Origin of the sequence: Sediminibacillus terrae (assembly GCF_009602435.1) — a bacterium.
GTDB classification, from domain to species: domain Bacteria; phylum Bacillota; class Bacilli; order Bacillales; family Amphibacillaceae; genus Sediminibacillus; species Sediminibacillus terrae.
The window spans coordinates 1-461,373 of sequence record NZ_VZDQ01000021.1; the positions used below are offsets into that span (position 1 = coordinate 1).

454 protein-coding genes, 1 other RNA gene, 5 pseudogenes, 2 riboswitches and 2 other annotated features (1 of these 464 only partly in view) are annotated in these 461,373 nt (G+C 43.4%); of the genes and pseudogenes, 353 read left to right on the forward strand and 107 right to left on the reverse strand.

What is annotated here, in order from left to right; translation table 11 throughout:
* The first annotated feature begins 425 nt into the window (after positions 1–425).
* The 3 genes from F6X55_RS06035 to F6X55_RS06045 are packed head-to-tail and all read left to right on the forward strand — an operon-like array spanning position 426 to position 3,765.
* A complete protein-coding gene (locus tag F6X55_RS06035) occupies positions 426–1,382 on the forward strand; it encodes an AAA family ATPase (RefSeq protein WP_235162449.1) in 957 nt (318 codons plus the stop codon).
* Positions 1,379–2,578 carry a DUF58 domain-containing protein gene (locus F6X55_RS06040; RefSeq protein WP_026570557.1) on the forward strand — a complete coding sequence of 400 codons (1,200 nt, stop codon included), beginning with the start codon at positions 1,379–1,381 and terminating at the stop codon, positions 2,576–2,578. The genes F6X55_RS06035 and F6X55_RS06040 overlap by 4 nt, the downstream gene beginning before the upstream one ends.
* Positions 2,575–3,765 carry a DUF2339 domain-containing protein gene (locus F6X55_RS06045; RefSeq protein ID WP_153462425.1) on the forward strand — a complete coding sequence of 397 codons (1,191 nt, stop codon included), beginning with the start codon at positions 2,575–2,577 and terminating at the stop codon, positions 3,763–3,765. Before F6X55_RS06040 ends, F6X55_RS06045 begins: the two co-directional genes overlap by 4 nt.
* Before the next feature lie 371 nt (positions 3,766–4,136).
* On the opposite strand, the gene F6X55_RS06050 is transcribed toward F6X55_RS06045, so the two are convergent.
* Positions 4,137–4,631 (reverse strand): GNAT family N-acetyltransferase, encoded by a 495-nt coding sequence (locus tag F6X55_RS06050; protein ID WP_035426740.1) that lies wholly within the window; start codon positions 4,629–4,631, stop codon positions 4,137–4,139.
* Positions 4,632–4,806: 175 nt separating this feature from the next.
* Between F6X55_RS06050 and F6X55_RS06055 the strand changes: the two genes are divergently transcribed.
* The 7 genes from F6X55_RS06055 (at position 4,807) to F6X55_RS20060 (ending at position 11,322) form a co-directional block, all read left to right on the forward strand.
* Entirely contained in the window at positions 4,807–5,040 is a 234-nt protein-coding gene (locus tag F6X55_RS06055) for a phage holin (protein WP_153462427.1), read from the forward strand.
* Between the two features lie 16 nt (positions 5,041–5,056).
* Entirely contained in the window at positions 5,057–6,172 is a 1,116-nt protein-coding gene (locus F6X55_RS20300; protein ID WP_272914934.1) for an N-acetylmuramoyl-L-alanine amidase family protein, read from the forward strand.
* 253 nt (positions 6,173–6,425) lie between these two features.
* Complete coding sequence (locus F6X55_RS06065; protein ID WP_153462429.1) at positions 6,426–8,219, forward strand: M3 family oligoendopeptidase; 1,794 nt, start codon at positions 6,426–6,428, stop codon at positions 8,217–8,219.
* Positions 8,220–8,571: 352 nt separating this feature from the next.
* Positions 8,572–9,756 carry a cation:proton antiporter gene (locus F6X55_RS06070; protein ID WP_026570553.1) on the forward strand — a complete coding sequence of 395 codons (1,185 nt, stop codon included), beginning with the start codon at positions 8,572–8,574 and terminating at the stop codon, positions 9,754–9,756.
* Positions 9,757–9,835: 79 nt separating this feature from the next.
* Positions 9,836–10,249 carry a universal stress protein gene (locus tag F6X55_RS06075; protein WP_026570552.1) on the forward strand — a complete coding sequence of 138 codons (414 nt, stop codon included), beginning with the start codon at positions 9,836–9,838 and terminating at the stop codon, positions 10,247–10,249.
* A gap of 104 nt (positions 10,250–10,353) precedes the next feature.
* Positions 10,354–10,455, forward strand: a riboswitch (TPP riboswitch).
* A gap of 92 nt (positions 10,456–10,547) precedes the next feature.
* Positions 10,548–11,138 carry an energy-coupled thiamine transporter ThiT gene (gene thiT, locus F6X55_RS06080; protein ID WP_026771439.1) on the forward strand — a complete coding sequence of 197 codons (591 nt, stop codon included), beginning with the start codon at positions 10,548–10,550 and terminating at the stop codon, positions 11,136–11,138.
* A gap of 34 nt (positions 11,139–11,172) precedes the next feature.
* The gene (locus F6X55_RS20060; RefSeq protein ID WP_162832882.1) at positions 11,173–11,322 is read left to right on the forward strand and encodes a hypothetical protein; all 150 of its coding nucleotides are present in this window, start codon (positions 11,173–11,175) and stop codon (positions 11,320–11,322) included.
* Between the two features lie 374 nt (positions 11,323–11,696).
* On the opposite strand, the gene F6X55_RS06085 is transcribed toward F6X55_RS20060, so the two are convergent.
* Positions 11,697–12,056, reverse strand: coding sequence for a YflT domain-containing protein (locus F6X55_RS06085; RefSeq protein ID WP_026570550.1), 360 nt, complete (start codon positions 12,054–12,056; stop codon positions 11,697–11,699).
* 186 nt (positions 12,057–12,242) lie between these two features.
* Between F6X55_RS06085 and F6X55_RS06090 the strand changes: the two genes are divergently transcribed.
* The 3 genes from F6X55_RS06090 (at position 12,243) to F6X55_RS06100 (ending at position 15,864) form a co-directional block, all read left to right on the forward strand.
* Entirely contained in the window at positions 12,243–13,106 is an 864-nt protein-coding gene (locus F6X55_RS06090; RefSeq protein ID WP_237648610.1) for a DUF1028 domain-containing protein, read from the forward strand.
* Positions 13,107–13,302: 196 nt separating this feature from the next.
* Entirely contained in the window at positions 13,303–14,730 is a 1,428-nt protein-coding gene (locus tag F6X55_RS06095; protein ID WP_153462433.1) for a hypothetical protein, read from the forward strand.
* A 138-nt stretch (positions 14,731–14,868) separates the two neighbouring features.
* Positions 14,869–15,864, forward strand: coding sequence for a zinc-binding dehydrogenase (locus tag F6X55_RS06100; RefSeq protein WP_153462435.1), 996 nt, complete (start codon positions 14,869–14,871; stop codon positions 15,862–15,864).
* A 72-nt stretch (positions 15,865–15,936) separates the two neighbouring features.
* Here F6X55_RS06100 and spoVAE read toward each other — a convergent pair whose 3' ends face one another.
* From spoVAE to F6X55_RS06125, 5 genes are all read right to left on the reverse strand, one after another.
* Complete coding sequence (spoVAE, locus tag F6X55_RS06105; RefSeq protein ID WP_026570546.1) at positions 15,937–16,287, reverse strand: stage V sporulation protein AE; 351 nt, start codon at positions 16,285–16,287, stop codon at positions 15,937–15,939.
* Positions 16,284–17,303 carry a stage V sporulation protein AD gene (spoVAD, locus tag F6X55_RS06110; protein ID WP_026771434.1) on the reverse strand — a complete coding sequence of 340 codons (1,020 nt, stop codon included), beginning with the start codon at positions 17,301–17,303 and terminating at the stop codon, positions 16,284–16,286. The genes spoVAE and spoVAD overlap by 4 nt, the downstream gene beginning before the upstream one ends.
* A complete protein-coding gene (gene spoVAC, locus F6X55_RS06115; RefSeq protein ID WP_202616116.1) occupies positions 17,303–17,767 on the reverse strand; it encodes a stage V sporulation protein AC in 465 nt (154 codons plus the stop codon). The genes spoVAD and spoVAC overlap by 1 nt, the downstream gene beginning before the upstream one ends.
* Before the next feature lie 16 nt (positions 17,768–17,783).
* Complete coding sequence (locus tag F6X55_RS06120; protein ID WP_026570543.1) at positions 17,784–18,257, reverse strand: YhcN/YlaJ family sporulation lipoprotein; 474 nt, start codon at positions 18,255–18,257, stop codon at positions 17,784–17,786.
* A 304-nt stretch (positions 18,258–18,561) separates the two neighbouring features.
* Positions 18,562–19,566 carry an aldo/keto reductase gene (locus F6X55_RS06125; protein ID WP_153462437.1) on the reverse strand — a complete coding sequence of 335 codons (1,005 nt, stop codon included), beginning with the start codon at positions 19,564–19,566 and terminating at the stop codon, positions 18,562–18,564.
* Positions 19,567–19,739: 173 nt separating this feature from the next.
* On the opposite strand from F6X55_RS06125, the gene F6X55_RS06130 reads away from it, so the two are divergent.
* On the forward strand, positions 19,740–20,186 hold the full coding sequence (locus F6X55_RS06130; protein WP_026570541.1) for a hypothetical protein: 447 nt from the start codon (positions 19,740–19,742) through the stop codon (positions 20,184–20,186).
* Between the two features lie 38 nt (positions 20,187–20,224).
* Here the strand turns inward: F6X55_RS06130 and F6X55_RS06135 are convergent, their stop codons facing one another.
* Positions 20,225–20,980 (reverse strand): hypothetical protein, encoded by a 756-nt coding sequence (locus F6X55_RS06135; protein ID WP_026771431.1) that lies wholly within the window; start codon positions 20,978–20,980, stop codon positions 20,225–20,227.
* 231 nt (positions 20,981–21,211) lie between these two features.
* Between F6X55_RS06135 and F6X55_RS06140 the strand changes: the two genes are divergently transcribed.
* A complete protein-coding gene (locus tag F6X55_RS06140) occupies positions 21,212–21,610 on the forward strand; it encodes a hypothetical protein (protein WP_026771430.1) in 399 nt (132 codons plus the stop codon).
* Positions 21,611–21,858: 248 nt separating this feature from the next.
* Here the strand turns inward: F6X55_RS06140 and F6X55_RS06145 are convergent, their stop codons facing one another.
* Entirely contained in the window at positions 21,859–22,041 is a 183-nt protein-coding gene (locus F6X55_RS06145; RefSeq protein WP_026570538.1) for a hypothetical protein, read from the reverse strand.
* A 165-nt stretch (positions 22,042–22,206) separates the two neighbouring features.
* On the opposite strand from F6X55_RS06145, the gene F6X55_RS06150 reads away from it, so the two are divergent.
* From F6X55_RS06150 to F6X55_RS06165, 4 genes are all read left to right on the forward strand, one after another.
* Positions 22,207–22,785, forward strand: a complete 579-nt coding sequence (locus F6X55_RS06150) for a class I SAM-dependent methyltransferase (RefSeq protein ID WP_026570537.1) — start codon at positions 22,207–22,209, stop codon at positions 22,783–22,785.
* Positions 22,786–23,267: 482 nt separating this feature from the next.
* On the forward strand, positions 23,268–23,807 hold the full coding sequence (locus tag F6X55_RS06155) for a TRAP transporter small permease (protein WP_026570536.1): 540 nt from the start codon (positions 23,268–23,270) through the stop codon (positions 23,805–23,807).
* Entirely contained in the window at positions 23,804–25,084 is a 1,281-nt protein-coding gene (locus F6X55_RS06160) for a TRAP transporter large permease (protein ID WP_153462441.1), read from the forward strand. The genes F6X55_RS06155 and F6X55_RS06160 overlap by 4 nt, the downstream gene beginning before the upstream one ends.
* 15 nt (positions 25,085–25,099) lie before the next feature.
* A complete protein-coding gene (locus F6X55_RS06165) occupies positions 25,100–26,152 on the forward strand; it encodes a DctP family TRAP transporter solute-binding subunit (RefSeq protein WP_153462443.1) in 1,053 nt (350 codons plus the stop codon).
* 435 nt (positions 26,153–26,587) lie between these two features.
* Here the strand turns inward: F6X55_RS06165 and F6X55_RS06170 are convergent, their stop codons facing one another.
* The gene (locus tag F6X55_RS06170) at positions 26,588–26,917 is read right to left on the reverse strand and encodes a hypothetical protein (protein WP_153462445.1); all 330 of its coding nucleotides are present in this window, start codon (positions 26,915–26,917) and stop codon (positions 26,588–26,590) included.
* 304 nt (positions 26,918–27,221) lie between these two features.
* Between F6X55_RS06170 and F6X55_RS06175 the strand changes: the two genes are divergently transcribed.
* Positions 27,222–27,632, forward strand: a complete 411-nt coding sequence (locus F6X55_RS06175) for a YwpF-like family protein (RefSeq protein ID WP_026570533.1) — start codon at positions 27,222–27,224, stop codon at positions 27,630–27,632.
* A 235-nt stretch (positions 27,633–27,867) separates the two neighbouring features.
* The gene (locus F6X55_RS06180) at positions 27,868–29,136 is read left to right on the forward strand and encodes a putative bifunctional diguanylate cyclase/phosphodiesterase (RefSeq protein WP_161993062.1); all 1,269 of its coding nucleotides are present in this window, start codon (positions 27,868–27,870) and stop codon (positions 29,134–29,136) included.
* A 70-nt stretch (positions 29,137–29,206) separates the two neighbouring features.
* On the opposite strand, the pseudogene F6X55_RS20400 reads toward F6X55_RS06180, so the two are convergent.
* The 4 genes and pseudogenes from F6X55_RS20400 to F6X55_RS06200 form a co-directional block, all read right to left on the reverse strand.
* A pseudogene (locus tag F6X55_RS20400) lies at positions 29,207–29,287 on the reverse strand (YjcZ family sporulation protein); the annotation flags it as partial.
* 298 nt (positions 29,288–29,585) lie between these two features.
* The gene (locus tag F6X55_RS06190) at positions 29,586–30,755 is read right to left on the reverse strand and encodes a S1C family serine protease (RefSeq protein WP_153462449.1); all 1,170 of its coding nucleotides are present in this window, start codon (positions 30,753–30,755) and stop codon (positions 29,586–29,588) included.
* 27 nt (positions 30,756–30,782) lie between these two features.
* The gene (locus F6X55_RS06195) at positions 30,783–31,940 is read right to left on the reverse strand and encodes a zinc-ribbon domain-containing protein (protein WP_153462451.1); all 1,158 of its coding nucleotides are present in this window, start codon (positions 31,938–31,940) and stop codon (positions 30,783–30,785) included.
* 350 nt (positions 31,941–32,290) lie between these two features.
* A complete protein-coding gene (locus F6X55_RS06200; RefSeq protein WP_026771424.1) occupies positions 32,291–32,647 on the reverse strand; it encodes a PilZ domain-containing protein in 357 nt (118 codons plus the stop codon).
* Between the two features lie 205 nt (positions 32,648–32,852).
* On the opposite strand from F6X55_RS06200, the gene F6X55_RS20190 reads away from it, so the two are divergent.
* Both F6X55_RS20190 and F6X55_RS06210 read left to right on the forward strand, forming a co-directional pair.
* On the forward strand, positions 32,853–33,044 hold the full coding sequence (locus F6X55_RS20190) for an aspartyl-phosphate phosphatase Spo0E family protein (protein ID WP_035426735.1): 192 nt from the start codon (positions 32,853–32,855) through the stop codon (positions 33,042–33,044).
* A gap of 89 nt (positions 33,045–33,133) precedes the next feature.
* Positions 33,134–33,304, forward strand: a complete 171-nt coding sequence (locus tag F6X55_RS06210) for an aspartyl-phosphate phosphatase Spo0E family protein (protein WP_081704527.1) — start codon at positions 33,134–33,136, stop codon at positions 33,302–33,304.
* 233 nt (positions 33,305–33,537) lie between these two features.
* Here the strand turns inward: F6X55_RS06210 and F6X55_RS06215 are convergent, their stop codons facing one another.
* A complete protein-coding gene (locus tag F6X55_RS06215; RefSeq protein ID WP_026570530.1) occupies positions 33,538–34,695 on the reverse strand; it encodes an aminotransferase A in 1,158 nt (385 codons plus the stop codon).
* 108 nt (positions 34,696–34,803) lie between these two features.
* Here F6X55_RS06215 and F6X55_RS06220 point away from each other — a divergent pair, with 108 nt between their 5' ends.
* The 3 genes from F6X55_RS06220 (at position 34,804) to F6X55_RS06230 (ending at position 36,608) form a co-directional block, all read left to right on the forward strand.
* Positions 34,804–34,941: an FbpB family small basic protein gene (locus F6X55_RS06220; RefSeq protein ID WP_268744588.1), complete on the forward strand. Its 138-nt coding sequence runs from the start codon at positions 34,804–34,806 to the stop codon at positions 34,939–34,941.
* A 346-nt stretch (positions 34,942–35,287) separates the two neighbouring features.
* Positions 35,288–36,163 carry a patatin-like phospholipase family protein gene (locus F6X55_RS06225; protein WP_337189822.1) on the forward strand — a complete coding sequence of 292 codons (876 nt, stop codon included), beginning with the start codon at positions 35,288–35,290 and terminating at the stop codon, positions 36,161–36,163.
* A 61-nt stretch (positions 36,164–36,224) separates the two neighbouring features.
* Entirely contained in the window at positions 36,225–36,608 is a 384-nt protein-coding gene (locus F6X55_RS06230; protein ID WP_153462453.1) for a hypothetical protein, read from the forward strand.
* Positions 36,609–36,761: 153 nt separating this feature from the next.
* On the opposite strand, the gene F6X55_RS06235 is transcribed toward F6X55_RS06230, so the two are convergent.
* From F6X55_RS06235 to F6X55_RS06250, 4 genes are all read right to left on the reverse strand, one after another.
* Complete coding sequence (locus F6X55_RS06235; protein WP_153462455.1) at positions 36,762–37,082, reverse strand: hypothetical protein; 321 nt, start codon at positions 37,080–37,082, stop codon at positions 36,762–36,764.
* Positions 37,083–37,477: 395 nt separating this feature from the next.
* Positions 37,478–37,951 carry a YkyB family protein gene (locus tag F6X55_RS06240; RefSeq protein WP_153462457.1) on the reverse strand — a complete coding sequence of 158 codons (474 nt, stop codon included), beginning with the start codon at positions 37,949–37,951 and terminating at the stop codon, positions 37,478–37,480.
* Positions 37,952–38,038: 87 nt separating this feature from the next.
* Positions 38,039–38,617 (reverse strand): SCO family protein, encoded by a 579-nt coding sequence (locus F6X55_RS06245; RefSeq protein ID WP_153462459.1) that lies wholly within the window; start codon positions 38,615–38,617, stop codon positions 38,039–38,041.
* Between the two features lie 104 nt (positions 38,618–38,721).
* Complete coding sequence (locus F6X55_RS06250) at positions 38,722–39,573, reverse strand: metallophosphoesterase (protein WP_153462461.1); 852 nt, start codon at positions 39,571–39,573, stop codon at positions 38,722–38,724.
* Between the two features lie 144 nt (positions 39,574–39,717).
* Between F6X55_RS06250 and fadH the strand changes: the two genes are divergently transcribed.
* A complete protein-coding gene (gene fadH, locus F6X55_RS06255; RefSeq protein ID WP_026570524.1) occupies positions 39,718–40,485 on the forward strand; it encodes a 2,4-dienoyl-CoA reductase in 768 nt (255 codons plus the stop codon).
* A gap of 320 nt (positions 40,486–40,805) precedes the next feature.
* Here fadH and trhA read toward each other — a convergent pair whose 3' ends face one another.
* On the reverse strand, positions 40,806–41,444 hold the full coding sequence (gene trhA / locus F6X55_RS06260; protein WP_026570522.1) for a PAQR family membrane homeostasis protein TrhA: 639 nt from the start codon (positions 41,442–41,444) through the stop codon (positions 40,806–40,808).
* Between the two features lie 261 nt (positions 41,445–41,705).
* On the opposite strand from trhA, the gene cbpB reads away from it, so the two are divergent.
* From cbpB to F6X55_RS06280, 4 genes are all read left to right on the forward strand, one after another.
* The gene (gene cbpB / locus F6X55_RS06265) at positions 41,706–42,182 is read left to right on the forward strand and encodes a cyclic-di-AMP-binding protein CbpB (protein ID WP_051382039.1); all 477 of its coding nucleotides are present in this window, start codon (positions 41,706–41,708) and stop codon (positions 42,180–42,182) included.
* 187 nt (positions 42,183–42,369) lie between these two features.
* On the forward strand, positions 42,370–43,089 hold the full coding sequence (dapD, locus tag F6X55_RS06270; RefSeq protein ID WP_026570521.1) for a 2,3,4,5-tetrahydropyridine-2,6-dicarboxylate N-acetyltransferase: 720 nt from the start codon (positions 42,370–42,372) through the stop codon (positions 43,087–43,089).
* 158 nt (positions 43,090–43,247) lie between these two features.
* Positions 43,248–44,363, forward strand: coding sequence for an N-acetyldiaminopimelate deacetylase (locus tag F6X55_RS06275; RefSeq protein ID WP_026771419.1), 1,116 nt, complete (start codon positions 43,248–43,250; stop codon positions 44,361–44,363).
* A 198-nt stretch (positions 44,364–44,561) separates the two neighbouring features.
* Complete coding sequence (locus F6X55_RS06280; protein WP_153462463.1) at positions 44,562–44,804, forward strand: YkuS family protein; 243 nt, start codon at positions 44,562–44,564, stop codon at positions 44,802–44,804.
* 59 nt (positions 44,805–44,863) lie between these two features.
* Here the strand turns inward: F6X55_RS06280 and F6X55_RS06285 are convergent, their stop codons facing one another.
* Positions 44,864–45,709, reverse strand: coding sequence for a mechanosensitive ion channel family protein (locus F6X55_RS06285; protein WP_026570518.1), 846 nt, complete (start codon positions 45,707–45,709; stop codon positions 44,864–44,866).
* Positions 45,710–45,940: 231 nt separating this feature from the next.
* On the opposite strand from F6X55_RS06285, the gene F6X55_RS06290 reads away from it, so the two are divergent.
* The 7 genes from F6X55_RS06290 to F6X55_RS06320 all read left to right on the forward strand — a co-directional run bounded on the left by F6X55_RS06290 (position 45,941) and on the right by F6X55_RS06320 (position 54,583).
* Positions 45,941–46,483, forward strand: a complete 543-nt coding sequence (locus tag F6X55_RS06290; protein WP_026570517.1) for a peroxiredoxin — start codon at positions 45,941–45,943, stop codon at positions 46,481–46,483.
* Between the two features lie 75 nt (positions 46,484–46,558).
* Entirely contained in the window at positions 46,559–47,011 is a 453-nt protein-coding gene (locus tag F6X55_RS06295; protein WP_026570516.1) for a redoxin domain-containing protein, read from the forward strand.
* Positions 47,012–47,477: 466 nt separating this feature from the next.
* The gene (locus tag F6X55_RS06300; RefSeq protein WP_026771418.1) at positions 47,478–49,229 is read left to right on the forward strand and encodes an ABC transporter ATP-binding protein; all 1,752 of its coding nucleotides are present in this window, start codon (positions 47,478–47,480) and stop codon (positions 49,227–49,229) included.
* A 12-nt stretch (positions 49,230–49,241) separates the two neighbouring features.
* The gene (locus F6X55_RS06305; protein WP_153462465.1) at positions 49,242–51,086 is read left to right on the forward strand and encodes an ABC transporter ATP-binding protein; all 1,845 of its coding nucleotides are present in this window, start codon (positions 49,242–49,244) and stop codon (positions 51,084–51,086) included.
* A gap of 394 nt (positions 51,087–51,480) precedes the next feature.
* Complete coding sequence (locus tag F6X55_RS06310; RefSeq protein ID WP_153462467.1) at positions 51,481–52,833, forward strand: cytochrome ubiquinol oxidase subunit I; 1,353 nt, start codon at positions 51,481–51,483, stop codon at positions 52,831–52,833.
* Positions 52,830–53,843, forward strand: a complete 1,014-nt coding sequence (locus F6X55_RS06315; protein ID WP_153462469.1) for a cytochrome d ubiquinol oxidase subunit II — start codon at positions 52,830–52,832, stop codon at positions 53,841–53,843. Before F6X55_RS06310 ends, F6X55_RS06315 begins: the two co-directional genes overlap by 4 nt.
* Positions 53,844–53,914: 71 nt before the next feature.
* Positions 53,915–54,583 carry a potassium channel family protein gene (locus tag F6X55_RS06320; RefSeq protein WP_026570510.1) on the forward strand — a complete coding sequence of 223 codons (669 nt, stop codon included), beginning with the start codon at positions 53,915–53,917 and terminating at the stop codon, positions 54,581–54,583.
* 557 nt (positions 54,584–55,140) lie between these two features.
* On the opposite strand, the gene rnjA is transcribed toward F6X55_RS06320, so the two are convergent.
* Together rnjA and F6X55_RS06330 are read right to left on the reverse strand one after the other, a co-directional pair.
* Positions 55,141–56,808 carry a ribonuclease J1 gene (gene rnjA / locus F6X55_RS06325; protein ID WP_026570509.1) on the reverse strand — a complete coding sequence of 556 codons (1,668 nt, stop codon included), beginning with the start codon at positions 56,806–56,808 and terminating at the stop codon, positions 55,141–55,143.
* 3 nt (positions 56,809–56,811) lie between these two features.
* Entirely contained in the window at positions 56,812–57,021 is a 210-nt protein-coding gene (locus F6X55_RS06330; protein ID WP_026570508.1) for a DNA-dependent RNA polymerase subunit epsilon, read from the reverse strand.
* Between the two features lie 518 nt (positions 57,022–57,539).
* Here F6X55_RS06330 and F6X55_RS06335 point away from each other — a divergent pair.
* The gene (locus F6X55_RS06335) at positions 57,540–58,313 is read left to right on the forward strand and encodes a Cof-type HAD-IIB family hydrolase (RefSeq protein WP_153462471.1); all 774 of its coding nucleotides are present in this window, start codon (positions 57,540–57,542) and stop codon (positions 58,311–58,313) included.
* 341 nt (positions 58,314–58,654) lie between these two features.
* On the opposite strand, the gene def is transcribed toward F6X55_RS06335, so the two are convergent.
* Positions 58,655–59,206, reverse strand: coding sequence for a peptide deformylase (gene def / locus F6X55_RS06340; protein WP_153462473.1), 552 nt, complete (start codon positions 59,204–59,206; stop codon positions 58,655–58,657).
* A gap of 236 nt (positions 59,207–59,442) precedes the next feature.
* Between def and F6X55_RS06345 the strand changes: the two genes are divergently transcribed.
* Complete coding sequence (locus tag F6X55_RS06345) at positions 59,443–60,192, forward strand: YkyA family protein (RefSeq protein WP_153462475.1); 750 nt, start codon at positions 59,443–59,445, stop codon at positions 60,190–60,192.
* Positions 60,193–60,201: 9 nt separating this feature from the next.
* Here F6X55_RS06345 and F6X55_RS06350 read toward each other — a convergent pair whose 3' ends face one another.
* On the reverse strand, positions 60,202–60,417 hold the full coding sequence (locus F6X55_RS06350) for a hypothetical protein (protein ID WP_026771414.1): 216 nt from the start codon (positions 60,415–60,417) through the stop codon (positions 60,202–60,204).
* Between the two features lie 751 nt (positions 60,418–61,168).
* Here F6X55_RS06350 and pdhA point away from each other — a divergent pair.
* Genes pdhA through lpdA form a run of 4 tightly spaced genes read left to right on the forward strand, consistent with a single transcriptional unit; the run spans position 61,169 to position 65,969 of the window.
* Positions 61,169–62,251, forward strand: coding sequence for a pyruvate dehydrogenase (acetyl-transferring) E1 component subunit alpha (gene pdhA, locus F6X55_RS06355; protein WP_026570505.1), 1,083 nt, complete (start codon positions 61,169–61,171; stop codon positions 62,249–62,251).
* Between the two features lie 3 nt (positions 62,252–62,254).
* Positions 62,255–63,232: an alpha-ketoacid dehydrogenase subunit beta gene (locus tag F6X55_RS06360; protein ID WP_026570504.1), complete on the forward strand. Its 978-nt coding sequence runs from the start codon at positions 62,255–62,257 to the stop codon at positions 63,230–63,232.
* A gap of 28 nt (positions 63,233–63,260) precedes the next feature.
* Complete coding sequence (locus tag F6X55_RS06365) at positions 63,261–64,556, forward strand: dihydrolipoamide acetyltransferase family protein (RefSeq protein ID WP_153462477.1); 1,296 nt, start codon at positions 63,261–63,263, stop codon at positions 64,554–64,556.
* A gap of 3 nt (positions 64,557–64,559) precedes the next feature.
* Positions 64,560–65,969: a dihydrolipoyl dehydrogenase gene (gene lpdA / locus F6X55_RS06370; protein ID WP_153462479.1), complete on the forward strand. Its 1,410-nt coding sequence runs from the start codon at positions 64,560–64,562 to the stop codon at positions 65,967–65,969.
* Positions 65,970–66,159: 190 nt separating this feature from the next.
* On the opposite strand, the gene F6X55_RS20305 is transcribed toward lpdA, so the two are convergent.
* The 3 genes from F6X55_RS20305 to F6X55_RS06380 form a co-directional block, all read right to left on the reverse strand.
* Positions 66,160–66,291 carry a hypothetical protein gene (locus F6X55_RS20305; protein WP_272914935.1) on the reverse strand — a complete coding sequence of 44 codons (132 nt, stop codon included), beginning with the start codon at positions 66,289–66,291 and terminating at the stop codon, positions 66,160–66,162.
* A gap of 483 nt (positions 66,292–66,774) precedes the next feature.
* Positions 66,775–67,122: a hypothetical protein gene (locus F6X55_RS06375; protein WP_026570502.1), complete on the reverse strand. Its 348-nt coding sequence runs from the start codon at positions 67,120–67,122 to the stop codon at positions 66,775–66,777.
* A gap of 413 nt (positions 67,123–67,535) precedes the next feature.
* A complete protein-coding gene (locus tag F6X55_RS06380) occupies positions 67,536–69,077 on the reverse strand; it encodes a glycine betaine uptake BCCT transporter (protein WP_026570501.1) in 1,542 nt (513 codons plus the stop codon).
* Positions 69,078–69,450: 373 nt separating this feature from the next.
* Here F6X55_RS06380 and F6X55_RS06385 point away from each other — a divergent pair, with 373 nt between their 5' ends.
* On the forward strand, positions 69,451–70,335 hold the full coding sequence (locus F6X55_RS06385; RefSeq protein ID WP_237648611.1) for a polysaccharide deacetylase family protein: 885 nt from the start codon (positions 69,451–69,453) through the stop codon (positions 70,333–70,335).
* Between the two features lie 608 nt (positions 70,336–70,943).
* On the opposite strand, the gene F6X55_RS06390 is transcribed toward F6X55_RS06385, so the two are convergent.
* On the reverse strand, positions 70,944–72,416 hold the full coding sequence (locus F6X55_RS06390; RefSeq protein ID WP_153462481.1) for an aminotransferase class I/II-fold pyridoxal phosphate-dependent enzyme: 1,473 nt from the start codon (positions 72,414–72,416) through the stop codon (positions 70,944–70,946).
* Positions 72,417–72,594: 178 nt separating this feature from the next.
* On the opposite strand from F6X55_RS06390, the gene F6X55_RS06395 reads away from it, so the two are divergent.
* Together F6X55_RS06395 and F6X55_RS06400 are read left to right on the forward strand one after the other, a co-directional pair.
* A complete protein-coding gene (locus tag F6X55_RS06395) occupies positions 72,595–73,572 on the forward strand; it encodes an NAD(P)H-dependent flavin oxidoreductase (protein ID WP_026570498.1) in 978 nt (325 codons plus the stop codon).
* Positions 73,569–73,838, forward strand: a complete 270-nt coding sequence (locus tag F6X55_RS06400; RefSeq protein ID WP_026570497.1) for a UPF0223 family protein — start codon at positions 73,569–73,571, stop codon at positions 73,836–73,838. The genes F6X55_RS06395 and F6X55_RS06400 overlap by 4 nt, the downstream gene beginning before the upstream one ends.
* Before the next feature lie 601 nt (positions 73,839–74,439).
* Here the strand turns inward: F6X55_RS06400 and F6X55_RS06405 are convergent.
* Positions 74,440–75,066, reverse strand: a complete 627-nt coding sequence (locus tag F6X55_RS06405; RefSeq protein ID WP_153462482.1) for a YktB family protein — start codon at positions 75,064–75,066, stop codon at positions 74,440–74,442.
* Between the two features lie 176 nt (positions 75,067–75,242).
* Here F6X55_RS06405 and F6X55_RS06410 point away from each other — a divergent pair, with 176 nt between their 5' ends.
* Both F6X55_RS06410 and F6X55_RS06415 read left to right on the forward strand, forming a co-directional pair.
* Complete coding sequence (locus tag F6X55_RS06410) at positions 75,243–75,428, forward strand: hypothetical protein (protein ID WP_026570496.1); 186 nt, start codon at positions 75,243–75,245, stop codon at positions 75,426–75,428.
* A 360-nt stretch (positions 75,429–75,788) separates the two neighbouring features.
* Positions 75,789–76,592 (forward strand): inositol monophosphatase family protein, encoded by an 804-nt coding sequence (locus tag F6X55_RS06415; RefSeq protein WP_026570495.1) that lies wholly within the window; start codon positions 75,789–75,791, stop codon positions 76,590–76,592.
* Positions 76,593–76,895: 303 nt separating this feature from the next.
* Here F6X55_RS06415 and F6X55_RS06420 read toward each other — a convergent pair whose 3' ends face one another.
* The gene (locus tag F6X55_RS06420; protein WP_026570494.1) at positions 76,896–77,075 is read right to left on the reverse strand and encodes a DUF5325 family protein; all 180 of its coding nucleotides are present in this window, start codon (positions 77,073–77,075) and stop codon (positions 76,896–76,898) included.
* 139 nt (positions 77,076–77,214) lie between these two features.
* Between F6X55_RS06420 and F6X55_RS06425 the strand changes: the two genes are divergently transcribed.
* Complete coding sequence (locus F6X55_RS06425; protein ID WP_235162448.1) at positions 77,215–77,565, forward strand: YlaH-like family protein; 351 nt, start codon at positions 77,215–77,217, stop codon at positions 77,563–77,565.
* Positions 77,566–77,619: 54 nt separating this feature from the next.
* Here F6X55_RS06425 and F6X55_RS06430 read toward each other — a convergent pair whose 3' ends face one another.
* From F6X55_RS06430 to F6X55_RS06440, 3 genes are all read right to left on the reverse strand, one after another.
* The gene (locus tag F6X55_RS06430) at positions 77,620–77,823 is read right to left on the reverse strand and encodes a YlaI family protein (RefSeq protein WP_081704524.1); all 204 of its coding nucleotides are present in this window, start codon (positions 77,821–77,823) and stop codon (positions 77,620–77,622) included.
* A gap of 157 nt (positions 77,824–77,980) precedes the next feature.
* On the reverse strand, positions 77,981–78,586 hold the full coding sequence (locus F6X55_RS06435; protein ID WP_153462484.1) for a YhcN/YlaJ family sporulation lipoprotein: 606 nt from the start codon (positions 78,584–78,586) through the stop codon (positions 77,981–77,983).
* Between the two features lie 430 nt (positions 78,587–79,016).
* A complete protein-coding gene (locus tag F6X55_RS06440; RefSeq protein WP_026570492.1) occupies positions 79,017–79,511 on the reverse strand; it encodes a hypothetical protein in 495 nt (164 codons plus the stop codon).
* A gap of 202 nt (positions 79,512–79,713) precedes the next feature.
* Here F6X55_RS06440 and F6X55_RS06445 point away from each other — a divergent pair, with 202 nt between their 5' ends.
* Positions 79,714–79,995, forward strand: coding sequence for an Fpa/YlaN family protein (locus F6X55_RS06445; RefSeq protein ID WP_026570491.1), 282 nt, complete (start codon positions 79,714–79,716; stop codon positions 79,993–79,995).
* A gap of 191 nt (positions 79,996–80,186) precedes the next feature.
* The gene (gene ftsW / locus F6X55_RS06450) at positions 80,187–81,389 is read left to right on the forward strand and encodes a putative lipid II flippase FtsW (protein WP_026771405.1); all 1,203 of its coding nucleotides are present in this window, start codon (positions 80,187–80,189) and stop codon (positions 81,387–81,389) included.
* Positions 81,390–81,556: 167 nt separating this feature from the next.
* Here ftsW and F6X55_RS06455 read toward each other — a convergent pair whose 3' ends face one another.
* A complete protein-coding gene (locus F6X55_RS06455; RefSeq protein ID WP_153462486.1) occupies positions 81,557–82,453 on the reverse strand; it encodes a COX15/CtaA family protein in 897 nt (298 codons plus the stop codon).
* A gap of 515 nt (positions 82,454–82,968) precedes the next feature.
* Between F6X55_RS06455 and cyoE the strand changes: the two genes are divergently transcribed.
* The 8 genes from cyoE (at position 82,969) to F6X55_RS06495 (ending at position 91,175) form a co-directional block, all read left to right on the forward strand.
* A complete protein-coding gene (cyoE, locus tag F6X55_RS06460; RefSeq protein ID WP_026570488.1) occupies positions 82,969–83,904 on the forward strand; it encodes a heme o synthase in 936 nt (311 codons plus the stop codon).
* A gap of 182 nt (positions 83,905–84,086) precedes the next feature.
* The gene (gene coxB, locus F6X55_RS06465) at positions 84,087–85,145 is read left to right on the forward strand and encodes a cytochrome c oxidase subunit II (RefSeq protein ID WP_026570487.1); all 1,059 of its coding nucleotides are present in this window, start codon (positions 84,087–84,089) and stop codon (positions 85,143–85,145) included.
* Between the two features lie 36 nt (positions 85,146–85,181).
* The gene (gene ctaD / locus F6X55_RS06470) at positions 85,182–87,041 is read left to right on the forward strand and encodes a cytochrome c oxidase subunit I (protein ID WP_026771403.1); all 1,860 of its coding nucleotides are present in this window, start codon (positions 85,182–85,184) and stop codon (positions 87,039–87,041) included.
* Positions 87,041–87,658: a cytochrome (ubi)quinol oxidase subunit III gene (locus F6X55_RS06475; RefSeq protein WP_035426733.1), complete on the forward strand. Its 618-nt coding sequence runs from the start codon at positions 87,041–87,043 to the stop codon at positions 87,656–87,658. The genes ctaD and F6X55_RS06475 overlap by 1 nt, the downstream gene beginning before the upstream one ends.
* A gap of 3 nt (positions 87,659–87,661) precedes the next feature.
* Positions 87,662–87,976 (forward strand): cytochrome c oxidase subunit IVB, encoded by a 315-nt coding sequence (gene ctaF, locus F6X55_RS06480; RefSeq protein ID WP_026570484.1) that lies wholly within the window; start codon positions 87,662–87,664, stop codon positions 87,974–87,976.
* Between the two features lie 1,048 nt (positions 87,977–89,024).
* The gene (ctaG, locus tag F6X55_RS06485; RefSeq protein ID WP_026570483.1) at positions 89,025–89,927 is read left to right on the forward strand and encodes a cytochrome c oxidase assembly factor CtaG; all 903 of its coding nucleotides are present in this window, start codon (positions 89,025–89,027) and stop codon (positions 89,925–89,927) included.
* Between the two features lie 38 nt (positions 89,928–89,965).
* Complete coding sequence (locus F6X55_RS06490; protein ID WP_026570482.1) at positions 89,966–90,421, forward strand: DUF420 domain-containing protein; 456 nt, start codon at positions 89,966–89,968, stop codon at positions 90,419–90,421.
* Positions 90,422–90,638: 217 nt separating this feature from the next.
* Positions 90,639–91,175, forward strand: a complete 537-nt coding sequence (locus F6X55_RS06495; RefSeq protein WP_268744587.1) for a GNAT family N-acetyltransferase — start codon at positions 90,639–90,641, stop codon at positions 91,173–91,175.
* Between the two features lie 51 nt (positions 91,176–91,226).
* Here F6X55_RS06495 and ytvI read toward each other — a convergent pair whose 3' ends face one another.
* Both ytvI and F6X55_RS06505 read right to left on the reverse strand, forming a co-directional pair.
* Positions 91,227–92,285 carry a sporulation integral membrane protein YtvI gene (gene ytvI, locus F6X55_RS06500; RefSeq protein WP_026570481.1) on the reverse strand — a complete coding sequence of 353 codons (1,059 nt, stop codon included), beginning with the start codon at positions 92,283–92,285 and terminating at the stop codon, positions 91,227–91,229.
* A gap of 282 nt (positions 92,286–92,567) precedes the next feature.
* The gene (locus tag F6X55_RS06505; protein WP_026570480.1) at positions 92,568–92,933 is read right to left on the reverse strand and encodes a YugN family protein; all 366 of its coding nucleotides are present in this window, start codon (positions 92,931–92,933) and stop codon (positions 92,568–92,570) included.
* Positions 92,934–93,154: 221 nt separating this feature from the next.
* On the opposite strand from F6X55_RS06505, the gene F6X55_RS06510 reads away from it, so the two are divergent.
* The 6 genes from F6X55_RS06510 (at position 93,155) to F6X55_RS06535 (ending at position 97,545) form a co-directional block, all read left to right on the forward strand.
* Entirely contained in the window at positions 93,155–93,583 is a 429-nt protein-coding gene (locus F6X55_RS06510) for a CBS domain-containing protein (RefSeq protein ID WP_026570479.1), read from the forward strand.
* 202 nt (positions 93,584–93,785) lie between these two features.
* On the forward strand, positions 93,786–94,853 hold the full coding sequence (locus F6X55_RS06515) for a CAP domain-containing protein (RefSeq protein WP_026570478.1): 1,068 nt from the start codon (positions 93,786–93,788) through the stop codon (positions 94,851–94,853).
* Positions 94,854–95,119: 266 nt separating this feature from the next.
* Entirely contained in the window at positions 95,120–95,533 is a 414-nt protein-coding gene (ylbD, locus tag F6X55_RS06520; protein WP_051382037.1) for a spore coat protein YlbD, read from the forward strand.
* A gap of 11 nt (positions 95,534–95,544) precedes the next feature.
* On the forward strand, positions 95,545–95,778 hold the full coding sequence (locus F6X55_RS06525; RefSeq protein ID WP_026570477.1) for a YlbE-like family protein: 234 nt from the start codon (positions 95,545–95,547) through the stop codon (positions 95,776–95,778).
* Positions 95,779–96,703: 925 nt separating this feature from the next.
* A complete protein-coding gene (locus tag F6X55_RS06530; RefSeq protein WP_026570476.1) occupies positions 96,704–97,144 on the forward strand; it encodes a YlbF/YmcA family competence regulator in 441 nt (146 codons plus the stop codon).
* A 125-nt stretch (positions 97,145–97,269) separates the two neighbouring features.
* A complete protein-coding gene (locus tag F6X55_RS06535) occupies positions 97,270–97,545 on the forward strand; it encodes a YlbG family protein (RefSeq protein ID WP_026570475.1) in 276 nt (91 codons plus the stop codon).
* Positions 97,546–97,647: 102 nt separating this feature from the next.
* On the opposite strand, the gene F6X55_RS06540 is transcribed toward F6X55_RS06535, so the two are convergent.
* Positions 97,648–98,034, reverse strand: coding sequence for a DUF7147 family protein (locus F6X55_RS06540; RefSeq protein ID WP_026570474.1), 387 nt, complete (start codon positions 98,032–98,034; stop codon positions 97,648–97,650).
* 326 nt (positions 98,035–98,360) lie between these two features.
* On the opposite strand from F6X55_RS06540, the gene rsmD reads away from it, so the two are divergent.
* Positions 98,361–98,957 (forward strand): 16S rRNA (guanine(966)-N(2))-methyltransferase RsmD, encoded by a 597-nt coding sequence (rsmD, locus tag F6X55_RS06545; RefSeq protein ID WP_153462488.1) that lies wholly within the window; start codon positions 98,361–98,363, stop codon positions 98,955–98,957.
* Between the two features lie 2 nt (positions 98,958–98,959).
* Positions 98,960–99,439 carry a pantetheine-phosphate adenylyltransferase gene (coaD, locus tag F6X55_RS06550; RefSeq protein ID WP_153462490.1) on the forward strand — a complete coding sequence of 160 codons (480 nt, stop codon included), beginning with the start codon at positions 98,960–98,962 and terminating at the stop codon, positions 99,437–99,439.
* A 73-nt stretch (positions 99,440–99,512) separates the two neighbouring features.
* Here the strand turns inward: coaD and ylbJ are convergent, their stop codons facing one another.
* Positions 99,513–100,715 carry a sporulation integral membrane protein YlbJ gene (ylbJ, locus tag F6X55_RS06555; RefSeq protein WP_153462492.1) on the reverse strand — a complete coding sequence of 401 codons (1,203 nt, stop codon included), beginning with the start codon at positions 100,713–100,715 and terminating at the stop codon, positions 99,513–99,515.
* Between the two features lie 174 nt (positions 100,716–100,889).
* On the opposite strand from ylbJ, the gene F6X55_RS06560 reads away from it, so the two are divergent.
* On the forward strand, positions 100,890–101,675 hold the full coding sequence (locus tag F6X55_RS06560) for a patatin-like phospholipase family protein (RefSeq protein ID WP_026771400.1): 786 nt from the start codon (positions 100,890–100,892) through the stop codon (positions 101,673–101,675).
* Positions 101,672–102,688, forward strand: coding sequence for a SepM family pheromone-processing serine protease (locus tag F6X55_RS06565; RefSeq protein ID WP_026570469.1), 1,017 nt, complete (start codon positions 101,672–101,674; stop codon positions 102,686–102,688). The genes F6X55_RS06560 and F6X55_RS06565 overlap by 4 nt, the downstream gene beginning before the upstream one ends.
* Positions 102,689–103,080: 392 nt before the next feature.
* Here the strand turns inward: F6X55_RS06565 and F6X55_RS06570 are convergent, their stop codons facing one another.
* Complete coding sequence (locus tag F6X55_RS06570) at positions 103,081–104,301, reverse strand: nucleotidyltransferase (RefSeq protein WP_153462494.1); 1,221 nt, start codon at positions 104,299–104,301, stop codon at positions 103,081–103,083.
* A gap of 217 nt (positions 104,302–104,518) precedes the next feature.
* On the opposite strand from F6X55_RS06570, the gene F6X55_RS06575 reads away from it, so the two are divergent.
* The 3 genes from F6X55_RS06575 to F6X55_RS06585 all read left to right on the forward strand — a co-directional run bounded on the left by F6X55_RS06575 (position 104,519) and on the right by F6X55_RS06585 (position 106,126).
* On the forward strand, positions 104,519–105,049 hold the full coding sequence (locus F6X55_RS06575) for a YceD family protein (RefSeq protein WP_026570467.1): 531 nt from the start codon (positions 104,519–104,521) through the stop codon (positions 105,047–105,049).
* Between the two features lie 114 nt (positions 105,050–105,163).
* Positions 105,164–105,337: a 50S ribosomal protein L32 gene (gene rpmF / locus F6X55_RS06580; protein WP_026570466.1), complete on the forward strand. Its 174-nt coding sequence runs from the start codon at positions 105,164–105,166 to the stop codon at positions 105,335–105,337.
* A gap of 303 nt (positions 105,338–105,640) precedes the next feature.
* Positions 105,641–106,126: an RsfA family transcriptional regulator gene (locus F6X55_RS06585; RefSeq protein WP_026771398.1), complete on the forward strand. Its 486-nt coding sequence runs from the start codon at positions 105,641–105,643 to the stop codon at positions 106,124–106,126.
* An 81-nt stretch (positions 106,127–106,207) separates the two neighbouring features.
* On the opposite strand, the gene F6X55_RS06590 is transcribed toward F6X55_RS06585, so the two are convergent.
* Complete coding sequence (locus F6X55_RS06590) at positions 106,208–106,687, reverse strand: N-acetyltransferase (protein ID WP_026570464.1); 480 nt, start codon at positions 106,685–106,687, stop codon at positions 106,208–106,210.
* 233 nt (positions 106,688–106,920) lie between these two features.
* Here F6X55_RS06590 and F6X55_RS06595 point away from each other — a divergent pair, with 233 nt between their 5' ends.
* From F6X55_RS06595 to F6X55_RS06805, 43 genes are all read left to right on the forward strand, one after another.
* Positions 106,921–107,811: a 2-dehydropantoate 2-reductase gene (locus tag F6X55_RS06595; protein ID WP_026570463.1), complete on the forward strand. Its 891-nt coding sequence runs from the start codon at positions 106,921–106,923 to the stop codon at positions 107,809–107,811.
* Positions 107,804–108,187, forward strand: coding sequence for a DUF3397 family protein (locus F6X55_RS06600; protein ID WP_026570462.1), 384 nt, complete (start codon positions 107,804–107,806; stop codon positions 108,185–108,187). The genes F6X55_RS06595 and F6X55_RS06600 overlap by 8 nt, the downstream gene beginning before the upstream one ends.
* A 74-nt stretch (positions 108,188–108,261) precedes the next feature.
* Positions 108,262–109,887: a bacillithiol biosynthesis cysteine-adding enzyme BshC gene (bshC, locus tag F6X55_RS06605; RefSeq protein ID WP_153462496.1), complete on the forward strand. Its 1,626-nt coding sequence runs from the start codon at positions 108,262–108,264 to the stop codon at positions 109,885–109,887.
* Between the two features lie 294 nt (positions 109,888–110,181).
* Entirely contained in the window at positions 110,182–110,613 is a 432-nt protein-coding gene (gene mraZ, locus F6X55_RS06610; protein WP_026570460.1) for a division/cell wall cluster transcriptional repressor MraZ, read from the forward strand.
* Between the two features lie 34 nt (positions 110,614–110,647).
* Entirely contained in the window at positions 110,648–111,628 is a 981-nt protein-coding gene (gene rsmH, locus F6X55_RS06615) for a 16S rRNA (cytosine(1402)-N(4))-methyltransferase RsmH (protein WP_153462498.1), read from the forward strand.
* Entirely contained in the window at positions 111,625–112,011 is a 387-nt protein-coding gene (ftsL, locus tag F6X55_RS06620) for a cell division protein FtsL (protein WP_026570458.1), read from the forward strand. Before rsmH ends, ftsL begins: the two co-directional genes overlap by 4 nt.
* Positions 112,012–112,030: 19 nt before the next feature.
* Positions 112,031–114,244 carry a penicillin-binding protein gene (locus tag F6X55_RS06625; protein WP_237648613.1) on the forward strand — a complete coding sequence of 738 codons (2,214 nt, stop codon included), beginning with the start codon at positions 112,031–112,033 and terminating at the stop codon, positions 114,242–114,244.
* 73 nt (positions 114,245–114,317) lie between these two features.
* Entirely contained in the window at positions 114,318–116,258 is a 1,941-nt protein-coding gene (locus tag F6X55_RS06630; RefSeq protein ID WP_153462500.1) for a stage V sporulation protein D, read from the forward strand.
* A gap of 201 nt (positions 116,259–116,459) precedes the next feature.
* Positions 116,460–117,938 carry a UDP-N-acetylmuramoyl-L-alanyl-D-glutamate--2,6-diaminopimelate ligase gene (locus tag F6X55_RS06635; protein WP_153462502.1) on the forward strand — a complete coding sequence of 493 codons (1,479 nt, stop codon included), beginning with the start codon at positions 116,460–116,462 and terminating at the stop codon, positions 117,936–117,938.
* 3 nt (positions 117,939–117,941) lie between these two features.
* Positions 117,942–119,300 carry a UDP-N-acetylmuramoyl-tripeptide--D-alanyl-D-alanine ligase gene (locus tag F6X55_RS06640; protein WP_153462504.1) on the forward strand — a complete coding sequence of 453 codons (1,359 nt, stop codon included), beginning with the start codon at positions 117,942–117,944 and terminating at the stop codon, positions 119,298–119,300.
* Between the two features lie 73 nt (positions 119,301–119,373).
* Complete coding sequence (gene mraY / locus F6X55_RS06645) at positions 119,374–120,339, forward strand: phospho-N-acetylmuramoyl-pentapeptide-transferase (RefSeq protein WP_371068659.1); 966 nt, start codon at positions 119,374–119,376, stop codon at positions 120,337–120,339.
* On the forward strand, positions 120,336–121,685 hold the full coding sequence (gene murD / locus F6X55_RS06650) for a UDP-N-acetylmuramoyl-L-alanine--D-glutamate ligase (RefSeq protein WP_026570453.1): 1,350 nt from the start codon (positions 120,336–120,338) through the stop codon (positions 121,683–121,685). Before mraY ends, murD begins: the two co-directional genes overlap by 4 nt.
* A 72-nt stretch (positions 121,686–121,757) precedes the next feature.
* Complete coding sequence (spoVE, locus tag F6X55_RS06655; RefSeq protein WP_026570452.1) at positions 121,758–122,858, forward strand: stage V sporulation protein E; 1,101 nt, start codon at positions 121,758–121,760, stop codon at positions 122,856–122,858.
* Between the two features lie 619 nt (positions 122,859–123,477).
* Positions 123,478–124,284, forward strand: coding sequence for a cell division protein FtsQ/DivIB (locus F6X55_RS06660; protein WP_153462506.1), 807 nt, complete (start codon positions 123,478–123,480; stop codon positions 124,282–124,284).
* Complete coding sequence (locus F6X55_RS06665; protein ID WP_035426731.1) at positions 124,268–124,972, forward strand: DUF881 domain-containing protein; 705 nt, start codon at positions 124,268–124,270, stop codon at positions 124,970–124,972. The genes F6X55_RS06660 and F6X55_RS06665 overlap by 17 nt, the downstream gene beginning before the upstream one ends.
* A 2-nt stretch (positions 124,973–124,974) precedes the next feature.
* Entirely contained in the window at positions 124,975–125,688 is a 714-nt protein-coding gene (locus F6X55_RS06670; RefSeq protein ID WP_026570448.1) for a DUF881 domain-containing protein, read from the forward strand.
* Complete coding sequence (locus F6X55_RS06675; RefSeq protein ID WP_026570447.1) at positions 125,689–126,057, forward strand: small basic family protein; 369 nt, start codon at positions 125,689–125,691, stop codon at positions 126,055–126,057.
* A gap of 299 nt (positions 126,058–126,356) precedes the next feature.
* On the forward strand, positions 126,357–127,640 hold the full coding sequence (gene ftsA, locus F6X55_RS06680; protein ID WP_026570446.1) for a cell division protein FtsA: 1,284 nt from the start codon (positions 126,357–126,359) through the stop codon (positions 127,638–127,640).
* Positions 127,641–127,709: 69 nt separating this feature from the next.
* Complete coding sequence (ftsZ, locus tag F6X55_RS06685; protein WP_026570445.1) at positions 127,710–128,846, forward strand: cell division protein FtsZ; 1,137 nt, start codon at positions 127,710–127,712, stop codon at positions 128,844–128,846.
* A gap of 329 nt (positions 128,847–129,175) precedes the next feature.
* Entirely contained in the window at positions 129,176–130,096 is a 921-nt protein-coding gene (gene spoIIGA / locus F6X55_RS06690) for a sigma-E processing peptidase SpoIIGA (RefSeq protein ID WP_153462508.1), read from the forward strand.
* 25 nt (positions 130,097–130,121) lie between these two features.
* A complete protein-coding gene (sigE, locus tag F6X55_RS06695; RefSeq protein WP_026570443.1) occupies positions 130,122–130,841 on the forward strand; it encodes an RNA polymerase sporulation sigma factor SigE in 720 nt (239 codons plus the stop codon).
* A 125-nt stretch (positions 130,842–130,966) separates the two neighbouring features.
* Positions 130,967–131,746 carry an RNA polymerase sporulation sigma factor SigG gene (gene sigG / locus F6X55_RS06700; RefSeq protein WP_026570442.1) on the forward strand — a complete coding sequence of 260 codons (780 nt, stop codon included), beginning with the start codon at positions 130,967–130,969 and terminating at the stop codon, positions 131,744–131,746.
* Between the two features lie 466 nt (positions 131,747–132,212).
* On the forward strand, positions 132,213–132,479 hold the full coding sequence (locus tag F6X55_RS06705; RefSeq protein ID WP_026570441.1) for a YlmC/YmxH family sporulation protein: 267 nt from the start codon (positions 132,213–132,215) through the stop codon (positions 132,477–132,479).
* 65 nt (positions 132,480–132,544) lie between these two features.
* The gene (gene pgeF, locus F6X55_RS06710) at positions 132,545–133,351 is read left to right on the forward strand and encodes a peptidoglycan editing factor PgeF (protein WP_153462510.1); all 807 of its coding nucleotides are present in this window, start codon (positions 132,545–132,547) and stop codon (positions 133,349–133,351) included.
* An 18-nt stretch (positions 133,352–133,369) separates the two neighbouring features.
* A complete protein-coding gene (locus F6X55_RS06715) occupies positions 133,370–134,044 on the forward strand; it encodes a YggS family pyridoxal phosphate-dependent enzyme (RefSeq protein ID WP_153462512.1) in 675 nt (224 codons plus the stop codon).
* A 15-nt stretch (positions 134,045–134,059) separates the two neighbouring features.
* Complete coding sequence (locus F6X55_RS06720; protein WP_026570438.1) at positions 134,060–134,485, forward strand: cell division protein SepF; 426 nt, start codon at positions 134,060–134,062, stop codon at positions 134,483–134,485.
* 5 nt (positions 134,486–134,490) lie between these two features.
* Positions 134,491–134,757, forward strand: coding sequence for a YggT family protein (locus F6X55_RS06725; RefSeq protein ID WP_035426729.1), 267 nt, complete (start codon positions 134,491–134,493; stop codon positions 134,755–134,757).
* A gap of 39 nt (positions 134,758–134,796) precedes the next feature.
* The gene (locus tag F6X55_RS06730; RefSeq protein WP_026570436.1) at positions 134,797–135,570 is read left to right on the forward strand and encodes a YlmH family RNA-binding protein; all 774 of its coding nucleotides are present in this window, start codon (positions 134,797–134,799) and stop codon (positions 135,568–135,570) included.
* Positions 135,571–135,674: 104 nt separating this feature from the next.
* Positions 135,675–136,190: a DivIVA domain-containing protein gene (locus tag F6X55_RS06735; RefSeq protein WP_026570435.1), complete on the forward strand. Its 516-nt coding sequence runs from the start codon at positions 135,675–135,677 to the stop codon at positions 136,188–136,190.
* A gap of 75 nt (positions 136,191–136,265) precedes the next feature.
* Positions 136,266–136,484 (forward strand) — a binding site (T-box leader).
* A 94-nt stretch (positions 136,485–136,578) separates the two neighbouring features.
* Positions 136,579–139,338, forward strand: a complete 2,760-nt coding sequence (gene ileS, locus F6X55_RS06740; protein WP_026570434.1) for an isoleucine--tRNA ligase — start codon at positions 136,579–136,581, stop codon at positions 139,336–139,338.
* A gap of 535 nt (positions 139,339–139,873) precedes the next feature.
* Positions 139,874–140,341 (forward strand): signal peptidase II, encoded by a 468-nt coding sequence (gene lspA, locus F6X55_RS06745; RefSeq protein WP_026570433.1) that lies wholly within the window; start codon positions 139,874–139,876, stop codon positions 140,339–140,341.
* Positions 140,338–141,243 carry an RluA family pseudouridine synthase gene (locus F6X55_RS06750; RefSeq protein WP_153462514.1) on the forward strand — a complete coding sequence of 302 codons (906 nt, stop codon included), beginning with the start codon at positions 140,338–140,340 and terminating at the stop codon, positions 141,241–141,243. The genes lspA and F6X55_RS06750 overlap by 4 nt, the downstream gene beginning before the upstream one ends.
* 229 nt (positions 141,244–141,472) lie before the next feature.
* Entirely contained in the window at positions 141,473–142,015 is a 543-nt protein-coding gene (pyrR, locus tag F6X55_RS06755) for a bifunctional pyr operon transcriptional regulator/uracil phosphoribosyltransferase PyrR (protein ID WP_026570431.1), read from the forward strand.
* A 169-nt stretch (positions 142,016–142,184) separates the two neighbouring features.
* Positions 142,185–143,573, forward strand: a complete 1,389-nt coding sequence (locus F6X55_RS06760) for a solute carrier family 23 protein (RefSeq protein WP_026570430.1) — start codon at positions 142,185–142,187, stop codon at positions 143,571–143,573.
* 81 nt (positions 143,574–143,654) lie between these two features.
* Entirely contained in the window at positions 143,655–144,587 is a 933-nt protein-coding gene (locus tag F6X55_RS06765) for an aspartate carbamoyltransferase catalytic subunit (protein ID WP_153462516.1), read from the forward strand.
* Entirely contained in the window at positions 144,544–145,848 is a 1,305-nt protein-coding gene (locus tag F6X55_RS06770; protein WP_026570429.1) for a dihydroorotase, read from the forward strand. The genes F6X55_RS06765 and F6X55_RS06770 overlap by 44 nt, the downstream gene beginning before the upstream one ends.
* Positions 145,823–146,941, forward strand: coding sequence for a carbamoyl phosphate synthase small subunit (locus F6X55_RS06775; RefSeq protein WP_153462518.1), 1,119 nt, complete (start codon positions 145,823–145,825; stop codon positions 146,939–146,941). Before F6X55_RS06770 ends, F6X55_RS06775 begins: the two co-directional genes overlap by 26 nt.
* Positions 146,920–150,123, forward strand: coding sequence for a carbamoyl-phosphate synthase large subunit (gene carB / locus F6X55_RS06780; protein ID WP_153462520.1), 3,204 nt, complete (start codon positions 146,920–146,922; stop codon positions 150,121–150,123). The genes F6X55_RS06775 and carB overlap by 22 nt, the downstream gene beginning before the upstream one ends.
* A complete protein-coding gene (locus F6X55_RS06785) occupies positions 150,120–150,896 on the forward strand; it encodes a dihydroorotate dehydrogenase electron transfer subunit (RefSeq protein WP_153462522.1) in 777 nt (258 codons plus the stop codon). Before carB ends, F6X55_RS06785 begins: the two co-directional genes overlap by 4 nt.
* A complete protein-coding gene (locus F6X55_RS06790; protein WP_272914940.1) occupies positions 150,896–151,828 on the forward strand; it encodes a dihydroorotate dehydrogenase in 933 nt (310 codons plus the stop codon). Before F6X55_RS06785 ends, F6X55_RS06790 begins: the two co-directional genes overlap by 1 nt.
* Positions 151,803–152,513: an orotidine-5'-phosphate decarboxylase gene (pyrF, locus tag F6X55_RS06795; protein WP_026570424.1), complete on the forward strand. Its 711-nt coding sequence runs from the start codon at positions 151,803–151,805 to the stop codon at positions 152,511–152,513. The genes F6X55_RS06790 and pyrF overlap by 26 nt, the downstream gene beginning before the upstream one ends.
* On the forward strand, positions 152,497–153,132 hold the full coding sequence (gene pyrE, locus F6X55_RS06800) for an orotate phosphoribosyltransferase (RefSeq protein WP_026570423.1): 636 nt from the start codon (positions 152,497–152,499) through the stop codon (positions 153,130–153,132). Before pyrF ends, pyrE begins: the two co-directional genes overlap by 17 nt.
* A gap of 443 nt (positions 153,133–153,575) precedes the next feature.
* Positions 153,576–153,998 (forward strand): hypothetical protein, encoded by a 423-nt coding sequence (locus F6X55_RS06805; protein ID WP_051382035.1) that lies wholly within the window; start codon positions 153,576–153,578, stop codon positions 153,996–153,998.
* A gap of 114 nt (positions 153,999–154,112) precedes the next feature.
* Here the strand turns inward: F6X55_RS06805 and F6X55_RS06810 are convergent, their stop codons facing one another.
* Together F6X55_RS06810 and F6X55_RS06815 are read right to left on the reverse strand one after the other, a co-directional pair.
* Positions 154,113–155,825, reverse strand: coding sequence for a DNA-binding protein (locus F6X55_RS06810; RefSeq protein ID WP_153462524.1), 1,713 nt, complete (start codon positions 155,823–155,825; stop codon positions 154,113–154,115).
* 503 nt (positions 155,826–156,328) lie between these two features.
* Positions 156,329–158,044: an Rqc2 family fibronectin-binding protein gene (locus F6X55_RS06815; RefSeq protein WP_153462526.1), complete on the reverse strand. Its 1,716-nt coding sequence runs from the start codon at positions 158,042–158,044 to the stop codon at positions 156,329–156,331.
* 88 nt (positions 158,045–158,132) lie between these two features.
* On the opposite strand from F6X55_RS06815, the gene F6X55_RS06820 reads away from it, so the two are divergent.
* From F6X55_RS06820 to spoVM, 15 genes are all read left to right on the forward strand, one after another.
* Positions 158,133–160,778 carry a calcium-translocating P-type ATPase, SERCA-type gene (locus F6X55_RS06820; RefSeq protein ID WP_153462528.1) on the forward strand — a complete coding sequence of 882 codons (2,646 nt, stop codon included), beginning with the start codon at positions 158,133–158,135 and terminating at the stop codon, positions 160,776–160,778.
* 754 nt (positions 160,779–161,532) lie between these two features.
* The gene (locus F6X55_RS06825; protein ID WP_153462530.1) at positions 161,533–162,411 is read left to right on the forward strand and encodes a YicC/YloC family endoribonuclease; all 879 of its coding nucleotides are present in this window, start codon (positions 161,533–161,535) and stop codon (positions 162,409–162,411) included.
* Between the two features lie 84 nt (positions 162,412–162,495).
* Positions 162,496–162,756 carry an extracellular matrix/biofilm regulator RemA gene (gene remA, locus F6X55_RS06830; protein ID WP_026570417.1) on the forward strand — a complete coding sequence of 87 codons (261 nt, stop codon included), beginning with the start codon at positions 162,496–162,498 and terminating at the stop codon, positions 162,754–162,756.
* A 15-nt stretch (positions 162,757–162,771) separates the two neighbouring features.
* Positions 162,772–163,392 (forward strand): guanylate kinase, encoded by a 621-nt coding sequence (gene gmk, locus F6X55_RS06835; protein ID WP_026570416.1) that lies wholly within the window; start codon positions 162,772–162,774, stop codon positions 163,390–163,392.
* Positions 163,389–163,592, forward strand: a complete 204-nt coding sequence (rpoZ, locus tag F6X55_RS06840; protein ID WP_081704521.1) for a DNA-directed RNA polymerase subunit omega — start codon at positions 163,389–163,391, stop codon at positions 163,590–163,592. The genes gmk and rpoZ overlap by 4 nt, the downstream gene beginning before the upstream one ends.
* 262 nt (positions 163,593–163,854) lie before the next feature.
* Positions 163,855–165,069 carry a bifunctional phosphopantothenoylcysteine decarboxylase/phosphopantothenate--cysteine ligase CoaBC gene (gene coaBC, locus F6X55_RS06845; protein WP_026771380.1) on the forward strand — a complete coding sequence of 405 codons (1,215 nt, stop codon included), beginning with the start codon at positions 163,855–163,857 and terminating at the stop codon, positions 165,067–165,069.
* Positions 165,066–167,474, forward strand: a complete 2,409-nt coding sequence (gene priA / locus F6X55_RS06850; protein WP_153462532.1) for a primosomal protein N' — start codon at positions 165,066–165,068, stop codon at positions 167,472–167,474. Before coaBC ends, priA begins: the two co-directional genes overlap by 4 nt.
* Positions 167,475–167,487: 13 nt before the next feature.
* Entirely contained in the window at positions 167,488–168,435 is a 948-nt protein-coding gene (gene fmt / locus F6X55_RS06855; protein WP_026570412.1) for a methionyl-tRNA formyltransferase, read from the forward strand.
* Positions 168,428–169,774 carry a 16S rRNA (cytosine(967)-C(5))-methyltransferase RsmB gene (rsmB, locus tag F6X55_RS06860; RefSeq protein ID WP_026570411.1) on the forward strand — a complete coding sequence of 449 codons (1,347 nt, stop codon included), beginning with the start codon at positions 168,428–168,430 and terminating at the stop codon, positions 169,772–169,774. Before fmt ends, rsmB begins: the two co-directional genes overlap by 8 nt.
* Positions 169,775–169,844: 70 nt before the next feature.
* Positions 169,845–170,597, forward strand: a complete 753-nt coding sequence (locus F6X55_RS06865) for a Stp1/IreP family PP2C-type Ser/Thr phosphatase (RefSeq protein ID WP_026570410.1) — start codon at positions 169,845–169,847, stop codon at positions 170,595–170,597.
* Entirely contained in the window at positions 170,597–172,606 is a 2,010-nt protein-coding gene (gene pknB, locus F6X55_RS06870; RefSeq protein WP_026570409.1) for a Stk1 family PASTA domain-containing Ser/Thr kinase, read from the forward strand. The genes F6X55_RS06865 and pknB overlap by 1 nt, the downstream gene beginning before the upstream one ends.
* Positions 172,607–173,491, forward strand: coding sequence for a ribosome small subunit-dependent GTPase A (gene rsgA / locus F6X55_RS06875; RefSeq protein WP_153462534.1), 885 nt, complete (start codon positions 172,607–172,609; stop codon positions 173,489–173,491).
* A gap of 3 nt (positions 173,492–173,494) precedes the next feature.
* Positions 173,495–174,148 carry a ribulose-phosphate 3-epimerase gene (rpe, locus tag F6X55_RS06880; protein ID WP_026570407.1) on the forward strand — a complete coding sequence of 218 codons (654 nt, stop codon included), beginning with the start codon at positions 173,495–173,497 and terminating at the stop codon, positions 174,146–174,148.
* A gap of 500 nt (positions 174,149–174,648) precedes the next feature.
* Positions 174,649–175,302 (forward strand): thiamine diphosphokinase, encoded by a 654-nt coding sequence (locus tag F6X55_RS06885; protein WP_026570406.1) that lies wholly within the window; start codon positions 174,649–174,651, stop codon positions 175,300–175,302.
* Positions 175,303–175,359: 57 nt separating this feature from the next.
* On the forward strand, positions 175,360–175,440 hold the full coding sequence (gene spoVM / locus F6X55_RS06890; RefSeq protein WP_035426727.1) for a stage V sporulation protein SpoVM: 81 nt from the start codon (positions 175,360–175,362) through the stop codon (positions 175,438–175,440).
* A gap of 130 nt (positions 175,441–175,570) precedes the next feature.
* Here the strand turns inward: spoVM and rpmB are convergent, their stop codons facing one another.
* Positions 175,571–175,759 carry a 50S ribosomal protein L28 gene (gene rpmB, locus F6X55_RS06895; RefSeq protein WP_026570405.1) on the reverse strand — a complete coding sequence of 63 codons (189 nt, stop codon included), beginning with the start codon at positions 175,757–175,759 and terminating at the stop codon, positions 175,571–175,573.
* Between the two features lie 225 nt (positions 175,760–175,984).
* On the opposite strand from rpmB, the gene F6X55_RS06900 reads away from it, so the two are divergent.
* From F6X55_RS06900 to rnc, 11 genes are all read left to right on the forward strand, one after another.
* Positions 175,985–176,347: an Asp23/Gls24 family envelope stress response protein gene (locus F6X55_RS06900; protein ID WP_026570404.1), complete on the forward strand. Its 363-nt coding sequence runs from the start codon at positions 175,985–175,987 to the stop codon at positions 176,345–176,347.
* A 114-nt stretch (positions 176,348–176,461) separates the two neighbouring features.
* Positions 176,462–178,126, forward strand: coding sequence for a DAK2 domain-containing protein (locus F6X55_RS06905; RefSeq protein WP_202616117.1), 1,665 nt, complete (start codon positions 176,462–176,464; stop codon positions 178,124–178,126).
* 162 nt (positions 178,127–178,288) lie between these two features.
* Positions 178,289–178,951 (forward strand): L-serine ammonia-lyase, iron-sulfur-dependent subunit beta, encoded by a 663-nt coding sequence (gene sdaAB, locus F6X55_RS06910; protein WP_026570402.1) that lies wholly within the window; start codon positions 178,289–178,291, stop codon positions 178,949–178,951.
* Positions 178,952–179,013: 62 nt separating this feature from the next.
* Positions 179,014–179,898, forward strand: coding sequence for an L-serine ammonia-lyase, iron-sulfur-dependent, subunit alpha (gene sdaAA, locus F6X55_RS06915; RefSeq protein WP_026570401.1), 885 nt, complete (start codon positions 179,014–179,016; stop codon positions 179,896–179,898).
* Positions 179,899–179,903: 5 nt separating this feature from the next.
* Entirely contained in the window at positions 179,904–181,940 is a 2,037-nt protein-coding gene (gene recG / locus F6X55_RS06920; protein ID WP_026570400.1) for an ATP-dependent DNA helicase RecG, read from the forward strand.
* Between the two features lie 92 nt (positions 181,941–182,032).
* Entirely contained in the window at positions 182,033–182,605 is a 573-nt protein-coding gene (gene fapR / locus F6X55_RS06925) for a transcription factor FapR (protein ID WP_026570399.1), read from the forward strand.
* 4 nt (positions 182,606–182,609) lie between these two features.
* On the forward strand, positions 182,610–183,611 hold the full coding sequence (gene plsX, locus F6X55_RS06930) for a phosphate acyltransferase PlsX (RefSeq protein ID WP_153462536.1): 1,002 nt from the start codon (positions 182,610–182,612) through the stop codon (positions 183,609–183,611).
* A gap of 1 nt (position 183,612) precedes the next feature.
* Positions 183,613–184,560 carry an ACP S-malonyltransferase gene (gene fabD, locus F6X55_RS06935; protein ID WP_026771373.1) on the forward strand — a complete coding sequence of 316 codons (948 nt, stop codon included), beginning with the start codon at positions 183,613–183,615 and terminating at the stop codon, positions 184,558–184,560.
* 2 nt (positions 184,561–184,562) lie between these two features.
* Positions 184,563–185,303, forward strand: coding sequence for a 3-oxoacyl-[acyl-carrier-protein] reductase (gene fabG, locus F6X55_RS06940; protein ID WP_026570396.1), 741 nt, complete (start codon positions 184,563–184,565; stop codon positions 185,301–185,303).
* Between the two features lie 36 nt (positions 185,304–185,339).
* Positions 185,340–185,573: an acyl carrier protein gene (gene acpP / locus F6X55_RS06945; protein WP_026570395.1), complete on the forward strand. Its 234-nt coding sequence runs from the start codon at positions 185,340–185,342 to the stop codon at positions 185,571–185,573.
* 118 nt (positions 185,574–185,691) lie between these two features.
* Positions 185,692–186,378, forward strand: a complete 687-nt coding sequence (rnc, locus tag F6X55_RS06950; protein WP_026570394.1) for a ribonuclease III — start codon at positions 185,692–185,694, stop codon at positions 186,376–186,378.
* Between the two features lie 50 nt (positions 186,379–186,428).
* Here rnc and F6X55_RS06955 read toward each other — a convergent pair whose 3' ends face one another.
* A complete protein-coding gene (locus F6X55_RS06955; protein WP_026570393.1) occupies positions 186,429–186,656 on the reverse strand; it encodes a DUF1128 domain-containing protein in 228 nt (75 codons plus the stop codon).
* Positions 186,657–186,825: 169 nt separating this feature from the next.
* Here F6X55_RS06955 and smc point away from each other — a divergent pair, with 169 nt between their 5' ends.
* From smc to F6X55_RS07390, 87 genes and pseudogenes are all read left to right on the forward strand, one after another.
* On the forward strand, positions 186,826–190,392 hold the full coding sequence (gene smc, locus F6X55_RS06960) for a chromosome segregation protein SMC (protein WP_153462538.1): 3,567 nt from the start codon (positions 186,826–186,828) through the stop codon (positions 190,390–190,392).
* A 22-nt stretch (positions 190,393–190,414) separates the two neighbouring features.
* Positions 190,415–191,419 carry a signal recognition particle-docking protein FtsY gene (ftsY, locus tag F6X55_RS06965; protein ID WP_026570391.1) on the forward strand — a complete coding sequence of 335 codons (1,005 nt, stop codon included), beginning with the start codon at positions 190,415–190,417 and terminating at the stop codon, positions 191,417–191,419.
* A 66-nt stretch (positions 191,420–191,485) separates the two neighbouring features.
* Positions 191,486–191,812, forward strand: coding sequence for a putative DNA-binding protein (locus F6X55_RS06970; protein ID WP_026570390.1), 327 nt, complete (start codon positions 191,486–191,488; stop codon positions 191,810–191,812).
* Between the two features lie 13 nt (positions 191,813–191,825).
* Positions 191,826–193,169, forward strand: coding sequence for a signal recognition particle protein (gene ffh / locus F6X55_RS06975; protein WP_026570389.1), 1,344 nt, complete (start codon positions 191,826–191,828; stop codon positions 193,167–193,169).
* A gap of 83 nt (positions 193,170–193,252) precedes the next feature.
* Entirely contained in the window at positions 193,253–193,525 is a 273-nt protein-coding gene (gene rpsP / locus F6X55_RS06980; RefSeq protein WP_026570388.1) for a 30S ribosomal protein S16, read from the forward strand.
* Between the two features lie 14 nt (positions 193,526–193,539).
* Positions 193,540–193,767 (forward strand): KH domain-containing protein, encoded by a 228-nt coding sequence (locus F6X55_RS06985; protein WP_026570387.1) that lies wholly within the window; start codon positions 193,540–193,542, stop codon positions 193,765–193,767.
* 185 nt (positions 193,768–193,952) lie between these two features.
* Positions 193,953–194,339: a YlqD family protein gene (locus tag F6X55_RS06990; protein ID WP_026771370.1), complete on the forward strand. Its 387-nt coding sequence runs from the start codon at positions 193,953–193,955 to the stop codon at positions 194,337–194,339.
* 11 nt (positions 194,340–194,350) lie between these two features.
* A complete protein-coding gene (rimM, locus tag F6X55_RS06995) occupies positions 194,351–194,869 on the forward strand; it encodes a ribosome maturation factor RimM (protein ID WP_026570385.1) in 519 nt (172 codons plus the stop codon).
* Positions 194,866–195,597, forward strand: a complete 732-nt coding sequence (gene trmD, locus F6X55_RS07000; RefSeq protein ID WP_153462540.1) for a tRNA (guanosine(37)-N1)-methyltransferase TrmD — start codon at positions 194,866–194,868, stop codon at positions 195,595–195,597. The genes rimM and trmD overlap by 4 nt, the downstream gene beginning before the upstream one ends.
* Positions 195,598–195,779: 182 nt before the next feature.
* A complete protein-coding gene (gene rplS / locus F6X55_RS07005) occupies positions 195,780–196,124 on the forward strand; it encodes a 50S ribosomal protein L19 (protein ID WP_026570383.1) in 345 nt (114 codons plus the stop codon).
* Positions 196,125–196,321: 197 nt separating this feature from the next.
* A complete protein-coding gene (gene lepB, locus F6X55_RS07010; RefSeq protein ID WP_153462542.1) occupies positions 196,322–196,879 on the forward strand; it encodes a signal peptidase I in 558 nt (185 codons plus the stop codon).
* Positions 196,880–196,954: 75 nt separating this feature from the next.
* Entirely contained in the window at positions 196,955–197,797 is an 843-nt protein-coding gene (gene ylqF, locus F6X55_RS07015; RefSeq protein ID WP_153462544.1) for a ribosome biogenesis GTPase YlqF, read from the forward strand.
* 118 nt (positions 197,798–197,915) lie between these two features.
* Positions 197,916–198,695, forward strand: coding sequence for a ribonuclease HII (locus tag F6X55_RS07020; protein WP_272914936.1), 780 nt, complete (start codon positions 197,916–197,918; stop codon positions 198,693–198,695).
* A 13-nt stretch (positions 198,696–198,708) separates the two neighbouring features.
* On the forward strand, positions 198,709–200,550 hold the full coding sequence (locus F6X55_RS07025; protein WP_153462546.1) for a hypothetical protein: 1,842 nt from the start codon (positions 198,709–198,711) through the stop codon (positions 200,548–200,550).
* On the forward strand, positions 200,547–200,816 hold the full coding sequence (locus F6X55_RS07030) for an EscU/YscU/HrcU family type III secretion system export apparatus switch protein (protein ID WP_026570378.1): 270 nt from the start codon (positions 200,547–200,549) through the stop codon (positions 200,814–200,816). The genes F6X55_RS07025 and F6X55_RS07030 overlap by 4 nt, the downstream gene beginning before the upstream one ends.
* A 107-nt stretch (positions 200,817–200,923) precedes the next feature.
* The gene (gene sucC / locus F6X55_RS07035; RefSeq protein WP_026570377.1) at positions 200,924–202,084 is read left to right on the forward strand and encodes an ADP-forming succinate--CoA ligase subunit beta; all 1,161 of its coding nucleotides are present in this window, start codon (positions 200,924–200,926) and stop codon (positions 202,082–202,084) included.
* A gap of 92 nt (positions 202,085–202,176) precedes the next feature.
* Positions 202,177–203,079, forward strand: coding sequence for a succinate--CoA ligase subunit alpha (sucD, locus tag F6X55_RS07040; RefSeq protein WP_153462548.1), 903 nt, complete (start codon positions 202,177–202,179; stop codon positions 203,077–203,079).
* Positions 203,080–203,138: 59 nt separating this feature from the next.
* Positions 203,139–204,008, forward strand: coding sequence for a DNA-processing protein DprA (gene dprA, locus F6X55_RS07045; protein WP_153462550.1), 870 nt, complete (start codon positions 203,139–203,141; stop codon positions 204,006–204,008).
* A gap of 226 nt (positions 204,009–204,234) precedes the next feature.
* Entirely contained in the window at positions 204,235–206,310 is a 2,076-nt protein-coding gene (gene topA / locus F6X55_RS07050) for a type I DNA topoisomerase (RefSeq protein ID WP_026570374.1), read from the forward strand.
* A gap of 550 nt (positions 206,311–206,860) precedes the next feature.
* A complete protein-coding gene (locus F6X55_RS07055) occupies positions 206,861–207,229 on the forward strand; it encodes a hypothetical protein (protein WP_051382034.1) in 369 nt (122 codons plus the stop codon).
* Between the two features lie 243 nt (positions 207,230–207,472).
* Positions 207,473–208,393, forward strand: coding sequence for a tyrosine recombinase XerC (xerC, locus tag F6X55_RS07060; RefSeq protein WP_153462552.1), 921 nt, complete (start codon positions 207,473–207,475; stop codon positions 208,391–208,393).
* Between the two features lie 15 nt (positions 208,394–208,408).
* Complete coding sequence (hslV, locus tag F6X55_RS07065) at positions 208,409–208,957, forward strand: ATP-dependent protease subunit HslV (protein WP_026570372.1); 549 nt, start codon at positions 208,409–208,411, stop codon at positions 208,955–208,957.
* A 16-nt stretch (positions 208,958–208,973) separates the two neighbouring features.
* The gene (hslU, locus tag F6X55_RS07070) at positions 208,974–210,368 is read left to right on the forward strand and encodes an HslU--HslV peptidase ATPase subunit (protein ID WP_026570371.1); all 1,395 of its coding nucleotides are present in this window, start codon (positions 208,974–208,976) and stop codon (positions 210,366–210,368) included.
* Between the two features lie 21 nt (positions 210,369–210,389).
* Complete coding sequence (gene codY, locus F6X55_RS07075) at positions 210,390–211,169, forward strand: GTP-sensing pleiotropic transcriptional regulator CodY (protein WP_026570370.1); 780 nt, start codon at positions 210,390–210,392, stop codon at positions 211,167–211,169.
* A gap of 702 nt (positions 211,170–211,871) precedes the next feature.
* Positions 211,872–212,270 (forward strand): flagellar basal body rod protein FlgB, encoded by a 399-nt coding sequence (gene flgB, locus F6X55_RS07080; protein WP_153462554.1) that lies wholly within the window; start codon positions 211,872–211,874, stop codon positions 212,268–212,270.
* Between the two features lie 3 nt (positions 212,271–212,273).
* Positions 212,274–212,729, forward strand: a complete 456-nt coding sequence (gene flgC, locus F6X55_RS07085; RefSeq protein WP_026570368.1) for a flagellar basal body rod protein FlgC — start codon at positions 212,274–212,276, stop codon at positions 212,727–212,729.
* Between the two features lie 27 nt (positions 212,730–212,756).
* Positions 212,757–213,071 carry a flagellar hook-basal body complex protein FliE gene (fliE, locus tag F6X55_RS07090; protein ID WP_153462556.1) on the forward strand — a complete coding sequence of 105 codons (315 nt, stop codon included), beginning with the start codon at positions 212,757–212,759 and terminating at the stop codon, positions 213,069–213,071.
* Between the two features lie 84 nt (positions 213,072–213,155).
* The gene (gene fliF / locus F6X55_RS07095) at positions 213,156–214,763 is read left to right on the forward strand and encodes a flagellar basal-body MS-ring/collar protein FliF (RefSeq protein ID WP_026771363.1); all 1,608 of its coding nucleotides are present in this window, start codon (positions 213,156–213,158) and stop codon (positions 214,761–214,763) included.
* Between the two features lie 12 nt (positions 214,764–214,775).
* On the forward strand, positions 214,776–215,786 hold the full coding sequence (gene fliG, locus F6X55_RS07100) for a flagellar motor switch protein FliG (protein ID WP_153462558.1): 1,011 nt from the start codon (positions 214,776–214,778) through the stop codon (positions 215,784–215,786).
* Positions 215,779–216,534, forward strand: coding sequence for a flagellar assembly protein FliH (gene fliH, locus F6X55_RS07105; RefSeq protein ID WP_026771361.1), 756 nt, complete (start codon positions 215,779–215,781; stop codon positions 216,532–216,534). Before fliG ends, fliH begins: the two co-directional genes overlap by 8 nt.
* A complete protein-coding gene (gene fliI / locus F6X55_RS07110; RefSeq protein WP_153462560.1) occupies positions 216,524–217,843 on the forward strand; it encodes a flagellar protein export ATPase FliI in 1,320 nt (439 codons plus the stop codon). Before fliH ends, fliI begins: the two co-directional genes overlap by 11 nt.
* Positions 217,843–218,292, forward strand: a complete 450-nt coding sequence (gene fliJ, locus F6X55_RS07115; protein ID WP_026570363.1) for a flagellar export protein FliJ — start codon at positions 217,843–217,845, stop codon at positions 218,290–218,292. The genes fliI and fliJ overlap by 1 nt, the downstream gene beginning before the upstream one ends.
* 3 nt (positions 218,293–218,295) lie before the next feature.
* Positions 218,296–218,889: a MotE family protein gene (locus F6X55_RS07120; protein WP_153462562.1), complete on the forward strand. Its 594-nt coding sequence runs from the start codon at positions 218,296–218,298 to the stop codon at positions 218,887–218,889.
* Positions 218,890–218,909: 20 nt separating this feature from the next.
* The gene (locus F6X55_RS07125; protein ID WP_153462564.1) at positions 218,910–220,313 is read left to right on the forward strand and encodes a flagellar hook-length control protein FliK; all 1,404 of its coding nucleotides are present in this window, start codon (positions 218,910–218,912) and stop codon (positions 220,311–220,313) included.
* A complete protein-coding gene (gene flgD / locus F6X55_RS07130; RefSeq protein ID WP_371068398.1) occupies positions 220,314–220,763 on the forward strand; it encodes a flagellar hook assembly protein FlgD in 450 nt (149 codons plus the stop codon).
* 12 nt (positions 220,764–220,775) lie between these two features.
* Complete coding sequence (locus F6X55_RS07135; RefSeq protein WP_026570359.1) at positions 220,776–221,147, forward strand: TIGR02530 family flagellar biosynthesis protein; 372 nt, start codon at positions 220,776–220,778, stop codon at positions 221,145–221,147.
* An 83-nt stretch (positions 221,148–221,230) separates the two neighbouring features.
* Complete coding sequence (gene flgG, locus F6X55_RS07140; RefSeq protein WP_026771358.1) at positions 221,231–222,112, forward strand: flagellar basal body rod protein FlgG; 882 nt, start codon at positions 221,231–221,233, stop codon at positions 222,110–222,112.
* A gap of 42 nt (positions 222,113–222,154) precedes the next feature.
* Positions 222,155–222,376: a flagellar FlbD family protein gene (locus F6X55_RS07145; RefSeq protein ID WP_026570357.1), complete on the forward strand. Its 222-nt coding sequence runs from the start codon at positions 222,155–222,157 to the stop codon at positions 222,374–222,376.
* Complete coding sequence (gene fliL, locus F6X55_RS07150; RefSeq protein ID WP_237648614.1) at positions 222,366–222,788, forward strand: flagellar basal body-associated protein FliL; 423 nt, start codon at positions 222,366–222,368, stop codon at positions 222,786–222,788. Before F6X55_RS07145 ends, fliL begins: the two co-directional genes overlap by 11 nt.
* Before the next feature lie 32 nt (positions 222,789–222,820).
* Positions 222,821–223,819 carry a flagellar motor switch protein FliM gene (gene fliM, locus F6X55_RS07155; RefSeq protein WP_026570356.1) on the forward strand — a complete coding sequence of 333 codons (999 nt, stop codon included), beginning with the start codon at positions 222,821–222,823 and terminating at the stop codon, positions 223,817–223,819.
* Positions 223,809–225,002, forward strand: coding sequence for a flagellar motor switch phosphatase FliY (gene fliY, locus F6X55_RS07160; protein WP_026570355.1), 1,194 nt, complete (start codon positions 223,809–223,811; stop codon positions 225,000–225,002). The genes fliM and fliY overlap by 11 nt, the downstream gene beginning before the upstream one ends.
* A gap of 21 nt (positions 225,003–225,023) precedes the next feature.
* A complete protein-coding gene (locus F6X55_RS07165) occupies positions 225,024–225,386 on the forward strand; it encodes a response regulator (RefSeq protein ID WP_026570354.1) in 363 nt (120 codons plus the stop codon).
* Positions 225,387–225,402: 16 nt separating this feature from the next.
* Positions 225,403–226,080 carry a flagellar biosynthetic protein FliO gene (gene fliO / locus F6X55_RS07170; protein WP_035426726.1) on the forward strand — a complete coding sequence of 226 codons (678 nt, stop codon included), beginning with the start codon at positions 225,403–225,405 and terminating at the stop codon, positions 226,078–226,080.
* Entirely contained in the window at positions 226,073–226,738 is a 666-nt protein-coding gene (gene fliP / locus F6X55_RS07175) for a flagellar type III secretion system pore protein FliP (RefSeq protein ID WP_026570353.1), read from the forward strand. The genes fliO and fliP overlap by 8 nt, the downstream gene beginning before the upstream one ends.
* A 22-nt stretch (positions 226,739–226,760) precedes the next feature.
* A complete protein-coding gene (fliQ, locus tag F6X55_RS07180) occupies positions 226,761–227,030 on the forward strand; it encodes a flagellar biosynthesis protein FliQ (RefSeq protein ID WP_026570352.1) in 270 nt (89 codons plus the stop codon).
* A gap of 5 nt (positions 227,031–227,035) precedes the next feature.
* Positions 227,036–227,815 carry a flagellar biosynthetic protein FliR gene (fliR, locus tag F6X55_RS07185; RefSeq protein ID WP_026570351.1) on the forward strand — a complete coding sequence of 260 codons (780 nt, stop codon included), beginning with the start codon at positions 227,036–227,038 and terminating at the stop codon, positions 227,813–227,815.
* Position 227,816: 1 nt separating this feature from the next.
* Positions 227,817–228,905 carry a flagellar biosynthesis protein FlhB gene (gene flhB / locus F6X55_RS07190; protein ID WP_035426819.1) on the forward strand — a complete coding sequence of 363 codons (1,089 nt, stop codon included), beginning with the start codon at positions 227,817–227,819 and terminating at the stop codon, positions 228,903–228,905.
* 17 nt (positions 228,906–228,922) lie between these two features.
* Entirely contained in the window at positions 228,923–230,956 is a 2,034-nt protein-coding gene (gene flhA, locus F6X55_RS07195; protein WP_153462568.1) for a flagellar biosynthesis protein FlhA, read from the forward strand.
* Positions 230,953–232,080, forward strand: a complete 1,128-nt coding sequence (gene flhF, locus F6X55_RS07200) for a flagellar biosynthesis GTPase FlhF (protein WP_153462570.1) — start codon at positions 230,953–230,955, stop codon at positions 232,078–232,080. The genes flhA and flhF overlap by 4 nt, the downstream gene beginning before the upstream one ends.
* Entirely contained in the window at positions 232,073–232,936 is an 864-nt protein-coding gene (locus tag F6X55_RS07205; RefSeq protein ID WP_026570347.1) for a MinD/ParA family protein, read from the forward strand. The genes flhF and F6X55_RS07205 overlap by 8 nt, the downstream gene beginning before the upstream one ends.
* 5 nt (positions 232,937–232,941) lie before the next feature.
* The gene (locus F6X55_RS07210; RefSeq protein ID WP_026771353.1) at positions 232,942–233,994 is read left to right on the forward strand and encodes a protein-glutamate methylesterase/protein-glutamine glutaminase; all 1,053 of its coding nucleotides are present in this window, start codon (positions 232,942–232,944) and stop codon (positions 233,992–233,994) included.
* A 19-nt stretch (positions 233,995–234,013) separates the two neighbouring features.
* On the forward strand, positions 234,014–236,059 hold the full coding sequence (locus tag F6X55_RS07215; protein WP_153462573.1) for a chemotaxis protein CheA: 2,046 nt from the start codon (positions 234,014–234,016) through the stop codon (positions 236,057–236,059).
* Positions 236,060–236,114: 55 nt separating this feature from the next.
* Positions 236,115–236,585: a chemotaxis protein CheW gene (locus F6X55_RS07220; RefSeq protein WP_026570344.1), complete on the forward strand. Its 471-nt coding sequence runs from the start codon at positions 236,115–236,117 to the stop codon at positions 236,583–236,585.
* 6 nt (positions 236,586–236,591) lie between these two features.
* On the forward strand, positions 236,592–237,227 hold the full coding sequence (locus tag F6X55_RS07225) for a chemotaxis protein CheC (protein WP_026570343.1): 636 nt from the start codon (positions 236,592–236,594) through the stop codon (positions 237,225–237,227).
* On the forward strand, positions 237,224–237,721 hold the full coding sequence (locus F6X55_RS07230) for a chemotaxis protein CheD (protein WP_153462575.1): 498 nt from the start codon (positions 237,224–237,226) through the stop codon (positions 237,719–237,721). The genes F6X55_RS07225 and F6X55_RS07230 overlap by 4 nt, the downstream gene beginning before the upstream one ends.
* A gap of 55 nt (positions 237,722–237,776) precedes the next feature.
* Positions 237,777–238,550, forward strand: coding sequence for a FliA/WhiG family RNA polymerase sigma factor (locus F6X55_RS07235; protein WP_153462577.1), 774 nt, complete (start codon positions 237,777–237,779; stop codon positions 238,548–238,550).
* A 218-nt stretch (positions 238,551–238,768) separates the two neighbouring features.
* Positions 238,769–239,074, forward strand: a complete 306-nt coding sequence (locus F6X55_RS07240) for a hypothetical protein (RefSeq protein WP_153462579.1) — start codon at positions 238,769–238,771, stop codon at positions 239,072–239,074.
* 9 nt (positions 239,075–239,083) lie between these two features.
* Positions 239,084–239,590 (forward strand): DUF6115 domain-containing protein, encoded by a 507-nt coding sequence (locus F6X55_RS07245; RefSeq protein WP_026771351.1) that lies wholly within the window; start codon positions 239,084–239,086, stop codon positions 239,588–239,590.
* Between the two features lie 158 nt (positions 239,591–239,748).
* Complete coding sequence (rpsB, locus tag F6X55_RS07250) at positions 239,749–240,501, forward strand: 30S ribosomal protein S2 (protein WP_026570338.1); 753 nt, start codon at positions 239,749–239,751, stop codon at positions 240,499–240,501.
* Between the two features lie 257 nt (positions 240,502–240,758).
* Positions 240,759–241,643, forward strand: coding sequence for a translation elongation factor Ts (tsf, locus tag F6X55_RS07255; protein ID WP_026570337.1), 885 nt, complete (start codon positions 240,759–240,761; stop codon positions 241,641–241,643).
* A 145-nt stretch (positions 241,644–241,788) separates the two neighbouring features.
* Positions 241,789–242,511: a UMP kinase gene (gene pyrH / locus F6X55_RS07260; protein WP_026570336.1), complete on the forward strand. Its 723-nt coding sequence runs from the start codon at positions 241,789–241,791 to the stop codon at positions 242,509–242,511.
* Between the two features lies 1 nt (position 242,512).
* On the forward strand, positions 242,513–243,070 hold the full coding sequence (gene frr / locus F6X55_RS07265; protein ID WP_026570335.1) for a ribosome recycling factor: 558 nt from the start codon (positions 242,513–242,515) through the stop codon (positions 243,068–243,070).
* 147 nt (positions 243,071–243,217) lie between these two features.
* Entirely contained in the window at positions 243,218–243,988 is a 771-nt protein-coding gene (locus F6X55_RS07270; protein WP_026570334.1) for an isoprenyl transferase, read from the forward strand.
* Between the two features lie 15 nt (positions 243,989–244,003).
* Positions 244,004–244,795, forward strand: coding sequence for a phosphatidate cytidylyltransferase (locus tag F6X55_RS07275; protein WP_026570333.1), 792 nt, complete (start codon positions 244,004–244,006; stop codon positions 244,793–244,795).
* A gap of 27 nt (positions 244,796–244,822) precedes the next feature.
* Positions 244,823–245,968, forward strand: a complete 1,146-nt coding sequence (gene dxr, locus F6X55_RS07280; RefSeq protein ID WP_026570332.1) for a 1-deoxy-D-xylulose-5-phosphate reductoisomerase — start codon at positions 244,823–244,825, stop codon at positions 245,966–245,968.
* A 15-nt stretch (positions 245,969–245,983) separates the two neighbouring features.
* The gene (gene rseP / locus F6X55_RS07285; protein WP_153462581.1) at positions 245,984–247,240 is read left to right on the forward strand and encodes an RIP metalloprotease RseP; all 1,257 of its coding nucleotides are present in this window, start codon (positions 245,984–245,986) and stop codon (positions 247,238–247,240) included.
* Positions 247,241–247,410: 170 nt separating this feature from the next.
* Positions 247,411–249,108: a proline--tRNA ligase gene (locus tag F6X55_RS07290; protein WP_026570330.1), complete on the forward strand. Its 1,698-nt coding sequence runs from the start codon at positions 247,411–247,413 to the stop codon at positions 249,106–249,108.
* Between the two features lie 155 nt (positions 249,109–249,263).
* A complete protein-coding gene (locus F6X55_RS07295; protein WP_153462583.1) occupies positions 249,264–253,556 on the forward strand; it encodes a PolC-type DNA polymerase III in 4,293 nt (1,430 codons plus the stop codon).
* A gap of 429 nt (positions 253,557–253,985) precedes the next feature.
* Complete coding sequence (gene rimP / locus F6X55_RS07300; RefSeq protein ID WP_026570328.1) at positions 253,986–254,459, forward strand: ribosome maturation factor RimP; 474 nt, start codon at positions 253,986–253,988, stop codon at positions 254,457–254,459.
* Positions 254,460–254,473: 14 nt separating this feature from the next.
* A complete protein-coding gene (nusA, locus tag F6X55_RS07305) occupies positions 254,474–255,592 on the forward strand; it encodes a transcription termination factor NusA (RefSeq protein ID WP_026771346.1) in 1,119 nt (372 codons plus the stop codon).
* A 14-nt stretch (positions 255,593–255,606) separates the two neighbouring features.
* Positions 255,607–255,885, forward strand: a complete 279-nt coding sequence (gene rnpM / locus F6X55_RS07310) for an RNase P modulator RnpM (RefSeq protein ID WP_026570326.1) — start codon at positions 255,607–255,609, stop codon at positions 255,883–255,885.
* Positions 255,878–256,192, forward strand: a complete 315-nt coding sequence (locus F6X55_RS07315) for a YlxQ family RNA-binding protein (RefSeq protein WP_026570325.1) — start codon at positions 255,878–255,880, stop codon at positions 256,190–256,192. Before rnpM ends, F6X55_RS07315 begins: the two co-directional genes overlap by 8 nt.
* Before the next feature lie 4 nt (positions 256,193–256,196).
* Positions 256,197–258,329 (forward strand): translation initiation factor IF-2, encoded by a 2,133-nt coding sequence (gene infB / locus F6X55_RS07320; RefSeq protein ID WP_026771345.1) that lies wholly within the window; start codon positions 256,197–256,199, stop codon positions 258,327–258,329.
* Positions 258,326–258,604: a DUF503 domain-containing protein gene (locus F6X55_RS07325; RefSeq protein WP_026570324.1), complete on the forward strand. Its 279-nt coding sequence runs from the start codon at positions 258,326–258,328 to the stop codon at positions 258,602–258,604. The genes infB and F6X55_RS07325 overlap by 4 nt, the downstream gene beginning before the upstream one ends.
* A 36-nt stretch (positions 258,605–258,640) precedes the next feature.
* The gene (gene rbfA / locus F6X55_RS07330; protein WP_026570323.1) at positions 258,641–258,991 is read left to right on the forward strand and encodes a 30S ribosome-binding factor RbfA; all 351 of its coding nucleotides are present in this window, start codon (positions 258,641–258,643) and stop codon (positions 258,989–258,991) included.
* 217 nt (positions 258,992–259,208) lie between these two features.
* A complete protein-coding gene (gene truB / locus F6X55_RS07335; RefSeq protein ID WP_026570322.1) occupies positions 259,209–260,120 on the forward strand; it encodes a tRNA pseudouridine(55) synthase TruB in 912 nt (303 codons plus the stop codon).
* A 340-nt stretch (positions 260,121–260,460) separates the two neighbouring features.
* Positions 260,461–260,730, forward strand: a complete 270-nt coding sequence (gene rpsO / locus F6X55_RS07340) for a 30S ribosomal protein S15 (protein WP_026570321.1) — start codon at positions 260,461–260,463, stop codon at positions 260,728–260,730.
* 265 nt (positions 260,731–260,995) lie between these two features.
* Complete coding sequence (gene pnp, locus F6X55_RS07345; RefSeq protein ID WP_026570320.1) at positions 260,996–263,107, forward strand: polyribonucleotide nucleotidyltransferase; 2,112 nt, start codon at positions 260,996–260,998, stop codon at positions 263,105–263,107.
* Between the two features lie 405 nt (positions 263,108–263,512).
* Positions 263,513–264,463 carry a polysaccharide deacetylase family protein gene (locus F6X55_RS07350; RefSeq protein ID WP_026570319.1) on the forward strand — a complete coding sequence of 317 codons (951 nt, stop codon included), beginning with the start codon at positions 263,513–263,515 and terminating at the stop codon, positions 264,461–264,463.
* 33 nt (positions 264,464–264,496) lie between these two features.
* Positions 264,497–265,708, forward strand: coding sequence for a M16 family metallopeptidase (locus F6X55_RS07355; RefSeq protein ID WP_026570318.1), 1,212 nt, complete (start codon positions 264,497–264,499; stop codon positions 265,706–265,708).
* Positions 265,709–265,815: 107 nt separating this feature from the next.
* Positions 265,816–266,046: a YlmC/YmxH family sporulation protein gene (locus tag F6X55_RS07360; protein WP_026570317.1), complete on the forward strand. Its 231-nt coding sequence runs from the start codon at positions 265,816–265,818 to the stop codon at positions 266,044–266,046.
* A gap of 392 nt (positions 266,047–266,438) precedes the next feature.
* A complete protein-coding gene (dpaA, locus tag F6X55_RS07365) occupies positions 266,439–267,335 on the forward strand; it encodes a dipicolinic acid synthetase subunit A (protein WP_202616118.1) in 897 nt (298 codons plus the stop codon).
* Position 267,336: 1 nt separating this feature from the next.
* On the forward strand, positions 267,337–267,924 hold the full coding sequence (gene dpaB, locus F6X55_RS07370) for a dipicolinate synthase subunit B (protein ID WP_026570315.1): 588 nt from the start codon (positions 267,337–267,339) through the stop codon (positions 267,922–267,924).
* A 116-nt stretch (positions 267,925–268,040) separates the two neighbouring features.
* Positions 268,041–269,087 (forward strand): aspartate-semialdehyde dehydrogenase, encoded by a 1,047-nt coding sequence (asd, locus tag F6X55_RS07375; RefSeq protein ID WP_153462585.1) that lies wholly within the window; start codon positions 268,041–268,043, stop codon positions 269,085–269,087.
* 15 nt (positions 269,088–269,102) lie between these two features.
* Entirely contained in the window at positions 269,103–270,329 is a 1,227-nt protein-coding gene (gene dapG, locus F6X55_RS07380; protein ID WP_037329042.1) for an aspartate kinase, read from the forward strand.
* A 101-nt stretch (positions 270,330–270,430) separates the two neighbouring features.
* Positions 270,431–271,300, forward strand: coding sequence for a 4-hydroxy-tetrahydrodipicolinate synthase (gene dapA, locus F6X55_RS07385; RefSeq protein ID WP_035426817.1), 870 nt, complete (start codon positions 270,431–270,433; stop codon positions 271,298–271,300).
* A gap of 359 nt (positions 271,301–271,659) precedes the next feature.
* A pseudogene (locus F6X55_RS07390) lies at positions 271,660–272,259 on the forward strand (IS1595 family transposase); the annotation flags it as partial.
* Between the two features lie 39 nt (positions 272,260–272,298).
* On the opposite strand, the gene F6X55_RS07395 reads toward F6X55_RS07390, so the two are convergent.
* Complete coding sequence (locus F6X55_RS07395) at positions 272,299–272,676, reverse strand: hypothetical protein (protein ID WP_026570311.1); 378 nt, start codon at positions 272,674–272,676, stop codon at positions 272,299–272,301.
* Between the two features lie 699 nt (positions 272,677–273,375).
* On the opposite strand from F6X55_RS07395, the gene F6X55_RS07400 reads away from it, so the two are divergent.
* The 30 genes and pseudogenes from F6X55_RS07400 (at position 273,376) to F6X55_RS07545 (ending at position 307,973) form a co-directional block, all read left to right on the forward strand.
* Positions 273,376–274,098, forward strand: coding sequence for a ClpP family protease (locus tag F6X55_RS07400; protein ID WP_026570310.1), 723 nt, complete (start codon positions 273,376–273,378; stop codon positions 274,096–274,098).
* Positions 274,095–274,307, forward strand: coding sequence for a YlzJ-like family protein (locus F6X55_RS07405; RefSeq protein WP_153462587.1), 213 nt, complete (start codon positions 274,095–274,097; stop codon positions 274,305–274,307). Before F6X55_RS07400 ends, F6X55_RS07405 begins: the two co-directional genes overlap by 4 nt.
* A gap of 166 nt (positions 274,308–274,473) precedes the next feature.
* The gene (locus F6X55_RS07410; RefSeq protein ID WP_026570308.1) at positions 274,474–276,792 is read left to right on the forward strand and encodes an FtsK/SpoIIIE family DNA translocase; all 2,319 of its coding nucleotides are present in this window, start codon (positions 274,474–274,476) and stop codon (positions 276,790–276,792) included.
* A gap of 486 nt (positions 276,793–277,278) precedes the next feature.
* Positions 277,279–278,004 carry a GntR family transcriptional regulator gene (locus tag F6X55_RS07415; protein ID WP_026570307.1) on the forward strand — a complete coding sequence of 242 codons (726 nt, stop codon included), beginning with the start codon at positions 277,279–277,281 and terminating at the stop codon, positions 278,002–278,004.
* Positions 278,005–278,095: 91 nt separating this feature from the next.
* Positions 278,096–279,223 (forward strand): BMP family lipoprotein, encoded by a 1,128-nt coding sequence (locus F6X55_RS07420; protein ID WP_153462589.1) that lies wholly within the window; start codon positions 278,096–278,098, stop codon positions 279,221–279,223.
* Between the two features lie 135 nt (positions 279,224–279,358).
* Positions 279,359–280,867 (forward strand): ABC transporter ATP-binding protein, encoded by a 1,509-nt coding sequence (locus F6X55_RS07425; RefSeq protein WP_237648625.1) that lies wholly within the window; start codon positions 279,359–279,361, stop codon positions 280,865–280,867.
* A complete protein-coding gene (locus F6X55_RS07430; RefSeq protein ID WP_026570306.1) occupies positions 280,867–281,913 on the forward strand; it encodes an ABC transporter permease in 1,047 nt (348 codons plus the stop codon). Before F6X55_RS07425 ends, F6X55_RS07430 begins: the two co-directional genes overlap by 1 nt.
* A 42-nt stretch (positions 281,914–281,955) precedes the next feature.
* Complete coding sequence (locus tag F6X55_RS07435) at positions 281,956–282,873, forward strand: ABC transporter permease (RefSeq protein ID WP_371069200.1); 918 nt, start codon at positions 281,956–281,958, stop codon at positions 282,871–282,873.
* A 143-nt stretch (positions 282,874–283,016) separates the two neighbouring features.
* Positions 283,017–284,309: an EF-P 5-aminopentanol modification-associated protein YfmF gene (gene yfmF / locus F6X55_RS07440; RefSeq protein ID WP_153462593.1), complete on the forward strand. Its 1,293-nt coding sequence runs from the start codon at positions 283,017–283,019 to the stop codon at positions 284,307–284,309.
* Positions 284,302–285,594 (forward strand): EF-P 5-aminopentanol modification-associated protein YfmH, encoded by a 1,293-nt coding sequence (gene yfmH, locus F6X55_RS07445; protein ID WP_026570303.1) that lies wholly within the window; start codon positions 284,302–284,304, stop codon positions 285,592–285,594. The genes yfmF and yfmH overlap by 8 nt, the downstream gene beginning before the upstream one ends.
* Before the next feature lie 10 nt (positions 285,595–285,604).
* Entirely contained in the window at positions 285,605–286,327 is a 723-nt protein-coding gene (gene ymfI / locus F6X55_RS07450; RefSeq protein ID WP_026570302.1) for an elongation factor P 5-aminopentanone reductase, read from the forward strand.
* 89 nt (positions 286,328–286,416) lie between these two features.
* Positions 286,417–286,677 carry a DUF3243 domain-containing protein gene (locus F6X55_RS07455; protein WP_026570301.1) on the forward strand — a complete coding sequence of 87 codons (261 nt, stop codon included), beginning with the start codon at positions 286,417–286,419 and terminating at the stop codon, positions 286,675–286,677.
* Between the two features lie 416 nt (positions 286,678–287,093).
* Complete coding sequence (locus F6X55_RS07460) at positions 287,094–287,885, forward strand: YmfK family protein (RefSeq protein WP_026570300.1); 792 nt, start codon at positions 287,094–287,096, stop codon at positions 287,883–287,885.
* 21 nt (positions 287,886–287,906) lie between these two features.
* Entirely contained in the window at positions 287,907–288,845 is a 939-nt protein-coding gene (locus tag F6X55_RS07465; RefSeq protein ID WP_026570299.1) for a helix-turn-helix domain-containing protein, read from the forward strand.
* A 122-nt stretch (positions 288,846–288,967) separates the two neighbouring features.
* Positions 288,968–289,546: a CDP-diacylglycerol--glycerol-3-phosphate 3-phosphatidyltransferase gene (gene pgsA, locus F6X55_RS07470; RefSeq protein WP_026570298.1), complete on the forward strand. Its 579-nt coding sequence runs from the start codon at positions 288,968–288,970 to the stop codon at positions 289,544–289,546.
* The gene (locus F6X55_RS07475; protein ID WP_153462595.1) at positions 289,546–290,808 is read left to right on the forward strand and encodes a competence/damage-inducible protein A; all 1,263 of its coding nucleotides are present in this window, start codon (positions 289,546–289,548) and stop codon (positions 290,806–290,808) included. The genes pgsA and F6X55_RS07475 overlap by 1 nt, the downstream gene beginning before the upstream one ends.
* Positions 290,809–291,063: 255 nt before the next feature.
* Positions 291,064–291,669: pseudogene (gene recA / locus F6X55_RS07480) on the forward strand (recombinase RecA); the annotation flags it as partial.
* Positions 291,670–292,025: 356 nt separating this feature from the next.
* On the forward strand, positions 292,026–292,481 hold the full coding sequence (locus tag F6X55_RS07485; protein ID WP_371069103.1) for a recombinase RecA family protein: 456 nt from the start codon (positions 292,026–292,028) through the stop codon (positions 292,479–292,481).
* A gap of 264 nt (positions 292,482–292,745) precedes the next feature.
* Entirely contained in the window at positions 292,746–294,311 is a 1,566-nt protein-coding gene (rny, locus tag F6X55_RS07490) for a ribonuclease Y (protein WP_026570296.1), read from the forward strand.
* Positions 294,312–294,939: 628 nt separating this feature from the next.
* Positions 294,940–295,737: a TIGR00282 family metallophosphoesterase gene (locus tag F6X55_RS07495; protein ID WP_026570295.1), complete on the forward strand. Its 798-nt coding sequence runs from the start codon at positions 294,940–294,942 to the stop codon at positions 295,735–295,737.
* Between the two features lie 107 nt (positions 295,738–295,844).
* Entirely contained in the window at positions 295,845–296,105 is a 261-nt protein-coding gene (locus F6X55_RS07500) for a stage V sporulation protein S (protein ID WP_026570294.1), read from the forward strand.
* Positions 296,106–296,211: 106 nt separating this feature from the next.
* Positions 296,212–297,129, forward strand: coding sequence for a dipeptidase (locus tag F6X55_RS07505; RefSeq protein ID WP_153462597.1), 918 nt, complete (start codon positions 296,212–296,214; stop codon positions 297,127–297,129).
* A 180-nt stretch (positions 297,130–297,309) separates the two neighbouring features.
* Positions 297,310–298,350, forward strand: coding sequence for an L-threonine 3-dehydrogenase (tdh, locus tag F6X55_RS07510; RefSeq protein ID WP_202616119.1), 1,041 nt, complete (start codon positions 297,310–297,312; stop codon positions 298,348–298,350).
* A 20-nt stretch (positions 298,351–298,370) separates the two neighbouring features.
* Positions 298,371–299,549: a glycine C-acetyltransferase gene (locus F6X55_RS07515; protein ID WP_153462599.1), complete on the forward strand. Its 1,179-nt coding sequence runs from the start codon at positions 298,371–298,373 to the stop codon at positions 299,547–299,549.
* A gap of 195 nt (positions 299,550–299,744) precedes the next feature.
* The gene (gene miaB / locus F6X55_RS07520) at positions 299,745–301,325 is read left to right on the forward strand and encodes a tRNA (N6-isopentenyl adenosine(37)-C2)-methylthiotransferase MiaB (protein ID WP_026570290.1); all 1,581 of its coding nucleotides are present in this window, start codon (positions 299,745–299,747) and stop codon (positions 301,323–301,325) included.
* A gap of 1 nt (position 301,326) precedes the next feature.
* Positions 301,327–301,755, forward strand: coding sequence for a YlbF/YmcA family competence regulator (locus F6X55_RS07525; protein ID WP_026570289.1), 429 nt, complete (start codon positions 301,327–301,329; stop codon positions 301,753–301,755).
* A 278-nt stretch (positions 301,756–302,033) separates the two neighbouring features.
* On the forward strand, positions 302,034–302,597 hold the full coding sequence (gene cotE, locus F6X55_RS07530) for an outer spore coat protein CotE (protein WP_026570288.1): 564 nt from the start codon (positions 302,034–302,036) through the stop codon (positions 302,595–302,597).
* 112 nt (positions 302,598–302,709) lie between these two features.
* Complete coding sequence (gene mutS, locus F6X55_RS07535) at positions 302,710–305,322, forward strand: DNA mismatch repair protein MutS (protein ID WP_153462601.1); 2,613 nt, start codon at positions 302,710–302,712, stop codon at positions 305,320–305,322.
* Between the two features lie 18 nt (positions 305,323–305,340).
* A complete protein-coding gene (mutL, locus tag F6X55_RS07540) occupies positions 305,341–307,215 on the forward strand; it encodes a DNA mismatch repair endonuclease MutL (RefSeq protein WP_026570286.1) in 1,875 nt (624 codons plus the stop codon).
* A 266-nt stretch (positions 307,216–307,481) separates the two neighbouring features.
* Entirely contained in the window at positions 307,482–307,973 is a 492-nt protein-coding gene (locus F6X55_RS07545; protein ID WP_235162447.1) for a Dps family protein, read from the forward strand.
* Positions 307,974–308,412: 439 nt separating this feature from the next.
* Here F6X55_RS07545 and F6X55_RS07550 read toward each other — a convergent pair.
* Together F6X55_RS07550 and F6X55_RS07555 are read right to left on the reverse strand one after the other, a co-directional pair.
* Positions 308,413–308,641: pseudogene (locus F6X55_RS07550) on the reverse strand (transposase); the annotation flags it as partial.
* A 334-nt stretch (positions 308,642–308,975) separates the two neighbouring features.
* Positions 308,976–309,224 (reverse strand): GlsB/YeaQ/YmgE family stress response membrane protein, encoded by a 249-nt coding sequence (locus tag F6X55_RS07555; protein WP_026570283.1) that lies wholly within the window; start codon positions 309,222–309,224, stop codon positions 308,976–308,978.
* Between the two features lie 226 nt (positions 309,225–309,450).
* Between F6X55_RS07555 and miaA the strand changes: the two genes are divergently transcribed.
* The 8 genes from miaA (at position 309,451) to F6X55_RS07595 (ending at position 316,988) form a co-directional block, all read left to right on the forward strand.
* Positions 309,451–310,386, forward strand: coding sequence for a tRNA (adenosine(37)-N6)-dimethylallyltransferase MiaA (gene miaA, locus F6X55_RS07560; protein ID WP_153462605.1), 936 nt, complete (start codon positions 309,451–309,453; stop codon positions 310,384–310,386).
* Between the two features lie 36 nt (positions 310,387–310,422).
* Positions 310,423–310,647: an RNA chaperone Hfq gene (gene hfq / locus F6X55_RS07565; protein ID WP_026771327.1), complete on the forward strand. Its 225-nt coding sequence runs from the start codon at positions 310,423–310,425 to the stop codon at positions 310,645–310,647.
* A 168-nt stretch (positions 310,648–310,815) separates the two neighbouring features.
* Positions 310,816–311,730, forward strand: a complete 915-nt coding sequence (gene spoVK, locus F6X55_RS07570) for a stage V sporulation protein K (RefSeq protein ID WP_026570282.1) — start codon at positions 310,816–310,818, stop codon at positions 311,728–311,730.
* Positions 311,731–311,827: 97 nt separating this feature from the next.
* Positions 311,828–313,075: a GTPase HflX gene (hflX, locus tag F6X55_RS07575; protein WP_026570281.1), complete on the forward strand. Its 1,248-nt coding sequence runs from the start codon at positions 311,828–311,830 to the stop codon at positions 313,073–313,075.
* A complete protein-coding gene (locus F6X55_RS07580; protein WP_153462607.1) occupies positions 313,072–314,316 on the forward strand; it encodes a methionine gamma-lyase family protein in 1,245 nt (414 codons plus the stop codon). The genes hflX and F6X55_RS07580 overlap by 4 nt, the downstream gene beginning before the upstream one ends.
* A 478-nt stretch (positions 314,317–314,794) precedes the next feature.
* Entirely contained in the window at positions 314,795–315,190 is a 396-nt protein-coding gene (locus F6X55_RS07585) for a MerR family transcriptional regulator (protein WP_026570279.1), read from the forward strand.
* Between the two features lie 22 nt (positions 315,191–315,212).
* Positions 315,213–316,550 carry a type I glutamate--ammonia ligase gene (glnA, locus tag F6X55_RS07590; protein WP_026771324.1) on the forward strand — a complete coding sequence of 446 codons (1,338 nt, stop codon included), beginning with the start codon at positions 315,213–315,215 and terminating at the stop codon, positions 316,548–316,550.
* A gap of 168 nt (positions 316,551–316,718) precedes the next feature.
* Positions 316,719–316,988, forward strand: a complete 270-nt coding sequence (locus tag F6X55_RS07595; protein WP_026570278.1) for a holin — start codon at positions 316,719–316,721, stop codon at positions 316,986–316,988.
* 417 nt (positions 316,989–317,405) lie between these two features.
* Here the strand turns inward: F6X55_RS07595 and lexA are convergent, their stop codons facing one another.
* Complete coding sequence (gene lexA / locus F6X55_RS07600; protein ID WP_026570276.1) at positions 317,406–318,029, reverse strand: transcriptional repressor LexA; 624 nt, start codon at positions 318,027–318,029, stop codon at positions 317,406–317,408.
* A 294-nt stretch (positions 318,030–318,323) separates the two neighbouring features.
* Here lexA and F6X55_RS07605 point away from each other — a divergent pair, with 294 nt between their 5' ends.
* From F6X55_RS07605 to F6X55_RS07645, 9 genes are all read left to right on the forward strand, one after another.
* The gene (locus F6X55_RS07605) at positions 318,324–318,995 is read left to right on the forward strand and encodes a YneB family resolvase-like protein (RefSeq protein WP_153462609.1); all 672 of its coding nucleotides are present in this window, start codon (positions 318,324–318,326) and stop codon (positions 318,993–318,995) included.
* 110 nt (positions 318,996–319,105) lie between these two features.
* Positions 319,106–319,342 carry a DUF896 domain-containing protein gene (locus tag F6X55_RS07610; protein WP_026570274.1) on the forward strand — a complete coding sequence of 79 codons (237 nt, stop codon included), beginning with the start codon at positions 319,106–319,108 and terminating at the stop codon, positions 319,340–319,342.
* Positions 319,343–319,476: 134 nt separating this feature from the next.
* Positions 319,477–321,483 carry a transketolase gene (gene tkt / locus F6X55_RS07615; RefSeq protein WP_026570273.1) on the forward strand — a complete coding sequence of 669 codons (2,007 nt, stop codon included), beginning with the start codon at positions 319,477–319,479 and terminating at the stop codon, positions 321,481–321,483.
* Positions 321,483–322,100: a sporulation inhibitor of replication protein SirA gene (gene sirA / locus F6X55_RS20405; protein ID WP_081718100.1), complete on the forward strand. Its 618-nt coding sequence runs from the start codon at positions 321,483–321,485 to the stop codon at positions 322,098–322,100. The genes tkt and sirA overlap by 1 nt, the downstream gene beginning before the upstream one ends.
* A 45-nt stretch (positions 322,101–322,145) precedes the next feature.
* Positions 322,146–322,364, forward strand: a complete 219-nt coding sequence (locus tag F6X55_RS07625; protein ID WP_026570271.1) for a YneF family protein — start codon at positions 322,146–322,148, stop codon at positions 322,362–322,364.
* A gap of 412 nt (positions 322,365–322,776) precedes the next feature.
* On the forward strand, positions 322,777–323,484 hold the full coding sequence (locus tag F6X55_RS07630) for a cytochrome c biogenesis CcdA family protein (protein ID WP_026570269.1): 708 nt from the start codon (positions 322,777–322,779) through the stop codon (positions 323,482–323,484).
* A 59-nt stretch (positions 323,485–323,543) separates the two neighbouring features.
* Positions 323,544–323,978, forward strand: a complete 435-nt coding sequence (locus tag F6X55_RS07635; protein WP_026570268.1) for a Na(+)/H(+) antiporter subunit B — start codon at positions 323,544–323,546, stop codon at positions 323,976–323,978.
* A 14-nt stretch (positions 323,979–323,992) separates the two neighbouring features.
* A complete protein-coding gene (locus F6X55_RS07640) occupies positions 323,993–324,352 on the forward strand; it encodes a response regulator (protein ID WP_026771319.1) in 360 nt (119 codons plus the stop codon).
* 45 nt (positions 324,353–324,397) lie between these two features.
* On the forward strand, positions 324,398–324,874 hold the full coding sequence (locus F6X55_RS07645; RefSeq protein WP_026570266.1) for a CcdC family protein: 477 nt from the start codon (positions 324,398–324,400) through the stop codon (positions 324,872–324,874).
* Between the two features lie 31 nt (positions 324,875–324,905).
* On the opposite strand, the gene F6X55_RS07650 is transcribed toward F6X55_RS07645, so the two are convergent.
* A complete protein-coding gene (locus F6X55_RS07650) occupies positions 324,906–325,373 on the reverse strand; it encodes a DUF2621 domain-containing protein (protein WP_051382032.1) in 468 nt (155 codons plus the stop codon).
* A 329-nt stretch (positions 325,374–325,702) separates the two neighbouring features.
* Between F6X55_RS07650 and F6X55_RS07655 the strand changes: the two genes are divergently transcribed.
* From F6X55_RS07655 to F6X55_RS07695, 9 genes are all read left to right on the forward strand, one after another.
* Entirely contained in the window at positions 325,703–326,833 is a 1,131-nt protein-coding gene (locus tag F6X55_RS07655; RefSeq protein WP_035426721.1) for an ATP-binding protein, read from the forward strand.
* Between the two features lie 337 nt (positions 326,834–327,170).
* Complete coding sequence (gene acnA, locus F6X55_RS07660) at positions 327,171–329,879, forward strand: aconitate hydratase AcnA (RefSeq protein WP_026570265.1); 2,709 nt, start codon at positions 327,171–327,173, stop codon at positions 329,877–329,879.
* A 347-nt stretch (positions 329,880–330,226) separates the two neighbouring features.
* Complete coding sequence (locus F6X55_RS07665; protein ID WP_153462611.1) at positions 330,227–330,781, forward strand: TlpA family protein disulfide reductase; 555 nt, start codon at positions 330,227–330,229, stop codon at positions 330,779–330,781.
* Between the two features lie 37 nt (positions 330,782–330,818).
* Complete coding sequence (locus F6X55_RS07670; protein WP_152525537.1) at positions 330,819–330,986, forward strand: FbpB family small basic protein; 168 nt, start codon at positions 330,819–330,821, stop codon at positions 330,984–330,986.
* A gap of 79 nt (positions 330,987–331,065) precedes the next feature.
* Positions 331,066–331,209: an acid-soluble spore protein N gene (locus F6X55_RS07675; RefSeq protein WP_026570263.1), complete on the forward strand. Its 144-nt coding sequence runs from the start codon at positions 331,066–331,068 to the stop codon at positions 331,207–331,209.
* 12 nt (positions 331,210–331,221) lie between these two features.
* A complete protein-coding gene (gene tlp / locus F6X55_RS07680) occupies positions 331,222–331,455 on the forward strand; it encodes a small acid-soluble spore protein Tlp (protein ID WP_026570262.1) in 234 nt (77 codons plus the stop codon).
* Between the two features lie 184 nt (positions 331,456–331,639).
* The gene (locus F6X55_RS07685) at positions 331,640–333,937 is read left to right on the forward strand and encodes an AAA family ATPase (protein WP_237648615.1); all 2,298 of its coding nucleotides are present in this window, start codon (positions 331,640–331,642) and stop codon (positions 333,935–333,937) included.
* Positions 333,934–334,356, forward strand: coding sequence for an acyl-CoA thioesterase (locus tag F6X55_RS07690; RefSeq protein WP_026570260.1), 423 nt, complete (start codon positions 333,934–333,936; stop codon positions 334,354–334,356). The genes F6X55_RS07685 and F6X55_RS07690 overlap by 4 nt, the downstream gene beginning before the upstream one ends.
* Positions 334,357–334,360: 4 nt before the next feature.
* The gene (locus F6X55_RS07695; RefSeq protein WP_153462613.1) at positions 334,361–334,660 is read left to right on the forward strand and encodes a hypothetical protein; all 300 of its coding nucleotides are present in this window, start codon (positions 334,361–334,363) and stop codon (positions 334,658–334,660) included.
* A 183-nt stretch (positions 334,661–334,843) separates the two neighbouring features.
* On the opposite strand, the gene F6X55_RS07700 is transcribed toward F6X55_RS07695, so the two are convergent.
* Entirely contained in the window at positions 334,844–335,131 is a 288-nt protein-coding gene (locus F6X55_RS07700) for a HesB/YadR/YfhF family protein (RefSeq protein ID WP_026570258.1), read from the reverse strand.
* A 227-nt stretch (positions 335,132–335,358) separates the two neighbouring features.
* Between F6X55_RS07700 and F6X55_RS07705 the strand changes: the two genes are divergently transcribed.
* A complete protein-coding gene (locus F6X55_RS07705; protein ID WP_035426719.1) occupies positions 335,359–336,111 on the forward strand; it encodes a TSUP family transporter in 753 nt (250 codons plus the stop codon).
* A gap of 38 nt (positions 336,112–336,149) precedes the next feature.
* Positions 336,150–337,073: an alpha/beta hydrolase gene (locus tag F6X55_RS07710; protein ID WP_081704515.1), complete on the forward strand. Its 924-nt coding sequence runs from the start codon at positions 336,150–336,152 to the stop codon at positions 337,071–337,073.
* A 372-nt stretch (positions 337,074–337,445) separates the two neighbouring features.
* On the opposite strand, the gene F6X55_RS07715 is transcribed toward F6X55_RS07710, so the two are convergent.
* From F6X55_RS07715 to plsY, 4 genes are all read right to left on the reverse strand, one after another.
* Complete coding sequence (locus F6X55_RS07715; RefSeq protein ID WP_026570256.1) at positions 337,446–338,321, reverse strand: manganese catalase; 876 nt, start codon at positions 338,319–338,321, stop codon at positions 337,446–337,448.
* A gap of 180 nt (positions 338,322–338,501) precedes the next feature.
* A complete protein-coding gene (gene yidD / locus F6X55_RS07720; protein WP_153462615.1) occupies positions 338,502–338,726 on the reverse strand; it encodes a membrane protein insertion efficiency factor YidD in 225 nt (74 codons plus the stop codon).
* A 9-nt stretch (positions 338,727–338,735) separates the two neighbouring features.
* The gene (gene folE2, locus F6X55_RS07725; RefSeq protein WP_026771313.1) at positions 338,736–339,665 is read right to left on the reverse strand and encodes a GTP cyclohydrolase FolE2; all 930 of its coding nucleotides are present in this window, start codon (positions 339,663–339,665) and stop codon (positions 338,736–338,738) included.
* A 179-nt stretch (positions 339,666–339,844) separates the two neighbouring features.
* Positions 339,845–340,426 (reverse strand): glycerol-3-phosphate 1-O-acyltransferase PlsY, encoded by a 582-nt coding sequence (gene plsY, locus F6X55_RS07730; RefSeq protein WP_026570253.1) that lies wholly within the window; start codon positions 340,424–340,426, stop codon positions 339,845–339,847.
* A 279-nt stretch (positions 340,427–340,705) separates the two neighbouring features.
* On the opposite strand from plsY, the gene F6X55_RS07735 reads away from it, so the two are divergent.
* The 11 genes from F6X55_RS07735 (at position 340,706) to F6X55_RS07785 (ending at position 355,413) form a co-directional block, all read left to right on the forward strand.
* Complete coding sequence (locus tag F6X55_RS07735; protein WP_026771312.1) at positions 340,706–341,773, forward strand: ABC transporter ATP-binding protein; 1,068 nt, start codon at positions 340,706–340,708, stop codon at positions 341,771–341,773.
* A complete protein-coding gene (locus F6X55_RS07740; RefSeq protein WP_153462617.1) occupies positions 341,770–343,293 on the forward strand; it encodes an ABC transporter permease/substrate-binding protein in 1,524 nt (507 codons plus the stop codon). The genes F6X55_RS07735 and F6X55_RS07740 overlap by 4 nt, the downstream gene beginning before the upstream one ends.
* A gap of 16 nt (positions 343,294–343,309) precedes the next feature.
* Complete coding sequence (locus tag F6X55_RS07745; RefSeq protein ID WP_026771311.1) at positions 343,310–343,729, forward strand: CoA-binding protein; 420 nt, start codon at positions 343,310–343,312, stop codon at positions 343,727–343,729.
* Between the two features lie 825 nt (positions 343,730–344,554).
* Positions 344,555–346,492 (forward strand): DNA topoisomerase IV subunit B, encoded by a 1,938-nt coding sequence (gene parE / locus F6X55_RS07750; protein ID WP_035426810.1) that lies wholly within the window; start codon positions 344,555–344,557, stop codon positions 346,490–346,492.
* Between the two features lie 30 nt (positions 346,493–346,522).
* Positions 346,523–348,976, forward strand: coding sequence for a DNA topoisomerase IV subunit A (gene parC, locus F6X55_RS07755; protein WP_026771310.1), 2,454 nt, complete (start codon positions 346,523–346,525; stop codon positions 348,974–348,976).
* 410 nt (positions 348,977–349,386) lie between these two features.
* A complete protein-coding gene (locus F6X55_RS07760) occupies positions 349,387–350,529 on the forward strand; it encodes an acyl-CoA dehydrogenase family protein (RefSeq protein WP_026771309.1) in 1,143 nt (380 codons plus the stop codon).
* A gap of 26 nt (positions 350,530–350,555) precedes the next feature.
* Complete coding sequence (locus tag F6X55_RS07765; protein ID WP_026771308.1) at positions 350,556–351,923, forward strand: acetyl-CoA carboxylase biotin carboxylase subunit; 1,368 nt, start codon at positions 350,556–350,558, stop codon at positions 351,921–351,923.
* On the forward strand, positions 351,920–352,132 hold the full coding sequence (locus F6X55_RS07770) for an acetyl-CoA carboxylase biotin carboxyl carrier protein subunit (protein ID WP_026570245.1): 213 nt from the start codon (positions 351,920–351,922) through the stop codon (positions 352,130–352,132). The genes F6X55_RS07765 and F6X55_RS07770 overlap by 4 nt, the downstream gene beginning before the upstream one ends.
* A gap of 25 nt (positions 352,133–352,157) precedes the next feature.
* Complete coding sequence (locus tag F6X55_RS07775) at positions 352,158–353,084, forward strand: hydroxymethylglutaryl-CoA lyase (protein WP_153462619.1); 927 nt, start codon at positions 352,158–352,160, stop codon at positions 353,082–353,084.
* Positions 353,074–353,859, forward strand: a complete 786-nt coding sequence (locus tag F6X55_RS07780; protein ID WP_268744586.1) for an enoyl-CoA hydratase-related protein — start codon at positions 353,074–353,076, stop codon at positions 353,857–353,859. The genes F6X55_RS07775 and F6X55_RS07780 overlap by 11 nt, the downstream gene beginning before the upstream one ends.
* 18 nt (positions 353,860–353,877) lie before the next feature.
* On the forward strand, positions 353,878–355,413 hold the full coding sequence (locus F6X55_RS07785) for an acyl-CoA carboxylase subunit beta (protein ID WP_237648616.1): 1,536 nt from the start codon (positions 353,878–353,880) through the stop codon (positions 355,411–355,413).
* A 185-nt stretch (positions 355,414–355,598) separates the two neighbouring features.
* Here the strand turns inward: F6X55_RS07785 and F6X55_RS07790 are convergent, their stop codons facing one another.
* Positions 355,599–357,551 (reverse strand): AMP-binding protein, encoded by a 1,953-nt coding sequence (locus tag F6X55_RS07790; RefSeq protein WP_037329031.1) that lies wholly within the window; start codon positions 357,549–357,551, stop codon positions 355,599–355,601.
* Between the two features lie 249 nt (positions 357,552–357,800).
* Here F6X55_RS07790 and F6X55_RS07795 point away from each other — a divergent pair, with 249 nt between their 5' ends.
* From F6X55_RS07795 to F6X55_RS07810, 4 genes are all read left to right on the forward strand, one after another.
* Positions 357,801–358,268, forward strand: a complete 468-nt coding sequence (locus F6X55_RS07795; protein ID WP_026570240.1) for a CBS domain-containing protein — start codon at positions 357,801–357,803, stop codon at positions 358,266–358,268.
* An 86-nt stretch (positions 358,269–358,354) separates the two neighbouring features.
* Positions 358,355–359,398, forward strand: coding sequence for a C45 family autoproteolytic acyltransferase/hydrolase (locus F6X55_RS07800; protein ID WP_026570239.1), 1,044 nt, complete (start codon positions 358,355–358,357; stop codon positions 359,396–359,398).
* A 493-nt stretch (positions 359,399–359,891) separates the two neighbouring features.
* On the forward strand, positions 359,892–363,527 hold the full coding sequence (locus tag F6X55_RS07805) for a dynamin family protein (RefSeq protein WP_153462622.1): 3,636 nt from the start codon (positions 359,892–359,894) through the stop codon (positions 363,525–363,527).
* Between the two features lie 87 nt (positions 363,528–363,614).
* On the forward strand, positions 363,615–363,806 hold the full coding sequence (locus F6X55_RS07810; RefSeq protein WP_026570237.1) for a DUF4025 domain-containing protein: 192 nt from the start codon (positions 363,615–363,617) through the stop codon (positions 363,804–363,806).
* Positions 363,807–363,910: 104 nt separating this feature from the next.
* On the opposite strand, the gene hisJ is transcribed toward F6X55_RS07810, so the two are convergent.
* On the reverse strand, positions 363,911–364,744 hold the full coding sequence (hisJ, locus tag F6X55_RS07815; RefSeq protein ID WP_153462624.1) for a histidinol-phosphatase HisJ: 834 nt from the start codon (positions 364,742–364,744) through the stop codon (positions 363,911–363,913).
* 196 nt (positions 364,745–364,940) lie between these two features.
* Here hisJ and F6X55_RS07820 point away from each other — a divergent pair, with 196 nt between their 5' ends.
* The 10 genes from F6X55_RS07820 to F6X55_RS07865 all read left to right on the forward strand — a co-directional run bounded on the left by F6X55_RS07820 (position 364,941) and on the right by F6X55_RS07865 (position 372,849).
* Positions 364,941–366,071, forward strand: coding sequence for an ATP phosphoribosyltransferase regulatory subunit (locus F6X55_RS07820; RefSeq protein WP_026771301.1), 1,131 nt, complete (start codon positions 364,941–364,943; stop codon positions 366,069–366,071).
* Positions 366,068–366,688, forward strand: a complete 621-nt coding sequence (gene hisG / locus F6X55_RS07825; RefSeq protein WP_153462627.1) for an ATP phosphoribosyltransferase — start codon at positions 366,068–366,070, stop codon at positions 366,686–366,688. Before F6X55_RS07820 ends, hisG begins: the two co-directional genes overlap by 4 nt.
* A complete protein-coding gene (hisD, locus tag F6X55_RS07830) occupies positions 366,685–367,998 on the forward strand; it encodes a histidinol dehydrogenase (RefSeq protein WP_153462629.1) in 1,314 nt (437 codons plus the stop codon). Before hisG ends, hisD begins: the two co-directional genes overlap by 4 nt.
* Positions 367,982–368,569 carry an imidazoleglycerol-phosphate dehydratase HisB gene (gene hisB, locus F6X55_RS07835; RefSeq protein WP_153462631.1) on the forward strand — a complete coding sequence of 196 codons (588 nt, stop codon included), beginning with the start codon at positions 367,982–367,984 and terminating at the stop codon, positions 368,567–368,569. The genes hisD and hisB overlap by 17 nt, the downstream gene beginning before the upstream one ends.
* The gene (gene hisH / locus F6X55_RS07840) at positions 368,566–369,165 is read left to right on the forward strand and encodes an imidazole glycerol phosphate synthase subunit HisH (RefSeq protein ID WP_026570231.1); all 600 of its coding nucleotides are present in this window, start codon (positions 368,566–368,568) and stop codon (positions 369,163–369,165) included. The genes hisB and hisH overlap by 4 nt, the downstream gene beginning before the upstream one ends.
* Complete coding sequence (hisA, locus tag F6X55_RS07845; RefSeq protein WP_026570230.1) at positions 369,162–369,866, forward strand: 1-(5-phosphoribosyl)-5-[(5-phosphoribosylamino)methylideneamino]imidazole-4-carboxamide isomerase; 705 nt, start codon at positions 369,162–369,164, stop codon at positions 369,864–369,866. Before hisH ends, hisA begins: the two co-directional genes overlap by 4 nt.
* Complete coding sequence (hisF, locus tag F6X55_RS07850; protein ID WP_153462633.1) at positions 369,863–370,630, forward strand: imidazole glycerol phosphate synthase subunit HisF; 768 nt, start codon at positions 369,863–369,865, stop codon at positions 370,628–370,630. Before hisA ends, hisF begins: the two co-directional genes overlap by 4 nt.
* Entirely contained in the window at positions 370,611–371,276 is a 666-nt protein-coding gene (gene hisIE, locus F6X55_RS07855) for a bifunctional phosphoribosyl-AMP cyclohydrolase/phosphoribosyl-ATP diphosphatase HisIE (RefSeq protein WP_026570228.1), read from the forward strand. Before hisF ends, hisIE begins: the two co-directional genes overlap by 20 nt.
* Before the next feature lie 122 nt (positions 371,277–371,398).
* Positions 371,399–371,812, forward strand: coding sequence for a GNAT family N-acetyltransferase (locus F6X55_RS07860; protein ID WP_237648617.1), 414 nt, complete (start codon positions 371,399–371,401; stop codon positions 371,810–371,812).
* A 35-nt stretch (positions 371,813–371,847) separates the two neighbouring features.
* A complete protein-coding gene (locus F6X55_RS07865; RefSeq protein WP_153462635.1) occupies positions 371,848–372,849 on the forward strand; it encodes an LLM class flavin-dependent oxidoreductase in 1,002 nt (333 codons plus the stop codon).
* A 359-nt stretch (positions 372,850–373,208) separates the two neighbouring features.
* Here F6X55_RS07865 and msrA read toward each other — a convergent pair whose 3' ends face one another.
* Positions 373,209–373,736, reverse strand: coding sequence for a peptide-methionine (S)-S-oxide reductase MsrA (gene msrA / locus F6X55_RS07870; protein WP_026570225.1), 528 nt, complete (start codon positions 373,734–373,736; stop codon positions 373,209–373,211).
* 165 nt (positions 373,737–373,901) lie between these two features.
* Between msrA and F6X55_RS07875 the strand changes: the two genes are divergently transcribed.
* Genes F6X55_RS07875 through sspL form a run of 3 tightly spaced genes read left to right on the forward strand, consistent with a single transcriptional unit; the run spans position 373,902 to position 375,327 of the window.
* On the forward strand, positions 373,902–374,780 hold the full coding sequence (locus F6X55_RS07875) for a 5'-3' exonuclease (RefSeq protein ID WP_026771296.1): 879 nt from the start codon (positions 373,902–373,904) through the stop codon (positions 374,778–374,780).
* A 42-nt stretch (positions 374,781–374,822) separates the two neighbouring features.
* Positions 374,823–375,146 carry a CHY zinc finger protein gene (locus F6X55_RS07880; protein ID WP_026570224.1) on the forward strand — a complete coding sequence of 108 codons (324 nt, stop codon included), beginning with the start codon at positions 374,823–374,825 and terminating at the stop codon, positions 375,144–375,146.
* Between the two features lie 43 nt (positions 375,147–375,189).
* The gene (gene sspL, locus F6X55_RS07885; protein WP_081704512.1) at positions 375,190–375,327 is read left to right on the forward strand and encodes a small, acid-soluble spore protein L; all 138 of its coding nucleotides are present in this window, start codon (positions 375,190–375,192) and stop codon (positions 375,325–375,327) included.
* A 344-nt stretch (positions 375,328–375,671) separates the two neighbouring features.
* On the opposite strand, the gene F6X55_RS07890 is transcribed toward sspL, so the two are convergent.
* A complete protein-coding gene (locus F6X55_RS07890; protein ID WP_026570223.1) occupies positions 375,672–376,574 on the reverse strand; it encodes a glutamate biosynthesis transcriptional regulator GltC in 903 nt (300 codons plus the stop codon).
* Between the two features lie 132 nt (positions 376,575–376,706).
* Here F6X55_RS07890 and gltB point away from each other — a divergent pair, with 132 nt between their 5' ends.
* The 12 genes from gltB to F6X55_RS07950 all read left to right on the forward strand — a co-directional run bounded on the left by gltB (position 376,707) and on the right by F6X55_RS07950 (position 394,099).
* Entirely contained in the window at positions 376,707–381,269 is a 4,563-nt protein-coding gene (gltB, locus tag F6X55_RS07895) for a glutamate synthase large subunit (protein WP_153462637.1), read from the forward strand.
* Positions 381,270–381,285: 16 nt separating this feature from the next.
* Positions 381,286–382,782: a glutamate synthase subunit beta gene (locus F6X55_RS07900; RefSeq protein WP_153462639.1), complete on the forward strand. Its 1,497-nt coding sequence runs from the start codon at positions 381,286–381,288 to the stop codon at positions 382,780–382,782.
* 388 nt (positions 382,783–383,170) lie between these two features.
* The gene (locus F6X55_RS07905) at positions 383,171–384,238 is read left to right on the forward strand and encodes a branched-chain amino acid aminotransferase (RefSeq protein ID WP_026570220.1); all 1,068 of its coding nucleotides are present in this window, start codon (positions 383,171–383,173) and stop codon (positions 384,236–384,238) included.
* A gap of 57 nt (positions 384,239–384,295) precedes the next feature.
* Positions 384,296–385,276, forward strand: coding sequence for an LLM class flavin-dependent oxidoreductase (locus tag F6X55_RS07910; protein ID WP_153462641.1), 981 nt, complete (start codon positions 384,296–384,298; stop codon positions 385,274–385,276).
* A gap of 1,090 nt (positions 385,277–386,366) precedes the next feature.
* Positions 386,367–387,128, forward strand: coding sequence for a gluconate 2-dehydrogenase subunit 3 family protein (locus F6X55_RS07915; RefSeq protein ID WP_026570218.1), 762 nt, complete (start codon positions 386,367–386,369; stop codon positions 387,126–387,128).
* 20 nt (positions 387,129–387,148) lie between these two features.
* A complete protein-coding gene (locus tag F6X55_RS07920) occupies positions 387,149–388,885 on the forward strand; it encodes a GMC family oxidoreductase (protein ID WP_026570217.1) in 1,737 nt (578 codons plus the stop codon).
* 42 nt (positions 388,886–388,927) lie between these two features.
* Entirely contained in the window at positions 388,928–389,152 is a 225-nt protein-coding gene (gene tatA / locus F6X55_RS07925; protein ID WP_026570216.1) for a twin-arginine translocase TatA/TatE family subunit, read from the forward strand.
* A gap of 21 nt (positions 389,153–389,173) precedes the next feature.
* Positions 389,174–389,908: a twin-arginine translocase subunit TatC gene (tatC, locus tag F6X55_RS07930; RefSeq protein ID WP_026570215.1), complete on the forward strand. Its 735-nt coding sequence runs from the start codon at positions 389,174–389,176 to the stop codon at positions 389,906–389,908.
* Between the two features lie 56 nt (positions 389,909–389,964).
* Complete coding sequence (locus F6X55_RS07935; RefSeq protein WP_153462643.1) at positions 389,965–390,339, forward strand: c-type cytochrome; 375 nt, start codon at positions 389,965–389,967, stop codon at positions 390,337–390,339.
* A gap of 249 nt (positions 390,340–390,588) precedes the next feature.
* Positions 390,589–391,785, forward strand: a complete 1,197-nt coding sequence (locus F6X55_RS07940) for an MFS transporter (protein WP_152525535.1) — start codon at positions 390,589–390,591, stop codon at positions 391,783–391,785.
* A gap of 24 nt (positions 391,786–391,809) precedes the next feature.
* On the forward strand, positions 391,810–392,091 hold the full coding sequence (locus F6X55_RS07945) for a hypothetical protein (protein WP_026570212.1): 282 nt from the start codon (positions 391,810–391,812) through the stop codon (positions 392,089–392,091).
* A gap of 58 nt (positions 392,092–392,149) precedes the next feature.
* Positions 392,150–394,099, forward strand: coding sequence for a tripartite tricarboxylate transporter permease (locus tag F6X55_RS07950; protein ID WP_153462645.1), 1,950 nt, complete (start codon positions 392,150–392,152; stop codon positions 394,097–394,099).
* 5 nt (positions 394,100–394,104) lie between these two features.
* Here the strand turns inward: F6X55_RS07950 and F6X55_RS07955 are convergent, their stop codons facing one another.
* From F6X55_RS07955 to F6X55_RS07965, 3 genes are all read right to left on the reverse strand, one after another.
* On the reverse strand, positions 394,105–394,995 hold the full coding sequence (locus F6X55_RS07955; protein WP_161993063.1) for a tripartite tricarboxylate transporter substrate binding protein: 891 nt from the start codon (positions 394,993–394,995) through the stop codon (positions 394,105–394,107).
* A 280-nt stretch (positions 394,996–395,275) separates the two neighbouring features.
* Positions 395,276–395,893 (reverse strand): YitT family protein, encoded by a 618-nt coding sequence (locus F6X55_RS07960; RefSeq protein WP_026570210.1) that lies wholly within the window; start codon positions 395,891–395,893, stop codon positions 395,276–395,278.
* Positions 395,894–396,060: 167 nt separating this feature from the next.
* Positions 396,061–396,462, reverse strand: coding sequence for a hypothetical protein (locus tag F6X55_RS07965; protein ID WP_153462649.1), 402 nt, complete (start codon positions 396,460–396,462; stop codon positions 396,061–396,063).
* Between the two features lie 124 nt (positions 396,463–396,586).
* On the opposite strand from F6X55_RS07965, the gene uvsE reads away from it, so the two are divergent.
* The 10 genes from uvsE to F6X55_RS08010 all read left to right on the forward strand — a co-directional run bounded on the left by uvsE (position 396,587) and on the right by F6X55_RS08010 (position 407,150).
* On the forward strand, positions 396,587–397,552 hold the full coding sequence (gene uvsE, locus F6X55_RS07970) for a UV DNA damage repair endonuclease UvsE (protein WP_237648618.1): 966 nt from the start codon (positions 396,587–396,589) through the stop codon (positions 397,550–397,552).
* 91 nt (positions 397,553–397,643) lie between these two features.
* On the forward strand, positions 397,644–397,802 hold the full coding sequence (locus F6X55_RS20065; protein ID WP_202616120.1) for a hypothetical protein: 159 nt from the start codon (positions 397,644–397,646) through the stop codon (positions 397,800–397,802).
* A 46-nt stretch (positions 397,803–397,848) separates the two neighbouring features.
* Positions 397,849–398,060: a binding site (T-box leader), on the forward strand.
* Between the two features lie 109 nt (positions 398,061–398,169).
* A complete protein-coding gene (gene proB, locus F6X55_RS07975) occupies positions 398,170–399,291 on the forward strand; it encodes a glutamate 5-kinase (protein WP_153462653.1) in 1,122 nt (373 codons plus the stop codon).
* A complete protein-coding gene (locus tag F6X55_RS07980; RefSeq protein WP_153462655.1) occupies positions 399,284–400,534 on the forward strand; it encodes a glutamate-5-semialdehyde dehydrogenase in 1,251 nt (416 codons plus the stop codon). The genes proB and F6X55_RS07980 overlap by 8 nt, the downstream gene beginning before the upstream one ends.
* A gap of 131 nt (positions 400,535–400,665) precedes the next feature.
* The gene (locus F6X55_RS07985; protein ID WP_153462657.1) at positions 400,666–401,559 is read left to right on the forward strand and encodes a gamma-glutamylcyclotransferase family protein; all 894 of its coding nucleotides are present in this window, start codon (positions 400,666–400,668) and stop codon (positions 401,557–401,559) included.
* Between the two features lie 143 nt (positions 401,560–401,702).
* Positions 401,703–403,307, forward strand: coding sequence for a fatty acyl-CoA synthetase (locus tag F6X55_RS07990; RefSeq protein ID WP_153462659.1), 1,605 nt, complete (start codon positions 401,703–401,705; stop codon positions 403,305–403,307).
* A gap of 35 nt (positions 403,308–403,342) precedes the next feature.
* Positions 403,343–404,119 carry an enoyl-CoA hydratase/isomerase family protein gene (locus tag F6X55_RS07995; protein WP_153462661.1) on the forward strand — a complete coding sequence of 259 codons (777 nt, stop codon included), beginning with the start codon at positions 403,343–403,345 and terminating at the stop codon, positions 404,117–404,119.
* Positions 404,120–404,273: 154 nt separating this feature from the next.
* Entirely contained in the window at positions 404,274–405,194 is a 921-nt protein-coding gene (locus tag F6X55_RS08000; RefSeq protein ID WP_153462663.1) for a DMT family transporter, read from the forward strand.
* Between the two features lie 162 nt (positions 405,195–405,356).
* Positions 405,357–406,616, forward strand: coding sequence for a threonine ammonia-lyase IlvA (ilvA, locus tag F6X55_RS08005; RefSeq protein ID WP_026570202.1), 1,260 nt, complete (start codon positions 405,357–405,359; stop codon positions 406,614–406,616).
* Positions 406,617–406,781: 165 nt separating this feature from the next.
* Complete coding sequence (locus F6X55_RS08010) at positions 406,782–407,150, forward strand: replication termination protein (protein ID WP_153462665.1); 369 nt, start codon at positions 406,782–406,784, stop codon at positions 407,148–407,150.
* A gap of 323 nt (positions 407,151–407,473) precedes the next feature.
* Here the strand turns inward: F6X55_RS08010 and F6X55_RS08015 are convergent, their stop codons facing one another.
* Positions 407,474–407,971 carry a hypothetical protein gene (locus F6X55_RS08015; RefSeq protein ID WP_051382025.1) on the reverse strand — a complete coding sequence of 166 codons (498 nt, stop codon included), beginning with the start codon at positions 407,969–407,971 and terminating at the stop codon, positions 407,474–407,476.
* Positions 407,972–407,994: 23 nt separating this feature from the next.
* The gene (locus F6X55_RS20195) at positions 407,995–408,615 is read right to left on the reverse strand and encodes a DUF4879 domain-containing protein (protein WP_235162446.1); all 621 of its coding nucleotides are present in this window, start codon (positions 408,613–408,615) and stop codon (positions 407,995–407,997) included.
* A gap of 383 nt (positions 408,616–408,998) precedes the next feature.
* On the opposite strand from F6X55_RS20195, the gene F6X55_RS08025 reads away from it, so the two are divergent.
* Entirely contained in the window at positions 408,999–410,546 is a 1,548-nt protein-coding gene (locus tag F6X55_RS08025; protein ID WP_153462667.1) for a UDP-N-acetylmuramoyl-L-alanyl-D-glutamate--2,6-diaminopimelate ligase, read from the forward strand.
* Positions 410,547–410,570: 24 nt separating this feature from the next.
* Here F6X55_RS08025 and dapA (F6X55_RS08030) read toward each other — a convergent pair whose 3' ends face one another.
* The 4 genes from dapA (F6X55_RS08030) to F6X55_RS08045 form a co-directional block, all read right to left on the reverse strand.
* Positions 410,571–411,464, reverse strand: a complete 894-nt coding sequence (gene dapA, locus F6X55_RS08030) for a 4-hydroxy-tetrahydrodipicolinate synthase (protein ID WP_153462669.1) — start codon at positions 411,462–411,464, stop codon at positions 410,571–410,573.
* Between the two features lie 174 nt (positions 411,465–411,638).
* A riboswitch (Lysine riboswitch) is annotated at positions 411,639–411,821 on the reverse strand.
* A gap of 101 nt (positions 411,822–411,922) precedes the next feature.
* A complete protein-coding gene (locus tag F6X55_RS08035) occupies positions 411,923–412,219 on the reverse strand; it encodes a hypothetical protein (protein ID WP_235162445.1) in 297 nt (98 codons plus the stop codon).
* A 132-nt stretch (positions 412,220–412,351) separates the two neighbouring features.
* Positions 412,352–412,804 (reverse strand): YaiI/YqxD family protein, encoded by a 453-nt coding sequence (locus F6X55_RS08040; protein WP_153462671.1) that lies wholly within the window; start codon positions 412,802–412,804, stop codon positions 412,352–412,354.
* Between the two features lie 123 nt (positions 412,805–412,927).
* A complete protein-coding gene (locus F6X55_RS08045; protein ID WP_152525512.1) occupies positions 412,928–413,074 on the reverse strand; it encodes a BH0509 family protein in 147 nt (48 codons plus the stop codon).
* Between the two features lie 260 nt (positions 413,075–413,334).
* On the opposite strand from F6X55_RS08045, the gene F6X55_RS08050 reads away from it, so the two are divergent.
* The 7 genes and pseudogenes from F6X55_RS08050 to F6X55_RS08080 all read left to right on the forward strand — a co-directional run bounded on the left by F6X55_RS08050 (position 413,335) and on the right by F6X55_RS08080 (position 422,513).
* The gene (locus tag F6X55_RS08050; RefSeq protein WP_026570196.1) at positions 413,335–414,183 is read left to right on the forward strand and encodes a CvfB family protein; all 849 of its coding nucleotides are present in this window, start codon (positions 413,335–413,337) and stop codon (positions 414,181–414,183) included.
* 451 nt (positions 414,184–414,634) lie between these two features.
* A complete protein-coding gene (locus F6X55_RS08055) occupies positions 414,635–416,266 on the forward strand; it encodes an ATP-binding protein (RefSeq protein WP_153462673.1) in 1,632 nt (543 codons plus the stop codon).
* A complete protein-coding gene (locus tag F6X55_RS08060; RefSeq protein WP_153462675.1) occupies positions 416,259–417,917 on the forward strand; it encodes a thiamine pyrophosphate-binding protein in 1,659 nt (552 codons plus the stop codon). Before F6X55_RS08055 ends, F6X55_RS08060 begins: the two co-directional genes overlap by 8 nt.
* Positions 417,918–418,120: 203 nt before the next feature.
* A pseudogene (locus tag F6X55_RS08065) lies at positions 418,121–418,288 on the forward strand (transposase); the annotation flags it as partial.
* Between the two features lie 409 nt (positions 418,289–418,697).
* On the forward strand, positions 418,698–420,116 hold the full coding sequence (locus tag F6X55_RS08070) for a YfcC family protein (RefSeq protein WP_237648619.1): 1,419 nt from the start codon (positions 418,698–418,700) through the stop codon (positions 420,114–420,116).
* Positions 420,117–420,310: 194 nt separating this feature from the next.
* On the forward strand, positions 420,311–421,477 hold the full coding sequence (locus tag F6X55_RS08075; protein ID WP_153462677.1) for a TraB/GumN family protein: 1,167 nt from the start codon (positions 420,311–420,313) through the stop codon (positions 421,475–421,477).
* Positions 421,478–421,655: 178 nt separating this feature from the next.
* Entirely contained in the window at positions 421,656–422,513 is an 858-nt protein-coding gene (locus F6X55_RS08080) for an LAGLIDADG family homing endonuclease (protein ID WP_235162444.1), read from the forward strand.
* Between the two features lie 190 nt (positions 422,514–422,703).
* On the opposite strand, the gene F6X55_RS08085 is transcribed toward F6X55_RS08080, so the two are convergent.
* The 3 genes from F6X55_RS08085 to F6X55_RS08095 all read right to left on the reverse strand — a co-directional run bounded on the left by F6X55_RS08085 (position 422,704) and on the right by F6X55_RS08095 (position 426,785).
* On the reverse strand, positions 422,704–423,864 hold the full coding sequence (locus F6X55_RS08085) for a glycosyltransferase family 4 protein (protein WP_051390409.1): 1,161 nt from the start codon (positions 423,862–423,864) through the stop codon (positions 422,704–422,706).
* A 16-nt stretch (positions 423,865–423,880) separates the two neighbouring features.
* The gene (locus F6X55_RS08090; RefSeq protein WP_026570192.1) at positions 423,881–425,029 is read right to left on the reverse strand and encodes an NAD-dependent epimerase/dehydratase family protein; all 1,149 of its coding nucleotides are present in this window, start codon (positions 425,027–425,029) and stop codon (positions 423,881–423,883) included.
* Positions 425,030–425,246: 217 nt separating this feature from the next.
* Positions 425,247–426,785, reverse strand: coding sequence for an FAD-dependent oxidoreductase (locus F6X55_RS08095; protein WP_153462679.1), 1,539 nt, complete (start codon positions 426,783–426,785; stop codon positions 425,247–425,249).
* 195 nt (positions 426,786–426,980) lie between these two features.
* Between F6X55_RS08095 and F6X55_RS08100 the strand changes: the two genes are divergently transcribed.
* The gene (locus F6X55_RS08100; protein ID WP_337189825.1) at positions 426,981–427,265 is read left to right on the forward strand and encodes an acylphosphatase; all 285 of its coding nucleotides are present in this window, start codon (positions 426,981–426,983) and stop codon (positions 427,263–427,265) included.
* Between the two features lie 84 nt (positions 427,266–427,349).
* Here the strand turns inward: F6X55_RS08100 and F6X55_RS08105 are convergent, their stop codons facing one another.
* From F6X55_RS08105 to F6X55_RS08200, 20 genes are all read right to left on the reverse strand, one after another.
* Entirely contained in the window at positions 427,350–427,589 is a 240-nt protein-coding gene (locus F6X55_RS08105; protein WP_026570189.1) for an indolepyruvate ferredoxin oxidoreductase subunit alpha, read from the reverse strand.
* Between the two features lie 394 nt (positions 427,590–427,983).
* A complete protein-coding gene (locus tag F6X55_RS08110) occupies positions 427,984–428,553 on the reverse strand; it encodes a histidine phosphatase family protein (protein ID WP_026771281.1) in 570 nt (189 codons plus the stop codon).
* 238 nt (positions 428,554–428,791) lie between these two features.
* Entirely contained in the window at positions 428,792–428,995 is a 204-nt protein-coding gene (locus tag F6X55_RS08115; protein WP_026771280.1) for a DUF6501 family protein, read from the reverse strand.
* Between the two features lie 112 nt (positions 428,996–429,107).
* Positions 429,108–429,479, reverse strand: coding sequence for a VOC family protein (locus F6X55_RS08120; protein WP_026570187.1), 372 nt, complete (start codon positions 429,477–429,479; stop codon positions 429,108–429,110).
* 83 nt (positions 429,480–429,562) lie between these two features.
* Positions 429,563–430,168: an alpha/beta hydrolase gene (locus tag F6X55_RS08125; protein ID WP_153462828.1), complete on the reverse strand. Its 606-nt coding sequence runs from the start codon at positions 430,166–430,168 to the stop codon at positions 429,563–429,565.
* A gap of 134 nt (positions 430,169–430,302) precedes the next feature.
* Positions 430,303–431,352: an AbrB family transcriptional regulator gene (locus F6X55_RS08130; RefSeq protein ID WP_153462681.1), complete on the reverse strand. Its 1,050-nt coding sequence runs from the start codon at positions 431,350–431,352 to the stop codon at positions 430,303–430,305.
* A 21-nt stretch (positions 431,353–431,373) separates the two neighbouring features.
* Entirely contained in the window at positions 431,374–432,147 is a 774-nt protein-coding gene (locus F6X55_RS08135) for a TerC family protein (RefSeq protein WP_026570184.1), read from the reverse strand.
* A gap of 250 nt (positions 432,148–432,397) precedes the next feature.
* Positions 432,398–433,348 (reverse strand): peptide-methionine (R)-S-oxide reductase MsrB, encoded by a 951-nt coding sequence (gene msrB, locus F6X55_RS08140; RefSeq protein ID WP_026771278.1) that lies wholly within the window; start codon positions 433,346–433,348, stop codon positions 432,398–432,400.
* 158 nt (positions 433,349–433,506) lie between these two features.
* Positions 433,507–433,911 (reverse strand): YqfQ family protein, encoded by a 405-nt coding sequence (locus F6X55_RS08145; RefSeq protein ID WP_235162443.1) that lies wholly within the window; start codon positions 433,909–433,911, stop codon positions 433,507–433,509.
* 363 nt (positions 433,912–434,274) lie between these two features.
* Positions 434,275–434,523 carry a DUF2584 family protein gene (locus F6X55_RS08150; protein ID WP_026570182.1) on the reverse strand — a complete coding sequence of 83 codons (249 nt, stop codon included), beginning with the start codon at positions 434,521–434,523 and terminating at the stop codon, positions 434,275–434,277.
* 76 nt (positions 434,524–434,599) lie between these two features.
* Positions 434,600–434,947: a DUF5365 family protein gene (locus F6X55_RS08155; RefSeq protein WP_026570181.1), complete on the reverse strand. Its 348-nt coding sequence runs from the start codon at positions 434,945–434,947 to the stop codon at positions 434,600–434,602.
* A 160-nt stretch (positions 434,948–435,107) separates the two neighbouring features.
* Entirely contained in the window at positions 435,108–438,218 is a 3,111-nt protein-coding gene (locus F6X55_RS08160; RefSeq protein WP_153462682.1) for an AAA family ATPase, read from the reverse strand.
* Position 438,219: 1 nt separating this feature from the next.
* On the reverse strand, positions 438,220–439,374 hold the full coding sequence (locus F6X55_RS08165) for an exonuclease SbcCD subunit D (RefSeq protein WP_026570179.1): 1,155 nt from the start codon (positions 439,372–439,374) through the stop codon (positions 438,220–438,222).
* 111 nt (positions 439,375–439,485) lie between these two features.
* The gene (locus tag F6X55_RS08170) at positions 439,486–439,704 is read right to left on the reverse strand and encodes a YozE family protein (protein WP_026570178.1); all 219 of its coding nucleotides are present in this window, start codon (positions 439,702–439,704) and stop codon (positions 439,486–439,488) included.
* Between the two features lie 20 nt (positions 439,705–439,724).
* Entirely contained in the window at positions 439,725–440,456 is a 732-nt protein-coding gene (tatC, locus tag F6X55_RS08175; protein WP_051382111.1) for a twin-arginine translocase subunit TatC, read from the reverse strand.
* A 164-nt stretch (positions 440,457–440,620) separates the two neighbouring features.
* Positions 440,621–440,806 (reverse strand): twin-arginine translocase TatA/TatE family subunit, encoded by a 186-nt coding sequence (locus F6X55_RS08180; RefSeq protein WP_026570176.1) that lies wholly within the window; start codon positions 440,804–440,806, stop codon positions 440,621–440,623.
* An 18-nt stretch (positions 440,807–440,824) separates the two neighbouring features.
* Complete coding sequence (gene tatA, locus F6X55_RS08185) at positions 440,825–441,025, reverse strand: twin-arginine translocase TatA/TatE family subunit (RefSeq protein ID WP_026570175.1); 201 nt, start codon at positions 441,023–441,025, stop codon at positions 440,825–440,827.
* Between the two features lie 126 nt (positions 441,026–441,151).
* Complete coding sequence (locus F6X55_RS08190; RefSeq protein WP_153462684.1) at positions 441,152–441,688, reverse strand: dihydrofolate reductase; 537 nt, start codon at positions 441,686–441,688, stop codon at positions 441,152–441,154.
* Positions 441,689–441,706: 18 nt separating this feature from the next.
* On the reverse strand, positions 441,707–442,666 hold the full coding sequence (locus F6X55_RS08195; RefSeq protein ID WP_153462686.1) for a thymidylate synthase: 960 nt from the start codon (positions 442,664–442,666) through the stop codon (positions 441,707–441,709).
* A gap of 19 nt (positions 442,667–442,685) precedes the next feature.
* Positions 442,686–443,438, reverse strand: a complete 753-nt coding sequence (locus F6X55_RS08200; protein ID WP_051390407.1) for an anthrax toxin lethal factor-related metalloendopeptidase — start codon at positions 443,436–443,438, stop codon at positions 442,686–442,688.
* A 163-nt stretch (positions 443,439–443,601) separates the two neighbouring features.
* On the opposite strand from F6X55_RS08200, the gene F6X55_RS08205 reads away from it, so the two are divergent.
* A complete protein-coding gene (locus F6X55_RS08205; RefSeq protein WP_153462688.1) occupies positions 443,602–444,681 on the forward strand; it encodes a C40 family peptidase in 1,080 nt (359 codons plus the stop codon).
* 188 nt (positions 444,682–444,869) lie between these two features.
* Here the strand turns inward: F6X55_RS08205 and F6X55_RS08210 are convergent, their stop codons facing one another.
* Entirely contained in the window at positions 444,870–445,478 is a 609-nt protein-coding gene (locus tag F6X55_RS08210; protein WP_237648620.1) for an HD domain-containing protein, read from the reverse strand.
* 17 nt (positions 445,479–445,495) lie between these two features.
* The gene (locus F6X55_RS08215; RefSeq protein WP_153462689.1) at positions 445,496–446,350 is read right to left on the reverse strand and encodes a DUF72 domain-containing protein; all 855 of its coding nucleotides are present in this window, start codon (positions 446,348–446,350) and stop codon (positions 445,496–445,498) included.
* Positions 446,351–446,658: 308 nt separating this feature from the next.
* Here F6X55_RS08215 and F6X55_RS08220 point away from each other — a divergent pair, with 308 nt between their 5' ends.
* The 3 genes from F6X55_RS08220 (at position 446,659) to F6X55_RS08230 (ending at position 448,311) form a co-directional block, all read left to right on the forward strand.
* Positions 446,659–446,859, forward strand: a complete 201-nt coding sequence (locus F6X55_RS08220; protein WP_026570171.1) for a cold-shock protein — start codon at positions 446,659–446,661, stop codon at positions 446,857–446,859.
* 202 nt (positions 446,860–447,061) lie between these two features.
* The gene (locus F6X55_RS08225) at positions 447,062–447,757 is read left to right on the forward strand and encodes a queuosine precursor transporter (RefSeq protein ID WP_026570170.1); all 696 of its coding nucleotides are present in this window, start codon (positions 447,062–447,064) and stop codon (positions 447,755–447,757) included.
* Between the two features lie 164 nt (positions 447,758–447,921).
* Positions 447,922–448,311 carry a ribonuclease HI family protein gene (locus F6X55_RS08230; protein ID WP_153462691.1) on the forward strand — a complete coding sequence of 130 codons (390 nt, stop codon included), beginning with the start codon at positions 447,922–447,924 and terminating at the stop codon, positions 448,309–448,311.
* A 370-nt stretch (positions 448,312–448,681) separates the two neighbouring features.
* Here the strand turns inward: F6X55_RS08230 and F6X55_RS08235 are convergent, their stop codons facing one another.
* From F6X55_RS08235 to F6X55_RS08250, 4 genes are all read right to left on the reverse strand, one after another.
* Positions 448,682–448,999 carry a DUF6123 family protein gene (locus F6X55_RS08235; protein ID WP_037329022.1) on the reverse strand — a complete coding sequence of 106 codons (318 nt, stop codon included), beginning with the start codon at positions 448,997–448,999 and terminating at the stop codon, positions 448,682–448,684.
* A gap of 96 nt (positions 449,000–449,095) precedes the next feature.
* Complete coding sequence (locus F6X55_RS08240; RefSeq protein WP_153462694.1) at positions 449,096–449,617, reverse strand: isoprenylcysteine carboxyl methyltransferase family protein; 522 nt, start codon at positions 449,615–449,617, stop codon at positions 449,096–449,098.
* Positions 449,614–450,702 carry a type III polyketide synthase gene (locus tag F6X55_RS08245; RefSeq protein WP_153462696.1) on the reverse strand — a complete coding sequence of 363 codons (1,089 nt, stop codon included), beginning with the start codon at positions 450,700–450,702 and terminating at the stop codon, positions 449,614–449,616. Before F6X55_RS08245 ends, F6X55_RS08240 begins: the two co-directional genes overlap by 4 nt.
* A gap of 101 nt (positions 450,703–450,803) precedes the next feature.
* On the reverse strand, positions 450,804–451,010 hold the full coding sequence (locus tag F6X55_RS08250) for a hypothetical protein (protein WP_272914937.1): 207 nt from the start codon (positions 451,008–451,010) through the stop codon (positions 450,804–450,806).
* 563 nt (positions 451,011–451,573) lie between these two features.
* On the opposite strand from F6X55_RS08250, the gene F6X55_RS08255 reads away from it, so the two are divergent.
* Complete coding sequence (locus tag F6X55_RS08255; RefSeq protein WP_153462700.1) at positions 451,574–452,134, forward strand: hypothetical protein; 561 nt, start codon at positions 451,574–451,576, stop codon at positions 452,132–452,134.
* Positions 452,135–452,535: 401 nt separating this feature from the next.
* Here the strand turns inward: F6X55_RS08255 and F6X55_RS08260 are convergent, their stop codons facing one another.
* The 10 genes from F6X55_RS08260 to F6X55_RS08305 form a co-directional block, all read right to left on the reverse strand.
* The gene (locus F6X55_RS08260) at positions 452,536–454,035 is read right to left on the reverse strand and encodes a carboxypeptidase M32 (RefSeq protein ID WP_272914938.1); all 1,500 of its coding nucleotides are present in this window, start codon (positions 454,033–454,035) and stop codon (positions 452,536–452,538) included.
* Positions 454,036–454,047: 12 nt separating this feature from the next.
* The gene (locus F6X55_RS08265; protein ID WP_026570163.1) at positions 454,048–455,178 is read right to left on the reverse strand and encodes a THUMP domain-containing class I SAM-dependent RNA methyltransferase; all 1,131 of its coding nucleotides are present in this window, start codon (positions 455,176–455,178) and stop codon (positions 454,048–454,050) included.
* 119 nt (positions 455,179–455,297) lie between these two features.
* Positions 455,298–455,679, reverse strand: an RNA gene (rnpB, locus tag F6X55_RS08270) — RNase P RNA component class B.
* Positions 455,680–455,788: 109 nt separating this feature from the next.
* On the reverse strand, positions 455,789–456,100 hold the full coding sequence (gpsB, locus tag F6X55_RS08275; protein ID WP_026570162.1) for a cell division regulator GpsB: 312 nt from the start codon (positions 456,098–456,100) through the stop codon (positions 455,789–455,791).
* Positions 456,101–456,216: 116 nt separating this feature from the next.
* Positions 456,217–456,777, reverse strand: a complete 561-nt coding sequence (locus F6X55_RS08280; protein ID WP_026570161.1) for an SLOG family protein — start codon at positions 456,775–456,777, stop codon at positions 456,217–456,219.
* An 86-nt stretch (positions 456,778–456,863) separates the two neighbouring features.
* Complete coding sequence (locus F6X55_RS08285) at positions 456,864–457,241, reverse strand: spore coat protein (RefSeq protein WP_026570160.1); 378 nt, start codon at positions 457,239–457,241, stop codon at positions 456,864–456,866.
* Positions 457,242–458,110: 869 nt separating this feature from the next.
* The gene (locus tag F6X55_RS08290; protein WP_026570159.1) at positions 458,111–458,518 is read right to left on the reverse strand and encodes a cytidine deaminase; all 408 of its coding nucleotides are present in this window, start codon (positions 458,516–458,518) and stop codon (positions 458,111–458,113) included.
* Between the two features lie 87 nt (positions 458,519–458,605).
* Positions 458,606–458,977 (reverse strand): DUF1798 family protein, encoded by a 372-nt coding sequence (locus tag F6X55_RS08295; protein ID WP_026570158.1) that lies wholly within the window; start codon positions 458,975–458,977, stop codon positions 458,606–458,608.
* Positions 458,978–459,012: 35 nt separating this feature from the next.
* Positions 459,013–459,330, reverse strand: a complete 318-nt coding sequence (locus F6X55_RS08300; protein ID WP_026570157.1) for a hypothetical protein — start codon at positions 459,328–459,330, stop codon at positions 459,013–459,015.
* Positions 459,331–459,645: 315 nt separating this feature from the next.
* Complete coding sequence (locus F6X55_RS08305) at positions 459,646–460,602, reverse strand: DUF2515 family protein (RefSeq protein WP_153462704.1); 957 nt, start codon at positions 460,600–460,602, stop codon at positions 459,646–459,648.
* A 131-nt stretch (positions 460,603–460,733) separates the two neighbouring features.
* On the opposite strand from F6X55_RS08305, the gene recU reads away from it, so the two are divergent.
* Together recU and F6X55_RS08315 are read left to right on the forward strand one after the other, a co-directional pair.
* The gene (gene recU, locus F6X55_RS08310; protein WP_026570155.1) at positions 460,734–461,321 is read left to right on the forward strand and encodes a Holliday junction resolvase RecU; all 588 of its coding nucleotides are present in this window, start codon (positions 460,734–460,736) and stop codon (positions 461,319–461,321) included.
* 18 nt (positions 461,322–461,339) lie between these two features.
* Positions 461,340–461,373, forward strand: the start of a protein-coding gene (locus F6X55_RS08315; RefSeq protein WP_153462706.1) for a penicillin-binding protein 1A. It continues 2,684 nt past the right edge of the window; only the first 34 of its 2,718 coding nucleotides appear in the window; it begins with the start codon at positions 461,340–461,342; the stop codon falls past the right edge of the window.

A 461,373-nucleotide genomic window follows, 5' to 3' on the forward strand; every position in this document is an offset into this window, starting at 1 on the left:
TCTTTAGAATTAGTGAGTGAATGTGGTGCAGGCGGGAAACCCTTTCGGTGGGCCTTTCAGGCCGAGGCCGGTAACAGAGGCTTTCAGCCGCAGAGCAAACCACCAGTTCACACTGGTGGTTTTGATTGTGGCCGCTATGCTTTTATCTTGGCCCGTTTTATTTCTGGATAGCGTTGTGCAAAAATCTATCTGGTTGCAGGAAGGAGGAAATGATAGAATTTGCATCATTTCTTGAATCAGTCTTCCTGACATCCTGTCTTATTTTATCAGCGGGTTTATGGCTGCTCTATAAGTATGAATATGCGGGATGGCCAAGAAACGAGAAAAGGAGGGATGAATAATGTTATGAAAATTTCGTCGATTCATCCCAAATTATTGCTTGAAAATGATAAAATATGTAAAAGACAATCCAAGGGGGAAGTATGGTGTCATCATTACAAGAAAAAATCAATGCAGCAAAAAAGGAAATCGAAAAAGCAATTATCGGAAAGGAATTGGCAGTAGAACTGCTGTTCACAGCTATATTGGCGGAAGGGCATATTTTACTCGAGAGTGTACCGGGTTCTGGGAAAACAAAGCTTGCCAAAAGCTTTGCGACAATCATCTCCGGAGACTTTCAAAGGATTCAATTTACCCCGGATGTACTGCCCAGCGATGTAACAGGAATCCAATTTTATAATCCGAAGACGCAGGAATTTGAACTTCGGACAGGCCCAGTATATGCAAATATTCTACTTGCCGATGAAATAAACCGTGCTACACCGAAAACGCAATCAAGTCTGCTGGAGGCAATGGAAGAAAAGCAGGTGACAGTGGATGGCGAAACGGTGACACTTCCTGTTCCGTTTTTAGTGATTGCCACGCAAAACCCTGTGGAAAGCAATCATGGCACTTTCCAATTACCGGAAGCCCAGTTGGATCGTTTTTTATTTAAAATCGATATGGGCTACCCATCTTTAGAAGAAGAGCAGACAATCCTTGATACATATAAGGAAGCTGAACCCTTTGCTGAACTGCAGAAGGTAATAGGAATTGAAGAGTTGACCGCTTGGCGGAATCAAGTGAAACAAGTAACAGTTTCACAGCCTGTGCGTGACTACCTGCTTAAACTGGTAAGGGGGACCCGTGAACATCATGAAATCGAATTGGGCATCAGTACCAGGGGGGCACTGGCATTGATGAAAGCAGGGCAGGCTTATGCCTTGATCAAAGGGAAAGCGTATGTCAGTCCCGCAGATATAAAATTGCTCACCCCATATCTGTTTGAACACCGACTGATTTTGAACATGGAAGGTTCGATTCGCAAAACGCCTGCCCAAGTACTGGAGGAAATAATTAGTCAAATAGATGTACCCGTAGAAACAGGAGAACCTGTATCATGAAGGTGGAAAAAAGAATCGGCGACCAGTTGAACTATGGGTATGAATTAATGGTGTTCCTGGTCATCGTGATTTTCGTTTTCAGCATTATTTTCAACCGTCCCATATTATTCGGGCTAGTGGCACTGATTACGGCATACTTGCTTATCAATAGGCTATATGAAAAAAACATCGGAAATCATTTGGGTATCGAAAATCCGGCGAAAAGCATCCGGTTGTTTCCGGGAGAAGAGAGTGAAATCGCCTTTTCATTCAACAACCCTTCCCGTTTGCCGATAGTGAACGGCAGACTGTATTTCGCAATCAGTGAAGTGATAGAAGGGAACGGGATCAGTGAAGAAAAGGGAGCATCCCATAAATTCGGGATTCCCTTTTCTATGGCCAGAAAAGGAAAAACGACTGTCACCTTCCCTTTCAGGGCGAAACAACGAGGGACAGCGAGAATACATAACCTTCATTACCTATTTCCACACCTTACTGCTTTTGATTCGATTCGTTTGAATTTCAATGGTTTTTACCGCACGGAGTTGATTGTCTATCCTGAACCGTTGCCCATCCAGGGTGTGAAAAGTATTTTTGTACAAGCGCCAGGGAACCAGCGCGCGCTGATTTCCCCCTTTGAAGATACGATGGATGCCGCTGGAGCACGGGACTATGTCAGTTCCGACTCTTTTTCCCGCATTCATTGGAAAGCGACTGCACGATCGGCAAAACTGCAAACCAAAGTTTATGAACGTAGTCTGGATTTCACCTGGGTGATGGTCGTTAATATGGGGGAAACAAGCAGACTCGGCAACCGGTATTTTTCTGCCTCAATGGAGAAAATTCTTTCCCGAGTAACCTATTTATGCCATGTCGCCGTGCAAAAAGGATATCCTTTTGAAATTTATATCAATTTACAGCGTCCCGGCAGAAAACGTTTCTTTTCGATAGAAGCTGGAAGCGGGAAAACCCATTTAAAAGAAGCATTGGAGATGTTGGCGAGAGTGGATAAAAACTACAAGCTTGAAACCTCAGGTGCGTTGCTTCATTTTGTAGATAACCATATGTATAAACAAAAATCGGTTGTGTTTTTCGGAGAAATGGATGGGTCAAGCGAATACTATGCGGATAAGTGGAGTAAGCAAGGGATGCCGGTGTTTTATGTGGAAGAATCGGAAGAAGAAGGGAAAATGAAAAGTTGGGGGACTTACCGATGAATCGTACAGCCCTGACGATTACTCGTATTTATCAATTCACAAGTGAATCGGTGTTAATTTATTTGCTGGCGGTGCCATTTTTATGGGTATTTCGTATGGAATATTCGTTTTGGCATTATCTATTGCTCGTCTGCATCCAAGCGCTTATTGGTTTATTGATTTTGCAGGCCACAGCAGTAATGGCTCCCCTCATAACCCTTAGTATTGCGGTTGCGGCAATGGCTGTGATTGTCTTTCATATCCCTTGGCCTGCGGCTGTCTTAACAGGTGTTTTACTGTGCTGGAGATTTATAAAACATCAAGAGAACGCCGACCATCAGCATGAAAAAGCCATTCTTGGATTAAGTTTTTTCCTGTTGGCGGTTTACCTGCTCTTAAGCACTGATTTCACTTTTTTGGCGATTGGACTTGTTCAATTTTTATTGATCATGTGTGGATTTTTACTTCGCAATATTTTCAGCATGGACAAGGACCGGGGGTTCGGAGTTTATATCGTAAGTGGAACAATAGGTGTTTTCGCTGCAGCCGGAATAGTAATAGCTTTACTTTATAATGGCGCCCGATCCATATATTTATTTGTCGGTGGTTTGTTGTCTTCTTTGGCGGGCGGGGCAATGGCAGCCTTGCTTAGTCCTTTTGATTTGGAGCCTGACCTGAAAAAGACTGAACGGGACGGAAATTCGATGGAACAAAATCAAGGGGCAGAGGATCCTATGCCCGATCGTCCTGAAGAATTTAATGGAGAAACGGTGGATCGGATTTTTCATTTTTTGGAATGGTTGGTGATAATCGGGGCGGTGGTCCTCATTGTGTGGATAATCCTTAAATTATACCGAAAGCGGGTGCAAGTGGAGACCGCTGATAGTGATAACTCAATGGTCACTTATGAATCTTTATCTGATCAAGACCAGCAAAACGGATGGCGGCTTTTCAAAAGGCGGAAACCCCAGTTAGATGATACTGTCCGTCAATTGTTTCTGGAATTTGAATTGTTTGCCGCCAAACTAGGATTGGGAAGAGAACGGTTCGAGTCGATAGAGGACTGGTTTCGACGAATCGATTTACAGGTGGACGACACAGAATTGTATCAACGGGTCCGTTATGGAGACGAGCAACTGGAAGAGGAAAAAATAACGGAATTTCGTGAGGAAATAGCAAGATTAACCTCCCGTTTGCAGGAGAAATAGAAGGAAAGGTACAGGGATTTTGAGGCTGGGACAATTAGCATAGTGAAACAAAAACACCGAACAGTTACCAATTTGTTTGGTGTTTTTAATTGGGAAAAAACAAACCGTATTACGACCAGTAGAAAATACGGTTCTATATCTTCTTGAGAACATAGCGGAGGCAAGATACGGAGACTCCAATAGGAGCAGCACGAGCTGAAAATCCCGCAAGAAAACGGTTGGTGCTTGCTTAGGGAGTTGAAGCCGTGCTCATGGAATGCCTAGTATCTTGCCGTATCGATAGGAAGCATGCATTAAACACATTTAGAGTTCGTTCGGTTTTTCTTTGGTGGAGGTATTGTTATTCCACCGCTGTTTTCTCTTTGTTTTTTCTACCTTTTCACATGGCAGCTCATCACGATAAATTCAATGTTGTTGTTCATAAAAGCGCCTTGTATGATGAAGCCCGCACGTTGATATACAGTAACGGCCCGTTGATTGAAAGCCGCCACAGTCAAACGCAATTTTGAGGGTCGAAAGGTTTTAATGCCGAAATCCATGCCTCTGGTCAAGAAACTGGCTCCCAACCCTTTTCCGGTCAGATCCGGCCGGAGACCAAGCCCGATATCAAGAGCTTTTTCCTCATAGAACCCCTCTTTTTTCCCGGCAGGTACATGCGCGCTTTCTCCATAACAAAAATACCCTATCAATGATTCGTTTACCGTCGCTCCATAGTAAGCACCGTTTAACAGTTCATTGATCAAAGCTGGGCTTTCGTCATGACTATATAAGTCATAAGGCTTCTCATACTTCCAAGCTGAGATTTCCCGAGCGCTTTCCTCGTTTAATGTGTCGATTCGTACAGGCAATCCTCCGATCAAGCTCATGGCACCTTACTCCTGTCTCCAAGCAATTATAGTAGTGAAACTAATCATATTGTAACACAAGTATATGCGGATTCCTGCTCAACCTGCAACAGATGCCGTGTCCGAAGTTTCTTGGTTTGATTCTACTATTAGGAGAGGCTTTATGCTTCCCAATCCATTATGAGGAGGTGACGATATGGACAAAGGAACATGGATTAGAACCGTCGTGCTGGCTTTGGCTCTGGTAAATCAGGTGCTAGTCATGTTTTCCAAATCTCCGCTTCCAATCGACAATGAAATGGCAGAGCAAATAACAGCCAGTATTTTCACTGTCTTTACTTCTGTCTATGCTTGGTTCAAGAACAATTACGTGACGGAAAAAGGAAAACAGCAGCGGGATGTACTAAGGCAAAATGGATTATCAAAATAAAAGGAGGGATCGATAAGTGGCACCAATTTTAATCATTGATCCCGGCCACGGGGGAAACGATCCAGGTGGGGGTTCCAATCAGTATTGGAAGGAAAAAGACCTAAACCTGCAAATCTCATTATACCAATTTCAACGATATCAAGAGCTGGGTATTCCGGTTGCCATCACTAGAACAAAAGATCAAACGCTGACTCCGGAAGAAAGAACTCGTCTGGTACTGGAGAGTGGCGCCGATTATTGCCATTCGAACCACATCAATGCTGGGGGAGGGGATGGTGCAGAAATCATCCATTCCATCTATAACGATGGCAACATGGCGGAATTGATAGGAGAAGAATTACAGAAGTCCGGACAAAACCTCAGGGAAATCTATACGAGAACATTGCCTGGTGATACGAACCAAGATTACTATTTTATGATCAGGAATACAGGCAAGGTAGAAACGAATATTATAGAATATGGCTTTGCCGATTCGAAGAACGATGACATTCAACAGTTGAGAAAAAATTGGAGGGCATTAGCAGAGGCTGTTGTAAAGGCATTTTGCCGGTTTACAGGTTATCAGTATAGTTTCCCTTCCGAGTCACTTGAAGGTGAAAGTGAACCGGTTAATGTATTTCCGGCAAAGCAATCATCAAACGGTGCCCCACTCGGTCAGACACTGATCCTGCCCGCTGAAGCCGATTCCTGGCGTGTTTATCCATTAGGTGTTTCTCCTGTAAAAGGTAACGAAAAAGGGTTGTTAAAACCTGCGAAATTCGGTGGATTAGAATACAGAATTGAAGGCACAACCCAGCCGGAGGTTTACATCATCGAGACGGCAGACTATGGCAAGGTTCAAATCTATGCAGATCCAAGTACAGGAGCAAAAGTTGCCCAGGGAAACAAAAACAGTAAAAATCAACAGACTTTCGCCGGCCACAGGTTGGAAAGCAAAGTGGATAATTTACGATACTACAACCGCCCCTCTTGGAGTGACGCCCATATGGTGAATACTATTGACAAGGGAATCGGGTTTCCGGAAATCGTCGACAAAGTGAAAGTGGGAAAAAGTTATCAATACAAAGTCAAAAATTCCAAAGGATCAGTTTATTATCTTACAGCCAATCCCTCGTACGTCCGCGTCCTTTGACCTTATCTTCAGAACAGATATGAAAGAATAAGAAAAATCGCGGGCAAAGTCGGGGACTGACCCTCTTCCAACAAAGTCTGCAAACTTCTGCAGAAAACCGTTGGTGAGGGTCAGTCCCCATAGTGATTTCCTTCTCACGAAAAAAGCGGTATAATAGAATACCAAAATAGGGAAATAACAAGTAGAAATAAGAGGGAGTGTGCTGTCCTCCCTCTTTCTTGCTATTTTGCTAGAGAAAAAGGAGTGGTGTTGGATGAATAGTAGATATAATCCGCGCTGGGATTTGGAATCTATTTTTCCGGGAGGAAGTGAATCGGCCGAGCTTCAAAACTACATATCCGTTTTGGAAACGGATTTACAGCAGCTTTCCCAGCAAGTGAAAGGGTTTCCGTTGCCTGAAGAGCCTGAAGATGTGGCTTACATGGAAAGCATGATAAGCTTATTGGAAAAAGTATCCAAACAAGTAGGGGAGGTGTCGGCATTTGTCAGTTGCCTGACGGCTGAGGATGTACATGACTATAAGGCAAAACTGCTCGTAGGTAAAAGAAGCGAACTCAGTGCAGCATATGCTGCGAATTTAACGATACTGGATCGTAAATTTGTACAAATTGATTCAGATGTATGGAACGGCCTCCTTCAACAACCGACACTCTCACCGTTCTCCTTCATTCTTGATGAAAGGCGGCGAAAAGCGATGGACAAACTGCCGGTCGAACAGGAAATACTTTTGAACGATCTGGCGGTAGATGGTTATCATGCTTGGGGTGAAATGTATGATGCCATTGTGGCGAAAATGGGAATAGATTGGGAAGAAGACGGAAAAAAAGAACGGTTATCCATCGGACAGGCGGCTAACTTATTGAGCAGTTCCGATCGAAACGAACGTAAGTCCGCTTTTGACAAGCTGGAAAAGGCATGGCTGGAGAAAACGGATTTGTTCAGCGAAACGATCAATCATCTAGCTGGTTTTCGCCTTCAGACATACAAACATCGGCATTGGGAAAATGTTTTGCAAGAACCAGTCCAGTATAACCGAATGAGCGAGAAAACACTAAATGCGATGTGGGAGGCAATATCCAATAACAAAACCCCTTTTGTATCTTACCTCAAACGAAAAGCTGAATTGCTCGGACTTGAAAAATTGAGCTGGTTTGACCTCGATGCCCCAGTAGGTGAGAATAACAAGACGATCGATTACGATGATGCTGCGAGGATCATCATCGAGCAATTCAGCCGCTTCAGTACCGGAATGGCAGAATTTGCCCAAATGGCCTTCGATGAACGCTGGATCGAAGCAGAAAATCGTCCTGGTAAACGTCCGGGAGGTTTTTGTACAAGTTTTCCCGATAGTCAGGAAACGCGTATCTTTATGACTTATTCAGGTACTCCTTCCAATGTAGCAACATTGGCTCATGAGCTGGGACACGGATATCACCAGTTCGTGATGAACGATATAGAAATTTTGAATCAAGACTATGCAATGAATGTAGCCGAAACAGCTTCTACTTTCGCAGAAATGATTGTAGCCGATGCCGCTGTGAAAAACGCCGAAACAAAAGAAGAAAAAATCTCATTACTGGATGATAAAATTCAACGTAGTGTGGCGTTTTTCATGAATATCCATGCCCGTTTCCTGTTTGAAACCCAATTTTATGAGGAACGGAAAAAAGGTCTTGTTTCCGCTGAACGTCTGAATCAATTGATGAAAAAAGCACAAAAGGATGCGTATTGTAATGCGTTGTACGGATATGATCCGACTTTCTGGGCATCTAAACTACATTTTCATATTACCGATGTCCCTTTTTACAACTTTCCTTACACATTCGGCTATCTGTTCAGCCTAGGCATTTATGCCGATGCATTGGAAACTGAACAAGGATTCGAGGACAAATATGTGGCACTTTTAAGGGACACTGGACGTATGACCGTGGAGGAATTGGCTAAAAAACATTTGGATGTCCACTTGGACAGAATGGAGTTTTGGGAGAAGGCCATTCAATTGTGCAGAGACGATGTGGAAGAATTCTTAAAGCTGACCGAGCGATGAAGACTTGTCAATACAGTGGAAATGGGTCAAAAGCACGGCGGTCAAAACGAAAACCGAACGATTACAATTCGTTCGGTTTTTATATTTTAAAAAGCATGGCAATGCACTGAGTGACTAGCAAATGAAGCAAATCTCACTCCGGCAGGGTACTTCGCTTCGCACGATAATATCCCGGTCTCTTCTCTCTATGGAAAATTTCGCTTCATTCAACATTGCTTGATGGAGGATACGATACGGTTTTCGAGGATGCAGTTTAAAGGCGGCAGAAAAAGATATGTATATACTGCCAGTTTAAGCTGCTTGCTTTAAGGCTAAAGAATAGAAATGAATGTTGTAGAAGGGAGTCTCGGTCATGTTAGCGCATCAGATCGTTTTGCTATTATTTATAGGTTATATCGTTTTTTCCATCGACAAAAAACAGAAGTATTTTCCGGTGCCGATGGTGTTGGTACTTTTAGGAATCGTGCTATCGTTTATTTCTTACTTCGATTCTCTCAAAATAACGAAAGAGATTATTTTCAACGTTTTTTTACCAGCCTTGTTGTTCACTTCCGCATACCAGTTTTCGCTTGATTCGTTAAAGAAAAATAAATGGATCATTGCTTCGCTTACTACTGTAGGCCTAATGGCGACTGCTGGACTTCTGGGAGTCGCCATCTATTTTATCAGTGGACCTTTCCTTCAAATTTCCCTGTTAGGAGCGCTTTTAATTGCGGCAATCCTGACACCGACTGATCCTGTCTCGGTCGTTTCCATATTGAAGCAATCAACGGGAAATGAAAAAATTGCCGATATTGTAGAAGGTGAATCGATGGTTAACGATGGAACAAGCATCGTTGTCTACTCGGTACTTTTGACCATGTATAAAAGTGGAGAATCGTTCTCGATCGGTTCCTTCTTAGGTGAATTTTTACTCGTGTCTGCAGGCGGAATCATTCTGGGGATCATTTTTGGCTGGCTTCTCAGCAGGGCCGTCCATTATACACATCATAAACAATACCAGGTTATGCTCAGTATTATCGTCGCGTACGGCAGCTTCCATATTGCAGAAAAAATCGGGGTTTCTGGTGTCTTGGCAACTGTCACTGCTGGGATCATGCTCTCCTGGGAATTCGGTAAAACGGAAAAAGAAGACTATTTCCATGAATCACTTGACGGATTTTGGACCATTGTTGAGCCGTCTGTGTTAGCGCTCATTTTCTTGCTTATTGGCATTGATGCGGCAGATTATCTTGCATTTCCAGGCTGGATCCTTGCTTTTATCATTTTTGTTTTATCGCTTGTTGTCCGTTTCCTTGTACTGGCTGGTTTTACGAGCGTCGTTCCTGCCTGGAGAAAAAAATTCAGTGCAGGGGACGTTGGTTTAATTACTTGGTCCGGGATAAAAGGGACGATGTCGGTCGCCCTATTGCTGGGATTAGAAGCTGGGGTGGATAAAGATAATGTTCTAGTTTCATTGACTTTCGCCGCCATATTGTTGTCATTAGTCATTCAAAGTGTCGGCGTCTATCCACTGACAAAAGAAAAAGAAAAATAATCAGCTTGTGAACATTTTTTCTCGACAGATGGTGCCTTTCTTTTCTTAATTGAATAGACTGCAATAGAGGTGAACGCCCATGCAGAAAATTTATTTGGTGCCAGTCGATGACAGTGAGCAATGTCTATCCGCAGTCGACCATGCTGTAGAAGCGGCGCTTGCAAGTGGATATGGAATCCAATTGTTGAACGTCCAGCCGAAAATCCATACCCAGTATGCGCAATCAAAAGTCGGGATAAAGAAGTTGGAAAACTACAAAAAGGAAACATCCGGCAAAATCCTGGATCGGGCAGAAAAGAGGACAAAGGGGCTGGTGGAGGTTGTATGTAAAACGCGCTGGGGAATCCCTGCAGTGGAAATATGTGAAGAGGCCAAAGGGAAAGCGATAAAGGGAATTTTTCTAGCTCCTAGAAAACCAAAGAAAAAGCTAGGAAGCATCACTTATAAAGTCCTGCAAAAGTCGACTGTACCAGTGACTGTCATTCCAGTTTGACGATAAGCATTGATACTACCGCTTGGCACGACTTTCCATTCGCGCCGGATTTTTGCAGTACAGGGCAGTTTTCGTTATACTTTGTTTAACAAAAAAATGGTGCCGAAGCCTTCAGGGGGAGCCAACTGGCTGAGAGTGGACGTAGTTGTCCAGACCCTTTGAACCTGTTAGGTGATGCTAGCGTAGGGATGGCGGCTTCCTTGATGGCAATGAAGCAATGCAACGGGTATTTCCATCAGGAAGCTTCCCCCGCATTGCTTTTTTGTTGTCGTTAACCAAAATGAAGGGGGTGGGCACTATGGAATCAAGGCAAACACTATTTTTGGTCGAGGTAGCCATTATGTCTGCTATGGCGCTCGTACTTGATATTATTCCTTTCTTGTCGTTCAAAATCTGGCCGCAAGGCGGCTCTGTCTCATTTGCCATGATACCAGTATTCCTTGTTGCTTTCCGATGGGGAGTAAAAGGCGGATTGTTAAGCGGCCTATTGTTCGGGGCTTTTCAAGTCGTGACCGGTACAGCTTATATTCTTACACCTTTACAGGGATTGATTGAATACGGTTTTGCATTTACAGCTCTCGGAACGGCAGGAGTGGTATCTGCAAAAGTACAAGAATCATTGAAAGCTGGAAAAAATTCAGCATTTATTGTGTATATTGTACTTGGAGTGCTTTTGGGATGCACTGGACGCTTTTTGGGTCACTTGTTGGCGGGAGTTTTCTTCTTTTCGGAAAACGCACCCGAAGGACAACCGATTTGGCTTTATTCCGCTGTATATAATGGATCTTACATGCTTCCGGCATTTATTTTGAGTTCGATTGTCATTTCCTTTTTGTTCTACAAACAGCCAAGATTGGCAGAAGCAAGGTCTGGGTCGCAAGGAAAATGAGTATAGGGGAAGTAAAAGGAAGGCGGGATTCTTAATGAAGGAACTTATCGGGAATTGTAATCGTTGTGATGATGCTGTTTACTGTAAAGATGGTTTTTTTGATGGTGTTCTCCATGAGGGGAAACTGCTTTGCATTGTTTGTAGTGAACAAGCCGAATCGGAAGAAGCATCAACGAAAAGATGAATATGTTTTAAGTACATGGATTGGATGTAATGATTAAAGCTTCTCGGACTTGCCGTTTCTTTTTCCGTAAGGAAGCCAAGATAAAAAGGGGCTGCCGCAACAGGAGGGAACTGAAAAACGTCCTTTTTGTTTTCGGCGTTTGTCGGGGGATTTCACAAGTTGCCTGTCAGCGGATGCTTGCCGCAGGGGCGGCCATAGCTGACTATGTCAAGAAGGTCACATGACCAAGTGAATTTTCGCTCGAGTCCTTCCTGCAGCCCTCACTAAAACCCTTTGAAATTACGCGAAAAGCGGTCTGAATGGAGTGAACTCCCATACAGACCGCTTTTTTTAGGATTCTGCCTACCCTGGCATTCCAGTTTTGCTTCCACCTCTTACAGAGTTTCGGTTAATAATTGTTCGACATTGTCTGTATTGGTGACCACTAGCAAAACTTTTCCTTCATCTAACTCTTCTTCATAATTGTTGGCTTCCACATCCGACAAACCAACTTCTTTCAGCTTGGTACGAAGCTCGTCTCCTTTTTTATTGAACATATTACCTACGGCGCTCTTTAGATTCATTTCGTTCAATCCGATGGTGTTGGCGTCAGCATTATCTGCAACGCGTTTCGTACGGTCACTGTCATGTGCGAGAACATAAACGTTATCTTTATCAATGCCCTTTTGACTTAGCTTGTTTACATCCTGTTGCAACTGTTCGTCATTCGTATATTTGCGGATAAATGGTGACATTGAAAGTCCTCCTTTTTTATTTTCCATTTCATTAGTAAAATACCCGTCCTGCATAGAACGAAACACTTGGATGGGGGGCTTAATTCGATGCCCGGTATCAGAAAAGAGTCAATTTTCAAGTAAAAACATTGTTGTTAAGGGAGGGATGCTCTAAAATAATTACAAGTCATTAAGGGGAGGATGAGGATGGAAAATAAAAAAATAGTAGCAACTTTTTCGATTGTCGGAGTGGATCCGGATACAGGAGAACACGGGATTGCTGTTCAATCAAAGTTTATTGCGGTAGGAGCTGTCGTCCCCTGGGCGAAGGCAGGGGCGGGAGCAGTCGCTACCCAGGCATTTGCCAATCCTTCATACGGCCCGCGGGGGCTTGAGCTCCTTGAAAAAGGTTATGCACCAGAAGAAGTTATCGAACAGTTGATCAAAGATGACCCGCAGAGGGAAGAACGTCAGGTCGGAATAGTGGACGCAAAGGGAAACAGCGCTACTTTCACTGGGAAGCAATGTTATGATTGGGCAGGTGGAATCCATGGCCGAAACTTCGCAGCCCAGGGGAACATCCTTGTAAATGAGGCAACTGTTGCCCAAATGGCGAGAACCTTCGAACAAACGGAGGGGAATCTGGCTGAACGTTTGCTGGCATGTCTGCAAGCGGCACAAGAAGCTGGTGGAGACAGCAGAGGAAAACAGTCGGCAGCACTGTATGTTGTAAAAGAAAAAGCTGGGTATGGCGGTTTGAATGACAGGCTTGTCGATTTACGGGTTGACGACCATCCGGAGCCGATTGAGGAAATCGCGCGTCTTTATCAGCTCCAACAGCTTTATTTTGGAGAGACCAAACCGGACAATATCCTTCCGCTTGAGGGAACCGTAAAGCAGCAGGTGATTTCTGGCTTAATGGGCAAGGGTTATATAAGGAGCGAAGGAGTCTCCGATGAAGAACTTCAGAAGCGCTTGACGGAGTACCTCCATACCGAGAATTTCGAGGAAAGGGAATTAGAACCAGGGAAGATAGATAAAGAAGTATTGGAGTTTTTAAATAAGCAGTAGCTTTAATCTTTAGTCGTCTTAGCCAGGTCGGGCTAAGGCGTTTTTTATAGGGGCGGTTTTGTGTTTTTTCCTTGTTTCAAGAAGAAGTCCAAGGAATCCTCCAAGAATGCTTTTCGAGGAACGGAACTCTGTGTACTCCCGTTGCATAGGCTATAGCACTCACACAAGCAGTACCAATTGAAGGGGGTTCCTTGCTATGGAGTTGACTTTTTCCCATTGGTTGTACGGTTTTTTTACATTTTTAATCATCCTTACCATGATTTTTCGGAAGGGCGTGGTACTGCCGACACTGCTGGGTACCTTTCTAGTTGCCTGGGTTTATAAAGGGAGCCTTATCGGTGGGTTTACTGCTGTTTTCAATGCCAACCTTGTGGCGGCTAAAGAATTGTTCAATATCTTTTTGATTATCACTTTTATGGTCGCGCTGCTTCAATCATTAAAAGACTTGGATGCCGACAGACGGATGATTCAGCCGATTCAACGGGTGATGGTCAACGGACATTTAGCTTATTTTGTATTAGTCGGTGTGACTTACGTTATTTCATTATTCTTTTGGCCTACTCCGGCTGTTCCGCTTATTTGCGCACTCCTCGTTCCGGCAGCCATCCGTGCCGGACTTCCTGCAGCAGTGGCAGCAGTGGCTGTGGCTCTTGCCGGGCAAGGAATGGCGTTGTCTTCCGATTATGTGATTCAAGTCGCGCCAGGATTATCTGCCGCGTCTGCTGGTGTGGAAACAGCAGACGTATTGGAGAAAGGGCTTATTTTATCATTGATAACCGGGCTGATCGCTATATCTATTGCTTATTTTGTCAACCGCCGGCACATTCGTTCGCAGGATGATCCCAGAAATGAGAAGGAACTGAGCATGATGAGAGGGGTGGAAGAACAAGATCAATCGATAGAGGGGAAACAGAATGTCCCGTTGGTGGGGAAATTTTTTGCTGTAATTGTTCCATTGTCCATGTTGGCTGTCATGATATATATGGTATCGACAAAGCTTAATTCCGGAAGAATGGGAGGATTCGAGGGAGGAGACGGTGCTGCCTTTATCGGTGGTGTCGCTGTGGTATTGTTGCTCTTGTCGACCGTGGCATTTGGCAAGCACCGTGCCCTCGATTACATTAGTGAACATATTACCAATGGATTTGTTTTTGCATTCAAAGCAATGGGGCCGGTTATTCCGATTGCGGGTTTTTTCTTTCTCGGAAGTGCCGATTTTGCCAGTGCCATACTTTCCGTCGAGACAGATAAAGCGCCTGGGCTGCTGTTTGATTTAGTCCAGTCTTTTCAAGCATATCTGCCAGAAAGCTCGATATTGGCAGCGTTCAGCATTTTGCTCATCGGAATCATTACAGGACTGGATGGATCTGGATTTTCAGGATTGCCATTGACAGGGGCGTTGTCTGGTGCTTTGGCGGATGGAACAGTTGATCCATCTGTCCTTGCAGCGATCGGTCAAATGGGATCGATCTGGACTGGGGGAGGAACAATCATCGCCTGGTCTTCATTGGTGGCCATTGCCGGATTTTGCGGAGTGCCTGTCATGGAACTGGTACGTAAAAACTTTTTGTCTGTAATGGCAGGCTTATTTATATCCACATTGCTTGCGCTATTTATATTTTGACATTTTATCAGAGGGGCAGTCCGGATGGAGGGGGACAGTCCCTCTGTTCACTAGTGAACGAAATGTTTCCTGAAGTGGAGGGGGATGTGATACCATAAGAAAAAACTGTACATAATCTTTGAGGGAAAGGATGGTTGGATGAAAGCTTTTGTCCATCAAGGCGACACGATTGCTTTTAGAGAAATAAAGGAACCTGTAACCGGAAAAGGGATGGTTAAAATCAAGCTGAAAGTGGCTGGTTTGAATCATCGGGACCTGAATATTCCAAAGAGAAGAGGCAGCCAGTCTGAGCCTTTAGTGCTGGGTTCGGATGGTGCCGGGACAATTGTCGAAACCGGTGCAGGTGTCACCGCTTTCGAGGAAGGGGACGAGGTGATCCTCAATCCGGGGTTAGGGTGGTATCATAATAGCGATGCCCCTCCTGCAGGTTTTGAAATCTTAGGGATGCCTGATGATGGGACATTTGCTGAATATATTGTGATAGCAGCTGACCATGTTGAAAAAAAGCCCGCTTTCCTGACATGGGAGGAAGCGGGAGTACTCGCTTTGTCAGGTTTGACAGGTTACCGGGCCTTGGTGACCAAAGGAAACATCCAGCCAGGTCAAACCTTGTTCATTCCCGGTGCCGGTAGCGGAGTTGCAACCTTTTTAATCCAATTCGCGAAAGCCATGGGTGCTCGTGTCATTGTCTCTTCCAGAAGCGAAAAAAAGCGGGAAAAAGCTCGCGAACTAGGTGCTGACAAGGCTATCGACACTAACAGTGACTGGCAAGAAGTTTTAGCAGAAGAACAAATTGACCTGGTGATTGACAGTGTCGGAAGAGCTACTTTCAACCGGTCTTTGGATATTTTGAAAAAAGGTGGCAGGCTGGTCAGTTTTGGAGCTACGACCGAAGACGAAATCACGATCAACATACGCAAGTTTTTTTACGGTCAATACCAATTGTTCGGTTCCACAATGGGAAGCAGAGAAGAGTTGCGTGCTATGCTGCAATTCATGGAAGAACACAAGATTCGTCCGGTAGTAGGAAAAATCTTCGATTTGGAGGAAACAAGTGCAGCATTCAATTATTTGCTGGAAGCAAAGCAGTTCGGCAAAGTAGCGCTTAGCATTGAAGGAGGAAACATCTCCTGAACAAACGTGCCCCGTTCCTGAGAATTTCCAAGGAATGGGGCTTTTTTATGATAAATTCTCAATGACAGCCGCTCAACCTTTTGGTTTGAATAAAATGGCACCGATCATGCCGAAAATAATCGCGGAAGTGATACCGGAGCTGGTCATTTCGAACATCCCCGTGACCACTCCGATCAAACCATGCTGATCTGCCTCCTGCATGGCACCGTGGACCAGTGAATTGCCGAAACTGGTGATAGGTACTGTAGCGCCTGCGCCTGCAAAGTCGATTAGTGGCTCGTAAAGGCCAAAGCCGTCCAGCAGTGCTCCAATTACTACCAAAATACTAAGTGTATGGCCGGGAGTCAGTTTGAGAATGTCGAACATCAACTGTCCGATTACGCAAATAAGACCTCCAACGACGAATGCCCAAAAAAACATCATGGCGTTGTTTCACCTCCAGATTCAATTGCCACAGCGTGTGCAATACACGGGATGGACTCTTTCTGCTGGGTAGTTAAAGGCGACAACAAGGCCCCGGTGGCGACAACCAATATACGGTTCAATTCGCCTCTTTTCATCCGATTTAAGAAGTGGCCGTACGTAACGACCGCAGAACATCCGGCACCGCTGGCGCCAGCATTGACATGCTGTTCTTTTCTATAAATAGTCAGGCCGCAATCGACATAGTTTTCATCAGGGATGTTGGTCCCATTCTTTTCAAAGAGGTCCAATGAAATTTTACGTCCAATCTTTCCTAAATCACCGGTGATGATTAGATCATAATAAGACGGTTCAAGATTGAGATCGTTGAGATGTGCTTCAATTGTATCCACCGCTGCAGGTGCCATTGCCCCGCCCATATTGAATGGATCATTCAGACCCATATCGATTACTTTGCCGATAGTCGCAGAAGTGACAACCGGTCCCTGTCCAGAGTTGCTCAGTAAAGCAGTTCCCGCGCCTGTCACTGTCCATTGGGCTGTCGGCGGTTTTTGTCCCCCATATTCAGTGGGGTAGCGGAATTGTTTTTCAACGGCAGCATTGTGACTGGAAGCCCCGGTCAATACATAATTTGCTCCGCTGGCATTCACTAAGAATGCACTGAGGGCTAGTCCTGCCATAGAAGTAGAGCAAGCTCCAAAAAGTCCGAGATAAGGGGTGCCCAGTGTTTTCGCGGAAAAACTTGTCGGCGTGATTTGATTGATCAAATCACCAGCGAGAAAAAATTGAATTTGTTCTTTGGTCAATCCCGCTTTGTCGATTGCTTGCTGACTCGCTTTTTCGAGTAATACTTTGTGGGCTTTTTCGAAAGAATCTTGTTCCATATATAAGTCGGGATGAAGCAGGTCAAAGTCTTCTGCTATGTTGCCCTCTGCCTCGAATGGTCCGCCGACGGTCCCTGTCGATATTATTACCGGTTTGTTGGCGAACGTCCAAGTTTGTTGACCAGTCAGCATCATAATACCCCCCATTGAATGAGTAATGTTTTAATCAGCGCAATGACAAAAGCAGAAAACACACCAAAGAGAATGACAGACCCGGCAAGCTTGAACATATTGCCGCCGACCCCGAGGACAAATCCTTCCGCTCGATGTTCAATTGCTGCCGATATCACTGCATTGCCGAACCCAGTCACCGGAACAGCAGAACCAGCTCCTGCAAATTGGGCAAGCTTATCATATAGGCCGAACCCTGTCAGCAGCATAGTAAAAAAGATTAGCGTTGCCACTGTAGGGTTTCCCACATTCTGCTCAGTAAAATGGAAAAAATGAATATAAAAAGTGGATATCAGTTGACCGAATGTGCAAATCAGACCACCGACAAGAAATGCGCGGATGCAATTTTTAAGGATAGGCCGCTTCGTTTCCCGTTGTTTGGCGAACTGTTTGTATTCTTGATTTGTTTGTTTGTTAGATGTCATTGTCATCCCTCGTTCTTTATGCTTCATCTGAAATCAATTTCTTGATTCGGTTGGTTTCTTTGTCTAACTTTTGCTCGGATACATCTTTTGTTTGCAATCGGCTTTCCAGCTCATCGAGTTCTAAGTAAATTTTCTTATCGGTAGAAACGGTGACCTTTTTATCCTTGAATTTCTTTTCCAAGTCCGATGTGATGTTCTTTTCCAATTTTTTAAGCCGAAAGCGATCCATTTGCCGGATTTCTATGGCAACTAGCAGCTGATCAGATGTATTGACTGCCCTTGCTCCAATCACTTCTTGTTTCTTTAAAATGGTCCTTTTTGCTTGGTTGGCTATTTCCTGGCTTATCTCTGATTTATTGCTTACTTGCGTTAAATCGTAATCGGGATTATCGCTGGCACTGCGTCCATCCTCATTATTTGCACAGCCTGTCACTGAAAGGGAGATCAGCAACAAAGCTGGCAGAAAAGCTTTTTTCCGTATTTGTTTCATATGCATCACCTGTGATTTGTAAGTGTGAAAAGCAAAAGCTGGCAATGAATTTCCTGCTGTCTTAGCATGAACCTCTTGCAGGCAAATATACTTTCTATAAATTACCTGAGGGATATTTTTTTCAATAAAGTAATCAGAGGAAATGGCAGTGGATGTATAGTATAGGGTAGAGGAAGTATGGTGAAAGTCTGGTTAAAAGCACGGCCGCCAAGCAAAAACCGAACGATTCCATTTCGTTCGGTTCTGCTTAGGTCCCTATGTTTTTGGCCCAGCCACTTTTGGAGAGCCATGTTGGGCGTTGTTCTTATAATTCCTGTTTGTTTGGTGGAGCCATAAAATCAATCCCTATCGGTGTCTTCACTGTCCGCATCAGAATTTCATCTATATCCCTCATCGTTTCATCATCGATAAAGAAATCCCAAAGATTATCTAACGGAGCTAGTTGTTCTGGATGTCGGGCTCCCCATAATGAAATGGTGGACCCAGGCTGTTGAAGGTTCCAGCGAAGAGCCAATTCAAGCACATTTTTATTAAATCTGTCTTGGGCTAATTCATCTAATTCTTTGACTGCCTTCAAGTATTGTTCGAACCGTGGGGATTGAAATTTCGGATCCGTATCGCGACGGATATCTCCTTCGGAAAACTGGCTGTCCTTGGTGATATTCCCCGATAAAAGCCCCCTGGTCAGCGAGCTGTACAGAAATGCGGTCAGCTCTTTTTCTTCCGCATAGGGCAAGAGTTCATTTTCGCTATTTCTTTCAAACAAATTATGTGGTACTTGGATAGCGTGTATAGGTGCAGCTTCCCGGAAAATATCCATTTGCTCTGTACTAAAATTACTAAGCCCGATCGCACGGATTTTCCCTTCTTTATATAAATAATTCAAAGCTTCTGCTGTTTCATAAAACGGGGTCAGCGTATCCGGCCAGTGGACATGGTATACGTCGACATAGTCGGTTTGAAGATTGCGCAGGGTCCGTTCGATATCTTGATGAATAAAGGCCTTCGTGGAATCGCGGAACAATCCGTCTTTTTCGTTCCAATTGAGCCCCGTTTTAGAAGAAAGGGTAATCTCGGAACGATTGAGGGAGGAGGAGTGTAGCGCCTTTCCAATTATCTCTTCCGCTTTTCCAAAACCATAACCCGGCGCTGTATCAATCAGCTTTATTCCTTTGTCCAAGGCAGCATGAATGGTTTTTTGCGCTTCCTGTTCATCCGTGCCACCCCATTGAAAACCTCCAATAGCCCATGTTCCCAATCCAATTCTACTTGTTTCTATATTGGTTTGTTTCATTGTCATATTTTCCATGATTTCCACCTCCATTTATAATGGGCACTGATAATTCGATTCCCGTTATTTCTGTCATTCAATCTTAAAAAAATTGTCGGCAATATGAAACTTTTTCCACAGTGTCTTCGTCTATAATATAGGAGAAAGGTAATACATAAAGGTCGCTTAAAGAAATATGGAGGGGGAGAAAGATGGTAAAAAAATTGCTGATGATTTGTTCAGCATTAGCTGTTATTGGGGGAGCGGCAGCCTACTGGTTTGTGGAAACTTCCAGTGCAAAGCTGGCTGAACCTGTACAGGTTAGCGAGCAAATGGAGGATTTTATTATGCACGTCCAGGTTGAAAAAAATGAAGATGGCTTTCAAGTACTAAGATCGCTTGAATATATTGGGGATGAACCAATTGTTTTGTCCCACCGAACGCCTTTGATATCTCTCCGTGTCAATCACGACACGAAAAATTTCACAGGCAGTCCCGTTACCAAAGAATTGAACCCTGGAGATGTATATCATCCCCAGGAAGCAAAAACATTCAACCCTTTAAAAAAAGGAAGTCATACTTTGTATATGGATTGTGAATTTTACGTTGACGGTGAACGCAAAAACATCAAAGCTCATAAAGAAATGATTTTTCAGTGATGATGGAAAAGTCGGAATTTTCCATCATTCATTTTCCCTCATTCAATGGTCAATTCTATTGATTTTGTCGGTTGGTCGGATTGGTACCAGTTTTCAAGTGATTCTTCGGTATCCGATATAGCTGGTATCGTGACGGACAATACTTGGTTGTTTTTCCAGGTTGCCGACAGAACCGGCCAGTGATATTCATTTTTAAACGGTTCGCCACTATCCATCAGTGTCCTTTGCCTGCTCATTTGTTCCAAGTCGACGATCACCATTTTGTCTTTAGTGAGCTCTGTTTCCAAGCCAGGCTCTTTTCTGTTGAAAAGCAGGAGCAGAAGATCATTTTCAGGCGATATAGAAGCGGATTTAAACATCGCTAAATCCGCGGCAAGGTAAGAACCGCCTTCTTCCTGCTGATTCAGGAGGAGGTAAGAGCAAGCATCTGCTCTGCAGGAAAACTCCAAAAGATAAATTGTATCTTTATCCGGAATATCTACTCTCGTTAATGCCATATCCTCTATTTCTGCTTCTCTGTCTGCAACGGCCGATAAATAGTGCTTCAAAATCGTAACTTGGTTTAAATCAATCACGACTTGTTCGTTCGGCAAGGTGAATTCAAGGAGCATTTCCTCTTGCCCTGATATATCATCGTTTTCTTCCGTGTCTTTTTCTACTAAGACAGGCTTTTTTTCTGTTGCATCCGTTTGTTCTTCCGATTTGACCACCACCGGTTGAGAATCATTATTTGAACATGCACTAACCGCCATAACGAATAGTAACCCCATCAAAAACAGCAAACCTGCACGCATAAGTGTCAACTCCTGCCCATCATTTTAATGCTTTATTATCATTATACAGAAAGTTTCTTGGAAAGAGTTAGAAATATGGTCCTCTTTTCTTCAGGCTGAATGCAGAGAAATTATTTACTTCCACTCCGGTGTGGGGAGAAAGGGAACTGACCTTCATACACATCAATAAGGAAAGAGTTTCTAATTTTTAAAAAGTGGTAAGAGTATTTTATAAGGTGGTTGTTAATAGAAATGAGTAAAACATATTTATTGGCAGGGAAGGTGCTGACAATGGGTGACTTAATTGACTTTGACCAAAAAAGAACCAAGAAAAGAATGAAAGATACTGCCCAATCGAAGGGAATTGTATACGAAATTTATTTGATCGTCGTAAAGTATGTCTATAAATATGCGGATAAAGAAAGCGTCGATGCCAGTGACTTCTTGACTACAGAAGCTGACTTGTCCATCATGTTTGCAGGTGACAAAAACAAATTCAGACAGGCGTACGATGAATTGATGCGTTATTGGGACTTGTCGAATGTTTATGAGCGGGACGTCCAGGCCGGAAAGGAATTCCAGCAATTTCAAACGATTGGAGACTTGTGTTTTTATATCGAAGAAAAAGTAAACAAACAAAAAGGTCTGTAATGCCTAACACCTCAAGTTGGAACACCATAAAATCCAATTGTGAAAAACCAACTGGATAGGAATATAGAAAAGAATCCTCTTTCCAATCAAAGGTGACAAATATCTGCCCCAGGCAAGGTGCTTCGCTTTTCAGGGACACTCCTTGATAGTATTGCGTAACTAAGACCGAACGACTTCGAGTGCTTACCATCGAATGACGTTCGGTTTTATTAGCCATCATGCTTTTGTCCAAGCTACATCAATGCTTTTTACAATTTTTCGGCTTCATCCGTTTCGTGTTCGGCTCCATGTTTGATGTAATCCTCATTGAATGCTTCCAACTCTTCCGTCGTCAAATCTGTAGTACTGTTCTTCTTTTTACCGTTTGTTTTAAAATATACAATGACACCGATAACAAAGGCGAGTATGATAAGTAAAAAAATCCATGTCATTACAGTATTCTCCTCTCGTGAATGGTATTTCTATATTTTCCCTATTTTTTGTTTTCTAATCGGCCTATTTCACAATTTTCCGGCATTTTCTTGTAAGCCAAGCGTGTTTGAAAAACGAAATAAAAGGCTACATACCTGTATACTTATCAGCGAAAGGGGATAAACATGGCAGGAGAATTATTTTCCTATCAAAAAGCAGATCAATTACTGAATCCCGAAAGAGAGGAATTGGTTCCGATCAATCAAGTCATCGACCTGCTGGGTTTGCAGGGAAATGAAAAAGTGATTGATTTAGGGGCTGGTAATGGTTACTTGACTATACCTATAGCAAAACAAACCGATGACCGGGTCGTTGCGGTCGATGTCCAAGAGGAAATGCTCGTACAACTGGCTGATCGAGCTGTTGATCAAGGCCTCGAGAATATAGACAGAATGCCAAGCGGGATCGATTATTTGAACTTTCCTGATAATTCATTCCAGAGAGGCGTCGCTGCATTTGTCTTCTATGAAGTGGATGAACTGGAAAAAGCTTTGCAGGAAATCCATCGGGTCATCAGTGAAGAGGGAAGGCTGCTCATCATAGAATGGGAGAAGTCGGATCATGAAGAAGGTCCACCCATGGATGTACGTCTTCCTAAAGAAGCCCTTCAGGAAAAGTTGGAAAAGACTGGATTTAACGTCGAGAAGGGGAATTTAAACAGCAACATTTATTACTTGGTGGCGGAAAAAGAAAAACAGATCTGAAAAAAGGTCGGAATTTGTATTGACAGTCGGAGATAAACTAGGGCAGGAGTCTGAAACAAAATCCATCTGGATAGCGTTTTGAAAAAGCATCCCGCTTTTTATAATGAAAGTAACTTATAAGAAGCGGGGGAACGAATGTGAATATTTATGAAGTGGAAATCGAATTGGAACAGAGAAAGCATAAAATGCAAACAATAGAATAGTGGATATTCGACCAGTTGAATTCAGCTGGTCTTTTATTTTTATATCGGATTTTACAGCACAAAATTAATTCCTTCAGGAAGTTGAGGGAGATAGGAATCCGTCCCGGCGGCTTAGTGGAAGGGGCTCTTTTCCAGCTGGCCCGGGCTATTCCTTTTATAAGCAGTAGCAGGCAAGCGAGTATGACCATTTTCCTGCTTTCTTGGCAAATCGGAAGTTTACTTGTTTCCGCAAGCAGGTATTTATTAGTACCGGGCCTTAAGAATGAAAGGATGATCAGGATGAATCTGTTTAGAAGGATAGACAAAATTCAGGCTGGGATAGAAAAATGGATTATTACCTCGGCGATATTCGGGATGACCATTATACTGTTGGCCAATGTATTCGCCCGGATGTTGGGAAATAGCCTGACCTTTGCTGAAGAGGTTGGACAATTTTTTATCATCATCGTGACCTTTATCGGACTAAGCTATTGTGCGAGAAGAGGAAGGCATTTGAAAATGACGGCAATTGTAGAATTTTTGCCTTTTAAAATCCGCAAAATTCTCGTACTGATCATTACATTCACAACCTCCCTCTTGCTTTTTTACTTATGTTACATTTCTTTAGACTATACCATCACCTTATACCAGTTGGGGAGAGTAACCGCGGCACTCCGTTTTCCGGTGTATTTGATAACATTGTTTATCCCCATCGGATTTCTGTTCAGCGGTCTGCAGTATTTAAGGGAGTGCTGGCTGAATTACAAGTATAAAGACGAAATGATCGATGGTACGGAAGACCCCCAATGGGGGAGAAAGGAGGCAGATGAAACAACATGATTTGGATGCTATTGGGAATAATGTTTCTGCTTTTGTTCCTGGGTTACCCGATAATGGTACCGTTAATTGCGGCCCCGCTGGTAGTTGCCTTGATATTTTTTCCTGAATTAAATCCAATGGTTCTGATTCAGCAGTTCTCCATCGGAATCCAGACATTTGTGCTTTTGGCTGTTCCTATGTTCATATTTGCAGCTGATATTATGTCTTCAGGGAAAACGTCTACCAGGCTTTTGGATCTTGTAGGAAGTTTTATTGGACATATCCGCGGTGGTTATGCTATCACGACTGCTGCCGCCTGCGCTCTGTTCGGTTCCATCTCTGGTTCTACCCAGGCAACGGTCGTTGCTGTAGGAAAGCCGACAAGAGAAAGACTGAAAGAAATCGGTTATAAAGATAAACAAGCCATCCCGCTTATTATCAATGCGAGTGATCTTGCTCTCATGATCCCGCCAAGTATAGCGATGATCGTCTATGGGGTGGTTACCGGAACTTCTGTAGGTGAATTATTTATTGCCGGCATTGTACCTGGTTTGATCATTTTCTTGTTCTTTGCCCTTTATAGTTACTTTTTGGCAACGGCTAAAAAATTGGGTAATGAAAGGAAGGCGACGTGGAAACAGCGAGGCAGGGCTTTTAAAAAGGCAATATTGCCATTAGGTTTCCCGATTGTCATTATCGGCGGAATATATTTGGGGATATTCAGTCCGACGGAAGCTGCTGCTGTATCTGTTTTATATGCTTTCTTGTTGGAAGTGGTGATATACCGCGACGTAAAACTAAGTGAATTGCCCAAAATAGCAGAATCGACTGCCATTGTTACTGCTGCAGTATTTATATTGGTGGCGGCAGGAACTGCGCTTAGTTGGATTTTGTCCTATGCAAAACTGCCCCAGGAAATAACGGAGGCTGTATTGGGAAGTGATCCTTCTGCGACATATGTACTTTTCATTGTTGCTGTCTTTTTCTTTGTCGGTTGTATGTTCGTCGATCCTCTGGTCGTCATTTTGATTTTGACTCCGATTTTCTATCCAGTGGCGATGGATGCAGGTGTTGACCCGATAGCACTCGGAATCATCGTAACCTTGCAGGCTGCAATCGGTTCGGCGACCCCTCCGTTCGGAGTAGACATCTTTACGGCAATAGCTGTTTTTCAGCAGCCATATAAAGAAATAATCAAGGGGATCTGGCCGTATATACTTATTTTAGTGGCAGCTTCTGCTCTGTTTATTTTATTTCCGGAAATCATTACATCTTACCAATACTTTTATTCGGAATAGAGAGAAGGTGATAGGATGAGAAAATTAGCTTTATTGATGTCGATTTCCATTTTGCTCTTGTTGACTGCTTGTGGTTCCGGAGGGGCGGAAACGACAAGAGGAAAGGATGCTCCGGAGTATGTGTTCCGTTTTGCTCATGAAGAATCACCGGATTCCGTCCAAAATACCTACGTAGAAGAGTTCAAAAAAATCATCGAAGAAAAATCCGACGGAAACATCAAAATAGAGATCTATCCGGTAGGACAGCTGGGTAATGCTACTACACAGGCTGAACTGCTTCAAATAGGCGCCATTGACTTTGCAGTTATTTCACCGGGCAATATCGGTACGATCGTCCCTGAATCACAAGTGATGCTGCTGCATTTTCTTTTCTCTGACGACATGGAAATAAACAAACAAATCATGAATAACAGCGAGGCTCTATATGGTCCATTGGCAGATGCATTTGAGGAAAAGAAAATAAAAGTATTATCCTACTGGACAGAAGGATTCAATCAATGGACGACCCAATCTAAAATAGAACAGCCAGAAGATTTTTCAGGAGTGAAATTTCGGACCATGCCATCTCCGTTAATTGTTTCTTCTTATGAGCAGTATGGGGCAAATCCGACTCCTGTACCTTATGAACAGGTGTACAGCGGGTTGCAGTTGAACATGATCGAAGGTCAGACAAATCCTATGTTTGCGATAGAACAAATGAAATTTTATGAGGTGCAGCAGTACCTGACTATGTCTAAACATTCTCTATATACGACCACCACAGCGGTCAACCCGGATTTGTACGAAGGACTTCCTGAGAATGTAAGGAAGATGATTGACGAAACGGTTGCGGAGATGAAGGAGAAGGCCTTTGCGATTCAAGAAGAAACCAATAAACAGGCGTTAGAACAAGTTGAAAAGAATAGTGATATTGAAATCACCGAATTGACCGATGAGCAAAGGCAGGCTTTTCGTGAAGCGAGTAAGCCGGTCAGACAACAATATATCGATCAAGTCGGTGGAGATGCGGAAGAAATCATCACAAAATTGGAGAAGGAGATAGAGGAAGCAGAAAAAAACAGCAAATGACACAATAGCCAGACTGGTCCCGAAATGGGAATCACCGGTCTGGCTATTCTGCTATGCACAAGGGAGGCAACATCGAGTATCATCCAAAGCTACAATAAAGCCCCGCACTTTTGAAACTCTTGAAGAAGCAAGAAATGTGGAGCCGCCTCCCGACTATATCAAACGTGCTCATACTTTAACGGTGAAAGCAGGAAAAAGGACGTTTGCTTACAGTACGATCATTCGCTTTCTGCAGTCGAAGGTACGATCCCGTTTCGGAAAAAAGAGTGCCGTTTTTTACACAAAAAGCATAACTCGCATCACGTGTTTAGAGTCAGGCCAAATCGGCCAATAAAAAAGACAAAATCCGTTTGAGTCGGATTTTGTCGAGTAAAGATGGAGAAAAGGATGATTATATATGATAAACTTCTTGATAAGAAGTTATCAGCAAGTTACTTAAATGACAAAGGAAATGTCATTGTCTACTTCTGCTTTATGTCGATTTCTGATTTTTGCTTGTTTCATATTTTTGTTCAACAGTTGCTTGATATGTTGATATCCTTCGTCCGGTTTTTCACCATCAATGACGATTACCAACGGCTTTTTACTTGAAGCTACCAGGAAAAAAGAAAGCATTTTCGGAAAGTTTCCCGCATCGGCCACCTGCCCGTTTTGGTATAAATATACGTCATAAGCACTTTTTGAAACATAACGATACAGGTTCATTATTTCATGTGTTGTCAATTGATAAGTTAAATCTACTTGATAGGATGTAATTTCTTTCAAGGTCATCACCTCTCCGATTTTTGTTGTCTGATCTGTCTATCTAATCACGCAGAACTTATAAGTAACAAAGTAAACAAGCCAGCCGGTCACTAAGTTTTTCATGTTGGTATATAGATACCCCCGTGCTGCAAGGATAAAACCCGAAGAATCGATAAATATTAAGATAGGCAAACAACAATCACAGCAGTTAGTTTAATATAGAAACGCAGCAGTTTTTGGTACAATGGAGTAAGAAATTGGCTGGTTATAGAAACAAGCAGCCTTCACATATTGCAGGTCCGATCAAATTGGTTAGGAGGAAATCATGAAAACATTTAAACTAATTTCTCTTGACGTGCTGGAAGATCAACATGAGGAAATCCGTCCACGGAACATTCCTTTGCTTGACGGGTTGATCATCAACCGGGAAGATGACCAAAACCGTTGGCTGCTCGAAGCTTATTTGGACAAGTCTTATGAGTCGTATTTCCATGCATTAAAAGAAGAGAATGAACAAGTGATGTTACAGGGGAAGATTACCAAAGAAAGTAACCAGCCGGCTACTTTCATGGCTTCTATAACCGATATCAACACAATTGGTGAACATATCAATGTGCTGTTTTTGAGCACCCTTGTCGACCGTAAAAAGGGAGAGATAGAGCGTACATTAAAAACATTGATAGAAGAAGGTTATCAGGGAGACGAATTGCTTGATGAATTTAAAGACAGGGTGTGAAAACTGTCCCGGCAACGCCGGCTGTTGGTGAAAACGGCCGGTGCGCTTTGATCCGATCCTTACGTGAGCTGTCCCGGCTCATTTTTTGGAATTTTTCAAAAGTCGTCTGCTGGCTGTCTTCCTTGGAATGATCGGACTCAAGACCTTTCCGTTATTTGCAGCACACAGTCAACGTTCCTTCGAGGGGACAGATAGTAGCCTGGAATGAATCATGAACTTGAGGGGGCCTGTCACTATGGTAAACAAACCAGAAGAAGAAAAGGAGTATCTGCGATTTCCGACAAAACACCAATTTTCACACAAAGCTGGCAAGACCGTTGATCGATCTCTAACTGTTTTTTATATTGGTTTGGATTCTTTAAGACAGATTTTTTATACATATAATGTAAAGAATGAGACAGGTTTTCTCAGGAAATGTGCTGACAGGATTCATCATTTTTGTTCAGAAATAGTGGTGACAGAGGGAGGCGAAGGGTTGTTACTTCATGTTCATGGTCTCCCTAGTAAGAAGGCGGCTGAACAACTGGCCCGCAAGGTCATCGAAGGATTTTCGGAACCTTTCTTGATGAATGGAACAGAAATTTTTTTGACTGTGAGTTTGGGTATTTGCCAGGATTTCGATCAAGGAAAGTCCCGAACCGAGTTGATCAAAGGAGCGGAGATGGCATGGACGTTAATAAAAGAGAAACCGGGAAGTAATTTTCACTTTTTCAGTCCGGATATCCTCACTACATGGAAGGACACATTCAACCTGGAGTTTTCTTTGAGAAAAGCATTAAAAGCAAATCAATTCGAACTCCATTACCAGCCGCAGAAAGACATAAAAACGGGAGGGATCGTCGGATGTGAGGCTTTATTAAGATGGAAACATCCCGATGAAGGCTATATCCCGCCAGATCACTTCATACCATTGGCTGAAAGCAGCGGAATGATGATTGAATTGGGCGAATGGGTTTTACGGGAAGCATGCAGACGAAATAAACAATGGCATAGTAGTGGAACTTACCGCGGACTTATCGGCGTCAATTTATCAGCAAAGCAGTTACAACAACCCGGGATGGCAGAAAAGGTGAAAGGAATACTGGCTGAAACCGGTCTTTCTGCTGCGTATTTGGAGCTTGAAATCACAGAGAGTGCAGCAATTTTCCAAAACAATGAGGTGTTGGACAATCTCATGCAGTTGAAAGATCTAGGTGTTCACCTTTCCATCGACGACTTTGGTACGGGCTATTCCTCTTTGAGATACTTGAGTATATTTCCAATCAGTAAGTTGAAAATCGATAAAATGTTCATGAAACAAGAAGTACAACATAACCAGGCAATTGTAAAATCAATTATCAGCATGTCCCATTCCATGGAAATGAAAGTGATAGCGGAAGGTGTGGAAACAAAGGAACAGCTTGTTTTCCTGGAAAAGGAAAATTGTGATGAGGTGCAAGGTTATTATTTTTATAAACCACTTCCCCTCAAGGAAGCAAGCGAGTTGCTTTTGCAAGCACAGTGAAGGGATAAAATCAAACAAACCCCCCGACGACCGGGGGGCTGTTTTTGTTAGATGGTTGAATGAGGTTCAATTAGCAGTAGAAAGCTGCACCAACGATGATGAGTAAAATGAAGAGAACTACGATCAAAGCAAAGGAGTTACCATAGCCGCCGCCATAATAGCCGCCGACGTTGCCTCCGCCGCAGTAACCTCCACCATAAGGGTAACCAAAGGACATACATACTCACCTCCTGAATGTTTACAATTTACTATATGGAAAGTGCGGATGGTTTGTATGGACGTATGCCTATTAGAAAGAAAGTAAAGCAGGAATTGGGCGGGAGGGATAAGGGAAAAGCTTATTGCGGAAAAAGGACTGTTTCAACATACACTTCAACCTTTGGAAGCAGTCCTTTTCTGATTGTTGGTCATCCAGCCGACTCTTCCATTAGTGGAAAGTCGTCGGTATTTCATTCTTCACTGTTTTTTTCTTCTTCGCTGATCAGTTCACGCTTTCCTTTCAGCAGCCGGACTTGATCGTTTTCATAACCTGCTTCAAAACGGTAATGGTAAACTCTTGTAAAAACTTTATCAGGGCTGCTGCGCTCTTCATGCTTCACTTCCATGTTTACTTCTGCACGGTTGTTATCTTCGTTAAATTGGATATCCATTTCCGATGTCTTGGTATCCACGATATAGATGTAATCCTCACGGAATTGCTGGTAGCTCGTTTCCGTTTGCCAGTCACTGCCGAGCAGGGTATATGCATTGATGAAATCACGGATGGAGATACTTTCGAAAAAATAGTTGATCATATATTTAGCGTCTTCTTTTAACTTATCTGGATCCAATTCTTGAGCGTTGGCAATAGCACTTTCGTAATCCAGATTCTTTTTGTCTGCTTGTTCTGACCATTGTTTTGCTTGGTCGATCACTTGCTCCATCGGGATGCTGAATCCCATACTTCCATCATCCATTCCGGCAGAATTGACGGCAATCACTTTACCGGAAGCGCGATTTATGAGGGGACCGCCGCTGTTTCCGTGATTGATTTGTGCAGAGATTTGATAAGCATTCTCATAATCAAAACCATCAATTTCAAAGGAACGATTCAGCCCGGAAATTATTCCCAATGTAACAGAGTTTTGAAAGCCTAGTGGACTGCCGACAGCAAGAATTTCATCTCCCAGTTCAGCCTCGAAACTAGTGTCGAGAATCGCTGGAGACTGATTGGCGAGTTGAGGAACACGAATGACAGCGATATCGAGGTTATCCCCTTTTCCCACCAAGGCTGCAGTGTAAGTTTGAGCATTTGCGGTTTTGACATAGATCGTTTCGGCTTCTTCGACCACATGGGCGTTGGTTATGATATCGCCTTTGTCATTATATAAAAATCCGGAACCGATTTTTTCATTCCATTTATCCAACGCTTCTACCTGGACGACGTTTTTTTGTGATTGGTGAATAATCGATTTTAAATTCACTGTGTCCTGCTGTTCTTCAACTTGGTGAGCAAGCGTGTTTTTCAATTCCAGTGATCGTCCATCCCACTTTTGGTACATCAGAAACACTCCTGCCGCTCCGATAAATAGAAACAAAACGGTTAAAAGAACCGGAAGTATAAATTTTCTGTTTTTCATTATCTCACTCCGTCTTTCTGTAAGTCATTAGTCGAGGAACCATTTTACTTTCTCGATTTCTACATTGGAAGTATCCTTTGCTTTGGTATCAAAATGAGTGAACTCAAACTTGCCTTCCTCTCCTGGGTAGAGGGTATCCGGATATACATATACTTCATTGGTCAACAACTCATCGCCATCTGGATCGAGAATCTTATAATCAACCGATATGGAATAAACCGGGACCGTGGCGATACTTTTCAGTTTACCACTGACTACGGCATTTCCTTGTTCATCCTTGGAAATGGACACCTCGGTCATTTCGACGGCGTCATTTTTATTTTGATCCTGTTCTTTTTCTGCAGCGGTAACCGCTTGTTCGATTCGGTTTTGCTGTTCTGTTTCGAAGGCTGTTTTTTCTTTTTCTATAGTGGTTTGCAAGCTTTGCAGTTTGTCTGAATCGGGAACATAATTCAGCCCTTCTTCCACGACATCCCTTGCGTCGGTGAATTGTTTTTGGGACAACTGTTCATTCGCCGTCGAGAAAATGTAAGAAATGATTTGTTCTTCTATGCTTGCGGAGATGTTTTCCGCTTCTTCACTATTGATCGCCTTTGCTTGCCATAATAATGTTTTCAACTTTTCAATCGAGGGATCTTTTTCCATCGCTTCTTGTAATTGATTAAGCTGTATTTCACTTCGTTTTTCAACGACTTCGTCTATAATGACATCGACTGCTTCTCCGTCGTAGACCTTTAAATTATTTTCTGCTTCATCTATCTTTTCCAGAGATTTTTGGTAGTTTTCCTCTGATGCATAATCTGCTGCTTGTTTTAAGTCCAGCTTTGATTGGAGGGCAACCTCCATAAATGATTTATTTTCAAGGGCAGCAGGGAAATTCTCTTTTTCCCGAAGAGCTGTTTTAAAATGGACGAGCGCTTCGTCGTATGCACCATCCAAGGCTTTTTCTTCACCAGCCTTAAATGCTTCCTTGGCCTGATGAGACTGATGCTGTAAATAAAAATAGCCAAAACCGACAGCCACTATAGTGATAATGAAGGAGGCGACCGGTAAATACCAAATCCGTTTGCTGATCGTCGGTTCTGCAACACGATCATAGCGATCCTCCGGTAATTTTTTTCCGCATTGAATACAAAACAGTTCGTCATCGTTCGTTTTGCTTCCACAATATGGGCAATAAAGCATTAGCACACCCGCTTTCTTTTCTGGGAAACTAGTTTTATGTCGCGAGTCCCAAAGAATAGTTTACCACAATCCGGGCAACATCCGTACCCATTATTTGTTAATAAATTTTTGGGTTATGGGGGAAAAATAATCAAGAAAGACAGGCAATTCAGCAAAGTTTGATGGAGATGTTGCCGGATAGGAAACTATTGATTACAATAGAATCGGAGGTGTAGAGGATGATAAGTACTGCTTTGGCAATCGTTTCAGTCGGAATTCTTCTTTTGAATATCGGATACTGCATATTTGATAACAGTTAAAGGAAGCTTAAGCGATAAAACCTCCCGTTTTAAAATGGGAGGTTTTGCATGTCAATCACCTGTATGGGGAGTTTTGACCAGTTGTTTCAGCAGACGGGTGATATGCTTCTGGTAATCTTCATCATCGTTCAGTTTTATACCGAAAATATGATGATTGTAATGGCGTTTTTCCCAAACGACTGTTCCGACAGCCTGACAATCTGTTTTCATTAATTGGAAAGTAACTTGTACCATATCTCCTTTTTTTAGGGGACAAGCTTGCCCCTGTTTAACCCTGATGCCATTCATGCTGACGTCGAGAACGGAAGTGTGGTGGATCGTTTTTTCGTTTTCGGTGAGAATTTTTATCTTCCCGTTTATAGGAGAGGCAAACGTATACCGGTATGCCTCGTTGCGTTTATAGTACATCTGTAATCCTCCCAGGAAAATAGTACCTTGAATCTGGTCTATAATAATGTTTTACGTGGATAGGTGATATTGTCGAAATATCTGCCTATCTTTTTATTTTATCATAAATTGTTATAAAATTTTGTCTAATTTTGCGATTCCCTTTACTTATCCTAGTTCCTCTGACATAATCATGTAGGTTCAAAAAAAGAAAAAGTGAAAGGTCTTGGGAACGTTGAAGGGGAATATAGCGGGAAGAGAAATACATTATTTGCAAGAATCGATTGCTGAAAAACGAAGACAAATGATTCAGGCGGCAAACACAAATGGGCTATCCAGTCTCATTACCCTGAAAATCAGTCAAGAACTCGATGGTTTGCTTAATCAGTATACACGAGTCCGACAAGTGATCAAGTGAGATTCCAGAGAAAGACAAGCTAACTACATCCAGAAAAGCAAATGGAGGAATGAAATCAGCAAGCTGTTAGGAGGGTAACCAGGCCGAAGATGGATAATTCTCAGTCGCTTTTGGAAAAAATCGAATACTTACGCAACAAGATGACCAGCGTCGCCCTCCGCAAAGGCTTCACAAGCAATGAATCCATTTCATTAAGCCAGGAATTGGACCACTTATTAAACACCTATGAAAAGAGTAAAAAAAACAAGCATAGATCGTAGAAAAGCAAAGTACCTCAGCTAAATGTAAAACGGAACCTGCCGAGAGGGAAAGGGAGCGAATTGGCGTTGCGGATGCCGCCAAAGGAAAAGGAGGGGATGACAATCGGCAAGTAGGAAGTCTTCTGTTTTGACAGAAGATAGTAATCATGCTGATGCATTCCTTGTGTGACGAAGAACCTCATACAAGGAATGCATAGTGTTCAACTTTAGCAAGCACCAAGCACCCGGCTTTTTTACATGTTTCGCTCCAAAAACTTCTCCAGTCTGTTCAGTCCTTCTTCTAATGTGTGCAAATCATAGGCATAAGAAAGACGCAGAAACCCTTGTCCCCCTTCTGAAAAAGCATCGCCTGGAACAAGAGCCAGCCCTGCTTCCTCAACTAATCTTGACGCTAACTCATATGAGGAAATTCCATCTAGTTCTATACCGATGAAGAAATAAAAAGCCCCGTCAGGTTTGATGACGTTCAACCCCATATTCACCAGTCGTTCATATACATAATCACGTCTTTTTCTATACTGATGTCTCATTTCAATAGGGTCTTGTCGACCGTTTTTCAATGCTGCTATTGCAGCATGCTGACTGATGGAGGTGGCACAGGATACGTTATATTGATGAACTTTCAGTATATGTTGACATAGCCATGCGGGACACAGCAAGTAGCCGATGCGCCATCCAGTCATAGAGTGGGATTTTGACACGCCGTTGATTATGATGGTTTTCTCCCTGACTTGAGAAAATGTACCGAGTGAGATATGTTCATGCTCATATACGAGTTCACTGTAAATCTCATCTGCCAGAATAAAAATGTCTTTGTCAGCCAACAAATCGGCAATCTCCTGAAGTTCTTGCCTGTTAAGACTCATTCCCGTCGGATTGGAGGGATACGGGAGGATGATACATTTTGTTTTATTCGTGATGTGCGTTTCAATCAAATCTTTCGTCAGTTTAAAAAAGTTTGGGCGAGTATCGACGTGGACAGGCGTTCCGCCCGCCAGGCGGATTAAGGGTTCGTACCCTGGATAAACAGGGGAGGGGAGGATCACTTCATCCCCTGTTTCGATAATCGTCCTCAAGGTAATATCGATTGCTTGGGAAGCCCCGACTGTGACGATGACTTCATTGCTCGGATTGTAGGATAACTGGTAATTATCTTTTGCGAAGTCGGTGATTGCCTGACGCAAAGGGAGCAAACCGGCGTTATGTGTGTAAGTTGTCTGATTTTGATCGATCGCTTGTATGCCGGCGTTTTTCACATGATCAGGAGTAGGGAAATCAGGCTGCCCGATTGTCAGGGAGACGATGTCCTGCTTATCACTTACCATGTTGAAAAACTTTCTGATTCCTGATATTTGCAAGGATTTTACTTGGTCATTTAGAAGATGTTCCACATTTCCGACCTCCTGAAAAGTTCTCTAATTGTTCACACAATTATGATAAATGCAAGGTATTATTTTAGTATAATGAGATAGAGAGAGAATCAATCAAGTATATAAGGGGTGATCGTTTTGCGAAATCGTCCTTCCGCTTTCACCGAACTGGTGAAGAGAAATAAAGAGGAGTTGTTAAAAAACCCTCAAGAAATGGCAAAAATGGAAAAGAAACTCGATGCAAAACAAATAAAAAGAACCAAATAACCTGACTGGTAAACTGATGATACCATAATACAGAGTAATCTAAAACCAGAAAGGCCAAGGAACCGACATTGTCAAGGACAAAGGAATAAGCCAGGAAAACCGAACGTGCACCGATGCCAGCCCTCCGTGCCCGTTCGGTTTTTCCTTTGCTTTTTTTGTTGTTAGCTGGATAGGATCGTGATGGAACAACTATTTTCGCTTAAATTGGACGGTTTTTCCAGCGGATTTTCTTTTCCCCGCATTCCCCGTTTTTAATATTTGCTTGAAATGCATAAATTCGATATAATATTCCTATTTTGAACCTAGTAATTTCCAATTAAGCAAATTTGTCAAAGGATGTGTCTATATGATGCAGGAAGTCGGTTTGGTACTGGAAGGAGGCGGCATGAGAGGTGCCTATACAGCTGGGGTGTTAGATGCTTTTCATGACAGCGGGATTGTTTTCCCTTTTGTTGCAGGCGCTTCAGCTGGGGCTTGTAATGCTACTTCCTATGTAGCGGGGCAACGCGGGCGGAATTATAAAGTATTGGTCGAATATGGAAGCCATCCAGAGTATATCTCACTAAAAAGAGCTGTTACGAGGAAAGAGCTGTTCGGAATGGATTTTATTTTTGATGTTCTGCCGAATCAGCTTGTTCCTTTTGACTTCGCCTCTTTTTTTAACAGCAATATCCGTTTTGTGGTTAGCACCACTGATATCGACACGGGGGAACCAGTATACCATGATACTTTTCACTCGAATGAAGAATTACTTACTATCATCCGTGCTTCCAGTTCCCTTCCCTTTGTCGCACCTAGCATCTCCGTACAAGGCAGGAATTTAATGGATGGAGGAATCGTTGATCCCATTCCCTTGCAGCCATCAATCGATGCGGGAAACCGTAAGCATGTAGTGGTGCTCACCCGAAATCAGGGCTATGTGAAAAAACCAATGAAATTTTCCTGGTTGTTGAAACGGTCATTTAAAGAACATCCTGCGCTTGTCACAGCCATGCAAAATCGATATAAACGGTACAATGAGATGGTGAAGCGGCTGGAAGAGATGGAAAGAAATGACCAAGTATATATTATTCGGCCGAAACAGCCATTGGAAGTAGGCAGAATCGAACGAAACAAGTCCAAATTGGATGCACTTTATCAGCAAGGTTATCAGGAAGGGAAACAGCAAGAAGAGGCGGTTATTCGCTTTGCCAGTCCTGTGGAAGAGCCTCTCATGTCCTGAGAAGTATAAAGTCTGATGCAGGTGGATAGGCTGAAATCAAAGGGAATGAAGAGGTGAGCCTATGAACACTTGGATTGATAAATCTGAATTCGGTTTTACTTCCATCGTGAATAAAAATCAACTGCATACTTTAGGAATTTCAGATGATTATTTGTATGTTATATTGGGTTTCGTCACTATTTTGATTTGTTTTTGGCTGATCAGGCCGTTGGTAAGGTTTATGGTTTTGCTGAAATGGGATGATTTAATAGCCTATCTGATCGGCGGAATATTGTTGCTGTCTTCCTTGCTGCTCCTTATTCGGCCAACTGGGGAAGGGGTCCAAGGTCGAGGCGGCCAGCTATCCTATCTTTTGCTCGGTTTTGTGTTGTTCGGAGCTTGTTTATGCGTGCTGAAAGTCATCAAAACGATGGTTAAACATTTTAATAAACAAGCCGGATCGTAATGGGAAACGGTAAAAAATTCCTTTCTGCAACATGGCGAAGAAAGGAATTTTTTATGGATTTATACCCCTTTTCATACTATAGAGGATATATGGTAGCCGTGTTGTTTATTTTCCGTTTGCAGTCTGTTTGATATTATTGAGGTATTGTATGACTCAGCCTGCTATGATGTCGTCAAAAAGAGAAGGGCCGAGTTTTTCTAAGATTGCATGACATTGGATGTGCTCGGCTTTGTTTTTATAGGAGATGGAAGAATCACGGCGTCTGTTATTCTTCCCCTGTGACGCCCATCTCCTTCTGCATGGCGGTGTGCCATTTAATCGCATTTTCTGCCAATTCCACCGGTGAAGTATCGGAGATTGTGATAAAACTAACTGCTTCTCTGTTTCTGTCAGTCTGTTAAAAGCGTCTTTAAGAGTGGAAGATTGATCCATATATTTATTCAGCTCATAGAGAAAATCCTGTAACTCCAGCATACGAAAACCTCCTTTTACAAAACCATTTCCGAATGGAAACCGAACTAAACCAATAAATCGCTCTCAGGTAAAACAAATGGTTCTCTGTCCAATGTATGGTGTGATTTTTAAAGCCACTAACTCCTTCTCGAAAGGCTCCTTCCATCAAAAAGGCTATTATTCTCAAGCCGCAGAGGAAATAAACTCGCTTTCCGCGAACGAACGTCCGAGCCTTCTCGCAAAGCCGCCGCAGAGTCTCGGACGCCTGTTTTTTTAAAAGGTCTTGGCTTATTTCCTTTACTACGCACCATTTCACTCTAAAAAGGCAAAAACCGAAGGAACTCGAAGTCTAAAACATTCGAATTCCTTCGGTTTTTTATGCTATGTGCCCATCAATCAGTTGAAGTCTTGGTTGGTCAGTGCTTTTTTTGTTTTCTTCGCGGCCGTCTTTCCCACTGGCCGAGTGAAGAGGGAGTATAATAAGAAGAAGGTTGTTTACGATCGGTTTCCTTTTTATCAGGAAAAGACCATCCCAAATAAGAGGAGAGTATTTTTTTCGCCTGCGTCAGGCTCATTTGCGGCTTCGGATTGCGAAAATCTTTGTCAGTCGCGCCAAGATGTTTCACTTCTTGGAAATCTTGTTTGGCAGGCGGGACATGAAAGTAAAAGTCGCTTACTTTGACCAGCAGTGTGGAGTGTTGCCGACTTAACTTCGGTCGGTCAGAGAAATGCAAGCCGATTTTTTCGGCGTGTTTTTCCTCAAGCAATTTGTTGATTGCCTGCTTTTTCATATCGTACAACTGCCGGGGATTCGGGGCAGTCTTTGCATGGCGATTCACAATGAACAGCGCTTTGGCAATATCATTCAGACTGTTCGTTTTGTTATTCATATAACTGTCCTCCTTTTCAACGAGTTAGAGGTAAATGGGAAATAATATCCGGGCCAGGGAGAAAACCCCGGCCTGATGGAAAGTCCCTTAGTTGCTCATTTTTTTAATGTCTTCTACTATTTTGTCCATTTGCGCTGCTTTAGTGCCATCATAAGCTTTGATGGCATTTCCTTCCGGAGAAACCAAGTAAAAGCTTGTTGCGTGTAAATATTGATCGGAATCATCCAATTCTTCGACTAATGCTTTGAATGAATTAATCGAGAACTCTTTTATTTCGGAAAATTCATATCCCGTAAGCAAGTCCCAATTGTCGAATTCGCCTCCGCGTTCTTTGCTATACTGTTTCAACTTTTCAGGAGAATCGTGTTCTGGATCGATACTGAAAGAAACAAGACGTACATCCAGGTTTTCCTCTTTTAATTTATCCTGGAGACGAGCCATGTTAGCTGTCATTGGAGGACAAACTGTTTCACAGTTAGTGAATATCATATCAGCCACCCAAAACTGACCGTCCAAATCCTCTTTGGAAACTGTATTGCCATCTTGGTTTTTATAGGAAAAAGGTTCGACTTCATAGGAAAAGTCCCCTTCATATTTTGGTCCGCAGGCAGCCAAGAATAGCAGAGAAAAAATCCCTGCGGCCATTGTCATCCTTTTTATGCTCATCTCCAAAAACCTCCGTGAATCCTTGATCTGTTTGTCCATCATTTTAGCATGGCTGGTTAAAAAATACTATGTCCGTTCTGTGACGTATCTTTTTTAGCGTCGTGCTACTGTTTCGATTGTAGTTGAAAAAGAGTGATTTCAGGAGCACATAAAAAACGGTAGGGAAGCCTGGTGGTCCCTATCCCTCTGCTAACATACAACTGCAAGCGATCTCCAATCCGGTAATTCCCTTCAACATATTTCTCCGCGTAGGCGGGTGTGTAAATATGCCCGACCAATGGAATTTGCACTTGCCCCCCGTGACTGTGCCCGGAAAACTGTACATCTATCGGATATTGTTTTGCTTTGTCCGCATAGTCCGGTTCATGAATCATCACCATCGTAAAAGCATCTGGATCGGTCCCTTCCAAAGCCTTACTCAAGTCAGGACGACCGAGCATCACATCGTCCACCCCTGCCAGGGTGATGGAGTCATCGCCTTTCGTCAAGATCGCATGATTGTTTTGTAAAAGCTTGAAGCCGCCGGCATCCATGGCTTCTCTTACTATTTCTGTCCCATAACCCCCGTGATCATGGTTGCCGTAAATCCAAAACTTTCCCTCCGGCCCATGGATTTTTTTCAAGACATTTTTTATCCTCTGATCCCATTCAAACTGATCCGGTTCATCTACTAAGTCTCCTGTGAACAAGACAATATCCGGGTCATGACTGTTGATTTCCGCTGATAGCTGGTCTAATTGCTCTAGTGAATAATGAAAACCGACATGTGTATCAGAAAACTGCAGTATTTTTAACCCATCGAAAGATTTAGGGATTTTATCAGAAGTGAGTGTTTCTTTATGAAGTTTGAGCATGCCAGGTTCTATCTCTCTGGCATAATAGTAGGTTCCTCCTCCCACACCGAACAATGCAAGGACAGAAGCTGCCATTTTTTTAAGGAATGATCTGCGGTTCATCTATGTCCAAACCCTTCTTATGCTAGATTAATCTAGTAGCATTATAGCATGGAATGGAAATTTTGCATGGACATAAAAAAAATGAAGTGATGTGGAAGGGTTTTCATAGGTTCTATGGAAATGTTTAAGGGAGGGGGGATAGGAATGGAAAATGAGACAGTCATCATCACAGGAGGCTCCAGCGGGATGGGGAAGCATATGGCCAAACGAATGGTCGAAGGTGGAGCGAACGTAATGATTACAGGAAGAACGGAAAAAACTTTGCACGATACAGTGAAGGAATTGGAAAATGCCGGACAAGGCAAATCCGCCTATACAGTGATGGATGTCAGAGAACCCGACGAGGTGACATCTTTGTTGGATAATACGATTTCAACTTTTGGAGGGGTAGATCATTTAATCAATAATGCTGCCGGAAACTTTGTATGTGCAGCTGAAAAACTGTCCGTCAACGGCTGGAAAGCAGTAGTGGATATTGTTCTGAATGGAACTTTTTATTGCAGCCGGGAAATCGGTAAATACTGGATCGAAAAGAAGCAAAAAGGGAGTATTATCAACATGGTGGCGACCTACGCATGGAACGCAGGGGCTGGGGTCATCCATTCGGCGGCCGCAAAAGCCGGGGTGCTTTCGATGACCCGGACACTGGCGGTCGAATGGGGGAGCAAACACGGTATCAGGGTGAATGCGATTGCCCCCGGTCCAATTGAGCGGACAGGAGGAGCTGAGAAACTGTTCGAATCTGAGAGTGCAACGCAAAAAACACTGGAATCTGTTCCGCTTCACAGGCTGGGGAAACCGGAAGAAATTGCAGAGCTGGCATATTTCCTTTGTTCGAAACATGCTGCCTATATCAATGGAGAAGTAGTGACCATGGATGGAGGGCAGTGGTTGAATAAACATCCTTTTTAATTAATCCTTTCACAATTTAAGGATAAATCACTTTCCATTACAGAAACTCAATAAAGTGCAGGAATAGAACTCTTTTGTTACCCTGGTGTTTCAGCAAAAAGCAGACAGGGAATAATTCCGTTCATTCTTTGGCTGATGAGGGTTCGGGGCAGGTGTGGAGGAAGGATGAACGCTATTTGGAAAAGCTTGATTCATTTGCCCATACGATTCCAGCTCCGTATAATTTCAAAAAGAAAAACCGGACGGATTCGATTGCTCAGGAAATCGAATCGTCGTCCGGTTTTTCTTTTGTCAGAATATGCGTTTGTCTCGGTAGCTTGTCAAACTAAATAAAAAATGACTGAAAAAAAGTGAAGGGCGGTTCCTGCCAAAACAAATAAATGCCAGATTGCATGGTGGAATTTAAATCCTCTCCACATGTAAAAAACAGATCCGATTGTGTACAGGATACCGCCGACTACAAGCAGAAGCAGTCCGTTAAAATGAAGGTTCTCTACAAGCGTTTTCCAAGCGAAAACAATTTGCCAGCCGACGACAATATAACCGATAGTAGAAACGAACAAAAAACGTTTGACAAAAAAACATTTAAAAATCGTACCGGCGATCGCTATCCCCCAGACGATGCCGAACAAGGTCCAACCTAGCCAGCCTTTTACTGCCACAAATAAGAAAGGGGTATAGGATCCGGCGATAAAGAAATAAATGGAGGCATGGTCGAGAATTTCAAAAACATCTTTTCCCCGTCCTTTGGGTAAAGCATGGACAAAAGTCGAAGAAAAATATAGTAAAACCATCGTTGTGCCAAAGAGAGTGAAACTTACCACATGCCAGACTGTTCCGTACTGCGTTGCATAAACAATCAGAGTTACCAGAGCAGCGATGCTGAATACGGCGCCGACTGCGTGTGTTATTGCGTTGGCGATCTCCTCGTTTTTTGAAAAAGTATGGGTTTGAGCCAAATTGATCGTCCTTCCACAGGGGGAATTGTCCCCAGCTTCGTTAATGTCCCTTTATTATACACTTATTGCCGGATATTATAAAGAATAGCGTTTCAACCGGAGAAGTGAAGTGTAAATAGTAGGTGGCAGTTGTCGATTTTAGTCGGTAATTCCTCGTGGGCAATCAGGATGATGGAATGGTTTTCAAGACTCGATTGTGGTAAAATTATCTTGGATACGAAGCGTGAAACTCCTTCAACTGCTAAAAAGGAGTGTCAACAAATGAACAGTACACAAAGCAAAGAAATGACAGAAATGGTAGTGGAAGATTTAATGATCCCTGCCGAGAAAGTAGCACATGTTCAAATGGGTAACCCCTTAGAGCATGCTCTGCTGGTACTGGTGAAATCTGGTTATTCGGCAGTGCCTGTGCTTGATGCTTCTTTCAAATTGCAGGGAACAATCGGCAAAACAATCATTTTAAATGACATCCTCGGACTGGAACGGTTTGAAATGGAGAAATTATCAGTTACCACAGTCCGTGAAGTGATGAATACGGATATCCCGTGCCTAACCAAAGAAGATGATTTTTTAAAAGCATTAAAAGCGGTGATCAATCATCCTTTCATTTGTGTCGCTGATTCGCAGGGTTATTTCGACGGTATTGTGACAAGAAGATCGATTTTAAAGCAGTTGAACAAAAATCTTCACGCAAGCAAGCATCCCCCGGTCACAGAGATGGTTAACGGGAAAAATTGAAAATAATCGTCGGTTAGGGTTCTTGCTCCGTCAAGGGCCCTTTTGTATGCAAAGATTGCTGCATATTATCCTGCAAAAATGGAAAAAGTGTACAGGAAGCACGGCAAACAGAATAAAATTCTTGTACCCTTATTTGAAAATTTGATAAAGTGTAAAGCAGAGTATGATAAAAATGGAGGGACAGTAAATGAAAATGATGGATGCAAATGAAATAATTTCTTTCATTTCTAATAGCAAAAAATCGACACCAGTCAAAGTATATCTAAAAGGCAGTCAATTGAATACAATTGACTTTGGTGAGCTTATTCAGGACTTTGTCGATGAAAAGACAGGCGTTCTGTTTGGTGAATGGAAAGACATAGCAACTGTACTGGATACATACAAAGAACAAATAGAAGATTATGTGGTCGAAAATGATCGCAGAAACTCGGCTATCCCATTACTGGATTTAAAAGAAGTCAATGCTCGAATTGAGCCGGGTGCGGTTATACGAGACCAAGTCGAAATCGGGGACGGCTGTGTCATTATGATGGGAGCTATGATAAATATCGGATCGGTTGTCGGTGAAGGCACTATGATTGATATGAATGTAACACTTGGAGGAAGAGCCACTGTCGGTAAAAATTGTCATATAGGCGCCGGCGCAGTACTTGCCGGTGTAATCGAGCCGCCTTCGGCCAAACCTGTGGTGATTGAGGACGGCGTAGTTGTCGGAGCAAATGCCGTTATTCTTGAAGGAGTAACCGTGGGAGAAGGGGCAGTTGTTGCTGCTGGAGCAATTGTTACGAAAGATGTACCAGCCAACACTCTTGTTGCTGGCACTCCTGCAAAGGTTCTGAAGGAAATAGATGACCAAACGAAGTCTAAAACAGAAATAAAAGCAGAACTAAGAAAATTGGATCAGTGATGATCAAATCACTTTGACAGCAAAAAGCAGGAGATTATTCTCCTGCTTTTTGCAATTAGGGATGAATGGATCTCACGGTCTGAGAATTTTGCTGACCCGTTGATTATAAAAAGCATGTAAGAGCATATTGGAAGTATCTAGTAGGGGAGGATTGACCATTGAATCAGCAAGAATTAGTGAATATAAGAAGGGATTTGCATCAAATACCGGAATTAGGATTCCAGGAATATAAGACCCAGCGATACTTGCAGGAAGTAATTGCCTCTTTTCCGCAAAAGCACCTTACCATTAAACCATGGAGAACTGGCTTATTGGTGAAAGTATCGGGAAACAAAGCTGCACGGTTGATTGGCTATCGTGCAGATATTGATGGATTGCCAATAACAGAAGAAACAGACTATCCGTTTTCGTCAAAGCACCAAGGGAATATGCATGCTTGTGGACATGATTTTCATATGACCATCGCATTGGGAGCATTACAACGTTTGGCGGAAAAACCGATAGAGGACGATGTGTTGTTTATATTCCAGCCGGCGGAGGAGGGCCCCGGTGGTGCTTTGCCGATGCTGCAGACAGCTTTGTTGGATGATTGGAGACCGGATGTTCTATTTGCTCTTCATGTAGCCCCTGAGCTCCCTGCCGGCACGGTTTCTTCCAGAGGTGGTTTACTCTTTGCCAATACGAGCGAATTGTTTATCGACTTTAAGGGTAAAGGCGGCCATGCCGCCTATCCCCATTTGACTCATGATATGGTGGCTGCCGCCAGCAGCTTTGTCACCCAGTTGCAGCAAATTGTGGCCAGGCGGATTGATCCGTTGCAAAGTGCCGTGGTGACGATCGGAAAAATCACTGGAGGCTTTGTCCAAAATGTGATTGCAGAAAATGCCCGCCTTGAAGGGACGATCAGGACTCTTGATCCTGCAGCAATCGGCCTTGTGAAACAGCATATAGAACAGCTCGCTAAAGGTCATGAAATAAGTTTCGATTGCAAAATAAACATTGATTATGGGTCCAATTACCACCAAGTCTACAATACAACGGAATACATTGAGCGATTCAAACGAATTGTTTCACAAGAAAAACTATCGTGGAAAGAAGCAAAAGCTGCTATGACAGGCGAAGATTTTGGATATATGTTGAAGGAGATTCCTGGATTCATGTTTTGGTTGGGGGTCGATTCCCCTTATGGATTGCATCACAGCAAATTAAGCCCTGTGGAAGATGCTCTGTCGACTGGTGTACTTGTTGTGGAAAAGACGATAAGAAATTTGTGAAGGTGAAAGCTTTATTCGTTCTTCTTCTATAGTATGGTCCTGGAATTTTTCCTTTTCGCTAAGAACTGTTTTAGACGGAATTACGATTTTTTGGAACATTTTCAGCTGACGCTGCTGGCAGATCCCGGCTATTTCTTCGTATACTCTTTGTTTTTCAGGGTAGTCTATTAAGGATTATTCTAACTAGGAGGTATTTGGATGCCGCGAATAGGAATAGAAGGTACACTTTCGGATGTAAAGGGAGCATTACAGGAGCGGGGTTATGAATTGGTTGAATTGAGACAAGAATCAGATGTGCAAAATTGTGATTGCTGTGTCATTTCCGGCCAGGACAAAAATGTTATGGGAATGGCGACGGCAAGTACTCAATCTACTGTCATCAATGCCAACGGGATGACTGCTGATGAAGTTTGCCAGCAGGTTGATAGTCGTTTTCAGTAACGAGACCGATAGAGAAGAGGCCGGCTCCTGGTAAAATGAAGCCGGCTCTTCTCTGTTTCTTATTTAGATTGTTTATCAACATTGACTTGGTGGGGATATGGAATGTCGATGCCAGCTGCATCGAATTCTTCTTTGATCCGTTTCCTTAAATCCCGCTCTACTTCCCATTGCAGCATGTTTTCCGTTTGGCCGAGGACCCGCAGAACGATATCAGAGGAGCCGATACTTTGCACTCCCAACACGTCAGGGCCTTCTGCGAAACGTTCATCGTTTTCGCGGAAGTCGTCGCAAATGCGTTGGAGGACTGTCATTGCTTCATCAATGCTGTCTTCGTAGCTGATTCCGATATCCACCAGCGCCCGCATGGTACCGCGAGAATGGTTGCTGACACTGGTGATTTCCCTGTTCGGAACAAAATTCAACGTCCCATCGAAGCTGCGGATTTTGGTTGTCCTTAGCCCGATTTCTTCGATGATTCCATCGAATCCTCCCAGGGTTACATACTCATCCACTTCCACCTGTTTTTCCAGCAAAAGAAAAAAACCTGTTACGACATCGCTGACTAGACCTTGCGCTCCGAACCCGATGGCAAGACCCAGGACACCAGCTCCTGCAAGCAACGGGCCGATCGGGATTTCGAAAATACCGAACAGCATAACGATGAATAAAAAGATAAGCACATACGAGTAAACATTGATCAGCAGCTTTTCCAATGTTCTCATCCGGCCTTCAGAAATTTTTTCCCTTCTTCCTGCCCCGGAAAGTGTTTTAGCAATGATTTTTTTTCCGAGCGGTGCGGCAACTGTGAACCCGATGATCAATAGAATGATTTGTAATCCATAGCCGATTACCAGTTCGAGGAGTGCCCCGAAATCCAGTGACAAGCCTTCTTGAAATATGTCCATACTAAGTCTCCTTTCTATGTATTGTTAGGTTAAAAGAAAAAAAGACTGTTTGCAACTAAACAGGACAACCACCACCATTTTTCCTGATAATGCTCCAGATTTATCAAGGAATTTTGCATTACCTGAAGAAAAATGTTTATTTTTGACTAGGAATCGTTCGTCCTTTATAATGTTTTTTGTAAATCAACAGCGTTCGTTGAAATATAGAGAAGCAATGTGGAGGGATTACATATGGCAGAACGTATGGTAGGAAAACAGGCTCCTAGGTTTGAAATGGATGCCGTACTATCTAATAAGGAATTCGGTAAAGTATCATTGGAAGAAAACATGAAAAATGACAAATGGACAGTGCTTTTCTTCTACCCAATGGATTTCACTTTCGTGTGTCCGACAGAAATCACTGCGGTTTCAGATCGGTTCGACGAATTCGAAGATTTGGATGCAGAAGTTATCGGGGTATCTACCGATACCATTCATACCCATCTAGCATGGATCAACACTTCCAGAGAGGAGAACGGTCTAGGTGACCTGGAATACGCGTTGGCAGCCGATACCAATCATCAGGTTGCCCGTGACTATGGAGTCCTTATTGAAGAAGAAGGGGTTGCTCTTCGCGGACTCTTCATCATCAGTCCAGAAGGTGAGTTGCAATATCAAGTAGTAAACCACAACAACATCGGACGAGACGTCGATGAAACGTTGCGTGTATTGCAAGCACTTCAAACTGGCGGTCTTTGCCCGGCGAACTGGAAACCAGGCCAAGAAACTTTGTAATTCGGTTCCGTAAAGACTTAAACGGGTCTAACACATCGTGTTAGGCCTTTTTCACGAAAGAAGGAGGAAAAGGGAATGAAATTGAGAACACCTATGCCTGAGTTGGAAGGTGCTACCGAGTGGCTAAATGGAGAAGTGTCAAAGGAAGATTTAGTCGGAGGTAAGCCGACTTTGATCCATTTTTGGTCTGTAAGCTGTGGACTCTGTAAAGAAGCGATGCCGAATGTCAATGAGTTCCGTGATGAATATAAAGATGACTTAAATGTCGTAGCCGTTCATATGCCGCGTTCAGAAAAAGATTTAGATCTGGACCAGATAAAGGAAGTTGCTGAAGAACACGGGATTTCACAACCCATTTTTGTAGATAACAAACATGCATTGACAGATGCATTTGAAAATCAATACGTACCTGCTTACTATGTATTCGATGCAGAAGGAAATCTACGTCATTTCCAAGCAGGCGGCGGTGGTATGAAAATGCTGCGTAAACGTGTCAATCGGGTCTTGGGTCTAAATGAGAAAAAATAGAAAGACAGCAGGAGAAGGGATTATCCTCTATTCTCCTGCTTTTTTGTTTATATGGAAATTACTCTTCGTAATTATTGGCAATACGATAAAGCACGGGCGTTCGTCCGTGGAAAGCGAGTTTATTTCTTCTTCGGTCTGAGCAAAATGGCTTTTTTAGAATGGGCCTTTCGATAAAGAGAGGGTGGAAGAAAAATCACACCACCCTAATCGACAGAGAACTTTATTATCATTCCCCTTTGTATCTGCAATGACTAACACAGGTTTTCAAAAATCAATCTTCACCATACAAAATGCCTGCCATCAAAACATGTGATCAATGTCCCGGTTTCCTTCAAGAATGGTTGGATTCCTATAATTAGCAATCGATTAAAAATTTTAAAAAAATTGAGTCAAATGGGTGGAAAAATATTTCGTTACCCGATATATTTATATTTACGTGAAAAAATCATCAGGAGGAGGGATAGTCTTGGACACTTTTAAAAAATTGAAAAACTATTATTGGCCATTTAAAAAATTGTTTTTTGCATCCTTGTTTTTCGTCATGCTTGTAACAGCAATAACAGTCATTTACCCTGTGGTTCTGCAATTGACCATCGACAATGTCGTGTTGAAAGGCCAGTACTCGTGGGTGCCGTATTTATCAGTGGGATTTATTCTCATCATGGCCGTGAAAGGAGTCGCAAACTTTTCCCAGCAATACTTGGGGGAATTGTTCGGTGTCAAATCAGTCTATACATTAAGGGACAGTCTATACAAAAAATTGCAAAGGCTTTCGTTCACTTATTATGACAACGCTAGAACAGGGGATTTGATGTCCCGTCTGACAATGGACGTGGAAGGTTTCAAATTTTTCCTTGCTGCTGGCTGTAAAGAATTAATCAAAGTCGTTTTGTTGATGGTTCTAAGTCTGAGTGTCATGTTTTATTATTCCGTACCTTTGGCGCTTGTGACAATGGCCGCCATGCCTTTTTTGGCAGTCGTAGTCTATAAGTTCGACCGGCGTGTCCATCCCTCTTTCCGGAAGATAAGGAAATCGATGGGAAGGCTCAATACACGAATTCAGGAAAATGTCAGTGGAATGAATACGGTAAAGTCGCTTTCAAAAGAAGATTTTGAAATCTACCGTTTTACCGATAAGAATGATAATTACAAAGATAATTATATTGCCACCTCTCATATTTGGGCACGTTACTTTCCGCTCATGGAGTTCATCGGCAATATCTGCATGGTCGCTTTGCTCGCCTACGGCGGTTATTTGGTCATCAGCGGGAATCTAAGCATGGGTGCACTAGTGGCCTTTTTCAGCCTTGTCAATTATATACTGGGACCTTTGATGCAGCTTGGATTCATCGTTAACATGTTCTCCCAGGCGAAGGCATCCGGGGAACGGTTATTGGAAATTCTGGAAGCGGAAGAAGACATCCAGAACACCGAGGATCCTGTAGAAGTTCAACGGTTGCAAGGTCATGTGACTTTCAATAACGTTACGCTTACGTATTCGGAAGATGATGATTCTGCTCTGAAAAATATATCCTTCGACGCACCTCCTGGAACCGTGGTCGGATTAATCGGAGCGACAGGAGCAGGTAAAACGAGTATTACCCAATTGATCACGCGTTTCTATGAACCTGAGGCGGGTGAAGTGTTGGTAGATGGAAGAAAAGTGGAGGAATACGATATAAAGTCATTACGGCGAAACATCGGATTTGTGTTACAGGAGTCTTTTTTATTTTCCACCTCGATAAAAGAGAACATTGCATACGGTAATCCTAATGCCAGCATGGAAGAGATTGTGGATGCAGCCAAGCGGGCACAGGCGCATGATTTTATCATGGAAATGCCTGCCGGTTATGAAACCATGCTTGGTGAAAGAGGAATGGGACTCTCTGGTGGCCAGAAGCAGCGGATTGCGATTGCCAGAGCTATCTTGATTGATCCGAGCATTCTTGTTTTAGATGATGCCACCTCGGCAGTCGACATGGAAACAGAATTTAAAATCCAGAAGGCGTTGAAAGAAGTGATGAAAGATAGGACCACTTTTATCATCGCCCATCGGATTTCTTCTTTGAAACATGCAGACGAGGTATTGGTCTTGGAGGATGGCGAAATCGTCGAAAGAGGCAGACATGAAGAACTGTTGACGAACGGCGGACCGTATCAGCGGATTTACGATATTCAGTATCAGGATAAACAAGAAATCATGAGTGCTGCAAAATAAGGGGGGAGTATTATGGCAAAAACAATAGCTAATCAGCCCAAACGGAGCAGGCACCTTAACCGTTTTTATTACCCGTTGGACCAGGCGGTGGAAAAACCCTTTAATTGGAAACAAATGCTGCGTCTGCTGACATTTGTCAAACCATACACAGGGAAGCTGGTGCCGGGTGCCATCGTTGCCATGCTTATTTCCACACTGATCAGGATGGCTGTGCCTGTTTTGATTGGTAAAGTGGCAATTGACATAGCGATAAAAGATAAGGATGTCGGTTTTCTGACATACCTTGTCATCGGTATTTCGTTATTGTATTTAGTGAGTTATCTTGCGAATACTTTTCGGATAAAATGGGTGAACATACTTGGGCAGAATGTGATTTATGATCTTAGAAGGAACCTTTTTTCCCATGTTCAGCATTTATCCCATAACTTTTTCGATAAACGTTCTGCCGGTTCGATTCTTGTCCGGATTTTGAACGATGTAAATTCTTTACAGGAATTATTCACCAATGGAATCATCAACCTGTTGATGGATGTCGTCATGCTTATCGGTATTGTAGTCATCTTATTTGTGCTTAGTCCTCCGCTTGCATTAGCGGTGATGATTGTACTGCCGATCATGTTCTATATTTCAACAAAGCTGCGTCGAAACATTCGCCGGGCATGGCAGGATGTGCGGATTCAGAAATCAAGGCTGAATTCCCATCTGAATGAAAGCATGCAGGGAATCCGTATCACGCAGTCTTTCTCACAGGAAAAGGAAAACACCGAGTTTTTTGATGGCGTGAACACAGATAACTACGAAAATGAACGCCTGGCTACCAAAAAAAGTGCATATTTCGGGCCTTTCGTAGAGATGAGTAACGCCATCGGCACAGTTATCCTGATTGCTTATGGATCACATTTATTGTTGCTGGGAGAAGCGAATGGCGGGATTGAAATTGGTACGTTTGTTTCATTCGCTTTTTTCCTCGGTATGTTCTGGGAACCGATTTCGAGGCTGGGGCAGATTTATAATCAGTTGCTTGTTGCAATGGCTTCTTCGGAAAGGATTTTTGAATTCCTCGACGAACAACCGAATGTAGAAGAGAAACCTGATGCGAAGACGATTGAAAAAATGAAAGGGCATATCGAATTTGATAAAGTTCAGTTCTCTTACGACGAAGACAGGATCGCTTTACACGAAATTTCATTGGAAATGAAACCCGGCCAGACCGTGGCACTGGTAGGGCATACTGGATCCGGAAAATCGACGATTGCAAACCTGATCAGCCGATTTTATGATCCTACCAAGGGTGCTGTGAAAATCGACGGAATGGATTTGCGGGATTTAAAGCTTGATAGTCTGCGAAAAAATATCAGTGTCGTGCTCCAGGATACGTTTATTTTTTCAGGTACCATCATGGAGAACATCCGATTTGGAAGACCTGATGCCACAGACGAAGAGGTCTATGATGCAGCAAAAGTCGTCGGTGCGGATGAGTTCATCAGCCGACTGGCCGATGGCTACCAAACGGAGGTCGAAGAAAGAGGGAACATTTTATCAGCAGGTGAGCGACAATTATTGTCTTTTGCTCGGGCATTGTTGGCAGATCCGCGAATACTGATTTTGGATGAGGCAACAGCCAGCATTGATACAGAAACAGAAATGAAGATTCAGCAGGCTTTGCGCAAGCTGTTGAAGGGGCGTACGGCCATCATGATTGCGCACCGTCTCTCCACGATAAGGGAAGCGGACCAGATCATTGTACTGCAACACGGTAAAATCCTGGAAAAAGGCAACCATCAGGAACTGATGCAGCGACGTGGGGAATATTTCGATTTGGTCAAATCACAATTCCAGATGTTGAATGCACTATAAGATAATGTAGTTGAAAAAAGCTTGAACCACAACGCAGAAACCGAACGATATTCGAAATGCTAAGCATTCGAAAGCGTTCGGTTTTTTCTTTCTATAGGACTCTATAAAGTAAGCCATTGAGACATTTTTCTTTTATACAGATTGTTTGATGAATGATTGTCATAGTTTTTTTAGATATCCTCTACTCCGTTGGCTATCTCTTTTATTCACGCATGTAGGAAAGGAAGAAAAATCATGTTAAGGATTGCGCCGCATATATTGGGAGTGGCGATTCCCGAATTGTACAGAAACAGGTGCAATTTTTCCGTTTATCCTTGTTCTGTAAAGGAAAATAAAATGGAATAGGGTGATTTCTTCCAGAAGTTAAGGAGGAAACAGAAAGGGAGGATGCAATATGTTTGCTGACAGTGTAGCGATGAGCAGAGCGTTGACGTCGTTGACGCTAGGCTTTCATATTATATTTGCCACCATCGGGGTGGGCGTACCGCTGATGATTTCGATTGCGGAGTTTATCGGGATAAAAAAGGGAGACGCACATTACATTTTGTTGGCCAGGAGATGGACACGCGGTTTTGTTATTACCGTTGCTATAGGTGTAGTGACTGGTACCGCGATTGGGCTTCAGTTGTCTTTATTATGGCCGAGCTTTATGCAAATTGCCGGTAACGTCATCAGTCTGCCGTTATTCATGGAGACATTTGCTTTCTTCTTCGAAGCCATATTTCTCGGAGCATATTTATATACATGGGACAGGTTTAAAAATCCGATTTATCATTGGATAATATCCATCCCGGTGATCATTGGCTCTACCATGTCTGCGGTTTTCATCACGACGGTCAATGCATTTATGAATGCACCGCAGGGTTTTGAATTGAATGGCCGAACCATTACATCCATTGATCCCATAGCGGCTATATTGAATCCGGCGACACCCGCAAAAGTTTTTCACGTAGTAACATCCGCTTATTTGGCATCTGCCGCTATACTGGCTGCCATCACTGCATTTAACATTTTGAAGAAAAAAACCAACCCGTACTATAAAAAAGCGTTGAAGCTTACGATGACATCGACTTTGATTTTTGCACTCGCTACAGCCATTGCGGGAGATGTATCAGCCAAATACTTAGCAGAACACCAGCCGGAAAAATTAGCCTCATATGAATGGCATTTTGATACGGAAAGAGGTGCAGATTTAATACTGTTTGGCACGTTGAATGAAGATAATCAAGTAGAACATGCCATCCGGCTGCCGAACTTTTTAAGCTTTTTGTCTTTCGGAGATTTCAATAGTGAAGTCACAGGACTGGAAGAATTCGACGAAGAGTTAGTGCCCCCATTATGGATCCACTATTTGTTTGACGGGATGGTGACACTCGGCATGTTTGCTCTGGGAATTGCCATGCTCTATTTGATTTCGCTTAGGATCCGACGCTGGAATGAAGAACACCCGCTGCTTTTATGGCTGATAATTATCAATGGCCCGCTTGCCATGCTCGCGATCGAATTTGGCTGGATTCTTGCTGAGGTGGGACGTCAGCCATGGATTTTGAGAGGGTATATGAAGGTAGCGGAGGCGGCTACGACTTCACCGCATGTAGGTTGGATGTTTTTGCTGTTTTTAGGATTATATATTGTTCTGGGGGTCATGGGGTTCCGAGTATTGAGAAAGCTGTTTAAAAACAATCCGGCTGAATTAGAGCTTGAACAACGATTTCCACATATTGCGAAAAAGGATGATGGCCAATGAGTTATGAAGTGATAGGAATTATCGTCCTGTGGCTGTTTCTTTATGGTTATTTAATTGTCGCTTCGGTCGATTTTGGTGCTGGTTTTTTTGCATTTTATGCCAAGCTAACCAATAAAGATCATATCATCAATCAATTGATATCCAGGTACCTTTCCCCTGTCTGGGAAGTGACCAACGTTTTCTTTGTTTTTTTCTTCGTCGGCCTTGTCGGTTTTTTTCCCGATACGGCGTATTATTATGGCCAGACCTTGCTGATACCCGGCAGCATTGCCATCGTATTGCTGGCTGTACGAGGCTCATTTTATGCTTTTGAGAACTATGGATCGAAGAAAAGCAACTTCTATATGTTTTTGTATGGAGCCACCGGCCTTTTGATTCCTGCCTCTTTGTCGACGGCAATGACTATTTCGGAAGGCGGGTTCATTCAGGAAACGGAAGACGGAGTAATCTTGCTCACAGGGGAATTGATGACAAGTCCTTACTCTTGGAGTGTCGTGTTTTTAGCGATTGTTTCCGTTCTGTATATCAGTTCTGCATTTCTCAGTTTTTATGCAAATCGAGCCAATGACTGGAAGGCTTTGGAACTTGTCAGAAAATATACATTGTTTTGGAGCTTCCCGACCATCATTGCTTCTTTAACAACCTTCATTGCGCTCAGCCAGCATAATATTGAGCACTACCAAAATATGATTGATTTGTGGTGGATGTTTGGATTGTCGCTCGTTTGTTTTTCTGCGGCTATGTGGTTGATATATCGGGGGATATACTATGGATTGGCATTTATTTGTGTCATGCTTCAATTCTTTTTTGCTTTTTTTGGCTATGGAGCAGGGCACCTTCCATACTTGCTGTACCCATATGTGACCCTTGAGCAGGGTGCTACCCATGAGGCGATGGGGCTTGCCTTGGTCATTGCTTTTATTCTGGGCCTGCTGTTGCTGATTCCTTCGCTCTATATGCTGATGCGCATGTTTTTGTTTGACGCTGATTATGTAAAAGGGAAAAAATAACTTTCCCCTGCCTCTTATTCAGAAAATATGGTAGAATGATGGAAGCATCGATAAGATATGGAGGAAGAGGCATGGGTAGAGAATTTGCAGTCATCGGACTAGGACGTTTTGGAGGCAGTATTTGTCGCGAACTTAGTAAAGAAGGGATGCATGTATTAGCGATTGATTTGGCTGAGGATAAAGTCAATGAATTCAAAAATATTGCATCCCATGCCGTTATTGCTGATACGACAGATGAAAAGGTGTTAAAAGAACTGGGAATCAGGAATTTTGATCATGTTATTGTTGCAATCGGTGACAATATTCAATCCAGTATTTTGACGACCCTGATGCTGAAAGAGTTGGGCATCAATAAAATAACGGTAAAAGCACAAAATGATTATCATGAAAAAGTACTAAACAAGATTGGTGCCGACCATGTTGTCCACCCGGAGAGGGATATGGGGAAAAGAATTGCCCATAGTATGATATCCAACAATATCCTCGATCACTTGGAGCTTTCAGATGAATATAGTATTGCTGAAGTGAAAGCAGGCAGGAAGATGAGCGGGAAAACGTTGATCGATTTAGATATCCGTGCAAATTATGGCTGCAACGTAGTGGCGATCAAACAGGCGAAGAATATTAATGTTTCCCCAATGCCAGATGAAGTGATTGACCATGATGATGTATTGATTGTCATTGGAGCTGACAAAGATATAAGCAGATTCGAAAAACATTTGGTTGTAGATGAGGACTAGCCGGAAACACAACAGGACAGGACAATAGAATTCCAAGTAAAAAAGACGATGATTCGAAGTCAAGGCTATCGAATTCGTCCTTTTTTATTTAGATGCGGTTGTTTTTGTTCCTGTTTCATTCCGCACTTTTGGAAGGGTCCGTTCCATCCCTTTACTCGTTTGTTTTCTCTCCATACAAATTGGTTCTCAGTCAAATGTGGTGTGTTTATTCACTCCAGCATCTCTTTATCGAAAGGCTCACTCCAAGAAATGGCTATTCTCCTCAGGCCGCAGTGGAAATAAACTCGCATTCCGCGGACGAATGCCCGAACCGCCTCGCGAAGCCCGCCCAATCCCCGATAATTCTATGATAAGATGACGTTGCATTCATATCCCACTCTATTTCCTTTGGTGTCAGCTACTTAGGGTAACAAGGAGAGAGGAAATACGTGTATTTTTTGTCTCTGTACGGATCCGCATCACGACTGGAGTCAACACCACATCAGTATAGAGCCTGCAAAACACAAAACGGAGACGGATTGGCAGTCGTTATAACTGCAATCAGTCTCCGTTTTTTATTATACTTCCATAATGATTGGCAAGACCATAGGCTTCCGCTTCGTTTTCTCGTAAAGGAAAGGCGCGATTGTATCGGTAATCTCATTCTTGATCTCCGACCATTGTGTCGTCCGTCTCTCCATCACTTTGTTCAAATGTGCCGAAACGAGCTTCTGAGCCTCTTTTATAAGATCTTCAGATTCCCTCATGTACACGAAACCACGGGAAATGATGTCAGGACCTGAGGCAATTTTGAATTCTTTCATATTGATACTTACGACTACCATGACCAAGCCTTCTTCTGAAAGAATACGGCGGTCACGAAGGACAATGTTTCCGATATCCCCGATACCGCTGCCGTCCACATAGACAGATCCGGAAGGGATTTTGCCGGCTACTGCAGCATTATCTTTGCCCAGCGCTAGCACATCACCGTTATCCATCACAAAGCAATTACCTGGATCAATATCACATGCGTTGGCCAGCTTTGTATGTTCTTTCAGCATTCGGTATTCACCGTGTATCGCCATAAAATACTTAGGCCTGATAAGGCGAAGCATCAGCATTTGTTCCTGTTGGCTGCCGTGACCCGAAGTGTGAATGTCATTTAATGGTCCGTGGATGACATCCGCACCGGCCCGATATAGCATGTTGATGGTTCTGCTGACGCTTACGGTATTTCCAGGGATTGGAGAGGAAGAAAATACAACCGTATCGCCAGGGATGATTTGTATTTGCCGGTGCGTACCATTGGCAACTCGGGAAAGGGCGGCCATGGGTTCGCCTTGGGATCCTGTGCAAAGAATCGTCACTTCATTTGCCGGAAGTCTGTTAAGCTGATGAGCATCGATAAAGGTATCCTTTGGAGCTTTGATATATCCCAGCTCCTGACCAATATTGATGGATGCTTCCATGCTCCTGCCGAAAACTGCCACTTTGCGGTTGTGCCGCACAGCGGATTCGACTACCTGCTGGAGTCGGTGGATATTAGAAGCAAAGGTTGCGAAAATCAATCTGCCGTTAGTCCTTGCAAAAATGTCGCTGATACTTTCCCCTACTACGCGCTCGGACTTGGTAAAACCAGGTACCTCGCTGTTTGTACTGTCTGATAATAAACAAAGAACACCTTCTTTGCCGATTTCGGCCATTTTCGCCAGGTTGGCTGGTTCTCCTACCGGTGTGAAGTCAAATTTGAAATCCCCGGTATGAACGATGTTTCCTGGTGGTGTTTTGATGACGATTCCATAGGAATCAGGGATGCTATGAGTGGTTCTGAAAAAGGTAACTGATGTTTTCCGAAATTTGATGACATCGTCTTCTTGGAATGTATTTAATTTTGCATTCCGCAAAAGGCCATGCTCGTCCAGTTTGTTTTTGATTAATCCAATCGCAAGTTTTCCAGCATAAATTGGGACATTGATTTGCTTCAGCAGATAAGGAATCCCGCCGATATGATCCTCGTGTCCGTGGGTAATGAATACCCCTTTGATTTTATCTTGGTTTTGCACCAGGTAGGTATAGTCGGGAATGACATAATCGATGCCCAGCAATTCATCTTCGGGGAACTTTATACCCGAATCCACGATGATAATTTCATCCTGGAATTGAATTCCATACATGTTTTTGCCGATTTCCCCAAGCCCTCCGAGTGCAAATACGGCTGTCTGATCATTTTTTACAAATTTCATTGACTAAACAGACTCCACTTTAAAATCAGGGGATTGTTTTTCATATTCCAAATGCGTTTCATCAAGTTGCTGGATAAACTCGATATTGATTTTGCGACTGGCCAGTTCTTTTCTAACTTGTCGTTCTGATTCAGCTTCAAAGTATAAGCTTTTCGTGCGCTCCCGCACGGGTATTTCTTCCGGTAACTCCTGGTAAAGTACTTTATATACCATAAAAAAAATCTCTCCTTAACTTGTATTACCAGTTATATCCTTTTTCATAGCATGTTTATTTTCAGTAAAATACAGTAATCAAACGCAGCAGGGTTTTCACTTAACGGCAGTCATTTTCAAATGTACTAGGTACGCCTTTGCGACCGCGACCTAACAGACCTTTCCATTGTTTTTTCAACTTTTCCCTCAAACGTTTTAACATTATTACTTACAGCTCCTTTCCTTATACACAAAGAAAAGCAACAGAAAAACGTTTACCGATCCAATCCCTATTAATTTATAGTATAGTATGAAATGGCAAATATTGAAATAGAAACGCGCCTCTAAATTTATTTTTTTCTGTTTCAGCCGTATTTTCTTGAGTTTTTTGCTGCCTCGTGTGATGATATTTTTTACTGAAAGAGTCAACTTATACTAGCTTGAAGTAGAAATACCTGCTGTATTTTGTTGAAGTCAACGATAAGTGAAGCACCGACGCAATCGGAAACTGTGCAAAAATGGATATAGGGGGAAGGAAAATGGTGGATAAAATTGTGTTTCTCGATATAGATGGAACCATCGTAGACCATGAAAAAAAGATACCAGCCGAAACCAAGCAAGCGGTAAAGCGTTTGAAGGAAAACGGCGTTCATGTTGCAATTGCGACAGGGAGAGCTCCTTTCATGATTGAAGATATCCGTAGAGAATTGAATATAGATTCCTACGTTTGCTTTAACGGTCAATATGTCGTTCTCGAGGGAAAGACTGTATATGAGCATCCTCTGACGGTAGAGCAGTTGTCCGCTCTCACTAAAAAGGCAGAGCAATCCGGTCATCCGATGGTGTTTTTGAACCATGAAGAGATGCGGGCATCCGTTAAGGAGGACCCATTCATTACAGATAGTTTATCCAGTTTGAAGGTTGCTTACCCGGAAGTGGATCCTGACTACTTCTATAAAAAGCAAATTTACCAGGCGTTGTTGTTTTGTGAAGACCAAGAAGAGAAGGTTTATCAGGACCAAGATGATTCTTTTACACTCATCCGATGGCATGATTACTCCTGTGATGTGTTGCCAGGAGGAGGATCAAAGGCCGTCGGGGTGGAAAAGCTTATCGAGGCTAGCGGACTTAGCAGTGCAGATGCCTATGCATTTGGCGACGGTCTTAATGATATCGAAATGATCAAGCATGTAGGCACTGGCGTTGCCATGGGAAATGCTGTACCAGAACTGAAAGCGGTGGCTGACCATATCATCGGGAACGTGGATGAAGCGGGTCTCGCTAAGGGAATGGTCCAAATCGGTTTGTTGTAACGGATACTAGTGCTGTTTATCCTGGTAGAAGGCTGGTCGGAATCGAACTCAAAAGAGGGCAGGGTCACATCCGGTGTACTGGAAAGGAACTTCTGTTACCAGGATGGAAGTTATTCAATGCCGGTTGGGTGTTTCGGTTTCCGCGGAGTCGGATACCGCTAATTTGCTGAAGAAAAGATCTGTGTCTGGCAATAACAATGGGCCAGGCATTCACTTGACAAGCGTAAAAAGAAGCCTGCTTTAGGCTCATTGTACTGAAAATCAAAAAACCGAACGAATTCGATTACTTGGCAATATCGAATATCGTTCGGTTTTGCTTTGACCACATGTTTTTCAAACGCTTATTCTATTGGTTTGGAATTTTCCGGTGCTTCGAACGGATTCACGGGGTTAATGTAATCGTAAAACATGACGCCATTCAAATGGTCGATTTCGTGTTGGAAAACGATGGCGGCATAACCCTTCAGCCGCAGTTTAACCGGGTTTCCCTCCAAGTCAGTTGCCTTTACAGTAATCCTGGCATATCGGGGGACATAACCCGGGACTTCTCGGTCGACAGACAAACACCCTTCCCCTGTGGAAAGGTAAGCTTTTTCAACAGAATGACTGATGATCCGGGGATTGAATAGGCCGTGGCTGTATTGTTTACCATCGAAATCCTCAAAATGGACGGCGATCATTCGTTTTGAAATCCCTATTTGGGGAGCGGCAAGCCCTACACCAGGACGTAAATTATATTGTTCGGCGGTTTCTTCGTCCTGGCTATTTTTTAGGAACTGCAACATTTCCTCAAGTGTCTCTTTTTCCTCTTCTGTTGACGGCAGAGAAACTTCTTCGGCAGTTTCGGTTAAAATCGGGTTGCCTTCCCGTACAATATCATCCATTGTTATCATATCTTTCACTCCTAGCTGCAAACTATGCTGGTTTTTAGTTTAACACAATCGGAAGATAGCGGGAATCGAAATACTTTTTTATACAACAAGAATGTTTAGAGTTTGTCTTCATAAACTAAAACTAGGAAAATCACGGAAGAGAAAATCGCTTTATAAACCATTGGATTTATTATATGATTAAACACGTAATCGAAACTACATAAAAGTCATTCATCTAGAAGATAGGAGGGGAATCATTGCAAAGGATCCGTATTATCATCCTTTTAGGGATACTTTCGGTGGTGCTTGCTGCCTGCAATAATCAATCCACGGAAGAAAAAATGTACGAGCATCTGGAGGAGGCTGTTTCACTGGAAGAAGGCTTTGCGGAACAACAGCAACCCTTGGTTGAACTCGAACAGCAGGAAAAAGAGCTATATAATGAAATCATTTCCCTGGGCATGGAAGAGTTCGATAAAGTGAAAGATTTGTCTGAGGAGGCTTTAGGGCTGATAGACAAACGGGAAGAGCGACTGGATACTGAAAAAGAGAGTATAGAATCGGCAAAATCGGAATTCGATGAAATTGAATCATTGGTCGAAGAATTGGAAGATGAAAAAGTTCAATCCACTGCCAAAGAAATGATCAGTGTCATGGATGAAAGGGAGCAGGCATATCAAGGATTGAACGAGGCCTATCACGCAGCCTTGGAGCAGGATCGGAAGTTGTATAAAATGTTACAGCAGGAAGACTTGGAAGAGGATCAACTAAGAGAGCAAATCGATGTCATCAATGAACAGTATGACAAAGTGATTTCTGCCAATGAAACCTTCAATGACAAGACGGAAGCCTATAATCAATTGAAGCAAGATTTTTATGAACAGGCTGAGTTGAATGTCGAATATGAGAATCAATCGGAAAGTGAATCAAATAAACAAAAATCGGAAGGCAATGATTCACAAGACGAACAGGATGAACAGGATAAAGAAAGTACAAAGGATGAATAAGGCCTGGACTTAAAGCTTGTCCACTGAAGTCAAACCGAGCGAATTCTTAATCAAATTCGTTCGGTTTTTGTTTGTCTGTTCTCTGTACAACGTGTTGTTCGAATGCTTGGTTCGCATTGCTACGGCAAGATACTGCGGCATTGGCACGGCTTCCACTTCCTCGGAAAGCACCAACCGCTTTCTAGCGGGATTTTCAGCTCGTGCTGTTCCCGCCGGAGTCTTCATATTTTGTCTGCTAAGTTTTCAGGAACTGATTTCCACATGATCAAGACAAGGTGATCCGTATTCGTCTATTGGCTGATAGGTACCTACACAAGACGAAGATGAAAAATCAGCATGGGGGTTCCTTTATTCCTTGGAACTTGAACAACAGCATAAAAAGGATAAAGAAAAAGTGCTGGTTACCAAGAGGCTTTGCATTTTACACATAACGGAATTAGACTGCACGGAAATTACACCACAACAAAAACGGGTGCAGCGTCAAACAAAAATGCTCCCCTTATCCGGTTCCGCATGATAGGGAAATCCTAAAAGCCATTGATACAGTAATCTAAAAAACTTGAAACAGCTGTGAATAATAATGGAAGGCTGGAGTCTGGGCCATTATTCCGCCAGGAACAGAGTCTTAGAAAAAAATACAATCTACAAAGGTAAAGTGTTTGACCATCCCATATGAATGAGCTAAAATTAAACCAGAGTGAAAATTGTACCAGTCAATTTAAAGATAAACTATGTAACAGTTTGTTGGTTGCTTTATCAAACGATTAAGTGATTGAAATAAAGGGTATTGTATTTTTATCATAATTGGTACAGATTTTTTTAACTTTGGGGAAGGCTAGAATCATAAAGCAATATTGCCTTTGTGCGTGCTTTCCGATCAAGTTGCCGAAAAGTTGTTTCGGCCCACTCTGTATTACTTACCCCGTTTAATCGGGGACAAATCTAAAGGATAAGAGAAAGGAAGAGGTGAGTCGATTTGAAACGTACTCTTGAAAACATCGAAAACCAATTTGAAACGTTTCGAATTCTGAATGAAGACGGCGAAATCATCAATGAAGATGCCATGCCCGAGCTTTCGGATGATGAATTGAAAGAACTTATGCACAGAATGGTGTATACCCGTATTTTGGATCAACGCTCGATTGCGTTGAATAGACAAGGACGTTTAGGATTCTATGCTCCGACTGCAGGACAGGAAGCTTCTCAATTGGGAACTCATTATGCATTGGAGAAAGAAGACTTTATTCTTCCAGCTTACCGTGATGTGCCTCAGTTGATTTGGCACGGCCTGCCGTTGTATCAAGCATTCTTGTTCTCCCGTGGACATTTCCATGGCAACCAGATGCCTGAAGGTGTGAATGCACTTAGCCCGCAAATCATCATCGGTGCTCAATATACTCAAGCTGCCGGGGTAGCACTTGGTATGAAACGCCGCGGTAAAAAATCTGTTGCAATCACTTACACTGGTGACGGCGGTACTTCTCAAGGCGACTTCTATGAAGGAATCAACTTTGCGGGTGCATATCAAGCTCCGGCAATTTTTGTGGTGCAAAACAACCAGTTTGCAATCTCTGTCCCTGTGGAACAACAAACAGCTGCTACAACGCTGGCACAAAAAGCTGTGGCTGCAGGAATCGAAGGCATCCAGGTAGACGGCATGGACGTATTGGCTGTGTATGCAGCGACGAAAGAAGCGCGTGAACGTGCCATTAACGGAGAAGGCCCTACTTTGATTGAAACATTGACTTACCGTTATGGACCTCATACGATGGCTGGTGACGACCCGACTCGTTACCGTACTGAAAACATGGATAACGAGTGGGAAAAACGCGATCCGCTTGTACGATTCCGCAGCTTCCTTGAAAAGAAAGGCCTATGGTCTGAAGAGGAAGAAAACAAAGTGATCGAGCAAGCAAAAGAGGAAATCAAAGCGGCAATCAAAAAAGCTGACGAGCAGCCAAAACAAAAGGTGACAGACCTTATCAAAAATATGTACGAAGAACTTCCATCACACTTGGAAGAACAGTTGGAAGAATACACAGAAAAGGAGTCGAAGTAAATCATGGCTCAAATGACAATGATCCAAGCAATTACAGATGCCTTGCGCACTGAATTGAAAAATGATGAAAATGTGCTGGTTTACGGGGAAGACGTCGGTAAAAACGGCGGTGTTTTCCGTGCTACTGAAGGGCTGCAAGATGAATTCGGAGAAGATCGCGTATTTGACACACCGCTTGCTGAATCAGGCATCGGCGGTATTTCCATCGGTCTTGCTTTGCAAGGATTCCGTCCAGTACCTGAAATTCAATTCTTTGGCTTCGTTTATGAAGCAATGGATGCCATCAACGGACAAATGGCTCGCATGCGTTACCGTTCCGGTGGTACGAAGGCACAGCCTATAACAATCCGTTCACCATTCGGCGGTGGTGTTCATACACCAGAATTGCACGCCGATTCACTGGAAGGATTGATTGCGCAACAACCGGGCATGAAAGTTGTCATTCCTTCTTCTCCTTACGATGCAAAAGGATTGTTGATTTCATCCATCCGCGATAACGATCCGGTTGTGTTCCTTGAACACATGAAGCTTTATCGTTCTTTCCGGGAGGAAGTTCCGGAAGAAGAATATACAATCGATCTTGGAAAAGCCGAAGTGAAACGCGAAGGTGCGGATGTGACACTCGTTGCTTATGGTGCGATGGTCCATTCTTCATTGAAAGCAGCCGAAGAACTTGAAAAGAACGGCGTAAGTGCGGAAGTTATCGATTTAAGAACCGTAATGCCGATCGATATGGATACAATCTTGGAATCTGTGAAGAAAACAAATCGGGTAGTAGTGGTCCAGGAAGCACAGCGCCAGGCTGGTGTTGCTGCGCATATCATTGCCGAGATTCAAGAGCGGGCGATTCTTCACCTGGAAGCTCCTGTACTGCGGGTAACTGCTCCTGATACGGTATATGCGTTCTCTCAAGCAGAAGAAGTTTGGCTTCCAAACTATAACGATATAATTGAAAGAGTCAACCAAGTAGTTAATTTCTAAAGAGAACCTGAGATAGGAGGCAATATAAATGGCTTTTGAATTCAAGCTTCCGGATATCGGTGAAGGTATCCATGAAGGCGAAATAGTAAAATGGTTCGTAAAAGAAGGCGACCAGGTCAATGAAGATGACGTGCTTTGCGAAGTGCAAAACGACAAGGCCGTTGTTGAAATTCCGTCTCCAGTAGAGGGAACTGTCAAAGATGTGAAAGTAGAAGAAGGAACGGTTGCCGTTGTAGGCGACGTCATCATTACGCTTGACGCAGAAGGTTATGAATCAGAAGACGGTGGAGAAGAAGAAGCTCCTGCAGAGGAAGAAGCTCCTGCGTCCGAAGACAAGACTGCTGCAGATCAAGAACAGCCTGCCGCAAGTGCGGATGACAGTGATGAAGATTCTGATAAACGTGTCATTGCAATGCCTTCTGTACGTAAATATGCTCGTGACAACAACGTGAAAATCTCTAAGGTACAGGGTACAGGTAAGAATGGCCGAGTTACCAAAGAAGATGTAGACAGTTACTTGAACGGAGGACAGCAGCCTGCCGCTGAACAAACAGAACAACAACAGCCGGCTGACGACCAATCTGCTGCTCCTGCTGCTGCTCAAACTGTTCCGGAGGGTGAATTCCCTGAAACCCGCGAGAAAATGAGCGGCATCCGTAAATCTATCGCTAAAGCAATGGTTAATTCGAAAACAAAAGCTCCACACGTTACACTTCATGATGATGTGGATGTTACTGAGCTGGTAGCTCATAGAAAGAAATTCAAAGCTGTTGCTGCTGAACAGGAAATCAAGCTTACGTATCTTCCTTATGTCGTAAAAGCATTGGTTTCTGCTCTGCGAAAGTATCCGATCTTAAATGCATCCATTGATGAGAATACGGATGAAATTGTTCAAAAACATTACTACAATATCGGTATTGCTGCTGATACGGATAAAGGATTGCTCGTACCAGTTGTCAAAAATGCCGATGCTAAATCCATCTTTGCGATTTCTCAAGAAATCAATGAATTGGCAGTCAAAGCAAGAGATGGTAAACTTAGTCCGAATGAAATGAAAGGTGCTTCAAGCACTATTTCCAATATCGGTTCTGCAGGCGGACAATGGTTCACACCTGTGCTTAACTACCCAGAAGCAGCCATCTTAGGAATTGGACGTATCGCTGAGAAACCTGTCGTACGTGACGGTGAAATTGTAGTGGCTCCAGTACTGAGTCTGTCTCTAAGCTTTGATCACCGTATCGTAGACGGCGCTACAGCCCAAATGGCACTAAATCAAATCAAGCGTCTGTTGAACGATCCACAATTAATTATGATGGAGGCGTAAATTATGGTAGTAGGAGATTTCCCGATCGAATTAGACACACTAGTAGTCGGCGCCGGACCAGGCGGTTATGTAGCCGCCATCCGGGCTGCCCAAACCGGCCAGAAGGTCACTATTGTCGATAAAGGCAATTTGGGCGGTGTTTGCTTAAATGTCGGCTGTATTCCTTCCAAAGCTTTGATTCAAGCAGGGCATCGTGTCGAACAGGCACATGGCGAAGATGAGCTTGGAATTAAAACGGAAAACGTCAGTGTGGACTTTTCAAAAGTTCAAGAATGGAAAGGTTCCGTTGTCAATAAACTGACTAGCGGAGTGGAAGGACTTCTTAAAGCAAACAAAGTGGACATTGTAAAAGGGGAAGTTTACTTTGTCGATAAAAATACAGTAAAAGTAATGGACGAGAAAAATTCTCAAACTTATACGTTTAATAACTGTATAATCGCTACAGGTTCCAGCCCGATCGAACTTCCGACTTTCAAATTCTCCGACCGTGTGCTTGATTCTACCGGAGCACTCAACCTAAATGAAATTCCGGAAAAATTGGTAGTGATCGGCGGAGGTTATGTCGGTACAGAGTTGGGTACTGCTTATGCCAACTTCGGTACGCAAGTGACGATCCTGGAAGGTACGAAAGATATCCTGGGCGGCTTTGAAAAGCAGATGACGTCTCTGGTGAAGCGCCGTCTGAAATCCAAAGGTGTTGAAATTGTCACCAATGCAATGGCCAAAGGGGTAGAAGAAACCGACAAAGGTGTTAAAGTGACCTACGAAGTAAAAGATAATCAAGAGGTTATCGAAGCCGATTACGTACTTGTCACAGTCGGCCGTCGTCCGAACACTGCTGAAATCGGCCTCGAACAAGTCGGCATCGATTTGGACGACAGAGGATTGATTAAGATTGACAAGCAGTGTCGCACAAACGTAGATAACATCTTTGCGATTGGTGATATTGTTGCTGGTCCTCCACTAGCGCATAAGGCGTCTTATGAAGGTAAAGTGGCAGCCGAAGTAATCGGTGGAGAAAAATCAGAAATCGACTATAACGGTATCCCTGCTGTTGTATTTTCTGAGCCTGAACTGGCCACAGTTGGATACGATGAGCAAAGCGCCAAGGATGATGGATATGAAGTAAAAGCATCTAAATTCCCATTTGCTGCAAATGGCCGTGCTTTGTCTCTTAATGAAAGTGATGGATTTGTAAAACTTATCACTAGAAAAGAGGACGGTTTGGTTATTGGAGCTCAAGTTGCCGGACCAAATGCCAGTGACATGATTGCCGAACTTGGCTTGGCTATTGAAGCGGGAATGACAGCGGAAGACCTTGCGCTTACCATTCATGCGCATCCAACGCTTGGTGAAATCACCATGGAAGCAGCAGAAGTTGCTCTTGGTACACCGGTTCATATTGCTAAATAAATTTAAATGTAAAAACCTCCAGAAGTTCTAATCTACTTCTGGAGGTTTTTTAGTTTGGCTCAATACCGAATGTGGTGGTGTGATTTTACTTCCACCCTCTCTTTATTGAAAGGCTCATTCTAAAAAAACTATTTTACTCAGACCGCAGAGGAAATAAACTCGCTTTCCGCGGACGAACGCCCGAGCCTCCTCACAAAGCCCGCTGTGGGGTCTCGGCCGCCCGTTTTTCCGCAGGATCCTCGCTTATTTCCTCTGCTACGCTATTTCGCTCTATAGAGCCTTTTAAACCGATTGCTGCCATAAAATTTCTTTTAGAAATCAAAGAAAATCACTTCTTTTTCGTGTACCCTCTGTTGATTCCACGATGAGCGTTCGGTGGTGACGCCTGCGGGAACAGCGCGAGCCGAAGATCCACTTGGTCAAGTGTTTTTCTTGACCAAGTTAGCTGAGGCCGTGCCCGCGGCAAGCATCCATCCAAAAGCGATTGGTGAGTATCAACAACAATCTTTAAAATCTCTTCTAGATTAGAAAGGAATTTTTCAGTGGCCTCGAGGGAATGAGTGTGTTTTTTGCACAATGCAGGAATACCCATCACGACAGAAGGCACCACCACATTCAGTATAGAGCCTAAGATTCAGGGACACTCCTCTTTAAATTGAAAGAAAAGCGGCCTGGGGTGGAAATTGCATTCCCCTCAGGCCGCTTAAAATGCTGCTTATCCTAGTATTTCAGTTCTTCAGTGTCCCAACCCTCCTAATGGTGGGTTTAACCAGTCGGTGGTGCGGTAACATGCTCTGAAGCTTTCTCAATTGACTGTTTTCAGCAGCTGCTGTAACACTTCTGATTTTTTTGTATCACCGCTTAAAGTCGAAATTGTCTCTCCATCTTTCACAATAACAAGTGATGGATATTCACCAATTTCTTTCCTTTTCGCTGCTTCTTTTGTGGTTTTTTTACGCTCTATACTATCCAGTTGTTCAGGATAATCTTGTTTTAAGTCCCAAATGGCGGTTAAATATTCGTTTTCTATTTTGGGATTTGAATTGGTTGAATAATAAAAGACCTGATAATCACTCGGTGCGAAGCTTACTTCTTCGATTGGATGCTTCGCATTGCAACTAGTGGAAAACAAAACTAAGCCCACAAAAATCAAGGTAAGCCATCTTTGCTTAGTGATATGCCGCACCTTCCTTTTGTTTGATGTCGTATAGCTACATCATAACAAAAAAAACGCCAAAAACAGCTTTTATAACCTAATTGTTAACAAAATGAAACAGGAGCGCGAATCGTGTAACAAAATGAAATGAAAGCAACAACGGTGTGACGGAGTCAGTTTCAATTTGGACAAAAGGATGCCCGTACCTGCGTGAAGAAATATCCAATAGCATTCGATTTATCTAACAATGGGATGACGGTAAAACAGACTTTCATTCCGGATGCTTCTCGAACTTCCGTCCAAGGACGGAACCGCTTCCTTCAGGGTTGGATGAAATGCAAAAAAAACACCGAACGGGTCGAATCCCGTTCGGTGTTTGCTCTGGCGGAAACCTTTTATCCCAGCCATTGTTATCTGTTTTCTTTCTTAGGCCGGCGTAAGTCCACTGTGGCCGCTTCCTCCCGAAATGATTTGACCAGTGAGAATACGACCAAAATCATAATAATAGCAAATGGAAAAGCAGCAATGATGGAAGCTGTTTGCAACGTTTCCAGCCCCCCTTGCCACAGCAGGATAGCTGCAGCAGCCGACTGGATGATACCCCAAACAAACTTCACGCGGTTTTGTGGATTCAAACCGCCGCCTGTGGTCTGCATTCCTAGTACAAATGTTGCAGAGTCCGCAGATGTGATAAAGAAAGTACTAATCAGCAATACAGCTAAAATCGACATGATCAAGCCGAGAGGATAGGACTCCAATACTGCGAATAAAGCGATTTCTGTTCCCATGTCATTAACGTAATGAATGATGTCCTGTCCACCATAAAATTCAAGATTTATTGCAGACCCTCCGAATACAGAGAACCACAGTGCGCCGAATATAGTAGGCACTAGAAGGACGCCTAATACGAATTCCCTGATAGTCCTTCCTTTTGAAACTCTGGCAATGAAGGTACCGACAAATGGTGCCCATGCAATCCACCATGCCCAGTAGAATATCGTCCAGCCTTGAATCCAAGTGTTGTCCTGATCAAAAGGCGTTAGACGGAAACTCATGTTGACTATGTTGGCAGCATAATTACCAAGAGAAGTGGTGAATAAATCCATGATGAAATTAGTAGGTCCGGCAAATAATAGAAACAGCATTAACAGAATCGCCAATACAATATTCGTGTTACTCAGGTACTTTATTCCTTTGTTAAGCCCTGTCATGGCTGAGAGCAAATAAAGCACGGTCACGATGGCGATTATGACTAACTGTACAGTCATCGTCCGGTCTATACCCGGAAAGATGAAGGCAAGACCGCCACTGATCTGGATAGCCCCGAGACCTAGAGAAGTGGCGACACCGAAGATGGTCGCAAACACTACGATAAAATCGACAAGGGTGCCCCAGCCGCCTTTCACTTTTTCGCCGAATAATGGCTCTAGAATGGAACTTACCAGACCGGGAGCGCCTTTCCTGAATTTGAAATAGGCAAGAGCCAGGGCAATGACAGCATAGATTCCCCAAGGGTGCAGTCCCCAGTGGAAGAAGCTGTAACGCATTGCTGTGCGGGCAGCTTCGGCAGAACCCTCGCTAATATTTCCGTCTGGTGGAGTGTGAAAATGGGAAAGTGGCTCGGCAGCTCCCCAGAAGACTAATCCTATGCCCATTCCGGCACTGAAGAGCATGGCAAACCAGGTTAAGTAATTATACTCTGGGCGATCTTCGGGTTTACCAAGCCGTATGTTTCCGTACTTGGAAAAAATAAGGAAAATCGCAAACACCAGGAATCCAGTAGCTGATAATAAATAGAACCAGCCGAACTTTTCAACGATAAACCCTTGGATGGAACTAGTCACATTATCTAAATTGCCATTAGGCAAGACACTATCCGGAACCAAGCCCCAGACGATAAAAATGATAGCTACAGCAAGGGAAATATAAAAAACTCTGGTAATTTTATTCATTTTTTCTCGTTCCTTTCCTTTATTATTTTTTTAATGAACTCTTTGCTGTTTATAAAACCACAATTATTTATTAAAACATAATTTGTCCATCTTTCAAAATGGTTTGCTGTTTCTTGGTGTCAAGGAATGGTCTTAATATGTCCATCTTTTTGTAGGTGATTCTTTGGTATGGGGGGAAGAGAAGAGAGTCCGCTTCGTCAAAACTCGACAAAAAATTGTGCATAAAATAAGAGTACCCCTGTCAGCTTTGCTTTAAACACCTTTAAAAATCCTTCTTTTTCACTAGAAAATTCTTGTTTGGAGTGGTTCCCAACTTTTAGTCGATTATTTATAATAAAGAGACAGGATATGACAAACAGCAGGAGGTTTAACGGTGAAAAAACGCATATTCATTTGGATGGGAATAATCAGTCTGCTTATTGTTGCCGGCTGCAGTCAATTGTCTACTTCGGCAGGAGATGACAAAGACAAACAACATACGGAAAAAAAAGAAGATGTCGAGGAACAGTCAAAGGAGACAGATGTGCAAGAAAATCAGGCGAAAACCGATACGGATAAAAGCAAGAAATCAGAACAAGCAACGGCCCAACATGAAAAGGAATCGGATGACAGGACCGAAAAGCCTCAATATGAACTGACAGATAACTGGTCGATTCAACCTATCGATGATCAAGCAAAAGAAAACGTAGTGCTGTTGACCATTGACGATGCACCAGACAAGCATGCACTTGAAATGGCTAACACGTTGAAAGAATTAGATGCCAAAGCAATATTCTTCGTCAACGGGCACTTTTTGGAGAGAGAAGAACAAAAGAAAATATTAAAGAAAATACATGATATGGGATTTTTAATTGGCAACCATACATACCATCATCAGGCTTTGGTCGATGCGACGAAGGAGGAGCAAAAAAAAGAAATTGTCAGTTTGAATGATTTAATTGAAGAGATCATTGGAGAAAGACCGAAATTTTTCAGGGCGCCTAATGGCCAGAATACTGATTATTCAAAGCAGATCGCCAAAGAGGAAGGGATGCTTCTTATGAATTGGTCTTATGGCTATGACTGGAATGAGGAGTATATGGATGAAGATGCGCTTGCTGATATAATGGTGAATACCGAACTATTGGGTAACGGGTCAAATCTGCTGATGCATGACCGTGAATGGACCGCCAAGGCTCTGGAAGAGATCGTGTCAGGTTTGCGGGGAAAAGGATATGAAATTGTCGATCCAGGATTAATAAAAACCGCGGACGAATAGAGTTTCTGCTCTTTAAAAAACAAGAGCCTGGGAAAAAGCATCGTGACCAAAATGAAAACCGAACGATCATTCGTTCGGTTTTTTTGATGAGCTAAAAGCAAATGCTATGAAAAGTGCAACGTTCCACTCCGGCAAGGTACTTCGCTTTCCGCGGGCACGGCTTCAGCTAACTTGGCAAAGAATATCGCTTTGCCAAGTGGATCTTCAGCTCACGCTCATCCCGCTGGAGTCTGCGTACCTTGCCTCCGTTGAAGGAGAGACCTTCTCTTCAGATGTGTTTTCCGTGTTGCCCTATTTCTGTTACAGATAGAAAGCTGAGCTGCGTGGAAACCGCTTATTTATGCTATTATCAGATTGTAAAGAATAAAGGAACTCCCATGCTGATGTCACTGTTTAGATACCTATCAGCCAATAGAAGAATACGGTTTATCTTGTCTTGAACATGTGGAAAATCAGAGCACAAAAACGTAGCGATTCGAAGCACGTATCAAACAACAGGATAATAAGAAAATATACAAATAAAACCGAACGAATTTGATTGGCATTTGGAATTCGCTCGGTTTTTGCTTTGTTGGTCATATTTTGTCCCGGACACTTGTATTTAGCGATTACCTGAAGGCTTTATGTTCTTTTATCACACGGATGGAATGTAAGGTTTCGTCTTCAAGTCCTTGAACAGGCAGCCCTGTTTTCAAATTTTCCTGGATATATCGGATGTTTTCTGCGGTAATGATTTCTCCAGGTATGAAAATCGGAATGCCCGGTGGATATACCATGATGGATTCAGCACTGATGCGGCCGGACGCTTCCAGGAACGGAATGACTTCAGTATCAGCATAAAAAGCGTCGCGTGGCGACATGGATAAAAGCGGTATTTCAGGTATTTTAACAGGAACACTTTTCTGAATGGCGTAACCGCTGCGTTCCCATGCCAGTTTATCCAAGGCTTCGACAAGAGCTTCTGTTTCTTTTTTCTTGTCCCCAGGAGTAATGATACAGAGAATGTTATACATATCCGACAATTCCACTTCAATCCGATAATGCTTTCTAAGCCACCCTTCTACATCATATCCGGTAAGACCTAAGTTTTTAACAGAGATGATCAGTTTGGTCGGATCGTAATCAAATGTGGCCTCGCTGCCAAGTATTTCACTGCCCACACAGTAAAGGTTCGGGATCCGATTAATAGCGTCTCTTGTCAAGTTTGCCAAATGAATGGTCTCGTCGATGAGTGCTTGTCCATTTACTGCAAGATGCTTTCGGGCAGCGTCAATCGAAGCAAGAAGCAGATAAGAAGTAGACGTGGTGGTGAGCATCGAGAGGACACTCTGGACCCTTTCATGGGAGACCAAGCCTTCTCTAAGGTTAAGTACAGAACTTTGGGTGAGCGATCCTCCCAGTTTATGAACACTCGTGGCGGCCAAGTCTGCGCCTGCATCCATTGCAGACAAGGGAAGGTCGTTGTGAAAATGAATGTGGACGCCGTGTGCTTCATCGACCAAGACTGGTACCTCGAAGGAGTGGGCTATCCCGACAATTCTTTTTAAATCGGCAGCAATACCAAAATAGGTTGGATTGATCACCAACACTCCTTTGGCATCAGGATTGGCGCTTAACGCCTTTTCTACAGCTTCAGGTGTGATGCCGTGGGAAATTCCGAGTTCTTTATCCACTTCCGGATGGATGAAAACTGGAGTGGCACCAGAAAAGATAATGGCAGTCGTTACCGATTTGTGAATATTTCGCGGAACGATAATTTTGTCGCCAGGTCCACAAACGCTTAAAACCATTGTCATAATAGCGCCGCTGGTTCCTTGGACGGAGAAAAAAGTATAATCAGCAGAAAAAGCTTCGGCAGCAAGCTCTTGGGCTTTTTTGATCATTCCTTGTGGGTGATGGAGATCATCAAGTGGTTCTATATTGATCAAATCAATACCGAGAGCATTATCCCCAATGAATGCCCGGAAATCTGGATTCATTCCAACGCCTTTTTTGTGGCCGGGGATGTGGAATTGTATGGGATTCCGGTTCATATGATTCACTAGTCCAGTAAATAATGGAGTTTGTTCCTGTGATGTCATAATTCAAAACACACCTCTTTATAACGCTTTATAAATAGCTCTATTTTAATCAAATCCTTCCGCTCACTCCACAGAGTGCGCAGTGTATGAGAAATTATAGCAAAACAATGGAAGAATCGCTACTTTTAGAAAAACGGGGAACGACATGATAGGATAAAGGGAAAGGAGGAGGGATAGCATGAATTGGGATACCCGGGTGACGGAGTTATTGGGAATAGAATATCCAATCATTCAGGGAGGGCTTGCTTATTTAGCTTATGCGGACTTGGCCGCGGCTGTTTCTGAAGCAGGTGGACTAGGACAAATAACGGCCATGAGCCTTGCAGATAAGACTCGTTTGCAGCAGGAAATAAGAAAAGTGAGGAAAAAAACCGGGAGACCGTTTGGCGTCAATTTTTCCATAGGGCAGCAGCGCCGTCCGTTTGAGGGGATGGTACAAACGGCAGTTGATGAAAAGGTGCCCGTTATAACGGTGACAGGAGGAAATCCAGAACCAGTATTGAGAATGACGAAAGGGACAGGGATCAAAACAATGGTGCTCGTAGCAGCCAAACGACAGGCACAAAAAGCGGAGCAATTGGGAGCAGACGCGGTAATGGTGGTCGGCCAGGAAGGTGGCGGACATATCGGAAGGCAAGACACAGGAACATTCGTTTTGATTCCGGAAGTAGTGGAAGCAGTATCCATTCCTGTAATCGCCTCTGGAGGGATAGGAGACGGAAAAGGACTGATGGCGGCCTTGGCTTTAGGTGCAGAAGGGGTGGAAATGGGGACAAGATTTATCGCCACCCAAGAATGTATTCATGCACATCCGGCATATAAAAAAGCGTTATTAGAGGCAGGAGATCGTGATACTGTGGTCATCAAGCGATCGCTTGGCGCTCCTGCAAGAGCACTACGCAATAAATGGACGGAAAAGATATTGGAATTGGAGCAAGAGGCTCCTGGATATGAAGTTTTGCAGCCTTATATAAGTGGTGAAGCGAACAAGCGATTCATATACGAAGGAGAGGGCTCAAACGGATTTGGATGGGGTGGTCAAATTTCGGCAAGAATAGACGATATCCCCAGCGTGAAAAATTTAATCATGAGAATGATCGGCGAGGCGTCCGACATTCGAAGATCATGGAGTGTAGGGAAGGAGAATGATCTGTGAATTACAGTTATCCAATTGAAGAAACATGGACTAAAGAGGAAATCATCGATGTAGTGAATTTTTATTCCTTGGTGGAGCAGGCGTATGAGAGTGGTGTGAAACGGGAAGATTTGATGCTCGCATATACCCGATTTAAACAGATTGTTCCTTCAAAAAGTGAAGAAAAACAGCTTTGTGGAAAGTTCGAAAAAGATTCCGGTTACTCTTGTTACCGAACCATAAAAAGTGCAAAGGAAGCAGCGAATGGAGAAAATATAAAAATGTAAAGTACATAGGCTGGATCGTGGAAATAGGCCATACAGGCTTGCCCCTGATGCCTCTACATAAAATTTGTTGTGGTTTTCGGTCACCCGTCAGATGGGATTTGTCAATTCCTCATGAAAGGTTATTCCGGTCACGATCTAAACAGCTTTTTTTAAACCACTTAAAAAACTGTTCTCTGTCAAATGTGGTGGTGTGATTTTTCACTCCACCCTCTCTTTATCGAAAGGCTCACTCCAAAAAATAGCTATTTCCCCAATAAACTCGCTTGAGCCTCCTCGCAAAGCCCGCTGTGGGGTCCCGGTCGTCCGTATTTCCGCGGTAGTCTCGCTTAGTTCCTCTGCTGCGCTATCCCTTTCTTTTTTCCGTTGGTGTCGCAACTTTCAGGTAACAAAGAGAGAGGGAATGAGTGTGATTTTTTGCCTTGTTCGATTCCGCATACCGGTAGGGGACACCATCCCATTCAGTATAGAGCCAAAAAACCGGACGGTTTCGAAGTTTAGAATTTCGATACCGTCCGGTTCTTGCTTTCGGTCAAGATAGATTTGTACCGACCGTTTTTTCACTGTTTATTATACAGGACGAGCAGAATCTCAGATCAGGTCGTCAGTTGTCGCCCCGACTTTCCACAGCAAGCTTATAAAACGGCAACAAGGTGTCACAAGTCCGCTTTACTTCCTTGATGAATTTGTTTCCATCTTTTGCAATGGGACTGTCTGGAGCTATATGTTTACCTACTAGAAACTCTGCCTTTTTCACATCTCTGAATCTGATCAGATTTTCTTCGCTTAAATCGGAAATGGGCAGTGCCGCCTTTTTTGTATGATCAAGTGAGACGACAAAATCTTCCGTTAGCTGTTTCAAAGCATCATATTCATCCAGGAATGTTTTTGCAATGGTTTGTTTTTCCGGAAGTTCATAAATCAATGCCAGCCATATAAATACATGATCATCAAACAACCCGACCTGAAAATGAGGGTGTTTCTTGTACCCTCTTTTGTTGGCGGCTACCGCCAGCCAGGTATCTGCAGGTGGATTGACAGATCTTCGCGCGTGTTGTGCTATATGTAAGAACATTTCGTTCCCAAGTTGAGCCGATAGGTGTTCTGTCAATTCATCGCCTATCAGTTGAAACTTCGGCTGGATACGTTCTCTGATTGCTTCCATACGGGCATCCAATCCTTCGATATCAAATGTGGCGAAATCTTCTCTCGTAAAACCATTAAAGTCCATATTACGCTCTTCCTTCCATTCTTTTGCTGTTTTTATTTTACCATAGTAATCAGACAGAACAAACGGAACAGCCTGTGTTTAAAGGGGTGGACAGAGGGGTAATAAAAAATTAACAAAATGATAAAGCTAACTTAGCAGGAAAATAAACGACCATAAACCAAAGGGAAGGGGATAAAATGAAATACGTAATGGAAGCAATTAAAAAACGAGAAGCAGAAGAAAAACTTCCGGCAATCAAATTGGAAATCGATTATGAACTAATTACATTGTACGATGCCATGAAAAGTGAAGATGAGAAAGCAATGGATAATTCCAAACAACGATTGAATGAATTGCGCCGGGAAATGCTTGCATTGTCTTAAAAGGAATGAGCTTATGCTCGTTCTTTTTTATGCTTTTTTCAAGGAAGCTGTATTTGAAAGGGTCGGAAATTAATGGAAATAACAGGTGCTGATTGCTTTTCCTTTGTTTCGTTTCCGGTCGGGTAGGCAGCTGCCAAAAGACAGTATGGACGGTTTATTTCTTGGAAGGCAAAACTGCGTGGAAAAGAGAGAATTCTATTGAGTATCTCCGAACCTTTTCTTGTCCGAAGATGGAGAATGGCAGAATACCAGCCTGGAAATCTGACGTATTTTTCTTTAGAATAAAGAAAGATATAGGCCGGATGGGCATTCACCATCATGATGCTGTGTTAGGCAAATACGAAAAAAGGTGTGTTAGGTATGAAACGAGACGATAGACAAAAGCTGTTTGATACAGCGAAACAGTGGGTCATGGAAGCAGGAGAGAATATACGGGCAGCGATAGATGAGCCGTTGAGAATTGACACCAAATCCAACGCAAATGATTTGGTGACACATATGGACCAACAGACGGAGCAGTTTTTCACGGAGAAAATCAGAAGGGAATTCCCTGAACATTCTATACTTAGTGAAGAAGGATATGGAGATGACTTAAATAGTGATAAAGGGGTCATCTGGATTATCGATCCTATTGACGGAACAATGAATTTCGTCCATCAAAAACGCAACTTTGCCATTTCCGTTGGAATTTACCAAGACGGAGTCGGGGAAATTGGATTGATTTACAATGTGATGGATGATGTCCTTTATGCTGCCATGCGAGGCGAGGGGGCATACCGGAACGAAAAAAAACTTCCTCGATTAAAGCAAGAGCTTCCATTGGAGGAAGCGATTCTAATCCTTAACAATTTTTGGACATGTCCGAACCATAAAATAGAAGAAACCAAAATGCAGTCTCTAGTTAAAAAAGTCAGAGGCACAAGATCATATGGTTCTGCTGCATTGGAACTCGCTTATGTAGCCGAAGGAATAGCTGACTGTTACTTGACGATGAAGCTGGCACCATGGGATATTGCCGGTGGTATGGTTTTGGTCAACGAAGTTGGCGGTTTGACGACGAAAGCTGATGGAAGACCGATCAATATACTGGAACAAAACACTCTTTTATCCTGTAATGCTGAAATTCAACAGGAGTTAGTGGGAGAGTATATCAAGCTAAAATAAAATAGGCTCTCTGAAAATGCGGTGGTGGGATTTTCATTTCCACCGCTTGCTTTATCTTTAGATTCAATCCGGGGACATACGATTTCCCTCCAGTCGCAGAGAAAATAAATCCACCTCCTGCGGACGGATGTTCGAGTCTTCTGGTATAAGCCGTTGCGGGGTCTCGCCGCCCGTTTCTCTAAAGAAAAAGAGGCGAACTTTTTCCACGACAAGTAAAAATCATCAGCAATTTAGTCTTATGCTGATGATTCCCCTTCATCCTGTCCTATGGAATTGTTCCTCATTGAGTATGGTTGGCATGAGTCAGGAAAACGACTGCCTTCTCCGTTTTCTTGCCAGCCCGAACCCCATCAATAGAAAGCCTGCCAGAATAAACAAAACCATAAGCAAATAGTTCCGGAATCCAATGGCAATACCTGCCGCTACGAAACTTGCTATAACTAGGACTGCCAACAGCAGCATCGGCAACTGAATTTTTTTCATGACTCTCACCCCTAATCTTCTAAAATTAAGTATAACGGAATTTCCTGTAAATGAAAATGGTCTTTTCTAATGCTAGCACAGAGAATGATGTTCTAGTATGATAGATAAGGGAGTGATTCGGAAAGAAGGAGTGAAAAAGGTGGAGGAAACAAATGAAGCAATCGATATAGGCAACAATTTGCCTATTGTCGATTTTCTGTTTAATACGGCGGCAAACGGCGACCTCCTGATTGGTTTTCTTTTGTTGTATTTGACAATTGGCATCCTGCTGGCTATTAGTTATAAATTGGGTTTTGCAAGAAAATTGCCGCTGCTTAAATCTATAATTGTCTATGTGTTTTTATTTATCGGAGCTTTTATCATTGCGATGCTCGGTCTTAAACTTCCGATGGCAGAGTGTCTGGTCATTATAGCGCTGGTGCTTGGGATTTATCGTTTCCGGCTGGCTCAAGACCGAAAACGGCGGAAGAACCAGACTGAAAGCAATTAAAAAAAGAAGGAACGTACCTGCTGCCTGTAGAGCGGTCCGTTCCTTCTTTTTGTATTAAATCAGGCTGTTTTTTTTCTTCTTTTCTTTGTATAACTTGAAATTTCCCGTGGCGTGTCGCTTGTTTGTGTTTTTTTCTACTCTATCATAGCAACTTTGACAAATATACATATGAATTCGGCGGTTTCTTAACCTTTTCGCCTGCAAGCAGTTGCTGTCTATATTTTCAATGATGTCACATAAGACACATTTTACTTTCATAACATTATCACCTCACGGTAACTCTTTCTATCATTGTAACATAGGTGATGGACAGACTTCTAATCCTTTTTCAAATAAACTGGCTAAACAGAAAGGGGCGGTCCGGAAATACGGGGTTCCTCCTCTGTCCAAAAAGGAAAGACCCCGTATTGAACCTTCACTGATTTAATTGTTGATTGGACTGATCATTCTCGATATCGTCTAATTTCTGTTGATCCTTTTTAGGTATTACTTCTTTATTTTGATCGGGTTCTTCAGGCTGATCATCATTGATGGGTATTTCCGGCATATATCTGCCGACCACTGCTGAAAGCTCGTCGACAAACCCCTGGACAGGATGACCCTGTTGGATTTTGTCAGCCATGTGCCTGATTCGTTCCATCCCGTCGGCGTCTGCGATGACAACTGCTGTTTTTCCGTATGGATCATGATGGAGCGCTTCCGCAACAGAGTATTTAATGGTACTGACACGTGAACGATCCAAATCTTTATCCACATCTATTCCCACTACCGCATAGGGACCGGCAACCACTGAAGATGCATCATTTACGTTCGGGACATCTGCAGCCAGGCTTGCCAAATGATCCGCTATCTCTTGGTTGGTATAGTTTTTTTGCTGGCCATCTCCTGGGTCAGAGTTTTCCACTTGGATGGTCGGATCCTGGTTCTCCTGATCAGGCAAGCTTTCTTCCTGCTGACAGCCAATCAATACGAGACCTAGCGACAAAATACTTGCACATAGGAAAATAAACCGTGAAAACATAAGGGCACTCCTCCTTTTACTCCTATCTTCTCAATTCCTGCACAGTTTATGCATGGTAAGAGAAATGCGAGGTGTATGGGATATCCTGATTGACAACTGGATGGAAAGAGGAGGGGCGGGAAAAAACGAGCGATAACTGGACACCATGTTTTTGTTCCAGCTGCAACTTTGTTGATGGTTTTTCGGAAGGTTGTGAGAAGAGGTGGGAAAAACATGGCTGACTTGATAAATGAGGGGGGGAGAAACAAAAGAAGGATATAAGTGGAATCCTCAATGGGAAGAAGGAGGTGAGTCATTCAGAGCGATCTGCTGATGCCCACCTGTCTTCCGAGGATTTAGTGCCCGCATCCAGGTTGTTACAGTCAACGTTTATCGATCGAGCAATAAAAAGCAAGTATTCAATATATGCATTGCCTTTCGTTCCGTTTGTTTATTCAATGATTATTTTGGTTACACCTTTAATCGGTTCTTGCCGATTAGAACCATCTGCAAAATAAACATGGACAGGTCCATTGTCTTTAATCGGTTTTCCATTTTCGGCAAACAAGAACAATGAATCTTTTAAAAGGGATAAAGAGATGACTTTTTCCTGGTTGTTTAAAACAAGTCTTGCCTGGTTCGCATCTGATTCTATTTCTGCTGTTTCGAGAAAGTCTTTGATGGGCATGAGATAGGTTCCCTTCAGGATTTGTTCTTTCTCGAACCGATTGATGCTTCTATTTACCGGTGGTTTACTGCTTTGCTGGTTGATTTCACGCTCCCAGCGGGTCGAAGCCTGCTTCAATACTTCCTCTGAATCTTCTTCAGGGTTGTCATTCGAAGCGGTGAATGCACTTTCCATTTCTATTTTTCGGTCATCAAAAATCCACACAGTGGGATCCAATGTGATTTGATAATTTACTTTTCCCGTAAGCTGGACAATCATCTGTACCAGTCCCTTTCTGTCTCTTTTATAGTATTCGTTTACAAGAATAGCAGACTTGATGTTGAATTTCATCTTTTCAGTAAATTGTATCCGTTAGATAAATTAATTCGGCAAAGAGAAGATATTTCTGTTCTTACCTTGCATTTTTTTCGGACAACAGCTAATATAAATAGAAGAGAGTCTGGTAAATGGAGGGGATTTTGTGATACCTGAAGTGGCTGTTAGCAATCGTGATAAAGCCTATGCCCTTCTAGAGGCTGATGCAAATAAAATATTGAAATTGATTAAAGTACAAATGGATAATCTGACGATGCCTCAGTGTCCTTTATATGAAGAGGTTTTAGATACGCAAATGTTTGGCTTGTCGCGTGAAATTGATTTTGCTGTCCGCTTGAACCTGGTCAGCGAGGAAGATGGCAAAGCATTGCTGGAAAATCTCGAAAGACAATTGAACGTGTTGCATGAAGCAGCCCAAAAATCGTAGAGAAGGACGGCCGAATACTGTCCTCATAAGAGGAAAACCTTTGCCAAAACCGGCGGGGTTTTTTTGTTACTTGTACAAAACTATGCAGCTGTACCTATATATAATCATTCTTCCCTGTGATATATTTTATATAACTGTGAAGTTAGTATAAAAGGGTTTTGGTTATCAATACATAGTTAGGAGTCATCACATTGAAACAGAAATGGAAAGATTTAGATTTCACGCTCTTTATAACCCCGTTGCTATTGACTGCATTCGGTATTGTGATGATTTACAGTGCCAGTATGGTAATTGCAGTTGTTAAGAATGAAGTACCCAGCAATTATTTCATGATCCGGCAGCTAATGTGGTTCGGCCTTGGCCTGATTTTTTATTTGTTTTGCAGCATGTTTGCATACCGTCATTACCAAAAGCTCATCAAGCCAATGATTATTGTTATAGTTCTATTGTTGATTGCTGTTCTCCTTTTCGGAAGAGAGACGAACTATGCGAAATCCTGGCTGGATATTGGCCCCTTTGGATTCCAACCGTCTGAACTGGCTAAGTTGGGATTGATCATATACCTGGCGTCGGCTTATTCCAAAAAGCAGCAGTATATCGACGATTTTTTTAAAGCGGTACTGCCGCCCTTAGTCATGACGGGAATTATCCTGGCATTGATCATCAAACAACCGGATATTGGTACAGCCGGAGTGATTCTTTTGATAGCTGCCACAGTCATATTCAGTTCGGGGATAAAATTCCGTCATCTTTTCCTTTTGGGGGGGACAGTCATTGTCATTATTGGATTGGCAGCTACCCAAATGGTTACTCCTGAACGGATTTCACGATTTACTGGCGCCTATCAGCCGTTTGACGATCCTGACCTGAACGGCTTCCATCTCATTCAGTCCTATTTGGCCATTGGTACAGGTGGGATAACGGGACAAGGGCTTGGACAAGGTATCCAAAAGCTCGGCTATCTCCCAGAACCGCACACGGATTTCATCATGGCTGTAATTGCAGAGGAGTTAGGGTTCCTCGGCGTCATCGTTGTTCTTGGGATGCTTGCGGCGATTGTACTTCGTGGGTTATACATCGCGAATCAATGCAGAGACAGTTTTGGCTCTCTGTTGGCAATCGGTATTTCTTCGATGATCGGCATTCAGGCATTTATTAATCTCGGTGCTATTAGCGGGCTATTGCCGATAACCGGAGTGACTTTGCCATTTGTCAGTTATGGAGGTTCCTCTTTGCTGATTCTGTTGATTTCCACAGGAATACTCAACAATATTGCCAAATCTGTCCGGGCAAATGAGCAAAGGATGACCAAAGAAACCATACCAGATGAAAAAGAGTACGAAAAAAACAGAAGAACAGTGAGACAACGCAGGACCTGGTCGCAATCGCAGTAATAATAATGTACTGGGAGAGAATACAAAACTACTTGAAAAAGCACCCTTTCCAACTCGGGAAAGGGTGCTTTTCTTGGTGTCCGGAAAGGATATTGATAAGTGTCTATGGATATTAAATCGCAGGAACAGCCTCATCCAGCTCAAGCGCTATCCATTCTATACTCCGTTCAACCTTCGAACTTGACGCTCCGGGAAGAAAGTAAGACAAAATAGCTTAGAACACCAAAGTAAACAGAAATGATTAAAGCGTGAAATAAGGCAGCTGTCAAATTAACCATGCTGAAAATCACTATTGCGCCCAATGCAACTTGGATGATCATCAGGAGGGATGCCGCCGTCCATCCCCAGAGCATTACGCGATTATGTTTATAACGCCGGTAAATCTTGACCAATAAGTATAATGTCCAAATAAATGCCAAGCCTGCGGCCAATCTATGTCCCATTTGAATCCATTGTGTAAAATGAAACTCGAGGGCAAAAGGTGTTCGATTATCGCAAAACGGCCAACTTTTGCATGCCAGGCTGGCATGAGCGTGACGGACCAGTGCTCCTGTATAGACAACGAGCAATATATAAATAAACAACCCGTAAAAGTGGCGGCGGATTCCTTTTTCGATGATCAGGGAACGTGCATCGAACTTCTGATCAATTTCGAAAATAAGCAAGGTAAGTAAAAACACTGCCGCAAAAGAAATCAGCGAAATGCCGAAGTGCATGGCAAGAACGAAATCTGACTGGGACCACAATACAGCAGCAGCACCGATCAAGCCTTGTAGTACTAAAAAGAAAATGGAAACAAATGATAGAAACTTCACTTCTCTGATATGACCGACATATTTCCATGACAGAACCGACAACAGCAGCACAATGATCCCTGCCGCCCCTGAAACAAGTCGATGACTCAGTTCAATAATCAATTCTGCAGAAAGCTCGCCTTCGCAAACAGGCCAGTTTGCTCCACAACCCATTCCAGAACCGGTTTTGGTTACCAGTGCTCCTCCGAGCAGGACGAGTATCATGGTAATCGTGGCAATGATAGATAAACTTTTAAGGAACTTAACCAAGGTTCCACCTCACAATCTTAGTGGAAGAGTATTTTAGGCTGTCAATCAGCCATCCAGATAACACGTCCAAACATACAAGGGTTATACTACCACGTTTGACAGCGATTTTCACTATAAAAAAATCAAAAAAAGCCTTGCATTGTTGATATTTGTTTGCTAGAAATAAATATGAGGATTTGATCGTCTTATTTATCGACACTGTAAGGGTTGATTCGACCGCAGTTTTGGCTCTTTCCTAATTGATTAAAGGCTTTTGTGCCTTTAATTTTATTTTGCCCTTGCGTTCACAAAATTGTCATCTTTTATTCAAGCTAAAAGCCGGTTTTACAGTGTTTAGTTAAATAGATTGAATTTCAAATCCGTGATACAATATGGATATAACCTGCGTAGTTGTTAAAAATAGGTTATACTAACAACGTTGACGATCAACCAATTTTGAAGAGATGAAATCAACTGAACGTTTTCATCCAGGCGTTTGATTGTAAAGGGAGCTGGAAGGAGGGTTGTAGGCTAGAATGAATAAAGTAGAAGCAACTTCTTCTCATGTAATAGGGAAGACAGACAGCGAAGACAAGTCTGCTCTCTGGGCGGATATAATGGCTCTCATTAAAGTAGGTATCATAAATTCCAATTTGATCACTGCTTTTGCCGGATTCTGGCTGGCGCTGTATTTTACTGGAGGCACTCTGTCGGATTATTGGGGCAGGTTGATCCTGATGGTGGCTGGTACGGCTTTATTGATTGCCGGCGGCTGCATACTCAATAATTATTACGATCGAGACATCGATCCAATCATGAAGCGGACGAAAAATCGTCCCACTGTTACCGGAAGCATCCCGCTGAAAGTGATTCTGTGGATGGGGATTTTTGCTTCATTGACAGGGGTTGTGCTCTTGTCGTTCACGACTTGGGAAGCAGCTTTGATAGGTGCTTTTGGATGGTTTGCCTATGTCGTTCTTTATACGATGTGGACGAAAAGAAGGTATACAATCAACACCGCTATCGGCAGTTTGTCAGGTGCAGTACCACCGGTGATCGGGTGGGCGGCAGTTGACCCAAGCCCGCATGCTGCGGCTTTTATTTTGTTTTTGATTATGTTTCTATGGCAGACGCCGCATTTTCTGGCGCTGGCCATTAAAAAATGTAAAGAATATAAAGCGGCGGGCATACCGATGCTTCCGGCCGTGCACGGTTTTGCCATCACGAGAAGACAAATGGTCATCTACGTCGCATGCTTATTGCCGTTGCCTTTTTACTTATTTTCACTGGGAAAGGTATTCTTGATCATTGCCGGACTATTGAATGCAGGCTGGCTGATTATGGGCATAAGCGGATTTTTCATGAAGAATAATAGGAAATGGGCAAACATCATGTTTGTTTATTCTTTGAATTATTTGATGATACTATTTGTAACCATGGTATTAGTAACGCTCCCGGGTGTTGTTAATTAATTTAGAATACGTTTGAAAAGTTCCATGATAATCAGCAGGTTGATACGGCTTGTTCGTACCTTGGCTTCAAATGTGTTACGGTGGATTTAACAAGCCGTCCTGCTTACATACTGACGGACTTACACCTGTGTATTCTAATTATTTAAATAAAAGGACACAAGAGAAAGAGAGGTATCATTTGAATGAAAGGTTGGATGGGAAAGTTCCGGGCACTCGGTATATTCGGTTTCTTGATGCTTGTATTGTCAGGCTGTGGAAAAGAAAATCTAAGTGCCTTAACACCTAAAGGTTATGGATCCAAAGCTGCCTTGAACCTTATCAATATTTCTTTGGGCGTCATGATATTTGTGTTTATCGTCGTCATGGTGATTTATGCAATCGTCATTGTTCGTTTCAGAAAGAAAAAAGGTCGCGAGGATTACATTCCACCGCAAACAGAGGGGAACAAAGCGTTGGAAGTGATTTGGACCGTTATCCCTATTATTTTACTTGTCATCATTGCGATTCCTACTGTCGCTATTACGTTTGATCTTGCAGACGAAAGCGCTGCAGATGAATCATTGAACGTGAATGTAACTGGTAACCAGTTCTGGTGGCACTTTAATTATGAAGGGGAAGAAATTCAAACAAGCCAGGACTTATATATCCCTACTGGTGAAAAAGTATATTTGAACATGAAAACCAGTGATGTACTTCACTCTTTCTGGGTGCCTGCGCTCTCCGGTAAAATGGATTTGCATCCAGAAAACGAAAATACCATGTATATTCAAGCCGATGAAGAAGGGGTTTACGATGGGAAATGTGCTGAATTTTGTGGTACATCTCATTCGTTGATGGACTTTAAAGTAATTGCTGTAAGTCCTGAAGAGTTCGACCAATGGGTGGAAGATATGCAAAATGTGGATCCGGAAGCACAACCGGAAACAGCTGACGCCCAGGAAGGACAACAATTATTCCAGGACAACAGTTGTATCGGCTGTCATGCGATTGGCGCATCTCCGGCTGCCACCGGTCCTAACCTGACAAACTTCGGTGACCGGACAACTTTGGCTGGCGTGAAAGAACATACCAAAGATAACATTGTTGATTGGATCATGGACCCTGAAAGCATGAAACCAGGAAACAAAATGGCGGATGCCAATTATGATGTCAGCCGTGAGGAAGCAGAAAAAATCGCTGACTATTTACTACAATTACAACCATCGGATATTACTCCTGAAAGTGCAGAGACAAACGAGTAAAAAAGGGATGGAAGAGGTTAAGGGAGGTTTAAAAGCGTGAGTACAGCAGTTGCGCAAAAAAAAGGCTTCGGCGCATTTATCTGGGATTACTTAACCACTGTCGATCATAAAAAGATTGCCCATTTATATTTAGTGGCTGGTGGTTTGTTTTTCCTGGTAGGTGGACTAGAAGCATTATTGATCCGTATTCAGCTAATAAAACCAGATAATGATTTTGTTAGCGCCGGTTTTTATAATGAGTTATTGACTATGCACGGAACGACCATGATTTTTTTGGCTGCAATGCCATTAATATTCGCTATCATGAATGCTGTCGTTCCATTACAAATAGGGGCTAGGGACGTAGCGTTCCCGTTTTTGAATTCGCTGGGTTTTTGGCTGTTCCTGTTTGGCGGTCTTATTCTTAACTGTGGCTGGTTCCTTGGAGGGGCTCCCGATGCAGGATGGACTGCCTATGCACCGTTATCAACGGTATCGCCGGGCCATGGTGTGGATTTCTATGTACTGGGTCTGCAAATATCCGGTGCAGGTACATTGATTGGGGGCATCAACTTCCTCGTCACCATTATCAATATGCGGGCGCCTGGAATGACTTACATGCGTATGCCGCTATTCACTTGGACGGCGCTTGTGACAAGCACACTGATTCTGTTTGCGTTTCCAGCACTGACAGTCGGCTTGTTTCTGTTAATGTTCGATCGTTTGTTCGGATCCGGATTCTTCAATGCCTCGATGGGCGGTAACTCGGTCATTTGGGAGCATTTGTTCTGGATATTCGGACACCCTGAAGTTTATATTCTGATTCTCCCTGCATTCGGGGTATTCAGTGATGTACTATCGACGTTCTCGAAGAAAAGACTGTTCGGTTACACAGCAATGGTATTTGCGACAACATTGATCGGTTTCCTGGGATTCATGGTCTGGGCGCATCACATGTTTGCAACCGGACTTGGACCGGCAGCCAACTCTATTTTTGCAATTGCAACAATGGCTATTGCGGTTCCGACAGGTATCAAAATCTTTAACTGGCTGTTCACCTTGTGGGGTGGTACCATCACCATCAACTCTGCTATGTTATGGGCGTTAGGGTTTATTCCTTCGTTTACGATTGGTGGAACGACAGGTGTTATGTTGGCAGCCGCAGCAGCAGACTATCAGTACCATGATACGTACTTTGTTGTCGCTCACTTCCACTATGTCATTGTCGGAGGGGTAGTGTTCGGCCTGTTCGCCGCCATGCATTACTGGTGGCCGAAAATGTTCGGCAAAGTTCTTAATGAAACATTGGGGCAAATTACATTCTGGACATTCTTTACCGGATTCCATTTGACATTCTTTATTCAGCACTTCCTAGGCTTGATGGGAATGCCTCGTCGTTACTGGACGTTCTTGCCGGGGCAGCATCTAGAAACAGGAAACCTGGTGAGCAGTATCGGCGCGTTTTTGATGGCAATTGGCGCTATTGTATTTGTCATCAATGTCATTTATACGTCGGTAAAGGCACCGAAAGTGAGCGGGGACCCGTGGGACGGCCGGACACTGGAATGGTCGATACCTTCGCCGCCGCCACATTACAACTTTAAACAAACGCCATTGGTGCGTGGACTTGATCCTTTATGGATTGAAAAAATGGAAGGACGGAAGGGCATCACTCCTGCAGAACCGCTGGATGACATCCATATGCCGAATCCATCCATTCTGCCATTTATCATGTCGCTCGGCCTGTTTATCGCAGGATTCGGTTTTATTTATCAGGTCGACAATTTGTCATACCTGTGGTTAGTGATTCTTGGCATGGGTATTACACTTGGTTGTATGTTGACCAGATCGGTGAAAGATGATCTTGGACATCACATCCATAAAGAAGATTTAGAAAAAGAGGGGGCTGAACAATAATGAGCGATCAAACATTGAATCCGGAAACAATGCCGGAACAGCCCGAAAGAGCTACATTGGAAGGTAAAAACAAATTTTTAGGATTCTGGTTTTTCCTAGGCGGGGAAACGGTTTTATTCGCAAGTTTGTTTGGTACTTACCTTGCATTGAGAAATTCGACTAATGATGGACCAGGTGCAGAAGAGTTATTCGGTCTGGAATTGGTATTTGTTATGACCATGCTGCTATTGACCAGCTCACTTACCAGTGTATATGCGATGTACCATATGAAAAACAATAGTTTCGGCAAAATGCAATTATGGCTGGGGATCACTGTCCTTCTGGGTCTTGGTTTCCTTGGTTGTGAGCTATATGAGTTTTATCATTACATCCATGGGGAAGGCTTCACACTTCGTTCCTCTGCGTTTGGGTCGGCCTTTTATACACTTGTCGGCTTCCATGGGGGCCACGTGACATTTGGTTTACTATGGATTATAGCCTTGATGGTGCGAAATGCAAAAAGAGGATTGAACTTATACAATGCACCCAAGTTCTATATCGCCAGTTTGTATTGGCACTTTATCGATGTTGTATGGGTATTTATCTTTACGGTTGTATATCTGATGGGGGTGATCTAAGCCATGGCCGAGAACACCAATATTCATGAAAATTACAAACGAAAGAAAAACAAGGAAGAAATGAAACAACAGGTTATCACCTTTGCATTGATGATTGTATTTACACTCATTGCATTCGGCATGGTGATGGCTGATCTGAGCAAGTTGTTTGTCATACCGGTTTTATTGGTACTGGCTGCAGTTCAAGTAGGATTTCAACTTTACTATTTCATGCATATGAGCCATAAGGGACATGAAATGCCAGCCCTGATGATTTATTCCGGAGCATTTGTTGCATTTATGACTGTCTTGACTCTATCTGTATTGATTTGGTGGTAAAACCTATAGGGCCCGGGAGCAAATTCCCGGCCCTTTTTTTGTTGTATAGGAATTTATCCAATTAATTGTCTGTGGAATTATTGGCTGAAACAGCCAAGACCAGCTCCAGCGTCTACCCCTCGAGTCTTAAGCATGTCGGAGGCCCAAAGGAAGTGGGACATGCAGGCGTTGCCACAGGATGTGGCGGCTATAGCCTGCGCTCCTTTAAACAGACGGTTGCACTTTTGTCCGTTTGTTCGTAACGATATGACCAACGTAGTGGATAGAAACTGCGACATCGTTGAATTTGTCTTCCTGACTTCTTCCATTCGTCGAATGGGGTTCGGCGCTGCGGAAATACCCTGCGCTTTCCGCGGGTGGCTGGTGAGCTTCCTCGAGCTGACGCTCTGCGGGATCTCACCGAGGCCTTTCCTCCCGCTGGAGTCTCCGGGTATTCCTCCGCTAGGAACGGCTTCCTGTTTAAATACACGTGTAGAATACTTTTTTTATTCATGGGACTCCACGCACTGTTTTATCAAAAGCCCTAGCTAGGAAAACAAGCAGCGAGACCAAGGACAGGTGAAAAGATGGAACTCTAACTGGCTTTTTATGAAAAGAATACACATTTCCTTTTAAGATGGCTTGTTGCTTCTTAAAGAAAAAGTCTATAGGGGATAGTCAGCATGCCTCTTAGCGCAGGTAGCATACGCAGACTCCAGCAGGAACAGCGCGAGCTGAAGATCCACTTGGTAAAGGGCTTTTCTTTGCCAAGTTAGCTGAAGCCGTGCACGCGGAAAGCGAAGTATGCCACCGAAGCGGTGGGTAACACGCTTTTTGAATAGGCAGTCCAACTTCCCATTACAGTTACTGCGCGGTTTATATCCAATGGGAACTTATCGCTACATTAGACGATGGTTATAGATTTTAAAAAACAGTGTAAACGCGATATAATGTAGGAGTGTACAGGAAAGATGTCAATCTGTTTTTAAATTGTCACAATACACGCTCAATAAGTTTACAGGATGCGTTATAATGGAAGAAGTAATTTTTTAGATGGAGTGAGGTTGCTATGTGGCTGGAATTACAAATTTTTGGTTTTCGTGCATTATGGAGTCCCTATTATTTGCTGTTCGTCATCGCCCTGGGCTTGATATATTATTTGATCACATTCACTTTCAGAGAGAAGTTCACTGATAAGGGTCGGCCAAGTCGAAAACAGCTGATCTATTTTTACACGGGATTAGTAATACTTTACCTTATCAAAGGATCACCAATCGATTTACTGTCCCATATCATGTTTACTTCCCACATGATACAAATGTCGCTGTATTATTTAGTTTTTCCGATTTTGATTATCAAAGGAATTCCAGAATGGATATGGAGAAACGTTTTTTCGGTGCCAGGGTTAAAGCAAGTTTTGCACCTTCTGACAAAACCGTTGATCGCATTGCTGTTGTTCAATGGGTTATTTTCCATGTACCATATGCCGGTTATTTTCGATTTCGCCAAAGCGAATGTAGTAGCTCATGCCGTCATCACGACGGTAATATTGTTAGCGGCGTTTCTGGTATGGTGGCCGATATTTACTCCTATCAAAGAAATGGACAAACTTTCCCCTTTGATGAAAATCGGTTATATATTTGCCAACGGGGTGTTGATTACACCGGCTTGCGGTTTAATCATTTTTTCTGGGCATTCGCTATATGCCACTTATAGTGAAACAAGTGGTTGGATTCAAGCAATGTCGCTTTGCGTTCCTCAATCCGTTTTAAATGGACTGCCTTTGACAGGACCGCAAATGTTTTCTCCGATACCCGTTTTGGAGGATCAGCAGCTAGGCGGGATTTTGATGAAAATCATGCAGGAAATTGTTTATGGGTTCGTCTTAGCGCGGATTTTCTTTGGCTGGTTCAATAAGAGTGTGGACAAGGTTGATCCGTTGCCATCCACTAATACAACTACAGAAGCATAAATCGTTTTCTATTCAGAACAGGGAGAGGTTAAAGTCTTATGCCGATATTGCCAACGATCAGCACGTTTTTTATTGTATTGAGTGCGGTACTTATTGCCATTGGCTGGTATCTTATTGCAAAAAACAGGTTCGCCGCTCATAAACGTACGATGATAGCAGCTGCAATTAGCGCTTTGCTATTTTTTATCATCTATATGTCCCGGACCATTTTTATAGGAAATACCAGCTTCGGCGGTCCTGATGACATCAAGCTATACTACACGGTATTCTTGATTTTTCATATTATCCTTGCAACAGTGGGAGCTGTTTTTGGAATAGTGACACTGACTTTGGCTTTTAAAAGAAAAATCAGGAAACACCGCAAAATAGGACCGGTTACGAGTATTATCTGGTTTTTTACTGCCATAACCGGTGTAGCAGTATATCTGCTTTTGTATATCTTTTTTGATGGCGGAGAAACTACAAGTATGATAAAAGCCATCCTCGGTTTATAAAATTTGTGGTGAATATCTGGAAAGGGGCTGTCCCGATTGTCATAAACATGATGGGGCAGCCCCTCCTTTTATAAAAATATGGAGAAGGATGAATCTGCAGGGTTATTTTGGCGGACAAATTTCATTCATTTCGTTCTTAAAGGCTGCTCTCACGTTTATTTCTTGGAATCCGATGGTATATAGGCTATATAAACATGTACGAAAGGATCGGTTCATGATGGATATAGAAAGTGCGCGGTTGCTAATAGAACCTATAACATTAGAAGAAGGCCAAATGCTTATTAAAAACCCAATGGAGTACTATTATGACAAACATATTCCCTATGATGTCGAATGGCCTCATTATTCATTGAAGGCTTTGCTTCCTTATTACTTGGAAGACTTGGAAAATGGAAAAGTGTCACTTGGCATGGGCCCGTGGATTATTCGCGACAAACGAAAGGGGCGGATTATCGGCGAGGCTGGATTTAGAGCTTTTGACGAACAAAAAAAGACGGCTGAACTCGGTTATAGGATTTTGCGAAAGAAACAAAATCAAGGATATGCGACAGAAGCTGTAAGTTCCCTGTGTCAATGGGCTTTCTATCAGCAAATCAAAAAAATCAGAGCTTGCTGTGACAAAGAGAACCTAGCTTCTCAGCGAGTACTTAAAAAGAATGGCTTCAAAAAGGTTGCCAATGAAAAAGGCATTTTAATATATGAAAAAAGAAGAGCTGTTCAAAAGAAGAGCATTCAAGGAACCAATTCCTTGTAAAAAATCGGCCTATCCAGAGTAAAAGGATAGGCCTTTTCAAATGCTTTTCCGTTAAATTTTAAAGTTCCATTTAATAATTCCGGCTTCTTTCGCTGAATTAAAAGCTATAACCAGTAAAGGTCCCAGGATAAAGCCGATGATTCCTATCAACTGGAGACCGAGGTACATGGCAATCAGTGTGGCTAAAGGGGAAAGTCCAATATGACGTCCCATTACTTTCGGTTCTACGGTCCTTCTGATTGCCAGCAGGATAATCGCCAATACTGCAAGCTGAATGCCCATGACCGTATCACCAGCCAAAAGCATATACAAGGCCCACGGACCAAGTATCACAATCGATCCGATGATCGGGATGAAATCGACCAGCCAAATGATAATAGACATGATTATAGCGACTTCCGGTGTTATATACAGAAGGCCGATTAGCGATACGACAAAAATGATGATGCTTACGAGAAATTGTGCTTTTAAAAATCCGAGGACGACATACGATAAACGAGCATTCATAAACTTGACTTTTTCTGCCGTTTCCTCTGTAAGGTGATTGTAAGACATAGCTTTTAGGCGCGGCAATTCAAGCATGAACAAAAATAATGCGATTAAGTAGACAAGCAGGCTGACGAGGTATTCCGGTACTTTCGCCGCTGCCGAAGCGATTTTGTCAAGTTCGAAATATTGTTTGACTTTTGTGCTCAGTAACTCAATGTTTCGTTTAAAACCATCCTTCACCTCTACTACAAAATCGGAAGGGAGATTTTCGGTGAAACGATCCATATCTGTTTCCCATTCTGTAAACTTGGTATTTAACTGGTTGACATAAGAAGGTGCATTTTCGGCAAAATTGACTACATGAGTAACAGCCCGTGTCACAAAATAAGTACCGACCAGACTAATGACAAGCAGAAAGATAAGAAATATGATCGTTACAGAAAATTTACGGTTCATTTTAAAGCGGTATTGGAGCCATCTGATGGCAGGGTTCAAAAACATGGCGGTTAGAAGAGCCAGAATCAAGGGAACGGATACCGGTAAAATGAAATACCCGGCAATGAGAATAAGTATTGCTGCTATAATTAATATCCATTGGCGTTTTGACAAGTAACGGAACAATTGGTTATGTATCTCCTTTCCAGCACGTGAACTATATGAATGCAGTTGCGACAAGCAGTTTTGTGAAGTAATAATGTATACAAAGAAAACTGCCCCCGGGCAGCATTACTGATTAAGGTTGGTAAGCAAGTGAACAAGAATGCTCTCTAAAGTTAATCATAACATGTTTTTTTGTAAGTTTGTTGAAAAAACAATTAACTTCTTGTGAACAAGAATAAGACTATTCAGCTGGGCTGAAAGGGGAGAAAAAACTGCCGGCAGCCAGCCGGCAGTTTCATCACATTATTTTGCAAAACTGTCCAATTCGTTTTTGGCTTTCGCCAGTAAACTTTTTGTGCGGTCGATGACACTCTCCGGAAAATCTTCTCCTTCGCCATATTCGACTCCATGAGGATAATAATGTTTTCCCAACAGAGGCGTCGAAAGTTTGATGACAGCATCTCCGCGGTCAACTTCTCCCTCGACAGCGTAGCCTTGGATTCTTATGTAATAAGTGATATTTTTCTCGGCAGACCCAATTTTATAATCGTATGTAACCCTTTCATAATCCCACTGACCGGCACGGACAAAAGCGATTTCGTCCATAAGATGGTCCAACGGTTTTAAATCCATGATCATTCCTTCGATTCCTGTTCCTTCTATTCTCATTACTTCCACCTCGCAAAAATTGTATATCTAACTTAATAATAGTATTTATTGCAGGAAGTTGCAATTATTATCGTATCGAGAATTCCAGTTCGACCATCTTTTAATAAAACTTTAATGGAGGTGAAGTTTTGTAATGGAAGTGCGATTTATATAAAAGGTTTAGGGGAAGAATAGCTACAGAGTGGGGAGTACCATTCATAACACAACTAGGAGGTACTGCAATGAAAAAACTTAAAGAGGTTATGACAACCGATCTTTCTGTTTGTTCAGCAGATGATACGTTGACAGAGGCTGCCAAAATCATGACCGACCATAACGTCGGTGCTGTTCCCGTATGCGGGACCGATCGGGAATTACTTGGAATGATTACGGATAGAGACTTGGTTGTACGCGGATTGGCGAAGGAGAAAAGCCCTTCGTCCAAAGTAAGTGATGTAATGAGTGGGAAACTTTACTCTGTAGCTCCTGATGCTTCTGTTCAAGAAGCAAGCAGCTTAATGGCGGAAAAGCAAATTCGTCGTCTGCCGGTTGTTGAAAACGGTAAGCTGGCAGGAATGGTCTCGCTTGGAGATTTGGCCTTGGAGGAAAAATCCAATTTAGCGGCCGGCCATGCTTTGGAGGAAATTTCCGAGCGGCCGGAACTTCACTGACTTTTCACGTATGATGGAACAGACTGTCCCCAGAAAGGAAACGGGGACGGTCTGTTTTAGATTGTACGGTACGAAGTGATAAAAGATGGAGGGGATTCGTTCAACTATCCAAGGAGAAAATGGATTTCCTCAATTTCTTTTCATAAAGTAAGATTTCGATTATTATAATTACTTAACAGGCAAAAAAGGAGTTTAAAGGGCTATGAGAGGAATCGGAAGGTTGATTGTGCTGGTACTGATCGCGGCGGGGGTTTTTTATTTAGTCAAAATAGGGGACTTTAACCCTGATGAAGCGGTACAGAAAGTAGAACAAAAATTAAAGACGAAAGAAACGGAGATGGAAAGCAAAACCACTCCGGATCATTTCACATCGAACATTAACTTAGAGGGTGATTTGTACAGCAGAATCGGGGAGTCAACGGATGCATTGCAGAAAAAGCTGGGAAAACCTGTTCGTAAAGATAAAAGCTCCTATGGATACGACTGGTGGGTCTATACAAACAAAGAAAATCAATATATGCAATTTGGTGTGGAAGATGGACATGTTGTCACTATCTTCGCCACAGGGGATGACTTATCGATCGATCCGGTCAGCATCGGACAAACCTATGAGGAAGCAGCAGCACATTTCGAATTTGCCAAAGAAGTATCTATATCCGAAGGAGTCACTTCCTATAGATTCCAGTTGACAGAAGATGAATTAGCAGTTCGTCCACTCGTAAAACTGGACAAGCAAACTTATATGCAGTTATATTTTGATACATTCACGGAAAAACTATCCTCTGTCAGGGTAGTTACCAAAGATATCTTATTGAAACAGCGACCATATGAAATTTACTACCGCGGTAAGCTGCCAGAGAAACCGGAGTTGACTGATACAGAATGGGAAGAAGTACAAAAAGGAATGGAACAACAAATATTCGATATCACCAATGTCATCAGGAAACGCCACGATAAAGGAGCGCTCAATTGGGATGATCCTATTGCGGAGGTCGCCTTTTCGCACAGTAAGGACATGTCGGACAATAACTATTTCTCCCACTATTCCCAAAACGGAGAAGGGTTGAAGGAGCGGCTTAGCGAACATGACATCTATTATCTGTCAGCTGGTGAGAACATAGCTGCCCAATACACTGACGGACCTGCTGCTGTCGAAGGTTGGCTGAATAGTGAAGGTCATCGTGAGGCTCTGTTGAAGGAGGGTTATACCCACTTAGGTGTCGGTGTCTATCGGTATTATTATACGCAAAATTTCATGCAGAAGCCTTAATATAGAGATAAGGGGAAGCAGCAAAACGATTGTTTTCCAAAGTGAAAACCGGACGATAATTCGAATTCAAGCAATCGATGTCGTCCGGTATTTCTAGTTTTGTAACAACTGTGCACATATACGTACACAATGCAGGTTGCTTTCTTTCCACACAGAGGATGGATGTAATTCCAGCTGACAGACACTTGTCCTCCATGGGTATTTCACACGTTTTTTCAGCCTTTCATATAATGGAGGAAAAGGATATGGGGAGCAGGTGATTGTCAATGAGTGATTTGCATCCTTCTATACGAGAATTTAAGACGTTCGTTAAAAAGCATCCGGGGCTAATAAAGGAAGTCAATCAAAACGGAAAGTCATGGCAGGATTTTTATGAAATGTGGATTCTGCTCGGGGAAGAAGATGAAAAGTGGAAGGAATTCCAACCGGGAAATCTGAAAGGGGCTCAGAAAAAAGGGGAGTCTGAAACAGATGATTCTCAAGGTAAGCAGCAACAGCTTGCTAGTCAGTTTATGCAAATGATCGAGAAGGTAGATTTAAACAAAGTGCAGGGCCATATGCATCAATTAAATGGTGCGATAAACAATATCCAGACATTGATCGGCCAGTTTCAAGAGTTTAAAAAACAATCTCCTGCAAAAAACTCTATGCTGCATCAGACACCTTGGAGTAAAGATTAGGAGGGGTAGCATTGCAGCCAGCCATTTATCAGCAGCTTACGAACCGGCCAGACTTGAAGCATTTTATCAGAATGAATCCTGAATGGTACCGGAAATTGACTCGAAACCCGGAAGAAGTTACCGAACTGGAAAAAGCAGCAAAAGCTTTTTACGGGAAAACAATTCCGCAGCGGATCGAACGGTTGAGTGGACAAATGCAAATGATTTCGATGCTTATCCAGATGGCCGGATCCATGAAGGATTGAAAAAGGCTCTTTTCGCATACATTGTTGCTTATTAATCAGCACATTTGACAGAAACTGCGACATCGTTTGAATTTTTCTTCCTAACTTCTTGCATTCGTTGAGTGGGAGTTCGACGCTGCGGAAATACCCTGCGCTTTCCGCGGGCGGCTGGTGAGCTTCCTCGAGCTGAAGCTCTGCGGGATCTCACCGAGGCCTTTCCTCCCGCAGGACAGGTGTTTTCGGTGGGACGAGTAATCGCAGTCCCAAGGAAGGCTGCGGCAGCGATGCATCGCACGAAGAAAATTGTTTTGTATTTTCGAGGAGTCTCCGGGTATTCCTCCGCTAGGAACAGCTTTCTGTTTAAAAAAGCGTGTACTAGGCATTTCATTTTTCCAGGCGCTGTATCAACAAAGACATAGCTAGGAAAACAGACAAAAAGTCCAAGAACAGGAGAAAAGCGGGAATTACAACTGTCTTTTATGAAAAGAAGTACACATTTCCTGACAAACGTTTTTAAGATGGCTTGTTGGTTCTCAAGGAAAAAGTCTACGTTTCCGTTAATCAGCATGCTCCTTAGCGCAGGGAGCATACGCAGACTCCTGCGGGAACAGCACGAGCTGAAGATCCACTTGGTAAAGCGGTTTTCTTTACCAAGTTAGCTGAAGCCGTGCCCGCGGAAAGCGAAGTATGCTACCGAAGTGTTGGTTAGCACGCTTTTCCTCCCATTACGGCTACTGCGCAGGTACTTTTATGTGCAAGAGCAAAAATTTATAAGAATCCGCCTTGTAACACATTATACGTTTGAGACAAGCCATAATTTGTTGGTCCTTTATCCTTGCAAGTCATATGAATGGTCCATAATCCGGTTCTACATTACTAAAACGACTGATTCCGCTTTTCATTTCAGTCCATTGTTGATATTATATAGGATATGGAGGTGGATACAGTGTTTGCCACTTTAGAGTTAGTAGATATTATAGATAAGTCTGAAGCACTTGGCCAAATGATTCTTCAATCCGATGTCATGGAAAAGTACCATCAGCAAAAAAGACAGCTGGAAGAGGATGATGAAGCACAAAAACTGATTGCTTCCTTCAATCGTATGAAAGAACAGTACGAAGATGTTCAGCGATTCGGAAGGTATCATCCGGATTATAATCAAATTATGAAGGATGTCCGTGCTTCTAAAAGGGAAATGGACATGAACGAAAAAGTTGCTTCGTTTAAAATAGCTGAACGCAATTTACAGCAATTTCTCGATGAAATAAGTGATTTGGTTGCCCATAGCGCCAGCCAGCAGGTGAAAGTTCCCAAGGACGGCGCAGCACTACAGGACAGTGGATGCGGCTGTGGAAGTGGCGGAAGTTGTGGCTGTCAAGCTTCATAATTATAAATGAGTGGCTGGACCTCTTTGCCGAAGGATAGGTCCAGCCTTTCTATTTCAGGGGATATTGCTGGGTGCGAAATATTCTGATAAAATGGACATAAATCAGTAATAAGCGAGGATCCTATATGAGAACAAAAAGACAAGGATTGATTGTTTGGTTCCAACATATGAAAAACATCAAACAAATCAAACGATTCGGTCATTTAATATACGTATCAAAGCAGCGAAAATACGCTGTGGTTTATGTGGACCAACTGGAAGCAGAGGAAACGGTGGATAGACTGAATAAATTGCCGTTCATATCCAAAGTGGATTTTTCATATAAACCTTACGTCAATACCGAATTCGAAAATGCCAAAATGGACAAAGCGAAAGAATACGATTATAAAATGGGTATTTAAAAAACATCCTGGCCGGACTCTCGGCAGGATGTTTTTTTGCGATGATAACAGCTTTGACTTGCGAGCTTACTGTTCAATAAGCAGGATATGGACACCCTGTTGTTAGTGGATTTTCAGCAGACGGTTCATATGAAATATTCCGATCAGATACTGAAAATATAACGATTTTTCATGAAATTCGGCAGATGATTTGACCACTAAGGATTTAATTTCATGCCCCTGTTCGGAAGCTGCCTTTTTGAATAATTCATATCTTTTGCTCAGAGTCGTTTCCGGATCGGGGACGCCTTCCATGCAAATATAAATGGGCTGGAATTCGCCTTGTTTGGAAGGTTGCATGATGAGAGCCGGCGAAGTTACCTTCCTGCCACTTTTTTCTGTCCTGAGGGAAACGAAGTGTGTAATCCTGTCAGTCATGTTTTCCGCTAGTTCACAAAGTTCATATATATCGGCGTAACCCTCTCCAAGTTCAATTAATCGTTGAATCATTTGTTCACCTCTCTTCCCTAATACTTTAGCATGGGAGAAAGCCATTGCAAATACCATCCTATAAGGAGAGGTCATAAAAAAAGCCTGCAGATTAATCTGCAGGCCCTTTTTGTTCTCTGAATAGAAAACAAAAAGGCAAAGGGAGAGGAGAAACCGGAAGAAGAACTTATGGGGAAACGTAAGCCTTCTCCGTGTTCTGAAGCAGCCGTCAGGATAGCCAGCTGCTTCACTACGTTAGTATGGACGGATTGAAAAAATATATACACTCTCACCGAACAATATTTTAAAGTAAGGAATATTTCCGCAGAATCCTGTTTTATGGTAGGATGGAGGTCGAATATAAAGCGAAGAGGTGGACACGGATGAGAGTAATTTCCGGCAAATATAAAGGAAGGCAATTAGATCCAGTGCCAAACCGGCTGACCAGGCCAACCACGGATAAAGTGAAGGAAGCTTTGTTTCAAATTATCGGGCCGTTCTTCCAGGGAGGGAATTGTTTAGATTTGTTTGCTGGTTCGGGCGGACTCGGGATTGAAGCATTGAGCCGGGGAATGGAAAAAGCGGTATTTGTCGATAAGCAGCCAAAAGCTATCCGGACTATTCACGACAACCTTCGCACCCTGGTACTCGAGGACGCTGCGGAAGTATTTCGTACTGATGCTTTCATGGCCATGAAAGCGGCGGGCAGGCGCGGACTTCAATTTGATGTCATCTTTTTGGATCCACCCTACGGTAAGGTTTCCTATGAGAAATTATTGGAAGCTGTAGATACATATCACCTGGCGACGCAAAAAGGCTTGATTGTCTGCGAACATGAAAACAGAGAAAAACTGCCCGATCAATATGCAGGTTTTTCACGAAGGCAGACGGAAGTTTACGGAAGTACTACCAGCATTACTATCTATCAGCGGAAGGAGCAATAGGTATGGAACGACTTGCTATATGTCCGGGAAGCTTTGATCCCGTCACCTATGGACATCTGGATATAATTCAGCGGGGAGCAAAGGTATTTGATAAAATCATCGTGACCGTTTTTAACAATCAATCGAAATCTCCGCTATTCTCTGTAGAAGAAAGAATCGAATTATTAAAGGAAGTTACCCGTGACATAAAAAATGTAGAAGTGGATTCCAGCAGTCAGCTGTTAATGGAATATGCCAAACAGAAGAGAGCTTCGGCGATAATTAGAGGGCTGCGCGCAGTCAGCGACTTCGAGTATGAAATGCAAATAACATCCATGAATCGCAAGTTGAATGATGACATTGAAACGTTTTTTATGATGACGAACAATGAATATTCTTTTTTAAGTTCAAGCATGGTAAAGGAAGTTGCCAAATATCAGGCTAATGTATCTGATTTGGTTCCAAATGCCGTGGAACTTGCCCTCCGGCAAAAATTCAAATAAGTGAAAGTGGCTGTGCCATCGCCGAACAGGCAAAAAGATATGTGACACAGCCTTTCCGATACATTTCACTTTGTCAACGAATTAGCCGTCTAAGCAGGATCAGTGCTCCGCATGCCAGGGACAACAGGGTGATCAACGGTCCGTATTGTTGAAGCGGTTCAAAGGCAAGGAGCCAGTCCTGGCCGTTTGAGGCTGCGAAAACAGGAATGCCGGATCCTGAAGAGGAAGCCAATTGGTCTAGGTACAGAGGCTTGAATAAAAAGATGGCCAGCGTGCTGGCAAAAATACCATGCAGGATTCTGGCAAAGAAATATGGTGTGAAGCGAATGTCACTTTCGGCAAGTATGCTTGCGACTTGCGCCTGAACCGAAAATCCATTGAATGCCAGGATAAAACTCACTACAATGACCGCTGGCAGCATGTTTGGCAAATTCGTACCCGAAATCATTTGGGCACCGAGGGTGATTTCGAACAGTCCTGAAAAAAACGGAAGTGCCAGTTCTCCTGGAATGCCAACCATTGTGAAACCCAGGGAAATACTGGCTGCAAGGATTTTAGAGATGCCGATCAAGAATATCAGTTTATTGAACACGGAAAACATGATGATGAATCCACCTATCATCAATAATGTTTGAATGGATTGGATGACGGCATCACCGAATATTTTCCCGAATGGACGAGAGTCCTGCAGTCTTGTACGGTGAAGTGCCTGCAAAGCATAGAATATGGATACACGTTGTTTTTCTTCTCCCCGCTCTTGCTTGTCACGGCCGTAAAAACGCATGCAGAGCCCGACAAGTGTATTCCCCCCGTAATGGCATACTGCCAGTAAAATCCCCAATTGGGCATCATGAAAAAAACCGACAGAAACGGCTCCAAAGATGAATAAAGGGTTTGAAGCATTCGTAAAGGAGACGAGTCGCTCTGCTTCTGTCTTTGTCAATTGTTCTTCCTGCCGGAGTCGCGTGGTAAGTTTAGCTCCGGATGGATAACCGCTGGCCATCCCCATTGCCCAGACGAAACTTCCGGACCCTGGTACATTGAAAAGTGGACGCATGATGGGTTCACACAGAACACCGATGAAACGGACAACCCCAAACCCGATTAATAGCTCTGCAGTGATAAAGAAAGGAAGCAGAGAAGGAAACACAATTTCCCACCACATGTTCAGTCCCCGTATACTTGCTTCCAGTGTCTGATCTGGAAAAGTAATTAGTGCAGCTGCGAGGAACAAAGCTGTTCCGGCAAACAAAATCGATTTTATTTTAGATTTCAATACCCCGGCCTCCCAGTTGGTGAGCTTACCACATTTCTGTACTTCTATTAGGGGAAATAGTAGAATATGAATAGCTCCTATAGTACAAGCAATCCTTTAACAATATACGCTCATAGTTCTTGGTTTTATGCCATAATATAGGTAAAAACATTCAGGTTAAAGGGGCGTTGCAGGGTGGATCCGTCTATAGGATTGGCGTTGGGTTCTGGAGGGGCGAGAGGATTCGCCCACTTGGGTGTTTTAAAAGCATTGACTGACAAAGGGATTGCGATTGATTGTATAGCAGGAAGCAGTATGGGCGCACTGGTAGGTGCATTGTATGCATCTGGTCAGAGACTGGAAAGCTTGTATCAGCTTGCCCGGACTTTTAAAAGAAAGTACTTTTTGGATTTCACGCTTCCGAATATGGGTTTTTTGCAAGGGGACCGAATCAAGGAATATATCCGTTTGTTTACCTTTGATAAAAATCTGGAACAATTCGATATACCGATCGGTATAACCGCGACAAATTTATTCGATGGAAGTAAAAAAGTGTTTACAAAAGGAAATGCAGCAGATGCTGTCAGGGCGAGTATATCGATACCAGGCATATTCGTTCCGGTAAAAATAAACGGGCAGTTATTTGTTGACGGGGGAGTGGTTGATCGTGTGCCGGTCTCGGTTGCCAAACAGCTGGGAGCGGATGTCGTGATCGGCGTCGATTGTGCTCATTTTACGGTTAATACCGAGGTGGAATCCATTTATGATGTCATTATTCAAAGTATCGATATAATGCAGGATGAGCTGGTCAACGCAACGGGTGCTCAAGCAGATATTCTGTTGAAACCGGACGTATCTGCCTATAGCTCCCGTGCATTCAAAGATATTGAAGCGATAGTCGATGAAGGAGAGCGGGAGACACTGCGCAAAATGCCGGAGATTGTCCGCAGCATCGAAGATTGGAAGGAGAAAAAGGGATGAAATTCAATAAAAAAACTCTGATTCCCGCAATCATTGTAATAATCATTGCGGCTTTTTTGGTTAGCTACCGGTTACCGTATTATATATATAAACCGGGCGGAGCCGATGCATTGAACCCAATTGTAGAAGTAGCCGGCGGGTTCGAAAGTGAAGGCGATATGCATTTGGTGACTATCAGGGGAGGACAAGCAACCCCGTTACAATACTTATGGGCTTCCATACGTCCCCACCAGGATATTGAACCGATTGACGAAGTGTTTCCTGAAGGAATTTCACAGGATGAGTACTTTCAGGCCCAGCTGCAGATGATGGAAAGCTCACAGGAAGCTTCCACGGTTGTTGCTTATCAAGCGGCCGGCAAACAAATAGATATTGAATACGAAGGTGTCTATGTAGTGGCGGTGATTGAAGGGATGCCTGCAGAAGGTAAGCTTAAAGCAGGAGACAAAATTGTTGAAATGGACGGCCGCAGACTTGAATCATCGGAAGAATTGATCGATTATGTATCAAGTAAAAAAGCCGGTGACCAAATAGAAGTCACAGTGGAAAGAGAAGAAGAAACCGTCAAAAAAACGATTGAATTGGAAGAATTTCCAGGACAGGAAAAGATAGGAGTCGGTATTCAATTAGTTACCAACCGCAATGTAGAAGTAGAGCCGGAGCTTAAGTTTGCGAGCGGTAATATTGGCGGCCCGAGTGCTGGTTTGATGTTCAGTTTGGAAATTTACGACCAACTGACGGAAGACGATTTGACGAAAGGCCATCAAATCGCGGGTACAGGAGAAATTAATTATGAAGGGAAAGTAGGCCGTATTGGCGGTATAGACAAAAAAGTAATAGCTGCAGACAAGGAAGGCTGTGAAGTATTTTTCGCTCCAAATGAAGAGGGGGCGGAAGACTCCAATTATAAGGTTGCTGCAAAAACAGCAGAGGAGATTGGAACGGATATGGAGATTGTGCCTGTCGATACGTTTGAGGATGCATTGAACTATCTCGAGGAAATGGATGGCTAAACGGCTGTCACGATTAAAAGAGCCGGAAAAAACATGAAAGTAAAGCAAAAACCGAACGATGTTCGAAATGTAATCATTCGAACCCGTTCGGTTTTTTGATTTAGCCTCTCCAGTTCGTTGCTTATAAAGGAAAGAATGTATCAATGTCAGTAGATGTCCGGCTCCAGCGCCTACCACCTTGAGGTCTCAAGCAAAGCCTTTTTGTGGAAAAGAAATTTCGATGCGATGCTCGCCTTAAGTCTGCGGACGCCCGCACGATGTGTTTCATGCAGGCGTTTCCCCAGGAAGGACGTGGCGAATGCAGCCTGTACTCTTTTAAAGACGTTTGCGCTTTTCTAAAGCGAGTCTACGTTCTGCCATTAGAGTTTTCAAGATGGTACTAAATCGGACTTTTATTCATTGGCTGCTATGTAAGGAGAGACCAATTCCTGTCGGCGCAGCTTACTTCTTGTATCGTTACTGGAGACACTGTAATAGGCGTTTGAAGCTTTTTCATCTATCGCGGCAAGCTGGGTCTTCTGCTTCTTTAACTGAGAAACCAGCGGAACGCCGATTTCTTTTCGTTTATGGTTCAAGTAAGCCCGTCCCGTTTCATTCATTGCCAATATCCGAAGATGCGGGACGTGGTCCGTGTTTAACAAAGGCTGAATCGTTTGTTTTTGATTATTAAGCAACAAGTGAACGAAGATCCGTTGCAATCTTGTCCAAGTGTATCGTTTTGTTTTTAGTGCTCTCATCCACTCGACAAAGCTATCTGCTTTGGCAGCAGTTTCTTTCAACCGATATTCCAAGCCCTCCTCGACACCGTGGATTTGTCGTATTTCTTCAGCCTGCATGGTAAGGATGCGGTATTGAAGGAGATCGAAGTAATCTTGCCAATTATGCCACAAACCGGCTTCCTGCTTGTAGTCCAGCAGGATTTGCCGCACTGGCTCGGGCAGCGTTTTTTTGACTGTTTCCGTAATCGCCTGATGCTGATGCAGCTCGTTTCTTATGCTGGTTGCGCTTGCGATGGAATGGTTGATTTCCGGATCGTGATAATCGTTGTGCACACGTTTGATCGTTAATGCATCCATGGATAAATCATATTCTTTGATTGCTTTCACATAGCTGTAACCAAGGATATTGTTCGGCCGGGACAAGTCGATCGTTCCCGAATGCAATCCGATTGCCTGGTAAGCAGACCTGCTTGCCTCGGGAAAAGAGAGCCCCTCTGTTAACGACCGCTTTAGTTGCTGGTCATATTTCTTCCTGTTTTGGCTGAAACGGTCATACGCCTGGATAAAAGGGTCGATTTCACCATGTTCGCTTCCGAAACAAACAGATTCGACCTTCAATTCCTCCAAAGTAAGCAAAGCTCCTTTTGCAAATAAATCGCTGTTTTGCACAGCGAATACTGCTGGTAACTCGATGACAAGATCGACACCGCACTGAACTGCTGCTTTTGCACGGTGAAACTTGTCGATTATTGCCGGCTCGCCCCGCTGCAAAAAATTACCACTCATAACAGCCACTATGCAGTCGGCTGCGGTTTTTTTCCGCGACTTTTGCAAATGATAGAGATGTCCAAAGTGAAACGGATTGTATTCCACTATCAGTCCACAAGCGTTCATGCGATCCAACTCCCTGTTAATGGTTTGTTTTCATTTTACCAAATCAATTGTCCCTCTGCAGTTTAATTTGGTTGTCAAAGGAGAATATGTTAGTATACTAGAATATGATTTTCTTGCATGTGTTTGATTTGGAATAAAATAAGCTCTGTAAAGAAAAAATATTGACAAATGCCAGAATACCTTTTAAAATATTTTTTGTTGCCTTGAGGTGATATCAATGAAATTTTCTCTTCAAAAGTTGAAGATGGCCGGGACGGAAGGCTATTCATTTGAAGACCATGTAGATATTTCTGAAATAGAAGAAATGAACAATGATATTCGGAAAATTGATCCTGTATTGGTCAAGGGTCGAGCAACCACACAGGGGAACGAAATTACCTTTCATTTTTCGATTGACGGAGAAATGATTCTTCCTTGCGCCAGAACTTTAGTGGATGTTCCTTATCCATTTCACATTGATGCTTTGGAAGTTTTTTCTGCATCACCATATTACCAAGAAGAGGATGAATCAGAAATTCATCCTGTTGATGGAGAAATGCTTGACTTAAACCCTTATATAAAGGAAAATGTTTTATTGGAAGTACCATTCCGTGTATTTTCCGATGATCCGAAGGTGCAGGAAAATGCTCTGACGGAAGGGGAAGGCTGGGAATTGCAAACCGAGGGTAAATCGGAAGAAAAAGTCGACCCGCGTCTGGAAAAACTGCAATCATTGCTGAACAAAAATGATCAAGAAGAAAATCGCTGAAGATAGCTTTTCAGCTTCATCTTTGCCTTATTACGATGAGCGGAAAAATAGTGTTTCTATTTTTTCTTCCAGATAAGGAATGATTTTCGTTACTAGTTGAAGGAGGTGTAAGACATGGCAGTACCAAAAAGAAGAACTTCTAAAAAAGTCAAAAACCAACGCCGTACGCATAAAAAACTGCATGTACCGGGTATGATTGAGTGCTCTAACTGTGGTGAATACACAAAACCGCACCATGTTTGCAAAAATTGCGGACATTATGACGGAAAACAAGTGGTTGAGCAATAATATCATCAATAGGCGCCATTATAAGGGAATCACCTTTTGAACTAGCTATACGGCAGTTTGAAAGGTGATTTTTTTTTGGGTATTAATCGTGAACCATTGTGTGGCAAAAGACCGTCACTTCGAGGCTTTTCTTCAAAGGGGTTTCCGTAATCACGGGCAAAAGTGTTTCTATAGGGGATGCCTTTGAGCATACAGCGTAGGTAGTGGCCTTTTGTCATCAAAGAAAAATAGAACGGACAATTTTATTCTATCATTCCTATCTATTGCATACATTGATAGCAAACCGTATACAGGAGGGATGATATGAACAATACGAGACAGGACGCTTGGAGTCAGGATGAAGATGTCCTGCTTGCCGAGACTGTTCTTCGTTATATTAGGGAAGGGAAGACTCAACTCGAAGCTTTCAAGGAAGTTGCCAATCGTTTATCCAGAACCCCGGCTGCTTGCGGCTTCCGTTGGAATGCATCGGTAAGAAAACAGTATCAGCAGGCCATCCAGCTTGCAAAACAAGAGAGAAAGCAGGCGGATCATTTTCCTGTCTATCAACCGGAATTAAAAAACACTGGCAAGGATTCCGGCTTCGAAGCCGCCATTTCCATGCTGGAAAAGCTCCGGCACAATTATGAATCAGCCAACAAGCAATCAATTGATACAGAAATTCAGCAGCTTAAATCAGAAAATGATCAATTGAAAGAACGACTGAAAAAATATCAGGATGCTTGGAATGAAATTGGTGATATATGGAAAAGGGTGGAAAACCCGGAGGGGAAACGACAGGTTAATTAGAAGTTCAAAGAAGTTTAAAAGAGCCGTCTTCAAGAGTCTGCCACAGGCAGTACTCAATCAGGACGGCTTTATCATTGTGCTTCATGAAACACTTTGCTCGGATACACCTTCAGGAGTCCAAATTAATGGATTTTCTCCCAGGTCTCTTTCCATATTATATTTTGCTTTCTGAAAGCCCATCTTCTCCCAGAAACCATGAGAATTGATTCTGGGGTTCGTTTTAATCGGCAGTTGATATTCTTTTGCGAAATCGACCAGTCGTCTCCCGTATCCTCGTCCCTGGTAATCGGGCAATACTTCCAGCTTCCACAATTCAAGATAATCCTGCGGGGGAGTAAAGTACTGATCATATTTTGCATTTACTTTATACAGGCTCATCCTGGCAACTAAAGCGTTTCCATAATAAATGCCGAAAAAAGGAGATTCGCTGTCATTTTCAATAATGTTGCTTTCTAAATCCTCGAGCATGGAAAGTTCCTGGTTTCCATACTCTTTAAAACGCTTGAACTTTTCGAGCGTCTTGTAATTGACCAAGAGTCTTTCTACCTTGACTTGATGCATTCCCATTTCCCCTTTCCTGCTATTGAACTGGCTGCACCCAATTCCCTTTAAGAAGCTTACCGTTACAGTTGGAAAGCCTTCTTGATATCTTATCGCTTCCACCTTTATTATAGTATAAAAGTTTTCAGAATGAAACGAATTGTATTAATTTACTGGTAAGCGGAAAAGTATTGCAGATATTTTGCGCATTCTCTGCTACAATCCTATTAGTTGGATTTATTGGAGGTAACCAAATGAAAGTCGGATTAATTGGCGGAGGGGCTGTCGGTCTTGTTACTGCTGCCCGTTTGACAAGTGGGGGGCATCAAGTAACGGTATATGTGAGAAGGGAAGAGCAAAAACACGCTATCAATGAGTATGGAATCCTTCTGTTGCCGGATACCAAGAAATTCGAAGTCTCCGCATTGCTGTTAAAAGAGTTGAGAGAAGAAGATGTACTAATGATTGCGGTGAAACAATATCAGCTACCGGAAATCCTCCCCATTCTGCAATCCCATCCACACGTTCCGATGATTTTTTTGCAAAATGGAATGGGGCATCTGGAACTGCTCAAGCCGTTGGAGGATAGTCATTCTGTGTTCCTTGCCGTGGTTGAATATGGCGCTATGAAGCATGACGATCATACCGTCGAACACACCGGAGAAGGGTTATGTAGAATGGCTTCGATTAGTGAACCCTCTTCAACAAGCAGCCGGATTGCAGACAGGCTGGCGACACCCTCCTACCCGATAATTGTGGAAGAGGACTGGCACGATATGTTGGCGCAAAAACTGATAGTAAATGCAGTCATCAATCCGCTAACTGCATTGTTTCGGATTAAGAATGGAGACCTGCTTGAGAATGGGCATCTTTTGTGGCTAGCTGAAAAATTGTGCGGGGAAACGTGCGGAGTACTCGGGTTGAGCAAGGAAGATTCGTGGTTAAGAATTAAGAGGATAGCTTATCAAACAAAGGAGAATCATTCATCCATGTGCAAGGATATAGAAGCTGGTAGAAGGACGGAAATAGATGCGATTTCTGGTTACATACTAAAAAAGGATAAGTGCGGACTTGATTATACGTCTTTTATCTATCACAGCATAAAAGCTTTGGAGATGGACACAGGGGGATGGAAGGATGATTGATTTGATGGTCTGGTTGTTCGCCTTTAGTGTGACGCTTCCTGTGGTCATTTCCTGGCTGTTGTATACCATTGTAAGAAAACTAAGCAACAATCGCTTGAAAGCACTTCATGTTTCGGTTAATTACACAACGCTATTATATATTCTATCAGTAGGAGTCATTTTTTATCATTTATACGGCACAACTTTTTATGGATACATTTTTATCTTTCTCGTTGTGCTCCTCGGCTTTTTTATCGTCATGCAATACAAAGCCAAGGGAGAAGTGCTGTTTCTGATCGCTTGGAGACGGTTTTGGAGGCTTAGCTTCCTTCTCTTCACACTGCTTTACTTTCTGCTAGTCATATACGGTATAACTGCAGGGATTCTTTCCGTGTAAACATAATAAGTGAATTTGCCTATTCTTTTATGTAAAATACGAATAGGCAAATTCAAATAAAGGAGCAGGTAATAGTGCGGATTGATCCAATTGAAATAAATACACAAACAAAACTGATTTCTGGATACAGATCTGGAGACAAAGCGATTCAGGATAAATTCGATTATCGGCCTTTTCATCAGGAAACTTATGTGCAAAGGGCCAAGGATATCAGCGGAAAGCAATACGACCGTGAGGGACTGTCCGCTGTCTTATCTGAGTTAAATGCAAACTGGGGCGGAGTTCAGGCGACAATGCATAATATAGAACGATTGAAAGACGAAAACAGTATGGTTGTTGTCGGCGGACAGCAAGCTGGACTATTGACCGGTCCTCTCTTTACGATACATAAAATCATTTCCATCATTAATTTTTCCAAGGAACAGGAAAGTCGGTTGGGAAGGCCGGTGATACCTGTTTTTTGGATTGCCGGTGAGGATCATGACTTCGAAGAAATCAATCATGTCATGATGCCGCAGGCTGACCGCATGAAAAAAAACAAAGTCGGACAGCGTCCAGAGCAAAAAAGATCCGTCTCCGACCTGGAAATAGATCAAGATCAAGCGGGAAAGTGGCTGGAAAAAGTTTTTTCGCAGCTTCAGGAAACGGACAATACAAGAAGCTTATATTCTTGCTGTCAGGATATACTGAAAAGTTCTGGCACGTATGTGGATTTTTTTTCCAAAATAATTTTGCGTTTGTTTGGAGAAGATGGGCTGGTGTTGGTGGATTCAGGAAGTCCGTCAGTGAGAAAGCTGGAGAGTGACAACTTTCTGGCCATGATAAACAACCAGTCTGAGATCAGCCGGGGTGTATATCAGGCGATTCAAAAAAACAGAAATGAAGGATATCCGGTAGAACTAGATGCCGAGCCGGATAGCGGACACCTTTTTTATCATCTTGAAGGGGAAAGAATTTTACTGTTCAAGGAGGAAGGGGACAGGTGGGCCGGAAAGCAAAATGAATGCAGTTTTACAACAGCGGAGCTTCGTCAAATTGCAATGGAGCACCCTGAAAGGTTAAGCAATAACGTGGTCACTCGTCCATTGATGCAGGAATTGCTATTTCCTACTCTTGCTTTCTTTGGCGGGCCCGGTGAAGTTGGCTATTGGTCGGTGTTGAAACCTGCTTTCCATGCCCTGGATGTCAAGATGCCGCCAGTCCTTCCGCGACTGTCCTTTACATTGGTTGATAAGAACACAGAAAAAGTCGCCCGCAATCTTTCTTTAGCCATCGATAGGGTGGTGGGGAGGGGAGTGCATGCTGAAAAAACAAACTGGATTGCTTCCCAAACCAATCCACCGATAAAGGCGCTGACCGAACAGGTGAAGAAGTCTATAGAGGAAGCGCACCGGCCGTTGCGGAAAGCCGCCGAAGAAATACGGGCAGACTTGAAACATATTGCTGATAAAAACCTGGAGTATTTATACGGAGATATCGATTTTATCGAAGACAGGATCAACAAAACCTTGCAGGATATGCACCGTAAGACATTGGAAGATTATGATTCGGTGAATCTTTGCTTATATCCGGAAGGGGGATTGCAGGAGAGGTCCTGGAATGCCCTGCCTTGGATCAATCATCATGGTAAAGATTTTATCAAACATCTCACGGCATCGTCCTTTGATTATCGTATAGCGCACTATATTGTTTATTTGTAAGCGTGACAGAAACACCTCCACTTTCCACCACTTTATATTTGGATGAACCAGGATAATTTGGAATGACAGAAACGCGCCGCATTTGCGGGGCGTTTTTTTGTGTTGGGTAAAAAGAAGCCGGGTGCATGAGAAATGAAATTGACTTGGCGGTGAAAGGCTTGTAACCAAAGTTTTTTTCAGTGTGGAAAAGCGTTTATTACAGGTCTTTTACTTGTAAATAAGTTTTAATAAAAAATAAGTGGTGAATAGTGGGGGAATGTGGTACGATTAATTTAGAAAGTGGGGGCGGTCTCTATGTTCATGGGGGAGTTTCAACATAATATTGATACAAAAGGCCGGATAATCGTCCCTGCAAAATTCAGGGAAGGGCTTGGGGAAACCTTTGTCCTTACTCGCGGTTTGGATCAATGTTTATTTGCTTATCCTATGGACGAATGGGCGCTTTTGGAAGAAAAGCTGAAAAAGCTGCCGCTCACCAAAAAAGACGCCAGAGCGTTTACCAGGTTTTTCTTTTCTGGTGCCGTGGAATGTGAAGTGGACAAGCAGGGGAGAATAAATATACCAGCACCTTTGCGGAAATACGCCGGGCTGGAAAAAGGTTGCGTGGTTATCGGTGTCTCGAACAGGATTGAATTCTGGTCTGACAGCGAATGGGAAACCTATTTTGAAGCATCTGAAGACTCCTTTGCAGAAATCGCGGAAAACATGATGGATTTTGATATTTGATTTAACAATAGACAAAGCGTTAGCGGGTGATGGTATGTTTGAGCATTTTAGTGTGCTGAAGCAAGAAGCAGTAGAAGGTTTGAATGTAAAACCGAATAGTACGTACATAGATTGTACCCTCGGCGGGGGCGGGCATTCCGAAATGATAGCCAGCAAACTCGGGGCGGATGGGATGCTGATTGCTTTCGATCAGGACGATCGGGCGCTTCAAGCCGCCAAGGAACGACTTGCGCCATATCAAGGGAAAGTGCTATACATACATTCGAATTTTCGGAACTTGAAATTGGAATTAGAAAAAAACGGAGTAGATGAAGTTGACGGGGTGTTGTTTGATTTAGGCGTTTCTTCGCCACAGCTTGACGATGGGGAGAGAGGATTCAGCTATCAACATAATGCAAGTCTGGATATGCGGATGGACCGCTCGCAGGATTTCACCGCTTATCAGGTTATTAATGAATGGCCGTATGAGCAACTCGTCAGAATATTTTTCCGTTATGGAGAAGAGAAATTTTCAAAACAAATAGCGCGAAAAATTGAAGAACGTAGAAAAGAAAGGCCTATCGATACTACATTTGAATTAGTCGATATTATTAAGGAATCGATCCCTGCCCCGGCCAGAAGAAAGGGCGGGCATCCGGCAAAAAGAATCTTTCAGGCTGTCAGGATAGCGGTGAATGATGAACTCAATGCTTTTGATGAGGCACTCCATCAAGCTGCAGAAATCCTTTCTGTAAATGGGCGGCTATCTGTCATCACTTTTCACTCATTGGAGGACCGGCTCTGCAAGCAGGCTTTCAAGAAGTGGAGCACTACACCGCCACTGCCTAGGAATATTCCGGTGATTCCCGAAGAAAGCAAGCCGCCGTTCAAACAAGTCAATCGTAAACCGATTCTTCCGGAAGATGAAGAACTGGATGCCAACCGGCGATCCCGCTCCGCAAAACTGAGAATATTAGAGAAAGTAAAACCTTGGAACGATGAATTCAGTTATCAAGAAGGGTGGAATAAGAGATGAGCACATCACCATTGAAGAATTGGCAGGGGTCCTGGCAAGAAACAGGCCGGCAAACCTTGCCAGATCAAAAGAAACAGGTCAAAGTAAAAGTCCAGAAGAAAAAATGGATTACAACCGGAGAGAAATTCATTTATACTATATGCAGTGCTGTGCTAGTGGGGGCATTGTATTTTTCCGTCTCATTGAGCAACTCTACTGATGCACTTAATAGAGATGTGCAACAACTGGAGCAGCAAGTGAAAAGCCAGCAGGAACAAAATCAGAATTTGGAGTATAAAGCCAAAGAATTGAGCAACCCGGACCGGATCCTGGAAATCGCCAAGAAAAACGGCTTGAAAATCCAAAATTCGGAAGTGAAGCAGGCAACACAAATATCTGAATAAGTAAGGATGGAGATATGGCGTGCGAAAAAATAAAACGACCCATGTCATGTCATCGGTGTTTATGTTGTTGTTCGTCGTCGTATTCCTTGTTTTATCGGGACGCTTTTTATACATACAAGGAACTGGAGAAGTAGACGGGGTATCCTTGCAGGAGTGGGCCGATGAAAAACGGACAAACTCGTATGTGATTGAAGCGGAGAGAGGCCAAATATTGGATCGCAACGGGATGTCTCTTGCATACGACCGGGCAGTTTACCAGATTTCCGCCATAGTCGATGAAAGCTATTCGGAAGGATTGGAAGAAACGAAACACGTAGAGGATATCGATAAAGCGGCTGAACAGTTGGCACCGCTGCTGAATATGGATGCTGCAAAAATAGCCGATATCATGGAAAAGGGACAGGAACAGGGTAAATTCCAGGTGGAGTTCGGCGTTCACGGAAAAAATATCACCCAGGAAACAAAGGAAAAAATAGAAGAATTGGAGATTCCGGGACTCAACTTCGAAAAAGATTCCATCCGCTATTATCCGAATGGCACTTTTGCTTCCCAGGTGATAGGCATAGCTCAACAGCAAGAGGACAAGCTGATAGGAAGAAACGGGATAGAAGCCGAAATGGATGATGTGCTAAGTGGAAAGAATGGGTCTATTTCCTATAAACGGGACAATTTTAACACAAAACTGCTTGATCCTGACGAAGTGATCAAACAGGCCGATGACGGTGAAGATGTCTACCTGACTCTCGATCAAAAAATCCAGACATTGTTGGAGGATGCGATGAGCCAGGTCGACAAGGAGTACAGCCCTGAAAAAATGACGGCGGTGGTAATGGATCCGAAAACAGGGGAAATACTGGCAATGAGCAATCGGCCCAGTTATAACCCGAATAACCTGGGGAAAGTGAGCAACTGGTATAACGACGTTGTCTCCAATCCCTTCGAACCTGGTTCCACTATGAAAATTTTCACCCTTGCTGCAGCGATAGAAGAAGGGGTTTTCAATCCGGATGAAACCTTTGAATCCGGTTCTTATCAAAATGATCAAATGAACAGTCCGATACATGACTGGCGCAGGAACTGGGGAACCATCACTTATAAAGAGGGGATACAGCGATCCTCCAACGTTGCAGCTGCCAAACTTGTATGGGAAAAGCTGGGACCCGATAAGTTCCTCGATTATTTGAAGGCTTTCCATTTTGATCAGGCAACCGGTATCGATTTACCGAATGAACAACCGGGACATATTCTATATGACTGGCCAATTGAAAAAGTGACAACAGCGTATGGTCAGGGTACGACTGTCACGCCGATACAGTTGATGATGGCGGCTTCTGCCATAGCCAATGACGGGAAAATGATGAAGCCTTATGTTATTTCCAAAATTGTCAATTCAGAAACTGGCCAGGTGATGAAAGAGAATGAACCTGAGCAATCGGGGCAGCCGGTTTCGGGTCAGACAGCAAATGAAGTGAAGGACATTTTAGAGACGGTTATCACTTCTGAACATGGTACCGGTCATAATATCTATAACTTAAGTGATTATTCCGTCGCAGGTAAAACCGGTACGGCACAGATTCCGGACTCAGAGACTGGGCGATATATGACGGGAGAGGAGAACTATTTATTCTCATTTCTTGGAATGGCGCCAAAGGAAGATCCCGAATTGATGATGTACGTATCGGTAAAACAACCGGATCTGGCAGAAAATGAATCCGGCTCGGCTCCAGTATCCTATATATTTAAAAATGTAATGGAAAACAGTCTGCATTATTTAAATATTGAGCCGGACCAGGAGAGCGAGCAAAAAGTGGAAACGGTCAGCATGCCGGATATAGACGGCATGTCCGTTAATAAAGCAAAAGAAAAAGTCGAATCAAAAGGTCTGAAGGCCGCAGTTATCGGAAGCGGTGAAAAAGTCGAAGCTTTCAGCAGCCGGCCTGGCGAACAATTACTGACAAATGAAAAAATCTTTATTTTAACCGATAAACCAGAAATGCCGGACATAACCGGATGGTCGATGCGTGATGTGCTCAAATTCGGAGATGTATCGGATATCGAGATAGAAACCATGGGTAACGGTTTTGCGGTTAAGCAAAGCATAAAAAAAGGAACGTCACTGAAAAAAGATGATTACTTAGTGGCTGAATTCTCCCCGCCGCGCCATGAAGAGGATAATAAGGATAAAGAGGAAGAAAACCTACAGGCTTCCGAAGAGAGCGCCGGGGAACAATGAAAACAGCAGTGTTCTATTCGTTTTCACTCATTCATATATTGGATACAAGCATACCTTCGTAAGGAGATGTCCTATGAAACGAGTATCCAATGTTACAATGAGAAAACGTTTAGTCACTGTTTTTCTTTTGGGGATTATAGTTTTTGGAATCATCGATATCCGGCTTGGTTACGTGCAATTTGTCCTTGGTGACTGGCTCACAGGGGAAGCGAAAGAACTCTGGAGCCGGGACATCATTTTTGAACCGGAACGTGGCGATATTTTGGACAAGAATGGCGAGGTGTTGGCAGAAAATGTTTCTGCCCCTACTGTCATGCTGGTTCCTCGCCAAATCAAAGATCCGGAAAACACTGCAGCATCCCTGGCGAAAATCCTTAACATGGACAAGGAAAAGGCTTATCAAGAGGTAACAAAAAATGAAAATATTGTGAGGCTCCATCCGGAAGGGCGGAAAATTTCGGAAGAAAAGGCTGATGCCATCCGGGCATTGGGGCTGGAAGGGGTTTATATAGCGGAAGACTCCAAACGTCACTACCCAAAAGGGTCTTATTTAGCTCATGTGCTTGGTTTTAGTGGAATCGACAACCAGGGGCTCATGGGATTGGAACAGTATTATGATGAACAGTTGAGCGGCGAGAAGGGCAGTCTCTCCTATTTTTCAGATGCCAAAGGACAACGGATGGCAGATTTGGCAGATGTGTACAATCCGCCAGTGGACGGAGATTCCTTGAAACTGTCCATTGATTCAAGGGTGCAGACCATAATGGAGCGTGAGTTGGACCTTGCTGTCTCGAAATATAATCCTGATGGAGCGATTGCGATTGCTGTAGATCCGAAAACGGGCGGGGTCCTTGGAATGTCTTCCAGACCGGACTTCGATCCTGAGCATTACCAGGATTATGATGCAAGTGTATATAATAAAAACCTTCCGATTTGGAGTACGTATGAACCAGGCTCAACCTTCAAAATCATTACGCTTGCAGCGGCATTGGAGGAAGACGCAGTAGACTTATATGAAGAAGAATTCTATGATGATGGATCGATCGAGGTTGGCGGGTCCACTTTGCATTGTTGGAAAAGTGGCGGACATGGCCACCAGACTTTTCTGGAAGTCGTTCAGAATTCTTGCAACCCAGGTTTTGTCACGCTAGGCGAACGGTTGGGGAAAGAGAAGTTGTTCTCCTATATTGATGATTTCGGTTTTGGAAAAAAGACCGGCATCGATTTACAGGGAGAAGGAACGGGGATTTTATTCAAACCGGAGAATATCGGGCCGGTCGAATTGGCGACAACTGCTTTTGGCCAAGGTGTTTCGGTAACGCCGATTCAACAAGTAATGGCTGTGGCTGCTGCTGTAAACGGGGGATATTTATATGAACCATATATTGCAGAAGAATGGCTTGACCCAAAAACAAACAAAGTCGTTGAAAAAACAGAGCCGACCCTTCGAAAGCAAGTGATATCCAACGAAACTTCTAAAGAAATCAGGGAAGCGTTGGAAAGCGTCGTTGCCAAGGGTACTGGAAGAAGCGCTTATGTAGAAGGGTACCGTGTAGGCGGAAAAACGGGAACTGCCCAAAAAGTAGGGGAAGACGGCAAATATATGAGCAATAACCATATTGTTTCCTTCATCGGCTTCGCTCCAGCCGACGACCCGGAGATTGTCGTGTATGTCGCCATCGACAACCCGAAAGATACGGTCCAATTCGGAGGTGTCGTGGCAGCTCCGATAGTCGGGAGGGTTATCGGAGACAGCTTGAGAGCTCTTGGTGTTGAAAAGCGCACAGATGGATTGGAAAAGGAATATCAATGGCCTGATCAACCTTTGGTGGAGGTCCCGGATTTAATTGGATTAACAAAAAGCGAATTGATGGAATACATGGTGAATTTATCCATAGAAACAAACGGCAAGGGCGAGTATATCATTGACCAGGCGCCTGAACCCGGGACCAAATTAGAACAGGGGAAAGAAGTAAGAATATATCTTTCTGAAAAAAAACCGGATGAAAATTAGCAGCCCATCCGGTCAAGAGGAAAAACTTCTGTTATAATAAAGTGATGTTAATGAATGTTACTGAAATCGTTCAATCGTCCAGGGAAGTCTTTCTCTTATGGCGATTGGGCGATTAACAGTGAGCAAAAAAGGGAAATCAGGATGAATGTGCACGGAAATTGACGATGAAATTGGTTATAGAATGTTAGGATGTGTAATGATATGAAACTTACTGAGATTGTCGGTGCTTTGCAGTTTTATCGACAGACGAAAGATATCGAAAACATAACAATAAAAGGCTTGGAGATAGATTCGAGAAACGTCGCACAAGGCGATTTGTTCATTTGCATCGAGGGTTTCACTGTCGATGGCCACCAGTATGCCCACCAGGCTGAGAAGCAAGGCGCTGCAGCACTGATCGCTGAGAAACCGGTGGATGCTTCCATCCCCGTCATTTATGTGAATGATACAACGAAAGCAGTAGCCCTTCTGGCCAACAAATTTTATGATTATCCGACAGAGAAGCTCAACGTAATCGGGATTACCGGAACGAATGGCAAGACATCTGTTACATATTTGCTTGAAGCAATATACAAAGAGCAACAGAAAAAGACCGGTTTAATCGGAACGATACAAATGAAAATGGAAGATGACTGTTTCGATGTCAAGAACACAACCCCGGATTCGCTGTTTTTGCAAAGAAGTTTTCATCAAATGGTGAACAGGAAAATCGACACCGTTTTTATGGAGGTCTCATCCCATGCGCTGGACTTAGGCCGGGTTTATGGCTGTGATTTTGATATCGCCGTTTTTACCAACCTATCTCAAGACCATTTGGATTATCATGCAAGCATGGAAGATTATTTGCATGCCAAAAGCTTGTTGTTTTCCCAATTGGGGAACAGGTATGATCAGAAAAAACCGAAGTTCGCCGTAGTCAATAATGATGACCCCCATTCCGCGTTGCTGGCGAAGAGCACTTCGCAACCTGTTGTCACTTACGGAATCGAGCAGCAGGCAGATATTCAAGCTGTCGATGTCAAGCTTGACGCCAATGGGTCCAGTTTCTTGCTGAAATCATTCGATGAAGAAGTGCACATCACTAGTAAGTTGATGGGGAAATTCAGTATATATAATATGCTTGCGGCAGCTTCTGCCGCTCTTTGTGCCGGGGTTCCGTTACATACGATAAAACGCGCCCTGGAAACCACCACCGGCGTTAGTGGACGATTCGAGCCTGTCAATCTCGGTCAATCGTTCGGAGTGATTGTAGACTACGCACATACACCCGATTCCCTGGAAAATGTGTTGGAAACAATACGCTCATTCGTGAAAGGAAAAGTATATGTCGTGGTTGGTTGCGGAGGAGACAGGGATAAAACGAAACGGCCATTGATGGCTGGTGCAGCTGTGAAATATGCTGATTTGGCTATCTTCACTTCCGATAACCCTCGGACAGAAGAACCGCAGTCTATCTTGAACGATATGGTCGCTGGTATCAAAGGGAATAACTTTCAAGTCATTGAAAATCGCAAGCAGGCAATTGATGAAGCAATACGGATTGCAAAGGAAGATGACATTGTACTGATTGCCGGAAAAGGCCATGAAACCTATCAGCTTGTTAATGGAGAGGTTCATGATTTCGATGATAGACTGGTAGCAGCTAATGCAATCAAGTTTAACAGGAATAAGGAGAATTGAGTCATGTTGTTTACCACCGAATTTTTGGCGGAAGTGTTTGACGATCACAAAGGTGCTGTCCAGGATGGCATCGAAATAAATGAAGTGATCACAGACAGCCGCAGACAAAGCCATAAATCGTTATTCATTCCCCTTGTCGGAGAGTCCTTCGATGGGCATGATTTTTTAAAGGGAGCCTTCGATAACGGGGCAGTTGCAGTTTTATGGGAAAAAGACAGGGAACTTCCTGAATTCCTCCCAGCCGGTTTCCCGGTATTCTATGTGGATGATACATTGGAAGGATTGCAACTGTTGGCACGCGAGTATCGAAAACAAATCAATCCGACCGTTATCGGGATCACCGGCTCTAACGGAAAAACGACCACCAAGGATTTAATTGGAACAGTTACTGCTTCCTACTTTCGCACCCATCGGACAAAGGGCAACCTCAACAACCATATCGGGGTTCCATTGACGATCTTGTCAATGCCTCCACAAACTGAAGTGCTCGTTTTGGAAATGGGGATGAGCGGGTTTGGCGAAATTGAATTGCTCTCCAGAATAGCGCAACCGGATTATGCGGTGATTACGAATATCGGTGAATCGCATATTGAATATTTAGGATCCAGGGAAGGAATAGCACAGGCTAAATCAGAGATTTTAGCTGGATTGAAATCAGACGGTCTTCTATTTATCGACGGAGACGAAGAGCTGCTATCCGCTCTGAAGCAAAGGAAGGACACCGTCGGTTGTGGATTTCATCCTGACAATCAGATAACAGCCGATCATATACGAATGCACACAGATAAGACCACTTTTCGATTTAATGGGCATACCGTATATGAATTAAATATGCTTGGAGAACATAATGTTAAGAATGCATTATTTGCGATAGCTATTGCTGATCGATTAGCAATCCCGGAGCAATATACAAAATCTGCGTTATCGAATCTGGAATTAACCGGAATGCGGTTCGAGTTTGTGAGCGGAAGGAATCACTCCACAATCATAAACGATGCATACAATGCTTCGCCGACCTCGATGAAAGCCTCGATCAATGTCGTTCAGCAATTGTCTGGATATCAAAGGAAAGTTCTCGTTCTAGGGGATATATTTGAACTGGGCGAGCAGGCATCCACTCTCCATCGACAGGTCGCTGAAGCCATTAATCAGGATATCGATGTGCTTTTCACAGTCGGCAGCAATGCACAAGAAATATCAGATGCGAAAAAAAATGAACTTCCGCTTGTAAAGCACTTCGAGGCGCTGGGTGATTTAACAACGGCTCTTCTGCCATTATTGGAGGAAGGAACACTTGTCCTTTTAAAGGCATCCAGGGGCATGAAACTGGAACAGATGCTCGAAGACATCGCCGATCAATAAATGGCTAGAAAAACAAAATGGGCGGGTTTTTGCAATAAAGGAGGAAATAAATGTGAATGAATATGTTTTACTAATGACCATGGCAATATCTTTTCTGATTACCGTCCTGATATCTCCAGTATTTATCCCATTCTTACGTAGATTGAAGTTTGGACAAAGTATTAGAGAAGAAGGTCCCAAATCCCACATGAAAAAGACAGGAACCCCTACAATGGGCGGAATCATGATCCTCGTCAGTGTGGCTATCACGACCCTCGTGATGATCGGTAAATTCAATCCGCACCCATACGGCTTCCAAATTGTATTATTGCTTATCGTTTTACTTGGTTTCGGCTTGCTGGGTTTTCTGGATGATTTTATCAAGGTAGCAATGAAGCGGAATCTTGGGTTGACCTCCAAGCAGAAGATGGCTGGACAAATTGTCATTTCCCTGATATTTTACTTTATTTTGAAAGCGAACGATTTCCCTACCTATATCCAAATCCCTGGTACGAATATTCAATGGGAACTCGGTTGGGCTTATGCAATCCTGATCATTGTCATCCTGGTTGGCTCTTCCAACGCTGTGAATTTAACTGACGGTCTTGACGGTCTGCTGGCAGGAACGGCAGCTATAGCTTTTGGAGCTTTCGGTATTCTTGCATGGTACGGGTTTACACAATTCGAAGTAACCATTTTTTCTTTGGCAGTGGTCGGTGCTTTGTTGGGTTTTCTGGTATTCAATGCGCATCCTGCAAAAGTGTTCATGGGGGATACCGGTTCACTGGCCCTTGGAGGAGCAATTGGAGCGATAGCCATCCTTACAAAGATGGAAATATTGCTGATAGTCATCGGCGGTGTTTTTGTCATCGAAACACTTTCTGTCATTATTCAAGTTATATCATTTAAAACAACAGGCAAACGGGTGTTCAAAATGAGCCCTTTACACCATCATTATGAGTTGATGGGATGGTCTGAATGGCGGGTTGTAACGACATTTTGGCTAGTGGGACTTGTGTTTGCGGCACTCGGGATTTATATCGAGGTGTGGTCGTTTTGAAAACATTGATTAATTTCCCATATGAAAAAATTCTTGTACTCGGGCTTGCGAAAAGCGGGACGGCTGCAGCGAAATTGCTTCATGATAGTGGGAAGGAAGTACGCGTGAATGATTTAAAAGCTGATCAAGACAGTGATCAGGTCCAAGAATTGACCGGTTTAGGAATCGAAGTAGTAACAGGTGGACATCCGCTTTCTGTATTGGATGAAGTAGAGTTGTTAGTAAAAAACCCCGGAATACCATATGAAAATCCAATAGTCAGAGAAGCTGAAAACAGAAAGATTCCGATTATCACGGAAGTGGAGTTGGCAGGGAGACTTGTAAATGATTCTATCATTGGAATCACCGGCTCAAATGGAAAAACAACCACGACAACCCTGATTTATGAAATGCTCAATCAAAGTGGCTGCAAAACCCAACTCGCCGGGAATATCGGCAATGTCTCTTGCGAAGTCGCCCGGCACATGACCGAGGAAGAATGGATGGTTATTGAGTTATCATCATTCCAGTTGCTTGGTATCGATCAATTCAAACCGAAAATTTCGGTCTTACTCAATCTGTTTGAAGCTCATTTAGATTATCATAAGTCATTCGAGAATTATAAACAGGCGAAAGCTGGCATTATGAAAAACCAAACGGAAGATGATTTTATCGTGTTTAATGCGGATGATAGGGAGATTGCAGATATTGCAGCTCGATCTGCTGCAGTGAAAATCCCCTTTTCCAAAACAGAAAGAATGCCGGAGGGCGCCTGGTGTGATGATCAATATTTATATTTTAGACAGGAAAAGGTCATTTCATTGAAGGAGATCGTGCTTGTCGGCAGCCATAACCTGGAAAATATCCTGGCGGCTGTCAGTGCGGCAAAATTGAGCGGGGCTGACAATGATGGAATCAGACAAGTACTGAATACCTTCACTGGGGTAAAACACAGGCTTCAGTTTGTCAGTAATGTAAATGGCCGGTTGTTTTACAATGATTCAAAAGCCACCAATATACTGGCGACCAGCAAAGCGTTGTCGTCATTCAGTCAGCCGACGATTTTGCTGGCAGGCGGACTGGACCGTGGCGGCTCCTTTACGGATTTAATCCCTTCATTGGAAGGAGTCAAGGCGGTCATCGTTTTCGGAGAGACCGCAAAAAAATTGGCTGGAACAGCGAGAGATGCAGGAATCAAGACAATTGAATATGCTAATGACGTAGAAGAGGCTGCCCGAAAAGCTTATCAGCTTTCCGTGGAGGAAGATGTGATTTTGCTATCACCGGCATGTGCAAGCTGGGATCAATACCGCACTTTCGAGGAAAGAGGAGACATGTTTGTAAAAGCTGTGCATACATTAGAGTAGGGGGCTTGTACTACTCACCCCCATTACCGTTAAAGAAAGGGAATTGGGGGTGTTTTTTTGGCTGAAGATCGGGTGAATAATGCAAAAAATTCTCCGGACTATCTGCTTGCGGTAACGATTTTCACTCTCCTCACAATCGGCGTGATCATGGTTTACAGCGCTTCTGCTATCTGGGGAGAATATAAATTTGATGATGGGTATTTTTTTGTGAAACGGCAGCTGCTATTTGCGGGCGCCGGCATTGCGGCAATGCTTGTAGTCATGAACGTACCTTATTCTTCTTGGCAGAAATATGCCAAACCATTGCTTTTCATCTGTTTTATTTTGTTGCTGGCTGTATTGATTCCAGGCGTTGGTTTGGTGAGGGGAGGAGCCAGAAGCTGGATCGGTGTTGGGGCATTCAGCATTCAGCCTTCCGAATTCATGAAACTTGGGTTGATTATATTCTTGTCGACTTATTTGGCAAGCAACCAAAAATACATCACTTCTTTTAAAAAAGGGTTTCTCCCTGCACTATTGCTCATATTCACTGCTTTCGGGCTGATCATGTTACAGCCAGACCTGGGGACAGGCGTTGTCCTGGTCTTGACCTGCTTTGTCATGTTATTTGTGGCAGGAGCGAAAATTTCGCATTTTATAGGTCTTGGAGTCCTGGGAATTGCGGGATTTCTTGGGTTGATTTTGTCAGCTCCTTATCGAATCAACAGGATCACTGCTTTTTTGAATCCATGGGAGGACCCGTTGGGGAATGGCTTTCAAATCATACAATCTTTATACGCAATCGGTCCTGGAGGCTTGATGGGGTTAGGGCTGGGGCAAAGTCTGCAAAAATTCTTCTACCTGCCCGAGCCGCATAACGATTTTATTTTTGCCATTGTCGCAGAAGAGCTCGGTTTTATCGGAGGGACCTTTCTGATCGTGCTTTTTGGTGTGTTTTTATGGCGTGGAATCCGAATTTCCTTATCGGCGCCTGATACATTTGGAAGTTTGCTAGGTTTAGGGATTGTCGGGATGGTTACCTTACAAATCATGATCAATGTCAGTGTGGTAATCGGTTTGATTCCTGTCACAGGCATTACGCTTCCTTTTTTGAGTTATGGAGGTTCCTCGTTAACGTTGACCCTATGTTCCATGGGGATTTTGTTAAATATCAGCCGGTATGCAAAATATTGATTTTTTATCAGGGCAACTTGCAAAGCAAGAGGTCGAATCCTATGTGATTTGGCCTCTTGTTATTTTATGAAAACACCGCTCGGGTCAGTGTTCGCATTTATTCTAACCAGTATTTGGACTACCTGCTAAATCGCCCTGTTTTTTTGGGCAAGCTTTTCAACTTGAATGAAGACCCCGTCGGCATGGGGCTGTGTCTTCCGGTTACGCTTTGCATCGGGATTCCTCGACCCAAGGGAGCGAAGAAGCCGTTTCATGTAGCACCCTGGCTGAAGCGTTCCCTACGGAAAGCGCAGGGTATTTTCGCAGTGCCGAACTCCCACTCAACGAATGTAAAAGAAGTTAGGAAGACAAATTCAAACGATGTCGCAGGGTTTCTATCAACTTCTTTCTTACAACTACAAATCGAATGAGGTGAGATTAAGGGGGTATTGGGGGAAATAGCCTAATTGCGACGAAAGTATCACTTTAAAATATGACGAAGCATAAAGAAAATATGATATAATTTTAGCAGGAACAATCGCAACGGCATCCAGAATGTCGTTTGTTTATGTTTCAGTATTAAATACCTCGTTTTAAATGGTTCCATCAACACATCTTTATTTTAAAAAGGAAGATAAAAATGAGTCAAAAAAAAGTAGTGTCCATTGAAGACCGGATCCCGAAACTGAAACAGGCACGCAAGAAAAAAGCAAACCGCCGATTGATTTTTTATCTTTCTATTTTCTTTGTTTTGATTTCCATCGTAGTCTATTTGCAATCACCCCTAAGTCAAGTCCGCCATGTTGTCGTGGGTGGAAACCAGTACATAGACAGCCAAGAAGTTAAATCGTTGAGTGGGTTGTCGACTAATGACAACTTTTGGAATGTGGACAAACAAGCTGTAAGCAACAAAATACAACAGCATCCGATTATTCGGAAAGCGGAAGTGGAAAGGCGATTTCCGACTACCATCGAAATAAAAATAAAGGAATATAACAGAGTGGGATATGTCATGGAAGACGGGGCCTATTATCCAGTTCTGGAGAACGGGAAAAGTCTCAAACAGGAAAAAATGAAAACAGCGAATGGAGATGCTCCTCTACTGTCTGGTTTCAATAAAGAAACGTACTTGCAGGAAATGACGAAAGAACTCCAGCGTTTGCCATCGAGCATCGTTGGGTTAATTTCGGAAATCAACTGGGAACCTACAGATGAAAATCCTTATAAAATCTCCCTTTATATGAATGACGGCTATGAGGTTGAAGGAACGATTCGCAACTTTTCAGCGAAAATGAAGGCCTATCCTTCGATAGTGGCTCAGTTGGAGCCTGGAAGTGAGGGAGTCATTCACATCGGTGTGGGAGCTTACTTTGAATCCTATCAAAAAGAGGAAGAAGAGGGAGATCAGGCAACAGAAGAAGGTGATCAGGATGAAGCTGAGGGGTAGACATGTCGTTCTGTCATTGGTTTTGCTTGTTTCCGGTTTCTTAGTAGCCATCAGTTACGAACACACCAAACAAGAATCGAAAGTAGTACAAGTCAATGATCAGGAGTGGGAAAAAGATTATTACTACCGGCAGCAGCTGATCAATCTCGAAGAAAAGAACCGAGAATTGAAAAAAGATTTGGAAAGCAAACGAAAAGAAATACAAAATCTTGAGGAAGAATTAGGGGGACAGACCGAAACAATCGATAATTTTGTCGATCGTAAATTGGAATTACAAATGATTACCGGAGAGTTGCCTGTGACCGGAAAAGGTGTCCAGATAACTTTGAGCGACGCCGATTATGTACCTTCAGAAGAAAATGCGAATCAATATATTGTCCATGAACGTCACATTCATCGCGTAGTGAACGAATTACTTAGTGCAGGAGCGGAAGCAGTTTCTATAAATGGCCAACGCGTGTTTAGGGACAGTTATATAAATTGTGTTGGACCGGTTATCTCTGTTGATGGGGTTACCCATCCGGCTCCTTTTTCCATTTCGGCGATCGGAGACCAGGAAGTCATGTACTCGAGCATTAACTTAACCGATGGACTCGTAGATGAATTGGTCAGTGACAATATTGAAGTAGAAATGGAAAAGATGGAAGATATCCAGATGAGTGCCAGAGTCGACCAGGAAAGGGGATAGCAGTGAAAATCAAACAGAAAGTAATCATCTCCCTTGTTTTTGGCCTGATTGGGCTTATGGTAGCTATACAATTTCAAACAAACAGAGAACCCGACGAGCGGGACACTAGAGATCTATGGGAAATTAGGTCCCAGTTGCAGGAAGAACAGAAATTCCAGCAGAATCTGTATCAACAAATCAGAGATGCGGAACAGACGATCGATCAGTATGAAGAAACATCAGAATCCGAAAAGGTTCAGACGCTGAAGGATTCATTGGAAAAATTGAGGAGCAAGGCTGGATTGACGGATTTACAGCAGCCAGGAATCGTCATCGATATTTCTCCCCTTTTCGTTGAAAACGAGAATGGGCAACCATACCCTTCCATTGCTCCGGATCTGCTCAACCGTCTTATCAATGAGCTGAACACATACGGGGCGACAGACATTCAAATAGCGAATGAACGGATTGTCGATATAACACCGGTACGTTCGGTCAATGGAGAGACATATGTCAATAACCATCCATTGCCCTCGGTCCCGCTGAAGATAAAAGTGTTGGCGACCAATCCCGAAAGACTTAAGGACTATATGGAAGTCAGCCAATCAAAGGACGACTTTGCCATAGAAAATCTCGATATGGAATTCACCTATGAAGAAAAGGTCAACTTAACTGGATATCAAGGACCTGTTCAAATTAATTCTATGCAAGTTTTGGAAGAGGCGGGTGAAGAATAAATGTGGCTTCCTATTTTATTTTTAATCATCGGGGTAGGATTGGGGTTGCTTACGGATATCCGCATTCCTGACGTATATGCGGATTATTTATCGATTGCCGTACTTGCTGCTTTTGATACCTTGTTCGGCGGAATAAGAGCCTACTTGGAGGAAAAATTCGATGAAAAAGTTTTTTTGAGCGGTTTCTTTTTCAATGTATTGCTCGCTGCGCTTCTTGCATTCATAGGTGTACAGCTGGGCATTGATTTATACTTGGCTGCCGTTTTTGCATTCGGAGTCCGGTTGTTTCAAAATATCGCAGCAATCAGACGATATGTCATCGATAAAAAGTATATTTCAAAGAAATTGGCCAAGTGGCGGAGAAATTAACAGGAATTCGCTGCAGTTTGTAGAATAGGATAGTAGTTATATGGGTTTATATCCTCGATGGAATGGGAATATAGGCTAAGTTGGCTATCTGTTTGTTTGGCTGCCGCTTTGACAAGCTTATTTTTAAAATTATTGCTGATTTTTATTGCTTACAGTCGCCAGATAGCTTAAAATTTCCATATACTTTACTGTCAAGAAATGTTTTACTTAATAGGAGAGCTTATTTTCTTTGTAAAAAATAAAAATGTTCGATAAGATGTGAACTATTCAAAATGTTTTAGACTGGGAGGTGCCTTTCTTTGAACAACAGTGAAATACTAGTCAGCCTGGATATAGGTACATCGAAAATCAAAGTGATAATAGGGGAAGTGCTTAACGATTCTTTGAATATAATTGGTGTCGGTACAGCAGCTTCCAATGGAATGAAAAAAGGTGCCATCGTCGATATAGATCAAACGGTGCAATCGATTAAAACGGCTGTTGAACAGGCAGAACGAATGGTAGATATGCATATTGACCGGGTCGTCGTCGGCATAAATGGCAACCATATTCAATTGCAGCCATGTCATGGAGTGGTGGCAGTTTCGAGTGAAAACAGGGAAATAGGCAATGAGGATATCGGCAGGGTGATTGACGCGGCACAAGTGATTTCGATCCCTCCGGAGAGGGAGATCATAGATGTAGTACCGAAGCAGTTCATCGTAGATGGGCTGGATGAAATAAATGATCCGCGGGGAATGATAGGAGTCAGGCTGGAAATGGAAGGAACTATCATTACTTGCTCAAGGACTTTATTACATAATATTTTGAAATGTGTTGAAAGAGCCAACCTTGAAGTGCTCGATATTTGTCTGCAGCCATTGGCTGCCGGTTCCATCGCACTATCCAAAGATGAAAAGAATCTGGGAGTGGCATTGATTGATGTAGGAGGCGGAAGTACAACGGTTTCCGTATTTGAAAATGACCACTTAGCAGCCACCAGTGTCATTGCTTTGGGCGGAGACAATATAACCAAGGATTTGTCGATTGGGCTTCGTACTTCATCTGAGGAAGCCGAACAAATCAAACTGGATTATGGACATGCTTTTTTTGATGATGCACGGGAAGAGGAAACGTTCGATACAACCATAATCGGCAGCAATCAAAAACAAACATTTAATCAACTGCAGATTTCTGATATGATTGAAGCTAGATTAGAAGAAATTTATGCTTATGCTGAAAGAGAAATAAGAAAAATGGGTTACAGGGAGTTGGCAGGCGGCTATGTACTTACCGGTGGAACAATCAGCATTCCAGGTGCATTGGAACTTGCCCAGGATGTATACCAATCCAACGTCCGCATTGCTATACCGGATTACATAGGTGTCAGAGAATCACAATTCACCTGTGGCGTAGGTATCTTGAAGTTTGCATACAACAATGCGAAAATACAAGGAAAAGAGATTTCAGCTTCTGTACAGCCAGCTGAACAGGATTTACCTAAACAAACGAAACAGAAACGGGCAGCAAATCAAAAGGATACATCGTCTAACAAGAAAAAAGAATCCGGAATCGCTAATCTGTTTAAATACTTCTTTGATTAAACAAGCGTTCCCTTACAGAATCTATAACTTCGATGAATCTTGTAATCTTGCAAATTAGGAGGAACGAAAATGTTAGAGTTTGATACAAATATGGACCAGCTTGCAACGATTAAAGTAATCGGTGTAGGCGGCGGCGGAAGCAACGCGGTCAATCGTATGATCGAGCATGGAGTTGAAGGTGTAGAATTCATCGCTGTCAACACGGATGCCCAGGCGTTGAATTTGTCAAAAGCAGAAGTGAAGATGCAAATAGGATCAAAATTGACACGTGGACTGGGAGCAGGTGCCAATCCAGAAGTAGGCAGAAAGGCAGCAGAGGAAAGCAAGGAACAGTTAGAAGAAGTCCTTCAAGGCGCTGACATGGTGTTTGTCACTGCTGGTATGGGCGGCGGAACCGGAACGGGAGCAGCCCCTGTTATTGCACAGGTTGCTAAGGAAATCGGTGCCTTGACTGTCGGAGTTGTGACCCGGCCGTTCAGTTTTGAGGGCCGGAGACGTTCTACACAGGCAGTAAGCGGAATAGACGCACTGAAAAGCAACGTCGATACCTTGATTGTGATTCCAAACGACCGTTTATTGGAAATTGTCGACAAGAATACCCCGATGCTTGAAGCATTCCGCGAAGCAGACAATGTCCTTCGCCAAGGTGTTCAAGGGATTTCCGACTTAATTGCCAAGCCGGGCTTGATTAACGTTGACTTTGCCGATGTCAAAACTATCATGTATGACAAAGGTTCTGCATTGATGGGAATCGGTGTGGCAACAGGGGAAAATAGAGCGACTGAGGCAGCGAAAAAGGCCATTTCTTCTCCGCTGCTCGAGACTTCTATTGATGGTGCGCACGGTGTACTCATGAACATTACCGGTGGAGCTAATTTAAGCTTGTATGAAGTACAAGAAGCGGCAGACCTAGTGACTTCAGCTGCCGACCAGGAAGTTAATGTTATTTTCGGCTCGGTGATCAATGAGGATCTTAAAGATGAAATCGTGGTAACAGTTATTGCGACTGGTTTTGATGAATCGCAATTGAAATCCAACCAACCCAAACAACGTCCTGCGGTAAGCAACCAAACACAGACTGCCGGCGGAGAAAAACGTAAAGAAGAACCACGACGTGAAACTCCTGTACAAGGACAGCAGGTAAAACAAGAAGAGGATACTCTCGATATCCCTACATTTTTACGGAATAGAAACCGCAGAAGATAAAGTTCTGCAAAAACCCTTCAAGTTAAATGCTTGAAGGGTTTTTTGTTTATGGAACAAACGATTCTGTACTGAATGTCGCGATGCTCTCTGAGGTCTGGATAAAATGCGTTTTATGAAGAGGCGGCGGGATGAAAAGCATATCCTTGCATCCGTTTGGCAGAGAAAGGAAAACAAATTCTTACTGTTTTATCAAGAAAACATTTTGACAAAATCACTGATAAACTCTGAAAATAAGTTGTTTTAATGGTTCAAGAAATGACAGACTTCTATTTTCCAGTTCGTTATACTTGCTACAAGTCCTGATTGGTAGATTGAAAGGAAGAGTGAACGTGACAATCTATTTAGATGCTGTCTGGCTTTTGAACTTTCTGTTGGATTGGATGATTTTAATCCTAACCCATTATATAGCCAAAAATCCCCGGAACCGGTTACGGCTCGTTATAGGTGCTTTTGTCGCTTCCTTGCTTGTACCACTAACTATTTTTTATCCAGAGTCTTTTTTTACTGCTTGGTGGGGCAAAGGACTTTATTCCCTGTTGATCGTTTGGACAGCGTTTGGATGGCACAATGCCAGGTCTTTTCGAACCAGCCTGGTATGGTTCTACTTCGTTTCCTTTATCCTTGGTGGCAGTTTGATGGCTCTTCACTTTTTGATTGGGCAACAGGTACTGGCATCCTCAAGCGGAATGCTGACTTTCAAAACTGGTTTCGGAGATCAGGTCAGCTGGCTCTTTGTATTGATCGGTTTCCCTTGTGTCTGGTGGTTTACCAAGAACCGTATGGACAAGCACGCATTTGATAAACTGCAAATCGATCATCTCTTTCCTATCACTTTGACATTCCGTGGAAAAAGAGTATCGTCCACCGGTTACATGGATAGTGGAAATTCACTGGTAGACCCGGTGTCGAAGGAGCCGGTCATCATTTGCGAACAGTCCATATTACTTCAATGGTTTAGTGAAGAAGAACTTGCTGCGTTTCGGGATGTGCAGGAAAATCTGCAATTGGAGAAGCTTCCAGAGGTTTGGTCGGACAAATTACGCCTGGTTCCATATCAGGGAGTCGGCGGCAGGAGTACATTCATGCTTGTTTTCAGGCCGGACTTGATTGATACCTATTACCGGGATAAGCAAATTGTCACAAGCAGGATACTTATCGGCATGCAGTTTGGAAGCCTTGCGACAGATGGCAGTTATCACTGTCTCCTGCATCCGGGCATTCTTAAATATTCTACAGCGACATCTGCTTAAATATCGCAAAAAGGAGAGGATACAGATGGGGAAATGGAAGTTGAAACTGCAATTATGGTGGTATAAACTACTTATCAAACTGCGAGTGAAATCCAAAGAAATTTACTATATTGGAGGCAATGAAGCATTGCCTCCTCCACTTAGCAAGGAAGAAGAACACGAGCTATTAAAGCGTCTGCCGGTCGGGGATAAGGCTGCAAGGGCGATGCTGATCGAACGGAACTTACGGCTTGTCGTTTATATTGCAAGGAAGTTTGAAAACACCGGAATCAACATCGAAGATTTGATCAGCATCGGGACCATCGGTTTGATAAAGGCCGTCAACACTTTCAATCCTGAAAAAAAGATAAAACTTGCTACATATGCTTCCCGCTGCATAGAAAATGAAATACTTATGTACTTGCGCCGGAACAATAAATTAAAAACGGAAATTTCCTTTGATGAACCGCTAAATATTGACTGGGATGGCAATGAGCTTTTGTTATCCGATGTCCTTGGAACAGATGAGGATATCACCACCAAAGACTTGGATGCCAACGTAGACAAAAACTTACTTCGAAGCGCCCTGGAACAATTAAATGAACGTGAGAAACAAATCATGGAATTGAGGTTTGGCCTGATAGGCGAAGAAGAAAAAACACAAAAAGATGTGGCCGACATGCTTGGGATATCCCAATCGTATATTTCCCGTCTGGAAAAGAAGATTATCAGCAGGTTGAAGAAAGAATTTAATAAAATGGTCTGAAGCTTTGGGGGGCGTTGAATTAAAACGCTCCTAGCAACTTTTGGGCGTTGGACGGACTGCATAAAAATCCTCTCTGAGGAGATACTGTTCCATGAATAGCATCTCCAACAGGGAGGGTAAGGCACATGACAAGACATAAAGTAGAAATTTGCGGAGTAGACACATCAACATTACCTGTTCTTAAAAATGATGAAATGCGGATTCTTTTCAAGAAAATGCAGGCAGGAGACCTTGCTGCAAGAGAAGAATTGGTAAACGGCAATTTACGGTTGGTCTTAAGCGTCATCCAACGGTTCAATAATCGTGGTGAATATGGAGATGACTTGTTTCAAGTGGGCTGCATCGGCTTGATGAAGTCCATCGATAACTTCGACCTCGGCCAAAATGTGAAATTTTCAACTTACGCAGTACCGATGATAATCGGTGAAATTAGAAGATACTTAAGAGACAATAACCCGATCAGGGTTTCAAGGTCTTTGCGCGATATAGCTTATAAAGCGCTGCAAGTAAGAGAAAAACTGATCAGCAAAACCTCTAAAGAACCAACACCTATGGAGATTGCCGAAGAAATGGGGATTTCACACTCGGAAATTGTTTTTGCGATGGATGCCATCCAGGATCCAGTCTCCTTGTTCGAGCCGATTTATAATGATGGCGGCGATCCAATCTTTGTGATGGATCAATTAAGTGATAATAAAGATAGGGATAGCACCTGGCTGGACAATCTTTCGTTGAAAGAAGGTATGCAACGGCTGAATGAAAGAGAAAAAATGATTCTGAACAAGCGCTTTTTCCAAGGGAAAACACAAATGGAGGTAGCAGAGGAAATCGGCATTTCTCAAGCCCAGGTTTCCCGCCTCGAGAAAGCTGCAATTCAAGAAATGAATAAAGAAATGTTTGAATGAGCATTTCGGCCTTGTTAATTACTAGCTATAACTGACCCAGATATCGAGAAAATCATCAGCAAACAGACAAACTGCTGATGATTTTTTGTTTGAGTTTTTAGCTTGTTTTGTCAGCTAAGGTTTTTGTATCAAGTTGTTCATCTTCTAAATAATATGCTAATACACTGAACAGGAAGGTACCCCCTGGCAAAGGAAATACCTGAAAACCAGACAGGAGTAAAAATTTGGTGTGAACCGCGAGAGCGTTAGCCCGAGGAAGCTAATCACCTCCGGAATGTACAGGGTATTTCCGCTAGACTCAGTAGAAAAGAGGTAAAGATGGTCTGTTTGAATATAAAAGGATGGACAGCTGATAATTTGCGGTTTGGTTTTAACATCTTTGAAAAAGAAGGGGACCAACTTGTCATTTTTTCCGAAAAACATGCCCTTTGTTTGCATATAGTGAATAGAAAAGGCAGGTGTAACCATGATCACGCTTTCAGAACTGCAAATTAAAGATGTGATTGTTGTAGATGATGGCAAAAGGCTCGGAAATATCACCGATCTGGAAATCGATGTAGATCGTGGCAGGATTACGTTTCTTGTAATCGGTTTGAAAGGAAAAATGATGGGGCTTTTCGGAAGGGAAGAAGAAGTAGTAATCCCGTGGGAAAGTATTGTTACGATCGGTTCGGATGTTATCCTTGTCAAAAAGCAGAAAGAACCCACCTTGTACACCGAAAAGAGTGAATAATATCAAACATCAGCAAAAATTCTTGCAAATATGATAAAATGAATGAAAAAATAAGGAGGAGAATCATGAAAGACCCCTTTCAACTATCAGAAGAATCGGTTCTTTCTATCGAGGGCTGGAGTGAACGGGCACCTGGATTGAAAGCAGGATTCACCACAAGGCAAGGCGGGGTAAGCCTCCCTCCTTTCGACACTTTTAATTTAGGGTTACATGTAAACGACGATCAAGATGCCGTGATAGCTAATAGACAAAGATTAGCCGGACACACCGGGTTTCCTTTGGAAGATTGGGTGGTTGCCCAGCAGGTACACGGAACCGAAATAGCAGTCGTTTCTGAACCAGACAAGGGAAAAGGATCTCATTCACAAGCTGATGCCATCTTGAATGTCGATGGTTTAATTACAAATCAAACGGGTATTTTGTGTACAGCTTTCTTTGCTGATTGTGTTCCGCTTTATTTTTTTGATCCTGCATCCCGTTGGATTGGAATCGCACACGCAGGGTGGAGAGGAACAGTCAATGGAATGGCAGAAAAAATGGTTTCCCTATTGCAGAAAAACGGTGTAAAACCGGAAACACTTGTTGCGGCGATAGGTCCATCCATCGGGGTTGGAGCTTATCAAGTGGATGACAAGGTAATCGGGCAGGTGCCGGACGGAATGGAAGAGGCCGTCCTACAGGAAAAAGAAACGGGCACTTTTTTGGATTTACAGCGATTAAATGAATTGTTTTTACGGAAGGCAGGCTTGCCGGCTGAAAATATCAACAGGAGTCAACTTTGTACCTTTGAAGAAAGCCACTTATTTTTTTCTCATCGAAGAGACGAGGGGAAAACAGGTCGGATGCTGGGTTTTATCGGCTGGCAAAATTAGTGGAAAGGAGATATTCTTGTGGACGTAGCAAAGAACCTAGAGCAAATTCAGCAAAATATAAGAGAAGCTTGCCGGAAGGCCGGCCGGAAAGAAGAGGAGATTACACTCATCGGCGTGACGAAATATGTTACAATTGACCGGACAGAGGAAGCATTGGCAGCAGGAGTTCGCGATTTAGGAGAGAACAGGCTGGAAGGTTTTTCGCAAAAATATGAGGCAATCGGTGATAAGGCCGCCTGGCATTTCATTGGATCATTGCAATCCCGTAAAGTAAAGGATATGATTAATAAGATAGACATGCTCCATTCTCTTGACAGGTCCTCCCTGGCAAAAGAAATAAATAAACGGGCCGAGAAATCGATTCCTTGCTTTGTGCAAATCAATACAAGCGGAGAAGAGTCGAAACATGGAATCGGACCAGAGGAAGCGCTGGAATTTGTTGAAGGGCTTGCGAAATATGAAAAAGTCCAAGTTGTCGGTTTGATGACGATGGCGCCATTTGTCGAAGACGAAGCAACTATCAGGCAAACCTTCCGCAGGCTAAAAATGCTTCGCGACGAAATAGCGCAAAAGCATTATCAGCATGCCCCTTGTCAATACCTGTCCATGGGAATGAGCAACGATTATCAGTTGGCCATAGAAGAAGGTGCGACCCATATTAGAATTGGTTCTAAGCTTGTCGGCCAAAAATAGCTCGAGGTGAAAAGAATGAGTTTTAAAAACAAACTAAAAACTTTTTTTACATTGGATGATGAATACGAGTATATCGAGGAAGAAGAAGAATTGGAGGTTCCGGAAGCTGCTTCCCAGCAAAAAGGCCAGGGGCAGAACGTTGTGAGCCTGAAAAGTGTTCAGCCTGCATCAAAGGTAGTTCTTCTGGAACCACGTACATACAGTGAAGCACAAGAAATCGCTGATAACATTGTCAATCGCAGAGCGGTTGTGATCAATTTGCAGCGTGTAGACCATAACCAGGCAAAGAGGATTGTCGATTTTTTGAGCGGCACCGTCTATGCTGTTTCCGGAGATATTCAAAAACTCGGCAGTCACACATTTCTTTGTACGCCGGATAATGTTGATGTCTCTGGCACGATTTCCGACATGTTCGAAGAAGATTTAGACAAAAGGTGGTAGTCACAGTGTATCAACTATATACAATATTATTTTATGCGATTGAGATTTACAGTTTTGCGCTGATTGCCTACATTTTGATGTCCTGGTTCCCCGGGGCAAGGGAATCCTCGTTTGGAAATTTTCTGGCCAAAATATGCGAACCATATTTGGAGCCGTTCCGAAAAATCATACCGCCGCTTGGCATGATAGACATTTCTCCTATTGTTGCAATCCTGGTGCTTAATTTCGCGACAAGAGGATTGGCGGTATTGTTCGGCTTTGGCGGCTTTTAACCCGCATCATCCAACTAAAGTATACGGCTAGGTGAACAAATGGATATTTATCAACATTTTCGTAAAGAAGAAAAGCCCTTTATCGATCAGGTGCTTTCCTGGCAAGAAGAAGTAGGACGGAGTTATCAGCGGAAATTGACGGATTTTCTAGATCCGCGCGAACAAAAAGTTTTCAGTTCGTTGATTGGCAATAATGACGACTTCCGCTGGCGCTTAAATGGCGGGAGTCCGTCATCAGAAAGAAAAAGAGCAATACTGGCCCCTTATTATGAAGAAATAACGGGGAGTGATTTCGAATTAGCATTGCTTGAGGCTTCTTATCCTGTGAAATTTGTCAGTCTTGGACATCGCGATGTTTTGGGCGCATTTCTTTCCATGGGAATCAAACGTAAAAAACTCGGCGACTTGATAGTACGGGATGGATTTATCCAAATTATAACAGCTGCCGAAATCGCATCGTATGTCCGGATGAATTTGACAAACATTAAAAAAGCAAGCGTCAACTTTGAAGAAGTGTCGTTTGGGCAATTAATGGAAAAAGGCGAGCATTGGCAGGAAAAAAACATGACAGTGGCTTCACTGCGGCTGGATGTGCTGGTCAAAGAGATTTATAATATTTCCCGGCAAACAGCTGTACAATTCATCGAAAAAGGATTGGTGAAAGTCAATTTCCGAGTCGTCGACACTCCGGCTTTTATGCTTGAGCAGGGAGATTTGTTGTCTTTAAGGGGAAAAGGCAGAAGCCATGTAAAGGAAATCCATGGTCTCAGTAAAAAAGAAAAATGGAAAATTACTGCGGAAGTTTTGAAATAGCCAAAAATCATGGAGGATTTCCCCCGGTTTTGTCGAATTAATCTGTTACAGTTTAGTGCACTTTTTTATATTTATTTCATACTAACAGACAGGAGGTGGCCGATGTGCCATTGACACCGCTAGATATTCATAACAAAGAGTTCACCCGGAAGTTCAAAGGATACGATGAAGATGAAGTGAATGAATTCCTGGACCAGGTGATCAAAGATTACGAGACGGTCATTCGGGAGAAAAAGGATTTGAAAGAAAGGTTAGACCAGTTAGATGAGCGGTTGGGCCATTTTACCAATATTGAAGAAACTCTGAATAAATCGATCCTGGTGGCCCAGGAAACTGCCGAAGAAGTGAAAGGAAATGCCACGAAAGAATCCAAACTGATCATCAAAGAAGCGGAAAAAAATGCTGACCGGATTATCAATGAGGCATTGCATAAATCCCGTCGGATCGCAATGGAAGTAGAAGAATTGAAAAAACAGGCAAAAGTTTTCAGAACACGTTTGAAAATGCTGGTAGAAGCCCAGCTTGACATGATTGAAAATGATGATTGGGACGGATTGCTGACCACAGAAGTAGATCCGGAAACAGAATATGAAAAAGAGGCAGTCGAAAATAATTATTAAACCTTGACGTTTTCATGAATTTTACATATAATTCATAAACATAAACGCTACTATTTCTGTAAAATAAATTGATTGATAAATACGAAGACAGGGACAGTACAGGAAGAGAAGTCTGTATTAGCGATCCGGGGACGGTGTAAGCCCGGAGCAGAGCCTTTCTGGAAGATCACCCTTTAGTATCCGCGTTGAAATAGAGTAGGGGCGGACGTCTTGTTCACGTTACGAATTTCAAGTGGGAGGATTTTGAGAAGTCCTTCTAAAAGGGTGGTACCGCGAGTCCTTCTCGTCCCTTCGGGATGAGAAGGGCTTTTTTTATTTTCCTGCCATTCGTGGATTGTCTAGACTATTTGCAGATGGATTTGCACAGCTAACAAGGAGGAAAGAAAATATGGATTATAAGCAAACGCTACTGATGCCACAGACAGCTTTTCCGATGCGGGGAAACCTGCCGAACAAAGAGCCGAAGATGCAAGAAGAATGGGATCAGAAAAAGATGTATGAAAAAGTCCAACAGCGTACGGAAGGAAGACCGCTTTTCGTCTTGCACGATGGGCCGCCTTACGCTAATGGGGATCTGCATATGGGTCACGCTTTGAACAAGATACTGAAAGATTTTATTGTCCGGTACAAATCTATGGCCGGCTTCCATGCGCCTTATGTTCCAGGTTGGGATACCCACGGATTGCCGATAGAACAAGCTCTGGCAAAAAAGAAGGTCAACCGTAAAAAAATGACGGTCGCTGAATTTCGGCAAAAGTGTGCGGAATATGCCTTGAAGCAAGTCGATAACCAGCGGACCCAATTTAAACAGCTGGGAGTACGCGGCGACTGGGAGAATCCTTATATTACGTTAAATAAGGATTATGAGGCTGCTCAAATCAAAGTTTTCGGTGAGATGGCAAGAAAGGGATATATTTATAAAGGCCTTAAGCCGGTGTATTGGTCTCCATCTTCCGAGTCAGCGCTTGCCGAGGCGGAAATTGAATACCAGGATAAACGATCGGCTTCCATTTATGTTGCCTTTGATGTTAAAGATGGAAAAGGTGTACTGGATGGCGATGAAAAATTCATCATTTGGACCACGACTCCGTGGACCATCCCTGCAAACCTGGCGATCAGCCTGCACCCTGATCTGGAGTATGCTGTGGTGAAAGTGGATGATAACAAGTATGTAATCGCCCATGACATGCTGGAGACCGTTACACAGGTGCTTGAATGGAGTGAACCTGAAGTAACCAAGACATTTAAAGGTAGGGATGCAGAACGGATCGTCACGAAGCATCCATTTTATGATCGTGATTCTCTTGTAGTTCTCGGTGAGCACGTTACGACGGAAAGTGGTACAGGATGTGTCCACACAGCACCCGGACATGGGGAAGACGACTTTCATGTAGGCAACAGATATGGCCTGGAAGTGCTTTGTCCCGTTGACGAAAGAGGGAACTTCACCGATGAAGCACCAGGTTTCGAAGGCCAGTTTTATGATTCTGCCAATAAAGAGATCACGCAAAAGCTGGAAGAAGTGGGTGCCTTGCTGAAACTTGAGTTCATTACGCATTCCTATCCTCATGACTGGAGAACCAAAAAACCGACTATTTTTCGAGCGACCAATCAATGGTTTGCATCTATCAAAGATTTTCGTGAAGATATCCTGAATGAAATCCAACGAATCGATTGGTATCCAGGCTGGGGTGAAACTAGGTTGTATAATATGGTCCGTGACAGGGAAGATTGGTGTATTTCACGTCAAAGGGCGTGGGGAGTACCGATCCCGGTGTTTTACGGAGAGGATCGTACACCGATCATCACCGAGGAAACGATTGATCATGTTTCCGAATTGTTCAGTGAGCATGGATCGAACATCTGGTTTGAATGGGAAGCAAAAGACCTGTTGCCGGAAGGATATACGTCCGAGCACAGTCCTAATGGGAAGTTTACAAAGGAAACAGACATCATGGATGTTTGGTTCGATTCCGGTTCTTCCCATGAAGCAGTATTGAAAGGGCGCCCGGAGCTTCAGCGTCCGGCAGACGTTTATCTGGAAGGCTCCGATCAATACCGCGGTTGGTTCAATTCCTCCATTTCCACCGCGGTGGCAGTTACAGGCAAAGCTCCATATGAAGCAATTATCAGCCATGGATTTGCCCTGGACGGCCAAGGCAGAAAAATGAGTAAGTCAGTAGGAAACGTTGTCGTTCCTTCTAAAATCATGAAACAGTATGGTGCGGACATTTTAAGGTTATGGGTTGCTTCTGTCGATTATCAGGCAGATGTAAGAATTTCGGACGAAATCATCAAGCAGACCTCTGAAGGGTATCGCAAGATCCGTAATACGTTCCGGTTTATGCTCGGAAACCTGCAGGACTTTGATCCTTCGAGTGATAAAGTTTCCTATGCAGAGTTGGAGGAAGTCGACCGCTACATGCTGATCCAATTGCAGGAACTGATCGAGAAAGTTCGACACGCTTATGATCATTATGAATTCTCGACTATTTACAACAATATCCATAACTTCTGTTCGATTTCTCTGAGTTCTTTCTATTTGGATTTTGCCAAAGATGTGCTATATATCGAGTCGGCAAACAACCATAGGAGAAGAAGCATCCAGACGGTATACCATCAAATCTTGACAGCATTGGTGAAATTGTTGTCACCGATTATTTCCCATACCGCAGACGAGGTTTGGCAGTATATCCCTGGTACAGAAGCGGAAAGTGTTCAATTGACCGATATGCCGGAGCCAAAACAATTTGATGGCCAGGATGAATTAAAGCGAAAATGGGATCGGTTTATGGATATTCGGGATGATATTCTGAAGGCGTTGGAAGAAGCGCGAGTAGAGAAAGTCATCGGAAAGTCGTTAGAGGCAACGATTCACGTTGTGCCAAATGATTCTCAAACAAAGGATTTGCTCAACAGTATCGAACATCTCCAACAATTACTGATTGTTTCCGGTTTGGAAATCCAGGAAAGCAATAAGGAAGCCAAACAATATGAACATGTTTCTGTTCAGGTTGAAAAGCATCCAGGAGAAAAATGTGAACGATGCTGGGTATCCTCGAATACAGTCGGAGATGATGAACAGCATCCAGAGCTTTGTTCCCGCTGTGCGGAGGTTGTGAAAGAGCATTACGCTGATATCGTTTGATTTGAAACGGCTAGCATCAAGCAGAAAAAGGCAGCTGATACCCGGCTGCCTTTTTTATATCGTTTTTTTCTTGAGGATTGTTGCTTGATGACACGCGGTTTAGCACGGCTCTAAACTGAATGTGGTGGTGACCCCGTAAAAGTTTTAAAACGAGATTCCTTTGGAAGCAAAGACTTGAACGATTAAAACAAAATTTTATGGCAGCAAGCGGTTAAAAGTCTCTATAGAGCGAAATAGCGTAGCAGAGGAACGAAGCGATACTCCTGCGGAAAAACGGACGACCGACCCCACAGCGGGCTTGGCGAGGAGGCTTGGGCGTTCGTCCGCGGAAAGCGAGTTTCGTTCCGCTGCGGCCGCAGGAAAATAGCTGTTTTTTGGAATGAGCCTTTCGATAAAGAAAGGGTGGAGTGAATACCACACCACCACATTTGACAGAGTACCTTTAGCACTAAAACAGGAGCTCCATTTTTACAGGACGTTGATTTGTGGTAAACTTTAGTTTGTAAAAGAAAGCGATAAGAACGGGGGAAGCAGTGTGCAATATTACATACTGGCAGTAATCATTGTCCTGATAGATCAACTTTCAAAATGGTGGATTATCAAGAACATGGAAATAGGCGAGCAGTTTCCTGTTATAGAGAATTTTTTCTATATTACCTCTCATCGAAATACAGGTGCAGCATGGGGCATGTTGGAAGGACAAATGTGGTTCTTCTATATTGTTACGGCTATTGTAGTACTGATCGTAATTTACTATATCAGGAAGTTTGCAAGAACCAGCAAGTGGATGGGATTGGCACTGGGATTAATTCTGGGTGGAGCGGTCGGCAATTTCATTGACCGTTTGTTCCGGAAAGAGGTCGTAGACTTTTTTGATGTTTATTTAGGCAGCTATGACTATCCTATATTCAATGTTGCTGATTCCGCACTTGTTTGCGGAGTGATCATTATTTTAATCATGACCTTTGTTGATGAGAAGAAGAAAGGAAGAACTGCAAAATGACGAATTCCAGTCATATGGTACAAGCCAACCAGACCGGCATGAGAATCGACAAACTCTTGGCTGAGGTCAATGAAGGTGCTTCTAGGTCGCAAGTACAGGAATGGATAAAAGATGGACTTGTCTATGTCGATGGAAGTCTGGTTAAAAGCAATCATAAATGTTTGGAAGGAGAAAAAATCTCCTGGGAAGTTCCGGAACCGGAAGAAATGGAAATAAAAGCAGAGGATATTCCTTTGCCCATCGTCTATGAAGATTCGAGTCTTTTAGTGGTAAATAAGCCGAAGGGAATGGTCGTTCATCCTTCTCCAGGTCACTATAATGGAACCATGGTAAATGCACTTCTTTACCATTGCCATGATTTATCCGGAATCAACGGGGTGATCCGGCCGGGGATCGTTCATCGGATCGACAAAGACACGACAGGTCTGTTGGTTGTAGCTAAGAACGACCAGGCTCATTTGTCATTAGCTGAACAATTGAAAGATAAAACCATGTCCAGAAAATATCAGGCTATCGTTCACGGGGATATCCAACATGAATATGGAACGATCGATGCCCCATTGGGAAGAGATCCGAAAGACCGGCAAAAACAAGCAGTAGTACGTGATGGAAGGTCTGCTGTCACACATTTTCAGGTTATCGATCGATTCGGGTCTTACACCCACGTAGAATGTGTTCTCGAAACCGGGCGCACCCATCAGATCAGGGTACACATGAAATACATCGGACATCCCTTGGCGGGCGATCCGAAATACGGACCGAAAAAAACACTGGATGTCGAAGGCCAGGCACTGCATGCCGGATTGTTGGGGTTCACTCATCCGCAAACGGGAGAACGGATGGAATTCGAAGCTCCGTTGCCGGATGAACTACAAACAATTTTAGCGAAACTTAGAAAATGAGGTTGACAGCAGTCGGTTCTTTTGAAATAATCGTAGATAGAAATTGTAGCAATTAGGAGTTTACGTTGTACGATAATTGAATAGAATCCTTTAAAACAGTCCCGTGAGGCTGGAAAGGAACGGATAGTTGACAAACTGCAATGGTTGAAGTATGTCCAAATCCCTTCTTTCCGCTCGCGAAAGAAGGGATTTTTTATGAATTAAAAGTTTGACTGGGGGTTGCAGCACGATGGAAAAAAAAGCTACAGTCTTGGATGATGCGGCAATAGGCAGGTCGCTGACAAGAATAGCCCATGAAATCTTAGAAAAAAACAAAGGGGTACAGGGCTTGATTCTTGTCGGTATAAAAACGCGTGGTATCCCGCTGGCAAAGCGTCTCCAAAAAAAAATCGCCCAAATTGAGGGTGTCGAAGTACCGATAGGTGAATTGGATATCACGCTTTACCGGGACGATCTTTCCAATGTGGAAGAAAATCAGGAACCGCGTTTGAATGAAACAAAGATTGACGGAGACATTTCCGGGAAAACACTGGTGCTGGTGGATGACGTTCTATATACAGGGAGAACAGTCCGGGCCGCGATGGATGCTATTGTCGATCAAGGAAGACCACAACAAATACAACTAGCAGTGTTGATTGATAGAGGTCATCGGGAGCTACCTATCCGGGCTGATTTCATAGGAAAAAACATTCCGACATCCAAGGAAGAAATCATAGTGGTGGAACTGGATGAAACAGACAGCCATGATGATGTAAGTATCTACGAAAAATAATAAAAGATAATATACGGACCTTTAAATCGAGTCCCGTGAGGCTTGCAAGGTCGCGATTGGATACGTGTGCGTAATTTCGACACGTTTACCTCCTTGCGATCTAGCAAGGAGGTTTTTTTGTTGGAAACAAAGATTAAATCAACAAGGTTACATCAGAGGAGGAAACAAAATGAGCAGCAAACAAATCGTCATGGATGTACAAGACATTCCTAAAATTCATAAATGGCTTACTTTGAGTTTACAGCATTTATTCGCCATGTTCGGTTCAACGATTCTCGTGCCTTTTCTCACGGGATTGTCTCCGGCAATAGCGCTTGTATCCAGTGGAGTGGGAACATTGGCATACCTTGTGATTACCAAAGGAAAAGTACCGGCTTATTTAGGCTCGAGTTTTGCGTTTATTTACCCGCTAACGGTCGTCAGTGAGTCAAGCGGCATCCCCGGTGCCATGGTAGGAAGTTTTTTAGCAGGTCTGGTATATGGTCTGGTTTCACTCCTTATCCGCACTTCTGGATTGAATTGGCTCATGCGGATTTTACCTCCAATCGTTGTAGGACCAGTGATCATCGTCATCGGTTTAAGTCTTGCATCGACAGCGATCGATATGGCGATGTATGTACCGGGACTTGATGAGCAGGTGTACAGCGGGACGCACTTATCTGTGGCATTAGTCACGCTGGCTATCACCATCATCGCCACCATGTTCTTTAAAGGCTTCTTCGGTCTTATTCCGATTTTGACCGGCATCATCGGCGGCTATATCTTTGCTTTGTTTCAAGGAATTGTCGACACAAGCGAAATTGCTGCTGAGTGGGCTTCGTTGACCTCAGCCGGCTCTATCGGAGAGTTTTTCGCTGCTTTATTTCAAAATCCCGGTTTTGTTCTGCCTTTTGTGGATTATTCTCCATTGGAAGTAATCAGCTGGCAAATCGCTTTTGCGATGGTGCCGGTTGCCCTTGTGACGATTACGGAACATACAGGGGATCAAATGGTGCTGTCGAAGGTCGTTGGCAGGAATTTCATCAAGCAGCCAGGCCTGCACCGTTCCATCCTTGGCGATGGGACAGCTACGATCATTGCATCTCTGCTCGGTGGGCCGCCTAACACTACGTATGGTGAAAATATCGGGGTACTGGCAATAACCAGGGTATTTAGTGTGTTCGTCATCGGAGGAGCTGCGTGTCTTGCTGTCTTGTTCGGATTTGTCGGAATCATAACAGCTGTGATAGGTGCAATTCCTTCCGCAGTGATGGGAGGCGTATCGATTTTATTATTCGGTATTATCGCTTCAAGTGGTTTACGTATGCTGGTTGACAATCAAGTGGATTTAGGAGATAAGCGAAATTTGATCATCTCTTCTGTTATTTTAGTAATCGGGATTGGCGGGGCGTTTATTCAAGTAACGGATGACCTGCAAATAGCCGGGATGGCGTTGTCAGCCCTCATCGGTGTTTTGCTGAATCTGGCTCTGCCTGGAAAAGAGAAGGGATATGGAAATGGAAATATGTTCAGTGATACCGAGCCGGAACCTGTTACAGAAGGAGAAGGCAAAGATTGACCTGACAAACAATGGAGGGACTGTATTCTTCTCGCAAGCCGAGAGGGACAGTCCCTCGTTATAAAGGAGGAGGAGATGAAGATGGACCACTTTTTATCGATGAAAGATCTTTCTGAACATGAAATCTTAAGGTTGTTAAAGGAAGCGGAGGCAATTAAAGCAGATGGGCTGAAACCTTTTGAAAAGCAATTGTTTGCCGGGAATTTGTTTTTTGAACCGAGTACCCGGACGAAAATGAGCTTTGCAGTTGCCGAACGAAGGCTTGGTTTGGAAAGTCTGGATTTCACCGGTGAATCTTCGAGTCTTTTAAAAGGGGAAACCATCTATGATACGGCCCGAACTTTTGAAGCCATAGGGGCGTCTTTACTGGTGATCAGGCATCCCGAAGAAAACATGGCTGCGAGGCTGGCCGCTGATTTATCCATCCCGGTCATCAACGCAGGAGATGGAACAGGAGAACATCCAACCCAGTCACTCCTTGACCTTATGACCATCTATCAGGAATTCAATCGGTTTTCAGGTCTACGGATAGCCATAGTCGGCGATATCAAACATAGCAGGGTGGCTAGATCAAATGCTTTGGCTTTAAAAACACTTGGAGCGGAAATCTACTTGTCATGCAAGCCGGAATGGGAAGATCATTCGCTTCCTTATTCTTATGTATCAATCGATGAAGCTGCGGAAATTTGTGATGTGGTCATGTTATTGAGAATTCAGCATGAAAGGCATGGACTGAACAATGGGAGAAACCCGATAAACTATCTTCAGCATTACGGCTTGACGGTAGAAAGGGAACGTACAATGCTGCAGCACGCAATCATTCTTCATCCGGCACCGGTGAACCGGGGTGTCGAAATAGCTGACGAATTAGTTGAGAGTCCGAAATCACGGATTTTCAAACAAATGGAAAATGGTGTATTTGCAAGAATGGCAGTGATTAAGCACCTATTAACAGACAGGGGGATTATCGATGACATTGACATTGATCAACGGGATGCAATTATCAGCAGATAACCAATTGGAACAGTGTGAAGTAATCATGGAGGATGGACATATCCTGGAAATCGCAGGTAAGATCGAGGAGCCGCGGGGTAAGGTGATAGATTGTCAAGGGAGATTGATAACACCCGGATTCATCGACGTGCACGTCCATCTTAGAGAGCCTGGCGGCGAAGCGAAAGAAACCATAGAAACCGGAACCTTGGCAGCAGCCCGTGGCGGTTACACAACGGTATGCGCCATGCCGAACACCAGGCCAGTCCCCGACAACAAGGTAACGTTGAAGCAAATTCAGGAAATGATTGCTGACAGAGCCCATATCAGGGTGTTGCCGTATGCTTCTATTACGGAGCGGCTGCTTGGGGATAAGCTGACCGATATGGAAGCTTTGCAGAGGGCCGGAGCATTTGCTTTCACTGATGACGGTGTCGGTGTGCAGTCGGCAGATCAAATGCTTCATGCAATGCATCAGTCGGCAGCCATTGGAAAAGCAATCGTTGCACATTGCGAGGATAACAGTTTAATACATAAAGGTGTAGTACATGAAGGAATGGTCAGCCAAAACCTGGGTGTCCCAGGAATTCCATCCGTATGTGAATCGGTCCAAATTGCCAGGGATGTCCTTTTAGCAGAGGCTGCGGACTGTCATTACCATGTCTGTCACGTTAGTACCAAAGAGTCCGTCCGGGTTATCCGGGACGCTAAACGGGCGGGGATACAGGTGACAGCAGAAGTGACTCCGCACCATCTGTTACTCAATGAAGGAGATATCCGGACGGATGATGCTAACTACAAGATGAATCCGCCCTTGCGATCCCTTGAAGATCAGCAGGCCCTGCTTGAAGGGTTGCTGGATGGGACGATCGATTTTATTGCAACAGATCATGCACCCCATACGGAAGAAGAAAAAAGCATGGGATTGATGGCCGCGCCTTTTGGCATAGTGGGTTTGGAAACGGCTTTTGCTCTGCTGAACAAGAAACTGGTCGAGCCAGGGGTTTGTAGCTTGAAACAGCTGGTAGACTGGCTGACGATAAAACCGGCAGAAGTATTTGACCTGCCTTATGGAAAAATGGAAATCGGAGGAAAAGCTGATCTTGCTGTGTTAGACATAAGAGAAGAATGGACAATCGATCGTAACGATTTTTCTTCTAAAGGAAAAAACACCCCCTTTGCAGGCTGGGATGTGACCGGCAAGCCGAAGTTGACTATATTTGCTGGGAGAATTGTTTATGAGGAGGATGAAAAGGATGCAAAAACGGCAGCTCGTTCTTGAAGATGGCACTCGCTTTTTGGGAACTGGATTTGGAAGTGATCGGGAAATTAGTGGTGAGGTTGTCTTCAATACAGGTATGACAGGTTACCAAGAAATTTTGTCGGATCCTTCTTATTGTGGGCAAATCGTAACAATGACTTACCCGTTAATCGGTAACTATGGAATCAATCGGGATGATTTTGAAACGATAACCCCTTCCATTCATGGATTGATTGTGAAAGAGGTATGCGACTTACCATCCAATTATCGATCAGAAGAGACGCTGGACCGCTTTTTAAAGGCCAATGACATACCGGGACTGGCCGGGATTGATACAAGAAAACTGACCAGATTGATTCGGAATCATGGAACCATGAAAGGCTTGTTCACATCAGCAGACTGCTCTGTGGAGAGGGCCATGCAACTTCTTCATCAGGAAATCGGTATCACCAACCATGTAGAACGTGTTTCCACGGTGAAACCATATGTGGTGCCCGGTCGAGGCAGACGCATCGTACTTGTCGATTTCGGAATGAAACACGGAATATTAAGAGAGTTGACCAAACGAAACTGTCACATAACGGTAGTTCCCCATCATTACTCAGCGGAGAAAATCAGAAGGCTTAAACCGGAAGGGGTCATGCTCTCTAATGGACCTGGCGACCCAAAATATGTCCCGGACGCTGTTCGGATGATAGAAGAAATCATCCCTGACATTCCAGTGTTCGGCATTTGTCTCGGTCATCAATTGATTGCCTTAGCGTGCGGCGCGGATACGGAAAAACTCCGTTTCGGACACCGGGGGGCCAATCATCCCGTAAAAGACTTGACAACAGGGAAAACCGTCATGACTTCACAGAATCACGGTTATACCGTGACGAAAGAATCTCTTGCCGGGACAGAGTTAGAATTGACCCAATTAGCATTGAACGACGGAACAGTAGAAGGATTGGCGCATAAACGCTATCCGGCTTTTTCGGTGCAGTATCATCCGGAAAGTTCGCCGGGACCGGAAGATACGTATCAATTATTTGATCGATTTCTTGCCAACATCATCACCCATCAATCGGAAGAAAAAAGGGAGGAAGTATCATGCCGAAGCGTACAGATATAAACAAGATTTTAGTGATCGGTTCAGGACCGATTGTCATCGGGCAGGCAGCAGAGTTCGATTATTCCGGAACACAGGCTTGTCAATCGTTGAAAGAAGAAGGTTACCAAGTGATTTTGGCTAATTCAAATCCGGCGACCATCATGACCGATGATACAGTGGCCGACACAGTATATATGGAGCCATTGACTACCGACTTTTTGATAAAAATCATTCGTAAAGAACAGCCGGATGCTATTTTGCCTACGCTGGGAGGGCAAACCGGCCTCAATATGGCCATGGCATTGGAGCAGACAGGCATTCTTGAGGAGTATGATGTCGAGTTGCTCGGAACGTCCCTTTCGGCGATACGAAAGGCAGAAGACAGGGAAGTGTTCCGCAGCCTGATGCACGAACTCGGTGAGCCTGTACCGGAGAGCCAAATCGTTCATTCTGTCGAAGAGGCTCTGGAGTTCGCAGGAGAAATCGGGTTTCCACTGATTGTTCGACCAGCATACACATTGGGCGGAACAGGAGGAGGCATGTGTTACGACAAAGATGAATTGATGGATATTACCAGAAACGGGTTGGCTTTATCACCTGTAACACAGTGCTTGGTTGAAAAAAACATTTCCGGTTTTAAAGAAATAGAATATGAAGTGATGCGTGATAAACAAGACCAGGCGATTGTCGTATGTAATATGGAGAATGTTGATCCGGTAGGTGTCCATACCGGCGATTCGATTGTGACCGCCCCTTCGCAAACACTCAGTGACCGCGAGTATCAAATGTTGCGCAATGCATCTTTGAAAATAATCCGGGCTTTAGAAATCGAAGGGGGATGTAATGTCCAACTGGCACTGGATCCCTCCAGTTTTCAATACTACATTATTGAAGTGAACCCGCGTGTCAGTCGTTCATCGGCTTTGGCTTCAAAAGCGACAGGGTATCCAATAGCAAAGCTGGCAGCAAAAATTGCACTTGGGCTAACACTTGATGAAATAATCAACCCAATAACCGGAACAACGTATGCATGTTATGAACCAGCGCTTGATTATGTGGTCACTAAATTGCCACGCTTCCCTTTCGATAAATTTGTCAGCGGGAATCGCAGTCTTGGAACCCAAATGAAAGCGACTGGAGAAGTAATGGCAGTCGGCAGGAGTTTCGAAGAATCCTTATTAAAAGGCATTCGTTCCCTTGATATCGGAACCGAAGAACTATGGATGGAGAAATGGACATATAAGACGATGGATGAGTTAATCGAGTGCTTGAAAAAGCCGGATGATGAACGGATTTTTGTGATAGCGGAAGCATTCCGGCGCGGCTGTACGGTAACGGAATTGTTTGAGACGACGAAAATCGATCCGTTCTTTTTGACGAAAATACAGAGATTGATCAAATTGGAAAAAGACGTTTCAGCACACAAAAATGACATGGAACGATTGATGGAAGCGAAAAAAGCAGGATTCTCCGACACTCAAGTTTCCAGACTTTGGGAAACAGATGTTGATTCCATTTATGAAATGCGCAAGCAATCCGGTTTGTTACCGGTATATAAAATGGTCGATACATGTGCTGCGGAATTTGAATCAGAAACCCCTTATTTCTATAGTACCTTCGAAGAAGAAAATGAATCGATTGTGTCTGAACGCCAAAAAGTGCTTGTAATCGGATCAGGACCGATTCGAATCGGTCAAGGAATCGAGTTCGATTATGCGACTGTTCATTCTGTACTTGCTTTAAAACAGGCTGGTTATGAGGCGATCATCATGAACAGCAATCCGGAAACAGTTTCTACCGATTTCAGTGTTTCTGACAAGCTATATTTCGAGCCGCTGACATTGGAGGATGTCATGCATGTGATTGAATTGGAAAAACCAGAAGGGGTTATCGTCCAGTTCGGTGGTCAGACTGCAATCAATCTGGCGGAAGGATTGCAAAGAAGAGGCGTGGCAATCCTGGGAACCAACCTGGAAGCGATTGACACAGCGGAGGACAGGGATAAATTCGAACATCTAATGAATGAACTTGATATTTTGCAGCCACAGGGAAAAAGTGTCCGTCAACTTGATCAGGCGGTCGCAGTCGCTGAACAAATCGGCTATCCAGTTCTTGTCCGTCCTTCTTATGTTATCGGAGGCAGCCAAATGGAGATTGTTTATAACAATGATGAATTAGCTGCTTATCTAAAAAAAAGCAATCATATCAAGCATACCCATCCCATTTTGATCGACAAATATTTGACGGGTATCGAGCTGGAGGTCGATGCTGTCTGTGATGGAGAAAATATTGTTATACCGGGTATGATGGAACACATTGAACGGGCGGGAGTACACTCCGGTGATTCTATCGCCGTCTATCCTCCACAACGAATCTCGGACAGTGCCAAGCGGGAATGTGTGGAAATTACCATGAAAATCGCGAGAAGACTTAGTGTCAAGGGCCTGATCAATATCCAATTTGTCATACATGAAGACAAGGTCTATGTATTAGAGGTGAATCCCCGGGCAAGCAGGACCATTCCATTTTTAAGCAAAATAACAGGAGTGCCGATGGCAGCTTTGGCTACAAGGTGTATTTTAGGAGAAAGCCTTGCCGATGCGGGATTTCCGAATGGATTGCTTCCAGAACTGCCACAGGTTTCGGTTAAAGTCCCGGTATTTTCCTTTGCAAAGCTTCGCAGTGTCGATACGATGCTGGGGCCGGAGATGAAATCGACTGGAGAAGCAATCGGAAGGGACAAAACACTGGAAAAAGCTCTTTATAAAGGATTGATTGCTTCCGGACTGTCGATTCCGCAAGAGGGAGCGGTGCTTTTGACCGTTGCCGATAAAGATAAACAGGAAATGATCGAAATCGCCAGGCGGTTTCATATGCTCGGTTTTAGACTTTATGCAACCGAAGGGACCAGTGAATTCACTGCGGAGAAAGGCATTCCTGTCCAAAAAGTCGGCAAAGTAGGAGCTGCCGGTGAAACCGTATTGTCCATTATAGAAGAAGGCAAGGTACAGGTTGTCATCAACACGTTGACTTCTGGCAAACAGCCCCGTTCAGACGGTTTCAGGATCAGAAGGGAAGCGGTAGAACATGGAATTGCTTGTCTGACGAGTCTGGATACTGCTATGGCCATATTGAATGTCATTGATTCCACTACCTTCACGGCAAGTCCAGTGTCTGAAAAAAGGGCGGTATTCACGACATGATACAGACAGAGCTGACCGTATTGGCAAATAACAAGATAGCAGAACAAACAATCGAGATGCAGCTTGGTTTGGCCAGCGATAAGCTGGTGACAGAGGCAGAAAAGTTTATGCCAGGGCAGTTTCTTCACGTAAAAGTGGGAGAAGCAGACACGCCAATGCTAAGAAGGCCGATTTCCATTGCGGATATGGATAGTGACGGCAATATAACCATCATATTCAAAATATCAGGCCGCGGTACAGATATGTTGGGTAAACAATCTGTCGGGAGTCAGATCGACGCTTTGCTGCCATGCGGTACAGGTTATCCAGTTGAAGAATTGAATCTGGATACAGCCTTGCTAATCGGTGGTGGAATAGGCGTCCCGCCCCTGTACTATCTGGGAAAAACGTTGGCATCCCGGGGTACCCGGGTCATTTCCATCCTTGGATTCCAGAAGGAGGACCAGGTATTTTATAAGGAGAAATTTATGAATCTCGGAGAAACCATTATTGTGACAGATGACGGAAGTCTTGGGGAAAAAGGATTTGTCACGGATTATATGTCAAAGCACATCGCAGAGTTTGATTGTTTTTTTTCATGTGGTCCGACACCAATGCTTCGTGCGGTAACGGAAAAGCTTTCCGGCAGACGGGGCTATATTTCAGTCGAACAGCGTATGGGGTGCGGAATCGGTGCTTGTTATGCTTGTGTAGTTCCGTCTAAAAGTGAGACAGGTTTCAAAAAAATCTGTAAAGACGGACCAGTATTTGCGGCAAATGAGGTGAATTTATGATCTCTCTGGAAACAAAACTTCCAGGTTTGCATCTAAAGAACCCGGTCATGCCCGCTTCCGGTTGTTTTGGCTTCGGCCGTGAATTCAGTGAACTATTTGATTTGAACCAGCTTGGAGCTGTTGTCATCAAAGCAGCTACTTATGAATCAAGATACGGTAACCAGACACCGCGTGTAGCCGAAACAGCTGCAGGTATGCTTAATGCCATAGGCTTACAAAATCCCGGTGTAGAAGCAATTTGTAAAGAAGAGTTACCGTACCTTTCCCGGTTCGATATACCGGTGATTGCCAATGTAGCCGGAAGTACGATAGAGGAATATGTGGCAGTGGCGAAAATGCTGGACGAAACCGGCCTGATTCAAGCCTTGGAACTTAATATATCCTGCCCCAATGTAAAAGAAGGGGGAATCCAGTTCGGCATGGATCCGGGCCTTGCCGCAGAAGTGACAGCACAGGTGAAAAAGACAGTTGATACGCCGGTTTATGTCAAATTATCCCCAAACACAGCTGATATAGTGCAAATGGCAAAAGCAGTGGAAACCGCCGGAGCGGATGGGTTATCGATGATCAACACCTTGACAGGCATGCAAATCGATTTACCTTCCAGAAAGCCATTGCTGGCCAATCAAACAGGGGGGTTGTCCGGTCCCGCTATCAAACCGATCGCTATCCGGATGGTTTACGAAGTGAGGCAGCATAGCGGACTTCCAATCATCGGCATGGGCGGCATATCCACCGCTGAAGATGTGTTGGAGTTTCTCCTTGCAGGGGCCAGCGCTGTAGCCGTGGGCACTGCGAACATCCATGATCCGTTTGCTTGCATGAAGATAATTGAAAGACTTCCACAAGTTTTGCAAAAGTATGGTTTTCAAAACATGGAGGAAGCAATAGAGGGAGGAAATAGACATGAAGCCGATTTATCTCGCTCTTGATTTTCCAGATTGGCAGGAAACGGAACTTTTCCTACGGAGCAATCGACTGCAAGGGGTACCGGTGAAAGTGGGAATGGAACTTTTTTATCGAGAAGGGCCACAGGTGATTGAAAAACTGAAGGATGACGGTCACTCCATATTTCTGGATTTAAAGTTACATGACATTCCGAATACGGTTTATAAAGCGATGAAGAATTTGGCGAAATTGGGGGTGGATTTGGTGAACATCCACGCCTCGGGAGGAAGCGAAATGATTCGGGCTGCCAAACAGGGATTTCTAGAAGGTAATCCGGGACTAAACAGTAAATTAATCGCGGTGACCGTGTTAACTTCCATGAACGATCGCATGTTGTCAGAAGAGCTGCGGATTCCGGTTGGTGCAGGAGAGGCGACTCTAAACCTGGCGAACTTGGCTAAAGAAAGTGGAGCAGACGGAGTCGTTTGTTCACCGTTGGAGGTTCCTATGATTAAAAGAAGTTGTGGATCTTCCTTTTATACCGTGACTCCAGGCATCCGTTTGAAAAGTGATCATCATCAAGACCAGCAGAGGATCACCAGCCCAGCTGAAGCTAGGCACAACGGGGCAGATGCAATCGTGATAGGACGCAGTATAACAGCATCTTCCGACCCGAAAAGCAAGTACCAGCAAGTTATGAAGGAGTGGAATGATGGAAAGAAAAGATGAAATAGCGAAAGATTTATTAAAAATCGGAGCTGTGAAAATCAGTCCTGATGATCCGTTTACATGGACCTCTGGAATGAAATCGCCAATTTATTGTGACAACCGATTAACGATGTCCTTTCCAGAAGTAAGAAAAAAGCTGACATTGGCCTTTGCCGACATGACAGACCAGATGGATAAAAAATTCGAAGTCATTGCAGGATGTGCTACTGCAGGGATTCCGCATGCCGCCTGGTTATCGGATCATCTAGGTTTGCCGATGGCCTATGTACGTTCAAAGCCAAAAGGTCATGGAAAGGGCAATCAAATCGAAGGCGACATTAAAAAAGGACAACGAGTGATTGTAATAGAAGATTTGATTTCTACAGGAGGATCTGCTTTGAATGCTGTCCAGGCTTTACAAGAGAAAGGTGCAGAAGTGATGGCGGTATTTGCTATCTTTACATATGGACTTGCCGGCACGGCTGAAGCATTTGCTGAACAAGGAATATCGTTATCAACCATTACAGATTTCGAAACGTTGGTAACCATCCTGGAAACAGAAGGAGGGGTATCAGAGAAGGAAAGCAAGCAATTATTTGAATGGCGTGAAGCATTACAGGGATCGGCACATCGTTCTTAAAAGCTGCTTACATAAACTGAGACCCACTGAAAAACTGAAGTTTACAAACGGTCTGTGTGGAATTTGATTTCCATACAGACCGTTTTTCGTCTAACTTTGAGTGGAATGCGCCCTCTATGCTTCAGAAGGTTTACGATATGTTTCCCATTTGCGGTGAAAATCGCCAAGGTACCTTGAATGCTCATGCTTTGGAGACCCGAATATCTATTCGGTCATGCACCCTTCTTGACCAAGTTAGCTGCGGCAAGTGTGCACGGACAAGTAATTCGTAGATTCTATAACAAATGTTGACAGCTATTTTAAATTAATAAGAAATTTTTTCAGTGGTATCCCAGAAGGAGCTTCATCATGGGGAAAGATTGTTTAGTCAGGGCAGACAAGTGGTAAATGAACAAATGAAAAGGAATATTAGTCCAACAAAGTCTACTAAAGGAGTGACAAACATGGAATCCCAACAACAAAATGGTAGTAAACTGGTCGTAGGTATGGCTGCCGGAGCCTTGGCAGGAGCGGCCCTTGCAATGCTTAATTCCAACACTCGTTCAAATGTGAAGCAGAATGTGAGTGGTATGAAAGAATCAGTGTCTAGCATGGCTGCCGATGTTAAACAAAATCCTCGGGAAACAAAAGATCAGCTTATGGATAGAGTAAAAGCAGCTACAGATGCACTAAAGGATGCTGCCAACAATGTTCAAGAACTTTATAATAAAGTCAACGGTGAATTTAAAAATGAATTGAAGGACGTGCAGCACGATACTCAAGAAGCCGTATCAACTGCAAAAGACGTAGGCAGCAAAGTGAAGGATGCAAAAGAACAACTGGTAAATGGTTCTTCAGATACAAGCCAATACAATCAGCCTCATTAATTGCTCGACAAGAAAAAGCGCCCGTGGTTCAGACAAGGAACCATGGGCGTTTTGAATGTTGGGGCGAAATGATTCGGCAATTTCCTGACACAAACCAAACAGAAAATGCTCTATTTAATTTTCATCCAGTGAAGCTATGGAAATTTGTTCCACGGTTCCGACTCCGTTTTCGCGAATTTTCACATCCATTTCGACTCTGTCTCCCTGCTGCAGAAAAATGGCAAGCGGTGCTTTACTCGCATTTACGGTGTAAATCGTCGTATCATCTTTCAATAAAAATTGAACGGACTGACCTGATGTAGTGGAAGTAACCAATGATCGGTTCACTTCGCCACTGATTGTTTTTGCTTCAACATCTTCGCTAGCTTCCGGGTTACCGGCCTCTTGTGCCAACTGCATGCGGTACGCTGCAAGGGTTTCCTCGGCTGTTTCCCCGAACACGACGAAGTCAGAATCATTGGCTTTGATATACGCATATTGCTTAAACAGGCCATTTGGATCCAGTACGTTCACGACCCATGTCGGACTGCCATCAATATTGTACAAGATGGGCATGGACCCTTCCCAATTCTTTTCGGGAAATTCCTTGTTTACAATCTGTTTAGCCCCTTTACTATCCATTATTCCGTTATTTTTTTTGCCGTTATAATAGGTCAACTCTGCTGTTTTGGCATTGATTAGTGTATAACCTAATGCTGAGTCGATGTTCTCTTTAGGGGAGGCCATATCTGTAAAATAGTACATTTCCCCTTTATTGTCGAAGATCGGCGTGACGGTATTTTCCGTACCTGATTCATTCGGTATTTTCACATCTTTTTTCCCGAACAAGGAATTCAACCAGCCATGCACATATTTTCCGAAGTAATTGTTCTGTTTACCAGCCATTTCCGAACTGATAGGGCTGTCGATGAATGCAGGTGCTTCGCTTGGATCATAAAGTTGCACATCTCCGGATTCAGGGTCTACCACTGCCACTTTTAACTGATCCATGTCTGGCTTGTTCGTAAGCTTGATCGGTTTATATACAGTTTGGACATACCATGGTTTCCCTTCGTCATCCACTTCGATTTGTGCTTCGCCGCTTTGCACATAGTCTGGATATTCATTATAGATGATCCGTTGCACGTTATGATTAAAAAAGCTTGAATTTGTAAATAGCATTTTACTTTCAACGAATTCAGGCTGGGCGTCGATATTGTCCGCTGGAATGGTGAAAAATCCTTCTGTCTCTTTTCCGCGCAGATACTTCCAAAAGCCGGTGAATTCTACTGGTGCCACATACATGATTTCATTATCGATTTTTTGAACCTGCAGCTTTCCTAAATCATAGAACTGGGTGTTCGGCACAACGCTCATTGCTTTTTGTACTTTGTTGCGGGCGAATTCAGGCGAAACAGTTATAGGCGTGTCATCTTCATTGAAAGGTTCCGCCTCTCCTGCCTCTTGTTTTGCAATCGATTCATATGAGTTGTCAAGCGCTGCCAAGCCAATAAAAAAGCTGACCGGCAGTGCCAGTATAATTAGGATGATTAAAATTCCCGATGCAGATCGGTGAGGCTTCTTGTATGAAAAAGGCATTCCGTTTTTATAATAAAGCAGCGGGATAAGCACCAGACAAACGATGAAATTTTCGACCAAAAGATTAGGTGCTGTCAGTGTCGGCAATGCAAGGTAATTGAAAAGGCCGCATAGAACAAAGCCTGTAATGAATATAATGATCCAGTTGCGGATCATCGCTGGTGTTGGCTTTCTTCTGATCATAGCCAACACACTGAATAAGAAAAATAAAGGAAAGGATAAAATAGTTGCCAGTAGTATTCCCATCATGTAAATTCTCCTAACTATTGTCTGTTTATGATTGCTGCAGCTTATCTATCTTACGGATGAGAATAAGATTAGGTTTCATTTTTCAAGAAAATAGAATAACAGGCGGCCAGATCATGAAAGTATTTGGGACCCAGCAAAAAGTGGCCGGAACCCGAAAAATCACTCGCATAACAGAACGAAACGGGATAGGAGGTATGAGAAGACCTTCTTTTTGGATGCTTTTTCCTCAATGAAAAAAATGAAACAGGATGGATTTTCCTTTGATGAATTCCTTTCATTCATGAACTGCTTCGCCTAGGTCTCCGACAAACTTGAACAAAGCCTCGGCGTGGCGTTCTTTTGCCACACAGAGGCTTTGCATAAGAGTGGGGAGGATAAAGGAAACGCTGAGATTTATACTTTCTTATCTTTTAAACAAAAAACGGACGAGTTCGCATGTGTGCCACTGCGAATCATCGTCCGTTTTTGTTTTGGTCTCGAAGTTTTATTCGGACCACCCTCGCTCACTCGGGTTTTTTCTTTAATCTTTCAATCAAGTCAGCTTCAGGAGTCACAAACAAGGTTTTCTGATTGTCATAGGTGACAAACCCGGGCTTTGCTCCGTTTGGTTTTTTGACATGGCGAATCAACGTGTAATCGACTGGGACCGACGACGAATGCTTCGACTTACTGAAGTTTGCTGCCAGTTGGGCCGCTTCATATAATGTTTCCTGACTTGGATGACGATCCCGGATGACCACATGGGAACCAGGTATGTCTTTCGTGTGAAGCCAAATATCATCTCGAGCAGCCACACGGTTGGTCAAGTATTCGTTTTGTTTGTTGTTTTTTCCGACAAGAAGCAGTGTGCCATCGCTTGCGTAGAACTGCTCCGGTTCCGGTTTTGCAGGTTTGTTGGTTTTTTTCTTTCGGGCAGGCTTGGATTTTAAGTAACCTTCTTCCCTTAGCTCCTGCCGTATTTCTTCGATATCTTGTTCTCTTGCCTCTGCGATTTGTTGCAGCAGATCATCAAGGTAGTCTATTTCCTGCTTCGCCTTGGAAATTTCTCCGAGGACTACTTGTCTGGATTTTTTAAGTTTTTGATAAGTCTTAAAAAGACTTTGCGCATTCTCGCTCGGCGTTTTATTTACATTCAATTCGATGGTGATTTTCTTTTGTTCCGGATCATAATAATCGATTACTTCTACTTGTTTATCACCTGGTTTAATCTGATGCATATTGGCAGTCAGCAATTCACCAAGCCGCTGATACTTATCGGCTTGTTCAGCCTTTTTCAGCGTTTGTTCATGTTTTTTGATTTTGCGGATGTTTTTATCCCGTTCATTTTTTAAAAAACGTGAAAGGTCTCCGGATTGTTGCTTTACACGATCTCTTTCTGCTTTTCCGGAATAAAAAATATCCAGCATTTTACTGACTGAGTCACAATGGACAGGTTCACCATCTTTAGACTCCAGCAGTAACACATAGAAATCCTCTTTGTTTTCACGATAAATCACAGGTCGATAATGGTGGTGTATCAGTTTATCCTGTATAGCTGAAAAAACCTGCCTGAAAGCATCGCTTCCACCCAGTCCGGACCGATAGACGATTTCTTTAGCAATCACCGGGGAAAAGCCTGTGAATTGATTCACTATTTGCTGATCCAGCCTGCCGGAGTTAAAGTCCAACTTTCGGACAAACGATTCCGGATCCAGTTCAACTGGGTTGATTTTCCCCTGGTCTGGAGGGAGTTTGTAAAGACTTCCTGGCATGATCGTCCTGTACCGGTTTTGTGCGGGAGGTACGTGCTTGATACTGTCTTGGATGACTTGTTTTTCTTTGTCGATCAGCAATATATTACTGTGTTTTCCCATTACTTCGATGATCAATGTTTTCTCTGTCTCGTCACCGATTTCATTTTTTCCTCTAAAATGAAACATGACAATTCTTTCATTTTCATATTGAACGATATCTTGTAAAAATCCTCCGGATAAATGCTTTCTTAACAGCATGCAAAACATGGGAGGGGTTTTCGGATTCTCGTACACATCGTCCGTCAAATGAAATCTTGCATAACTAGGATGGGCGGACAGCAGCAATGATTTATTGCTTCCGTTGCTTCTGATCGTGAGAATCAGTTCTGTTTCGGTTGGTTGATAAATTTTAAGTAGCCGCCCTGCTGCCAGTTGATTGTTTAATTCGCGTACAGCAGCCCGAGTGACTATTCCATCAAAAGCCATGGAATCACCTCGTCCGTAATTATAGCATTTTTTTGGACGAGTCTGAATACATATACAACAGACAGACTAGGACATGGAGGAATGTGATGTGAAATGGTACCAATTAAAGGCGGAAGAAACAGCCCGCAAACTAGGAGTCGACCTTGAAAAGGGGCTTTCAAACCAAGAAGTTGAAAGTAGAAGAAGAAAAATGGGAGCAAACGTACTTGAAGATGAAAAACAGACTTCATTATTGCTGGTTTTTCTGAAACAATTTCAGGATTTCATGGTGTTGGTATTACTAGCCGCAACCCTCATATCCGGTTTGCTAGGAGAATATATTGATGCAATAGCTATCATGATCATCGTGTTGATCAATGGGTTGATCGGATTTTTCCAGGAACAGCGTGCTGAAAAATCACTTGCCAAGCTAAAAGAGCTCTCAGCACCGTTGGCTCATGTGAAAAGAGATGGGGAGTGGGTGAAAGTCCCGTCAAAGGACGTAGTCGTAGGTGATCTGATCAAAATTTCGAGTGGAGATCGTGTGCCGGCGGATGTGCGTCTGACTAAAGCGAGCAGTCTGGAGTTGGAGGAATCGGCATTGACAGGCGAGTCACTCCCTGTAGCTAAAATGGTCGACCCGCTCGGACAGCATCAGTTAGAGCCCCAGGATCAACGTAACATGTTGTTCATGGGAACACTTTCCAGTAGGGGCAGCGGTGAAGGAATAGTGGTCGGAACAGGTATGAATACCGCCATGGGTCAGATTGCCTCTTTATTAGTGAAAACGGAACAAATGGCGACCCCGTTGGAGAAAAAGCTCGCTGAATTGGGGAAATTGCTGATAATCATTGCCTTATTACTGACGCTGTTCGTTGTATTGATTGGAGTCTATCAGGGCCATCCGCTATATCAAATGTTCCTGGCAGGTGTATCTTTGGCAGTTGCAGCGATTCCGGAAGGGCTTCCGGCGATTGTTACGGTGGCATTGTCATTGGGAGTGCAGCGGATGATCAAACGGAAAGCGATCGTCCGGAAGCTTTCGGCTGTAGAAACATTAGGAAGTGCATCGGTCATCTGTTCAGATAAAACGGGTACTATGACGGAAAACCAGATGACGGTAAAAGAAATTTTCACCCCGGGCCACTGGTATCATATTACAGGAGAAGGATATGACACCAATGGGTCTTTCTACGAAAACGACAGGGAAACCCTTCCTGACCAACTCCGTTCAATGTTGCTATATGGTACATTGTGTAATCATGCATCCCTGGTACAGAGGAAAGGTAAATGGGGAGTTGATGGGGATCCGACAGAGGGCGCTATCCTGGTGGCCGGCCGCAAAGCAGGCATTACGGACGAAACGCTTGCTTCCTTCAAAATCATTAAAGAAATTCCGTTCGATTCGGACAGGAAGCGGATGACTGTTCTAGTCGAAGATGAAAAAGGAAACAGGTTTTCCATTACGAAAGGCGCTCCCGATGTTTTAATGGCCCGGACGGCATTTATAGTTGATGGTCAACGCAGGGCAATGAAAGCGGCTGATCAGACGAAAATCGAGCAGGCGGTTGCCGCGATGGCAGGAAAAGCGCTCAGGACAATCGCAATTGGTGTGAAATCAGTTCCTTCCGGTCAGACACCGGATGATTTCAGTCTGGAAAAGGATTTAACTTTACTTGGTGTAACCGGGATGATTGATCCCCCGCGAAGAGAAGTGAGAGGGGCAATAGCGGAGTGTAAACAGGCAGGAATAAAAACGGTGATGATCACTGGCGACCATGCCCTGACAGCCAGAGCGATAGCCCGGGATTTAAAACTCCTTCCTGCCGGTGGACAAGTGCTGGAAGGCAGTCAACTTAGCAACATGACAGAAGAGCAACTGAGCGATGTGATTGACGATGTATATGTGTTTGCCCGGGTGACCCCTGAGCATAAGTTGAAAATTGTGAAAGCATTCCAGAAAAAAGGACATGTCGTGGCGATGACTGGAGACGGAGTAAATGATGCTCCAGCGATAAAAGCGAGCGACATCGGTATCAGTATGGGAAACAGCGGAACAGATGTAGCAAAAGAAGCATCCGCACTCGTTTTGCTGGATGACAATTTCGCCACTATTAAATCTGCCATCAAGGAAGGGCGCAATATTTACGAGAACATCCGGAAATTTATCCGATACTTGCTCGCTTCCAATGTCGGGGAGATACTTGTAATGTTATTTGCGATGTTGTTGGCTTTGCCGTTACCACTCATACCTGTTCAAATTCTTTGGGTAAACCTGGTTACCGATGGCTTGCCTGCAATGGCCCTTGGTCTTGATCAGCCTGAGCAGGATGTCATGCGCAGAAAACCTCGAAGTCCCAGGGAAGGAATTTTTTCAAGAGGACTGGGGTTTAAAATCATCAGCAGGGGGTTGTTGATCGGCTTGGTGACACTGGTTGCCTTCATGACCGCCTATCAAGACAATCCTGATAACCTGCGGTATGCACAGACAATGGCTTTTACTACGCTGGTTATGGCTCAATTGATACATGTGTTTGATTGTCGTTCGGAGCGATCTGTCTTTTCACGGAATCCATTCCAGAACATTTATTTAGTCGGTGCGGTGATTTCTTCGATGTTGTTATTGCTAGTCGTATTATATTTTGAACCACTGCAGGAAGTGTTCCATACAATGGATCTGTCCTTGAAAGATTGGATCCTGATCCTCGCCTTATCAGCAATACCGACAGTAGTGTTCGGTTTCTCCAAAAAGTAAAAAAAACAAGACCCTGATGTTAAACGAGGTCACTGAAAAATTGAAGGTCTTTGAAAAGTAGAATTTAAAAAAAAGCGGTCTGTATGGAATTTAATTTCCATACAGACCGCTTTTTATCTAATTTCAAGTGATTTGTGCCCTCTATTCCTTCATTCGTTTAACGATTCGTTTCACATTAGCTGTGAAAATCGCCATCGCGCCTTGCATGCGCATGCCTTCGAGACCCGCAGATGAGGCCGTGCCCGCGGCAAGCATCCATCGATAAGCGATTCGGGAAAATCAACAACAAACTTTAAAATCTCTTCTAGGTTAGGTTAGAAAGGACTTTTTCAGTGGCCTCGGTTAAACAAGGGTCTTGTTTTCGTTTGTTGTATGGGATTGTCTCTCCTCTCTGTAACATTTTTCGTTTACCTGAACCGCGAAGCAGCTATAGAGGGGGATATATTCAATCGATACACCGGTATGAAATGATTGCTTGTTACGTGCTGCAGGTTGTTTTAAGAGAATTTCAATTGAATGCGAAGGTGTGTGTTTCTCTGTAAAATGATGGTTTGAAGCGCCGGGCTTTGCAAACGAAAAGGGAAACCTTCCTGCAAAAATGTCCTTTGTAAAAATAATTTTTAAGAGGGAAGAACCTGGTTGTATAGGTCAAAAGGGCTTAGTTGATAGGCAGAATCACCAAAGTTTGTTATGATGAACGAGGATTGTACAGATTGTTGGAATATTTCATCCATAGTATAAAGGCGGGATATCGATGGTCCGTAGTATGACAGGGTACGGTAGAGAGGTATGCACCATTGATCGAACGGGAATTACTGTAGAAATAAGAAGTGTCAATCATCGCTTTTTAGATATTTCGCTCAAAATTCCCCAGTCGCTTTTGTTTTTGGAAGGCACCATAAAAAAAGCGGTGAAGGGGTACTTCAGTCGGGGACGCGTCGAAGTGCACATTCATCTGGACGAGGAGGGTTTGATGAAGAGGAACCTATCCGTCGATTGGGAATTGATGGGTCAATACATAAATCATCTGAGAGAGATAAAAGAGAGGTATCATTTGTCTGGTGATATCCCTTTGGAATTGGCAGCCGGCCATGTTGAATTGTTCCGGATCGAAGAAGAAAGAAAGGAGCAAGGCGGTCTGTCAGAAGCTATCATTGAAACGATAGAAAGAGCCTGCGGCCTGGTTTGCGAGATGAGAAGCAAGGAAGGCGGTCAATTGGCAGAAGACATGCTCTTACGCATGGAAAACATTAAAAAACTGTCAAAATGGTTGGGAGAACGCAGAGATATTGTTATAATGGAGTATCGAGACAGGATAATCAACCGGATTCAGGGTTATTTAGACAAGGATGCCAAGGATGATACGAGAATTATTCAAGAAGCTGCCTTGCTTGCGGAGAAGGGGGATATCACAGAAGAGGTGACCAGGCTCTTAAGCCATGTCGACCAATTCCGGCTGACGATTCTACAACGGGAACCAGTCGGCAGGAAACTTGATTTTATCCTACAGGAAATGCTCCGGGAAACGAATACAATCGGCTCTAAATCAAACGATGTACAAATTAGCGAAAGGATAGTCGATTTGAAAAGTGAAATAGAAAAGGTGAAGGAACAAACACAAAACATTGAATAATCCTTCGGTAGTTTGAATATCGGTCTGAAAATCGAAAATTATGTCAGTCTGGGCGGAGAGCCTGGAATTTAGGGGGAACACATGGTGAGCTTGCGATTGATAAATATTGGGTTTGGCAATGTGGTGTCGGCGAATCGGATTATTTCGATTGTATCGCCTGAATCAGCACCAATCAAAAGAATCATCACGGTAGCGCGAGACAATAATAAGTTAGTGGATGCCACGTACGGACGTCGTACTCGGGCAGTTATCATTACAGACAGTGACCATGTTGTGTTGTCTGCTGTGCAGCCTGAAACTGTCGGGCAGCGGGTGATCAGTAACGATGAGATTTCGGATGAATAGGTAGGAGGAAGCGTTTTGATCAAAGAGAAAGGGATATTATTTATTTTGTCAGGTCCTTCTGGTGTAGGAAAAGGAACAGTCAGGAAGGCATTGTTTGACCGGGATACGGAATTGAAGTACTCCATTTCCATGACCACACGTGGAAAGCGTGAAGGTGAAGTGGAAGGAGTCGACTATTTTTACAAGTCCAGAGATGAATTCGAGGAATTGATCAATGGGAACAGACTGTTGGAATATGCGGAATACGTCGGCAACTATTATGGGACACCTCGAGATTATGTAGAGGAGACCCTGGAATCGGGGAAAGATGTCTTTTTGGAAATAGAAGTCCAAGGAGCACTTCAAGTAAAAGAAAACTTCCCGCAAGGGGTTTTTATCTTTTTGTTTCCTCCGAGCCTGGAAGAATTGGCAAATAGAATCATCAATAGAGGAACAGAAACAAAAGATATTGTGAATAACAGATTGACAGAAGCAAAAAAAGAAATCGAAATGATGGATGCGTACGATTATGTTGTGGTAAACGACCAAATCGAGAATGCAGTAGATAAAATTCAAGCTATTGTAAAGAGTGAGCATTGCAAACGCGATCGCGTAGCGAAACAATATAAAAAAGTACTGGAGGCTGAACTAGGATGATGTTAGAACCGTCAATCGACGCACTGCAGGAGAAAATCAATTCAAAATACACGTTGGTGACATTATCTGCACGGCGGGCAAGGCAAATGCAGGAAACGAAAAGTTACATGGTAGATAAGCCTAAATCAAATAAGTACGTAGGTATTGCCTTGGAAGAGATTCAGAATGAAAAGCTCACTTTCAGCCGGGAAGAGGAATAGGCAGTAATCCATCCCGGTATGTTATCAGTTTTTCTTCCTGTCAGGAGGAAACCACAACCCGCCCTTGCTGCGTTCCGGCTGCAAGGGCTTCCTTTTTTTCAAGACAGAGCACTGCTGTGATTAGCGAGGAAGACCACTTATGGAAAACTTGCTGTATCAACACCTTGCTTTCATTGATGAAAAAGAAAAGGACAAGAATGTCGAGTAATCGATCTGTTAAAATGGATCAGCACAATGTGTTGCATGAAAGGGGATAACCATAATGGTTAAGGGGAAGAAAATCGTATTGGGTGTCACAGGCGGTATTGCTGCATACAAGGCATGCACACTTACAAGCCGGCTGACCCAGGCAGGTGCCGATGTGAAGGTGATTATGACAGATAGTGCTGTCAAATTTGTCTCACCATTGACTTTTCAGGCGCTTTCACGAAATCCTGTCTTTACGGATACTTTCGATGAAAAAGATCCGGCGAAAATCGCACACATAGATCTGGCCGACTGGGCAGATCTAGTATTGATAGCACCTGCTACCGCCAACATAATCGGGAAAATGGCAAATGGACTGGCGGATGATATGCTGTCCACGATAATGCTGGCTACACAAGCTCCTGTTTACATTGCTCCTGCCATGAATGTCCACATGTATGCCCATCCGGCGGTTGTTGACAATATGAAAAAGCTGGAAGGTTGGGGATATAGGTTCATAGAACCAGGGGATGGTCTGCTTGCATGCGGTTATGTAGGAAAAGGGCGTCTTGAGGAACCGGACGCGATTGTCGAAGTACTAAAAAATGATCTGGAGCGACAAACCGTTGCACCGATTTTGAAAGGCAAACGGGTCTTGGTTTCGGCTGGACCGACAAAAGAAAAAATCGATCCGGTACGTTACTTCACCAATCATTCATCAGGGAAAATGGGCTTTGCCATCGCCGGCGAAGCGGCAAAAATGGGGGCGGAGGTGACATTGGTATCTGGACCAGTGAGCCTGGACACCCCTTCTGGCGTTCACAGAATTGATGTAGAAACAGCTGAGCAAATGTATCGGGCAATGATGGATCAGTTTGATGGAAAAGATATCGTCATTAAAGCTGCAGCTGTCGCTGACTATCGTCCGGCGACTTCCTATGATGACAAAATGAAAAAGAAACCAGGCAACTGGACTATCGAAATGGAAAGAACCGCAGATATCCTGAAAGAGTTAGGAAAAAGGAAACAGGATCAGTACCTGGTGGGATTTGCCGCAGAAACAGCAAATCCATTGCAATACGGGAGAAAAAAACTAGAAGCGAAAAATCTGGATGCTATTGTCGTCAACAATATCAAAACAAAAGGTGCAGGATTCGGAACAGATACCAATGAAGTTACCTATATTAACAACCTGGGTTTAGAAAAAACGATAGAACTTGCCGGAAAAACCGAAGTGGCCGGTCAAATACTCGATTTGATTTCTACAGCATTGAAGGATGAGAGCCGGTGAACATTGCCAAAGTAGTAGTAGATGTACCAGCTAGTCAAACCAATCGTTTATTCGACTATCTAGTTCCGAACCACCTCATCGGCACTGTCCGCCCCGGTATGCGCGTTGTCGTGCCGTTTGGTCCCAGGAAAATCATGGGGTTTGTCTTGGAATTGACAGACCGGTCTGATTTTGACAAGCTGAAAAAAATAAGCGATGTAATGGATGTCATCCCCGTGTTGACGCCGGAACTGTTGGAGCTTGGAAAATGGATATCGGAAAAGACGCTCAGTTTTTATATTTCTGCTTACCAGGCTATGCTGCCGCAGGTTTTGAAAGCAAAATACAAGAAAGAATTGCTGCGGTTGACAAACGAAGAACTGCCCGATCTTTTAGAGGAAATCTTTGCCCATCGCGACACCCTGGCTTATGAAGAGTTTATGGAAAGGCAGGGAAATCTGGCGGCATTACAAAAAGCGATACAGGAAGGGCTGATTGAAGTCCGGTATCTGGTGAAATCCAGAGAAACAAAAAAAACAGAAACGATGATCAAAGCTACAAGGGACTCCATGGAATTGGAAGCTGCGATAGCGGAGCTTCCTCCGCAGGCTTCCAAGCAAAAAGAAATCCTTTCCTATATGGCCGAAGTTTCAGAACCCGTAAGTCAGAAAAAACTGTGTTCCTCACTGCATACAACTAGAGCACCCATCAAACAGCTAATCGAGAGGGGATTGCTCACTGACTACCAGGAGGAAATTTATCGAAACCCTTACGAGGATGAAAATTACCAACGGACGTTTCCTTTACAACTGACAGAAGAACAAGCTGATGCCATTGCTCCGATTCAACAAGACATCGCCGAAGATGAGCATGATGTATTTTTGTTGCATGGGGTTACCGGAAGCGGAAAAACAGAAGTTTATCTTCAATCAATTCAAAAAGTGATAGAAAAAGGGAAAGAGGCAATCGTATTGGTACCAGAAATAGCCCTTACACCGCAGACAGTACAGCGGTTTAAGGGACGGTTCGGCTCTAACGTGGCTGTGCTTCACAGTGCGCTTTCAGCAGGTGAGAAGTTTGACGAATGGCGAAAGATCCAACGTAAAGAAGTGCAAGTTGTCGTCGGCGCTCGCTCGGCTGTGTTCGCTCCTTTCGAAAATCTCGGGATCATTATCATCGATGAGGAACATGAAACAAGTTACAAACAGGAAGATCATCCCAGGTATCATGCCAGAGATGTCGCCATTTTCCGGGGCGCCCACCACAACTGTCCTGTAGTCCTTGGAAGTGCGACACCGCTGCTGGAAACCTATGCCCGTGCTCAGAAAGGCGTTTATCAGTTGCTGACCTTGAGCAAGCGGATGAACAATGCAAGCATGCCAACCGTGGATTTAGTGGATATGCGCCAAGAACTCCACGCGGGAAATCGGTCGATGTTTTCCATGAGGTTGAAAGAAGCGATAGAAGATAGACTGGAGAAAAAAGAGCAAGTTGTCCTGTTTTTAAACAGGCGTGGTTACTCGACCTTTGTGATGTGTCGTGATTGCGGGCATGTTGTCGAGTGCCCTCACTGTGATATAGCACTGACCTATCACCGCAAAAATGAAAGGTTGAAATGTCATTACTGCTCTCATGAAGAACCGATGCCCGTTCAGTGTCCGTCCTGTCAAAGCGAAACCATCCGTTATTTTGGAACCGGGACTCAAAAGGTAGAGGAATCTTTGACCAAACTAATTCCTCAAGCACGGATCATCAGAATGGATGTAGATACTACCAGAAAGAAAGGGGCACACGAAAAGCTGTTGAATCAGTTTGGCAACGGTGAAGCAGATATTTTGCTCGGAACGCAAATGATTGCAAAAGGACTGGATTTTGCCAATGTCACGCTAGTAGGTGTACTGGCTGCTGATTCGTTGCTCCATCTCCCGGATTTCCGTGCCGCCGAGAAAACATTTCAACTTTTGACTCAGGTCAGCGGCAGGGCTGGTCGACATACTTTACCTGGAGAAGTGGTCGTCCAGACCTATACACCGGAACATTACAGTGTCGAGCTGGCCAGCCAGTATGACTATCCAAGCTTCTACCGAAAAGAAATGGAGATGCGCAGAGCTTTTCATTATCCGCCATATTTTTTCTTGACCTTGATAACAGTCTCACATCCAAACCAGGTGAAAGCAATTGAAGTCACTAAGAAAATCACACTGCTGTTGAATAATGCGTTATCTCCTCAAACTTCGATTTTGGGGCCTACACCTTCACCACTGACAAGGATCAAAGATAGATATCGTTATCAATGCATGATAAAATACAGAAATGAACCAGGCCTAGGTAAGTCTATCCGGAAAATTCTAGCAATGTTCGAAGAAGAAATCAGACAAAATGATTTATTGATCAACGTAGATATGCAACCCTATCAATTAATGTAGAGAGGAGACTTACATGAAACGGATAATTTTTATGGGTACTCCGGATTTCGCTGTTCCAGTCTTGAGGCAGCTTGTCGAGGACGGTTATCAAGTTGTCTTGGCTGTGACACAGCCGGATCGCCCAAAAGGAAGAAAAAAAGTGATGACACCCCCACCGGTAAAAGTGGAGGCGGAAAGCCTCGGGATTCCCGTCTATCAACCGGAGAAAATAAAAAACGAGTACCAATATGTGCTGGACCAGGACCCAGACTTGATTGTGACGGCTGCTTTTGGGCAAATTTTGCCGAAACCCCTTTTGGATTATCCAGCCTATGGTTGCATCAATGTCCATGCCTCGTTACTGCCTGAACTGCGTGGTGGAGCGCCGATCCAGTATGCTATACTTCAAGGCAAAACAGAGACGGGAATAACCATCATGTACATGGCAGAGAAGCTGGATGCCGGTGCAATATTGACACAAAGCAAAGTGTCCATCGACAGGGAAGATCACGTCGGAACGCTTCATGACAAGCTCTCGGAAACCGGCGCCCGATTGTTGAGCGACACTATGCCAAAGCTCTTGGCAGGCGAGTTGCAAGCAGTTGAACAAGATGAAACGAAAGCGACCTTCGCTCCGAATATTAAACGGGGCGATGAAAAGATCGACTGGACAAAATCAATGATCGAGATTTACAACCAGATACGTGGTTTACACCCATGGCCAGTTGCTTTCACCACCTATGACAATCACATCATGAAAATATGGTGGGCGGAACCGGTCGACAGGTCTTTCGATGGCGAACCAGGCGAAATTGTCGATTTAACCGACGACGGCATGTTTGTGCTATGTGGCGACAAGCAGGCTGTAAAAGTGACCAGCTTGCAGCCCGCCGGAAAAAAACGTATGGATACAGGAGACTTTCTCAGGGGGACTGGCAGCAATATCAAGTGCGGGGACAAGTTAGGAGAAGAAAATGGCTAAATATCAATTGCGAATAACTGCCCTCGAAATTTTGGTAAGGGTGGGAGAGAAGGGTGGATTCAGCCATTTACTGATCGACCAGGCCATACGAAAGCAAAAATTCGATCAGAGGGATGAAGCCTTGCTTACAGAAATCGTTTATGGGACTATACAACGCAAACTCACACTGGCTTATTTTTTGGATCATTTTCTGGACAGCAGAAAAAAAGTCGATGGCTGGGTAAGATGGTTGTTATATATGTCGATGTACCAGATGAACTACTTAAACAAAGTCCCGGATCATGCCATCATCCATGAGTCAGTCGAAATTGCCAAACAAAAAGGGCATAAAGGTATTTCTTCCTTTGTCAATGGTATCCTGCGAAGTGTGCAACGAAATGGTTTTCCCGATTTGACAGAAATCGAAGACCAGTCAAAAAAGCTTTCCGTCGAGACGAGCCATCCATTATGGCTTGTAGAGCGTTGGATCCACATGTACGGGTTCGATACTACAGAAAAAATGTGCCACTCCAACCTGCAGCATAAACCGATCAGTGTTCGTGTTCAACCATTAAAAATATCCAGGGAAGAAGCACTGAACCGATTGGAGGAAGAAGGATATCAGGCAGAGTCATCGATTTTTTCTCCACAAGGAATCAATGTATTGTCGGGAAACGTACTGAAAAGCAGCTTATTCCAAACAGGGATGCTTACTGTTCAAGACCAGACCTCGATGTTGGCAGCGGAAGTTCTGTCTGCCGGTCCGGAAATGATTGTCCTCGATGCATGCAGTGCACCAGGAGGAAAAACGACCCACATTGCAGAAAAAATGAACAACCGTGGAGAAGTCCATGCCTACGATCTTCATAGCAAGAAGGCAAAGCTCGTATCGAAACGGGCAATGGAATTGGATTTGACGATTGTCGAAGCAAAACAAGCGGATTCGAGGCAATTGGCGGAAGTGTATGAACCGGAACATTTTGACCGGATACTGCTGGATGCTCCCTGCTCCGGTTTAGGAGTATTGCGCGGCAAGCCGGACATCAAATACCATAAAAATCTGAATGATATCGAAACTTTGTCGGTCATTCAGCGTGAATTGTTGGAAAAGGTGTCCGCTTTGTTAAAAAAAGGTGGTAAACTGGTATATAGTACGTGTACTGTTGATAAAGCTGAAAATGAAGCTGTGATAAAAGAGTTTTTAGCTGGTCATGAAGAATTTCAAATCGACAGGGAATTTGTTGAAGAACTGCCTCGAGATTTAAAAAATGGGGACGGTCTCAGTGAATGGGGGCTTCAAATTTTCCCTTACGAGTATGGTACAGACGGATTCTTTTTAACAAGACTTACAAAGAAGTAATCGATAAAAACTGGTTGCACGTTAGCTAATCGAGCAAACGAAGTTATGCTTGAGGAGAGAAGGTGAGCGAATGAACGGTTATTATTCGACCGATCAAGGGAAAGTCAGGGCGCACAACGAAGATGCCGGCGGCTATTTCAGCAACGCGGGCGGTCAAGGGTTGGCTGTGATAGCAGATGGCATGGGGGGCCATAAAGCCGGCGATGTGGCAAGTCAAATGGCGACCTCCTTGCTAAGCGATATATGGAAAGAAACAGCTGAACTTGCTTCTCCGGAAGATGCCGAGTCATGGCTGGACGACACGCTGTTGCGAGTCAATCAATCTATTTTGGATTATTCCCGTGGCCATGAAGAATGTGAGGGGATGGGAACGACCATAGTGGCTGTTATCTGTGCCCAAGATTTCATTACGATAGCCCATGTAGGAGATAGTAGATGTTACCTGATAAACGAACAGGGGTTTAAACAGGTTACCGAAGACCATTCATTGGTCAACGAATTAGTCCGTTCCGGCCAAATCTCGAAGGATGATGCTGAACATCATCCAAGGAAAAATGTTTTATTGAAAGCTCTTGGAACAGAAGAGAGCGTTCAGGCTGACATTCAGTCGATTGGATGGGACAAGGGGGATAAGTTGCTCCTTTGCTCTGATGGTTTGACAAATAAATTGAGTGATGAGGAATTAGAAGGAGTGTTGAGCAGCTCCGAAGTTCTTCAAGATTCTGCCCGGCAATTGATCGATATGGCCAATGAACGAGGCGGGGAGGACAATATTTCCGTGGTACTGGTGGATTATGATTCATCGGGAGAAGGTGAATCATAGTGCTGAACGGGAGAATTTTGAATGAAAGATATAAAATAAAGCAAACGATCGGTGGCGGAGGAATGGCAAATGTCTACCTTGCCAGGGACATCATCCTTGAGCGGGATGTTGCCATCAAGGTGTTGCGGCTGGAATATGCCAATGATGACGAATTTATTGCAAGGTTCCATCGGGAGGCACATTCGGCAACAAGCCTTTCCCACCCGAACATCGTCAATATTTATGACGTCGGGGAAGAAGAAGGCATTTATTATATGGTAATGGAATATGTAGATGGGATGACGCTGAAAAAATACATACAAACGTATGGCCCTATCGCTGTCGATGAAGCTATAACCATTATGAAACAAGTCACGTCTGCGATTACCCACGCCCATGCCAATGATATTGTGCATCGTGATATCAAGCCGCAGAATATCCTGATCGACAGTTATGGAAATGTGAAAGTTACGGATTTCGGCATTGCCGTTGCGTTGAGTGCCACTTCATTGACGCAGACCAATTCCGTGCTTGGTTCGGTCCATTATTTGTCACCGGAACAGGCGCGAGGGGGAATGGCAAATAAAAAATCAGATATATACTCGCTGGGAATCGTCCTGTTTGAACTTTTGACCGGTCGATTGCCTTTTTCTGGTCAATCGGCAGTTTCCATCGCTTTGAAGCACTTACAGAGTGAAACGCCGTCTGTGAAAAGATGGGAGCCTGACATACCACAAAGTGTCGAGAACATCGTTTTGAAATCAACTACAAAGGACCCCTTCTATCGTTATGAAACGGTGCATGAAATGGAAGAAGATTTGGAAACAGCTCTGGACCCGGAAAGAATGGATGAGGAAATATTCAAGACGCCAGACGAAAACGGGGAAGAAACAAAAGCGATTCCAATCATTACAGAGGACACATTCCAAACAAAATCCACGGAAGAAACCATCGTGCACGACAATACGAAAAACAACGGTGCAAAAGATAAAAAGAATAAGAAGCAGAAAAAGAATAAAAAGCGAAAACGCAAAAAGACTCTCATATGGGTTGCCATTTGCATGTTTGTCCTTTTGGGCGGCATAATTGCGGCTTTGTTTTTCATACCAGGCCTTCTGCAGCCCAAAGATGTTGAATTAATCGATGTAAGCGGAATGGAATACGAAGAAGCTTTAAGCAAGCTGGATGATCTTAATTTGGAAGTGGAACGTGAAGCCATGTTTTCGGATGAAGTTCCTGAAGGAAGTGTCATCAGCACCGATCCGGAAGCGGGAACGACCGTAAAAGAAGGGTCCACAGTGACCGTCTTTACAAGTGACGGGAAGGAAAAAGTTACTTTTGATGATTATATCGGCAGGGATTTCAGTCAAGTGGAAAGTCTGCTGGAACAGTCCGGTTATAAAAATATCAATGCATATGAAAAGTTTTCCGATAGACCAGTTGGTGAGATTATCACACAGATACAACCTCAGCCGGATGCAGAAGTAGTGCCGGATGAAACGAATGTCATTTTTGAAATAAGCAAAGGTCCAGAAACTGTTACATTGCCATCCTATGAAGGGATGACTGAATCAGAGGCACGAGAAGCCATTGAAGACGAGGGGCTGCGGGTGGCTGTTTCGGAAGAGCATTCTGAAGATGTGAAAGAAGGAAATGTCATTCGCCAGAAACCGGAACCATATAGTGATGTCACGCTGGAATCTGAAGTGGAAATTTTCGTCTCCACTGGTCCGGAAGAAAAGCCGCCGATTAACCATTCCGTTACTTTTACTGTGCCTTATACAGGAGATGAATCGATTCCGGACGACGAACAACAGGAAGAAAAGCCTGAACAGGAAGTGAGGATCTATGTCGGTGATCTGGATCGTGATATCACAGAACTCTTTAAAGAGGAAACGATAACGGAAGATACAGAGTTCACAATCAAACTGACGATTCCTCCAGGAGAGGATGCGGAATACCGCGTCATGCGAGATGATGAAATGATAATCGAGAAAACAGTTCCATATGAGGACGGGGAAGGTGACTAAATGACAGCGGGCAAGATCATAAAGGCATTGAGCGGCTTTTATTATGTGAAAGCAGAAAACGGCGATGTATTCCAATGCCGCGGCAGAGGGGTTTTTCGGAAAAACAAAATCAATCCTCTGGTTGGGGATATGGTGGAATTCGAGGAAAGCAATCCTGGAGAAGGGTATGTCGTGGATATCCAACCGAGAAAGAATGAACTGGTAAGGCCGCCAGTAGCTAATATTGATCAAGCTATCATTGTGGTTTCCGCGGTAAAACCCGATTTTAGCACACTTTTGCTCGATCGTTTTCTTGTGTTGATAGAGTCTAAACATATCCAGCCGATCATTCTTATATCCAAAATGGATATGCTTGATCAGCAAAAAACGGCAGTTATTGAACGCTATCGAGAGGATTACCAAAAAATAGGATACTTTGTCCAGCCGGTTTCCTCGAAACAGGAGGAAGGCTTGGCCAGTGTGGAAAAGATGATCACAGGAAAAATATCCGTGATTGCCGGACAGTCCGGTGTAGGGAAGTCTTCTTTCCTAAATGCGGTAAATCCATGTCTTAATTTGGAAACAAATGAAATCTCGGAAAGTCTCGGTCGGGGCAAACACACCACTAGACATGTTGAATTGGTAGAAATAAACAATGGGTTGGTGGCAGATACGCCTGGGTTCAGTTCGCTGGATTTCACAGAAATCGAGCTGGAGGATCTCCCCGACAGCTTCCCGGAAATGAGAAAAAGACAGGGGGACTGTAAATTCCGGGGATGCATGCATTTCAAAGAGCCTAAATGTGCAGTGAAAGCTGCTGTGGAGGCAAATGAAATTCCGGAGTACAGGTATCAACATTACTTGCAATTTATAGAAGAAATTCAGAATAGAAAGCCGAGGTACTAACTAATGAGCGTGAAAATAGCACCATCGATTTTATCAGCGGATTTCGCAAAATTGAAGGAAGAGATAGAAGAGGTTGAAGCTGCAGGTGCCGACTATATCCACGTGGATGTGATGGATGGTCATTATGTTCCGAATATCACAATAGGTCCACTGGTCGTAGATGCAATCCGGCCCGTTACAAGCCTGCCGCTTGACGTCCATTTAATGATCGAGCAGCCTGAACAGTATATCCAGGCCTTTGCAGATGCCGGGGCGGATATTCTCACTGTGCATCAGGAGACGTGCACCCATTTGCACCGTACACTGCAACTGATAAAGAAAGCCGATGTGAAAGCAGGAGTCGTTATCAATCCAGCTACACCCGCGGATTTTATCAAGCCAGTCTTGCAACATGTAGACCTCGTATTATTGATGACCGTTAATCCAGGTTTTGGAGGCCAAAGCTTTATATCCGAAGTTTTGGAAAAAGTGAAGACGATTTCGGAATGGCGAAAAGAAATGAATTTGGATTTTGAAATCGAAGTGGATGGAGGAGTAAATGCTGAAACAGCAGCCGATTGTGTAAATGCAGGAGCGGATGTGCTCGTGGCAGGAAGTGCGGTTTTCTCAAAAGAAGATAGACGACAAGCGATCCAAGAAATAAGAAATTCCTGCTAAGAAAGCTCGTTATACCGTGTTGCAGCCCGAAAAAAGCTTATTGTTTTCTTCAATAAGACAAGGGCTTGAACTCTGGACGGGAGGGTGCAGAAGCTGTACTGCGGCAGGCATGACCTGTTTATAAACTACTGGAAGATCCAGAGGAAATCCGAACGAGTACTCGAAAAAATCGAACTCGTTCGATTTTCTTATGCGTCTCCATATAACTTGAAACATTTACCGTTGACGGAAGAAGCCTTGCGATAAAGAGTTGGTGGAGTGGAAATCACATCATCAGATGTTACAGATGATCTTTAAATAGCAGACAGGAGCGCTGAAAAGCAATCATCAAACAACAGGGTGAAAGAAAATATCGGAATATAGTTCCTTTAGTTTTCCCTTACATAACCACCAGAATGCATGTAGTCGTTCTTTTTCTATCCTGCCATGAGGCAGTGTCGGGATGTTCGGAAGGTTGGGCGGCAATCAGCAATTTTCACTGCAAAGGAGAAAAGTATTGTATGGCAATTGGAATCGTAGGAGGGGGTCCTGAAAGCTATGTCCCCGACTTGAAAGCATATCCGGATGTGACATGTTGGATCGGAGCCGATAAAGGGGCTGTTACACTCATTCAACAAGGTATGAGTCCTGATTTGGCTTTAGGTGATTTTGATTCCGTCACAAAGGAAGAATTGAAGATGATACGGGCTTATGCCAGGGAAGTGAAAGTTTTCCCGCCTGAAAAGGATGAGACCGATTTGGAGCTGGCGGTACTGGAAGCGCTCCAACGGAAAGGTTCATCCATTTACTTCTTTGGCGTGACCGGCGGACGACTGGACCACAGCTTGGCCAATGTACAGCAACTATACAGGTTGGAAAAACAAAACATCCAGGGAACAATCATCGATAAAGGAAACAAAATTTCCCTTGCTTTTCCGGGAACCATTCAAGTCAGGAAAGACAATATGTACCCTTATATTTCTTTTCTGCCCTTTACACACAGCGTCAGCGAATTAACTTTGCAACATTTCTACTATCCATTGGAAAGTGGATACTTGGAGTGGGGATCCACCTTATGCATGTCCAACCAGCTTCTTTCAGAAAAAGGTACTTTTTCTTTCAGTGAAGGCATATTAATGATTATAAAGAGCCGTGATGTACTTATAGATGAATAAAGTCATATACTGTACAAAGTGACTGCGCAGCCATCCGGAAAAGAGGAGGGGGATTTCATGAAGTTCTATACCTTTAAACTCCCGAGGTTCATAGGAGGATTTGTCCGAGCACTCATCGGTACCATTAAAAAAGATTGAGCAGTTGAACAGTAACGTCTGTAGCTCATTATGGAAAAAGCAAAAAGCACCCGGACAGGGTGCTTTTTGCTTTCAACCATTTTAATAATGCATGCGTTCTGCAGAACGCATGCATTACTGAATGTCTACATTATACGCGTTCAACTTTACCAGATTTCAATGCACGAGCAGAAACATATACACGTTTCGGCTTGCCATCTACCATAATGCGCACTTTTTGAACATTCGCTTTCCAATTACGTTTATTCGCGTTCATGGCATGAGAACGGGTATTACCTGAACGAGTTGTACGACCTGTAACAACACATTTACGTCCCATGTTTATCCCTCCTAAAACCGTAAATATCTTCACATACTTATACAATTTATCATATGCCATCGAATAATGCAATTATTGTTTTCTCGCAATATCAAGAAAATCAGCTTGACAGATGGTTTGTTTTCGTCCATTGTATAAAGGGGTTTGTATAATGTGAAACTGCTTTCATCTGGCTTATGTTATAATAAAATTACTTTAGACTTTTAGAAACAAGGAGGAGTCATGATGTCCATTGAACTCACGACAAAGGATGGTCACGTAACGATAACCAATGATGTTGTCTCCACCGTAGCTGGAGGAGCGGCAATTGAATGCTATGGCATTGTTGGCATGGCCTCTAAAAACCAACTTAGAGATGGATTGGCGGAAATTCTTCGAAAAGAAAACTTTTCCCGGGGTGTTGTAGTAAGGCAGGATGGGGAAAATCTTCATATAGATATGTACATTATTGTCAGCTACGGAACAAAAATTTCCGAAGTAGCCCATAATGTCCAATCACAGGTGAAATACACACTCGACAAGACATTGGGATTGTCAGTCAATTCGGTAAACATTTACATCCAGGGCGTGCGGGTGACGATTGATTGAAAAGAGTATATTGCTGTGGATAATCCACGTACTTAAAAAGAAAGGCAGGTAACCAGCCGGACAATTGGAAGGTTGGACAGCTGTCCAGTTAGTTGATAGAAGGAGGAAGTTTTAGTGACGGTACGGACAATAGACGGTGCTGCTTTTGCCCAAATGGTATTGGCGGGATCTCAGCACCTGACGAATAATGCGAAAATGATTGATTCTCTCAATGTATTTCCTGTACCAGACGGAGATACAGGGACAAATATGAATTTATCGATGACCTCTGGGGCGAATGAGGTTAAAAACACCGATTCGGATCAAGCTGGGGAAATCGCCCAGGCATTGTCCAAGGGATTATTGATGGGGGCGAGGGGCAACTCAGGGGTTATCCTTTCTCAACTGTTCCGGGGATTCGCCAAAGGCATAGAAGGAAAAGCTTTGTTGGATGCCGCTGCATTTGCGGAAGGTTTAGAAATGGGTGTCAAAACAGCCTATAAAGCAGTAATGAAGCCGGTTGAAGGAACAATATTGACAGTTGCCAAAGATGCAGCAGCTAAGGCGACGGAGGCAGCGCCGGCCGCTGAAGACATGACGGAATTTCTGGAAGAAGTGTTGGACGAAGCGAAAGCATCTCTGAAGCGGACGCCTGAACTGCTTCCTGTCCTGAAAGAAGTCGGAGTAGTGGACAGCGGCGGTCAGGGATTGGTAACTATCTATGAAGGGATGCTTGCCTCCTTGAAAGGAGAAGAACTTCCAGAATCCACTGGGTCCACCGTCGATTTAGATGACTTGGTGAATGCCGAGCATCACAAAATGGCGCAGGATTTCATGGATACAGAGGATATCACCTTTGGATATTGTACCGAATTCATGGTAAAACTCGAAGAAGAAAAAATGAAGGACCACCCGTTCGATGAAGAAACCTTCCGTAATGAATTAGGGGAACACGGCGATTCCCTTTTGGTCGTGTCTGATGAGGAAATCGTCAAGGTTCACATTCACGCTGAATACCCGGGAGAAGTTTTGACACTTGGTCAACGGTTTGGCAGCTTGATTAATTTGAAAATTGAAAACATGAGGGAACAACATACTTCGATTGTCGGCGAGAAAAAGAAACGGAAGCATACCGATGGGCCGGCTGAATATGGAATTGTGTCGGTGGCCATGGGAAATGGACTCAAAGCATTGCTGGAAAGTCTGGGGGCAACGGTTGTCATTCAAGGCGGACAGACGATGAACCCAAGTACACAAGATATTGCCGATGCCATTAAACAAGCAAATGCACGGAATGTGATTGTTCTGCCAAATAACAAAAACATTGTCATGGCAGCAGAACAGGCCGCCGATCTTGCGGAAGAAAATGTAGCTGTCGTAGCCACGAAAACCATCCCGCAAGGCATGAGTTCGTTGTTGGCCTTTCATCCGGATGCTACACTCGAACAAAATCAGACAAACATGTTGGAAGCAAGCAAACATGTAAAAACCGGCCAGGTAACCTATGCTGTAAGGGATACGCAAATCGATGGCCTTTCTATCGAGAACGGTAGTTTTATGGGCCTTGCGGATGGAAAAATCAAATCCACGAATAAGGACAAGCTTAAAACGGTACAGGATTTGCTGCATGAAATGATAGACGAAGACGATGAAATTGTCACCATTTTGCAGGGAGAAGACGCTGACCAGGAAGAAGTGGAAGCTCTTGAAACCTTTTTAGCAGAGAACTTTGAAGATTTAGAAGTCGAGATTCATGAAGGTGATCAACCTATATATGCATTTATCATAGCGGTCGAATAAAAAAGCAAAGCCCTCCCCTCGTTTGGGAGAGGGCTTTTTTTGCCCGTTGCCAAGCTGTGCTACAACTTGGCCGGAAACCGTCTGTCAACGGTTTTATTACGGATAATTGGCTGGTATTCGTAAGCGGAAGCCTTTACAATAAAAGGGGAAGGAGATGGAAGTATGAAATACAAATCTGTGTTTGATATCATCGGCCCGGTAATGGTTGGTCCATCCAGTTCGCACACTGCAGGTGCCGCCCGGATCGGAAGAGCTGCAAGAAATTTGTTCGGAAGGGAACCTGCGTGGGCGGAAATACATCTCTATGGATCGTTCGCCAAGACATATAAAGGCCATGGGACAGATGTAGCTATTGTTGGTGGTTTATTGGACTATGATACGGACGATCAGCGTATAGGCAAATCGATCGAAACGGCGGAAAAAAAGGGAATGAAAATTTCCTTTCACGAGGATGAAGCTGCCACAGAACACCCTAATACCGCCCGGATCAAAATCGGTGACGGCGAGGGAGACCTAGAACTTGTAGGCATTTCCATAGGCGGGGGAAAGGCCGAGATAACAGAATTGAATGGCTTCGAGTTGAATTTGTCCGGGAACCATCCCGCTATTCTTGTGATGCACAACGACCGTCATGGTGCGATTGCTTCCGTAACACAGATACTTGCCAAACATGAGATCAACATCGGTCGGATGGAAGTTTCGCGTAAGGATGTTGGGAAAGAGGCACTCATGGTCATTGAAGTGGACCAAAACGTAGAAGAAACGGTAATGCGTGAATTGGAAAATGCTTCGCATATTCTTCAATTGTCTAAAATCATAGATTGATAGAGCAGGTCTGTATTTGCGAAGCAGTCAAACGCAGTTATCAACAGAGAGGAGTTTTACATGTGTTCCGAAATGCTGCTGAACTAGTCGAAATTGCAGAAAACGAAAACATTAAAATTTCAGAAGTGATGATACGTCAGGAAATGGACGTAAAAGATAAAACTAGGGAAGAAGTTTTCGCCCAAATGGAAACAAACCTGTCGGTCATGGAAAAAGCTGTGGAAGAAGGACTCCAAGGAGTAAAGTCTCATTCTGGTCTGACTGGCGGAGATGCTGTCCTCTTGCAAAAGTACCTTCAGGAAAAGCAACCGTTATCTGGAGAGCTTCTTTTGGATGCAGTGAGCAAGGCGGTTGCTACTAACGAGGTTAACGCAGCAATGGGCACCATATGCGCCACACCGACTGCCGGAAGTGCAGGCTGTGTACCGGGTACCCTGTTCGCTGTTAAAAACCGTCTTCATCCAACAAGGGAAGAAATGATACGTTATCTCTTTACGGCTGGCGCATTCGGCTTTGTCGTAGCCAACAACGCTTCTATATCGGGAGCCGCAGGCGGATGTCAAGCCGAAGTGGGTTCTGCGGCTGCCATGGCGGCCGCGGCAATCGTGGAAATGGCAGGAGGCACCCCGCAACAAAGTGCCGATGCGTTTGCTATTACGTTGAAAAACATGCTTGGGCTGGTTTGCGATCCAGTTGCCGGCCTTGTAGAAGTTCCCTGCGTAAAACGAAATGCAGCGGGTGCGTCCAATGCAATCGTATCTGCGGATATGGCATTGGCGGGAGTTACGAGCCGGATACCGTGTGATGAAGTGATCGGTGCGATGTATCGGATAGGCAGAGCTATGCCTTCGGCTCATAGAGAAACGGCTGAAGGCGGATTGGCTGCCACTCCTACCGGCCGTGCGCTGGAAGCCAAGATATACGGAATTCCTATGAAGAAAGAGTGAATACCTTGTTGAATGACCCGGTAACAAATGTGAAAGGAATCGGAGAAAAGTTGGGGCAAGGGTTGAACAGCTTAGGGATTCACACTATAGAAGATCTGCTGTTTTACTTTCCTTCCCGGTACGACGTATATGAAATAAAACCGCTAAGTGAACTGTTGCACAATGACAAGGTAACCATCGAGGGAGAGGTGATCAGTGAACCTTCCCTTGCTTTTTATGGAAAAAGAAAGTCGCGTCTTTCATTTAATTTACAAGTAGAACATGTGACAGTCAAAGCTGTCATGTTCAATCGATCGTTTGCCAAGAAGCAATTGCAGGTCGGAGATCTAGTGACGGTGACAGGAAAGTGGGATCAACATCGCCTGCAAATAACTGTCAGTAATTACAAGAAGGGCAGTGCAAAAAGCGACGCAAAAATACAACCAGTCTATGCCCTGAAAAGTGATGTTTCCAACCTTCAGATCAAAAAGGCTGTCACTACAGCACTATCTCAATTTCAGGATAGTCTCCAGGAGATTTTGCCTCAGGACTATTTGTCTGCATATAAACTTCCAGGCCGCTTGGAAGCCGTGAAGCAAATGCACTTTCCTGATAACCACCAGGTCTTGAAACATGCTAGAAGGCGGTTCACGTATGAGGAGTTTTTGCTTTTTCAATTGAAAATGCAGCTGCTCAGGAAGCGTAAGCGGGAATCCACGCATGGAAACAGCCTCGAGTATGAAAAAGGAGCCGTGGATGAATTTGTCGAACGACTCCCTTTCCGGCTAACCGCCGCCCAAATTCGTTCACTTGAAGAAATCTTGAAGGACTTGCAATCCCCATACCGGATGAACCGTTTGTTGCAGGGGGATGTCGGTTCCGGGAAAACCGCTGTTGCGGCCATTGCCTTGTATGCTGCAATTACTGCAGGGAAACAGGGGGCGTTAATGGTCCCGACGGAAATTCTGGCCGAACAACATTTTCAATCCTTGACAGAATTGTTTGCCGATCAGGCAACTGTTGTATTGCTGACTGGCTCTGTCAAAGGAAAGAGAAGAAAGCAAATTCTGCAAGAAATCGCCGCGAAAAAAGCGGATATCATAGTCGGTACGCATGCTTTGATCCAGGACGAGGTTCACTTCAGGGACCTTGGCCTTGTCATAGTCGATGAACAGCATCGGTTCGGTGTGGAACAAAGACGCATTTTGAGGGATAAAGGACTTCATCCCGACGTTTTGTTCATGACTGCGACCCCTATTCCGCGCACTTTGGCTATCACGGCTTTTGGTGACATGGATGTGTCCATTATCGATGAGATGCCGTCAGGAAGAAAGCAGGTTGAAACTTACTGGGTAAAAGAAAACATGCTCGACAGAGTCTTGCAATTCATCCAAAAAGAAGTCGACAACGGTCACCAGGCATATGTTATTTGTCCTCTGATCGAAGAGTCTGACAAATTGGACATTCAAAATGCCGTCGAACTTTATGAGCAATTAAAAGAGATTTATGCTCCAAAAACCAATGTCGGCTTGATGCATGGCAGGCTTCCTTCCGACGAAAAAGAGGAGGTCATGCGGGAGTTTGCTGTCAATGACATTCAAGTGTTAGTCTCCACCACTGTAGTGGAAGTAGGGGTAAATGTGCCCAACGCAAGTGTCATGGTCATTTATGATGCTGAAAGGTTTGGGTTATCCCAACTTCACCAGCTGAGAGGGCGTGTGGGCAGAGGAGAAGCCCAGAGTTACTGTATTTTAGTGGCCGATCCAAAAGGAGAGGTCGGAAAAGAGCGGATGAAAATCATGACCGAAACGGCAAACGGCTTTGAGTTGTCGGAAGAAGACCTGAAACTCCGTGGCCCCGGTGACTTTTTCGGCAAAAAACAAAGCGGAATACCTGAATTCAGAGTCGCTGACATGGTCCATGATTACCGGGCGTTGGAAACAGCAAGAATGGACGCACAAAAAATCCTGGAATCAGGTTCACTTGATGAAGACCCGCAATTCAAACAGCTTGCCATGCAAGTATATAACGATAAAATCGTCAAGGGAGAAACCCTCGACTGAGGACCAGTTGATCAGGTGATTTATGCTTGCATATTCGCATTTGGTATTATATATTACTATTAGTACCTAGTCATAATTTGGACGGTGGAGAGATGAAGCGAACGAAAAAGGAAAGGCAGCAGCTGTTGAAACAAACAATAGAAGATACGCCTTTCATAACGGATGAAGAGCTGGCCAAAAAATTCGCAGTCAGCATACAAACAATCCGGCTTGACCGGATGGAAATGTCGATACCAGAACTACGCGAGCGGATTAAATCGGTCGCTGCCAGTCAATGGAATGAAACCGTGAAAGCTCTGCCAATTGACGAAGTAATCGGGGAAGTGATCGATTTGGAGCTGGATGTGCGGGCGATTTCAATATTGGACATCGGCAGCGAGCATGTTTTTTCCAGAAACCGCATTGCGAGGGGGCATCATTTATTTGCGCAAGCAAACTCTCTGGCAGTCGCTGTGATCAATGATGAACTGGCTTTGACAGCGAAAGCGGAAATCAAATTCACCAGACAGGTGAAGCAAGGTGAAAGAGTGATTTCCAAGGCGGCGGTGAGTGGTAATGATGCGAAAGGGAGAACAATCGTGGAGGTCAACAGTTTTGTTGAAAATGAAAAAGTGTTTTCTGGTGACTTCCTGATGTTCCGTTCCCATCATCAAAAAGGAGAGTAAGTCAATGAAGATAGCAATTGATGCAATGGGGGGCGACAATGCCCCAGATGAAATTGTTTCCGGAGCGATCGAGGCCGTGAAAGAATGGCGGGATTTGGAAGTGACCCTGATAGGGGACGAGGAAAAAATATCCCCACTGTTAAAAGGTGCGGAAAGAATACATGTGATACATACTACGGAAATGATCACCGGAGAAGATGAACCCGTCCGGGCAGTAAGGCGCAAAAAAAACTCCTCTATGGTATTAATGGCGGAGGAAGTAAAACAACGTAAAGCAGATGCTTGCATATCAGCTGGAAATACCGGAGCATTGATGAGTGCCGGTTTATTTGTGGTAGGGCGAATGCAAGGGATCGATCGTCCAGCTTTAAGTCCGACATTGCCCACCAAGGATGGCGGCGGCTTTTTATTGCTTGATGTGGGAGCAAACGTCGATGCAAAGCCAATCCATTTGGTGCAATATGCAATAATGGGATCCGTTTATTCCGAAAAGGTCCGAAAGATAGACAATCCCCGTGTCGGTCTTTTGAATGTCGGGACCGAGGACGGAAAAGGAAATGATTTGACGAAGCGTGCTTTTACTGAACTTACAAACGCGCCGATTCACTTTGTGGGAAATGTGGAAGCGAGGGACTTGCTCGAAGGTGCTGCTGATGTAGTAGTAACCGATGGGTTTAACGGGAACATTGCCTTAAAAACGATTGAAGGAACGGCGATGACGATGTTTTCCATGCTGAAACAAACGTTCATGTCAAACTGGAAATCCAAATTGGCAGCCGGCTTGGTAAAAGCGGAGCTGAAGGAATTGAAGGACAAGCTGGATTATTCTGAGTATGGTGGGGCAGGCTTGTTCGGATTGGCGGCGCCGGTCATCAAAGCCCATGGTTCATCCAATGGCAGGGCTATCTATAATGCTGTCAAACAAGCACGCAATATGGTCGAGTTAAATGTTACAGAAACGATTGAAAAAACGATAAAAGAAATGCAGTTGGAAGAGGAGGAATAACATGAAACGTGTTGCTTTTGTTTTTCCGGGACAAGGTTCGCAGGAAGCCGGAATGGGAAGAGATTTATTCGAGAACTTTGAATCGGTTAGGCAATTGTTCCGCAATGCGGATCAACAACTGGACGACGACTTGACGACCCTCATGTTCGAAGGACCGCAGGAAACGTTGACTCAAACAGAAAACGCACAGCCCGCCTTGCTGTTGACCAGTGCTGCTATAGCTTCCGTATTAAAGGAACAGGGTGTGGAACCCGTCATGACAGCAGGTCACAGTTTGGGAGAGTACAGCGCGCTCGTATCGGCAGGAGCGATCAGCTTGGAAGAAGCGCTGCCGCTTGTCCGGTTGCGCGGGAGGCTGATGGAGAGGGCTTTTCCCGCAGGTAAAGGAGCAATGGCGGCCGTATTAGGCGGTGAAATGGAGACGATCACCTCTGTGCTTGATTCCGTAAATGAAGAAACAGGAGAGATTGTCGATGCTGCAAATTACAACTGCCCTGGTCAACTAGTGATTTCCGGTACAAAGCAGGGCATCGAAACCGCTGGAGAAAAGCTGAAAGAAAATGGGGTTAAAAGGGTGCTACCTCTTAACGTCAGCGGGCCATTTCACTCTCGCTTGATGAAGCCTGCAGCTGAAAAGTTCGCCGAAGAGTTACAACAGGCAAATTTAACCGATGCAAGAATCCCTGTTTATGCGAATGTTACGGCAGCTCCTGTGACAGAACGGGAACAGATTGCAGAATTGTTAGTCCAACAGTTGTATTCACCAGTAAGATTCCAGGAAATCATCGAAGCGATGCTGGATAAAGAGCTGGATGCGATTGTCGAGGTTGGCAACGGAAAGGTATTGACAGGACTCGTAAAGAAAATCCACAGACGCATGAAAACTTTTTCCGTGCAAGATACGGAATCACTTCAGGCATTTGTTGAATGGTATAAGGAGGAATCTTGAGCATGCTAAATGGGAAAGCTGCATTAGTGACAGGTGCTTCCAGAGGGATAGGAAAGGCAATTGCGCTGGAACTTGCCAGACAAGGGGCTAAAGTTGCGGTCAATTTTGCAGGAAACGAAGCGAAGGCTGAAGAAGTAGTAAAGGAAATAGAAACGCTAGGCGGAGAAGCCATCAAGGTAAAGGCCAATGTTGCAGATGAAACGGAAGTCAAACAAATGATCAAACATGTGATCGATTCCTTCGGCAGCTTGGATATCCTTGTGAATAATGCAGGAATCACGAGAGATAATCTATTGATGAGAATGAAAGAAGAGGAATTCGATCAGGTCATCGACACAAACCTGAAAGGTGTCTTCCTTTGTACGAAAGGTGTCACCCGCCAGATGATGAAACAAAAAAGCGGTCGGATCATCAATATCGCTTCTGTCGTTGGTGTAAGTGGCAATCCGGGACAAGCGAATTACGTGGCAGCGAAGGCAGGAGTCATCGGGATGACAAAATCCACGGCTAAGGAGCTTGCTTCCAGAAACATCTTGGTAAACGCGGTTGCTCCCGGTTTTATCGAAACGGATATGACTGATCAATTGACAGATGAACAGAGACAAGGCATGCAGGATCTTATTCCGCTGGCGAAATTGGGGAAAGGTGAAGACGTAGCAAAAGTTGTACGTTTTCTTGCTTCCGAGGATGCCGATTACATTACCGGTCAAACCATCCATGTGGATGGCGGTATGGTGATGTAAAAACTCTATCGATTGCTTTGAAAGGGGGTGAATGAAATGGCAGATACATTTGAGCGTGTCAAGAAAATCGTAGTGGATCGTCTGGATGTGGAAGAATCAAAAATCACGATGGAGGCTTCCTTTAAAGATGATTTGGAAGCTGATTCGTTAGACGTTGTTGAATTGGTTATGGAGTTAGAAGACGAATTCGACATGGAGATTTCTGATGAAGAAGCTGAAAAAATTGAAACAGTAGGTGATGCTGTTAATTACATAAACAGCATTCAATAATAAATAGTACTTATTTATTTAGCTAGGCAGCGATATGTTGTTTATGGAAATGGCAGTACAAAAAGTCCCGCGCAATTGCGGGGCTTTCTCCATATTCACCGCAAGGGGGTGTGAGGCATTGGATTTTTCTATGCTGCAAAAACAGCTTGGCATCACTTTCAATGATGAAAGGCTTTTACAACAAGCATTTACCCATTCATCTTATGTGAATGAGCATCGGAAAAAAGATTACCAGGATAATGAGCGATTAGAGTTTTTGGGCGATGCAGTATTAGAACTCGGTGTATCTCAATATTTGTACCGTGAGTACCCGGAAATGGAAGAAGGAGAGCTGACAAAATTCAGGGCTTCTATCGTTTGTGAGCCATCCTTGGTAAGCTTTGCGAATGACTTGGATTTTTCTCCTTACGTGTTGCTTGGAAAAGGGGAAGAAATGACTGGCGGTCGAAACCGTCCAGCGTTGCTGGCAGATGTTTTCGAAGCATTTATCGGTGCATTGTATCTTGACCAGGGATTTGACGTTTCCATCAACTTTCTGGAAAAGTATGTCTACCCGAAAATTACCAAAGGTGCTTTTTCGCATGCGATGGATTATAAAAGTCAGCTGCAGGAATTGGTTCAGCGAAGCAAAGATGGCAGTATTGACTATGCAATCACGGAGGAGCGCGGGCCGGCTCATAATCGTGAATTCGTTGCCGAGGTACACATACAGGGAACGGTGGCTGGAACGGGCATCGGCAGGACGAAAAAAGAAGCTGAACAACGAGCAGCTAAAAAAGCGCTCGACAGTTATGAGGCAGGTTGAAGAAAAGGAGGCGTGGGCTTGATCGAGTGACAAGCACAGCCTCCTTTCGTTTATGATTGCTTGCGATGACCGGCCAGTTCCTGAATGAAAGCCTGGGTTTCTGCAACGCTTAACTGACCTTTGTGCTCCAGCATATCATGCAGCGATTTCAATTCTTGATATTTTTCTAAATCGTAATCTTCCGGTTTCATGATCGAGCGGTTCACGACCTGTAACTTTTTCGCCATGTTATCAATGATAATTGCCAAATTTTCCCTTGATGGTTCCTGCAAACTCACATTAACACTCCTCAATATTTTATGATTCCTTCTATGACCCTACTCTTTATGATAAAATAAATAAGTTGAAATGCAAATTAATCTTAATTTTTTACATACTTATTGCAGATTGTCTCGTCTGCAAAATTCCGATAGAGAAACAGTTAATCAGTGAAATAGGAGAATGGATATGTTTCTGAAACGATTAGATACAGTTGGATTTAAATCTTTTGCCGAACGGGTTTCCGTTGATTTTGTGCCAGGTGTAACAGCGGTTGTCGGCCCTAACGGCAGCGGGAAGAGTAATATTACGGATGCGATCCGCTGGGTGCTTGGGGAGCAATCCGCCAAGTCTCTGCGGGGCTCGAAGATGGAAGACATCATCTTCCAGGGAAGCGATTCGCGGAAGGCTTTGAATATTGCGGAAGTAACACTGACACTGGATAACAGTGACCAGGCGTTGCCGCTTGACTATCAGGAAGTGAGTGTAACAAGAAGGGTTTACCGATCAGGGGAAAGTGAATTTTTAATCAACAAACAGACATGCCGGTTAAAGGATATCATTGACCTTTTTATGGACTCAGGGCTTGGAAGAGAAGCTTTTTCGATTATAAGTCAAGGGAAAGTCGAGGAGATACTGAGCTCGAAACCAGAAGAAAGAAGGTCGATCTTTGAAGAGGCGGCAGGTGTGCTCAAGTATAAGCAAAGAAAGAAAAAGGCTGAGTACAAACTGGCGGAAACACAGGAAAACCTTAACCGTATTGAAGATATCATCTTTGAAATTGATGGCCAGTTGGAACCATTGAAGGAGCAGGCGGCAGTAGCGAAGGATTATTTGCAAAAAAAAGACGAATTAAAAAAAGTGGAAATCGCTCTTTTGATTGCCGAGATTGAAGAGATGCATGGGAAATGGAAATCGGTGCTCGCGGAAATAGAAGCCCAAAAAGAAAAGGAAGTCGCTCTTCAAACGAGCATTCAACAAAAACAGGCCGGTTTGGAAGAAGGACGCAGTCAAATTCAAGCGCTGGATGAGTCTATCGAGGATTTGCAAGAATCCCTATTGGATTTGACTAAACAGCTTGAAAATTTACAAGGTAAAAAAGAATTGAGTAATGAGCGCTTCAAGCATTTCGAAGATAATAAATCAAAATTGGAAGAAGAAAACGGCCAATTAAAAACGCGGATGGACAAGTTGGAAACGGGTTTGACAGAAGAGCAGGAAAAGTTGTCCCGTCTGGAAGCCGAAAGGCGTGAAACAAATAAAAGTCTGAAGCAGACTGCAGAATTGCTGTCCACTTCGAAGCAAAACATAGAGGAGCAAATCGAAGAGTTAAAAAGTGACTACATTGAAAAATTGAATGAACAAGCCGCAAAAAGGAACGAACGTCAGTCTATCTCCAGGCAGTTGGAACAGATCAACCTGAAAAAAGACAATCAGCAAGATAAATTCAAGGGCCTGATTTCTGAAAGGGAACAGCTTGAGAGGAAACTAGCCGATTTGAAAACGAAATTGGCAGAGCAAGCCGAGACCCGGCTGGCGGCTGAACATACCTATGAGAAACAAAGAAAAAACTTGGAAGCGGATAATGCAGCCTATCAGGAGTTGCAGACAAAGCTTTATCAAGGCTATCAGTACATTGAAAAGTTAAAATCCAAGAAAGAAATGCTCGAAGATATGAAGGAAGGATATCAAGGTTTTTTCCACGGAGTCAAAGAAGTATTGAAAGCAAGAGAGGATAAAGAGTTGTCTGGAATCGACGGAGCGGTGATTGAATTGATCGACGTTCCGGCCAAGTTGATCCCGGCGGTCGAAACAGCGCTAGGAGGCCAAGCTCAGCATATTGTTATGGAAGATGAATCCAAAGCGAGAGCGGCGATTAATTGGCTGAAAAAACATAACAAAGGCCGTGCGACCTTTTTGCCTGTCACAGCCATTAAACCTAAATACATTCCCGCCGATTTATTGGCAGGGGTGAAAAATCATCAAGGCTTTGTCGGCGTGGGTGCAGAGCTGGTTTCTTTTCAGCAGAAATACAAGGGGATAGCAGAAAACCTGTTGGGTAATGTAGTCATTGCCGACAACCTTAAGGCGGCGAATGAAATTGCTGTACATCTGCACCGGAAATTCCGGGTGGTGACGATGGATGGAGATATCATCAATCCAGGCGGTTCGATGACCGGAGGAGCGAAGAAAAAGTCGGGACAATCCTTGTTTTCACGTGAAAAAGACTTGCAGGAAGTGACAGACAAACTAAACGAATTTCAGCAAAAAGCGCTGGAATTCGAACAGAAGGTCAAAGCACGGAAACAAGCGAATGAAGAGTTGGAACAAGCGATGGAAAAGCAGCGAGAGGCGATAAGAGCCGCACAGCAACAGGAACAGGAAACACGAACTGCCGTGAAAGAAATGGAAGTGAATGTTGCTCATTATAACGAAAACTTGAAATTATACGATCAGGATACCAATCAATACGAAACAGATCTTACTGATTTGAAACAACGGAATGCGAAATTGGAAGATGAATTGAATGATCTAGAAAGAACACTAGAGGCTATCCAAGGGGAAATCGATGAATGTGACCGCAGGCAAGCCGATTATCAGGAAAACCAGGAGAAGCTGCAAGAAAAACATCATCGATTGCAGATAACCCTGGCAGAACAAGATGCCAACGTGAACAGTCAAAAAGAAAAATGCAAGGCATTGAATCATCAGCTTGAAGAAGTGAATCAGGCCCTTCGGGAAAACACGGAACAATTGGAGCAAATGTTCGATTTTCAGAATAACCGAGAAACAGAAGAGGAAATCGACGCAAAGCTTGAAGAGAAACAAAAACAAAAGGATAAAGTGGCCGAATTGATTCAAGCGCGCCGTCAGGAACGGCTGAAAAGAACGGAAACGGCCGGCGATCAAGAACGCGAGATCAAAGAGAAAAACAGGATCTACCAGTCGCTGGTCCAGGATTTGCAAGACAAAGAACTGAAAGCGGCCAGGTTCGATGTCGAATTGGAAAACCGGCTGAACCATCTGCAAAACGAGTACGCGCTCAGTTATGAAAAAGCGGCTCAAAATTATGAAAAGGCGGAGGATATCGATCAGGCCAAACAGTCGGTGAAATTAGTCAAACGTTCTATCGATGAACTTGGTACGGTCAATCTTGGAGCGATTGATGAATACGAACGGATAAGTGAAAGATATGAATTTCTTACAGAGCAGCAGACAGATTTGGTGCAGGCGAAGGATACACTGTTCGGAGTCATTTCCGAGATGGATGAGGAAATGGTCAGGAGATTCGAAACCACCTTCACTCAAATCAAAGAAGAGTTTTCCATCGTCTTTTCTGCCTTGTTCGGAGGTGGAAGTGCAGAATTGAAATTGACGAATCCTGAAAACATGCTGGAAACTGGCGTCGATATTATCGCACGGCCACCGGGAAAAAAACTGCAGCACCTAGGATTGCTATCTGGTGGGGAACGGGCTTTGACAGCTATCGCGCTGTTGTTTGCCATATTGCGTGTCCGTCCGGTTCCCTTCTGTGTACTGGATGAAGTGGAGGCTGCTCTGGACGATGCGAATGTCAGCAGGTTTGCAAAGTACTTGAAGGAGTTTAGCGAAAAAACACAATTTATTGTGATTACCCACAGAAAGGGTACAATGGAGGAAGCCGACGTATTATACGGCGTAACCATGCAAGAGTCGGGGGTTTCCCGCCTTGTATCGGTACGGCTGGAAGATGCGCCTGCTTTAGTAAAAGCATAAACGCACCAGAAAGGAAGGTATTATGAGCTTTTTTCAAAAACTAAAAGAAAAATTCAGTGGCGATACAGGGAATCAACAAGAGGCACAGCCTGAAAAGTATAAAGAAGGGCTTTCCAAGACAAGAGGCTCTTTTTCCAGCAAAATAAATGACCTGGTTGCGCGCTATCGCAAAGTAGATGAAGATTTTTTCGAGGATTTGGAAGAAATATTAATTTCGGCAGACGTTGGCGTGACAGCTGTCATGGATCTTATCGATGATTTGAAAATGGAAGTGAAACGGAGAAACATCAAAGACAGTGGGGAAATGAAAGAAGTCATTTCCGAAAAATTGGTGGATATTTATTACGGGGACAAAGATGAAGAACCGGAAAAACTGCAGCTTCATGAAGATGGTTTATCCGTCATTTTGTTTGTCGGTGTAAATGGTGTTGGAAAAACAACGACCATTGGAAAAATGGCCCACCAGTTGAAGCAGGAAGGAAAAAAAGTAATCCTGGCTGCTGGAGACACGTTCCGGGCAGGAGCAATCGAACAGCTGGAAGTTTGGGGAGAAAGGGCTGGCGTGGATGTGATCAAGCATAATGCCGGCAGTGATCCTGCTGCGGTAGTGTTCGATGGAATTCAGGCGGCAAGATCAAGAGGAGCCGATGTATTGTTGTGTGATACGGCAGGACGCTTGCAGAATAAAGTCAATTTAATGAATGAACTTGCCAAGGTGAAAAAAGTCATCTCGAGAGAAGTGCCGAACGGCCCGCAAGAGGTGTTGCTCGTCCTTGACGCAACCACCGGCCAGAATGCAATGAGCCAGGCCAAAACTTTTTCCGAAGCGACGGATGTGTCAGGAATAGTTCTGACCAAGTTGGATGGAACGGCGAAAGGCGGCATTGTGCTTGCTATTCGAAACGAATTGCAGATTCCTGTAAAGTACGTCGGTTTAGGAGAGAAAGTAACTGATTTACAGGCTTTCGATGCACACGCCTTTGTTTACGGCTTGTTTGCAGATATGCTGGAAGAGGAAACATCTTGACAGCGCATAAGATCATTAGGTAGTATTTCATTGTAAAGGCATTTCACTTAACAAGGAGTGCTCGCTTTGCTGGAAAAAACGACCAGAATCAATTTTTTATTGGATTTTTATCAAGAACTACTGACCCCAAAGCAACGAAACTATATGGAGCTGTACTATTTAGAGGATTATTCACTCGGTGAAATTTCAGAAACATTTGATGTATCACGACAAGCCGTGTACGATAATATCCGACGGACGGAATCGATGCTCGAAGCTTATGAGGATAAGCTCCATTTGTATAAGAAATTCACAGCGCGAAACCAGCTGCTAGGACAGTTGGAAGAAGCACTGCAAGAAAGTCAGGACACTACTTTAAGAGGATTGGTCAATTCACTTAAAGAATTAGATTAGGGGGGCTCCTTCTATGGCATTTGAAGGCTTGGCCGAACGCCTGCAAGGGACAATCCAGCGCATTAAAGGAAAAGGGAAAGTCACCGAGCAGGACGTAAAGGAAATGACAAGAGAAGTACGGCTTGCTTTATTGGAAGCAGACGTCAATTTCAAAGTCGTGAAAGATTTTGTCAAACGCATAAAAGAACGCGCAGTCGGGCAGGAAGTAATGGAAAGTCTGACGCCCGGCCAGCAGGTTATCAAGGTAGTAAAGGACGAACTGACAGAGTTGATGGGCGGCGAACAGAGCAAAATAGCAGTAGCCGACCGACCTCCTACCGTCATAATGATGGTGGGGCTTCAGGGAGCAGGTAAAACGACAACCACCGGCAAGCTTGCCAACTTGCTCCGTAAAAAATATAATCGAAATCCGCTTTTGGTTGCAGCGGATGTTTATCGACCGGCAGCAATCAACCAGTTGGAAACACTGGGTAAGCAATTGAACATGCCGGTGTTCTCCTTGGGAACGGAAGCAAATCCGGTCGACATCGCCAATCAGGCTATAGAACAGGCAAAGGCCGAACATCAGGATTATGTTATCATCGACACGGCTGGCCGCCTTCATGTCGACAACGATTTAATGGATGAATTGGAGCAAATCAAGTCCAATGTAAATCCGGATGAAATCTTTTTGGTTGTCGATGCAATGACAGGACAAGATGCTGTCAATGTAGCGGAAAGCTTCAATGAACAACTGGACGTCACAGGAGTGGTATTGACGAAGTTGGATGGCGATACCCGTGGCGGTGCTGCCCTGTCGATAAAAGCAGTTACAGATAAACCGATAAAATTTGCCGGAATGGGTGAAAAACTGGATGAGCTTGAGGCATTCCATCCAGAACGGATGGCTTCAAGAATCCTGGGAATGGGAGACGTTCTGTCGCTCATCGAGAAAGCACAGGATACAGTGGACCAGAATAAGGCGAAGGAATTGGAAGAAAAGATGCGATCCGCTTCCTTCACCTTTGACGACTTCCTGGAACAGATGGGCCAGGTCCGTAACATGGGACCACTGGAAGACTTAATCGGGATGCTCCCCGGCGCAAACAAAATGAAGGGATTGAAAAATGTTCAATTCGACGAGAAACAGCTTTCCCATGTCGAAGCAATCATTCAATCCATGACAAAACAAGAACGTCAGGATCCTGGCGTCATGAATGCCAGCCGGAAGAAGCGGATTGCCAAAGGTGCCGGAAGATCGGTGTCAGAGGTCAATCGTCTTCTCAAACAATTTGAAGAAATGAAGAAAATGATGAAGCAGATGACCAACATGCAAAAGGGCAAAAAAGGCAAAGGAATGAAATTTCCATTCATGTAATGGAAAAACACTTTACAGACAAATGAACATCTGATAGAATCTAAACTTGTGATAAGCAATATTTAATAATGGAGGTGCAAGACATGGCTGTTAAAATTCGTTTAAAGCGTATGGGTTCAAAAAGAAATCCATTTTACCGCGTAGTAGTAGCTGATTCACGTTCTCCTCGTGACGGACGTTTTATTGAACAAATTGGCACTTACAATCCGGTAGCCAACCCGGTTGAAGTAAAACTAGATGAAGAAAAGGCGCTTGATTGGATGACTAAAGGCGCTAAGCCTAGTGATACAGTTCGCAACCTTTTCTCAAAGCAAGGCATCATGACGAAATTCCACGATACGAAAAACCAAAAGTAAAGTAGAGTGATATCATGAAAGCCTTAATCGAAACGATGGTGGCTCCGTTGGTTGATCATCCGGAAGATGTCCAGGTGACAGTCAAGGAAGAAGATGATAGATTGACTTACCATTTGACTGTCAACCAGGATGATGTCGGAAAAGTGATCGGAAAAAACGGACGAATCGCAAAAGCTGTCCGGACGGTGGTCTATGCTGCCGGTTCAGCCGAAACAAAGCGAATCTATTTGGATATCATGTGAAAAGGGGAAGGGGAAAACCTTTCCCTTTTTTCCAAATTCAAAAAAGTTGTCATCCTTTCACTGCCTCTCTAGAACAAGCCTGCTCCAGGGGACAGCTTTTACAGGTCTTTTGTACAGTACGACCGGTAATCCTTTCAAGTCACGGATATGGTTTGGACAATATGGCGGAAAGGCAGGGGCTGTTATTGAAAATTATTCGGAAGATTCCTGTCAAGCAGGTAATCACGGAGAGAAGCAAGGAAAGCCTGGCGGAACAGTTCAACCAAAATAAACAGCAGCTTGAACAAGAGTGTCAACAATTGCAGTTTGAACAACGGAAACTACAAAATAAAAAAGGGGTTTCCAAGCATGAAGTGGCAAAACGGTTCCAACAGGAAATTAAACGACGCAAAGACAAGATCAAGTGGATTGAATTTCAATTGGAACAATTGGTAATCCTGCCTATTGGCAGTGAAATAACAGAAGAAGAAGTTGAAACTCTTGTTGAGGTTGAAGAAGGATTAAACTGGGGTGACATCTCCGATAACAAAGCAATTATCGTCAAAGATGGCATCGTGATTCAAATTACATAGCAGGTGAAGATATGAGCGAACAAATGTTCAATGTTGGAAAAATTGTAAATACCCACGGTATTAAGGGAGAGGTAAAAGTAGTCCGGATTACCGATTTTGATGAGCGGTTTGAAATCGGTAGCAGGTTATACTGGTCTGATGGAAAAGGGAGCCCGGTAGCCCTCACTGTCGATGGTCACCGCAGACATAAAAACTTCGATTTATTGCACTTTAACGGATATGATTCTCTTAATGATGCAGAAAACTTGAAAGATGGCCTGTTGCGAATAAAGGAGGAGCAACTGGCGCCTTTGGAAGAAGGCGAATTTTATTACCACGAAATCATCGGCTGTGAAGTTCATACCACGGATGGTGATCAGGTGGGAAAAATCAAAGAGATTCTTTCCCCAGGTGCCAACGATGTATGGGTGGCCAGTAGAAAAGGAAAAAAGGATTTATTGATTCCTTATATAGAGGATATTGTGAAAACCATTGATGTCGCTCATAAGCGGGTCATCATAGAGCCGATGGAGGGACTGCTTGACGAATGAAAATAGATATACTGACACTGTTTCCTGAAATGTTTGATGGAGTAATGAACCATTCGATATTAAAAAAAGCACAGGAATCGGATGTGTTTCAATATCGCCTGGTCAATTTCCGTGAGTATTCGAAAAACAAGCATAAAAAGGTGGATGATTATCCATATGGAGGCGGAGCGGGTATGGTTCTCACCCCTCAACCCTTGTTTGATGCTGTGGAACATCTGTCAGCGGAAGCATCCGTGAAACCGCGTGTCGTGCTCATGAGTCCTCAAGGTGAGACTTTTAATCAGGCAAAGGCGATGGAACTTGCAAACGAGGAGCATTTAATTTTTATATGTGGTCATTATGAAGGTTATGACGAAAGGATTCGGGAACATATCGCGACCGATGAAATATCGATCGGTGATTATGTGCTGACTGGCGGAGAATTGGGGGCGATGGTTGTTGTTGACAGTGTGGTCCGATTGCTTCCAGACGTTCTGGGTAATGAATCATCCGCTCAGGAAGATTCGTTTTCCACTGGTCTGCTGGAGCATCCACATTATACCAGACCGCTCGACTTTCGTGGGATGCGGGTACCGGACGTGCTGGTATCGGGAAACCACGGCAAAATTGAGGAATGGAGACGCCAGCAATCCTTGAAAAGAACTTATCAGCGGCGTAAGGATTTGCTTGACGATTATCCGTTAACCGAGAAGGATAGACAATGGCTGGAAAGCTTGGATGACAAGTGAAGGGTGAAGCTGCTGGTCGTTGATTGATTCTATTTCCGGTAATCATGAATAAATAGTTGAAGTAGACCATTGGATATGATATATTATTTGTTGTGCTTAAACAAAAGTTTAAGCAGGATAAACAATGTTCCGCTTTCTTTATTCTTAAGTTAAGAACATTGGTTTGGAAGGAGTGTAACAGGATGCAACATATTCTTGAAGAAGTGACAAAAGAACAGCTTCGCACTGATCATCCTGATTTTCGCCCTGGTGACACGGTAAAAGTCCACGTTAAAGTCGTGGAAGGAAACCGTGAGCGTATCCAGGTTTTCGAAGGCGTTGTTATCAAGCGTCAAAACGGCGGAATCAGCGAAACTTTCACTGTTCGTAAGATTTCTTACGGCGTAGGCGTTGAACGTACTTTTCCAGTACATTCACCGCGCATTGACAAGATTGAAGTGAGCCGCCGCGGTAAAGTACGTCGTGCGAAACTTTACTATCTACGCAACCTGCGTGGTAAAGCTGCACGTATTAAAGAAATTCGCTAATTTGAATGCAGGAAAGGAGCTTGAAAAGTCAAGCTCCTTTTTTCTACTTAAAATAGGTATTTAGACCGGTTTGGTGAAAACTATCATACATTGGTAAATCAGCAATCGGATGGTGTACAAGGTCATCTGGCGAACGATTATTTCTCTAAGCCGGACAAAAAGAAGTTCAGGAATAGCTGTTTTATGGAGGGAAGATAATGGCCAAAAAAAAGAATGAATGGCTGGATTGGGTGAAGGCACTTTTGATTGCCGGGTTGCTGGCTGTCATCGTCAGGATGTTTTTGTTCGCTCCAATTGTAGTAGATGGACCGTCCATGCTGCCTACGTTGCATAATGGAGACCATATGATTGTGAACAAGTTCAATTATCTAGTTGGTGAGCCGGATAGATTCGATATCGTCGTGTTTCATGCCACGGCTCAAAAAGACTATATAAAGCGGGTCATAGGAGTACCGGGCGACCATGTAGAGGTGAAAGATGACACCCTTTATATAAATGGAGAAGCAGTGGAAGAGCCCTTTTTAGAGTCAGCGAAGCAAATGATGGAGGGCAACCAGCACTATACCGTCGACTTCAGCCTGGAAGAATTGCCGGGCGGATATGATGAGGTGCCGGAAAATCATTTATTGGTGCTTGGTGACAACCGGGGCAACTCAACGGACAGTCGTTTGCTGGGAATGATTTCTTATGATCAACTGGTAGGTGAAGTCCAGTTATTATATTGGCCGTTCGACCGATTCCGTTTATTTACGTAACAGCGTGAAGGTAATAATGAACGCAACCGTCTTCGCTTTTTCTTGATAGAGATGGAAAGGAATAGGTGGGATACTATGACAATTCAATGGTTTCCAGGACATATGGCAAAAGCCAAACGAGAAGTTCAGGAAAAACTTAAATTAGTGGATTTTGTTATCGAATTGGTTGATGCCCGGGTGCCGGATTCCTCACAAAATCCCATGCTGCAAGAGGTATTGCAAAACAAGCCTCGCATGCGTGTATTGATGAAAAAGGATTTAGCTGATCCCGCAATCACTCGTCTGTGGATGGATCGCTTCGAGACAGAAGGAATCAAATCAGTTGCAGTGGATGTGCAGAACAAGCAAGATGTACAGCTGGTAATCGCTGCAGCCAAAGAGATGGGCAAAGAAAAACAGGAAAAGCTAATAAAAAAGGGAGTCAGGCCGAGGGCGTCCAGAGCAATGATCCTGGGAATTCCGAACGTGGGTAAATCAACACTGATTAACCGGCTGGTGAACAGGAAAATAGCTAAAACCGGAGACAGGCCTGGAGTGACCACCAGCCAGCAGTGGATAAAGGTGAAGAAGGACTTTGAACTACTGGATACACCGGGTATTTTATGGCCGAAATTCGAAGATGAACTGGTCGGCTATCGTCTGGCTGCTATCGGAACGATTAAAGATCAATTGCTGCCGAAAGAAGATATTGCAGCTTTTATTGTCAACTATCTAAAAGAAGCTTACCCTTCTCTGCTTCATGAGCGATATGGATTAGAAGAGGAAAATGACATGGGAGTCATCTTTGAAAAAATAGGCGGCTCCAGAGGTTGTCTGGAAAGTGGAGGAAGGGTCAATTTCGAGAAAACGGCAGAAGTGATCATACGGGATCTGCGGTCTGGCCGGCTGGGCAGATTGACTTTAGAGGGTCCTGAATAAGAGAATTGGACCAAAAAGCGTTCGCCAGATCAAATGTTTTGTAAAAGGCATCCGTAATGTGGATGTCTTTTGTGCTTCACTACCAGAAAATATAGTCGATATAAAGGATATGGGGGAATTGAATTTGGTATCCGATATGAAAATATCTGAAATCAGGGAGCTCTTGGAAGCGGATCAAGTTTCTGACTCGTTTCTTGACGAGTTGAAGCAAGATGACCGTAAGGGAGTACATAAATTAATAGCAGGCTATCAAAAACGAAAACAAAAACAATTCATGCTGCAGGAGCTCTTTGTGAAAATGAGTGTGTTTGAAAAAAAACATCATCAGCTCGGTAATATGGTAGCAGGTATCGATGAAGCAGGCAGGGGCCCATTGGCAGGTCCTGTTGTCGCTGCAGCGGTCATTCTGGGGGAATCTTTCTACCTGCCTGGTTTGAATGACTCCAAACAATTGAATGAACAGACCCGGGAGGACTATTACCATTATATCATTCAACATGCAGAGGCTTACGGAATAGGAGTCGTTGAAAGTGGGGAAATCGACAAGCTCAATATTTATCAGGCTTCCAAGCACGCTATGCGGAAGGCAGTGGAGGGACTCGCTTTTCAACCAGATCATATTCTCGTAGATGCTGTTCCACTCGATGGAGTACCATGTACAGTCGAAGCAATCATAAAAGGGGACCAAAAAAGTATTTCGATTGCTGCAGCAAGTATCCTTGCCAAGGTGACCAGAGATCGGATGATGGACTCGTTGGACGATCGTTATCCGATGTACCAATTCAAATCAAACAAAGGTTATGGCACGAAAGCGCACTTGGAAGCATTGAAAACATACGGTGCAGCGCCTTGCCATAGGAAGAGTTTCTCGCCGGTCCGTGAGCAAATCGTAGAGTGAGAGGAGGAAGAAGATGCCTTCGATGAATCAAGTCGCTGCTAAACTATTCAACAACTTACATAGCCAGAATAATTTTCAGGCAGCTTCCAAGGTTAAACCAGGCCAAATTTTGGCAGGGAAAGTAGTGAAACTTTATCCGGATCAAAAGGCATCTATTCAATTTGGCGGAAAGCAAATGATAGCACAGCTTGAAGCCCCGTTGACCGCTAATGGGAAGTACTGGTTCCAGGTTGCCACTGTCGGAGAGGTGATCCGCCTGAAAGTCATTTCCAATAGAACAGCCGCCGATCAATCGAGTCAGGGTATTGCTGCTTTATTGGAAGAATTGGGGATAAAAAACACAAAAGAAAGGACAGCGCTGTTAAGTCAACTCTTAAGTAAGAAGTTGCCTTTTCAAAAAGAGACCATTCTTCAGGCATTTCAACTAATGGAAGGTCAGGGGAACAAATCTGCAGCCCGTTCTCTCATTGTCGAAATGATTTCCCGTAAACTCCCCCTTACTGAATCTGTTCTCCAAGCAGTACAGGCGAAAAAGGAGCAGCAGTTTGGCGTTTTGCTGGCAGACAACCAATTTCTGCTGAGTGGGGATAAGGTCTCCCAGACATTACGAGAAGCGCTGACAAATCGGTTGAATGGTTTCACCTACCAAAAAAGCGATCCACTGATGGAACTATTGCAAACGGAAATACAGGAAGAAAGAAAAAGAGGGGAAACAACTTTGCTGCAGGTTTTGAGGAAGTCTGGTGTTGTAAATGAATCCACCACCAATTCAGAAGTGCTGAACTCCTGGAAAACGTCACAGTCGTCAACTGGTCAGATGAATGCTACGCCTGCCTTATACATGGAACCTCGTGAAGTGGCCAAGGGGCTTCATCAATTGCAACAAATGCAATTATCCCATTCCAAAAGTTTTCAAGAGCTATTGGTATCACTGACAGACCTGGCAGAAAGTCAAGTCAAGGCAGAGCTCACATCAGTTGAAAAGCAAAAAATGGCATCCTTGCAGAATCAGCTTTCTAAAAGTGACTTTTTGTCTAGCATTTCGACACATTTGCCGCAAAAGTTTACGGAAGCTATCCGTCAACTCATCGTCAATGACTTGCCCGCCCGTGAAAATATAGAGCTTGTCAGACAGGTGATCGATCGGCAGCTTCCCAAGACTTCAGCGAACTTGCTGCTACAACTACTGTCCGACTCTACAGAGGGACAGACTCTGCTGCTTTCAGATCCAAAGCAATACTTTCTGAGAAAGCTGGAACAGGTCTTTCTTTTTTCAGGGGTGAACCATGAGAATAATCTATTGAACAATCAGCTTGCTGAAATGCCGATGAAAGAGCAAACGTTGAAATCGATTCTCCTTCAAGCAATCTACGATGGGGGAAATAAGACCCCCGAGAAGTTTGAAGGATTGCTTCATTACTTGAATGGTCTGCAGTTGACCCATCACCAGGAGACGGTTAATACAGTCCAAGTCCATTTAATGCTTCCCGGGGACCATATCGGGGTGCAAAATGACATCCAAATCGACTTTGAAGGGAACAAAGATGAAACAGGAAAAATAAACCCTGATTTTTGTCACATTGTTTTTTATCTGGACCTGGAGAAAATGAAGGAAACGGTTATCGATATGCAAATTCAAAAACGAATGGTCCGCATCACTGTGTTTAACGAGAATCAGCAGTTGGAAAAGCTTTTTCCTCTACTGAAAAATAAACTGCATGAAGGATTGGAGAAACTGGATTACCACTTAACCTCTGTCCAGTGGAAGCCTTTTGAGGAATCAGATACCGGCAGCCTGGTTCAAGCTGCACAAACTGAATGGAATCGAAAACAAGGAGTGGATTTCCGCATATGAATTCTCAGTCACCAAAAAGAAAAGCAGCAGCATTAAGGTATGAGGGCGACAAAGCTGCTGCACCCAAAGTGACAGCTGCGGGAAAAGGGTATGTTGCCGACAATATCATCGCAAAAGCTGAAGCGGCGGATGTTCCTATTCAGGAGGATTCGACTTTGGTAGAGTTGCTGGCAGAGCTGAATATCAATGAAACGATACCAGAAGAACTGTACCAGGCGGTAGCGGAAGTGTTTGCTTTTGTATACCGGGCGGACCGGAAACTATGAAACTGGTATCTAAGCAATCTATCGATAAGTGATGGTAATGTGTAGACAATTTATGACGTTTTTTTATACAATGGATTTGCAGTGAAATTTTGATGGGAGGATGGAAGATGAACATTCACGAGTATCAAGGCAAAGAACTATTGCGAAAATACGGCGTGGCAGTGCCCAATGGCCGTGTTGCTTATACGGTAGATGAAGCAGTTGAAGCCGCAAAGGCACTTGGCAGCAACGTATCCGTTGTAAAAGCTCAGATCCATGCAGGCGGCCGAGGGAAAGCTGGCGGGGTCAAGGTTGCAAAGAACCTGGACGAAGTCCGTACATATGCCGAGGAGATTCTCGGTAAGACTTTGGTTACACACCAGACAGGCCCTGAAGGCAAAGAAGTTAAGCGTTTACTAATCGAAGAAGGCTGCGATATTAAGAAAGAATATTATGTCGGGTTGGTTCTGGATCGTGCAACTTCGCGCGTAACTATGATGGCTTCTGAAGAAGGCGGTACCGAAATCGAGGAAGTGGCAGCTGAGACACCAGAAAAAATCTTTAAAGAAGTCATCGATCCCGTAGTCGGTTTGACTCCTTTCCAGGCAAGACGACTGGCGTTCAACATCAACATTCCAAAAGAATATTTATCAAAAGCGGTTAAATTTATGCTTGGACTTTATACCGTTTTTGAAGAAAAAGATTGTTCGATTGCAGAAATCAATCCACTTGTAACAACGGGCGATGGAGATGTTCTCGCTTTGGATGCTAAACTGAACTTTGATGATAACGCTGTATTTCGCCAGAAAGACGTTGCTGAATACCGCGATTTGGATGAAGAAGATGAAAAAGAGATCGAAGCTTCCAAACACGACCTTAGCTATATTGCACTTGATGGAAACATAGGATGTATGGTCAATGGAGCTGGCTTGGCCATGGCTACGATGGATATTATCAAGCATTATGGCGGCGATCCGGCGAACTTCCTTGATGTAGGGGGCGGCGCAACTGCTGAAAAAGTTACAGAAGCTTTTAAAATCATTCTGTCTGATTCGAATGTCAAAGGTATTCTGGTCAACATCTTCGGTGGAATTATGAAATGTGATGTCATCGCAGAAGGTGTTGTCGAAGCAACTAAACAAGTAGGACTGGAGATTCCGCTTGTTGTCCGCTTGGAAGGAACCAACGTGGATCTGGGCAAGAAAATTCTCGCTGATTCCGGACTGAACATCACTGCAGCAGAATCGATGGCTGACGGCGCAGAAAAAATCGTTTCGTCAGTTAAGTAATGTGCAAGAAGACAATTCCGGAACCATCAACTATTTATTGTCCTAGTTAAGGCTTGGAACCGGCTAGTAAATATCAGAAAGGACGGACGAAGATGAGCGTATTTGTTAACAAAGATACCAAAGTAATCGTGCAAGGTATTACAGGCTCTACAGCACTTTTCCATACAAAGCAAATGCTGGATTACGGAACTAAAATCGTCGGCGGGGTGACTCCTAAAAAAGGCGGCACGGAAGTCGAGGGAGTACCGGTGTTCGACACGGTACAGGAAGCCGTTGAACAAACAGGTGCCAATGCTTCTGTCATTTATGTACCTGCGCCGTTTGCTGCTGACGCTATTATGGAAGCGGTTGACGCCGAGTTGGATCTTGCTATTTGCATTACTGAACACATTCCTGTAATGGATATGGTAAAGGTAAAACGTTATATGGAAGGAAAGAAAACGAGACTGGTAGGGCCGAACTGTCCGGGAGTCATCACACCGGAGGAATGCAAAATCGGTATCATGCCTGGTTATATCCATAAGAAAGGGCATATCGGAGTTGTCTCTCGTTCCGGCACATTGACCTATGAAGCAGTTCATCAGTTGTCGGAGCAAGGATTCGGACAATCCACTGCTGTCGGAATAGGCGGGGATCCTGTAAACGGAACCGATTTTATCGATGTACTCAAAGCTTTCAATGAAGACCCGGATACGGAAGCAGTCATGATGATCGGAGAAATCGGAGGGACTGCGGAAGAAGAAGCAGCCGAGTGGGTAAAGGCTAACATGTCGAAACCTGTAGTAGGCTTTATCGGTGGCGCTACAGCACCTCCGGGAAAAAGAATGGGTCATGCCGGAGCAATCATTTCCGGTGGTAAAGGAACGGCTGATGAAAAAATCAAAATAATGAACGATTGTGGAATCCAGGTTGCCGAAACGCCTGCAGTCATGGGAGAAACCCTGATTGGCGTTCTTAAGGATAAAGGATTGCATGATAAATGTAAAACCCATTAAGAAAATTGCTGGCTCGAGCTTTGCGCTTGGGCCGGCTTTTTAAAAAGAGGTGGTTCTTTGTGAAAGAAACCCGTCTGAAGTTACTCCATTTGCATCGGTGTAGTGGAGTCACCAGATCGTTGATCAAAAAGATGCTTGAACATGATCCTGCACTGGAAGGATTGTATAAATATTCAATGGATGATTTCCACAAGCTGTTTTTCCTTCCTTACCATCGTTCATCCACTATTTATCAAGATCTCCATTCTTCCCGGGTATACTTGCAACTACGAAAAGACTTGGAAACATATCAAACTGTCACTATCCTCGACAACGCTTTTCCCGCCATGTTACGAAACATTCCTGATCGTCCCCTAGTATTGTATTTATGCGGTGATATCGATTTACTTTCCCATACTCCCTCCTTAAGTGTGGTCGGCACACGTAAGCCTACAAATGAAGCCTACTCTAAAATGAATAGTATCCTCACCCCTTTGATCAAAGACAATTGGCTGATTGTCAGTGGAATGGCAATCGGAATAGATGCAATGGCCCATCGCCTGGCACTAAGCTCCAAAGGGAAGACGATAGCCGTCCTCGGTGGAGGGTTTCAGCATGTTTATCCAAAATCAAATACAAGCTTGTTCCGCACATTATCTAAAACACAGCTTGTCATTTCCGAGTATCCACCGGGCAGCCCGCCCCGCCGTCACCATTTTCCGGAACGAAACCGGATCATAAGTGGTTTGACATTTGGCACATTGGTGGTAGAAGCTAAGGAAAGAAGCGGAAGTTTGATAACAGTGGATCAGGCACTGGACCAGGGAAGGGAAGTCTTTGCCATTCCCGGTTCACCGACACAATCTGAAACAGATGGTTGCAATAAAATGATTCAAGACGGCGCCAAATTAGTACGAAAGACCTATGATATACTAGAAGAATGGCAGTGAAAAAGTAGCAAAACAAGTCGAATTGTGTCAAAATAAAAAGAAATCGCTTTCGATTTTTCTAAACAAAACTACTTGTATGTTTGACAAATCATAAAAAAGTATTTAATAATAGGGAAGATTTATCAAAGAAAACATTTGCAGTTTTTGACAATGCAGCAAAATAACACATGAAACATGAAAATCATTACTGAACATAGAGACAGAATACCTCTTGGGAGGAACAAACATGGCAGATTATCTTGTAATTGTAGAATCTCCTGCAAAAGCCAAAACAATTGAACGTTACTTGGGGAAGAAGTATCAAGTGAAAGCGTCAATGGGGCATGTGCGGGATTTACCAAAAAGTCAAACGGGAATCAATGTAGAAAATTCATTTGAACCAAAATATATAACCATACGCGGCAAAGGACCGGTTTTGAAAGAACTGAAGAGTGCTGCAAAAAAAGCAAAAAAAGTATACCTTGCTGCCGACCCGGACAGGGAAGGGGAAGCCATCGCCTGGCATCTTGCCCATAGTTTGGATATTGATGAAAATTCGGACTGCCGTGTCGTTTTCAATGAGATTACCAAGGATGCAATCAAGGAATCTTTCAAACATCCGCGCTCGATCGATATGGACTTGGTAGACGCACAGCAGGCCCGAAGAATTCTGGATAGATTGGTCGGTTACAACATTAGTCCACTTTTATGGAAGAAAGTAAAAAAAGGACTGAGTGCTGGACGGGTTCAATCGGTGGCCGTCAAAATGATCATCGAGCGTGAAAGAGAGATCAACAACTTTCAACCTGAAGAATACTGGTCGATAGAGGCCGATTTCTTGAAGGACAAAGATACCTTTGAAGGTGCCTTTTATGGAATCGATGGAAAAAAACAGGAACTGGGCACCAAAGAGGAAGTGGATCGAGTTCTTGCAACCTTAAAAGGAAAAGAGTTCAACGTCGACAAAGTAAATAAGCGGGAACGTAAACGGAATCCGGCACAGCCGTTCACGACATCTTCGCTTCAACAGGAAGCAGCAAGAAAATTGAATTTCCGTGCCCGAAAAACGATGATGGTCGCTCAACAGTTGTATGAAGGGATAGACCTCGGTAAGAAACAAGGCATCACAGGTTTGATCACTTACATGAGAACCGATTCCACACGGATATCGGAAACCGCGAAGAAAGAGGCAGCTTCCTACATCGAAGAGAACTTTGGAAAAGAGTATCTGGGTTCCAATAAAAAGAACAAGAATGCGGAAGGAGCTCAAGACGCACACGAGGCAATCCGCCCAACTTCGATTAACCGGGATCCTAAGTCGCTGAAAAGCATATTATCCAGGGATCAGTATCGTCTTTACAAGTTGATATGGGATCGTTTCGCTGCCAGTCAAATGGCTCCGGCGGTGATGGATACCATGACCGTTCACCTTGTCAATCAAGGGGTCGAATTTCGAGCCACAGGTTCTAAAGTGAAATTCAAAGGGTTCATGAAAGTTTATATCGAGGGCCGGGATGATAATAAAAAAGAAGAAGATAAGCTACTCCCGGATTTGGAGGAAGGGATGGCAATAAAAGCCGAAGAAATCCGTCCCAATCAACACTTTACTCAGCCTCCGCCTAGGTATACAGAAGCACGATTAGTCAAAACAATGGAAGAACAAGGGCTGGGGAGGCCATCGACATATGCGCCTACGTTGGATACGATTCAGCGAAGAGGCTATGTCACCCTCGATAATAAGCGATTTGTACCTACCGAACTCGGCGAAATTGTCACCGATTTGTTGAGTGAATTTTTTCCGGAAATAATCGACGTGGATTTCACTGTTAAAATGGAAAGTGACCTGGATTCCATTGAAGATGGGAAAACGGAGTGGATCAAGATTCTTGATGCATTTTATGAAGGGTTTGATAAACGGCTGAAAAAAGCGGAAGAGGAAATGGAAAAGGTAGAGATCAAAGATGAACCGGCTGGTATCGATTGTGAAAACTGTGGTCATGAAATGGTCTACAAAATGGGGAGATACGGCAAGTTCTTAGCTTGTTCGAATTTTCCAGAGTGCCGGAATACAAAGCCTATCCTCAAGGAAATCGGGGTAAAGTGCCCAAAATGTAAAGAAGGAAATGTTGTCGAAAGAAAATCGAAAAAACGCCGTACCTTCTACGGATGCGATCGTTATCCAGAGTGTGATTTTATTTCTTGGGATAAGCCGATTGCTCGTCCATGTCCAAAATGCGATTCCTTGCTGGTAGAGAAAAAATCGAAAAAAGGTACACAGATACAATGCACGAATTGTGACTATAAGGAAGAGACACAAAATTGATGAAAGAAAAAGCTTGAGACAAAAGCATAGCGACCAACATAGAAACCGAACGATTAACTCGTTCGGTTTTTGTTAAAAAAAGCAAACCATTCTTATCTTTCTCTGATGAATCGTGTTCCACTCCGATACGAAGCGCGCATCAAGTAACAGGAAAAAAAGAAGTTTAATTGAATTCTTAAGAAAAAACGAACGAATAGGATTGACATTTCCAATTCTATGTTTAATTAACTATCGGCAGGAACTGCCCCGTTTAATTGCACCGCCTATCCCCGGGCAAAGAATGTCACTCCCGCGTAATGATGGTATGGCAGGGGTTGTCACAGGAGGTGCGCATTCTGCCTGTAGATTATGTTAAACAGATGCCTGCACCATTTGTTGCATCAAATATATCTTCTTGGTGGCGGGTACACTTTCTGTTTTCACCACTTTTCCTCCCGGCGTCTAACGGATAGTCTGCAAAAAAGCACACTGTTATATGGACCTCCTAAAAAACTTCTTAGTTACATTTCTCTGCGAACAGGGTATGAAAATAATGAATAGGAGGGATAATATGTCTGAAAACAAAAAATATTATGTGAAGGTGGATACCGGAGAAGTTCTACCGACCCCTGCTTATGATAACAGTGTCGAATACGAAATCGAAGCTGATTATGAAGACAAGCTCACCCTGGAGAATTTGTTCCATGAACAACATTTAGCAGGAAGCCGTTCAGCGGAATTACATTATGAGGCTCCATTCCAGGAAGTGAAGGCAGACCAGGAAAGAAAAAAATATGATGACGAGATGTTAAATATTTATCAGCGTATTTATGACTTGGGGACTCCCGAAACAAAACAAAAGATTGAAGAAATCGGTATTTTGGAAGAAAAAAGACAATCAATGCCTTCTCTCGAAAACAGACCAGAGGATTTGAGTTGACACGTGTAAATTTACCAGCTATAATTACCGTTCTGTAAGAAGCTTTACTTGACAGGGAAAGTTTCAGGCTGTTGTTGCGAAGGTTGTCGAAAATTCCTTTCAACCACAGCCGCCCTACTGTTATGATAAAGACAATGGGATAACAGAAGGCACAATTCAGAATTTTGTTACAATTTAGTAAAATTTATTGCATGGACTGGGATACTTGTGTTACTATTTATACGCCTTGAGCGAGGTGGGGAAATGCTGAACTGGTTTGAAGCAAAGAAAGCCTTTACAGAATATTTACAAATTGAAAAGAACGCTTCCCAATACACAATTGATTATTATCAAAGTGATATAGATAATTTTTATGAATTTCTGAAACAGGAATCCATCGGTCAATTGGAACAAATTGATTATCATGTAGTTAGGACCTATTTGACTGCTTTATATGAAAAGAAGTTATCCAGGAGAAGCGTCTCCAGAAAAATTTCGAGTCTGCGCAGTTTTTACAAGTTCCTGGACCGGGAAAATCATGTCACAGCTAATCCTTTCTCACAGGTGGTACTCCCGAGGACTGACCAGCCCGTACCAGGTTTTTTATATGCAGAAGAGTTGGAACGGTTATTTGATGTCAGTGACTTGACCAGCCCACTTGGCCAAAGAAACCAGGCAATTCTGGAATTGATTTATGCTACTGGAATACGCGTAAGTGAATGTACAGGGTTGAGTCTCGAGGACATTGATTTCGACATTGGTACTATGCTGGTAACGGGAAAAGGCAAGAAAGAAAGGTACCTGCCATTTGGTCGTTTTGCAGAAACCGCCATGCAAAACTATATAAACGATGGTAGGAATCAACTGTTACAGAAAACGGCGAAGCCATCTTCTGCCGTTTTTTTAAACGCCAGGGGAAATCCGTTGACTCCGCGGGGGGTAAGACTGGTACTGGAAAAGATGGTGAAAGAAGCTGCTTTGACCATCCATCTTCATCCTCACAAATTGAGACATACGTTTGCTACACATATGTTGAATGAAGGAGCGGATTTAAGAGTGGTTCAGGAACTTCTGGGCCATGAACATTTATCTTCGACCCAGATTTATACTCATGTCACTAAAGACAGGCTTCGCAATATCTATATGAATACTCATCCCAGGGCGAAGCAGAAGAATGATTCGTAGAGGAGGTAAGGCTGGATGGAGTCACAACAATTCCACGCCACGACTATATTCGCTGTCCGCCACAATGGACAATGTGCAATGAGCGGAGATGGTCAGGTTACTTTAGGGAATGCGGTCGTCATGAAGCATAAAGCCAAAAAAGTCCGCAGGTTGTACAGAGGGAAAGTATTGGCGGGTTTTGCCGGATCGGTAGCGGATGCTTTCACTTTGTTTGAAAAGTTTGAAGGGAAGTTGGAAGCGTATAATGGAAATCTGTCCAGAGCAGCGGTAGAGTTAGCCAAAGAGTGGCGAAGCGACAAGGTACTGCGTAAACTCGAGGCTATGTTGATTGTCATGGATAAAGAAGAAATGCTTCTGGTATCCGGAACGGGGGAAGTGATTGAACCGGACGATGGATTGCTGGCAATCGGCTCAGGTGGAAACTATGCTTTAAGTGCAGGCCGTGCATTGACTCGTCATGCCAAAGACCTGTCTGCCAAAGCTATTGCCCATGCTGCCATGGAAGTGGCCGGAGAAATATGTGTGTATACGAATGATCAAATAACCCTAGAAGTACTGGATTAAAGGAGGGCTTACTTTAATGGCGCTGAATAAGACTCCAAAGCAAATTGTCGAACAACTCGATCAGTACATAATTGGTCAAACCAACGCAAAAAAATCTGTAGCAATAGCACTGCGTAATCGCTATAGAAGGATGCAGCTTGATGACAAATTGCGTGATGAAATCGTACCGAAAAACATTTTGATGATTGGACCGACCGGTGTAGGGAAAACAGAAGTTGCCAGAAGGCTGGCAAAGCTTGTTGGAGCACCATTTGTAAAAGTGGAGGCCACGAAATTCACCGAGGTCGGATATGTAGGTCGCGATGTTGAATCGATGGTACGTGACTTGGTTGAAATGGCAGTTCGCATGGTGAAGCAAGAGAAAATGGAAACGGTGATGGATAAAGCAGAGAAACAGGCGAATAAACGACTTGTCAAAATACTGGTTCCAGAAGAGAAAAAGCAGAACAATTTTAAAAACCCGCTAGAAATGTTTTTCCCGCAGCAAGGCACAGAAAATCAAGAGGCAGACCAGGAGAGCGACCATCAGGAAATCGAAAGCAGACGAAAACGCATCCGGCACCAGCTCGACCTCGGTGAATTGGAAGACAGGATGGTCACAATCGAAGTGGATGAACAGACGCCATCCATGTTCGATATGTTACAAGGATCGGGCATGGAACAAATGGGGATGAATATGCAGGATGCACTTGGACAGTTCATGCCGAAAAAGAAAAAGAAACGGCGACTGTCCGTTTCGGAAGCAAGAAAGGTATTGACCCAGCAGGAGGCCCAAAAACTAATCGATATGGACGAAGTAGCGCAAGATGCAGTCGGAAAAGTGGAGCAGTCAGGTATGATTTTTATCGATGAAATTGATAAAGTAGCTGGCAAGAGTGACCAGTCGGCAAATGTGTCCCGTGAAGGAGTACAGCGTGATATCCTGCCGATTGTGGAAGGCTCGACGGTGGTCACAAAGCATGGACCTGTCCAGACTGATCATATTTTGTTCATCGCTGCCGGGGCTTTTCATATGGCAAAGCCGTCAGACTTGATACCAGAATTGCAGGGACGATTCCCGATAAGGGTAGAGTTTGATAAATTGTCGATTGAGGATTTCCGCAACATTTTGACGGAACCATCCAACGCATTACTGAAACAGTATCAAGCCCTACTGGCAACCGAAGGTATAAAAGTCGAATTTACGGACGATGCTGTGACTAGAATCGCCGAAGTAGCATTCAATGTTAACCAGGAAACAGACAACATTGGTGCACGAAGGCTTCACACTATTTTGGAGAAATTGCTGGAAGACTTGTCTTTTGAAGCTCCGGATATCAATATGGAGAAGATTGAAATAACTCCGCAATATGTTGATGAAAAACTGAGCACTATCGCCAAAAATAAGGATTTAAGCCAGTATATATTGTAAATACTAGATTGGAGGATAACAATGGATTTATTAAATCGTGCCAGAAAAATCAATTCAATGTTACAAAAAACTACAGGAAAGTCAGTCAATTTCAATGAGATGTCTGCCACGCTAAGAGATATCATTACGGCAAACATTTTTGTCGTCAGCCGCAGAGGGAAACTATTAGGGTTCGCTATCAATCAGCAAATTGAGAATGAAAGAATGAAATCAATGTTGGAAGAAAGACAATTTCCGAAAGAATATACCGACAGCCTGTTCAATATTCAGGAAACCACTTCAAATATTGATATAGACAGCCCTTATACTGCTTTTCCGGTAGAAAACAAAGAATTGTTCCAGAAGGGTCTTACGACAATTGTACCGATTATCGGAGGCGGCGAGCGGTTAGGTACATTGATTCTAAGCAGGCTGACCCAAAGTTTTAGTGAGGATGACCTTTTGTTGGCTGAGTATGGAGCAACTGTCGTCGGGATGGAAATCCTCCATGAAAAAACAGAAGAAATCGAAATGGAAGCCAGAAGCAAAGCGGTTGTTCAAATGGCGATTAGTTCGCTGTCTTACAGCGAACTTGAAGCGATCGAGCATATTTTTGAGGAGCTTGATGGAAATGAAGGCTTGCTGGTGGCTAGTAAAATAGCCGACAGAGTGGGCATCACCCGTTCTGTCATCGTCAATGCATTAAGGAAACTGGAAAGTGCTGGAGTGATCGAATCTCGTTCCCTTGGTATGAAAGGTACCTATATTAAAGTTTTGAACAATAAATTCCTTGTAGAGTTAGAAAAAATTAGATCCAATTGATTGGGTTCATTTGAAAAAACTTCTTGTCATTTCGACAAGAAGTTTTTTTGTGATGACTTTTTTGTTCACGGGCGCGGCCGTTTCAGTAAGTATAGCATTTCATGCTCCTGGTAAAGACTATAAACCTGATTGAAAACAGTGTTAAAACGATGATAGCCCCCCCGATATCCGATAACCTTGGCTGTATCCCCCTAGTATTCATAGCACGAAGACAGCGATCACTTCAAAAAACCATTTGAAAATGAATAAACCGAAATGAACTGTATCATCAATCCCGATCTTAAATGGGAAGTTTTTTGCCGGGTGCAAATATGTGCTCTAATGAATTCCTGTGTCTAATTACCCAGGTCCATAGGAGGGCAGGTACAGGGAGAATGTGTCCGATTTTGGAATTCTTTTTCTTTTTTGCCAACCATATTTTCATTTGTGCAAGAATGTGCAATAATAAAAGCAAAGGAAAAAAGACATGGTTCGACACATACGTATAGGAGGGGGTTTGGGTATTATAGGATGGGAAATGAGACTAAAGTATTAGAAGTAGGCGATTTTTTACAGACCTAAAGTCAGATTATCAGTAAATTGCATAGACACAGAATTAGAATTAAATTACAATATTCGATATTGAAAGCCAAATTATGACGGTTTCTGAGAAAAATAAAAACAGTACGAGTAAAGTCAAATTGAATATAGGGGGAAGAGAAAGTGTCTTTCTTTGGGAATACCATTAGCAATTTAGAGAAATCATTGGATTATGCCTCTTTAAAGAACCAAACCATTTCAAACAATATTGCTAACGCAGACACACCGGGTTATAAAGCGCAACAAGTCGCATTCAAAGATGTTTTGAACAATGAAATGAGCAGCGGCTTCCAAACTAAACGCACTGATACGAGACATATCGACTTCGGTTCTGATACTGCACAGCAATCCTTCCGTATCGTTTCCAATACCAACACTACATACAACCATAACGGAAACAATGTTGACATTGACAAGGAAATGACAGAGCTGGCTAAAAACCAAATCTATTATCAAGGATTGGTAGATCGATTGAATGGAAAATTTTCAAGCCTGCAAACAGTCATAAAAGGAGGAAGATAATAAATGAGCATTTTCAATGCACTCAATACTAGTGCAAGTGCGCTCACAGCTCAGAGACTGAGAATGGACACTGTTTCCTCCAATATTGCCAATGCTGATACTACACGGGCGACAGTGAACGAAAATGGGGAATATGAACCTTATCGAAGGAAACTGGTTTCACTGGAAGCAAAATCACCCAGCTTTCAATCTTTTCTTCAAAAAGCTTCTGGGAATTCATCCAATCCTGGCCAAGGCGTGCGGGTAAGTGAAATATCGGAAGATGAAGAGCCGTTCAAACTTGTTTATAACCCTAATCATCCAGATGCGGACCAAAATGGTTATGTACAACTACCGAACGTTGATCCGCTTGAAGAAATGGTCGATTTGATGAGTGCCACAAGATCTTATGAAGCAAACGTCACTTCTGTAAATGCGACAAAGAGCATGCTCCTTAAAGCATTGGAAATAGGAAAATAATGATAAACCGGAAATGGGGGATACCTTTTGGTTACAATCAATAACGTAGGGAATTTACAATCGCCGTCTGCCGTTTCTTTACAACAGGAGAATGGAAAGCTGTCCACTCCGGGAGAAGCGCAAGGGCAATTTGCAAGCAGCTTGAAAAATGCTATCGATACATTGAACAATTATCAGGTTGAATCGGATAAGAAAACACAGGCACTAGCCAATGGAGAAATCGATGACCTACATGATGTCATGATTACAGCGCAAAAGGCAAGCATCACACTGAATACTGCTGTCGAGATGCAGCGAAAAGCAATTGATGCTTACAATGAAGTGATGAGGATGCAGGTGTAAATAAATAGGCAAATAGAGTATACCGTCCTTTTCCTTATTGGCGGCTCCAGGTAAGGAAAAGTGCGTTTTTTTTGGGGGAAGAGAATGAAACAGAAAATTGACATCTATAAAGAAAAATTGACGAAATTCTGGAGTTCCAAATCTTCCAGACAAAAAGGAGTCATGATCGGTTCTTTCCTGTTGGTTCTTTTTTTGATTATCGGGGGGACATTGCTTGCAAGCAAAAGCAACATGGTTCCTCTTTATAACAATTTGTCTTTGGAGGAAGTGGGACAAATAAAAACAGAACTGGACGCAAAAGGGATCCAGTACGAACTTCAGGATGCAGGTAAAACGATTTTGGTTCCTGAACAGGACGCTGATACACTATTGGTCGATCTTGCTGCCCAAGGATTGCCGAACAGCGGAAATGTTGATTATTCGTTCTTCAGTGACAACACTTCATGGGGGATGACGGATAATGAGTTTGATGTGATTCAGTTGGATGCGATGCAGACGGAAATCGCCAATCTCATAAAAGGTATCGATGGTATTCAGGATGCCAATGTGATGATCAACAAACCGGAAGAAGCGGTTTTTGTCAGTGACCAGACGCTGGAAGCTTCAGCATCGATCGTTCTGAACACACAGCCGGGATATCAGTTGGAACCAAGCCAAATCAAGTCTTTATATCATTTGGTTTCCAAGACGGTTCCGAACCTTCCTACAGATAATATCGTCATCATGAATCAAAATTTTGAGTATTTTGACTTGAATGACACAGCTACTGCAGGAAATACGGACACCTATACGTATCAACAAAATGTGAAACAGGATATCGAACGGGATATTCAACGTCGGGTGCAGCAAATGATCGGCATGATAGTCGGAAACAACAAGGTAATTGCTTCCGTTACTGCTGACATTGATTTCACTCAGGAAAACAGGGTAGAAGAATTGGTGACACCTGTTGATGAAGAGAATATGGAAGGCTTGCCGGTAAGCGTGGAGACCATCAAAGAAACTTACACAGGAGGCACACCGGAAGGCGGTGTCGCAGGAACCGGTGAAGAGGAAGTCGTCAATTATCCAGCCGGTGAGGAAGGGCAGGACGGCGATTACGAAATGGTCAAGGAATCGATTAACAATGAGTTCAATCGAATAAAGAAAGAAATAGTCGAAAGTCCTTATAAAGTTAGAGACCTTGGAATACAAGTGGCAGTGGATAACACGAAATCGGTCGACGAAGAATCAGGAGAAGTAGAATATCTATCGGCTGCTGAAGAAGCGACGGTGGAAGATGGGATTTCATCTATCCTTGATTCAATCATCACTACTTCGATTGACGAAGAATATGGCGAGGTGAATCCGGAAGAAAAAGTATCGATTGTAATGCAGGAATTCAATGGAAGTCAGGGTTCGTCCGCCCAGCCGCAAGCAGCCATACCTGCTTGGATGTACATCGTCGGCGGAGTTTTGGTTGTTATCATTCTCGCATTGATTTGGATGCTTTGGAGAAGAAGAAATACGGAAGAAGAGGAAGAGTACGAATATACAGAAGAATCCTATGTTCCTCAACCCGTCGCCATTCCGGATATTGAAGAAAGCCCGGAAACGGAAGCAGGGGTCCGTACCAAACAACTGGAGAAACTTGCGAAAGACAAACCGGAAGAATTTGCGAAACTGCTTCGCAGTTGGATTGCGGAAGATTAGGGGGCAACCTTTATGGCAAGATACAAAGAATTGACAGGGAAACAGAAGGCCGCGATATTATTGATTTCACTCGGACCCGATGTTTCTGCGCAAGTATATAAACACTTGACCGAAGAGGAAATCGAAAAATTGACGTTGGAAATTTCTTCAGTGAAAAAGGTTGAATCGGAACAGAAAGAGCAAATTCTTGATCAGTTTCATCAAATAGCATTGGCGCAAGACTATATTTCCCAAGGGGGAATCGGTTACGCTAAAACGGTTTTGGAAAAGGCGTTGGGCCAGTCGGAAGCAGATAGTATCATCAATCGGCTCACGTCTTCCCTGCAGGTGAAGCCGTTTGACTTTGCCCGTAAAGCTGAACCGTCACAGGTGTTGAATTTCATCCAAAATGAACATCCCCAGACAATCGCGCTGGTATTGTCTTATTTGGATCCAGAGCAGGCGAGCCAGATCCTGTCTGAGCTTCCGCAGGAAATGCAGGCTGACATAGCAAAGCGGATTGCGGTCATGGATTCTACTTCGCCCGAGATCATTACGGAAGTGGAACAAATTTTAGAGCGGAAACTGTCGGCGACTGTGACGCAGGATTATACACAGACAGGTGGAATCCAGGCAGTGGTAGAAGTGCTGAACGGTGTAGACCGGAGCACCGAGCGGACCATTCTGGATGCTTTGGAAATTCAAGACCCTGAACTCGCAGAGGAAATCAAAAAGCGGATGTTCGTCTTCGAAGATATTGTTACATTGGACAACCGTGCGATTCAGCGGGTGATCAGAGAAGTAGAGAATGATGACTTGCGCTTGTCCTTGAAAGTGGCAAGTGAAGAAGTCAAAAACATTGTATTCAACAACATGTCGACCCGAATGGCAGATACCTTCAGAGAAGAAATGGAATTTATGGGACCAGTTAGATTGCGGGATGTGGAAGAATCTCAATCTCGTATTGTTTCGGTCATCCGCCGATTGGAAGAACTAGGTGAAATTGTGATAGCCCGTGGCGGAGGGGATGATGTGATTGTCTAACAACCATCCGATACATCCCGACAGCAGGAGGAAGATAATCGGGATTAAACCCGTTGTTGCACAAGAAAAAGTCGAGCTTCAAAATTCAAAGACAGGGCTTGAACAAACGGAATCAGAATTGAAGCAGGCCCAAGAAGCCTTGAAAAAAGCAAGGGAAGAAGCAGAATTCTTAACAAAAGAAACAGAGCGACAGATTGCGAATGAAAGAAGCAAGTGGGAATCCGAAAAAAAGCAGTTATATGAAGAAGTGAAACAGGCAGCGTATGAAGCTGGGTTTGAATCTGGGCGTTCGGATGCTCGAAAAGAATATGAGGAATTTGTTGACAAAGCACGCGAGCTGGTCGATCTCGCTCAGCAAGATTACCAGACGATCCTCAATCAAAGTGAAGATGCAGTCTTGACCTTGAGCATGAAGGCCGCTTCTAAAATTGTCCATCAAGAATTGGAAACCACGGATGCATTTTTGGGAATTGTCAAACAGGTGCTGAAGGAAGCCAAGCAACAGGAAAATATTGCGATGTATATTCATCCCGAAGACTACCAACTTGTGATCAGTCAGCAGGACGAATTGCGAAATATAGTGGTCGGAGAAGCGCAACTCCAGTTTTATCCTGACATAGAGCTGACAAGAGGAAGCTGTATCATCGAAACGACATTTGGAAGAATTGATGCAAGTGTTGATACGCGGTTGATTGAACTGAGGGAAAAATTATTTGAAGCGTTAAGGGAGAACTCAGATGAAGATTGACAAATACCTTGATGTGATCGAACGGTTCGATAGTTATAAGCGCTATGGAAAAATCCACCGTGTGATTGGTCTGATGATTGAATCCCAAGGACCAGAAGCAAGCATTGGCGATGTTTGCTACATTCATGCCAGCACACACCAGGATGAAACAATTCTGGCAGAAGTTGTCGGTTTCCATAACGAGAAAGTTTTACTCATGCCTTATTCACAGCTGAAAAACATAGGACCTGGTTGCATGGTCGAAGCAACTGGTCAGCCTTTATCCATAAAAGTAGGAAGAGGATTGATCGGCAAGGTGGTCGATTCTTTGGGAAATCCTCTGGATAAATCACAAATGCCGAGAGGGTTGGCTTCTTATCCTTCTGAACAGTCACCGCCCAATCCTATGTTGCGTCCGCCGATTGACGAACCTATCCAAGTAGGGGTGAAAGCGATCGATACCATGCTTTCAGTAGGAAAGGGACAAAGGGTAGGAATATTTGCTGGAAGCGGTGTTGGAAAAAGTACGCTCTTGGGAATGATTGCGAGAAACAGCGGAGCAGATATCAATGTGATTGCGTTGATCGGCGAGCGTGGAAGAGAAGTCCGGGAGTTTATCGAAAATGATCTTGGCGAAGAGGGTCTGCGTAAGTCAATCGTCGTGGTGGCGACTTCTGACCAGCCGGCATTGATGAGGATAAAGGGAGCATATACAGCAACGGCCATCAGTGAGTATTTTCGTGATCAAGGATACAATGTCAACCTGATGATGGATTCCGTGACCAGGGTGGCGTTGGCTCAGCGTGAAGTTGGGCTTGCGACAGGAGAGCCGCCGACGACAAAAGGATATACGCCTTCCGTGTTTGCAATATTGCCAAAATTGCTGGAAAGGGCAGGCACTAGTGAGCTAGGTACCATCACTGCTTTTTACACGGTGCTGGTGGATGGCGATGACATGAATGAGCCTATTGCCGATACGGTCCGGGGGATACTGGACGGCCACTTCATACTTGATCGCAAACTTGCCGAACAAGGCCGGTTTCCGGCAATAAATGTTTTAAAGTCAGTAAGCCGGGTTATGCCGCAAGTAATATCACCTGAACAATACCAAGTTGCCGCTAAGATCAGGTCTTTGCTCGCTACCTATGAAGAGAATCACGAATTGATTCAGATAGGGGCCTATAAACGTGGTACGAACAAGGAGATAGATGAGGCGATTCAGTTTCAGCCGAAACTGGTTCAATATTTGAAGCAGGGAACGGACGAAAAATTCTCCAGTAAAGAAGCATTTTTGCAAGCTTCTAATCTAGTAGCAGGTGGTAAGGTGTAATGGCAGATGCAAAAACATTTGAAAAATTATTGGATTTAAGAGATAGGGAAAAGCAAACGGCTCAAAAAGACTACAAGTTATCAGTTGAACACTTTGAAGACGTCGCCTCGGAAATGTATTTGCTTTTGAAGAAGAAAGAAGATGCGGAAGTGGCATATCAGCGTGAAATCGGTGAAACTCCCGCATCTGTGGGGAATTTGACTTTCCATTCTGAATATATAGCAAAATTGAAGACGAAAATCTCCAGTATGCAGACGGCAGTCGGCAATGCCCGAAGGGATATGGAAGCAAAGCAGGATAAACTTACTGCTGCATATGTCGAAACAAAGAAATTTGAGCGGATGATTGAACGGAAGAAAGAAAAACAGCAGGCAATCATCAAAGCTGAAGAATCAAAGCAGATGGACGAAATATCCACTGTACAGTTTAACAAGAACAGGGATTGGTGAGTTATGGCTAGTACATCCGAGTATGAAAAAAAGAAACCAGGAATCCTTCAATGGTTGTTATTTATATTAATTCCTTTGATCTTGGCAGCGACAATCGCAACGATCATTATGATTGCTGCCGGGATTGATGTCGCTGGATTTGCCAAAAAGTATGCAAATCAAGTGCCAGGTGTTTCTTCGTTGGTTTCTGAAGAGGAAAAAGAAAGCGGAGAAAGCGGAGATGTAGAGCAAAAACGATTGACTGCTGCTATCGAAAGCAAGGATGAACAAATCGAGCAATTGGAATCGGAATTGGAAGCAAGAGAAGCGGATGTGGAAGATTTGAACGAACAAATCAACACGCTCAACCAACAGCTGGAAACAAAGGAAGAAGGAACCGAGGAAACTGCTTCCGACCCCATAAATGATATTTCGACCTCTTTTCAAAACATGGAGGCAGAAAGAGCCGCGGGAATACTGGCTAATTTAGAGGATGATACAGCGTTGGCGGTCATGGAACAAATGTCCAAAAAGACCTTGGGTGAAATCCTTGGCGAAATGGATGCAGATGAAGCTGCCAGACTGACAAATGCATACGCAGCTGGGGAAGCGCAATAACACTGAAAGGAGGTGAAACAGTGAATAGTATCGGAATGTTAACCGTCCAGTCGAACGTACCACTGACCCAACCATCTACTTCGGAAGATAATACCAGCATGTTAGGGCTGAGTACCGCTTTCAAAGACTTGATGCTGCAAAATTCGGAAGGTCAGAAAGATGAAAGTGAAAGTCAGGACAGTATGCTCGCCGGAATTCTTTCTGCATTGAGCTCCCTGGGTATCGAGCTAACGGAGGAAGACATAAAAGAATTGGATGCTTTGTCTCCACAAGTACAAGAAGTGATTTCTGAAATGCTCCATAACGAAACCACGATGCAACAGCTTAGTGAAGACTACCCGGAACTCGGAAATACCGAGTTGATCGCCGTTCTTGCGCAAAGCGTCAAGAGTGCAATCGAGAAGGCGAATCCGGCTGAAGGAACACCGGCATCAAGTAAAACCATCGTAGCTTCACCAACGACTTCTGAACAAGCGGTCGCCATGCTTCAAAATCAACAGGCTGTTTTGGTTAACCCAGTAGCAACGAAAGTGGATCAAGATAGCAGGCAAGGTTTTCAGTTGATTTGGGAGCAAGCAAAGGTGATTCTCGGCAAAATAGAAGCGGGCAACCCTACTAAAGAGCAGGAAACGGCCCTAAAGCAATTACTTCAGCAGTGGGTGAATCAGGAAAAAACGGCTGGAAAAACAACCATGCCACTTACTTTTAACCAGGATAGCAATCTTAAAGGGGAAGCGAAATTGCAAAACGTTTGGCAACAGCTTGTAACAACTTTTCGCAGCCGGGAAAACCTTTCTGCGCAAAACCGTTATCCAGGCAATTCTTCTGTAACTGCAGCAGATATTGGCAAATGGGTTAAACAGGCCTTGGCTAGACAGTCGGAAGATGGGTCGACAAATCAGGCAACTTTTTCACAGCAACATGCCAACAGCATGCCGGTTTCTAAACTCGAACAGTATGTAGTCCACCTAAACCAAACAGGGAGTCAGGAAGCTAATCAAAAACAAATGACAGAAACATTGCAAAAAGCAATACAAGAAAGCAATTTCTTGAAAAGCAATGGCACCAAAGAGCTTTCCATCAAGTTGCGTCCTGCTCAGTTGGGGGATGTAATGGTGAAGATGACCCAGCTCAATGGGGAAATGACCGTCAAAATAACAGTGACGAGCCAAGCAGCCAAGGACATGCTTGAAGGAAATCTTCATCAGCTCAAGCATATGTTCTCCCCGCAGCAAGTAGTTGTCGAGAAACAGGATGCTCAATTGTTGCAACAAGATAATCGGAACAATGGGCAGCAGAGCAACAGCAACATGGATCAGTCAGAACAAGAAAACGGCTACCCGCAGGATGAATCCAGGGAGTCTTCAGAAGAAGACTCGGAAGGTAAAAGCTTCTCTGATTTTCTGATGAATGAGAAAGTGTAGGTGACAAAAGTGACGAAAATAGATAATTCCTTTTATTTGAGCCAGCAGCCGCGTGGCACGACTAGTTCAAATTTAGGAAAAGACGAATTTTTAAAAATTTTGATGGCCCAGCTGCAAAACCAGGACCCGCTGAATCCAATGGAAGACAAGGAATTCGTATCTCAAATGGCCAGTTTTTCCTCCCTGGAACAAATGACGAACATGTCTAGTTCCATGGATCGATTAGTTGATTCACAAACCATTTCTCCGGTTCTTCAATATAGCCATTTAATCGGCAAAGAAGTTTCTTATAACCGGTATGATGAAGAGACAGGCCAAGTAATCGAAACACCGACAAGCGAGGTGACCGCAGTCAGCCAGTCAGACGGAAAAGCCATATTGGAATTGAGCAACGGTGAAAAGATATATGCGGATTCGGTATTAAAGGTGAGCAGCCCATCATCTGACTAAAGGATGATAAACATGGAGCACCGAATACAATCTTTACAACACCCAATAACCTTATTACCCAACTCAACGAAAACCAAAACATCTAAACAACAAACAAATTTTAAAGATGCATTGTTAAATGTACAAGGTTTAAAGGTTAGCAAACATGCAAAGCAACGTATGAACGAACGAAATATTGCAATCGACAGTGAGCTATGGCAAAAAATCACGGCAAAAGTAGGAGAAGCGAAACAAAAGGGAATAACAGATTCCTTGGTATTGACTGATCACGCAGCCTTGTTGGTAAGCACGAAAAACAATACCGTCGTGACAGCCATGGATCGCTCGGAAGCCGGCAGCAGAATATTCACCAATATTAATGGAACCATTGTTATGGATGATTAGGCTGGACCCGAAAGGGAGGCCGAAATTTGCTGAGTGAATGAGGCAAATGGAATAAAAAATACTGAAAAAGGATGTTGTGCTAAATGTTACGTTCAATGTATGCAGGAATTTCAGGAATGAACGGTTTTCAAACCAAATTAGATGTTATCGGAAACAATATCGCCAACGTAAACACTTCCGGTTATAAAAAAGGCCGGGTTACTTTTCAAGATATGATGAGCCAGTCTCTATCAGGAGCAGAAGGCCCCGTGATGCAAGGAGGGAATGCTATCCGTGGAGGTGTGAATCCTTCTCAGGTAGGCTTGGGTTCTCAGGTAGGTTCGATTGACAACATACATACCGTAGGGAACCGTCAGACAACCAACCGTGCATTAGACCTTGCTTTGGAAGGAGACGGCATGTTCGTTTTAGGAGAAGATGCCAATGCGGATGGAAACTTCACCTTTGGCGGAAACGAAATGACCTTTACCAGAGCAGGAAATTTCTATTTAGATGACGATGGTTATATCGTCAACCCGGATGGTAAATATCTGCTGGGAGAAGTAGAAGGCGGCGGATTAGGGAAAATCCAGATTCCGGAGGATGCTGAAAGCTTCAGCATACAGGGAACTGGAGAAGTGACTTATGTGGATCCGGACGACGGAGCCACAACAGCCGGCACGATCCGACTTGCTAAATTTTCGAATCCAGGGGGCTTGCAAAAGCTGGGAGCTAATACTTATCAGCTGACTGCAAACGCAGGTGTCTACACGGATGATGGCAACTTTGACAGCATCGATGATTTGGTCATTCCTGGACAAGATGGCGGGGCGTCCGTTGTTTCTGGTGCCTTGGAAATGTCCAATGTCGACTTGGCAGAAGAGTTTACGGAGATGATTACAGCACAAAGAGGATTCCAGGCAAATACCAGGATTATCACCACTTCGGATGAAATCCTGCAGGAACTGGTCAACCTGAAACGTTAATTAAAAGGGGGAACGGGGGCGTGAACAGCCCCCTTCAAATAAATGATCAAGCTCACTCGATTAAATGGTGATAAATTCAGTTTAAATGCAGTTTATATTGAGCAGATACAATCTTTTCCTGATACGACCATCAGTCTTGTAACAGGAAAAAAACTAGTTGTAAGAGAAACGGAGAATGAAGTTAATATGTTGATTCAAAAGTATTATCAAACTATTGGTTTGCAGGGCTGTGTCAAAGAAGCCGGTGATGTTGATGAGCGGTAAAATGATTAAAACGCTGATCATCGTCCTGCTGGTGCTGGTTATCGGCGGAGCGGCCGGCATGGTATTTGTATTGAATGCAGACGGAGAGGAAAAAGAACCGGATGAACAGTCGTTGGATGAAATGGTTGAAAACTCTGTTCAGACAGAAGAAATGAGCACCGATTTGGAAGACGGCAGCTTTGTCCGCATTCAATTCCAAATTGTCACAGACAGTGAAAAGGCCAAAGAAGAAGTAGAAAAACGCCAATTTCAAGCACAGAATATCCTGATAAAAGAGTTGGCGAAAATGGACCGGGAAGCATTTAAAACCGGTTTATCCGATCTCGAAGCAATGATGAAGGATAAGTTAAATGAAGTAATGCAAGAGGGAAATATCGTCGATGTTTACACCATCAAAAAAGTTTTACAATAAGGTAGAAAGTCTCCTGATAGGAGGTGGCGGATATGGCGCAGGAAGTACTTTCCCAAAACGAAATAGATGACCTTCTATCTGCTCTGTCTTCAGGAGAGATGGATGCGAGCACCTTACAGCAAGAAGAACAAGAAAGAAAAGTTAGAGTATATGATTTCAAAAGAGCACTGCGTTTTTCAAAGGATCAAATAAGAAGCCTTTCAAGAATTCATGAAAATTTCGCCAGACTGTTGACTACTTATTTTTCTGCTCAGCTGCGGACATACGTGCAAATCTCGGTGGCTTCTGTCGACCAGATACCTTACGAAGAGTTTATTCGTTCGATTCCGAAAATGACCATTTTGAATATATACAGTATGGCTCCATTGCAAGGAAGAATCATTTTTGAATTCAATCCGAATATCGCTTATGCCATGCTTGATCGATTATTGGGCGGAAAAGGCAACAGCGTGAATAAAGTGGAAAACTTGACTGAGATTGAAACCACGTTAATGTCACAGTTATTCGAGAAGGCCTTGGAAAATTTACAGGAGGCGTGGAGTTCAGTCATTGATATAGATCCCATGTTTGAAGAATTTGAAGTGAATCCCCAATTTCTTCAGCTTGTGTCCCCCAATGAAACCGTGGTGGTTGTTTCCTTGAACACCACCATTGGAGAAAGCAGTGGGATGATCAACATCTGTATTCCTCATGTCGTTTTGGAACCGATCATTTCCAAGTTGTCTGTCCATTATTGGATGCAGACGAATACAAAGGAAAGCGATCCAAAAGAGTATGAGGATTTGGCTCATACAATCAGCAGGGCAGAAGTGGACGTCAAAGCAATACTGGGAGATTCGACAATCAGTGTGAGTGATTTACTCAACTTGAAAAAAGACGATGTCATTCAGCTCGATCAGGCGATCGACCAGCCGATGACGCTTAAAGTGGATGAACAACCGAAGTTTTATATACAGCCTGGTAAACAAAAAAATAAGATGGCTGTCCAAGTCTTAGAAGAAATACAAGGGGGGAACGACAATGATGAATGATGATATGCTGTCCCAAGAAGAGATCGACGCTCTTTTGCAGAGCACGGATGACGAGGAACCGGAACAAGGAACAAAAGGAAATACAGTTCAAAATCCCCCGGTGGACGATTATTTAAATTCAATCGAGCAAGATGCTTTAGGAGAAATTGGGAATATTTCTTTTGGCAGTTCTGCAACGACCCTTTCCACTTTGTTGAACCAGAAGGTGGACATCACAACGCCGACGATTTCTGTCATTCACAAGGAAAATCTGCAGGATGAATTTCCGCAGCCTTATGTGGGAGTGGAAGTGGAGTACACAGAAGGCTTTTCGGGAGTGAACTTATTTGTCATACAATCAAGAGATGCTGCGATCATAGCTGATCTTATGCTGGGTGGCGACGGACAAGCTCCTTCTGAGGAATTGAACGACATCCATCTAAGCGCTGTACAGGAAGCGATGAATCAAATGATGGGTACTGCAGCGACCAGTATGTCGACCGTGTTCACCAAAAGAGTCGATATCTCACCACCGGCGATCAGCATGCTGGATGTGGAATCGGACCAAGGAACGAAACCGATTGACTCAGAAGATATTCTTGTAAAGGTTTCTTTTCAATTACAAATCGGCGATTTAATAGATTCAAATATTATGCAGCTCCTGCCTGTCAATTTTGCAAAAGATCTAGTTGATCAATTGTTGAATCCTGCCGAGGAAAACAATCAGGAAACAAAACAGGAACAAGCTGCATCCAAGCCGGAAAATGCACAGCAGCCATCGGCAGCGAAAGCGGAAAGTGAACCAAGGGCCGAGTACAATGCAGCACCTGGCGTTCAGAACCAGCAGCCGAAACATATCGGAGGCAAAGTATCCAGCAAAGCAGCCGATGTCCAGCAGGCCGAATTCTCCAATTTTGAGCAAGCGGAATTACCTGCCAAGGAGCAGCGCAACCTGGATATACTCATGGATATCCCGCTAAAAGTAACAGTGGAGTTAGGACGGACAAAACGTTCTGTACAGGAAATTTTGGAACTTTCGTCTGGATCGATTATCGAGCTGGACAAGCTTGCTGGCGAACCAGTCGACATCAATGTGAACGAAAAGTTGATTGCTAAAGGTGAGGTAGTAGTCATTGATGAAAACTTTGGCGTAAGGGTTACGGATATCGTGAGCCCGAGGGATCGTATAAAAAAATTGAACTAGAATTCGAGAGGGGTAGTTTAAATGGGTAAGAGAGTATTAATAGTAGATGATGCAGCTTTCATGCGGATGATGATCAAGGACATTTTGAGTAAAAACGGCTTTGAAGTAGTAGGGGAAGCGCCCGACGGTGCCCAAGCAGTCGAAAAATACAAGGAACTGACACCAGACCTTGTTACAATGGACATCACCATGCCTGAGATGGATGGTATTGCCGCGTTGAAGGAAATCAAACAAATCAATTCAGATGCTAAAGTCATCATGTGTTCCGCCATGGGACAGCAGGCGATGGTTATCGATGCGATCCAGGCAGGCGCGAAAGACTTTATTGTCAAACCATTTCAGGCGGACCGTGTAATAGAGGCAATTCAAAAAGTATTAGACTGAAAACAAGTGGTGAAAAATGTTGAAAAATTTTTTTGTGCTGGCATTTGTCTTTCTTTCCCTCTGGTTTGTTCCGGCTTCGTTTTCGGCGGCTCCCAGTGTAAAGGACTGCGTGGGAACGCAGAGTGATGAGTGCGAGTCAGACACAGGAACGACAAACGAAGAAGGCAATGAAAATGAAGGGAACCAAGATGGTCAAATAGAGCCGGCAGAGGAGTCTTCTTCCGGATTATTCTATTACTTCATTCGGTTAGTACTGGCGCTTGGGCTGGTCTTGGCGTTGATTTACTTTCTGCTGAAATTTTTAAACCGTAAAAATAAAATGTTCCAAAAAGTCAGGGCATTGGAGAATATTGGCGGTATCGCTCTGGGACCGCAGAAATCGCTGCAAATTGTCCGAATAGGGGAGAAACTTTTCGTGATTGGCGTCGGAGACAACGTGGAAATGTTGTCTGAAATAACCGATGAAGCCACGAAGGAAGATCTGATGAGGACGGATGGCGGGGGTAGTGATTTCAACCCAGTCACTTTCCTGACTTCCGTGGTGGGAAGTAAAAAAAAATCAGCAGTCGATAACGAAAGAGAAGAGCAGCAACAATTCTCTTCTTTATTCCAGACGGAGCTGGATAAACTCAAACAAGGCAGAAAAAGGTTGATTGACCGCCGACAGAATAAGGGTGAAGATAGCGATGAATGAATTTATAGATGTATTTTCCGGTTCAGACCCTGGCAATATATCGACCTCTGTCCGATTGATTTTGCTGCTGACCGTCTTTTCATTGGCACCGAGTATATTGATTTTGATGACATGTTTCACGAGAATCATCATCGTTCTGTCGTTTGTCAGAACTTCTCTGGCTACACAGCAGATGCCACCCAATCAAGTGCTAATCGGGCTGGCCCTGTTTTTGACATTTTTTATCATGGCGCCGACATTTCAAGAGATTAACGAGGAAGCTTTGTCTCCATTGATGAATGAAGAGATTACATTGGATGAAGCGTATGAAAATGCCAGTATGCCAATCAAAGAATTCATGGCCGGTCATACGCGACAGAAGGATTTGGCTTTGTTTATGAATTATGCTCAAATGGATCAGCCGGAAACCGTTGAGGAGATCCCGCTTACAACATTGGTGCCTGCATTTGCCATCAGTGAATTGAAAACCGCATTCCAGATGGGATTTATGATATTCGTTCCTTTTCTTGTAATCGATATGGCTGTAGCAAGTGTTTTAATGTCCATGGGTATGATGATGCTTCCACCGGTAATGATTTCTTTGCCATTTAAAATTCTGCTATTCGTCTTGGTGGATGGCTGGTACTTGATCACCCATTCTTTATTGAGCGGATTTTAACTAGGGAAAGGAGAATGATTTTATGAGCGGTGATTTTGTCATCTCCCTGGCACAGCAAGGGATATACACGATATTGATGGTAACCGGTCCATTGCTGCTTTTGGCACTGGTAGTCGGGCTTTTGGTCAGTATCTTTCAAGCAACTACTCAAATTCAAGAGCAAACACTGGCTTTTATCCCGAAAATTGTGGCGGTCCTTGTAGGACTGGTGTTTTTCGGACCCTGGATGCTGACAAGGATGGTAGAATTTGCAGCAAATATTTTCCAGAACCTGAACCAGTTCGTAGGTTGAAATAGATGTTGGATCTAATTAACTTATCCAGTGTTCCGGCTTTTTTATTGATACTAGTCAGGGTAACCTCTTTTTTTGTGACTGTTCCTATTTTTTCCTATAAAAATATTCCGGCCCATTTCAAAATAGGGAGCAGTTTCTTTTTGGCTTGGATTATGTATTATACGATATCCATACCCGATATAGCATTGGATGAAACTTTTATCTTATTAGTTTTTAAGGAAGCACTTGTCGGTTTGCTGCTTGGGTTGATGGCTTATCTTATTCTTGCGGCACTTCAAATTGCCGGTGGCTTTATCGATTTTCAGATGGGTTTCGCCATCGCGAATGTGATCGATCCGCAGACAGGGGCACAGAGTCCGTTGATCGGACAGTACTTTTATACGATTGCTTTATTGTTTCTGCTGGCTGTTAACGGTCACCATTTGTTGATAGACGGCATCTTTTACAGTTATCAAACGGTTCCGTTAGATGCTTTCATCCCTTGGGGAAACGAAGCTATTGCAGAGCTGGTTACCCAAACATTCAGCAAGATGTTCCTGATCGCTTTTCAAATGGCGATCCCAGTGGTCGGTTGTTTATTCCTGGTCGATGTTGCTCTTGGAATAATCGCCCGTACGGTTCCCCAACTCAATGTTTTTGTAGTGGGGCTTCCCTTGAAAATTCTTGTCAGTTTTATTGTCCTTTTACCTTTTCTTGGTCTGTATGTAGGATTGGTGAAAAACTTATTTGAAACGATGCTTCAGACCATGCAAAGTCTGTTACAGCTATTCGGAGGTGCTTGAACTGGAATTAAAGCTGGATTTGCAATTTTTTGCTGGAGAAAAGACAGAAAAAGCAACCCCGAAAAAGCGTCAGGATTCAAGAAAAAAAGGACAGGTTGCTAAGAGTCAGGATGTAAACACAGCAATTTTATTGTTTTTCGTCTTTCTTCTTTTTATAGTCCTGGGCGGCTTTTTGAAAAATATTATGATGGAAATATATGAACATTCGTTTACGGAATATATCAACTGGGAGGTAACCGAAACAACCACCCACAAAGTTTTCTTGGAAACGACCATAGAAATGAGCAAAGCAATGGCCCCTGTTATGGGAATTGCTATTGTTGCTGGCCTTGCCTCCAATTTTATGCAAATAGGATTTTTATTCACTGGCGAGCCGCTTAAGCCGAAACTGAGTAAGATCAACCCGATCCAAGGTGCAAAAAAAATTTTTTCGGCACGTGCTTTGGTGGAATTAGTCAAATCTTTATTGAAAATCGTTTTTATCGGAGCGATCACTTTCGCTGTAATATGGATGCGGAAAGATGAGATGATGCAGCTTGCTGGAAAGGATGTGGACAGCTCGCTGGCGTTTTTCGGGAATACCACCGTAACTATGGGAATAGCAGCTTCGATTGCACTTTTGCTTATTGCAGTACTGGACTATGCTTATCAAAAATACGATTTTGAAAAAAGTATCCGCATGTCCAAGAATGACATAAAAGATGAACACAAGAATATTGAAGGAAATCCTTTAATCAAATCAAAAATAAAAGAAAAACAGCGGCAAATGGCCATGAGGAGAATGATGAGCGAGATACCTCAGGCGGATGTGGTCATCACCAATCCGACTCACTATGCTGTCGCGATAAAATATGATGAAACAAAAGCAGACGCTCCCTATGTCGTGGCAAAAGGGGTAGACTATGTCGCTTTTCGTATAAGGGAAATAGCTAAGGCAAACGATGTTATGTTGGTGGAAAACCGGCCATTGGCCCGTGGATTATATAAAGAAATCGAAATTGGCGACATCATCAGTGAAGAATTTTTCCAGTCTGTAGCTGAAGTGCTGGCTTATGTATATAAAATGGGACACAATGCCTCAAGTAAGTGATTTAAGGAGAGAGTTACATGGCAATCAGAGATTTATCGGTTTTATTAGGTGTCATTTTAATTATTATTATGTTGGTCATCCCTTTGCCAGGATGGCTATTAAGTATTTTCATATTATGCAATATATCCTTAGCGCTTATTGTCATATTGGTGTCCATGAATACGACAGAGGCATTGCAATTTTCAATCTTCCCGTCACTCTTGCTGCTGATGACTCTGTTCCGGCTAGGACTGAATGTATCGACAACCCGTTCCATCCTTTCTAAAGCGGATGCCGGGGGAGTCGTAGAAACGTTCGGCACGTTTGTAATTGGGGATAATCCATTAGTAGGTTTTGTAGTTTTCGCCATATTGGTGATTATCCAGTTTCTTGTCATCACGAAAGGAGCAGAGCGGGTTTCCGAAGTTGCTGCAAGGTTTACCCTCGATGCGATGCCTGGTAAACAGATGAGCATCGATGCCGACTTGAATGCGGGCATGATATCGGAGCAGCAGGCCAAGGAGCGTCGAGAAAAAATTGAGAACGAAGCGGATTTTTACGGCGCGATGGATGGTGCAAGTAAGTTCGTCAAAGGGGACGCGATTGCGGGAATCATCATTGTCTTGATCAATATTATATTCGGTCTGATCATAGGTATGGTCCAGATGGATATGAGCTTTCAAGAAGCAATCAGCACCTATATGCAGTTGACAGTAGGGGATGGCCTGGTGAGTCAAATACCGGCACTGCTTATTGCCACTGCTACCGGAATCGTGGTAACCCGAGTCGCTTCGGACGGGAACCTGGGAACAGATGTCACCACACAGCTTTTTCGGTATCCAAAATTGTTGTACATAGCAGCCGGCACCATTTTCTTCCTTGGTTTGACTCCGATCAATTTTTTGCTGACGACAATGATTGCCGGCATCCTCGTTTTTGGAGCGTACTGGCTTTCCAAGGAGTTGGAGCAGCCGGATTTGCCGACGGTCGAAGAAGAAGAGGAAGCGGACACCGATCATATGAAGTCTCCCGAAAATGTTGTCCAGCTGTTAAGTATGGACCCAATCGAGTTTGAGTTTGGTTATGCGTTGATTCCTCTAGCAGATACCAGTCAGGGAGGAGACTTACTTGACCGGGTGGTGATGATCCGGCGTCAGTTGGCAATTGAACTGGGTGTGGTCATTCCGGTAGTCAGAATCAGGGATAACATCCAACTTAACCCTAATGAGTACCGTTTGAAGGTGAAAGGGAATGAAGTGGCTACAGGCGAATTATTGCTGGATCATTATTTGGCAATGAGTCCAGGTATCGATGATGATACAATAGAAGGAATAGATACACAGGAACCTGCTTTTGGACTGCCGGCAAAATGGATAAGCGAAGAATTGAAAGACGAAGCAGAACTCTCAGGTTACACGGTTGTCGATCCGCCTTCGGTTGTTTCTACCCATATCACCGAGGTGATCAAGCAGCACGCGCATCTATTGCTTGGCAGGCAAGAAACAAAACAGCTTATCGACCACTTGAAGGAAAGTTATCCGATTTTGGTCGAGGAAGTGACACCAGAACCATTGTCTACTGGAGATATCCAAAAAGTTTTGGCTAAGCTGTTGCGTGAGAATGTTTCAATTAGAAATCTGCCGATTATTTTTGAAACACTTGCTGATTTTGGCAAGATGACTACTGATACCGAGTTGTTGGCTGAATATGCAAGACAGTCTCTTGCCTCTCAAATAACCAGTCAGTATGTCGATGAGAGTGGTATGCTTCGGGTGATTACCATTTCAAACGATGTAGAACAGGTATTGGCGGAGAATGTGCAGCAAACGGAACATGGCAGCTATTTATCATTAGATCCGGATACACAGCAGGTGATAATCCGATCTGTGACCGAACAGGTGGAACAGGCATCGCTTCGGGAAGAAACACCGATAATTTTATGTGCTCCTTCCATCAGGATGTATCTAAAGCAATTGCTCGATCGTTACTTTCCGCAGGTTATTGTGCTTTCTTATAATGAATTGGAACCAAACCTTGAAGTACAAAGCATAGGGGTGGTGAATGTCGCATGAAGGTGAAAAAGTTTACAGCACCGACAATGCCGGAAGTTATGCAGAAAGTCCGTAAAGAGCTGGGGGCCGATGCGGTCATCCTGCATTCGAAGGCGATCCATACTGGCGGGTTTTTGGGTTTGTTTAAAAAAAGGAACATAGAAGTGGTTGCCGCATTGGACAAGGAGCCGGAAAGACACAAACAAACGGATCAGCAAGCAATAAAACCGGCGGCCTCTATAAAAGAGGTGAAAGGGAAGGAATCTGATCGCGTCAAAGCAGATCAGGGCTTATTACAGGAATTGAGAGACTTGAAGAGCTTGATTGAATTGAACAGCAATACGGGAAGCTTGCCTCAATACCCTGCCGCTTACCGGTTGTTTTATGAACACTTGCTCAAACAGGATATGGAAGAAAAAACAGCTGAAAATTTGGTTTCGAGTATGTATGAGCGGAATCCAGAAGCTGGCAGGGATTCTTTTGTGGAGCTTTTGGCAGAAGAATTGGAAAGCAAATTTCAGCAAGATGCATTTGAGGGGATTTCCTACGACAAAAAATTTGTTCATTTTGTAGGACCTACCGGTGTAGGGAAAACCACCACCATTGCCAAAGTCGCAGCAAATAGTGTATTGAAAGATAACAAAAAGGTTGCCTTCATTACGACAGATACCTATCGAATTGCAGCGATCGATCAGCTGAAAACGTACTCGAGGATTTTGGATGTACCGATTGAAATAGCTTACAACCTTGATGATTATCGCTCGGCAAGAGAAAAATTCAAAGATTTTGACTTGGTGCTGGTAGATACGGCGGGCAGGAATTTCAGAGATGAAAAGTACGTAAATGAATTAGCGGAAATCATCGACTTGAACCATGATATCGATACATATCTGGTTTTATCCCTCGCTGCCAAAAGCGATGATTTGATGGAGATTTACCGGCAATTTGAAAAAGTGCCGATCAAACAATTGATTTTTACAAAGAAAGACGAAACAGCGAGTTATGGAGCGATGGCCGGCTTGACTTTGACTTCCGGCAAAGGGATCGCCTATCTCACCACCGGTCAGGATGTTCCGGATGATATCGAGTCGGTCGATGTCAAAAAACTTGCGAAGTTGATAGTTGGCGGGTTTGCCGATGTATGATCAGGCTGCTAATTTACGAAGAAAAGTAGAGGCATCGAGGAATCCAAAACAGGCAAAAACAATCGCTATCGTCAGCGGAAAAGGTGGAGTGGGTAAGTCCAACTTTGCTTTGAATTTCTGTTTGTCCCTATCCAAGAAACAAAAAAGTGTATTGTTGTTTGATCTGGACATCGGCATGGGGAATATCGATGTTCTGTTAGGAAAAACCAGCAAGCTTTCCATTGTCGATATGTTTGAAGGAAGATTGCCGATTGACGACGTCATTGAACGTATATCCGACTCTTTTGCCTATATTTCTGCTGGTTCGGGACTGATGAACATTTTTTCCATGAACGATGACCAGTTTGATTATTTTATCAGTCAATATGAAATGCTGACAGGTTTGTTCGATTTTATTGTATTCGACATGGGGGCGGGCATAACGGAAGGAAGCGCCAATTTTTTGATGGCGGCAGATGAAGCGATTGTCGTAACCACTCCTGAACCGACTTCCCTTACAGATGCTTACGCGATGATCAAACATATCACAAGGGAAGACCCGGTATTGCCGTTGTTTTTACTGATCAACCGAATTCCGAATCAGCGTGTCGGCAAACAAACTGCAGCCCGGCTTCAGCGTGTTGCTGGTCAGTTTTTAGGAAAAGAATTAGCCGTCCTCGGGATGCTGCCTGAAGATAAAGCGGTGGTCCAGGCAGTCATCAGTCAGACTCCCTTTGTAGAAAAAAGCCCAAAAACCGCTGCAGCCAAGGCTGTACGGGAGATGGCGGATTTATTTCTTGATGGTGATTTGCCGGGTGGCAGGCGAACGTCTTCTTCCTTTATCAAAAAGCTTACACATTTCATCAAAGAGAGGTAGTTAACATGAAACCGATACGGGTACTGGTGGTAGATGATTCAGCATTCATGAGAAAAATGATATCGGATATATTGAATTCCGACCCGCGATTGCAGGTGACCGGAACCGCACGTAACGGGCAGGATGCATTGGACAAGCTGGAGAATTTGGCTGTCGATGTCATTACCTTGGATATCGAAATGCCGGTTTTAGATGGAATCAGCACGTTGAAGCGGATCATGGAGAAACAGACTTTGCCTGTGGTGATGCTCTCCAGTCTTACAAGCCGGGGCGCTGACAGCACTTTGGAGGCCATGTCAATTGGCGCGGTGGACTTTATCGCCAAGCCTTCCGGTTCTATCTCCTTGGATATCAACAATGTCAGAGACGAAATCATCGACAAGGTCTACCACGCGGCTGGAGTAAGAGTAAACGACAGGAAGAGAAATGAGTTTGCAGGACGTCCTGTCACACCGCAGCCGATAAAGGTGCCAAAACAGCAGCCGCTAAAAAAGATAGTTGCAATCGGAACTTCTACAGGGGGGCCGAAAGCGTTGCATGAGGTGTTGACCCGCCTCCCGGGAAACTTTCCTGCTCCGATAGTGATTGTCCAGCATATGCCGCCTAACTTCACTAAGTCGTTGGCTAACAGGCTTGATTCCTTGTCCCAACTACATATCAAAGAAGCGGAAAACGGAGAAGTCCTGCAAAATGGCACCGCGTATATCGCACCCGGCGGGTATCAATTACGGGTGAGGCAAGTCGGAAGAACGTTGGCAGCCCATGTAACGGAGGAAGCGCCACACAAAGGACATCGGCCTTCTGTTGATATCCTGTTTGAGTCTTTGTCAAAACAAACGCTCTATAAAATGATTACAGTGGTGATGACAGGAATGGGGGCAGATGGCTCCTCTGGAATAGTCCAAATGAAAAAAGCTGCTGCCGATACGGTGGTGATCGCTGAATCCCAAACCAGCTCAGTCGTGTATGGAATGCCGCAGGCTGCTGTGAAAACAGGCTGTGTCGACAGAGTGGAAGATCTTGAGAATATTAGCAATGCTTTGGTAGACCAATTTTAGGCAAATGGGGGAATGAACCATGGAAACGAATGAATATTTAGAGGTATTTATTGATGAAAGCAAGGAGCATATCCAGTCTTTGAATGACCACTTACTGGAACTGGAAAAAAATCCTTCCGATTTGACGATGGTCAATGAGATTTTCCGATCCGCCCATACGTTGAAAGGAATGTCGGCAACTATGGGATACCAGGATTTAGCAGATCTGACCCACAAAATGGAGAATGTACTTGATGCCGTGCGCAATCACCAGTTGACAGTCACTACGGAAATCCTGGATATCGTTTTCGAAGCGGTGGACCAACTGGAGGAAATGGTCCTCGACATTGCTTCCGGAGGTGAGGGAAGCAAAGATGTCGCACGATTGGTTGAGCAATTGAATGCCATAGAACGAGGCGAGTCCATCCCGGAAGACAGCAGCAAGGCCGCTGTACCAGCTTCGGAACCCGTCCAAAATTCCTCTGCGTCCGATTTGGCTTCCACCCTTGATGAATTTGAGTTGACTGTCTTGAGGGAATCAAATGACCAAGGCTATAAAAACCTGGAGTTACATATAACATTACGAGAGGATTGCCTGCTTAAAGCTGCAAGAGTTTTCATGGTTTTCGAAATCCTCGAGCAATCAGGTGAAGTCATCAAATCGGATCCAACTGTCCAGGACCTAGAGGAAGAATTGTTTGAACAATCCTTTACCGTTTTGTTGGTGACTAAAGAAAAAGCGGAAGAAATAGAGAAGAAAGTGATGAAGGTATCCGAAATAGAATCGGTGAAAGTGCAAAAATTTTCCATCGATCAACGATCCGGTAAATCCGACAGCCCCGTGGATACACAAGAAGCAGCGGAGGGAAGCGGAGCGACAGCAGTAGCAGAGGCACCTGCCAAGCAGGAAAAAGATACTGCGAAAAAAGCGCCGGTGAGCAACAAGACAATCAGAGTAAATATCGATCGGTTGGACGCTCTTATGAATTTGTTCGAAGAGTTGGTCATCGACCGCGGACGACTGGAACAGATTGCGGACAGTTTAAAGCATGTAGAACTGCAAGAAACAGTCGAACGGATGACCAGGATATCCGGAGACTTGCAAAATATCATTTTGAACATGCGGATGGTTCCAATCGATCAAGTATTCAATCGATTTCCGCGTATGGTGCGGCAGCTTGCGAAAGACTTAGGGAAACAAATCAATCTGGAAATCGAGGGTGCTGAAACAGAACTGGATCGAACGGTGATAGATGAAATCGGTGATCCACTTGTCCATTTGATTCGGAATGCTCTTGATCATGGTGTTGAGTTACCGGACATAAGAGAGCAAAAAGGCAAACCGCGGGAAGGTTCTTTGAAGCTGAACGCGTATCATAGCGGCAACCATGTGTTTATCGAAATCAGTGACGACGGAGCCGGCATCAATCGTGAAAAAGTGATAAACAAAGCAGTGTCCAATGGTGTCATCACCAACGACCAGGCCGAAAATTTAACAGAAAAACAAGTATATCAGTTAATCATGGAAAGCGGATTTTCCACCGCAGACAAAATTTCAGATGTATCGGGCCGGGGAGTAGGATTGGATGTTGTCAAGAATACGATTGAATCTTTAGGCGGCAATATTACAATCGATTCAGGACTTGACAAAGGATCTGTTTTCTCTATCCAGCTTCCGCTCACATTATCGATAATTTCCGTCATGCTGGTAGAAATCAAAGAAGAAAAATATGCAGTACCTTTGTCTTCGATCATCGAAACTGCTGTAATTAAGAAATCGAATATCATGTCGGCCCATAATAAAAAAGTGATTGATTTCCGGGGCAATGTTGTTCCACTTATCGATTTGCAGGACGTCTTTGAAGTGCCTGGAGAAAAGCTCGATGATGAATACAGCTCCGTAGTAATCATCAGAAAAGGCGAAAAGATGGCCGGTCTTATTGTCGATACCTTCATCGGCCAACAAGAGGTCGTTTTGAAATCGCTCGGAAATTATTTGACCGATGTATTTGCCATCTCGGGAGCAACCATTCTGGGGGATGGTCAAGTTGCGTTAATTATCGATAGTAACTCGTTGATTGTTTAATTAAGTAAATGCCGTTTCATCAAAAATAAAGAATCAATATGAGGAGGACGTAGGAATGCCACAAGATAATAAACAGGATATTAAGGCGATAATTTTCCAGCTGAACGAAGAGGAATTTGCGATTTCCGTACAGCAAGTCAGCGGAATTGAAAGGATGCAGCATATCACCAGAGTTCCACAAACTGCATCTTTTGTAAAAGGTGTTATCAATTTGCGCGGGGTGGTCACCCCGATCATCGATTTACGGAAACGCTTCGGGCTTGACGCAGCAGAATTTACTGACAGTACCCGTATGATCATTGTATATATGGAGGATATGGAAGTTGGATTAATCGTTGATGCAGCGTACGATGTCATCGATATACCACAGGATGCGGTTGAACCGGCACCGGAGGTAGTGGGCGCCGTCGATGTGGATTATATCGAAGGAGTTGCTAAACTGGAAGACAGATTGTTGATTTTATTGAATCTGAATAATGTTTTAACCGATGATGAAGTCCAGGCGTTGAAAACTGTTGAAGGATAAACAGCCATGTCATTTATTGAAAAATTATCAACCTATCAACTTGATACTTTAAAAGAAATCGGAAATATAGGAGCCGGAAATGCTGCCACGGCTCTGTCAAAGCTGCTTAATCGCAAAATTGATATGCAGACGCCAGCTGTCCGGATTGCCAGTTTCGATGAAACAATGGAATTGGTAGGGGGGGCAGAGAAAGTCATTGTTTCTGTTTTCCTTCGGATCGAGGGAGAAGCGCCCGGCAGCATGTTCTATCTGTTTTCGCCTGAACAAGCAGAACAATTTGTACATCACATAACCGGCAATGATGAATTTTCGTTTGCCAATCCGCCATATCCGGATATGGGGTTATCGATTTTGCACGAAATAGGAAATATCTTGTCCGGCTCCTATTTGACTGCTCTTTCCGATTTTACCAAAATTAACATGCAACCTTCAGTGCCCTCATTGTCGATGGATATGGCTGGGGCGATTATTTCGGAAGGATTGATGGAGCTTTCCAGAGAAAGCGATCATGCCATCATTATCGATACAATGATACAGGAACCGGAAAGTGACAAAGAAGACATTGAAGGACATTTCTTTTTGCTTCCCGATCCGGAATCTTTCGAGCGAATATTCAAGGCCCTGGGAGTCAATGATCAATGAATGCCACCAATCAAATAATCAAAGTAGGTATAGCGGATTTGAAAATCGCCAATGCTCCGGATTCTCTCCGGACGACGGGATTGGGTTCTTGTGTAGGAGTAGTCGTTTACGACCTCTCAATCAAGCTTGCGGGCATGGCGCACGTCATGTTGCCTGATTCCACCATGTCCAGGAACGGTGAATTGAATGAAATGAAATTCGCTGATACGGCAATCGATTTGCTGATCAAGCAACTTTTGGACAAAGGGGCCCGCCGGTATGCTTTGAAGTCGAAAATAGCTGGCGGTGCGCAAATGTTTACGTTCAGTACTTCCAGTGACATGATGCGGGTCGGCAATCGGAATGTGGAGGCTGTTACTGAACGGTTGAAACATCATCGAGTTTCGATAACTGCACAGGATGTCGGTGGAAATAACGGGAGAACGATAGAATTTTTCCCGGAAAGCGGTATTTTGAAAATCCGGACTGTCAATATGGGAGAATCAGAGATATAAGACACATTACTGTATTTCTTTTCAGGAACAGAATGATAATGTGAGGAGGATAACCATGTCCAAACAAACATCTCCTCTAGAAGAGCAATTGTGGGACAATTGGATGAGAACAAAAAGTAGTGAAACGGCCGACGAACTAATAAAAAAATATATCTATTTAGTGAACTTCCATGTCAGCCGGATATCCACCCATCTACCTGGCAGTGTCAGTAAAGATGATTTGAAAAGCCTTGGTATGATGGGGTTGTTCGATGCTCTAAAAAAATTCGAACCTGAACGCGATTTGAAGTTCGATACCTATGCTTCGTTCAGGATCCGTGGAATGATACTGGATGGTTTGCGCAAAGAGGATTGGCTGCCGCGCTCCGTAAGGGATAAAGCAAAACAAGTCGAACAAGCTGCACAGATGCTGGAGCAATCCTTTCAACGGCCGCCAAGTTCAAAAGAGATCGCCGATTATTTGGGGTTGTCAGTGTTGGAAGTGGAAGAGGCTGTCAAGGACTCTTTGTTTGCCAATGTCCTATCTATGGAAGATAAACCAAAAGATGGCGCTAGCGATCATAAAGAAGGAATTGGCTATACATTGCCGGATAATCATTCATCCACACCGGAACAGCGCCTTATTAAGCAAGAAGATTACGCGGAATTGGAAGCCGGCATCAGAGAGTTGAACGAAAATGAACAGATGGTGGTCAGTTTGTTTTATAAGGAAGAATTGACCCTTACAGAGATCGGCCAGGTCCTCGGTCTTACGACTTCGAGAATTTCACAGATCCACCGCAAGGCGATTTTCAAATTGAAAAACTCTCTGAATAAACTTAGCCAGTGATCGCTGGCGTTTTTTACACAAAATAAATGATTGACCTTCGGCTGGACATGCAGCAGGAGATTTGCACCTGGAAGGAGAACTATTTACAGAGGGCTGGGCAATGTTGGTTGTCACCATTCCTGATATGGAAAGGATGCCTTTACTAAAAAGTGTCCTCGGAGAAAACATGATACAAATGCACATGTACTGTCTCGGGGGAATTCGAAGGGTGCGGGGAGATGAGCTGGAAATCGGTGGAAATGCAAGTGGCACTTCCGAGAGTCCAGGATGCAGCGAAGATGCAGGAACAATTACAGCAGCGGGGCCAGCAAACGCAAGAATTACTTGCTGCGGCACAAAAGAACCTGGAAGAAGTCAAGCGGAAGCAGGTCAATCATTCCGTGAACAAAGCGGATGTAAGCAACAAAGCGAAAAAGGAAAAACAATTTAACTCAAGGAATGATCAAGAAAAGAAAAAAACCGACGAGGATAAAACAGGCAACGATCATCCATTCCTCGGGCGGAAAATCGATTTCAGTGGTTAGGGGATTTACATGCTGACTTTTTTACTGTTTATCAGTTTACTATTGCACATATTCACATTCATTGCGATTCGGTTACTGTTCCAAAAGTTGCAGCAAAATGGCTATGCAGGACAGGAGAAGACTGATACCCTTCAACAAACGGAGGAAATCTTAAGCGCTTTTTTGCACGAAATAAGAGAAGAGAACGACCGTCTGTTGAAAGGATTGGATCAAAATCCATCCACTTATAAGCAATCTGTTCCGAAAGATGAGGAGGTTGTTCCTGTATCTAATAAGACAGAACGGGCCCAACCATATAAACCAAGCCACAGAAAGCCTCATACCTCCACAACGGCAGATCATCCGGAATATGTTCCGCCAATTCCCGAGGTACAGCAGGATACGATAGAAGAATCAGTAACGGCGAAAGTATATTCATTATACGACCAAGGATATACAGTCGATGAAATCGCCAAAAAGCTTGACAAAGGAAAAACAGAAGTCGAACTAATGGTAAAATTTCATCGAAAAAACTGATATTATGCTTGATTGCAGAAAACCCATGTGGTATATTTACTTTTGGTGTTAATACACACGCTTGTAGATTTGAACAGGAGGTGCTGGCCAATCGGTTAGTTCCTGCTCAAAGAGGACGCAGGCGGAGGATCAAAAAACCATTTTAGGAGGAATTTTTCATGGCAGTTATTTCAATGAAACAACTACTTGAAGCTGGTGTTCATTTTGGACATCAGACGCGCCGTTGGAATCCGAAGATGAAGAAATATATCTTCACAGAGCGTAACGGCATCTACATCATCGACCTGCAAAAAACCGTTAAGAAGGTTGATGAAGCTTATCAATACGTTAAAGATATTGCTGCAGACGGCGGCTCTGTCCTTTTCGTAGGTACTAAAAAACAAGCACAGGAATCAGTTCGTGACGAAGCTACTCGTTCTGGCATGTACTATGTCAACCAACGCTGGTTGGGCGGCACGCTTACTAACTTCCAGACAATCCGCAAACGGATCAATCGTCTGAAGGACATCGAGCGCATGGAAGAAGACGGCACTTTCGATGTACTTCCTAAAAAAGAAGTAGTAGGATTGCTTAAAGAAAAAGAACGACTAGTCAAGTTCCTTGGCGGAATCAAAGAGATGAACAAACTTCCGGATGCATTGTTCATTATCGATCCTCGCAAAGAGCGTATTGCTGTGGCCGAGGCTCATAAATTGAACATTCCTATTATCGGAATTGTAGATACAAACTGTGATCCTGATGAAATTGACTATGTTATTCCGGCTAACGATGATGCTATCCGTGCTGTGAAACTTCTTACTTCTAAAATGGCGGATGCCATTCTGGAAGCAAAGCAGGGAGAAGAGGAAGTAGAAGCGGAAGCCGAAGCTGAAACCGAAGAAACTGCAACAGAGGAAGCAGCACAAGAGTAAGAAAAGGTTTGTGGGTGATAAGGGGGGGACCTTTTATCACCTTTTTTTAAGAGTTAAGTAAATATGGATTTCAGAGACGTCTAGCTTCAGCGCCTACCTCTCGATCTCTTAATTCAACCCTCTCTGTGGCAAAGAAAGCCACGCCGGGGCTTGTCTTAAACTTGTCGGAGGTGAGCAAGGCGGCTGCGCTTTTCTTAAGAGTCTGGATAAATACCAGGAAGTGGATGTTCCTGGTCTATCATAAGGAGGAATTTTTTATGGCTGTAACTGCAAAAATGGTAAAAGAACTTCGTGAAAAAACTGGTGCAGGAATGATGGACTGTAAGAAAGCTTTGCAAGAAACGGACGGCGATCTTGAAAAAGCGGTCGATTATCTTCGTGAAAAAGGTATTTCAAAGGCTGCCAAAAAAGCCGACCGAATTGCAGCAGAAGGTTCTGCCCACATTGAAGTGCAAGGCAACCAGGCTGTGATCCTTGAAGTGAACTGCGAAACCGACTTCGTCACCAAGAACGACCAGTTCAAGAATTTGCTCTCCGAGTTGGCGAAGCATCTGTTGGAGCAACAACCAGAATCCGTCGAAGCTGCTTTGGAACAAAAACTTCACGGTGAAGGGGAAACTGTTCAGGAATATATCAATTCCAACATTGCCAAAATCGGAGAAAAGCTATCTCTTCGTCGTTTTACCCTAGCTGAAAAAACAGATAACGATGCCTTCGGTGCTTACACGCATATGGGAGGAAGCATTGGTGTTTTAGTCGTTGCTGAAGGAACTACCGACGAAGCGGTTGCTAAAGATGTCGCGATGCATATTGCCGCAGTGAACCCTCGTTATGTTTCAAGAGACGAAGTTTCTGCTGAAGAAGTGGAAAAAGAACGCGAGGTATTGAAGACGCAAGCATTGAACGAAGGAAAGCCAGAGCATATTGTCGAAAAAATGGTAGAAGGCCGTCTCGGAAAGTTTTTCGAAGAAATCTGCCTGCTTGAGCAAAGCTTTGTAAAAGATCCAGATCAAAAAGTGAAAAAATACGTTGAAGATAAAGGTGCTTCTGTCAAAGGATTCATCCGTTATCAAGTTGGCGAAGGCATGGAGAAGCGTGAAGACAACTTTGCCGAAGAGGTAATGAGCCAAGTGAAAAAATAATGATGTAAGGGACGGGGGGACACTTAGTGTTCCCTCTTTCCGCATCGGATTGACAGAAACCAGTCTGCAACTTGCCCTGGGCGCTTGTTGCTTGTTTTCAGCGAACTTTCATTTTAAAATAAATACATATTACTGGAGGTAACCTATGACTACAGCTCGCTACCGTAGAATTGTTTTGAAACTAAGCGGAGAAGCTCTCAGCGGTGAACAGGGATACGGAATCGAACCAAAAATCATCCAATCAATAGCAGATCAAGTGAAGGAAGTTGCAGAACTTGGCGTAGAAGTAGCTGTTGTTGTCGGAGGAGGCAACATCTGGAGAGGCAAAGTCGGCAGCGAGATGGGAATGGACCGCGCTAATGCCGATTACATGGGTATGTTGGCGACGGTGATGAATTCTCTTGCATTACAGGACAGCCTGGAGAATTTCGGAATCCCGACGCGTGTTCAAACCTCAATTGAGATGAGGCAGGTGGCGGAACCGTATATTCGGAGAAAGGCTATTCGTCATCTTGAAAAAAAACGGGTAGTCATTTTTGCTGCTGGTACAGGCAATCCTTATTTCTCCACTGATACCACAGCTGCACTCAGAGCTGCCGAAGTGGAGGCAGATGTCATTTTGATGGCTAAAAACAACGTGGACGGAGTCTATACTGCCGATCCAAAGGTTGACCAAACGGCACGCAAATATGAAGAGCTCACTTATCTGGAAATTCTGAATGAGGGACTGGGAGTGATGGATTCGACAGCTTCCACTTTATGTATGGACAACGATATTCCGCTGCTGGTTTTTTCGATCATGGAAGAAGGGAATATCAAAAAAGCCGTGTTAGGTGAAAAAATCGGAACTATAATAAGGGGGAAATAACATGACTCAAGCTATTATCAAAGACACAAATGACAAAATGACACAAGCAGTACAAGCTTTTTCCAAAAACCTTGCAACTGTTCGGGCCGGGAGGGCGAATCCTTCTTTGTTGGACAGTGTCTATGTCGACTATTATGGAGCCAATACACCGCTCAACCAGCTTGCGACTGTTTCGGCTCCTGAAGCGCGCCTGCTGGTCATAACGCCTTTTGACAAATCTGCCACTGCAAATATCGAAAAAGGGATTCAAAAAGCAGATTTAGGTCTTTCACCTTCAAGTGATGGAAATGTGATCCGCATTAATATTCCTGCTTTGACAGAAGAACGCCGCAAAGATTTAGTCAAGGTCGTAGGAAAGTATAGTGAAGAAGCAAAGGTTCAAGTCCGTAATATCCGCCGTGACTCCAATGATCAACTGAAGAAGGCAGAAAAGAACGGGGATTTGACAGAAGACGATTTAAGGGACTTTCAAGATGATGTCCAGAAAGCTACTGACAAACATATCGCCGATATTGATTCCCTTGCCAAGGAAAAAGAAAAAGAAATTATGGAAGTTTGACCGCATAACATGTAAAATAATAAGTAGAAAAGACCCTCTTTACTTAAGGGGGTTTTTGCACGTTAAGGAAAATACAGCTAAACCCTTAGCGTGATGCCCTGCCCGGTCAGAGCAAAAAGGAATGTAAGGCCATGATGGAGGATTACAATGCCAATCAAACTTCCCTTTCTAAGCAAGAAAAAGAAATATAAACAAAATGAGCAACCCTCATTGAATAAAGACACGATGCCGAAACACGTAGCGATCATTATGGATGGCAATGGACGTTGGGCGAAAAAAAGAGGCATGCCCAGAGTTGCCGGTCATAAGGAAGGCATGAGTAATGTGAAGAAAATCGTGTCGGCTGCATCCGGCTATCATTTGGATGTATTGACCCTGTACGCTTTTTCCACAGAAAATTGGCGTCGCCCCAAAACAGAAGTCGATTACCTGATGAAACTGCCGATGGAATTTTTGAATACATATTTACCGGAACTCGTCGAGAAAAATGTCAAAGTACAAACAATCGGCAGGTTTGACGGTCTGCCAAAGCATACACGGGACGCAGTCCAAAAGGCAAAGGAGCAAACAAAGGACAATACTGGATTAATCTTGAATATAGCATTAAACTATGGTAGTAGAAATGAAATCATGGAAGCGATGAAATGCTTCCTGGAAGAAGTCCAGGCAGGGAAAAAGTCAGTGGAAGACATCAGTGAAGATACTTTTTCCGAATACTTGCACACAAACAATCTGCCGGATCCTGACCTGCTGATTCGCACCAGCGGCGAACAAAGGCTCAGTAATTTTCTATTGTGGCAGTCTGCGTATACAGAGTTATGGTTTACAGATGTCCTGTGGCCGGATTTTGACGAGCAGCTGTTTGACAAAGCTTTGAGTGACTATCAAAAGAGAAAACGCCGCTATGGTGGGATATAAGGTGATGAGAGATAAATGAAATTAAGAATAATTACCGCTTTGGTTGCAATCGTATTGTTTTTTCCCATTGTTTTTTATGGAGGATGGGGATTCAAGGCACTTGTGTATTTGATTGCAACCATCGGCCTTCTGGAACTGATTAAAATGAGAATGACCATAAACTATGTAGTGCCCTTTGCGATTACCATTTTGCTTTTATGGGGACTGCTAATCCCTGTAACCGGACAGGAACTCATGGATGTATTGTCCACTACCAAAGCTGAAATAACGCTGATAGGCGTCCTGCTTCTATTGTCATATACCGTATTGGTCAAAAATAAATTCACATTCGAAGATGCAGGGTTCTTAGTGTTATCGGCCATTTATATTGGTACAGGCTTTTATTATTTCATGAATGCAAGAGATGCAGGTGCAGTTTTTATCTTTTATGGCATCATCGTTGTGTTGGCTACCGATACAGGGGCGTATTTTTTTGGACGAGCCTTTGGAAAGAAAAAACTTTGGCCGCAAATCAGCCCGAATAAAACAGTGGAAGGTGCAATCGGGGGAGTTTTGCTCGCTTGTGTCATCGCCGTTCTTTTCGACTGGTTGTTCCCGCTCCCACATTCTTTACCCATCATCATTTTGGTGACCATCATAGCGTCGGCAGCAGGTCAGATCGGAGACTTGGTCGAATCAGCTTTTAAAAGGCATTACGATGTGAAGGATTCTGGAAAAATCCTTCCGGGACACGGTGGGATACTCGACCGGTTCGATAGCTGGCTGTTTATTTTCCCTGTATTGCATTTCATTCATTTTATTTCCTGACCAGGAATAGATATAGGAGCGTGTCACATGAAAAATATAACACTTTTAGGGGCAACTGGCTCCATTGGAATCCAGACCCTTGATGTTATCAGGGACCACCCTGATGCCTTTTCCTTGTTTGCGATGGGATTTGGTGAAAACATTGATAAGGCTATACCGATTATTAAAGAGTTCAATCCGCGAATCGTAGTGGTCGGGACCGACAACACAAAACGGAGATTGCAAGATATCTTCCCCGAGCTCGAGGTGGTAGCCGGGAAAGAGGGATTAGTAACGATAAGCACGGCAGATGAAACGGATATCGTCGTCAACGCCGTTATGGGAAGTGTTGGATTGCAGGCTACATTGCAAGCGATTGAGCATCGTAAACAAATAGCTTTGGCCAATAAAGAAACATTGGTCACGGCAGGACATCTTGTCATGGAGAAAGCCGAACAATATGGTGTGCGGCTTCTTCCGGTGGACAGTGAACATTCGGCGATTTTTCAATGTTTGAACGGAGAGAACGAAAAGCAGTTGAATCGGCTTATCTTAACTGCATCAGGCGGAAGTTTCCGCGACAAAACGCGGGAAGACTTAGTCGGGGTTACGAGGGAAGACGCACTAAAACATCCCAATTGGAATATGGGAGCAAAAATCACCATTGACTCGGCAACCATGATGAATAAAGGGCTGGAGGTCATTGAAGCCCACTGGTTGTTCGATGTACCCTACGATAAAATAGATGTTATCATGCATAAAGAAAGTGTCATCCATTCGATGGTTGAATTTGCTGATAATAGTGTGATTGCTCAATTAGGCACTCCGGACATGCGCGTCCCGATTCAATATGCACTGAATTATCCTGACAGGCTTGAATTATCAGGGACAAAAAGGTTAGACTTAATTGAAGTAGGAAAGCTGCATTTTTCAGAAATGGATCAGAATAGGTTCCCCTGCTTGAAAATGGCTTATGAAGCCGGTAAAGAAGGAGGAACGATGACCACCGTCCTAAATGCAGCAAATGAAGCTGCAGTACAGTTGTTTTTGCAAGATCAAATATCTTTTTTGCAAATAGAAGAGTTGATCAAAAGAGCACTGGATGCACATCAATCCATTAAACAGCCTGATTTGCAGACTATTTTGGAAGTGGATAGCCAGACAAGATCACAGGTGTTATCCTATTTAGATTAAAGGAAGGTGCATCAGTTGAATACTATTATTGCATTCATTCTAATGTTTGGCCTGCTTGTGTTCGTTCATGAGTTTGGACATTTTATTTTCGCCAAACGGGCAGGAATGCTTGTTAGGGAATTCGCCATAGGGTTCGGTCCTAAAATTTTTTCAAATAAAAAGAACGAAACCCTCTATACCATCCGGCTGCTGCCGATCGGTGGTTATGTCCGTGTAGCAGGCGAAGACCCGGAAATCATAGAATTGAAGCCGGGTCAGCATATAGGATTAGAGTTCAATCCTGGGGGAACGGTAAGCAAAATCATTGTAAACAACAAGTCCAAGCACCCGGATGCCAGAGTGATTGAAGTAGAGCATGCGGACTTGGATCATCGGCTTATCATCGAAGGTTATGAAGTCGACGAAGAGGAAAAACTGTCTTTTTCGATTGATCCAAAAGCTGGTTTCGTGATGGACGAGGTGGAAACACAAATCGCGCCATATGACAGACAATTTGCTTCAAAGACGAAATTGCAGCGGGCGATGCAGCTATTTGCCGGTCCGATGATGAATTTTCTGCTTGCTGCCGTCATTTTTTTCTTGCTGGGAATGTTGAACGGTGTGCCTGCCGATCGGGCTATTATCGGCAATGTTGTATCCGACAGTCCGGCTGAGGAAGCAGGCTTTCAAAATGGAGACGAGGTCATCCGTATCGGGGATACGTCTATATCTACCTGGGAAGAGTTCACAGAAATCGTTCGGGCTCACCCGGAAGAAGAACTGGACATGACGGTGGAAAGAGACAATGAGCAAGTAGATGTCCAGGTAGTACCGAAGAGCAATGTGGCTCAGGACCAAGAAATTGGCCAGATCGGGGTCCAGGCTGCTACGGAAAAATCAGTATTAAAGGCAATTCCATACAGTATCAATCAGACGTACGAGTGGATAAAACTGATTCTTGTAAATCTAAGTATGCTTGTTACCGGACAGTTTTCTCTCGACATGCTGTCTGGTCCGGTAGGCATCTATGATGCCACCGATCAAGTAGTCCAAACAGGGATGCTCAATTTGCTGATGTGGACATCGGCTTTAAGCATCAACCTTGGGATCATTAATCTTTTGCCCTTGCCTGCTCTTGACGGAGGTAGGCTGCTGTTTGTCGGAATCGAGGCGGTCAGAGGTAAACCGATAGATCCGCAAAAAGAAGGCGTTGTCCACTTTATCGGTTTTGCATTGTTAATGCTGCTCATGATAGTGGTAACTTGGAATGATATTCAGCGGTTGTTCTTGTGATAGCACGATTTGACTATCTTTCGAAAAGCGTGCTTTTCCGTAGTCTTCTACGGCGATTTGTTTATTGAACGAATCCACCATTTTTTGAAAGCCAGCCTTTCCGTAAAGGCTGGTCTTTCGGAGTTGGTTAGGTTTTTATTATGACGGAAGAAAATTGAGGTGACATACATATGAGACAAAGTAACATGCTGATTCCGACACTTAAAGAAGTCCCCGCTGATGCGGAAATCAAAAGCCATCAATTGTTGGTCCGCGGAGGGTTCATACGTCAAATAGCTTCAGGGGTGTACAGCTTTTTGCCAATGGGCCAACGAGTGCTTCGCAAGGTAGAAACAATCATAAGACAAGAAATGGATAACATCGGTGCCAATGAAATGATCATGCCTTCGATGCAGCCCGCTGAACTTTGGAAAGAAACAGGAAGATGGAATAATTTTGGCCCGGAGTTAATGCGGTTGAATGATCGTCACGACCGGGAATTCGCTTTGGGCGCGACACATGAAGAAGTCATAACAAGTCTCATCAGGGATGAGGTGAAGAGTTATAAACGGCTCCCGTTAACCGTTTATCAAATTCAAACGAAATTCAGAGATGAAAAACGTCCTCGATTCGGATTGATGAGAGGCAGAGAATTTGTCATGAAGGATGCCTATTCGTTTCATGATTCCTTCGATAGCCTTGACCAGGTATATGACAAGATGTACCGAGCGTACGAGAATATATTCCGTCGGTGCGGGTTGAATTTCCGGGCTGTAATCGCTGATTCGGGAGCAATGGGTGGCAAAGACACACATGAATTCATGGTATTGTCAGAAGTGGGCGAGGATACAATCGCCTATTCAGACACCTCCGAATATGCTGCCAACATCGAAATGGCTCCTGTCATCACGCCACACCAAACGGAACAGGATGAATTAAAAGATTTGCAGGAAGTAGCAACTCCAGGTAAAAAAACGATGCAGGAAGTAGCCGACTTTCTAGAACATCCGCTTGATAAAGGACTTAAGGCATTGATGTTCAAAGTCGACGGAAATTTGGTATTGGTTGTTACCAGGGGTGATCATGAAGTAAATGACATTAAGTTAAAGAACCTATACAAAGCTGAGACAGTCGAACTTGCGACAGAAGAAGAAACAAAAGCTGCTCTTGGTGCCGGGTTTGGATCATTGGGACCGGTCGGGGTGCCGGACGATGTGGATGTTGTCGCCGACCAGGCGGTAAAAAGTGCCGTCAATGTTACCTGTGGGGCAAATAAAGATGGATATCACTATCTCAATGTCAATCCGGACCGCGACTTTAAAGTTGACACCTATGCCGACCTTCGTTTTATTCAACAAGGCGATCCTTCCCCTGATGGCAAGGGAACCATCCAATTCGCTCGCGGAATCGAGGTGGGACACGTTTTTAAACTGGGAAGTATCTATGCCGAACGAATGGGCGCTACGGTGTTGGATGAACAGGGGAAAGCCAAAACGATGAATATGGGCTGCTATGGTATTGGCGTGTCTCGCACAGTTGCTGCCATAGTAGAACAGTATCATGATGATAGAGGCATTACCTGGCCGGCCCATTTAGCTCCATTCCAAGTGCATCTGCTGGCTTTGAATATGAAAAAAACGGAGCAAAAGCTATTGGCCGAAAAAATATACGATTCCTTGAAGACGGCCGGAGTTGAAGTGCTCTTTGATGATCGTGCGGAAAGGGCGGGCGTCAAATTTGCCGATAGTGATTTAATTGGTGTTCCCCTCAGGATAACTGTAGGTAAGCGTGCTGGAGAAGGATATGTAGAACTTAAACAACGGGCTACAGGAGAACAAACAGAAATTCATGAGTCGGAATTGTCGGGACAATTGAATAACTTGGTCTGATTGGCAATCAAAACCCTTGTCTGTTTTCTAATGACAAGGGTTTTCTAAAGTAGTAAAATTGTAAAATAAGAGCTTTTTCAGCCTGCATGCAGGTCGGAGAAGACGGGCCATGCTGCTGAATCAAATTAGATGGTCGCAAATGGGGAGGAAGAAAAATGGACATATCAGGTAAAGAAAAGCTTGGTTTACTGTTGAAGCAAATCGATATGCCCGACGAGTTAATCCAACAGCATTTTCAGGATGGTTATCTAGCTAAATTGGAAGTCCATACAAAGCAAAAGCAATGGCATTTTCATATAAATGTACCACGAATTTTACCACCTTCTGTCTATCAGTTGTTCACCGCAAAATTGCAGGAAGCTTTTTCTCAAATTGCAGCGATCAAATGGACGATTTATGCAGAAAACAAAGCTTTGTCAGATACTGATGTTTGTACTTACTGGAAACATTTTGTTCATTCACTTACAGATTTATCCCCGGCTTACCGGGACCTGGTTCATGAACAAGTGCCAAAAGTGAACGGTAATAAGATTATGTTAACTTCGCGGAATGAAGCAGAAGCCAACGCCCTTCGAAAAAGATTGGAGCCCGGCTTCCAAGGATACTGTCAAACAATCGGAGCAATGAATTATTTTTTGACGGTCGAAGTCGGAGACGAACAGGAGAACATACAAAAATTCAGAGAACAAAAAGCAAAGGAAGATCAGCAGCTTGTTCAGAAGGCTGTGAAGGACAAGCAGGAAAGAGAGAAGCAAAAAGCCGAAGGTGCCTTTGAAGGACCGCTGACCATCGGTTACAGAATCCAGGATGAAATCGTTCCGATGGAAAATATCGTGGAAGAAGAGCGGAAAATGGCAGTGCAGGGGTATGTGTTCAGTTCTGAAGTCAGAGAACTTCGGTCAGGCAGACATTTGTTGATCGCAAAGGTAACGGATTACACGGACTCCTTCCAGTTAAAGATGTTTTCCAAAGGGGATCAGGACGCTGAGAAATTTGCCAAATTAAAACAGGGTATGTGGATAAAAGCACGAGGAAGCATTCAAACAGATAATTTCACCAATGAATTGACGATGATGGTCCAAGATATCAACGAAGTGAAAGCAGAAAAGAGAAACGACAATGCCCCTGAAGGGGAAAAACGAGTAGAATTACATGCTCATACTGCGATGAGTCAAATGGATGCTGTTGTTTCGGCTGGCAGGCTGGTACAGCAAGCCGCAGAGTGGAAGCATCCCGCGGTTGCGATTACAGACCATGCTGTCGTCCAGTCCTATCCGGAAGCCTATGCGGCGGGGCAAAAACATGGAGTGAAGGTCATATATGGATTGGAAGCAAATATTGTCGATGACGGTGTGCCGATTGCATATAATGAAGCGGACTTAAATTTGGAGGACGCTGTTTATGTCGTATTTGACGTAGAGACAACCGGTTTATCAGCAGTTTATGATACGATCATCGAACTGGCGGCCGTTAAGGTGCAAGGCGGGGAAATCATTGATCGTTTTGAAGCCTTTGCCAATCCGCACCACCCTTTGTCACAGACGACAATTGATTTGACTGGCATTACCGATGATATGGTAAAAGACGCACCGGATGTCGGAGAGGTGTTGAAGAATTTTCATGAATGGATGGGTGATGGAGTGTTGGTTGCCCACAATGCGAGCTTCGATATGGGATTTTTGAATGAAGGACTTAAGAAAATCGGTTTTGAAAAAGCAGAAAACCCGGTGATCGATACGTTAGAGCTTGCGCGTTTTCTGTATCCGTCCTTGAAAAACCATCGATTGAATACGTTATGTAAAATGCTTGATATCGAGCTGACTCAACACCATCGCGCGATATATGACGCCGAGGCAACAGGGTATTTGCTTTGGAAACTGATAAAACAAGCATTCCAAAAAAATATCGTCAACCACAATCAATTCAATCAGCATATGGGAGAAGGAAACGCCTATCAGAGATCAAGACCATTTCATGCCACATTGCTGGCAATGAACCCGGAGGGCTTGAAAAACATTTATAAACTGGTATCCGTGTCTCATGTCGATTATTTTTACAGAGTACCGCGTATTCCCCGCTCTCAATTACAAAAGCTGAGAGAAGGTATACTGGTTGGCTCCGGGTGTGATAAAGGGGAAGTATTTGAAACGATGATGCAAAAATCCAAGGAAGAAGCAGAAAAAGCTGCTGATTTCTATGATTTCATTGAAATACAGCCGCCTTCAAATTACTACCATTTGATTGAAAAAGAGTTGGTCGGAAATGAAGCGCAATTATATGACATCTTGAAAAATTTAGTCGAGTTGGCAGACGGTATGGGGAAGAAGACCGTTGCTACAGGCAATACGCATTACATTGACCCGCATGAAAAACTGTACAGACAAATCCTGATTTCAAGCCAGAACGGTAACCCATTGAGCCGTCAGACATTGCCGGATGTCCATTTCCGGACAACGGAGGAAATGATCGATTGTTTTTCCTTCCTGGGCGAAGGGAAAGCAAAGGAAGTCGTTGTCGACAACAGCCAGTATATAAATGATCTAATTGAAGAAGTCTCTCCCGTCAAAGAAGACTTGTACACACCGAACATCGATGGTGCAGAAGAAGAAATCAGGGAAATGAGCTATAGCATGGCGAAAAGCATCTATGGCGAAGAGCTTCCGGAAATAGTGGTCAACCGGATTGAAAAAGAATTAGAAAGTATTATCGGACATGGTTTTGCGGTTATTTATTTGATCTCGCACAAACTGGTGAAAAAATCACTGGACGATGGTTATCTCGTCGGCTCCAGGGGATCTGTGGGATCTTCGTTGATTGCAACACTGACTGAAATTACGGAGGTCAATCCGCTGCCACCGCATTATGTCTGTCCTTCATGTAAACATAATGAATTTTTCAATGATGGATCGGTCGGCAGCGGCTTCGACCTGCCGGATAAAGATTGCCCAAAATGCGGGCAACCTTTCAAGAAGGATGGTCAGGATATACCGTTTGAAACGTTCCTGGGCTTTAAGGGCGACAAAGTCCCCGATATCGATTTGAACTTTTCTGGCGAATATCAGCCACAGGCACATAACTATACGAAAGTTTTGTTCGGAGAGGACAATGTCTATCGTGCAGGTACGATCGGCACGGTCGCCGAAAAGACTGCCTATGGTTATGTAAAAGGGTATGCAGGCGACCATCAGTTACAATACAAAAATGCCGAAATCGATCGTCTCGTCCAGGGGTGTACAGGCGTGAAGCGTACTACTGGGCAGCACCCTGGGGGTATCATCGTCGTTCCTGATGATAAAGAAATTTATGATTTCACCCCTATTCAATACCCGGCTGACGATCGGAACTCGGAATGGAAAACCACGCATTTTGATTTTCATTCCATCCATGATAATTTGCTGAAATTGGATATACTCGGACACGATGATCCGACTGTCATCCGTATGCTTCAGGATTTGAGCGGTATCGATCCGAAAACAATACCGACAGACGATCCGGAAGTGATGAAAATTTTCTCAGGACCGGAATCACTCGGCGTAACTGCAGAAGAAATAAATTGCAAAACTGGAACACTCGGTGTGCCGGAATTCGGTACAAAGTTTGTGCGTCAAATGTTGGAGGATACGAACCCCAAAACTTTTGCAGAATTAGTGATTATTTCCGGATTGTCTCATGGTACCGATGTTTGGCTTGGAAACGCACAGCAATTGATCAACGACGGCATATGTCAACTGCCTGACGTAATCGGATGCCGCGATGACATCATGGTATATTTGATGCATAAGGGCTTGGATGCATCGCTTGCATTTAAAATCATGGAGTTCGTCAGGAAAGGAAAAGGACTGCAGGATGAATGGATAGAGGAAATGAAAAAACACAATGTGCCTGATTGGTATATTGAATCTTGTAAAAAAATCAAGTATATGTTCCCGAAAGCCCATGCTGCAGCATATGTGCTTATGGCCGTGCGCATTGCTTATTTCAAGGTCCATTACCCGATCTTCTTTTATTCAGCTTACTTCACCGTCAGAGCCGGCGACTTTGAACTGGAAACGATGATCAAAGGGGCGGACGCCATCAGAAAAAGGATCCAGGAAATCGCGGCGAAAGGAAACGATGCTTCTCCGAAAGAAAAGAGTTTGCTGACAGTATTGGAAATTGCTTTGGAAATGAATGCCAGAGGTTTCACTTTCCAAAAAGTCGATTTGTATAAATCAAGTGCCACAGATTTTCTTGTCGATGGAAACTCTTTGATCCCGCCGTTCAATGCTGTGGATGGCCTTGGCACCAACGCAGCGTTGAATATAGTCAAAGCCCGGGAAGAGGGAGAGTTTTTGTCGAAGGAAGATTTGCGTGAGCGAAGCAGGATTTCAAAAACCGTTTTAGAGTATCTGGATAATCACGGTTGTCTGGAAGGTATGGCAGACGCCAATCAACTATCTCTGTTTTAACCACACGGCTCTAAAAAGCCACTATCTTGCATTAAATTGTTAGATATGGTATATTTTCTATGGTAAGCATTGATACGTAAGCAGAAAGAGTGGGTGAAGCCCACTCTTTCTTCATACCATTTTCTTTTTCTGCAATGGAACTTTTGTTGATTGAACAGAAAGCGGGCACAAACGGATGGATTTCTGTTTCGTGTTGAAGCTGCCGGTGTTGCTTATCACATTGCTTGAGGCCTCTGTTTCTCACTTTTTGTTAACACAGTAATAGGTTGGAAGCTGATGAGTTCCCTTGTCAATTATCTAAATGGCAAGGGTTTTGTAATGAAGAAGCAGGAAGCGGGAAAGGTTCTCCGTTCAAAATGAAACAGCAGCTAATTGAGTATACTATTTTTACATGACAGGATAGTATAGGTGGTAAAAGGAGGGTGCCAATTGAGTGCAAAAGTAACCGAAACAACAGAAAAACTTGTCCAACCCATCTTGCAAGAAATGAATTTAGAATTAGTGGACATTGAATTTGAAAAAGAAGGTAAAAATTGGTTCCTGCGTGTCTTCGTGGATAAAGAAGGCGGGGTAGATATCGAAGAATGCGGCCAGGTTTCCGAGCAGCTCAGTGAAAAATTGGATGCCGAAGACCCGGTGAGCACGCCTTATTTTTTGGAGGTTTCGTCTCCCGGAGCCGAAAGGCCACTGAAGAAGCCAGAAGATTTCCGGGCGAATATCGACAACACTATTTACGTGAAACTGTATGAACCGATAAATGGTGAAAAAGAGTATGAAGGTGTTCTGAAAGCTTTCCAAGATGAAACCATTACATTAGAAGTAAAAGTAAAGACCCGTAAACAAGAGATACAATTACCGTACGATAAAGTTGCAAAGGCGCGCTTGGCGGTATCATTTAACTAAAGGGGGAAAAAACGGTGAGCAGCGAGCTTTTTGATGCAATTGATTATTTGGAGAAAGAGAAAGGGATTGATAAAGATATCCTCATGGAAGCCCTCGAGGCCGCTCTTATCTCCGCTTATAAGAAAAACTTTAAATCAGCCACAAATGTCCGGGTTGATTTAAATGAAGAAACGGGAAGCATGCATGTTTATGCCCGTAAGGATATTGTCGAAGAAGTGGAAGATCCATTGCAGCAGGTATCCATTGAAGAAGCAAAACAGAAAGACCCTAACTATGAAATCGGGGATGTAATCGAGCAAGAGGTGACTCCGAAGGATTTTGGAAGAATCGCCGCTCAAGCAGCGAAGCAGGTAGTCACCCAAAGAGTCCGGGAAGCAGAAAGAGGCGTTATTTTTAGTGAGTATGCAGACCGGGAAGAAGATGTTATGACGGGCATCATCCAACGAAAAGATCCTCGTTTTATTTATGTCAATCTCGGCAAAATCGAGGCGAGACTCCCCGAGAGTGAGCAAATGCCTACGGAACGGTATGAGGTTCACGACCGTCTTAAAGTGTTGGTTACAAAAGTCGAAAATACGAACAAAGGACCGCAGATATACGTGTCCCGTACCCATCCGGGATTATTGAAGCGGTTGTTTGAAATGGAAGTTCCGGAAATTTATGATGGAACCGTGGAAATCCGATCTGTAGCCAGGGAAGCCGGGGACCGTTCCAAAATCTCCGTCCACGCCGAAGACCCGGAAGTGGATCCGGTCGGCTCATGCGTAGGCCAGCGCGGCCAACGGGTACAGACAATTGTCAATGAATTGAAGGGCGAAAAAATTGACATTGTAGAGTGGTCCGAGGACCCGATTGTATATGTTTCCAATGCACTCAGCCCTTCAAAGGTGATCGAAGTGCTTGTCAATGAAGAAGAGAAGGCCACTACTGTCATTGTTCCTGATTATCAGTTATCGCTCGCTATTGGCAAAAGGGGACAGAATGCAAGGCTTGCTGCAAAACTGACCGGATGGAAGATAGACATAAAGAGCGAGAGTGAAGCTCGGGAAGAAGGCTTGTTGGAAGAATCGGAAGAAGGTTCTTCCGATGTTGATGAAGCTTATTCAGATATCGATGATAACTTGTTTGAATAAGGAGGGGGAAAAGGATGGCAGCAACCAGAAAAGTTCCTCTTAGAAAGTGTGTAGTAACACAGGAAATGAAACCAAAGAAAGAATTAATCCGCATCGTCCGCAATAAAGAAGGCGAAGTATTTGTGGACGAAACCGGAAAAAAGAACGGGCGTGGAGCCTATTTGACCAGAAGTATCGATGTCGTGGAGACAGCGAAAAAAAGCGGTATATTGAACCGTCATTTGAATGCGGAAGTCGATTCGTCGGTTTATGAACAACTAAAAACAGTTATAGAAGGTAAGAAAATTGAGTAAAGATTATCTGAATTTGTTGGGCCTTGCTTTTCGAGCGGGGAAACTCACATTGGGAGAAGAGGCCATTATACGTGACATTCAGAAGCGGAAGGCGAAACTTGTTCTTTTAGCAAGTGATACGGGAGCGCAGACAAGAAAAAAGATTACCGATAAATGTACGTATTATCAAATCCCTTTTTTTTTAGTAGACGACCGCGATACCATCTCACAAGCTATTGGGAAGTCAGGAAGAGTTGCTGTTGCAATTCTCGACTCGGGATTCGCCGCTAAAATGACATCGTTGCTCGATGAATCTATTCGGGGGTGAACGTATGAGTAAAACAAGAGTTTACGAATATGCGAAAAAACACAATCTATCCAGTAAAGTGGTCATAGATAAATTAAAAGAGTTGAATGTGGAAGTGTCGAATCATATGTCGACCATTTCAGAAGACACAATCAAATCGCTGGATAAAGCAATCAGCGGCAATAAACAGGCTGACAAAAAGCAAGAACAAGCAAAACCAGTCAGTGGAGATAGTTCCTCCAATAAAACAAATGCCAATCAAAATAATAAAAACAGAAACAACCGTACGCAACAAAATGGAAAGAATCCAAACAACAAAAACAATAAGAACAACAAAAACAAAAAAAGAAACAACCAACATTCCGGCCAAAACAAACAGCAATCGAAAGGCAAAAAACAGGAAACACCTGATAAAATCACGTACACCGATTCGCTGACCGTTAGTGAACTGGCTGATAAGTTAAATAAAGACGCTTCTGAACTCATCAAAAAATTGATGTTTTTGGGAACCATGGCAACAAAAAATCAAGATTTGGACCAGGACTCAATCGAATTGATTTGTGATGAATACGGAGTGACAGCCGAACAAGTTGTCGAAGTCGATGAAACGGATCTGGAAAACTTCAAACCAGAAGAAAAAGAAGAAGACCTCGTGGAACGTCCAGCTGTTGTGACGATTATGGGCCACGTGGACCATGGTAAAACAACGTTACTCGACTCGATACGCGACACGAAAGTGACCGAAGGCGAAGCAGGAGGCATCACGCAGCATATCGGTGCATATCAAGTAGAAGAAAATGGCAAGAAAGTAACATTTTTGGATACACCAGGCCATGCCGCTTTTACCAGCATGCGTTCACGCGGCGCACAGGTAACGGATATCGCCATACTCGTTGTCGCAGCAGATGACGGAGTCATGCCGCAGACAGTGGAAGCGATCAACCATGCCAAAGCAGCTGAAGTACCAATCATTGTTGCTGTCAATAAAATGGATAAAGAGGGAGCCAATCCTGATCGTGTCATGCAGGAACTGACGGAACATGAATTGATTCCGGAAGACTGGGGCGGCGACACTATATTCGTTCAACTTTCTGCTATTAAAAGAGAAGGAATCGACGATCTGCTTGAAATGATTTTGCTTGTTTCCGAAGTGGAAGAACTGAAAGCAAATCCTAACAGCTATGCCAGTGGAACAGTAATCGAAGCACAGCTGGATAAAGGACGAGGTTCTGTAGCGACCTTGCTGGTGCAAAATGGAACCTTGCGTGTCGGAGACCCGATTGTTGTCGGTAACACATATGGAAGAGTTCGGGCAATGGTCAATGATCTTGGACGCAGGGTGAAAACAGCTGAGCCATCAGCTCCTGTGGAAATCACCGGTTTGAACGAAGTGCCGCAGGCAGGTGACCAGTTTGTTGTCTTTGCTGACGAAAAGAAAGCCCGTCAAGTCGGTGAAGCACGTCAGCAAAAACAAATCGAAGAAAAGCGCAGTGATAAAGCGAAAGTTAGCCTTGATGATTTGTTTGAACAAATCAAACAAGGGGAAGTCAAGGATATAAACCTTGTACTGAAGGCAGATGTACAAGGTTCTGTTGAGGCATTGGCATCTTCACTGAAAAAAATAGATGTGGAAGGCGTAAAAGTAAATATCATCCATACAGGTGTAGGTGCGATTGCAGAGTCGGATATTATCCTTGCTTCTGCATCCAATGCAATTGTGATCGGATTCAACGTTCGTCCGGATAACAATGCCAAAAAAGCTGCTGAGACAGAAAATGTGGACGTTCGCCTGCACCGCATCATCTACAAGGTGATTGAAGAAATAGAATCTGCCATGAAAGGAATGCTTGATCCGGAATTTGAGGAAAAAGTTATCGGGCAAGCGGAAGTGCGGGAGATTTTCAAGGTTTCCAGAATCGGTACGATTGCCGGAAGCTATGTCACCGATGGGAAATTGACCAGAGATGCAGGGGTCCGTGTGATCCGTGACGGAATCGTCATTTATGAAGGGGAAATCGATACACTCAAGCGATTTAAGGATGATGTGAAAGAAGTCGCCCAAAACTATGAGTGCGGTATTACGGTGAAAAACTTCAATGACATAAAAGAAGGCGATATATTCGAAGCATATGTCATGGAGGAAATCGAGCGTGTATGATCTTATACGCGGAAGTAAATTGTTTTATCTATGAACCCCATTCGCTAAAACAAAAGCGTTCTGTGGTTAAAAGCCTAATAACAAGGTTGAAAAATGATTATAATATTGCTGTAAGCGAGATTGATCACCAGGATTTATGGCAAAGAACAGCCCTTGGCCTGGTGACCGTCTCTGCTGACAAAATCCAGGCGGAAAAGGTGATCAATCAGGCGTTGAAACTCATTGATTCTTTTCCCGAATTGGAGCGAACCACTACCAACTTTGAGTGGCTTTGAAATTACTTTCCCTCCACATAATAGAGGTGATAGAAAATGAATGAAATACGCGCAAACCGTGTAGGGGAACAAATGAAGAAAGAACTTGGAGATATAATCGGAAGAAAAATCAAAGATCCTCGGGTCGGTTTTGTCACAGTGACTGATGTGGAAGTTTCCGGTGATTTGCAACAGGCTAAAGTGTTTATTTCCGTGCTTGGCGACGAAAAGCAACGGCATGATACGCTTGTCGGACTGGCCAAAGCAAAAGGGTTTATCCGTTCGGAAATCGGCAAGAGGATTCGTTTACGTAAAACACCCGAATTATACTTTGAATTTGATGAAGCAATTGAAAAAGGAAACAGAATTGAGCATATACTTCGCCGATTAAATGATTCAGAAGAATAAATCGCTTTTTTCTGATGGTAAAACCCTTGTCATCCAACAAGGGTTTTATCTTTGTGCAAGCCACTGCGAGAAAGTGGCGGGAAAGAAAGGCACGGCGTATCAGAAGTTGTCGCTTTCTCCATCTTGAGATACTCGGAGATGAAGATGGAGCGAATTCGACTGCAGGCAGGTATAGAATCGATTCTGATGAAATTATCTAGAGGCGGAGGAAAGGGCTATGGATGGAATTCTTCCTTTATGGAAACCGAAGGGATGGACTTCACATGATTGTGTAGCAAAACTAAGGCGGCTATATGGTACAAAGAAGGTGGGCCACACCGGCACGCTTGACCCTGAAGTGGAAGGGGTTCTCCCCATTTGCATCGGTCAGGCGACCAAGCTGGTCCCGTATTTGACTGATACCAAAAAAACTTATATCGCCGAAGTAACATTGGGTGCCTCTACAGAAACAGAGGACAGTTTTGGAGCACCTGTTGAACAGGTTGCAGTACAGGAAGATTTTTCCGCTGCACGCGTCCAACAGGTTTTGGAAGGTTTTATCGGAGATATTGTTCAAATACCCCCAATGTATTCAGCTGTGAAAGTCAAGGGGAAAAGGCTTTACGAGTATGCAAGAGAAGGTCTTACGGTGAACCGGCCAGAGCGAACTGTGCATGTTGAGCGGATCCAGCTCCTATCAGATATTCTGAAGGAAGGGGATTGTATCCGTTTTTGTTTCCTTGTGGAGTGCGGGAAAGGCACATATGTGCGGACACTATGCGTGAATATCGGTGAAAAACTCGGATATCCGGCGCATATGTCTGGATTGGTAAGGACAAAAACAGGGGCCTTTGATAAAAACAGGAGTTATACAATAGAGGAAGTTGAACGGGCAAAAGAAAGAAATGAGCACTTGGATTTGCTTCTTCCTTTATCAGAAGGAGTAGCTCATTTAGAAAAGATTGAAGCTGATGCAGACATGGCGGCCAGAGTGTTTCACGGTCAAAAACTGAAAATGCCGGAAAAATTGCATGGGACGAAACAGTTCCGGATACAGCAAGGCGAAAAACTGCTGGCTATTTATCAACCACATCCTTCGGAAGCTGGCATGACGAAACCAGCCAAGGTTTTTCACTATGAGCAGGACTGAATTTGATAAAAAACAGCAAAACCGTTTGAATAAATCTTCGTTGAGTGGGTTTTAAGTTCTGCAGATTCGCTTTGTGTTTCTGCAAGATTGAATTAGCACTCATCCTAAAGGATAGCAGGAAGAGGCGTGAAAGGCATTGAATGTTTATTATCTACACCCCTTTGTCTTTGAAAAGGCTAGCTTTTAAAAAAATGCGCATATCCTGAAGAGATTTTGTATAATTACTTGCAATTTATCAATAAAAGCGTTAATCTAAAATACGGAAACCATCCCTTGGCAACGCGTAACTCCGACGCTTGCTGGGAGATTGGGGTTTTACAATTCATAGGAGGTGAAAAGGATGGCAATCACACAAGAACGCAAAAACGAAATCATCAATGATTTCAAAACACACGATAACGACACTGGTTCTCCAGAAGTTCAAATCGCTGTCCTAACGGAAGAAATCACAAATTTAAATGAGCATTTGCGTGTTCATAAAAAGGACCACCATTCACGTCGTGGTTTATTAAAAATGGTAGGTAAACGCCGTAACTTGTTGAACTACCTTCGCGCTAAAGATGTTACACGTTATCGCGAATTAATACAAAGACTTGGCCTCCGTCGCTAAGTTTTTCAGGGGAAAGCGGGAGTATTCCCGCTTTTTCTGTACTTATAAACCATTACATAAAGCAGCTTTCAAGCAGATTTTTGCGGAGTGAATCGGCACGGCCGATTTCTTTCGGGCGCAATGGTACACGCACTCTGTCTAAGGACATGAGGCAGCTGCAGGGTATGCAAACTGTTTAATCGGCAAAGACTGACAGTATGGCTATAACAAAGTGAAAAAGTATTTGCCGAAACTGAAAGCTTGATTTTTATTGAGAGGAGTATAGATGATGGCAGATAAGAAAGTATTTTCTACAGAAATCTCCGGACAGCCGTTCACGGTCGAAGTCGGAGAGTTAGCGAAGCAAGCCAACGGTGCTTGTATGGTTCAGTATGGCGACACTTCTGTTTTGACGGCAGCGACCGCATCAAATGAACCGAAAGACCTGCCGTTCTTTCCATTGACAGTCAATTATGAAGAACGTTTATATGCAGTAGGCAAAATTCCAGGAGGTTTTATCAAGAGGGAAGGACGTCCAAGTGAAAAAGCTGTACTGACTTCCCGCTTGATCGACCGTCCGATACGTCCGTTGTTTGCTGACGGTTTTCGAAATGAAGTGCAAGTAATCAGTACGGTGATGAGCGTCGATCAAAATTGTTCTTCCGTGATTGCGGCAATGATTGGGTCATCCCTGGCACTCGGCGTTTCGGATATTCCGTTCGGCGGACCTATTGCGGGGGCGATTGTCGGCCGTGTAGACGGAGAATTCGTTATTAATCCGTCGATCGAACAGTTGGAAAAAAGTGATATCAATTTGACAGTGGCCGGAACAAAAGATGCCGTGAATATGGTGGAAGCCGGAGCACAAGAAGTGCCGGAAGAAGTCATGCTGGAAGCAATCATGTTCGGACACGAAGAAATAAAACGGCTGGTTGCATTCCAGGAGGAAGTGATAGCCGAAGTCGGGAAAGAAAAAATGGAAGTGACCTTGTTTGAGTTGGATAAAAGTTTGTCGGCTGAAGTAGAAGCCAAAGCAAAAGAATCCCTTGTACAAGCCATCCAAGTTCAAGAAAAGCATGCCCGTGAAGAAGCAATCGATGCAGCTAAAAAAGCCGTCGTGGAAAGTTATGAAGAAGCCGAGGCGGAAGAAGAAAAAATCAAACAGGTTAAAGGTGTATTGGACAAGCTCGTGAAAGAGGAAGTACGCCGTTTAATAACTAAAGAAAAGGTACGGCCGGATGGGAGAAAAGTAGACGAAATCCGTCCTCTATCTTCCCGAATCGGTGTCCTGCCGCGTACGCATGGATCCGGGTTGTTCACCCGTGGGCAGACACAGGCTTTAAGTGTGTGTACACTTGGTGCGTTGGGTGATGTGCAAATTCTTGATGGTTTGGATTTGGAAGAGTCAAAACGATTCATGCACCATTATAACTTCCCGCAATACAGTGTAGGGGAAACCGGCCCGATCAGAGGTCCAGGACGTCGGGAAATCGGTCATGGAGCTTTAGGGGAACGGGCATTGGAAGTAGTGGTTCCTTCTGAAAAGGAATTTCCTTATACAATTAGACTCGTCTCCGAAGTATTGGAGTCTAATGGATCGACTTCGCAGGCCAGTATCTGCGCGAGCACCATGGCAATGATGGATGCCGGCGTTCCAATTAAGGCTCCGGTAGCAGGAATAGCCATGGGCTTGGTAAAGCAGGATGAAGATTATACCATCCTCACCGACATACAAGGCATGGAAGACTTTCTTGGTGACATGGATTTCAAAGTAGCAGGAACTTCCAAAGGTGTGACTGCCTTGCAAATGGATATCAAGATTGAAGGTCTTTCCAGAGAAATACTTGACGAAGCACTGAGCCAGGCTAAAAAAGGACGGATGCACATTCTTGATCACATGATGGAAACCATCGGTGAACCGAAAGAGGAGCTTTCCGAGTATGCACCGAAGATTCTTACCATGGAGATCAATCCCGATAAAATACGTGATGTAATCGGACCGAGCGGTAAACAAATCAACAAAATCATCGAGGATACTGGAGTTAAAATCGATATCGAACAAGACGGAAGAGTATTTATTTCTTCAACCGATTCGTCCATGAACCAAAAAGCCAAAAAAATCATCGAAGATCTTGTACGCGAAGTGGAAGTGGGCGAAATATACCTTGGCACCGTACGACGTATCGAGAAGTTCGGAGCCTTTGTTGAGTTGTTCAAAGGAAAAGACGGTCTTGTGCATATTTCCGAACTGGCTGAAGAAAGGGTCGGAAAGGTTGAAGATGTCGTTTCGATTGGTGACCAGGTAATGGTCAAGGTAAAAGAAATCGACAATCAGGGCCGCGTTAATTTATCGAGAAAAGCAGTGCTCAAAGAACAAAAGCAGGAAGACGAACAATAAACGCAAAAACAAGAAGCTGGTCTCCCAGTTTCTTTTTTTCTTTTGGCTAATTTTTCTCTGTTTTTTTGCGATAATAAAAGTGGTAAGTACAAGATTTCTTTTTTGAACGATAGAAAGTTTCAATTATAAAAATGTCCTGCTCCAGTGCTTACCCCCCTCGAGTTCTGAAGCAAAGCTCTGTGGACAATGAATGCCACTTCAAGGCTTTACTCAAGCTTGTCGGATACTCATATGATGTGGACATGCAGACGTTGCCGCTGGATGCAGCGTATTTACCCTGTTCTCCCTTCAACCGTTGCTTTCGCTTTTCTTTAAAATTGGCTGTGCAGGCAGGCGATCTACTGGGATTCCCTTTTGTTCTACCTTGTCCCCGTCCCTCATATTTATAAAAGAGGAGGGATCAAAGTGAAACGGTTCATTATCCAGATAGGTGTTTTTCTACTATTGGCAGGCGCTTTTTTCCCGACGGCTGCCAATCCATTTAAATACAACAACCTGGAAGTTCTACCAGAAGCGCTTCCTGTCACAAGTCCTGAAGAGGAATCGCTCCGCAGCGAAATAGAAACGCAAGCGAAGCATTTGAACGAGAAAGCTGACAATGCAAAAATAGACAGGGTGTGGAAGAAAATGCCCGGGAGAAACGGTTTACAGGTAAATATCGAAGAATCCGTCAATAAAATGAAAAAAGCAGGAAAGTTCGATAAGTCGCTTCTTGTTTTGGAACAAGTCCCGCCCCGGATTGCTTTTGAAGATCTTCCGGCAGCCCCGATCTATCGGGGACACCCGGAAAAAGAAATGGTCACATTGCTCATCAACGTTTCCTGGGGAACTGAAAATATCCCAAGTATGCTAAAAACTCTAAGAGAAAAAAATGTGAAGGCAAATTTTTTTATTGAGGGTAAATGGGCGAGCCAGAATTCTGACTTGGTTAAGATGATCCAAGAAGAAGGGCATACTATTGGAAACCACGCTTACAATCATCCAGACATGAAGCGGTTAGCAACTGCAGAAAACAGGGAACAGATAGAAAAGACGAATGAAATAATCAAAGCCATAACAGGTGAGACTCCGAAATGGTTTGCTCCTCCAAGCGGGAGTTACAATGAACAAGTTGTTCAAATAGCGGCTGATCTTGAAATGGAAACAGTCCTTTGGTCGGTTGACACAATTGATTGGAAAAACCCCACTGTCCCTGTCATGCTGAAGCGAGTGGAGGAAAAAGTGCATCCTGGCGCAATGATTTTGATGCATCCAACAGATGTGGTGAACAGCGGATTGGCTGAATTGATCGATATGATAAAACGGAAAGGCTACAAGATTGCTGCAATAGAACGTTTGTTGAGTGAACAACGATAAAAACGGAGGCAGGAAGAAATAGGAGGATTTGATTTGCTTAAAAAATATACGTGCGACAATGGGTTAAGAGTAGTATTAGAAGATATACCGGCGGTGCGATCCGTCACGGTGGGTATCTGGATCAAAACAGGGTCACGTAATGAAACGTTGGAAAATAACGGGATATCCCATTTCCTGGAGCATATGTTCTTCAAAGGAACAACATCGCGGTCGGCCCGGGATATCGCAGAAGCCTTTGACGCCATAGGCGGACAGGTCAATGCTTTTACCTCGAAAGAGTACACGTGCTTTTATGCGAAAGTGCTCGATACTTATAAAGATTTTGCTTTAGAAATATTGGCGGATATGTTCTTCAACTCGACTTTTGAAGAAGAAGAGCTGGAAAGAGAAAAGAAGGTCGTGTTTGAAGAAATAAAGATGTCCGAGGATACCCCGGACGATATTATCCATGACATGCTGTCAGATGTTTCTTTCGGTGACCATCCTTTAGCGTATCCAATTCTCGGTTCTGAGAAAACTCTTTCCTCTTTCAACCGGGAAGATTTGCAACGATACAAGGACAGCCATTATACACCGGGCAATGTAGTTATTTCTGTAGCCGGCAATGTTGACGACCGCTATTTTAAGCAAGTCGAAAAGTTATTCGGCAACTATCATGCAAAAAGCAATGGATTCGAATATCAACAGCCAATGTTCCTGGCCGAGCATGTAGAACGCAAGAAAGATACCGAGCAAGCTCATTTATGTCTGGGTTATCAAGGTCTCCCAGTCGATGACCCATCCATCTACAGTTTAATCATCATGAATAACGTCCTGGGCGGCAGTATGAGTTCCAGATTGTTTCAGGATGTAAGAGAGCAGAGAGGGCTCGCTTATTCCGTCTTTTCCTATCATAGTTCATTTATCGATAACGGATTGCTCACTATTTATGCTGGGACGGGAAAAGAACAGTTGACTTTACTGCAGGAAACAATGGAAGCGACTATCGAAAGTTTCAAATTGAATGGACTTACTGACAAAGAGCTTCATAACAGCAAAGAACAGCTGAAAGCCAATTTGATGCTGAGTTTGGAAAGTACAAATAGCCGAATGAGCCGGAATGGCAAAAATGAACTGATCTTAAACAGGCATCGGACGCTGGATGAAATCATTGATGAAATTGATCAAGTAACACATGAGTCGACCAGTCACATCATCCATTCTTTGTTTGAACAAGAGCATTCGAGTGCGTTGATTGCACCTTGATATTCTAAGGTCCGTGTAAATGTTTATCATCATGTTTTTCATTCTTCCACATAAAATAAGAGCAAAGACTTCTAAAACCTGAGCGATCTGGAAGGATAGGTGAACAAATGAGATACAAGGACTTGAGTGGCAAGGAAATCGTCGATGTCAGCAGCGGTACAAGACTCGGCGTTTTGGGTCATACCGATTTAGAATTTAACGAGGAAACCGGTCAGATTGAATCCTTCATTCTGCCGAATTATAAATGGTTCGGAATGAAAAAAGAAGGGGAAAATGTAAGGATTAATTGGCGTGATATCAAAAAAATCGGTGAAGATATGATAATTATAGATTCCTGAGTGATAATAGGTACCTTAAAAAGCTTGCAGAGACTCCGGCTTCTCTGCAAGCTTTTTTGTTGTGTCCAGGAAAATCAAAGAATATGGACTTTTGGACAGTTGTTGGGAGGACCAGCTCTTTTCCAGTTCCTGTGCCCATTCCCGGCAGTTCTAAGGCAATCCTTCTGCCACGCCTGGGCTCGTCTCAAGCTTGCCTGAGGCCCGAACGAAGCTGCCTGTGCAGGCGTTGCCACAGGAGATGGCGAATTCACCTGTATCCTTTAAACAGAGGCTTTCGCTTTTTTGCCAATTTCACTTTACCTTGAATACTACCGGGATGAGTGTACAGTCACTAACTATGGCGGATTTCATAGTATAAACAGAGACGCATTATCCCTACGCGAGGTGAAGTAATGGATACCAAAATGAATATCGCCATTATTGGTGGTGACGCAAGATATTTAGAATTAATCAGGCACTTAACGAAAAATCCCCAAATGGAACTGACAATAATCGGTTATGATCAACTGGATCAGGGTTTCACAGGAGCCAAACAAGCGGAAATGGAAGATTTGGAACCAAGTAAACTAGATGCAGTGATTCTTCCTGTCCCAGGAACAGACCATCAAGGATATGTGGAAACTGTTTTTTCCGACAAACAGATCCAGCTGAAAAAAGATTGGTTTCACGCGTTGAAAAAAGGCTGTATCGTATTTTCTGGCATTACTACTCCATTTTTAGATGAAGCAGCTGGAGAGGCTGCTATACAGTTGGTTCCGTTATTCGATCGGGATGATGTGGCGATTTACAACTCAATCCCAACAGTAGAAGGGACCATCATGATGGCCATCCAGCATACTGATTTTACCATCCATTCAAGCAATGTAATCATCTTGGGATTGGGGAGGGTCGGTATGACGCTTGCCAGCAAGTTTTCCGGATTAGGTGCGCGTGTCTCTGTCGGATCCAAGCATCAACCAGACCTTGCCAGGATTACAGAAATGGGGTTGACCCCTGTTTTATTGGAAGACCTTGCCACGCATTCTCCTAACTGCGATTTGCTGATCAATACCATACCGGCACGAGTCGTCACCAGGGAAGTAATCCAGCCGATGAAATCACATGCCTTGATCATTGATTTGGCTTCCAAACCAGGAGGAACTGACTTTGATTTTGCTGAAAAGAGGGGAATCAAAGCCATGCCCGCACCCGGGCTGCCGGGAATTGTCGCTCCAAAGACAGCGGGCGCCATCCTTGGCAGAGTAGTTTCTCAAATTTTGACGGCCCACTTTTCGGAAAGGAGAAGGTAATATGTCATTAGAAGGAAAAAGAATCGGCTTTGGTCTTACAGGTTCTCATTGTACGTATGATGCAGTTTTCCCTCAAATGGAAAAACTGGTAAAGGCAAAAGCGGAAGTAGTACCGATAGTTTCCTATACTGTTCAACATACCGACACCCATTTTGGAGAGGCAAAAGCACATTTACAAAGGATCAAAGAGATTACTGGTAAAGAACTGATTACAACCATTCCAGAAGCAGAGCCTTTAGGGCCGAAATATCCTTTGGATTGTATGGTAATAGCCCCGTTGACCGGTAATTCGATGAGTAAGCTTGCTAACGCCTTGACAGATTCCCCAGTCCTGATGGCTGCAAAAGCGACCATCCGTAATGGCAATCCTGTAGTTTTAGGTATCTCGACAAACGATGCTTTGGGATTGAATGGGGTCAATTTAATGCGGTTGATGGCCACGAAATTGATTTACTTCATTCCTTATGGACAGGACGATCCTTTCAAGAAGCCGAACTCCTTGGTAGCAGAAATGGATTTATTGCAAAATACGGTAGAAAGCGCCCTGGAATACCAACAATTGCAACCGGTTATCATTGAAAGAAAATAAGCATCCGCACCCTTTCTATACCTTCCTTCCTTCTATTATGTTAGAATAAAGACTATGAGAAAAATCTGTAAACATATTAGCAGACACCGAATCAATCAGGGAGGAGATTTTTTAGCATGCAAAACCAAAAAGGATACCATGTTGCCGTCGTAGGCGCGACGGGAGCAGTAGGACAAAAAATGTTGGAAACACTTGAAAAGAAAGAGTTTCCTTTAGAAAGTTTAAAGTTATTATCTTCCAGTCGTTCGGCTGGTAAAAAAATAGTTTTTAAAGGCGAAGAATTAACGGTAGAAGAAGCCACTCCTGAAAGTTTTGAAGGAGTACAAATCGCTTTGTTTTCAGCAGGGGGTTCTGTGTCCAAAAGCCTGGCACACGAAGCAGTAAACAGAGGAGCCGTGGTCATCGACAATACAAGTGCTTTTCGCATGGATAAAGAAGTTCCGCTTGTCGTGCCGGAAGTAAACGAAGAAGATCTTTCCAAACACAAAGGAATTATCGCCAATCCGAATTGTTCAACCATACAGATGGTTGCTGCACTCCAGCCGATCAAGAAAAATCATGGTATTTCCCGAGTAATCGTCTCTACTTATCAAGCAGTTTCGGGCGCTGGTACTTCAGCTGCGGAAGAATTACGAGAACAATCGAAAGCATTTTTGAATGGTGAAGATATGCAAGCGGAAATTCTGCCAGTTAAAGGAGATAAAAAACATTTTCCGATTGCTTTTAATGCCCTTCCGCAGATTGATACGTTCGAGGAAAACGGCTATACATTCGAAGAAATGAAAATGATCAATGAAACGAAAAAAATCATGCATGCACCGGATCTTCCTGTAGTAGCAACGTGCGTCCGGCTTCCATTTTTCACTTCTCATGCTGAAAGTGTATATATTGAGGTAGAGAAAGAGGGACTGCAGGCAGCCGATATCCAAGAAGTATTGCGGAATGCGGATGGCATCATACTGGAGGATGATCCATCTAAGCAAGAATATCCTACCCCGTTGAGCGCAGCAGGGAAAAGTGACGTTTTTGTCGGTCGAGTGAGAAAAGACCCAGACCATCCGAAAGGCTTTCACCTTTGGGTCGTATCTGATAATCTACTAAAAGGGGCAGCATGGAATTCTGTGCAAATCGCAGAAAGTCTTACAAAAAATAATTTGCTGTAACTTTGAGGTGTGTGTATGAATAAAATATTAGTTCAAAAGTTCGGTGGTACGTCAGTGCGGGACAAAGACACTCGTGCAAGTGCCGCCGGACATATTAAAGATGCGATAGACGAAGGCTATAAAGTAGTAGTGGTGGTATCAGCCATGGGGAGGTATCCGGATCCTTATTCGACAGATGCTCTGCTTCAGCTTGTCGGGTTTCCGCGGACACAAATTACGAAGCGGGAACAGGATTTGCTGTTATCTTGCGGGGAAACTATATCCTCGGTGGTTTTTTCCAATGAATTGAAAGAAGCAGGAATCCATTCCATTTCCCTTACCGGCGCGCAGGCTGGTTTTATTACAAGCGGGGATTTTACCGAGGCGAAGATCAAAGAAATGAATCCGGAACGAGTGAAGAAAGAATTGGAAATGTATGATGTCGTTGTGGTGGCAGGCTTCCAGGGAAAAACGGAAGATGGAGAAATAACCACGATTGGCAGAGGGGGTAGTGATACCTCTGCCGCCGCATTGGGAGCAGGACTTGGAGCCGAGTATGTCGATATTTTCACGGATGTAGAAGGAATCATGACCGCGGATCCTCGAGTTGTAGAGACAGCAAGAATATTGGATGTGGTTACTTATTCAGAAATTTGCAATCTTGCTTATCAGGGTGCAAAAGTCATCCATCCACGCGCGGTCGAAATTGCGATGCAGGCAAAAGTGCCAATCAGAGTACGTTCCACTCATTCTAAGGATACCGGAACACTGGTTACCTCCTCACGTGAATCGGCAAAAGGAAAAGATATACCTGACAGGCTTGTCACGGGGATTGCCCATATTTCCGATATTACACAAGTGAGGGTAAATACGAACAAGGAACCTTACCGCTTGCATTCAGAGGTATTTAAAGCAATGGCTGCCGCCGGAATTTCCGTCGATTTTATAAATATTTCTCCGACAGGTGTGGTATACACTATACCAGAGCGGTTTACAGACCAGGCGGTCGAATTGCTGGAAGGCTTGGATTACGAACCGATCATTACCAGAGATTGTGCAAAAGTATCCTTAGTGGGTGCCGGAATGACAGGCGTACCTGGAGTGACTGCGAAAATTGTCCAGACATTGACAGATGCAGGGGTTCACATCCTTCAATCAGCAGACAGTCATACGACCATTTGGGTGCTAATCCATCAGGAAGACCTTGTATCAGCGGTAAATGCACTTCATAATACTTTTGAGCTGGATATTCAGCACGATTGATTTACTAGCAGATGCAGCAGAGTAGCAGGTGGTTTGCCACCTGCTACTCTTGACTAAAGAAACGAAAAGATGAAGTGAAAATGAAAGGAGTCCGTATTGCCATGAATTTCGGCAGAGTGCTAACAGCAATGGTCACCCCGTTTGACAACAAGGGGAACGTTGACCTGGAAAAAACAACAGAATTGGTGAATTATTTATTAAAAAACGGTTCCGATGGACTCGTGATTGCAGGAACTACCGGTGAATCGCCGACCCTTACCTCGGAGGAAAAAATAGCTGTATTCAATCAGGTCGTGAAAGACGCGGATAAACGTGTGCCTGTCATCGCCGGTACTGGGAGCAACAATACCTATGCCACTATAGAATTGACAAAAAAAGCAGAAGCAGTCGGGGTGGATGCTGCATTACTGGTCGTCCCTTATTACAATAAACCGAGTCAGCGAGGGATCTATGAACACTTTGCTGCAGTCGCCAAGGAAACGAACTTGCCAATCATGCTATATAACATTCCCGGACGTTCGGTTGTACGAATGGATCCGGAAACAGTAATAGAGCTGGCAAAAATACCGAACATAGTATCTATAAAAGATTCTACCGGCGATTTGGATGCTATTTCGACAATTATCGAAAATACAGGCGATGCATTTTCGGTTTACAGTGGGGATGACAGTTTGACACTTCCGATAGCGGCTGTTGGCGGAAACGGTGTTGTGTCGGTTTCATCACATATCATTGGGAAAGAAATGCAGGAAATGCTGACAGCATTTGAAACAGGAGAAACAGGGAAAGCTTCCCAGCTGCATCGTCAACTGCTACCGATCATGAGAGGCATGTTCATGGCTCCTTCTCCAACGCCTGTCAAGACAGCTCTTCAAATTAAAGGGATGGACGTCGGAGGTGTTCGTCTGCCGCTTGTTCCATTGACGGGAGAGGAAAGAAAACAACTAACACAATTATTATCTGGTAAATGATTCAAAGTAAACTCCCTAAATGGATATATTCCCTTTTTAAAACGTGCTTATCCAAGCGCGTTTTTTTAAATTGGTTATTCACCAAGGGTCTTTAATATCATAGTTGATAGAAACTACGACATAGTTTGAATTTGTCTTCCTAACTACTTGCATCCTTTGAGTGGGAGTTCCGCTGCGGAAATACCTTGCGCTTTCCGCGGGTGGCTGGTGAGCTTCCTCGAGCTGACGCTCTGCGGGATCTCACCGTGGCCTCTCCTCCCGCAGGAGTCTCCGGGTATTTCCTTCGCTGGGACCAGTTTCCTGTTTAGAAACTCGCGTACTAGACGTTTTTTTATTCATGTTCCTCTATGAACCGTTAAATCTTGAACGCATTAGGAGGTCTTGGGTTCAATCAGTTGCAAGGTATCGTAGAAAGTGACGAAACCTTCTTTCATGAGTCATTAAAAGGTCGAAGAGAAATCAGCTAAGAAACGTGGGAAAAAGACAAAATAAGAGGTGTTTCTAACCTTTAAATTGCTGTTGTAGTTGCACAAGATAGAAATGGTAATATGATTGCTCGAAAAGCAGGAACAGGTCGTGCTAGAGCAGAAGAAATCGCACTGTGATAGGTGAGTATATTCCCCCGTCTGCTTTGCTATGCACAGATACAGCCACTAACTATAAGAAGTTCGCCAAACTAAAAGGGCTGTTGCACGAAACAGTTAATGGCCGACAAAAACAACGGGTGAAGAAAGGGATATTCCATATCCAACACGTTAATAACTTCCACAACGGTTTGAAAGGCTGATTGGAGTGCTTTCAAGGTGTGGATACTCATTATTTGGACACAACTAACTCTATTGGTTCCGATGGCCTGAAATAGGCAAGGATTGGCTTTTTATAAACGAGTAGAGCAAATGCTTATTTCAGCGTGTCAAAAATCTAATCATACAACAGTTGAAATGTTAAAAGGTGCATAAGAAAAGACCTCCGATAAAGAGGTCAGTCGATAGAAACACTTAATTTTTGTCTGTAAATGAACGAACCAATATTGTTCCTGCTAAAACCGATAAAATCATATGTGTTTCAGGTAGTAAAAAGACGTTGGGGTAAATGTCCTGTGATACTCCATACCACTTCACCCAATAGATGTTTGGTATGAACACAAGAACAGACAAGATTACAGTTGGAATAAAAAGTTTCCAGTTAAAGTTAAACTGTCTTTTTAAAAGGCTCCTTAAACCTTTCCATTCCATCAATACACCAAATAGGAATGCCCATAAAGACATTACTATAAGGAGGATTTTTGTGTTTTCTGATGCCATTTGTGAAGCTATTTGGAGGTCATAGTAATTACCAACCATTAAGTAAAGTAAAATTATCATTCCCACAATCACTGTTGAAACACCTAATATTTTTTTTAGAATAGTAAAACCTCCCTTAATATATTCCTACGAATTAAAAAGCCTAAAGTTTTCAAAATCACCTTAATTTTATTTGAAAATTCAAATTCTAAAATATTGTCTAAAAACAACAATCTTTTAGAAAACAGCCTTATGAAAAGAAGTACATGTTTTCAGACAACCGTTTTAAGATGGCTTGTTGGGTCTAAAAGAAAAATTCTCTACGCTTGCGTAATCAGCATGCTTCTTAGCGCAGGTAGCATACGAAGACTCCAGCGGGAACAGCGCGAGCTGAAGATCCACTTGGTAAAGGGCTTTTCTTTACCAAGTTAGCTGAAGCCGTGCCCGCGGAAAGCGAAGTATGCTACCGAAGCGTTGGGTAACACGCTTCTTGAATAGGCAATGACACTCCATTAAAGTTACGGCGCAGTTTCTATTAACAAGACATTAATATGCTCGCGGATTTCCAATTAATATAAAGTTTCTAAATCCTTATAACAAGAAACTTTAAGATAGGAGGTGGTAGGTCAGCTGTATTTCTATTACTAACGGTGAAAAATCAACCACAGAATTCGCCCCTTAAAGCTACTTCTACCACATAAAACAACGTAAAACTTCCCTTCAACCATGTGTATGTAAGCAGTCATACTGTTACATACTAGGTACATGCTTGAAAAGGAGCGTGGATGAATAATGGGAAAAGATACATCAAAACAAGATAATCAAGACCAAAATAATCAATCGTCATTAGTACAAAAAATACAGCAGCTTGGTCAGTCTACTGTACCGCAAGCCCCGGATTCCAATATCCATGTACTGCCGATTATCGGGCAGATTGAAGGACACGTACAGCTGCCGCCGCAAAATAAGACAACGAAGTATGAGCACTTAATTCCGCAAATTGTAGCAATAGAGCAAAACCCTAAAATTGAAGGATTAATCGTTTTGCTGAATACGGTAGGCGGAGACGTAGAAGCGGGTCTTGCCTTGTCAGAAATGATTGCATCCTTGTCAAAACCTACCGTTTCCATCGTACTTGGAGGGGGGCATTCAATCGGGGTGCCCATAGCTGTTTCGACTGATTATTCCTTTATTGTTCCGACGGCAACCATGACGATCCATCCCATCCGATTGACGGGACTGGTAATCGGTGTACCCCAAACCTTTGAATATTTGGATAAAATGCAGGAAAGGGTTATCAATTTCGTCAAGCAACATTCCGATATCGAAGAAGAAAAATTTAAAGACTTGATGTTTGCGAAAGGGAATCTGACAAGAGATATAGGTACGAACGTAGTCGGAGCAGACGCTGTGAAGTATGGCTTGATTGATGACGTCGGCGGAGTCATGGAAGCCATGAGCAAGTTGAACGAATTGATAGAAAAGGAAAAACAATCAGGGGAGATGCTGCAATGATTTTATATACCCCCATGACAGAGGAAGAGATATTCGGTGTCGATCAAGAGGCATTTGCCAATCGGCAATTTATAAACATAAACGGAAGGACTGTGCATGCTGAGAGGAACAAAGACGGATCGTTCAGAATTTTACAGCTGATTTCGACTGATCCACAGGATTACCTTGATGATTCTTATACACCGGGAACCATTATTTCTGGTCAATAAAAAGAATTCTATTTCTCTCAATCCGCGTACTCTGTGCTATAATAACAATAGAGACCAGTGGGGAATCTTGCCAATATTTCAGGTTATCAACCCTTGTCATCGTGATGGCAAGGGTTGTACTACATAAGAAGACTGGCTGTTATTTATGTGTGCAGAGGTGAATCATATGGCGAAAAAGAAAAAAAACAGAAGAAAGAAATCTCAATTAAAAAAGCAAGTGAAATATGAACTTACTGGTATCTTATTTGTGTTCTTGGCTGTCTTGGGTAGTGGAGCGAGTGCGATAAGTGACGGAGCTGTTCCAGCAGGTCTGGAAAACATCTTTCGCTTTTTCTTTGGGATATGGTATTTTGTAGCTTCACTGTTCTTGTTGACGACCGGGATATTATTGATCATCAAAAGAAGGGTGCCATATCTACTGCATAAACGCATGATTGGATTTTATATCATTTTTTCAGGGATTTTGCTGATCACTCATATCCAAACCTTTGAATCCATATTGCAGGAATCGATAAACACTTCCATCATCGTCACAACGTGGGACAACATCCTCTCTTATATAGGCGGAGACGTACCTTCAGCCAATCTCGGAGGCGGCATGGCCGGTGCATTATTATTTGCTTTTTGTTACTTTTTATTTTCAGCGGCCGGAGCGAAAATTGTAGCTGTGTTCGGGATAGTAATTGGAGCACTGTTCGTTACGGAGCTGTCGATAGGCGAAATACTGGACAAAGGTTGGCAGCGGACAAACAGTTTTTTTCGCAATCAATTACAACAAATGAAAAAGCTGCAGCAGAATAATCGATCTGGTCGAAAGAAAAAGAAGCAGTCCAATCGTACGGAGGAAGGCTTAGCTGAGACCACGGTGGATGGAAGTGAATCGACAGCTGAAGAACCAGTAATCCAGGATTTTACGGATATCGCTTATTCTGCAGATGTCCAAACAGCAGAAACAGTTAACCGACCGGAGGAGAAAGAAGAACAAACCACCTCCGAACAAAAGAAAGATACAGAGGATGGAGAAATAGCTGAATCATTGCCGATGACGGAAGCGGAAAACCTTGATTATAAGCTGCCGACCATGTCGTTACTGGCTGAGCCTGAATATAATACCCAGCAGCAGGAAAGATCTCAAATTCAGGCTGTGGTAAGAAAATTGGAAAAGACTTTTCAAAGCTTCGGAGTAAAAGCGAAAGTAACGAAAGTGCATGTCGGACCTGCAGTGACAAAATATGAAGTATATCCGGATGTCGGTGTGAAAGTTAGTAAAATTGTCAACCTTCATGATGATCTGGCGTTGGCTCTGGCAGCTAAGGACATTCGGATTGAAGCTCCAATTCCAGGAAAATCCGCTGTCGGAATTGAAGTGCCGAATGGGGAAGTGGCGACTGTATCTTTAAGGGAAGTTTTAGAAACCAAGCAGGCACAGCAAGGGTCCAAGCTTTCTTTTGTGTTAGGCAGGGATATATCGGGTGATGCAGTCATGGCTGAATTGAATAAGATGCCGCACTTACTGGTCGCAGGGGCAACCGGAAGCGGTAAGAGTGTTTGTATCAACGGGATCATCACGAGTATTTTGATGCGGGCAAAACCGCATGAAGTAAAAATGATGATGATCGATCCAAAAAAAGTGGAGTTGAATGTCTATAATGGCATTCCGCACCTGTTATCCCCGGTCGTTACAGACCCCAAAAAGGCTTCGCGCGCTTTGAAGAAAGTCGTGTCAGAAATGGAAAGACGGTATGAATTATTTTCTGATACAGGGACAAGGAATATTGAAGGGTATAATGAGTTCATAAAAAAACATAATCAAACAGATCAAGACAACCAGCCGCTGTTACCATATATTGTTGTACTGGTGGATGAGCTGGCAGATTTGATGATGGTCGCTTCCAACGACGTCGAAGATGCGATCACGCGTCTGGCACAAATGGCCCGCGCTGCAGGCATCCATTTGATCATAGCGACACAGCGTCCATCCGTAGATGTCATAACCGGTGTCATCAAAGCCAATATACCATCCAGGATTGCATTTAGTGTTTCTTCTGCCACTGATTCGCGGACCATTCTGGACTCCGGTGGAGCAGAGAAACTTCTTGGAAGGGGAGATATGCTTTTCATTCCTGTCGGTTCATCCAAGTCGACGAGAATACAAGGGGCATTTCTTTCCGACGAGGAAGTAGAACGGGTGGTGGACCACTGTATTGATCAGCAAAAAGCGCAGTACCAAGAGGAAATGATACCGGATGAAGAAGCGGAAGTGAACGAAGAGGTAGATGATGAATTATTTGACGACGCGGTACAAATGATTTTAGAGATGCAAAGCGCGAGCGTTTCGATGTTACAGCGAAGATTCCGGATTGGTTACACCCGAGCAGCCCGGTTGATCGATGCCATGGAAGCAAGAGGAATTGTCGGCCCTTATGAAGGAAGTAAACCAAGGGCAGTGTTAATTTCACAACAAGAAGAAGAGAAAACTTCCTAGTGTTTTCAATTGCGACACAAAGACAAGCCCGGAAAGAGCGGTTTTTATCACACAGAAGAGGGACGCAGGATTTATTCGAAGGCCCGGAATGCAGCTCTTTTGTTGCTGCCAAAAAAGCGCCTCATTGACGATTAGTTCAATGAGGCGCTTTTTTAAAAGGAAAAACCATCCAGGAATACTTACTTCCCCTTCCAAAATTGAAAAGGTTTACCACTGGAGAAATGCCATGAATTGTAAGAAAATTAGCAGGTTTATTAAAATTGTCATAAAACTAAAAGATTCTGTCGTTTTTTGTCCATATCCTGTTTATTTGCTAGATCAAAAGTGTTATATTTATTTCGGACAAAGAATGACTTGTCAGAGGTCAGTTCTCTTTACATTCTGATTTGATGGGACTTTCATATTCTATTTAACTGTTTTAATACTTTTTACCTAGTAAGTAGATACATATGTTACGAAGTTTTAACTTCATCGGAGGGTAATGTTATGTCAATTAAAGCCGATGCTCGTCATTTATACCTTCAAGTTATCGATCAATTGAAGCAGGATATCGAAGAGGGAAGGTATAAAGAGAAAGAAAAATTGCCTTCTGAGTTCGCGCTATCCAAGAGACTCGGCGTATCGAGGGCTACACTGAGGGAAGCATTAAGGCTCCTGGAAGAAGAAAATATTGTGACAAGACGCCATGGTGTCGGTACCTTCGTCAATCCCAAACCCGTTTTTTCCGCAGGCATCGAACAATTGAAAAGTGTGACTGAAATGATTGCTTCCGCAGGAAAAATACCGGGGACCCAATATTTATCCACAGAATTGATCGAAGCTTCTGAAGAAGATAAAGACAGATTTGCCCCTGCTGAGATCGATACATTGGCTAAGATAGAACGGGTCAGAACCGCCGACGGGGACCCAGTCGTTTATTGTGTCGATAAAATATTACAACACTTGATCCCGATAGAAAAAATTCATAATCAAGCCTCCATCTTTCAAGTGTTGGAGGACTATGGAAGTAAATATGTCAGTTATACAGTTACCCACATCGAACCAGTAGGTTATCATGAGCTTATCTCACCTGTTTTGGGCTGTCAGCCTGATCAGCCGATGCTGCTCTTGAAACAGATGCATTATACAGATAGCGATGAACCGGTTTTATATTCTTGCAATTATTTCAGATCTGACGTATTTAGCTTTTACGTCATCAGGAAGCGTATGTAAAGGGGAACCATTTAAGGGGGTGATGTCCGGCGCCGTTACGCAGGTGGGTTTAGGCAATACAAGATAAAATCTAACATTTACGGGGGTAGGAATGTTGAAAACAAATCGTTTGCTATTATTGATAGCTTTGCTATTTGCAGCGGGAATTATTTTAAGTGCTTGTGGATCTTCGAACGAAGATGGAAGCGGGGAAGAAAGCGGAGGCGAAACTTCCGATTCCGGTGAAAACCAGGATGGCGGAGGAGACTCTGATTTTAAAGTAGGTATGGTAACCGATGTCGGCGGTGTAGATGACAAATCGTTCAACCAATCCGCATGGGAAGGTCTAAAGGCTTTCGGTGAAGAGAACGGGCTGGAAGAAGGAAAAGGTTACGACTATGCCCAATCGGAAAGCGATGCAGATTTCATGCCGAACTTGAACAGCTTGGTGAAAGCAGATTATGATTTGGTATTTGGTATTGGTTTTAAACTGACTGATGCGTTAAATAAGGTAGCTGGACAAAACCCGGATACACACTTTGCATTGGTTGATGCAGTGGCAGAAGAAGATAACATTGCAAACATCACCTTTAAGGAACACCAAGGTTCTTTCCTTGTCGGGGTGGCGGCAGCAATGAAGACGGAATCCGATAAAGTTGGTTTCGTCGGTGGCGAGAACAGCGAATTGATCAAAAAATTCGAGTCAGGCTTTCGGGCCGGGGTTGCTTCTGTGAATCCGGACATCGAGGTCGACGTACAATATGCCGAATCTTTCGGTGCTCCTGATAAGGGAAAGGTAATTGCTTCCAACATGTATAACAGTGGAGTAGACGTCATTTATCATTCTTCCGGCGCGACAGGCAATGGCGTATTTGCCCAAGCTAAGGATATCAAGAAGAACGATCCTTCCAAAAACGTATGGGTAATCGGCGTAGACCGGGACCAATACGAAGAGGGAGCGATCGGCGATGACAATGTCACACTGACTTCCATGGTCAAACGTGTAGATATTGCGGTCCAAGAAGTTGCTGCACAATCAATGAACGGTGAGTTTCCAGGTGGAGAAATCCTCGAATTCGGTTTAGAAGATGAGGGTGTGTCGGTAGCTAAGACGAATGAAGAGGCAATGACTGATGAAATGGTAGAAGAAATTGACAACTGGAAACAAAAAATCATCGATGGCGAAGTGGAAGTGCCAAGCACAGAAGAAGATTTAGAAGCTTACCTGGACTCTTTATAAAAAAAGCGGGAAAGTGGATAGAAAAAGGCTAGAAATGTCTAGCCTTTTTCTTCTGAAAACGGAATGTTATAAGGAAGGTTGAATCTCGACCGTATGTTAGGGAGTGACATAAACTTGGAGAATTATGTTGTAGAAATGCTGAATATCCGCAAAGAGTTTCCGGGTATCGTTGCGAATGATAATATAACCCTTCAGGTGCAGGAAGGTGAAATACATGCCCTGCTCGGGGAAAATGGTGCGGGAAAATCGACATTGATGAACGTGTTGTTCGGTTTGTATCAACCTGAAAAGGGAGAAATCCGTGTCAACGGCAAGGCCGTCAAAATCACGGACCCTAATGTTGCCAATAATCTAGGAATCGGAATGGTCCACCAACATTTTATGCTTGTCGATACGTTTACCGTTACCCAAAACATCATATTGGGCAGCGAACCGAAAAAGGGCGGAAAAATCGACCTGAAAAAGGCAGAACAGGAAGTGGCGGAACTTTCCGACCGATATGGTTTGAAAGTAGACCCAAGAGCAAAAATAAAAGACATTTCCGTCGGAATGCAGCAACGTGTGGAAATCTTGAAAACTCTTTACAGGGGAGCAGAAGTCTTGATCCTCGATGAACCGACGGCTGTGCTGACTCCTCAAGAGATAAAAGAATTGATTGAAATTATGAGATCTCTGATCAAGGAAGGTAAATCTATTATTTTAATCACCCACAAATTAAAAGAAATTATGGAAGTTTGCGACAGATGTACAGTGGTGCGGAAGGGACAGGGCATCGGAACAGTCGATGTGAAGGATACAAGCCCGGACGAGCTTGCGTCGTTGATGGTCGGAAGGGAAATCAGTTTTACGACGGAGAAGACGGCGGCCGTACCAAAGGACCAAATACTGTCAGTGAAGAGCCTTCAGGTCCAGGACAGTCGTAAAGTAGGCATGGTGAAAGGGCTCGATTTGGAAGTGAGAGCGGGGGAAATAGTCGGGATTGCTGGTGTTGATGGCAATGGACAGTCAGAGTTGATCGAAGCAATCACCGGGCTGAGAAAAGTCGAATCAGGATCCATTCATCTTAACGGGAAAGCAATTACCAATCTGCCGCCCAGAAAAGTGACTGACTCTGGTGTGTCGCATATTCCCCAGGATCGTCATAAATTTGGTTTGGTTTTGGATTTTCCCGTCGGCGAAAATATGGTCTTGCAAACTTATTATAAAAAGCCTTTTGCTAAAAAAAGCGTGCTTTCCTATAAAAATATCTATTCTCATGCTAAAAGATTGATCGAAGAATATGACGTCAGAACACCAAGCGAATACACAAAAGCGCGTGCTTTGTCTGGGGGAAACCAGCAAAAAGCAATCATCGGCCGTGAAGTGGACCGATCTCCCGATTTGTTGATTGCTGCACAGCCAACACGCGGATTGGACGTCGGTGCGATTGAATTCATCCATAAAAAATTGATTGAGGAACGTGATAAAGGGCGTGCAGTATTGCTGCTATCCTTCGAGTTGGATGAAATCCTCAATGTAAGTGACCGGATTGCTGTAATGTTTGATGGCAAAATAGTGGCAAATGTCAATCCTTCCGAAACGAATGAACAGGAATTGGGATTGCTCATGGCTGGAAGTACCGTAGAGAAGGATGGTGAGCGTTGATGTTTACCAACCGTATGTTCAATATTCTGGTGCCTGTCATTTCTGTTTTATTGGGTTTGATTGCTGGAGCCATTATCATGGCTTCATTCGGTTACAACCCGTTGAATGGTTATCAAGCCTTATGGGCCGGTTCGTTTGGAGATATTTATTACTTCGGGGAGACAATCCGCCAGGTGACCCCATACATATTCACCGGGTTGGCTGTGGCATTTGCTTTTCGAAGTGGTCTGTTCAATATTGGAGCTGAAGGTCAAGTCATTGTAGGTTGGCTCGCCTCTGTGTGGGTCGGAGCTGCTTTCGATGCACCGATGATAATCCATCTCCCTTTGGCGCTTTTGGCAGCTGCCCTGGCTGGAGCGATTTGGGGCTTCATTCCGGGATTGTTGAAAGCCAAACTGGGTGTTCACGAAGTTATCATCACGATTATGATGAACTATATTGCCTTGCATGTATCGAATGCCCTGATTCGGTCTGTTTTGAGCGAAAATCAGGATTCATCAGATCCTATCAAGGAATCTGCTTCGCTTGCCTCGAATTGGTTGATGGAAATGACAAGCTATTCCCGTTTGCATTTCGGGATCCTGATTGCCTTGTTTGCAGCAATGATCATGTGGTTTTTACTTGAAAAAACTACTGCAGGTTTTGAATTGAGATCCGTCGGGTTCAACCAGCATGCTTCCCGATATGCCGGTATGAATGTCGGTAAAAACATCATCCTTGCCATGGTTATTTCAGGAGCCTTTGCCGGGCTGGGCGGAGCAATGGAGGGTCTCGGAACCTTCGGTTATATGCCGACACATTCCGCTTTTACCAATCTCGGTTTTGACGGGATTGCGGTCGCCCTTCTTGGCGGCAATAATGCATTCGGTGTCGTACTCGCTGCATTATTGTTCGGTACCCTGAAAATCGGGGCTCTTAATATGCCGACAGCGGCAGATGTACCTTCTGAGCTAGTAGAAATCGTGATAGCCCTGATTATCTTTTTTGTGGCCTCAAGCTATATCATTCGCTGGGTGCTGCTTCGTTTTAAAAAGGAGGGAAAATAAGTGGGTATCCTGGATATTTTGCAATCAATCATTCCTCCAGCAATGTTCTTTTCCGCTCCACTGATTTTTACCGCCCTTGGAGGTGTATTCAGTGAGCGTTCAGGTGTCGTCAATATCGGCCTGGAAGGATTAATGGTGATGGGGGCTTTTGTCGGAATAGTATTCAACCTCACTTTCGCAGATGTATTCGGTGCAGCCACCCCATGGATTTCCATTTTGGCTGCAATGATCGTTTCCGCGGTTTTTTCGCTGATTCATGCAGTTGCATCGGTCACTTTCAGAGCTGATCAGGTTGTGAGTGGTGTGGCGATCAACTTCCTGGCACTGGGATTAGGTGTTTTCCTCACCAAACAATGGTATGACAAGGGACAAACCGATATGGTTTCCCAACCCTTCTATACCTTGGATATCCCGGTACTCGGTGACATTCCGGTTCTTGGTCCGTTGTTCTTCCAAAACATGTACTTGACCTCTTATCTGGCGATTATATTAGCGGTTGTCGCATGGTACATTTTGTATAAAACACCATTCGGTTTGCGATTGCGTTCTGTCGGCGAACATCCGGCGGCCGCCGATACAAACGGAATCAATGTTTATGCGATGCGCTACGTGGCTGTCATGATATCTGGAGCCATGGGAGGACTGGGGGGCTCTGTATTTGCTTTGACCATTGCTTTGAACTTTTCCCAATCAACGATTGTCGGGCAAGGGTTTATGTCGCTGGCTGCTGTAATTTTTGGTAAGTGGCATCCTCTGGGAGCAATGGGTGCAGCATTGTTTTTCGGTTTTGCTCAAAGCTTAAGTGTTATAAGCTCCAGCATTCCATTCTTGGAAGATGTACCGCAAATATATTTGCTGATCGCTCCGTATGTATTAACCATACTTGCACTCGCTGGATTTATCGGCCGGGCGGAAGCTCCAAAAGCAAATGGAGAACCATATATAAAAGGAAGCAGATAAAATTCACTTTTTACAAACCTGGTATTTGTTACCGGGTTTGTTTTTCGTTAAACTAACTATTACAGGGGGCTGCCATACCTGCGAGGATAGTTTTAAGAAAAAATCGAATGCTATATTTAAACATCGCCAAGGGAGGAAAACGAATGGACGCTATAGAAGAAAAACGCGTGGATAAGCAGGGGTATCGTTTACATGTGTTACCCAGCAAAAAATATAAAACGACCAATGTGGTTGTCAAGCTGAAGGCAAAACTGGAGAGAGATACGATAACCAACAGAGCTCTGCTCCCTTATATTCTTCAACAAGGAACCAACAAGTATCCGAGTGCCCGGGAGCTTCGTACAGCACTTGATGATTTATATGGTGCCGTACTCGGGGTCGATGGAGCCAAAAAGGGAGAAAACCATATTATCACATTGCGGTTGGAAACGGCCAATGAGGCATATTTGTCCACAGATGAGCAAATATTGGAAAAGGCTGTAGAAATGCTCAGCGGCATTTTATTCGATCCGAAATCAAATGGGAACAGCTTCGATGCTTCTATCGTAAAAAGGGAGAAGCAGACGCTCAAGCAAAAAATCGACTCGATCATCGATGATAAAATGAGCTATGCAAATATGCGTCTCATCGATGAGATGTGCAAAGATGAGGCATATCGACTACATGTTCACGGATATGCGGAAGATTTAGAAGGAATCAATGAAGAAACATTGTATCATTATTATCAGAAAATGCTCGCGGAAGATCAAATGGATGTGTATGTTCTGGGAGATGTGTCGGTGGAAAAAGCTGAGCGCTTGATTGAATCAGCTTTCGCCGCTAAACAAAATGCGACCTCAGCAGAGTCCGACAAGACAACAGTAGGAAAAAAGGTTGAAGAAGTGAATACGGTTATCGAAGAACAAAATGTGCAGCAGGCAAAACTTCATCTCGGATATCGTACTAATATCACATTCGGCGATCCTTTGTATTATGCCTTACAGGTTTTTAACGGATTGTTCGGTGGTTTTCCGAGTTCCAAACTGTTCATGAACGTACGTGAAAAGCACAGTCTCGCCTATTATGCTGCTTCCCGTTTTGAAAGCCATAAAGGTTTGCTGCTCGTTTTCAGCGGGATTGCGCCGAAGGATTATCAGCAGGCCAGAGATATCATAAATGAACAAATGGCACGGATGAAAGACGGTGAATTTTCGGAGGAAGAGTTAAAAGATACAAAGGATCTAGTTGTCAATCAATTGCTGGAAACGATGGACCATCCCCAAGGATTGATTGAAATTCTTTACCACCAAGTATTGGCCGAAACGGACGTTTCTCCTGAACAAATGCTTGAAAGTGTGAAACAAGTGACCCGACAGGATGTCTTGCAAGTCGGCGATAAAATTGAACAGGATACCGTTTATTTCTTGACTAGCAAAGGGGGAAGCGGCAATGAATAAAACAAACTATGAACAACTAAGAGAAACCATTTACTCCGAAAAGCTTGCCAACGGTCTGCAGGTGTTTCTTCTGCCAAAGCCTGAAATGGCTAAAACATTCGGTATTTTTTCTACTGATTACGGCTCCATTGATCAGACATTTGTTCCGTTGGGAGGAAAAGATTTTATCACGGTACCGGATGGAATCGCCCACTTTCTCGAACATAAATTGTTTGAAAAAGAAGACCGGGATGTATTTCAGGATTTCACGAAACAGGGAGCTTCCGCCAATGCTTTTACTTCCTTTACAAAGACAGCTTACTTGTTTTCAGCTACCAGCAATATTAGAGAAAACGTCACGACGCTGCTTGATTTTGTTCAGGACCCGTTTTTTTCTGAACAGTCGGTTGAAAAAGAAAAGGGGATTATCGGTCAGGAAATTGAAATGTATAATGACCAGCCGGATTGGCGTTCATTCTTTGGCACGATTCAGAGTCTCTATGAAAACCATCCGGTCCAAGTGGATATTGCCGGAACAGTAAAATCAATCAGTGAAATCACGAAGGATGATTTATACACTTGTTATAATACCTTTTATCATCCTTCCAATATGACCTTCTTCCTTGCTGGGAACTTCGAGCCGGAGGAAATGATGAAGTTGATCAAACAAAATCAGGACAGTAAACAGTTTGAGTCTGTTTCGGAAGTAAAGCGGCAGTTTCCTGAGGAACCTGAGCATGTAGCGATGAAAAAAAATGTCATCGAGATGCCTGTCTCTGTCGCCAAATGTATGATCGGGATAAAAGAGCAACCAGACCGCAGTTCAGACGAGGCCTTCCTGAAAGAAGAATTACTGACGGAAATGCTTCTTGATTATTACTTTTCCAAGAGCGGGGAGTACTATCAGGAGTTATATGAGGCCGACTTGATCGATAACAGTTTCCAATTTGAAACCAATATCGAGCGTTCTTTCGGGTTTTCGGTTATCGGAGGGAACACGAACAAACCAGACGAACTAGCAGAAAATGTAAAACGTATGCTTATCGAGTTAAAAGAAAAAAAGTTGACGGAACGAGAATTTGACACAATGAAAAGAAAAAAAATCGGCCAATTTTTGCGTGCGATGAATTCGCTGGAATTTATTTCGAACCAGTTCACCCATTATCATTTGCTTGGAATTGATTTATTCAAAGTACTGCCAGTAATTGAATCGCTAAATGTACGGGAAGCAAATGACTTTATGGAAAACTGGGTTGATGAAGACCGTATTTCTGTATGTCAAATCCTTCCGCAACAAGGTCAATAAGGAAGTATCCATGAAGAAAAAAGGTAATTGTCTCATCATCGGAGCGAGCGGAGATATCGGCAGGGAAATTGCCCGGCGGGTGGTGGAAGAGGGCTATCAATTGCTTTTGCATTATAACAGTAACCGAAAAGCGGTGGATGAACTTGCATCCTCTCTGCCGGAGGAAGCAGTGTTAGCCATCCTGCATGGTGATTTGCGCACAAATGAAGGTATCTCTATGTTTTTGAAAAGCCTGGATTTGCCTGTCGACACGCTTGTATTTGCGAGTGGTACAAGTCACATTGGTTTATTCCAAGATACAGAAGAGGTCACGATGGACTTAATGCTGACCGTGCAAGTAAAAGCACTGTGGATGATCGCAAGACATGTCATCCCGCATATGATTGAAAAACAAAGCGGGAATATTGTGGTCGTGTCTTCGATTTGGGGAAATACCGGTGCAAGCTGTGAAGTGGTCTACTCTTCTGTTAAAGGTGCGCAAAACAGTTTCGTGAAATCGCTGGGAAAAGAACTTGCTCCATGCGGAATCAAAGTGAACGGAATCAGCCCTGGGTATATCGACACCAAGATGAATGAACGTTTTTCATTCGAGGAAAGGCAATCCATTTTATCTGAAATACCAGCTAACAAGGCTGGAAAACCACAGGATGTCGCTAATGCAGCAGCATTTTTGCTTGATCCGCGTTCCGGTTACATTCAGGGGGAAATCATCAATGTGACTGGCGCTTGGTAAAGTGTTTAAAATTCTTCTTCAACCAATGTATAAAGTTCTGCATAAATCAAATGCTAAGCTTGAAAGTTGAGATTGAAGGAGGAAAAAAGATGTCAGTTCTCGATAATTTTGAATCTTGGAAGGACTTTCTGGGAGATCGTCTTCACCAGGCTCAAGGCCAGGGAATGGATCAAAATACAATTTCCGATCTTGCCTTTGAGATAGGTGGATACTTATCAAAACAGGTAGATGCCGAAAATGACCAGGAAGCAATTTTGCGTGATTTATGGAACAGTGCCTCCAAGGATGAACAGCGTGCCATCGCTAATATCATGGTGAAAATGGTCCAAAACGAAGGTACTGGCCAATAACAGGTGAGTAATCAAATGCCCCCCGCTACTCTCCGGGAGGTACAAAGCTTGTAGAAAAACGGCGCGTTTTCTACAAGCTTTTTATATTTTCCGCCCCATCAGACCGTGGAGGATCCCGCACGTTCTTTGCGTGGCCCCCTGCGGAAAGCGAATTTTTTCCTCTGTTTGTTTATAATGGCTATTATGATGAAGGAGCCTTTTGATAAAGAACTTGCAGGGTGAAAAATCACATCACCATAATGGACACAGAACCTTTTTTTTACCTTTTTCCCGTTTATACTAAAAAAATTGTGGAATTTATAAACAATAAACCGAATAATGTCCTTTTCTAAATGTGAAAAATCATTTATGATAAGAGTAAATCCATTTATAAACAGAATGATCAGTGCCCTGTTATAGATGAAGGAGCTTTTTCTATGGAAAAAACCGAATGGTATCTTGAGTATGAAATCCAGCACAATCGTCCTGGCTTATTAGGAGATATATCATCTTTACTGGGGATGTTATCGATTAATATCATATCGATAAACGGCGTGGAAGACTCTCGAAGAGGGATGCTGCTTTTATCAAGAAAAGACGAACAAATCACAAGATTGAAATCGATTTTGGACACCATGGAAACCATCAATGTGACAAAAATAAGAAAACCCAAGCTCAGAGACAGGCTGGCTGTCAGACACGGCAGGTACATACATAGTGATATTGACGACAAAAAGACTTTTCGCTTTGTACGGAATGAATTGGGTCTTCTTGTCGACTTTCTGGCGGAATTATTTAAAAAAGAGGGGCATAAGCTAATAGGCATCAGGGGGATGCCTAGGGTCGGCAAAACGGAGTCGATTGTCGCCTCGAGTGTCTGTGCGAACAAACGCTGGTTGTTTGTCTCAAGCACGTTATTGAAGCAAACAATTCGCAGCAAACTGATCAAGGATGAATACAGCCTGGACAATATCTATATCATCGATGGGATTGTCTCTACTCAGAGGGCAAGTGAAAAACACTGGGAATTAGTGCGTGAAATCATGCGCCTTCCGGCTGTGAAGGTAGTCGAGCATCCGGATATATTTGTCCAGCAGACAGAATACAGCTTGAATGATTTCGACTACATAATCGAGTTAAGGAATGACGAAAACGAGGAAATTAAATACGAACCAATCGAAAAGTCCAAGTTTGATGACAGCGGGGGCTTTTCCATGTTTGATTTTTAGAATTGAAGGGTGATTTCGACTATGGAAATTGGAGAAAGGCTAAAGGAAGCAAGGGAGGCTAAAAATCTCTCGTTAGAAGAAATACAACAGATGACAAAGATTCAGACTCGTTATCTGCAAGCAATCGAAAAAGGGAACTTCAGCGTCATGCCTGGAAACTTCTATGTACGGGCGTTTATTAAGGAATATGCCACAGCTGTGGACTTAGATCCGGATGTTTTGATGGAGGAGCACAAAAGCGAGTTGCCCGCCACAAGTGATGAAAGTGCTGTTCAATACACAAGGGTCCAGCGTAGTCGTAAAGAAAGTCCATCGACCTCTAAAAGTCCTGCTGTATTTTCTTTTTTGCCGACCCTGATTGTCGCTTTATTGGTGATTGGCATCCTTTTCACTGTCTGGTATTTGTACCAACAATCCCAAGGGGATGATCAAGGTCAGTCGAACCAGCAGACGGAAGATCAGGACGAAGTCTATGTCGGCGATCCGGATTCCTCTGACACAGAAGAAAACAGCGATGGCGAGGGTGGAGAAAGTAGTGCTGAGGATGATAGCCAGACAGAAGAGGAAAGCCAAAAGGATGACTCAGCCAATGAAGAGGAACAACCTGAACCGGAACTGAATGTTGTCGATCAAGGCACGCAGGGGAATGATCAGGTGACGAACATTGAGCTGGTCAATCCAGGAGAAGAAATCGTCGTGGAAGTGGCTTCAGAAAGTGATCATTGGCTCGAAATCACGGAAGGGGAAGATAACGAATTATATAGTGGCATGTTCGGTGAAGCAGACTCTCCTTTGAAAGAAGATTTGTCCGGAGCAGATCAATTCATGATTCGATTTGGAAACCCAGAGCCTATTGACATAACAATAGCAGGTGTTTCACTGGAAATTCCGGAAATGTCCGGTAATACCGTGCAACGAGTCTTTGTTGAAGTTGTAGACGAAAAAGAACAGCAAGAGTAAATGGTTGGACCGTCAGGGCTGTTCCCAGTCGATAACTGTCAGTGGACAGTTGTGGTAGGGGATAGTCCTTATTTTTGACTAACAGAACAGATTATGTACACGTTGAATTGGAGGATACTATTATGAATATACCCAACAGAATTACGATGTCACGCATTTTTCTCATCCCTATTTTTATCCTGCTCTTATCCATCCCGTTTGATTGGGGTAGCTGGAGCATCGGTAATCAGGACTTGCCAATTTCTCATTTTGCGGCAGGCTTGTTATTCATTTTAGCCTCTGCTACAGATTGGATCGACGGTTTTTATGCGAGAAAATACAACCTTGTGACCAATTTAGGGAAGTTTTTGGATCCGTTGGCTGATAAGTTGCTTGTAGCATCTGCATTGATTCTTTTAGTGGAGATGGGGAGCGCACCTGCCTGGGTTGTCATTGTGATTATAAGCCGTGAATTTGCTGTTACAGGACTTCGGCTCGTAGCGGCAGGGGAAGGACTTGTTCTCGCTGCAAGCCAGATGGGAAAGCTGAAGACAGTGCTGCAAATTGTGGCTATTTCCGCTTTGTTGCTGCACAATTTTCCGTTTTCTTATTTGCAGTTCCCTTTCGGAATCATTTGTCTTTATGCTGCAATGATCATAACCATTGTCTCTGGTTACGATTACTTCCGTAAAAATTGGCATGTGATGAGGGATTCTAAATAATGAAACAGATAAGTGCAGAAATAGTCGCCGTCGGTACTGAACTATTACTCGGCCAAATATCCAATACGAACGGTCAGTGGTTATCCAAACGGCTCGCAGATTATGGGGTTAACGTGTACCACCATAGTGTGGTCGGTGATAATCTGGACCGGGTCAAACAAGTTTTTACCACTGCTGCAAAACGGTCTGATATCGTGTTGGTTACCGGTGGCCTTGGCCCGACCGAGGACGATATGACACGAGACGCCTTTCAGGAAATCTATGGAGTGGATGTAGAAGTGGACGAAGCATCCCTTCGTAAGATCACTTCCTATTTTAAAAACAACAACAGGAATATGACCCCGAACAATCGTAAACAGGCTTTGGTATTCAAGGGCTCGCAAGTATTGCCCAATGAAGTCGGAATGGCTCCGGGAATGGCGATGGAGACAGAAGATGCCACATGGTTTTTTATGCCGGGAGTCCCCAGGGAAATGAAGCAAATTGCCGATGAATATGCATTCCCATATATTAAAAACAAATATAAGCTTGATAGAATAATACAGTCACGGATGTTAAGATTTGTCGGTATTGGCGAATCACAACTTGAACACCAGCTACAGTCTGTAATTGCCGAACAGACCAATCCTACCATCGCTCCGTTGGCTTCGGAAGGAGAAGTTGCTGTTCGCCTGACAGCTAGTGCTCCGACCAGTGAGTCGGCAGAACGGATGATCAGTGAAGCTGAAGAACGGATTCTAGAACAGGTTGGCGAATACTTTTACGGTTATGATGAGGAATCATTGGAAGCTAAAGCTGTGGAAAAGTTGAAAAGTGGCGGATGGACAATAGCTGCAGCCGAGAGTTTGACGGGCGGAATGTTCACCAGCAGACTAGTTTCTGTTCCGGGAACTTCTCAAGTCGTGGCGGGGAGTGTTGTATGCTATTCGCCTGAAGTAAAGCGATCGGTAGTTAAAGTACTTCCTGAAACGATTGACAGGTTTGGAACGGTAAGCGAGCAATGTGCCCAAGAGATGGCGGAAAACATCCGTTCGGAATTTGGTACTGATATAGGAATCAGTTTCACTGGTGTTGCCGGGCCGGGAGATTCGGAAGGAAATCCCCCTGGTACCGTGTTCATCGGGGTTTCCCAAGATCAGAAAGCGACGAAAGTCTATCAGTTCAAGTTTAACGGAAACCGCGAGGCGGTTCGCGCCCGCACAGTGAAAAAAGGACTGGAGTTAGTTTATCGGCTGGAAAAGCGGCATGATCATAAGGCTTGACTGATTCGAGCTTGCAGGAAATCATTCTTTTTCTGCAAGCTATTTTATGTTTTATTTTCAAAAAAAGGAGAGAAAGTCAAAATTTTAAAACTGGATTTCCGGATAAGTGGAAAATTTATGTTCGTTCGCTTGAAAATCCAATTTTAGCAGCAAACCCCTAATAGAAAAAAAGGGAACATTTATTCGCTTTTTTACTTGTTAAATCTCATAAAACAAGTTATGATAGTAATAGCTTAATTTTAAGGAGGAAATAATTTGAGTGATCGAAAACAAGCCTTAGATATGGCGTTGAAACAGATAGAAAAGCAATTTGGCAAGGGCTCTATTATGAAACTGGGGGAACGGGCGGAGCAAAAAGTTGCCACTGTGCCGAGTGGTTCGCTGGCCCTGGATGTTGCCCTCGGTGTGGGCGGCTATCCACGAGGACGTGTTGTGGAAATTTACGGTCCGGAATCATCTGGTAAGACAACCGTTTCCTTGCATGCTATTGCTGAAGCACAGCGGCAGGGCGGACAAGCTGCATTTATTGATGCTGAACATGCTTTGGATCCGGTATATGCAAGAAAGCTCGGCGTCAACGTCGATGAATTGCTCCTATCTCAGCCGGATACTGGGGAACAGGCGCTGGAAATAGCTGAGGCCCTTGTCCGAAGCGGAGCTGTCGACATGGTAGTAGTTGACTCGGTTGCAGCTCTTGTACCAAAAGCAGAGATTGAAGGGGAAATGGGAGATGCGCACGTTGGTTTGCAGGCCCGGCTCATGTCTCAGGCACTGCGGAAGCTTTCAGGTGCCATTAACAAATCGAAGACGACAGCGATTTTTATCAACCAAATAAGGGAAAAAGTAGGAGTCATGTTTGGTGAGAATGCTGCTTGAATTACTGTTCGGGAAACAGGCGGTTTGAGTGCCGTCCCCTTTCGGACAGAAAGCAGTTTGCCGTCTGGAAAAGAAATTTTCCAGATTATCAATGCGGAATGAAACGGGGATACTGAGAAGTAAATCCGAACCGAAGGCTGTAAGTAACGAGACAGTCAGGGGCAACGCATAGAAGGTGAACCTGCCATAGGCAGAATATAATCCTTCCACGAGTCCGCATCATCTTAACGAGTGAGTCGAAGATGAAAAGATATGCTGAGCTGGGTCAGAAAAGACTGGCCGTATTCCTGTAAAGGATATGAGGGAAAGGAACCTCCAGAAACAAGAGATAAAAAACTCTTGTGATAACAAGACTGAATCCGGAAACGACTCCTGGCGGGCGTGCTTTGAAATTCTATTCTTCTGTAAGACTAGAAGTGCGCAGAGCTGAGACATTGAAACAAGGAAATGACATGGTTGGTAACAAAACAAAAATCAAGGTTGTAAAAAACAAGGTGGCACCCCCATTCAAGCAAGCAGAGGTAGACATCATGTATGGAGAAGGAATATCCCGGGAAGGTGAGCTACTGGACATCGGTTCCGATTTGGACATTGTGCAAAAAAGTGGTGCGTGGTATTCCTATAATGAGGAACGTCTTGGGCAGGGACGGGAAAATGCCAAGCAGTTCCTGAAAGAGAACGAAGCTATCCGTATGGAAATCTACAATACTATTCGCAGCCATTATGATATGGATACTGCCGCACCGGATTCTTCCGAAGAATCGGAAAACCAAGAAACAATGGATATGGATATTTAAGTCGTGAATCCCCAACCGATATTGGCTGGGGATTCATTTGCATGAAAAGTCAGCCTCATCTTTATAGTTTGCACAATTTGCCAAAAGATTATGACATAAATTTGACGGTTCCTTGACAATATAAAATTCCAAGCTTAAAATTGATATGTATAATTCTTCTTATTATTATACACATTTTTGCAAACAAGCGATTTTTTATTGAAAGACACTGTACATGCCGACTAAAAGTGATTGTACAAATTTATAGCAAGAGGAGGTGAACTCATGGAAATAGTTACCTTAATAATCATCTCCATTTTGCTTACCCTTATCGTCGGTATTGTTGTTGGTTATCTGATTCGTAAATCTATTGCGGAGGCAAAGATTTCAAGTGCGGAAGAATTGGCAAAGCAAATAGTAGAAGAAGGTCATCGGAATGCCGATGCAGCCAAAAAAGAGGCGCTTCTTGAAGCGAAAGATGAGAATCATAAGCTTCGTCAGCAGGCGGATCAGGAGCTTCGGGAGCGTCGGGCGGAGCTGCAAAGACAGGAAACACGCCTGATGCAAAAAGAAGAAAATCTGGACCGAAAAAGCGAGACGCTGGACAAGCGTGAGCTGATGTTAGAATCAAGGGAACAAACTCTGACAGAAAAACAACAACAAATTGAAGAAATGGAAAGCAAAGTGGAAGCTATGTTAGGTGAACAGCAAGCTGAACTTGAGCGCATTTCCGGATACACTACTGACCAGGCAAAACAAGTGATCTTAGAGCGAGTCGAGCAAGAAGTCACACATGAATCGGCTATCATGATCAAAGAAGCTGAGAACCGCGCGAAGGAAGAAGCGGATAAAAAGGCAAAAAGCATTTTATCGCTGGCTTTACAACGCTGTGCGGCAGATCATGTGGCAGAAACAACTGTATCGGTAGTCAACCTTCCTAATGACGAAATGAAGGGACGGATTATCGGACGTGAAGGCCGTAACATCAGAACACTTGAAACCTTAACAGGGATTGACCTGATAATTGACGATACACCTGAAGCCGTTATCCTTTCCGGTTTTGATCCAATCCGAAGGGAAACTGCCCGGATTGCTTTGGAAAAACTTGTTCAGGATGGACGGATTCACCCGGCGAGAATCGAGGAAATGGTGGATAAATCAAGAAGAGAAGTGGATGAATATATCCGGGAAGTCGGAGAACAGACCACTTTTGAAATCGGGGTACACGGTTTGCATCCAGACCTCATCAAAATTCTCGGTCGTTTGAAGTATCGGACAAGCTATGGACAGAACGTGTTGAAGCATTCTACGGAAGTAGCGCATCTGGCTGGCTTACTAGCAGCTGAGCTTGGCGAGGATGAAACCCTTGCAAAAAGAGCCGGCTTACTCCACGATATCGGAAAGGCTATCGACCATGAGGTAGAAGGCAGTCACGTAGAGATTGGTAAAGAATTGGCTATGAAATACAAGGAAAATGATGTCGTCATTAACTCTATCGCCTCTCACCATGGAGATGAAGAACCGACCTCCATTATTGCTGTTCTGGTTGCCGCGGCAGATGCTTTATCGGCTGCAAGGCCCGGAGCTAGAAGCGAGACGCTTGAGAATTACATCAAGCGGCTGGAGAAGCTGGAGGAAATCTCGGAGTCTTATGATGGCGTAGAAAAATCATTCGCCATCCAGGCAGGACGAGAGGTCAGAATTATGGTGAAGCCGGATGAAATTGACGATCTGGAAGCACTGAAAATAGCAAGAGAAATAAGGAAAAAAATTGAAGATGAACTGGACTACCCGGGCCATATAAAAGTGACGGTCATCCGGGAAACACGTGCAGTGGAATATGCAAAATAAAGCGGCTACCGGCCGCTTTATTTTTGTGCTTTTGAGCGAACAAGATAAGGCTCTATACTGAATGAAGGTTTAGTGTCGACCTTTAAGGAAGCAAGGACAGGTAGATGAATGTGGTGGTGTCCCAGTCGGATGTGTTTTCCTGCATTCGTTTTAAAACGAGATTTTTTTGGCAACAAAGAATTTGAACGATTAAAGCATAAAATTTTATGGCAGCAATCGGTTAAAAAGGCTCTATAGAGCGAAACAGCGTAGCAGAGGAAATAAGCGAGACTCCTGCGGAAAAACGGGCGGACGAGACCCCGCAGCGGGCTTTGCGAGGAGGCTCGGGCGTTCGTCCGCGGAAAGCGAGTTTATTTCCTCTGCGGCCTGAGTAAAATAGCTGTTTTTTGAATGAGGTTTTCGATAAAGAGAGGGTGGATGAAAAATCATACCACCACATTTGACAGAGAACCTTTTATATGAAAGGAACCTTCCGATAAAGCGATGGTTGAGCGAAACATTCATATACACATAGGATCAAAATCTACCCATAAGGCGAGTAATGCCAGGATTTGAATGATCTGTTTTGACATGGATACACATCTATGTGAAACTTGAATTAACTAACTAGATAGGATGGATGAAGCTGATGAGGATTTTATTTATAGGCGATGTGGTCGGTTCTCCGGGACGAGAAATGGTAAGCGACTATCTGCCTCGATTAAAACAAAAATACCAGCCGCATGTCAGCATCGTTAACGGCGAAAATGCAGCTGCAGGAAAAGGTATTACAGAAAAAATCTATAAACAATTTCTTGAATCGGGTGCACAGGCTGTCACATTGGGGAACCACGCTTGGGACAAGAAAGAAATATTCGAATTCATCGAAGAAGCCGAGTATATGGTCAGGCCTGCCAATTTTCCAGAAGGCACACCTGGCAGAGAAATTGTCTATGTGCGCAGCAATAAAGCTGAAGTGGCTGTCATCAATCTTCAGGGGAGAACGTTTTTGCCGCCGCTTGATGATCCTTTTCGAAAAGCAGATCAATTGATCGCAGAAGCGAAAAAAAGAACCAATCTTATATTCGTCGATTTCCACGCGGAAGCCACCAGCGAAAAACAGGCAATGGGCTGGTATCTTGACGGGAAAGTCAGCGCTGTAGTCGGAACCCACACCCATACCCAAACGGCAGATGAACGGATATTGCCAAAAGGCACCGGATATATCACAGATGTGGGAATGACCGGACCGTATGACGGGATTTTGGGTACAGACAAAGAAGCGGTACTCAACCGTTTTCTCACTAATCTTCCGGTACGTTTTGAAGTGACTAAATCGGGAAGAACACAATTAAACGGTTTTATTGTCGATATAGATGAAAACACCGGTTTCGCTAAGAAAGTGGATCGGATATTGATTAATGATGATCACCCGTTTTTTGGATGATTATTTGAATTTTTAGAATAATTACCTCATAATAAAAGGGAATATCTATCAACTCCAAGAATATAGTAAAAGTGGAACGACTTTAGTAAACGAAGGAGGTACTAGTAATGGACATATTAAAAGTTTCAGCTAAATCAAATCCCAATTCAGTAGCAGGTGCACTCGCGAATGTGCTAAGGGAACGCGGCTCAGCAGAAATACAGGCAATCGGTGCTGGTGCATTGAACCAGGCCGTTAAAGCGGTTGCAATTGCCCGAGGATTTGTTGCCCCAAGTGGAGTTGATCTGATATGTATTCCGGCTTTTACTGATATAATGATTGATAATGAGGAACGTACTGCTATTAAACTGATAATAGAGCCTAGATAAATCCCTTTACCTGTTTGCGATGGCAAGCAGGTTTTTCTTTTATAGATTTATGACGAGGAGCTATCCGTACATGGAAGGTATGAAACAGTCTGTCTGGAGGGAGAAAATGATAATAGATGCACATTGTGATGCTTTATATAAGATGTGGAAGTATGAACTGCCTTTTGAGTCGAGTGAACACCTGCAGGTGAATTATCAAAAATGGATGGACAGCCCTGTTAAAATTCAGTGCTTTGCTATTTTTGTACCTCCTGAAGTTCCAGAGGAAGCACAATTCTCGGCAGCGTTAAAGATGGCGAATTTATTTTACGAACAAATCATCGATCCATACGACCATATCAAGCTTATTAGAACGAGCAGTGATATAGAAACATTAAAGAAGGGTGAAAAGGGTGCAATGCTCACATTGGAAGGCTGCCATGTGATCGGCTCTGATTTGTATAAGCTGAAAACCCTGCTGCGTTTAGGAGTCAAAGCGGTCGGACTTACGTGGAATCAGGCAAATGCAGTCTGCGACGGTATTGAAGAACAGAGAGGAGCCGGTTTAAGTTCCTTCGGGTACGAAGTGGTCAAACTTCTCAACGAGGAAAAAGTATGGACTGACGTTTCCCATTTATCCTACCAAGGCTTTTGGGATGTCATCGATGTAGCTGCATTTCCGATGGCGAGCCATTCTAATTCTATTGCTTTGGCTTCTCATAAAAGAAATTTGGACGAACACCAAATCCAACAGCTGATTAAAAACGAAGCATGGATCGGAGTCACTTTTGTACCGGATTTTCTCAACGATGAAAAAGAAGCAACTTATTTGGATGTCCTGGGTCATATTGCCTATTATATTAGTGTGGGTGCGGAAGACTGCCTGGGAATCGGATCGGATTTTGACGGTACCAGCGAGTTTGTAAGAGGTCTTTTCGACCCAACGGATTACCCCGCCTTTTATCAAGAGCTTTTACATAGATGGCCCGGCGACGTGGTCGAGAAGATAACCAGCCAGAATTTTATAAAAAAGTTTCCGTGCTAGGGGTAGGTGTAGCTTCTTGCCAGTCTGAAGGCAATCCCGACTCTGATGGTAAGCGTTTTCTCCTGGCGTGTTCAAATGTCCATTCCAAATAGACACAGGTTATTGATTAATATTTTTATCATGTTAAAATATGATTATATCAATCTTTAATGTATCTTCATGTGAGGAGTTGTGTTCACAGTGAATGGAACTATGAAAGCGTTAGTGAAAAACCAAAAGGATAAAGGTGCGGAAATTCAACAGGTGAAAATCCCTTCAATCGGGGATAGGGAGGTGCTGATAAAGGTAAAAGCAACCTCTATCTGTGGGACCGATGTCCATATTTATAACTGGGATGAATGGTCACAAAGCAGGGTTCATCCTCCATACGTGTTTGGCCATGAATTTGCGGGCGAAGTGGTGGAAACAGGCAGCAAAGTGAGTAAGGTTGCAGTGGGTGATTATGTCAGCGCAGAGACCCATATTGTTTGCGGACATTGCCCCCAGTGCTTGACTGGAAAATATCATATTTGCGAAAATACACAAATCATCGGGGTTGACCGGGATGGATGCTTTGCTGAGTACGTAGCTTTGCCGGAAGACAACATGTGGAAAAACCCGGCGGATATGCCTGTAGAAATCGCTTCTGTCCAAGAACCGATGGGGAATGCTGTTCACACCGTGTTAAGTGGTGATGTGGTCGGTAAGTCGGTGGCTATCATAGGCTGTGGTCCTATCGGAATGATGGCTGTAGGTGTGGCGAAAGCGGCTGGGGCCTCTCAAGTGATTGCATTTGATCTGAATGATTACCGCCTCGATTTGGCAAATCAAATGGGAGCAACTACAATTATCAATTCATCAAAAGAGGATCCGGTTGAACGGGTCAAAGAGCTTACCGAAGGCCATGGAGTCGATGTCGTTTGTGAAATGAGCGGTCATCCGACAGCGATAAACCAGGGTTTTAAAATGGTTACCAATGGCGGAAGAGTGTCGATCCTCAGTCTTCCGACAAAACCGGTGGAAGTCGATATTACGGACGACATCGTATTTAAGGGGATAACAGTGCAAGGAATCACTGGCAGAAAAATGTTTGAAACATGGCAGCAGGTTTCACGTTTGCTTGATTCCAAACAAGTAGATGTAAGTCCTATGATTACCCATCACTTCTCTTTGGAGGATTTTGAAAAAGGATTTGACCTTATGAATGAAGGCAAGTGTGGTAAAGTGGTTTTACACCCATAAAAAACAGGGAGGCGTTTTGATTGAAAGGTTTTGAATATCTCCAGGAGCAATTGGAAGATATGAAGAAGGAGGGAACTTTCCGTAACTTGATTCCGCTCGAATCTGCACAAGGGGCAAGGGTTACGATTAAAGGGAAAGAGGTTATTCAATTATCCTCAAATAATTATTTGGGACTGACCTCACATCCACGGATGGAAAAAGCAGCAGAAGATGCTATTGAAAAGTACGGAGTTGGCACCGGATCGGTCCGCACGATTGCTGGAACGTTGAAAATGCATGAAGATTATGAAAAAAAATTGGCGGAATTTAAACATACCGAAGCAGCTCTTGTTTTTCAATCAGGTTTCACCACGAACCAGGGAGTACTTTCCTCGATTTTGACAAATGAAGATGTGGTGATTTCGGATGAGCTGAATCACGCTTCCATTATCGATGGTATTCGCTTGACGAAAGCCGGGCGGAAGATTTATAAGCATGTTGATATGGATTCCCTCGAACACGCATTGAAAGAAACGCAAGATTACCGGACGAGACTGGTTGTTACTGATGGCGTATTTTCCATGGATGGCAATATCGCCCCACTGCCTCAAATCGTGGAGTTGGCTGAAAAGTATGATGCACTTGTCATGGTCGATGACGCTCATGCCAGCGGAGTCTTAGGGGAGAACGGACGCGGTACCGTCAACCATTTTGGGCTGGATGGCCGTGTTCACATTCAAGTCGGGACATTGAGCAAAGCAATCGGTGTTTTAGGAGGATATGTCGCGAGTACCCAGACATTGAAGGATTATCTGATCCATAAAGGCAGACCGTTCCTGTTTAGCACCTCCCACCCACCGGCAGTGACAGCGGCTTGCGATGCATCGATCGATGTTTTGCTGGAAGAACCGGAATTGATTGAAAAGCTATGGGATAACACGAAATTCTTCAAGAATGGTTTGAAGGAGTTAGGTTTCGATATCGGAATCAGCGAGACGCCGATAACTCCGGTGATGGTAGGGGACGATGCATTAGCCCACCGTTTTTCCGATCAGTTGTTCGAGGAAGGAGTTTTTGCCCAAGGCATCGCTTTTCCTACGGTGCAAAAAGGAAAAGCACGGGTTCGGACCATTGTCACGGCAGAACATTCCAAGGAAGCCCTGCAGGAAGCGTTACATGCATTTGAACGAGCAGGCAAAAAACTGAAAATTATCGATTAACAGGACTAGTTTGGCGAAAAAGACCATCGGGGTACTTTTTCGCCATTCCTTTATTTCCTTTTTTCATGCAAAAGCACTTTATTTTTAGTATTAGTAGTTGATATAATAAGTAAATTGGAGATACCTTTATGGTTAGAGGTTCCGGACAGATACATAAATCGGGACGACAGTTTTTCAAGGAAGGAGCTTCTGTAAATGAATGAACAGCAGCGGAAAGAAATGAATCAAATAAAACAGGAAAATCCAGCGGACATAAAATCCGACCAGGAGAAGAACCTGTCACGTTTAAAAAATATGGACAGCGATGAACTCATCGGGAAATATTTTCAAACAACTTATGAACCGCCAAATTTGAAAAAGGCCAAGAAACGACGCAGAGAAGATGTACAGATCCATTATGATTATCAGGTTCCGGAGGACATGCAGAATATCGGTAAAGATAAAAAGTTCTTGATCCGTACCTATGGCTGCCAAATGAATGAGCATGATACGGAAGTAATGGCGGGTCTGCTGACCGATATGGGGTATGAGTCGACAGACGAAGCGGCTGAAGCCGATATTATTTTGTTGAATACCTGTGCTATCAGGGAAAATGCCGAAAACAAAGTATTTGGTGAAATTGGCCATTTGAAAACACTGAAAACGGAGAATCCAGATGTGATTTTAGGTGTGTGCGGCTGTATGTCTCAAGAAGAATCGGTCGTAAACCGCATACTGAAAAAACACCCGTTCATCGATATGATTTTCGGTACCCATAACATTCACCGGCTGCCGCAACTATTGAAAGAAGCTATGTTCGGCAAGGAAATGGTCGTCGAGGTATGGTCAAAAGAGGGAGATATCATTGAAAACCTGCCAAAAGTAAGAAAGGGGAAAATAAAAGGCTGGGTCAATATCATGTATGGATGTGACAAATTCTGTACTTACTGTATTGTCCCTTACACACGCGGTAAGGAAAGAAGCCGAAGACCTGAGGATATCATTCAGGAGGTAAGGCAGCTTGCAGCACAAGGGTATAAGGAGATTACCCTTTTGGGGCAAAATGTCAATGCATATGGAAAAGATCTTACAGATATGGATTACGGTCTCGGGGATTTAATGGATGAAATTCGTAAAATCGATATCCCGCGTGTTCGTTTCACTACTTCACATCCCAGAGATTTCGACGACCGCTTGATCGAAGTTTTGGCCAAAGGGGGCAATCTGCTGGACCATATTCATCTTCCCGTTCAATCCGGCAGTTCCGAAGTATTACGAGTTATGGCACGCCGCTATACAAGGGAAAGGTATCTTGAGCTTGTCGATAAAATCAGGACGGCGATGCCCAATGCAACCCTTACTACCGATATCATTGTAGGTTTTCCAAACGAAACCGATGAACAATTTGAAGAGACGCTGAGCCTTGTGGAAGAAGTAGGTTTCGAGAGTGCCTACACCTTTATCTATTCACCAAGGGAAGGCACTCCTGCAGCGCGCTGGGAAGATAATGTTCCAATGGAAGTGAAAAAAGAACGTTTGCAGCGTTTGAACAAGTTGATCAATAAGCAATCAGCGGAAGCGATGAAAAAGTATCAAGGGCAAGTAGTCGATGTACTTGTTGAAGGGGAAAGCAAAAAGAATCCGGATGTGTTGGCTGGTTATACTGAACGGAATAAATTAGTCAACTTCAAAGCACCAAAATCAGCAATCGGTAAAATTGTAAAAGTTAAAATAATAAATGCGAAAACCTGGTCTCTTGACGGAGAAATGGTTGAAGAAACAGCAGAGGTGAAATGATTTGGCTCCATATACAAAAAAGCAAGTGCTGGAAGAAGCGAACAAGTTAGCTCAAATGATGGCTAATACAGAAGAAATCGATCGTTTCAAGCAGTTGGAAGCGAAGTTGAACGAGAATCAGAAAGTACAGATTTTAATCAAGAAGTTGAAAGCAATGCAGAAGCAAGTCGTAAATTTACAAGCTTACGGAAAAGAAGAGGCACAGAAAAAAGCAGAGGCAGAACTGGAAAGAATCGAAAAGGAAATTGATGATATTCCGTTAGTGCAAGAATTCAAGGATTCCCAATTAGTGATCAATGACATTTTGCAGCTTGTTTCCAACACCATTGCCCGGGAGGTAACCAATGAAGTGATCCGTTCCACGGGCGGTGATTTGCTGGCCGGTGAAACTGGATCCAAACTGGGTAATGGCTCTTCCTGCAGCCATTAAAATTCGGAAAGGACTATTCCGTTATACGGAGTGGTCCTTTTTCCGTTAGGCATGAGTTTCCGGAATTCCGGTGAAAAAAGTCAGATGAATGGGTTTAATGATTCCGTTATCCTGTTTGATTCTTCTTCTTTTGGTTTATGTACATTTTGCTGGGCACCTGCATAGGATGTTGTAGAGCTCATCATGTCAATTACCGTGATCATTTGAAAAAAAGGTTGCACTATAGGTGATTGCCATGCATACACTGACTATGAAAAAAAGAGGAGGTTTTAGTTCTTATGTCATTTCTGGATCAGGAATATCGGGAAATCATAACAAAAGCCGTTATCGGAAAAGGCCGGAAATTCATCCAGGATACCAACACGATCACCCCTTCACATAGACCCTCCAGTATCCTTGGCTGCTGGGTGATAAATCATTTATATAACGCCCGGAAAAAAGGTGAAGACACCGTAGAAATCAATGGGAGTTATGATGTGAATATCTGGTATTCTTATAATGACAACACCAAAACGGAGGTTGTCACCGAACGGATCACTTATTGCGATTTGATAAAGTTATCTGTTAAAGACGACCAAACGCTAAATGATGATTATGAAGTGTTTGCCAAGGTGATTCAACAACCTAACTGCCTGGAGTGCAAGATTGCCAGCCACGATCATAAGATACTAGTAGAAGTAGAACGGGAATTTTTAGTGGAAGTTATCGGGGAAACAAAAGTATGCGTGAAAGTGGATCCAAATGGATATGTTGCGGATGAGGACGACTGGGACTTTGAATTGTCAGACGAAGAGTTCAAGGATATTAATCCTGACTTTTTAGCGACTGAAGAGGAAGAATAAATGGAAAACGAGGGAGAAATCTCTCGTTTTTTGTTTGGTTCCCTGCACTTAAGCCCACATCCTGTATTATGATATAATGAAAGATAGATTTCGTAGTAGTGGGGGAAAAAATATGTCTACATATACACCGATGATCCAGCAGTATTTGAAAATAAAAGCTGAACATAAAGATTGTTTTTTGTTTTTCCGGTTGGGAGATTTCTATGAGATGTTTTTTGAGGATGCTCTAGCGGCTTCCAGGGAGCTGGAAATCACCTTGACGAGCAGGGACGGCGGGGCCGATGAAAGAATTCCTATGTGTGGCGTCCCTTACCATTCAGCTGAGAATTACATAAAAAACCTTGTAGAAAAAGGATTCAAGGTTGCCATATGTGAACAAGTAGAAGATCCGAAAACGGCCAAAGGAGTCGTGAAAAGGGATGTCGTTCAACTGATTACTCCAGGGACGGTGATGGAGGGGACAATGCTGGAAGAAAAAGAGAACAATTTTCTTGCCAGTATCAGTGAGTTTCCAGGCGATGTTTTTGTTATTACCTATAATGACCTGTCTACGGGAGAAACAAATGTGGCTCGTGTTTCTTCTGGGTGGGATGCAGTGCTTAGTGAGCTCTTCAACCAGCCTGTTAAAGAAATCGTTGTGTCCCCGGATTTGCCGGAAAACTATCAAAAGGATTTACAGGAAAGGCTGCAAGTAACAGTATCGCATCAACAGGTATGCGACATCGAGGAAAGTTTTCATCATTTGGTCGAACAATTGGAAAAGGATAGGCAATTGTTAGAGGGATTCGGCAGGATGCTGAATTACCTGCAGAATACGCAGAAACGGTCACTCGACCACCTGCAGCCTGCCAGAATCATTCAGTTGCAGGAATTTATGTCATTGGATATGTTTTCGAAACGCAACCTGGAACTGACCCAGACAATATTGCGGAAAGGAAAGCAGGGGAGTCTGCTTTGGGTACTGGATAAGACAGTTACAGCCATGGGAGCACGTTTGCTGAAAAAATGGCTTGAACGGCCTTTGCTGAATACACAAGCAATCGATAAGCGGTTCGCGATAGTTCAGGCATTCCTAGAGCATTTTTTTGAACGGGAATCAATACGGGAGGCATTAAAAACGGTGTATGACCTAGAACGCCTGTCTGGCAGGGTTTCCTATGGAAATGTCAATGCCAGAGATTTAATCCAGGTCAAACAATCTCTTCAAAAAATTCCGGAAATCAAAAAGCTATTATCCCAATTCGCACACGAAGAGGTCCAATCGTTGGCAGAGGGAATAGATGAGATGCAAGGACTGGCTGGATTGTTGGAGGAGAGTATAAAAGAAGACGCGCCACTGACCATCAAAGAGGGCGGAATCATCAAGGACGGATTCAACGCAACGTTAGATGAGTATAGAGATGCTTCTAAAAATGGAAAAAAGTGGATTACCGAATTGGAGCAGCGTGAAAAGCAGGCGACAAATATCAAATCATTGAAAATAGGCTATAATCGGGTGTTTGGCTATTATATCGAAGTCACCCGTGCCAATTTACACCTGCTACCAGAAGGAAAGTATGAGCGGAAACAGACGCTGACGAATGCGGAACGGTTCATCACTCCTGAATTAAAGGAAAAAGAGTCCCTTATCCTTGAAGCAGAAGAGAAAAGCGTTGACTTGGAGTATCAGTTGTTTGTCGAATTGCGGGAAAAAGTGAAAGAATACATTCCTGCTCTTCAGGCTTTAGCTGAAAAGATAAGTACAGTCGATGTTCTGCAAAGCTTTGCGACTGTCAGTGAAGAAAATGACTATACGAGACCAACTTTTAATGAAAACCGAAAAATCTCCATAAAGCAAGGGAGACATCCGGTGGTCGAAAAAGTAATGAAAGGCGAATCTTTTGTTCCGAATGATGTGTCTATGGATGAATCTTCGGAAATATTGCTGATCACCGGGCCGAATATGTCAGGAAAAAGTACGTATATGCGACAACTCGCCCTAACGGCAATCATGGCGCAAATTGGTTGTTTTGTTCCATGTGAAGAAGCGTCCTTACCTGTTTTTGACCAGATTTTCACAAGGATAGGTGCGGCGGACGATCTCGTTTCTGGTCAGAGCACTTTCATGGTGGAAATGCTGGAAGCAAAACACGCCATTACCCAGGCTTCTGAAAACAGTTTGATTTTAATGGATGAGATAGGAAGAGGGACAAGCACCTATGACGGGATGGCTTTGGCTCAGGCGATTATTGAGTATGTCCATGAGCATGTGAAAGCAAAGACACTATTTTCCACCCATTATCATGAATTAACCAGCCTGGAAAACACACTGGCTGCGGTCAAAAACATCCATGTACGGGCAGAGGAATATCAAGGAAATGTCGTTTTTCTGCATCAAATCCAACCAGGAGCAGCCGACGAGAGTTATGGTATCCATGTGGCAAAGTTAGCTGAATTGCCCGATGAATTGATTCACAGGGCCTCGGAAATTTTAAAGCAGTTTGAAACCGGGCAAAACCAAACAACCATAGCTCCTAATACTGATTCTTCCAGACAGACGACAAAAGAACCAGAAGAACAGATGTCATTTTTTGGACAAGAGGTAGCCCGTCCTATAAGTGAACAGTCAAGCTTCAAACAAGAAGATCCCTTGGTGAAGGAGCTAATGGAGCTTGATATCATGGAAATGAATCCGTTGGAAGCAATGAATACCCTTTATCAGCTACAAAAGAAAGCGAAAAAGTAACCAGTAAGGAGGGATAGCATGGTTATTCAGCAAATGCCGGACGCTCTTGCAAATAAAATAGCGGCTGGAGAGGTTGTCGAACGGCCGGCTTCCGTTGTAAAAGAACTGGTGGAAAACAGCATCGATGCGAATAGCAGTTATATCAAAATAGAGGTGTCCGAAGCTGGATTACAAAAGATAAAAATAACGGATAATGGATCAGGAATGGATGAAACAGATTGTGAGCGGTCGGTGCTCCGTCATGCGACCAGCAAAATAAGCAATGAAAACGATCTTTTTCATGTTCGCACACTAGGGTTCAGAGGAGAAGCACTTGCCAGTATTGCGGCTGTAAGCAAGCTGACAATAAAGTCCTCGACTGGAGATGAAGCAGGAACACTGCTGGAACTAGAAGGTGGGAAACTTGTAAAAAAAGAAAAGAGTGATGCCAGGCAGGGTACGGAGATCATGGTGGAAAACTTGTTTTTCAATACACCTGCACGCCTGAAATACATGAAGACGATTCATACTGAACTAGGTCACATTACCGACGTGATGAACAGGATGGCTTTATCTCACCCGACGGTTCGTTTTGAAGTTTATCATAACGAAAGACAGCTGTTCCGATCACCCGGCAGGGGAGATTTGCTGCAAATCATCGCGCAGGTTTACGGAATGAATGTGGCGAAAAAAATGGTGCCAGTAGAACATTCCACCCTTGATTTTTCCATTCAAGGCTATGTTGCTAAGCCTGAAGTGACAAGGGCATCGAGAAATTACATTTCGACTATAGTCAATGGGCGCTTTATAAGGAGCATTCCCTTGAGCAAGGCAATCGCCAAAGGATACCATACCCTGTTGCCAATCGGAAGACACCCGCTAGTCGTGTTAAATATCCAAATGGACCCGATTCTGGTGGATGTGAATGTACATCCGGCAAAACTGGAGGTGCGTTTCAGCAAAGAAAAAGAACTGTTTGAAGCAATTGAATCCACCATAAGGGAAGCTTTCCGGAAAGAGACGCTCATTCCAGAAGCAAGTCAACCAAAACCCAATCGTCTGGAAAGTGTGCAGGACAGTTTTTCGTTCCATGAACCTTCTTCCTATACTGTAAAGGAAAATGCTTACCCTCATGATGAGCGTGGTGACTATTCGCCAACGGTTCACGGTCAACTTGTCGAGTCGGCGGAAGAGGCATCAGACCTATCTATGAAAGAGCGGTTGAAAGAGTCCGCCACTTACGATGAAGTGTTGAAAGGCCAGGTGGAAAACGAAAGCCGGTCCGGAGAGCAAAAAATTGTCATTGAAGAAGAACAAGAAATAAAATCGGACCGTTTACCCGCCATGTACCCAATCGGTCAGCACCATGGAACATATATTCTGGCCCAAAATGAAAATGGTTTGTATATTATCGATCAGCATGCTGCCCAGGAACGAATAAAATATGAGTTTTTCAAAGAGAAAATCGGGGAGGTCCCGAATGAAGTACAAGAGCTTTTAATGCCGTTGACTTTTGATTTTTCCAAACAGGAAGCCTTGCTGATCGAACAGCACCAGGATGAATTCAGGAAAATCGGTCTGTTCTTTGAACCATTTGGTGAACAAAGCTATGCAATCCGCTCGCATCCTCAATGGTTCCCAAAAGGTTTCGAAGAGGAAGTCATCCAGGAAATTGTCGAGCAAGTAATCGCCGATGAGAAAGTGAACATCAAAAAAATCAGGGAAGAAGCAGCCATTTTAATGTCTTGTAAAAGATCCATAAAAGCAAATCATTATTTGAATCATGATGATATGTTCCGGCTGCTGGAGGACTTGAGGAAATCGACCGATCCTTTCACATGTCCGCACGGCCGTCCTATTATTGCTCATTTTTCCGCTTATGATATGGAAAAAATGTTCAAGCGTGTTATGTAAAATGTATCCAGATTGTAGAAAAGGGATTTTCTACAAGCTTTTTGCTTTGATTATTTTAAGAGCAGATCGAAAACTTGTTGTGGAGTGGGGTTCTATAATCACCGACTCAACAAGTGCAAGTATGGAGAAAGTCCATTTTGTTTTTTCTTTTGTCAATTGCCATGTTTGCTTTAAGTTTTGGCAGGGTATTTAGATAAGAACCAGAAACTATCACGTATAATTTGCGAACATAACAAAAAAATATTCTTAGAAAGGTGTGATGGAAAATGGCTGAAAACTTAAATGTGCATGTAAATGAAAACATGCCGGAAAATCAACGATTGATAAATTTTTTGAATCAAGAGTTATCTAACTTTGCTGTACTGTATATCAAACTTCATCGATACCATTGGTTTGTCACCGGTAAACATTTTTTTAAACTGCATGAAGTTTTTGAGGATCTTTATAATGAAGCGGCACAGGACATGGATGACATAGCCGAGCGGATTCTTGCTATAGGGGGCAGGCCTTTGGCCACCATGCATAAATACATCAAAGAAGCGACCATTCATGAAGCACAGGCGGATGATACAGAGGATGAAATTGTAACGCAGCTTTCCCGTGACTATCAAACGATTATTGATGAAATCAAAGGAAAAGGCGGAAAGTTGGCGGAAGAGGTGAACGATCAGCCTTCTCTCGACCTGTTAAATGAGCTGCAGGGACGACTGGAGAAACATGTCTGGATGTTGACAGCTTTCGAAGGCCATCTTAAATAAGAAAGCTCTTTTCGACGCCATCAGCTTGCAGAGAAACCTTTTGTTTCTCTGCAAGCTTTTTTTAATGAATTAGGAAACCCCTGGCTAATGCCGGGGGTTCCGGAGAGCTTACAGTGTGGTAATAAAAAAACCTCACTTCATGGTAGGATAAAGTTGGTTTCCCGACCACTGCAGAGAAAACCACCAGTTCACACTGGTGGTTTTGATTATGCGTCTTTTTCTATTGTGGGAGTTTATCGGGCTCTATACTAAATGTGGTGACCCCTGTCGTGATGCGGATTCGAACTGAGCGAAAAATTACACCCATTCAAGGTTTTAGAACGAGATTCCTTTGGCGGAAAAACGGACGACTAAGACCCCATATCAGGAGATTTAAAAGGTTTGTGTCTTTCAGACGTTTACGACGGAAGTGAGCTAATAAGTTGGGCTGAGCTCGTTACACGAGATCTACGTCAGACAACGTATAGATGATTTTTAGAAGGAGGTATTTGATGGGATGAACTGCGTTTTCGACCATTATCATGACAGTATTTGTCCTTCAGTTCGTCATAAACGAAGGAAAAATCGATAAGCTCATTTATTTCCAGAAGAAGATGCTCCTTAGGGGCCACCATATCGTAGAGCCCTTCGTACTGGCTTAAATCCATGGATAATGGACGGTCTAACATCGAATCCCTCCCTATTATGTATTCCTTTTATTGAAAAGAAAAAAGAGTGACTTTCTTTTAGAAATCAAAGAAAATCACTTCTTTTCGTTTACCCTCTGTCGATTCCACGATGAGCGTTCGGTGGTGACGCCTGCGGGAACAGCGCGAGCCGAAGATCCACTTGGTTAAGTGATCTTTTTGACCAAGTTAGCTGAGGCCGTGCCCGCGGCAAGCATCCACCGATAAGCGATTCGTGAGAATCAACAACAAACTTTAAAATCTCTTCTAGATTAGAAAGGACTTTTTCAGTGGCCTCAAAAAAGGGGTGCTGTGTTTTAACAGCACCTTCTGTTCGTTACCTTCTCACTGCACGGATAATGAGACTTAGTATCAGAACGAAAATAATCGCACCGATCAATGCGGGAATGAGATAAATACCGCCTAATTCAGGACCCCATTGACCGAACAATTCTCCTCCGATCCATGCCCCGATGATACCCGCGATGATATTACCGAAAATACCAGCCGGTAAATCTTTTCCGACAATTAAACCGGCAAGCCAGCCGATTAGTCCACCGACTATTAAATAGATGATAAAACCCATATTGGATTACCTCCTTGTAGTATGTCGCTATTTTTATATTAATAAAACTTCAGCATATGACTGCTGTGTTTGTAAGACATGTACCCTTCCCAAGAAAAAACCAAACGCTTGCTTGGGGGTGCACGGACGAGAAGATTGCGAAAAATAAAAGTTAATGTATAATGGTTTATCAAAAGGATAGTATAACCAAAGCGCAATATTTAATTATAAATCTAGGAGTATAAGCATGAAACCACTTGTAGTTGCAGTTGTTGGGCCGACAGCTGTCGGGAAGACGAGCTTGAGCGTGGAAATAGCCAGGAACTTTGCTGGAGAAGTTATCAGCGGTGACTCGATGCAAATTTACCGCGGAATGGATATCGGTACGGCAAAAATAACAAAAGAAGAAATGAAGGGCGTACCACATCATTTAATCGATATAAAGCAGCCTGACGATACGTTCTCCGTTGCTGAATTCCAACAGAAAGTGGCGAATTGTGTGAAGGAGATAACGGAAAGAAATCATCTGCCGATTATCGCCGGCGGAACTGGTTTATACATACAAGCCGCCTTAAATGGCTATATTTTTGCCGATGAAAAGAGGGATGATACCTACCATAAAAAGCTGGAAGATGAAATCGACTGTTATGGGATCGATACATTATACGCCAAGCTGCGATCGGTAGATCCGGAACAAGCCAAAAAGATCCATCCCAATAATAAGCGCAGAGTCATCCGTGCATTGGAAGTATTTGAGAAAACGGGCAAAACGATGAGTGAATATCAAGCTGCACAACAAGCAGACTCTCCTTATCGTCCTGTTATCTTAGGATTGGATATGGAAAGGGATGTTCTTTATCAACGGATTAACACGCGAGTTGATGAAATGGTTGAATCAGGGCTTGTGGAGGAAGTGAAGCATTTATACAATCAGGGCTTTTCAAACAGCCAGTCGATGAAAGCAATTGGATATAAAGAAATAATCCCATATCTAAATGGGGAAATGACCTTGGATGAAGCTGTCGGTTTGCTAAAACGGAATTCTCGAAGGTTTGCCAAGCGACAGTTGACATGGTTTAAGAACAAGATGGATATTCATTGGTACACGATTGATCCAGGGAAAAAGGAGGAACAATTTGAAATAATTTTATCTGAGTTAGCAGGAATGCTGCAGAAAAAATAGAATTACATAGTACAGATAAAAAGAGGAGGAAATTTTATGTCTCAATCGGTAAATATTCAAGATCAATATTTAAACCAACTCCGTAAAGAACGGATTCAAGTCACCGTTTTTTTATTAAATGGTTTTCAGTTGAGAGGGACCGTGAAGGCTTTTGATAACTTTACCGTTTTATTTGATACGGACGGTAAACAACAATTGATTTTCAAGCATGCCATTTCGACTTTCGCACCGGTGAAAAACGTAGCTTTGGATAAAGAGTGATGCCATCTGGGCACTCAATCCGGTGACGGAGTGATATTGTTTCAAACAGGGCAGGGTGTTCATACTGAACACCCTTTTTTATGAAATCAGAAAATGCCCGGGGTCCATAGGCGAATGTCACACTCCTTGTTCTTTTCACGTATAATATCGTGAATAAGGGGTGGTAATGTGGAATCTCAAGTATCATTAAAACGAAATGGCCAAATAAATATTATTTTAAATGAAAGAGAAAAACTCTCTACCTCCAAAGCACTGAGTGAACAAAAAGGATATGACCCTTTTGCCGACATCGACAATCGTTTCTCCTCTTTTGTAGGTTTAGAAAAATTGAAGGATACCATGAAAGAAATTTATGCATCGATCACCATTAATCAAAAAAGAGAAAAAGCTGGATTGAAAGCGGAAAAACAGGTTCTGCACATGCTTTTCAAGGGGAATCCTGGAACAGGAAAGACCACTGTGGCAAGGCAACTAGCCAGAACATTGTTTGAAATGAACATTTTGTCAAAAGGTCACTTTATCGAGGCAGAGAGAGCCGATCTGGTCGGAGAGTATATCGGCCATACTGCCCAAAAAACCAGAGATTTGATCGAAAAGGCTAAAGGCGGTATTTTGTTTATTGATGAAGCCTATTCACTCGGGCGCGGTGGTGACAAAGATTTTGGCAAAGAAGCGATCGATACATTGGTTAAGCACATGGAAGACAGCCATAACGAATTTATTTTGATATTGGCTGGTTACCCAAATGAGATGGAATATTTCCTGTCGCTAAACCCCGGTCTGGTATCCCGGTTTCCCATCGTCCTGGAGTTCGAGGATTATTCAGTTGTACAATTGCTTGAAATTGCAAAGCAGATGGCTGCTGAAAGGGAATATCAATTCACAAAGGAAGCAGAATGGAAGCTTCAGGATTATTTAATCAAGCAAAAGCAAAACAACAATCATGATTTCTCAAATGCCCGCTTTGTCCGGAATCTATTGGAAAAATCGATACGAAAACATGCTGTCCGGTTGATGAGAAAACAAAACTTTTCGACAAAAGATCTGACTACCATCACCAAAAGCGATCTCTGTTTGGATTAGATAAAAAAACTAGAACCTTGCTATGCGAGGTTCTAGTTTTTATTTGCTGTATATATTTGTTATGATGAAAGCAGTATCAGAGAAAGAGGTTGAGCAGATGCAGGAAAAAGTGCTAATCATAGCTGTACGACAACCAAGACAAGAAGAGGAACGTTTTCAATCTTCACTGAGTGAATTACAGTCTCTCACCGAAACAGCGCAGGGGAACGTCTTGAAAATCGTTACGCAAAATCGTGAAAAAATACATCCTGCCCTTTATATGGGGGAAGGAAAGGTAGAGGAACTCACTGAATTTGTGGAAGAATTGGAAATAGATTTGGTGATATCCAACGACGAGCTTTCTCCAAGCCAGGCAAAAAATTTAGGTGAGCGGCTTGGTGTTCGAATTATAGATAGAAGTCAATTGATACTTGATATCTTTGCGCAACGGGCAAATACAAAAGAAGGTAAACTGCAGGTTGAATTAGCGCAGTTGGAATACATGCTGCCGCGGCTCTACGGACAGGGGAAGTCATTATCCAGACTGGCAGGCGGCATCGGGACTCGCGGGCCGGGTGAAACCAAGTTAGAATCTGACCGGAGGCATATCAGACGAAGAATAGACGAAATCAAAGCCAGACTGCAAGCGGTTGTTAATCAACGTGCGCAATACAGGAGCCGGAGAAAAGAAAACAAAGCTTTCCAGATAGCGATTGTCGGTTATACGAATGCAGGAAAGTCGACTTTTTTTAACCGGATAACCAAAAGTGAATCGTTGGAAGAAAATCAATTATTTGCAACCCTGGATCCGATGACACGGCAAATTCAGCTCCCATCCGGATTTGCTGCTTTGATTACGGATACGGTAGGATTCATTCAAGATTTGCCGACAACACTTATTGCTGCTTTCCGCTCTACACTCGAAGAAGTCACGGAAGCCGATTTCATTCTCCACATGGTAGATGCTTCCCATCCGGATTTGGAAAATCATCAGAAAACAGTAAATACATTATTGGAGGATTTAGGTGCGGAAAATCTACCTATGCTAACTGTCTACAATAAAAAAGACATTCTGCAAGAGGACTTTATTCCTTCCGTTCATCCCTCCATGACGATAAGCGCCCACGATCCTATCGATTTAAAGCGGGTGTTGCATGAAGTAGAACAGATATTAATCGGTGAATGGGAAGCATATCAGACATTTCTCACGCCAGATGAAGGAACGTTACTTGAAACGTTGAGAAGAAGGACTATTGTCACTGATCGTTATTTTGATGAAGCGAAAGAAGGTTATCGGGTAAGCGGTTATATTAGTCCGGACCATCCTTTAAAATACAAGGTGAAGGAGCAGCACGAGACAGAATGATTGAATCAACCATCAAAGAAGCAGAACAGGATATCCAGAAACAAATTCAAACAGCGAACAACATTTCGGAAACCAATCAACGTAATGTTTTGAAGGCATTTCAAAAACACCGAGTAAGTGACAGTCATTTCAATCCTACAACCGGGTATGGTTACGATGACAACGGACGGGAAGTCCTTGAGGCTGTTTATGCAGAGGTGTTTGGGGGAGAGGACGCTTTGGTGCGTCCTCAACTCGTGTCGGGAACTCACGCGATTACCACCTCCCTATTCGGACTGCTGCGCCCGGGGGATGAGTTGCTTTACATGACCGGAAAGCCCTATGACACTTTGGAAGAGGTAATTGGCAGCCGCGGTGAAAACAATGGCAGTCTTAAGAACTTCGGTATCGACTATTGTGCGGTGGATTTAAAGGAAAATGGAACCATTGACTGGGATAACGTAAAAAAGTCAATTAAAAGAAATACAAAAGTGATAGCCATTCAGCGATCGAAGGGGTATCATGAGCGCCCGTCATTTTCAATCGACGAGATAAAAGAAATGATTCAATATATTAAACACTTGGACAAGGACCTGCAAATATTCGTAGATAACTGTTACGGAGAATTTGTTGAAACGAAAGAACCGCTGCACGTGGGAGCGGATTTGATCGCCGGTTCACTGATCAAGAATCCCGGAGGCGGAATCGTCCGCGCCGGGGGATACATTGCCGGAAAAAAACATTTGGTAGAACAATGTGCCAACAGGTTGACCGCACCTGGTCTGGGAAAAGAAACCGGGGCGAGTCTTGGCATGTTGCAGGAAATGTTTCAGGGATTGTTTCTGGCGCCTCATGTAGTTGGGGAAGCGGTGAAGGGCGCGATTTTCACTTCTCGCTTCTTAGAAAAAAGTGGTTTTCATACGACACCGGACTATCGAGCCTCCAGAACCGACTTGATCCAATCAGTGAATTTTGATACTCCGGAACAAATGATTGCTTTTTGCCAGGCAATCCAACAAGCCTCTCCCGTCAATTCTTTTGTGACACCGTACCCTTCTGCAATGCCCGGGTATGATAGTGAAGTGATCATGGCTGCCGGGACATTTATCCAGGGGGCAAGTCTTGAACTCACTGCAGACGGGCCGATCCGCCCGCCTTATACTGCTTATGTCCAAGGCGGATTGACATACGCCCATGTGAAAATAGCAGTGACAGAAGCGGTAAAAACGTTACAACAAAAAGGGTTCTTAAAGCGATATTGATAATAGAATCAGCTGTTGATGTTCAATGGCTGATTTTTTTATGGCCACATTTAAGAAGCACACGCAACCTGGCAAATCAAGATGTCTCTGCGTGATTTATGGTCTGTCGGTGTTGCTGAAAACTTCATATTGAAAGTAGAAAGAGTCCCTGTCACGAGGTGCTATTCCCTCACTCTTTATTACCCTAAAGCTGCGGCATCAAAAGTAATAAGAGATAGATAGGAATTATTTAGAGGCATTGGGGATTTTAAAAGAGTGGATGTTTGGAATGGAGGGGAAAGAGGCAGCAGGCGGTTAAAAGGCAGATTCAAAAAACATCGCCTTCCCGAACAGCCCGTCTTATTGGTTTGTTTATAAAAGAAAGAAAATTCAAGGAATTTTTTATTTTTTGATGTAAAGAAAGCTTACACGCCTTGACAATTATTATTCCAATTGTATAATAGAACTATGGAAAAATAACAGGGAAAGGGGTTATACCATGAGCGATCTGGATAGACGTTCCATGCCGTTATTTTCCATAGGTATCGTTAAGTCACTGACCGATTTGACAGCAAGACAAATCCGTTATTATGAAGAACATAATCTGGTTCATCCGGCCAGGACAAACGGAAACCAACGTTTGTTTTCATTCAATGATGTCGATCGACTGCTCGAAATCAAAGAATTGATTGAAAAGGGGATAAACCTGGCAGGAATCAAACAAGTACTTAACATAAAAGACCTCCCAACGACAAAACAGTTGAAGGAAAATGAAAAAGCCCCGGAACTGTCTGAGAAAGAATTGCGGAAAATGCTGCAAAAAGAGCTTCACAGTACCGGCCGCATGGGAAAAACATCGTTGCGCCAGGGAGAATTATCACGATTCTTCCATTAAATATATAGGAGGAGAGGAATAAATGGCTGCTAAATTTACGAAAGAAGAGATAATGCAAAAAATCAAGGAGGAAAACGTACGGTTCATTCGTTTGCAGTTTACCGACATGCTTGGAACGATTAAGAACGTTGAAATCCCTTTGAGCCAGTTAGAAAAAGCATTTGACAATGAAATGATGTTCGATGGCTCTTCTATCGAAGGGTTTGTTCGCATAGAGGAATCCGACATGAAACTTTATCCGGACTTGGATACATTTGTTGTTTTCCCGTGGACTTCTGAAAAAGGAAAAGTCGCCCGTTTCATTTGTGATATTTACAATCCTGACGGAACGCCTTTTGAAGGCGACCCTCGTTACAACTTGAAGCGCAACTTGAAAAAGATGGAAGAGCTGGGCTTCTCCGCTTTCAATATTGGTACAGAACCAGAATTTTTCCTTTTCAAATTGGATGAAAAAGGTGAACCATCGCTAGAATTGAATGATAAAGGCGGTTACTTCGACTTAGCACCTACTGATTTGGGAGAGAACTGCCGTCGCGATATCGTGCTTGAATTGGAAGAGATGGGTTTTGAAATCGAAGCTTCCCACCATGAGGTGGCACCGGGACAGCACGAAATTGACTTTAAATATTCCGATGCTTTAAAACACTGTGATGATATCCAAACGTTTAAATTGGTTGTCAAAACGATTGCCCGTAAACATGGTTTACACGCTACTTTCATGCCAAAACCGCTGTTCGGTGTGAACGGCTCCGGGATGCACTCCAATATGTCGTTGTTCAAAGATGGCAAAAATTCTTTCTACGATCCACAAGGAGAACTGGAACTTAGCGAAACGGCATATCAATTTATCGCAGGCATCATCAAGCATGCGACCAGCTTCACAGCTGTAACAAACCCGACAATCAACTCTTACAAACGTCTTGTTCCAGGATATGAGGCACCTTGCTATGTAGCTTGGTCTGGATTGAACAGAAGTCCGCTTATCCGAGTTCCTTCTTCAAGAGGACTGAGCACACGAGTTGAAGTTCGAAGTGTCGATCCGGCGGCAAACCCTTATTTGGCTATGTCCGTCATGCTTGCCGCAGGACTTGACGGTGTGGAGAACAAAATGGAAGCACCAACAGCGGTCGACCGCAATATTTACGTCATGGATAAAGAAGAAAGGGAAGAAAACGGTGTGCAAGATTTACCGGCCACCCTTTACAATGCAGTTGAGCTAATGAAGAAAGACAAAATCATCGTAGAAGCGCTCGGAGAACATCTTTTCGAACACTTCGTCGAAGCAAAAGAAATCGAATGGGATATGTTCCGTACACAAGTACACCCTTGGGAACGCGAACAGTATCTGCAAACTTATTAATCTTACAGCCTTCCGGCACTTTTACGCCGGGAGGCTTTTCCTTTAAAATTCCTACGCAAAAGGGCGGCCGGCAGCATTCTCCACATTGATTACCACGGTTTAATAGTTATTTCTTCGCACTTCTAAAAGGCCTGAAACGTCATATAAATAATGATGGGGTGCTTCTAATTGGAGAATGTATTAATGTTTGCTACTGTTTTATTTCCGATTGTATCTGCCTTGGTTGAATTGGTGAAAAAGACATTTGCGCTGCCTAAAAATATCATTCCAGCCATTAGCTTGGTGATCGGCATGATAATTGGAGGAATCGCATATCCTTTTACGGAAATGGATATCGTTCTGCGCCTTTGGGCGGGAGGGATAGCAGGACTGGCAGGAACAGGTCTGTTCGAGTTAGTCAAAACAAGAGACGGGAACACCAAACAAGACGCTCCCTGAGCGTCTTGTTTGGTGTCAAATATTTCGTTTTCAAAGATGACACAATCCAGCCATTGGGGGTTGAGGTCAGGTATTAAAGGGAAAAAACTTTGGACATTTTCTTGGAAATTTAATAAAATCATAAAAGGGAGGTGTTATTTATCAAGTATGTAGGTTTTGTACTGATAGCCGCTTTGGTTTTGGCCGTCACAAAGAATTTTCAAGAAATATATGATTTTTCATCCATATGGTTATTTGTTTTCAATGTTTTACTGTTGGGGTATTTCGCATTCTTGGTAGTATTTCCGCTTCCTGAAAACAAAAAGCGAAACACTGCTAACTAAATTTATGGATATCGGTAAAAACATATAGATGGTAGTTCAAGTAGACAGAAAAAACCAAATCCTAGGATTTGGTTTTTTCTGTCTACTTGATATTTTATTGGATATGTCGATATAAACCTACCACTTTCCCTAAAATTGATACATTATTGAGGATAATCGGTTCCATTGTTGCATTTTCGGGCTGGAGTCTGATATGGTCTTTTTCTTTGAAGAAACGTTTGACGGTAGCTTCTCCTTCTTCTGTCATGGCTACGACAATTTCCCCGTTTTGAGCAGTTTGTTGTTGTTTGACTATGACCATATCTCCATCCAATATACCAGCTTCCACCATGCTTTCACCTTCGATGATCAACACGAAAATATTTTCATCTGGATTGGCTATCGTGCCAGGGAGCGGCACATATTCTTCTATGTTTTCCACAGCTGTAATAGGTATACCTGCGGTGACCTTTCCGATAACCGGGGCGAAAGTCGCTTCACCGGCAGGAATTTCAGGAGTCTCTTCTAAATTAAGCACTTCAATGGCACGGGGTTTCGTAGGATCTCTTCTGATAAATCCTTTCTTTTCCAGTCTCGATAAATGGCCGTGGACGGTTGAACTCGATGCTAGTCCTACAGCCTCTCCTATTTCCCTCACAGAAGGTGGATAACCTTTATCCAAAACCTGCTCTTTAATATATTCTAAAATTGCCTGCTGCCTTTTTGATAGTTTTGTCATTTGTGTAACACCTCGGACATAGTATTTATTGTGAATATTATATCATGGTTGACATGCAGATACAAACACTCGTTCGAAAAAAACATTGACAAGAACCTATGTTCGTATATAATAGTAATATAAAAGCGAACATAAGTTCTAATTATTTAGGAGGCGGACAATATGTTTCAAAAACTTTCGAAACTAGACCTTTTCTATTTAACTCTATTTATTTTCACTTTAGGATTAATGTATTATGCGATGGTCACCATCTGAATAAATGGCGATGAAAAGGAACATAAGAGGTGTCAGCTTGTGAAGACAACAAAACAGCAAAAAGTAGTAATATATTGTAGAGTTAGCACGGTTAAAGAAGAGCAGGAAACCTCTTTGCAGCGACAGAAGCAGGAGTTAACAGATATGGCTGCCAATCATGAATTAGACGTTGTATCGATTATAGAAGAACAAAAAAGCGGCTACGAGATAGACCGGGAAGGCGTGTTCCAGATGCTCGATTTATTTTCCTCAAAAAAAGCCGACTGTCTTCTCGTTCAGGATGAAACACGGCTTGGGAGAGGCAATACAAAGATCGCTTTGTTTCATCAGCTCAACAAATTGCAAATCCCTGTATATTCACTGACGCATCGAGGACAGTTGGAATTATCCGAGTCCGATTCCATGGTTCTGCAAATCGTCGGCATTGTAGAGGAATATCAAAGAAAAATCCATAATTTGAAAATTAAACGCGGAATGCGTAAAGCAATGGAACGTGGGTATGATCCAGGGAAAAACCTGGCGAATCAGCATCAAGCCTCAGGAAGAGATAGAATAGAGTTCCCGATTGACGAGGTGGTCAGGCTAAGGGCGAATAAGCTGACTTTCGAAGAAATAGCGGCTACTTTGAAGGGGCTTGGATATCCTGTTTCGAAAGCGACCGTCCATCGTAGGTTTCAAGAGTATGTTTCACTTGATTCCGATCCGGAGTAGCGATAAGATATGTACAAGACAAGTTCGGTTCTGTCAGGACTTGTTTTTTTGTTTCAAAAAACTGTTTTATGGCAAAACAAGAACTATAAATTATTTTAAAGGAGTTTCTTATGCTTTCAAAAGATAAGTTGAATAGAATCAACGTCCTTGCTAAAAAAGCAAAAGAAGAAGGCTTGACGACTAATGAAAAGCAGGAGCAACAGTCATTGAGGGAGGAGTACTTGAAAAATGTACGAAAATCCTTTAAAAACCAATTTAAAAGCATGACAGTGGTTGATCCGGAAGGAAAGGACGTCACTCCCCAAAAAGTCAAAGATTTAAAACATCGGGAGAAAAACAATCATTGAGAATGAAGCCTTTTTGACAAGCATTCCAGCATGGAATTATAATGGACATGCTGAAATGCTTGTTTGATTTGTCTTTTCATTATAGGATATGAGGTGTACATAAACCGTAAATCAGAAAGGGGTTACAACAATACATGGTAAACCAAACAGAAAAACTATCCATTAATACAATTCGTACCTTGTCAATCGATGCCATTGAAAATGCGAACTCCGGTCATCCGGGATTGCCGATGGGGGCTGCTCCAATGGCATATACCCTTTGGACCGACTTCATGACTCACAATCCCAAGAACTCACACTGGTTCAACCGAGATAGATTTGTTCTATCGGCCGGACATGGGTCAATGCTGTTATACAGCCTTCTCCATCTGTCCGGTTATGGATTGACGATCGATGATTTGAAAGGCTTCCGCCAATGGGGATCCAAAACTCCCGGTCATCCAGAAGTCCACCATACAGAAGGTGTAGAAGCCACTACAGGACCGCTCGGCCAAGGCTTGGCGATGACAGTCGGCATGGCGATGGCAGAACAACATCTAGCTGCCAAGTACAACAAAGAAGGATTTCCGGTGATTGACCATCACTCTTTTGCTCTTGTCAGTGACGGAGACTTAATGGAAGGAATCTCGCACGAAGCAGCATCCCTGGCTGGCCATTTAAAACTTGGCAAGTTAGTCGCTTTGTATGATTCGAATGATATATCCCTGGATGGGGAGCTGTCCCAGTCCTTTTCTGAAAATGTAGAGGATCGGTTCAAAGCATATGGATGGCAGGTCATCCGGGTGGAAGACGGCAATGATTTATCTGCAATTCGGGATGCGATCAAAGAAGCGAAAGCAAACACGGATCAGCCTACCTTGATCGAAGTGAAAACCGTTATTGGTTATGGTTCACCGAACAAGTCTGCTTCTTCTGCTTCCCATGGCGCTCCTCTAGGGGCGGATGAAATCAAACTTACCAAACAGGCTTATGAATGGGAGCATGATGAATTTCACGTACCGGAAGAAGTCTATCAGGATTTCGATCAAAAAATCGTGCAGCAAGGCAAGCAGGCTGAAGATGAATGGAACGCTCTGTTTGAAAAGTATAAGTCTCAATATCCAGAGCTTGCCGAAGAATTAGCGAATGCAATCAAGGGAGAACTGCCGGCCGACTGGGCAGATGAGCTGCCGAGTTACGAGGCGGGAAAAGATAAGCTGGCCACTCGTGCTTCTTCTGGCGAAGTAATTAATGCTATTGCCAATAAAGTACCTTACTTTTTTGGGGGCAGCGCGGATTTAGCTGGTTCGAATAAAACGAATGTAAAAGGAGCAGGGGATTTTTCGAGAAATAACTATTCTGGCAGAAATATCTGGTTTGGTGTTCGTGAGTTTGCCATGGCTGCAGCCTTGAATGGAATGGGGCTGCATGGAGGATTGAAGGTCTATGCGGGTACTTTCTTTGTGTTTAGTGACTACTTGCGCCCGGCTGTTAGATTGTCTGCCATCATGAATCTTCCGGTAACATATGTGTTCACTCACGATTCCATCGCAGTGGGAGAAGATGGACCAACTCATGAGCCGATCGAACAGTTGGCATCTCTTCGGGCAATGCCGAATTTGTCTGTAATTCGTCCGGCTGATGGAAATGAAACCAGTGCAGCGTGGAGGCTATCGTTAGAATCCACAAAAACTCCAACAGCACTGGTTCTTACCAGACAAGGCCTTCCTACTTTGGAGGGAACCAAAGAACAGGCGTATGAAGGAGTCAAAAAAGGCGCTTATGTCATCAGCCCGGCTGACGGCGACCAAGCGGACGGTTTGCTTCTTGCTTCTGGATCGGAAGTACAACTGGCAGTAAGCGCCCAGAAAGAACTGAAAAACAAAGGCATCGATGTCAGTGTAATCAGCATGCCTTCCTGGGATCGCTTTAAACAACAGGATAAAGCATACCAGGAAGAAGTTCTCCCAACTACCGTGAAAAAACGCCTGGCAATTGAAATGGCTTCTCCTTTCGGATGGGAACGTTATGTAGGGGATGAAGGCAAAGTGTTGGGCATAGAGACTTTCGGTGCTTCTGCCAATGGAGAAAAGATTTTGGAAGAATACGGATTTACCGTTGAGAATGTGGTCAATCAGGCTGAAAACCTTATCAAAGGTTAATGTCCTTCCCCCCCAGGCTGCCGCTATCGCTGGGGGGTCTATTATGGATTCATCTTTTTCTTGTTCGACAATATTCGAAGAATTCCACTCCATCGTTTGACAACAGTTTCGCATTGGATTGTGTATACTTGTCCCTAGCAGGGAGGGACAAGCCATTGCCTAATTACTCCATATTTATAGTGAACAGTGAATTCGCGAATCATTATTTTTATCGATCAGAAATTTTATATCGATTTTTACGAAAGTTTGATGTTTATCCACGAGATAGTATCACATATAAACAATCAAGATATGTAACGTCTGAGATTCCTGTACGAGAATTGATGGACTATCTGGCATTTTCGCATTCTGGCAAATCAGAGTTCGAGAAGGACGGGAACAGATTGCGTATAAAAGATCATCGGTCGGACGTTGCTGAGTTACTGATTGACGTAAGGTGCATACATGGGTTTTCCACCAGCTTTTCTGCTATGGAAAATCTGTTGTTTCAATATCTCAGGCGATTTGACAGCCGCTTTTTTATTATCGAATGTGATTCAGACAATTATGGTTGGATCTCACCGATAGGTAAACGGCATAAGGACTTGAATACAAGGCTATTGTATTCTCTATTATGATTTACTATACTGTATTAGAGACAACTTGAAGGAGGAAGACGTGACATGGGCACGATTTGGGTAGTATTGATTGCCATTATTGCTTTGATTGCCGGTGTTGCTCTGGGGTTTTTCATTGCGAGAAAATATATGATGAATTACCTTAAGAAGAACCCGCCGATTAATGAACAAATGCTTCGCACATTGATGATGCAAATGGGACAAAAGCCATCGCAGAAAAAAATCAATCAAATGATGCGGGCGATGAACAACCAATCGAAATAATGAATGAACCCACTTATTAGCGGTCAATGGTATCTAAAATAGATTCTATTTGATAACTATACATATAAATCCCTTGTCACTTAGCGGCAAGGGATTTATATGTAAGAAAGTGAAAATTTCACTTAGTTGTCACAATGGCGGATTTATCTTCTGCTACACTAAAAAAGACGGAACTATCTGCTTTACTAATAAAATCCGCTAGAGTTAGAATAATTAGGTTGAGCAGTCGCTTTTCAAGATGTTGTGGGCTGCAGTGTTCTGGTTTCTTTTCTATTGCCGGTCCGGATTTCTTGGTCATCCGGATTTTGTACACAAGTTGAAACATAGGTATTAAGCGGTTTTCCAGTCATTATAGAAGTGAATATTTTGTATTAAGCTACAATAGAGATGACTAAATGAAGGAGGGGGAAAAATGGCGGCAGAATTAAATATATTTATTGCCTTTGGAGCAGGTTTCCTATCGTTTATCTCTCCATGCGTCCTGCCATTATATCCGGCTTTTTTATCATACATAACCGGAATGAGTGTAAACGAGATAAAGGTTGAAAACGGAATGTTGAATAGCAAAAGCATTATCCATACTGTGTTGTTTTTGCTTGGATTTTCAAGCGTTTTCGTTTTACTCGGTTTTTTCACCACATTCATAGGGGAATTTTTGTTAACCTGGCAGGATGCCATCCGCCAGCTTGGTGCGATTTTGATTGTATTTTTTGGATTGGTTATCATAGGAGTATTCAACTTTCAATTTCTGATGAAGGATCATAAAATCGTTTTTCGCAACAGGCCGGGTGGTTTCATCGGTTCCTTTCTAATCGGAATGGCTTTCTCGATGGGATGGACGCCTTGCACAGGCCCTATCCTCGGTGCCGTTATCTCGTTATCCGCAGATAATCCGGAGCTTGGAATGGTGATGATGACTGCTTATTCATTGGGCTTTTCTGCTCCATTTCTGATTTTATCCTTCTTTGTCGGAAAGATGAAATGGATAAAAAGGAATGGTCCGCGGTTGGTGAAAATCGGCGGTTATGTCATGATATTTATGGGAATCGCTTTATTCTTCGACTGGATGACGGACCTCACATCTTACCTTGCAGGCTGGTTTAACTTTTACGGGTTTTAACCAATGGAAATCGCTGCATATTTATATTATGATAGAATTACGGACATGAAAAAGGAGTTATGAAGATGCACGGAACAAATGACTTGATTTTAAGAACGGCGACAGTGTTAATATCATTCATTTTATTCGCCTTCTCTATCTATTTATTTCTTGCGGGGCATAACGCTCCTGGAGGTGGATTTGTCGGCGGTTTGATGACTGCTTCAGCGATTGTACTCATGTATATGGCTTATGGTGAGAGGGCTGTCAGCAAAATCATCCCCGTGAATTATCGTTTTTTAATACCGACTGGACTTTTAATTGCATTGTTGACAGGCGCCGGTTCTTTCGCATTTGGCGAACCGTTTTTAAATCAAACTTTTGGCCACTTCCATATTCCGTTACTTGGCGATAAAGAACTGGCCACAGCGCTTTTATTCGATTTAGGGGTATATCTTACGGTTGTAGGAATAACTATGACGATCATTCTTTCGATTGCCGGCGATCGTGAATAGTAAGGGGGAATTTGATGGCAAACATATTAGTGGTTGATGATGCAAAGTTTATCCGTGTAACTTTAGCGGGAATTCTGGAAAACGGAAACCATATCGTTGTAGGAGAAGCGGAAGATGGTGATCAAGCGGTTGAGATGTACAAACGGTTGTCACCGGATTTAGTTACCATGGATATCACCATGCCAGGTAAAAACGGCATGGAGGCAATGCAAGAAATAAAAGCTTTTGACAGTCAGGCGAAAGTAATCATGTGTTCAGCGATGGGGCAACAAAAACTGGTGGTGGAAGCCATTGAAAAAGGAGCAAAAGATTTTATTGTAAAGCCTTTCGATGAAAACAGAGTACTTGAGGCCGTAAATCGGGTACTGAGCTGACCATATTCGGTACATACATATAGACAAGATGGAAGAGTTGATATTATGCTGATAACAGCAACCACAATCGTAGGAATTCTGATGGCAGTCACCATGATATTTGTCAGGATGAAAGCTTCGAGGAGGCCGGCAAGCAAAGCAAGAATCATTTTGCCGCCTTTGTTTATGAGTACGGGTGCTTTTATGTTTTTAGTACCTGCTTTTCAAGTATCGTGGGCCCAAGTATTGGAGGCTTTTTCTGTCGGGGTGGTATTTTCTCTATTTTTGATCAAAAGCTCGAATTTCGAAGTGAAAAATGGATATATTTACTTGATTCCTTCCAAAGCGTTTGTATTTATCTTATTCGGATTATTAATCGTCCGCATCACCTTAAAGGTGATCATCGGGAAAACCGTGTCTGTTGGAGAAACGAGCGGCATGTTCTTTTTACTGGCATTCGGAATGATATTATCTTGGAGAATTGCCATGTTATGGAAATTTACCAGGATTGAAAAACGCCTGAATGGTTCTGTCACTTCATAAAAGGAAAGGATAAACCCCGCAGTTGGTTAGGTTATTGACTGCGGGGTGTTGACTTAGTGGCAGGAACTCTCTCCGACTCAAATAATTCTGCATAAGGTTCCATATCGATTTGTTTCTCATTCAGTTTTTTTTGTAAAAATTTATGATCCCGCTTAGGTGTGGCGATGATATATCCTTCGATTAATATGTCCTGCGTGATCTTTTTCCGTTTCTTTTCCAAAGCAATTTCCCCAATTTTCCCCGCTATTTTTTGTCTCGCGATATCCCGGAATAATTCGGGTACGGGAGAAACGAGTTCTTCAAGCAATGTCAATTCTTTTTTGCCCCACATATGCCGTGTTTTATTTACATAATATTCTTCCCAATCAAGTATGGATTTGCCATCCTCTTTAGGGAGCCGTTTAAGGAATTTGCGGAACATAAAGAAACCGCCAATCGCCATCAAACCTACCAGCAAGAACACCCAGGCAACGATGAAATAAGCAAAACCGCCTGTCATGTCGATCACCAATCTTTCTGTTTTTAGTCATATTGTTAAAGTAAAGAAATATAGTGGAAATGGAGAAAAAATAGTGCAAAAGTTTAATTTTTTTGATATTTATAGTAATATTACTAATAATTGTTTAATCATATTTCGGGATTGAAGGATCGCTCTGATCAAGTTTCACTAGCAAACCTTTTATCATCGGAATCAACTATGGTAATTATAAAAGGATATTTTTATAAATACAAGTTTTCATACTGGATAAATGAAAAAGATAGAAGAAAGGCGGACTTTTTGAGATAATCATCCTAGTAGTCGGTACATGAGATAGGGGGACAAAAGGAATGGATTCAGAAGAAAGAAACAATGAGACGAATATCCATCTTACGCATACTATGGAATTAAACGATCATCATCCTGCTACTGATTATTTGCTGACCAGATTGCCGGATAGCATGCTCGAATGGATTGAGAACAACGGATACGATTTAATCACTGTATGCAATCTGGATGGCCGGGTCTTATACATTTCTAAGTCAGTGTATCATATGCTCGGCTATAAAGCAGAAGAATTGATCGGAATCTCTGTGTTGGAACTCTTATCGCCGTATGACCAAAGCCTTCTGAAGTCTAAATTCAGCCAATATTCCGCTGATTCTCAAAAGGTTCATTTGAGTATCCGCAATAAAGAAGGAAAATATATTTGGGCAGAAAGTGTAATTGGCAGATTACGAGATGAAGAGCATGCAGCCGACTTAGTGGTCTCTGTAACCAAAGATATACAGGACAAAAAGGAAGCAGAAGAAATGATGATACGCTCAGAAAAAATGTCCGTGGCTGGGCAGCTGGCAGCAGGTGTCGCTCATGAGATACGTAACCCGCTGACATCCATCAAAGGGTTTCTCCAATTGCTCCAGGCTGGTATCGACCGGAAAGAGGAGTACTACAAAATTATGGTGGATGAGATAGAAAAAATAGAGACCATCACTTCCGAGTTGCTTTTCATTTCAAAACCGATGACTGATGATAAAAAAATGGAGATGATATCAGAATTGTTGAATGATGTCATTGTTTTGCTTCGTTCTCAGGCCAAGTTGAAAAATGTCGATATATACATGGACCTTGATAAAGAACAATGTGTATTTTGTGATCGTTCCCAAATTAAACAGGTTTTTATCAATTTAATCAAAAATGCAGTGGAGGCAATGAAAGACGGAGGAAGCGTCTTCGTGCATGGGAGAACGAACAAAGGATCGATTGAAATAGATATTGTCGACGAGGGCCCCGGCATACCGGAAAACATTCTCCATAAATTGAAAGAGCCTTTTTTCACGACCAAAAAAGATGGCACAGGTCTTGGTTTGATGATATCCAACCAAATCGTCGAAAAGCACCATGGCAGACTGGAAATCTATCGTAACCCCGAAAAAGGGAGCACCTTCAGGGTGATCCTGCCGACCAAACAGGAATACTGAATAAAAACCCCCTGCAAAACGTCCTGTAGAAAGTGCATATGACTAAAGAAACGACAAGACTTTCTACAGGAGATACCCGGTAGCAGCTTTCCCCGTAAGTTATGAAGCTATATTGTACATAAGGCTTGCATGTCGTTTCCTGCCTAAAATCCTTACATACTCGCAATCTTCAAAACTAAAACTTTCTAAAAATATGATCAAATGTTTTACTTATAAATCGATTTCATTTAAAATATATTGTGGATTCAATCTATAGATTTTGTCGAAGGCTGTTAAATAGGGGATTGGAGTATCCTTCGACGATTTATAATCTTTAAAGGGGGTAACATAAAGTCTTATGGTAGCAAATAATACTTATAATGCAAAAAAGCAATTCGAACTGAATGGTAAAACGTATAACTTTTATCAATTAAAAGCCCTGGAAGACGCAGGACTAGGCGATATTACCCGCCTTCCTTTTTCTATCCGCGTGTTGCTTGAATCCCTGGTTAGACAACACGATGGCTTTGTTATCAAGGATGAACATGTCGAAAGCCTTGCGAAATGGGGGAAAGCGGAAGGGAAGGATGTTCCGTTCAAACCATCTCGTGTCATCTTGCAGGACTTCACAGGTGTACCTGCAGTGGTGGATCTCGCTTCCTTGCGAAAAGCAATGGTCGACATGGGAGGAGCTCCTGATAAAATCAATCCGGAAGTCCCTGTTGACCTGGTTATCGACCATTCTGTCCAGGTAGACAAATATGGGACACCAAATGCTTTGCAAGCGAATATGGATTTGGAATTCGAACGGAACATGGAGCGATATGAATTTTTAAATTGGGCTCAAAAAGCATTCGATAACTATCGTGCTGTTCCACCTGCAACAGGTATCGTCCATCAGGTCAATCTTGAGTATATCGCGAATGTTGTCCATGCGCTTGAAAATGAAAGCGGTGAATATGACGCTTTCCCTGATACCCTTGTAGGGACGGACTCCCATACTACCATGATCAATGGATTAGGGGTTCTTGGCTGGGGTGTCGGCGGTATCGAAGCAGAAGCAGGAATGCTCGGCCAGCCTTCCTATTTCCCGGCGCCAGAGGTTATCGGTGTCAAATTCACCGGCAGCTTCCCGAATGGCACAACCGCCACCGACTTGGCTTTGAAAGTGACGCAAGTGCTAAGGGAACGCAATGTTGTCGGTAAGTTTGTAGAATACTTCGGACCTGGATTGAAGGATATGCCTTTGGCCGATCGTGCCACCATTTCCAATATGGCTCCAGAATATGGGGCTACCTGCGGGTTCTTCCCTGTCGATCAGGAATCTTTGAATTACTTGCGACTGACCGGAAGAAGTGAGGACCATATCGCCCTAGTGGAGAAGTATTGTAAAGAAAACAACCTTTGGTATTCCTCTGATCAACCGGATCCGGAATTTACTGAATTGGTTGAAATAAACCTGTCAGAGCTTGAGCCGAATTTATCTGGACCAAAACGTCCTCAAGATTTAATTCCGCTCTCCAAAATGAAAGAGTCGTTTAACGAGGCAGTAACAGCACCAGCAGGCAATCAAGGTTTTGGTTTGGATGCAAAAGAATTCGAAAAAGAAGCATCGATTGATCATCCGGATGGAAAATCATCCGTGATGAAAACAGGTGCAGTGGCTATCGCGGCAATTACTTCCTGTACCAATACTTCCAATCCTTACGTCATGCTCGGGGCAGGACTACTAGCCAAAAAGGCTGTAGAAAAAGGGCTTGAAGTGCCGGCGTATGTTAAAACATCGCTTGCACCTGGTTCCAAAGTAGTTACGCGTTATCTGGAGGATTCCGGGTTAATGCCTTATCTTGAAAAATTAGGTTTCAGCCTTGTCGGCTATGGCTGTACGACTTGTATCGGTAACTCCGGTCCATTGTCCCCGGAAATTGAAGATGCGATTGTGGAAAGCGATCTCACCGTTTCTTCCGTGCTATCCGGAAACCGTAACTTTGAAGGGCGTATCCATCCACTGGTAAAAGCAAATTACTTGGCTTCTCCTCCTCTGGTGGTAGCTTATGCACTTGCCGGCAGTGTCGATGTAGACTTGTACAAAGATCCAATCGGTACGGACAATGATGGAAATGCTGTTTATTTCAATGATATATGGCCATCCATTGACGAAATTAAACAGGAAGTAGCCAATGCGGTAACACCAGAAATCTTCCGGAAAGAATATGAAAGCGTATTTGATTCCAATGAGAAGTGGAATGCAATCGAAACGACTGATGAACCACTGTATAAATGGAATGATGAATCAACCTATATCCAAAATCCGCCATTCTTTGAGGGATTATCTAAAGAAGCCGGAGAAGTCCATCAGCTAAATAACTTGCGCGCCATTGGCAAATTCGGGGATTCGGTAACCACGGACCATATTTCACCAGCTGGGGCAATCGCGAAAGACATGCCTGCTGGTAAATATCTGCAAGAAAAAGACGTTTCTCCTAGAAACTTTAACTCTTATGGTTCTCGCCGTGGTAATCACGAAGTAATGATGCGTGGGACATTTGCGAACATCCGGATCCGTAACTTGCTGGCTCCTGGTACAGAGGGCGGATATACAACTTATTGGCCGACAGAAGAAGTGATGCCGATTTATGATGCAGCAATGAAATATCAACAAGATGATACAGGGCTATTGGTCATTGCCGGCAAGGATTATGGCATGGGCAGCTCTCGTGACTGGGCAGCCAAGGGTACAAACCTGTTGGGAATTAAAACGGTCATTGCAGAAAGCTTTGAAAGGATCCATCGTTCCAACTTAGTGATGATGGGAGTGCTTCCTTTGCAGTTCGCCAAAGGTGACAGCGCTGAGTCTCTAGGATTGACTGGAAAAGAAACATTTGATGTAGATATTGATGAAACAGTCAAACCGCATGACCTTGTCAAAGTGACTGCGACCGACGAGCAAGGCAATAAAACAGAATTTGAAGTGATTGCACGCTTTGATAGTGAAGTTGAAATCGACTACTATCGTCACGGCGGTATCCTTCAGATGGTGCTTCGTAACAAATTGGAAACGAACTAATTTGAATCTAAACAGTCCGGCGATGCCGGGCTGTTTTTCGTTGGAAGACTCTCCTCAAGCACAGCACTTAATAATTACAAAATTTCTAGTCAAAGACAGAAAAGGATCAGCTACTGGGTGTTTGGTAAAGTAATCATTTTTATCTTGTCTGCCTTATTGGGAGGCAAGCGTTTTTACCAGAAGGAGGAATAACCTATAGTTTGAACAATTACCCGTAATCCTTTACATCTAATTAGAAACAAATTAAGATAACAGAGGAACACTGCTTCTAAATCTTGGATGCCCGACATAAACTAAGACCATAATGACCAGGTACAAGCTTCCAAATTTTTTGAGGAATGATGTAAATGATAAAAAAAGTGACTGCTGTAATTTTATTATTAACGTTAATTGTCATTTTTATCTATAATGTGACTGATAATGGAGAGAAAACAAATATGGACCAACTGGCCAATGACCACGCTTCTGCAAACAATTTGAAAGCAGGACAGGCTGCTCCCGATTTATCATTGCCGTCACTTGAAGAAAAGCAAATAAAATTATCCGATTTTAAAGGAAAAAAAATTCTGTTGAACTTTTGGGCAACCTGGTGCGGTCCTTGCAAAGAGGAAATACCTGCCTTAGAACAGTTGAAGCAAGAGTATGGAAACGAAGTGGAAATACTGGCAGTCAACGCTACTGCGACTGAACTGGAAGGAATCGAAAAAGTTAGATCATTTAAAGAGCAGGCGAACGTTTCTTTCCGAATTCTTTTGGATAAGGATTCAAAAGCCGTGGACACTTACCGTGTCTTGAATATCCCGACTTCTTATTTTATCGGCAGTGATGGCAACATCAAGGAAACAGTGACAGGGCCGATGTCTTATGAGTATATGGAAAACACACTAAAATCTTTCGATTAGCTTATATTTTTTGAAAAATTGGGCAATCCTCCTATTAATGCTATCGGAGGAGGGGTTGACCATTTCTTTAAGAAAACGAAAGTCACTCGAAGATTTGATTAAGGAAAACAGGGATGCTATTTTAAATGACAGTAAGTTACTGAACAAGATTGAGGACAGAATAGAAAATCGAAGGAACATCAATTTAGGAAAACGGGATGACTGATTTACAGGTCATCCTGTTTTTGTATAAGCGAAACTATTTAGCCAATAATAATTGTATCCTTTTGAAAGGGGGACTCAAGTTGGGTAATCCTAAAAAGGACAGCAAACATTTCCGACCCAGGCATCTAGGGACGCAGCCATTGGAGGCTGGAGGTAATAAAGGGAAACAAATGCAGGTAAAAAGTGACCAGAAGCCTCAAGTGATTCAAACCAAAGGTGAATAGGAGGACTTTGCCATGGTGAAACATCGACCACAGCCGAATCCTGATGATCGCTCAGACAATGTGGAAAAGTTGCAAGATATGGTTCAAAATACAATTGCAAATTTGGAAGCAGCTCATGAAACAATGAAGTTTGCTTCAGGAGAAGAAAAGGAACAAATCAAAGCGAAGAATGCGCGCAGAGAAGAATCAATCCGTGGTTTCAGAGAAGAAATCAAAGACGAATACCGTGACAGCCAGCATCATTAACAAAGGAAACGCTGGGACAAAAGCAGAAACCGAACGATTTCCATTCGTTCGGTTTTTGCTTTTGTGGTCATGCTTTTGTCCAGTCACTTCTTTTTTTGGACATACCCCTTTTAAAGGCACAAAAATCTACAACGACGAACCGCTGTGTTAAAATAAGGCTTGGATAGAAGGGAGCGGATACAAAGTGGCACGTACTGACAGAGATTTCACATCAATTTCCGGCCAACTTGAGCAATGGACGACTATCAGCCAAAATCCTCCATTGAGTGAATTAGAGGCACTTCGACTTATCAATGATTGGCAACAAGGAGTCATTGATATACCGGATTTTTATAAAGCAGTTGTTTATATGATCGTTGTCTTTCACCGTTTAAAACGGAACCAGGAAGATGACCACATTGTCGATTTTCTTCTGAAAGAAACCGATGAATTTACTGAGAAGCCGGAAGCCTTTCAGGATTTGAAAAATATCAAAACGTATTTGAATTTTTATTCCGATTTAGAAAAACTTCCCTTGGCGGACTGGGCTATCAGGGAAACTGACTTCGATCCTGCTAAATTGAAAAAAATACGTGAACTGGCACATGAGATAAAGGGATTTTTGGAAACAACCCATTTGACTAAGGGAGAAAACGACGACAAACCCCTTCCGCAAATAAGTTCGCAAATCATCGAGCGTTTAAATCAATTATCGGAAATGCTGAAAGATACAGGAAATGCAATTGAAAATAAAAAAACTGGACTCCCGGTTCAACAATTGAACCAGCAAGTAAAAGACATTGTAGAACGAAGATCGGAACTGTCATCGCTTTTTCCTGAAGCGTTTAAAAGAGATAAACAAGAGAATCCCTTGAAATTGCTGGATGAACTGACTGGAATGAAGGAAATCAAACAATATATTCATCAATTTTATCATTATTTAAAGTACCAAAAAGAACGAAAAGAGCTTGGATTCCATATGGTGGATGAACCCGGACTCCATATGATCATCAGTGGAAATCCCGGAACGGGTAAAACAACGATCGCCAGACTGCTGGCCGCTATCTATCATGAACTTGGACTGCTGGAAACAAACCAGGTAACCGAGGTGAACCGTTCCCATCTTGTTGGTTCTTACGTCGGACAGAGCGAAGAGAACACTGTCAATTATGTTCGACAGGCGGTAGGCGGAATATTATTTATTGACGAGGCATACAGCTTGAAACGGGATGGGCAGAGCGGGAATGATTATGGACAGGCAGTTATCGACACGTTGGTATCCAGTATGACCAGTAAAGAATATGCGGACAGGTTTGCCGTAATCCTTGCCGGTTATCCAGAGGAGATGCGACAATTTCTTTGGGCAAATCCCGGTTTGCGCAGCCGTTTTCCCGAACCAAACCATATTACACTTCCTGACTTTAAAACCGGCGAATTACTGCAAATCGCCGAGAAAACAGCATTAAATAACGATTACTTTTTTACAGAAAAAGCATTGCATAAATTTGAAGGTTTAATAGAAAAATCCAGAGTAGATGAAACGTTTGGTAATGCCAGAACAGTCAGAGACTTGGTACTAAAGGCTATTTTTCAAAAAGGGGCATATAAACAGCATGCATCAGAAGATAACTGGCTGGATCATATGAGAATTGACGAGGAGGATTTGGAAGAGTTAAACGAATCAACGGAAGATCAAAATCCTATGGAGCGTCTAGATGAACTTATAGGATTGGAAAACGTGAAACAAGAAGTGAAAAAGTTATCCTCTTTCGTCAGGATCCAACAACAAAGAAAACTACAGGGGCTTCCTACCGTCCCGATTCAATTACATGCTGTTTTTTCAGGGAATCCCGGCACTGGTAAAACCACCGTCGCCAATATCTATTCCCGAATATTGAATGAATGTGGCTTGTTGAAAAGGGGGCATCTGGTCGTTGCTTCACGAAGCGATCTGGTCGCTGGATTTGTCGGTCAAACTTCCATTAAAACAAAGCAAAAAGTCAGGGAGGCCCTTGGCGGTGTATTGTTTATCGATGAGGCATACAGTTTATATCGCGGGGAAAAAGATTTTGGCAAAGAAGCAATTGACACCCTTGTAGACGAAATGACTAAGCACAACGAAAATTTAGTAGTGATTCTGGCAGGATATAGCAGAGAAATGGAACAGTTTATTTCCAGCAATCCAGGGCTAGAATCCCGTTTCAAAAAGTATTTTCACTTTCCGGATTATCGATCCGAGGATTTAATGAAAATTACCCGAGCACACCTTCAGGATTACCACTATATTTTGGAGGAAGACGCTGCCCGATACTTGAACGAGCAATACCAGGAACATGAAATGGATGGAAATGCAAGGTTTGCGGTCAATTTAGTTGATGAAGCTGTTCAGTTTCAGGCCCTTCGGATTATGGAAGAACAACCCGAAAACATTGAGGTGGACCAACGTTTGACAAAAGAAGACTTTGCCCAAGCATGGAGCACGATTAGGGGGAAAAGACCGTGAAAATAGCAAAAACACCGATTAAGGTAAGGTACCAGGAAACGGATCAAATGGGAGTGGTCTACCACGCCAATTATCTCGTTTGGTTTGAAATTGGAAGGACTTCATTTATCGAAGAGCTAGGATTTAAATATCATGAGATGGAGAATTTAGGTGTCGTATCCCCGGTGGTAGATGCCGATTTGTCATTCAAACAACCGATTCGTTATGGTCAAGACGCGTTTGTTGATACTTGGATAAAAGAATACGATGGATTGAGGGTTTCATACGGTTATCGGATTTATAATCAAGAAGGCAGCACAGCAGTCACAGGTTCCACCAGGCATGTTGTGGTGAAAAAGGATTCTTTCCGTCCGGTTTCCATAAGGAAATTTCTTCCGGATTGGCATCAAGCATATTTGGATGCCATGAAAGGAGAATGATTGAATGGCTTTTGGGCTGAAAAGGGAAGAGCTTAATCAATGGAAAATGGAGGTCGAAAATGGAAAAGTAGCTTTTCTTACCCACTATTGGTTAGACTCCAGATTCCCTGGTTGTGATACTGTTACGAAAGCAGGATGCAATGATTTAGATAAATTGATTAAATGGGGAAATCAGTATGGACTTGATCCGAAATGGATACATCATGATAATAAATATCCGCATTATGATTTATTCGGTGAAAGACAGAAACATATATTGATTGCCGAAAAGCAATGGAGTCAGTTGGACAGATTCGGTATATAAAAGTGCGATTTCAACCAAAAACCAAACCCCGCCGGTTTGGTTTTTGGTTTATCAAGGCAAAAATGATTTTATTAACAGAAAATAAAACCACTCAATGGCCATAAAAATGGAAGCCCCCCAAAGTATTTAATACCCTGTTGGTTGTGCTGTCCTTCTGACATGGAGCGGCCCAATCCACCTCGATCACTTGTAATTAAATTGTGGCTCCTCGGCTTCCTGTTCGATTTCGACTTCAAGGTCCGCTCCGTCGAAATACCAAGAATCATCCTCTTCGACAAAAAAGTGAATGCCATTCACCTTGGAATCAACTGTCGGATTTTCCGGCTCTTCTCTTGTCACGCCAAGTGAGAACCCAGGCTGATGACCACCCATCCCTCCATAGCGGACAAAAAAACGTACATATTCATTTTCCTCTAAGTCTAATTCCTCGGCATACCATTGTGCCGCTGTCTCTGAAATTTGCAAGTCCATCCTCTACACTCCTTTCGATTCTCTTATCCATTGTATTAACGAATCTACTTGTCCTAAAACGTCCTATCCGACTTTCGAAATTTGCAGAAATATGTAGAAATGGAAAGGTGTTTTTTATATAAAAGAAGAATTATGAAGGGGAGTATTTTATTTTTTTGTTTTTTACTGCCTCGCACTAGTGCTTTTGCTTGTCTGTCCGTTACGCTAAAGTTCAAAAGAAGGAGAGGGTGAGACCAATTTTTGATTTGTCAGTTCTGCAATGGCTGATTGTGATTTTTTGTGCAATTTTCATTGGATTTGCTAAGGCAGGAATCCCGAGTCTGGGAATATTGGTGGTTACGGTCATGATGTTCGTCTTTCCTGCCAAGCAATCTGTCGGTATTCTGGTACCAATGCTGATCATAGGAGATATATTTGCTGTTACTTACTATCGCAAGAATGTCGTTTGGAAATACTTGATTTCTTTACTTCCATGGGTAGTAATGGGCATCGTGGCCGGCTACTTCGTCTTGGATCATATAAGCAGCAGTCAACTTAAACCAATGATTGGGATCCTTGTTCTTTTCATGGTTCTATTACATGCCTTTCGCAGTAAAATGGGGGAAAAGTTCAATCAGTTACTACCCGAATCCAGCTGGTTTACAGTTTTTATGGGAATACTAGGCGGCTTCACAACCATGATGGGGAATGCGGCAGGCGGAGTGATGGCTGTCTATTTATTGGTGAAAGGATTGCCTAAACATGAATTCATTGGAACAGGGGCTTGGTTCTTCCTATGTGTAAATCTCATTAAAGTTCCCTTTTATATATCCTTAGGGTTGATCACCGTGAATACTGTATTGTTCAATTTATGGATGATGACAGCGATCATCATCGGCGCTTTTCTTGGTGTCTATCTATTGAGGTTAATTCCGCAGAAGACATTTCAATTTCTTACTTTAAGCTTTGCCGCACTCGGAGCTGTTAAATTGTTGTTTTAGTTGATTTTCGAAAATGGTTTAAAGGAGTAATTAAATTTATGGAGCATTTCCAAAACGATAGGAACGACAGTAAGGTTTTTCATGTAAAGAAAGTAGGAGACGGAAAGCCTGTTGTATTTTTACCCGCGGCTGGATTTTCCGGACTCGAAGGAATGAATATTGCAGAGAGGCTCAGACCAGCCTTCCAGACCCATCTAGTCGACCTTCCCGGTTATGGACAAAGTGAAGGCATTAACAAAAAATGTACAACCCAAAGATTGGCAGACTGGTTGAAAGAATACCTTGACCAAGAAAAAATAGATTGTGCTGACATTGTTGCGCACTCTTTGGGCGGAGCGATCGCTTTGTCCCTGTCTGTTCATTATCCTGAAAGGGTAAAGCAGCTTATTCTATTGGATTCGGGCCATAAGCCTTATCCGAGAATTCCTTTTCAAGAATTTGGTCCCTTTGCCCTTTTGTTTCCTTTATTGAATGTAGGTTATCATCTTTTCGGCATTTCGTTCATGGCAAGATTGGCCGGGTTATTTTCCGGCAACAGCGCTGAGTCGGAAAACAAGGAAGAGGAAATCGAGCGTTTTTGTCATACAGTTGGAATTGATAACAGTGTTTATGTCCAGGAAGCACTGCGCCATCCTCCAAAAATGACTGCTTCGGGTATGAATCTTTTATTCGGTTATTATAATATGAACCTTCCTGAGCTTGTCAAGAAGCTGGAGCTGCCGACTTATCTAATTTATGGCACATTTGCAGACCGTGATAAGAAACAGTATAGGCTGACCAAAAAAAGTATAGAAAGATTGCAGCACCACAAACAACTCCCTGTAGAGTATTTGCCGGTGAACAGTGGACACTATGTACATTGGAGTAGTGAGGAGGTTGTCGATAAATTGGCTCGTATTTTAGACCAACCTTCAAATAGGGAAGATAAAGGAAATCAAAGAATGTTGTATGGGTCAAACTAGGGGTCATTAATCGGAATCGTATTCTTACATAGTTCCTAAATTGGAACATTTGAGCAGGAAGGAAAAAAGAATTTTTATATCACTCGTTACCTTCATAACGAGAGAATAAAAAAAGGCTGTTTTTTTTTGGAGGCCACTGAAAAACTGAAGGTCTTTGAAAAGTAGAATGAAAAAAAGCGGTCTGTATGGAATTTAATTTCCATACAGACCGCTTTTTATCTAATTTCAAGTGATTTGTGCCCTCTATTCCTTCATTCGTTTAACGATTCGTTTCACATTAGCTGTGAAAATCGGCCATCGCACCTTGCATGCGCATGCCTTCGAGACCCAAAGATGTGAATATCACTCCACCACCATTTGACAGAGAACCCTTCAGTTTTTGGATGGACTTGAGTAATTTGCCTGGCTGGTTTCGGGTGGGAGAGTGTCAGGCGGTGCGGTACCATGAATATATGCTGGAGCAGGCTGCAGTTGAGGGTTTTGTCCCATCGCTTGTGGACGTGATACATATTCAAAGGAACCTTGGCCGTCCATGCTTTCTCCTTTCGCCCATCTGCCGTTCGAACTTTGTTCACCCTCCGAGAAGTTCATGAACGCATAAGAAACCTCTTGTTTTTCAAGTTCTTGCGGAAAGGTGCTCGGTACAATAGCTTTTTGATTGGCTTCCAATTCTTCAATAGCGGCCATCCATTGATTTTGATGCATTGTGTCTCTTGCGATTAAAAAGGAAAGCATATCTCTTACTCCAGGATCTGTCGTCGATTCATAAAGGCGGACGACCTGAAGGCGGCCCTGTGACTCTGCGTTCAAGTTGGCCCGGAAATCGGCAAGAAGGTTGCCGCTTGCTATTGTGTAACGCGAATTCCACGGATAACCGACGCTGTCTGTCGGAGTGGCTCCCAAGCCGGAAACAATTACATGCTGGGGATTCATACCTCCCAGTACTGCCTCGACAGCAGGATTTTTAGCTGCCGCCTCCTCTTGCTCTTTTGCTGGAGCACCGTCTAACAATTGAGCAATCATGGTTGCAATCATTTCAACATGTGCTATTTCCTCGGTTCCTATGTCGAGCAGCATATCTTTGTATTTTTGTTCTGCCCGACAATTCCAACCTTGAAACAAATATTGCATCATCACCGTTATTTCCCCGAATTGGCCACCGAGAATTTCCTGAAGCTTTTTGGCGTAAACGGGATCTGGGCTGGTCGGTTTTGCATTGTATTGCAATTCTTTTCTATGAGTAAACAACACTATCCCTCCAATCAGGTTTAACGTTATTATCCTTCACCTATTCAGAAATATTCCGGAATGAATAGTGACCAGGAAAAATGCATAATCAAAAAAGCAAAACCCGAACGGAGTATGTAAATCAACTCCGTTCGGGTTTTATTTTGGTCGAGATGCTTTTATCCCGGGCTCTATCTTCGTTCATCGCTTTTTTTTCTCGGGAACCGGATCAATTCCTCCCGGATGGAAAGGGTGACATTTCAACAACCTTTTGATGGTCAAAAGTCCACCTTTTAAAACTCCGAATCGTTGCAATGATTCTAATCCATATTGTGAACAAGTCGGATAAAACCTGCAAGTCGGAGGCTTCAGTGGACTAATTATTTTTTGATATAGCTTAATGAAAAGAATAAACAATCTACTCATCTGCGTTTCCTACGCTTCTTGGTTTTTGTCATAGGATAACGAAGCTACCGCATCATGTAAATGGATTGATTCTTCATTTCGGCAAGAAACCTTGAATTTTTCTACAAACGGAAGCTCGTACAAGTCGGCAGCAACCAAACGGACGATATCTTCCACAAAACGCGGGTTTTCATATGCCTGTTCTGTCACCATTTTTTCATCAGGACGCTTAAGCACAGGATGAATCCTTGCGCTTGCATTGCTTTCGGCAGCTTCCAACAACGCTTCCTTCCAATCTGTTTCCTTCTCATCAAAATCTTGAGAAAGGACTGCAGTCATTTCCACTGTACCACGTTGGTTATGCGCGCTATACTCGCTTATTTCTTTTGAGCAAGGGCAAAGGGTCGTGATGGTTCCTGACAGAGTGACCTCGATTTGATGGCCCTTGTCCTGATCGTAAGTCACTTTGATGGCTGCATCGGCATGATTTAAGCCGGCCAACCCTGAGGAAGGCCCTTTTCGTTCAAAAAACCATGGAAAACCAACTTCCATTTGGGCATCCTTTTGTTTCAATCTGACGGCTAAATCCTTCGTAAACCTTTTTAAGGTGTCGATATCGATTGTATAACCATTTTGGTAATAGGCGTCAAGCTGTTCTGTAAATCGGCTCATATTCGTTCCTTTGCTATCTTTGTCAATACGGGAAGTAAAACGGAACGTACCAATGGTCGTTTGGTTATTTGGTGCTAAATGGCTTGTTATGTTTATCGGATTTTTAACGTTGGCGATGCCAACAGCGTCAATATCGAATAAAAAATCTTTTTTAGAATTTTGAAGATCTGCCATTTTTTCTTTATCGACAGGCTTTGTTTTCGGACCAGGGGCGACAGATCCGAATAATTTATGACGTTCAGCCTTGCTTGGCAATGTTTTCTTATTTTTAAGTTCTGTATTGTTCATAGCAGTGGCTCCTTTCAACCATTCAACTAATAAAAGTATAGTAAATGATAATTTATTATTCAATTTTTCAGCTTGTAAGCAAATTAATTTAAAAATTTTTATCAAGATGTAATGATTATAAAGTAAGAGGTTGAAATACAAGGGAAAAGGACCCGGCTGGAGCCTGATCCTTTGCATTTTCACATCCAGGTGATTTTGGGTTCTGTTTTATTGATGATCCGCTTAATGTTGGCTCGATGACGGTAAAAAACAAAGATAGTCATCAATGAAGTCACAATTAACAAACCGGTTTCCTGGAAAATGATAGTGAGCACAACTGTGACAATACCGGTGATCATGGAAGATAACGATACATATTTCGTTAAGAACAGACTTAAAAAGAAAGTTGCCAGCATGATGATGAACAACAGCGGGTTTACTCCGAGAATCACACCTCCGGAAGTAGCCACTGCTTTTCCGCCTTTAAACTTAGCAAACACCGGATACATGTGGCCAAAGACCGCAAACATACCAATGATCAATGCATTGACATCAGCATTGAGAACTTGGGGAAGAATAACCGCCAAGGTCCCTTTGAGAATATCGGAAGCCGTCACGAGCAAACCAGCTTTGAAACCAAGGACCCGAAAAGAGTTGGTGCCTCCAAGATTGCCGCTTCCATGTTCACGGATATCGATTTTAAATCCGAGCTTTCCGACGATTAATCCGAAAGGAATTGATCCGATAAGATATGCAATAACTGCAAAAATAATATAACCCATTTGCAAAACTCCTTTTTAACAATGCACAGCTTGTAATTTCATTTTATCATGAAGGGGAAACAGTTACATCAGAAACTTTACCTTTTGTTCCAAGAAGGGTGTTAGCGGGACTCTGTCTCAAGGTTTCAAAGCTACTTTCGGGACAGTACTCCCAACAAATTTTGTCGGAGGTGAATAATGTATTGCGCTTTTGCTGGCAGGATACAAACTATAATTGTTTTCAATTGTATCTGCCAGGGTAAAGGAAAATAATCCAAAAATTTAACAAGGGAGAATAACATGATTCAATTTGATAATGTTTCCAAAATTTATCCTGACGGCACTACTGCAGTTGAAAAGTTGAACTTGACTGTTGAAGAAGGGGAATTACTCACCTTGATCGGTCCAAGCGGCTGTGGAAAAACGACAACGATGAAGATGATCAACCGACTGATTGAACCGTCTACAGGGACGATAAGCATACATAACAAAAATATAAGTGACTATAATATTCATGAACTCCGTTGGAATATTGGGTATGTGCTTCAAGAAATAGCACTTTTTCCACACTTGACGATCGAAGAGAATATTATGATCGTGCCCGAAATGAAAAAATGGGGAAAACAAGAAATTCGGCACAGGGTAGATGAATTGATGGAAATGGTCGGCCTTGATCCGGATAACTTCAAAAAAAGAAGGCCGCATGAATTATCAGGCGGCCAACAACAGCGTGTCGGGGTTTTAAGAGCTTTGGCAGCCGACCCGGACATCCTGTTGATGGATGAACCGTTTAGCGCTCTTGACCCTATCACAAGAGAGCAGCTGCAAAGCGACATCCGCTCCCTCCAAAAGGAAATCAAAAAGACCATTGTTTTCGTCACTCATGATATCGATGAAGCGATGGCTCTCGGTGATCGAGTTTGCTTAATGAAAAATGGCGAAATTGTACAAGTTGATAAGCCGCAGAAGTTGATTCTCGAGCCACGTACTGATTTTGTGAGAAATTTTATTGGTGAAAAGAAATCACCATGGCAGACTGCTGTGGACGTAATTATGGATCAATCCAAAACCAGGATGATTTCCCGTTTGCAATATGAGCGGAAAAACTTCAACCCTAATGGCGTTTATATTATTGTAGATGAAGAAAATCAGTACATAGGAACGTACAAAGATGGTCAAAAAATGGAACATCCCGAGCTGCCCAATGACATGCAGTTGGTGCAGACAACGGAAATATTTCTCCGGAATGAAATCGACATATTGCCTGTCGTCCAGGACAACCGAGTAATCGGTACATTGTCTTACGGAGACATCGTCCATTATTTGGACAGCAAAACGAAAGTGGAAAACGGGGTGATTCATCAATGAATCATTTTTTGGATGTTTTCCAGTCACGCCAAACCATGTTATGGGAAAAAGTTTGGGAGCATTTACAAATCTCTATTATTTCCTTGTTGATTGCGGTAGTAGTAGCGGTGCCGCTCGGTATTGCACTCACCAGATCGAAAAGGCTGGCTGAGCCGATTATCGGCATCACTGCTGTTCTGCAAACCATCCCGAGCCTGGCAGTACTCGCATTTCTCATTCCGTTTTTAGGAATAGGAAGACAGCCGGCGATTGTGGCATTGATAGCCTATGGCCTTTTACCGATTTTACGAAATACATATACCGGGATAAAAGAAGTTGACCCTGCACTGAAAGAAGCAGCTACCGGTATGGGGATGAATACATTTCGCCGACTCTCGAAAGTCGAGCTGCCTTTGGCCATGCCGGTCATTATGGCGGGGATACGGACTTCGATGGTATTGATAGTGGGAACAACGACGATTGCCGCTCTCATCGGTGCAGGAGGCCTTGGAGAGCTCATATTGCTGGGAATCGACCGGGGCGGTGAGATCAATTTGATCTTACTTGGGGCTATTCCGGCTGCATTGTTAGCAGTAATACTGGATTTTATTTTAAGAATAGTAGAAAGGGCTTCTGTTAAGGCAGGTTTCCGTTCCTTGGCAGCAGTGCTTTTGGCTGCAATTTTAATCATTGTCGGTCCCTTTTTGGCAAATACGCAACAACAAACCGATTTAGTAATTGGAGGAAAATTGAACGCGGAGCCTTCCATCTTGATCAATATGTATAAAATCCTTATCGAAGAAGAGACGGATTTGAACGTGGAACTGGAAGAAGGGCTTGGTAAAACGGCATTTGTATTCAGTGCTCTGCAGGAAGGCAGTATTGATATCTATCCTGAATTCACGGGTACTGCCATTGTTACCCATCTTGAAGAACAGGCAGAGAGCAATGACGCCAGGGAAGTCTATGAACAGGCGAAAGAAGGGATGCTGGAACGGTACGACATGGCATTCTTGGAACCGATGGCATATAACAATACGTACACTCTGGCGACTACCCGGGAATTTGCGGAAGGGAATGATCTGCAAACGATAAGTGATCTGAAATCCATTGATGATGAAATCACTGCTGGATTCACGCTGGAATTCAATGATAGAGAAGATGGCTATCAAGGCATTCGTGAATTGTATGGAATTGAATTTGGCGAAGTCAGGACCATGGAGCCGGGCATCCGTCAGGGAGCTATCGAAGATGGCCAAGTAGATTTGATCGATGCCTATTCGACAGATAGCTATATGGTGGAATTGGATTTAATCGCTTTGGAAGATGATAAAAATTTGTTCCCTCCATACCAAGGCGCTCCATTGATGAGACAGGAAACGCTTGATCGTTATCCAGAGCTCGAAGACATTCTAAACCAGCTCGCCGGTAAGATTACGGATGAGCAAATGAGGGAAATGAATTACCAAGTGGATTATGAGGAGAAGAGTTACGAGGAAGTGGCAAGAAATTACCTTCAGGATGAGGGATTAATCGACTAGAGAAAGGAGAAAAAATATGGCATACCAAGCGCCAGGTAAACAGGAAATGAGAAGTATACTGGAGGAAGCGGAAACCATTGCAGTAGTCGGTCTTTCCGACAAGCCGGAAAGGACCTCTTATCAGATTGCCAAAGCTATGCAGGAAGCTGGTTACAAGATTATCCCTGTCAATCCGGAAATTGACGAAACACTGGGCGAAAAAGCATACGATACACTTGCCGAAGTGGAGGAAGACATCGATATAATCAATGTTTTTCGTCGTTCTGAATTTCTATACAGTGTTGCAGAACAGGCTGTTGAAACAAATGCCGATGTTTTTTGGGCACAGCAAGGCATTTTTGATGAAAAAGTATATGAATTTTTAAAAGAGAAAAATTTCACCGTTATCATGGATATGTGCATCAAGGTGGCCCATTCCATAACGATTGGAAAATAAACGTTGATTAAATCCCCCTTTTTTAGGGGGATTTTTTAATCTTCACAAATTGAAAAATGACACTTGATTTGAATTCGACTTCCTGTCTTCCTACATGTATTGTTTAGGATAACGTGTACCCTCTCTGAGGAAAAAAATTTCTCGGAAGCTGCTCTGTCCCATGGGTATGCATTTTCCGTTCTGATAGATTTCTTAAGAAAGGTGAAGCTATACTACAACATGTCTAACATCCCGCCCTCCTGATCCAGGTGAGAACCCCCTTCTAGCAGTAGCGGAACACGGAGAAGGCCGAAGACACCGGACGATGGGTCTGCATCTCCCTGTAAGGCTCCGCAGCGGGATTCCTCGGTCCAAGGAGGCGTGTTCAAGTAGAACCCTGAGTGAGGCCGTACCCATGGAAAGGGCGAAGTGTGCTGCTGCAGCGGATATATATTGACCTATCCATCATCACAATAAAAGAGTTAGTTATCAGTTTCTTTCAAATCCGTATATATTTGTTGAACAATATCTTTTTTTAATGCTGCCAGGGAGCTTCACTTTGTTGGACATTTCACCTGTATCAGTACGCCAGGGATTGACTTTGTCGCTACTTTTTCCTTAGGATATAAAAGAGTATGGAGGGTGATTTTCCCCTTGGCGGTTTGCGAATTTGGAAAAAAAGGCTAAAATAAGAAAAGCGCTTAAAATTTCTTCGGAAGCGAGACGATCCAGAAAATCGGACCAGGGCCGTTTTCTAAGCAATTCTTTACAGTGGCAAACATTTGTTCTATTATAATGCAAAGAGAGTAGTTGAAAGGAGCCGGTGTTCGATTGGTAAAAGAATCAATGCAATACTCGGATGAATCCATACAAGTCTTAGAGGGGTTGGAGGCTGTCAGAAAAAGACCGGGAATGTACATTGGAAGTACCGATTCCCGCGGCCTTCATCATCTCGTCTATGAAATCGTCGACAATTCTGTCGACGAAGTGCTGGCGGGCTATGGAGAGCAAATCCGGGTAACCATACATCAAGACAATAGTATTTCTGTGGAAGATAAAGGGAGAGGGATGCCGACCGGTATGCATAAAACCGGGAGACCTACGCCCGAAGTCATTTTCACTGTTTTGCACGCTGGAGGAAAATTCGGCCAGGGTGGATATAAAACAAGTGGCGGACTGCATGGTGTGGGAGCTTCGGTGGTCAATGCGTTGTCGGAGTGGCTGGAAGTGACGATATATAGAGACGGCAATATTTATACCCAGCGCTTTGAAAACGGAGGTGTGCCTGTTACTTCCCTGGAGAAAAAAGGGACGACACGAAAAACAGGAACCACCATTCATTTCAAGCCAGACCCTACTGTGTTCACTTCGACGACCTATCAATTCGAAATGCTTTCAGAACGACTGCGTGAAGCAGCCTTTCTGCTAAAAGGTCTCCAAATAGATATTATCGACAAGCGCAGCGGGGAACAGGAATCCTATCAATATCCTGATGGCTTGGAATCATTTGTGGCTTATTTGAATGAAGAAAAAGACACTTTGCATCCGGTAGTGTCATTTGAAGGGGAGCAGCAGGAGATAGAAATTGATTTTGCTTTCCAATTCAATGATGGATATGCCGAAAGCATGCTGTCATTCGTCAACAATGTACGCACAAAGGATGGCGGCACACATGAGTCAGGTGCAAGAACAGCTATAACCCGGGTGGTAAACGAGTATGCTCGCAAAAACAACCTGTTAAAAGAAAAAGACAAAAATCTTGAAGGAAACGATATAAGAGAAGGCTTCACCGCCATTGTTTCGGTACGAATACCGGAGGACAAGCTGCAATTTGAAGGGCAGACAAAAGGAAAGCTGGGGACGGCCGAAGCCAGGTCCGCCGTTGATTCGGTTGTTTCAGAGAAGCTCTCCTACTTCCTGGAGGAGAACGCGGATATAGCAGGAATGTTAATTAAAAAAGCCATCCGTGCCAAAGAGGCGAGAGAAGCAGCCCGGAAGGCAAGGGAAGAAGCGAGAACCGGAAAAAAGAAAAAACGGAAAGATGCCCTGTTAAGCGGGAAATTGACGCCTGCTCAGTCTAAGAACGCTGCTAAAAATGAGTTGTACTTAGTTGAGGGAGACTCTGCAGGAGGATCGGCGAAGCAGGGTAGAGACCGTAAATTCCAAGCAGTATTGCCTTTGCGCGGAAAAGTCATCAATACTGAGAAAGCGAAACTTGAAGATGTCTTTAAAAATGAGGAAATTTCTACAATTATTCATACCATTGGCGCAGGGGTTGGCGGCGATTTCAATTTAGAAGATGTGCAATATGATAAAATTGTGATTATGACAGATGCAGATACAGACGGTGCTCATATTCAGGTACTCCTTCTGACATTTTTCTATCGATACATGCGACCGCTGATTGAAGCAGGAAAAGTTTATATTGCACTGCCTCCGCTTTATAAGATTTCCAAGGGGAAAGGCAAAAAGGAAACCGTCCGATATGCCTGGAATGAAGAGGAAATGAAAGTGGCGGCAAAAGAATTGAAAAACGGATATATTTTGCAAAGATATAAAGGACTCGGTGAAATGAATGCCGACCAGCTATGGGAAACGACGATGAACCCAGAAACCAGAACGTTGATCCGAGTCACGATCGAAGACTTGACCAGAGCGGAACGAAGGGTGACAACCCTGATGGGGGACAAAGTCGAACCGCGGCGCAAATGGATCGAGTCCCATGTCGAATTTGGATTAGAAGAAGAAACGAATATATTGGAAAACGAAAATATTCACACGTAAAACCAGTCGTTTGAAACGGGGGGAGCCTACTTGGCTGAAACAGAACAATATTTAGATTTACCCTTGGAAGATGTTATCGGGGACCGATTTGGAAGGTATAGCAAATATATCATCCAGGATCGGGCACTTCCTGATGCCAGAGATGGATTGAAACCTGTACAAAGAAGAATTCTTTATGCCATGCATGAAGAACGGAACACCCATGACAAACCGTTCCGTAAATCCGCAAAAACGGTAGGAACGGTGATTGGTAACTATCATCCGCACGGAGACAGCTCTGTGTATGAAGCAATGGTAAGATTGAGCCAGGAGTGGAAGGTACGCAATTTATTGGTGGAAATGCATGGGAACAATGGGAGTGTCGATGGCGACCCACCTGCAGCAATGCGTTACACAGAAGCCCGCCTGTCGAGCATTGCGTCTGAGTTAATAAGAGGCATCGAAAAAGAGACGGTTGATTTTGTTCCTAATTTCGATGACACCATCAATGAACCGGTTGTATTGCCGGCAAAGTTTCCGAATTTGCTTGTCAATGGTTCAACCGGTATTTCCTCTGGTTATGCCACCGAGATACCACCGCATAATCTCGGAGAAATTATTGATGCTGTCATCCGCAAAATTGACAAACCTTCTGTCACGTTGGATGAATTGATGCAAGTAATCAAAGGGCCGGATTTCCCGACTGGTGGAATCATCCAGGGTGTAGAGGGATTGAAGAAGGCCTATGAAACAGGTAAAGGAAAAGTTATCGTTCGCGGCCGGGCAACTATCGAAAAGCTCCGGACCAGCCGCGAACAAATAGTAATCGATGAGATTCCATACGAAGTTAACAAAGCAAGCCTGGTTAAACGGATGGATGAACTGCGAATCGACAAAAAAGTCGAGGGGATCGCCGAAGTTCGAGATGAAACGGACCGAACCGGTCTTCGGATCGTGGTCGAGTTGAAAAAGGACGCCGATAGCGAAGGAATCCTGCACTATTTATATAAAAACACTGATTTACAAATTTCTTACCATTTCAACATGGTGGCAATCAAGGATAAAACCCCAAAACAGTTAAATCTGCAAATGATGCTGGAAGCTTATATTGATCATCAAAAAGATGTGGTGACCAGGCAGTCACAGTTTGACTTGCGAAAAGCCAACGAACGTTCGCATATTGTCGAAGGTTTGATCAAAGCAATTTCCATTCTTGATGAGTTGATTGCTACGATCCGGGCCTCTAAAGACAAGCAGGACGCCAAAGCACGTATCAAGCAAGCATATGATTTTTCAGAAGCACAAGCAGAAGCAATTGTGAACTTGCAGCTTTATCGGCTGACCAATACAGATATCACATCATTGGAGAAAGAAGCTGATGAGCTGAGGGCCAGGATCAAAGAACTGGAAGAAATCCTGGGGAACGAGAAGAAACTATTAAAAGTCATCAAAGATGATTTAAAAAGCTTGAAAAAGAAATATACAGAGCCAAGACGAACAGTTATTCAGCAAGAGATCGAAGAATTGAAGATTAATTTGGAAGTGATGGTAGCCAGCGAGGATGTGCTTGTGTCCGTTACCAAAGAAGGTTATATCAAACGGACAAGCCTCCGTTCTTATGCCGCTTCGAATGGAGAGGATCTGGCAATCAAAGATGATGACCATCTCATCGCCCTGCAGGAAATCAACACGACAGACAAATTACTGGTATTTACGAACAAAGGCAGGTATTTGTATTTGCCTGTCCACGAGTTGCCTGATATCCGCTGGAAAGATCTTGGCCAGCATATATCCAATATCGTATCCATTCAAAAAGATGAAACTCTTGTCAAAGCAATACCTGTCCGGGATTTCAATACCAATCAATATCTAGTATTTTTCACGAAAAACGGTATGGTCAAACGCAGTGAGCTAAAGTTATATGAGGCCCAACGTTATTCTAAGGCACTGGTTGCGGTTAATCTTAAAAAAGAAGACTCGGTACAAAGCGTCCATCTTACGGATGGCAATGCTAGCATTTTTGTTGCTTCGAACAAAGGATATGGACTCTGGTTTGAAGAACAAGATGTTTCACCAGTTGGCCAGCGTGCTGCGGGTGTTAAAGCGATGCAGTTGAAAGATGGGGAAATCGTTGTCGGGGGGGAAGTATTCACACCAGCTTCCGATCCCAACATTGTTTTATTGACACAAAGAGGCGCTTGCAAGCGAATGAAGTTGTCTGAATTCGAACCGGCCGGCAGGGCGAAAAGAGGCTCGGTGATGCTTCGTGAATTAAAGAAAAAGCCGCATCGCATTACCGGTTTTTATCTTGTGGAAGACAACGAAGAGCTCCAGTTTAAGACAGCGAATGGTTCAATCCAGTCCGTATTGCCGCTCGACCTGCCTAAAAGCGACCGGTACAGCAATGGTTCTTATGTCGTTGATTCGGACGAAAAAGGAGAAGTTGTAGAAGTTTGGCCATCTACCAACTATCAACAGCCATTCACCGAGTTAGATAAACCATAAAAAGATTATGTAAACTAATTGGTGCAATGGAACATTATATTTCCAAAAGTGGATTATCATTATTGCGTCATCGTCATGAAAAGATAAAAGAACTTGCAAAGAAATATAAATCAGATAATGGTTATGGGAGGACTGTCTTACAAGTAAGAATACTTGTAAGACAGTCCTTTTGCAGCTTCAAAGGTTCCTTATAAATGGTAATTGTATTTTTACCGATTTATGATAAAATGCTAATTATGAGGGGATGTCGTATGCCTCACCTGTTTATGTGCCGTTTCAGCGGCAACTCCTCCTCATCATTACCTCACCATAGATTAACATACCACCATTTTTTTTCATCATTTTAGTAAGCGCTTTCAAAAACAAGAAGAAACAAGGTTCACCTGATTATTGAAAAAGGGGGAAACTGGATGGATTTTGACCTAACAGAAGAACAACAAATGACACAAAAAATGGTTCGGGACTTTGCCCAGTCAGTCATAGCTCCCAGAGCAGAAGAAATCGACACTTCTGCTGCTTTTCCAGAGGATGTATTTGACGAATTAGGAAAATTGGGCCTCATGGGAATTCCTTTTCCTGAAAAGTATGGCGGGGCAGGCGGAGACACTATCACTTACACACTTGCGGTAGAGGAAATCGGAAGGGTATGCGGCAGTACTGGTTTAAGTTATGCAGCAGCAGTATCTCTGGGTGCCAGTCCAATTTTTTACTTTGGCACCGAACAACAAAAAGAGAAATACTTAACCCCTCTTGCGGCTGGTAAAAAACTAGGCTCGTTTGGATTGACAGAACCCGATGCAGGGTCTGATGCAGGCGGGACATCGACGACCGCTAAATTATCGGGTGACAGCTATATCATCAATGGAGAGAAATGCTTTATTACCAATGCTTCTTACGCCAGTACGATAATTGTGACAGCGGTGACAGGAAAGGATAAAAAAGGGAAAAATATCATCTCTGCTTTCATCGTTCCGGCAAACACCCCGGGAGTCACCATCACGAGCAACTATCAAAAGCTGGGCGTCCGCGGTTCCAATACAGCAGCGATTGTTTTGGAGGATGTGGAAATTCCAGCCGATCATTTATTGGGCGATCCAGAAAAAGGGTTTAAACAATTCTTATACACATTGGACGGCGGGAGGATTTCGATTGCAGCCTTGTCATTGGGAATTGCACAGGCATCCTTGGACAAAGCACTTGATTATGCTAAGCAGCGAAAACAATTCGGAAAACTGATTTCATCTTTTCAGGCAATCCAATTCAAGTTGGCAGATATGGCGATGGAAATAGAACTTGCAAGAGGAATGGTGCGCAAAGCGGCATGGTTGAAAGATCATAACCGTTCTTTTGCCAAGGAAGCCGCTTTTGCCAAACTGTTTGCCAGTGAAACTGCAACACGGGCGGCGAACCAGGCTATCCAAATACTTGGAGGATATGGATACATGCAGGAATATCAGGTAGAACGTTATCTTCGTGACGCAAAATTGATGGAAATCGGGGAGGGGACTTCGGAAATACAGCGCCTTGTAATTGCGCGACAGCTGGGTTGCTAAGCAAATCGTCATTAGGGAGGTCAAATATGTTCCATAAAATATTGATTGCAAATCGCGGAGAAATTGCAGCCAGAATCATCAAATCCTGCAAAAAATTAGGGATTAAAACAGTTGCGGTGTACTCTGAAGCAGACAGGCAAGGGGAATTTGTCCAAATGGCCGATGAAAGTTACTATATCGGACCATCTCCCGTCAGTAAAAGCTATATGAACATAGATCGTGTGCTGGAAGCTGCAAATCAGTCAGGCGCGGAAGCAGTACATCCCGGTTATGGGTTGTTGAGCGAGCAATCTGTTTTTGCTGAGAGGTGTGAAAAGGAGGGTCTGATTTTTATCGGTCCGAAGTCCTCCGTTATCGAAAAAATGGGCAGTAAGGTGATGGCCAGACAAACCATGCAGGCTGCTGGCATTCCGATTATTCCAGGAAGCAGCGCCCCTGTTGCCAGTGTTGAAGAAGCTGCCGCGATTGCCGGGGAAATTGGTTATCCCGTGATGATCAAAGCGTCAGCAGGTGGCGGTGGTATAGGAATGGTCTTGGCAGATAATGAAGAAACGCTGAAGGCAAAGTTCGCAGATACCAGCAAGCGGGCTTCCATGCTATTCGGAGATGGGACGATGTTCGTAGAAAAGGTTATCGACAAAGCGAGACATATAGAAGTCCAGCTGTTGGCAGATTCTTTTGGCAATGTTGTTCATTTATTTGAAAGGGAATGCTCCATCCAGCGCCGTCATCAGAAAGTTATTGAAGAAGCTCCTTCGCCTTCGGTTCAATCAGCTGTCAGGGAAGAATTGGGGAACGCGGCGATACAAGCAGCACGTGCAATCGGTTATGAAAACGCAGGGACCATTGAGTTTTTGATGGACGAATCCCAAAATTTTTATTTTCTTGAAATGAATACACGTCTTCAGGTGGAGCATCCGGTTACGGAAGAAGTAACTGGAGTGGATATCGTCGAGGAACAAATTAAAATTGCAGCCGGAAAAAGGCTTGACTTCAGTCAGGATAAATTGAAAATCTTGGGTCACGCTATCGAAACGAGAATTTATGCAGAGGACCCAAATACTTTTTATCCGTCTCCAGGACGGATCAGCAGCATGGAAGTGCCAAAAGGAAAAGGAATCAGACATGAATTGGCTGTTACAGGCGGTACGGAGGTGACCCCTTTTTACGACCCCTTGATCGGTAAACTGGTGATATCGGCACCTTCGAGAAGAGATGCTATACGGAGGTTGAAGGAAGCACTGGACCAGTACCGTGTAGAGGGTATAAAAACCAACATTCCAACATTAAAGGAAATCGTTTGTCATGCTCAATTTGAAAAAGGAAATACACTGACGAGTTTCATAGATGACTATTATCTTCATAATCGTAAAACAAAGGAGAAAAGCAAATGACAGAAATTCATGCAGCAATGGCAGGAAGTGTATGGAAAATAATCGCCGAAAAAGGAAAAACGATTAAATCGGGGGAGGATATCGCCATACTTGAATCGATGAAAATGGAAATCCCTATTTCCAGTACAACAGATGGCATCCTGAAAGAGTGGAAAGTCGCTGAGGGAGATTTTGTCGATGATGGAGATGTAATCGCTGTCATCGAATGAAAGAAAAATTCAGGAGGTTGGGTTGATGAGTGTTGTGCCCAAGAAAATAAACGTAAAGGAAGTGGGCCCGCGCGACGGTCTGCAGAACGAAAAGCTTCTGTTACCGACTGAAGACAAAATCAGTTGGATCAATGCTTTGTCCCGTACTGGTTTATCTTATATTGAAATAACCTCATTTGTTCATCCGGATTGGATTCCCCAGTTAAAAGATGCACAGGAGGTGGCTGATGGGATCAATCGCCATCCAGGTGTTACTTATGCTGCATTGGTTCCCAACCAAAGGGGGCTGGAACGGGCATTGTCGGCTGGAATCGATGAAGTGTCTGTATTTATGTCAGTAAGCGAAAGTCATAATCGGAAAAACATCAACAAATCCATTGAAGAGACCTTTCCAGTATTGCAAGACGTGGTGGACACCGCCAAATGCGAGCGAAAAAAAGTCCGGGCCTACTTGTCGACAGTTTTCGGTTGTCCTTATCAAGGCCGGGTGGAAATACAGGATGTAATGAGAATTTGCGACCGTTTGTTTACTATGGGAATCGATGAGCTATCTTTGGGGGATACGATTGGGATTGCCAATCCAAAACAAGTAGATGAATTGCTTGCAAAATTGCTGCCCCGTTTCAGGGAGGGAACCATCGCTTTACATTTTCACAATACTCGAGGGATGGCATTAGCCAATGTCTGGTCTGCCTTACAGCACGGAGTTGCGACATTCGATGCTTCTTTGGGTGGCCTGGGTGGCTGCCCTTATGCCAAGGGAGCATCCGGCAATTTAGCGACGGACGATTTGGTGTTCATGCTTGAACAAATGGGTATCAATACTGGCGTTGACGAAGCAAGGTTACAGAATGCTGCAGCCTTCATTGAAAAGCGTCTCGGAAAAACGCTTCCAAGCCAGCAAAGGCGACTGCAAACTGCCACGCAGGGAGGTGATTCGTTTGTCAGATGATTTGATAACCCTCCAAAAACGAAATGAACGAATAGCAATGCTTGTAATTAACAGGCCGAGAGCGGCTAATGCTTTTTCCAGGGAATTACTCCATCGTTTTAATGAGGTCCTGACCAAGGTGGAAAGCGATCCTGCTATACGCTGTTTATTAATATCTGGCGCTGGACAGAAAGCTTTTTGTGCTGGAGCCGACCTGAAAGAAAGGAGTCGAATGACAGAAAGTCAAACAAAAGAAACGGTCGATTTAATCGGCAGCACCACCCAGAGAGTGAGTGAACTTCCGATTCCGACCCTTGCGGTTATGAACGGAGCCGCATTTGGAGGAGGCTTGGAACTTGCCCTTGCATGTGATCTGAGAATTTCTGCTTCACACAGTAAAATGGCTTTGACCGAAACCTCCCTTGGTATCATTCCAGGAGCAGGCGGTACCCAGAGGCTAAGCCGTCTGGTAGGACTGTCCAAAGCTAAAGAACTGATATTCACGGCAAGACCAATTACAGCTGAAAGTGCAGAACGGATCGGATTGGTCGATTATGTTTATCCATCGGAAGAATTAATGACGAAGGCGGAACAGTTAGCTGAACAGATTTCCCAAAATGCGCCAGTCGCTTTAAAACAAGCCAAATTAGCAATCAACAAAGGTTTCGAGATGGGACTAGCTGAAGGGCTGGCATTTGAAGGGCAATGTTACCAGCAAACCATCAACACAAAGGATCGCCTGGAAGGACTTAAAGCCTTTAAAGAAAAACGCTCTGCTGTTTTTACCGGAGAATAGAGAATTGGAGGAATGATCATGCAAACGCACAAGGCAGAAAAAAGCTCTTCACATCAAGCCCGGATCAAAGAAGGCGGGGAAGAAAAATATCATCAAAAAAACACTGCAAAGGGCAAGCTATTTGTGAGAGATCGTCTAAAAGAACTGTTTGACGACGATATGGAATTGGAAGACGGCTTGTTTGCCAATTGCCTTGACCACACACTGCCCGCAGACGGGGTGGTTACCGGCATCGGCAGGATCCACGGCAACACGGTATGCGTCATGGCCAATGATTCTACAGTCAAGGCGGGGTCATGGGGGGCGAAGACGGTTGAAAAGATCGTAAGAATACAAGAAACTGCCGCAAAGTTGAATGTGCCGATGCTTTATTTGGTAGATTCCGCCGGAGCCAGGATAACCGATCAGGTCGAAATGTTTCCCGGTAGACGAGGTGCAGGCAGAATTTTTCATAATCAAATCAAGCTTTCCGGAAGGGTTCCGCAGATTTGTTTATTATTTGGACCATCAGCCGCAGGAGGTGCATACATACCGGCTTTTTGTGATATCGTCGTCATGGTCGCCGGAAATGCTTCCATGTATTTGGGATCGCCGCGAATGGCAGAAAAGGTGATCGGCGAAAAAGTGACCTTGGAAGAGATGGGCGGTGCTGCTATGCATTGTACAGTATCGGGGTGTGGGGATGTGTTAGCTGATTCTGAAAAGGAAGCAATCGAATTTGCCAGGGATTATCTTCGCTATTTCCCGGAAAACTATCAGGGCCAGCCCCCAAAAACAGAGGCGCTCCCACCGAAAACAAGTGAAAAAACCATCGGTCAGTTGATTCCGGAAAATCAAAATGCCCCGTTTGATATGTATGAATTAATCGATCACATCATCGATGAAGATTCCTTTTGTGAAATCAAGCGGCTGTTCGCAACAGAGTTGATAACCGGTTTCGCCAGAATGGATGGGGAGGTGATCGGGATAATTGCCAACCAGCCGAAAAGTAAAGGCGGTGTATTATTTCCTGACTCTGCAGATAAAGCGGCGAAATTCATCCAACTTTGTGATGCCTTCCATATCCCTTTGCTATTTTTGGCTGACATCCCAGGTTTTATGATAGGAACCAAAGTGGAAAGGGCGGGAATAATCAGACATGGTGCAAAAATGCTTGCTGCGATGAGTGAAGCGACAGTACCCAAAATATCAGTCGTTATACGGAAAGCATATGGCGCGGGATTATACGCCATGGCAGGTCCTGCGTTTGAACCGGATTGTACGTTGGCTTTGCCCAGTGCACAAATTGCAGTCATGGGGCCTGAAGCTGCTGTCAATGCGGTCTATGCCAACAAGATTGCAGAACTCCCGGAAGATGAGCGGTTATCTTTTATCCGCGATAAGCAGGAGGAATATAAGAAAAATATCGATATTTACCGACTGGCCTCCGAAATGGTTGTCGATGCTGTGATTGAACCGGATAGATTAAGAAGAGAACTTATTACAAGATTTGCTTTTTATCGAAGTAAAAGACTGCAGTTCACTGAACGGAAACATGGTGTATATCCAGTTTGAGGAATAAGGAAAAAGGCACTCCCCCTTCGTATCAAATTCTGATGGGGGAGTGCTTTTTTACGAAACAAACACTGGTCGACGCATCCATTCTTGTAACCTTCGATTCATCCTCCAGGAGCAATAGTATTTTCAAAACTGATTTCAAGTTTGCTCTCAAAAAGCAAAGCTGGCGGGGAAGCACAGTTTTATTCCTTTTTTCGAAGTGCAGCTATTTCTTCCAGGATGTCTGGATTAACGAGAGCGCTCAGGTCACCACTGGACTGACCGAGAAACGCTGTTTTCAAAGCACGCCGCATCACTTTGGCGTTACGCGTTTTCGGTAAATCGGAAAGAAAGTAAAGCTGCTTGGGAGCCAGCGCTTTGCCTAAGCGATTTTTCAGATGGGTGAGTATTTCTTCTTTTTTTTGTTCGGTCGGTTCCATGTAACTGTGTACTACAACGAATGCAGCAGCGGTTTCTCCCTTCAGTTCATCGGGCAATCCTATCACCCCGGCTTCAGCAACCGCAGGATGACTTACTAAACAAGATTCTATCTCAGTAGGTCCGATTCTTTTTCCAGCAATATTCAAGGTATCATCCGATCGGCCGGTTATGTTGAAATAGCCATCTTCATTTTTAATCACCCAGTCTCCATGAACCCAAGTGTCTTTCCACCGGTTCCAGTAAGTCGCTTCATACCGATTGTCATCCTTGTAAAATCCCTTTGTCATCCCCACCCAAGGCTGTTGCAATACAAGCTCTCCAACTTCTCCGGTTACTGACAGTCCTTCCTGGTTGAAAACATTTGCGGCCATACCAGGGAGCGGCGCATTGAAATTAGCGGGTTGAATCGGTTTTACCAACACATTCCCCAAAATACCACCGGATGTTTCTGTTCCGCCTGAATAGTTAAAAATGGGGATTTTTTTATTTCCGATATCCTCGAAAAGCCAATTCCATGGTTTTTCGTTCCAAGGCTCGCCAGTAGAAGCGAATAATCGCAGACTGCTTAATACATATGGTTCGGCGGGCGTTGTCCCGTACTGCATTAAGCTGCGGATTAAAGTAGGAGAAACACCTAAATGGCTTAACTGGAGCTCTTCCGTCAGTTGCCAGAGTCGATCGGGTCCTGGATAATCTGGTGTACCTTCAAACAAGACGATCGCTGCCCGGTTCAACAATCCTCCATAAACCAAGAACGGACCCATCATCCATCCCATATCGGTAAGCCAAAATAATTTATCATCCGGTCTGACGTCCATACAAATTCCCGCATCGAATGCTGCTTTTATCGGAAATCCTGCATGGGTGTGTACTGTTCCTTTCGGTTTCCCGGTTGTACCAGAAGTATAAATAATCATGAAGGGTTCAGAACTGTCCATTATATCAGCTTTGAATTCCCTCCTATTTTGGGTAATGGTTTCCCAGGCCACGTCTCTGCTTGTTATCCAGGATGCCGTACCGCCGATTCTTTCCACTACGATCACTTTCTCAAGTGAGTTGGATTGATCGGCTGCTTTATCTGCTTCCTGTTTCATATTTACTACTTTTCCTCGTCGGTAGTAACCGTCTGCAGTAATTAAAAATTTTGCACCAGAAGCTTCGAGTCGCGCCGATACAGCATCTGCCATATAACCGGAAAAAGCAGGTGTGAATACAGCTCCGATTTTCGAAATCGCCAGCATTGCAATTACCGTTTCTGGAATCATCGGCATATATAAAAAAATGACGTCTCCATGCTTTGCCCCTAGTTGTTTTAGTCCGTTCGCTGCTGCATTTGCTGCCACATTCAACTGCTCATATGTATAGACCTTTTTTTCTTGATCGTCCCCTTCCCAGATGAGTGCCGTTCGGTGACGGGTCGATGGGTCGTCCGCCCACTTTTCAACAGCATTATATGCGACATTTACCTTTCCTCCCACAAACCAATCGGGATACTGGACCCCTTTTGATAAATCAAGAGTGACGCTAGGGGTGGAAAACCAGGAAATATCCAGTTCTTTTACAGCCTCCCGCCAAAACCAGTCGATTTTTTTTATTGATTCTTGATGAAAAGAATCATAATCGGTAAATCCAAGCCTCTGCATCCAATTCCCAAGCCGGGACTTTTGCAGAATATCTTTTGATGGAATCCATGCCGCCTTTGTCGTATTTGCCAAATCAACCGCCCCCTAAATGTAAGTGCTTACATAAAACATTATACATGAACGAGAAAAGTTTATCAGCGGTATTTTCCAAAGGAATTGAAGGAAAAAGCTTATGGATCGTCTGAGGAAAAAGCAATATTATTCCAACTGCGATATTTCCATGATACGCTATAAATAGAGACGTCCTTTTTTGGTCTGCTAAAGACTGAACCGTTCATCGACAAAGGAATGAAAAACAAAATAAAAACCCGAGGTGTTAAGATGAAAATCAGCGAGTTTATGATCAGAGACGTAGTGAAAATTGAAGAAAACGTAACAATAAAGGAGTTATTGGAAATCCTTGTTGCCAACAAAATCGGCGGTGTTCCTGTCGTTGATAAACAGGGAGTGCTGCAGGGAATGATCAGTGACGGAGATGTCATCCGCTTTTTGCAGCCGCAGGGAAGGACCATATATGATATTTACACACTTGTCCTAGTGAGTGAACGCCAGGATTTGAAAGATAAATTGAAAAGCTCGATTCATCTGCCAGTAGAGGATATGATGAGAAAGCAAAAGCTTTATAAGGTAAAGCCTGATGATAATCTGGAAAAGGCACTTGAGATTCTTGCGGAGAATGGTTTTAAGAAAATACCAGTTGTCAATGACGCCGGCAGAGTGGTAGGTGTGATCAGCAGGGGAGACCTAATCCGCTATATATCCAATCAGTTAATCAAGGAATTGGAATAGAACATAAAATCGATTGTTCTGCGCGGTGGTTTTACTGCTTGCAGAAAAACTGAACAAAAAATCTAACAGAAGAAAAGGAAATATAAATGAAAAAAGTCACCACAAGCTTTTTGGAGTTCAGAGGCAGCCACGCTCAGTTCGGCTTTGAACAAGGAGAAAGACTGAAAGACTCTGCTTTGCAAAAGAACTATTCACGGGTCAATCAACCCAGGAAAAGACCTCGATATATTGTCGACTTTCATAAAGCCAAGAAAACGATCAAAACATACATGCCTCACTTGTGGGAAGAGCTGGAAGGGCTTTCGGAAGGTCTCGAGCTCCCGCTGGAGGAAACTGTGCGAGATTATAGCGGTTATCAGCAGGAGTGGCACCCTTCTGGCTGTTCCATCCTGACTGGGCGTGATTACCTGGTTCGCAATTATGATTATCATCCTAAGACATATGAAGGCCGTTTCGTTTTGTTTCAACCTGTAGACGGCTATGCGACGATTGGTCCCAGTCAACGAATTACCGGAAGAGCTGACGGGATGAACGAACATGGTTTGATTATCGGCTATAACTTTGTACATCGGAGAAAACCAGGGGACGGCTTTATATGCAATACGATCACTCGCATGGTATTGGAAACCTGCAAAAACAGCGAGGAAGCTGCTGATATGCTGAGACAGCTCCCTCACAGACATTCCTTCAATTATGTTTTGTTTGATCAATTCGGTACCTCCAAGGTAGTAGAAGCAACACCAAGAGGAGTCGTTGTCAAAGATGAACCTTTAAGCACCAATCATTTTGACATCTTGGAAGGAGAAAACCGCTACCATTTAGCCGACTCAAAACGGAGGAAAAAGCTGTTATTAGAAGAAAAAAGCAAGCTGACTTCTCCGTATGAAGCATTCCGGTTGTTCAATGATAAAGCCAAAGGAATTTACTCGGAAAAATATACAAACTGGGCCGGTACACTGCACACTTCTGTCTATCTCCCAACGGAACTGTCAGTATGGTTTGCGGTTGGGAGCGACCGGGAACCGTTCATTTTGTCTTTTAAGGATTGGCTGCTAGGAAAGGACACCAAAGTAAAACAGTTAATCGGACACTTAAATACTGATGAAGAGCTGCCGTTTATGGAATCATGACTCGGCAGGATTTTATTCGCTATGGTCATTTCGATTGATTGCACGTATAATATCTTTGTCAGATTTATAAGGCGTTTTTAAAATGGATTATCTAAAAGATTATGGTATGTTCAAGCTATCTATATTACGAACTCACATGGTCTTCTCTGCCTATCCTTTTGAGAATGATGGGTAATACAAGGTATGGCAAACATTCGCTTTCCGTGGAAGACGCTTAAGCTTCTATCCAGCGAAATCTCGCTGCTGGCTGCCTGGCTAGAATTGGATGGAGTACTAGCTGTTGAAAGTAGGATGGACTGTAACTGCGTTTAGAAAATCGGAAGTGTTTCTGACGGAGTGCCTGCAACGCCGTACTAACCCTCTTTTGTTCGAGAGTAGAGAAGACCATCGAGTTTCCATCATTTGCGCCGATAGGCAAGCAATGAGGTGTATACTCACCAGTATTACTGTGTTGTACACTTCTAAATCCAGCAAAAAGGGAGCATAAACACAAATGAACAGCACAGTAAGTCAGTCCACAACTCAGTATGTTGCAGAGTTGTATGCCAAATTCACAGAAAATGGAGAACAGGAATTAGCAGATAAAGCGCTTGACTTGTTGGAGAAGATTGATTCCCATGAGTTTGCCATTTGTTTTGCAGGGCACTTTTCGGCAGGTAAGTCAACGATGATCAACGAGTTGCTTGGAGATGACCTGTTACCCTCCAGCCCGATTCCGACCAGTGCCAATGTCGTTAAAATACAAGCCGGGGATGGGACTGCCCGTGTGTATTTTAAAGAGGGCGCTCCATTGCTGTATAAAGAGCCTTATGATTTCGACATCATTCAAGCGCATTGCAAAAACGGGGATGAAATAACACGAGTCGAAATAGCTTCCAAGAACGAGCATCTCCCATCAGGTGTGGCCTTGCTGGATACACCAGGGATCGATTCATCCAACGATGCAGACAGAGTAATAACAGAGTCATCTTTACATTTGGTGGACGTGCTTTTTTATGTGATGGATTATAATCATGTTCAATCAGAGGTCAATTTAGCGTTTATGAAACAAATCCAGCAGTCAGGAAAGCGTTTTTATGTCGTGGTCAATCAAGTCGACAAACACCAGGAAAAAGAATTGACATTTCAACAATTTCAAAACAGTTTGCTTGGTGCTTTGGAAAAATGGTCTTTGAAGCCCGAAGCCATTTTTTATACCAGCTTAAAGGATACGGAACATGCCTTTAATCAGTCGCAGGCATTGCGGGAAGAAGTGCAGCTATTGATGAAGGATAAAGATGACTTGGTAGAGGAAACTGTGGGGGTTTCCGCTAAAAAACTGGCATCCGATTATCTGTATTCCTACAAAGAAAAAATAGACCAGGAGAAAGCGGAATATTACGCCCAATTATATCGTTTGGACGGTAAGGGAGAAGCAAATTCGGCAGAAGAGGCCAGAAGGGAATTGAAAAGGCTGGAAGATTTGCCCGATCAGGCGGAGAAGAGCCTGAGAAATGCAGTGGATTCGACGTTGAAAAATGCTTACTTGATGCCATTCGAGCTCCGTGAACAGGCGAGGGCTTTTTTGGAATCGATGCAGCCAAAGTTTAAACCGGGGATGTTTGCCGGCAAAAACAAGATCGAGCAAGTTCGCGAGCAGCGCTTGTTTGAATTTGGCGAGTCACTTACCAAAACAATCGAAGCAGCCATCGACTGGAAAATACGTGATAAATTATTGGAAACGGCAAGACAATGGGATATAAATGACACTTCCTTCATTAATTCAATCCAGCAATTCTCGGTACACTTTCCAATAAGGCAACTGAAGGACATAATAAAGCCAGGGGCTACGTTAAATGGTGAGTACTTGCTGGTTTATACGGAAGATGTCTCTCAAGCAATCAAGCATTCGGCAAAACAGTTGGCAATGAGCATTATTGCAGAATTTTCATCCTTGGTCCGTCAACAAGTAGAAACGCATCAACGCCAACAAACCCGAATAGTCGAACGGGCGGAGGAATATCATCGTTTGGAAGAAAAGCTATTCAAACTGGATGAACGGTTCCAATCAGAGAAAAACAGCATGTATCAAATAGGGAACGACCAATCATTTCTCCGGCAAACAATCGAGAAGATGAGGCGGCAAATTCAGGAGAAGAAAGATAGCATTCTCTTTCGGGAGCAAGAGGGAGTAACTGTCCAGCCCGAACATTCCGGGACAATCCCCGAACTTCCTTCCGTCGAAGAAGTCAGCCAGCCTGGCAATCAGTCGGTGAAGAAAACTGTCGAAATCATAGAACGGACAATGGAGCAAATCAAGGATGTAACAGGGTTCCATGCAATCTATCAGGATTTATCTCTGAAACGTGAGAAACTGGCAAAACATGATATTACGATTGCTTTATTTGGAGCGTTCAGTGCTGGTAAGTCTTCATTTGCTAACGTGCTATTGGGCGGACGTGTCCTGCCTGTTTCACCAAATCCTACCACAGCGGCAATCAACAGGATTTGTCCTCCGACGGAAGAATTCCCACATGGTAGCGTGAGAGTTAAATGTAAGAGTGAGTCGGAAGTTTTCCATGAATTGAAGGATATTTTGGAAGGATCAAACGAAAAGAAACCGGAGTTTCACACACTCTCGGAGATAATTGTCTGGCTGCAGCAAAATGGCGGAGTCAATCTGAATGGCTTGAATGAAATGCATCGATCATTTTTGACAGCGGTCGTAGAGGGATACAGAAAAGTAAAATCGCAGCTGGGTACAGTGCAGTTGGTATCGTTATCGGAATTTCCTTTGTTTGTCTCAGACGAATCGCTTGCCTGTTATGTGGAATGGATGGACTTATTCTATGATTGCCCATTGACCCGTCAAGGGATCACGTTGGTCGATACTCCGGGAGCTGATTCCATAAATTCCAGGCACTCGGATGTTGCCTTTCAATACATTAAGCAAGCAGATGCCATTTTGTTTGTAACTTATTATAACCATCCCTTTTCAAAAGCTGATCGCGATTTTTTAATTCAGCTTGGAAGAGTGAAGGATGCCTTCAGTCTTGATAAAATGTTCTTTCTCGTGAATGCAGCAGACTTAGCAAGCTGCCAACAGGAATTGCGACTTGTAACCAACTATGTTGCTGAACAGCTGCTCGATTTCGGCATTGGAAATCCTCGTTTGTTTCCTGTGTCCAGTCACCTGGGCATGAAAGAAAAGGAAGGGAAAGGGGAACGGTCAATTAATTCCGGCATGGATGAGTTTGAAGCGGCATTTTATCAATTTCTGAAAGAAGAAATGATGCAGTTGATGATCCATTCGTCGGTACATGATATAAAACGTACGGAAAATCAACTTGCAGCATACATCGAATCGGCGAATTTGGATCACCAGGAAAAGCAGCGGAAAAAGCAACATTATCAAGAAGATAGAGACGAAATGAAGAAGATCATGGATACGGCAGATTCTCAACTTGTAAACAAAGAGATTGACCAAAAACTGAAAAAACAACTGTATTACGTGCACGAACGGATGTCCATTCAATTCACTGACCGTTTCAAAGAATCGTTCAACCCGGCGACGATTTCGGGGGATGGCAAAGCAGCAGACCATGAGTTGCAACAGGCATTGAACACATTGCTGAAAGACATAGGTTTTGAACTTGCACAGGAGTTACGGGCGGTTTCCCTGCGGATGGAGCGTTTCATGAATAAAAAAGCCGAGGAATGGAGCATGCAGTTACAGAAGGCATGTTCCACTATCCAGTCTGGTATCGTTTTTTCTGACATTACAGAATATCCATTTGAGACACCTGCTTTTTCACCCATGGAAGAGGTGGGTATGGAGCAGTTTAAGCCCGCACTGGCCATGTATAAATCAGCAAAGCACTTTTTTGAGAAAAACGGGAAAGAAAAGGTCAAACAGCGTCTCCAGGAGGCGCTTGATCCAATGGTGGATCACTACCTTTTAGACAACAAGCAAAAAATTTCAGATTGGTACAACGAACAATGGGACAACTGCTTAGCGAAGATTAAAAAAGAATACTTGGAGTCGATTTCCCAATACTTCGAGGGATTGCTTTATAGTTTGGCGGATGACGTTGACGTCGATGAATTGGAAAAAAAGAAACAAAAAGTTACCGCGATGTTGCCTTGGTGATGGTCAATCTTGCTTTAAAAGGTTTAAAAATTGGAAAGAACGTAAATGTAATAAGTGGGAAAGATTATATCATCAAGGAGGCAAACCATGGCTGACAAAGATAAAGAAACAAACGACCAAAGCAAAGAACTATCAGAAAAAAATTATAAAGGAGAAACCTCCAAGGATACCGACGTAGAAAAAGGCCTGGATAAGACACATAAACAAGTCGAGAGCGGGCTTACGGACGGTACAATAGACCGCAGCGAAGAAAAAGATAAACAGGGAAAAACCAAATAAACGACCAAAAAGTGGCCGGGACAAATGCATGGTCACCAAAGCAAAAACCGAGCGGATTTGAAAGGATGATCAAATTCGTTCGGTTTTGTTTTTTGAAACAGAATTTATTTACAAAATCCTTGAGGAAGAGAGTAACTAAGGTCTGGAAGCCTCTGAAAGCCCCTCGCAATATGGTCGGCTTGGTGACTATCGGAACCTGGCACTAGGGGAATCCCTAATTCATAAGCATGGCGGATAAATTTATCGGTAGGATAAATGGATCGACAATGCTTTTTATATAAACCAGCTGTATTGATATCCAGTTCCATTCCATTTTCGGCCACTTTTTCAAGAATGTCCTTGATTTCCCGATCGTATTCCCGAGAGGTCGGAAAAGTTTGTTTGAATTTTTCCACGAGGGTGATATGGCCAAGCCGTTTTGGCTTATAACGTCCCAAATCACTGGTTATGGCCAAGACAAGTGCATGGTAGTAAGCTTCATATACGGCATCGGTGGAACCGAAAAAGGAGACGATTGCGGCAAATTCCTCGACACTGTAATCCAGACAGACAAACTTGCCCTCAGGACTACGCAGCATGTGTACCGAAAGAATCGCATCATCAATGTAGGGTCCCCATTTTTCCAGCAACATACGAGTCTCTTTTTCAAACCCGACTATAAAGTCGACTTCAAACCCGATCTGAATAATTAACTTTTCTCTGTATTTATGTTTCAGCTCCCGTGCTTCCCGCAAATAATCTTCAACAGAATTCGCCGGCATACTGCTGTCTTTCATAGGAGCAGGATCGGCAAAGCCAGCTGGAAGCGGTGCATGCTCCGTGAAAGTTAAATGAGTAAGTCCGGACTCTATCGCCTGGTTTATATAGTCTTCCATCTTATCATAGGAGCCATGCGGGCAAAATTGGGTATGGAGGTGAAAATCTCCGCGAATGTTCATTTGTTACCGCCTCTCTTGAACTTATATTATAGCTTTTTCATCCTGATAGCGTAGCGCTTGTTTGCTTTTGGTTGTCCATGCCGTCCTGTTGACGCGCCCTCATAAGTGTGATAAATTCATGTTAACAAGATACTTTACTTAAGTAAAGTGGTAGAGTGGTAAAATAATAAAGGAAATAACAGAAAGTGGTGTTCATATGTTTTTGCCTGCTGGAAGTCAGGACGAAGTCGGTCAACAAATAAACAAACGATTTCGGGCTTTTGAAGTTTTTACGGAAATTACCGAACGACGGAATTATCAACCGATTTCAACACCGGTGGTCGAATATGCCCAAACGTTTACTAACGGCTACACAGGAATGGCCTTGCAGCCGATGTTAAAATGGTTTAACCACGAGGGGGAAATCGAGGTGCTTCGGCCCGACTGGACGACCGCCGTTGCAAGGGCGTTAGTGAAGCAGTCCCATTCAGAACATAAATGGTGCTATCAGGGGTCTGTATTCCGCAGTGATAAACCAGGAATGGAAAGCAGGCAGGCGGGAATTGAAATTGTCTATGCTCCCTCATTCCTGGGGGAAAGTGAGTCCTTGCTGACAGCGGCCGATTACTTACAGGCTTTGGAGGTGGAGGACTATTTAATCGAATTGGGGCATTCAGAAATTTTCGAACTGTTGGCAGCGCCTTTAAAACTTGATTCTGTACAAGCAGAGAGACTGAGACAGGCAATGCATGATAAACGAAAGGATGAAGTTTTTCAATTGGCGAATCACGCAGGTTCCCGGACGATCGCAGAACAACTGACAGAACTGGTGGATGCTTATGGGTCTGTGGAAATATTGGAAGTCTATGAAAAACACTGGAAAAACAATCAGCATCTTCTCGAAATCGTAGAGCATTTGAAAAGCCTTGTGAAGCTATTGAATGACTGCGGTATAAAGGGGATTTTGGTAGACTTGGGCAGGGTAAAGAACCTTCCTTACTATTGTGGAACGATGTTCAGGGGATACCTTAGGGAGAATGGCTCCACATGCTTCTCGGGAGGCAGGTACGATAAACTGTATGAGCAATTTGGTGAACGTCATTCTGCTGTGGGACTTGCGTTCGATGTGGATATATTAGCTGATCAAATAAAGCCTGCTCAAAAGCGGGAGAAAATCTGCCTCTGTGCAGAACCGGAAAGCCACGCATTTGCCGAGCAGATTCGCACCGATTTTCCTGACAAGATTGTGGATATACGCTACGACTTACCGGAAAAAGAATCAAAGAATTATGACCGTATTTGGGAGATAACAAGAAAAGGGAATGGTTGGAAGGCGGTGGAACGATGAAACCTTGCATAGCTTTAACAAAAGGACGTTTGGAAAAGCAATTTTTGGAGTTTTTTCAATCTTTAGATTACGATATAACCTCTTTGGTGGACAAAGGAAGGAAGCTAAGGGTCGAAACGGAAGAGTTCCAATTCGTATTTGCCAAAGGGGTGGATGTCACCACCTATGTAGAACATGGGATTGCCGATTTGGGAATAGTCGGGGAAGACATCCTTGCCGAATTTCAGCCCGACGTCTTTAACTTGCTGCCTCTTCCATTCGGTAAATGCCGGATGGCTCTTGCCGCCGAAACGGGGATCAACTGGCCCGAGCGCAAACGGATCATTGCCAGTAAATATCCCGGCATTACGAAAGAATATTTCAGGAAAAAAGGTGAGTCGGTCGATATCGTGAAGCTGGAAGGCTCGGTTGAACTCGCTCCGATTCTCGGATTGGCAGACGGTATTGTCGATATAGTGGAAACCGGCACGACGTTGAGAGAAAACGGGCTGGTCATAAAAGACGAGTTCCATCATTATAGTGCGCGGTGCATCGCCAACCGCTCTTCTTTAAAAATAAAGAAGGAACTCCTCTCCCCTGTTGTAGAAGCTATGCAGAAAGGAGTGTCTGTTCAATGATACCCACTTATTCAGCGGAGGAATTCTCCGAACTGTTCTTGCATAGGAAGATGGGCAGTCGGCTTGATGATGGCATTTTGCAAACAGCTAAACAAGTGATTGATGATATCAGGTCGAATGGAGATGAAGCATTAAAAAGATACGTGAAAAAGTTTGACGGGGAGGTACCCGACGCTTGGCTGGTGGAAAGTGATGAAAGGCAGCGAGCGTGGGAAAAGGTATCTGACGAGGTCATCAGTTCGTTGCGAGCCGCTGCCGACAATATTAAATCCTTCCATGAAAAACAGTTGCAAAATACAAGATTCATGGACATGACAGAAGATATAATGTCCGGCCAATTGTATCGGGCCATTGAGCGGGCCGGAATTTATGTTCCTGGCGGGACAGCAAGTTATCCATCAACTGTACTGATGAATGCGATACCTGCTGTTCTGGCGGGCGTCCAACAAGTAATCATGGTAACTCCTGCAAGAAACGGGGACTCCATCTCTCCGATATTGTTGGTTGCCGCAGACATCGCCGGTATAGATTGCATCTATAGAATCGGAGGGATTCAGGCGATAGCAGCCCTTGCCTATGGAACAGAATCCATTCCATCTGTAGATAAGATCGTCGGTCCCGGCAATGCCTATGTGGCTGCCGCCAAGTCACTGGTGTTTGGAGATGTAGGCATTGACATGATCGCCGGACCTTCTGAAGTCTGCATAATTGCTGATGACACGGCTGATCCGGCATATGTAGCAGCAGACATGATTGCGCAAGCAGAGCATGATAAAGCGGCCAGGGCGGTATTGCTCACTACTTCGCAGAGTCTGGCCGAAAAGGCAGACATACAGGTGAAACTGCAATGTGCCAGCCTGCCAAGACGGGAAATTGCGGAAGCATCACTAAGAGAAAACGGGGCAATTGTCCTGGTGGATGATGTAGATGAGGCATTTAAACTGGCAAACCGGCTAGCCCCTGAGCATTTGGAAATCCAGACAGTTGCACCGCTTCAACAACTGGGGAAAATTCGGAATGCGGGTTCCGTATTCCTCGGCAGCTATACGCCAGAAGCGTTGGGCGATTATTACGCAGGTCCCAACCATGTATTGCCAACAGCCGGTACAGCAAGATTTTCTTCCGGCTTGTCTGTAGACGATTTTATTAAAAAAACAACCTTTCTTTATTATTCGGAAAAGGCTTTGCAATCAGCGTCCACCCATGTGTGCAATATAGCGGAAAAAGAGGAGCTCGAGGGGCATGCCCGAGCAGTGAAACAAAGAGCAGGAATGAAAGAAGGGAGCGGAAACAATGAGAACAGCCAGTAGACAAAGAAAGACCAATGAAACGGTGGTCGACGTCAGTTGCAATCTCGACGACGCGGCAGTTGTGTCCATCACAACGGGAGTGGGGTTTTTTGATCATATGCTAGAATTGTTTGCCCGTCATGGAAGAATTGGCCTACGGGTAGAAGCAGACGGTGACTTACATATTGATAGTCATCATACTGTCGAAGATGTGGGAATTGTTTTAGGGCAAACCATCCGGACAGCCCTGGGGGACAAACAAAAAATCAATCGGTATGGCCACGCTTATGTACCCATGGATGAATCGCTTGGATTTGTGGCCATTGATATTAGCGGAAGGCCGTTTCTAGTACTCGATGCAGCTTTTTCTTCTCCGAACTTAGGAAACTTTGACACAGAATTAGTGAAGGAGTTTTTACAGGCATTCGCCTTTCAAGCAGGGATAACTTTGCATGCGAAGGTACTCCATGGCTCGAATACGCATCATAAGATAGAAGCGATTTTTAAAGCACTCGGAAGAGCTTTTGCTGAAGCGATCGCCATCAATCCGGCTATTGATGGAGTGAATTCGACAAAGGGGCTTATCGAATGATTGCGATAGTAGATTACGGCATGGGGAATGTGGCAAGTGTATCGACAGCGTTCCGTAAGCTCGGATACGAAGTGACGATTACTGATGACAGGGAAACTTTGCAGAAAGCCACACACCTCATTCTTCCGGGGGTCGGGTCTTTTCAAGCGGCCATGAAAGAAATAGAAGATCGAGGTTTAAAGAATCTGCTGCAAGAAATGGCAAAGAAAAAACCTTTTTTAGGTATCTGTCTGGGAATGCAACTACTGTTTTCTGAAGGTTTTGAAGGCGGGAAAACAAAGGGGCTTTCTATCCTTCCGGGCACAATTGAAAAAATGGAAACAGAACATATTCTGCCGCATATTGGATGGAACGCCTTGAAGGCAGAAGGAAATGGTAATCCATTTTCGCAATTCAAAGGAAAACACGTTTACTTTGTCCATAGCTTCGCTGCAAAAACAAATGCAGCTTATATCGCGGCAACAGCGGAATACGGAATGACTGTGCCGGCTATTGTGAGAAGGGAGAATGTATATGGCATTCAGTTTCACCCGGAAAAAAGCGGAGAAGTCGGCGTCGACATATTAAAGACATTTCTTCAGGAGGCAGTAAGATGAAAATTATCCCGGCAATAGATTTAATCGATGGAAAATGCGTCCGTTTATATCAAGGAGATTTCTCTCGTTCCACCCAAGTAGGCCTGGACCCGGAAGCACAGCTGGCTGAATTCATCCGAGATGGTGCGGAGATGATTCATATAGTAGATTTAGAAGGCGCTCGGAACGGGAAAGGCAGCCAGCTCGACCTGATCACTCGGCTGTGTGGTTTATCTACAGTCCCAGTTGAAGTCGGCGGAGGAATCAGAACAATGGAAACGGTCGAGTGTTTAATAAAAGCAGGTGCTTCCAGATTGGTTCTAGGAACATCTGCTCTTGAAGATGATGCATTTTTGCAAGCAGTCCTGGAAGCATATCCTGAACAAATTGTTATCGGAATTGACGCGAAAGACGGGAAGGTCGCCGTAAGAGGTTGGGAAACGGTATCGGGTACCGATTTTATCGACTTTGCGGGAAGAATGGAAGAACTGGGAGTTAACACAATCGTTTTCACCGATATTTCAAAAGACGGTACATTGAGCGGTCCCAATTTACAAGCGTTACAACAACTTTCCAAAGCAGTGGACTGTAAAATAGTTGCTTCTGGAGGAATCAAGGATATGGAGGATATCCGCAACCTGGAAGCCATCGGAATAGAGGAAGCAATCGTCGGTAAAGCGATTTATGACGGGCATGTTTCTTTAAAGGGGGCTGCCGATTGATCGTCAAACGGATCATCCCATGTTTGGATGTAAAGGAAGGCAAGGTAGTGAAAGGAACTAATTTTGTTTCTCTTAGAGAGTTGGGCGACCCTGTGGATATGGCTTCTTCTTATTCTCGAGAAGGAGCGGATGAAATCATCTTTCTAGATATTTCAGCTACCAATGAAGGAAGGCAGACAATGATCGATATTGTCAAAAAGACAGCAGAAACGGTGTTTGTACCCTTTACAGTAGGGGGAGGGGTAAAGTCGATCGATGATGTTACCAGGCTTCTACAGGCCGGAGCGGACAAAGTGGGGATGAACTCAGCCGCTGTTGCGAATCCTTCTTTGATTCGTGAAGCTGCTGACCGTTTTGGTTCGCAATGTGTGGTCGTAGCCGTGGACGCGAAACGTATCGGAAATAGTTGGCATGTCATGACGCATGGTGGCAGCAGGGATAGTGGTAAAGATGCTTTGAAATGGGTAAAAGAAGCAGAACTGCAAGGTGCAGGAGAGATTTTACTGACAAGTGTCGACACGGATGGAGTGAAAGACGGCTTCGACTTGGAACTGACAAGAGCTGTAGTTGACTCTGTCCGCACCCCTGTCATAGCTTCAGGTGGTTGCGGAAAGCCCGAGCATTTTGGAGAAGTGTTTCGTAAAACCGGTGTTTCCGCCGCTTTGGCTGCATCCATCTTCCATGAACGAATATACTCGATTGATCAAGTAAAGCAAAGCTGTGCAGAACAAGGAGTGGATATACGTGAAGCCGGACTTTTCTAAAGGACTGCTTCCTGCAGTCATCGTAGATGATTTGACAGGAGATGTGTTAATGGTTGCTTATATGGATGAAACAGCTTATCAAAAAACAATAGAGACGGGGCAAACATGGTTTTATTCCCGTTCCCGTCAGGAATTATGGCATAAGGGCGCTACTTCTGGGAATTATCAGTCTGTCCGGTCGGTATTTCTGGATTGCGATGGCGATTCACTTCTGTTACGGGTTACCCCCTATGGGCCTGCTTGTCATACCGGAAAAAATAGCTGCTTTTTCTATGAAGTGACAGGTGATGAGATAAAAGAAAAGCGGAAGGAAATTAGGCAAGGAAACGTTTTTGATCAAGTAATGGCAGAAATCCAGAGTCGGAAAGAAACCCGAGTTGAAAATTCTTATACAAATTATCTTTTTGATAAAGGGATTGATAAAATCGGGAAAAAAGTAATCGAAGAGGCCGGTGAAGCGGTCATAGCAGCTAAAAACAACAATAAGCAGGAAGTCGTAAATGAAATTAGCGATTTACTGTACCATAGTCTCATTCTCCTCGCAGAACAGGATGTTTCACTTGATGCTGTAAAAGAAGAGCTGGACAGACGAACGAACAAAAAAGGGAACAGCAAAGGCGACCGTCCAGAAATTGAAAATTGGTAACTGACAAAAAACACGTTTGGCCAGAATGGTCGACGTGTTTTTCTGTGTGGTGGATTGGCTATTTTGGATGGATGATAGTAAACTAGACACACCAAAATATAGAACAGGCAGGTGGATTCTGCATGGAGATGAAAATCGGGGAACACTCAGTATTATGTCGTAAATATAAACCGGAAGATTTCAACCAGATCCAGAACTTGAATGCAAGTGAAGGGTGGGGAAATTTAGTAGAAGATCGGGAAGCTGCAAAACAGGGATGGGAGGGTTCGCAAGTGACTTATGTACTGGAAGACAAGGAGAAAGTGGTCGGATATCTCAGAGGTTTGACGGATTCAGCAATCACATTGTACATTTGTGAATTGTTGATTTCTAAGCCATACCGCGGGAGAGGTCTTGGTAAAAAGTTGCTGGCCCACATCCACGATATTTATCCGGAGACAAGGATGGAAATGCTGGCCACAAGCAGCTCAAAGGAGTTTTATGAAAAGAATGGTTTCCGGGCGTTTTATGGATTTAGAAAAAAGATAGAGGAATAATACTATAAAGCATTTGAAAAGGGAAGGTGACAGCAATGAGGTTGAGTGTATTGGACCAATCCCCCGTTTCGCGAGGAGAATCACCGGCACGAGCATTACAACATACAATCAGGCTTGCCCAGGAAACAGAAAGTCTCGGATATACCAGGTACTGGGTTGCAGAACACCATAGTACCAGCGGGTTGGCTAGCACTTCGCCGGAAGTATTGATCGGCCAAATTGCCGCAAAAACCGATACAATCAGAGTAGGGTCTGGAGGAGTCCTCTTACCCCAATATAGTCCGCTTCATGTAGCCGAAAACTTTAAGACGTTGGAGGCTTTTTATCCTGGCAGGATCGATATTGGTCTGGGAAGGTCCCCGGGAGGTAATCAAACAACAAGATTGGCACTTACCGACGGACAGCAAAAAAGTCTTAGTTCCTTTCCAAGGCAAACTTCGGATTTATTGGGTTTTCTACATAACTCGCTGCCAGCAGAACATCCGTATAAAACTGTCAAAGCTGGTCCGCGCATCGATAGTGCACCGGATATGTGGATATTGGGTCTTTCAGAGCGGGGGGCAAAAAACGCCGCCAACCTTGGGGTTGGTTTTACGTACGGCCACTTTATCAATCCCGAAAACGGCAAATCTGCCATCAAAACATACCGGGAACGATTTAAGTCATCGACATGGCAACATGAGCCAAACGTAAATGTCTGTGTATTCGTTGTTTGCGCCGACACCGAAAGCAAGGCGGAAGAATTGGCGATCAGCCAGGACGCATGGCTATTGAATGTAGGGAAAGGAAGGGATACAAAGGTTCCTTCAATCGAGGAAGTGAAAAATAAGTCTTTTTCAAAGGAAGACCAAGAAACAATAAGAAAAAACCGAAAACGGGCGGTTATCGGGGACCAACAACAGGTAAAGCGCCAGCTGGAGAAGTTGGCAGATGAGTATCAAACAGATGAGCTGATGATCATTACCAACATCCATGATTTTCAAGCCAAACTTCATTCTTACAAACTGTTGGCAGATGCCTTTTCATTGATAGGTTGATTAGAACGTGATTCAGTAAATCATAATCATATTATGTAAACTATTAGAGGAGAAAGGAATAATAGGCAATAATATGGCCACCGAAAAAATGAATCTCATCAACGTTGAATCACAAATTGTTTTGGTTACGGTTTGATACAAGCTTCTATGGCGAAGAAACTTGTTTTCGTTTTAAACGATAAAGTAACACCCTGTCATATATATTAATGAAAGGCCACACCGGTTAAAAAGAACGGTGCGGCCCTTCAAACTTTATCGCTATGGTCCAACTGGCATCTTATAAATGATCATGCCCTTCTGGTTAGAAGTTTTCAAAATATAAGCTTTCTTCATCTTTTAGCTTTGCGAAAAAGACGGTATCAAGACCAGTGATTTTCGATGAATTCGTCTCTTCCGGATTTAGCCCTGTCTTCCTGGTAGTATTTTTTATTTTTCTTATAGAAGTCCTGATGATAAGTTTCTGCACGATAAAAGGTGCTGGCAGGAAGGATCTCTGTAACAACTGGCTGCTGAAACCGGCCACTGTCGATAATCGCTTGTTTCGATTGTTCTGCCAATTGCTTTTGCTTTTCATCATGGTAGAAGATGGCGGCACGGTACTGGCTGCCCCTGTCATGGAACTGTCCTCCATCATCTGTCGGGTCAACCTGTGGCCAGTAAATATCCAGCAGTCGCTGGTAAGGAAAAATATCCGGGTCAAAGCTTATTTGAACCACTTCATAATGGCCGGTCTCGCCTGTTTTCACTTGTTCGTAGGTAGGATTTGTGACATGTCCCCCCATATATCCTGAAACTACTTGATGGATGCCCTCGAATTGGTCGAATGGTTTGACCATGCACCAAAAGCAACCACCTGCAAATGTAGCCAAAGCTGTTTGTTTAGTCATGTTCTGCCACCCTCTGTCTGCTGAATTGTAAAATTAACTATATCACAGAGAAATGAAATCTATCAATTTTGTTGTTTTTTAACCAACCTTTCTACAGGATGAGTTTTGTGTGTTAAAATATAGAATGATAAGCTTCATTTCACTGTAAATAAGGGAGTAAATGATATGGATAAACAGCATAATGTTTTATTAGTCGATGGAATGGCATTGTTATTCAGAGGTTTTTATGCCACTTCCTTCACAGGCAATTTCATGGTTAACAGCAAAGGGATACCGACGAACGGTATTTTTGGTTTTTTAAAATATTTCTTGGATGCCATTGCCACTTTTCAGCCAAGTCATGTCATCTGCTGCTGGGACATGGGGAGTAAAACTTTCCGCAATGAGCTTTACGCCCCATACAAAGCCAACCGAGGAGAGCCGCCAGTAGAGCTGATACCCCAATTCGATTTGATTAAAGAAGTAATGGAGGCTTTTGATGTTCCGAATGTCGGCACTAAAGGGTTTGAAGCTGATGATTGTATCGGTACACTCGCACGGCAGTATGGCAAGGAACATCAAGTCACCATCTTGACCGGAGACCAGGATATCCTCCAGTTGGTGGATGATCAAGTTTCCGTGGCTATCATGAAAAAGGGACAAGGTAATTACGCAGTATATAAAAAGGATACGTTTTATCAGACAAAAGGAATTTCCCCTTATCAAGTGATTGAGATGAAGGCCTTGATGGGGGATACATCAGACAATTATCCAGGAGTGAAAGGGATAGGTGAAAAAACAGCCTTGAAATTGTTGGCGGAATTTGGTTCTATTGAAGACATTCTTGCCAATCTGGAAAAACTTTCGAACGGTATCCGAAAAAAAATAGAAGAAAATTTGGACATGCTTCATTTATCCAGAAAGCTGGCGGAGATTCACTGTGAGGTACCAATTGAATGTGCACTGGAAGATGCAATCTGGAAAGTGAACACAGAATTGATTCAACATAAATTTGCAGAGCTGGAGCTCCGTGGTTTTTCCAAAATGGTTAATCAAGTCGGATAGATCAGATTCCAACCGATTGTGTGAGGGATAGGAGGGCAAACAATGTTGATCGGTAATCATGAAGTCTACGGCAAAGTGATCGATACAGCCACTAGATGTGAACACTATCACTCGGAGCTTGATATCATTGCGATCAAATTTGCCTGTTGCCATGCGTATTATCCCTGTTATCGTTGCCATCAGGAAACAGCCGGACATGACGCTAAGGTATGGGCCAAAGAGGAGAACAAGAAGAAAGCTGTGTTATGCGGAAGTTGTCACAAAGAATTGACGATTGAAGCTTATAGAGCAGCCGATACTTGTCCTTATTGTCTTGCTGCTTTTAATCCTGGCTGTCATCTGCACCATCATTATTATTTTGGATAAATCGACAATACTTCTGCCAAGCTAAAGGTGGAGGTGTTTCCCAATGGCAAAAGAAAGAAAACGAGGCAGAGGGCAAGCAGCACCCAGTGTCACCCCTCAAGGTCTGACGGAAGATACTGCAGATCAAAGGCCGCATTCTGATTTGGAAGCAAAAGCGAAAAAAAGCAATACAAAAAGATAGAGCCCTATAGGGCTCTATCTTTCTGTGACTATTCACACGCATAATATAGAAGAAAGTATATGAATCAAAAGGGATGTAAAACAAACCTGCAAAAGCAAAAAAACGGATGATGGTTCGATACCAGGAGCATCATCCGTTTTTTGCCTCTTCTTTTATCATGTGCTTTGTTTGAACATGAAATACTGTGACTTAGCCAGCAAAGGATGCGGAACTTCATCTTGTTCCCTGCGGGAGAGGGAATCTGTTTCAAAAGCTTTCGGCTATCTTCGCTGCAAAGTTGTTCGCTATCCCCGGTCACAGACAGTCTATTCGTGTTTTTTACCTTTTTCAAGGCTTGAACAGATTTACTGAAATTGCTCCAACACAGAAAAGAAGTCCTGAACAAACTGGTAAAAAACTTTTTCCGAAGGAGCGAGATTTCTTGTTGCTGGTTTGATGATTCCGACAGTACGACGCAAATGTGGTGTATCAATCGTTATTTTTTTCGTGAATCTTGGGGTGGATTCGGAAAAAACACTTTCCGGAAGGAGGGTGACCCCGATTCCGGCCGATACCAGCCCTTTAATTGCGTCCAAATCCTCGCCTTCTGAAGAAATTCTTGGCGTGAAGCCCGCCTGACGGCATCCGTCCATCGCTATTTTCCTCAAAATGAACCCTTCAGGGAATAGTACAAATTCTTCGTTCCTCATATCTCTTAAATGCAAGCTCTGCCTCTCGGCCAAACGATGGGAAGCAGGCACAAGGGCCGAAATGTCTTCAGAAAAAAGAATTCGTCCATCTATTTCCGGATCGTTCGTTAACACAGGCCCCAAAAAGGCTAAATCCAATTCGCGTTTCTTCACAGCATCAACCAGATAATTATAAGAGCCTTGTCTCAGCTGGAATGCGATATTGGGGTACTTCTTCTTGAATTCCGAAATCACGGCTGGCAACAAGTGGCTGGCCAAGCTGGTCGGAAATCCGATTTTGATCGTCCCCCTCTCTGGGTCAAGGTGTTCATCGATTTGTTTTTTTGCATGATCGATTGCTTTCATTGCTGTCTTGGCGTGTGTCAAAAAAACCTTGCCGATTTGAGTCAATTTTACATTTCGTCCTTCACGTTCGAACAAAGATACTCCCAGTTCCGACTCCAGATTGGCGATTTGGCGGCTGATGGCTGACTGGGCAACATGCAGGTGTACAGCAGCTTCTGATACGTGTTCTCTTTCTGCGACTTCCATAAAATAACGTAATTGTCGTAGTTCCACAGGCTCACCTTTTTTCATTAATCTCGAAATGAGATAGTTTTAATCTATATTATATATTGTTTGGATGAATAAGAAAACCTACAATAGAAATAAGACACCTTAATTGGAATAGAGTAAACGGGGGCGTATATTATGACTTTTAATCAGATGCCTGAAGCACAAGGCTTATACAATCCTGCATTTGAACGTGATGCATGTGGAATCGGATTATATGCTCATATCAAGGGATTAGCGACACATGAAATTGTAAAAAAAGGATTGCAAATGCTTTGCCAGCTTGACCATCGCGGCGGTCAGGGGAGCGACCCGATGACTGGTGACGGTGCTGGGTTGATGGTTCAAGTGCCGGATGCTTACTTCCGTAAGGTATGTACGGATATCCAGCTGCCAGAGACTGGGAAATATGGCGTAGGCATGGTCTTTTTTTCTAAAAATTCACATGAACAGGAGCAAGTGGAAGGTTATGTGAACCACATTATCGAACAAGAAGGGCAGAAGCTGCTCGGCTGGCGTGATGTACCTGTAAATGTCAGAAATATCGGAATAAAAGCACAAGAAACTTGTCCGGTGATCAGACAGGTATTCATTGGAGCCGCAGATGACTTAGTAGATAATCTGGCGTTCGAACGAAAACTTTACGTCATCCGGAAACAAGCGGAAAACTGGGCCCGAGAACAGGAGTATCGATTCTACTTTGCCAGTTTATCCAGCAGGACGATTGTCTACAAAGGTTTGTTAACACCTGAACAAGTGGATGAGTTTTATTTAGATTTACAAGATGATTCGTTTGTGTCTGCCTTTTCATTAGTCCATTCACGTTTTAGTACAAATACATTTCCGACTTGGGAAAGAGCACACCCCAATAGATATTTGATCCACAATGGAGAAATCAACACAATGCGCGGAAACGCGAATTGGATGAAAGCCCGCGAGAAACAATTCGCTTCTGAAGCATTCGGCGAAGATTTACAGAAAGTCATGCCGATTCTCAATGCCGAAGGAAGCGATTCCGCTGTTTTGGACAATGCTCTGGAATTTTTCACCCTGGCAGGTAGAAAACCGGCCCATGCAGCGATGATGCTCATTCCCGAACCCTGGAAAAACAATCCGCATATTTCGGATGAAAAACGGGCGTTTTATGAATACCACAGCACCTTGATGGAACAATGGGATGGTCCGACTTCGATCACCTTTACAGATGGTAAGCAGATCGGAGCAATCCTTGATCGAAATGGTCTGCGACCTGCCCGCTACTATGTGACGAAGGATGATTACATCATTTATTCTTCGGAGGTAGGGGTCATCGATGTCGAGGAAGAAAATGTATTATACAAAGACCGGCTGAGCCCGGGTAAAATGCTGTTATTGGACTTGGAAGAAGGGAGGATCATCTCTGATGAAGAAATCAAGTCAGAGATGGCTCAAGAGAAACCTTATCAGGAATGGTTGGATAATCAACTTGTAAAAGTATCCAATCAAGTCGAACAAACAACGACTGATCCGGAAGCCGATTTATTCATCCGTCAGAAAGCGTTCGGCTATACGTATGAGGATGTCTATAAATACCTCGTGCCAGTTGTGAAAGAAGGAAAGGATCCGATTGGTTCGATGGGTAGTGATATGCCATTGGCTGTACTGTCCGACAGACCGCAGTCTTTGTTCAATTATTTCAAGCAATTGTTTGCCCAAGTAACCAATCCTCCAATCGATGCCTATCGGGAACAAATCGTGACATCGACCATGACATTCCTGGGTCCGGAAGGGAATATTTTGCATCCTGACCAAAGCAGTTGCCGTCGGATTCAATTGGAAACACCGGTGCTGTCCAATTATCAGCTGCAGGAATTCTCGGAAAATAAATATGAAGGTTTCAGAAGCAGAGTGATTCCTTCCCTCTTCGAAGATAATTTGGAGGAAGGATTGCAAAATCTTTTCCAAAAAGCAGAAAAGGCAATAGCAGAAGGGATCAACCTGATTATTTTGTCAGATAGAGAAATGTCAGTACGAAATACAGCGATACCGGCACTACTTGCCGTTAGTGCCTTGCACCAATATCTGGTGAGACAAGGCAACAGGACAAAAGTGAGTATATTGATAGAGACCGGGGAAACTCGCGAGGTCCATCACTTTGCAGCATTGATCGGTTATGGCGCCGATGCGATCAACCCGTACCTTGTTTACGAAACATTCAAGCAGGTGATTGCTGAAGGGAATCTGGAGTTAAGCTACCAGGAAACAGTGGAAAAGTACATCGCAGGTGTAACGGAAGGCGTAGTCAAAGTGATGTCAAAAATGGGAATTTCCACTGTGCAAAGTTATCGTGGAGCGCAGATTTTCGAGGCTGTCGGGATTAGTAAACAAGTTATCGATGAGCATTTCACCGGAACAGCTTCCCAAATCGATGGTGTTGGACTGGGTACGATTGGTTCAGAAGCAAAAATGCGGCATGATGATGCCTTTGCTGAAACCATTGACGAAACATTGGATTCCGGAAGTGATTTTCAGTGGAGAAAAGGCGGCGAACATCACGCATTTAATCCCAAAACCATCCATACGCTGCAGTGGGCGTGCAGGCGAGGGGATTATAATTTGTTCAAGGAGTACTCCAGAGCCGCCGATGGAGAGAGACTGAACTTTTTAAGGAATTTGTTCACCTTTAAATCGGACAATAGGGCGATCCCTATCGAGGAAGTCGAATCTGTCGAGGCGATTGTCAAAAGGTTTAAGACAGGTGCCATGTCTTTTGGTTCTTTAAGTCAAGAAGCACACGAGTCACTGGCTATTGCGATGAACCGTTTAGGCGGAAAAAGCAACAGCGGGGAGGGCGGAGAAGACCCCCGGCGATTCACCCCGGATGAAAACGGAGATCTTCGCAAGAGTGCAATCAAGCAAATTGCTTCAGGTCGTTTTGGCGTAAAAAGCCATTATTTGGTGAATGCAGAAGAACTGCAAATCAAAATGGCCCAAGGAGCAAAACCGGGAGAAGGCGGCCAGCTTCCGGGAAACAAGGTTTATCCTTGGGTTGCAGATGTCCGTGGGTCTACACCAGGAGTTGGGTTGATTTCACCTCCACCACATCACGACATCTATTCAATTGAGGATTTGGCTCAACTCATCCACGATTTAAAAAATGCCAATCGGCAAGCAAGGATCAGTGTCAAATTAGTCGCCAAAGCCGGGGTGGGCACCATTGCCGCAGGTGTGGCCAAGGGTGCTGCAGATGTCATATCCGTCGTTGGATATGACGGCGGAACGGGCGCCTCTCCTAAAACAAGCATAAAACACACCGGGCTGCCTTGGGAGCTTGGACTGGCAGAGGCCCATCAAACCTTGATGCTCAATGGACTTAGAGATCGTGTAGTATTGGAAACCGATGGCAAGTTGATGACAGGAAGGGATGTCGTCATGGCTTCCCTGCTAGGTGCTGAAGAGTTTGGTTTCGCTACGGCTCCTCTTGTCGTATTGGGGTGCGTTATGATGCGTGCTTGCCATCTGGACACTTGTCCTGTAGGTGTTGCTACTCAAAACCCCGAACTGCGGAAAAAATTCATGGGCGATCCTGACCATATTGTGAACTATATGCGATTTGTCGCAGAGGAAGTACGCGAAATTATGGCGGAATTAGGTTTTCGTTCTATCGATGAAATGGTCGGAAGGACCGAAGTTTTAGAAATAAGTGAACGTGCGAATCAGCATTGGAAGGCAAGAGATCTTGATTTGTCGCGACTCATCCACCCGGTTGAAGGGGTAAGGACTGCCCAGACTGCTCAGAATCATAAATTGGAACAATCATTGGACATGACTAAAATCTTGCCAACTGTCCAACCAGCAATAGAGCGTCAGGAAAGGGTGGATGTCTCCTTCCCGATTCGCAACATCAACCGTGTTGCAGGTACAATTACCGGAAGCGAGATTTCGAAACGGTACGGAGAAAAAGGCTTGCCAGAGGACACGATTACATTGAGATTTACCGGCTCGGCCGGTCAAAGCTTCGGAGCTTTTATACCGAAAGGGATGTCCATGCTATTGACTGGCGATGCTAATGACTATGTCGGAAAAGGGTTGTCTGGTGGCAAGATCGTTGTTACAGCCCCGAAAGAATCGACAGTCTTTGCCGACAGCAATGTCATTGCCGGCAATGTGGCTTTTTATGGAGCAACGTCCGGGGAAGCCTATATCAACGGTCTCGCAGGCGAACGATTTGCAGTGCGCAACAGCGGTGCAAAAGTGGTAGTCGAAGGAATCGGAGACCACGGATGCGAATACATGACAGGCGGACGTGTCGTCGTTCTCGGGGAAGTCGGAAAGAACTTCGGAGCAGGTATGTCAGGTGGTATCGCCTATGTTTATACAGAAGACAAAGAGCGATTCGAGTACTTGACGAATAAAGAAATGATCGAATTCGACCACCTTTCTCGTTACGAAGAAATCGCAGAAGTGAAAGAGATGGTGGAAAACCATCACCATTATACTTCCAGCAGCAAAGCGGCTGCCATTCTGGCTGACTGGGATCATGCAGTCGATAAGTTTGTCAAAGTCATACCGAAAGATTACAAACAAACGTTGGAACATATCGAAGGGTTGAAAGCTTCCGGATTATCGGAAGAAGCTGCAAAAATGGAAGCATTCAATGCCAAAAAAGGCAAAAAGGTCATACCTGCACAGAAGAACAAAAAGCAAGTGGTCGTACACTAAGAAAGGAGATTAGAATATGGGAAAAGCAACTGGTTTTATCGAAATTAAGCGGGAAGAAGCAGCTGAACGTGATCCGAAAATACGCTTAAACGATTGGAAAGAATATTCTGCTCCTTTCTCGGATGAAGTAATGAGCAGACAAGGAGCGCGCTGTATGGATTGCGGAACTCCTTTCTGCCATATCGGCACTGAAATCAACGGGGCTACCTCTGGTTGTCCTGTCTACAATTTGATACCTGAATGGAATGATTTGGTTTACCGCGGAAAATGGAAAGAGGCTCTGGAACGACTGGAAAAAACGAATAATTTCCCGGAGTTCACTGGACGGGTGTGCCCTGCTCCTTGTGAAGGCTCCTGTACCGTGGCTATCTCTGATCCAGCTGTCACGATTAAAAACATCGAAAAGGCAATCATCGACAAAGGATTTGAAAATGGTTGGATCACTCCCCGCATTCCAGAGAAGCGGAATGGTAAAAAGATCGCAATAGTAGGTTCAGGACCGGCTGGAATGGCGAGCGCCGATCAACTAAACCAGGCAGGCCATACTGTTACGGTGTATGAAAAGGCTGATAGAGCAGGCGGGCTCCTGACGTATGGCATTCCTAACATGAAGCTCGAGAAAGAGGTAGTAGAACGAAGGATTGAATTGTTAAGGCAAGAAGGAATAGACTTTGTTACCAATACCGAAATTGGCAAGGATATCACGGCTGATGAACTGAATGCCCAATATGATGCAGTCATCGTCTGTACAGGTGCTCAGAAGCAGCGTGACTTGCCATTACAAGGAAGAGAAGCTGAAGGGGTACACTTTGCGATGGACTATTTGACGGCTTCCACAAAGAGGCTGCTCGGTACAGAATTGGAAGATGGAGAATGGATTGATGCAGAAGGAAAAGATGTCATTGTGATTGGTGGAGGTGATACAGGAGCTGATTGTATCGCCACCGCATTAAGGCAAAATTGCAATAGTATTGTGCAATTTGGCAAGCATCCGCAACTTCCTTTGGCTAGGACAGAAGATAATGCGTGGCCGGAATTTCCAAAGGTTTTCAGCGTGGATTACGCCCACAAAGAAGCAGAAGCGAAATTCGGTGAAGATCCTCGACAATATTCCATTCAAACGAAGAAATTCGTCAAGGACGAGAATGGCAATTTGAAGGAATTGCATACGATTCAAATGAAGAAAGTGACCGATGAGACCGGCATGTTTGTCTACGAAGAAATTCCTGGAACAGAAAAAGTATGGCCAGCTCAGCTTGTACTGATTGCAATCGGATTTGAAGGGCCGGAACAATCAGTGATACAGCAGTTTGGCATTGATACGGATAATCGGAAAGTCAAAGCTGCTTATGGTGACTTTTCAACGAATGTGGAAGGTGTTTTTGCTGCCGGAGATGCACGCAGAGGACAAAGCTTAATCGTTTGGGCAATCAATGAAGGCCGTGAAGTGGCCCGGCAGGTTGATCGCTTTTTGATGGGAGCTTCCTCGCTTCCAACTGTAGCAGCTATGTAAAATGGCACAACATTGAATCAAGGCCTTGTCTCCTGCTGTGGAGCAAGGTCTTTTCTTACATAGATGACGCTTATAAAGGATCCAGCAAGAAAGCGCTTGATTAAAAAAAGAATTGATTTCGGTTGTTTTTCCCATCCATTTCGTACTAAAATGTTTTTTACAAACTATTTTGAAAAAGGTTCTTTTTGAATAGGTTGTTAAAGTCGGCTGAAATGATCTGCGACCAGAACAAGATAGCTTTTCTCTCTTTTTTCTTTTGCAAGTGAGCGTAAAAAAATGACAATTGGTTATCACACATATAGTCGCATTTTTTCTCAAGATGGCAACAATACAAACCGAACAAAAATTGCCTTGAACAATAACTACATACAAGCGGGGAGTCTTGAACATGGAAAAAATTAAAATTACTAAATCTGAAACAAGCAAATCAAAACCAACGACTGATCAGTTGGAGTTTGGAAGAATTTTCACAGATCACATGTTTATCATGGATTACTCTGCAGATAAAGGGTGGCATGAGCCGAGGATCATTCCTTATCAGCCTCTTACATTGGATCCGGCATCTATCATTTTCCATTATGGCCAGACGGTATTCGAAGGGTTGAAGGCCTATTTGACTCCTGAAGGTAAGGTGAAACTGTTTCGCCCGGGGAAAAATATGCAGCGTTTGAACCGTTCGAACGATCGAATGTGCATGCCCGCCATTGATGAAACGTTAGCCTTGGAGGCGATCACTACGTTAGTCTCGTTGGATAAAGAGTGGGTGCCTTCGGCTGAAGGTACATCCTTGTATATCAGACCGTTTGTCATTGCTACAGAACCATATTTAGGAGTGGCTCCGTCGAAAAATTATCAATTTATCATCATACTTTCTCCTGTAGGTGCTTATTACAAGGAAGGAATCAACCCAGTAAAAATCGCCGTAGAAAATACATTCGTCCGGGCAGTGGCCGGAGGAACGGGAGAAGCAAAAACGGCAGGGAATTATGCTTCGAGTTTGAAAGCACAGGAAATGGTAGCAGATAAAGGCTTTGCTCAAGTTCTGTGGCTCGATGGAGTCGAAAAGAAATACATTGAAGAAGTCGGCAGCATGAATGTCTTCTTCAAGATTGACGGGGAATTGATCACGCCTGCTTTGAACGGCAGCATACTGGAAGGTGTCACTAGAAGTTCGGTCATCGATTTGTTGAAGCATTGGGACTATCCCGTAAATGAACGGCGAGTTTCGATGGAAGAAGTCTTTGAGGCTGCAAAACACGGTAAACTGGAGGAGGCCTTCGGGTCAGGTACTGCCGCCGTCATTTCTCCAATAGGTGAACTATCTTGGAACGGAGAAAGCATTGAAGTAAACGGGGGAGCAACAGGCCCTGTTGCCAGAAAGCTTTATACCACATTGACTGGGATACAGACTGGAAAACAGCCAGATCCGTTTAATTGGACGATAGATATCGATTAACGCTAAAATGCCTTTATAAAGGTTGAAAGGAAATATAGACAAGGAAGAAGGACAACAATGAAATTAAGCATATTGGACCAAGCGCCTGTATTCCCCGGCCATACAGCAAATGAAGCTTTACAGGCTGCCGGTGAGCTTGCGAAGCTGGCGGACCAATGGGGATATAGCCGTTATTGGATGGCAGAGCACCATGATATGAAAAACATTGCTTGTTCTGCCCCGGAATCGATGCTGGGATTTCTGGGAGCTGTCACGAACAAAATACGGGTTGGCTGCGGGGCTGTTCTGCTTCCTCACTACCAGCCATACAAGGTAGCGGAAAACTACAATCTGCTTGCCTCTTTATTTCCGGGAAGAGTAGACATTGGCATCGGCCGTGCACCTGGTGGATCTACGGAGGCATCTATCGCTCTTTCTGGAAATTTTTTAGAAAATGTCAAAAAGATGCCAGAAAAAATTGTTGAACTGCTGCACTTTTTACGGGATGATTTTCCTGAAAATGCTTTTTATGCCGGAACGAAAGCAACCCCTGTTCCAGAAAAACCTCCGGTACCGTGGATGCTTGGAACAAGCATAAAAAGCGCCGAATTGGCAGGCAGGAACGGTACAGGGTATGTCTTTGGTCAATTCATGAGCGATAACGATGGACAGGCAGCCGTCAGACAATATTTGAATCATTTTGAACCGGGACCCGAATTCAGCTATCCATATGCCATCGTTACCGTGAATGCACTTTGCGCAAAAACTCAGGAAAAGGCGGAAGAGATCGCCTACTCTGTCTTGCAAAATAAAGTGATTGCAGAAAAACAGCTGGTAAACAAGAAAGCTGCTTTGGAAATCGAAGACGAGCAGAGGATAAAAAAAGAGTTGAAGAAAATCATAGCTGGAACGCCGGAAATGGTAAAAGATAAACTGAAAGAAGTTCAATCGTCTTTTCAAGCAGATGAAATCATGGTGGTCACTTATGCTAGTAACTATCAACAGCGATTAGATTCCTACCGGCTCTTGTATGAAAATATATTGAAAATTGACGGATAACGATTGAAACAAGAAGATACTCGGACAAAAGCATTGTGGCCGAAACAAAAACCGAACGAGTTTGAGGCCACTGAAGAACTGACAGTCTATGTAAAGTATAAGTATAAAAAACGGTCTGTGTAGAATTTAACTTCCATACAGACCGTTTTTTGTCTAATTCAAGAGGTTTGCACCGTCTATTCCTTCATTAGTTTAACTATTTGCTTCACATTAGCTGTGAAAATGACTTCGACAAGACGTTCCGAATAATCCAGCTCGGCTTCAAGCGTAACTTCGGTTTGTTTCTCAGAAACTTTTTCTTCATGGATTCATCGATAGAATAAATCATTTTACGGACGTTCTTGGAACGGTTACGCTTGAGGGGATGTTTGATTGTATCGAGCCTTGGTATGCGTCGTATCAAGGATGAGAGACTTCGATTGAATCACGCCTTTCTCAAGAGCAACCTCTTTTATGTATTCCTTTCATTGTACAAGAAAAAAGAGTGATTTTCTTTTTCGTTTACCCTCTGTTGATTCCGCGATGAGCGTTCGGTGGTGGCGCCGTGCCCGCGGCAAGCATCCACCGATAAGCGATTCATGAGAATCAACAAAAAACTTTAAAATCTCTTCTAGATTAGAAAGGATTTTTTCAGTGGCTTGTTCGGATTTTGGTTAAAAAAGCCAATGATTCTACCCTTCTCTAACGAATTGTGCAAGGCTCCACTCGTGTGAGACGAAACATGCATCAAACAACTGACAAAAGAAGTTCATCTAAGAAACATACACATAAAAACCGTGCGAATTCGATTAGCGATTAGAGTTCGTTCGGTTTTTGCTTTGGTGGCAGGCTATTGTCACCACCTCATCCTTTTTGTTTGCTTTCCATTATAACACGGACAAGTTAAAGTCTATCTTTCCACAAGGGCTTCAAATGTTAAAGACATAGTTGAAAATCCAAATTTTCTGTTCCTGTCATGGCAGTTTTTCAAACAAATCAGGAAGGTTTTTTTCTTTCTATATGTTTAACAAGTTTAATCAGTGGTAACTAGTATTTAAGGTTACTTTTACTAGAGTGACCGCCAACTACATATTTTGGAAGGAGGAACAAGATGGCGGAAAATAACAGCAATACAAAGATGTCACGCCGGAAATTCATTAAAAACTCCGGCTATGTAGCAGGAGGTGCTATCGGGGGCGGTTTGCTGGGGACATTGGTCACGACCAGCGTCACCAACAACGGAAGCCAGACAGCGTCCAATACAACGGATGGAGGTTCGAATAAAACGAACTTCAATAAAGCCTTGATGTACTTTGCCAGACAAAAAGATTTCAACATACTTAGTGCAGCAACGGAAAGGATCTTCCCGGAAGATGATAATGGACCAGGCGCCATTGAATTGGGAGTTCCTTACTTCATTGACCACCAATTGGCTGGTGCATATGGACATAACGATAAAGAGTACATGCAAGGGCCATTTTATGAAGGCAGCAATTTTCAGGGTTATCAAACCAGACTGAAACGCCATGAAGTTTTTGATGTAGGAATAAAAGCAATTGAACAGCAGAGTCAAAAAGACTTTGACGCATCCTTTGTCGATTTGGAAGGGAAACAACAGGACGAAATCCTACAAAAATTCCAGGATGGAGATGTGGATTTAAAAGGGGTCACCCCAACCACATTTTTCGAGTTGCTTCGCTCGGCGACCATTGAAGGAGCCTATTCTGATCCGTTATATGGCGGAAATGGAAACATGGCGGCCTGGGAAATGAAACAATTCCCGGGAAGTCAAATGAGCTACCTCGATGAAATCAAGAAGGAGGAGTTCATCGAGAAAGAGCCTAAAGCATTAAGAGCGCATATTTCATCATAATGAGCATAGGGGGATGAACAATGGCAAAAAAATTGGACAAAGTTGAAGTAGTAACTGTCGGAGTAGGCTGGACAGGCGGCATTATCGCAGCCGAACTGGCAAAGGAAGGTGTGAAAGTAGTCGGTCTTGAGCGTGGGAAAGAACGATCCACGGAAGACTTCCAAATGGTGCATGATGAATACAGATATGCCATTCGGTATGATTTGATGCAGGATTTGTCCAAAGAGACACTTACATTCCGAAACAACAGAGATGAACGAGCATTGCCGATGCGGCAGTTGGGTTCCTTCCTGTTGGGAGAAGGTTTGGGAGGAGCCGGCGTACACTGGAATGGGCAAACATGGCGCTTCTTGCCGTATGATTTGCAAATTAAGTCGATGACTGAAGAAAAATACGGGAATAAACTGGGTGATGATTATACCTTGCAAGATTGGGGCATTACCTATGAAGAATTGGAACCGTATTTCTATAAATTTGAACAAACGGCAGGAATCGGCGGGGAAGAGAACCCGATGGGCGCTCCCAGAAGCAACCCTTATCCGAATCCGCCAATGGTAGATACGCCGATTACGAAAAAGTTTAAAGAAGCTGCAAAAAACTTGGATTTACATCCTTTTCAACTGCCTTCCGCCAATATGACAGAGAACTATGAAAACCCTGACGGACAGAAAATGTATAAATGTCAATATTGCGGTTTCTGCGAACGGTTCGGATGTGAATATGGTGCAAAAGCCTCGCCTAACGTAACGGTTATTCCTACTGCCCAAGCTACAGGGAATTTTGAATTGAGAACCGACGCAAATGTCACAGAAATCCTGCATGACGGAAATCGCGCCACAGGAGTTAAATATGTCGATGTTCAAACAGGAGAAGAATTTGAACAACCAGCAGATATCGTTGTTTTGACCAGTTATGTAATGAACAATACTCGATTGTTATTACAGTCCGAGCTCGGTCAGCCTTATGATCCGGAGACAGGGAATGGCGTAATCGGCAAGAACTATTGCTATCAAATCCTTCCTGGGGCTACAGGCTTCTTTGAAGAAGAGAAATTCAATACGTATATGGGGGCAGGAGCACTCGGGGCTTCTGTCGATGACTACAATGGCGACAATTTTGATCATTCTGATCTTGATTTCATTCACGGAGCTTCCGTTTCTATCACACAGACCGGTAAACGGCCGATCAACAATAATACCGTACCGAGCGGGACACCGAACTGGGGACAGGAGTTCAAATCCCAATCGATTAAGTACTATCACCGTACCCTTTCTGTAGGGGGACAGGGAGCATCCATGCCGCACAGGGAAAACTATTTAAGTCTTGATCCAGATTACACGGACGCTTATGGCAACCCATTGCTTCGATTGACATACGACTATACGGAGCAAGATCGAAAACTCCATGAGTATATATCTGAAAAATGTGCCGAAATAATGAAAGAAATGGGTGCTGACAACGTAGAGCCCCGTTCTATCAGCGATCATTATAACATTGTGCCATATCAAACAACACACAATACAGGCGGAGTTATCATGGGGGATGACCCAGAAACGTCAGCAGTCAACAATTACTTGCAAATGTGGGATGCAGACAATGTTTTCGTCGTAGGAGCTTCAGCCTTTGCTCATAATGGCGGTTACAATCCGACCGGGACTGTAGGAGCGCTTGCATATCGTGCCGCTGAAGGTATCCTCAAATTCAGAGATGAAGATGGTCAGTTAGTACAAGCAAAGAAAACCAGCCAGTTAGCATAAGAGAGTAAGCTCGAATAAAGCAATCAAAAGGAGAGATGGACAATGGGTTTCACAAATATCGGAATACCCGGTTTGATTATTATTTTGGTTGTCACCTTGATCATTTTCGGACCGAAGAAATTACCGGAAATCGGTGCAGCTTTTGGACAGACTTTATCGGAATTTAAAAAGTCTGCCAGCCACCTGATGAGCGACAATGATGAATCCACTAACAGCAAAAAAACGGTTGATGCCCCCGAGGAAGAAAAGAAAGACTTACCATCTTAATGAATCAAGGGGAGAATGACCATGCAAGAGGCTCAGATTGAAGAACAAACGCTCGTCGAGCATATTTCTGATTTACGAAAAGCAATCATAAGCTCTGTCGTTTTTTTCGCTGTATGTTTTGTTGCGATCCTGCTATCCATCAATCAAGTTGTTCCGCTTTTGACCGATCAGGAAAAGCTTGTCATGCTTGGACCGCTGGATGTGGTCCGGTTTTATACTGGGATTGCCGGGAGTCTTAGTCTCGGCTTTTCCGCTCCGTTTATCGGATATCAAATTTGGAAATTTGTAAAGCCGGCCCTTACGGAAGAAGAGAGCAAAACAGCGATAACATTTATTCCCGGGATTTTTCTGAGTTTTGTTGCTGGACTTGCTTTCGGATTTTTTGTTATATTCCCTACCGTATTCGGATTTTTAATGAATTTGGGGACGCAAAATTTTGATATGATGATCACCGCAAAAGAGTATTTTTCTTTTATGCTGATGACCTCCATACCGCTCGGGTTTTTATTTGAAGTCCCGTTGGTATTGATGTTTTTGACGGCTGTAGGGCTGGTCACACCGGACAAGCTCGGAAAAGTCCGTAAATATGGTTACCTGCTGATGGCAGTGGTTTCTGCTTTGATCACTCCACCGGATGTTATATCGCAGATTATCGTATTAGGTCCGTTGATTGCCCTTTATGAACTGGGGGTAGTACTGTCCAAAGTGATGTATAAGCGCAGACTACGGACAGAAGCAGAAAAGGAAGCATCTTGATTATCGCTAAGTTAATTCATTAACTTATAAATGATTCACAAGGAGGAAGAGCTAACATGATGAAAAACAAAAAGTTTCTACTGATGGCTTCACTATTCGCAATAGCATTGCTGCTGGCAGCCTGCGGAGGCGGCGGTGGCGAGGACAGCTCCGGAGGTTCAGACTCGGGCGGCGGGTCAGAAACAGCTGAATCCGGAGATCCTTCAAATGGTAAGACCGTTTTTGAAAATAACTGTTTATCTTGCCATGGTGAACAAGGCCAAGGAGCCAGCGGACCGAACTTGCAGGAATCTGAAGTAGCACAAGACCAAGGAAAAGTCGAAGATAAGGTACGCAACGGCGGAAACGGCATGCCTTCCTTTGAAGGAGATCTTTCCGACTCTGAAATAGCCGATGTGGCAGCTTACATTACGGAAGAAGTCGCACAATAAAGTAAATATAGAAATTAATGAAGCTTGTAGGGGGAGATCATAAATCTCCCCCTACAAGCTTTTTTGTTCAAGTGAATACGAGTGGGGTGGGATTTATGCCGAGTCTTACCTGGTAATTTTTTTTACTCATAATAAAAGCTCCAGTCCCCATAATAGATAGCAAAGTAGAAAAGGAGTGTGTCAAGCCCAGTGGCAACTAAATTACACAAAGGCCCGGCCATTTTGGCAATCAGTTCCATTCCGCTTATTATGACGCTTGGCAATTCAATGCTTATCCCGATATTGCCCAAAATGGAATCGGAACTTGGCATCAACAGTTTTCAAGCAAGTTTGACCATAACGATTTTTTCCATCGCTGCGGCTATTTCGATTCCAGTCCTTGGCTATTTATCCGACCGCTTTACAAGGAAAAGTATCATTTTACCGGCATTGACGCTTTACGGTCTTGGCGGTCTCCTCGCAGGTATGGCAAGTGCCTGGTTCGACAATGCCTATATGTGGGTGTTGATCGGGAGAGCATTACAGGGAATCGGCGCTGCCGGAACCGCACCTATCGCTATGGCTTTGACAGGCGATTTATTCAAGGGAGGAGAACAAAGCAAAGTGTTAGGCCTAGTAGAAGCATCCAACGGATTTGGCAAAGTGCTGTCTCCGATTGTCGGATCCCTACTTGCTTTGGTTGTGTGGTATGGGCCTTTCTTTGGCTTCCCTGTATTTTGTATCATATCGGTTTTATTACTGTTGTTTTTCGTGAGAGAGAAAAAGAAAAAGCAAAAGCCACCGACTCTCGGTAATTATTTGAAAGGGTTATTCACCGTGTTCAAGCATGAAGGCCGCTGGTTATTTACTGCCTATCTAGCAGGAGCAACCGGGTTATTTACATTGTTCGGCCTGCTATTTTATCTTTCCGATGTCCTGGAAAGTGAATACAACATCAACGGTGTGCTTAAAGGCTGTGTACTGGCAATTCCGTTATTGTTCCTGATGTCCACCTCCTTTACAACCGGTAGTAAAATAGGGAAAAACCATCGGGTCATGAAAATGCTGATCGTATTGGGGTTATTGCTGATGACAGCTTCCTTTGCATCACTCGTATTCTTCACCAAACTTATTCCATTTATTGCCGTGCTGGTAGTCAGCAGTATCGGTACGGGGCTCGTCCTGCCATGCCTGAACAGTTTTATCACTGGATCTGTCGGTAAAGCGAGAAGGGGGTTTGTCACATCCCTGTATGGTTCTGTTCGTTTTCTCGGCGTTGCAGCCGGCCCGCCGGTATATGGCTGGCTGATGAACTGGTCGAGGAATGGCATGTTCTTAACGACAGCTGGATTGACATTACTGGTCGCTTTGTTATGTCTGTTGCTTATTCATGTAAAAAAGAAAAAATCGGACGAGGATCAAACCGCTCATACCTTGTTCAAAAAGCTACAATTAACGGCGGAATGAAAGAAACCGAAGGAGGAGTCAGATTTGCAACTTTACTTTTCACCTGAATTTTTAAAAGAAGAGGCACAGGTTTTGAATATTGTCGATGACAGCGAAAAAGCTGTCGGTTACTTAGCGTTTTTACTGGAAAACGAGAAAATGTATGTTTATGGGCAATTGGAGCATGAAGGGGTTACGGAAGATTTCAAGGATTTGGTGAAACCATACTTACAAGGACTCAGTAAATTAAAGCCGAATTTAGAGGTGTATTCCTATTTGACGATAGGCGGCAAGAAAGTCGAATTGGATGAAGAAAAGGACAGTTAGCACAAACTGCTGACTGGGTGAATATCATATCCTATCTCGAAACGGGGGGATAGGATTCATGGCTTTTATCGGAGAGATCTTCGAACTGCATCATCTATTGTACTTGGCTGCAGGCTTATTGACCGGTATCATTGTTGGCGCACTGCCAGGCTTGACCCCGACGATGGGTGTTGCATTGACGATTCCCTTCACTTTTACACTGGGACCGACAGAAGGGTTGATCCTGTTAGGAGGGATTTATTGCGGAAGTGTCTTCGGGGGCTCGATTCCCGCGATTCTGTTTAATGTGCCAGGTGCTCCGGCTTCTGTTGCGACTACTTTCGACGGATATCCCATGGCCCAAAAAGGACAAGGGCGAAAAGCGCTTGAATTGACTACGATCGCTTCAGTGATCGGCGGGTTATTCGGAATGTTGTTGCTCGTTTTTTTCGCCCCGGTTTTTGCTGATATCTCCTTGCAATTTGGTCCAGCCCAGACTTTCTGGGTTGCTGTATTCGGAATCACTGCGATTGCTGCCATTTCAGATGGAACAGTCATCAAAAATTTGATCGGCGGCGGAATCGGAATCGGACTTGCATTTGTTGGTATCCATACGGTAACTGGATTACCAAGATTCACTTTTGGAATAGACAGTTTTGTCGGGGGCTTTCATATTGTCGCTGTATTAATTGGCTTATTTGCACTTCCACAGGCGTTTCGTCTGGTAGAAAAGCTGACCGAGCCTGACAATCGCCATCAATCGCCATTACCAATGAAACCTTCGACTATCGGACAGTCTTTCAAGGATGTATTGCTCCGCCCGAAGTCTGTTTTGATCGGGAGTGGGGTTGGGTCATTTATCGGCATGATACCTGGAGCCGGAGGAAATATAGCCAGCATCCTTGCTTACAATGAAGTGAAACGTTTTTCAAAGAAAAAAAACAATTTCGGAAAGGGAGAAAAAAAGGGCATTATCGCCTCTGAAAGCGCGAACAATGCCATGGTGGGCGGTTCATTGATCCCTTTGCTGACGTTAGGTATCCCAGGCTCGCCTACAGCCGCCATTTTTCTCGGAGGGTTGTTGATTCATGGAATTTGGCCTGGAAGGAATTTATTTGTAGACCATGCAGATGTTGCATATACTTTTCTTTTCAGCATGGTAGCAGCTCAAATTTTGTTATTGTTTCTCGGCTTGGGACTGATCAAGTACATGACAAAGTTGGCCCTGATCCCCACTTTCTTGATGGCGCCTGTTATACTGTCTTTCTCTATTATCGGCGCCTATACGACTCAGAACAACGTATTCGATGTGTATACTGCTGTCGTTATTGGCTCTGTCATGTATTTTCTGCAAAGATATGACTTTTCGGCGGCTCCGATTGCACTTGGATTTATTCTGGGGAGTATTGCTGAAGAAGGGCTGCTTACTGGTATTCAAGTAGGCATTGCAGAGGGTGGAGCCTGGCATTATTTCTTTTCAGGAGGTTGGAACCTTGCCCTGATTCTATTAATTTTCGGAACAATCGCTGCTTCAACCTTTCAGGGAATCAGCAGCCACAGGAAGAAAGAAAGCCCCTCTCGAAACACAGAATTCGGTGTGAAGCTTAAACGTCGAATTCTTTGGATCTTATGTGCTGCTTTTTGTTTGCTCGCTGCTTTTTTGGTGAACACTCTTCAGTTCGAATTACGGATCATGCCGCAATTCACCCTGATTATTCTGTCCTTGCTTTCCATGATAGAAGCAGCGAAAAAAAATAAAAACGTACCGAATAACCAATATATCCTGCCGAAGAAAATGGTACCACTGCTGCTGCTTATCCTGTTTATCCTTTTTTCCGTCCAGTTGATCGGTTTTTACTTTCAGGTGTTGCTGCTTATGCTGCTCATACCCGGATATGCAATTAAAAAAAGATGGCAAACATTTTCTTATAAACAATTACTCGCCGTATCGGTGGTTTTCACGGGGATTCTTTACCTTGTCTTTTCGTTGATATTTCAGGTACCGCTTCCTGTTTTAAGCTGGCTATAGAACCGTCAATCAACAATGTCAATCGATTTCAAAAGCTCCTTGTAATCCTTGGATCGACGATCTATTTCTTCTTTTATTTGCTGCCGGTCCATCACCAGCATGTCGGCACCGGCTTTCTCCATTTCGTCCAAAAATTCCTGATCCTCCAATAGTGCAAGGAATGATTTTTCCAGTTTTTCAATAATTTCTTCGGGAGTTCCTTCCCTTGCCGCGATTCCACGGTCCGTACTCATGATGACTTGCGGAAAACCAAGTTCTTTGAAAGTGGGAACATCCGGAGCAAAAGGATGCCTTTCCTCAGAAGCGATTGCTAATGGTCTTACCTCACTTCCCAGTCGGTAAATATCGGATAAATTTCCGGCAAGTATATCCGTGTGACCGCCAAGTAAGGAAGAAATCGCTTCGGAAGAACCTTTGAACGGAATGTCCTCCACGTCGATTTCAGCAGCGTTTTCCAAAAGCAGGATAGCGAGATGCTGGCCGACAAACTTTCCGGCATTACCGATCGTCATGGTCCCTGGCGATTCTTTCGCAGCACTTATTAAATCATCGAGTGTTTTCATTTGGCTGTCATTTCGCACTGCAAACACAGTAGGATCGCCACCCCAGTTAACAATCGGTTCAAAGGTATCTATGTCGTAGGAAGTATTTCCTACCAACGGCTGGGTGATGATATGAGGCAGATTATATGCAGAGAGAATATATCCATCAGGCTTAACCGATGAAAAATAGTTCCAGCCGACTTGCCCTCCGCCCCCTGGTTTGTTTACAATCACGACTTCCTGTCCCAAATATTCCTTTGCATACTTGGCGATAATCCTCGCTTGTGTATCCGTGGCAGCCCCGGGTGAATAGGCAACAACCATCTGGACACTTTTGTCCGGGTACTTATCCACGTTGCTTTTACTACTACAGCCTGTGAGTAAAACAGGACATATACAAAAGAGTAATAACAGGCAAGTGCTTTTCATATTGTGCGCTCCTTTCTTCTTCAAGAAAGCATATGCGCGACTAAAACAGTTTAAAAATTGTCCCAACAGATAAATGCGGGCTTTTACTTCCGGATTCTTCCTTATTGCCTGAATTTTCGTGTTCAGTGAGTAAGGGGTCTTGCCGGGTCATTGACCTACGTTTCCACCCTTAACACAAAGGATGACGGGAAGCCATGCAAAGTGGTTACTTCTTCTTTCTGATTGACAATAAGCCTGGCAGAAAGGAAAGCTTGGTGGTAAACAGGAGATCCACCATTTTTGTAGATACCCATTGGCAAACGATGGCTTGGATAACGATTCGCCAGTCGATGATCGATGCGGTCAATAAAAAAACAGAACCATTAAGAAACAACAGAGGTTTGCCAGGAGGGATGTTCCGATATTTTGCCGTGATCAGGGCAATGACTCCCATTCCGCCATTGGAAACACCTTGTTTTAACAGGATTCCGATTCCGAAACCCAGAATCAGCGATCCGAGCAAAAGGTCGAGCCATGTGTTCCCGGCATGCAAAAATAGGGGATTATCAAAAAATTGGACAGCCAGCGAGGTGATTGTGATGGCATACATCGTCCCGAGCGCGCTTGCATTTCCAAGCCAGTGAATTGCCGCAGCCAACAAAGAGAAATTGACAATCCATAATGCAAGGCTGAGAGGCATTTCGAACCAGTAGTTAAACAAAACAGCTATCCCGCCAGCTCCTCCCGATGGAATGAAATGGGGAAATAAAAACACGGACATCGCATAGCCTTGAACAATGGCTCCTATTGTAACCAAAGCGAGCACTGCACCTTTATGCGCCATGATTGCTATTTTCCTTCTGAGCTTGTAGGAAATTTGTTTGTTCCTTCATGAAAAAATTCCACACATTCATTGCCGTGCTCCTCGATTCTTTTTATAAGGCTTGTCAACCTCATTCTATTTTCTTGCGGCTCGTTTTATGTTTAGAAGAAGCGAAAAGAGAACAAGCCTCAAGGAGTGGATGAACCGTCACAGAAGAAAACGAAGCGGCCTGCAAAATGCAGGCCGCTTGCTTGGAGAAAATAACGAACGTTTTTTTGGGCGACAGTTTGTTTTCGGTCACTGTTTGCGGCAAACAGTTCCTTATACATACCTGGTATTTCCTTGACAGTTTGAATGGTTTCTTGTACATCGCTTTTCGATTTTTCAATGGAGTGTTGAATGGACGATTGGTTTTCCGATAAAAGGGATGTTTGCCGCTGCATTTCATTCACTTCTTGCTGGAGGGGAGCCATTGTTTGACTCATCTTATTTAACTCAGATTGAATTCCTTTTCTGGCCTGGTTTCCCATTATCGCACCTATAACCAAGGCAATCAGGACGATAGCCAGACAGATAACCATAATTGCCAATTGAATCAACTCCTTTGTGTTTCATCTACCCGGACAGACATCTTGTAAATCTCTTTTTTCCTTGATTAAACAAATGGGGGATTAACCATACTAACTACAAAACGATTGAAGTGGAGGCATGATGATGACTATTTTCCGGCTTGGTTACGTAGCCATGAGTAAGCAGGTGACAAACAGTTCTCCATCTCAAACAATGACATTCAAAACCTTCAGCCAGCTGAACGACCGGGAAGCGGCAAAGAGGAAACTCGAGCGGATTGCCAGAAGCAACATCCATAACTGCCTGCGGCTTCTCAAACATAATAAAGCGCTTGGCATTTCATTTTTCCGGTTAAGCTCCCGATTAATACCCCTTGCCACCCACGAGGATTTATCGGAGTGGCACTATTATGAGTCATTAGAGGAAGATCTTCAGCAACTCGGTGCATATGCCCTTGCAAATGATATGCGCATTGATTTCCACCCTGATCATTTTGTGGTTCTCAATTCCCCTAAGGAAGAAATTTTGAAAGCTTCGGTCAAAACATTGAGATACCATCATCGGTTGTTATCGGCGATGAAGATTCCAGTAAAGCACCGTTGCGTTCTGCATGTCGGAGGCTTATATGGTGATAAAGAAAAAGCACTTGAAAAGTTTATTGATAACTGGAGCAGAATGAACGAAGAATTACAGCAAATGATTATGCTTGAAAATGATGATAAGACATTTACACTTAAAGATGTGCTGTATCTTTCGGAAAAACTTGGAGTTCCGACTGTATTTGATTTGCATCATCACATAGCCAATCATGAAGAATCGGACTGGTGTTTGGATTGGCCAAGGGTATTGGAAACTTGGAGAACGTCTGATCTGCCGGTCAAGATTCACCTTTCCAGTCCGAAAAATAAAAAGAACTTTCGCCACCATGCAGACTTTTTGGATGTAAATATGGTTGTCGAGTTTGCACGGAAAGTAAGTGGAACGACTGAGCAAATCGACTGTATGCTTGAAGCTAAACAAAAAGATGACGCCCTTATCCAGTTGGTTGAAGAATTAAAAGAAATTCCTCAAATAAATTGGATCAATAAGAGCACTTTTGTATTGAAGTAAACGAATATATTTTCTTCTGCTTCCGTTTTTTTTATACTGTTATAGAAAGAGATAAGAATAAGAATCAAACGTAAAAAGGAGTAGAGGAAATATGGTATCTGTAAAAATGAAGGTGCAAACCGCTTTCCATGGAGAATTATTCCGATCTGGAAAAACCTATGAAGTCGATGAGAACACGGCAAAACGCTGGGAATCCAGCAACATTGCCGAAATAATAACACAGGAGCAAGAAACTCCTGATAAGCAATAAAATGATTGACAATTCTGATATTTTGTTCGATAATAATACAAATATGTAAAAAGCAAGGAAAAAGACCAGTAGGTTGATCTTCCGTGGAAAGAGAAAAGAAACCACCGGCTGAAAGTTTCTTACACATCGAGCCAACCGAACCTATCTTTCGAGCTGTCGGACAATAGACCGTTTTCCTCGTTACGGAAGAGAGAGGGCATACGCACGTGTATGCCAACAAAGGTGGTACCGCGGAAACATACCCACTTCGTCCTTTGCATGGTGATCCATGCAGGATGGAGTGGTTTTTTGTATTGGTCACTTAAACAGGCATTGACCAAAGATAGCGGCCAATATGGCGGTCGCTATCAGAAAGGAGGGAAGAGAGATGAAAAAAAGGGTGATTGTCAAGATAGGGAGTAGTTCACTAGCCAAAACAAACGGTGGGTTGAGTGAAATAAAGCTGAGTAAACACGTAGCTGCAATAACACGGTTAGTGCGAAGCGGACATCAAGTCATTTTGATTTCTTCCGGAGCCGTGGCTGCCGGTTTCCGCGCACTTGGATATAAAACAAGGCCGGAAACCATCAAGGGAAAACAGGCTGCTGCCGCTGTAGGACAAGGGAAATTACTGCATGCTTACGAAGAAGCTTTTGATCGGTATGACATTGTTACAGCACAGCTGTTACTAACACGTAACGTCTTTTCAGATATAAATCAGTATTCTAATGTTTTCCATACGCTTGAAGAATTGCTGAAACGCTCGGTGATTCCGATTATCAACGAGAATGATTCCGTGTCTGTGGATGAACTTACCTTTGGTGATAACGATATGCTCGCTGCGCTAGTAAGCGGTTTGTTGAACGCCGACCTGTTAGTCTTGTTCACCGATATGGATGGTATCTACACGGCAAATCCTTCTTGCCATCCTGCTGCTGAAAAAATTTCTTATATACCGAAAATAACAGATTCTCATTTAAGAAAAATGGATCATTCTTCTGGATCCAAATGGGGGACCGGAGGCATCAAATCCAAATTACTTGCTGCAAAGACTGCCCTCGATCTTGGAGTGCCCGTCTTTATCGGAAGAAATACAGGGGAGGGAATACTCGAAACAATTGTCGTCGGTAAAGGGGAAGGGACATATATAGGAAAAGAAGGATTGGTCAGCTGGAGGAAGCCAAAACAATGGATTGCCTATCATTCCAATATATCTGGCCAGATAACGATCGATAAAGGGGCGGAACAAGCGATCGTGCATGGCCGTAAAAGCTTGCTGCCTGCAGGGATCACCGATATAGCAGGAGATTTCTCACCAGGGAACGTCATTGAAATTCTCAATCAGGACCGACTCATCATCGGGAAAGGGCAAGTCAATTACTCTTTCTCATCTCTTGACAAAGTGGCAGGTATGTCCAGCACGCAAGCCATGGAGGTAACAGGAAGTAAGCATCCGGAAGTCGTGCACCGCGATAAAATGGTAATAGAAAAGGGGATTTTGAATGAGTGAACTACTGCAAAAAGCAACTCTTGCCAAACAAGCAACACGACAGCTGTCTGCTGCCACAACGAAACAAAAAAATGAGGCATTGCTAAAAGTCGCTGATCAAGTAAAGAAAGATAAAGAATTGATCTTGGAAGCAAACAAAAAGGATTTGGCAGCTGCCCGCAACAGAAATTTGTCTGAATCCATTGTCGACCGGATTTTGCTGACGGAAGAACGGCTTATGTACATGGCGGATGCTGTTAAAAACTTGATCGATTTAACGGATCCAGTCGGACAGTGTTTGTCAGAATGGTCAAGGCCGAACGGACTGAAAATCAAAAGGGTTTCTGTACCGATAGGTGTAGTCGGGATGATTTATGAAGCAAGGCCGAATGTCACATTGGATGCTGCTTGCTTATGTTTGAAAACTGGAAACGCCATTTTGTTGCGAGGCAGTTCTTCTGCTTCTTTTTCCAACCTAGCCATCGTAAAATCAATCCGTTCCGCTTTGGAAAATACGGAGCTTTCTTTCCAATCCGTACAACTACTGGAGAATAATAGCCATGACACTGTCCGGCAAATGCTTCGGCTTAACGAGTACCTTGATGTGTTAATACCGCGCGGAGGAAGTGAACTAATCGAAACGGTCGTCCAAGAGGCAACAGTACCGGTGATTGAAACAGGGGCTGGGAACTGCCATTTATATATTGACGCAACAGCGAATCCAGAAATGGCCGTTTCCATTGCGGTAAATGCGAAAACACAACGGCCCTCGGTCTGTAATGCTATCGAAACGATTGTCGTCCAAAGAGATTGGGCCAATTCGCATCTGGATTTGTTAATTGAATCCCTACAAGAAGAAAGTGTGATGATCAAAGGGGATAGGAATGCGCTGGAACTGAGTGATCTTGCCATAGAACCAGCAGATGCTGCAGATTGGGCAGAGGAATACCTGGACAACATGGTGGCTTTGAAAATAGTAGAGGATGTATGGGAAGCCATTAAACATATCAACCTTTATAGCTCCAAACACAGCGAGGCCATTATTAGCGAATCGGCTCCGAGTGTAGAAGCGTTTTTTCAATCTGTCGATGCCGCCGCTCTCTATCACAATGCCTCGACACGATTTACAGACGGTTTTGAATTCGGTTTTGGCGCCGAGATTGGCATAAGTACTCAAAAGCTTCATGCCAGGGGACCAATGGGACTTTCGACATTGACTTCTTATAAATACTTGATTGAAGGAGGAGGTCAAGTGAAATGCTGAAGCAGATCAGGAAACTGCCGCAATTATCCAATTCTCTGTTGAAATAACTGGTATAACTTGCTATAATAATTAGCTGTATAATAATTATTCTTAAATGATAATAATTCAAATAAATTTCAGGGAGAGTCATGATGTCTAGCAATCATTTAGTCTTTGTGTATGGCACCTTGAGGGAAAATGAACCAAACCATCATTTACTGGAAAATGCCGACTGCATCGCAAGACAAAGTTGGACAGAAGGTGTATTATACGATACTGGTAACGGTTATCCTGTAATGGGAGTTAGCTCTTTTCACCGAGTATATGGGGAAGTGTATGAAGTATCGTCGGACTTACTAAACCAGTTGAGTGAATTGGAAAGTTTTCCAGAAAAGACGAATCGGTATGAAAAAGTCGTTCAGACCATTTACAGCGATGCCGGAGAGATGGAAGCAATTGTTTATGTCAATGGAACTTTTTCGCTTGCACAACTGCAAGAAGTGAAATTCGGTGATTGGAAATGCCATCTCCATTTGGATAAGGCCGTGTTCCGTTATTTCGCGTATGGTTCCTGTATGGATTCGGAGCGTTTTACCACTGCCGGCGTAGCGGAATACTTTACCAAAGTGATCGGTTGCGGAAAAGCTAATAACTTTTCGCTTGCATATACCCGCGCTGCGAAAGATGGAGGCAGGGCAGATATTATCGAATCCGATGGGTATGTAGAAGGTAAAGTGTACGAATTGAAAAAAGAAGCGTTAGATTACTTGTTTATGCGGGAAGGTGTACATGGCAACCATTACCGTCCGGCATTTGTTTCCGTGGAAGTAGACGGGAATGTACTCGAAAATGTATTGACCTTTATCGTGATTGATAAGTCGGAAGAATTGGCGCCGCCGCTTCACTATGCTACAGAAATCTTAAGAGGCGCCAACGGTGTTGTCAGTGAGCAGTATTATCACCAGCTCGAAGAGGATTTGTTTCATAAATTCCGGCTTAAAATCGATATACAGAAAGACTTGGAACTTGCAAGTCCCGGAAAATAAGCAGAAGCCACAGCTTTCTGCTTATTTTTTTTCGGTCATGACGAGAAAGCTTTTATGATGAACATGTTGTAATTCTGAAAATTTAAATTATAATAAATGAAAACCCTTTCATTTATAGGGCAAGGGAAAAGGAGTGACTGAACATGGGCGAAGAGTTGCGTGAATTGAAATCCGCTCCAGCTTTATTGGAACGCGCAAGGAGAAACACTTTATCCGATTTATTGGTCCGGACAAGCAGCCGATATCCTGACAAACCAGCTATCCAGTACCTTGGCAAACGATTCACTTACCAACAGTTGGAAGATGTGGTCAACCGGACGGCAGCCGGGATGAGGAAAGATGGACTTCAAAAAGGAACCATGGTCGCTGTTTTATCCAACAACAGCCTCGATTTCGTCGTGTTGAATTTTGCACTGGCAAGAATAGGTGCTGTTATGGTGCCGCTCAATTATATGCTTCATGTAGAAGACATTCAGTATATTCTCGACCATGCCGGTATCGAAGGCATGGCCGCACCTGCCGAGTATGCAGATCGAATGGATGAAGCCGTTCTGCGTAGTGGTTCCAATATATCATGGAGGTATTTGATGGATACCGACATTTCCATGAAAAAGCGGCAAAATTGGAAACCGTTCTCTGAATTGAAAGAAGATATAGAATCTGACCTGGTAGAGGAGGATATTCGGGATGATGACCTTGCCCATGTTCTTTATACAAGCGGAACTGAGTCAAAACCGAAAGGGGTCATGCTTACCCATAAAAGCTTGATAGCAGAATATGTAAGCAGCATCATAGAAGGGAAAATGGAGGCTTCGGATGTCGCCGTCCATGCATTGCCTTTCTACCACAGTGCACAGCTTCATGTATTTCTCGGTCCCGGCATCTATGTCGGCTCAACCGGTATCATACTTCCTCAGGCAAGCCCTGAAGCTATCCTTGAAACCATAGAAAGAGAGCGAGCCACTCAACTTTTTTGTCCTCCAACCGTTTGGATAGCGATGTTAAGGCATCCTGATTTCGGACAAAGGGACCTTTCCTCTTTGCAAAAATGCTATTATGGTGCTGCCATCATGCCCAGGGAGATACTCAAAGAATTAATGGAAAAACTTCCGCAGGCTAGGTTTTGGAATTTCTATGGACAAACAGAAGTCGCTCCGCTTGCTGCAGCCCTGCAGCCAGAAGATCAGTTGCGCAAACTGGGTGCTGCCGGGAGAGCTGTCTTGCATGTCGAAACGAAGATAGTGGATGAATATGATAAGGAAGTGGCAAGGAATCAAGTTGGCGAAATCGTCCATCGTACCCCGCATGCTATGAAAGGCTACCTGCATGACCCAGAAAAAACCGCGGAAGTTTTTCGTGGAGGATGGTTCCATAGCGGAGATTTAGGAGTCATGGACGAAGAAGGTTATATAACGATCATTGATAGAAAGAAAGACATGATCAATACAGGCGGCGTGAATGTATCCAGCAGAGAAGTGGAAGAAACACTTTATGAAATGGAAGGGGTATCTGAAGCAGCTGTCATCGGAATTCCGGATTCCTACTGGATTGAAGCTGTCACGGCGATCATCGTAGCAAAAGAGGGAAGCACGATAAGCAGGGAAGAAATTTTGCGATTCTGTAAAGCAAAGCTTGCCAAATATAAGGTACCTAAGTATATCGAGTTTGCAGACACGCTGCCGAAAAATCCCAGCGGAAAATTGTTGAAGCGCAATCTTCGCGAAACATACAAAAACATTGGAAGTTGAAATGGCATGTGTTAATTTATCATGGGAGGTAGCAAATGGCTAAACAACTAATCGAAACAACTATAACGGAAGGTATTGGACATATACGTTTAAATGATCCGCAAAGAAGAAATTGTTTGTCTCTGGAGCTTATGAAACAATTGACGGACCAGCTTTCCGAATGGGAATCGGACGATAGGGTTAAATTGATAGTCTTAACTGGAAAAGGGAAGTCGTTTTGTGCAGGCGGAGATATTCGCGCCATGCAAAATCTTCAGAGTCAAGCGGATGTATCTGCATACATGGAGGCTGCTTCTCGTCTTCCCCGATTGTTGACTGAGCTGGACAAAATAGTCATTGCCGCTGTACAAGGTTATGCGGCAGGAGCCGGTTTCAGCCTGGCTCTTGCTGCTGACTTTATAGTGGCGGATAAATCTGCTGTGTTTGCTCTTAGTTTCCGGCAAATAGGATTGATACCTGATTTGGGGCTGATGAAATTTCTCTCGCAGAGAATTTCTGTGCCATTGGTTAAACAATGGATCCTGGAAGGAAAGGAATTGGAAGCAAAAGAAGCGGAGGAGCTTGGAATCATCAGTCTCTTATCGGAACACAAGGCAGAAGAAGTCGCCCATTCCTGGGCAGTTCAATTGGCTTCCGGACCAATCGGAACACATAAATACGTCAAACGCATGTTAAATCAAGCATCAGCAGAAATGGATGATTTTCTGAGGAAAGAATCGAAAATTCAACAGGTATTGTCGCAGACAAAAGACCATAAAGAAGGTGTGCAAGCTTTTCTGGAAAAAAGGAAGCCGGTTTTTTTAGGTCAATAACCTTGTTTTATTCCTGGTGGAACGACCTTTACGTTTAGCGTAATGTCTATGCCATGACTACCAGCTTATGCTCCCTGACATAATCCTGATAAACCAACCAAAATTCGTTGTTATATATATCCTTGTAGAAAGAGAGAATAGGAGGTAGATAGCAATGAGATTCAACATGAACTCATCTACTGCATATGCTTTTATCATAATTGGAGCAGCTTTCTGGGGGAGCACAGGATTGTTTGTCACCTACCTGTATCGTTTCGGGTTCACTCCCTGGGAGGTTGTTGCTGTTCGGCTGGCTTCGTCGAGCCTGGTGCTTTTTGGTTTAATAGCTACTATGGCCAGAAAATACTTACGGATAAAATGGAGACACGTTCCTTACTTTTTTGTCTTGGGAATCATCAGCATTGCCTTGTTTAACTGGTGTTACTTTGAAGTGATTGAAAGGGCGTCCCTTTCGATTGCGGTCATTTTTGTTTATACTTCGCCGGTATTTGCGGCCTTGACTGCCTATGCTTTTTTTAAAGAAGAAATGACCTGGAAAAAAGGAATGGCAATCTTTTTCACTATCATAGGTTGCGCCCTCGTTATCGGTTATTTTCCTGGTGGAAATGCGGGCCTGGGGTTTGTCACCACTATACTTGGCCTGGCTGCGGGGTTGTTCTGTTCGTTGTTCAGTGTGATTGGTAAACTGGTAAGCCGCTATTATCACCCACTTACTGTCACCTTCTATGCAATGCTGTGCGGAAGCTTTTTCATGTTGCCAACCAGCGGCATATGGAGAAAAGGACAGCTTTTTTTCATCATAGAGGTCTGGGAAGTAATTGCCGGAATCACCTTGATTTCCACGATTGCAGCATATCTGTTATATACGATGGGGCTTACCTATGTAGAGTCCAGCAAAGCGGCAATTCTGTCTTCTGTGGAATTGATTGTATCTGTTTTGATTGGGGTTACTGTTTTTCATGATGCAATCGATCAATGGCAATGGATCGGTTTTTTATTCGTCTTTTGTTCATTGTTTTTAACGGTATTGCCCAACAGGAAGGCAATCCGTGTTTCTTTAAACAAGAAAATATGAAGGCACTTGCCAATAAAACTGCAGAGAAAAGCAGACGTTCCGTTCGTACTGCTTTTTTCTCTTGTCTAAATTTTAAGAAAATATAAAAAATAATGTTTACAATTCGCTTGTTTATGGTAGTATTGTGCTAACAATTTTTTCAGCAGGAAGGATATGTGGGACATGAGTACAAAGCTAAATACCGTTGAAGTAAAAGATATTATCATCGCACATCAAATGCTTAAGGACGTTGTGGTAAAAACTCCTTTACAAAAAGATTCCATTTTATCCGAGCGATATCAATGCAATGTTTATTTAAAAAGAGAGGACTTACAGGTAGTCAGGTCTTTTAAAATCAGAGGTGCCTATCATTTTATGCAAAGCCTGAACAGTGAGGAACTGCAAAACGGTGTGGTATGTGCCAGTGCCGGAAATCATGCCCAGGGTGTTGCCTATTCATGCAAGGCCTTGGGCGTTAAAGGTAGAGTTTTCATGCCGGCTACGACACCGCGTCAAAAAGTGGACAGGGTGGAGTTTTTTGGCGGACCGTTTGTGGAAATTGTATTGACTGGAGATACTTTTGATGATTCATACCAGGAAGCAACCGCTTTTTGTGAAGCAAATGCCATGGCGTTTATCCATCCATTCGACGACTATCGAACCATAACGGGGCAAGGAACAATCGGCTTGGAGGTATTGGAAGAGATTGACGAGCCCGTTTCCCATGTGTTTATGGGAGTCGGCGGTGGTGGTTTGATTTCTGGTGTCGGATCCTATATAAAAAATATCAGTCCTTCCACCCAGGTAATCGGGGTGGAACCAGAAGGGGCACCGGGAATGAAGCTTTCCCTTGATCATGACCGGGTTTATCCTTTGGATAATATCGATAAATTTGTAGATGGAGCAAGTGTCAAGCAGGTGGGCAAGTTGTCATTTGAAATCGGGAAAGAAGTGATTGATGATATTGTTTTGGTTCCCGAAGGCAAAATAAGCACTACTTTGGTTGATTTGTATAGTGAAAATGCAATAGTTGCAGAGCCTGCCGGCGCTTTACCTGTCTCGGCACTTGATTATTACAAGGACCAAATCAAAGGGAAGAACATCGTCTGCATCATCAGCGGAGGAAACAATGATATTGACCGGATGCAAGAAATCAAAGAACGTTCCTTGATTTATGAAGGGTTCAAGCATTATTTCATCGTTAGTTTTCCTCAGCGTGCAGGTGCTTTAAGAGAATTTATGGAAGACGTGTTAGGAAAAGACGATGATATCACACGCTTTGAATACACAAAGAAAAATAATCGTGATAAGGGGCCGGTGCTTGTCGGCATCGAACTGAAACATAAAAAAGATTATGAGCCCTTGATCGACAGAATGAACAAAAAAGGGTTCGCTTATATAGAAATTAACAAAGATCAAGATTTGTTCAATCTGCTGATTTAAAAACGGGGAGTTGAAAAGCTCCTTTGTTTTTCACCTATTAAATTCTAATTAAACTATGTTCTAAATAAACACTATGAACCCTTTATACTCGCCCCAATAAAAGATGATACCCTTCTAAACAAACACACGTCCAATCAACAAGGATTTCCTAAAGGAGGTAGTCAAATGGAGAGACAACCAAGTGGATTTTTAGTGAAACAGCGGGCCTTTTTAAAATTATACTTAATTACATTAATAGAAAACAACCATTTGTATGGATTGAAACTTCGTGACTTGCTGAAAGAAGAGTTTCGGGATTTAGGATACAGACCAAACCATCCGGAAATATATAAAGCACTGCATGATCTAATTGAAAAAGGCATCCTTTTTCAGCAAAAAGAGAAGAAAGAGGGAGCAGTCTACCAGGAGGTTGTTTATTATCAATTCACCGAGGAAGGAAAAGAGAAGGCCAAGGCATATAAAAAACAATTAAAAATTGAGCTGGAACGTTGCCTCCAGTTATTGGAAAAGGCATTAAAGGATAATTTTCAATAGCTTCCTGAGAAACAAGACAACCGAAAATGTTGGTTTGTTTACGGAGTCCATGAATTGATTGCAGAGTAGCAACACCCTAAAGAAGAAATCCATTTCAACAGGTTTTCAATGTAACGACGAACCAACAAGCATTCAGCCATCAAAAAGACAAGAGCACCTTGAGAGTATTTTAACAGCAACTATGAACATTGAGGAGTCTTAGGAGTACAATAGGACAGAGACAGAATCTAAAATCGTATAAAAATAGAGTAAAGCCCCCTGCGAATTACATGCTTGGAGGGCTTTACTCTTGTTAAAGAGTGTCCAGTCTCTATCCTTATCGTTTACATAGAATCCAATTTATGAAGGATGTTAAGAACTTTCTTGCTGTTTTGAAAACCGATTAAATTTCCATACTCAAAATCTTTTTGGGCTCTTGCTTCCATCTCCGCGATCCAGTCTCTGGCTCCTTCGCTACTCACTGAATGTTGGTACATCGTAAATTCCTCGGAAGTTAAACCCGGTACTTTTTGTTTCAGATAATCTGTAGCTTTTTTCTGATCAAAAGTTAAAATAGCTACATCTTTTAAGGAAATCTCTCCATTATCATACAAGGTTTTCGAAATGGAGTTAATTTCGTCGAAAGTGGCATTCCGAACATCGTATTTTGTTGCGAGTTCTCCCCACACACTTGATGAATTACTTTTTTTCAAACGGAAATCCTGGTTATTAGCCGAAGTATCATCGTGAGAAGTTGTTTTGGTTATTTCATTTTTTCTACTAGTTGTAGCTTGTGAATACGTAGAATATCCTTGTGCTGGAGATACGGTACCTACAATCATTTTTCAACGCCTTTCAAAATGTATTATTTAATGTTCATTCTATCAAACATAGTGTTCCAAGGTGAATTGGTTGAAGTATTTTCGTAAGTGAATAAACCATTTTCATTACCGCTTGCATCCCACCAAATGAACCAACCATCTACAATGGAGTCACCTTCCAAATCAATATTTTCTCTATCTATTTCCGATAATTGACTTCCATTGAATGCAGCATTTCTTTGGAAACCGTATCCAAGTTCGGCAGTCACAATGTATAATTCTTCTCCTCCATGATCTTGAACGGAAGATAATTGGTTTGAACTAAAGTATTCATACTCTGGATAGTTAGATGATATAGCCGCATATACCTCAAGTGAGGTAAGAGGGGGGGCTGGAGCAGCGATAGTAAAATCGGAACCTCCCAATATCATCTCTTGTTTCTGATATCGTTCACCTTCTCTGAAGTTTTTATCAAGAAATTGTGCATTGGGATAATCGTCTTTGAGGTTTTCTAGTACATGTTGCTTGAACGATTCTTTTTTTGATAATTCTGATGGGGGATTTATTATTTTACCCTGTCGCGAAGCTGCAGAAGCTGTATCAGTTCCTATGAACAAAGGGATAAATAATAAAGCTGTCAAAGTGATGCTTATCATTTTCCTCATCATTTCGCCTCCTAAGAATTTTTAATAAATAGAGACTTAATTGGACACTCATATCTTCTATCGGTTTATCTTTCGTTATATTTAGCATTTATTACAAAAAATTGTATATTTCAGGTTGATTTGGAAATTGGTCGAGAATGGCGTAAGGCTTTTTAAGGTACGATATCTTTTTATGAAGGTAGCATGAAAAGGAAAGACGAATGAAATAGTCAGCCTGCTATAGTGAAAAGATGTAATGTCTGGAAGAGGGGAAAAGGGTACTATTCTAAAGGCATATAAGCTAGGATATTTCTTAAAAAACAAAAGAGTAATCGGTCTATTATCGGGAATCGTAAGAAGCAAATAACTTGGAATCACTTCATTTATGATAAGGGTTGTGAAACATGAATATTAACTTCGGCAACGAGAATATACTGAATGCGGAAAAAATTCATGGTCCGTTATTTGCTGAAATTAGCTCCCTGCGCTATGATTCCCGGAGGGTTGAAAATAATGCTGCATTTTTCTGTATGCAAGGGGAGCAACAGGATGGTCATCTTTTTATAGAAGAGGCTATCAAAAAAGGGGCTTCGGCCATCATCGGCAGCAATGAATCAAAACTTTCACGACTGGCAGCAGCCTATCCCGATCGGACCTTTGTGATAGTGAGAGACGCTAGGACAGCACTCGCACATTTTTCAATATTATTTTATCAGCATGCGTATAAAAAGCTAACAACTATCGGGGTCACAGGGACCAACGGAAAAACAACGGTTGTCGCTTATACCTATTCCTTGCTTAATCAAATGGGCGTAGCGACAGGATCCATCGGGACAATTGGCACAATGACTTCTGAAGGTCCTATTCCTTTCCAACCAACCACGCCTACAACACCGGAAGCACCGGAGCTCCACTATATTTTTGAACAATTCTCTATGAGGAAGGAACAGGCAGCTGCAATGGAAGTATCTTCAATAGCGATCGAACAAAAAAGGGTAGAGGGCATGATGTTCCAGATAGGGGTCCATACCAATATATCCAGCGAACATTTGGAATTCCATAAAACCTTCGAAAATTATAAAAAGGCGAAATTAAAATTATTTAAACAAGCAGAAAAAGCTGTCGTAAACCTGGACGATAAGGGTATGGCAGATGACATCCTCGATATGTACCAAGGTCCATTGCTGACATATAGCATAAACGGACATCCAGACGCCGATGTTTTTGCTTGCAATATCAGTACAAAAAAGGAGGAATCAACTTTTCTGCTTACCATCAATGGCAAGTCTTCCCTTGTCCAAACTCCGTTGATCGGCGGGTATAACATCTCCAATTTATTGGCTGCTGTTTGTACTGCTATCCACGTAGGTGTACCTTACCAAAAAATCCTGGAGGCCATGCCAACCATAAATGGGCCGAAAGGGAGGTTTCAGCTAGTCGAAACGCCAATCCAAGCTACCATATTGCTGGATTACGCTCATACCCCGGAAGCACTTCGCAACCTGGTGAATGAAGTAAAGAAACTCGCCTTCCGCAGATTCATTTTAATGGTGACGGGAGTAGGTATCCGGGATGAAAATAAGATGCCGAAAATGGGAGAAGCGGCGGATGGACAAGCCGATAAGTATGTCATTTCCGTTGATCATCCCGGCTATAAAGAACCAGAAGAAATTGTTGCAAACGTACTGTCTGGATTCTCAGAAACAGAGCAAACACATATTACCTATACCTATTCAAGAGAAGAAGGAATTATCGCTGCGCTAAATCTCGCTGAAGAAGGGGATTTAATCATTTTAACCGGGGGATGTATCAATGGATGCCAGATGATTAGAGGAGAAGCCATTCCTCACTCGGATGAAAACATTATCAAGCAATACTTCTCTAAATCAACTGCGATAACTAAACGGGCCATAGGGTCTACAGCAAAAAACCCCCCTGTTAATTTCTCGTAACAGGAGGGGTTTTATTAGGCTTATTTAAGCATTGGCAGCCTGGTCATCGATATAATATTGAAGCTGCCGGTATAATAATTGCTTTTCGTCCGCTTCGAGCGGAACCATCGGCAGACGTACAGGACCTGTGTCAATGCCCATATAAGACAAAGCTGCTTTAACTGGCGCAGGGCTTGGAGCCATGAATAAGGTTTTCATCAATGGCAGCAGGCTTTGATGAAGCAGGGCTGCTCTTCGGTGATCACCGTTGAAAAAGCTAACGGCCATTTCTTTCATTTCATTGCCGATTATGTGAGATGCAACAGAAACTACTCCATTTCCGCCTATAGCCAAAACAGGCAGAGAAAGTCCGTCATCTCCACTATATAAATGAAAGTTTTCATCCGTTCCACTGATGATGGCCGTCATGTCATCTAAGTTGCCGCCAGCTTCTTTAATAGCGACAATATTTTCTTCCTTCGATAGTTGAATGATCGTTTCCGGTATCATGCCTGCTGCACTTCTTCCAGGAATATTGTATAGCATGATAGGCTTTTTCACCGCCCTTGCTATAGAGCGAAAATGCTGATACATTCCTTCCTGGTTCGGTTTGTTGTAATAAGGAGTCACCAACATAGTCGCATCGACACCGACAGCTTCGGCAGCCCGAGTAAAATCGATGGAATCACGGGTGTTATTTGACCCTGTTCCCGCAATGACAGGCACTCGGTTGTTCACTGTTTGCACTGTAAATCGCAGCAAATTCAATTTTTCTTCTTTCGTCAATGTTGGGGACTCACCTGTAGTACCTGCAACAACCAATCCTTCGGTACCATTGGCAATTAAATAGTTGATCAGTTTTTCAGTCTTTTGATAATCAATGTCACCGTTCTGATCAAAAGGAGTAACCATTGCTGTTAAAATTCGCCCAAAATCCATTTTTCTGCACCTCTATTCATGATTTTAAAAGGAAGGCTTGAAGCCTTCTGCCTTCTGGTGAATAGAGGCTATCCCACGAGAGCAAAGCGCGGTTTTGAATGATAATCAACATGTATCACACAAAAAAACAGCAACGAGGGCATCGCTGCTGCATCACTATGACATCGTTCTGATGCGTGAGATAGCCCTCCATATAACAATAGGTTATATGACAGCCCTGTATTTATTGAATACAGAACCAGCGAATCGAAACGATGAGTTTCCGTCCACTTCGGCAAATCCCCCTTTCGGCCGCCCTCTTCAGACCTCATCATCTTACGGCAGCGTACTATTGGTTTTTGCACCTCTATCCTCACTCCAAAAAATTTGAAGTAAAGCATATAAAAATTGTATCTAAAATATAGCAAAGTTTTATCAGGTTTGCAATGCTCCAAATTCACATGAAAGAACTTTTTTGATTAAGGGCGTGGATATCCATAATAAGGCGGTCTTCCATAGAATGGGGGACGTCCGCCACCCGGATAGCCATATCCGCCATAATACGGCCCGCCGGGATAACCATATGGTCCCGGACGAGGATAACCGATTGCAGGATTTCCGAAAAGTTCACCGCCTAAATATCCCAGCCCGAATCCAACCAATCCTGCTCCCAGCGGACCGAAGAAGAAGTTTCTCTCCATTTCATTCCCTTCGACTGGGTACCGATAAAAGGTTGGATCGTTATATTGGTGGACAGGCACATGATGAGGTTCCATTATATTCTACTCCTCTCCGCAATTGTTCGTGAGCAATTCGTCTACTCCTTTACATATTCAGCATATGGTTGAGAGCGGAAAGTGAAATGGATAAACACCTATTTTGGCGAAAGGAAAAGAGGGAAAGGAGCACTAGGGGATAGTTCGTTCGCTTAAAACTCTGTCAAGTAAAACTTGATACTTTTCCTTATCTTCTACTGTTAGCGGTTTTGGTCCTTTTGTCCGTTTACCGCTTCTTCGCGCTTTGGCATTGGCGTGTCGCATGAGGAGCATTTCATCTATCGTTGATGGGTGATAAGCAAATCCTTTATGATGAAGGACAATGCAACCTTTACCCAAAGCGAGGGATGCCAAGCCATAATCTTGTGTGATAATGATGTCTTTTTCATTGGCAATCTGCATGATACGATAGTCCACCGAATCCGCACCTGTATCCACGTAAATGTTTTCCGCTTTGCTTAACTCATCTTGTGCGGAAAAATGGGAAAAGCTTTTCACAAGAATTACAGGAATGCCATATTTTTCTGCAATATTTATCGTGATTTCTTTTACGGGGCAAGCATCTGCGTCTACTAATATTTTCATTAAAGCACCTCTTAGACTTTGACTTTCCATCCACTGAGCCAATGATACCAAAAATTCACGCAACCAAAAAGCAGCCCGCGGTTGAACGCAGGCTGCGAGGAATACAATCGCATCTATTTATCGTTACATAAGGTCGTAAACCGATTCTTCAAGATAGAGCCAATGATAATATTCGACTTCTTCATCGGTCATTTTCAATACATCATCTTTGTTCAAGGTCGTCAAGTCGCATAATTGTTCCATCAGATTTTCTCTCACTGGTTGGCTCATGACAAATCCCCCTTAGGATTAGGTTGGATGATAAAGCGTTTTCTTCTCTTGTTACTTTGATTATATATCTCAATTCGAGATAAAAACAATATCAAATTTAGATATATTGATTTGAAGCAATATATAGTTGATATACTTGAGGACAAATGACTTTATCATGAGTAAAAAAGCTGGAATGTGCCCTTTTCATTTTTATTTCCTTAGGGCTCGGTTATAATGATAGGTAGCAAAAATTCTCCATAAAAGAAAGAGGTTACAAAATGAGCGAGCTTCAACCAGGAACCATCCAACGAGCAAAAATCACAAATTCCGTGACAGACGGATTTTTAGTTAGTATAGGAACAGAAACCTTATTGCTTCCGGAAATAAATACCGATCTGCAACCAGGGAAAGAAATAAAGGTGTTTGTTTACCAGGATAGAAAAGGGAAACTTCTTGCAACCGAGACTATTCCCGAGGCCAGTCTAGACTCTTATGGCTGGGCGAAAGTAGTTGAGGTTGTAGAGAATCTCGGTGTTTTCGTGGATATAGGGATTCCAAAAGAAATCCTTGTCTCCAGTGATGACCTGCCTTTATTAAAGAAAGTCTGGCCTATTAGCGGGGATTATTTGTTTGTCAGCCTAGATTTCGATAAAAAAGGACGGTTACTGGCAAAACCAATCAATGAAGCGGATGTAATGGCAGACTTGGTACCTGCTTCGCCTGATCTCTTACAGCACCGTATTACCGGACGCGTGTATCGCTCTACAAAAGCGGGTTCCTTTATTCTATCTGAAGAAGGATACAGAGGATTTATCCATCCCCATGAACGAAAAAAAGAGCCCAGGATAGGAGAGACAGTAACCGGTCGCATTATCGACGTGAAGGATGACGGCACTATAAATGTAACATTGTTGCCGCTTAAGCAAGAAGGTATGAAAGATGATGCCGAATCCATTTTGGAATATTTAGAAAAAAGGGGAGGGGCAATGGAATTCGGAGACAAAAGCGACGCCGAGGCAATCAGGGAAACCTTCCACATAAGCAAGTCAGCGTTCAAAAGGGCACTCGGGAACCTGATAAAAGAGAATAAAGTATACCAACAAGATGGTAAAACATATTTGAAATAGTGATAGTGAGTTTTCTTGTTCTATTCCCAGAAACAGGCACAAATCGAATTGTGCCTGTTTTTTTGACAGAGAAAAAGCTTGCGCTCGACAAAAGGCTGTTTGTTCGATTTGTTCGCAATCATCCTGTGCATCGTACATGTCAAGAAAAGATAGCGTTCGCCAAATGTATAAATATGGTATTATGAAAAAGTATAAGGAATTCAGTTACATGCTGTCGAAATAAGGTGGACTAGTCGCTCGCCGCTAAACAATCTGTGTGACAGGAAAAGGTGCAAATCTTTTTACACAGTGGTCCTTCAACTAAGCAAATAGGAACTTGAAATTGCTTGATCACCAATAAAATGTTGAAAAATGATAGCCATTTCCTCCATAACCACTTATCATGGAAAAAGATTAATGGAATTCGTCAAAGTAGTAAATGGCTTTGTTCAGGGTTTAAAGGAGGATTATTGTGAAAGACTTTACTCAATATATACAGGACTCGAAAGAAGCCTGTGCAAACATATACGGGATGTCTCCTGAAGAAATCCCTTTTTTGAAAGTAGGACTTACAAGAGAGCAATTGCAGCAAAAGCAGCTTACATATGCAAAAGTGTTAACTATTGTAAAGGAATTCATGAAAAAGCTTATTGAATATATGGACGGGGTGCCGACTCTTATTGTCACAACTGACGCCGAGGGCTATGTACTGGAGATTTTTGGTGATACAGGCATCAAGCAAATGGTCGATTCTTTAGGAATAACAATAGGAGTCCGTTTTAGTGAAACGGATGTAGGGACTAATTCTGTATCACTTGCTTTAAAACATGGAGAACCGATCGGTCTCATAGGAAATGATCATTTTCATGAATGTCTTGCGGGAGTCGCATGCTACTCTGCTCCTTTTTCATACTCAGACAGTAATCAGCTGGCAGGTACTGTTTCGATTATGACCTTGGTGGACTATGCTAATCAATTTCACTTAGGATTATTGTCTTCTGCTGTGGATACCATTGAAGGAGAAATCCGTTTGCAAGAGCAAAATCATAAGCTGTACTTGCTTAATCAAGTATTGATCAACTCAGCCCCTCTTGGCATTATCATGACCGATGAGAGTGGAGGAATACTCGAGTACAATCCAGGAGCAGAAGAAATACTGGGAATACCCAAGGGGGAGGCAATCCATCAGGGGATAGACAGAATCACCGGGTTAAGCGAGTATGTAATGAGGGCATTACAGAAGCAAGAAAAAATAGAAAATACCGAAACAACTTTAATCGATCACCAAAAAGAGCTTGAAAGAATATGTTTAGTGGATGTTCTTCCATTATATTACAGCTTCCAGCAATTAACTGGTGCATTTGCTCAATTTAGAGATATGACCAGCTATCACGAACTGCAAAAACAAGTCATACAATCGGAGAAACTGTCTGCAGTAGGAAAGCTCGGAGCAGGCTTTGCTCACGAAATACGAAATCCTCTTTCAAGCATCATCGGTCTGGTGCAGCTCTTAAAGGAAAATAATGAACACAATAAATATTTACAAATTATTACGGATGAACTCGAAAGAATGAAAACACTGGTCAATCAATTTGTCCTTCTAGGCAAGCCTACCAAGTTACAAAAAACAAACAGCGATGTCGTTCAATTAATCAGAAATACTATAGAACTGATGAACAGCAACGCCCGGCTCAGTAAAGTTCAAATTGAATTTGCCTCCTCAGTGGAAAATGAACTGTTTGTACCAATAGATAAGTCGCAAATCAAGCAAGTGTTGATCAATTTTATAAAAAATGCTGTTGAAGCCATGCCGGAGGGTGGATCGGTATTTGTAGAGCTGCAGGTTTATAAAGAAGAAAAGCAATTTCAAATTACCATCCGGGATGAAGGGAAAGGCATGACTCCCGCAGAGGTCGAAAATTTGGGGACTCCCTTTTTTACAACAAAAGAAAGCGGATTAGGTATGGGAATCCCGATTTGTTTCGACATTGTAAAAGCACATAATGGATCCATAAACGTAGAGTCCTCCAAAGGACAAGGTACCAGCATCCATTTAATTTTGCCGTTACAAAACGGGATGAGGAGGAAAAAAGAGGATGACTGAATCAGCAGCTTCTTTGTTAGTGAAGAACATGAAAGATTGGGGGATTCAATATGTATTCGGAATCCCCGGTAAACCGCTTGTCCCTTTATTGGCCGAATGTGAAAAACAAAACCTGCCTTTTGTATTATCAAGACACGAGTCAGGAGCTGGATTTGCTGCCGCTGGTTACGCTTTGCTCAGTGAGAAACTGGGAATCGCCGTTGCCACTTCAGGCCCTGGTGGCACCAATTTATTGACTGCAGCGGCTCAAGCGAAAGCATATCATGCACCGGTTTTATTTCTTACGGCTCAGCCCCCCACAGATCTGATAGGAAAGCCGGTGGGGCAGGATTCTTCTATTTTCGGGACTGACTTGCTGAAAATGTTTGAATCAGTGACATTATTCAATGCAAAAGTAGAGAGAGCCGGGCATTTGGAGATAATGCTTAAACATGCCGTGGAATCAGCCCTAAAGGGGAAGAAAGGTCCAGTTCATTTGTCCATTCCAATGGATATATGGGATACAGCCACTAACCCGTTTTCCTTTCTACTTCCAGATGGGCGGAGTGATGTTCTTTCCAACAACCTTCACCATTTAGTCGAAAGGTTGAACAGAGCGGAAAAGGCAGTGTTATTTCTCGGTAAAGGTGTCCATCGTTCCCGTGCTTATGAAGAAATCAGATGGTTGGCGGAAACCTGGAACATCCCGGTGATGACCACTCCTGGCGGCAAGGGAACGTTTCCGACAAACCACCCGTTATCACTCGGCTCCTACGGACTAGGTGGCAATGAATCAACCAAAGAGTATTTGCAAACCGGGATTGACGAAATGGTTGTCATAGGCAGCAAACTTTCGGATATGTCAATAGCAGGGGTGTCAGAAGCAATCTTTCCGTCACATGTCATTCAGTTCGATATTGATAACCAGTTCATAGAAAAGTCTCTACCTATACCTACCCTTCCGGTGATTGGTGATATCAAGGAGAACATCACCGGATTAAAAAGATTGATGGATACTTTCCATTTATCGATCAAGCCTCAATCATATGAAGTCGATGCTGGATTCCCTCATGAAGAAAAAATGCCCGTAGAAATTTCTCACTCGTCAAGTTATGTATCAGCAAAAGAAGCGATAAAAACGATGCGGGGCCTTTTACCTGATGATACCATCCTGTTTGGTGACGATGGGAGCCATTCTTTCTATGCTATTAAACACCTCTGTTTAGAACGTCCTGGCACTTTCTATTTTGATGATGTCTTTGGAGCGATGGGCCATGCTATAGGATATGCTATCGGAGCGAAGCTGGCTCAACCTGCCAATACAGTCGCTTGTCTAACGGGAGACGGATGTGTATTCATGCATGGAGCAGAAATAGCTATGGCGGTAGATCAAAGGTTACCTGTATTGTTCATCGTTTTAAACAATGGGCGATTGGACATGGTTGAGAAAGGGATGACGAAAATGCTTGGGTATAGTGTAGGGGCTGTGTATAACCAAGGGGTGGATATAAAAGAATACACGGCTTCATTCGGCGCCCGATCCTTCCAGTGCAGGACGATAGGAGAAATGAAGGATGCATTCGAGCAATCTTTGGAATATACGAATGGACCTTCTGTCATAGAAATATTAGTAGATCCAGATGAGATCCCGCCCATATTGGATAGAGCGTAAAGAATAAAACTTTTTCTAAATAGAGTACGTGCTAATAAAAAGACTGAATATCGTCATCGCACCATGCATGCGCATGCCTTCGAGACACGGATATGAGGCGACCTCATATCCGTGTCTGTGTTTCCATTCGCTATTCTTCGCTTCAATCGTTTATAACACCCTTCCTGTAGAGGACAACGTTTACGACGGAAGTAAGCTAATAATGTCATGATAATGGGCGAAACGCAGTTTATCCCATTCGTATGTTCAAATACCTCCTTCTAAAAACCATCTATACGTTGTCAGACGTAGATCTCGTGGAACGAGCTCAGGTCGACATGTCCTTCAAATATTTTCTTGAAATAGCATCAGAAGATGACGTCATTGATCCCAGACTTTCAAAGAAAATCACTTCTTTTTCGTTTACCCTCTGTTGATTCCGCGATAAGCGTTCGGTGGTGACGCCTGCGGGAACAGCGCGAGCCGAAGATCCACTTGGTCAAGTGATCTTCTTGACCAAGTTAGCTGAGGCCGTGCCCGCGGCAAGCATCCACCGATAAGCGATTAGTGAGAATCAACAACAAACTTTAAAATCTCTTCTAGATTTGAAAGGACTTTTTCAGATTACATGAAATCCATGAAACGCCAAGCGAAATTGATTTTCTTTTTGCTTGATTGTATGCTAAGTTAATATATATGCAAAAATGAAAATATTCTAATTTTTTAGAAGACAGCGGGAAAAATTGAGAGCAGGCTATCACCTTCTCAATTTAAATAAACAACATGGGGGTTAAATGGTTAATGGCATTATCAAAAGGCGAAAAGGAGAAAGCAATAAACAACGAGAGAAAGCGATGGGAAATGCCAGATACTTATGTGATTTTGTTTTTGGTCTTATTAGCTGGTGTACTTGCTACATATCTGGTTCCATCCGGAACTTTTGAAAGGGAAACAGTGGAAGGTGTAGAAAGAGTCATTCCAGATACATACACCCAGACAGACAGCTCCTGGCTGAGCCCGATGGATATTTTCACCGCAATTCAGATGGGGATGGTTCAATCAGCTGATATTATATTCATGGTTTTATTCACCGGAGGGGCATTTGAAATTATTGAACGTTCCGGTGCTTTGCGCGGCGCGATCAATAGCGCAGTCCGTCTCACTCGAGGAAGGGAATTTTGGATGATTGCCATTGTTTCCACTTTATTCGCTGTCGGGGGTGCAGTAGGGGCGGTGGCTAATGCGGTCATCGCTTTCGTAGCAATCGGGGTGATTATTGCAAGAACCCTGAAGCTTGATCCAATCATCGCAGTGGCTATCACATTCGGTGCCAACTTTGCTGGTTTCAATGTCGGGTTCATCAATCCTTATACAGTGGGCATTGCCCAAAAAATAGCCGATTTACCGATGTTTTCAGGAGCCTTGTTCCGAATCGTTGTGTTTGTTGTCATTTTATCCCTTACCATCTGGTACACATGGCGGTATGCGAAGAAAATAATGAAAGATCCTACAAAAAGTATCGTGGGAATCTATCAAGACGACGAAGAAGTTCAAACCTTGACAGAGGAATTCACGCTTCGTCACAAATTCCTCTTAGGTTTTGTAGGATTGGGGTTAGCATTCTTTGTATATGCATCGATAGAAATGGGATGGACCATCAATCATATGGCGGCATTCTTCGTGCTTATCGGCATTGTTTCAGGAGTCATTGCGGGCATGCATTACAATACTATCGCCATTACTTTCTTACAAGGGACGCAAAAGTTGGTCTACGGAGCATTGGTTGTCGGGTTAGCTAGAGCAGTCATTGTCGTACTTGAAGAGGGACAAGTACTAGACACAATCGTCCTTGCATTGTCCGTTCCCTTGGAAAGCCTTCCTTCCGTATTGGCTGCGATAGGCATGTTCATTTCCAGCGCCTTTCTTAACTTTTTAGTAAACTCCGGAAGTGGTCAGGCGATGATTTCCATGCCGATGCTTGCACCGCTCGCAGATATGGTGGGAGTGACGAGACAGGTCGCTGTTCAGGCCTTTCAATTCGGAGATGGTTTAACGAACAGTATCTTCCCGACTTCCGGGATTCTAATGGCCAGTCTTGCAGTGGCAGGTGTACCATGGACAAAGTGGTTGAAATTCATCTTTCCTTTGTTTATTGCCTGGGTGGTCATTGCCGTCATCATGTTAACAATAGGCGTGATGATCAATTGGGGACCATTCTGATTGTCCAACTAAAAAACATGCGGGGTGAAATACGGATTTTGTCTCGCATGTTTTTTATGTAAGCAGGAAAGGATGGAGGAATCTTCTTTTTCTTCTATTTAAAAACGTTTATAATAGAAAGAGTCATGCAACATTTTTAATTGACGACCTGTTACTAAGGATTTCTATTGCGGGAAAGTAAAGGAAGGTAGTTTATGGAAGAACAAAATATCACGAGAGTCCAGGTTAACGACAAAGAAATCATTTTGATCGGTACAGCACACGTTTCGAAACACAGTGCTGAACAAGTAAAAGAAGTAATAGAAGCAGAGAGGCCTGATGCTGTTTGCATCGAACTTGATGACCAAAGATATCAATCGATCAGCGAAGGCAGTAAATGGACGGAAACCAATATATTCCATATCATAAAAGAGAAAAAAGCAACTCTATTGTTAATGAATTTGGCCATTTCTTCCTTTCAAAAGCGTATGGCCAAGCAATTTGGTATAAATGCCGGGCAGGAGATGATACAGGGCATCGAATCGGCAAAAGAAATCGATGCAGAGCTTGTTTTAGCAGACAGAAATATACAAACAACCTTCTCGCGTATTTGGCATGGTGTGGGGTTCTGGGGAAAGGCAAAACTGATGATGCAGGTTGTCTATAGTATTTTCAGTAATGAATCCATTACAGAGGAAGAGCTGGAAAAAATGAAGTCGCAGGATATGCTTGATTCCATGCTCAATGACTTTACAGAAAATTTTCCGCGTTTAAAAGTGCCATTGATAGATGAACGTGACCAATATCTTTCTCAAAAAATAAAAGAGGCACCAGGTAAAAAGATTGTCGCGGTTCTTGGAGCTGCTCATGTTCCAGGCATAACCAAGGAAATACACCAAGAGCATGATTTAAACCAGTTAAGGAAGCAGCCGCCTAAGTCGAAGCTTCCGAAACTAATCGGCTGGATGATACCCGTCTTGATCATCGCCTTAATCGCTTATACTTTCTACGCTAATCCTTCTGCTGGCGCCCAGCAAACCATTAGCTGGGTATTATGGAACGGGTCCTTTTCTGCTTTGGGTACGGCCCTGGCGCTTGGCCATCCGCTTGCAGTTTTGACTGCTTTCGTGGCTGCACCGATCACCTCATTGAATCCATTGATTGCCGCCGGCTGGTTTGCAGGATTCGTACAGGCGCTTATACGAAAGCCAAAAGTGGGGGATTTTGAAACGCTATCGGAAGATGTACTTCATGTAAAAGGATTTTGGAACAATAAAGTCACGAGAATACTGCTGATTGTCGTTTTAGCCAACATCGGAAGTTCGTTGGGCACCGTGATCGGAGGCGCCGACGTCATCCGCTTATTCTTCGAAAACATCTAATCAAAAGGCACCCGTTCAGGGTGTTTTTTTTATGGGAATAAGAACATATGTTTGGTATAATCGAAAGAGGCAAACCAATACAGCTGCAGTGGACAAGGAAGGAGGGGCAGGTGTTGCTTTTTTCATAATTGAAAGCGATTTCTGAAGCTTGAAAACCATCGAAAAGGGGGATATTTTGTTGTCGAAAAAACGAAAACGTTTGTTAGATGTAAAAGAAATGGTCGCCATGTATAAAGAGGGATATAGCACATCTGAGATAGGGAAAGCAGCCAATGTTACACCAAGATATGTCCGAACAATTCTTCATGCGAACGATGTATCCCTTAGGCCAAGAGGGAGCTGGAAACGGAAGTACACGCTCAATGAAGATTATTTCAAAACCTGGTCAAATAATATGGCCTATATTTTAGGATTCTTCGCCGCAGACGGAAATCTTCCGAAAGATAACCAAACAGTAAGCTTTTCACAAAAAGATCCCGACATTTTGGAAAAGATAAAAAAAGAAATAAACTCCAATCAACCTCTTTATCAAAATGCCAAAACCGGTGTATATGTCTTGAATCTGAACAGCAAAATATTGAAGCATGACTTAATGGAGCTACATGGATTCAGACCGAATAAATCCGCTGTATTGGAGTTTCCCGAAATACCAGAACCGTATCTGCATCACTTTATTAGAGGTTATTTTGACGGGGATGGCTTTGTAAATTACGCAAAGTTTTTTGTGAGTTTTGTTGGCGGCTCCTACAGCTTTATGAAAAAGTTACAAACCAATATCGAGGGACAAGGATTTGAAACTAACTTCACGAATCATACAAATTATTTTCGCCTGTATATTAGTGGAAGAAAAACAATAAAATTATTCTCCGATTGGTTGTATAAAGATAAAGGATTATATTTAGAAAGAAAATATAGACATTTTCAAAGGGAACAAACCGAAATTTCTTTATTAACAGATAAAGTAAAAACCCATAAAAACGCTCTTGCAAAAAGAAAAAAGAAAAATAAGAATGAGACTTTTAACAATGATATTTGATATCATTGTGTTTTTTTTGCCCAAAAGAAAGGACAGTGAACTTTTGTTGTGAAAATAATTCTAGTAGACATAACATATATTATAGGAAGTTATACTCGAAACAATATCTCAAGTCTCAAAAACGAAGTATTCTTGAGATATTGAGATATTGAAAATTTTTCGGTATCCATGTCGAGCATTCAATTACCGCTTATAAATTTTCTTCCTGAGATTCCCTGAATGATATGGTTCCGATTTGATGCAATTGCAGAGTTTGTTCATAGAACTGCATCAATTGCTGAGAAGGCTTTTCCCAACTGAACTTTTCAGCTTCCAGTCTGGCGTTCCTTTTCATTTGCTTCAGTTCTTCCGGTTTTTCCAAATGATTTAGTGTTTGGATCATACTGTCTGTATTCTCGTTTTCAAACAATAAACCAGTTCTGCCATGATCGATTTGCTCCATCGTCGGGCCGCTTTCTGCAGCTATCACGGGCAATCCTGAAGCCATGGATTCCAGTATAACCAATCCAAGCGTTTCCGTTATGGATGGAAACACGAACGCATCTGCACTGGCAAAAGCTTCTGATAGTTCTTGACCATGCATAAAGCCGGTGAACAATGTATTTGTTCCCTTGAACACCTGCTCCAGCTCTTCTCTGGCAGGACCATCTCCCACAATAGCCAGACAGACGTCCTCTCGCGTTTCGAGTAAAGGTTTTAACTTATGGATTTCTTTTTCGATTGCCAGTCGTCCAACAAAAAGTAACAACTTCTTATCTTTTTGGTTATTCGTCAATCTACTGCGCATTGCTTCACTGTAATGGTCGGGATGGTATTTTTCAATATCCACCCCTCTCTTCCACACATGCACGTTGAAAAATTCTTTTTCCTGAAGCTCTTTTTGGATTGTCACCGAAGTACACAGGTTTAACTCCGCTTTATTGTGCAATTTCCTGAAATAACTCCAAAAAATCGGCTTTAGAGGCCGGTACAATTTATAATAGTCCAAATATTTCGGTACATGTGTGTGGTAAGAAGCAATTAATGGAAAACCTAATTTTTCCGCATAGTGTACTCCGGCAGCTCCCACCAATGCAGGATTGACAACATGTACTAAATCTGGCTGGTGTTTTTCCAGTATTCTTTTTACCTTTTTTTGCGGCAGTGAAAATGGACGATAACGGTAAAAAGGCATAGTGGTGGTTTTAACTCCTTCCACCACCGCCCCTTTGTACTCGTATACTCCCAAATCAGGCGCTATCACTACTACTTCGTGGTTCAGTTTCCGAAGATATTTAATTGCCTCTGTCAGCCTGGTAACCACGCCATCAGTGGATGGTAAAAAGGTTTCTGTAATGATTGCTATTTTCAAGGTGAAGCTCCTTTGTCTATTTCCAAGAGATTGATGGTAGTACGTTTTCTTTTATCACGCGGCCTTTGTGATCAAGCGCCGCAGTCAGAATTCCTTTGATAACTTCATCTGTCAGTAAATTGGGTTCTAATCCCAAATCACGAAGCTTGGTATTGACAGCATGGTAATAATGCTCCTCCGCTTCTACCCGCGGATTATCAATATGGGAAATTTCCGGTGTCAAACCGGTTTCCCCAGCCACTTTCTGAACCTTTTCCGCCAAGTCTTGCACGGAGAAGTACTCCGTGAATTGATTGAACACTCGGAATTCTCCCTTATCCGCAGGAGTTTCAGCAGCGATTTCCACACATCTCACGGTGTCTTTAATATTCAAAAAAGCTCGGGTTTGTCCACCGGTTCCATAAACGGTTAAGTCATGACCGGTCGCCGCTTGGATGATGAAGCGATTTAGCGCCGTACCATATACGCCATCGTAATCAAGCCGGTTGGCGAGTACAGGATCCATTTCTGTCTCATCTGTATGTAAACCGTAAACTACTCCCTGGTTTAAGTCAGTAGCCCTAATACCCCAAATTTTGCAGGCAAACATGATGTTATGGCTGTCATGTACCTTTGACAAATGATAGAAAGAACCCGGTTGTTTAGGGTAAGGAAGCTTGTCTTTCCGTCCATTGTGTTCGATTTCCAAATACCCTTCTTCAATGTCAATATTCGGCGTGCCATACTCTCCCATTGTGCCAAGCTTAATCAAGTGGCATTCCGGTGCGAACTCTTTTATAGCATACAAAACATTCAAATTGCCGATCACGTTGTTCGATTGTGTGTAAACAGCATGCTCTCTATCTATCATGGAATAAGGAGCAGAGCGTTGTTCTGCAAAATGCACAAACGCATCCGGTTTGGTCTGTTTAAATACTTCCGCCAGAAAATCATAGTGGTTCAAGTCACCGACAAACGTTTTTATTTCTTTCCCGGTCAACTCTTTCCACTTTGCAACCCGTTGTTCCAATGTGGCAATCGGTGTGACGGAATTAGAGCGTAACTCTTCGTCTATTTTTCTCCTCACCAAGTTATCAACAATCGATACTTCGTGGCCTTGTTTCGAAAGATATAAAGCAGTCGGCCAACCACAAAAGCCGTCTCCTCCAGCTACTATAATTCTCATAGTTCCCCTCCTGTTACAATTTCATTACACAACTAACCATCATTATAAAACATAACAGCACGCAAGAGAAATATAAACCTTTATATCAGTACGAATTTCTCAAACACTTTGTATATTTTACATTATATTTACCAGACCAAGAAAATCCATACTTTTTTTGTCAGATATTTCATTATCGGGAGCCGGTAAAGGTGGAAAAGCAATACTATAGATCAAATTATCGGTTGTCTTTTTGTTTTAAAGGCTTTTTAGCCGGACCTTCCAGCACTTCGCCTGTTACGGAAAATCTTGAACCATGACAGGGGCAGTCCCACGTCTTTTCTGCTTGATTCCAATTCACTTCACACCCCAAATGGGTACAAGTGGTGTCTATCATATGAACCGTTCCTTTATGATCTCGATAAACACCAGTGCGTTCTCCTTTAATCCGAACAATGCCCGCTTGAGTGGCAGGGATATTTTCTATGTCGGTCGAATTTTTGTCCAACTTCCCTTTCACCAATTCTTTCAGAGAGTCGGCGTTGTACTCACCGAATGCTTTCAACTGAGTTGCAGGGTGAAAACGATCTGGGGCAAACATTTTTTGAAAACGGTTCTTTTTACCGCTTACCATATCCGTGATCAGTAGGGCTGCTCCTGCTGCCAGCGTCATTCCCCATTTCCGGAAACCGGTAACCACGAGAATATTCGGCTGTGTAGCAGAAAGCGGACCGATATAAGGCAATTTGTCCAGCGTTGTTAAATCCTGGGAGGACCAGCAATACGGTACTTCCTCAGCAGAAAAATGCTCCCGGGCATAGTCGATCAGTGATTTATAACGCTTTTCCGTTTCACCCCCTTGCCCGGTTTTATGGGACTCTCCGCCGATTAACCACAACATTCCATCTTGATTAGGAACAGCGCGGATCGATCGCATTGGTGAGTCGACACTGGCATACATTCCGCCAGGGTATGCAGCTTTTGTCCGCACCGCTGTGACATAGGATCGTTCCGGGTATAGTCTGGTCGAAAAACCTCCTCTTGCATCCGTGAATGGAAAATGAGAAGCTTCCACGATCTTTTGACAGCGGACCTGATGACCCTCTCTTGTCTGGATGGCTGGATATTCGAGATTCTCCACTCCAGTAGCCATCGTATTTTCAAATATTTGGACCCCGAGGGCTTGCACGTCTTCAAGGAGTCTGGCTAGAAATTTCAGCGGGTGGAACTGATATTGCCGGTCCATCCTCAATGCGGCTTTTACAGGTATATTCAATGGCACCTTCTCGAGGTAATCATGATTTATCCCCAGCTGCTTGTAAGCATTTTTTTCATCCATGAGAAATTTGACGCCTTCCCCGGAATTAGTAAACAGATAAGCGTCTTCTTCAGAAAAATCGCATGAAATCTGCTTCTGTTCGATGATTTGCTTGATCCATTCCATAGCTTGCATATTAAACTGATAATAAGCAGAAGCGGTTGCGGGATCGAAATGTTTTATCAATTCGTCATAAATCAATCCGTGCTGTGCAGTCACTTTGGCAGTCGTATTACCGGTGGTTCCGTTTAACAAACTTTCGGCCTCCAGCAATGCTACAGTATAGCCTTCTTCGGCCAGCAAATAGGCAGAAAGGATGCCTGTAATGCCTCCCCCAACTATTCCTACATCCACATCCAAATCCTCTTCCAACTTCGGAAAAGAAGGGATTTGGACTGTGTCCCGCCAGTATGATTCTGTATTGGGCATTGTATGTGAGTCCGCCTTTTTGCCTTTCATCCAGTTTTCCTCCTCTGTCTCTTGGTAATACTGCTCCCTTGTGTTTTTCCTTCTGCTTCAATCAATAAACCTACTATTTTTCCCCTCCAAGCGCATTTCGTTTATTTTGGCTGCTGACACGCCTTCGTTATAATGTAAGAGAAGATGTTTTGTCTATCGGCCTTCAGGCAATGGAAAACAAAATAGGAATTTGAGGTGAATGAAGTGACAAACGCACATATGATTGCCAAAGGAAATGTTCAAGGTGTTGGATTCCGGGCAACTGCCCAACAAAAAGCAATGGAAATCGGGGTGAAAGGCTGGGTAAGGAATCTGCCAAACGGCGATGTCGAGTTGGAAGCAGAGGGAACGGATAGACAGGTGGACCAATTTATTGAAACAATCAGGAAAGGTCCTCACCGTTTTATAAAAGTAGAAAATTTAGACGTCGAAAGGTCTCAAACGGATAAAGGCTATGGCTCATTTGAAGTCCGTTACTGAACCGATTGAACATAACAAAAAAGCCGCTGAAAACTACAGCGGCTTTTTTAAGTATAAAAACAACATTTTCTTTTTTATCACACGTTAATTTTCCTGGAAAAATTTACGGTTCAGGGCGATATATTCATTTTCCTCTTCCGGAACTTCATCCTCCATATAGATGGCTTCAACCGGACATACCGCTTCACATGCACCACAGTCGATGCAAATGTCGGGATCAATATAGAACATATCTTTTCCTTCTTCTATACAATCTACTGGACAAACCTCCATGCATTCGCCAGCTTTTTCTGTTTTACAAGGTGATGTAATCACAAATGCCAAGTTTATCTCCTCCTTCTTAAAATCGGCCTTCTGCTAGAAATAGGTGGTCACAGCACCGCTTAACCGCCTTACTAGATTATTTATTATACCAAATTATTGGATACTTAACAGTATTGCATGCCAAACAGGCTTTTGGCAAAACAGTACCAACAAAGCATTCTGTTAGAGTATACTATATCTTTTTTCATTTTTCTACCTTTACCGACAAACATTGCTGACACGGTAATTATTTGGAGAAATCTTGAAGAGTTATCGGACAACGAGTGTTATTCGGGGAAATGACAGGAGAGAATAAAATCGGCATTGCTTGTCCATATCAAATAGATATAAAGCGCCGACAGCCCCTATGACTTGGACTTGGATAAGGGGCTGTGATGGATGGTAATGGAAAGGATTAACTCACAACAGGCTCGTCATCTGACCAAATCCGCTCCACTATATATTCTCCGCCCGTTTTTTGAATTAGATACACATCCGGATTTGTAAACCCCTTCCATTGGGAGAAACCGATATCCGCTTGATAGCTGTTCAGCAGCAAAGCGAGTAAATTCCCATGCGTTACAATACCGATGTTCTCGCATGTATCATCCGCCATTATTTCATCGATCAACTGACCAGCCCGTAAACTGGCGTCGTTCGACGACTCTCCTCCAGGGAGTCTGAAATCTCTATCTGTAAATGATTCTTCTAAAACGTCGAGCCAATCATCGATTGGTTCTTCACTTAGCAATCGTTCTTCCAGCCTTTCATCTATCTCGATGGATAAATTGTGCCGCTCAGCATATGGTTTGATACTCTCGACCGCCCGCAAAAAAGGGCTGGATATAATCCGGTCCAGTTGATAGCCATAGTTTTGCAAGAATGCAGAAACAACCTGGGCTTGCTTCACACCGTCCCTTGTTAAGGGGGAATCTTTATGCTGTCCTTCTGCGCTACAATGCCGGATCATAAACAGTCTTTTCAAACCAACCATCTCCTCCAAGGGAATTAACTCTATTATCAGACAACTTCTCTTTAAAAACAAGGGTCAAAATGGAATTATCGAAGTTTTCGATCTGCGCTACTGTTCATTTTCGCCATAGATTATACATTCTATTCACAAATACCGAAAGGAAAAAAATCCGGAAATTTTTTCGCCCACAAGTAAATTCACGCAGATTCAACCAAAAAAACTAACCGTACGATGACGGTTAGTTTTTTGGTTACATTTCTTCAAAATATTCTTTATGGAATCCACCGATTCTGTTGGTGTTATCAATGATAAAATAAAATTCTTCTGTTTCGTTTTTTACATCATACACTTTCCCTGGAGTAAGTGTCTTATCTACTACGAATTTTTTTGCATCATTATGGATGCATTTAATTTGCTTCACTGTTACATTATTTTCCCAGTTTTTATGGATCACTTCGCTCACCTTCCTTCCATTTTGCATTTTCCCATAATTTATTTTTCGATTCCAAAGTAAAAAACTTAGTAACTTCGCCGGCTTCCATTGCTAACCCTATCCGAAATCATTTTCAACTAAGCCTTTCCAAAAACTCCAAGCGATTGCCAAAGGGATCTTCCAAATAAAAACGCTTATATCCAGGAAGCCGATCATCGTCTTCCACTTCGATATGTCTGCTTCTCAACGCAGCTTTCAATCCTTCCAAATTCCCAACATAAAAAGCAGGATGTGCTTTTCTGGCTGGTTCAAATGGCTCCTCGATGCCGACGTGGAGCTGGTGGTCCCCGCACATAAACCAGACGCCGCCATTTTTCTTTAACTCCTCAGGTTTTTCGATTTCTTCCATTCCTAACAAATCAGAAAAAAATTCTCTCGCCTTTTGTTCGCTACCATTAGGAGCTGCAAGCTGTACATGATCAATTCCTTGAAAGTGATAAACCATCATACTATCCCCCTGCGACGATTGGAAGGTTTGGATGACATAGGAGACAGCCAACAATGCCTTGCCTCCCAAATCGTTATTTACTACCTCTCCTCACTATACCATGATTTTGCTTGTAACACTTCTCTTTGAGATAATTGATGTCCCATGCTTTCCCAGTGAACCGTTACCTGTGCACCAGCATTCTTTAGCATTTGCTCCAGCTCTTCGGTTTCCTTGCTGTCAATCAATGGATCGTTTGTACCTGCACCTATGAACACCCTGTTTCCCGTCAAAGAAGGAAGGTCAATTCCTCTTCTGGGAACCATTGGATGGAACAAGATAGCACTGGCAAGGGAAGAAGGGTGATGGAACAACAGGCTTCCGGCAATGTTGGCACCATTCGAATAACCGACAGCTACGATATTATTTCTGTCAAAGTGGTAAGCAGAAGCGGCTTCATCGAGGAAGACATGAAGCTCATTAGTACGGGCAACCAAATCTTCCTCATCAAATACACCTTCCCGCAATCGACGGAAAAAACGTGCCATTCCATTCTCTGATACGTTTCCTTTCACTCCTAACACAGAAGCTTCTGGATCTATCATATCCGCTACTGGTTCAAGGTCTTTTTCTGTTCCTCCTGTTCCGTGAAGCAGTAACAGCACAGGGGCTTCTGGATTTGTACCTTCGCGGTAAAAATGTTTCATTTCCAATTTGCATCCTCCTTAGGTTCGCTTACTGATTAAAATATAGTTTACATATTATTATTATTATCACCTGATAATATCTCGGATTCAAGATTATTTTATCATATTTCTTTCTCCTGGCAAATGGACGACAATTAAGAATGTATTTTTTTCAACAGCCATTTCAGAAAAAATGGCAGCACCAACACGATCGTTAGCAGACGTATCATCTGCAGCGAGCTGACAATCGACGGATCACCGTTCACTGCTTGCGCTGTCAGAGCCATTTCGATTAACCCGCCTGGCGCCAGGCTAAGTACTGCTGTAGCAGTATTCAAGTTGGTCAAAGAACTAAAAAGGAAACCGAACATAAACGAGGTAATGATCAACAAAATAGCGAGACAGAAAAAATAAACACAATACTTTCCAGCCGTTTTCAGGTCTTTGACCGAAATCGAGTCCCCGAGATAAACGCCGATCGTTAGCTGTGCAAATAAATAAGCACTAGTCGGCAGTAGGAATAAGGAGATACCATTGATTTGCAAAGCAGCTGTTATCAACATCGGCATCAAAACCAGCGATGCCGGCACCCACCTTTGCAGCAAGAAACCGATCAAAAATGCAGCAATAAAAAGGATGATGGTCCATGCCGGGCCAATACCTGCCTGCTGCACCACTGCACCTTGTGCAGCAGGTTGTGTTTGGTGGAAAAACAAATGGGTAGCCGAGAACGGGATGATGAACAATACAGCAACTAGGCGAATGGTTTGAAAAATGGTGACCAACACCGTATTGCCATAGAACGAGTCACTCAATGCTAAAACAGTCGACAAACCACCTGGAATGCTGCCAAGTAAACTTGTTGCCACATCTAAATTCACCCATTTTGTTATTAAATAAGCACTAACCAGGCTTAAAGCAATCAGGAGCAGAGTCATGGCTGTGTAAGGAATGAGATACGGAACGACAGTAGACAGTGTTGCAGCAGTGAATGTGGAACCAATCTGGATACCCAAAATAGAAAAACTGACTTTCCTCAGCCGTAACGAAGCTGCTGTGCTTGCAAAAGGAAAAAGTTTAAAGATGAGCAGGCTGGCAACCGGACCGAGAATCCAAGGCAGCGGTAGATGTAACCAATTAAATAAAAATCCACCAACAATTCCAATGAAATAGGTGATAAATAATCGGACCAAGAAATTCTCCATACCAGCCACCTGCTTTCCAGCTTAATACTTTTGATTGCTTTCTTGATTGGCAGAAGGTTTCCAAAACCAACCGAGCAATGCGATGCTCACCATTACCACCCAGAAAATCGTTTTCCACAAAGTCGTTTCAGGAAATTCAGCCGGGATGATCGCTAACTGAGGATGGGCCAGGGTATGGACCGCTAGCTTGACAGCCACCCAACCGACTATCACATAGGCGGCTGCTTCCAGACCTGGTCTTTTCTTCAATAACTTCACGATATAAGAGGCGGCAATCCTGATTAGGATCAAACCTATCATTCCGCCGGCAAGAATGACAACAAACTGAGCACCATCCATCCCTCCGATAGCCGGAATAGCAGTCGGCGGGAGCGTGGTCGCCAATGCGACGGCTGCCAAAATGGAATCCACGGCAAAAGCGATGTCCGCCAACTCTACTTTGACAACCGTTGTCCAAAAACCAGAGCCCTTGGCTGGCTTTGCCACGGCACCCTCCGCCTCTTCTTTTTTAAAAAAGATTTTCAATAAATTATTTATCGAGATAAATAACAAGTATAAAGCACCTAAAGCCTGAACCTGCCAGATATCAATCAGAAAAGAAATGAAAAATAAAGAACCGAATCGAAAAACAAAGGCCCCTCCCAATCCATAGAGGAGTGCTTTTCTTTGTTTTTCTTCCGGTAAATGTTTGACAATCAATGCCATCACCAAAGCATTATCCGCAGCCAACAGCCCCTCGAGGCCGATCAACGCAAGCAAAGTCCATCCATACTCAAGTAAAATACCTGTATCCATCTTGAGACCTTCTTTCTTTCTGTGTATCTATAATCGTTGCCTTCCTAAAATCGAGCCTTGTCCAACTGGCAGAGAATATGTACCGATGAGCCAGGCAGACAAAGAAAATTCATATGCCTGCATCCTTCTTCCACTGGATATTTTGCAAGCACAAGCTACCTTTTCCACTAACTCTACTTCTGGTATTGAAAAACGTGATAAACGAAAAAAATCCGGAACAGGAAACATCCTTATTCCGGAACGGTTTTACTTAGCTGAACAAATAGGATAAATATCCATATCCTTCTTGTTCCATCTTTTGTTTAGGAACAAACCGCATAGCAGCTGAATTCATGCAATAACGCATGCCGCCTTTTTCCTCTGGTCCATCTTCAAAAACATGGCCCAGGTGAGAATCTGCCTGGCTGCTCCGTATCTCCGTACGAATCATTCCATGAGAGGTATCCGTATTTTCTTTCACTTGATGTTTGTCAATCGGCTTCGTGAAGCTTGGCCACCCGCAACCCGCATCGTACTTGTCTTTGGATGAAAACAAGGGTTCTCCGGATACCACATCCACGTAAATGCCTTCTTCTTCATTATCAAAGTATTCATTTTGAAACGGAGTTTCCGTACCGTTTTCCTGCGTTACATGGTACTGCAACGGTGTCAGCTGACGGCGAAGTACTTCTGTGTTCTTCTCAGGCTTCCAGGTTTTCTCGATAAAATCTTGCCGGCCTGATCCTTTTTTATACAATTTGTAATGGAAAGACTGCTTTTTATAATAATCTTGGTGCTTCTCTTCCGCCTCATAGAAAGGCGCAGCCGGCAAAATCTTCGTTACTATCGGCTCAGAGAATTTACCGCTTTGCTCCAGTTGTCGTTTCGATTTTTCAGCTAATTGCTTTTGCTCTTCATTGTGATAGAAAATGGCTGTCTGGTAAGATTCTCCCCTGTCATTAAACTGCCCGCCGGGGTCAGTGGGGTCAATCTGCCGCCAAAAAACGTCCAATAGCCGTTCGTAAGAAAAAATATCCGGATCAAAAGTAATTTGTACAGCTTCGACATGTCCTGTCGTATCCGAACAAACTTCTTCATAAGTCGGGTTTTCCGTTCTTCCGCCGGTATAGCCGGAAACGACTCTTTCGATTCCCGGCCGTTCATCAAACGGTTCCACCATACACCAAAAACAGCCACCAGCAAAAGTTGCCTTTTCAGCCATTATGTTACCTCCTTTAAAACGAAAAACGGAAACAATTCCTTTGCATTCCCGTTTTTTGATCACATTTCATTTTCTGAGCCGAAGTGCTCTGAGGAATGAATGTGTATAGTTACTATTCTTTCCTTTTTCATCGGAAAAATCAAGCAGTCTGCATTTATCTATATATATAGTTTGGGAACGGAATTGCCCGATTGAGTACTGCGCGTTTTTTGGGGCGCCTTTCTCTTTGGTTTATCTGCCGCTTCTATTTTATATAAATTTTCTTGTTCAATTTCTATTTTATCCTCTTCTTCTTCCGGTGAAACACTTTGGGATGCAGATTTTCCCGTTTCTTCATCACCCTCGCTGTCATCGTCTTCATTGAAAGCCTTCAGCATATTGATCATCATCGGGATGTTTTTCACCATCGGACCATATTGTTGGATGACGGGCATAGCTGACTGCGCCATCTTTATGGCTTGCTGCACGTTCCCCAGTGTACTGGTCAACTTCGAACCCCCTGCAGCTGCCGGAAACTGGGAGACGGCAGCTGGCTGGGTGAAACGCTGCAGCAAACCCGCCAATCCCCTCCCTCCTCCAGGGGCCGGTCCTCCTCCCTGAAATGGAGTTGGAAAATTTGGCGGAAATCCACCCGGCGGCCTTACTCCTTGGGAAAAAGGGAATGAACCGATGCCCGATGGTCCTTGGTTTGGATTGAACATACAAAAACCCCTCTTTTCAAAAAATGATTTGCTTTATTGTACGTTACATGCCTAAAAGAAGTGTAGGCATTAATCGAGTATTCCGGGGATTGCTGTCATATATAAAAAAAGAGCTTCCATAAGCCGCTGAAGACTTCATGGAACGCTCCTTTATCGTTTTGCATTATTTCCCGGGCAAGCGCAGTATACGACACTTGCCCTTCTTTTTCTCCAAATCGGTTGTCGCTAATTGACGCTATATAAAGAAAGCAGCTGATACGTGCAAACCGTCCGTTCTTCTTTCCAGGAAATCTCGACAATCTTCCCGCTTCCTATTTGATCGGAATCGTGGTGCCGTTTAATCTCGATTGTCTGGTTTATGGGAAATAATTTATATCCTGTAAACTCGATTTCAAACATATTTTGCTGGTGCTGCAAACGTTTTTCTCTACCGTGAGTCAGCAGTTTCCATTCAATTGACATAGGCATTGACATTCAACACCCACCTCCCGATATCATTTACCTATCATGGTACGTCATGGTTGTTTGCTTGACAAGCAAAATTTGCTGTTCAGGATGATTCATCACAAAAATCACGTAGATTGAATGGAAAATTAATATGATAACCGTCAAGCATCCGGATATTTTTTTGGAATGTATCCTCGTATTCCTTTATCTCCGCCCCTCGCTGTAAGTGGGTGTCCAGAATGGACATAATAGTCTGTAAAGCTGTGGTTACTTCGAATATTTCCGTCAATGATAATTCCTGCAAAGAGGGGATATCCATTAATTGAAAGTTCTTCAACTTGGCTATGTAGCCTTTGGAAAAGTATTCTGGCAATATTCGGTTATAAATTTCCTCCATCAGAGAACGGACATATTCCTGTTGCTCTGAAGTGGAAGCGGTGATCACTCTCATGCGAATCCTCCTGTGTATCTATATAGCAAAAGCAACAGAGCCTCCACAGTGTTTTTTCTCACCTTCAGGCAAAATTGCATCTGTGCTATTAGGTCCTCTTCCTATACTATATCATGAGCCTCTTTCGATATTTAAGGAGCAATTATTGGCAATCTGGTATTCAAGCAAACTGGAAGGAGGCTTTCGAACCCTTTTGAGAGGGCGTTATTTGCAATTTAACCGGTATTTCTTCTTTCAACTGAGGTACGTGTGAAATGATACCCAGCAATCGGTTGCTTTGTTGCAATCCCTTCAAGCATTCTATCGCTTGCTCCAGTGACAATTCATCAAGCGTGCCAAATCCTTCATCAATAAATAATGTTTCTAACTGTACTCCTCCGGCATGGGCTTGAACCACATCTGCCATTCCAAGCGCCAGACTGAGAGCCGCCTTGAATCCTTCTCCTCCGGATAACGTCTTGACAGAGCGCTGCAAACCTGTGTGGTGATCGAGAACTTCCAGATCCAATCCGCTTTGTGCCCCCCGCTTGGCTATTTGATCACTTCGAATCAATTGATAACGATGGTCCGTCATTTGGTCAAAACGAATGTTTGCCTGTAAAAGAATTTCATCCAGAAATGCCGACAATACATACCGTTCAAACGATAGACGTAAATGATTTTCCCCACGGGCCAAGTCAGCTAATTCTCCGATATCGTAATATTGGTTCGCTTTCATTTGTTTTTCTTCCAGCAATTCAAGCATCGACTTTCTTATTTGTTCATATCCCTTCAAAGTCAGTTTCAAATTTTGTATGTTCTGATTGACCTCCTCCAGCTTTTGCGAACGCTCCCGGACTGTTGCTTCCAATTCTTCGATATCTGGTTTTTCCTGCCCGTCTAATTGTTTGTTGATGGTTTGGAGACGTTCCTCGACGGTATGTTTTTGTTTGTTGAATTCCTCGATTTCTTTCCGGAGTTTTAAACTGTCGTCCTCTGTAATTCTGGCAGATTGATAGGCTTCCAAAGAAGTAAAATGGCTGTGCTCGATTTTTTCCTCTAAGTCTGCTTGTTCAGCAGCAAGTTTTTGCTCCGTATCTTTTGCAAAGAAACGCTGTTGCTCGATTATTGTATTCATTTCTTGCAGCTTTTCTTTTCCATTTTGATACCTGGTTTGGATGTTTTCCCATCTCTCCAGCCATTCTGACAAGTATTTCTCTCTGTTGTTCACCTTCTCCTCAATGACTGAGGGATCCTGGTCTTCCTCTGTGAGTTGCTGTTTAGCTTGTTCTACCTGCGTTTTGATCCGCATCCATGACTCTGTGATGCTTTCTTTTGACTGTTTGAATTCTTCCATCTCTGCTTCCAGCTGTCGGAGTTTTTTTGTCAATTTCTCCGACTGTCGACTGGCTTGTTCAATCTTCTCTATTTCTTTGTGAAGAAAATCCATCTTGCTTTTCTCGTCAAGAACGGTTTGCTTCCAGCTTGTCAAAAGAGTCTTGATTGCCTGTTGTTCCAGCGTATCGATGGTGTCCTTGAATTCCGCATGGTTCTGATCCACTAACGATCTTTGAGCTTGTCCATCCGATTTCACCTGTATATAGTACTTCTGCCAATCTTCAAATTCCTTTTTAGCGGTTTCAAGTTGCTCTCTCTTTTCCTCCAAGGTATGATCGGAAATCTCCTCTGTTTTACCTATCGCAGGATTAGGATGCCGTTCCGAACCGCATACCGGACAAGCGCAGCCTTCTTTCAAATGCTGCGCCAGTAATAACGCTTGATTGTTCGCTTGTTTTGCTTCGAGTTCATTTATCTTTGTTTGCAGCTGCTCAATGAATTGCTGTTTTTCGTTATATTTCTGGTGGACTTGTTGAAACTGGTGGCGAAGTTCTTGAAGCTTTTCAAATTGCTTGAGCAAGTCCTCCAACTTTTTAGTTTGTTCTTCTGCTTTTTTTGCTCTTTGCTCTGCTTGATAATAGTTTTTTGTTTTTTCATGATGCCGTTGTCCATGATCCTGCAGCTTTTCCAGTTGGTGGCGGATTTTTTCCCTGTCGCCCATTATCCGCTTAATGTTTGTTTCTGCAGCTTGTTTCTGTTGCTCAGCTTGCTTTTCGTCCTGTTTAAGCTTGACAAGCTGCTTAGCCTGTTCCAATTGCTTTTTTGCCGTATCCAATTGTTCTTGCAGTTGTTTCCGTTCTTTCTCTTTGTCCAACTCCGCTTCATATTCAGCTTCCACTGATCGGAACCATTCCTGTGTTTCTTCCTTTTTCGCTTTCTGATTGTTCAGTCTGGCAATTTGGTTTTCCCATTCTTTTCTGCGCCTGTTTACCTGCTCTTCGAATGGGATGATTTTAGCTGCTGCTTCCGCCAATGTGAGTTTTTCTTGCTTTTTATTTATAGAAGATTGCAGGTCTTTCAGCCTGGCTGAAGTTTCTTTCAATTGATCAAATTCCGCAAACAATTCCGAAAGCTGCTTCCCTTTGTAATACGTCTCCTGAGCCGCATTCAATGCATTCTTTTCTTTGCCCAACTGTTCTTCTTCGTTTTTCAGGTCCTCGCGTGCTTCGTGAATCTCGCCGCTCAATATTTCCAAAATCATTTCAACGGAGTCTGCTTCTTCCGTTTCACTCTTCCTCCACTGTATTTTTACAGCTTCCTGTTCCAATCGTTCTTCAAGCTGTTCGATAGACTCTCGCAGCTGCTTGGATTGTTTCTTCAATTCCTCGGTGATTTGTGCGTAAAAGTACGTATGAAAAATCTTTTGCAAAATTTCTTCTCGTTCCTTACTGTTTTCAGAAATAAGCCTTCGAAATTCCCCTTGAGGAATCATGATCATTTTTCGGAATTGCTCATAATCCAAACCCAGCTGTTCTTCGAGCATTTCGTTTACATCTTTTATTTTTGAAGCCGCCAATACTGTCTTTCCATCATTTATTTCATATAATTCCGCTCTCGCGGGGTCTTCTGTGAACCCGTCTCCCCGTTCTTTACGTTTCTTTTGTTTTGGAAATCGATTTACTTGATACGTTTTCCCCCTCAAAGCAAATTCAAAGCTTACTTCGGTTGGCTGATCGATTTCCGCAAAATGACTGCGGAGGGAGTCATGGTCTCTATCATTACCGCTCGCCCTCCCGTAAAGTGCATAACAAATAGCATCGAAGATAGTCGTCTTCCCAGCTCCGGTCGGGCCGGTAATCAAAAATATCGATTCATTGCCAATCTCCTGAAAATCGATCATTTGAGTTTCCTTATAAGGACCAAAAGCTGTCATCGATAATTTCTTTGCGCGCATGTTACTTCCCCCTTTCCTGATCCATCAACAGTTGGACAACGTGATTCATTTGCTCCTTGCGTGCATCCGGTATAGTTTCGCCTTTCATCTCCTGATAGAACGATTCAAATAGTTCCGTGTGGGACATTTTTTGTTTTTGACGGATTTTGTTCAAATCATTCAGCTGCATCTGAGATGTCAAAACCTGGCGTTCCAGGCGGAGGATGTTCGGATATCGTTTTCTTAATTTACCCATCGGATCGACCAGCTGGCCATCATCCAAAAGTCGGATATGCAGGTAATCTTCTTCAGGAAAATCTTTGTTTCCTTCCATTAGTTCATCAAAATAGCCTTCCACCACCCGCATATCCCTTTTCGGTTTGAGTGGAAGGTACTGTCTATCCACGATTCCCTCTTTATCCATCTCCAAAAGAGTGATCGACTTTTTCTGATTTGCTTCGGAAAAAGAGTATTTAAGCAATGATCCACTATAGCGGATGTTATCGTCTGTAACCCGCTGAGGCTGATGTAGGTGACCGAGCGCCACATAAGCGAATTTTTTGAACAAACCGGCATCGATATAGGGACTTCCGCCAATCATGGACAACCGTTCTTCCGATTCGGACTCCATGCCGCCTGCTAAAAAGGCATGTCCGATGAACACATGCCGTTCTTCCATGTCATGCCTGCTTTCAATGTGGTCAACAACCGCTTCCATCGCTTTCTGATGGCTTTGGATGCTATCATCTTGAAAATAATCCCGGGCATCGGCTGGTTCTATATAAGGGATCAAATGAAAATGAATCGGACCATGTTCGTCCTGTAAGGTAACAGGATCTAATGCCCCTCTTAGTTTCGTTTCAATAAACAACTGCTGGGAACGGAATATACTGCTGCCGAAATCGAGTCTATCTGGGCTGTCATGATTGCCTGACACTGCCAAAACAGGTGTTTTCAACTCTGTGATAATGGTAGTCAATACCCTGTTCAATAATTCGACAGCTTCCTTGGGTGGAACGGAGCGGTCATATAAATCTCCAGCAATAATCACCACGTCCGGTTTTTCTGTTCGTATCATCTCTATCATTCTATCAAGCATATAAGCTTGATCTTCTGTCATATGCACACTATTCACAATTTTACCCAAATGCCAATCAGCGGTATGTAATATTTTCACGTGTATCCCTCCATAGTTGTCATTTTAGCACGTTCTTGTCAACCAGGCATGCGAAAAATTTGCTTTTGTCGACGAAAAAAAGCCCTGTTTAGCAGGGCTTTTAGTAACCGATCAACCTTCATTGATCAAATAATCTTCCCATAGCCTGTCGAAGACTTGGGTCGCTTCCGTAAACGGAATATTCCATTCTAAATAGCGGCTGACTTCGTCATAAGAGGTAGATTGTTTTGGAAAATCGTGAGCCTCGAACATCCAGTCGGCCAGGCGGCGTTCATCAGTCTTCGGTCCGGAGCCGCGGTACCGCATCATATAATGATAAAAGGAACGCAATCCTGTCACCTCCATTCCCGTTAATCGGATTGATCCTCGTTGTCCATGAATGCATCGTGCTTCCTTTGCCTTTTGCGATAAGTAAAAGCGGAAAGGAAAATGCTGATTTCATATAATACAATTAGTGGGACCGCTACGACAATTTGTAAAACAAAATCAGGCGGCGAAATCATCGTACCGATAATAACCAGGATCAAATATGCGTATTTTCTCGTCTTCCTCATAAAATCCGGCGTCAAAATCCCGAGACTAGTCAAAAACATCGTAATAATCGGGATCTCGAACAAAACAGCAAATGGCAGTGTTACCCGCAGTAAAAAACGAAAATATTTGTCTACTGTGAATATCTCATTGAACATTCCTTCGTTTAGCGACAACAAAAACGGTAGTATCAAATCAATAAATACATAATAACCGAAAGCGAGCCCGCCGATGAACAACAAAAAAGTTGCCGGTATATAAGATAAAGAAACTTTTCTTTCTTTCGGCGTAAGTCCAGGACGCACAAAAAGCCACGCTTGAAGGCAAAAAAACGGAATCGTGCCGACGACCGCCACCACCGAAGCCATGGTGAAATATATCCAGATAATTTCCCCTGGACTGATTACATTCAAAGTGAAATCAAGGTCCTTGACAAAAAAGCCGTAAATATCACGGACGAACACAAAACCGACAACAAAAAAAGCAACAAAAACCACCGCTGTCCAAATCAATCGTTTGCGTAGTTCCGTTAAATGATCTGTCATATTCATTTCTTTTTCATAACCAGCTGAACCGGACAAAAAACAGCCCCCTTTCTCAAAAAGAAGATGTAAGGAACTTGTCCCTACACCTTCATCGCACGGAAACCGGCGATTCTACACCTATCCATTTTCTGGTTTCAGAAAAAAGAGAAGCACTCATACCTTATCAGTTACTACTTTTGATTCTCTTCCACTTTTTTAGGATCATCATCCGAGATGATATCCCTGGTGGCTTTTTTGAATTCTCTCAAAGAGCTGCCCACCGCCTTGCCGATTTCCGGAAGTTTGGAAGGGCCGAAAACGATCAGCGCAATTACCAAAATGAGTATTAGCCCTGGAAAACCAATATTACTGAACATATGGAATCACTCCATTTCTTATTTTCTCTCACCGTTGTCTGAAGAATCTTTTTTTGTATTTTCTTCGAAAGGTTCGGTTAAGTCTTTGGTGGAATTCTTGAATTCTTTTAACGTCTGCCCGGTTGCTTTGCCTATTTCCGGAAGTTTTTTCGGTCCGAAAATGATCAAAACGATGATCAAAATCAAAATCAACCCGGGTATGCCGATGCTCGTCAACATCTATCATCACCTACTTATTGTAAATTAACCTATTTGCGACTGTCATCTCTTCTCCAATCAATACGTTTAACTTTTCACGTACATCTTACCACTTTTTTCTCTGCCTGTCCTCCACCGACGCCGATTTCACTTCATTTTATCGGATTGAAATACAATTGGAGCTTGTTTGTCCCGATCATTCCGGTCGAACTGAAGGAAATAGTAGTCATATGGATTGCGTTCATTTCTTTCCCCTTGCACTTTTTTTGACAGTTTCCAGTCCCTTTCGTCATACGCAGGAAAAAAGGTGTCTCCAGGAAACGTTTCGTCTATGAAAGTCATGTACATCCGGTCGGCAAAGGGCAATATCTGACGGAATATTTCGCTTCCGCCTATTACAAATAGTTCAATTTCAGGCTCTTTTTCACTCCATGTGAGAATTTCCTCAACAGAGTGAAGGATAAGGCAGCCATCCGCCTGAAAACTTCGATCCTTTGTCAAAATGACATTTTCGCGGTTAGGAAGGGGGCCGCCCATGGATGTGAACGTTTTTCTCCCCATGATAATCGTGTTGCCGGTGGTCATCTGCTTAAAAAACTTCAAATCATTCGGCAGCCTCCAAGGTAAATCGTTTTGATATCCTATCACTCGATTCCGGTCCATAGCGTAAAGAAGTGAAATCATCCTGTCCTTCCTCCCGTTCTATACAGCCACTGGTGCTTTTATCGGCGGATGTGACTCATAGTTTTTTATTTGCAAGTCTTCCATCTCTACATCGAAAATGGAACCCGCTTCCGGATTGATTTCTAGTTCCGGGAACTGGTAAGGAGTGCGTGCCAATTGCGTGTTTACTTGCTCGATATGATTGCTGTAGATATGGGCATCACCAAGTGTATGGATGAAATCTCCTGCTTCCAGCCCGCATTCAAACGCAATCAAGTGCGTCAAGAGAGCATAACTGGCGATATTGAAAGGCACGCCTAAGAAGATGTCGCCGCTTCGCTGATAAAGCTGGCAGGACAGTTTCCCGTCCGCAACATAAAATTGAAACATAGTGTGACACGGAGGCAGCGCCATATTCCCGGGCACATCCTCCGGGTTCCAAGCCGTCACGATGTGCCGTCTGGAATCGGGGTTGTTTTTGATTGCTTCTATCACTTGTTTTAGTTGATCAATCGTTTCTCCTCTGGAGGTTGTCCAGGCACGCCACTGACGTCCATAAACCGATCCTAAATCGCCATATTTCGCTGCAAAGGCATCATCTGTTAAAATTTTTTGTTTGAAAGAGTCCATTTGCTCGTTGTATATGGCACGGAATTGTTCATCCTGTTGACTTCGATGCCCGAAATCCCTCATGTCAGGTCCCTGGTAGTCATCGCTTTCAACCCATGTTTTAAAAGCCCATTCATTCCAGATATTGTTGTTATGCTCCAACAGGTAACGGATATTCGTGTCCCCTTTGATGAACCACAAAAGTTCACTGGCAATGAGGCGGAAGGGGACGCGCTTTGTCGTAAGCAAAGGAAAGCCTTCCTTCAAATCAAAACGCATTTGGTGACCAAACACCGAAAAAGTCCCTGTATTGGTTCTGTCCTGTTTTTTGTTCCCTTTTTCCAACACTGTTTTACATAAATCCAGATAAGCTAGTTCTCCATTATTCATCTATAACAAATTCCTTTCATCAATTGAAATAATATGGTGGGATCGAAGAGGAATCCAATTGCTTTAACCTAGTAAAAAAACGATAAGTCTGCGGCGCTTTTTCCGAAACCGTCTGCTTTGAAGCTTTACCTGCATAATAATAAGCAAACACTTCGGAAAAATATTCGGAAGGATATGTAAGAAAATAATCGTCACCAGGAAACAGCTTGGCTGCTTCTTCCTTCCAATTTTGCTCCATTTGCTCCGCCAGTCGAGGCACCGTGCCCAGCAATCGATAAATGGTGTGTCCTGTTTCATGCAATTCCAAGTTGAATGCCCCATGACCATTCCCCGGCAGGCTGGCACCTATTTTGGCAGACACGAGCCATCCTCCCCCGGCACCCGGAACTTCTTCCCACGTTGTATCCTGTCGCCATCCCCTCGGTTGCTTCCATTTCAAATGGTAAAGCAACGGTTCATCTGTCAACCGGCCTTCAAACAAACGAACCTTTACCTGCTGTGCAGCCAAAAGCTGCAGCAGATTCCGATCAATATGATTGAGCCTTGTCACCATTCTTGTCACAGCAGCAGGATTCTCCGGGCTTTCTGGCACAACGACGATTTCATCGAGCAAATCATAATTGTCCAGCTTCTCAAGCATCCGGATATAATCACTTCCGTTCGCCTTGTTTAGCGTTATTCCGTGAAATGGGCTGGTGATATCGATAAACGGAAAAATCAAAAAAATAAAAATGACTAAAGCAGGTTTTGTAAATCGGTTTATTCGTTCCATATTTAGTGATCAGGATGATCACTCTCCGACGATCATGCTTTCATCATAAGTGGTAACTCTATTTTAACATATTACAATTGTATTTCGATTACGAATTACAATCATATTCCCGTCCATTCTACATACATCTTGTTAAGAGCACAAATCGGAAAGGGGTTTTGGCATGCTTACTGAAGCAAGTGTTCAACATGTCGTCAAGCATTCAATGTCTTATGGTTTTGTGCTGACCCAGCCATTTGCCTTTTATGTAGACGCATATCCGGTTTTAGAAAATGAAATGATAAAAGAATCCAATACACTCTATTATGGACAGCATAATCAATCCGTGAAAATTTTACAGCATAAATTATCCAATCTCTCGTTTTTTTCTCAGCCAATCGACGGGGATTTCGGTATATATACCGAATATGCTCTGAAAAAATTTCAAAAAGAATATGATTTGATGGTCTCAGGGAGAGCAGACAAACAGACGGTAGAGAAATTGATCGTAGAAGAAAGAAACGAACAGCTGGCACCTTTAAGAGAAATTGACGCCGCCCTTTATCCTGGAGAAACCGGCAAAGATATCAAAAAAATCCAAAATGCCCTTCACTACTTCGGTTACTATGAAATGGAAGTGGATGGAATTTTCGGTCCGATGACAGCCCAAGCGTTGCTTGCTTTCCAAAAAGATAACGGAGTGGCACCTAAGGAAAGAATCGACAAAACCACCATCGATGCATTTTTTGCTAAAGAGAAAGAAACGGCAAAGGAAGTTTTGCCGGCCCATGCCAAACCAGAGCCCGAACAAACAGCTCATTCTGCTACAGAGAGAAAGGATACAGCAGAACAGAAGGAAACAATTCCTAAACCGGCCAAAAAATCATCAGTAGCTGCCGAACCTGCAGCCGTCATTCAGACTGCGAAGCAATTGGTCGGCTCCCCGTATGCCTGGGGAGGAACATCCCCGGACGGTTTCGATTGCAGCGGTTTGATTCAATATATTTATCAAACTTATGGAATCAAACTTCCGCGGACCGTCAATGAATTATGGAATGTTAGTAAACCAGTCGATTCTCCCTCGGTAGGCGATTTTGTTTTTTTTCAAACGTATAAACAAGGGCCGTCACACATGGGAATATATGTCGGCGACAATCAATTCATTCATGCCGGCGAATCACGCGGTGTCGAAATAAGTGACATGGATAATCCCTACTGGAACCCTCGTTATCTCGGCGCAAAACGTATAAACATACAACCTTGACAGCCGTCTTTTTTAAAATAGAAGCAGGATGGACCCCGACTAGATGCTGTCCAGCTACAGCATCTGCGCCCTTCATGCTTAAGGCAATCCACCGTGTGGCCGTTACTTCCGCTCCGAGGCTCTGCTTAAGCATGAAGGGGGCGCTTCCCTTTCTCTTATTATCATAATATCATTACTATAATAGTCGCTTAGAAGGGCCCACGCCTGGCATCCCATTCCAGATAGAATTGACGCAGAAATCCTTCCATGAACCGATGGCGCTCCTCGGCAATCCTTGCTGCAGCCTCGGTATTCATTAAATCCTTCAATAACAATAATTTTTCATAAAAATGCTGGATGGTTGTCTGGTCATTCCCTTCTTCATGGATCAGCCGGCCGCGCGCTCCCCCAAAAGCAAAAGCTCTGGCTATTCCAATTGCTCCGATTGCGTCAAGTCTGTCTGCATCCTGGACAATCTTTCCCTCCAGCGTTTCTGGTTGCTTATGGCCGTCTCGAAAAGAAACATCAGCGATAGCTTTGTCAATCGCCCTCCACTCTTCCTCCCTGATCCCAATATCCTGTATAAACTGGACAAGTTCCTGCTTGGCAGCTCCCTGGTCGCACGTTAATTTGGCATCCGTTATATCGTGGAGCCAGCCAGCTGCTTCCGCAATCAGTTTGTCTGCATTTTCCAGAACTGCAAGCTCACATGCCATAAGGGCGACCCTTCTCATGTGTGCATAATCATGGCCGGTCCCCTCCTTGCAGAATTTTTCATAGACATATGTTTCAATTTGATGCAACTGTACAGAATTCACATATACCCACCCTTCCGCTAGAAGTTAAAAAAGTCAAGCTGACGAGGATTTAATTGTTCGTATTTAATACCCAACAGTTCAATCAGCTGCCTTGCATTATCGGCTGCATCCCCACCAGAGTTGTTGTTAAACAGTACAGTTATTTGCTTCGTTTTTTCGGCGAGATTTTCAATATGCCGCTTCCATTCAGCCAGCTCTTGCTCGTTGTATCGATACAAGAATCGGACGGCACGCCAGTCGCTTCTCCCATTTCGGTTCCAACCATGGACATTCCTCCCATGAAAACGAATCAAGGTTTTGTCGGGATTAGTCGGTTCCAAAATGGTCGGTACTGATGCTTCCCCGGCCTGCGGCTCATCGCAAATGGTATGTATCCACCCTTCCTCTCGCATGAAACTCAAGGTGTTTGCGCGATACTTGTCACTAAACCAGGAACGATTTCGGAACTCCAGCGCAAGTGGCAAATCGGGCAGCAATTCTTTTATTTTCCGAAGTTTGGCGATATGTTCTTTGCTGACATCGAACCAAGGCGGAAACTGAAACAGCAAGGCATTCAGCTTGCCTGCATTAATTACAGGCTCGATGGATTCCCGATAACCCTCGAATAATTCCTTTGCTTCCTGAACACTTATTGGTTGGCGGTCGTGACCGGTCATGCGCTGGTAAGCTTTTATTACAAAAGAGAAGCCTTCTGGTGTATCCTTCACCCATTTGCGATAATTACGCTGGGGCTGAATTGCATAAAATGCAGAGTCTACTTCTACAACCGGGAAATGGGAAGCATACACAGCAAGCTTATCCTGCTGATGTATCTTATCGGGATACAACGATTCATGGTCCCCCCATCCAGTCACTCCTATATTGATCGACATTTCCTTCTCCCTCCGCTGTAGTTGGTTATATTTATGGTAGTACACATTCGGTTTATTATCTACCGCGACCCATTCTGGACAGCATCTCCCCGTCAGGCGAATTGTCGATAAATTGTACCTTGACAAACAGCGTCCGCCATGCCTGATTTCCTTGACTAGTTTTAAAATATGCGCTATATTTGATTCAGGCAAACAAGGTGGGAGAGCTATCCTGACAGATGTTGCTTACTTCATTTTCATGGGGTGGATTCCATCTTTTTGTAAAATTTCCACGTTTGACGTGCAGGTTTTTAGGAGGATTAATTTACATGCAAAATGGTGTAGTAAAATGGTTCAATGCAGAAAAAGGTTATGGTTTTATCCAGCTAGAGGATGGAAATGACGTGTTTGTCCATTACTCTGCTATCCAAGAGGAAGGCTTCAAGACATTAGAAGAAGGCCAAGAAGTAACTTTCGAAGTTGTCGAAGGCGAACGCGGACCTCAAGCTGCTAATGTAACAAAACAATAAATTTTAATAATTCCAACGGTGATCCCGGCGATCACCGTTTTTTTACTACCTGCATACTTGGGTGCCAGACTCCTCGGACTCCTTTGCAGGATCGTAAGAAGCCGATTGCATAATCGTCCGCTTGGCAGTATAATATATTTTTGTTGCTTTTATGCACGCGGTTCGCAATCTCCCGCGTTATCAAAACTAAGGAGGATAAGTGATGCAAAACGAATTGTTATGGATTTTATTCGCACTGATAAACTTTTGCATGTTGCTTGTTGTTTATCGTATTTTCGGAAAACCCGGGTTATTTGTCTGGATCGGGATGTCTACCGTAGTAGCCAATATCCAAGTCGTCAAAACGGTCGAACTCTTTGGCCTTACGGCGACACTTGGCAATATCATTTACGGGACAGCCTTTCTGGCTACCGACATACTGAACGAAAAATATGGGAAACGAGATGCGAAGAAAGCCGTCTGGATGGGATTTTTCACATTGATCGCCATGACCATCATGATGCAGGTGGCTCTACTGTTTAAGCCGGGTGTGGATGACATCGCTCAAGCTGCGATGGAAACCCTTTTCGGTCTGGCTCCAAAAATTGCTGCCGGAAGTTTAGCGGCTTATATAATCAGTCAATACTTCGATGTATGGATTTACGCACAACTGAAACGCCTTTTCCCGGGTTCAAGGTACCTTTGGCTGCGTAACAACGGCAGTACGATGGTCAGTCAACTGCTGGACAGTGCTGTCTTTTGCGGAATTGCCTTTTTCGGCGAGTATCCTATCGGGGTATGGATGGAAATTTTCTTCACTACGTATATAATCAAGTTCATTGTAGCAGCTATCGATACACCGTTCTTATATTGGGCGAAACGCATGCATGGCAATCATGCAGTCGAGGAAGCAGAATAGGCTGGGCACGGACTTTTTTCTTTGTAGTCAGTATCTGTGGCGTCGGGCATTAACTTTTCAACTGATGCTTCCACGCGCTTGAGAATATAGAAAAAGTTTGAAATAAAGAGGCGCAAACCCAGAAGGGGAACTGTGCCTCTTTGTTACAGAAAGGAGAAAAAGAATTGATCGAAGTTTATACCGATGGAGCCGCAAGCGGCGACCCGGGGTTGAGCGGAGCAGGTATTTTTATAAAAGACGGCAAGAAAACCTATGAATATAAAATCCCGCTAGGCTCCATGTCCAACCACCAAGCTGAATTCCAAGCCGTCATAAAGGGATTGGAAGTATGCCGGGACAACTTCCGGGATGAGATACTTTCCTTCCGTTCAGATTCCAAGCTAGTCGTCGACGTAATTGAAAAAGATTTTACAAAAAATCAAACTTTCCTGCCGTACTTACAAGAAATAAGAAATCAGGTAGAAGCTTTCCCCCACTTTTTTATTAAATGGATTCCCGAAAAGCAAAATAAACATGCAGACAAGCTGGCACGCCAAGCTATCCACCTTAATTAGAGACAGGCAGACTCCAGAAAAGTAAGTGCATAAACAAACTACTGACTCGGTTGCCTTCAATACTAAAGAGACAAGGAATTTCATGTCATAAATAAGAAGGAACAAGCCTGTCTCCTTAAGGCTTGTCCCCCCTCGAAAGGCGCTTTCTTTACCACCCGCAGTACTAATTATTACAATTGCTATCCATCCTCCTCCACAATCGGACGAGAAAATCTAAAGCAGCTTCTAGTTATAAAATTCTAAGGAAGTCACTGTATTAAAAGGCAATTGTGCTCCATGCAACCGAAAACCGATAAGTTCATCGAACTGTTTTAAACGACAACATGATTAGCATATCGTACAAAAAGCACATCTCTCCGGACGGACCCTTCTAAAAGCCCGGCTTCTCAACGTTTTCTTTATTTACAGAAAATCCTTTTTCCCTAAGCAGCCGATCTGCTTGACTGTATGTTTTAACTCGTTCACCTGCCAAAAGTTCCAAAACGCTTAGAAAGAAGCTGCCATCAAAGTGAAGCTGGAATTGCAAGGTCACTTTCAATGCTTTGATTGTCATCCAATCCGGAGCATTGGTCGTGTTTTTTCCTAAGTAAATAAAGTGAATGTCTTTATCTGACAATTTAAATCCTTGCGACCATAAGTCTTCTATAAAGTATCCCAACGGATGCCTTTTTTCTAACTCCTTTGCCATTTTCATCACTCCTGCTAACGTTGCTCCCTGAAAAAATCACTTACCCAGTGTAACATGTTTCGTTAAGCTCATTATACAGAACACTTGTTCCGTTGTCTAATCCTGCCCTTCTTCCAGCTTGTCCAGCGCTCTTTCCTCTTCAGGGATTCGTACGCGCAACAATAAGAGATGGAAGAGCGGAAACACGATTGCAGTAATATATGTATGGAACATCATCGGTATGATAATCAGTTCCAGCAAGACGACCAAATAATTAGGGTGGTTGATAAAGCGATAAGGACCTTTTTTAACAAGGCTTGCTCCGGGAAGAATGATTATTTTTGTGTTCCAAAACCTTCCGAGCGAAGCAATGCACCATACGCGCAGTAGTTGAGTTAAGACGAACAAAACAAAAAGGGATACGTTCAGACCAAGCCCATGTAAATCTTTCCATTCAGCTTCCGCCCATAAACTGATGAAAAACAAACTGTGGGTCAAGACAAACCATTTGTAATGTCCTGCACCAGATTCAATAGCACCCTTCTTTTTCATCCAGTTTTCGTTGCTGCGTGCTATTACTAACTCGATCAAACGCTGCAGTATCAAAAATACGAACAAGATTCCCATCCACCAATTCATGAAGACCACACCAATTCCACCAACTCGGAGCTGAATCCAGGGCCTAAAGCAGAAAGTAAACTTCTTTCGCCAATCCCGATATCTTCCTCCATCCATTTTTTCAGAATATAGAGGACTGTTGCAGAAGACATATTACCATGACGCTTTAATACTTCATAAGAGTAGTACAGTTTCTTATCATTTATTTGGAGCACTTCCTCTATGGATTGAAGAACTTTTTTTCCGCCAGGATGCGCGACATAGAATGCGTAATCGCTTTCTTCGGTTTTTTGCCTTTTTAAAAATGAAAAAACGTGGTCCTTCCAGAATGTGTCGACTAACCGGGGAATGCTTTTGGCAAAAATCACTTCAAAGCCATGGTGGGCAATTTCCCACCCCATTACATCCAATGACGCTTTCTTTATTCGCGAGTCAACTTTGACTATCCGCGGGGCAGCCTTTTTCCGGTAAGCCTGGTATGGGGAATCTTCGCCTATTAATATGGCGGCGGCAATCCCATCCCCGAATAAAGCCGTGCCGATGAAATTGCTTTTGCGGTCATCATCTTTCTGAAATGTCAGGCTGCATAACTCTACACTTACTACAAGTGCAACACAAGCAGGATTTGCAGTAAGCCATTCGTGGGCATGCGCCAAACCGCTGGCACCTCCCGCGCAGCCAAGTCCCCACAAGGGGATACGCCGGATATCTTCCCGGAATTCTCGTTCGTTGATAATACGGGCATCTAGTGATGGAGTGGCGATACCGGTACTGGATACGAAAAAAATCGAATCGATTGCTTCATAAGGGATCGACCTTCCTAAAAAATCCTCGCTATTCAAGCAAGCATCGATGGCAGAAACACTATGTTTTAGCGCTTCTTCTTGATAAACATGGTTTCGCTCGACAAAAGAGTGCTGTTCAGTAAACCACGTTTTCGGCACCACGAACTGGCGTTGTTCCACTGCCGCATTTTCAAACACAGGAAGCAGCCGTTTTAATTCTCTTTCCGGACGCGGAAAGATGTGTTCAACCAATGTTTGGATTTCCTTTTGGTTCATGGCGAACTGCGGTAGGCTTGTCCCGACTGACCCGATAACTGACATGTAAGCACCTCTTCTATTATTTATTTTTACCTTCTGTATCTATCTACCCTCAAAAGAATCCAATGAACACACGTTTTCTGTATCCGTATTCCGTAAAATGGTTATCCCCTATCTGCATCGGTTAAAAATTTATGGATGGTCATTTCTTTATCCACTAACAACTTCTGCCCAATTATATAATCACTTACAGCTACAGTCAGAAAAACCGCAACGCCTGCCAACTCTTCCAATTTCCCAATACGCTTCAAAGAAGTTCTCTCCAATATTCGGAAACATAACTGTTCGTCCTTCGGCAACTCCTCAATCAAAGCAGTCGGAATATCATGATCCGACCGAAGACGTATTGATTATTTTGCCACCACTCCGCTTCTTCATTCGTTTGGTTGCAGCTTAGACAAGAAAAAAGAACTTTTCCTATTGTTATTGATGACTTGGTCCATTTCTTCCATAGTGAATTCGTGCTTGGCTGTGTTTTGGGAAGAACGTGGTGATAATCTGTGAGACGTGAAAAATTATTTGAACATCATCCGGCAACTGTGACGACGCAAAAATAGACCGTAACTTGGATATCTGGGTAATAATGCCGGTATCAAAATTACGCTGCTTCTTTTGGACTACATGTAGCGGCACCATACCCTGACTGTTAGTACAGGTCTGAAGGACAAAGCCATATCCCTTTGCTAGACCTGTATGACAGCTAATTTCCTTTACAAGTGAAAGAATGGGCAAATTACATTTCCTTTTTCTTTATTAGAAATCTAAATTTTAAGACAATTAAAACATTTCTTCAAATTATTTACTTTTTGTCGATTCAGTACTAAACTACTATTTGTCACAAAGAATTCAAACAATTTTAACAGGGGGTTTTCAAATGAAAAAGTTTTTACTATCACTAGGTCTTATTTCGGCATTAACCATCGCAGGCTGCTCCCAATCTGACAGCGAGGATGATACAGCTGACGACAGCGCAGCTGAACAGCAAGATGAGGATACTCAATCGGATGATTCGTCCGACAATTCGGAGGTAAAGAAAGAATTACTTAGTGCCCAGATGGATTTTACAAGCACCATCAGTCCTTATCAACAAAAAATCAACGCCTATCAGGCCAACTTAGAAGATGAGGAAGCTTCTGACGAAGATATTGAAGCATCCGCTGAAGAAGCTTTGACTGCTGCAAAAGATGCTCAGGCTGAATTGGAGGACTATCAATTCGAAGCAGACGTTCCAGATGATGTAAAAGAAAGCTACCAGCAGGCTATCTCATCTCTTGGTGACTATTATAGTGAAATGGAAACTGCTATCGATACATCTGCACTTGAACCCGACTTTTCTGCAGCACAAGAAAAGTGGGATCAATTCCAAGAACAAATCACTTCGATTTATGAAGGGCAGGATATGTTCGCTCCTAATATGGCAGATGCTTTAAGTTAAGTATTATCACCTTGAAAAGTGAATGTGCTTTTTTACGGAGTACAGGCTAAATCCACCACGTCCTGTGGCAACGCCTGTATGACCCACATCGTGTGGTCCTTAAAAAGATACCGGGACAACGGCATCTCTTGTGAATCCTGCCATAACTAATGTGAAGCACGCATCAAACAACAGGATAATAAGAAGCCTATCTAAGGAACACAACAATTAAAGAACGGAACGAATTCGATTAGCATTCAGAATTCGTTCCGTTTTTGCTTTGGTTCCCAAGCTTTTGTGCCGATCACATTTGTGATCTTCCTTTTTAGTACATCTTCCTCCGCCTCAACCGATATTCCCTACTCCATTATGAATGAGTTGGATTATGGATGGACGGCATGATTTATCATAAAAGACCCTCTTCAAAATTGATAAATTCTTGCATACTTGCTTTGCAAGTGTTCCACAAGAAATTCCGGATTTAAGCCTTCACCGGTAACATCTTGCAAAATCTCCAACGGTTTTTTCAACTTCCCGTACTGATGAATATTCTCTCCAAGCCAGTTTTTGATAGCTGCAAAATTTCCCGATTTGATAGCGGATTCTACATCTAGCGTTGTTTCAAGCTTTTGATGAAATTGTGCGGCATACATATATCCCAGCGCATAAGAAGGGAAATAACCAAAATCTCCTGCAGCCCAATGGATATCTTGAAGTACGCCTTCCCTGTCGGATTGCGGTCTGATTCCCAAGTAATCTTCCATTTTCTGATTCCAAAGCTCTGGAAGATCTCTTACTTCTATTTCATCATTGATTAAAGCTTTTTCTAACTCATAGCGCACCATAATGTGAAGGCAATATGTAAGCTCATCCGCTTCAATCCGAATCAGGGAAGGTTTCACTTCATTTACTGCACAATAAAAGTCGGAGAAAGGAATATCGTCAAATTCATCGGGTGCTATGTGTTTGAATAACGAATAATGGTTTTCCCAGAACGCTTCGCTCCTAGCCACAAAATTTTCCCAAAATAGCGACTGGGACTCATGTATTCCCATTGAAGTGCCATCAGCAAGTGGCGTCTGTGCCATTGCCTGATCAATATTTTGCTCATACAGGGCATGGCCGCCTTCATGAATGGTGCCGAAGATCGCCATGCGGAAGTCACTTTCATCATATCTGGTCGTTACTCGGACGTCACGTGGATTGATGGCGATGGCAAATGGATGAATCGTTTCATCAAGACGTCCGGCTGCAAAGTCATAGCCCATCCTTTTCAGAATCTCCAGGCTGAATGTTTCTTGAGCCTGTTTTGGAAAATGTTTCTGAAGAATGGTCGAATCCGGCTTTCGTTCTGATGCGGTTATTTTCTTTAACAATCCGGCCAGTGACCTTCTTAAGGCAGGAAAAACTTCGTCAAGAAGTTCGGTTGTCACGCCCGGTTCATAAACATGCAACAAGGCATCATAGCGGTTCTTTTCATAACCCCAATATTCCGCAAACTTCTTATTGTACTCGATCAGCTTCTCCAAATATGGCTGCAGCTGCGCAAAATCTCCTTTTTCCCTTGCTTCCTGCCATAACGTTTCCGATTTGGACTGCAGCATCGTAAACTCTTTGAATTCGACTTCAGGGATCTTTCGGTTCCGGTTGTACTCTTCTTCGCACTCTTCCAGAGAACGCTGGATGATAGGATTGGATGCCTTACCTTTTAATGAATCGATGTACATCTTCATTTTTTCCGAGGTAGTAATTTGGAACACTTTTTGAGAAAGAAAACCAATGACTTCTGAACGTTGGTCCACGCCTTTGGGAGGAATCTTGGTGCGTAAATCCCATTGGATTAGCGCCAAAGCCTCTTGATAAGCTTTTTGTTCTTTCAATAATTCTAAAAAATCTTTCTCTAATTGTCTGTAATCCGGCAAATCGATCTCCCCCTATTTACCTCCAAAATATTGGTAATAATCTGTTTTGATATAACCATTGAACAATTTTCTTTTCTTTGTGGCTTTTTTTCCATATAAGGTTTCAAAACGTTCGTTGGAAGTAAGGATATAGACACTCCATCCGGGCAACTGCTTCATGACTTCGCCAAAATCTCGATACATTTTTTCCACTTCCGCTTTGTCGCCGATCCGTTCTCCGTATGGCGGATTTCCGACAAGGTAACCGGTCGACTGCCGCGGATGAAAATCTTTCGCCTGCATTTGTTTCCATGAGACAAGGTCCCCGAGTCCCGCTTCCATCGCATTGTCCTTCGCTACTTCGACCATCCGGTGATCTATATCAGATCCGGTGATATCCAGCGGTTGATCGTAGTCAGCCAAGTCCTCCGCTTCCTCATGCGCTCTTTCCCACAGCACGTTTCCGACAAGCTCCCAGGATTCCGAAGCAAATTCGCGATTGAAACCGGGAGCTATATTCTGTCCAATAAGGGCTGCCTCAATCGGTATGGTCCCAGAGCCACAGAAAGGATCGACGAACGGCTGATCTGCTTTCCAGTTGGTAAGCTTCACTAATGCAGCTGCCAAAGTTTCCTTTAAAGGTGCCTCTCCCTGCCCTATCCGGTAACCACGTTTATGCAATCCGGTACCCGAAGCATCGATAGACAATGTTACCTGGTCTTTATGCAAAGCGACTTCAATTCGATAAAATCCTCCGGTTTCTTCCAGCCAGGAAGCAACTCCATACTTCTGCTTCAAACGTTCTGCAACTGACTTTTTCACTATCGCCTGACAATCGGAAACACTATAGAGCGTGGACTTCACCGATTTGCCGATGACCGGAAATTCTCCATCCTCGGGAATATACTGTTCCCAAGGAAGATCCTTTGTCTGCTCGAAGAGGGCATCAAACGTTTTGGCCTCAAACTGCCCCACTAAAACCTTAATTCTGTCAGCCGTCCTCAGCCAGAGATTGCACCTTGGAATAGCAGCTGCATCTGCCGTAAAAAGCACTCTCCCGTTTTCAACGGTTGTATCCTGATACCCTAACGCACGTACTTCTTGGGCGACTATTGCTTCCAACCCCATTGCTGCTGTAGCGATCAATGTAACTTGCTGCTTCATAAATGAATTCCTTTCCTGTACCTATTTTGAAAATTATGTAAACAAAAAGCCCTTTCTAACGCTGGACTCCTGTTAGAAAGGGCTGCTTATATCCTGATTATAGCAACGACCAATGGATGTTTTATAAGCCATGTTCTGTACTATTGTACTGCAGACGGCGGTCAACCTCGTACGCAAGTAGTAATCATCTATCTCCGGACGTCTGCCCGGCTCTCGTTCGGTTCGTTTCCCTACTAAAGAATGCCCCTACCAATATTTGGGTTGCTCACTCGCGGGGTTTACCTCGTTCCACTCAAGCAGTTTCCCGCCTGACTACGTCACTGTGGCACTTTCAAGGTTGCAATACCATATCCAAACGACTTAGGTATCTTCCCTGCCGTTAATCCCAAAAGGATTACCTTGACTTATGAATTCGTCAAGCACGAACACTACAAGCATCGCAGCTTGTGTGAGCATGGACTTTCCTCTACACATATTCATGTGCAGCGATTACTCAAACATCCATTCATTGCTTATCTATTGTAATATCATCTTTGTTTCAAGTCAATGCGACAATGCTTAGTATAACACATTTCGCTATGGCATCGCATTGGTAATGATAGCCAAAAGATCAGGAGTCAGCATCTGCGAATTTCTTTCCGAATACAGCTTTTTCTAAATTGGAGACCCTTTTCAAAATGTCGTAATTAACCTGGTGATTGCTTGCTGCAGTTGCTGTACGGGTCCTTGTTTGGTCGGATTGTCTTTTCAACCGGTCGTTTTCCTGGCGAAGTCGATCTAATTCCTGTTGAAAAGCTTCATAGTCTTGAATGATGGCATCAAGAAATTCGTCTACTTCTTCCTGGTTATACCCGCGCATTGCAGTTTTAAAATTCTTTTCCAATATATCTTTCCCTGTCAATTGAATACGATCTAAGCTCATCCATATCACCTCATATCTCGTACAACTTATCTCTTATTTTTTCAAAACATTGACCGAATGTCAATTTTTACTGACGTATGTACCTCAAATTAATGAGTCCTGCTGAAAACAGTCGGTCAAGACCAGTAATCCGGGTCTTCCATTTGCATTTCTTGCACAATGTCGTCTAAATCCATCGGTGTGATGGTGTAGATTGGATAATTCTGATGTTCATTTGCTTTCTTGGCTTCTTCATGGAAAAAACGACTGCTTCCGGGGAATTCTTCATCCAACAAAATCAGACATCCATCACTCTTGTCAATCATCCATTTGTTCTTTGCTTTAAATTGAAAAGGACCTTTATAGTCACTTTCATAAATCGGCTGATGAAAATCGGCCAGCATGAGAAGTTCCTGATAAGTTTGCTGCATATGCTCTGGCCAGCGGCTTTCCTGGTTTGCGAACGGCGGGAAAATACCAAGCTTTACATCATATGTATCTTTTAGATCGATAATGACTTCTCCCGTCCATATCTCCACACCCATTTGACCGGAAATCAACACCCATTCCAAGCCTTCTTCGATAAAACCGACAATCTTTTTTTGAATGGCCGCTTTTATAAAATGGATTTTGGGATCGTCCTGCTTAAAGATATTCATTTCCATTGGCTTATAACCGGTTACGGCTAGTACATCCATATGTTGACCTCCTTTTAATTATGTATAAGAGTGATTGAAAAAACAAAGAGCCGGCCGAAATCGGCAACCGGCTCTTCCGTTTTAAATCAGCACCACTTATTCGGTTTCTTCCAACCTTTCATGCCAAAAGGTTGTTGGTATCCTGGTCCCATGTTTGGTCCCGGACTCATGGCACCTGCTACCTGATTGCCCGGTCCTCCAGGAGGTGTCGCTGCACCTGCTACCTGGTTAGGCGGCACATTAAAAGAGCCTCCGTATTGATCTACACTATCTACAGTGTTGCCTACAGATGTGGAATGAGGATAAATATGCTGATTTTTCACCAAGTGATGGTTCATGATGGTCGTATGGGATGGATGAATATGCTCGACCGTCTCCTCGGTGCAATGATGCACGACATTCTCTTGTGTCGGGTACACGATCTGTTTCGGACAGCCGCAATGCGGGCCGTGATGATGTCTCATTTTTAGTCTCCTTTCTTTATGTTTAGGTTCACTAATAATCTATGATAGGAGGCTAAGACATGTCTGAGACAGAAACCTAAATTTTGTTATAAATGTCATTCCGGCAAACGACCAGTTGTTTTTTTCTTATTTATTGCTTACAACGAAACGCATTACATGTTCTTTGCGTAGTTAAATTATATGCGACATAGTTTGAATGCGTCTTCCTGACTTCTTACTTTTGTTGAGTTGGAATTCGACGCTGCGAAAATACCCTGCGCTTTCCGCGGGCGGCTGGTGAGCTTCCTCGAGCTAACGCTCTGCGGGATCTCACCGAGGCCTTTCCTCCCGCTGGAGTCTCCGGGTATTTTCTTCGCTAGGAACAGCTTCCTGTTTATAACCCCGTGTACTAGACATTTTTTATTTTTCGGTACTCCATGTACCGTATCATCAAAAGACATAGCTCGGAAAACAAGCAGAAAGTCCAAGAACAGGAGAAAAGACGGGAATTACAACTGTCTTTTATGAAAAGAAGTAGACATTTCCTGACAAACGTTTTTAAGATGGCTTATTGGTTCTCAAAGAAAAAGTCTCTAGGCGATAGTCAGCATGTTTCTTAGCGCAGGTAGCATGCGCAGACTCCTGCGGGAACAGCACGAGCTGAAGATCCACTTGGTAAAGCGGTTTTCTTTACCAAGTTAGCTGAAGCCGTGCCCGCGGAAAGCGAAGTATGCTACCGTAGCGGGGTTAACACACTTTTTGAGTGGGCAATGGAACTTCCCAATTACCGTTAATGCGTTATTTCTTTCCTTGGCACATTAAAATAAGCTTTCAGGAAACAGCCATCAACAAAAACGAAACCCTGTTCAGCAACAGGGTCGATTCCATACTTATTCATCTTCTACAGGCAGGTCAGCGGATTCAAACGAAAAAGGCAGCAACTCCTCCATTGACATCGTTTTTCGCTCATCTTCCAGATTTCCGATATGTATCGGCATGTTTTTATCAAAGAACTCGCTCATAACCTGACGACAGGATCCACACGGCGACACGGGCCGTCCTGTATCAGCTACAACGGCCATTTCCGCGAAATCGGTTACACCATCCGATATTGCTTTAAAAATAGCTACCCTTTCAGCACAAAGGCTAACAGGATAAGCGGCATTTTCGATATTGCAGCCTTGGTAAACCTTACCGGACTTCGTCAGCAAAGCAGCCCCCACTGGGAATTTGGAATATGGCGTATAAGCCCTTTTTCTAATTTCTTTCGCTTTCTCGAATAGTTGGTTTTCATCCATTCAACTTTGCACCCTTTCTTCTAGCGGGAAAATAATTATAAAAGAAAAACCTGGTTCTGTAAAGGTTTGCATGCAACCATTCTCCCACTATTCGGGTCTGTCACCGATTCTTTTTATATCAGCAAGCAGCTGGTCTAAAACAAAAAGAATCGATTGATACATTTCCATATAACGCGTTTTCGGTGTATCTATATAATAACTGTTCAATAAGATGATTTGCAGATTGTCACTTGTAGACGCGATTTGTTGTGGGTGTACTGTCACTTCTTTATTTTTCACGAATTGGAGAGCCTTTTCTTCCCATTCTTTTACCATCTCGAAGAATGGAGTTGTTTCTTCTTTGACAAACAGAAAAAATTCCTTATCTCTTCTGTTCTCTGGTTTATCGCTCTCTTCAAACCGCTGCTTCAACGGAATTAAATCCTGTTTAAGTTGATTGGTCAATGCGGTTAACTCCATTGTGTATCGCCCGCCTTTCTTACCTTACTGTATCATTATTTGCGGGCGAATTGCACTTTTTTAAACATCTGGTGCCAAATAGACGTTTTTCTGCCAACATACCGATTCAGTCTTTGTTCTTCTTTTTTGCTTTTCAACTGTTTAATTTCCTTTCGCAGATTTACAACCTCTCCTTGAAGTTCTTCGATTTCCTGACGATGGGAAAGTGCCAAGGTGAGCACGACGTCATCGGCTTTCGTAGCAAGCTTCTGGTCGATCAATCTCACTCTGTCGGAAAGTTCTACATAAGCCTTCTCAAATACCTGTTTTGACACCCCGTTTTGTGCGTTAGTTGCATTACCGGAAAAATCCACTTGTCATCTCTCCCCTTTATGGCTTGTTACGGCATTCATTCTGCATGGACCCTGCTGTCCCCTGCCTTGCCGACAAAACTAGAAGCAAGAAGACAAATTATCCCTGAAATCTGTATGTTTTGCATATGGTTGACAACAATACAAATAAGGAGGGTATTGTTATGACCGATAAATCGAAAGACCAGTTGAAAAAAGATCATAAAAATGAAAAAAAGCAGCATGATGAGTACAAAAACAAAAAGCTGGATGGTCCCGACCGTCCATCTGTGTAACAACATGAAAAAATCCGGGCCAAGAATGCTTGCCCGGATTTTTTCATGCCCAAATGGTCTGCTTGACTTGCCAAATACGGGCAAGCATTTTTCTCTTACGATAAAAATGTTCGAAAGTTCTATCGTTTTCTGTCACTTCTAGAGGATGCAGCCATTCTGTCTTTACACCCCCATTTACACTCCAATCCACTCGAATAGTATCCTGGTGCTTGATTGGATTGGAAACCGCCCGTAGATTAGGAGCTCGGAGTGAAGGCTGGCTTATCTTCAGAAAATCTTCATATTCGCTTCTCGAGCCAGTAGGTTCGACTGTATTGGCAAACTCCAGGACAGTCGAGAAATTACTTGGATCGAAGAGCTTTGCGGCCAACGTTTTTCCCAGCAAAATCCGCTTGCTTAAATTAGAAAAATCATACACATAGGAACCGATAACATTCCCTTCAAGCTTCGGAAACAATACCGCGCTCAGCAGAAGAAAATCTTCCAGTAAAAATGGAAGTCTCCTGAAAACATTTTTCTGATAGTAAGGATGCTCGATAACCGGACGCTGGATGATATTTTGTTCATTGATGATCTGCGCTTGCATTAACCGGCCGCAGTTATCATTGGCCCAAAAACGCTGCCATTCACGGCGCATATATAACGAAACATCAAATTGCTGCAACAAATGGAATAACGGAACGCCTTGTTCTTTAGAGAATTGGTAGATAAGCAGTTGTGGGTAAGCATCCGAAAAAATAAGCCAATTAGCCCGTTCATAAGTGGAAAACAACCTTTTTCTTGTTCTTTTAGGCAGTAAACCGGCCATTACAGGTGTATATAAATCGGTGATATTCCAACCTGCGTTGCGTGACACCATACTTGCAAGAAACGACCAAGATATCTCTGGATGGCGATTAAAATAAGCAAGGTACGCTTTTGTTCTTGACACATTGTCCATATTGGCTCTTTTGGTCATTGCATCAATGTATTGCACGAGCTCTTGCTGTTCATTCCACATTTTCACCGCCTCCGGGTATAGCTTGTGCAAAAACTGGAAAAATAACGTGCTTTGTCACTGTTTTTTTGATTTTTGGTTCTCATTTGCCGTGAATTTCTGGTATGATACTCTCATGTATGGGAGGAATACACATGAATTACCCAAACGGAAAGAAGAAATCTTTTCGTACTTCAGGAAAAAACTTGCAAGAGCCAGCCTTTGGCAACCGGGGGATGACACTAGAAGAAGACATCAATGATACGAACGAACATTACCTCGTGATGAACAAAGCGGTCATCCATAAAAAACCGACTCCTGTTCAAATTGTCAAGGTGGATTATCCGAAACGTAGTGCGGCGACTATCAAGGAAGCTTATTTTAAGCAAGCATCGACAACGGACTATAATGGAATTTATAAAGGAAAATATATTGATTTTGAAGCGAAAGAGACAAAAAACAAAACGTCTTTTCCCCTCTCCAACCTGCATGATCATCAAGTGAAACATATGAAGCAGGTTAATGAACACGGAGGGATAAGCTTTTTGATTGTCCGTTTTTCTATGTTGGATGAAACTTTTTTATTTCCTTCCATGAAACTTTTCTCTTACTGGGAAAGTCAATATAATGGAGGGAGAAAGTCCATTCCCTATTCAGACATTAAAGAAGCTGGTCACCTTATCCCGTTTAAGTTTCAGGCAAAGGTAGATTATTTAGATGTCTTAGACCAGCTTTATTTTTAGATCGGAGGAAGATGCGTGATGGCAAATACAAGCCAATCTCGTTCAGCAAGAC

Excerpts from the sequence above, each read along its gene's own strand:
- F6X55_RS06040 (WP_026570557.1), top strand. The coding sequence starts at position 1,379 with ATGAAGGTGGAAAAAAGAATCGGCGACCAGTTGAACTATGGGTATGAA.
- F6X55_RS06045 (WP_153462425.1), top strand. The coding sequence starts at position 2,575 with ATGAATCGTACAGCCCTGACGATTACTCGTATTTATCAATTCACAAGT.
- F6X55_RS06050 (WP_035426740.1), bottom strand. The coding sequence starts at position 4,631 with ATGAGCTTGATCGGAGGATTGCCTGTACGAATCGACACATTAAACGAG.
- F6X55_RS06055 (WP_153462427.1), top strand. The coding sequence starts at position 4,807 with ATGGACAAAGGAACATGGATTAGAACCGTCGTGCTGGCTTTGGCTCTG.
- F6X55_RS06065 (WP_153462429.1), top strand. The coding sequence starts at position 6,426 with ATGAATAGTAGATATAATCCGCGCTGGGATTTGGAATCTATTTTTCCG.
- F6X55_RS06070 (WP_026570553.1), top strand. The coding sequence starts at position 8,572 with ATGTTAGCGCATCAGATCGTTTTGCTATTATTTATAGGTTATATCGTT.
- F6X55_RS06075 (WP_026570552.1), top strand. The coding sequence starts at position 9,836 with ATGCAGAAAATTTATTTGGTGCCAGTCGATGACAGTGAGCAATGTCTA.
- thiT (WP_026771439.1), top strand. The coding sequence starts at position 10,548 with ATGGAATCAAGGCAAACACTATTTTTGGTCGAGGTAGCCATTATGTCT.
- F6X55_RS20060 (WP_162832882.1), top strand. The coding sequence starts at position 11,173 with ATGAAGGAACTTATCGGGAATTGTAATCGTTGTGATGATGCTGTTTAC.
- F6X55_RS06085 (WP_026570550.1), bottom strand. The coding sequence starts at position 12,056 with ATGTCACCATTTATCCGCAAATATACGAATGACGAACAGTTGCAACAG.
- F6X55_RS06090 (WP_237648610.1), top strand. The coding sequence starts at position 12,243 with ATGGAAAATAAAAAAATAGTAGCAACTTTTTCGATTGTCGGAGTGGAT.
- F6X55_RS06095 (WP_153462433.1), top strand. The coding sequence starts at position 13,303 with ATGGAGTTGACTTTTTCCCATTGGTTGTACGGTTTTTTTACATTTTTA.
- F6X55_RS06100 (WP_153462435.1), top strand. The coding sequence starts at position 14,869 with ATGAAAGCTTTTGTCCATCAAGGCGACACGATTGCTTTTAGAGAAATA.
- spoVAE (WP_026570546.1), bottom strand. The coding sequence starts at position 16,287 with ATGATGTTTTTTTGGGCATTCGTCGTTGGAGGTCTTATTTGCGTAATC.
- spoVAD (WP_026771434.1), bottom strand. The coding sequence starts at position 17,303 with ATGCTGACTGGTCAACAAACTTGGACGTTCGCCAACAAACCGGTAATA.
- spoVAC (WP_202616116.1), bottom strand. The coding sequence starts at position 17,767 with ATGACATCTAACAAACAAACAAATCAAGAATACAAACAGTTCGCCAAA.
- F6X55_RS06120 (WP_026570543.1), bottom strand. The coding sequence starts at position 18,257 with ATGAAACAAATACGGAAAAAAGCTTTTCTGCCAGCTTTGTTGCTGATC.
- F6X55_RS06125 (WP_153462437.1), bottom strand. The coding sequence starts at position 19,566 with ATGGAAAATATGACAATGAAACAAACCAATATAGAAACAAGTAGAATT.
- F6X55_RS06130 (WP_026570541.1), top strand. The coding sequence starts at position 19,740 with ATGGTAAAAAAATTGCTGATGATTTGTTCAGCATTAGCTGTTATTGGG.
- F6X55_RS06135 (WP_026771431.1), bottom strand. The coding sequence starts at position 20,980 with ATGCGTGCAGGTTTGCTGTTTTTGATGGGGTTACTATTCGTTATGGCG.
- F6X55_RS06140 (WP_026771430.1), top strand. The coding sequence starts at position 21,212 with ATGAGTAAAACATATTTATTGGCAGGGAAGGTGCTGACAATGGGTGAC.
- F6X55_RS06145 (WP_026570538.1), bottom strand. The coding sequence starts at position 22,041 with ATGACATGGATTTTTTTACTTATCATACTCGCCTTTGTTATCGGTGTC.
- F6X55_RS06150 (WP_026570537.1), top strand. The coding sequence starts at position 22,207 with ATGGCAGGAGAATTATTTTCCTATCAAAAAGCAGATCAATTACTGAAT.
- F6X55_RS06155 (WP_026570536.1), top strand. The coding sequence starts at position 23,268 with ATGAATCTGTTTAGAAGGATAGACAAAATTCAGGCTGGGATAGAAAAA.
- F6X55_RS06160 (WP_153462441.1), top strand. The coding sequence starts at position 23,804 with ATGATTTGGATGCTATTGGGAATAATGTTTCTGCTTTTGTTCCTGGGT.
- F6X55_RS06165 (WP_153462443.1), top strand. The coding sequence starts at position 25,100 with ATGAGAAAATTAGCTTTATTGATGTCGATTTCCATTTTGCTCTTGTTG.
- F6X55_RS06175 (WP_026570533.1), top strand. The coding sequence starts at position 27,222 with ATGAAAACATTTAAACTAATTTCTCTTGACGTGCTGGAAGATCAACAT.
- F6X55_RS06180 (WP_161993062.1), top strand. The coding sequence starts at position 27,868 with ATGGTAAACAAACCAGAAGAAGAAAAGGAGTATCTGCGATTTCCGACA.
- F6X55_RS06190 (WP_153462449.1), bottom strand. The coding sequence starts at position 30,755 with ATGAAAAACAGAAAATTTATACTTCCGGTTCTTTTAACCGTTTTGTTT.
- F6X55_RS06195 (WP_153462451.1), bottom strand. The coding sequence starts at position 31,940 with ATGCTTTATTGCCCATATTGTGGAAGCAAAACGAACGATGACGAACTG.
- F6X55_RS06200 (WP_026771424.1), bottom strand. The coding sequence starts at position 32,647 with ATGTACTATAAACGCAACGAGGCATACCGGTATACGTTTGCCTCTCCT.
- F6X55_RS06210 (WP_081704527.1), top strand. The coding sequence starts at position 33,134 with ATGGATAATTCTCAGTCGCTTTTGGAAAAAATCGAATACTTACGCAAC.
- F6X55_RS06225 (WP_337189822.1), top strand. The coding sequence starts at position 35,288 with ATGATGCAGGAAGTCGGTTTGGTACTGGAAGGAGGCGGCATGAGAGGT.
- F6X55_RS06230 (WP_153462453.1), top strand. The coding sequence starts at position 36,225 with ATGAACACTTGGATTGATAAATCTGAATTCGGTTTTACTTCCATCGTG.
- F6X55_RS06235 (WP_153462455.1), bottom strand. The coding sequence starts at position 37,082 with ATGCTGGAGTTACAGGATTTTCTCTATGAGCTGAATAAATATATGGAT.
- F6X55_RS06240 (WP_153462457.1), bottom strand. The coding sequence starts at position 37,951 with ATGAATAACAAAACGAACAGTCTGAATGATATTGCCAAAGCGCTGTTC.
- F6X55_RS06245 (WP_153462459.1), bottom strand. The coding sequence starts at position 38,617 with ATGAGCATAAAAAGGATGACAATGGCCGCAGGGATTTTTTCTCTGCTA.
- F6X55_RS06250 (WP_153462461.1), bottom strand. The coding sequence starts at position 39,573 with ATGAACCGCAGATCATTCCTTAAAAAAATGGCAGCTTCTGTCCTTGCA.
- fadH (WP_026570524.1), top strand. The coding sequence starts at position 39,718 with ATGGAAAATGAGACAGTCATCATCACAGGAGGCTCCAGCGGGATGGGG.
- cbpB (WP_051382039.1), top strand. The coding sequence starts at position 41,706 with ATGAACAGTACACAAAGCAAAGAAATGACAGAAATGGTAGTGGAAGAT.
- dapD (WP_026570521.1), top strand. The coding sequence starts at position 42,370 with ATGAAAATGATGGATGCAAATGAAATAATTTCTTTCATTTCTAATAGC.
- F6X55_RS06280 (WP_153462463.1), top strand. The coding sequence starts at position 44,562 with ATGCCGCGAATAGGAATAGAAGGTACACTTTCGGATGTAAAGGGAGCA.
- F6X55_RS06285 (WP_026570518.1), bottom strand. The coding sequence starts at position 45,709 with ATGGACATATTTCAAGAAGGCTTGTCACTGGATTTCGGGGCACTCCTC.
- F6X55_RS06290 (WP_026570517.1), top strand. The coding sequence starts at position 45,941 with ATGGCAGAACGTATGGTAGGAAAACAGGCTCCTAGGTTTGAAATGGAT.
- F6X55_RS06295 (WP_026570516.1), top strand. The coding sequence starts at position 46,559 with ATGAAATTGAGAACACCTATGCCTGAGTTGGAAGGTGCTACCGAGTGG.
- F6X55_RS06305 (WP_153462465.1), top strand. The coding sequence starts at position 49,242 with ATGGCAAAAACAATAGCTAATCAGCCCAAACGGAGCAGGCACCTTAAC.
- F6X55_RS06310 (WP_153462467.1), top strand. The coding sequence starts at position 51,481 with ATGTTTGCTGACAGTGTAGCGATGAGCAGAGCGTTGACGTCGTTGACG.
- F6X55_RS06315 (WP_153462469.1), top strand. The coding sequence starts at position 52,830 with ATGAGTTATGAAGTGATAGGAATTATCGTCCTGTGGCTGTTTCTTTAT.
- F6X55_RS06320 (WP_026570510.1), top strand. The coding sequence starts at position 53,915 with ATGGGTAGAGAATTTGCAGTCATCGGACTAGGACGTTTTGGAGGCAGT.
- rnjA (WP_026570509.1), bottom strand. The coding sequence starts at position 56,808 with ATGAAATTTGTAAAAAATGATCAGACAGCCGTATTTGCACTCGGAGGG.
- F6X55_RS06330 (WP_026570508.1), bottom strand. The coding sequence starts at position 57,021 with ATGGTATATAAAGTACTTTACCAGGAGTTACCGGAAGAAATACCCGTG.
- F6X55_RS06335 (WP_153462471.1), top strand. The coding sequence starts at position 57,540 with ATGGTGGATAAAATTGTGTTTCTCGATATAGATGGAACCATCGTAGAC.
- def (WP_153462473.1), bottom strand. The coding sequence starts at position 59,206 with ATGATAACAATGGATGATATTGTACGGGAAGGCAACCCGATTTTAACC.
- F6X55_RS06350 (WP_026771414.1), bottom strand. The coding sequence starts at position 60,417 with ATGAAGACTCCGGCGGGAACAGCACGAGCTGAAAATCCCGCTAGAAAG.
- F6X55_RS06360 (WP_026570504.1), top strand. The coding sequence starts at position 62,255 with ATGGCTCAAATGACAATGATCCAAGCAATTACAGATGCCTTGCGCACT.
- F6X55_RS06365 (WP_153462477.1), top strand. The coding sequence starts at position 63,261 with ATGGCTTTTGAATTCAAGCTTCCGGATATCGGTGAAGGTATCCATGAA.
- lpdA (WP_153462479.1), top strand. The coding sequence starts at position 64,560 with ATGGTAGTAGGAGATTTCCCGATCGAATTAGACACACTAGTAGTCGGC.
- F6X55_RS06380 (WP_026570501.1), bottom strand. The coding sequence starts at position 69,077 with ATGAATAAAATTACCAGAGTTTTTTATATTTCCCTTGCTGTAGCTATC.
- F6X55_RS06390 (WP_153462481.1), bottom strand. The coding sequence starts at position 72,416 with ATGACATCACAGGAACAAACTCCATTATTTACTGGACTAGTGAATCAT.
- F6X55_RS06395 (WP_026570498.1), top strand. The coding sequence starts at position 72,595 with ATGAATTGGGATACCCGGGTGACGGAGTTATTGGGAATAGAATATCCA.
- F6X55_RS06405 (WP_153462482.1), bottom strand. The coding sequence starts at position 75,066 with ATGGACTTTAATGGTTTTACGAGAGAAGATTTCGCCACATTTGATATC.
- F6X55_RS06410 (WP_026570496.1), top strand. The coding sequence starts at position 75,243 with ATGAAATACGTAATGGAAGCAATTAAAAAACGAGAAGCAGAAGAAAAA.
- F6X55_RS06415 (WP_026570495.1), top strand. The coding sequence starts at position 75,789 with ATGAAACGAGACGATAGACAAAAGCTGTTTGATACAGCGAAACAGTGG.
- F6X55_RS06420 (WP_026570494.1), bottom strand. The coding sequence starts at position 77,075 with ATGAAAAAAATTCAGTTGCCGATGCTGCTGTTGGCAGTCCTAGTTATA.
- F6X55_RS06430 (WP_081704524.1), bottom strand. The coding sequence starts at position 77,823 with ATGAAAGTAAAATGTGTCTTATGTGACATCATTGAAAATATAGACAGC.
- F6X55_RS06435 (WP_153462484.1), bottom strand. The coding sequence starts at position 78,586 with ATGTTTTCACGGTTTATTTTCCTATGTGCAAGTATTTTGTCGCTAGGT.
- F6X55_RS06440 (WP_026570492.1), bottom strand. The coding sequence starts at position 79,511 with ATGATTGTCCAGCTTACGGGAAAAGTAAATTATCAAATCACATTGGAT.
- cyoE (WP_026570488.1), top strand. The coding sequence starts at position 82,969 with ATGAATAAAGTAGAAGCAACTTCTTCTCATGTAATAGGGAAGACAGAC.
- coxB (WP_026570487.1), top strand. The coding sequence starts at position 84,087 with ATGAAAGGTTGGATGGGAAAGTTCCGGGCACTCGGTATATTCGGTTTC.
- F6X55_RS06475 (WP_035426733.1), top strand. The coding sequence starts at position 87,041 with ATGAGCGATCAAACATTGAATCCGGAAACAATGCCGGAACAGCCCGAA.
- ctaF (WP_026570484.1), top strand. The coding sequence starts at position 87,662 with ATGGCCGAGAACACCAATATTCATGAAAATTACAAACGAAAGAAAAAC.
- ctaG (WP_026570483.1), top strand. The coding sequence starts at position 89,025 with ATGTGGCTGGAATTACAAATTTTTGGTTTTCGTGCATTATGGAGTCCC.
- F6X55_RS06490 (WP_026570482.1), top strand. The coding sequence starts at position 89,966 with ATGCCGATATTGCCAACGATCAGCACGTTTTTTATTGTATTGAGTGCG.
- F6X55_RS06495 (WP_268744587.1), top strand. The coding sequence starts at position 90,639 with ATGGATATAGAAAGTGCGCGGTTGCTAATAGAACCTATAACATTAGAA.
- F6X55_RS06505 (WP_026570480.1), bottom strand. The coding sequence starts at position 92,933 with ATGAGAATAGAAGGAACAGGAATCGAAGGAATGATCATGGATTTAAAA.
- F6X55_RS06510 (WP_026570479.1), top strand. The coding sequence starts at position 93,155 with ATGAAAAAACTTAAAGAGGTTATGACAACCGATCTTTCTGTTTGTTCA.
- F6X55_RS06515 (WP_026570478.1), top strand. The coding sequence starts at position 93,786 with ATGAGAGGAATCGGAAGGTTGATTGTGCTGGTACTGATCGCGGCGGGG.
- ylbD (WP_051382037.1), top strand. The coding sequence starts at position 95,120 with ATGAGTGATTTGCATCCTTCTATACGAGAATTTAAGACGTTCGTTAAA.
- F6X55_RS06535 (WP_026570475.1), top strand. The coding sequence starts at position 97,270 with ATGAGAACAAAAAGACAAGGATTGATTGTTTGGTTCCAACATATGAAA.
- F6X55_RS06540 (WP_026570474.1), bottom strand. The coding sequence starts at position 98,034 with ATGATTCAACGATTAATTGAACTTGGAGAGGGTTACGCCGATATATAT.
- rsmD (WP_153462488.1), top strand. The coding sequence starts at position 98,361 with ATGGAGGTCGAATATAAAGCGAAGAGGTGGACACGGATGAGAGTAATT.
- coaD (WP_153462490.1), top strand. The coding sequence starts at position 98,960 with ATGGAACGACTTGCTATATGTCCGGGAAGCTTTGATCCCGTCACCTAT.
- F6X55_RS06565 (WP_026570469.1), top strand. The coding sequence starts at position 101,672 with ATGAAATTCAATAAAAAAACTCTGATTCCCGCAATCATTGTAATAATC.
- F6X55_RS06570 (WP_153462494.1), bottom strand. The coding sequence starts at position 104,301 with ATGAACGCTTGTGGACTGATAGTGGAATACAATCCGTTTCACTTTGGA.
- F6X55_RS06575 (WP_026570467.1), top strand. The coding sequence starts at position 104,519 with ATGAAATTTTCTCTTCAAAAGTTGAAGATGGCCGGGACGGAAGGCTAT.
- rpmF (WP_026570466.1), top strand. The coding sequence starts at position 105,164 with ATGGCAGTACCAAAAAGAAGAACTTCTAAAAAAGTCAAAAACCAACGC.
- F6X55_RS06585 (WP_026771398.1), top strand. The coding sequence starts at position 105,641 with ATGAACAATACGAGACAGGACGCTTGGAGTCAGGATGAAGATGTCCTG.
- F6X55_RS06590 (WP_026570464.1), bottom strand. The coding sequence starts at position 106,687 with ATGCATCAAGTCAAGGTAGAAAGACTCTTGGTCAATTACAAGACGCTC.
- F6X55_RS06595 (WP_026570463.1), top strand. The coding sequence starts at position 106,921 with ATGAAAGTCGGATTAATTGGCGGAGGGGCTGTCGGTCTTGTTACTGCT.
- F6X55_RS06600 (WP_026570462.1), top strand. The coding sequence starts at position 107,804 with ATGATTGATTTGATGGTCTGGTTGTTCGCCTTTAGTGTGACGCTTCCT.
- mraZ (WP_026570460.1), top strand. The coding sequence starts at position 110,182 with ATGTTCATGGGGGAGTTTCAACATAATATTGATACAAAAGGCCGGATA.
- rsmH (WP_153462498.1), top strand. The coding sequence starts at position 110,648 with ATGTTTGAGCATTTTAGTGTGCTGAAGCAAGAAGCAGTAGAAGGTTTG.
- ftsL (WP_026570458.1), top strand. The coding sequence starts at position 111,625 with ATGAGCACATCACCATTGAAGAATTGGCAGGGGTCCTGGCAAGAAACA.
- F6X55_RS06630 (WP_153462500.1), top strand. The coding sequence starts at position 114,318 with ATGAAACGAGTATCCAATGTTACAATGAGAAAACGTTTAGTCACTGTT.
- F6X55_RS06635 (WP_153462502.1), top strand. The coding sequence starts at position 116,460 with ATGAAACTTACTGAGATTGTCGGTGCTTTGCAGTTTTATCGACAGACG.
- F6X55_RS06640 (WP_153462504.1), top strand. The coding sequence starts at position 117,942 with ATGTTGTTTACCACCGAATTTTTGGCGGAAGTGTTTGACGATCACAAA.
- mraY (WP_371068659.1), top strand. The coding sequence starts at position 119,374 with ATGACCATGGCAATATCTTTTCTGATTACCGTCCTGATATCTCCAGTA.
- F6X55_RS06660 (WP_153462506.1), top strand. The coding sequence starts at position 123,478 with ATGAGTCAAAAAAAAGTAGTGTCCATTGAAGACCGGATCCCGAAACTG.
- F6X55_RS06665 (WP_035426731.1), top strand. The coding sequence starts at position 124,268 with ATGAAGCTGAGGGGTAGACATGTCGTTCTGTCATTGGTTTTGCTTGTT.
- F6X55_RS06675 (WP_026570447.1), top strand. The coding sequence starts at position 125,689 with ATGTGGCTTCCTATTTTATTTTTAATCATCGGGGTAGGATTGGGGTTG.
- ftsZ (WP_026570445.1), top strand. The coding sequence starts at position 127,710 with ATGTTAGAGTTTGATACAAATATGGACCAGCTTGCAACGATTAAAGTA.
- sigE (WP_026570443.1), top strand. The coding sequence starts at position 130,122 with ATGGGGAAATGGAAGTTGAAACTGCAATTATGGTGGTATAAACTACTT.
- sigG (WP_026570442.1), top strand. The coding sequence starts at position 130,967 with ATGACAAGACATAAAGTAGAAATTTGCGGAGTAGACACATCAACATTA.
- F6X55_RS06705 (WP_026570441.1), top strand. The coding sequence starts at position 132,213 with ATGATCACGCTTTCAGAACTGCAAATTAAAGATGTGATTGTTGTAGAT.
- pgeF (WP_153462510.1), top strand. The coding sequence starts at position 132,545 with ATGAAAGACCCCTTTCAACTATCAGAAGAATCGGTTCTTTCTATCGAG.
- F6X55_RS06720 (WP_026570438.1), top strand. The coding sequence starts at position 134,060 with ATGAGTTTTAAAAACAAACTAAAAACTTTTTTTACATTGGATGATGAA.
- F6X55_RS06730 (WP_026570436.1), top strand. The coding sequence starts at position 134,797 with ATGGATATTTATCAACATTTTCGTAAAGAAGAAAAGCCCTTTATCGAT.
- ileS (WP_026570434.1), top strand. The coding sequence starts at position 136,579 with ATGGATTATAAGCAAACGCTACTGATGCCACAGACAGCTTTTCCGATG.
- F6X55_RS06750 (WP_153462514.1), top strand. The coding sequence starts at position 140,338 with ATGACGAATTCCAGTCATATGGTACAAGCCAACCAGACCGGCATGAGA.
- pyrR (WP_026570431.1), top strand. The coding sequence starts at position 141,473 with ATGGAAAAAAAAGCTACAGTCTTGGATGATGCGGCAATAGGCAGGTCG.
- F6X55_RS06760 (WP_026570430.1), top strand. The coding sequence starts at position 142,185 with ATGAGCAGCAAACAAATCGTCATGGATGTACAAGACATTCCTAAAATT.
- F6X55_RS06765 (WP_153462516.1), top strand. The coding sequence starts at position 143,655 with ATGGACCACTTTTTATCGATGAAAGATCTTTCTGAACATGAAATCTTA.
- F6X55_RS06770 (WP_026570429.1), top strand. The coding sequence starts at position 144,544 with ATGACATTGACATTGATCAACGGGATGCAATTATCAGCAGATAACCAA.
- F6X55_RS06775 (WP_153462518.1), top strand. The coding sequence starts at position 145,823 with ATGCAAAAACGGCAGCTCGTTCTTGAAGATGGCACTCGCTTTTTGGGA.
- carB (WP_153462520.1), top strand. The coding sequence starts at position 146,920 with ATGCCGAAGCGTACAGATATAAACAAGATTTTAGTGATCGGTTCAGGA.
- F6X55_RS06785 (WP_153462522.1), top strand. The coding sequence starts at position 150,120 with ATGATACAGACAGAGCTGACCGTATTGGCAAATAACAAGATAGCAGAA.
- pyrF (WP_026570424.1), top strand. The coding sequence starts at position 151,803 with ATGAAGCCGATTTATCTCGCTCTTGATTTTCCAGATTGGCAGGAAACG.
- pyrE (WP_026570423.1), top strand. The coding sequence starts at position 152,497 with ATGGAAAGAAAAGATGAAATAGCGAAAGATTTATTAAAAATCGGAGCT.
- F6X55_RS06805 (WP_051382035.1), top strand. The coding sequence starts at position 153,576 with ATGGAATCCCAACAACAAAATGGTAGTAAACTGGTCGTAGGTATGGCT.
- F6X55_RS06810 (WP_153462524.1), bottom strand. The coding sequence starts at position 155,825 with ATGATGGGAATACTACTGGCAACTATTTTATCCTTTCCTTTATTTTTC.
- F6X55_RS06815 (WP_153462526.1), bottom strand. The coding sequence starts at position 158,044 with ATGGCTTTTGATGGAATAGTCACTCGGGCTGCTGTACGCGAATTAAAC.
- F6X55_RS06825 (WP_153462530.1), top strand. The coding sequence starts at position 161,533 with ATGGTCCGTAGTATGACAGGGTACGGTAGAGAGGTATGCACCATTGAT.
- rpoZ (WP_081704521.1), top strand. The coding sequence starts at position 163,389 with ATGATGTTAGAACCGTCAATCGACGCACTGCAGGAGAAAATCAATTCA.
- coaBC (WP_026771380.1), top strand. The coding sequence starts at position 163,855 with ATGGTTAAGGGGAAGAAAATCGTATTGGGTGTCACAGGCGGTATTGCT.
- fmt (WP_026570412.1), top strand. The coding sequence starts at position 167,488 with ATGAAACGGATAATTTTTATGGGTACTCCGGATTTCGCTGTTCCAGTC.
- rsmB (WP_026570411.1), top strand. The coding sequence starts at position 168,428 with ATGGCTAAATATCAATTGCGAATAACTGCCCTCGAAATTTTGGTAAGG.
- F6X55_RS06865 (WP_026570410.1), top strand. The coding sequence starts at position 169,845 with ATGAACGGTTATTATTCGACCGATCAAGGGAAAGTCAGGGCGCACAAC.
- rsgA (WP_153462534.1), top strand. The coding sequence starts at position 172,607 with ATGACAGCGGGCAAGATCATAAAGGCATTGAGCGGCTTTTATTATGTG.
- rpe (WP_026570407.1), top strand. The coding sequence starts at position 173,495 with ATGAGCGTGAAAATAGCACCATCGATTTTATCAGCGGATTTCGCAAAA.
- F6X55_RS06885 (WP_026570406.1), top strand. The coding sequence starts at position 174,649 with ATGGCAATTGGAATCGTAGGAGGGGGTCCTGAAAGCTATGTCCCCGAC.
- spoVM (WP_035426727.1), top strand. The coding sequence starts at position 175,360 with ATGAAGTTCTATACCTTTAAACTCCCGAGGTTCATAGGAGGATTTGTC.
- rpmB (WP_026570405.1), bottom strand. The coding sequence starts at position 175,759 with ATGGGACGTAAATGTGTTGTTACAGGTCGTACAACTCGTTCAGGTAAT.
- F6X55_RS06900 (WP_026570404.1), top strand. The coding sequence starts at position 175,985 with ATGTCCATTGAACTCACGACAAAGGATGGTCACGTAACGATAACCAAT.
- sdaAB (WP_026570402.1), top strand. The coding sequence starts at position 178,289 with ATGAAATACAAATCTGTGTTTGATATCATCGGCCCGGTAATGGTTGGT.
- fapR (WP_026570399.1), top strand. The coding sequence starts at position 182,033 with ATGAAGCGAACGAAAAAGGAAAGGCAGCAGCTGTTGAAACAAACAATA.
- plsX (WP_153462536.1), top strand. The coding sequence starts at position 182,610 with ATGAAGATAGCAATTGATGCAATGGGGGGCGACAATGCCCCAGATGAA.
- fabD (WP_026771373.1), top strand. The coding sequence starts at position 183,613 with ATGAAACGTGTTGCTTTTGTTTTTCCGGGACAAGGTTCGCAGGAAGCC.
- fabG (WP_026570396.1), top strand. The coding sequence starts at position 184,563 with ATGCTAAATGGGAAAGCTGCATTAGTGACAGGTGCTTCCAGAGGGATA.
- acpP (WP_026570395.1), top strand. The coding sequence starts at position 185,340 with ATGGCAGATACATTTGAGCGTGTCAAGAAAATCGTAGTGGATCGTCTG.
- smc (WP_153462538.1), top strand. The coding sequence starts at position 186,826 with ATGTTTCTGAAACGATTAGATACAGTTGGATTTAAATCTTTTGCCGAA.
- ftsY (WP_026570391.1), top strand. The coding sequence starts at position 190,415 with ATGAGCTTTTTTCAAAAACTAAAAGAAAAATTCAGTGGCGATACAGGG.
- ffh (WP_026570389.1), top strand. The coding sequence starts at position 191,826 with ATGGCATTTGAAGGCTTGGCCGAACGCCTGCAAGGGACAATCCAGCGC.
- rpsP (WP_026570388.1), top strand. The coding sequence starts at position 193,253 with ATGGCTGTTAAAATTCGTTTAAAGCGTATGGGTTCAAAAAGAAATCCA.
- F6X55_RS06985 (WP_026570387.1), top strand. The coding sequence starts at position 193,540 with ATGAAAGCCTTAATCGAAACGATGGTGGCTCCGTTGGTTGATCATCCG.
- rimM (WP_026570385.1), top strand. The coding sequence starts at position 194,351 with ATGAGCGAACAAATGTTCAATGTTGGAAAAATTGTAAATACCCACGGT.
- trmD (WP_153462540.1), top strand. The coding sequence starts at position 194,866 with ATGAAAATAGATATACTGACACTGTTTCCTGAAATGTTTGATGGAGTA.
- rplS (WP_026570383.1), top strand. The coding sequence starts at position 195,780 with ATGCAACATATTCTTGAAGAAGTGACAAAAGAACAGCTTCGCACTGAT.
- lepB (WP_153462542.1), top strand. The coding sequence starts at position 196,322 with ATGGCCAAAAAAAAGAATGAATGGCTGGATTGGGTGAAGGCACTTTTG.
- ylqF (WP_153462544.1), top strand. The coding sequence starts at position 196,955 with ATGACAATTCAATGGTTTCCAGGACATATGGCAAAAGCCAAACGAGAA.
- F6X55_RS07025 (WP_153462546.1), top strand. The coding sequence starts at position 198,709 with ATGCCTTCGATGAATCAAGTCGCTGCTAAACTATTCAACAACTTACAT.
- F6X55_RS07030 (WP_026570378.1), top strand. The coding sequence starts at position 200,547 with ATGAATTCTCAGTCACCAAAAAGAAAAGCAGCAGCATTAAGGTATGAG.
- sucC (WP_026570377.1), top strand. The coding sequence starts at position 200,924 with ATGAACATTCACGAGTATCAAGGCAAAGAACTATTGCGAAAATACGGC.
- sucD (WP_153462548.1), top strand. The coding sequence starts at position 202,177 with ATGAGCGTATTTGTTAACAAAGATACCAAAGTAATCGTGCAAGGTATT.
- topA (WP_026570374.1), top strand. The coding sequence starts at position 204,235 with ATGGCAGATTATCTTGTAATTGTAGAATCTCCTGCAAAAGCCAAAACA.
- F6X55_RS07055 (WP_051382034.1), top strand. The coding sequence starts at position 206,861 with ATGTCTGAAAACAAAAAATATTATGTGAAGGTGGATACCGGAGAAGTT.
- xerC (WP_153462552.1), top strand. The coding sequence starts at position 207,473 with ATGCTGAACTGGTTTGAAGCAAAGAAAGCCTTTACAGAATATTTACAA.
- hslV (WP_026570372.1), top strand. The coding sequence starts at position 208,409 with ATGGAGTCACAACAATTCCACGCCACGACTATATTCGCTGTCCGCCAC.
- hslU (WP_026570371.1), top strand. The coding sequence starts at position 208,974 with ATGGCGCTGAATAAGACTCCAAAGCAAATTGTCGAACAACTCGATCAG.
- codY (WP_026570370.1), top strand. The coding sequence starts at position 210,390 with ATGGATTTATTAAATCGTGCCAGAAAAATCAATTCAATGTTACAAAAA.
- flgC (WP_026570368.1), top strand. The coding sequence starts at position 212,274 with ATGAGCATTTTCAATGCACTCAATACTAGTGCAAGTGCGCTCACAGCT.
- fliF (WP_026771363.1), top strand. The coding sequence starts at position 213,156 with ATGAAACAGAAAATTGACATCTATAAAGAAAAATTGACGAAATTCTGG.
- fliG (WP_153462558.1), top strand. The coding sequence starts at position 214,776 with ATGGCAAGATACAAAGAATTGACAGGGAAACAGAAGGCCGCGATATTA.
- fliI (WP_153462560.1), top strand. The coding sequence starts at position 216,524 with ATGAAGATTGACAAATACCTTGATGTGATCGAACGGTTCGATAGTTAT.
- fliJ (WP_026570363.1), top strand. The coding sequence starts at position 217,843 with ATGGCAGATGCAAAAACATTTGAAAAATTATTGGATTTAAGAGATAGG.
- F6X55_RS07120 (WP_153462562.1), top strand. The coding sequence starts at position 218,296 with ATGGCTAGTACATCCGAGTATGAAAAAAAGAAACCAGGAATCCTTCAA.
- F6X55_RS07135 (WP_026570359.1), top strand. The coding sequence starts at position 220,776 with ATGGAGCACCGAATACAATCTTTACAACACCCAATAACCTTATTACCC.
- flgG (WP_026771358.1), top strand. The coding sequence starts at position 221,231 with ATGTTACGTTCAATGTATGCAGGAATTTCAGGAATGAACGGTTTTCAA.
- F6X55_RS07145 (WP_026570357.1), top strand. The coding sequence starts at position 222,155 with ATGATCAAGCTCACTCGATTAAATGGTGATAAATTCAGTTTAAATGCA.
- fliL (WP_237648614.1), top strand. The coding sequence starts at position 222,366 with ATGAGCGGTAAAATGATTAAAACGCTGATCATCGTCCTGCTGGTGCTG.
- fliM (WP_026570356.1), top strand. The coding sequence starts at position 222,821 with ATGGCGCAGGAAGTACTTTCCCAAAACGAAATAGATGACCTTCTATCT.
- fliY (WP_026570355.1), top strand. The coding sequence starts at position 223,809 with ATGATGAATGATGATATGCTGTCCCAAGAAGAGATCGACGCTCTTTTG.
- F6X55_RS07165 (WP_026570354.1), top strand. The coding sequence starts at position 225,024 with ATGGGTAAGAGAGTATTAATAGTAGATGATGCAGCTTTCATGCGGATG.
- fliO (WP_035426726.1), top strand. The coding sequence starts at position 225,403 with ATGTTGAAAAATTTTTTTGTGCTGGCATTTGTCTTTCTTTCCCTCTGG.
- fliP (WP_026570353.1), top strand. The coding sequence starts at position 226,073 with ATGAATGAATTTATAGATGTATTTTCCGGTTCAGACCCTGGCAATATA.
- fliQ (WP_026570352.1), top strand. The coding sequence starts at position 226,761 with ATGAGCGGTGATTTTGTCATCTCCCTGGCACAGCAAGGGATATACACG.
- fliR (WP_026570351.1), top strand. The coding sequence starts at position 227,036 with ATGTTGGATCTAATTAACTTATCCAGTGTTCCGGCTTTTTTATTGATA.
- flhA (WP_153462568.1), top strand. The coding sequence starts at position 228,923 with ATGGCAATCAGAGATTTATCGGTTTTATTAGGTGTCATTTTAATTATT.
- flhF (WP_153462570.1), top strand. The coding sequence starts at position 230,953 with ATGAAGGTGAAAAAGTTTACAGCACCGACAATGCCGGAAGTTATGCAG.
- F6X55_RS07205 (WP_026570347.1), top strand. The coding sequence starts at position 232,073 with ATGTATGATCAGGCTGCTAATTTACGAAGAAAAGTAGAGGCATCGAGG.
- F6X55_RS07210 (WP_026771353.1), top strand. The coding sequence starts at position 232,942 with ATGAAACCGATACGGGTACTGGTGGTAGATGATTCAGCATTCATGAGA.
- F6X55_RS07215 (WP_153462573.1), top strand. The coding sequence starts at position 234,014 with ATGGAAACGAATGAATATTTAGAGGTATTTATTGATGAAAGCAAGGAG.
- F6X55_RS07220 (WP_026570344.1), top strand. The coding sequence starts at position 236,115 with ATGCCACAAGATAATAAACAGGATATTAAGGCGATAATTTTCCAGCTG.
- F6X55_RS07225 (WP_026570343.1), top strand. The coding sequence starts at position 236,592 with ATGTCATTTATTGAAAAATTATCAACCTATCAACTTGATACTTTAAAA.
- F6X55_RS07230 (WP_153462575.1), top strand. The coding sequence starts at position 237,224 with ATGAATGCCACCAATCAAATAATCAAAGTAGGTATAGCGGATTTGAAA.
- F6X55_RS07235 (WP_153462577.1), top strand. The coding sequence starts at position 237,777 with ATGTCCAAACAAACATCTCCTCTAGAAGAGCAATTGTGGGACAATTGG.
- F6X55_RS07240 (WP_153462579.1), top strand. The coding sequence starts at position 238,769 with ATGAGCTGGAAATCGGTGGAAATGCAAGTGGCACTTCCGAGAGTCCAG.
- F6X55_RS07245 (WP_026771351.1), top strand. The coding sequence starts at position 239,084 with ATGCTGACTTTTTTACTGTTTATCAGTTTACTATTGCACATATTCACA.
- rpsB (WP_026570338.1), top strand. The coding sequence starts at position 239,749 with ATGGCAGTTATTTCAATGAAACAACTACTTGAAGCTGGTGTTCATTTT.
- tsf (WP_026570337.1), top strand. The coding sequence starts at position 240,759 with ATGGCTGTAACTGCAAAAATGGTAAAAGAACTTCGTGAAAAAACTGGT.
- pyrH (WP_026570336.1), top strand. The coding sequence starts at position 241,789 with ATGACTACAGCTCGCTACCGTAGAATTGTTTTGAAACTAAGCGGAGAA.
- frr (WP_026570335.1), top strand. The coding sequence starts at position 242,513 with ATGACTCAAGCTATTATCAAAGACACAAATGACAAAATGACACAAGCA.
- F6X55_RS07270 (WP_026570334.1), top strand. The coding sequence starts at position 243,218 with ATGCCAATCAAACTTCCCTTTCTAAGCAAGAAAAAGAAATATAAACAA.
- F6X55_RS07275 (WP_026570333.1), top strand. The coding sequence starts at position 244,004 with ATGAAATTAAGAATAATTACCGCTTTGGTTGCAATCGTATTGTTTTTT.
- dxr (WP_026570332.1), top strand. The coding sequence starts at position 244,823 with ATGAAAAATATAACACTTTTAGGGGCAACTGGCTCCATTGGAATCCAG.
- F6X55_RS07290 (WP_026570330.1), top strand. The coding sequence starts at position 247,411 with ATGAGACAAAGTAACATGCTGATTCCGACACTTAAAGAAGTCCCCGCT.
- F6X55_RS07295 (WP_153462583.1), top strand. The coding sequence starts at position 249,264 with ATGGACATATCAGGTAAAGAAAAGCTTGGTTTACTGTTGAAGCAAATC.
- rnpM (WP_026570326.1), top strand. The coding sequence starts at position 255,607 with ATGGCAGCAACCAGAAAAGTTCCTCTTAGAAAGTGTGTAGTAACACAG.
- infB (WP_026771345.1), top strand. The coding sequence starts at position 256,197 with ATGAGTAAAACAAGAGTTTACGAATATGCGAAAAAACACAATCTATCC.
- F6X55_RS07325 (WP_026570324.1), top strand. The coding sequence starts at position 258,326 with ATGATCTTATACGCGGAAGTAAATTGTTTTATCTATGAACCCCATTCG.
- rbfA (WP_026570323.1), top strand. The coding sequence starts at position 258,641 with ATGAATGAAATACGCGCAAACCGTGTAGGGGAACAAATGAAGAAAGAA.
- truB (WP_026570322.1), top strand. The coding sequence starts at position 259,209 with ATGGATGGAATTCTTCCTTTATGGAAACCGAAGGGATGGACTTCACAT.
- rpsO (WP_026570321.1), top strand. The coding sequence starts at position 260,461 with ATGGCAATCACACAAGAACGCAAAAACGAAATCATCAATGATTTCAAA.
- pnp (WP_026570320.1), top strand. The coding sequence starts at position 260,996 with ATGATGGCAGATAAGAAAGTATTTTCTACAGAAATCTCCGGACAGCCG.
- F6X55_RS07360 (WP_026570317.1), top strand. The coding sequence starts at position 265,816 with ATGAGATACAAGGACTTGAGTGGCAAGGAAATCGTCGATGTCAGCAGC.
- dpaA (WP_202616118.1), top strand. The coding sequence starts at position 266,439 with ATGGATACCAAAATGAATATCGCCATTATTGGTGGTGACGCAAGATAT.
- dpaB (WP_026570315.1), top strand. The coding sequence starts at position 267,337 with ATGTCATTAGAAGGAAAAAGAATCGGCTTTGGTCTTACAGGTTCTCAT.
- asd (WP_153462585.1), top strand. The coding sequence starts at position 268,041 with ATGCAAAACCAAAAAGGATACCATGTTGCCGTCGTAGGCGCGACGGGA.
- dapG (WP_037329042.1), top strand. The coding sequence starts at position 269,103 with ATGAATAAAATATTAGTTCAAAAGTTCGGTGGTACGTCAGTGCGGGAC.
- dapA (WP_035426817.1), top strand. The coding sequence starts at position 270,431 with ATGAATTTCGGCAGAGTGCTAACAGCAATGGTCACCCCGTTTGACAAC.
- F6X55_RS07400 (WP_026570310.1), top strand. The coding sequence starts at position 273,376 with ATGGGAAAAGATACATCAAAACAAGATAATCAAGACCAAAATAATCAA.
- F6X55_RS07405 (WP_153462587.1), top strand. The coding sequence starts at position 274,095 with ATGATTTTATATACCCCCATGACAGAGGAAGAGATATTCGGTGTCGAT.
- F6X55_RS07410 (WP_026570308.1), top strand. The coding sequence starts at position 274,474 with ATGGCGAAAAAGAAAAAAAACAGAAGAAAGAAATCTCAATTAAAAAAG.
- F6X55_RS07415 (WP_026570307.1), top strand. The coding sequence starts at position 277,279 with ATGTCAATTAAAGCCGATGCTCGTCATTTATACCTTCAAGTTATCGAT.
- F6X55_RS07420 (WP_153462589.1), top strand. The coding sequence starts at position 278,096 with ATGTTGAAAACAAATCGTTTGCTATTATTGATAGCTTTGCTATTTGCA.
- F6X55_RS07425 (WP_237648625.1), top strand. The coding sequence starts at position 279,359 with ATGCTGAATATCCGCAAAGAGTTTCCGGGTATCGTTGCGAATGATAAT.
- F6X55_RS07430 (WP_026570306.1), top strand. The coding sequence starts at position 280,867 with ATGTTTACCAACCGTATGTTCAATATTCTGGTGCCTGTCATTTCTGTT.
- F6X55_RS07435 (WP_371069200.1), top strand. The coding sequence starts at position 281,956 with ATGTTCTTTTCCGCTCCACTGATTTTTACCGCCCTTGGAGGTGTATTC.
- yfmF (WP_153462593.1), top strand. The coding sequence starts at position 283,017 with ATGGACGCTATAGAAGAAAAACGCGTGGATAAGCAGGGGTATCGTTTA.
- yfmH (WP_026570303.1), top strand. The coding sequence starts at position 284,302 with ATGAATAAAACAAACTATGAACAACTAAGAGAAACCATTTACTCCGAA.
- ymfI (WP_026570302.1), top strand. The coding sequence starts at position 285,605 with ATGAAGAAAAAAGGTAATTGTCTCATCATCGGAGCGAGCGGAGATATC.
- F6X55_RS07455 (WP_026570301.1), top strand. The coding sequence starts at position 286,417 with ATGTCAGTTCTCGATAATTTTGAATCTTGGAAGGACTTTCTGGGAGAT.
- F6X55_RS07460 (WP_026570300.1), top strand. The coding sequence starts at position 287,094 with ATGGAAAAAACCGAATGGTATCTTGAGTATGAAATCCAGCACAATCGT.
- F6X55_RS07465 (WP_026570299.1), top strand. The coding sequence starts at position 287,907 with ATGGAAATTGGAGAAAGGCTAAAGGAAGCAAGGGAGGCTAAAAATCTC.
- pgsA (WP_026570298.1), top strand. The coding sequence starts at position 288,968 with ATGAATATACCCAACAGAATTACGATGTCACGCATTTTTCTCATCCCT.
- F6X55_RS07475 (WP_153462595.1), top strand. The coding sequence starts at position 289,546 with ATGAAACAGATAAGTGCAGAAATAGTCGCCGTCGGTACTGAACTATTA.
- rny (WP_026570296.1), top strand. The coding sequence starts at position 292,746 with ATGGAAATAGTTACCTTAATAATCATCTCCATTTTGCTTACCCTTATC.
- F6X55_RS07495 (WP_026570295.1), top strand. The coding sequence starts at position 294,940 with ATGAGGATTTTATTTATAGGCGATGTGGTCGGTTCTCCGGGACGAGAA.
- F6X55_RS07500 (WP_026570294.1), top strand. The coding sequence starts at position 295,845 with ATGGACATATTAAAAGTTTCAGCTAAATCAAATCCCAATTCAGTAGCA.
- F6X55_RS07505 (WP_153462597.1), top strand. The coding sequence starts at position 296,212 with ATGATAATAGATGCACATTGTGATGCTTTATATAAGATGTGGAAGTAT.
- miaB (WP_026570290.1), top strand. The coding sequence starts at position 299,745 with ATGAATGAACAGCAGCGGAAAGAAATGAATCAAATAAAACAGGAAAAT.
- cotE (WP_026570288.1), top strand. The coding sequence starts at position 302,034 with ATGTCATTTCTGGATCAGGAATATCGGGAAATCATAACAAAAGCCGTT.
- mutS (WP_153462601.1), top strand. The coding sequence starts at position 302,710 with ATGTCTACATATACACCGATGATCCAGCAGTATTTGAAAATAAAAGCT.
- mutL (WP_026570286.1), top strand. The coding sequence starts at position 305,341 with ATGGTTATTCAGCAAATGCCGGACGCTCTTGCAAATAAAATAGCGGCT.
- F6X55_RS07545 (WP_235162447.1), top strand. The coding sequence starts at position 307,482 with ATGGCTGAAAACTTAAATGTGCATGTAAATGAAAACATGCCGGAAAAT.
- F6X55_RS07555 (WP_026570283.1), bottom strand. The coding sequence starts at position 309,224 with ATGGGTTTTATCATCTATTTAATAGTCGGTGGACTAATCGGCTGGCTT.
- miaA (WP_153462605.1), top strand. The coding sequence starts at position 309,451 with ATGAAACCACTTGTAGTTGCAGTTGTTGGGCCGACAGCTGTCGGGAAG.
- hfq (WP_026771327.1), top strand. The coding sequence starts at position 310,423 with ATGTCTCAATCGGTAAATATTCAAGATCAATATTTAAACCAACTCCGT.
- hflX (WP_026570281.1), top strand. The coding sequence starts at position 311,828 with ATGCAGGAAAAAGTGCTAATCATAGCTGTACGACAACCAAGACAAGAA.
- F6X55_RS07580 (WP_153462607.1), top strand. The coding sequence starts at position 313,072 with ATGATTGAATCAACCATCAAAGAAGCAGAACAGGATATCCAGAAACAA.
- F6X55_RS07585 (WP_026570279.1), top strand. The coding sequence starts at position 314,795 with ATGAGCGATCTGGATAGACGTTCCATGCCGTTATTTTCCATAGGTATC.
- glnA (WP_026771324.1), top strand. The coding sequence starts at position 315,213 with ATGGCTGCTAAATTTACGAAAGAAGAGATAATGCAAAAAATCAAGGAG.
- lexA (WP_026570276.1), bottom strand. The coding sequence starts at position 318,029 with ATGACAAAACTATCAAAAAGGCAGCAGGCAATTTTAGAATATATTAAA.
- F6X55_RS07610 (WP_026570274.1), top strand. The coding sequence starts at position 319,106 with ATGCTTTCAAAAGATAAGTTGAATAGAATCAACGTCCTTGCTAAAAAA.
- tkt (WP_026570273.1), top strand. The coding sequence starts at position 319,477 with ATGGTAAACCAAACAGAAAAACTATCCATTAATACAATTCGTACCTTG.
- sirA (WP_081718100.1), top strand. The coding sequence starts at position 321,483 with ATGTCCTTCCCCCCCAGGCTGCCGCTATCGCTGGGGGGTCTATTATGG.
- F6X55_RS07625 (WP_026570271.1), top strand. The coding sequence starts at position 322,146 with ATGGGCACGATTTGGGTAGTATTGATTGCCATTATTGCTTTGATTGCC.
- F6X55_RS07630 (WP_026570269.1), top strand. The coding sequence starts at position 322,777 with ATGGCGGCAGAATTAAATATATTTATTGCCTTTGGAGCAGGTTTCCTA.
- F6X55_RS07635 (WP_026570268.1), top strand. The coding sequence starts at position 323,544 with ATGAAGATGCACGGAACAAATGACTTGATTTTAAGAACGGCGACAGTG.
- F6X55_RS07640 (WP_026771319.1), top strand. The coding sequence starts at position 323,993 with ATGGCAAACATATTAGTGGTTGATGATGCAAAGTTTATCCGTGTAACT.
- F6X55_RS07645 (WP_026570266.1), top strand. The coding sequence starts at position 324,398 with ATGCTGATAACAGCAACCACAATCGTAGGAATTCTGATGGCAGTCACC.
- F6X55_RS07650 (WP_051382032.1), bottom strand. The coding sequence starts at position 325,373 with ATGACAGGCGGTTTTGCTTATTTCATCGTTGCCTGGGTGTTCTTGCTG.
- F6X55_RS07655 (WP_035426721.1), top strand. The coding sequence starts at position 325,703 with ATGGATTCAGAAGAAAGAAACAATGAGACGAATATCCATCTTACGCAT.
- acnA (WP_026570265.1), top strand. The coding sequence starts at position 327,171 with ATGGTAGCAAATAATACTTATAATGCAAAAAAGCAATTCGAACTGAAT.
- F6X55_RS07665 (WP_153462611.1), top strand. The coding sequence starts at position 330,227 with ATGATAAAAAAAGTGACTGCTGTAATTTTATTATTAACGTTAATTGTC.
- F6X55_RS07670 (WP_152525537.1), top strand. The coding sequence starts at position 330,819 with ATGCTATCGGAGGAGGGGTTGACCATTTCTTTAAGAAAACGAAAGTCA.
- tlp (WP_026570262.1), top strand. The coding sequence starts at position 331,222 with ATGGTGAAACATCGACCACAGCCGAATCCTGATGATCGCTCAGACAAT.
- F6X55_RS07695 (WP_153462613.1), top strand. The coding sequence starts at position 334,361 with ATGGCTTTTGGGCTGAAAAGGGAAGAGCTTAATCAATGGAAAATGGAG.
- F6X55_RS07700 (WP_026570258.1), bottom strand. The coding sequence starts at position 335,131 with ATGGACTTGCAAATTTCAGAGACAGCGGCACAATGGTATGCCGAGGAA.
- F6X55_RS07710 (WP_081704515.1), top strand. The coding sequence starts at position 336,150 with ATGGAGCATTTCCAAAACGATAGGAACGACAGTAAGGTTTTTCATGTA.
- yidD (WP_153462615.1), bottom strand. The coding sequence starts at position 338,726 with ATGAGTAGATTGTTTATTCTTTTCATTAAGCTATATCAAAAAATAATT.
- folE2 (WP_026771313.1), bottom strand. The coding sequence starts at position 339,665 with ATGAACAATACAGAACTTAAAAATAAGAAAACATTGCCAAGCAAGGCT.
- plsY (WP_026570253.1), bottom strand. The coding sequence starts at position 340,426 with ATGGGTTATATTATTTTTGCAGTTATTGCATATCTTATCGGATCAATT.
- F6X55_RS07735 (WP_026771312.1), top strand. The coding sequence starts at position 340,706 with ATGATTCAATTTGATAATGTTTCCAAAATTTATCCTGACGGCACTACT.
- F6X55_RS07740 (WP_153462617.1), top strand. The coding sequence starts at position 341,770 with ATGAATCATTTTTTGGATGTTTTCCAGTCACGCCAAACCATGTTATGG.
- F6X55_RS07745 (WP_026771311.1), top strand. The coding sequence starts at position 343,310 with ATGGCATACCAAGCGCCAGGTAAACAGGAAATGAGAAGTATACTGGAG.
- parE (WP_035426810.1), top strand. The coding sequence starts at position 344,555 with ATGCAATACTCGGATGAATCCATACAAGTCTTAGAGGGGTTGGAGGCT.
- F6X55_RS07760 (WP_026771309.1), top strand. The coding sequence starts at position 349,387 with ATGGATTTTGACCTAACAGAAGAACAACAAATGACACAAAAAATGGTT.
- F6X55_RS07765 (WP_026771308.1), top strand. The coding sequence starts at position 350,556 with ATGTTCCATAAAATATTGATTGCAAATCGCGGAGAAATTGCAGCCAGA.
- F6X55_RS07770 (WP_026570245.1), top strand. The coding sequence starts at position 351,920 with ATGACAGAAATTCATGCAGCAATGGCAGGAAGTGTATGGAAAATAATC.
- F6X55_RS07775 (WP_153462619.1), top strand. The coding sequence starts at position 352,158 with ATGAGTGTTGTGCCCAAGAAAATAAACGTAAAGGAAGTGGGCCCGCGC.
- F6X55_RS07785 (WP_237648616.1), top strand. The coding sequence starts at position 353,878 with ATGCAAACGCACAAGGCAGAAAAAAGCTCTTCACATCAAGCCCGGATC.
- F6X55_RS07795 (WP_026570240.1), top strand. The coding sequence starts at position 357,801 with ATGAAAATCAGCGAGTTTATGATCAGAGACGTAGTGAAAATTGAAGAA.
- F6X55_RS07800 (WP_026570239.1), top strand. The coding sequence starts at position 358,355 with ATGAAAAAAGTCACCACAAGCTTTTTGGAGTTCAGAGGCAGCCACGCT.
- F6X55_RS07805 (WP_153462622.1), top strand. The coding sequence starts at position 359,892 with ATGAACAGCACAGTAAGTCAGTCCACAACTCAGTATGTTGCAGAGTTG.
- F6X55_RS07810 (WP_026570237.1), top strand. The coding sequence starts at position 363,615 with ATGGCTGACAAAGATAAAGAAACAAACGACCAAAGCAAAGAACTATCA.
- hisJ (WP_153462624.1), bottom strand. The coding sequence starts at position 364,744 with ATGAACATTCGCGGAGATTTTCACCTCCATACCCAATTTTGCCCGCAT.
- F6X55_RS07820 (WP_026771301.1), top strand. The coding sequence starts at position 364,941 with ATGTTTTTGCCTGCTGGAAGTCAGGACGAAGTCGGTCAACAAATAAAC.
- hisG (WP_153462627.1), top strand. The coding sequence starts at position 366,068 with ATGAAACCTTGCATAGCTTTAACAAAAGGACGTTTGGAAAAGCAATTT.
- hisD (WP_153462629.1), top strand. The coding sequence starts at position 366,685 with ATGATACCCACTTATTCAGCGGAGGAATTCTCCGAACTGTTCTTGCAT.
- hisB (WP_153462631.1), top strand. The coding sequence starts at position 367,982 with ATGAGAACAGCCAGTAGACAAAGAAAGACCAATGAAACGGTGGTCGAC.
- hisH (WP_026570231.1), top strand. The coding sequence starts at position 368,566 with ATGATTGCGATAGTAGATTACGGCATGGGGAATGTGGCAAGTGTATCG.
- hisA (WP_026570230.1), top strand. The coding sequence starts at position 369,162 with ATGAAAATTATCCCGGCAATAGATTTAATCGATGGAAAATGCGTCCGT.
- F6X55_RS07860 (WP_237648617.1), top strand. The coding sequence starts at position 371,399 with ATGGAGATGAAAATCGGGGAACACTCAGTATTATGTCGTAAATATAAA.
- F6X55_RS07865 (WP_153462635.1), top strand. The coding sequence starts at position 371,848 with ATGAGGTTGAGTGTATTGGACCAATCCCCCGTTTCGCGAGGAGAATCA.
- msrA (WP_026570225.1), bottom strand. The coding sequence starts at position 373,736 with ATGACTAAACAAACAGCTTTGGCTACATTTGCAGGTGGTTGCTTTTGG.
- F6X55_RS07875 (WP_026771296.1), top strand. The coding sequence starts at position 373,902 with ATGGATAAACAGCATAATGTTTTATTAGTCGATGGAATGGCATTGTTA.
- F6X55_RS07880 (WP_026570224.1), top strand. The coding sequence starts at position 374,823 with ATGTTGATCGGTAATCATGAAGTCTACGGCAAAGTGATCGATACAGCC.
- sspL (WP_081704512.1), top strand. The coding sequence starts at position 375,190 with ATGGCAAAAGAAAGAAAACGAGGCAGAGGGCAAGCAGCACCCAGTGTC.
- gltB (WP_153462637.1), top strand. The coding sequence starts at position 376,707 with ATGACTTTTAATCAGATGCCTGAAGCACAAGGCTTATACAATCCTGCA.
- F6X55_RS07900 (WP_153462639.1), top strand. The coding sequence starts at position 381,286 with ATGGGAAAAGCAACTGGTTTTATCGAAATTAAGCGGGAAGAAGCAGCT.
- F6X55_RS07905 (WP_026570220.1), top strand. The coding sequence starts at position 383,171 with ATGGAAAAAATTAAAATTACTAAATCTGAAACAAGCAAATCAAAACCA.
- F6X55_RS07910 (WP_153462641.1), top strand. The coding sequence starts at position 384,296 with ATGAAATTAAGCATATTGGACCAAGCGCCTGTATTCCCCGGCCATACA.
- F6X55_RS07915 (WP_026570218.1), top strand. The coding sequence starts at position 386,367 with ATGGCGGAAAATAACAGCAATACAAAGATGTCACGCCGGAAATTCATT.
- F6X55_RS07920 (WP_026570217.1), top strand. The coding sequence starts at position 387,149 with ATGGCAAAAAAATTGGACAAAGTTGAAGTAGTAACTGTCGGAGTAGGC.
- tatA (WP_026570216.1), top strand. The coding sequence starts at position 388,928 with ATGGGTTTCACAAATATCGGAATACCCGGTTTGATTATTATTTTGGTT.
- tatC (WP_026570215.1), top strand. The coding sequence starts at position 389,174 with ATGCAAGAGGCTCAGATTGAAGAACAAACGCTCGTCGAGCATATTTCT.
- F6X55_RS07935 (WP_153462643.1), top strand. The coding sequence starts at position 389,965 with ATGATGAAAAACAAAAAGTTTCTACTGATGGCTTCACTATTCGCAATA.
- F6X55_RS07940 (WP_152525535.1), top strand. The coding sequence starts at position 390,589 with ATGACGCTTGGCAATTCAATGCTTATCCCGATATTGCCCAAAATGGAA.
- F6X55_RS07950 (WP_153462645.1), top strand. The coding sequence starts at position 392,150 with ATGGCTTTTATCGGAGAGATCTTCGAACTGCATCATCTATTGTACTTG.
- F6X55_RS07960 (WP_026570210.1), bottom strand. The coding sequence starts at position 395,893 with ATGGCGCATAAAGGTGCAGTGCTCGCTTTGGTTACAATAGGAGCCATT.
- uvsE (WP_237648618.1), top strand. The coding sequence starts at position 396,587 with ATGACTATTTTCCGGCTTGGTTACGTAGCCATGAGTAAGCAGGTGACA.
- F6X55_RS20065 (WP_202616120.1), top strand. The coding sequence starts at position 397,644 with ATGGTATCTGTAAAAATGAAGGTGCAAACCGCTTTCCATGGAGAATTA.
- proB (WP_153462653.1), top strand. The coding sequence starts at position 398,170 with ATGAAAAAAAGGGTGATTGTCAAGATAGGGAGTAGTTCACTAGCCAAA.
- F6X55_RS07980 (WP_153462655.1), top strand. The coding sequence starts at position 399,284 with ATGAGTGAACTACTGCAAAAAGCAACTCTTGCCAAACAAGCAACACGA.
- F6X55_RS07985 (WP_153462657.1), top strand. The coding sequence starts at position 400,666 with ATGTCTAGCAATCATTTAGTCTTTGTGTATGGCACCTTGAGGGAAAAT.
- F6X55_RS07990 (WP_153462659.1), top strand. The coding sequence starts at position 401,703 with ATGGGCGAAGAGTTGCGTGAATTGAAATCCGCTCCAGCTTTATTGGAA.
- F6X55_RS07995 (WP_153462661.1), top strand. The coding sequence starts at position 403,343 with ATGGCTAAACAACTAATCGAAACAACTATAACGGAAGGTATTGGACAT.
- F6X55_RS08000 (WP_153462663.1), top strand. The coding sequence starts at position 404,274 with ATGAGATTCAACATGAACTCATCTACTGCATATGCTTTTATCATAATT.
- ilvA (WP_026570202.1), top strand. The coding sequence starts at position 405,357 with ATGAGTACAAAGCTAAATACCGTTGAAGTAAAAGATATTATCATCGCA.
- F6X55_RS08010 (WP_153462665.1), top strand. The coding sequence starts at position 406,782 with ATGGAGAGACAACCAAGTGGATTTTTAGTGAAACAGCGGGCCTTTTTA.
- F6X55_RS08015 (WP_051382025.1), bottom strand. The coding sequence starts at position 407,971 with ATGATTGTAGGTACCGTATCTCCAGCACAAGGATATTCTACGTATTCA.
- F6X55_RS20195 (WP_235162446.1), bottom strand. The coding sequence starts at position 408,615 with ATGAGGAAAATGATAAGCATCACTTTGACAGCTTTATTATTTATCCCT.
- F6X55_RS08025 (WP_153462667.1), top strand. The coding sequence starts at position 408,999 with ATGAATATTAACTTCGGCAACGAGAATATACTGAATGCGGAAAAAATT.
- dapA (WP_153462669.1), bottom strand. The coding sequence starts at position 411,464 with ATGGATTTTGGGCGAATTTTAACAGCAATGGTTACTCCTTTTGATCAG.
- F6X55_RS08035 (WP_235162445.1), bottom strand. The coding sequence starts at position 412,219 with ATGGAACCTCATCATGTGCCTGTCCACCAATATAACGATCCAACCTTT.
- F6X55_RS08040 (WP_153462671.1), bottom strand. The coding sequence starts at position 412,804 with ATGAAAATATTAGTAGACGCAGATGCTTGCCCCGTAAAAGAAATCACG.
- F6X55_RS08045 (WP_152525512.1), bottom strand. The coding sequence starts at position 413,074 with ATGAGCCAACCAGTGAGAGAAAATCTGATGGAACAATTATGCGACTTG.
- F6X55_RS08050 (WP_026570196.1), top strand. The coding sequence starts at position 413,335 with ATGAGCGAGCTTCAACCAGGAACCATCCAACGAGCAAAAATCACAAAT.
- F6X55_RS08060 (WP_153462675.1), top strand. The coding sequence starts at position 416,259 with ATGACTGAATCAGCAGCTTCTTTGTTAGTGAAGAACATGAAAGATTGG.
- F6X55_RS08070 (WP_237648619.1), top strand. The coding sequence starts at position 418,698 with ATGGCATTATCAAAAGGCGAAAAGGAGAAAGCAATAAACAACGAGAGA.
- F6X55_RS08075 (WP_153462677.1), top strand. The coding sequence starts at position 420,311 with ATGGAAGAACAAAATATCACGAGAGTCCAGGTTAACGACAAAGAAATC.
- F6X55_RS08090 (WP_026570192.1), bottom strand. The coding sequence starts at position 425,029 with ATGAGAATTATAGTAGCTGGAGGAGACGGCTTTTGTGGTTGGCCGACT.
- F6X55_RS08095 (WP_153462679.1), bottom strand. The coding sequence starts at position 426,785 with ATGAAAGGCAAAAAGGCGGACTCACATACAATGCCCAATACAGAATCA.
- F6X55_RS08120 (WP_026570187.1), bottom strand. The coding sequence starts at position 429,479 with ATGGTTTATCACTTTCAAGGAATTGATCATGTACAGCTTGCAGCTCCT.
- F6X55_RS08125 (WP_153462828.1), bottom strand. The coding sequence starts at position 430,168 with ATGAAACATTTTTACCGCGAAGGTACAAATCCAGAAGCCCCTGTGCTG.
- F6X55_RS08130 (WP_153462681.1), bottom strand. The coding sequence starts at position 431,352 with ATGGAGAATTTCTTGGTCCGATTATTTATCACCTATTTCATTGGAATT.
- F6X55_RS08135 (WP_026570184.1), bottom strand. The coding sequence starts at position 432,147 with ATGGATACAGGTATTTTACTTGAGTATGGATGGACTTTGCTTGCGTTG.
- msrB (WP_026771278.1), bottom strand. The coding sequence starts at position 433,348 with ATGGCTGAAAAGGCAACTTTTGCTGGTGGCTGTTTTTGGTGTATGGTG.
- F6X55_RS08150 (WP_026570182.1), bottom strand. The coding sequence starts at position 434,523 with ATGTCAATGCCTATGTCAATTGAATGGAAACTGCTGACTCACGGTAGA.
- F6X55_RS08155 (WP_026570181.1), bottom strand. The coding sequence starts at position 434,947 with ATGAGAGTGATCACCGCTTCCACTTCAGAGCAACAGGAATATGTCCGT.
- F6X55_RS08160 (WP_153462682.1), bottom strand. The coding sequence starts at position 438,218 with ATGCGCGCAAAGAAATTATCGATGACAGCTTTTGGTCCTTATAAGGAA.
- tatC (WP_051382111.1), bottom strand. The coding sequence starts at position 440,456 with ATGAATATGACAGATCATTTAACGGAACTACGCAAACGATTGATTTGG.
- F6X55_RS08180 (WP_026570176.1), bottom strand. The coding sequence starts at position 440,806 with ATGTTCAGTAATATTGGTTTTCCAGGGCTAATACTCATTTTGGTAATT.
- tatA (WP_026570175.1), bottom strand. The coding sequence starts at position 441,025 with ATGTTGACGAGCATCGGCATACCCGGGTTGATTTTGATTTTGATCATC.
- F6X55_RS08190 (WP_153462684.1), bottom strand. The coding sequence starts at position 441,688 with ATGATTTCACTTCTTTACGCTATGGACCGGAATCGAGTGATAGGATAT.
- F6X55_RS08195 (WP_153462686.1), bottom strand. The coding sequence starts at position 442,666 with ATGAATAATGGAGAACTAGCTTATCTGGATTTATGTAAAACAGTGTTG.
- F6X55_RS08200 (WP_051390407.1), bottom strand. The coding sequence starts at position 443,438 with ATGGAACGAATAAACCGATTTACAAAACCTGCTTTAGTCATTTTTATT.
- F6X55_RS08205 (WP_153462688.1), top strand. The coding sequence starts at position 443,602 with ATGCTTACTGAAGCAAGTGTTCAACATGTCGTCAAGCATTCAATGTCT.
- F6X55_RS08215 (WP_153462689.1), bottom strand. The coding sequence starts at position 446,350 with ATGTCGATCAATATAGGAGTGACTGGATGGGGGGACCATGAATCGTTG.
- F6X55_RS08220 (WP_026570171.1), top strand. The coding sequence starts at position 446,659 with ATGCAAAATGGTGTAGTAAAATGGTTCAATGCAGAAAAAGGTTATGGT.
- F6X55_RS08225 (WP_026570170.1), top strand. The coding sequence starts at position 447,062 with ATGCAAAACGAATTGTTATGGATTTTATTCGCACTGATAAACTTTTGC.
- F6X55_RS08235 (WP_037329022.1), bottom strand. The coding sequence starts at position 448,999 with ATGGCAAAGGAGTTAGAAAAAAGGCATCCGTTGGGATACTTTATAGAA.
- F6X55_RS08240 (WP_153462694.1), bottom strand. The coding sequence starts at position 449,617 with ATGAATTGGTGGATGGGAATCTTGTTCGTATTTTTGATACTGCAGCGT.
- F6X55_RS08245 (WP_153462696.1), bottom strand. The coding sequence starts at position 450,702 with ATGTCAGTTATCGGGTCAGTCGGGACAAGCCTACCGCAGTTCGCCATG.
- F6X55_RS08255 (WP_153462700.1), top strand. The coding sequence starts at position 451,574 with ATGAAAAAGTTTTTACTATCACTAGGTCTTATTTCGGCATTAACCATC.
- F6X55_RS08265 (WP_026570163.1), bottom strand. The coding sequence starts at position 455,178 with ATGAAGCAGCAAGTTACATTGATCGCTACAGCAGCAATGGGGTTGGAA.
- gpsB (WP_026570162.1), bottom strand. The coding sequence starts at position 456,100 with ATGAGCTTAGATCGTATTCAATTGACAGGGAAAGATATATTGGAAAAG.
- F6X55_RS08280 (WP_026570161.1), bottom strand. The coding sequence starts at position 456,777 with ATGGATGTACTAGCCGTAACCGGTTATAAGCCAATGGAAATGAATATC.
- F6X55_RS08285 (WP_026570160.1), bottom strand. The coding sequence starts at position 457,241 with ATGAGACATCATCACGGCCCGCATTGCGGCTGTCCGAAACAGATCGTG.
- F6X55_RS08290 (WP_026570159.1), bottom strand. The coding sequence starts at position 458,518 with ATGGATGAAAACCAACTATTCGAGAAAGCGAAAGAAATTAGAAAAAGG.
- F6X55_RS08295 (WP_026570158.1), bottom strand. The coding sequence starts at position 458,977 with ATGGAGTTAACCGCATTGACCAATCAACTTAAACAGGATTTAATTCCG.
- F6X55_RS08305 (WP_153462704.1), bottom strand. The coding sequence starts at position 460,602 with ATGTGGAATGAACAGCAAGAGCTCGTGCAATACATTGATGCAATGACC.
- recU (WP_026570155.1), top strand. The coding sequence starts at position 460,734 with ATGAATTACCCAAACGGAAAGAAGAAATCTTTTCGTACTTCAGGAAAA.